This window comes from Natronotalea proteinilytica (assembly GCF_055379935.1).
Genome location: NZ_AP043947.1, coordinates 1,211,099 through 1,672,471 on the forward strand (window position 1 = coordinate 1,211,099; position 461,373 = coordinate 1,672,471).

At 57.4% G+C, this 461,373-nt stretch carries 359 protein-coding genes, 1 tRNA gene, 1 other RNA gene, 3 pseudogenes and 1 CRISPR repeat array (1 of these 365 running past the window's edge); of the genes and pseudogenes, 161 read left to right on the plus strand and 203 right to left on the minus strand.

All coding sequences use genetic code 11. The features are described 5' to 3' along the window. Positions 1 to 629: 629 nt before the first annotated feature. Complete coding sequence (locus tag ACZ5AL_RS04975; protein ID WP_464512582.1) at positions 630 to 2,726, minus strand: acyl-CoA dehydrogenase family protein; 2,097 nt, start codon at positions 2,724 to 2,726, stop codon at positions 630 to 632. A 251-nt stretch (positions 2,727 to 2,977) separates the two neighbouring features. Here ACZ5AL_RS04975 and pyrF point away from each other — a divergent pair, with 251 nt between their 5' ends. From pyrF to ACZ5AL_RS04990, 3 genes are all read left to right on the plus strand, one after another. Then, positions 2,978 to 3,817 (plus strand): orotidine-5'-phosphate decarboxylase, encoded by an 840-nt coding sequence (gene pyrF, locus ACZ5AL_RS04980; protein WP_464512583.1) that lies wholly within the window; start codon positions 2,978 to 2,980, stop codon positions 3,815 to 3,817. A 156-nt stretch (positions 3,818 to 3,973) separates the two neighbouring features. Further along, positions 3,974 to 4,366 (plus strand): type II toxin-antitoxin system VapC family toxin, encoded by a 393-nt coding sequence (locus tag ACZ5AL_RS04985; RefSeq protein ID WP_464512585.1) that lies wholly within the window; start codon positions 3,974 to 3,976, stop codon positions 4,364 to 4,366. Positions 4,367 to 4,368: 2 nt separating this feature from the next. After that, a complete protein-coding gene (locus tag ACZ5AL_RS04990; RefSeq protein ID WP_464512586.1) occupies positions 4,369 to 4,596 on the plus strand; it encodes a type II toxin-antitoxin system Phd/YefM family antitoxin in 228 nt (75 codons plus the stop codon). Between the two features lie 28 nt (positions 4,597 to 4,624). Here the strand turns inward: ACZ5AL_RS04990 and ACZ5AL_RS04995 are convergent, their stop codons facing one another. Continuing rightward, entirely contained in the window at positions 4,625 to 4,957 is a 333-nt protein-coding gene (locus ACZ5AL_RS04995) for a hypothetical protein (RefSeq protein WP_464512587.1), read from the minus strand. 100 nt (positions 4,958 to 5,057) lie between these two features. Here ACZ5AL_RS04995 and ACZ5AL_RS05000 point away from each other — a divergent pair, with 100 nt between their 5' ends. From ACZ5AL_RS05000 to ACZ5AL_RS05010, 3 genes are all read left to right on the plus strand, one after another. Continuing rightward, entirely contained in the window at positions 5,058 to 5,606 is a 549-nt protein-coding gene (locus ACZ5AL_RS05000) for a hypothetical protein (protein WP_464512588.1), read from the plus strand. 318 nt (positions 5,607 to 5,924) lie between these two features. Next, positions 5,925 to 6,521: a hypothetical protein gene (locus tag ACZ5AL_RS05005; protein WP_464512590.1), complete on the plus strand. Its 597-nt coding sequence runs from the start codon at positions 5,925 to 5,927 to the stop codon at positions 6,519 to 6,521. A 143-nt stretch (positions 6,522 to 6,664) separates the two neighbouring features. Continuing rightward, positions 6,665 to 7,318 carry a hypothetical protein gene (locus ACZ5AL_RS05010; protein ID WP_464512591.1) on the plus strand — a complete coding sequence of 218 codons (654 nt, stop codon included), beginning with the start codon at positions 6,665 to 6,667 and terminating at the stop codon, positions 7,316 to 7,318. Positions 7,319 to 7,324: 6 nt separating this feature from the next. On the opposite strand, the gene ACZ5AL_RS05015 is transcribed toward ACZ5AL_RS05010, so the two are convergent. After that, on the minus strand, positions 7,325 to 8,212 hold the full coding sequence (locus ACZ5AL_RS05015) for an IS982 family transposase (RefSeq protein ID WP_464512592.1): 888 nt from the start codon (positions 8,210 to 8,212) through the stop codon (positions 7,325 to 7,327). Between the two features lie 460 nt (positions 8,213 to 8,672). Between ACZ5AL_RS05015 and ACZ5AL_RS05020 the strand changes: the two genes are divergently transcribed. The 3 genes from ACZ5AL_RS05020 to ACZ5AL_RS05030 all read left to right on the plus strand — a co-directional run bounded on the left by ACZ5AL_RS05020 (position 8,673) and on the right by ACZ5AL_RS05030 (position 11,579). Then, positions 8,673 to 8,900 (plus strand): UPF0175 family protein, encoded by a 228-nt coding sequence (locus tag ACZ5AL_RS05020; protein WP_464512594.1) that lies wholly within the window; start codon positions 8,673 to 8,675, stop codon positions 8,898 to 8,900. Further along, positions 8,897 to 9,106 carry a PIN domain-containing protein gene (locus ACZ5AL_RS05025; protein ID WP_464512595.1) on the plus strand — a complete coding sequence of 70 codons (210 nt, stop codon included), beginning with the start codon at positions 8,897 to 8,899 and terminating at the stop codon, positions 9,104 to 9,106. The genes ACZ5AL_RS05020 and ACZ5AL_RS05025 overlap by 4 nt, the downstream gene beginning before the upstream one ends. Positions 9,107 to 9,794: 688 nt before the next feature. Continuing rightward, positions 9,795 to 11,579, plus strand: coding sequence for an ABC transporter ATP-binding protein (locus tag ACZ5AL_RS05030; protein ID WP_464512597.1), 1,785 nt, complete (start codon positions 9,795 to 9,797; stop codon positions 11,577 to 11,579). A gap of 816 nt (positions 11,580 to 12,395) precedes the next feature. Here the strand turns inward: ACZ5AL_RS05030 and ACZ5AL_RS05035 are convergent. Both ACZ5AL_RS05035 and ACZ5AL_RS05040 read right to left on the minus strand, forming a co-directional pair. After that, a complete protein-coding gene (locus ACZ5AL_RS05035) occupies positions 12,396 to 13,463 on the minus strand; it encodes a saccharopine dehydrogenase family protein (RefSeq protein WP_464512598.1) in 1,068 nt (355 codons plus the stop codon). A 293-nt stretch (positions 13,464 to 13,756) separates the two neighbouring features. After that, positions 13,757 to 16,537 (minus strand): TonB-dependent receptor, encoded by a 2,781-nt coding sequence (locus ACZ5AL_RS05040; RefSeq protein ID WP_464512599.1) that lies wholly within the window; start codon positions 16,535 to 16,537, stop codon positions 13,757 to 13,759. A gap of 270 nt (positions 16,538 to 16,807) precedes the next feature. Here ACZ5AL_RS05040 and ACZ5AL_RS05045 point away from each other — a divergent pair, with 270 nt between their 5' ends. Continuing rightward, positions 16,808 to 17,596 carry an enoyl-CoA hydratase/isomerase family protein gene (locus ACZ5AL_RS05045; protein ID WP_464512601.1) on the plus strand — a complete coding sequence of 263 codons (789 nt, stop codon included), beginning with the start codon at positions 16,808 to 16,810 and terminating at the stop codon, positions 17,594 to 17,596. A gap of 804 nt (positions 17,597 to 18,400) precedes the next feature. On the opposite strand, the gene ACZ5AL_RS05050 is transcribed toward ACZ5AL_RS05045, so the two are convergent. The 3 genes from ACZ5AL_RS05050 to ACZ5AL_RS05060 form a co-directional block, all read right to left on the minus strand. After that, positions 18,401 to 18,958: a class IV adenylate cyclase gene (locus tag ACZ5AL_RS05050; protein ID WP_464512602.1), complete on the minus strand. Its 558-nt coding sequence runs from the start codon at positions 18,956 to 18,958 to the stop codon at positions 18,401 to 18,403. Between the two features lie 55 nt (positions 18,959 to 19,013). After that, a complete protein-coding gene (locus ACZ5AL_RS05055) occupies positions 19,014 to 19,379 on the minus strand; it encodes a hypothetical protein (protein WP_464512603.1) in 366 nt (121 codons plus the stop codon). Positions 19,380 to 19,679: 300 nt separating this feature from the next. Then, positions 19,680 to 20,045 carry a hypothetical protein gene (locus ACZ5AL_RS05060; RefSeq protein WP_464512604.1) on the minus strand — a complete coding sequence of 122 codons (366 nt, stop codon included), beginning with the start codon at positions 20,043 to 20,045 and terminating at the stop codon, positions 19,680 to 19,682. Positions 20,046 to 20,582: 537 nt separating this feature from the next. Here ACZ5AL_RS05060 and ACZ5AL_RS05065 point away from each other — a divergent pair. The 3 genes from ACZ5AL_RS05065 (at position 20,583) to ACZ5AL_RS05075 (ending at position 23,202) form a co-directional block, all read left to right on the plus strand. After that, positions 20,583 to 21,425: a ParA family protein gene (locus ACZ5AL_RS05065; RefSeq protein ID WP_464512606.1), complete on the plus strand. Its 843-nt coding sequence runs from the start codon at positions 20,583 to 20,585 to the stop codon at positions 21,423 to 21,425. A gap of 331 nt (positions 21,426 to 21,756) precedes the next feature. After that, positions 21,757 to 22,593, plus strand: a complete 837-nt coding sequence (locus ACZ5AL_RS05070) for a ParA family protein (RefSeq protein ID WP_464512607.1) — start codon at positions 21,757 to 21,759, stop codon at positions 22,591 to 22,593. Positions 22,594 to 22,617: 24 nt separating this feature from the next. Further along, complete coding sequence (locus tag ACZ5AL_RS05075; protein ID WP_464512608.1) at positions 22,618 to 23,202, plus strand: hypothetical protein; 585 nt, start codon at positions 22,618 to 22,620, stop codon at positions 23,200 to 23,202. Between the two features lie 437 nt (positions 23,203 to 23,639). Here ACZ5AL_RS05075 and ACZ5AL_RS05080 read toward each other — a convergent pair whose 3' ends face one another. Continuing rightward, a complete protein-coding gene (locus ACZ5AL_RS05080; protein WP_464512610.1) occupies positions 23,640 to 23,894 on the minus strand; it encodes a hypothetical protein in 255 nt (84 codons plus the stop codon). Positions 23,895 to 24,199: 305 nt separating this feature from the next. On the opposite strand from ACZ5AL_RS05080, the gene ACZ5AL_RS05085 reads away from it, so the two are divergent. Further along, positions 24,200 to 24,484: a hypothetical protein gene (locus ACZ5AL_RS05085; protein WP_464512611.1), complete on the plus strand. Its 285-nt coding sequence runs from the start codon at positions 24,200 to 24,202 to the stop codon at positions 24,482 to 24,484. A 676-nt stretch (positions 24,485 to 25,160) separates the two neighbouring features. Here ACZ5AL_RS05085 and ACZ5AL_RS05090 read toward each other — a convergent pair. Both ACZ5AL_RS05090 and ACZ5AL_RS05095 read right to left on the minus strand, forming a co-directional pair. Further along, positions 25,161 to 26,723 (minus strand): trypsin-like peptidase domain-containing protein, encoded by a 1,563-nt coding sequence (locus tag ACZ5AL_RS05090; RefSeq protein WP_464512612.1) that lies wholly within the window; start codon positions 26,721 to 26,723, stop codon positions 25,161 to 25,163. A gap of 229 nt (positions 26,724 to 26,952) precedes the next feature. After that, the gene (locus ACZ5AL_RS05095; protein ID WP_464512614.1) at positions 26,953 to 28,353 is read right to left on the minus strand and encodes a class II fumarate hydratase; all 1,401 of its coding nucleotides are present in this window, start codon (positions 28,351 to 28,353) and stop codon (positions 26,953 to 26,955) included. A gap of 262 nt (positions 28,354 to 28,615) precedes the next feature. On the opposite strand from ACZ5AL_RS05095, the gene panC reads away from it, so the two are divergent. The 3 genes from panC to ACZ5AL_RS05110 all read left to right on the plus strand — a co-directional run bounded on the left by panC (position 28,616) and on the right by ACZ5AL_RS05110 (position 30,959). Then, positions 28,616 to 29,506, plus strand: a complete 891-nt coding sequence (gene panC / locus ACZ5AL_RS05100; RefSeq protein ID WP_464512615.1) for a pantoate--beta-alanine ligase — start codon at positions 28,616 to 28,618, stop codon at positions 29,504 to 29,506. Between the two features lie 45 nt (positions 29,507 to 29,551). Further along, on the plus strand, positions 29,552 to 29,953 hold the full coding sequence (gene panD / locus ACZ5AL_RS05105) for an aspartate 1-decarboxylase (RefSeq protein ID WP_464512616.1): 402 nt from the start codon (positions 29,552 to 29,554) through the stop codon (positions 29,951 to 29,953). Between the two features lie 148 nt (positions 29,954 to 30,101). After that, positions 30,102 to 30,959, plus strand: coding sequence for a 3-hydroxybutyryl-CoA dehydrogenase (locus ACZ5AL_RS05110; RefSeq protein WP_464512617.1), 858 nt, complete (start codon positions 30,102 to 30,104; stop codon positions 30,957 to 30,959). A 130-nt stretch (positions 30,960 to 31,089) separates the two neighbouring features. Here the strand turns inward: ACZ5AL_RS05110 and ACZ5AL_RS05115 are convergent, their stop codons facing one another. From ACZ5AL_RS05115 to ACZ5AL_RS05160, 10 genes are all read right to left on the minus strand, one after another. Continuing rightward, positions 31,090 to 32,352, minus strand: coding sequence for a CAP domain-containing protein (locus ACZ5AL_RS05115; protein ID WP_464512619.1), 1,263 nt, complete (start codon positions 32,350 to 32,352; stop codon positions 31,090 to 31,092). Between the two features lie 235 nt (positions 32,353 to 32,587). Continuing rightward, positions 32,588 to 33,415, minus strand: a complete 828-nt coding sequence (locus ACZ5AL_RS05120) for an undecaprenyl-diphosphate phosphatase (RefSeq protein ID WP_464513271.1) — start codon at positions 33,413 to 33,415, stop codon at positions 32,588 to 32,590. 228 nt (positions 33,416 to 33,643) lie between these two features. After that, on the minus strand, positions 33,644 to 36,313 hold the full coding sequence (locus ACZ5AL_RS05125; RefSeq protein WP_464512620.1) for an ATP-dependent Clp protease ATP-binding subunit: 2,670 nt from the start codon (positions 36,311 to 36,313) through the stop codon (positions 33,644 to 33,646). Positions 36,314 to 36,604: 291 nt separating this feature from the next. After that, a complete protein-coding gene (locus tag ACZ5AL_RS05130) occupies positions 36,605 to 36,955 on the minus strand; it encodes a HesB/IscA family protein (RefSeq protein WP_464512621.1) in 351 nt (116 codons plus the stop codon). 179 nt (positions 36,956 to 37,134) lie between these two features. After that, positions 37,135 to 38,874 carry a lamin tail domain-containing protein gene (locus tag ACZ5AL_RS05135; protein ID WP_464512623.1) on the minus strand — a complete coding sequence of 580 codons (1,740 nt, stop codon included), beginning with the start codon at positions 38,872 to 38,874 and terminating at the stop codon, positions 37,135 to 37,137. Positions 38,875 to 39,124: 250 nt separating this feature from the next. Further along, positions 39,125 to 40,402 carry an amidohydrolase gene (locus ACZ5AL_RS05140; RefSeq protein WP_464512624.1) on the minus strand — a complete coding sequence of 426 codons (1,278 nt, stop codon included), beginning with the start codon at positions 40,400 to 40,402 and terminating at the stop codon, positions 39,125 to 39,127. A 104-nt stretch (positions 40,403 to 40,506) separates the two neighbouring features. Then, positions 40,507 to 41,424 (minus strand): dTDP-4-dehydrorhamnose reductase, encoded by a 918-nt coding sequence (rfbD, locus tag ACZ5AL_RS05145; protein WP_464512625.1) that lies wholly within the window; start codon positions 41,422 to 41,424, stop codon positions 40,507 to 40,509. A 101-nt stretch (positions 41,425 to 41,525) separates the two neighbouring features. After that, on the minus strand, positions 41,526 to 41,996 hold the full coding sequence (locus tag ACZ5AL_RS05150) for an RNA polymerase subunit sigma-54 (RefSeq protein WP_464512626.1): 471 nt from the start codon (positions 41,994 to 41,996) through the stop codon (positions 41,526 to 41,528). A 9-nt stretch (positions 41,997 to 42,005) separates the two neighbouring features. Then, the gene (locus ACZ5AL_RS05155) at positions 42,006 to 42,509 is read right to left on the minus strand and encodes an acyl-CoA thioesterase (protein ID WP_464512628.1); all 504 of its coding nucleotides are present in this window, start codon (positions 42,507 to 42,509) and stop codon (positions 42,006 to 42,008) included. A 233-nt stretch (positions 42,510 to 42,742) separates the two neighbouring features. Further along, a tRNA-Ser gene (locus ACZ5AL_RS05160) sits at positions 42,743 to 42,831 on the minus strand. A gap of 249 nt (positions 42,832 to 43,080) precedes the next feature. Between ACZ5AL_RS05160 and ACZ5AL_RS05165 the strand changes: the two genes are divergently transcribed. After that, positions 43,081 to 44,112: a carboxypeptidase-like regulatory domain-containing protein gene (locus ACZ5AL_RS05165; protein WP_464512629.1), complete on the plus strand. Its 1,032-nt coding sequence runs from the start codon at positions 43,081 to 43,083 to the stop codon at positions 44,110 to 44,112. Between the two features lie 355 nt (positions 44,113 to 44,467). Here the strand turns inward: ACZ5AL_RS05165 and ACZ5AL_RS05170 are convergent, their stop codons facing one another. Beyond that, a complete protein-coding gene (locus tag ACZ5AL_RS05170; RefSeq protein WP_464512630.1) occupies positions 44,468 to 45,538 on the minus strand; it encodes an NHL repeat-containing protein in 1,071 nt (356 codons plus the stop codon). Between the two features lie 798 nt (positions 45,539 to 46,336). On the opposite strand from ACZ5AL_RS05170, the gene ACZ5AL_RS05175 reads away from it, so the two are divergent. The 3 genes and pseudogenes from ACZ5AL_RS05175 to ACZ5AL_RS05185 all read left to right on the plus strand — a co-directional run bounded on the left by ACZ5AL_RS05175 (position 46,337) and on the right by ACZ5AL_RS05185 (position 47,668). Beyond that, the gene (locus ACZ5AL_RS05175; protein WP_464512631.1) at positions 46,337 to 46,882 is read left to right on the plus strand and encodes a transposase; all 546 of its coding nucleotides are present in this window, start codon (positions 46,337 to 46,339) and stop codon (positions 46,880 to 46,882) included. Positions 46,883 to 47,081: 199 nt separating this feature from the next. Beyond that, positions 47,082 to 47,318, plus strand: coding sequence for a DUF433 domain-containing protein (locus ACZ5AL_RS05180; RefSeq protein ID WP_353562826.1), 237 nt, complete (start codon positions 47,082 to 47,084; stop codon positions 47,316 to 47,318). Then, positions 47,315 to 47,668, plus strand: a pseudogene (locus ACZ5AL_RS05185) (DUF5615 family PIN-like protein). The gene ACZ5AL_RS05180 and the pseudogene ACZ5AL_RS05185 overlap by 4 nt, the downstream one beginning before the upstream one ends. Positions 47,669 to 47,675: 7 nt before the next feature. Here the strand turns inward: ACZ5AL_RS05185 and alaS are convergent. Then, positions 47,676 to 50,570: an alanine--tRNA ligase gene (gene alaS / locus ACZ5AL_RS05190; protein ID WP_464512633.1), complete on the minus strand. Its 2,895-nt coding sequence runs from the start codon at positions 50,568 to 50,570 to the stop codon at positions 47,676 to 47,678. 305 nt (positions 50,571 to 50,875) lie between these two features. Between alaS and ACZ5AL_RS05195 the strand changes: the two genes are divergently transcribed. Further along, the gene (locus tag ACZ5AL_RS05195) at positions 50,876 to 51,502 is read left to right on the plus strand and encodes a Crp/Fnr family transcriptional regulator (RefSeq protein WP_464512634.1); all 627 of its coding nucleotides are present in this window, start codon (positions 50,876 to 50,878) and stop codon (positions 51,500 to 51,502) included. Between the two features lie 22 nt (positions 51,503 to 51,524). On the opposite strand, the gene ACZ5AL_RS05200 is transcribed toward ACZ5AL_RS05195, so the two are convergent. Then, positions 51,525 to 52,154, minus strand: a complete 630-nt coding sequence (locus ACZ5AL_RS05200; RefSeq protein WP_464512635.1) for a hypothetical protein — start codon at positions 52,152 to 52,154, stop codon at positions 51,525 to 51,527. 609 nt (positions 52,155 to 52,763) lie between these two features. Between ACZ5AL_RS05200 and ACZ5AL_RS05205 the strand changes: the two genes are divergently transcribed. Continuing rightward, complete coding sequence (locus tag ACZ5AL_RS05205) at positions 52,764 to 53,168, plus strand: hypothetical protein (RefSeq protein WP_464512637.1); 405 nt, start codon at positions 52,764 to 52,766, stop codon at positions 53,166 to 53,168. A 348-nt stretch (positions 53,169 to 53,516) separates the two neighbouring features. Here ACZ5AL_RS05205 and ACZ5AL_RS05210 read toward each other — a convergent pair whose 3' ends face one another. Beyond that, positions 53,517 to 54,131, minus strand: a complete 615-nt coding sequence (locus tag ACZ5AL_RS05210) for a DNA-3-methyladenine glycosylase (protein WP_464512638.1) — start codon at positions 54,129 to 54,131, stop codon at positions 53,517 to 53,519. 135 nt (positions 54,132 to 54,266) lie between these two features. On the opposite strand from ACZ5AL_RS05210, the gene ACZ5AL_RS05215 reads away from it, so the two are divergent. Next, a complete protein-coding gene (locus tag ACZ5AL_RS05215; RefSeq protein ID WP_464512639.1) occupies positions 54,267 to 55,178 on the plus strand; it encodes a DUF4097 family beta strand repeat-containing protein in 912 nt (303 codons plus the stop codon). A 25-nt stretch (positions 55,179 to 55,203) separates the two neighbouring features. On the opposite strand, the gene ACZ5AL_RS05220 is transcribed toward ACZ5AL_RS05215, so the two are convergent. The 5 genes from ACZ5AL_RS05220 to ACZ5AL_RS05240 all read right to left on the minus strand — a co-directional run bounded on the left by ACZ5AL_RS05220 (position 55,204) and on the right by ACZ5AL_RS05240 (position 66,130). Next, positions 55,204 to 55,965 carry a hypothetical protein gene (locus ACZ5AL_RS05220; protein WP_464512641.1) on the minus strand — a complete coding sequence of 254 codons (762 nt, stop codon included), beginning with the start codon at positions 55,963 to 55,965 and terminating at the stop codon, positions 55,204 to 55,206. A 72-nt stretch (positions 55,966 to 56,037) separates the two neighbouring features. Next, on the minus strand, positions 56,038 to 62,400 hold the full coding sequence (locus tag ACZ5AL_RS05225) for a T9SS type A sorting domain-containing protein (RefSeq protein ID WP_464512642.1): 6,363 nt from the start codon (positions 62,398 to 62,400) through the stop codon (positions 56,038 to 56,040). A 423-nt stretch (positions 62,401 to 62,823) separates the two neighbouring features. Further along, positions 62,824 to 63,027 carry a hypothetical protein gene (locus ACZ5AL_RS05230; RefSeq protein WP_464512643.1) on the minus strand — a complete coding sequence of 68 codons (204 nt, stop codon included), beginning with the start codon at positions 63,025 to 63,027 and terminating at the stop codon, positions 62,824 to 62,826. Between the two features lie 334 nt (positions 63,028 to 63,361). Then, positions 63,362 to 64,552: a thiolase family protein gene (locus ACZ5AL_RS05235; RefSeq protein WP_464512645.1), complete on the minus strand. Its 1,191-nt coding sequence runs from the start codon at positions 64,550 to 64,552 to the stop codon at positions 63,362 to 63,364. 345 nt (positions 64,553 to 64,897) lie between these two features. Beyond that, positions 64,898 to 66,130 (minus strand): bifunctional alpha/beta hydrolase/OsmC family protein, encoded by a 1,233-nt coding sequence (locus ACZ5AL_RS05240; protein ID WP_464513273.1) that lies wholly within the window; start codon positions 66,128 to 66,130, stop codon positions 64,898 to 64,900. Between the two features lie 165 nt (positions 66,131 to 66,295). Here ACZ5AL_RS05240 and ACZ5AL_RS05245 point away from each other — a divergent pair, with 165 nt between their 5' ends. After that, positions 66,296 to 69,241 (plus strand): FAD-binding and (Fe-S)-binding domain-containing protein, encoded by a 2,946-nt coding sequence (locus tag ACZ5AL_RS05245; protein WP_464512646.1) that lies wholly within the window; start codon positions 66,296 to 66,298, stop codon positions 69,239 to 69,241. 2 nt (positions 69,242 to 69,243) lie between these two features. Here ACZ5AL_RS05245 and ACZ5AL_RS05250 read toward each other — a convergent pair whose 3' ends face one another. From ACZ5AL_RS05250 to ACZ5AL_RS05260, 3 genes are all read right to left on the minus strand, one after another. Further along, a complete protein-coding gene (locus ACZ5AL_RS05250; protein WP_464512647.1) occupies positions 69,244 to 70,986 on the minus strand; it encodes an L-lactate permease in 1,743 nt (580 codons plus the stop codon). 648 nt (positions 70,987 to 71,634) lie between these two features. Further along, entirely contained in the window at positions 71,635 to 73,029 is a 1,395-nt protein-coding gene (locus tag ACZ5AL_RS05255) for a CAP domain-containing protein (protein ID WP_464512649.1), read from the minus strand. Between the two features lie 99 nt (positions 73,030 to 73,128). Further along, the gene (locus ACZ5AL_RS05260) at positions 73,129 to 73,575 is read right to left on the minus strand and encodes a hypothetical protein (protein WP_464512650.1); all 447 of its coding nucleotides are present in this window, start codon (positions 73,573 to 73,575) and stop codon (positions 73,129 to 73,131) included. A 570-nt stretch (positions 73,576 to 74,145) separates the two neighbouring features. Between ACZ5AL_RS05260 and ACZ5AL_RS05265 the strand changes: the two genes are divergently transcribed. The 9 genes from ACZ5AL_RS05265 (at position 74,146) to ACZ5AL_RS05305 (ending at position 82,063) form a co-directional block, all read left to right on the plus strand. Then, the gene (locus ACZ5AL_RS05265; RefSeq protein WP_464512651.1) at positions 74,146 to 74,757 is read left to right on the plus strand and encodes a superoxide dismutase; all 612 of its coding nucleotides are present in this window, start codon (positions 74,146 to 74,148) and stop codon (positions 74,755 to 74,757) included. 417 nt (positions 74,758 to 75,174) lie between these two features. Further along, the gene (locus ACZ5AL_RS05270) at positions 75,175 to 75,471 is read left to right on the plus strand and encodes a monovalent cation/H+ antiporter complex subunit F (protein WP_464512653.1); all 297 of its coding nucleotides are present in this window, start codon (positions 75,175 to 75,177) and stop codon (positions 75,469 to 75,471) included. Between the two features lie 19 nt (positions 75,472 to 75,490). Continuing rightward, positions 75,491 to 75,895, plus strand: coding sequence for a monovalent cation/H(+) antiporter subunit G (gene mnhG, locus ACZ5AL_RS05275; RefSeq protein ID WP_464512654.1), 405 nt, complete (start codon positions 75,491 to 75,493; stop codon positions 75,893 to 75,895). A 55-nt stretch (positions 75,896 to 75,950) separates the two neighbouring features. Further along, positions 75,951 to 78,356 (plus strand): putative monovalent cation/H+ antiporter subunit A, encoded by a 2,406-nt coding sequence (locus ACZ5AL_RS05280; protein WP_464512655.1) that lies wholly within the window; start codon positions 75,951 to 75,953, stop codon positions 78,354 to 78,356. 69 nt (positions 78,357 to 78,425) lie between these two features. Further along, positions 78,426 to 78,905 carry a Na+/H+ antiporter subunit B gene (locus tag ACZ5AL_RS05285; RefSeq protein ID WP_464512657.1) on the plus strand — a complete coding sequence of 160 codons (480 nt, stop codon included), beginning with the start codon at positions 78,426 to 78,428 and terminating at the stop codon, positions 78,903 to 78,905. Positions 78,906 to 78,988: 83 nt separating this feature from the next. Then, complete coding sequence (locus ACZ5AL_RS05290) at positions 78,989 to 79,360, plus strand: NADH-quinone oxidoreductase subunit K (RefSeq protein WP_464512658.1); 372 nt, start codon at positions 78,989 to 78,991, stop codon at positions 79,358 to 79,360. Positions 79,361 to 79,406: 46 nt separating this feature from the next. Further along, entirely contained in the window at positions 79,407 to 80,999 is a 1,593-nt protein-coding gene (locus ACZ5AL_RS05295; protein ID WP_464512659.1) for a Na+/H+ antiporter subunit D, read from the plus strand. Beyond that, a complete protein-coding gene (locus ACZ5AL_RS05300) occupies positions 80,926 to 81,453 on the plus strand; it encodes a Na+/H+ antiporter subunit E (RefSeq protein ID WP_464512661.1) in 528 nt (175 codons plus the stop codon). Before ACZ5AL_RS05295 ends, ACZ5AL_RS05300 begins: the two co-directional genes overlap by 74 nt. Continuing rightward, positions 81,437 to 82,063, plus strand: coding sequence for a 4'-phosphopantetheinyl transferase family protein (locus ACZ5AL_RS05305; RefSeq protein WP_464512662.1), 627 nt, complete (start codon positions 81,437 to 81,439; stop codon positions 82,061 to 82,063). The genes ACZ5AL_RS05300 and ACZ5AL_RS05305 overlap by 17 nt, the downstream gene beginning before the upstream one ends. 404 nt (positions 82,064 to 82,467) lie before the next feature. Here ACZ5AL_RS05305 and ACZ5AL_RS05310 read toward each other — a convergent pair whose 3' ends face one another. From ACZ5AL_RS05310 to ACZ5AL_RS05335, 6 genes are all read right to left on the minus strand, one after another. After that, positions 82,468 to 82,752 (minus strand): helix-turn-helix domain-containing protein, encoded by a 285-nt coding sequence (locus ACZ5AL_RS05310; RefSeq protein WP_464512663.1) that lies wholly within the window; start codon positions 82,750 to 82,752, stop codon positions 82,468 to 82,470. Between the two features lie 6 nt (positions 82,753 to 82,758). Next, a complete protein-coding gene (locus tag ACZ5AL_RS05315; RefSeq protein WP_464512665.1) occupies positions 82,759 to 83,184 on the minus strand; it encodes a type II toxin-antitoxin system RelE/ParE family toxin in 426 nt (141 codons plus the stop codon). A 290-nt stretch (positions 83,185 to 83,474) separates the two neighbouring features. Continuing rightward, a complete protein-coding gene (locus ACZ5AL_RS05320; RefSeq protein ID WP_464512666.1) occupies positions 83,475 to 85,172 on the minus strand; it encodes a GTPase in 1,698 nt (565 codons plus the stop codon). A 15-nt stretch (positions 85,173 to 85,187) separates the two neighbouring features. Continuing rightward, positions 85,188 to 87,317, minus strand: a complete 2,130-nt coding sequence (locus ACZ5AL_RS05325; RefSeq protein WP_464512667.1) for a GTPase — start codon at positions 87,315 to 87,317, stop codon at positions 85,188 to 85,190. Positions 87,318 to 87,717: 400 nt separating this feature from the next. Next, a complete protein-coding gene (locus tag ACZ5AL_RS05330; protein WP_464512669.1) occupies positions 87,718 to 90,396 on the minus strand; it encodes a DEAD/DEAH box helicase in 2,679 nt (892 codons plus the stop codon). A 39-nt stretch (positions 90,397 to 90,435) separates the two neighbouring features. Further along, entirely contained in the window at positions 90,436 to 92,226 is a 1,791-nt protein-coding gene (locus ACZ5AL_RS05335) for a site-specific DNA-methyltransferase (protein ID WP_464512670.1), read from the minus strand. Between the two features lie 651 nt (positions 92,227 to 92,877). Here ACZ5AL_RS05335 and ACZ5AL_RS05340 point away from each other — a divergent pair. The 3 genes from ACZ5AL_RS05340 to ACZ5AL_RS05350 all read left to right on the plus strand — a co-directional run bounded on the left by ACZ5AL_RS05340 (position 92,878) and on the right by ACZ5AL_RS05350 (position 96,490). Then, on the plus strand, positions 92,878 to 93,501 hold the full coding sequence (locus ACZ5AL_RS05340) for a transposase (protein ID WP_464512671.1): 624 nt from the start codon (positions 92,878 to 92,880) through the stop codon (positions 93,499 to 93,501). A 354-nt stretch (positions 93,502 to 93,855) separates the two neighbouring features. After that, on the plus strand, positions 93,856 to 94,293 hold the full coding sequence (parS, locus tag ACZ5AL_RS05345; RefSeq protein WP_464512673.1) for a type II RES/Xre toxin-antitoxin system antitoxin: 438 nt from the start codon (positions 93,856 to 93,858) through the stop codon (positions 94,291 to 94,293). A gap of 187 nt (positions 94,294 to 94,480) precedes the next feature. Next, positions 94,481 to 96,490, plus strand: a complete 2,010-nt coding sequence (locus tag ACZ5AL_RS05350) for a propionyl-CoA synthetase (protein WP_464512674.1) — start codon at positions 94,481 to 94,483, stop codon at positions 96,488 to 96,490. Positions 96,491 to 96,985: 495 nt separating this feature from the next. Here the strand turns inward: ACZ5AL_RS05350 and ACZ5AL_RS05355 are convergent, their stop codons facing one another. Beyond that, positions 96,986 to 99,517, minus strand: coding sequence for a TonB-dependent receptor domain-containing protein (locus tag ACZ5AL_RS05355; RefSeq protein ID WP_464512675.1), 2,532 nt, complete (start codon positions 99,515 to 99,517; stop codon positions 96,986 to 96,988). A gap of 270 nt (positions 99,518 to 99,787) precedes the next feature. Here ACZ5AL_RS05355 and ACZ5AL_RS05360 point away from each other — a divergent pair, with 270 nt between their 5' ends. Further along, complete coding sequence (locus ACZ5AL_RS05360) at positions 99,788 to 100,291, plus strand: GNAT family N-acetyltransferase (protein WP_464512676.1); 504 nt, start codon at positions 99,788 to 99,790, stop codon at positions 100,289 to 100,291. Between the two features lie 6 nt (positions 100,292 to 100,297). On the opposite strand, the gene ACZ5AL_RS05365 is transcribed toward ACZ5AL_RS05360, so the two are convergent. The 12 genes from ACZ5AL_RS05365 to ACZ5AL_RS05420 form a co-directional block, all read right to left on the minus strand. After that, entirely contained in the window at positions 100,298 to 101,347 is a 1,050-nt protein-coding gene (locus tag ACZ5AL_RS05365) for a peptidylprolyl isomerase (RefSeq protein WP_464512678.1), read from the minus strand. Between the two features lie 893 nt (positions 101,348 to 102,240). Continuing rightward, a complete protein-coding gene (locus tag ACZ5AL_RS05370; protein ID WP_464512679.1) occupies positions 102,241 to 103,422 on the minus strand; it encodes an FG-GAP repeat protein in 1,182 nt (393 codons plus the stop codon). Positions 103,423 to 103,529: 107 nt separating this feature from the next. Continuing rightward, the gene (locus ACZ5AL_RS05375; RefSeq protein ID WP_464512681.1) at positions 103,530 to 105,527 is read right to left on the minus strand and encodes an ABC-F family ATP-binding cassette domain-containing protein; all 1,998 of its coding nucleotides are present in this window, start codon (positions 105,525 to 105,527) and stop codon (positions 103,530 to 103,532) included. 1,468 nt (positions 105,528 to 106,995) lie between these two features. Then, positions 106,996 to 109,593, minus strand: coding sequence for a M14 family zinc carboxypeptidase (locus ACZ5AL_RS05380; protein WP_464512682.1), 2,598 nt, complete (start codon positions 109,591 to 109,593; stop codon positions 106,996 to 106,998). A gap of 164 nt (positions 109,594 to 109,757) precedes the next feature. Continuing rightward, the gene (locus tag ACZ5AL_RS05385) at positions 109,758 to 110,576 is read right to left on the minus strand and encodes an ABC transporter permease subunit (protein WP_464512683.1); all 819 of its coding nucleotides are present in this window, start codon (positions 110,574 to 110,576) and stop codon (positions 109,758 to 109,760) included. Between the two features lie 234 nt (positions 110,577 to 110,810). Further along, positions 110,811 to 111,587: an ABC transporter ATP-binding protein gene (locus ACZ5AL_RS05390; RefSeq protein WP_464512685.1), complete on the minus strand. Its 777-nt coding sequence runs from the start codon at positions 111,585 to 111,587 to the stop codon at positions 110,811 to 110,813. Next, positions 111,584 to 112,843: a nitrous oxide reductase family maturation protein NosD gene (locus tag ACZ5AL_RS05395; RefSeq protein WP_464512686.1), complete on the minus strand. Its 1,260-nt coding sequence runs from the start codon at positions 112,841 to 112,843 to the stop codon at positions 111,584 to 111,586. Before ACZ5AL_RS05395 ends, ACZ5AL_RS05390 begins: the two co-directional genes overlap by 4 nt. A 134-nt stretch (positions 112,844 to 112,977) precedes the next feature. Then, a complete protein-coding gene (locus tag ACZ5AL_RS05400) occupies positions 112,978 to 113,481 on the minus strand; it encodes a nitrous oxide reductase accessory protein NosL (RefSeq protein ID WP_464512687.1) in 504 nt (167 codons plus the stop codon). 150 nt (positions 113,482 to 113,631) lie between these two features. Further along, positions 113,632 to 114,222 (minus strand): hypothetical protein, encoded by a 591-nt coding sequence (locus tag ACZ5AL_RS05405; RefSeq protein WP_464512689.1) that lies wholly within the window; start codon positions 114,220 to 114,222, stop codon positions 113,632 to 113,634. Continuing rightward, positions 114,222 to 114,851: a hypothetical protein gene (locus tag ACZ5AL_RS05410; protein ID WP_464512690.1), complete on the minus strand. Its 630-nt coding sequence runs from the start codon at positions 114,849 to 114,851 to the stop codon at positions 114,222 to 114,224. Before ACZ5AL_RS05410 ends, ACZ5AL_RS05405 begins: the two co-directional genes overlap by 1 nt. Before the next feature lie 530 nt (positions 114,852 to 115,381). Then, positions 115,382 to 117,361 (minus strand): Sec-dependent nitrous-oxide reductase, encoded by a 1,980-nt coding sequence (nosZ, locus tag ACZ5AL_RS05415; protein WP_464512691.1) that lies wholly within the window; start codon positions 117,359 to 117,361, stop codon positions 115,382 to 115,384. Between the two features lie 53 nt (positions 117,362 to 117,414). Then, a complete protein-coding gene (locus ACZ5AL_RS05420) occupies positions 117,415 to 117,879 on the minus strand; it encodes a c-type cytochrome (RefSeq protein WP_464512693.1) in 465 nt (154 codons plus the stop codon). Between the two features lie 449 nt (positions 117,880 to 118,328). Here ACZ5AL_RS05420 and ACZ5AL_RS05425 point away from each other — a divergent pair, with 449 nt between their 5' ends. Beyond that, positions 118,329 to 119,552, plus strand: coding sequence for a hypothetical protein (locus tag ACZ5AL_RS05425; protein ID WP_464512694.1), 1,224 nt, complete (start codon positions 118,329 to 118,331; stop codon positions 119,550 to 119,552). A gap of 119 nt (positions 119,553 to 119,671) precedes the next feature. Here ACZ5AL_RS05425 and ACZ5AL_RS05430 read toward each other — a convergent pair whose 3' ends face one another. After that, a complete protein-coding gene (locus ACZ5AL_RS05430; protein ID WP_464512695.1) occupies positions 119,672 to 120,424 on the minus strand; it encodes an RDD family protein in 753 nt (250 codons plus the stop codon). A 92-nt stretch (positions 120,425 to 120,516) separates the two neighbouring features. Here ACZ5AL_RS05430 and ACZ5AL_RS05435 point away from each other — a divergent pair, with 92 nt between their 5' ends. The 7 genes from ACZ5AL_RS05435 (at position 120,517) to ACZ5AL_RS05465 (ending at position 129,668) form a co-directional block, all read left to right on the plus strand. Beyond that, positions 120,517 to 121,482 (plus strand): stage II sporulation protein M, encoded by a 966-nt coding sequence (locus tag ACZ5AL_RS05435; protein ID WP_464512697.1) that lies wholly within the window; start codon positions 120,517 to 120,519, stop codon positions 121,480 to 121,482. A 27-nt stretch (positions 121,483 to 121,509) separates the two neighbouring features. Beyond that, on the plus strand, positions 121,510 to 122,523 hold the full coding sequence (locus ACZ5AL_RS05440; protein ID WP_464512698.1) for a DUF7847 domain-containing protein: 1,014 nt from the start codon (positions 121,510 to 121,512) through the stop codon (positions 122,521 to 122,523). Beyond that, positions 122,513 to 123,298, plus strand: a complete 786-nt coding sequence (locus ACZ5AL_RS05445; protein ID WP_464512699.1) for a DUF4129 domain-containing protein — start codon at positions 122,513 to 122,515, stop codon at positions 123,296 to 123,298. Before ACZ5AL_RS05440 ends, ACZ5AL_RS05445 begins: the two co-directional genes overlap by 11 nt. Then, on the plus strand, positions 123,295 to 124,563 hold the full coding sequence (locus tag ACZ5AL_RS05450; protein ID WP_464512701.1) for a DUF4350 domain-containing protein: 1,269 nt from the start codon (positions 123,295 to 123,297) through the stop codon (positions 124,561 to 124,563). The genes ACZ5AL_RS05445 and ACZ5AL_RS05450 overlap by 4 nt, the downstream gene beginning before the upstream one ends. Positions 124,564 to 124,663: 100 nt before the next feature. Then, positions 124,664 to 125,689, plus strand: a complete 1,026-nt coding sequence (locus ACZ5AL_RS05455; protein ID WP_464512702.1) for an AAA family ATPase — start codon at positions 124,664 to 124,666, stop codon at positions 125,687 to 125,689. A 983-nt stretch (positions 125,690 to 126,672) separates the two neighbouring features. Next, positions 126,673 to 128,025 carry a DUF58 domain-containing protein gene (locus tag ACZ5AL_RS05460; RefSeq protein WP_464512703.1) on the plus strand — a complete coding sequence of 451 codons (1,353 nt, stop codon included), beginning with the start codon at positions 126,673 to 126,675 and terminating at the stop codon, positions 128,023 to 128,025. 398 nt (positions 128,026 to 128,423) lie between these two features. Continuing rightward, complete coding sequence (locus ACZ5AL_RS05465) at positions 128,424 to 129,668, plus strand: outer membrane protein assembly factor BamB family protein (protein WP_464512705.1); 1,245 nt, start codon at positions 128,424 to 128,426, stop codon at positions 129,666 to 129,668. Between the two features lie 723 nt (positions 129,669 to 130,391). On the opposite strand, the gene ACZ5AL_RS05470 is transcribed toward ACZ5AL_RS05465, so the two are convergent. The 3 genes from ACZ5AL_RS05470 to folK are packed head-to-tail and all read right to left on the minus strand — an operon-like array spanning position 130,392 to position 131,876. Continuing rightward, positions 130,392 to 130,619, minus strand: a complete 228-nt coding sequence (locus ACZ5AL_RS05470) for a hypothetical protein (RefSeq protein ID WP_464512706.1) — start codon at positions 130,617 to 130,619, stop codon at positions 130,392 to 130,394. 46 nt (positions 130,620 to 130,665) lie between these two features. Further along, positions 130,666 to 131,313 (minus strand): deoxynucleoside kinase, encoded by a 648-nt coding sequence (locus tag ACZ5AL_RS05475; protein ID WP_464512707.1) that lies wholly within the window; start codon positions 131,311 to 131,313, stop codon positions 130,666 to 130,668. Beyond that, on the minus strand, positions 131,310 to 131,876 hold the full coding sequence (folK, locus tag ACZ5AL_RS05480) for a 2-amino-4-hydroxy-6-hydroxymethyldihydropteridine diphosphokinase (protein WP_464512708.1): 567 nt from the start codon (positions 131,874 to 131,876) through the stop codon (positions 131,310 to 131,312). The genes ACZ5AL_RS05475 and folK overlap by 4 nt, the downstream gene beginning before the upstream one ends. Positions 131,877 to 132,977: 1,101 nt before the next feature. Between folK and ACZ5AL_RS05485 the strand changes: the two genes are divergently transcribed. Continuing rightward, positions 132,978 to 134,114, plus strand: a complete 1,137-nt coding sequence (locus tag ACZ5AL_RS05485; protein ID WP_464512710.1) for a carboxypeptidase-like regulatory domain-containing protein — start codon at positions 132,978 to 132,980, stop codon at positions 134,112 to 134,114. Positions 134,115 to 134,760: 646 nt separating this feature from the next. Here ACZ5AL_RS05485 and ACZ5AL_RS05490 read toward each other — a convergent pair. Beyond that, a complete protein-coding gene (locus ACZ5AL_RS05490) occupies positions 134,761 to 136,404 on the minus strand; it encodes a UDP-N-acetylmuramoyl-tripeptide--D-alanyl-D-alanine ligase (protein ID WP_464512711.1) in 1,644 nt (547 codons plus the stop codon). 13 nt (positions 136,405 to 136,417) lie between these two features. Next, positions 136,418 to 137,272, minus strand: coding sequence for an alpha/beta fold hydrolase (locus ACZ5AL_RS05495; RefSeq protein ID WP_464512712.1), 855 nt, complete (start codon positions 137,270 to 137,272; stop codon positions 136,418 to 136,420). Positions 137,273 to 137,862: 590 nt separating this feature from the next. On the opposite strand from ACZ5AL_RS05495, the gene rho reads away from it, so the two are divergent. Together rho and radC are read left to right on the plus strand one after the other, a co-directional pair. Further along, the gene (rho, locus tag ACZ5AL_RS05500; RefSeq protein ID WP_464512713.1) at positions 137,863 to 138,975 is read left to right on the plus strand and encodes a transcription termination factor Rho; all 1,113 of its coding nucleotides are present in this window, start codon (positions 137,863 to 137,865) and stop codon (positions 138,973 to 138,975) included. 157 nt (positions 138,976 to 139,132) lie between these two features. After that, positions 139,133 to 139,924, plus strand: a complete 792-nt coding sequence (radC, locus tag ACZ5AL_RS05505; protein WP_464512715.1) for a RadC family protein — start codon at positions 139,133 to 139,135, stop codon at positions 139,922 to 139,924. Between the two features lie 26 nt (positions 139,925 to 139,950). Here the strand turns inward: radC and dcd are convergent, their stop codons facing one another. Both dcd and ACZ5AL_RS05515 read right to left on the minus strand, forming a co-directional pair. After that, entirely contained in the window at positions 139,951 to 140,505 is a 555-nt protein-coding gene (gene dcd / locus ACZ5AL_RS05510) for a dCTP deaminase (protein ID WP_464512716.1), read from the minus strand. 56 nt (positions 140,506 to 140,561) lie between these two features. Next, positions 140,562 to 141,248: a WbqC family protein gene (locus ACZ5AL_RS05515; RefSeq protein WP_464512717.1), complete on the minus strand. Its 687-nt coding sequence runs from the start codon at positions 141,246 to 141,248 to the stop codon at positions 140,562 to 140,564. 401 nt (positions 141,249 to 141,649) lie between these two features. Between ACZ5AL_RS05515 and cruF the strand changes: the two genes are divergently transcribed. The 5 genes from cruF (at position 141,650) to ACZ5AL_RS05540 (ending at position 146,231) form a co-directional block, all read left to right on the plus strand. Continuing rightward, positions 141,650 to 142,546 carry a bisanhydrobacterioruberin hydratase CruF gene (gene cruF, locus ACZ5AL_RS05520; RefSeq protein ID WP_464512719.1) on the plus strand — a complete coding sequence of 299 codons (897 nt, stop codon included), beginning with the start codon at positions 141,650 to 141,652 and terminating at the stop codon, positions 142,544 to 142,546. A 70-nt stretch (positions 142,547 to 142,616) separates the two neighbouring features. Further along, positions 142,617 to 143,612 carry a phytoene/squalene synthase family protein gene (locus tag ACZ5AL_RS05525; RefSeq protein WP_464512720.1) on the plus strand — a complete coding sequence of 332 codons (996 nt, stop codon included), beginning with the start codon at positions 142,617 to 142,619 and terminating at the stop codon, positions 143,610 to 143,612. Continuing rightward, the gene (locus tag ACZ5AL_RS05530; RefSeq protein ID WP_464512721.1) at positions 143,609 to 144,301 is read left to right on the plus strand and encodes an acyltransferase; all 693 of its coding nucleotides are present in this window, start codon (positions 143,609 to 143,611) and stop codon (positions 144,299 to 144,301) included. Before ACZ5AL_RS05525 ends, ACZ5AL_RS05530 begins: the two co-directional genes overlap by 4 nt. Positions 144,302 to 144,353: 52 nt before the next feature. Continuing rightward, complete coding sequence (locus ACZ5AL_RS05535) at positions 144,354 to 145,034, plus strand: hypothetical protein (RefSeq protein ID WP_464512722.1); 681 nt, start codon at positions 144,354 to 144,356, stop codon at positions 145,032 to 145,034. 72 nt (positions 145,035 to 145,106) lie between these two features. Beyond that, a complete protein-coding gene (locus tag ACZ5AL_RS05540; RefSeq protein WP_464512724.1) occupies positions 145,107 to 146,231 on the plus strand; it encodes a glycosyltransferase family 2 protein in 1,125 nt (374 codons plus the stop codon). Between the two features lie 1,070 nt (positions 146,232 to 147,301). On the opposite strand, the gene ACZ5AL_RS05545 is transcribed toward ACZ5AL_RS05540, so the two are convergent. Further along, entirely contained in the window at positions 147,302 to 147,739 is a 438-nt protein-coding gene (locus tag ACZ5AL_RS05545; RefSeq protein ID WP_464512725.1) for an acyl-CoA thioesterase, read from the minus strand. A 521-nt stretch (positions 147,740 to 148,260) separates the two neighbouring features. Next, entirely contained in the window at positions 148,261 to 149,064 is an 804-nt protein-coding gene (locus ACZ5AL_RS05550) for a tetratricopeptide repeat protein (protein ID WP_464512726.1), read from the minus strand. 120 nt (positions 149,065 to 149,184) lie between these two features. On the opposite strand from ACZ5AL_RS05550, the gene ACZ5AL_RS05555 reads away from it, so the two are divergent. From ACZ5AL_RS05555 to secG, 5 genes are all read left to right on the plus strand, one after another. Further along, positions 149,185 to 149,454: a DUF2470 domain-containing protein gene (locus tag ACZ5AL_RS05555; protein WP_464512727.1), complete on the plus strand. Its 270-nt coding sequence runs from the start codon at positions 149,185 to 149,187 to the stop codon at positions 149,452 to 149,454. 141 nt (positions 149,455 to 149,595) lie between these two features. Continuing rightward, the gene (locus ACZ5AL_RS05560) at positions 149,596 to 150,021 is read left to right on the plus strand and encodes a hypothetical protein (RefSeq protein ID WP_464512729.1); all 426 of its coding nucleotides are present in this window, start codon (positions 149,596 to 149,598) and stop codon (positions 150,019 to 150,021) included. Between the two features lie 92 nt (positions 150,022 to 150,113). After that, entirely contained in the window at positions 150,114 to 150,854 is a 741-nt protein-coding gene (locus ACZ5AL_RS05565; protein ID WP_464512730.1) for an RsmE family RNA methyltransferase, read from the plus strand. A 64-nt stretch (positions 150,855 to 150,918) separates the two neighbouring features. Further along, positions 150,919 to 151,467, plus strand: coding sequence for an NUDIX domain-containing protein (locus ACZ5AL_RS05570; RefSeq protein ID WP_464512731.1), 549 nt, complete (start codon positions 150,919 to 150,921; stop codon positions 151,465 to 151,467). A gap of 147 nt (positions 151,468 to 151,614) precedes the next feature. Beyond that, the gene (secG, locus tag ACZ5AL_RS05575; protein ID WP_464512733.1) at positions 151,615 to 151,962 is read left to right on the plus strand and encodes a preprotein translocase subunit SecG; all 348 of its coding nucleotides are present in this window, start codon (positions 151,615 to 151,617) and stop codon (positions 151,960 to 151,962) included. A gap of 130 nt (positions 151,963 to 152,092) precedes the next feature. On the opposite strand, the gene rnpB is transcribed toward secG, so the two are convergent. After that, positions 152,093 to 152,522: RNase P RNA component class A (gene rnpB / locus ACZ5AL_RS05580), an RNA gene on the minus strand. A gap of 9 nt (positions 152,523 to 152,531) precedes the next feature. After that, entirely contained in the window at positions 152,532 to 153,308 is a 777-nt protein-coding gene (locus ACZ5AL_RS05585) for a zinc ribbon domain-containing protein (RefSeq protein WP_464512734.1), read from the minus strand. 400 nt (positions 153,309 to 153,708) lie between these two features. Between ACZ5AL_RS05585 and ACZ5AL_RS05590 the strand changes: the two genes are divergently transcribed. The 3 genes from ACZ5AL_RS05590 to ACZ5AL_RS05600 all read left to right on the plus strand — a co-directional run bounded on the left by ACZ5AL_RS05590 (position 153,709) and on the right by ACZ5AL_RS05600 (position 159,847). Then, a complete protein-coding gene (locus ACZ5AL_RS05590) occupies positions 153,709 to 155,259 on the plus strand; it encodes an alkaline phosphatase (protein WP_464512735.1) in 1,551 nt (516 codons plus the stop codon). A gap of 327 nt (positions 155,260 to 155,586) precedes the next feature. Further along, entirely contained in the window at positions 155,587 to 156,153 is a 567-nt protein-coding gene (locus tag ACZ5AL_RS05595; protein WP_464512737.1) for a DUF4126 domain-containing protein, read from the plus strand. Between the two features lie 121 nt (positions 156,154 to 156,274). Further along, positions 156,275 to 159,847, plus strand: a complete 3,573-nt coding sequence (locus ACZ5AL_RS05600; RefSeq protein WP_464512738.1) for a methylmalonyl-CoA mutase family protein — start codon at positions 156,275 to 156,277, stop codon at positions 159,845 to 159,847. A 335-nt stretch (positions 159,848 to 160,182) separates the two neighbouring features. Here the strand turns inward: ACZ5AL_RS05600 and ACZ5AL_RS05605 are convergent, their stop codons facing one another. Further along, positions 160,183 to 160,674, minus strand: coding sequence for a dihydrofolate reductase (locus ACZ5AL_RS05605; RefSeq protein ID WP_464512739.1), 492 nt, complete (start codon positions 160,672 to 160,674; stop codon positions 160,183 to 160,185). Between the two features lie 154 nt (positions 160,675 to 160,828). Here ACZ5AL_RS05605 and ACZ5AL_RS05610 point away from each other — a divergent pair, with 154 nt between their 5' ends. After that, complete coding sequence (locus ACZ5AL_RS05610; RefSeq protein WP_464512741.1) at positions 160,829 to 161,659, plus strand: UbiA family prenyltransferase; 831 nt, start codon at positions 160,829 to 160,831, stop codon at positions 161,657 to 161,659. Between the two features lie 41 nt (positions 161,660 to 161,700). Continuing rightward, positions 161,701 to 161,850, plus strand: coding sequence for a hypothetical protein (locus ACZ5AL_RS05615; RefSeq protein WP_464512742.1), 150 nt, complete (start codon positions 161,701 to 161,703; stop codon positions 161,848 to 161,850). 31 nt (positions 161,851 to 161,881) lie between these two features. Here the strand turns inward: ACZ5AL_RS05615 and ACZ5AL_RS05620 are convergent, their stop codons facing one another. From ACZ5AL_RS05620 to ACZ5AL_RS05650, 7 genes are all read right to left on the minus strand, one after another. Next, complete coding sequence (locus ACZ5AL_RS05620) at positions 161,882 to 162,982, minus strand: BamA/TamA family outer membrane protein (protein ID WP_464512743.1); 1,101 nt, start codon at positions 162,980 to 162,982, stop codon at positions 161,882 to 161,884. Between the two features lie 82 nt (positions 162,983 to 163,064). After that, a complete protein-coding gene (locus ACZ5AL_RS05625; protein ID WP_464512744.1) occupies positions 163,065 to 164,375 on the minus strand; it encodes a glycosyltransferase in 1,311 nt (436 codons plus the stop codon). Further along, complete coding sequence (locus ACZ5AL_RS05630; RefSeq protein WP_464512746.1) at positions 164,375 to 166,906, minus strand: hypothetical protein; 2,532 nt, start codon at positions 166,904 to 166,906, stop codon at positions 164,375 to 164,377. Before ACZ5AL_RS05630 ends, ACZ5AL_RS05625 begins: the two co-directional genes overlap by 1 nt. A gap of 56 nt (positions 166,907 to 166,962) precedes the next feature. Beyond that, positions 166,963 to 167,259 carry an Asp-tRNA(Asn)/Glu-tRNA(Gln) amidotransferase subunit GatC gene (gene gatC, locus ACZ5AL_RS05635; RefSeq protein ID WP_464512747.1) on the minus strand — a complete coding sequence of 99 codons (297 nt, stop codon included), beginning with the start codon at positions 167,257 to 167,259 and terminating at the stop codon, positions 166,963 to 166,965. Between the two features lie 826 nt (positions 167,260 to 168,085). Then, positions 168,086 to 168,925: a sigma-70 family RNA polymerase sigma factor gene (locus ACZ5AL_RS05640; RefSeq protein ID WP_464512748.1), complete on the minus strand. Its 840-nt coding sequence runs from the start codon at positions 168,923 to 168,925 to the stop codon at positions 168,086 to 168,088. Between the two features lie 65 nt (positions 168,926 to 168,990). After that, the gene (locus tag ACZ5AL_RS05645; RefSeq protein WP_464512750.1) at positions 168,991 to 169,185 is read right to left on the minus strand and encodes a hypothetical protein; all 195 of its coding nucleotides are present in this window, start codon (positions 169,183 to 169,185) and stop codon (positions 168,991 to 168,993) included. A 283-nt stretch (positions 169,186 to 169,468) separates the two neighbouring features. Beyond that, positions 169,469 to 171,037 carry a GH3 auxin-responsive promoter family protein gene (locus ACZ5AL_RS05650; protein ID WP_464512751.1) on the minus strand — a complete coding sequence of 523 codons (1,569 nt, stop codon included), beginning with the start codon at positions 171,035 to 171,037 and terminating at the stop codon, positions 169,469 to 169,471. 283 nt (positions 171,038 to 171,320) lie between these two features. Here ACZ5AL_RS05650 and folP point away from each other — a divergent pair, with 283 nt between their 5' ends. The 6 genes from folP to ACZ5AL_RS05680 all read left to right on the plus strand — a co-directional run bounded on the left by folP (position 171,321) and on the right by ACZ5AL_RS05680 (position 179,589). Then, complete coding sequence (gene folP, locus ACZ5AL_RS05655; RefSeq protein WP_464512752.1) at positions 171,321 to 172,142, plus strand: dihydropteroate synthase; 822 nt, start codon at positions 171,321 to 171,323, stop codon at positions 172,140 to 172,142. Between the two features lie 9 nt (positions 172,143 to 172,151). Next, positions 172,152 to 172,937, plus strand: coding sequence for a diadenylate cyclase CdaA (gene cdaA / locus ACZ5AL_RS05660; RefSeq protein ID WP_464512754.1), 786 nt, complete (start codon positions 172,152 to 172,154; stop codon positions 172,935 to 172,937). 32 nt (positions 172,938 to 172,969) lie between these two features. After that, entirely contained in the window at positions 172,970 to 173,623 is a 654-nt protein-coding gene (locus tag ACZ5AL_RS05665) for a protein-L-isoaspartate(D-aspartate) O-methyltransferase (protein WP_464512755.1), read from the plus strand. 826 nt (positions 173,624 to 174,449) lie between these two features. Then, positions 174,450 to 176,048 (plus strand): L-aspartate oxidase, encoded by a 1,599-nt coding sequence (gene nadB, locus ACZ5AL_RS05670; RefSeq protein ID WP_464512756.1) that lies wholly within the window; start codon positions 174,450 to 174,452, stop codon positions 176,046 to 176,048. 328 nt (positions 176,049 to 176,376) lie between these two features. Next, positions 176,377 to 178,338 carry an aconitate hydratase gene (locus tag ACZ5AL_RS05675; RefSeq protein ID WP_464512758.1) on the plus strand — a complete coding sequence of 654 codons (1,962 nt, stop codon included), beginning with the start codon at positions 176,377 to 176,379 and terminating at the stop codon, positions 178,336 to 178,338. A gap of 450 nt (positions 178,339 to 178,788) precedes the next feature. Next, entirely contained in the window at positions 178,789 to 179,589 is an 801-nt protein-coding gene (locus tag ACZ5AL_RS05680) for a squalene/phytoene synthase family protein (RefSeq protein ID WP_464512759.1), read from the plus strand. A gap of 390 nt (positions 179,590 to 179,979) precedes the next feature. Here ACZ5AL_RS05680 and ACZ5AL_RS05685 read toward each other — a convergent pair whose 3' ends face one another. Further along, positions 179,980 to 180,486, minus strand: coding sequence for a hypothetical protein (locus ACZ5AL_RS05685; RefSeq protein ID WP_464512760.1), 507 nt, complete (start codon positions 180,484 to 180,486; stop codon positions 179,980 to 179,982). Positions 180,487 to 180,628: 142 nt separating this feature from the next. On the opposite strand from ACZ5AL_RS05685, the gene ACZ5AL_RS05690 reads away from it, so the two are divergent. Beyond that, positions 180,629 to 181,864, plus strand: coding sequence for an acyl-CoA dehydrogenase family protein (locus tag ACZ5AL_RS05690; RefSeq protein ID WP_464512762.1), 1,236 nt, complete (start codon positions 180,629 to 180,631; stop codon positions 181,862 to 181,864). Positions 181,865 to 181,894: 30 nt separating this feature from the next. After that, the gene (locus ACZ5AL_RS05695) at positions 181,895 to 182,284 is read left to right on the plus strand and encodes a hypothetical protein (protein WP_464512763.1); all 390 of its coding nucleotides are present in this window, start codon (positions 181,895 to 181,897) and stop codon (positions 182,282 to 182,284) included. A 79-nt stretch (positions 182,285 to 182,363) separates the two neighbouring features. On the opposite strand, the gene ACZ5AL_RS05700 is transcribed toward ACZ5AL_RS05695, so the two are convergent. The 9 genes from ACZ5AL_RS05700 to ACZ5AL_RS05740 all read right to left on the minus strand — a co-directional run bounded on the left by ACZ5AL_RS05700 (position 182,364) and on the right by ACZ5AL_RS05740 (position 190,224). Beyond that, complete coding sequence (locus tag ACZ5AL_RS05700; RefSeq protein ID WP_464512764.1) at positions 182,364 to 182,825, minus strand: RES family NAD+ phosphorylase; 462 nt, start codon at positions 182,823 to 182,825, stop codon at positions 182,364 to 182,366. 45 nt (positions 182,826 to 182,870) lie between these two features. Further along, positions 182,871 to 183,329 carry a type II RES/Xre toxin-antitoxin system antitoxin gene (parS, locus tag ACZ5AL_RS05705; RefSeq protein WP_464512766.1) on the minus strand — a complete coding sequence of 153 codons (459 nt, stop codon included), beginning with the start codon at positions 183,327 to 183,329 and terminating at the stop codon, positions 182,871 to 182,873. Between the two features lie 338 nt (positions 183,330 to 183,667). Then, positions 183,668 to 184,543, minus strand: a complete 876-nt coding sequence (rfbF, locus tag ACZ5AL_RS05710; protein WP_464512767.1) for a glucose-1-phosphate cytidylyltransferase — start codon at positions 184,541 to 184,543, stop codon at positions 183,668 to 183,670. Between the two features lie 58 nt (positions 184,544 to 184,601). Next, positions 184,602 to 185,906: an NAD(P)H-dependent oxidoreductase gene (locus tag ACZ5AL_RS05715; protein ID WP_464512768.1), complete on the minus strand. Its 1,305-nt coding sequence runs from the start codon at positions 185,904 to 185,906 to the stop codon at positions 184,602 to 184,604. A gap of 13 nt (positions 185,907 to 185,919) precedes the next feature. Continuing rightward, positions 185,920 to 186,750 carry a nucleotidyltransferase family protein gene (locus ACZ5AL_RS05720; protein ID WP_464512770.1) on the minus strand — a complete coding sequence of 277 codons (831 nt, stop codon included), beginning with the start codon at positions 186,748 to 186,750 and terminating at the stop codon, positions 185,920 to 185,922. Further along, a complete protein-coding gene (gene rfbC, locus ACZ5AL_RS05725; protein WP_464512771.1) occupies positions 186,747 to 187,292 on the minus strand; it encodes a dTDP-4-dehydrorhamnose 3,5-epimerase in 546 nt (181 codons plus the stop codon). Before rfbC ends, ACZ5AL_RS05720 begins: the two co-directional genes overlap by 4 nt. Before the next feature lie 13 nt (positions 187,293 to 187,305). Next, positions 187,306 to 188,370, minus strand: a complete 1,065-nt coding sequence (locus ACZ5AL_RS05730) for an NAD-dependent epimerase/dehydratase family protein (protein WP_464512772.1) — start codon at positions 188,368 to 188,370, stop codon at positions 187,306 to 187,308. A gap of 50 nt (positions 188,371 to 188,420) precedes the next feature. Then, positions 188,421 to 189,422 (minus strand): glycosyltransferase family 2 protein, encoded by a 1,002-nt coding sequence (locus tag ACZ5AL_RS05735; RefSeq protein WP_464512774.1) that lies wholly within the window; start codon positions 189,420 to 189,422, stop codon positions 188,421 to 188,423. A 217-nt stretch (positions 189,423 to 189,639) separates the two neighbouring features. Continuing rightward, positions 189,640 to 190,224 carry an energy transducer TonB gene (locus tag ACZ5AL_RS05740; RefSeq protein ID WP_464512775.1) on the minus strand — a complete coding sequence of 195 codons (585 nt, stop codon included), beginning with the start codon at positions 190,222 to 190,224 and terminating at the stop codon, positions 189,640 to 189,642. A 472-nt stretch (positions 190,225 to 190,696) separates the two neighbouring features. On the opposite strand from ACZ5AL_RS05740, the gene carA reads away from it, so the two are divergent. From carA to ACZ5AL_RS05760, 4 genes are all read left to right on the plus strand, one after another. Next, positions 190,697 to 191,836 carry a glutamine-hydrolyzing carbamoyl-phosphate synthase small subunit gene (gene carA / locus ACZ5AL_RS05745; protein WP_464512776.1) on the plus strand — a complete coding sequence of 380 codons (1,140 nt, stop codon included), beginning with the start codon at positions 190,697 to 190,699 and terminating at the stop codon, positions 191,834 to 191,836. Positions 191,837 to 191,899: 63 nt separating this feature from the next. Then, a complete protein-coding gene (gene carB / locus ACZ5AL_RS05750) occupies positions 191,900 to 194,728 on the plus strand; it encodes a carbamoyl-phosphate synthase large subunit (protein ID WP_464512778.1) in 2,829 nt (942 codons plus the stop codon). Between the two features lie 147 nt (positions 194,729 to 194,875). Further along, entirely contained in the window at positions 194,876 to 195,208 is a 333-nt protein-coding gene (locus tag ACZ5AL_RS05755) for an ArsR/SmtB family transcription factor (protein WP_464512779.1), read from the plus strand. A 29-nt stretch (positions 195,209 to 195,237) separates the two neighbouring features. Beyond that, positions 195,238 to 195,669, plus strand: a complete 432-nt coding sequence (locus ACZ5AL_RS05760) for an arsenate reductase ArsC (protein WP_464512780.1) — start codon at positions 195,238 to 195,240, stop codon at positions 195,667 to 195,669. Between the two features lie 70 nt (positions 195,670 to 195,739). Here ACZ5AL_RS05760 and ACZ5AL_RS05765 read toward each other — a convergent pair whose 3' ends face one another. From ACZ5AL_RS05765 to ACZ5AL_RS05815, 11 genes and pseudogenes are all read right to left on the minus strand, one after another. After that, a complete protein-coding gene (locus tag ACZ5AL_RS05765; protein WP_464512782.1) occupies positions 195,740 to 196,510 on the minus strand; it encodes a hypothetical protein in 771 nt (256 codons plus the stop codon). Between the two features lie 103 nt (positions 196,511 to 196,613). Then, complete coding sequence (locus tag ACZ5AL_RS05770) at positions 196,614 to 198,074, minus strand: lipopolysaccharide biosynthesis protein (RefSeq protein ID WP_464512783.1); 1,461 nt, start codon at positions 198,072 to 198,074, stop codon at positions 196,614 to 196,616. Beyond that, entirely contained in the window at positions 198,067 to 199,113 is a 1,047-nt protein-coding gene (locus ACZ5AL_RS05775) for a glycosyltransferase family 4 protein (protein ID WP_464512784.1), read from the minus strand. The genes ACZ5AL_RS05770 and ACZ5AL_RS05775 overlap by 8 nt, the downstream gene beginning before the upstream one ends. A 187-nt stretch (positions 199,114 to 199,300) precedes the next feature. Next, positions 199,301 to 200,008, minus strand: coding sequence for a sulfotransferase family 2 domain-containing protein (locus ACZ5AL_RS05780; RefSeq protein ID WP_464512786.1), 708 nt, complete (start codon positions 200,006 to 200,008; stop codon positions 199,301 to 199,303). 98 nt (positions 200,009 to 200,106) lie between these two features. Further along, the gene (locus ACZ5AL_RS05785) at positions 200,107 to 200,826 is read right to left on the minus strand and encodes a fumarylacetoacetate hydrolase family protein (RefSeq protein ID WP_464512787.1); all 720 of its coding nucleotides are present in this window, start codon (positions 200,824 to 200,826) and stop codon (positions 200,107 to 200,109) included. Between the two features lie 429 nt (positions 200,827 to 201,255). Then, entirely contained in the window at positions 201,256 to 201,582 is a 327-nt protein-coding gene (locus ACZ5AL_RS05790) for a YlcI/YnfO family protein (RefSeq protein ID WP_464512789.1), read from the minus strand. Positions 201,583 to 201,637: 55 nt separating this feature from the next. Next, positions 201,638 to 202,087, minus strand: a complete 450-nt coding sequence (locus ACZ5AL_RS05795; protein ID WP_464513274.1) for a putative toxin-antitoxin system toxin component, PIN family — start codon at positions 202,085 to 202,087, stop codon at positions 201,638 to 201,640. A gap of 505 nt (positions 202,088 to 202,592) precedes the next feature. Beyond that, on the minus strand, positions 202,593 to 202,823 hold the full coding sequence (locus ACZ5AL_RS05800; RefSeq protein ID WP_464512790.1) for a hypothetical protein: 231 nt from the start codon (positions 202,821 to 202,823) through the stop codon (positions 202,593 to 202,595). Beyond that, positions 202,820 to 203,446: a hypothetical protein gene (locus ACZ5AL_RS05805; RefSeq protein WP_464512792.1), complete on the minus strand. Its 627-nt coding sequence runs from the start codon at positions 203,444 to 203,446 to the stop codon at positions 202,820 to 202,822. The genes ACZ5AL_RS05800 and ACZ5AL_RS05805 overlap by 4 nt, the downstream gene beginning before the upstream one ends. Positions 203,447 to 203,467: 21 nt before the next feature. Beyond that, positions 203,468 to 204,274, minus strand: a pseudogene (locus ACZ5AL_RS05810) (RHS repeat-associated core domain-containing protein); the annotation flags it as partial. 13 nt (positions 204,275 to 204,287) lie between these two features. Continuing rightward, entirely contained in the window at positions 204,288 to 204,683 is a 396-nt protein-coding gene (locus tag ACZ5AL_RS05815; RefSeq protein WP_464512793.1) for a hypothetical protein, read from the minus strand. Between the two features lie 68 nt (positions 204,684 to 204,751). On the opposite strand from ACZ5AL_RS05815, the gene scpA reads away from it, so the two are divergent. Beyond that, a complete protein-coding gene (scpA, locus tag ACZ5AL_RS05820) occupies positions 204,752 to 206,893 on the plus strand; it encodes a methylmalonyl-CoA mutase (protein ID WP_464512794.1) in 2,142 nt (713 codons plus the stop codon). A gap of 395 nt (positions 206,894 to 207,288) precedes the next feature. Here the strand turns inward: scpA and ACZ5AL_RS05825 are convergent. Beyond that, positions 207,289 to 207,375, minus strand: a pseudogene (locus ACZ5AL_RS05825) (peptide-methionine (S)-S-oxide reductase); the annotation flags it as partial. Positions 207,376 to 207,649: 274 nt separating this feature from the next. Between ACZ5AL_RS05825 and ACZ5AL_RS05830 the strand changes: the two are divergent. Together ACZ5AL_RS05830 and ACZ5AL_RS05835 are read left to right on the plus strand one after the other, a co-directional pair. After that, positions 207,650 to 208,111, plus strand: a complete 462-nt coding sequence (locus tag ACZ5AL_RS05830; RefSeq protein WP_464512796.1) for a TonB family protein — start codon at positions 207,650 to 207,652, stop codon at positions 208,109 to 208,111. Between the two features lie 182 nt (positions 208,112 to 208,293). Beyond that, positions 208,294 to 208,590, plus strand: a complete 297-nt coding sequence (locus ACZ5AL_RS05835) for an energy transducer TonB (protein ID WP_464513275.1) — start codon at positions 208,294 to 208,296, stop codon at positions 208,588 to 208,590. A gap of 381 nt (positions 208,591 to 208,971) precedes the next feature. On the opposite strand, the gene ACZ5AL_RS05840 is transcribed toward ACZ5AL_RS05835, so the two are convergent. Next, on the minus strand, positions 208,972 to 210,276 hold the full coding sequence (locus tag ACZ5AL_RS05840; protein ID WP_464512797.1) for a Glu/Leu/Phe/Val family dehydrogenase: 1,305 nt from the start codon (positions 210,274 to 210,276) through the stop codon (positions 208,972 to 208,974). Positions 210,277 to 210,424: 148 nt separating this feature from the next. Between ACZ5AL_RS05840 and ACZ5AL_RS05845 the strand changes: the two genes are divergently transcribed. Further along, complete coding sequence (locus ACZ5AL_RS05845) at positions 210,425 to 211,222, plus strand: TrmH family RNA methyltransferase (protein WP_464512798.1); 798 nt, start codon at positions 210,425 to 210,427, stop codon at positions 211,220 to 211,222. Positions 211,223 to 211,383: 161 nt separating this feature from the next. After that, a complete protein-coding gene (locus tag ACZ5AL_RS05850; protein ID WP_464512800.1) occupies positions 211,384 to 212,604 on the plus strand; it encodes an alanine dehydrogenase in 1,221 nt (406 codons plus the stop codon). Between the two features lie 35 nt (positions 212,605 to 212,639). On the opposite strand, the gene ACZ5AL_RS05855 is transcribed toward ACZ5AL_RS05850, so the two are convergent. Beyond that, positions 212,640 to 213,362 carry a polyprenol monophosphomannose synthase gene (locus ACZ5AL_RS05855; protein WP_464512801.1) on the minus strand — a complete coding sequence of 241 codons (723 nt, stop codon included), beginning with the start codon at positions 213,360 to 213,362 and terminating at the stop codon, positions 212,640 to 212,642. Positions 213,363 to 213,616: 254 nt separating this feature from the next. On the opposite strand from ACZ5AL_RS05855, the gene pdhA reads away from it, so the two are divergent. The 6 genes from pdhA to ACZ5AL_RS05885 all read left to right on the plus strand — a co-directional run bounded on the left by pdhA (position 213,617) and on the right by ACZ5AL_RS05885 (position 219,065). Continuing rightward, positions 213,617 to 214,780, plus strand: coding sequence for a pyruvate dehydrogenase (acetyl-transferring) E1 component subunit alpha (gene pdhA / locus ACZ5AL_RS05860; protein ID WP_464512802.1), 1,164 nt, complete (start codon positions 213,617 to 213,619; stop codon positions 214,778 to 214,780). A gap of 56 nt (positions 214,781 to 214,836) precedes the next feature. Further along, positions 214,837 to 215,823: a pyruvate dehydrogenase complex E1 component subunit beta gene (locus ACZ5AL_RS05865; protein ID WP_464512804.1), complete on the plus strand. Its 987-nt coding sequence runs from the start codon at positions 214,837 to 214,839 to the stop codon at positions 215,821 to 215,823. 73 nt (positions 215,824 to 215,896) lie between these two features. Continuing rightward, positions 215,897 to 217,246 carry a pyruvate dehydrogenase complex dihydrolipoamide acetyltransferase gene (locus tag ACZ5AL_RS05870; protein ID WP_464512805.1) on the plus strand — a complete coding sequence of 450 codons (1,350 nt, stop codon included), beginning with the start codon at positions 215,897 to 215,899 and terminating at the stop codon, positions 217,244 to 217,246. Positions 217,247 to 217,349: 103 nt separating this feature from the next. Next, positions 217,350 to 217,751, plus strand: coding sequence for a NotI family restriction endonuclease (locus ACZ5AL_RS05875; protein WP_464512806.1), 402 nt, complete (start codon positions 217,350 to 217,352; stop codon positions 217,749 to 217,751). 7 nt (positions 217,752 to 217,758) lie between these two features. Continuing rightward, positions 217,759 to 218,181, plus strand: coding sequence for a NotI family restriction endonuclease (locus tag ACZ5AL_RS05880; protein WP_464512808.1), 423 nt, complete (start codon positions 217,759 to 217,761; stop codon positions 218,179 to 218,181). Between the two features lie 2 nt (positions 218,182 to 218,183). Beyond that, positions 218,184 to 219,065, plus strand: a complete 882-nt coding sequence (locus tag ACZ5AL_RS05885; protein ID WP_464512809.1) for a DNA adenine methylase — start codon at positions 218,184 to 218,186, stop codon at positions 219,063 to 219,065. Between the two features lie 21 nt (positions 219,066 to 219,086). On the opposite strand, the gene ACZ5AL_RS05890 is transcribed toward ACZ5AL_RS05885, so the two are convergent. After that, complete coding sequence (locus ACZ5AL_RS05890; protein WP_464512810.1) at positions 219,087 to 219,425, minus strand: tRNA-binding protein; 339 nt, start codon at positions 219,423 to 219,425, stop codon at positions 219,087 to 219,089. A gap of 396 nt (positions 219,426 to 219,821) precedes the next feature. Between ACZ5AL_RS05890 and ACZ5AL_RS05895 the strand changes: the two genes are divergently transcribed. Further along, positions 219,822 to 220,655 (plus strand): metallophosphoesterase family protein, encoded by an 834-nt coding sequence (locus tag ACZ5AL_RS05895; RefSeq protein ID WP_464512812.1) that lies wholly within the window; start codon positions 219,822 to 219,824, stop codon positions 220,653 to 220,655. A gap of 71 nt (positions 220,656 to 220,726) precedes the next feature. Here ACZ5AL_RS05895 and pckA read toward each other — a convergent pair whose 3' ends face one another. After that, a complete protein-coding gene (gene pckA / locus ACZ5AL_RS05900) occupies positions 220,727 to 222,322 on the minus strand; it encodes a phosphoenolpyruvate carboxykinase (ATP) (RefSeq protein ID WP_464512813.1) in 1,596 nt (531 codons plus the stop codon). Between the two features lie 699 nt (positions 222,323 to 223,021). Between pckA and ACZ5AL_RS05905 the strand changes: the two genes are divergently transcribed. The 5 genes from ACZ5AL_RS05905 to ACZ5AL_RS05925 all read left to right on the plus strand — a co-directional run bounded on the left by ACZ5AL_RS05905 (position 223,022) and on the right by ACZ5AL_RS05925 (position 233,728). Continuing rightward, complete coding sequence (locus ACZ5AL_RS05905; protein WP_464512814.1) at positions 223,022 to 226,342, plus strand: TonB-dependent receptor; 3,321 nt, start codon at positions 223,022 to 223,024, stop codon at positions 226,340 to 226,342. 110 nt (positions 226,343 to 226,452) lie between these two features. Next, complete coding sequence (locus ACZ5AL_RS05910) at positions 226,453 to 227,466, plus strand: choice-of-anchor J domain-containing protein (protein ID WP_464512816.1); 1,014 nt, start codon at positions 226,453 to 226,455, stop codon at positions 227,464 to 227,466. 827 nt (positions 227,467 to 228,293) lie between these two features. Next, complete coding sequence (locus ACZ5AL_RS05915; protein ID WP_464512817.1) at positions 228,294 to 230,297, plus strand: methyltransferase domain-containing protein; 2,004 nt, start codon at positions 228,294 to 228,296, stop codon at positions 230,295 to 230,297. 181 nt (positions 230,298 to 230,478) lie between these two features. Next, positions 230,479 to 232,767, plus strand: a complete 2,289-nt coding sequence (locus ACZ5AL_RS05920) for a glycosyltransferase family 4 protein (RefSeq protein ID WP_464512818.1) — start codon at positions 230,479 to 230,481, stop codon at positions 232,765 to 232,767. After that, entirely contained in the window at positions 232,748 to 233,728 is a 981-nt protein-coding gene (locus tag ACZ5AL_RS05925) for a glycoside hydrolase family 130 protein (protein WP_464512819.1), read from the plus strand. Before ACZ5AL_RS05920 ends, ACZ5AL_RS05925 begins: the two co-directional genes overlap by 20 nt. Before the next feature lie 971 nt (positions 233,729 to 234,699). Here the strand turns inward: ACZ5AL_RS05925 and ACZ5AL_RS05930 are convergent. The 3 genes from ACZ5AL_RS05930 to ACZ5AL_RS05940 all read right to left on the minus strand — a co-directional run bounded on the left by ACZ5AL_RS05930 (position 234,700) and on the right by ACZ5AL_RS05940 (position 239,076). After that, positions 234,700 to 235,710 (minus strand): IS110 family RNA-guided transposase, encoded by a 1,011-nt coding sequence (locus tag ACZ5AL_RS05930; RefSeq protein ID WP_464512032.1) that lies wholly within the window; start codon positions 235,708 to 235,710, stop codon positions 234,700 to 234,702. Positions 235,711 to 235,995: 285 nt separating this feature from the next. Then, the gene (locus ACZ5AL_RS05935) at positions 235,996 to 236,520 is read right to left on the minus strand and encodes a hypothetical protein (RefSeq protein WP_464512821.1); all 525 of its coding nucleotides are present in this window, start codon (positions 236,518 to 236,520) and stop codon (positions 235,996 to 235,998) included. A gap of 138 nt (positions 236,521 to 236,658) precedes the next feature. Further along, positions 236,659 to 239,076: a S9 family peptidase gene (locus ACZ5AL_RS05940; RefSeq protein WP_464512822.1), complete on the minus strand. Its 2,418-nt coding sequence runs from the start codon at positions 239,074 to 239,076 to the stop codon at positions 236,659 to 236,661. A gap of 191 nt (positions 239,077 to 239,267) precedes the next feature. Here ACZ5AL_RS05940 and ACZ5AL_RS05945 point away from each other — a divergent pair, with 191 nt between their 5' ends. Next, positions 239,268 to 240,548, plus strand: coding sequence for a hypothetical protein (locus ACZ5AL_RS05945; RefSeq protein WP_464512823.1), 1,281 nt, complete (start codon positions 239,268 to 239,270; stop codon positions 240,546 to 240,548). A gap of 172 nt (positions 240,549 to 240,720) precedes the next feature. On the opposite strand, the gene ACZ5AL_RS05950 is transcribed toward ACZ5AL_RS05945, so the two are convergent. Beyond that, positions 240,721 to 241,005, minus strand: coding sequence for a hypothetical protein (locus ACZ5AL_RS05950; protein ID WP_464512825.1), 285 nt, complete (start codon positions 241,003 to 241,005; stop codon positions 240,721 to 240,723). Positions 241,006 to 241,282: 277 nt separating this feature from the next. Here ACZ5AL_RS05950 and ACZ5AL_RS05955 point away from each other — a divergent pair, with 277 nt between their 5' ends. The 12 genes from ACZ5AL_RS05955 (at position 241,283) to ACZ5AL_RS06010 (ending at position 256,592) form a co-directional block, all read left to right on the plus strand. Then, positions 241,283 to 241,837 (plus strand): RNA polymerase sigma factor, encoded by a 555-nt coding sequence (locus ACZ5AL_RS05955; protein ID WP_464512826.1) that lies wholly within the window; start codon positions 241,283 to 241,285, stop codon positions 241,835 to 241,837. Positions 241,838 to 242,097: 260 nt separating this feature from the next. Beyond that, entirely contained in the window at positions 242,098 to 243,273 is a 1,176-nt protein-coding gene (locus ACZ5AL_RS05960; protein ID WP_464512827.1) for a FecR family protein, read from the plus strand. 465 nt (positions 243,274 to 243,738) lie between these two features. Then, entirely contained in the window at positions 243,739 to 246,417 is a 2,679-nt protein-coding gene (locus ACZ5AL_RS05965) for a TonB-dependent receptor domain-containing protein (protein ID WP_464512829.1), read from the plus strand. Positions 246,418 to 246,419: 2 nt separating this feature from the next. Next, positions 246,420 to 247,367, plus strand: a complete 948-nt coding sequence (locus tag ACZ5AL_RS05970; RefSeq protein WP_464512830.1) for a hypothetical protein — start codon at positions 246,420 to 246,422, stop codon at positions 247,365 to 247,367. 674 nt (positions 247,368 to 248,041) lie between these two features. Then, entirely contained in the window at positions 248,042 to 248,695 is a 654-nt protein-coding gene (locus ACZ5AL_RS05975) for a RecX family transcriptional regulator (protein WP_464512831.1), read from the plus strand. A gap of 62 nt (positions 248,696 to 248,757) precedes the next feature. Then, positions 248,758 to 249,954, plus strand: a complete 1,197-nt coding sequence (locus tag ACZ5AL_RS05980; RefSeq protein ID WP_464512833.1) for an AI-2E family transporter — start codon at positions 248,758 to 248,760, stop codon at positions 249,952 to 249,954. A 156-nt stretch (positions 249,955 to 250,110) separates the two neighbouring features. Further along, positions 250,111 to 250,980 carry a purine-nucleoside phosphorylase gene (locus ACZ5AL_RS05985; RefSeq protein ID WP_464512834.1) on the plus strand — a complete coding sequence of 290 codons (870 nt, stop codon included), beginning with the start codon at positions 250,111 to 250,113 and terminating at the stop codon, positions 250,978 to 250,980. A gap of 99 nt (positions 250,981 to 251,079) precedes the next feature. Further along, positions 251,080 to 252,375 (plus strand): histidinol dehydrogenase, encoded by a 1,296-nt coding sequence (gene hisD / locus ACZ5AL_RS05990; protein ID WP_464512836.1) that lies wholly within the window; start codon positions 251,080 to 251,082, stop codon positions 252,373 to 252,375. A gap of 28 nt (positions 252,376 to 252,403) precedes the next feature. Continuing rightward, positions 252,404 to 253,507, plus strand: coding sequence for a histidinol-phosphate transaminase (hisC, locus tag ACZ5AL_RS05995; RefSeq protein ID WP_464512837.1), 1,104 nt, complete (start codon positions 252,404 to 252,406; stop codon positions 253,505 to 253,507). A 69-nt stretch (positions 253,508 to 253,576) separates the two neighbouring features. Beyond that, positions 253,577 to 254,170, plus strand: a complete 594-nt coding sequence (locus ACZ5AL_RS06000; protein ID WP_464512838.1) for a bifunctional nuclease family protein — start codon at positions 253,577 to 253,579, stop codon at positions 254,168 to 254,170. A gap of 122 nt (positions 254,171 to 254,292) precedes the next feature. After that, positions 254,293 to 255,936 carry a bacillithiol biosynthesis cysteine-adding enzyme BshC gene (bshC, locus tag ACZ5AL_RS06005; RefSeq protein WP_464512840.1) on the plus strand — a complete coding sequence of 548 codons (1,644 nt, stop codon included), beginning with the start codon at positions 254,293 to 254,295 and terminating at the stop codon, positions 255,934 to 255,936. After that, positions 255,933 to 256,592: an HD domain-containing protein gene (locus tag ACZ5AL_RS06010; protein WP_464512841.1), complete on the plus strand. Its 660-nt coding sequence runs from the start codon at positions 255,933 to 255,935 to the stop codon at positions 256,590 to 256,592. The genes bshC and ACZ5AL_RS06010 overlap by 4 nt, the downstream gene beginning before the upstream one ends. Before the next feature lie 605 nt (positions 256,593 to 257,197). Here the strand turns inward: ACZ5AL_RS06010 and thiG are convergent. The 4 genes from thiG to ACZ5AL_RS06030 all read right to left on the minus strand — a co-directional run bounded on the left by thiG (position 257,198) and on the right by ACZ5AL_RS06030 (position 260,101). Further along, the gene (gene thiG / locus ACZ5AL_RS06015) at positions 257,198 to 258,025 is read right to left on the minus strand and encodes a thiazole synthase (protein ID WP_464512842.1); all 828 of its coding nucleotides are present in this window, start codon (positions 258,023 to 258,025) and stop codon (positions 257,198 to 257,200) included. 46 nt (positions 258,026 to 258,071) lie between these two features. Further along, positions 258,072 to 258,296, minus strand: coding sequence for a sulfur carrier protein ThiS (gene thiS, locus ACZ5AL_RS06020; RefSeq protein ID WP_464512844.1), 225 nt, complete (start codon positions 258,294 to 258,296; stop codon positions 258,072 to 258,074). Beyond that, positions 258,293 to 259,429 carry a glycine oxidase ThiO gene (gene thiO / locus ACZ5AL_RS06025; RefSeq protein WP_464512845.1) on the minus strand — a complete coding sequence of 379 codons (1,137 nt, stop codon included), beginning with the start codon at positions 259,427 to 259,429 and terminating at the stop codon, positions 258,293 to 258,295. The genes thiS and thiO overlap by 4 nt, the downstream gene beginning before the upstream one ends. Before the next feature lie 123 nt (positions 259,430 to 259,552). Further along, entirely contained in the window at positions 259,553 to 260,101 is a 549-nt protein-coding gene (locus ACZ5AL_RS06030) for a TetR/AcrR family transcriptional regulator (protein ID WP_464512847.1), read from the minus strand. 102 nt (positions 260,102 to 260,203) lie between these two features. On the opposite strand from ACZ5AL_RS06030, the gene ACZ5AL_RS06035 reads away from it, so the two are divergent. Further along, entirely contained in the window at positions 260,204 to 261,052 is an 849-nt protein-coding gene (locus tag ACZ5AL_RS06035; RefSeq protein ID WP_464512848.1) for an SDR family oxidoreductase, read from the plus strand. A 59-nt stretch (positions 261,053 to 261,111) separates the two neighbouring features. Then, positions 261,112 to 261,726 carry a hypothetical protein gene (locus ACZ5AL_RS06040; RefSeq protein WP_464512849.1) on the plus strand — a complete coding sequence of 205 codons (615 nt, stop codon included), beginning with the start codon at positions 261,112 to 261,114 and terminating at the stop codon, positions 261,724 to 261,726. Positions 261,727 to 261,753: 27 nt separating this feature from the next. Here ACZ5AL_RS06040 and ACZ5AL_RS06045 read toward each other — a convergent pair whose 3' ends face one another. After that, entirely contained in the window at positions 261,754 to 262,236 is a 483-nt protein-coding gene (locus tag ACZ5AL_RS06045) for a Uma2 family endonuclease (protein WP_464512851.1), read from the minus strand. A gap of 176 nt (positions 262,237 to 262,412) precedes the next feature. Between ACZ5AL_RS06045 and ACZ5AL_RS06050 the strand changes: the two genes are divergently transcribed. Continuing rightward, entirely contained in the window at positions 262,413 to 263,516 is a 1,104-nt protein-coding gene (locus ACZ5AL_RS06050) for an NAD(P)/FAD-dependent oxidoreductase (RefSeq protein ID WP_464512852.1), read from the plus strand. A 114-nt stretch (positions 263,517 to 263,630) separates the two neighbouring features. Here ACZ5AL_RS06050 and ACZ5AL_RS06055 read toward each other — a convergent pair whose 3' ends face one another. The 6 genes from ACZ5AL_RS06055 to ACZ5AL_RS06080 form a co-directional block, all read right to left on the minus strand. Next, a complete protein-coding gene (locus ACZ5AL_RS06055; protein ID WP_464512853.1) occupies positions 263,631 to 264,851 on the minus strand; it encodes an NAD(P)/FAD-dependent oxidoreductase in 1,221 nt (406 codons plus the stop codon). Between the two features lie 41 nt (positions 264,852 to 264,892). Continuing rightward, positions 264,893 to 265,612, minus strand: a complete 720-nt coding sequence (locus ACZ5AL_RS06060; RefSeq protein WP_464512855.1) for a helical membrane plugin domain-containing protein — start codon at positions 265,610 to 265,612, stop codon at positions 264,893 to 264,895. A 131-nt stretch (positions 265,613 to 265,743) separates the two neighbouring features. Beyond that, on the minus strand, positions 265,744 to 266,316 hold the full coding sequence (locus tag ACZ5AL_RS06065) for a Tll0287-like domain-containing protein (protein ID WP_464512856.1): 573 nt from the start codon (positions 266,314 to 266,316) through the stop codon (positions 265,744 to 265,746). 479 nt (positions 266,317 to 266,795) lie between these two features. Further along, a complete protein-coding gene (locus ACZ5AL_RS06070; RefSeq protein WP_464512857.1) occupies positions 266,796 to 267,407 on the minus strand; it encodes a Uma2 family endonuclease in 612 nt (203 codons plus the stop codon). Between the two features lie 89 nt (positions 267,408 to 267,496). After that, entirely contained in the window at positions 267,497 to 268,177 is a 681-nt protein-coding gene (locus ACZ5AL_RS06075) for an HAD hydrolase-like protein (RefSeq protein WP_464512859.1), read from the minus strand. A 106-nt stretch (positions 268,178 to 268,283) separates the two neighbouring features. Then, entirely contained in the window at positions 268,284 to 269,366 is a 1,083-nt protein-coding gene (locus tag ACZ5AL_RS06080; protein ID WP_464512861.1) for a serine hydrolase domain-containing protein, read from the minus strand. A 289-nt stretch (positions 269,367 to 269,655) separates the two neighbouring features. Here ACZ5AL_RS06080 and ACZ5AL_RS06085 point away from each other — a divergent pair, with 289 nt between their 5' ends. Next, positions 269,656 to 271,983, plus strand: coding sequence for a DNA gyrase/topoisomerase IV subunit A (locus ACZ5AL_RS06085; protein ID WP_464512862.1), 2,328 nt, complete (start codon positions 269,656 to 269,658; stop codon positions 271,981 to 271,983). Positions 271,984 to 272,496: 513 nt separating this feature from the next. On the opposite strand, the gene ACZ5AL_RS06090 is transcribed toward ACZ5AL_RS06085, so the two are convergent. The 12 genes from ACZ5AL_RS06090 to ACZ5AL_RS06145 all read right to left on the minus strand — a co-directional run bounded on the left by ACZ5AL_RS06090 (position 272,497) and on the right by ACZ5AL_RS06145 (position 286,956). Then, entirely contained in the window at positions 272,497 to 272,883 is a 387-nt protein-coding gene (locus ACZ5AL_RS06090; protein ID WP_464512863.1) for a type II toxin-antitoxin system VapC family toxin, read from the minus strand. Beyond that, the gene (locus ACZ5AL_RS06095) at positions 272,883 to 273,113 is read right to left on the minus strand and encodes a type II toxin-antitoxin system Phd/YefM family antitoxin (protein WP_464512865.1); all 231 of its coding nucleotides are present in this window, start codon (positions 273,111 to 273,113) and stop codon (positions 272,883 to 272,885) included. The genes ACZ5AL_RS06090 and ACZ5AL_RS06095 overlap by 1 nt, the downstream gene beginning before the upstream one ends. A gap of 67 nt (positions 273,114 to 273,180) precedes the next feature. After that, on the minus strand, positions 273,181 to 273,591 hold the full coding sequence (locus tag ACZ5AL_RS06100) for a VOC family protein (RefSeq protein WP_464512866.1): 411 nt from the start codon (positions 273,589 to 273,591) through the stop codon (positions 273,181 to 273,183). A 279-nt stretch (positions 273,592 to 273,870) separates the two neighbouring features. Continuing rightward, a complete protein-coding gene (locus ACZ5AL_RS06105) occupies positions 273,871 to 275,199 on the minus strand; it encodes an ABC1 kinase family protein (protein WP_464512868.1) in 1,329 nt (442 codons plus the stop codon). A gap of 55 nt (positions 275,200 to 275,254) precedes the next feature. Then, entirely contained in the window at positions 275,255 to 275,968 is a 714-nt protein-coding gene (locus ACZ5AL_RS06110; RefSeq protein ID WP_464512869.1) for a hypothetical protein, read from the minus strand. Positions 275,969 to 276,529: 561 nt separating this feature from the next. Then, entirely contained in the window at positions 276,530 to 278,881 is a 2,352-nt protein-coding gene (locus ACZ5AL_RS06115) for a fibronectin type III domain-containing protein (protein WP_464512870.1), read from the minus strand. A gap of 14 nt (positions 278,882 to 278,895) precedes the next feature. Next, on the minus strand, positions 278,896 to 279,423 hold the full coding sequence (gene purE / locus ACZ5AL_RS06120) for a 5-(carboxyamino)imidazole ribonucleotide mutase (protein WP_464512872.1): 528 nt from the start codon (positions 279,421 to 279,423) through the stop codon (positions 278,896 to 278,898). Positions 279,424 to 279,586: 163 nt separating this feature from the next. After that, positions 279,587 to 280,723, minus strand: coding sequence for a 5-(carboxyamino)imidazole ribonucleotide synthase (locus ACZ5AL_RS06125; RefSeq protein ID WP_464512873.1), 1,137 nt, complete (start codon positions 280,721 to 280,723; stop codon positions 279,587 to 279,589). A 29-nt stretch (positions 280,724 to 280,752) separates the two neighbouring features. Then, positions 280,753 to 283,491, minus strand: coding sequence for a DNA translocase FtsK 4TM domain-containing protein (locus ACZ5AL_RS06130; RefSeq protein ID WP_464512874.1), 2,739 nt, complete (start codon positions 283,489 to 283,491; stop codon positions 280,753 to 280,755). A 65-nt stretch (positions 283,492 to 283,556) separates the two neighbouring features. Further along, on the minus strand, positions 283,557 to 284,327 hold the full coding sequence (locus ACZ5AL_RS06135) for a 2-phosphosulfolactate phosphatase (protein ID WP_464512876.1): 771 nt from the start codon (positions 284,325 to 284,327) through the stop codon (positions 283,557 to 283,559). Between the two features lie 104 nt (positions 284,328 to 284,431). Further along, the gene (gene gcvT / locus ACZ5AL_RS06140) at positions 284,432 to 285,538 is read right to left on the minus strand and encodes a glycine cleavage system aminomethyltransferase GcvT (protein WP_464512877.1); all 1,107 of its coding nucleotides are present in this window, start codon (positions 285,536 to 285,538) and stop codon (positions 284,432 to 284,434) included. Between the two features lie 173 nt (positions 285,539 to 285,711). Further along, complete coding sequence (locus ACZ5AL_RS06145) at positions 285,712 to 286,956, minus strand: prephenate dehydrogenase/arogenate dehydrogenase family protein (RefSeq protein WP_464512879.1); 1,245 nt, start codon at positions 286,954 to 286,956, stop codon at positions 285,712 to 285,714. A 277-nt stretch (positions 286,957 to 287,233) separates the two neighbouring features. Here ACZ5AL_RS06145 and ACZ5AL_RS06150 point away from each other — a divergent pair, with 277 nt between their 5' ends. Then, entirely contained in the window at positions 287,234 to 287,929 is a 696-nt protein-coding gene (locus tag ACZ5AL_RS06150; protein WP_464512880.1) for a Dph6-related ATP pyrophosphatase, read from the plus strand. Positions 287,930 to 288,027: 98 nt separating this feature from the next. Here the strand turns inward: ACZ5AL_RS06150 and ACZ5AL_RS06155 are convergent, their stop codons facing one another. Next, positions 288,028 to 289,332: an OmpA family protein gene (locus ACZ5AL_RS06155; protein ID WP_464512882.1), complete on the minus strand. Its 1,305-nt coding sequence runs from the start codon at positions 289,330 to 289,332 to the stop codon at positions 288,028 to 288,030. A gap of 327 nt (positions 289,333 to 289,659) precedes the next feature. Further along, positions 289,660 to 290,979 carry a UDP-N-acetylglucosamine 1-carboxyvinyltransferase gene (gene murA, locus ACZ5AL_RS06160; RefSeq protein ID WP_464512883.1) on the minus strand — a complete coding sequence of 440 codons (1,320 nt, stop codon included), beginning with the start codon at positions 290,977 to 290,979 and terminating at the stop codon, positions 289,660 to 289,662. A 135-nt stretch (positions 290,980 to 291,114) separates the two neighbouring features. Here murA and ACZ5AL_RS06165 point away from each other — a divergent pair, with 135 nt between their 5' ends. The 4 genes from ACZ5AL_RS06165 (at position 291,115) to menE (ending at position 295,960) form a co-directional block, all read left to right on the plus strand. Further along, positions 291,115 to 292,023 carry a 1,4-dihydroxy-2-naphthoate polyprenyltransferase gene (locus ACZ5AL_RS06165; RefSeq protein WP_464512885.1) on the plus strand — a complete coding sequence of 303 codons (909 nt, stop codon included), beginning with the start codon at positions 291,115 to 291,117 and terminating at the stop codon, positions 292,021 to 292,023. A gap of 25 nt (positions 292,024 to 292,048) precedes the next feature. After that, positions 292,049 to 293,101: an o-succinylbenzoate synthase gene (gene menC, locus ACZ5AL_RS06170; protein ID WP_464512886.1), complete on the plus strand. Its 1,053-nt coding sequence runs from the start codon at positions 292,049 to 292,051 to the stop codon at positions 293,099 to 293,101. A 560-nt stretch (positions 293,102 to 293,661) separates the two neighbouring features. Then, entirely contained in the window at positions 293,662 to 294,198 is a 537-nt protein-coding gene (locus ACZ5AL_RS06175) for an REP-associated tyrosine transposase (protein ID WP_464512887.1), read from the plus strand. Positions 294,199 to 294,532: 334 nt separating this feature from the next. Further along, positions 294,533 to 295,960, plus strand: a complete 1,428-nt coding sequence (gene menE / locus ACZ5AL_RS06180) for an o-succinylbenzoate--CoA ligase (RefSeq protein ID WP_464512889.1) — start codon at positions 294,533 to 294,535, stop codon at positions 295,958 to 295,960. A 254-nt stretch (positions 295,961 to 296,214) separates the two neighbouring features. On the opposite strand, the gene treS is transcribed toward menE, so the two are convergent. From treS to cas3, 7 genes are all read right to left on the minus strand, one after another. Further along, entirely contained in the window at positions 296,215 to 299,637 is a 3,423-nt protein-coding gene (gene treS / locus ACZ5AL_RS06185; protein WP_464512890.1) for a maltose alpha-D-glucosyltransferase, read from the minus strand. Between the two features lie 49 nt (positions 299,638 to 299,686). Next, positions 299,687 to 301,669: an alpha-1,4-glucan--maltose-1-phosphate maltosyltransferase gene (locus ACZ5AL_RS06190; protein ID WP_464512892.1), complete on the minus strand. Its 1,983-nt coding sequence runs from the start codon at positions 301,667 to 301,669 to the stop codon at positions 299,687 to 299,689. Positions 301,670 to 301,808: 139 nt separating this feature from the next. Continuing rightward, entirely contained in the window at positions 301,809 to 302,234 is a 426-nt protein-coding gene (locus ACZ5AL_RS06195) for an energy transducer TonB (RefSeq protein ID WP_464512893.1), read from the minus strand. Positions 302,235 to 302,823: 589 nt separating this feature from the next. After that, positions 302,824 to 303,906, minus strand: a complete 1,083-nt coding sequence (locus ACZ5AL_RS06200; protein WP_464512895.1) for a PDDEXK family nuclease — start codon at positions 303,904 to 303,906, stop codon at positions 302,824 to 302,826. A gap of 345 nt (positions 303,907 to 304,251) precedes the next feature. Then, positions 304,252 to 305,310, minus strand: coding sequence for a CRISPR-associated protein Cas7 (locus ACZ5AL_RS06205; protein WP_464512896.1), 1,059 nt, complete (start codon positions 305,308 to 305,310; stop codon positions 304,252 to 304,254). A gap of 54 nt (positions 305,311 to 305,364) precedes the next feature. Further along, positions 305,365 to 306,663 carry a hypothetical protein gene (locus tag ACZ5AL_RS06210; RefSeq protein WP_464512897.1) on the minus strand — a complete coding sequence of 433 codons (1,299 nt, stop codon included), beginning with the start codon at positions 306,661 to 306,663 and terminating at the stop codon, positions 305,365 to 305,367. A 34-nt stretch (positions 306,664 to 306,697) separates the two neighbouring features. After that, on the minus strand, positions 306,698 to 308,851 hold the full coding sequence (gene cas3 / locus ACZ5AL_RS06215; RefSeq protein WP_464512899.1) for a CRISPR-associated helicase Cas3': 2,154 nt from the start codon (positions 308,849 to 308,851) through the stop codon (positions 306,698 to 306,700). 188 nt (positions 308,852 to 309,039) lie between these two features. Here cas3 and ACZ5AL_RS06220 point away from each other — a divergent pair, with 188 nt between their 5' ends. Beyond that, positions 309,040 to 310,224: an IS256 family transposase gene (locus ACZ5AL_RS06220; protein WP_464512900.1), complete on the plus strand. Its 1,185-nt coding sequence runs from the start codon at positions 309,040 to 309,042 to the stop codon at positions 310,222 to 310,224. Here the strand turns inward: ACZ5AL_RS06220 and ACZ5AL_RS06225 are convergent. From ACZ5AL_RS06225 to ACZ5AL_RS06245, 5 genes are all read right to left on the minus strand, one after another. Then, on the minus strand, positions 310,203 to 310,703 hold the full coding sequence (locus ACZ5AL_RS06225) for a hypothetical protein (RefSeq protein ID WP_464512902.1): 501 nt from the start codon (positions 310,701 to 310,703) through the stop codon (positions 310,203 to 310,205). The genes ACZ5AL_RS06220 and ACZ5AL_RS06225 overlap by 22 nt on opposite strands. Positions 310,704 to 310,719: 16 nt before the next feature. Next, positions 310,720 to 311,313 (minus strand): transposase, encoded by a 594-nt coding sequence (locus ACZ5AL_RS06230; RefSeq protein ID WP_464512903.1) that lies wholly within the window; start codon positions 311,311 to 311,313, stop codon positions 310,720 to 310,722. Positions 311,314 to 311,339: 26 nt separating this feature from the next. Beyond that, positions 311,340 to 312,008, minus strand: coding sequence for a CRISPR-associated endoribonuclease Cas6 (cas6, locus tag ACZ5AL_RS06235; RefSeq protein ID WP_464512905.1), 669 nt, complete (start codon positions 312,006 to 312,008; stop codon positions 311,340 to 311,342). An 85-nt stretch (positions 312,009 to 312,093) separates the two neighbouring features. Further along, entirely contained in the window at positions 312,094 to 312,363 is a 270-nt protein-coding gene (locus ACZ5AL_RS06240) for a hypothetical protein (RefSeq protein WP_464512907.1), read from the minus strand. A gap of 97 nt (positions 312,364 to 312,460) precedes the next feature. Then, positions 312,461 to 313,480: a helix-turn-helix transcriptional regulator gene (locus tag ACZ5AL_RS06245; RefSeq protein WP_464512908.1), complete on the minus strand. Its 1,020-nt coding sequence runs from the start codon at positions 313,478 to 313,480 to the stop codon at positions 312,461 to 312,463. Between the two features lie 342 nt (positions 313,481 to 313,822). Continuing rightward, positions 313,823 to 314,187: a CRISPR direct-repeat array (repeat unit 30 nt; unit sequence CCTTTAATCGCACCTTTGAGGTATTGAAAT). Between the two features lie 1,098 nt (positions 314,188 to 315,285). Here ACZ5AL_RS06245 and ACZ5AL_RS06250 point away from each other — a divergent pair. Further along, entirely contained in the window at positions 315,286 to 316,203 is a 918-nt protein-coding gene (locus ACZ5AL_RS06250) for a hypothetical protein (RefSeq protein ID WP_464512910.1), read from the plus strand. A gap of 45 nt (positions 316,204 to 316,248) precedes the next feature. Here ACZ5AL_RS06250 and ACZ5AL_RS06255 read toward each other — a convergent pair whose 3' ends face one another. Then, on the minus strand, positions 316,249 to 317,934 hold the full coding sequence (locus tag ACZ5AL_RS06255; RefSeq protein ID WP_464512911.1) for an amidohydrolase: 1,686 nt from the start codon (positions 317,932 to 317,934) through the stop codon (positions 316,249 to 316,251). Between the two features lie 297 nt (positions 317,935 to 318,231). Between ACZ5AL_RS06255 and ACZ5AL_RS06260 the strand changes: the two genes are divergently transcribed. Continuing rightward, positions 318,232 to 318,798, plus strand: coding sequence for a GNAT family N-acetyltransferase (locus ACZ5AL_RS06260; protein ID WP_464512912.1), 567 nt, complete (start codon positions 318,232 to 318,234; stop codon positions 318,796 to 318,798). Positions 318,799 to 319,863: 1,065 nt separating this feature from the next. Here the strand turns inward: ACZ5AL_RS06260 and ACZ5AL_RS06265 are convergent. From ACZ5AL_RS06265 to ACZ5AL_RS06275, 3 genes are all read right to left on the minus strand, one after another. Next, complete coding sequence (locus ACZ5AL_RS06265) at positions 319,864 to 321,021, minus strand: PP2C family protein-serine/threonine phosphatase (protein ID WP_464512914.1); 1,158 nt, start codon at positions 321,019 to 321,021, stop codon at positions 319,864 to 319,866. After that, positions 321,000 to 321,461, minus strand: coding sequence for an ATP-binding protein (locus ACZ5AL_RS06270; RefSeq protein WP_464512915.1), 462 nt, complete (start codon positions 321,459 to 321,461; stop codon positions 321,000 to 321,002). Before ACZ5AL_RS06270 ends, ACZ5AL_RS06265 begins: the two co-directional genes overlap by 22 nt. A 102-nt stretch (positions 321,462 to 321,563) precedes the next feature. After that, positions 321,564 to 321,917 (minus strand): STAS domain-containing protein, encoded by a 354-nt coding sequence (locus ACZ5AL_RS06275; protein WP_464512917.1) that lies wholly within the window; start codon positions 321,915 to 321,917, stop codon positions 321,564 to 321,566. Positions 321,918 to 322,091: 174 nt separating this feature from the next. On the opposite strand from ACZ5AL_RS06275, the gene ACZ5AL_RS06280 reads away from it, so the two are divergent. From ACZ5AL_RS06280 to rplI, 8 genes are all read left to right on the plus strand, one after another. Next, on the plus strand, positions 322,092 to 322,682 hold the full coding sequence (locus tag ACZ5AL_RS06280; RefSeq protein ID WP_464513277.1) for an LPS export ABC transporter periplasmic protein LptC: 591 nt from the start codon (positions 322,092 to 322,094) through the stop codon (positions 322,680 to 322,682). Between the two features lie 37 nt (positions 322,683 to 322,719). After that, positions 322,720 to 324,288: an OstA-like protein gene (locus tag ACZ5AL_RS06285; protein WP_464512918.1), complete on the plus strand. Its 1,569-nt coding sequence runs from the start codon at positions 322,720 to 322,722 to the stop codon at positions 324,286 to 324,288. A gap of 30 nt (positions 324,289 to 324,318) precedes the next feature. Further along, positions 324,319 to 325,071, plus strand: a complete 753-nt coding sequence (lptB, locus tag ACZ5AL_RS06290) for an LPS export ABC transporter ATP-binding protein (RefSeq protein WP_464512919.1) — start codon at positions 324,319 to 324,321, stop codon at positions 325,069 to 325,071. 166 nt (positions 325,072 to 325,237) lie between these two features. Then, entirely contained in the window at positions 325,238 to 327,073 is a 1,836-nt protein-coding gene (gene glmS / locus ACZ5AL_RS06295) for a glutamine--fructose-6-phosphate transaminase (isomerizing) (RefSeq protein ID WP_464512921.1), read from the plus strand. An 86-nt stretch (positions 327,074 to 327,159) separates the two neighbouring features. Next, positions 327,160 to 328,233, plus strand: coding sequence for a peptide chain release factor 1 (gene prfA / locus ACZ5AL_RS06300; protein ID WP_464512922.1), 1,074 nt, complete (start codon positions 327,160 to 327,162; stop codon positions 328,231 to 328,233). A 231-nt stretch (positions 328,234 to 328,464) separates the two neighbouring features. Further along, complete coding sequence (rpsF, locus tag ACZ5AL_RS06305; protein ID WP_464512924.1) at positions 328,465 to 328,824, plus strand: 30S ribosomal protein S6; 360 nt, start codon at positions 328,465 to 328,467, stop codon at positions 328,822 to 328,824. 50 nt (positions 328,825 to 328,874) lie between these two features. Next, entirely contained in the window at positions 328,875 to 329,084 is a 210-nt protein-coding gene (rpsR, locus tag ACZ5AL_RS06310; protein ID WP_464512925.1) for a 30S ribosomal protein S18, read from the plus strand. A gap of 48 nt (positions 329,085 to 329,132) precedes the next feature. Continuing rightward, complete coding sequence (gene rplI / locus ACZ5AL_RS06315; protein WP_464512926.1) at positions 329,133 to 329,579, plus strand: 50S ribosomal protein L9; 447 nt, start codon at positions 329,133 to 329,135, stop codon at positions 329,577 to 329,579. 235 nt (positions 329,580 to 329,814) lie between these two features. Here rplI and ACZ5AL_RS06320 read toward each other — a convergent pair whose 3' ends face one another. Next, the gene (locus ACZ5AL_RS06320; protein WP_464512928.1) at positions 329,815 to 330,336 is read right to left on the minus strand and encodes a YkvA family protein; all 522 of its coding nucleotides are present in this window, start codon (positions 330,334 to 330,336) and stop codon (positions 329,815 to 329,817) included. 115 nt (positions 330,337 to 330,451) lie between these two features. On the opposite strand from ACZ5AL_RS06320, the gene ACZ5AL_RS06325 reads away from it, so the two are divergent. Continuing rightward, on the plus strand, positions 330,452 to 331,441 hold the full coding sequence (locus tag ACZ5AL_RS06325) for an L-threonylcarbamoyladenylate synthase (RefSeq protein ID WP_464512929.1): 990 nt from the start codon (positions 330,452 to 330,454) through the stop codon (positions 331,439 to 331,441). On the opposite strand, the gene ACZ5AL_RS06330 is transcribed toward ACZ5AL_RS06325, so the two are convergent. Continuing rightward, complete coding sequence (locus ACZ5AL_RS06330) at positions 331,371 to 332,483, minus strand: NAD(P)/FAD-dependent oxidoreductase (protein WP_464512931.1); 1,113 nt, start codon at positions 332,481 to 332,483, stop codon at positions 331,371 to 331,373. The genes ACZ5AL_RS06325 and ACZ5AL_RS06330 overlap by 71 nt on opposite strands. Before the next feature lie 1,273 nt (positions 332,484 to 333,756). After that, entirely contained in the window at positions 333,757 to 335,133 is a 1,377-nt protein-coding gene (locus ACZ5AL_RS06335; protein WP_464512932.1) for an ankyrin repeat domain-containing protein, read from the minus strand. A 583-nt stretch (positions 335,134 to 335,716) separates the two neighbouring features. On the opposite strand from ACZ5AL_RS06335, the gene ACZ5AL_RS06340 reads away from it, so the two are divergent. Further along, positions 335,717 to 336,019: a DUF4258 domain-containing protein gene (locus tag ACZ5AL_RS06340; RefSeq protein ID WP_464512934.1), complete on the plus strand. Its 303-nt coding sequence runs from the start codon at positions 335,717 to 335,719 to the stop codon at positions 336,017 to 336,019. Between the two features lie 768 nt (positions 336,020 to 336,787). Here ACZ5AL_RS06340 and ACZ5AL_RS06345 read toward each other — a convergent pair. From ACZ5AL_RS06345 to ACZ5AL_RS06355, 3 genes are all read right to left on the minus strand, one after another. Then, a complete protein-coding gene (locus tag ACZ5AL_RS06345; RefSeq protein WP_464512936.1) occupies positions 336,788 to 337,918 on the minus strand; it encodes a DUF5694 domain-containing protein in 1,131 nt (376 codons plus the stop codon). 1,231 nt (positions 337,919 to 339,149) lie between these two features. Then, complete coding sequence (locus ACZ5AL_RS06350) at positions 339,150 to 339,638, minus strand: methylglyoxal synthase (RefSeq protein ID WP_464512937.1); 489 nt, start codon at positions 339,636 to 339,638, stop codon at positions 339,150 to 339,152. Positions 339,639 to 339,877: 239 nt separating this feature from the next. After that, positions 339,878 to 341,212 (minus strand): methyltransferase domain-containing protein, encoded by a 1,335-nt coding sequence (locus tag ACZ5AL_RS06355; protein ID WP_464512939.1) that lies wholly within the window; start codon positions 341,210 to 341,212, stop codon positions 339,878 to 339,880. Between the two features lie 725 nt (positions 341,213 to 341,937). Between ACZ5AL_RS06355 and ACZ5AL_RS06360 the strand changes: the two genes are divergently transcribed. Continuing rightward, a complete protein-coding gene (locus ACZ5AL_RS06360; RefSeq protein ID WP_464512940.1) occupies positions 341,938 to 342,528 on the plus strand; it encodes a hypothetical protein in 591 nt (196 codons plus the stop codon). Between the two features lie 117 nt (positions 342,529 to 342,645). Here ACZ5AL_RS06360 and ACZ5AL_RS06365 read toward each other — a convergent pair whose 3' ends face one another. Further along, positions 342,646 to 344,385 carry a BspA family leucine-rich repeat surface protein gene (locus ACZ5AL_RS06365; protein WP_464512941.1) on the minus strand — a complete coding sequence of 580 codons (1,740 nt, stop codon included), beginning with the start codon at positions 344,383 to 344,385 and terminating at the stop codon, positions 342,646 to 342,648. A gap of 472 nt (positions 344,386 to 344,857) precedes the next feature. On the opposite strand from ACZ5AL_RS06365, the gene uvrA reads away from it, so the two are divergent. The 3 genes from uvrA to ACZ5AL_RS06380 all read left to right on the plus strand — a co-directional run bounded on the left by uvrA (position 344,858) and on the right by ACZ5AL_RS06380 (position 352,742). Beyond that, a complete protein-coding gene (gene uvrA / locus ACZ5AL_RS06370) occupies positions 344,858 to 347,842 on the plus strand; it encodes an excinuclease ABC subunit UvrA (RefSeq protein WP_464512943.1) in 2,985 nt (994 codons plus the stop codon). Positions 347,843 to 348,043: 201 nt separating this feature from the next. After that, entirely contained in the window at positions 348,044 to 352,222 is a 4,179-nt protein-coding gene (locus ACZ5AL_RS06375; RefSeq protein WP_464512944.1) for an ATP-binding protein, read from the plus strand. Positions 352,223 to 352,307: 85 nt separating this feature from the next. Then, entirely contained in the window at positions 352,308 to 352,742 is a 435-nt protein-coding gene (locus ACZ5AL_RS06380) for a hypothetical protein (RefSeq protein ID WP_464512946.1), read from the plus strand. Positions 352,743 to 352,751: 9 nt separating this feature from the next. On the opposite strand, the gene ACZ5AL_RS06385 is transcribed toward ACZ5AL_RS06380, so the two are convergent. The 3 genes from ACZ5AL_RS06385 to ACZ5AL_RS06395 all read right to left on the minus strand — a co-directional run bounded on the left by ACZ5AL_RS06385 (position 352,752) and on the right by ACZ5AL_RS06395 (position 356,627). Beyond that, a complete protein-coding gene (locus tag ACZ5AL_RS06385; protein WP_464512947.1) occupies positions 352,752 to 353,054 on the minus strand; it encodes a response regulator in 303 nt (100 codons plus the stop codon). Then, positions 353,036 to 354,427, minus strand: coding sequence for a sensor histidine kinase (locus ACZ5AL_RS06390; protein ID WP_464512948.1), 1,392 nt, complete (start codon positions 354,425 to 354,427; stop codon positions 353,036 to 353,038). The genes ACZ5AL_RS06385 and ACZ5AL_RS06390 overlap by 19 nt, the downstream gene beginning before the upstream one ends. A 223-nt stretch (positions 354,428 to 354,650) precedes the next feature. Continuing rightward, positions 354,651 to 356,627, minus strand: a complete 1,977-nt coding sequence (locus tag ACZ5AL_RS06395) for an AMP-binding protein (RefSeq protein ID WP_464512950.1) — start codon at positions 356,625 to 356,627, stop codon at positions 354,651 to 354,653. Between the two features lie 402 nt (positions 356,628 to 357,029). Here ACZ5AL_RS06395 and ftsH point away from each other — a divergent pair, with 402 nt between their 5' ends. From ftsH to ACZ5AL_RS06415, 4 genes are all read left to right on the plus strand, one after another. Next, positions 357,030 to 359,039 carry an ATP-dependent zinc metalloprotease FtsH gene (gene ftsH / locus ACZ5AL_RS06400; RefSeq protein ID WP_464513278.1) on the plus strand — a complete coding sequence of 670 codons (2,010 nt, stop codon included), beginning with the start codon at positions 357,030 to 357,032 and terminating at the stop codon, positions 359,037 to 359,039. A gap of 665 nt (positions 359,040 to 359,704) precedes the next feature. Then, the gene (gene msrB, locus ACZ5AL_RS06405; protein ID WP_464512951.1) at positions 359,705 to 360,109 is read left to right on the plus strand and encodes a peptide-methionine (R)-S-oxide reductase MsrB; all 405 of its coding nucleotides are present in this window, start codon (positions 359,705 to 359,707) and stop codon (positions 360,107 to 360,109) included. Between the two features lie 313 nt (positions 360,110 to 360,422). After that, positions 360,423 to 361,085 (plus strand): deoxyribose-phosphate aldolase, encoded by a 663-nt coding sequence (gene deoC, locus ACZ5AL_RS06410; RefSeq protein ID WP_464513279.1) that lies wholly within the window; start codon positions 360,423 to 360,425, stop codon positions 361,083 to 361,085. A gap of 57 nt (positions 361,086 to 361,142) precedes the next feature. Continuing rightward, positions 361,143 to 361,691: an SPOR domain-containing protein gene (locus ACZ5AL_RS06415; RefSeq protein ID WP_464512953.1), complete on the plus strand. Its 549-nt coding sequence runs from the start codon at positions 361,143 to 361,145 to the stop codon at positions 361,689 to 361,691. Here the strand turns inward: ACZ5AL_RS06415 and ACZ5AL_RS06420 are convergent. Next, the gene (locus tag ACZ5AL_RS06420) at positions 361,681 to 363,120 is read right to left on the minus strand and encodes a pyridoxal phosphate-dependent decarboxylase family protein (RefSeq protein ID WP_464512955.1); all 1,440 of its coding nucleotides are present in this window, start codon (positions 363,118 to 363,120) and stop codon (positions 361,681 to 361,683) included. The genes ACZ5AL_RS06415 and ACZ5AL_RS06420 overlap by 11 nt on opposite strands. A gap of 77 nt (positions 363,121 to 363,197) precedes the next feature. Here ACZ5AL_RS06420 and ACZ5AL_RS06425 point away from each other — a divergent pair, with 77 nt between their 5' ends. The 4 genes from ACZ5AL_RS06425 (at position 363,198) to ACZ5AL_RS06440 (ending at position 368,842) form a co-directional block, all read left to right on the plus strand. Beyond that, complete coding sequence (locus ACZ5AL_RS06425) at positions 363,198 to 363,686, plus strand: MarR family winged helix-turn-helix transcriptional regulator (RefSeq protein WP_464512957.1); 489 nt, start codon at positions 363,198 to 363,200, stop codon at positions 363,684 to 363,686. 92 nt (positions 363,687 to 363,778) lie between these two features. Further along, positions 363,779 to 364,138: a nuclear transport factor 2 family protein gene (locus ACZ5AL_RS06430; protein ID WP_464512958.1), complete on the plus strand. Its 360-nt coding sequence runs from the start codon at positions 363,779 to 363,781 to the stop codon at positions 364,136 to 364,138. A gap of 142 nt (positions 364,139 to 364,280) precedes the next feature. After that, a complete protein-coding gene (locus ACZ5AL_RS06435; protein WP_464512960.1) occupies positions 364,281 to 364,985 on the plus strand; it encodes an alpha/beta hydrolase in 705 nt (234 codons plus the stop codon). A 728-nt stretch (positions 364,986 to 365,713) separates the two neighbouring features. Next, complete coding sequence (locus ACZ5AL_RS06440) at positions 365,714 to 368,842, plus strand: UvrD-helicase domain-containing protein (RefSeq protein WP_464512961.1); 3,129 nt, start codon at positions 365,714 to 365,716, stop codon at positions 368,840 to 368,842. 755 nt (positions 368,843 to 369,597) lie between these two features. On the opposite strand, the gene ACZ5AL_RS06445 is transcribed toward ACZ5AL_RS06440, so the two are convergent. Then, positions 369,598 to 371,049: an aldehyde dehydrogenase family protein gene (locus tag ACZ5AL_RS06445; protein ID WP_464512962.1), complete on the minus strand. Its 1,452-nt coding sequence runs from the start codon at positions 371,047 to 371,049 to the stop codon at positions 369,598 to 369,600. A gap of 79 nt (positions 371,050 to 371,128) precedes the next feature. Between ACZ5AL_RS06445 and pncA the strand changes: the two genes are divergently transcribed. Further along, positions 371,129 to 371,752 (plus strand): bifunctional nicotinamidase/pyrazinamidase, encoded by a 624-nt coding sequence (gene pncA / locus ACZ5AL_RS06450; RefSeq protein WP_464512964.1) that lies wholly within the window; start codon positions 371,129 to 371,131, stop codon positions 371,750 to 371,752. A 756-nt stretch (positions 371,753 to 372,508) separates the two neighbouring features. On the opposite strand, the gene ACZ5AL_RS06455 is transcribed toward pncA, so the two are convergent. Further along, positions 372,509 to 373,624, minus strand: a complete 1,116-nt coding sequence (locus ACZ5AL_RS06455; protein WP_464512965.1) for a tRNA-queuosine alpha-mannosyltransferase domain-containing protein — start codon at positions 373,622 to 373,624, stop codon at positions 372,509 to 372,511. An 18-nt stretch (positions 373,625 to 373,642) separates the two neighbouring features. After that, a complete protein-coding gene (locus ACZ5AL_RS06460) occupies positions 373,643 to 373,873 on the minus strand; it encodes a hypothetical protein (RefSeq protein ID WP_464512966.1) in 231 nt (76 codons plus the stop codon). Positions 373,874 to 374,155: 282 nt separating this feature from the next. Here ACZ5AL_RS06460 and ACZ5AL_RS06465 point away from each other — a divergent pair, with 282 nt between their 5' ends. After that, the gene (locus tag ACZ5AL_RS06465) at positions 374,156 to 374,728 is read left to right on the plus strand and encodes a ComF family protein (protein ID WP_464512968.1); all 573 of its coding nucleotides are present in this window, start codon (positions 374,156 to 374,158) and stop codon (positions 374,726 to 374,728) included. 23 nt (positions 374,729 to 374,751) lie between these two features. Here the strand turns inward: ACZ5AL_RS06465 and ACZ5AL_RS06470 are convergent, their stop codons facing one another. The 7 genes from ACZ5AL_RS06470 to ACZ5AL_RS06500 form a co-directional block, all read right to left on the minus strand. After that, positions 374,752 to 375,051, minus strand: coding sequence for an isoamylase early set domain-containing protein (locus ACZ5AL_RS06470; protein WP_464512969.1), 300 nt, complete (start codon positions 375,049 to 375,051; stop codon positions 374,752 to 374,754). Positions 375,052 to 375,168: 117 nt separating this feature from the next. After that, on the minus strand, positions 375,169 to 376,245 hold the full coding sequence (locus ACZ5AL_RS06475) for a M14 family zinc carboxypeptidase (RefSeq protein ID WP_464512970.1): 1,077 nt from the start codon (positions 376,243 to 376,245) through the stop codon (positions 375,169 to 375,171). Positions 376,246 to 376,486: 241 nt separating this feature from the next. Beyond that, positions 376,487 to 377,848: a type IX secretion system plug protein gene (locus ACZ5AL_RS06480; protein ID WP_464512972.1), complete on the minus strand. Its 1,362-nt coding sequence runs from the start codon at positions 377,846 to 377,848 to the stop codon at positions 376,487 to 376,489. A gap of 113 nt (positions 377,849 to 377,961) precedes the next feature. After that, the gene (locus tag ACZ5AL_RS06485; RefSeq protein ID WP_464512973.1) at positions 377,962 to 380,148 is read right to left on the minus strand and encodes a tetratricopeptide repeat protein; all 2,187 of its coding nucleotides are present in this window, start codon (positions 380,146 to 380,148) and stop codon (positions 377,962 to 377,964) included. Positions 380,149 to 380,204: 56 nt separating this feature from the next. Next, positions 380,205 to 381,155 carry a DUF3078 domain-containing protein gene (locus ACZ5AL_RS06490; RefSeq protein WP_464512974.1) on the minus strand — a complete coding sequence of 317 codons (951 nt, stop codon included), beginning with the start codon at positions 381,153 to 381,155 and terminating at the stop codon, positions 380,205 to 380,207. Positions 381,156 to 381,342: 187 nt separating this feature from the next. Next, positions 381,343 to 381,534 (minus strand): histone H1, encoded by a 192-nt coding sequence (locus tag ACZ5AL_RS06495; protein ID WP_464512975.1) that lies wholly within the window; start codon positions 381,532 to 381,534, stop codon positions 381,343 to 381,345. Positions 381,535 to 381,669: 135 nt separating this feature from the next. Then, positions 381,670 to 382,419: an acetylglutamate kinase gene (locus tag ACZ5AL_RS06500; protein ID WP_464512977.1), complete on the minus strand. Its 750-nt coding sequence runs from the start codon at positions 382,417 to 382,419 to the stop codon at positions 381,670 to 381,672. A 539-nt stretch (positions 382,420 to 382,958) separates the two neighbouring features. Between ACZ5AL_RS06500 and dnaE the strand changes: the two genes are divergently transcribed. Beyond that, positions 382,959 to 387,713 carry a DNA polymerase III subunit alpha gene (dnaE, locus tag ACZ5AL_RS06505; protein WP_464512978.1) on the plus strand — a complete coding sequence of 1,585 codons (4,755 nt, stop codon included), beginning with the start codon at positions 382,959 to 382,961 and terminating at the stop codon, positions 387,711 to 387,713. An 877-nt stretch (positions 387,714 to 388,590) separates the two neighbouring features. Here the strand turns inward: dnaE and ACZ5AL_RS06510 are convergent. The 8 genes from ACZ5AL_RS06510 to ACZ5AL_RS06545 form a co-directional block, all read right to left on the minus strand. Continuing rightward, a complete protein-coding gene (locus tag ACZ5AL_RS06510) occupies positions 388,591 to 389,121 on the minus strand; it encodes a hypothetical protein (protein ID WP_464512979.1) in 531 nt (176 codons plus the stop codon). Between the two features lie 151 nt (positions 389,122 to 389,272). Further along, positions 389,273 to 390,043, minus strand: a complete 771-nt coding sequence (locus ACZ5AL_RS06515; RefSeq protein ID WP_464512981.1) for a hypothetical protein — start codon at positions 390,041 to 390,043, stop codon at positions 389,273 to 389,275. Between the two features lie 182 nt (positions 390,044 to 390,225). Then, positions 390,226 to 391,092: a hypothetical protein gene (locus tag ACZ5AL_RS06520; protein WP_464512982.1), complete on the minus strand. Its 867-nt coding sequence runs from the start codon at positions 391,090 to 391,092 to the stop codon at positions 390,226 to 390,228. 294 nt (positions 391,093 to 391,386) lie between these two features. Next, the gene (locus ACZ5AL_RS06525) at positions 391,387 to 391,797 is read right to left on the minus strand and encodes a copper-binding protein (RefSeq protein WP_464512983.1); all 411 of its coding nucleotides are present in this window, start codon (positions 391,795 to 391,797) and stop codon (positions 391,387 to 391,389) included. Beyond that, positions 391,794 to 392,531, minus strand: coding sequence for a sulfite exporter TauE/SafE family protein (locus tag ACZ5AL_RS06530; protein WP_464512985.1), 738 nt, complete (start codon positions 392,529 to 392,531; stop codon positions 391,794 to 391,796). Before ACZ5AL_RS06530 ends, ACZ5AL_RS06525 begins: the two co-directional genes overlap by 4 nt. A gap of 39 nt (positions 392,532 to 392,570) precedes the next feature. Continuing rightward, positions 392,571 to 393,077, minus strand: coding sequence for a copper chaperone PCu(A)C (locus tag ACZ5AL_RS06535; RefSeq protein WP_464512986.1), 507 nt, complete (start codon positions 393,075 to 393,077; stop codon positions 392,571 to 392,573). A gap of 18 nt (positions 393,078 to 393,095) precedes the next feature. After that, entirely contained in the window at positions 393,096 to 393,683 is a 588-nt protein-coding gene (locus tag ACZ5AL_RS06540; RefSeq protein WP_464512987.1) for an SCO family protein, read from the minus strand. A 301-nt stretch (positions 393,684 to 393,984) separates the two neighbouring features. Beyond that, positions 393,985 to 394,359 (minus strand): high-potential iron-sulfur protein, encoded by a 375-nt coding sequence (locus tag ACZ5AL_RS06545; protein ID WP_464512989.1) that lies wholly within the window; start codon positions 394,357 to 394,359, stop codon positions 393,985 to 393,987. Between the two features lie 1,066 nt (positions 394,360 to 395,425). On the opposite strand from ACZ5AL_RS06545, the gene ACZ5AL_RS06550 reads away from it, so the two are divergent. Next, positions 395,426 to 398,857, plus strand: a complete 3,432-nt coding sequence (locus ACZ5AL_RS06550) for a TonB-dependent receptor (RefSeq protein WP_464512990.1) — start codon at positions 395,426 to 395,428, stop codon at positions 398,855 to 398,857. Positions 398,858 to 398,965: 108 nt separating this feature from the next. Then, positions 398,966 to 400,687, plus strand: a complete 1,722-nt coding sequence (locus tag ACZ5AL_RS06555; protein ID WP_464512991.1) for a hypothetical protein — start codon at positions 398,966 to 398,968, stop codon at positions 400,685 to 400,687. 430 nt (positions 400,688 to 401,117) lie between these two features. Here ACZ5AL_RS06555 and ACZ5AL_RS06560 read toward each other — a convergent pair whose 3' ends face one another. Both ACZ5AL_RS06560 and ACZ5AL_RS06565 read right to left on the minus strand, forming a co-directional pair. Continuing rightward, complete coding sequence (locus ACZ5AL_RS06560; protein WP_464512993.1) at positions 401,118 to 403,190, minus strand: T9SS type A sorting domain-containing protein; 2,073 nt, start codon at positions 403,188 to 403,190, stop codon at positions 401,118 to 401,120. Between the two features lie 123 nt (positions 403,191 to 403,313). After that, on the minus strand, positions 403,314 to 404,657 hold the full coding sequence (locus ACZ5AL_RS06565) for a T9SS type A sorting domain-containing protein (RefSeq protein ID WP_464512994.1): 1,344 nt from the start codon (positions 404,655 to 404,657) through the stop codon (positions 403,314 to 403,316). A gap of 567 nt (positions 404,658 to 405,224) precedes the next feature. Here ACZ5AL_RS06565 and ACZ5AL_RS06570 point away from each other — a divergent pair. Beyond that, positions 405,225 to 406,487: a putative sugar nucleotidyl transferase gene (locus tag ACZ5AL_RS06570; protein ID WP_464512996.1), complete on the plus strand. Its 1,263-nt coding sequence runs from the start codon at positions 405,225 to 405,227 to the stop codon at positions 406,485 to 406,487. Here the strand turns inward: ACZ5AL_RS06570 and ACZ5AL_RS06575 are convergent. Together ACZ5AL_RS06575 and ACZ5AL_RS06580 are read right to left on the minus strand one after the other, a co-directional pair. Continuing rightward, positions 406,444 to 406,959 carry a metallophosphoesterase family protein gene (locus ACZ5AL_RS06575; RefSeq protein WP_464512997.1) on the minus strand — a complete coding sequence of 172 codons (516 nt, stop codon included), beginning with the start codon at positions 406,957 to 406,959 and terminating at the stop codon, positions 406,444 to 406,446. The genes ACZ5AL_RS06570 and ACZ5AL_RS06575 overlap by 44 nt on opposite strands. Before the next feature lie 103 nt (positions 406,960 to 407,062). Continuing rightward, complete coding sequence (locus tag ACZ5AL_RS06580; protein ID WP_464512998.1) at positions 407,063 to 407,743, minus strand: metal-dependent hydrolase; 681 nt, start codon at positions 407,741 to 407,743, stop codon at positions 407,063 to 407,065. Positions 407,744 to 407,973: 230 nt separating this feature from the next. On the opposite strand from ACZ5AL_RS06580, the gene ACZ5AL_RS06585 reads away from it, so the two are divergent. Then, positions 407,974 to 409,242 carry a DUF4236 domain-containing protein gene (locus tag ACZ5AL_RS06585; protein WP_464513000.1) on the plus strand — a complete coding sequence of 423 codons (1,269 nt, stop codon included), beginning with the start codon at positions 407,974 to 407,976 and terminating at the stop codon, positions 409,240 to 409,242. Between the two features lie 123 nt (positions 409,243 to 409,365). Next, the gene (locus ACZ5AL_RS06590; RefSeq protein WP_464513001.1) at positions 409,366 to 409,815 is read left to right on the plus strand and encodes a CBS domain-containing protein; all 450 of its coding nucleotides are present in this window, start codon (positions 409,366 to 409,368) and stop codon (positions 409,813 to 409,815) included. Between the two features lie 174 nt (positions 409,816 to 409,989). On the opposite strand, the gene ACZ5AL_RS06595 is transcribed toward ACZ5AL_RS06590, so the two are convergent. The 5 genes from ACZ5AL_RS06595 to pheA all read right to left on the minus strand — a co-directional run bounded on the left by ACZ5AL_RS06595 (position 409,990) and on the right by pheA (position 415,449). Next, complete coding sequence (locus ACZ5AL_RS06595) at positions 409,990 to 410,793, minus strand: S1/P1 nuclease (protein ID WP_464513002.1); 804 nt, start codon at positions 410,791 to 410,793, stop codon at positions 409,990 to 409,992. 146 nt (positions 410,794 to 410,939) lie between these two features. Continuing rightward, positions 410,940 to 411,902, minus strand: a complete 963-nt coding sequence (locus ACZ5AL_RS06600) for a DUF4097 family beta strand repeat-containing protein (RefSeq protein ID WP_464513004.1) — start codon at positions 411,900 to 411,902, stop codon at positions 410,940 to 410,942. Positions 411,903 to 411,938: 36 nt separating this feature from the next. Beyond that, positions 411,939 to 412,865, minus strand: a complete 927-nt coding sequence (locus ACZ5AL_RS06605; protein ID WP_464513005.1) for a cell division protein FtsX — start codon at positions 412,863 to 412,865, stop codon at positions 411,939 to 411,941. 66 nt (positions 412,866 to 412,931) lie between these two features. After that, positions 412,932 to 414,575 carry a Na/Pi cotransporter family protein gene (locus ACZ5AL_RS06610; RefSeq protein WP_464513006.1) on the minus strand — a complete coding sequence of 548 codons (1,644 nt, stop codon included), beginning with the start codon at positions 414,573 to 414,575 and terminating at the stop codon, positions 412,932 to 412,934. Between the two features lie 37 nt (positions 414,576 to 414,612). Further along, a complete protein-coding gene (gene pheA, locus ACZ5AL_RS06615) occupies positions 414,613 to 415,449 on the minus strand; it encodes a prephenate dehydratase (protein ID WP_464513008.1) in 837 nt (278 codons plus the stop codon). Between the two features lie 211 nt (positions 415,450 to 415,660). Between pheA and ACZ5AL_RS06620 the strand changes: the two genes are divergently transcribed. Beyond that, the gene (locus tag ACZ5AL_RS06620) at positions 415,661 to 416,215 is read left to right on the plus strand and encodes a cupin domain-containing protein (RefSeq protein WP_464513009.1); all 555 of its coding nucleotides are present in this window, start codon (positions 415,661 to 415,663) and stop codon (positions 416,213 to 416,215) included. A 232-nt stretch (positions 416,216 to 416,447) separates the two neighbouring features. Here the strand turns inward: ACZ5AL_RS06620 and ACZ5AL_RS06625 are convergent, their stop codons facing one another. Continuing rightward, positions 416,448 to 416,825 (minus strand): YraN family protein, encoded by a 378-nt coding sequence (locus tag ACZ5AL_RS06625; protein WP_464513010.1) that lies wholly within the window; start codon positions 416,823 to 416,825, stop codon positions 416,448 to 416,450. Between the two features lie 4 nt (positions 416,826 to 416,829). Next, complete coding sequence (locus ACZ5AL_RS06630) at positions 416,830 to 417,483, minus strand: GbsR/MarR family transcriptional regulator (protein ID WP_464513012.1); 654 nt, start codon at positions 417,481 to 417,483, stop codon at positions 416,830 to 416,832. Between the two features lie 204 nt (positions 417,484 to 417,687). Between ACZ5AL_RS06630 and ACZ5AL_RS06635 the strand changes: the two genes are divergently transcribed. Both ACZ5AL_RS06635 and ACZ5AL_RS06640 read left to right on the plus strand, forming a co-directional pair. After that, on the plus strand, positions 417,688 to 418,530 hold the full coding sequence (locus ACZ5AL_RS06635) for an SAM hydrolase/SAM-dependent halogenase family protein (protein ID WP_464513013.1): 843 nt from the start codon (positions 417,688 to 417,690) through the stop codon (positions 418,528 to 418,530). A gap of 86 nt (positions 418,531 to 418,616) precedes the next feature. After that, on the plus strand, positions 418,617 to 419,786 hold the full coding sequence (locus ACZ5AL_RS06640; protein WP_464513015.1) for an RNA polymerase sigma factor: 1,170 nt from the start codon (positions 418,617 to 418,619) through the stop codon (positions 419,784 to 419,786). Between the two features lie 237 nt (positions 419,787 to 420,023). Here the strand turns inward: ACZ5AL_RS06640 and ACZ5AL_RS06645 are convergent, their stop codons facing one another. From ACZ5AL_RS06645 to ACZ5AL_RS06665, 5 genes are all read right to left on the minus strand, one after another. Next, positions 420,024 to 420,584, minus strand: coding sequence for a hypothetical protein (locus ACZ5AL_RS06645; RefSeq protein WP_464513016.1), 561 nt, complete (start codon positions 420,582 to 420,584; stop codon positions 420,024 to 420,026). A 93-nt stretch (positions 420,585 to 420,677) separates the two neighbouring features. Beyond that, positions 420,678 to 421,034, minus strand: coding sequence for a hypothetical protein (locus tag ACZ5AL_RS06650; RefSeq protein ID WP_464513018.1), 357 nt, complete (start codon positions 421,032 to 421,034; stop codon positions 420,678 to 420,680). Positions 421,035 to 421,105: 71 nt separating this feature from the next. Beyond that, positions 421,106 to 421,531 carry a response regulator gene (locus ACZ5AL_RS06655; RefSeq protein WP_464513019.1) on the minus strand — a complete coding sequence of 142 codons (426 nt, stop codon included), beginning with the start codon at positions 421,529 to 421,531 and terminating at the stop codon, positions 421,106 to 421,108. Positions 421,532 to 421,933: 402 nt separating this feature from the next. After that, positions 421,934 to 423,151 (minus strand): sensor histidine kinase, encoded by a 1,218-nt coding sequence (locus ACZ5AL_RS06660; RefSeq protein ID WP_464513021.1) that lies wholly within the window; start codon positions 423,149 to 423,151, stop codon positions 421,934 to 421,936. A 70-nt stretch (positions 423,152 to 423,221) separates the two neighbouring features. Continuing rightward, positions 423,222 to 424,889: a sensor histidine kinase gene (locus ACZ5AL_RS06665; protein WP_464513022.1), complete on the minus strand. Its 1,668-nt coding sequence runs from the start codon at positions 424,887 to 424,889 to the stop codon at positions 423,222 to 423,224. Positions 424,890 to 425,272: 383 nt separating this feature from the next. Here ACZ5AL_RS06665 and ACZ5AL_RS06670 point away from each other — a divergent pair, with 383 nt between their 5' ends. From ACZ5AL_RS06670 to ACZ5AL_RS06680, 3 genes are all read left to right on the plus strand, one after another. Next, entirely contained in the window at positions 425,273 to 426,949 is a 1,677-nt protein-coding gene (locus ACZ5AL_RS06670) for an amidohydrolase family protein (protein WP_464513024.1), read from the plus strand. Between the two features lie 66 nt (positions 426,950 to 427,015). Next, positions 427,016 to 428,425 carry an amidohydrolase family protein gene (locus ACZ5AL_RS06675; protein WP_464513025.1) on the plus strand — a complete coding sequence of 470 codons (1,410 nt, stop codon included), beginning with the start codon at positions 427,016 to 427,018 and terminating at the stop codon, positions 428,423 to 428,425. A gap of 50 nt (positions 428,426 to 428,475) precedes the next feature. Further along, complete coding sequence (locus ACZ5AL_RS06680; protein WP_464513027.1) at positions 428,476 to 429,786, plus strand: amidohydrolase family protein; 1,311 nt, start codon at positions 428,476 to 428,478, stop codon at positions 429,784 to 429,786. 80 nt (positions 429,787 to 429,866) lie between these two features. On the opposite strand, the gene ACZ5AL_RS06685 is transcribed toward ACZ5AL_RS06680, so the two are convergent. The 5 genes from ACZ5AL_RS06685 to ACZ5AL_RS06705 all read right to left on the minus strand — a co-directional run bounded on the left by ACZ5AL_RS06685 (position 429,867) and on the right by ACZ5AL_RS06705 (position 439,883). Next, positions 429,867 to 430,229, minus strand: coding sequence for a DUF5518 domain-containing protein (locus ACZ5AL_RS06685; protein WP_464513028.1), 363 nt, complete (start codon positions 430,227 to 430,229; stop codon positions 429,867 to 429,869). A gap of 28 nt (positions 430,230 to 430,257) precedes the next feature. Further along, positions 430,258 to 433,476 (minus strand): efflux RND transporter permease subunit, encoded by a 3,219-nt coding sequence (locus tag ACZ5AL_RS06690; RefSeq protein WP_464513030.1) that lies wholly within the window; start codon positions 433,474 to 433,476, stop codon positions 430,258 to 430,260. 158 nt (positions 433,477 to 433,634) lie between these two features. Beyond that, entirely contained in the window at positions 433,635 to 435,314 is a 1,680-nt protein-coding gene (locus tag ACZ5AL_RS06695) for a redoxin domain-containing protein (protein ID WP_464513031.1), read from the minus strand. A gap of 156 nt (positions 435,315 to 435,470) precedes the next feature. After that, the gene (locus ACZ5AL_RS06700) at positions 435,471 to 438,563 is read right to left on the minus strand and encodes an efflux RND transporter permease subunit (protein WP_464513033.1); all 3,093 of its coding nucleotides are present in this window, start codon (positions 438,561 to 438,563) and stop codon (positions 435,471 to 435,473) included. 48 nt (positions 438,564 to 438,611) lie between these two features. Continuing rightward, complete coding sequence (locus ACZ5AL_RS06705) at positions 438,612 to 439,883, minus strand: efflux RND transporter periplasmic adaptor subunit (protein ID WP_464513034.1); 1,272 nt, start codon at positions 439,881 to 439,883, stop codon at positions 438,612 to 438,614. Between the two features lie 769 nt (positions 439,884 to 440,652). Between ACZ5AL_RS06705 and icd the strand changes: the two genes are divergently transcribed. Together icd and ACZ5AL_RS06715 are read left to right on the plus strand one after the other, a co-directional pair. Beyond that, entirely contained in the window at positions 440,653 to 441,912 is a 1,260-nt protein-coding gene (gene icd / locus ACZ5AL_RS06710) for an NADP-dependent isocitrate dehydrogenase (RefSeq protein ID WP_464513036.1), read from the plus strand. 140 nt (positions 441,913 to 442,052) lie between these two features. Further along, positions 442,053 to 442,499 (plus strand): hypothetical protein, encoded by a 447-nt coding sequence (locus ACZ5AL_RS06715; protein WP_464513037.1) that lies wholly within the window; start codon positions 442,053 to 442,055, stop codon positions 442,497 to 442,499. A 143-nt stretch (positions 442,500 to 442,642) separates the two neighbouring features. Here the strand turns inward: ACZ5AL_RS06715 and ACZ5AL_RS06720 are convergent, their stop codons facing one another. The 4 genes from ACZ5AL_RS06720 to ACZ5AL_RS06735 all read right to left on the minus strand — a co-directional run bounded on the left by ACZ5AL_RS06720 (position 442,643) and on the right by ACZ5AL_RS06735 (position 448,892). Further along, complete coding sequence (locus ACZ5AL_RS06720) at positions 442,643 to 443,251, minus strand: outer membrane beta-barrel protein (RefSeq protein ID WP_464513039.1); 609 nt, start codon at positions 443,249 to 443,251, stop codon at positions 442,643 to 442,645. A 601-nt stretch (positions 443,252 to 443,852) separates the two neighbouring features. Beyond that, positions 443,853 to 446,924 (minus strand): AAA family ATPase, encoded by a 3,072-nt coding sequence (locus ACZ5AL_RS06725; protein ID WP_464513041.1) that lies wholly within the window; start codon positions 446,922 to 446,924, stop codon positions 443,853 to 443,855. Between the two features lie 45 nt (positions 446,925 to 446,969). Further along, positions 446,970 to 448,109 carry an exonuclease SbcCD subunit D gene (locus ACZ5AL_RS06730; protein WP_464513042.1) on the minus strand — a complete coding sequence of 380 codons (1,140 nt, stop codon included), beginning with the start codon at positions 448,107 to 448,109 and terminating at the stop codon, positions 446,970 to 446,972. 99 nt (positions 448,110 to 448,208) lie between these two features. After that, positions 448,209 to 448,892, minus strand: coding sequence for an exonuclease domain-containing protein (locus ACZ5AL_RS06735; protein WP_464513044.1), 684 nt, complete (start codon positions 448,890 to 448,892; stop codon positions 448,209 to 448,211). A gap of 660 nt (positions 448,893 to 449,552) precedes the next feature. On the opposite strand from ACZ5AL_RS06735, the gene ACZ5AL_RS06740 reads away from it, so the two are divergent. Continuing rightward, a complete protein-coding gene (locus ACZ5AL_RS06740) occupies positions 449,553 to 449,840 on the plus strand; it encodes a GIY-YIG nuclease family protein (protein WP_464513045.1) in 288 nt (95 codons plus the stop codon). Between the two features lie 177 nt (positions 449,841 to 450,017). Here ACZ5AL_RS06740 and ACZ5AL_RS06745 read toward each other — a convergent pair whose 3' ends face one another. Continuing rightward, positions 450,018 to 451,886 (minus strand): putative nucleotidyltransferase substrate binding domain-containing protein, encoded by a 1,869-nt coding sequence (locus ACZ5AL_RS06745; protein WP_464513047.1) that lies wholly within the window; start codon positions 451,884 to 451,886, stop codon positions 450,018 to 450,020. Between the two features lie 744 nt (positions 451,887 to 452,630). Between ACZ5AL_RS06745 and hutU the strand changes: the two genes are divergently transcribed. The 4 genes from hutU to ACZ5AL_RS06765 are packed head-to-tail and all read left to right on the plus strand — an operon-like array spanning position 452,631 to position 458,073. Continuing rightward, complete coding sequence (hutU, locus tag ACZ5AL_RS06750) at positions 452,631 to 454,307, plus strand: urocanate hydratase (RefSeq protein ID WP_464513048.1); 1,677 nt, start codon at positions 452,631 to 452,633, stop codon at positions 454,305 to 454,307. A 50-nt stretch (positions 454,308 to 454,357) separates the two neighbouring features. Beyond that, entirely contained in the window at positions 454,358 to 455,866 is a 1,509-nt protein-coding gene (hutH, locus tag ACZ5AL_RS06755; RefSeq protein ID WP_464513050.1) for a histidine ammonia-lyase, read from the plus strand. A gap of 20 nt (positions 455,867 to 455,886) precedes the next feature. Further along, a complete protein-coding gene (hutI, locus tag ACZ5AL_RS06760; RefSeq protein ID WP_464513051.1) occupies positions 455,887 to 457,104 on the plus strand; it encodes an imidazolonepropionase in 1,218 nt (405 codons plus the stop codon). A 54-nt stretch (positions 457,105 to 457,158) separates the two neighbouring features. Beyond that, positions 457,159 to 458,073 (plus strand): formimidoylglutamase, encoded by a 915-nt coding sequence (locus tag ACZ5AL_RS06765; RefSeq protein ID WP_464513053.1) that lies wholly within the window; start codon positions 457,159 to 457,161, stop codon positions 458,071 to 458,073. A 917-nt stretch (positions 458,074 to 458,990) separates the two neighbouring features. Here the strand turns inward: ACZ5AL_RS06765 and ACZ5AL_RS06770 are convergent. From ACZ5AL_RS06770 to arsA, 5 genes are all read right to left on the minus strand, one after another. Beyond that, on the minus strand, positions 458,991 to 459,413 hold the full coding sequence (locus ACZ5AL_RS06770) for a type II toxin-antitoxin system VapC family toxin (RefSeq protein ID WP_464513054.1): 423 nt from the start codon (positions 459,411 to 459,413) through the stop codon (positions 458,991 to 458,993). Further along, the gene (locus tag ACZ5AL_RS06775) at positions 459,400 to 459,678 is read right to left on the minus strand and encodes a hypothetical protein (protein ID WP_464513056.1); all 279 of its coding nucleotides are present in this window, start codon (positions 459,676 to 459,678) and stop codon (positions 459,400 to 459,402) included. The genes ACZ5AL_RS06770 and ACZ5AL_RS06775 overlap by 14 nt, the downstream gene beginning before the upstream one ends. Before the next feature lie 94 nt (positions 459,679 to 459,772). Continuing rightward, entirely contained in the window at positions 459,773 to 460,228 is a 456-nt protein-coding gene (locus ACZ5AL_RS06780) for a DinB family protein (protein ID WP_464513057.1), read from the minus strand. Positions 460,229 to 460,265: 37 nt separating this feature from the next. Next, on the minus strand, positions 460,266 to 460,472 hold the full coding sequence (locus ACZ5AL_RS06785; protein WP_464513058.1) for an FmdB family zinc ribbon protein: 207 nt from the start codon (positions 460,470 to 460,472) through the stop codon (positions 460,266 to 460,268). 132 nt (positions 460,473 to 460,604) lie between these two features. Then, positions 460,605 to 461,373: the 3' portion of an arsenical pump-driving ATPase gene (gene arsA / locus ACZ5AL_RS06790; RefSeq protein WP_464513059.1), read on the minus strand. Its footprint extends 1,019 nt past the window's final position; the window shows 769 of its 1,788 coding nt (coding positions 1,020-1,788); its start codon lies off the right edge, out of view — the gene reads right to left on this strand; the stop codon is at positions 460,605 to 460,607.

Here is a 461,373-nt window from a genome sequence, read left to right on the forward strand (position 1 = left end):
TGGGGCGCACATGATACCGATTTGAAACGCACAAAACCCCAACTTCATGCCTGTCTCTACTTAGTGCTCTGTCACAGGTCAATCTTCGGGTAACACATGGCCATCTAACGTACCGAGAACAACTCACAATCTTGTCATTGCGAGCGCAGCGACGCAATCTCATTGCTGTCAGGCCGGATGCAGCCGCCCAATCAACGGAATGAGATCGCCCCCCAGGAGTACTCGTTCGCTAGCGCTCACAGCGCCGCAGAGCCTGCCCGGAATATCTGCACCCCAGGAGTACTCGGTCGCGGTGCTCCCAGCGCTCCGCTCCTGATCCCGGGCTACGGAACGGCGCGCTGTCAGCAAACCCATACCCGGGGACAGCCTGCGTCCCCGGCGATCGCACGCCACTAAACACGTACGTGCTGTGACGCCTCCATCGCCCGTTCGAAGCTCAGCAGGCACCCCACTCTCGCCAGATCTGGATCATGCCCCAAATCACCAACCACCAACACCAATAGTCATCCCGGCCAAGGCGCCGCAGAGCCGGAATCGCCCCCGGCAACGGAGCCCCCAACAAAAAACCGCCCGATGCTCCTTGCAGAACACCGGGCGGTGACAGACAAAGCCGATACGTCCGTCAGGGTCTAGGCCACGCCATCTTCAGCAGCAGGCTTCGGCTCTTCCGGAGCGCCATCGCCAGAGGTGGCAGGCACGTCCTCAAGCTCCAGCTCATCGGTTTCGCCGGGGGCGCGATCCTGCTCACGCGGATCGACACCATCGCCGGGGAACTGCTTGATGTGCTCCGTCGGCGTCTCCTTGCCAGCATCGCGTCCGAGCGGACTCCCTTCGTGGATGTAGAACTCCTTGTTCGGCAGCGTGTCGTTGTAGCGCAGCGCCGCCTCAGCCGCTTTCCGCATGCTGTCGTCGGCGTTGTCGCGCAGGCGGCCAAAGTTCGCGTGGATCTTGTTCTCGAACCACTCAAACAGATACTCAAACGCCGCCCGATCGCGCTCAAACTCCGGACCATACTCGCCCGTGCGCAGCTGGTCGTCCATCTTCGAGAGCGACGCCGTGAGCGCGTACAAGTAGATCGCGTTGTCGGCCACGCGGGCTTGCTGCGCCTGGTGCTCCACAATCTTCTCACGCTCCCACTTGCTCGCCATCTTGAAGAAGTGCGAGTGCTTCTGGATGAGCGTCGAAAGCGTCTCCGCCTGCTGACGCAGAGCGGGATGCACGCTGCGGACCTCCGGCGCCTGCGGCTTGATGCCCAGGAACAGCTGTCCGGCCAGCGGCAGCGCCTTCGACATCACCGTCGGGTTGGTCGCCGCAGTAAACATGCGCGAGAGGTTCTGTCCGATGCTCTCGTCCGTATCCCATGTCAGCGCATCCTGCACCGACACCATCTGCTCGGCCAGCTTCTTGCCGCCGTACGCAAAGATGAACGACTGCATCACCTCGTTCGAGCCCTCCACAATGCCGTGGATACGGTTGTCGCGCCAGGAGCGCTCCAGCTCATGCTCAGTCATGTAGCCTTCGCCGCCCATGATCTGCATCACATCGTCGATGACCTCCCACCCGTAGTGCGAGCAGAAGACCTTACAGATGGCCGTCTCGACCATAATGTCCTTGTCGCCGCGGTCGAGCATGCCCGTCATCATGTAGAGCATGGAATCCATCGCATAGGTGAGCGCCGACATGCGGGCCACCTTCTGACGCACCAGCTCAAAGTCGGAAAGCGGACGCTTAAACTGATAGCGCGTCTGCACCCACTTGATGCCCTGCTCCTTGGCCGCCTTGGCCGCACCGGTCACACCCGCCGACAGCGTGCAGCGTCCGTAGTTCAGGCACGAGAGCGCCACGTTCAGACCGCGCCCTTCTTTGTGCAGCAGATTTTCCTTGGGTACGCGCACATCGTTGAAGCGGATGCGAGCCTGCCAGGTGCCCCGGATGCCCGTCTTCGAGCGGTTGTTCTCAAAGATCTCCACGCCCTCCATATCCGGCGTGCAGATGAGCGCATTCACGCCCTTCTGTTCGAGCTCGCCCGTCTCCGGGTTCTTGAGCATGTTCTTGCACATCACGGTAAAGAGCCCGCTGAGTGCGCCCGAGGTCGACCACTTCTTCTCGCCGTTCAAGACGTAATCGCCGTCTTCGGTCTTCACCGAGAACGACTCCTGTCCGGCAGCATCCGAGCCCACGTTCGGCTCCGACAGGCAGAACGCCGAGAGCTTCTCGCGCGCCACCATCGGCAGATAGTCTTCCTTCTGCTCCTCGTTGCCGAACATGACGAGCGCCTTGCAGCCAATGGACTGATGTGCCGACACCATCACAGCCGTCGAAGCGCAGTAGCGGCCAATCATTTCCAGCACGCGGTTATAGCTGGTCACGCCCAGCCCGAGTCCGCCGTACTCTTTCGGGATGATCATGCCCATCACGCCCATCTCGAAGAGCCGGTCGATACACCACTCAGGGATGTACTCTTCCTGGTCGATTTCAACCGCCGGGTGCTCGTTTTCGAGGTAGTCCTCCAGCTCCTCCAGCAGCGCGTCGCAGGTTTCGCGTTCGTCGTTAGACTCGCGGGGATACGGGAAGACCAGATCTTCGCGGAAACGACCCCAGAACATGTTCTTCATGAGACCCATGTCCTCGGGCTCCGGGCCCATCATGGTCTCGATATTTTCGATCATCTCCTGATCTTGCTTGGAGACGCCTTTTATATTGCTTAAGCCTTTCTTCTTGGCCATAACAAATCGCAGGTGGTTGTGACAGAGGGATGACGAGAGCGGAGCCACCGGCAGGCGCGCATGCGCAGAAGGAAGACAGATCGACGAATCGCTGTTTGGAAGTGCTTCCAACCGGGGCAGTAATGTTGTAGCCCACGGGTTTTGTGCGGTTCCTATGGTAAGCATAGATGCGCGAAAAGTCCACATCAAATACGTTGTACCTGCCCATCGTTCGCGGTACGTTACAGTGCGCCAGCGTTTTACGAATGGATATGCCCATGACCTTCCCCGACCGACTGCAGGCGGCCCAAAAAAGTGCCAGCTCACGCCTCTGTGTGGGACTCGACCCGGTCCCCGAATGGCTTCCCGCGCCCTACTCCAGCCACCCCACCGACCCCCAGGCGCTATCGGATTTCTGTATCGCCATCATCGAAGCCACCGCGCCGCACTGCTGCGCCTACAAGCCCAACCTCGCCTTCTTCGAGGCGCACGGCGCTGCCGGATACGCCGCCCTCGAATCCGTCGTCAACGCCATCCCCGACACCCACTGCTGCATCGCCGATGCCAAGCGCGGCGACATCGGCCACACGGCGCGCTTCTACGCAAAGGGACTCTTCGACCACTTAGGCGCCGACGCCATCACCGCCGCGCCCTACATGGGCAGCGACAGCATCCTGCCGTTCTTGCGCACGCCCGGACGCGGTGTGTTCGTGCTAACGCGCACCTCCAACGCCGGCAGCGCCGACCTGCAAGCCTGCCTGGTAGAGGCGCAGGACCCGATGCCCAAAGAGCCCGTCTACCTCCGCATCGCCCGCCTCGTGCAGCAATGGAACGACCACCCCGAAGCCCAAGGCGACGCCGGACTGGTCGTCGGCGCCACCGCCCCCCGCGCCCTATCCGAACTGCGCGAGGTGTGCCCCTCGCTCCCCTTTCTGATCCCCGGCGTAGGCGCCCAGGGCGGCGATGCCCGCGCCGTCATCGACGCCGCCGTCACCAACGACGGACTCATCGTCGTCAACAGCAGCCGCAGCATCCTCTACGCCGGTGATGGTGATGATTTCACCGAAGCTGCTGCAGAGGCGGCTGCTGAGTTGCAGGAGGCGCTGGGGTGAGGCGGAGTCTACGAACTGATTCGTGAGCACACGTCGGAAGTTAGTGCTTGGCTTCAGCGATAAACGCGTAGGGCCTTCGTTCCAGCAAAATCGGTTGACACTTAATTGTGGTGGATCTATACTGGTTGTTCAATTGTACAACCAACATATTCTGGCATGAAAGTCGTTGTTGATACATCCGCAATCATCGCGGTCCTCCTGGGCGAAGAGCACCGAGATCAAATCGTCCGGCAGACCAAAGGAGTAGACCTGATTGCACCCAAGACGCTTCACTGGGAGATTGGAAACGCCTTCTCTGCAATGTTTAAACGGGGCCGTTGCGACGTTGCGGTGGCGGTTGAAGCGCTCCGGCGATATGATACCATCCCGATCCAATGGGTCGATGTTAAATTAGAGGAAGCCGTTCGGGTGTCCAGTCAGTATGACCTGTATGCATATGATGCGTATATACTCATTGCAGCAAGGCGTCATCAGGCGCCACTTCTAACGCTGGATGGTGGATTAAAACAAGCGGCCCGCGAATCTGGAATCGATATTTTGGAGGTGTAGACATGAAAGTATACACATACTCAGAGGCCCGTCAAAATCTTGCTGATCTGCTGGACCAGGCCAGCCATGAAGGAGAAGTTCGGATTCGGCGACGTGATGGAAGCGAATACCTCATCCGTCCGCATCAGGACGAAGGATCGCCGCTCGACGTACCGGCGGTAGACATCGACGTACAGGCCAAGGAGATTGTCGACGCCGTTCGTGCAGGCCGTGAGCGCACCGCCCAGTAATGGCGACCTGTCCCGCGAGCCCGTCTACCTACGCATTGCCCGGCTCGTCCAACGCTGGAGCGCCCACCCCGAATCCCAGGGCGACGATGTCGGCGCTGTCGTCAATGCCGCCGTCACCAACGACGGACTCATCCTCGTCAACAGCAGCCGCAGCATCCTCTACGCCCACGACGGCGCCGATTTCGCCGAAGCTGCTGCGGAGGCCGCTGCTGAGTTGCAAGCGGTGTTGGGGTGAGGTGTTGGCTTGCGAGTGGGGGTGGTTTTGGATATGTTGGGTGTATGTGATTGTACGCGCGGCTTCTGTGTAGCGTGATACGTCTACGCTGTTGACATAGCACCGTGCGGGTTTTGTCCATCGCACTGATCTGTCAGTGTGTTATGCGGATTTATGAATGTGTGCTATGTCACGTGTGCTGATATAAGTATAGGTTATTCAGCCCCAATAAAACAAACACTCAGATATGGCATGCTCCAATTGTGGTGAGCCTGACACCATCAAAGCTCACCTGATCCCCAAAGTGTTCTGCCAACAGATTCAGGATGGGACATCGCATGCAGCACAGGTTACCGAATCTGGAGAATTCAGAAAGTCTCAGTCAGGTCTGTGGGATCGTACCATCCTCTGTGCCGAATGTGACAATCGACTTGGAGAGCTAGAAAATTACGCCCATCAAGTATTCGCTGCAGTCCGCGATCAGGGCTCAGAAGTGCCATGGAAGGGGAAAAGAATTGACGGAGCAGATAATAAAAAAATACTCCGTTTTTGCGCAGCGATTCTATACAAATATAGCCTAACCGACGATGCTAAAGGCCAAATAGACTTAGGGTTCTACAAAGAAGTATGTAGAAGTGTGGCGTTTGGTGAAACTGGAATTCATAGCGATCTTGACGCCTTCTTTTGGAGGCCCCTCCGGTTCCCGTATGATTCTGGACAGTTTATATATCGAGCACCCTTCCTCGCCCATTCGCAAACAGTAGATCTGTATCGTATGATGATGGGGGAATGCTGATATTTGTTAAGCTCGACAAATCAGAAGCACCCGAGCTGGGGACTAGAAAGTTTATGATCAAAGGTAAAGAGTCGTTCGTGTATCTGACTGTTCCCGCTCAAGGCCTGGAAGAGTACGAAACGACAAAAAGAATAATAGAAGAGAATAAATATCTTTCTGACTACCTTGGTAGGATGGAAAATCAAAGCACGAAATAAAAGATTTCAACAGGATAATGTAATACGCTGCATAGCCACACACTGCTGCCGACGTGCTACGCACGCAGCAGAGTTCTCCCGTTATACCTTTTCTAACTGACGTGAGAGTAAGATTTCACTTATGCAAAAGGAAAATAATGTAACAGCTAAAAGCATTGTACTGGGCATAGTTGCACTCATCGCACTGCTTTCGATCACGTTGTCGTTTGCATACGCAGTCTACGCAGCGCTCCGAAGCTTGGAATCTGAACTCGCCACAGCTATTATTGCTGCATCAGCAACGGTATTGGCTTCTGTTCTGGCTATCGTAGTATCGAAAAGATATGAGCAGAAGGCGAAGCTGACTCAAGAAGTTCGTGACCAAAAGATTCCTGTCTACGAAGATTTGATCTCCGTCTTTTTTCGGACGGTCTTCGCTGAAAAAGTAGGTCGGGAGAGGCCATCAGAACAGGAAATAATGCAAGCTTTTGCTGATATGACACCGAAGTTAATCATTTGGGGCTCAGAAGACGTAATTCGAGCCTGGAATGCAATTCGGTACCATAACTGGTCTGACTCGAGTTCACAGGACTCACTTATCTTGTGGAATGATTTCCTCGTAGCTGTGAGAAAAGACATAGGAAACGGTGTCAATAATCTGAACCGTTTCGAGCTGCTTAAATTATTTATCAACGATCTGCAGGAGGATGAAACTCTCAAGTCGAAGAATAATTCATGAAAGGAGTAAGAAAGCACTGCTGGCGACGCAGGGTTTGTGCCGGTTTGCTGGGGTTGACGATTCTGTTGCTCAATCCGTAGATTAGTGAGCCCTTTGCGGCAGAGCTTGTCTGTTATGTGTTTAGTAAAAGTCTGTCCAATACAATGAAGAAGGGAAAATGCGTCTATTGCGGCGAAGTAAAGCAGATCACTGATGAGCATGTTGTACCGCAGGGACTGTACATGCATTCACACAACGCTGTGATACCCTGCTGCAAAGCATGTAACAACGAAAAGTCGGATGACGATGAGTACTTTAGACTTGTTTTTGCAGTTCTAAAAGCTAGCAAAGACCACCAAGTGGCCCAGAAGATGAAGGAGAAAGTTGTTCGTTCTCTTGGAAAGCCTGAAAAGGCGGGCTTTGCAAGTATGATTCAGGGATCAGCAAATAACACGGAAACTCAGAACGCTGAGGGTGAAACCATTCTGCAGACGGGGTTAGACGTTGCAGTCAATCGGATCAACTGTACTTTTAGGTACATCACTCGGGGGTTGGTCTATTTAGAAGAGGAAATGTACGTGGGGGCGGATTTTTCAGTCATCAGTACTTTTGGCCACGAGGAAGACACAGAGTCTGGTAGCAAATTAATTAGTTCGATAAAAAGTGATCTTTCGAATCTTCCGTGGTCGGAGATTGGAGAGAGCGGTGTGTTCAGATACCGGTACAAAGTGATTGAGGAACCGCCTAGGTCGATTTGGGAAATGGAGATGTACGAGGGGCGGCGTGTGGTAACTATGATTAGCAAGAAGAGCAATTAATGCGAATTAAGGGTTGAACGCGAGTAGGAGCATCGCCGCAGCAAGACGACCGAAGATATGAACCATCAAGCCGTCGTAGGACCGGACCTTGGACGCCATCTGAATGCCGGTTTTCTGCTCGATCCAATTGAAGAGTGACTCAATCGGCTGCCGCAGAGCGCTCACGGCTTCAGAGTACAGGCGGTCCGCAGCCGAGAGGACCTTTTGGCCCTTTGCCTTCTTTTTCGGGGTGATGAGTTCAAGGTTCTGGGCCTGAATCAACGCCGCACGGAGCGGTCGGCTCGCATAGGCCTTATCGCCAATCAGCACGCCTCCATGCAGCGTCGGAAGCACGGACCGGATCGCGGTAAGGTCATTACTGGAGGCTGCGTCGGCACTGATTCGGTCGGGCACGGGAAGTCGCCCGGGGCGACTCTGCGCGACGACATGAAGCTTGACGCCGTAGTAGTAGAGGTTCTTTGACGAACAGTAGCCTTTATCCGCAAACCCAGAAGCGACGCGGGCATGGGCCGACCGTTTCGCATGGGCTAAGATGATCGGAAACGAGTCTACGAGTCGTCGGGACGGGATCCCCCCAATGCCCGAGACGGCATCCAGCGTCTTCTCCGTGAGTGCAGCAAACACATCGCTGAGCCGGTTGAGGCGCTGCACATAGCCCCCGTAGCTTGGAAGTGTCGGAAACCACTCGCTCAGATGATCCGCCACGTACGTATGGATTGCTCGCAGCGTGCGGTGCCCCCGAATCAGCCCGAATAGGTAGATGGTCACGACCTCCTCATCAGTAAATCGTGGAGAGTGATTGTTGCTCTGCCTCTGGCCCAAAGCGTACAAATCCGGGCCGAAGTCCTCGTGAACGAACACATAAATCTGAATGAGCGTAGATTCCCAATCCATGTCACCAATGGCAGTTTGTGAGAGCGGCGTCAAGCACCCTCCTCAAACTGCCTGCGGTGGCGTGGGTCTCCAACTCTGAATTGGCATAATTAGTTGAAACACATAACAATGCGCTGCACCGGACGGTACCCATGTGCGCCTTGAACAACCGCTGCGTCTCCGCTTCTCACCGCAAGGTGCGACGTGATTACCGCTGGTGAGCTAAACCGTTATGAGAAACTATCCACCCAGATGGGCACCAAAACAACAGTGCAAGTGGCCATAGCCGCGTGCACTGTCATTGTGTGGGTATGGAGTCCGTTCTCCGTGCAGGCCCAAGCCCCAGCGTGCCCCGAGGCACGGCCCTCCGAGGACGAACTGACGCGAATCCGAATTGCCATCACACCTCGTTACCGAACTGCCCACTCGCGTGCGCCGTACAGACAGAAACACGACTTCACTGCACAGGCCTTCGACCCATATGAAAGTCACGATCGATCTTCCAGACCGCTCCGGCCTTGATGTCGACGAGCGCTACGCGAAAGAAGCGCTCGTGGCCACGCTCTACACGAACGGCAAGCTCTCCGGTCACGAAGCGCGCCAGATCCTTGGCATGACGCGCCGCACGTTTGAAGAGATGCTTCCGCGCTATGGCTTCTCGATTCTCGTCGACTCGCCGGAGAACATTGAGACCGAGCTTGGCGCATGAGCCCAGATCCTCCCCCACGGCAAATCGTCTCGGACACCGGTCCGCTCATCTCGCTCGAGAAAATTACGGGCGGCTACCGCTTCATTCGGTGCCTGTATGACCGACTCGTCGTTCCGCCCGCCGTCATGGACGAGCTCGTGGCTGGACCGTTCGAGACCAAAGAGGCCTACCTTCGCCATTTCGATGCCGGGCGCGGTGCTTATTAGATAGGCCTGATAATACCATCTGCGCTGAATCATCATACAGGTGTTTGCAATCGGTGAGCGACGAAACTCGCCTTAATGTCGCCGGGGACGCAAGCGGTCCCCGGGCCGCAATTGGCACGGGCCGCCCACCCGCAAGTCATCCTGACGCCCCCAGGCGGAAGGATCCCAGCGCGCCCCAACGGGCTCATCACGTCCGGTGCGCATGAGGCCCGCCGCGTGGACACCAGGTAGCAAAGCCCCCACCACATGGCGTTGAGAGCCCGGTGGCGGCTTGGGGACGCTGGAGCCCCCCAATTGGCGTAGGCGACGCGGAGCATCGCCACGAGAGGCGTGGTTCCCGGCTACCGGATTCCCTAGCCTGGGATCAGGAGCGAAGCGGATATCCCGGGCGGCCATTGGCACGGCTGGTCTCACGCACAAATGTCGTTACGCCTTCGCCAGGGCAGGATCAACCGCATCCCCCAGCCCCTACCCCCTGAAACCGGTGACGGGGCGTCTGATGCAGACCACCTGTAGGATGAATGTCCGCGTACATCGATGCCTCTGAACTCCACCCCCTGCGGTCTTCTTCAACATGTGCAGCATGAACATGTACAGCATGAACCTGCGTACGCCATTCGCGCCTGACGTGAGGATGCCTGGCACCGCCTCATGTGTATCCTCTTTTTTGTATCCGAGATAAGCCTGTATGTCCAACCCCAACACCGAGCCGCGCCAGTCTACCCTTGCCATATTGAAGCGGCTCTGGAGCGTGCTGGCGCCCTACAAAGCGCGGGTGCTGGCGCTCGTGGCGCTTATCAGCTTTACGGCTGCGCTTGAATCGCTCGGGCCGCAGTTTGTGCGCTACGCCTTCGACACGGTCATCCCGGAAGGCGACATGACGCTCTTTCTGTGGTTCGGCGCCGCGTTTGCCGGGTTTTATCTCTTTCGGGCGATTATCGAGTATGCGGGCATGTACTGGAGCTTTGCGCTCACGCAGCACGTGGTGAGCGACGTGCGCATGGATGCGTACAACCATCTCATGAAGCTACCGGTGTCGCGCTTTGCCGACGAGCAGTCCGGGTCGCTCAGCTCGCGGGTCGTCAGCGATCCGAATGCGCTGGAGGGGATGATTCAGGCGGCGGCGTCGCGGCTGTCGGGACAGCTCGTCGCGATCATTGTGGTGGCCGCCATTCTGGTGATCATGAACTGGAAGCTCGCGCTGGTCAACCTGGTGGTGCTGCCGCTGCTGGCCCTCATCACGTACTACTACCAGGAGCCGCTGCGTGAGGCCTCGCGCGACATCCGCGAAACGGTGGCGCGCCTCACCGCCACCTCCACCGAAGCCATCTCCAACATCCGCGTGGTCAAGGCCTTCGTAGGGGAGGACCAGGAGCGCGATCGCTTTGGACGCCAGAATCAGGCCTACGTCGATCTCAACCTCGACCGCCGCAAAGACGTGGGCAAGATGGAGGGCCTCGTGAACATCACTGCCAACTACGGACTCGGCGCGCTGCTTCTGATCGGCGGCTGGATGGTGGTGGGGGAGACGCTCACACTGGGCGAACTGACGGCGTTCATCATGTATCAGCGGCAGCTTCAGGGGCCGGTTAAGTCGGTGATGTTTTTCAACGATAAGCTGCAGTCGGGCATGGCGGCACTGGAGCGCCTGTCGAACTTGATGGAGACCGAGCCCGAGTCGGGCGGATCGAAGACCGACGTGCCTGCCAGCACGATTGCGCTCAACGACGTCCGCTTCACGTATCCCGACGCGAAAGAACCCGCGCTGCGTGGCGTTTCGATGCAGATTCCGCACGGCGAAACAGCAGCACTCGTGGGCTCCTCGGGCGCCGGCAAGAGCACGGTGGCCAACCTGATCGGCCGGTTCTGGGACCCGCAGGACGGGAGCGTCACGCTTGGCGGAAACGACCTGCGCTCGTTCGACCTAAAGGCCCTGCGCCGCAAGATCGCGCTTGTGCCGCAGGATCCCACGTTGTTTTCGGGCACCGTGGCCTCCAACATCTGCTATGCCGAACCCGAGGCGACCGAGGCCGACGTGCGGCGCGCGGCGCATATGGCAAACGCCCACGCGTTCATCGAGGGGCTGCCCAGCGGCTACGACACGCAGATCGGCGAGCGCGGGATCCGGCTCTCGGGCGGACAGAAGCAGCGGGTGGCCATCGCCCGCGCCATTCTGAAGGAGGCGCAGGTCTTGCTTCTGGATGAGGCCACGTCGGACCTCGACAGCGAGTCGGAGGCTGTCATTCAGGATGCGCTCGACGGCCTCTTCGCCCGCGGCGACGGACTCACCTCTGTGGTGATTGCCCATCGCCTCAGCACCATCGAAGCGGCCGACACCATTCTCGTTATGGAAGACGGACAGCTCGTTGAATCGGGCACGCACGACCGGCTCCTCGCGGAGAACGGGCGCTACGCGGAGCTGTGGATGCTGCAGCACCGGCGCCACGACACCGTCTCGCCTAAGCAGGCGTAGCGCGCTTCGAGAGGAGCGGATCGGTGTTGCAGACGTGTGCTGCCTTCGAGTAACTCCTGCGTCTTGTCTACAGAAGCAACTACGGTAGTGGGTAGACGCTAAGTGATAAGGTGATTGGACACCGCAACTTCGTCTTCTTGGAACCCCCTTTCCCTTATTCCGCTTCGCTCCATCAGTCGCCCTCCGGGCTCGTGTCGGGTTTCTCCCCTTAGCCAACTAGCCCTTGCACATAACTTTCTCTCTGATATTTCGTTGATGGGAAATTTGACTTCCCCACCGTCTGTTCAATGAGAGACTGTTGGACCCCACAAAAAGAACCCACCTGAAGAATCCACCTGGGCGTCTGCTCGGACGAGTGGGTCCTGAATCAAGTTCAGGATGACGTGTCGGGGGGACGGTGCTGGAGACGAAAGCTCCCTTTCACCTCAAATGCCACCCCCTCGAATGTCATCCAGATCCTAAATCGAGTTCAGGACAGGCAAGCGATCGTCAACGATTATCACCATTTCAGGTTGTGTGCATAGACTAGCCTTTTCCAAGGGGGAGATGTCCACAGGATCACGCCTGCGGCGAAGCTCGAAGACAGGAGGTTGAGCCGGATTCGATAGTGTCGGCTATACGACAATCACTTACCATTGAACCGCTACCAAAATTACGAGTCTTCCCCTTTCCGGTCATCAGCGCCCTGCGATCGGAGTGCTCTGCTGCTCAGTGTTCATGGGCCCCCACGCGCCCTGGACGTGCCGAGTCTGCAGGGAGGGCGTTGGACGCAGAGCGTATATTCCCGGGCGGCCATTGAACCACGCCAAGCACGTACTACGGGGCTGTCTGTTGAATTGAAATGGGAGAGCTTCCTTCAACGGATTCCACCAAATCAGCCCCGAACGCCGTAGCCGGGGTTTGATAACCAGTCGGCACCGACGACGCGGCGGTGCTCAGCCGATGCATAATTTCTACAGAAGTGCGGGCGGTAAGGGTGTAGCCTTCAGGGCCTTCCCACCGTGCAGTGTATGTGATGCCATCGGGCGCCTGTACTTCCCCCCACACGTACGAGGCCCCAGTCTGGCGCGCGTTGGCGTCGGGACCGTCAACCGTGCGACGTATATACACATCCAGCAATGGACGAAGAAGCGACTGGAGTAGGTTGGGAAGTCGATCGGCCCAGCGCATCAGGGTGCGCATTAGCGAAGGGATGTAGGTGTACACGGCGATTGTGGGGATCTGGGTAGACCAGTACGCCGTGCTCACATCGCCCCACGGAATCGCGGTAAGGGTGCGCTTGCGTCCTGCAATATCGATGCTGCGAGTGTGGGTACCTGCCGGAATCGTAACGAGCCTTCCGTTTTGACGCATGCGGCTCCCGTCGCCCCATCCACGAAGTGCCGTACGGGCTGTGCCGCGCGAGATGGCACCAAGTCCCACAAACCCAAGTGCCAGGGAGGTGGCCTCTGGACATGCGTTGGACAGGGTGTTAGCTACACAATCGGTAGGTACTACGTCGAAGCCAGTGCCTGGAAGCACGATAATGCCCGCCTCTTGGGCATTCTTATCATAGTGTTGAAGCGCCTCAAATACATTCCACTCTCCCGTAATGTCCAGATAGTGGGTCTCGGTGGCCAAACAGGCTTCAACCATCGGAAGGGCCGTATCTTCGAAGGGGCCAGCGCAATGCATTACTCCATCGACAGTGTCGAGTGCGGTGTGAAGCCCATCGGTTTCGTTGAGAGCAACGGGGTATCCGGGCACGTCGTACTGCTGTGCTATGGCCTGCACCCGCTCCGCATTGCGACCAGCCACACAAAAAGAGATGTCGCGCCGATCGGCTTCCGCACAAATGAGCTGCCCGGTATACCCGTACGCCCCGTATATGAGCCAGGTGGACATAACAGAGAGAAGAGTGATTAGTCAGCAAGAGTAAGCAAGTACAATGCTACGAGAACGCAGACGGGCAAGTTCGAGCGATACGGATGCGACAACATTCCTACTCTCATGGCGATGCACCAGTGGAACACTCCAGCGTCCCCAACTCGCCACCCGGGTCTTGTACGTCGGACGCAGAGCGTCCATTCGTTCGCCATGACGCAGATATCCCGGGCGGCCATTGAACCACGTTAAAACATGTATCGAGGCGGAAGACTAAGATCGAGGGGAAACCATCCACCCACTAAATCCGCTTATCAGTAATTCACCTCGACCCCAAGGTACACCATACGCCCCATGGGAGCGGCACCGTACGCCGACACATAATCGGTGTCAGTCAGGTTGGTGCCGCCAAGGGTAACCGTCGTTCGTAAGCGAGGCACGTTGTATCCGATTTGCGCATCAATTGACGTTTGCGCATCAATGGGGCCTTCTGCAAACGGCATTTGGTACTGATACGCGTCATGCCAGCGTAGATTGGCGTGATAGGTAAACCGCCCTTGTATCTCGCCCCAAAGACCTACGTTAAACTTATGCTCTGGCGTATTAAACCCGAGGCGCACCTCTTCACCTAGATCATCATCGCTAATGGTAGACCAGGTGTAGTTGCCTCGAAACCGAAGAGCTCGTGTGAACTGATACTCCAGTCCTGTTTGGATACCCTGCGTGGTGAGGTCCTCATCGGCGTTCACCCATACACGAAGCAACCGCGGGCGGAGCGGATCGTTGTCGGCCCGATCCAGGTCGGCTTCCGTGATGGCGCTTCCATCTTCTTTACCAATAAACTCGCGCGTGCCAATGAAGCCTGAATAATTGCTCCGATAGTAGCTGATGTCAGCAAACAAGTTGCCAATGCGTGTTTTGTAGCCGACTTCGATGCTCTCCATCTCTTCAACATCAAGCGGGTCAATCTGAAACAACGCCTCATTTGCCACCTGTTGCTCAAGATCGACGGTTGGGTCGGCCCCCACATAGCCATCGCCCGTATTGCCGCGGAGTAGCAGCGGTCCCACATCCAGGTAGATGTGCTGATCCAATTGGGCTGGGGGGCGAAAGGCGCTAGCGTAGTTTAAACGGATGTTGTGCTGGCGCTCTTCGCCCAGGGTGAGCACCCCCGAGAGGCGCGGCGAAAACTGCGTATCAAAGTTGCGGAATGCGTCCACACGCCCTACCGCCGAGAGCGTGAGCCGGTCGTTTGCAAATCCGCGCTGGAGGCGCATGAAACCGCCGTACTCGTAATTGTCGATACCATCGCGCACATCGCGAGTCCCATCGGGATTGATGGGCGAGGCCACCTCGCCATCCGAGAACAGCGTGCCTGCCGAAGTGAGCCGGTACTGACGATAGTTGCCACCCAGTGTGGCCTCAATGAGCTCCGTGTCGATGGTATACTGCCCTTCGGCATGATAGAGGGTTGAGTTGATATCGAAGGTAGGGCGGGTTTCATCGGTAGCGCGGTTTAGCGTGGCGGTTCGGGCTACGTCAAATCGCTCTTGCCCGGGCTGCGGAAGCACGTCTGCCGCCGCTTGTTGCGCCTGCTCGAAGGCCTCTTCTGGACTCAAGCCTTGCTCGATGGCAGCCTGATATGCATCGCCATATACAAACGCGTAGGCACCGGCATATCCGATATTTAGATCTTCCAAGAACTCGGCCCGATTGCGCTCAGCCTCGCTCATATCGTCGAGTGAGCGGTTGCCAATGCGGTACCCCTGCTCGGCGTTCATGAGCGACCCCAGCAGGTTGATGTCAAAGCTGTCGCCCGAATTATCAGCTGTGCGGTAGCCGCGTAGGAGCCAGTCGGAGCCCTCAAGCTCTACCGCGTTGGTGCTTACGGTGATACCATCCCACCGGAAACGGCTGTTGCTCTGATAAATGCCCTCGCTACTCGAAAAACGATACCAGTACGTTGCCCGAACATCATCGGAGAGTTGTGCGCTAACCATTGGGTTGATTTGCCACGTGCTGGCATTGAGGTCACTTCCGACAAGCGCCTCCTCGGAATAGCCGGGCAGAAAAATGTTATGCTGATCGGTGTCAATACCCGCGTTTTCGAGAATGTCAGACGTAGCGCCGATGTCGCTCAAGTTCAGGTCGCCGTATCGATTCACGGCTGCAAACCCACGGGCATCGCCTGGATCATTGTTGTTGGCGATAGACTGTGCATCAAAGTTGCTACTGATGAACTCGTTGGCCTGCATAAAACGTCCGACCAGCTTAACGGCAATACGGTTGTCGAAGAAGCCCTGCGCAAGACGCCCCGACACATCCACCATGTCGCGCGTACCGCCGCGCAACTCTAGGTCGACCCCTTGATCGGTAAACGGATCGCGCGTATTCTTGATGATGACGCCGTTGAAGGCGTTTGGTCCATACAGCGCCGAACTGGCCCCGTGGATCACGTCAACGCTCTCCAGGTCAATACGAGGCGGCCCCGAAGTGTTGCCAGAATAGACAGAGAGCGACGGCGCCACAAAATCCACATAGTCGGCAAGCTGGATGACGCGCTCCGACTTTGTGCTGTTGAAGCCACGTGTTGATGGGCTGTTCACCAGCATGCTGGAGCGACTCACGTCAATGCCGGGCATCGACTCCATGCTGGCGACTAGATCAATCGCCGGACGCGACGTAAGATCACGTGCCGACAGCCGTCCGATGGTGACGGGCACTTCCAGCACTCGTTCATCAACGCGCGACGCTGACACGATAATCTCTTCCCCGCGCGCTATTTCTTCGCGCATTACCACTTCTACGTTGCTTGTGGGCCCATCTACGGTAACGGTTTGGGGCTCAAATCCGATGAAGGAAAAGCGGATCTGCACGGTGGGCTCATCCTCAAAGGGGATGTTCAGTGCGAATCTCCCGTCCGCATCCGTTGCGGTGCCCTGCTGTGTTTCTTGCACAACAATGTTAACCCCCGGAAGCGACTCGCCCCCTTCATCTACAACTACGCCCTCTACGTTCTGCGCATGGGCAGCACTGCCCCCTACAACCAAAAGAACAGCAGCGATCAGCCATCCATGCCAAAGAGTATCATTCATCGGGATCTGTGACATTAAGAATATACGTGCTCTCATAGCGACTCCACTACTCCATGAAAACGACGGCGCACCACCATTTGCATGGTCGCTTAACAGAGTTAAGTACGAGTTAATGTATAAATCAGGAGCATGATCATCAAGATTAACTGGCGATGCAGTCGGATGGATCGAGTTTGTTAACTTTAGAGGCTGGCCTGCGTAGATGAGTCAGAGCGTGCATGCAAAATGTGGCGCGCACATGTTGCTTTCTCGATCTCTCATATATCTCTTATGTCTAAGGAATCCCCTGTTAATGTATCCATTGAGGGTGCCGTTGCATCGATTCAAATGAATCGCCCGAAGCGGCGTAACGCCCTAAGTCCTGAGTTGGATGAGGCGCTACGCGATGCGTTCGCAACCGTACCGTATCACGATGATGTGCGATCCATTGTGCTTCATGGCGCGGGCCCGGCCTTCTGTGCAGGAGCCGACCTGCAGTTTTTGCGTCCGACGCCCGCTCCTGAAACGATTCACCGCCACGTGTTAGACCGGTATGGGCCCCTTGTCCGTCGCATTGTGGACTGCCCCGTTCCGGTGGTCGCTGCCATTGGTGGGTCAGCTGCTGGTGCGGGGCTCGCTTTAGCGCTGGCATGCGACCTGCGCGTAATGGCTGACGACGCGGTGTTGGTTGCGGGCTTTAGCTCCATTGGTTTTGTACCTGACTCCGGCGTGGCGTATTTTCTGGTGCGTCAATTGGGATATGCACGGGCCTTTGAAATGCTTGCTCTGTCAGATCCCATTCCAGCGGAGCAGTGCATAGCATGGGGGATAGCCAATCGCACCACCCCTCCGGACGCCTTGCTTGAGAACGCTCACGCCTATGCTACCCGCTTTGCACAGCGTCCAACGAAAGCCCTGCAGTGGACCAAAGCCTGCTTGCGGCATGCAGAAACCAGCTCTCTTGACGCGACGATCGAGCACGAGGCATTGCACCAAAGCCTGGCCGTTCAAACCGATGATCACAAAGAGGGTGTGCAAGCGTTTATCGAGAAGCGAGAGGCCTCGTTTTCAGGCTCGTAGTACTCTGTCACACGTCAATCTTCGGGTAACGCATGGCCCTCTAACGTACCGAGAATAACTCACCATCTTGTCATTGCGAGCGCAGCGACGCAATCTCATGCTATCAGACCGGATGCAGCCGCCCAATCCACGGCATGAGATCGCACCCCAGGAGTACTCGGGCTGCGCCCAGCGCCGCGTCAGTCGCAGGGCTCCCTCCTCGCGATGACAATGTTGGACCCTGACATTCAGGTGTGACAGAGCAGTAGTGCTGTGTCACACCTGAGTCCTGGGGTGGATCATGAGCTATCAACCCTCATAGTCATCCCGGCCAAGGCGCCTCAGCGCCCCAGAGCCGGGATCTCCCCTGACAACGCAGTCGGATTATTGGCACCACACCACCCAAACTTTGACGTGTGACAGGGCGGTAAGTGTTCTCACACGTCCGCTTTGGGTATGCACTGCTCCGTTAAATGAAGTCATCTTGAGCGGAGCGGCTCCGTCTAGGAGACGCGGAGTCCTGACACGAGCGAAGCGACTGATGAGCGTAGCGAATAAAGATCTCCCACGAACTGGACAGGGCCGTTGAATCACCAGTAGCCGCTGAACCTCGCGGAGATGGTTCCACCGAATGCCATTCGGCGGCTACATGGGCCTCCTCCGTCGGCCTTCGCTCACCATGACAGGTTTTTTTGGGAGGGGAGCTGCGACCGAGGTGACGCTGTGAGCGATAGCGAATGAGTACTTCCTCTACAAGTCAGGGCGCGTCGCTCCGCTTGCAACGACACCGCTCACAATGACATAAGCGAGGAGTTTAAAGATATGTTACGTCTTTAGCGCACGCACCATGTCTGAGTACGATGTGTCAACCAATTGCTCGACGGTCAGCCCCAACTGATCCATGAGGTGCTCACAATCGGCGCGGAGTTCTGATTCGGTAGCATTTGGCGTAGGGGCTACCGCCTCCAACTCAACGAATGTGCCGAGTCTCGCAACGTCATCAAGATGTACTTTTACGTGATCGACCCAGTAGATGGTGCGTGTTTTCTCAACGACCACATCTACGGAGAGGGCTGCCTGGAGTACGGTTTTCACCCCGTCAAGGGCCTCTCCAGGATCGACCCGCTCAACCTGAGACGGCTTCGGTCCCGCTTGGTCGGGGCGCTTGTAAAAGATAAGCCCCTGCTCGATCGTCCCTTCGCGTACCTTGAGGCGTCCGTTTGGAACGTCTAGATACGTGTCTCGCTGCGTATCGGTGCCCACGCGTGTTGCTTCGTGAACATCTAACCACGTACGAATAGGAGCCAGATCGTCTACGCGTGCCTTTATCTCAACGTTGAGATGCTGGTGCGCTTTGCCAGAAAAAGATTCAGGGTCTGCCAACGATTGGTCTGATTGATTCAATATAGCATCGTTTAGGAAGCGATCGCTTCCCGAATTACTCTAGCGTGAGCTTCTCGTCGATTTCCTGAATGCGCAAGCGAGCAAGTCCGAGATTGGCCTGCTCACGGTTAAGCATCACGTACGTGAACACGTTATCATTTTCAGGAAGAACCCGTATCAGATGATACTCATCGTTAAGCGAGATCAGAATCTCGTTGAGTCCGTCATCAATACCCATCCGGTCAATCATTTCCTTTTTTGACCGCACGACTTCCGTATTGGCTGCTCCAGCAAGCTCCATGTCGGTGCCCTCACCACCAATTGTGCCTAGGGTCATACCGGACTGATAATCAACAAGGGTTGCACCGGTCGCACCCTCAATCTCCATGATTTCTTTGAGCGACTCGCGAATGTTGGCCATGTTATTGAAGCTGATTGAAGTGAAAAATCACACTGCCCTCTTTTTCTGTGGGGCAATGCACATAGCGGTAGTGGTAAAGCGTTAAATGGCACCTTCCCTCAAAGGAGGGGTCCCCCGCATTTTTCGTTTGTCATGCTAAACGCAATGAAGCAGCTCAACACGAGTCGACGGAGGACTACGGCAGGCACACGGAGAACGCCACGCAGCGCGTTCATGCTGGACATGAGCGGCTGGCGCCTATATCCGTCTGCCTACCGGTGTCAGGATGCCCCACAGGCCCTTCGCATTTGCGACCAACGGTTACTGCAATTCGAGATCTTCATCGATCTCTTGCAGGGTCATGCGGGCCAAAGCCAGGTTGGCTTTTTCGCGGTCCAGAATAACGTATGTGAACACGTTGCTGTTTTCGTGAAAGACGCGGGTGAGGTGATACGATTTGTCGAGCGACACGAGAATTTCGTTTACCGAATCGTTGATGCCAAGCTTGTCAATCACGGAATTTTTTGAGCGGAGCACTTCAGTACTCGCAGCACCAGCGAGTTCCATGTCAATGTCGCCCCCACCGGTGGTTCCTAGCGTCATGCCAGACTGGTAATCAACAAGGGCTGCTCCCTCTGCTCCATCAATATCCATGATTGCAGAGAGTGATTCGCGAATGTTAGCCATAGTAGAATGGGTAGGTTTGGGTGATACGTTAATACAATTGCCTGGAACGCAACAATATGTCGTGCGCAAACTCAGGCAAACCGTAGCGGGACTCATACCACCTATGTACCTAAACGTCGTATGTTTTGCAAACGAACGTGTATTTTTAGGGAGCCTACCTGTTCTCTACTGCTGAATATGTGCAGACCTCATGTTTGTGTTGGACCGGATCACGCTTGATGTATGCATTACTTTTTTTCTCTTTTGTTTTTATCTTTGCGTTCGTTCTGTAACGATATGCAAATGCCTGTGGTATGAGCTGATCTGAGGAGCACATATGAGCCATTGACCTGTTAGTAAGATCCACTGTTTTGAAAAGGACCGATTTATACCGCCACTTAAGCGCTCCACACAACGTCTACACTGTTATGCAGTGAGTTCTCACATGCTACCCTTCTCATGATTCCCCGTTAACCCGTACAAGCCGGCTCCCGTCCCCCGGTGCTATGTCTTTGGATTAGCACTGTCTTCCCCCACCTTGCACCTGTTAGTACCCATATGCATACAATAGCTATCCTCAATCATAAAGGCGGCGTAGGCAAAACGACTACTGCACTGAATGTCTCATCATTCCTTGCTGAACGCGATCATCGTGTGCTGCTGATTGACCTTGACAGCCAGCGTTCTGCTTCTCTCACGATGGGCGTGCCTCGTCATGTTCTTGATGAAGGGCCTTCGTCAGCGGATCTGCTGTACAGGCAATCCACTGTAGAAAACGCTTGCTATTCAGATACGTGGGAAAACATCGACCTTATTCCCGCCTCTATGGATATCGCGCATGCCGGCGTACGTCTTGATACGTCGAACGATGGTCCCTGGCGTCTACACGCAGCACTTAACCAACCAGATGTTCAATCCGAATACGATGTGGTTGTGCTTGACTGTCCACCATCAGTGTCGGTGGTAACGCTCAACGCACTCCTGGCCTCTGATAGCCTTATCGTTCCAACTGCTCCCTCATATCTTTCTCTGGAAGGTCTCCAAAGCCTGGGCAAAGTCATCGACTCTACGCGCTCCACATACAATGTCCAAATCAGCATTGCAGGGATCGTCCTTACCATGATGGATGCAACGGATTCTGAAACACAAGCAGCTGCGCATCAGCTTCGCAGCCATTATGGCAAAAAAGTGTTTGATGCATCGATTCCGAAGGATCCAACACTGGAGCATGCCGCGGCTCATCATCGCTCAATCTTCAGTTACGCACCAGACTCGAAAGGGGCGCGTGGATATGCTGCATTGACTGAAGAGGTTACCCAGCGGTGGAAGCATTATGATACCGTGCTAAGTGGCATCCGCAAGGCTTCATCATACGAAAACCGGCCGTCGTCCCTTATGTAGTGATGGGTGTATGGCCCAACATTGTCATCGCGGGGAGAGAGTGTGTGCGACCGACGCGGCGCTGTGAGGGCTAGGAACGAGTATGCCCTTCTTTAAGTCGGGAGGCCTTGCTGCGCTCGCAATGACAAACCGTCTGAAGGGGGGAGGCTACATCCGAAAACAAGCACTTAGACGATCGCTTAACGACGCCCCCTCCATGCCTGCATACCTGATACCAATGACGGCATTGCCAGCTTTATAATGGCGTGATATTTGAGGCCTTATCCACTGTATGTATCTGCCTTACGGGTTTTCTCTCTTACGTACTTCTTATTCTTAACTACGTACTGCTATGCTGCAAACGATTCCTGTTGTCAACAATAAAGGAGGCGTCGCAAAAACCACTACGAGCGTAAACCTTGCTGCAGGCATGGCAAAGCGTGGACGCCGCGTACTGCTCATTGACCTTGACAGTCAAGGGTCTGCCTCGCTGGCACTGGGTACGACACGCGACAACCTAAACCCCAGCAGTGCTGATGTTTTATTTGGGGATGCCCCTTTGCAACAGGCCATTCGAAGTACAAACATCTCTAACCTCAATCTCCTAACCGGTTCACTGCGCTTGGCCAATGCCGATACGCGTCTTTCGGCTACGAATAATCGTGAGCAACATCTCAATCGACTTGTCAAATCGGTTGAAGATGACTACGATCTCGTTGTTGTTGATTGTGCCCCTTCGACTTCTTTACTTACCATCAATGCGCTAGTAGCCGCAGACGGCTTCATCATACCGATTGCACCGTCGTACCTCTCGTTGGAAGGTGTTATCAGCCTAGGCGAGGTGGTTCATAACGTTCGCCAAAAGATGGGGAAAGCGGCCCCTGTACTTGGTGTGCTCATGACGCGTGTTCCACCGGCAGACAATGATGCCGAGGGGATTATCCATCAGGTGCGCGAACATTATGGCGGTAAGGTCTTTGATACTATAATCCATGAAGATCCTGCAATAGAAGCAGCTCCTGGACATGGGCAGTCTATCTTCGAGTATGCGCCCAACTCACAAGGAGCACACGAACACCGGGCCCTGATTGATGAGGTCGAGGAGCGGCTAGACCGCTATGGTGAAGTTTACAAGACGATACGGCAAAATCGCGAACACCGCCGTGCCGACCTCTCCTCTAACTCCTAACCTCCCATAACCTCCTCCCGGATCATGCTTACCGTCTCTTCGATCTTCAAAGATTTCTTCGACCGCCCCGAAGACGACCCTCTGCTCAACGAAAACACAGAGGAGGATCCAGCGGCCTCCGACGCTACCGACGCGCAGGATGGGGAACCGGAAGGCCATCCGTCAGACAATGCCCCTTCCGATGCAAATCCACCAGTGAGTGGAGATGGCGCGCGTCGCCCTTCTCGCATCCAGAGTTCTGACGACCGGTCTCCCCCTGACCGCGATTCACCCTTGCCTCCGGACACGGGCGGTATATTAACTGGGCTCGATTCAAGTATTCGCGCAGCTGGCGTCGATGAGAACGACGAAGCAGCAAAGGCAAATGCCCCAACCCCCGACCCTCCTAAAGGCGACAAGAGCGAAGAGGGGCCGGTTCGAACGAAAAAGTTCGTGGTTCCCTATCACGCCACCGAAAAAGACCTCTACGCCGTAAACGATGCTTTGGCCAACGGCTGGTCGTTTCGACGTATCGCTGTCTCTGGCGTACGCTCGTCGATGAAGCCACAGGGTAAGAAAATTATTATTATCCTGGAGCTTGATGAACCCCGCTCACTGTTTGACTTTTAAACGATCTTACGGCTTATACATACCGCTACGCTACTACAAACGAGTCTCACTTCCGATAGCTGTCCTGCCACATGTCAGTGTTATGACGGTGGATACGAGTGGAGCAAGATCCTGGATCAGGTCCAGGGTAAGAGATGCTTCGTGCACGATGAGCTACATGACTGATGAGAGTTAGACGCGCCTCATCATCTGCGCAACTTCCAACCACCTACCTGTGGCAACGTGCCCTACCCGGAAGCGCTTTTGGGTAGGGCACGAAGAGGTGTGCATAGGAATTGTAAAGGTATTAATTACAGTCAGAAGTCCGGGTACTCAGTCGTTGCGTTTACACTGCGCCATTAGGAGGCGCAGGACGCACGGAGATCTCGTATCACATCAGCGAGTGACCTTCTTGCCCTCGATGAGACCGCGGACTATCCTGACGGTCGCTCCAGGAATCAGAAGAGCTTTCGGATCTCCTCGAACTTATCACGCTCAAACGAAAGGCTGTACTTATGCGGCTCGGCTTCATCGCCGACAGCGGTAAGCGGCTCAATGTCTGAAGCTTGCACGGTTTTGATGAACTCCTCAGGATCGCATCCAAGCTCGGCGGCAAAGTCGGCAGCAGTTGCTGCGTAGATCCCGCCATATGTCTTGATATCGCCTGACGAAAAGTTATCTTCCCCTTTCGGTTTAAAGCTTACGCCCCGCATATACTTGTTGGCTCTGGTGAACAGCAAGAGACATGCGTAACACTGAATACCCCCTCTCTTGGTTTCTGCCGAAGCAGCAATGTTGCAGGTCGCGCACGTTTTTTGAACGGTCCTTTCTTTTATCGGTCTATTCTGCTATCCTTTAGATAACCGACCGTGGATATCTTTCTTCGGATATCTTTCTTCTGATTGTTCGCTCCCCATCTGGTTATTCGGATTGCTGTCGACCCAATCTGCAACAGTCGCCCGCACATTCAGTTGAGAGGACACGGGATGTTTTGCTTGCTCACGAACACTGCATGTATATGGCCTCCTCGCAATACTCCGCTTCTGACATGATAGGTAGCGTTGCCGCACAACTCATGATCTTATATGACCACGCCATGAGCGAACAGAATGAGGAAGCCGCACGCGCATATGCGATGGCTCTGAATCTGGTCCGCCATGAAACCAAAGGAGTCAAGATATTTTTCGACGGCCCCCCGCCTACATTGCGGCAAATTCCCCAGGTGTCTTTTCCTGAAGAACTGATTGACCGCCTTCCGCCGAAGCATCGTCCCCGAGGACACGCATCTAGCGAAGAAGAATAACGGGTAGTGGATAAACGCTAAATGATAGGATAATCGAGCACCGCCGTTTTGTCTTGTTCGAACCCCCTCTCCCTTATTCCGCTTCGCTCCATCAGTCGCCCTCCGGGCTCGTGTCGGGTTTCTTCCCCTTAGCCAACTAGCCCTTGCACATAACTTTTTCTTCGCTATGTTGTTTATTTAACGTTGGTTACCTCCACCGCCTGTTCAATGAGAGACTGTTGTATCCTACAACAAGAACCCATTTGGGCGTCTGCTCGGGGGAATAGTCGGGGGAGTGGATCCTGAATCAAGTTCAGGATGACGTGTCGGGGGGACGGTGATGGAGACGAAAGCCCTTTCACCCCAAATGCCACCCCCTCGAATGTCATCCAGATCCTAAATCGAGTTCAGGACAGGCAAGCGATCATCAACGATTATCACCATCTCAGGTTGTGTGCATAGACTAGCCTTAGCCAAGGGGGAGATGTCCACAGGATCACGCCTGCGGCGAAGCTCGAAGACAGAGGGGGTTTGAGCGGGTTGCGATGATGTAAACCACATGTCAATCACTTAATATCTTCCCGCTACCGAATAACGAATAGTTGGACCGTATCTGTATATAGGCAACGCGGCTCGAAGGAGTATATACTCCTTCGAGCCGCGTTGCGTTTGTGCCATCGTGCAGCCAATATGTTCTTTACGAGCTTGGCTTCTGAATCGAGGTTACGAAGGTCGACCCCTGCTGATTCATCACGTGCACACGGAAGCTTTCGCCCTCGGCCACACTGTCATACGCTTCGGCAAAACTCTCCACATCAGGCGTATCTTGCCCAGCAGCCCGCACAATCATCTGGCGCGACTGCAAGCCCGAATCGCGAATCACAGGGTTGCGGACGTCAACCCGCTCGATAAATACTGCGCCCTCAAGGTTATCCAACCCAAGCCGCTCCAGGTCGCGTGCAGGCACATCACGCAGCGTGAGGCCAAGATCGTCTTGCAAACGCTCGTGAGCCGAGGACTCGGGCGACGGGCTGTCGGACTCTGCATCGGCAATCGCGCCGTCGTCGTCAAATCCGCCCAGCTCTACGGTGATCGTCATGGTCTCTCCATCGCGGTTGATTCGCAGCTCCACCGTATCGCCAGGTTGATGCGATCCAATGATATTGCTGATTTCAAGCGCATCGTTTAGCTCCTGCCCATCGATCGCCAGAATTAAGTCGCCCGACTGCAGTCCAGCTTCTTCAGCCGCTGTGCCTTCTTGCACCTCCATCACTTGGGCCGTGCCGCGCGGCAGATTCTCATTGCGAATCAACGATGCAGTGGCCTCCTGGTATTGCACGCCAAGGCGGGCACGCTCTACACGACCCGTTTCAACCAGCTGATCGGTAACACGCTTTACGGTGTTCGAGGGAATAGCAAACCCAATGCCCTGAAACTGTCCAGTGCGCGTAGCAATGGCGGTGTTGATACCGACCAGTTCTCCGCTGATATTAACAAGCGGGCCCCCTGAATTGCCGGGGTTGATCGACGCATCAGTCTGGATGAAGTTATGCACGCCGTATTCTTGCTGCCCCGGCTGCAGGCGCCCTTTGGCACTAATGATGCCTGCAGTGACGGAATTGCTAAGCGTTTCGCTAAGCGGCGATCCAAAGGCCATGACCCACTGACCAGTACGTGTGGCCTCGGAGTCGGTGAAGCTTACAACGCGCAGATTTTCTGCTTCAATTTTGATAACGGCCAGATCGCTGAATTCGTCGGTGCCTACCACCTCGGCATCGTACATTTCGCCATCATACATGCGTACACGCAGGTTGTCGGCTCCGTCAATCACATGGTTATTGGTTACGATGTGCCCATCCGCACGCACCACAACGCCCGAGCCAAGCCCTTGCGCGCGCTCGAATTCAGGGCTACCGCCACCGGGTCCACCGCCAAAGAAATCCTCAAAGGGGGTGCCCTCAAATGGGTTGCGCCCAAACGGATTACCGCGCTCACGCACCTGCTCAGCTTGAATTTGCACAACCGCCGGGTTGACCGATTCGGATACTTCCATAAATGCGTCTTCAAGGGAGAGGGCACGCTCAAAGCGCTCGCCATCGGCAGCAATCGCCGTTGTGCCTCCCGATCCCGATGCCCGGCTTTCTGTACCGGCAGCATCTCCTAACCCAAAAAGATTCGCTCCGGCCGTGGTAAAGAGCACTCCCGCGATGAATGCGGCAGTAAGCAACACAACCACTGAAATTTTTCCTTTGGCACTCATGATGGAATGCGGACGTTGGTGGACAAAAGTAAGTAACGATGTGTTGGTACCTCATCAAAAACAACGTACCAACGTGCAGTTTCGTATGCGGTGATGTATTCTCCAATCGTTGGTGCCTTATCACGTTTGCGCACCGCCTTTGATTGGCGGCTCTTATTCCGGATGCTGGAATAGCAACAATGATACCACCGCATAACCATTCATAACGGGCTGCCAGAACGTCGCACGTCTATTCGCCCGGCACACCAGGTTCGGTCATGGCCCGGATATCAAGATACTCGTCGAGTTCCTCTTGGCTAAGCAGATCCATCTCTTGAACGACGGTGCGCACGGCTTTCCCTTCTTTGACCGCTGTCTTGGCCACCTCGGAGGCTTTGTCGTACCCAATGGCGCTATTCAACGCTGTAGCAATGGATGGATTTAACTCCAGCAGTTCCTGGCAGCGTTTCCGATTGGCTTCGATGCCCTGCACACACTTCTCGGTAAACGCTGTAACGCTTCCGGTTAGAATCTCGATGCTTTCGAGCATGGCGTGTGCCATCACTGGCATCATCACGTTCAGTTCGAAGTTGCCGTGTTGCCCGCCGACTGTGATCGTCGTGTGGTTACCCATCACGCGCGAGGCAGCCATCATGACTTGCTCGCTCTGCACAGGGTTTACCTTGCCAGGCATAATCGACGAACCGGGTTGGATAGTGGGCAGCGTAATCTCTGCAATGCCACTGGTAGGCCCACTCGACAGCAGTCGCAAGTCGTTCGCAATCTTGAGCAGTGCGGTGGCTGTAGTGTTTAAGGCACTGTGCGCCTGCACGTAAGCCTCCTTACCGGCTTGCTCAGCAAAGTGATTGCTTGTCTCCTCAAACGGCACTCCACTTAAGCCGCTGATGTGCGCAATCGCCCGCTCTGGAAACTCGGTGTGCCGGTTTAGCCCCGAGCCGGTTGCAGTGCCGCCTAGAGCCACCTCGGTAAGCTCATCCGCGCCCTGCTGGACACGAGCGATGCATTTTTCCACCTGCGCAGCGTATCCCCCAAACTCTTGTCCCAGCCGAATGGGCGTCGCATCCATCAAGTGCGTACGACCACTTTTGAGCACATCGTCAAAGGCTTCCGCCTTTTCGACCAGTGCCGCATGAAGCTGCTCCAATGCTGGAACGAGTTCGTCGAGTAGAGCCGTGCGGGCGGCTACATGCATGGTGGTGGGAATCACATCGTTCGACGACTGCGACATGTTCACGTCGTCGTTCGGATGCACCAGCTTGCTGCCGCGCTCGCCGCCGAGCATCACCGAGGCCTCGTTGGCGATGACCTCGTTGGCGTTCATGTTGGTGGAGGTGCCACTGCCGGTCTGGAAAATGTCGAGCACAAATGCATCATCAAGCAGTCCGGCAATCACATCATGCCCGGCCTGTTCAATCGCAGCCGCTTTGTCTTCATCCAGCAGGCCCAGTTCACTGTTTGCACGCGCTGCAGCCACCTTAACGATGCCCAGTGCCCGAATAAAGGCACGAGAAAAGCGCAACGAGCTTACCGGAAAGTTATCAAGGGCGCGCTGTGTTTGAGCGCCATACGCAGCATCTTCAGGCACATCCACTGGTCCCAGCGAGTCATGTTCAGTTCGGAAAGAGGCCATAAGCAAGTAAGCACAAGCAATTGAGAGAAACGAGTAGCACTATAACATAGCAGATGTCGTGCGCTCTGCCTACGATCCTGCACAAAGATTTTGTCATTTTACGGAAGCGTTGCGGGTACGCTACCTATACGTTAAGTTATGGGGCCGTCTTTAAAACCTACTTTGAGTTTGTACCTTGGGCTCCCGAAAGCCTCCCCCCAATAAGGCTCTTAGCCCTTCGTCTGGTTTCCCCCGCTTTGTTTTCCCCTGTTTCCCCCTATTTATGGAACGCTTTACCGATGTCGATGCGATGCAGCGCTGGTCAGATGCCCAGCATCAACAGCAGCGCACCGTAGCGCTTGTCCCCACCATGGGCGCGCTACACAAAGGGCACCTGGCACTGGTAGAAGAGGCCCAGAAGCAGGCTGACGCGGTCATTGTTTCCATTTTTGTGAACCCCACCCAGTTTGCCCCCGACGAGGACTACGACGCCTATCCGCGCACGCTCGACGCCGACTGCGCCTCTCTATCCGACTACGACGGGGTGGAGGCGGTCTTTGCGCCCACCGTTGAAGCGATGTATCCGTTTGGCGCTTCGACCAGCCAGGAGCCCTACATTTCAGTGGATGTGCATACGCTTAACAATCACCTCTGCGGCAAGTACCGGCCCGGGCATTTCGAGGGGGTTGTTACCATTGTGACCAAACTCTTCAATGCCTGCAAGCCCGATCTAGCCGTGTTTGGTCAGAAAGACGCGCAGCAGCTTGTCATCTTAAAGCATCTTGTGCGCGCCCTTCGGTTTGATGTAGAGGTGATCGGCGTTCCGACCGTGCGGGAGGCCGACGGACTGGCGTGTTCGTCGCGTAATGCCTATCTAAGTGAGGCCGAGCGCGCTGAAGCTCCGCGCGTCTACGAGGCGATTCAAGCCGGTCAGCAGGCCATTGAAGCCGGGGAACAGCAGGTGGAAGCAGTGGTTCGAGCGATGCGAAGCCCGCTGACGGCATCGTCCCATGCACGCATCCAGTACACGTCTGTTGTTGATGCCCACACGCTTCAGCCCAAAACCCAGTTGCGCCCCGGCGACGACGTACTAATCGCCATAGCCGCATTCTTTGGCGACACGCGGCTCATCGATAATGCCTTTGTGCAGGTGCCGTCCTCTGCTTCGTCATAATCCCCGTTGTAACTCGCTGTACAGCTGATCCAGGACTTTTTTCGTATGACCATCACCATGTTCAAGGCGAAGCTGCACCGGCTTCGTGTCACCGAAGCCGACCTTTACTATGAGGGCTCAATCACTATCGACAAGGAGCTTCTCGATGCAGCCGGCATCCTGCCTCATGAAAAGGTGCAGGTAGTCAACGTAAACAACGGGGCCCGCCTTGAGACGTACACCATCGCCGATGAGCCCGGTTCGCGCACGGTCTGCCTGAATGGCCCCGCTGCACGGCTCGCCGCCAAGGGCGACCAGGTCATCGTGATCTCATACGCCGAAATGACGCCTGAAGAGGCCGAGTCGTTTCACCCCAACGTGGTGCTGGTTGACGAAAACAACGACCCTAAACAGCAGATAGAGGCCGAGCAGCCCGGCACCGTACGCGACGATATGCTGATTGCATAGCAAATCGTGCGCTGCTTCCGCCTGAAGTAGTATTAGGGAGCTTCTTGCACCGGCGCCGCGCTTTCGCGCATTCTTTGGTGGATGCTTGGGGCATGTTTTTCTACGTTGGAAGCACGCTCGCTGAAACCGCTTCCAACCTACTGAATCTATGTCTTTTTCCTCCGCCGCTGTTGTCGGAGCCGGTACCATGGGCAACGGCATCGCCCATGTTCTTGCGCTGAACGGCCTCGACGTTACACTCATCGACGTACATGAAGACGCTCTTTCGCAAGGCACCGACACCATCGCTGCCAACCTAAGCCGGCAGGTTAAGAAAGAGCACATTACGACCGACGAGCGCGACGCTACGCTCAAGCGCATTCACACGCACACCGATCTGGCTGAAGGCGTAGCAGACGTTGACCTCGTCATTGAAGCCGTCACTGAAACGACGGATGTGAAAGGGCCGATCTTCGAAACGCTCGATGAGGCGGCCCCCGCCGATGCTATTTTAGCATCGAACACCTCGTCAATTTCGATTACATGGCTGGCTGCACAAACAAGCCGCCCCGACCATGTGATAGGCATGCACTTCTTCAACCCCGTGCCTGTGATGAAGCTTGTAGAGGTTGTGCGTGGCCTGGAAACCAGCGATGCCACCCATGATGCTGTGCAGGCGCTTGCGGAAGACCTCGGCAAGACCCCAGTCGAAGTTAACGATGCACCGGGTTTTGTATCCAACCGTGTGCTGATGCCCATGATTAACGAGGCCGTGTTTTGCCTCATGGAAGGCGTGGCCAATAAAGAAGACATCGACACCGTCATGAAGCTTGGCATGAACCACCCAATGGGCCCACTCACGCTGGCCGACTTCATCGGCCTGGATGTATGCCTGGGCATTATGGAGGTGCTTCACCGCGAGCTTGGCGACGACAAGTACCGCCCCTGCCCCTTGCTTCGCAAAAAAGTAACTGCGGGCCATCTCGGACGTAAGTCCGGACAGGGGTTCTACTCGTACAACGGATAAAACCGTGTCAGACTGAAGCCAACATTGAAGCCGGAGTCCCCACGCATCGAATGGGGCTCCGGCTTCTTTGCAATTGATTTTGCAATTGATCTCGCCATTGATGCCAACTATGGCATCGGCTGGAGAGAGGTCACTCGTCACCTTCCAGCTCATGCTTCAGCTGCTCGACTGAGGTGGTTCCATTCACCAAGGCTCCATCGACCTCTACAACCGGGAGCATCACGCTACCCGTCGTACCAGTGCTCTCGCGGATTTTTCCCCACATCTCGTGGTTGTAGGCCATCTCCTCTCGCACATTGCGCATCTCGTAAGCAATGCCTTGGTTAGCGAGGTCGCGTCGAAGGGCTGAAGTGTTTCCACATTGCTCATGCCCATACACAAGAATGGTGGCTCCTTCGAATGGAGACGACGTAGTTGGTGGGAGAGTCGGGGTGGTGGGTCGCTGCTCCTGGATGGCGCCATCGAAGTCATCATTTGCTCCAGCATACGAGGTGGCATCGAACTCCGCCTGTCCACCGGGAAGTCCGCCAAACACGGCTGTGCGATAGGCGCCCTCACGATTGGGGTTGTCAAAACGAGGGCCATGTTGAATGGCCCCGCCCATGTGAGTATATGAGTCACCCATGATGATGCGGCAGTGCCCCGGACTATTGAGCCACCCTTCAACGGCACCTTCCACATTGGCGTAGAAGTAGGAGAGGATTTCGCCTGTTGACACAAACGAGGATGTTTGGTCTCGGACGCGCTCGTGTGGCGACGACCCATCGCTTCCGGTGTGTCCGCGGAAGATGTTCGACGTCATATCGTTAGAGTGATCTAGCGCAACGATGGCCAGATCTTCGCTCCACACTACTGGTCCTGTGGCTTGGAAGTACTCATCCCCACACATGCGGGCCTCACTGCGCGCCTCATTGATTAGTGGCAGGAGCTCTGCTTCTCGGTGATCGCCCTCTGGCACACGTGCGATGGGCCTGCGATCTGCCTCGGACGACGATGTGATGGTAAATGGGGCGGGATCAGCAAGCGGTTCGTATCCATCGTCGGCCAATAGCCAGGCAGCATAGTCGCCCGGCTTCAGGTCATGGTTGTGTAGCGGCATCGTTGCCTGTGGCATTTCATTGCCTGCCGTGCGCGATCCGTTGACATACAGCCAAAACTCGGATGGATTATGGCGGCTGGGCGTTTCATCAGCCTTGTAGATTCCAATCCAGTCGCGTGCGCTCTGGGAGCCCTCAAAGGTGACGGTGATGGGATCATCAGGCTGTATCTCGGAATCAGCGACATCCACCGATGGGGCTACCGATGTGCGTACCGTTTGCGCATCCGCGTAGTCTATCGAGATCACCAGAAGGAGGGTGAACACAAAGAGGTAGGGTGTAATCGTACGTAGCATGGGCACAGGTAGAGTAATTTTAACGGCACGAGACCCCGTAACGCAGGGTGTCTTTACGGGTTGTACACAAAGGGAGGCGCAAGGTGTATGCCGCAGTGTGCCATTAGATTCCGCTCGGACTGGGCTACGCTGAGATAAGAACGGCCTCCTCGCACGGCACGAGGGCACAGGACCGCTTTAAGACGCCTACAGCCGCTTTTCGAGGCGTTGTGGTGCACCCATGTGGATATGCGGGTTATCCTCCAAAAGCCACTAGGAGTCCACCCAATAGGGCAAGGCCGCCCAATCCAAAACACACAATCCAGAACGGGATGCGCGTCACCAGTTCCATGAGTCCGTAGATGGCAGCGTAGCCGACCACCGCCGCGGTAACGATGGCGACAACTGCCGCCGATGCGCTGATGCCAGGCAATCCGCCTGCGCTCATGACGGTCATAGCTCCGGCAGCAAGGCTGGCTGGGATGGAGAGCAGAAAAGAGAGGCGCAGAGCCACTTCGGCATCAAAGCTGCGGAAGAGCATAACGCTTACGGTGGTGCCCGACCGCGACACACCGGGCAAGATGGTGAAGCCCTGGAAGAAGCCAACGATGACGGCGTCGAGCATGGCGGGGTTTTCGCGCATGCCCAGTTCGATGGATTCTGCCTTCAGTTGGACGATGCCGGTGACGATAAGGAGCGCTCCAATCAGAGCAACAAACAGCCCGCCGCCCATTTCGGAGACGGCATCGACGGCCAGAATATACAGCGGGATGCCTACCACGCCGGTGACGAGGCAGGCGATGACGATGAACGAGGTGACGGATTGGGCTGGGGAGAAGGCTTCACGAGGCGTCCAGGCGGGCAGGGCGGCCACAGCTTCAGCAATGGTGTCGCGGTAGTACAGCGCGGCGGCGGCGGTCGTGCCGATTTGTACAAACAATGCCAATTGAAGGGCTTGCTCGGGTTCGCTTCCCACCAGTGAGAGCGCCATCGCAACATTGCCCTGACTAGATACGGGGAGCCACTCGACCAGGCCTTGCACAATGCCGGCAACCAGTGCGATCAGCCAATCTCCTGTTTGAATGTACACGTTCTTTGTGGGGCTCGTGGATGAGGTGAATCATTTGTGTGCATGCGCATACTTTGTAACGCGACTGTCGATTCGCACATGCAGGGAAGTCTGCATCAAGGTTTGCCCGCGTTGTAGTTCGACGTTGCAGCCCGACTGGTATCGCCCTTAAACACGACGATGCCCCTACCAGAACGGCAGAGGCATCGGAAGTGGTAAAGACCGATAGGAGCGAAGGCCTACTTAGTCGGTGGCGCGTTGCGCACCGCCAGAGCCAGGTTTGTCGGTAGAGGGACTACCGGAGGGGCTTGACGGCGGTGGTGGGGGCGGTGGGGTTCCGCCCAGTGCTCCGTTTCCATCGCCGAGGCCGGCTACATCGTCAAAGGTTTCGTCATCGCCGGTTCCGGCAGGCGCTTCGCCTTCTTCGACCTCGAAGCTAAGTTCGTCGGCTTCCTCCTCGTGCTTGAGAATAACCGTGTCGCCCGGCGTGATGCGGTCGTTGAGGATATCCTCGGCCATCGGATCTTCAACATACTTTTGGATCGCCCGGCGTAGCGGACGAGCCCCGTACTTCGGATCGAAGCCTTTGTCGGTCAGGAACGACTTGGCGCTTTCCTCAAACTCAACGGTGAGCCCAAGTTCTTGAGCGCGATCGAACAGATCGTTCGACATGATGTCGATGATCTCGAAGATGTCTTCGCGCTCCAGCGCGTGAAACACGATCACATCGTCAATGCGGTTCAAGAATTCAGGATTGAAGACGTTCTTGAGCGCGTCTTGTACGGTGCTCTTCATCGTCTGGTAGTTCATCGTTTCCCCGCTCGACTGCGAGAACCCGATGCCTTTCCCTAGACTCTTAATGTCATTGGCTCCGATGTTCGAGGTCATAATGATGATGGTATTGCGGAAGTCCACGCGCCGCCCAAGTCCATCGGTTAGCACGCCATCATCTAGCACCTGCAGCAAGATGTTGAACACATCGGGGTGGGCCTTCTCGATCTCATCGAGCAGGATCACCGAATACGGCTTGCGACGCACTTTTTCCGTGAGCTGCCCGCCTTCTTCATAGCCTACGTAGCCGGGAGGGGCCCCCACGAGGCGGCTCACAGCAAATTTCTCCATGTACTCGCTCATGTCTACGCGGATGAGCGAATCTTGCGAGTCGAACAAGTACTCGGTAAGCACTTTGGCCAACTCGGTTTTGCCCACGCCGGTAGGCCCAAGGAAGATGAATGAGCCGATGGGTTTTTCGGGGTCTTTCAGGCCAGCGCGCGTACGGCGGATAGCTTTCGAGAGCTTTTTGATTGCCTCGTCTTGGCCCACCACGCGTTCTTTGAGCGCGTCCTCCATTTCGAGAAGCTTGCGCTGCTCCGGCTCCGAAATCTTGTCAACGGGGATGCCGGTCATCATTGCCACGACTTCAGCAATGTTTTGCGTCGTTACGTCGTGGATCTGTGTCTCGGAATCTTCTTGCCAGGCGCGCTTGGCCTCTTCGAGCTTCTCTTGCAGCTTCTTCTCGCTGTCGCGGAGGCGAGCGGCCTCTTCAAAGCGCTGGCTCTTAACAACTTGGTTCTTCTCTTCGCGGACCGACTCAATCTCTTCTTCGAGATCCAGAATCTCTTGCGGCACCTCGATATTGGACAGGTGCACGCGGGCACCCGCTTCATCCACCACGTCGATGGCTTTATCGGGCAGGAAGCGCTCGGTGATGTACCGATCGCTTAGCTGCACGGCCAGCTTAACAGCTTCCTCGGAGTAGCGGACGTTGTGGTGCTCTTCGTAGTACTTTTTGATGTTACGCAGAATGTCGATCGTTTCCTCGGGGGTGGAGGGATCGACAATGATTTTCTGGAAGCGACGGTCGAGCGCGCCGTCTTTCTCGATGTTCTGGCGGTACTCATCAAGCGTGGTGGCGCCAATGCACTGCAGGTCGCCCCGGGCCAGTGCCGGCTTGATCATGTTCGACGCGTCGAGGCTTCCCGACGCACCTCCAGCCCCAACAATCGTGTGGATCTCGTCGATGAAGAGCACGACCTCGGGGTTTTTCTCCAGCTCCTTCATGACGGCCTTCATGCGCTCCTCAAACTGGCCGCGGTATTTTGTACCCGCTACCAGCGAAGCCAAATCAAGCGTTACGATGCGCTTATCATAGAGCACACGGCTCACCTTGCGCTCTACAATGCGCATGGCTAACCCCTCGGCAATGGCTGTCTTTCCCACTCCAGGCTCACCAATGAGCACCGGATTATTCTTTTTGCGGCGACTCAAGACCTGAGCCACACGCTCGATCTCTTTCTCGCGCCCAATGATAGGGTCGAGCGCCCCTTCCTCAGCCATTTCCGTGAGGTCGCGACCGAAGTTGTCTAAAACCGGCGTTTTGCTCTTTTCCATTTTACTTCCTTCTTTTCCATATCCCGAAGATAGTCCACCTCCTGATCCACCCCCACCACTTCCGGTGGTAGATGAAGAGGCTTTACCACTAATGATGGAGTCTAGTTCGTTTCGCACGGCGTCGTAGGTCACAGAAAACCCTTGTTGAAGAATCTGAGCGGCGATGTTTTCATTGTCACGAAGCAAGCTAAGCAGCAAATGTTCGGTGCCAATCACATCGCTCTTGTAAAGCTTCGCTTCCAGGTACGTGATCTTAAGCACTTTCTCCGCTTGCTTGGTAAGCGGAATGTTGCCTACCGAGAGCGCGCTCCCCTGACTTCGAACGGTCTCTTCCACCGACTTTTTCAGTTTGAGCAGATCACATCCGAGATTGCGTAGGATTTTGATCGCGATTCCTTCGCCCTCTCGAATAATCCCGAGCAGCAAATGCTCGGTACCGATATAGTCATGGCCCAGGCGGATGGCTTCCTCGCGGCTGTAGGAAATTACGTCGCGGACTCGGTTCGAGAAATTGCCTTCCATACGAAATCATAGGAAACCGTGAGGATGTGTCCTGCGCAGACACTGATAGCGAATGAAGCGATGCTCCTTGGCCCCCGTGCCCAGCTGCGGAAGTGGGCATGCACAGGAGGTGGGCCAAGGCCGCTTTGCTTGTGTCTCAAAAAGAGATATACAAAGCGAGAGGGGCCACAGGGCCGATGCGAAGTTACGGGAATGCGATACCAGCCCTCCATTGCACTGTTCCTCTACAGAGCGGGAGGTTGCTGATAATTGTCAAGCGTACCATACGAAGACGGAGGCCTGAGCGCGTTGCTACGATGCAAAACTAGAGCCGCACCCACACGTCTCGGTCGCGTTTGGATTTTCAAACGTAAACCCGCGGGCGTCTAGCCCATCGTGATAGTCAATGGTGGTGCCCATCAGATAGAGACCGTGGCGCTTGTCCATAAACACCGGAATTCCGTCAAGGTCGAACGCCTGATCTTTGTCTCGCTTTTTGTCAAAGCCAAGCACATAACTCATGCCCGAGCAGCCGCCCCCTTTCACGCCGACCCGCAACCCATACCCATCAGGGATTTTCTTGGTACGCATAATTTTGCGGATCTCCGAAGCTGCCGTATCGCTCATGGAAATCGGCGCACGTTTTTTGGTTGTAGTCGCCATAGTACAGCGGTGTGTTGGTGAGCAGTGATGCGTCTTTCGTTGCTTTGATTCACTCTGTCAAACGGAACGCGAAAAACAGCAGTTCCAACACGTTTTACGCATTCGCTCGTACCGTGCGTTCGGTGCTCGGTTGTGTATAGTACGTTACGACATGGATGGCCTCTGTTACATGACTCCCGTTACATGGGCCGTCCAACCACCAGTGTAGCACGATGATGTGCTGTTTCGCCTGTACTCCACTGCTGCGCCTCAAATAACACAATGTACATCCCAATGCGCACCGCCGTCCCCCCGTCGCTGCGCCCATCCCACAACACTTCGCCTGTTGGACCTGTGAGGACCGTTTCTTCAACCTTGCGGACCTGACGACCGTGAGCGTCGAAAATCCGAAGCTGCACCCAATCCGGATCGAAAGACAGCGCATACTGGATTCGGGCGGCCTGGTCTTGATCGGGATCAAACGAAGATGGGCTGATCTGCAGTGGGTTCTCTGATGCGGTAGCGGGGGGCGGTCCCACCGAATTCGGCCCGCCCGGTGTGCCGCCCTCTGGATGTGTGCTGCTGGTCCAGTTGGTTGCTTGTTGTCCGGGGGCGGTGCGACTGATGCGTTCCAGCGCCACGCCGCGATCATCACTCAAACCGGGCGCATGCCAGTCGGGCGAATACGAGACGGTAGCCACGGATTGCCCGTCGGCACGGTGTACGCGTACACGATCTTCTTGCACGCGCAATCCCAGTCGGCTGCGAGGCACCGCGATCACCGTTGCCGCATCGATCTGGTTGTGCTGAGTAGGAAACGCCCGTTCGAGCGTGTTCAGCGCACCATCTTCTACATCGTGCGGTTCGGCATAGACAACAGCATAGGCGTCGGGGGGCAGCACGGTGCGGCCAATGCCTAGATCCAGCGTATCCGCTCCCCCTTGTTGACGCGGACGGTTGGTGGTGAACAGGCCTTGCAACGAAACATGCCGATCAGTCACATTCAGCAGTTCCACGTACTCAGGCTGGTTCGGTTGACCGTCGAAGTCGTCTTGCATCGGTCGGTACATGATCTCGTTGATAGCGAGTGCGCCTTCATCGGGCACATACGCGAGTGTCACCACCGCCTGCTCCGTTTGGTTGCCGCTGAAGTCGCGTACGCCGTCAACAATTAGGTTGGAGGCGCTAATCGCTGCGTCAAACTCAAGCCGTAGCGTTTGCGCGTCGGGGAGTTCGTGGATGCTGCCTTCCTCGTTTCCTGCAAGAAATAGGGCCTCCGAAAGCGACGCCGGATCGATGGCCTCATTGAAGGTCAGCGCAACGCCAGTGCGTTCGGCATTGACTTCCGCAAACGTGGGCACGGGCGGATCGATGTTGGGCGCGAATACGCTGTTGGGCTGTCCCGGACTGCCCCCTGTCGGAGCTTCTGAAGAGGCCCAGTTGAAGGCAGCCTGACTTGGGGCGTACGGGTCGATGCGTTCAAGGGAGACATCGCTGGTGCCGCCCCATGCGGGCACGTACTCCACCTCGTCTACGATGCCCGTGGCATGACGGATGATGACTTCATCGCCTCCATTACGTAGCGCCCGAAACCCGCCCGGATCCAGATATGGTACATCGGGGAAGCGTTCCTCGAACAGGTCAGGCGCTCGCACAATCACCAGAAAGTCGCCCGGATCGAGCCAGTGTGTCTCGTCAGCTATCGGTACGAACTCACGATGACCGTTGGCATATTCGAGCGTGCTCACATCCACTGGATCGTCGGAGCGGTTGTAGAGCTCAATGTATTCGTTTTGATGGGGTTGCGGCGCATACATGATCTCGTTGATCACCACATCGGGCGGTGTGGCATGTGCAGCCGATCCGGCTCCCAAAAGCAAGACCGCCACCCACACCCCTCTCCCCAATGCCGCCGCGCCCAGATACGATAGTAGACGCATAACAGAAATGAGTTATACACAAGGTTCATGGTTTTCTCATGATTAAGTGTATATCTCATCCCCCAAAGATGCAAGTGTATGAATACGTTTTGTCGGGCGTCGACGCTGAAGTCGGGGGCTTGTGTGGGGATATGCGGCCTCTCAAGAGTGCGTTGCCCCGTCTCTTTCGCGGAGCCACTCCACTCAAGATGACATCATTTAACGGAGGCGCGTTGCAACCCGAAGTTTGACGCGGGGCACAGCACTATCCTTATTGTGCCGCGCGGGCCTGGGGCGCTGGCGTTGGGGTGCGATCTTTTGAGAGGTTGCGGTCTAAATGACGCGTTAGCATTTCTGTCATGAGCCGGGATGTAGGCTGCAGGGCGGCCTCGTCAATATCAAAGCACTGGTGATGCAACGGATACTTCGTCTTGGGGCCAGAGGCGGTACCTACTCGAAGAAAGGCACCGGGTACATGCTTCAGATAATGCGCAAAGTCCTCGCCTCCCATACTATTTCGTGCGATCCGATGCACAGCCTGTGGCCCAAAAGTATCGCTGATCGTGTCGGCGGCGTGCTCTATGAGCCTCGAATCGTTCATGACAGGCGGTGCCCCATCTTCGAAATCAAGCTCGATGGCCGTGCCCGATTGCTCGGCCCAGCGATCGGCCAGGCGTTCCATGTACGAACGGATGGTGGCTCGATCATCGGGCTGCGTGGTGCGTAGCGTTCCTCCAAACGAGGCACGTTCGGGAATCACGTTGTGGGCTTCGCTTCCAGCCAGACGGCAGATCGTTAGCACCGCCGGGTTGCGTGCATCGGTGATGCGCCCCGTGAGCTGGTAGTAGGCCTGCATGAGCTGATTGGCAATCCAGACCGTGTCCACCCCTTCTTGGGGCCGTGCGGAGTGGCCACTTCCGTCTTGCACCACATGCACGTCAAATCGATCGGAAGAGGCCGTGGCCGGACCTGCGATGAGGCCGTACTTGCCTACCGCAAGGTGCGGGTCAACGTGCACAGCATAAACCGCATCCACCCCATCGAGCACGCCCCCCTCAATCATGAGTGGAGAGCCGCTAGGCAGTCCTTCCTCGTTGGGCTGAAAAAACACCCGCACGCGTCCGGGGAGTTCATCGGCTTGGCGTTGCAAGAGAAGCGCCACGCCAATCCCCATCGCTGTATGAGCATCATGCCCGCACAGGTGCGCTACGCCCTGACGTTGCGAGCGATACGGCACGGTTTTCTGATCCTGCGTAGGCAGTGCGTCGATGTCGGCCCGGTACGCGACCATCGGCTGGGTTGGATCCTTCGGCCCAATGTCTACAAAGAGTCCGGTGCCCGCAATGGGTCCACGTACATAAAGCCCGTACGCTGCAAGTGTTTTCTGGATAAACCGATGCGTTGCATGCTCTTGCATGCCCACTTCTGGATTCATGTGCAAGTGCCTGCGCACGGCAATCAAAAGGGATGCAAGACTGGCATCCTCTTCAAGTGCGTCGCGCAAGGGGCTGGGTAAGTGGGACGGATCGGATGGTATCCAAGAAGCCATGGGGAAGGGGGCAAGCATAAACGACAGACGAAAAGGGGAATCTCTTACACCGTTAACCCGGGCTGATAGATTCACGGCAAACGGGGCAGTGTATACATACCCTGTTACGTATGCAAGCCAAGTTCGGCGCCAACGGCCTGGATGCCCTCGGTAAGCGGCGTTGGCTGGTAATCCAGTTCGGTTTCGGCTTTCAGAATGATAAACCCCGTGCGCGGTGGGCGCGGTACAGCACGCTCAAAGTAGTCGCTGGTAACGGGATGGATCAGATGGGCATCGAAGCCAAGCACGTCTGCCACGGTGGTGGCTAGGTCGTAGACCGAGAGTAATTCGCGTCCAGAGATGTGGTAGAGGCCGGTCTTTTCGAAGTGAATGAGTCGCTCAATGCCTTGGGCCAGATCGTGCACGTAGGTGGGCGTGCGCCATTGATCGGTGACGATATGGACGGGTTCCTCGGCCGCTAGCTGGTCAATCAGCCACGATACAATTGTGCTGCGTGTGGATCCGGCGGCAGTGCCATAGACCAACACAGTGCGCACGATAGCCCACTTGGTGAGTCCGGCAGCCCGCACCGCATTTTCAGCAGCCAGCTTAGAGCGTCCGTAGTAGTTCACCGGATTGGGCCGGGCGTCTTCGGTGTACGGGCCGTCTTTTCCGTCGAACACAAAATCGGTAGATACGTGCACCAGCCGGGCGCCATGCCGACGGCAGGTGTGGGCCAGATGCTCAACGGCATCGGCATTGACAGTCCAACAGGCATCTTTGGCGTCGGCACAGCCATCCACATCCGTCATCGCTGCACAGTTCACCACCACGTTCGGCGTGAAGTCCTCGCATAGCGTCTCCACTGCCTCGGTATTGGTAATATCGAGAGGGGCATATCCGCACGAGCCAATGTCGAATCGGGGGGTATCGTCGCGTGCGGTGGCAAGCACATCGTATTCAGGCATCCGACTTAACCGTCGCGTAAGCGCTTGGCCAAGCAGCCCATTGGCCCCAGTAATAAGAACACGGTTAAACAACATTTTGCCTGGTTTTTGGTCGATGCACCGAAAGGATCTCCCTTCTAAGCGCATGATAAGCTACAGCACTGTGGAGATGCAAAGCAGAGCCGCTTGTTCATGTATTACAGTTTGAAATAGTACCGGAGTCCGGCGCTCGTGCCCAACTGCAATCCAACTTCGGGCAGCACCTCAAAACGGGGGCTGGCGTGCAGATACACCTCAAACCGATTGCGGTAGAAGTTGAGACCGACGCGGGCTCCAGCACCGGTAACCACACGCGAGCGGGTATCAAGGCTCCGCAATCCCAGAAACGCGCTTGGCCCCGCAAACACCCAGAGCGGCGACTCGGGAAGCGGGTGTTCTTGCAGCACATGGCCGTGCAAAACCGTTTGATCGCGAAAGTTGGTGCCTACGCTCAAAACGCCGGCCCACGGACGCGCACTATACACTTTGGCAGTAAACCCACCTGGCTGACCGACTTGTCCTCCAACTCCGAAGGATCCGGTGTCGCGCTGCGCTTCTGCGGGCGCCGCGTCAAGCAGTCCGCCTATCAGCAACCCAACGACCACCAAGCATGAGAAAAAAGAACGCATAGCGAGTACCTACTCATCATTCTGGGCGGCACGGACGGCCTCTACCATGTCGGCTTGCAGGTGATTGGCTTCGTCGAGCGAGAGCCGCCCGGCCAGCACCAAACGCACATCGCGGCGCTTTCCCGCGGCTTTGAAGCGCTCTTTCTGCTCCGCTGTTTCGGGCACCACTTGTGGCACCTTAATGGGATGCCCATCTTCGCTTAGTGCAACGAATGTGTAGAACGCACGGTTGCACTTGCGGCGCGTACCATCGCGCGGGTTTTCGACCCACACGTTCAGTTCGACCTCCATGGATGTGCGAAATGCGCGGTTCACCTGACTCTCAACAACCACGACATTGCCCTCCCGAATGGGACGCTGAAACTCCACGTTATCCACAGAAGCCGTAACGCACACACGGCGGGCATGGCGTTGTGCAGAAATCGCTGCACATTTATCCATCAGGTGAAGCAAACGTCCGCCCATCATATTGCCCAAGCCATTGGTGTCGTTGGGCAACACAATTTCAGTCATCGTGCAGCGCGAATTTGCAACTGTGTGTTCAGAGGGCATAGCGTATAACAGTCTGGATCAAAGGATAGGATGACTTCAACATAGCGGACGCCTCAATCGATATCAGCCTACGGACAAAAGACGGCATGAATCTTTCTGTCTTTTTGCATAACCTGCTCCGCCTGTATGTCACGACCCCCGTCAATACAAAAAAGCCACCCCTCGCGGATGCGAAAGGCGGCTGTTTGACAAAGCGGTGGGGGAGGGATTCGAACCCCCGGTACCCGTGAGGGTACTCCGGTTTTCGAGACCGGTGCGTTCAACCAGGCTCCGCCACCCCACCGGGGCGTGTCTGAATGTTCGACCATGATGTACTTAGCCACACATACGACGTTCCTGTCCCCTGGCTCAAATTCCGATGAACGCATGCCCTCTTAGAGTTCGTTTTTACCACGTAGCCGTTTCTTTACGTGACAAACCTGGTAAAATATACAACTTTGTTGGCGTTGGGCAATTCGATATTGATCCTGATGCCCCTTGCCCCGCCTAATTCTGAACAGTTTTCGCCCCACCCACAACCTGTACTGTATTTATGCGACTTTTGCTACATCCCCGTGTTGTGCTCTTCGCCAGCTTCTTGTTGCTTTCCGTGCTCGTGCTGGGATGCGACAGCGATGATGGGCTGAGCGACCCTGATCCAGATCCCCCCACCGGTGTGGTAGAGGGCACCGTCACCGCTGCCGATGGCATCACGCCCATTCAAGGGGTCACCGTCGGACTGGCACGTGAAGCAGCGGCTTCGCAAGCCGCTGCCCATGCCGCAAGCCGCTCGTTGGAGACGGCCCTGCCGCCCTCTTTTGCTATTCAAATGGATGGGCCAACAACGACCACCAATGCTGAGGGCTTCTTTTCGCTAGAGGACGTTCCGACCGGAGAGCACACCTTTACCGCCAAGCGCGGCGTGTTTGAGGCAACTTTTACTGCAACGGTGACGGCAGATGATGTCGTTGCCGTTGACGAGATCGACCTCGAAAGCGTGCAACCTCTCGGATACGTGCAGGGCGAATATGACGCCATTGAAGAGGTCATTCTCAGTCTGGGCAACGACGATGTGGATAAACTTGACCCCGAGGCCCTTGACGATCGTGATCTGCTCGACGACTACGCTATCGTGTTCATTAATTGCGGTAGCGACTCGTTCACCGAAGACCGCGCCGCTGTGCTCAATGATTACGTCAACGACGGGGGGACGCTTTACCTCTCGGACAAAGAAGCGCCTTATGTCGAAGCTCTCTTCCCCGACGATATCGCGTTCTCTGACGAGTCGGTCGCCGAAGAAATTGAGGGGCAGATCACGTCGTCGTCTTTGCAAGACTGGATCCGCCTGAATGCGCTTACGCTTACCTACGATGCTGGCTTTTGGGAGCGTATTGTGCGCCTGGAAGGAGATGCCGATGTGCTCGTACGTGGACAGCCGAACCAGCTTAACGAGGGGGATGAACCGCTCGCCATTACGTTTGACGTTGGAAGCGGGCGCGTGGTCTACACCACGTTCCATAACACCGTAGGGCAAAACGTAGAGCAAGAGAGCGTGCTCCGCTACTACATCTACCTGGATAGCTAAATAAGTCAGTAGAAATACGTTTACACCTTGTCATCGCGAGGAGAAAGCCTGCGACCGACGTGGCGATCTCATGCCTTCCGATTGGGCAATGCCGCCCAGTTTGAAGGCACAAGATTGCACTCCAAGAGCACGTCCTCGCTACGCTCACAGCGCCGCGTCGCTGACGCTCCTCGCAATGACATGCTCAAAGGTTCTTTTGTGGGTCCACTTAGGAGCAATCTCCAAAGCTTCTGCGGCTCTGATCGGCTACACCCAGCAAGAAAAAAGTGCTCAAACAAGAAGCGGCTGCCTCGCGGTGTTGAGGCAGCCGCTTCGGTACGTTGGAAAGGGGATGCATTGCACCCGAACACGCAACCTATAACGAATAGTTTTCACGAACGTGTTCGCTAAACTGCCCGACCTTTAAACGATTTGGCACCTCCGCATCAGGATCTTGAAAGTACATTTTTCTGGTTTCAGGATGAATACCAAACAATCGGGGCGTATCGATCCATTCGAAAAGCACGTCGCCATCCAGGTTTACGGCGGCGAGTCGCCAGTTCGTAACAGAGCCGTCTTCACCGAACTCTTCAAAATCCTTGTATTGGAGGAGAAGAACATCGTCGTTCAACCAAAAAACATTCGAGACAAAAGAATGCTCTAACATAAAACCAGACCATTCCTCACGCGAGGATAGCTGATCGGGGTCGGGATTTCTAAAGCTTCGGAGCGGATAGTCAAGCCGTTCTATAGGTTCTCCGTTTAGATCGAAAATGAACAGGGAAGGAAGCACCCTAAAAGTGGCAGCGATGCGATCATTTCGGATATCGACATTAGCTATCTTACCGAGTGAAAAAAGCAAATCACCGTACTCACCCAAAGGGATGGGATGCGGAAAAAAGCTCTGTTTTACCTCTCCATCTTCCGGGTTGAACTGATGAAGCAGGGGACTCGCTTCGCCTCTTACAACCTGGTCCGCACCGACCATTAGGACATCATCGGTACCTGGCAGAAGCACTACCTCATGTGTTCCCGCAGGTGCCACCACGCGTGTATGCCGATCTATAAAAGTACCATCCTCCTCAAAAAGACTCAGATTCCCGGTTAGTGCATCCGGCACAGCGTACGTTCCACTGGAAAGCTGAACAGCCGGCATCGGCATTTGTAATGCCCCGGGGGCCTGGTCGCCCGGCTCGCCCATTTGCATCAGCAGGGAACCATCCAGGTCATATATGCGAATCTGCGATTCATCGGCAACAATGAGCTGATCCTTCCCCACGCGAATTTCGGGATTGACGACAAACGCATCATCCGTCTCTTCAATTTCTATGGTGCGCTCCCACTCAAAGGCACGTTGAGATTCATCGGTGTCTTGGGCATGGATAGCATTTTCTCCAAGAACAAAAATGAGTACAACTCCAAATAAAACTTGTTTTATTTGAGTCATTTCGAAAAATTGAATACAGATACATTTAAATATGGATCAAAGGTATCCATGGCAAAATGGAGACCATGGATACCTTTGATGATAGTCAGATGAAGAGGCATGCAAAACCTCAGGATTTGAATGTCTCTTCATCTCCCCCATCTGGACATGAGCCCACGCAGCACCAGTCTGTCTCACAAGGCATGTTAAAACATGTGGAAGTACCCCCGACAGAGCCAAGTTGATAATGACAGGGATCCATACTAACTGTCTTAATTTTTAAATTACACGTTTCCCCCTTGTCCTCATCAAGTGTCACAACCGAAGATTCGACGTTTTCAAAAACAATGACAGAGTGGCTGGCGCCGGGTGACGTAGCGGGGTTGTCTGCGCTACTTGCAAATCCTAAAAGACATATTGAACACGTTATTAGTAGTGCCAATGAGAGACCTACTACAGTTTAGTTTTTCATAGGTTTTGGGTTGTCTTCGTTTGAATCGAATTATTCGTATTATATAAAGCAGGGGGGGCATGAAAGCCCATAATGTGAACTAAATGTTACGATTAGTAAATAGAAAGTCTTTCATTCGTAGGAGACAATCTAATTGAAAGTACCCCAAACGGACCTGCTGTTCAACATGCAAAGCCCCCTTAAGATTGTTAGAACCGGGATGTATCGCACATCCGTAGAGCCGTTGGATTCCAACCGCTCTACGGAAAACCATCACAAAACCGATATCAATTCGGCACCACGCACCGCCCATTCCGAAAAGAGCACGTGCCACGTATTGATCGTAACACCGAATATCAGGCTAACGAATGACGCTGTTCAAAGGCACCTACCGGATTGAATCGGCCCGGCACCCGACCTGGAATTACCGGTCGCCCGGATGGTATTTCGTCACGATCTGTACGCACGAGCGCATCCATTTCTTTGGATCGATCCGCAACGGCATCATGGGGTTATCGGAGGCGGGGTGTGTCGTTGCGGAGGAATGGCAACGGACCCCGCAGGTGCGTCCGTATGTGGTGTTGGATGCATGGGTGGTCATGCCCAATCATTTTCACGGATTGATCGGTATTCGGTCGGATTCGCCCGGTGTTTCACCCAATGTAGAGACGCCTCGGCGAGGCGTCTCTACCGACAAAACGCCGACCCTACATGCCCATTCGTTGGGCGCAATCATTGGCCAAATTAAATCCGCCTGCACCAAACGCATCCGGCGGACCGGGCAACCCGATTTCGCATGGCAATCCCGGTATCACGACCGCATCGTACGCAACAAACGCGAATTCCACGCCATCCGCCGATACATCGTAAACAACCCGGCGCAATGGACCCAGGACCGGTTGTATTCGCCCTGAATCGAGAATGCTACGGCTACGGGATAATCCCCTAAATGAGAGGCGGCATCACGCAGGCGAACCTGGGAACGAAAAACGTCGTTGGAAACTAATTGACAATCAAATTCAACCATGCATGGCTGTGCCCATCCTCACATAAAGGGCACTCGCAGAGGTCTTGGTTCGGATTCTCCGTTCTTCCACAACCATCTTCAACATCATGGCGCATGACCGCATCACCAAAGATCCGGATGTGATGTTCGGGAAGCCTGTCATTAAGGGCACCCGGATTCCCGTGGAGCACGTTCTTCGCAAATTGGGAGCGGGGCAGACCGTCGCATCGATTCTCGAGGACCATCCTCATCTGGCGCAAGAAGATATTTTTGCCGCCGTCCGCTTCGCAGCAGATTATATGGCAGATGAGACGGTAGTCCCTGTTGCGGAAGAGTCGCCATGAAGCTACTGGCAGATGAATGCTGCGATGCCGGACTTGTTAAAGCCCTTCGCGATGAAGGTTACGACGTGACGTACGTCCTGGAATCCATGCGTGGGGCCTCTGACATCGAAGTGCTCTAACAAGCATGGAATGAGAAACGCATCCTGCTAACGGAGGATAAAGATTTTGGGACACTTGTCTACCGATTGGGTCGTACCATGCAGGGAATTATCCTGTTGCGCTTTGCCCCAGAGGAGCGGGCGCTCAAAATATCTCAGCTACGAGCGCTGCTCAGCCGCAACCTTGAACGCCTAAGCGCATCTTTCGTGGTATTGGACGCCGAGAAAGCAGGCATCCGCCCACTGACCTGAACACACCTCATGTCACCCGCCTCCGCACCCAGTCCGCGACCCCCTCAAGCGCAGGAGCGAGCTTGTCGCCATGGCGTCCGCCTGCGGATGCGAATGTCGGACGGCCGCCGCCCCCGCCACCCAGTTCGCGGCCCAGGTCGCCCACCAGATCGCCGGCTTTGATGTCGTGTGCCGCCATCACATCGTCGGACACGGAGGCGACCACGTACACCTTCTCACTTTCGGGATCGGTGCTGCCGAGCGCGCCCACGGCTCCAGCGCCCAGGCGATCGCGTAGCTGCTGCCCCAGGTCCTGCAGCAGGTCCATATCCGCTTCGCCAATGGTGCCCGTGGCCACGGTGATCCCATTCACCTCGGTGGCCTCCTCAATGATGCGGTCCAGGTGCTGTGCCAACTGGCCACGCTGCAAGTCCTGCACTTGCTCGCGCAGGGCATCGCGCTCGGCCTTCAGCGCCGCAATTTCTGCATCGAGCGGACGCTGCAGGCCCTGAAACTGCTTACGGGCGCGATCGAGCGTCTCCAGTTCGCTTTCTACGTAGTCGATGGCTGCATCCCCCGCCACGGCCTCGATGCGCCGAATCCCCGAAGCCACCGAGCCTTCCGAGAGCAGCCGTACGATGCCGATTTCGCCCGTGGCATCGACGTGCGTGCCGCCGCAGAGCTCCATCGAGAAGTCCGGGTCGAAGGTGATGACGCGCACCTCGTCGCCGTACTTCTCGTCGAAGAGCGCTGTAGCGCCGCGCTCCATCGCCTCTTCCATGGGCACCCCCCGCTCTTCCTGCTGCGGGATATTGCGCTGCACGGCCTGGTTGATCTGCACCTCCATCGCGCGGAGTTCGTCGTCGGTGACGGCCTCAAAGTGGCTGAAGTCAAACCGCAGCCGATCCGGCGCCACGAGCGAGCCTTTCTGCTGCACATGATCGCCCAGCGTGCGCCGCAGCACCGCGTGCAAGAGGTGCGTGGCGGTGTGGTGCTTTTTGATGTGCTGGCGGCGCGTCGCATCCACACGGGCCTGCACGTGACCGTCCAGCGACTCCGGTAGACGGTTGACCAAGTGCACGATGCGGTCGCCCATGCGCTGCGTATCAAGAACGCGAACCGAGTCATCGCCCAGCGTCAGCGTGCCGGTATCGCCCACCTGTCCACCGCTTTCGCTGTAGAAGGGCGTGCGATCCAGTTCGATCTGCGCGGCGGCATCGGCATCCTCGTCTGTGACGGTCCGTACGGCGCGGACCTGAGCGTCGCTGATGCTGAGCGCGTCATATCCCACAAATTCAGATCGCGGTCCATCCGACACGATGTGCCAGTCACCATCGGCATCTGGACCCGTGCCAAACTGCGAGGCCGCACGGGCCCGCTCTTTCTGGCGCTGCATGAGCCGCTCATAGCCCTCCATATCGACGGATAGTCCCTCTTCGCGGGCCATTAGTTGCGTCAGGTCGATGGGGAAGCCGTAGGTGTCGTGAAGCAGAAATGCAATTCTACCCGGCACCACTTCGTCAGCGATATCACTTTCAATTTCTTCCTTGGCCTCACTCTCTGACAGCTCTCCATAGGCGTTTCGCATCAAACGTTGGATGTGCCGCTGTGCTTCCTCGTATTTCAGTACTGTATCTAATTCTGGCAGCGGATCCATCCCTTCATCAAGATCGACGAGTTTGAATCCTTCTTTTTCGAGTTGTACCGCAATAAAGAGCGAGTCAAGTAAATCTATTCCATCTTTCAACGTCTCCAGAAAGCTTTCCTCTTCGGAGCGAATGACTTTTTGGAGGTAACTCTGCTTCTCGTCGAGCTCGGGAAAGGCATCGCCCATGGCTTCGATGAGCGCAGGCAGCAGCGCGTGCAAGAACGGCTCGCGCAGTCCGAGCGTCTGGTAGCCGTAGCGGACGGCCCGGCGCAGGATGCGACGGATGACGTAGCCGCGTCCCACGTTACCGGGGGTTACGCCGTCGGTGATGGCAAACGCGATGGCGCGGATGTGGTCCACAATCACGCGCAGTGCAATGCGGATGCGCTTGATCTCCTCGCTATCGTCGAGCGCGATGTCGTCGTAGCCGCGCACGGCCTTGCGGGGCGACGCATCAGCGGCGGCCTGCAGGAGCGGCTGAAACAGGTCGATGTCGTACGTGCTGGGCTTGCCCTGCAGTACCGCCGCAATGCGCTCAAAGCCCATCCCCGTGTCGATGTGCTGATCGTCGAGCGTTTGCAGGGAGCCATCGGGCTGCGCATCGTACTGGATGAACACGAGGTTCCAGATCTCGATGACCTGTGGATGGTCTTTGTTGACAAGCGTCTTGCCATCCACCCTGGCGCGTTCCTCCTCGGAGCGGATGTCCACATGCACCTCCGAGCACGGCCCGCACGGACCCGTGTCGCCCATCATCCAGAAGTTTTCTTTGGAGGGCTCGTACAGAATGTGCGCTTCCGGAATGGTCGTCTCCTCGGCCCAGAGCGTGGCGGCCTCCTCGTCGGCCTCCAGTCCGAGCGCGTCGTCGCCCTCATGGACGGTCGCGTACAGCCGTTCCGGCTCCAGTCCCCACTCATCCACCAACAGCTCCCACGCCCAGCGGATGGCCTCGCGCTTGAAGTAGTCGCCGAAGCTCCAGTTGCCGAGCATCTCGAAGAACGTGTGGTGGTAGGTGTCGTGGCCCACCTCATCCAGATCGTTGTGCTTACCCGACACGCGCAGGCACTTCTGCGTATCGGCAGCGCGGGTATAATCGCGGCTGCCCGTGCCCAGAAACACATCCTTAAACTGATTCATGCCGGCGTTCGTGAAGAGCAGCGTGCTATCGCCCCCCGGCACAATGGAGGCGCTGGGCACAACGGTATGGTCTTTCTCCGCAAAGAAGTCGAGGAATTGCTGGCGAATGGCGGAAGCGGAGCGGTCGGGGGTGGACATAGGCAGACAGCCGGGTCAAAGAGTACGAGATAACAGAAGGGCCCAGGGGGATGCGAAGCCCTGCGCCAAGGTCGAATGTAGGTATCCCGCCTCCGGGGGCTCCGTTCCACAAAGGCGGGATGGGGGTTGCAGGCGCAAGGCCTTCCATCGGCAGGTCTATTAGATGATCAAGCGATTCAACGGTTGGCGTCTCTTCACTGCGTTTGTTATGTTGAGCAGTCATCATAAGGGGTTTTTTTCTGTGTGATACTCTCGCCGGAGGTCACTGAGAAAAACCTCTTCTCTTTTGAGAGTTTGAACCAACCTTGAATCTGCGCCTGATCGCACAGCTGTATACCTTGCAGAAGCATATCTCAATGTTCGACGGATTCAAAACGGTACTAACGAACCTCGTACCGTCGCTCACCGACGACGAATGGGCGACCATTAAACGCCTTGCGTCTCCAACTCACTTGGCTGCTGGCGAGCCGCTCGTGAACGAGGGCAGGGTGGGTTGTCGTATCGCCTACGTCCATAAGGGAGCATTCGTATATTTCACCCTCCACGACGGCCACAAGAATGTCATTGCCTTCGATTTTGAGGGCGACATCGCTGGAGACTTTCATAGCTTCTTTGAGGCTGCACCGGCTGTAAAGACTGTGGCCGCGCTCGAAGACAGCGATGTGCTGACCCTAACATACGAGCAATTCGAGGCGCTTGCTGAGCGTAATCCCGAATTCAAACAGATTCGCGCAACGGTAGCGAGTCAACTCTTTGAAGGAGTTCAGGCACGCGCGTTGGAGATGCAGCAGTACTCGGCCGAGGAGCGATACCGTCGGCTTCTTCGACGAAGTCCCCATGTGATTCAACGAATCCCACTCTACATGGTGGCTTCTTACATCGGCGTCACCCCAGAGGCGTTAAGTCGAATTCGGCGCCGTCTTGTGCGTTGAGTTGTTGTTTGAGCAAGGACCATCAGAAAGTATAGCCAAGCGAAACATTGGGGAACACGCCAAGATCATGAGCTTCGTGTATTTGTGCTTGTCCTTCTGCGTCGACAAATGTACGCTGGCCGTCCTGAAGCGTGCTTGCCACATTCGGCCAAAAGCGCACAGTGAGATCAAGGCCAAGGCCTTTGTACAACGGCTGATGAAAGTTTATAGCCGGTCCGATAGAGAATGTCGTGTACTCGAATGACTCGTTTACGGGTCGGGTCACACGGTAGCGGTGCGCCTTGAGTTCAACTCTAACGTCAAAGCCTAATCCAAGACGATAGCCAATGCCGAAGCCCGTTGACCAGGGGCTGTAGAGATCAAGATTCTGATTGCGTTCAGTATCAGTCCGTCCTATGCGGTCATAACTGAGCCACACACCATGCGAATACTCGAACACCAACCTGTCGGTCATGTAGGTCACGGCAAGGTTCACTCCGCTGAGCAACAAGGGTTGCGACAGGCCAGCTTTAACAGTAATGTTTTCCCCATCGAGCCAGGATGCGGATTGATCTGTTTTGGGAGTGGTTTCACTGCTTTGTGCTATCGCTGTTGAATTAATCGACAGGATTAAAAAGCAGATGCAGATGATGAAACGGAGCAGAATCTTCATGGCCTTTGCCTTGCAGTTGATGAGAAGGAGCGTCAGTCAGCATGAAGATTAATGCGGTGCCACCAGAATGTCATTGATTTAGATCAAGAACGCCGTAGAAGCAATAGGCAAAACGTCAAACACCCATTACTGCTGCCGATGACCGTTGAGTCACCTACTTGAGGCCGAGACCACACCCTAACCCCGCTTTCGCCAACTCACTGAGCGCTTCACCTTTTACGATCCAGGCTCTATGAAACGGCCCGTTCATGGTAGAGACACCAGATGACTTACTCGCTCCAGCACGAACAGCGTTTCTGGTCTTGATCTAGTAGATATTCGTTGCCCAGAGCGCGATCTATCCTTGCTGTGACTCGTTATAACTGTACCACTTGTGTCGCTAAACCCACAGCCGGAAATGAACCGTCGCTTTTCCATCCGCCGCCTTGAAGATCAGTCGTCCAACGATGACCTTGCGGATCGAACGCCTGCCGAATTAATCGGCATGGTATGGCCGCTTACCAAAACAGCCTGGGCATTCAAACAGGCTGGTTCTAATCACGCCTCCGACATTCCCGATGCTGAACAACGATTACAGAGACATATTGTCCGCGTTCGCAGACGCCGAGGTTGAGTATCTTGTGGTCGGTGCGTACGCACTCGCCGTGTACGGACATCCGTGCCACCGGCGTTATCGATCTCTGGATACACTCATCCCAACGCAATGCTGAGCGTGTCATGCGGGCGCTTGATGCGTTCGGAGCCCCTCTTTTTCAGATCGATCGTGAAGACCTCGAAACACCAGGCACTGTTTTTCAGATTGGGGTTTCTCCACGCCGGATTGATCTTCTCACCTCCATTGAGGGAGTCAGCTTTGAGCATGCATGGAAAGATCGGATTCGAGTTGAGGTTGGAGGCATCTCTACGTTCGTGCTGAGTCGATCCCACTTTATCCAAAACAAAAGGGCCCTCGGACGCCCGCAGGATTTGGCGGATATCGAGCGGCTTATTGATGACAGCGACGAAACGAAGTGATGCATCACGGCATGGGCGTCTTACGTTGCGCACGCTCATGAGCGGCCATTGGGATGATTGAACACCTTCAGTTCAGTATGACATACACGGCACCTACCCTCGTCGCGATGCTCTGCGTCGCGACGGACGAAATGGACGCTCTGCGTCCGACGCCAACAGCAGAGCAAAGAGCCAGATGGTGATTTAGGGACGCTGGAGCGTCGTACCTGGCGTGGCGACGCGGAGCATCGCCACGAGGGAAGCGGTTCTCGGCTATTGAATCCCTTAGCCCGGGATCAGAAGCTCCGCGCGCTCATCGGGCGGATATCGAGCGGCTTATTGATGACAGTGACAAAAAGAAGTGACGCATCACGGCGCCACCGACACGTACGGATGCCCCGCCACCGAAAACCGCCACGGACGCTCGGTGCCTTTCGAAATGCCGATGCGTGGACTTTCGACAACCTCCAGCGTCGGCGCATCCGGGGCGCGGGCAAAGTAGAGCGGCGGCTCAGTCAGCGGTACGTTGTGATACGCCTCATCGTCAATACCCAGGGCTTGCGTGAGCTTACCGGGGCCGTTCGTGAGGTCTACATCCCGCTTAGCCGCCGGACGGTTCGGACGCATCGCCTCAATGCCGTCCAACGGCTCCACCGCCCGAATCAGCACGCCCCCGCCGATGCCATCGGGCTCGGTCACGACGTTCAAGAGCCAGTACATTCCGTAAATGAGATAGACGTACGAGCGTCCGGGTGGCCCAAACAGATCGGCGGTGCGGGTGGTGCGCTTTAGCTCGCCCGTCTCGGGGTCGCGGGCATTCCATCCATGAAACGCCGGGTCGTTCTCGGTGTAGGCCTCCGTCTCCACAATACGGCCCACGCGGCGCGGCGCATCGGGCGGATCGTGCACTACACAGTGGCCCAGTAGCTCGGGTGCTACCTCCAGCGCCGAACGGGCATAGAACGAGGCGGGAAAAGGCGTCATATCAACAAGCAGTCAGGTTACAGACAGATACAGCGCAGTCGTCACAACCTTATGGCAGATCGAAGGGTTTAGGATCCGCCCAGCAGCATGTATATTGCAACCGCGTTCCGTGTTCTACGATTGGCCCTGCTCCCTATGCCCACTCTTGATGATCTGCGCTCATACACGCTTTCGGCGCCCCGCCCCCACCGTCTTGTGGTGGATGTGCCGGGCGTTCACGTGGTCATGCAGGGCCACGACACCGACGAGGTGACCGTCGCTGTTGAGAGTAATGCTCCGTCGGATCGTGTAGAGGCGCTGCTTCGCCGCTTAAACCTGGCCCTGCGGACGATGGACGGCACCGTCCACCTCCAAACAGATCGGCACCAGCAGCACGCGGAGGCCGCCTGGTGGCGCTGGCAGCGGCATCCGCGCCCGCCACTTACGCTGCGCATCCAGGTGCCCCGTTCGACCCAGGCCGATGTACATGCGCCCGATGGCACAGTCAACATTTCTGATATAGCCGGACAACTGACCATCGATGGAGCCGGAAGTGCCATCGCTCTTCGCGATGTGAGTGGACGACTCACGATCCAAGCAGCCGGTGGATCGGTGAAGGTGTCGCAGTTTCGCGGATCGCTGTTGTCAGTAAAAAGCACTGGGCATGCCGTTGCTTTGCAAGACATTACAGCTGATGAAATGCAGGTGTACGCTGCATCAGCATCGGTGCAGTTGGAGGAGATCGACAGTTCGCTCACGCTTGATACGCACGGCAGCACTACGCACGCGCATGCACTCTCGGGAACGGTAACCGGGCATGTCCACGGCGGGCGGTGTGTCCTGCACCTGCCACCTGCTGCCACCCAGGTGCATGCCCCCGGCGCCGATTTCACCATGCACCTGGCGCATCCATGCGAGGTGCGTGTCTCTGCCCAGAGCGTGGTGAACAAGTCCACCCGCTCGTGGGAGACGCAGACCCCGCATCATATTTCAGGAGGATTCCGAGGTGGCGGCCCCGTCGTGCAGACGCATGCCCCTGGCGGACGCGTTACGCTCCGGGCGGAATAGGCACATTCTCGCCGTGCAGTTCAACTTACACCCCATACAACCGCCACCCGGCGTAGGCCACGCCAAGGAGCGCGAGAATCGGGAGTCCGCCGTCCACGGGAATAGGATCGGGCGGGAGCGGTGGATTAACAGGGTCGTTTTGGGGCTCGGCTTCTGTCCCGGAAGCAAACGCCCCTTCCAGCGCATCGTGTCCATGTGCTGACGCCGCGTGCTCTTCGGGCGATGGCCCAAACTGCCGACTGACTCGTTCGTGGATGGCGCCCACCTGGCGCTCCAACGTACGCAACTCGCCGCTGCTGGCCGCAAGCTCGCGCGCCCATCCGCCGCCTGATGAACCACTAGACGCCGAACCCTGTGCACGGCTTGATGAAGCGCCGCTCCACGACGGCCCGCCCGACGATGCGATGCCACTCCCCGGATTCCATGAAGAGCGCGCCTGCGTGTTGCTCCGCGAAGCCGATCCCCTGGAGTGCTGGTTGCCTTGTGAAGTTGACAGGTCAGGTACGGTAAATCGGGAACCGCTCGGTGATGAGGGAGCCGGTATCCCATCAAGCATGTTTCCCTGCAAAGCCTGAGGCAGGTCGGTGCCCCCCGTTCCTCGAAGCGGACGCTCTGGCGCGTCGGAGGTCGGCTCGGTATCCTGCACCGCTGTCCACGAATCAGACGGGTCGGTCGTGGTCAGAGACGGATATATCGCTACGAAGGCAGCGCCCATCAGCAGTAGAACAACGACAAACAGCGCAGCATCGGCTTTGGGGGAGAGCACGCGGGGACGAAAATTGGGCATTGGATCAGGGGAGCTCCGGTGGGCGGTGGGTTTATGGGCGGTGGGGAGTTGAATGGAACGGCGTGCGCACAGTCACCGCACAACGGTGAGACGCTGCGTCTCGGTGTGTCCATCGGTGCGCATCCGCAGGAAGTACGTGCCACTGGCCAGGCGGCTCACGTCGAGCGTGTCCTCCGTGCGCCCTTCCGCGTCGTCGTGGACGACCGTCTGCACGCGGCGGCCCAGCACATCGTACAGGTCGATGCGCACCTCCTGCCGGTCGGGCACGGCGTAGCGCACGGTCGCCTGGCCGCGCACCGGATTCGGATAGGTGGGGAGCAATTCCGCGTGGGTCACCTGCCGGGCCACCGTTACCGCCTCACTGAACGATTCAGTGCCATCGGTGTCGATCTGGCGCAGGCGATAGCTTAGGCTGTCGGCCTCGTATGGTAGCTGCGTGTCTTCGAAACGATAGGATTGCGGTTCATCGGTGGTGCCTGCGCCTTCCACGCTTGTGATGGATTCCCACGACGCACCTTCGGGAGACGACGCGTCAACATCGTGCGTGCGCTGCACCTCAAACTCGGCGTTGTTGGTTTCCGAGGCGGTTTGCCACTGCAGCACCGCCGCGTCTCCATTCAGGGTCGCCTCAAACTCGGCCAATTCCACCGGCAGCGCGGTCTCATTCGGCGCTATCTGCACCAAAAACCGCTCGGTCTCGGGATCGTCGTTGAGGCTGCTCACATCGATGGTATAGCTCATCCCCGGATCCAGCGGAACGACTTCGTTGTCGGATTCGGACGCGGTGCCCTGTGTATCGACCAGCTCGGCAGCCCAGGTGTCGGGCAGATCCCATTCGCGTACCTGCATCGTGAGTGTGCCGTCATCGGGCAAGTCATCGGATACCACCTCCACCGGCACGCTGGTAATATCGGCTGCTGGATCCGAAGGGTCTTGGGGCCACGGGCGGCTTTCAACGGCTTTGGGCACGTCGTCGCCCTCCGGACCGGTTCCGATGGCCCGCAACGAAACAAAGGGGCTGTTCAGCGGCGCCAGCTTGGAGGCGTCGTAGGGATCCCAGCCGTCGGTGGCGTGCTCATGGAAGCGCACGCCCAGCGCCTGATCTTCAACGACCGGCGTGCCATCGGCATCGGCCACAATGCCTTCGAGCCAGAGCGTGCCACGGTTCACATCAGCAGTAGGAGCAGGTCCGGTGGCCATGCTACCAATGAAGGGCGCGCTAGGCGCGGTGCGTCCGTCGGGGTCAAAGGTGACGCTGGTAGCACCGTCGCCGGTGTTCGAACGCTCAATGAAGAAGCCCTGCCAGGCGGCCAGCGTGTCTTGTTCGGTATCGACCAGCGTCCAGCCTTCCTTTTCAGCATTGTAGATGTGCGCATCCAGGTGAAAGCCTTCGCTGGTAAGGGCATTGCCGCTGCTTTGCAATGCAGCCAATTCGTAGTCGGTGGGATGGGGATTGGCCAGCAGGTGCCAGCGGGCCGTCTCGGAAAGATCGTTGCGCGTCACCGGATCGGCCTCTTGCAACCCGCTGGTGGGGGTGCCGTCGAGCGAAACGGTCAGGCCCATATCGTCAACGGGGGCCACGTTGTCGTCTTCCAGGAAAAGCAGGAAGCCGGTCCCGCTCTCCAGTTGCGTATCGCTATCGCCGATGATGTAATCGCCGGTGGGCTCTGAACCGGGATCGTCGGGGTTGTCTGCGCCATCGTCCCAAAGCGCAAGGAGGTTGCGATTAAAGCGCGGCGTGGTGGTCCCTTCGCTGTGAGTGAAGCGCAAGTCGCCTGCTTCGGCCTGCGCGTACGGCAGCCCAACGATCCGCCAGCCGGAGTTGTCCTTGCTGGTTGCTCCATCGATGGTTCGGCTCAAGACCAGTCCAAAGCCGGGCGTTTCGTACGCCCCCATATTGACGGTGGCGTTGCCGTCCTCCGTAATATCCTGGATGCGATCATCGCCTCCCAAGTCGGTGGTGACGGTCTGAAATGCGCCGGACTCGAACGGACGGTTGTCTCCTGCATCTACGGCTGGGGAATCTTCCACAAGACGCAGGCCGTCGTCGAAGGTGCCAAACGTGTCGTCATTGCCCGAGGGATTGTCCGCATCCGCAAAAAGCGGGTCTTCGTCAAGATTGCCGTTCTCGCATGTGGTGCTGGAAAGGGATGTGCATCCGTCTTGAATCAGGCTGAATTCCACTGTGGACGTGGCACTGCTGTTAAACAGTACGGGACCGTCGTTCGCGATATCGTTCGCCCACAGAATGGTGTTGATGAGGGTTGGTGTGCTCGTCCCGCCGTTTTCGCCTCGGCTGTACACAATGCCGCCTTCTTCTTCGGTGGCTGTGTTGCTGGTAAACGTGGCGTTGGTAAGTTGCGGACTGCTTTCACCATTGTTGCCATCGTTGAACACGGCGGCTCCAAGCTCCGCTTCGTTGTCTACGAAGAGCGCATTGGCGATCTGTGGATTGCCTTCGCCATTTGAGCGTCCAGAATTGTAGATGGCCCCGCCCCAGTCGTCTGCGGTGTTTCCACTGAACGTGACATGTACAATCTTCGGGTTGCTGACCCCATCGAAGCCATCGTTGAAGAGCGCGCCCCCAAAATCAGCGGTGTTGTTCGTGAACATCGCGTGAGCGATCGTGGGACTGCTTGTCCCGTCAAAACCATCATTGAAAATCGCTCCCCCTGTATCCGCTGTGTTGTTATCAAAGGTGGCATGAGCGATTTCCGGACTGCTTTCTCCTCCGCCACCGCTGAAGTTATAGATGGCTCCTCCCCATTCGTCTGCCGTGTTATCTGTGAATGTCGAATGGGTAATTTGGGGGTTGCTTGTTCCGTTAAAGCCGCTGTTATAGATGGCGCTACCATATGTTGCTCGATTGTCGGCGAATCGAACATTCGTGATTTGTGGACTGCATTCATTGGTTGACCCGCTGCCGTCACAAAAGAGTCCGGCTCCCGAATTTTCAGGAAAACCGATCCCGCCCCCTCCTTTAGTAATGGTCACGCCATCGAGGTGCGTGTCATGGGTTATGTTGGCCGATATGTCGTTGCCAACGGTTTCGCCTGCGTTTAGGAGGACGACATGGTGGAGATTATCGTCCGACGTGTCGGGGTCGCCGATCTGGCCCGATAGCATCGTTTCGTTTGCATCGAAGTCACGGGTATCCAGCGCATTTTCGATGTCGCTGATCTCATTAAACGACTCGGTGCCGCTCCAGCCGCCGTAGATATGGAGGCCGTCTTGGTCGCCGGTCACCTCGAAGGTGGCGGTGCGTTCATTGTCCGAGTCAAGGCGGCGCGTGGGCGTGTACGTACCGCCGGCCATGACGATGGCATCGTCGGCCTCTGCGATGTCGAGTGCGGTTTGGAGGGTGCTGAAGGCGTCATCAAACGAAGAGCCATCGCCGCCCGAGGCATTGGCATCGACGTAGAAGATAGGGCCTTCGTACGGAAATGAACTACGCTCATACGGCCCCAAGCTCACGGTGCCACCTTGAATGCGATCTTCGCCCAGCAGATCGGTGTCGATGTCAGCGGGAAGCGCGTCGTTATCGCCCGCATTGACGGCTGGCGAACTTATGAGTAGACGCAGTCCATCGTCTTCAGTACCGAAGGTATCATCATCGCCAGCGGGATTGCCAAGATCCACAAACTGCGGGTCTTCGTCGAGGTTGTTGCCTTCATCCTCATTGGGCTCCCCGGCAACGCCCGGGCCATTCACGCCGCCCTCGATAAGTGTATGGCTGAGCGTTGTGGTGACATTGTCTAAGTTGACAATGGCATCTCCGTCGTTGCCGGCTGAGTTGTCCCACAGAATGCTGTTTGCCAGCTGTGAGTTGATCGTTTCATCTCCACCTCCAAAGTTAAAGATGGCCCCACCTTCTTCGGTGGCGTTGTTACCTACAAACGTCGTGTTGATAATGTCTGGCGTAAGTACGCCATCGCCGGAGCTCTGGCTACCAATGGCCCCTCCGCGTTCTGCCGTATTGTTCACAAACAACGAGCTGACAATAAGTGGATCACTTTCCCCATCTAATGCTGCGTTCAAGATCGCTCCTCCTCCAGCGTCGGTCGTATTATCAACAAAAACCGTGTTGACGATTTCGGGACTACTTTCTCCATCCGTGTCACTCCGATTAAAAATCGCTCCCCCAGCATTTTGAGCCTCGTTTCCAATAAACAGAACATCTTCTATTTTGGGACTACTCTCCCCTTCCTGGTCTGCGCGATTAAAAATGGCGCCCCCCTGATCTGCTATATTGTTCTGGAAGGTAGAGCGCAGGATGTGCGGACTGCTTTTTCCTCCGTCAAGCCCAGTATTGTAAAGTGCTGCTCCGAAGTTGAATAACACGTCGCCTATGGCACGATTACCCATCAGGGTAATGTGGGAAATTTGTGGACTACACTCATTGTCTGTGTTCTTGCCATCGCAATAGATGCCAGCACCTCTCTTATTGGCATCAAGCCCCGGATTTCCAAAAGTCTTGTCGGCATTTCCCCCGGTAATCGTGACGCCATCAAGGATCGTAGTGGTAGTGATATTGGCGGTGATATCGTCGCTTATGTCGTTTCCCCCGTTGAAAACGAAGACATTGTAGCTGTTGTCGCCGTTGATGTCGTCGGGGTGTTCGGTGACGCCGTCGGCGTTGGTGTCGTCGGTGCCTTCAAGATCGCCGGAGAGGACGGTGACGTTTTCGGTCAGGTCGCGGTCATCGAGCTGATCGAGTACGTCATCGACTTCACTGAACGATTCGGTACCGTCCCAGCCGCCGTAGATCTGGAGGCCGTCTTGATCGCCGGTCACCTCGAACGCAGCCGAGCGCGGATCGCCCGACTCAAGCTCACGCGTCGGGGTGTAGACATCGGCTGCAATAACGATCACATCATCGCCGGTGGCGCGGTCGAGGGCCTCTTCGAGATCGGGGAAGGCATCATCGAATGATGAGCCATCGCCAATGCCACTGGCCGACGCATTCACATAGAAGATCGGTCCGTTATAGAGTGGCGTTTCGTAGGGTCCAAGGCTTACGGTGCCGTCCTGGATGCGATCTTCGCCTACCAGGTCGGTATCAAGATCGGCGGGCAAGGCGTTGTTATTCCCGGCGTTAATAGCAGGAGATCCTACGCTGAGCCGCAACCCGTCGGTTTCGGTGCCAAACGTGTCGTCGTCACCCGCCGGGTTGTCCGCATCCACAAAGCGCGGATCCTCGTCGAGATTGTTATCGCCGCACGATGCCCCGGATAGGTCATCGCATCCCCCTTCAATAAGAGTATGGGTGAGGTGCGGGGTGGCCTCTCCATTGCTCATCTCATTGGTAACGGATGAGCCTTCCGCTGTATTCTCCCACAAAATGGTATTTTCGAAGGTCGGCTCACTGGTGCCATTAATTCCTATGTTTCGTAAAGCCCCGCCGATGTTATCGGCTTGGTTGCGGGTAAACGTTACGTTGGTAAATGAAGGACTGCTTGTTCCATCATTCCTTCCGGTGTTCACCATTGCGCCTCCGTTGAGATCAGCGGTGTTGTCTACAAAGACGGTGTTGATAAACTGTGGGCTGCTTTCCCCTTCAAGTTGTCCGCTGTTAAAGACGGCGCCTCCAATATTTGCTGTGTTCTTTGTAAAGACGGTGTTTGTGGTCGTTGGGTTGCTTATGCCCGCATTTGAGGGGCTTACTCTGCCGCCATCGTTGAACATCGCTCCGCCGCTTTCCATGGCCTGATTGCCGTGAAACGTGGCGTATTCAATGAGCGGACTGCTTTCGCCATCGAGTTGACCGTTGCTATAGACCGCACCTCCATTGTTGGCCGTGTTGCCTGCAAAGTGGATGTGTGCAAGGCGCGGATTGCAACTATTTCCGCTTCCGGATCCATCGCAGTAGAGTCCGCCGCCTTCGCTGTCAACTCCGAAGGAGTCATCGGCCTGTCCGGCGGTGACGGTTACCCCGTCGAGCACAGTGTCGTCGGTGAGCGGTCCGGTGTCGGTGCCGTCGAAGAAAAGCACATGATAGCTGTTATCGCCACTGATGTCGTCGGGGTGTTCGGTAACTCCATCGGCATTGGTGTCGTCGCTTCCGTCGATGTCGCCCGAGAGGACGGTAACGTGTTCGGTCAGGTCGCGGTCATCGAGTTGATCGATCACATCGTCGGCATCGCTAAACGACTCGGTGCCGTCCCAGCCGCCGTAGATCTGGAGGCCGTCTTGATCGCCGGTAATTTCGAACCGATCGTCGCGGCTGGAGCCGGGCGTGTACACCCCCTCTGCAATAACGATTACGTCGTCTCCGGTAGCCTGATCGAGGGCGTCCTGTAGATCTGTAGAGTCGTTCCAGGATGAACCGTCGTTTCCACCACTTTCAGTGACGTATATGATCTGTTGGGCCGTTGCAGTGCTTCCAAAACCCGTAACACACAGTGCAAGTACGAATACCAGCGCAAACAGAACCACACTGCGCGCATGTGCAGATCGGAATACAGTGTGGGGGGCGCATCCCGCACAGGAAACTGCTGATGGAGCCAAATCCGAACTATTGGATGGCCCTTTATGGGAAGCACGAGATGTATCCGTGGGCATGGGTAGCAATGAGCTCGTTACAAGGATGGACATTATGCTGTGGCGCTAATTATCCACAACACCACGCTGCAGTCTCCCTTCTTTTCGGATTCCTCGGTGGTTGCCGGGGAGCGCAGCATGTTCGTATGATATGATAACTTCCTGCACCAATGATTGCGTTGCGTGAGCGTCCCAATCTCTTGCGTGAGCGTGTCATATTTCCTGGGACACCGGCGTGAGGGCGCTGGGTGCGTGTATTTCAGTGGGATACGCTGCATTTATGCTGAATCAACAGGGGATAGCCTACGGAGCTTTTTCTCAGGGTGATGGCTCGTCCTGTGCTGTGTCATCCGACGAATCCGACGGATTTTCGGGACTTGGTAAGCTGTCGCGCAAGATGTCGACTTCAAGCTGGGCACGTTCGGATGCTTCTGTGGAATCTGCCTGTTTGGCATCGTCGCCTGCTTCGGAATCTGGGGAGTTCTGGGTTTCACTGGACTCCGTGTCGGGTTCATTTGTCATGTGTACACACCCCAATCTATACTACCGAAAAAGAATGCTTAGGAGCGAGGCAGAGGTGGTTTGTCAAACCGATGGTTTGCTCTGCCCTGCTACTCGATAGGATACGCACAATGACGGACGCGCGCGTTGCGTGAGCGTCCCAATCTGTTGCGTGAGCGTGTCAAATGTGTCGGATAGGGGTGGATGTGTGGAAGGTGGGATGTTTGGATGTGTGGAGGTGGGGCGTAAATGGGCTTACGATATGGAAGAGGAAATTGATAACGCAAAACGGGCCGCTCTTCATCTGAAGGGCGGCCCGTGGGCGCTGCGACGGTAAGGGAAATCGAAAGGTGTATCAGACGCGCTCCACATCCATGGCTACGCCGCCGCCGGTGCCGTGGCAGATAGCAGCCAGGCCCTGCGCTCCATCTTCCTGGATAAGCGCATGAAGCAGCGTGACGAGGATGCGCGTGCCCGACGCGCCAATGGGGTGGCCCAGCGCAATCGCGCCCCCATGCACGTTCAGTTGATCGGGCGAAACGCCAAGCATCCGCTGAAACAGCAGGTTGTTTACCGCAAACGCTTCGTTGTTCTCGAACAGATCGTAGTCGTCGATGCTTGTGCCACGCTCGTCAAGGATATTTTCAACCGCCGGTATGGGGGCTTCAGGGAAGCGCCACGATTCACCTGCCGCCCAGCTTCCTTTGCCGATACGCGCAATGGGGGTAAGCCCGTGGGCATCAACGGCATCTTTGCTGGCGAGGAGCACAGCGGCGGCCCCATCGCTGATCTGACTGCTGTTTCCGGCAGTGAGCACGCCGTCGTCGTCAAACGCCGGACGCAAACCGCTCAGGGAGTCGGAGGTGGTATCAGGGCGAACACCTTCGTCCTGATCCAGCGTTTCGGTGCCCTTGCGCGAGCGATACTCGATGGGAAGAATCTCATTGGCGAATGCGCCGCGCTCGTGGGCATCGGCGGCCCGCTGGTGCGACTGCGCAGCCACAGCGTCAAGCTCCTCGCGCGTGATTTCGTGTTCGGCGGCCAGGCGTTCGGTCTGCACGCCCATCGCATCCCCCGAAAACGGGTCGCTCAGTCCGTCGCGAAACATTAGATCGGTGACCTGCTCATGATCGCCGGGTAGGTACTTGTATCCCCACCGTGCTTTCGAGGACAAATAGAAGCCAGTGCCTGACATTGACTCGGTGCCGCCGGCCAGTACCAGATCGGCTTCGCCGGCTTTGATCATGGTGTTGCCGTTGAGCACGCTCATCATGCTGGAGGCGCAGACCATATCCACGGCATAGCCGTCAATCGTGTTGGGGATGCCGGCCTGAATCGCTGCCTGGCGGGGCACCAGCTGGCCCTGACCGCCACGCAGCACATTGCCCATGATGTAAATGTCGAGCGCATCGCCTTCCACCTGGGCCGAAGCCAGCGTGCCTTCCATGGCGTGGGCCGCCAGGTCAACGGGCGAATGCTTTTTGAGCGATCCGCCAAAGCGTCCAATGGGAGTACGGTGAGCCGCTACGATGTACACGTCACGCATAAAGGAAACGGAGGTTGGTTGATGGAGAAAAGCTACAAACAGGCGATACCATATCACTTTAGGATACTGGAAACGCTTCCATAGAGGCAAGTCCTCCATCTAAAATTACCGTAGCCCTTGGTTTGATGCGAAGCCTTCGCTCAACATGACATTAGTTGGGGGGGCGTGCCCGTGCTCACCAGCTTCTTCCCGAATGATGTCGCCTTGAGCGTAGCCGAAAGGCCTCCCCGAGGTTGGTCGTAGCTGGCGGTTTACGCGCAAGGCTTCCGGCTCTTCGGGGGAGATGTTTCGGCTGCGGCCTGCCTTGGGGGCAGTCCTTCGCTCAACATGACATTAGTTGGGGGATTATGCCCAGTCGGTTTGCACGTCGATTTCGCTGTGGAGGGTGCGGTGCACCGGGCACTTGTTCGCAATCTCCAACAGCCGCTCGCGCTGTTTGTCTGACAGGTCGCCGGTAACAGTGACCTCGCGCGTGAAGCGGTCGATCTTGCCCGATTCGGTGTCGCAGTGCGCGCAGTCCTCTGCGTGGATTTTGCTGTGGCGCACCTCCACCTGTGCCTCGTCGAGGGGCCACCCTTTGCGGCGGGCGTACATCTGCAACGTCATCGTAGTGCACGCTGCCAACCCGGCACTCAAGAACTCGTACGGTGTGGGACCGGTGTCTTCGCCGCCTACCGAAGCAGGTTCATCGCCCACCAGCGCATGGTGACGGGCCTGTATGGGCGTGCGGTAGCCTTCAGGACCGGTGACGGCCTGCACCACATCTTCAGGAGCGTCGGCGGAGGCGTCGGGCTCGGGGCGAGACGGAACGGTCTTGTCCGCATCCAAATAGCGGACCGCCCACGCAGCCAGCACATGCGCTACGTACGTGGCATCCGCCGGGTCGGTGAGGAGGTGGTCCGCCTGGTCGAGCGAGACATAGCTCTTGGGATGCTTCGCCGCTTCGTAGATGCGAGCAGCGTTCTCTACCCCCACGGTCTGGTCGATGGGACTGTGGAAGATCAGCAGGGCCCGCGCCAGCGTGCTGATTTTTTGCTTCATGGATTGTGCCTGTAAGTCATCCAGAAACTGCTTCTTGATCGTGAACGGGCGTCCGGCCAGCGTAACAGAGGCTTTGCCCGTGCGCTTGATCGTGTCGATGTCTTCGCTAATCAAATGCGTGACGTGCTCGGGATCGGCCGGCGCGCCGATGGTGGCCACAGCCCGCACCGACGGAATATCGTGTGCCGCTTGCAGTACCGCTGCGCCCCCCAGTGAATGCCCCACCAGCACCGTTGGCGCGCTGTAGGTCTCCTCCATAAACTCAGCGGCTGCGACCAAGTCGTGGGTGTTAGACGAGAAGTTGGTATCTGCAAAGTCGCCCTCACTCTCCCCCAGCCCCGTAAAGTCAAACCGCATTACGGCAAACCCGCGCTCACACAGCGCAGCGCTAATGGTACGGGCTGCACGCAGATCTTTGGAACAGGTAAAGCAGTGGGCAAACAGTACATACGCCCGAGGCGGCCCCGCAGGCGTTTCAAGGCGAGCTGCTAAATCGGTACCCTCTGCATTCGGAAATGTGATTCGCTTCGTGGCCATGATGGCAAGCATTTGGTTCAAAAGGAACAACGCGGTGTGCTCTACGCGCACTTCGGTACAGAGATGCACTTGCTCGTTACACGCCTCAACGGCGCGGCGCGAATCCATACCGGTGCGTTTTCGTCCAACTACATGCATCCACCCTCTGTACTGTCTTTACGCTGTATGCCCCGCTCTTCTACTACTTCTACAGCCCCCCAACGCCTTCCCGATTCGGCCCAAGACCGCCTCCGCGAAACGTTGTCTGAACGCCTTGCCCCTCGACTGCAGGGCACGCTTCGAACCGATGCCGTGTCGCGCGCGCTCTACGCAACCGATGCGAGCATGTATCAGATGGAGCCGGTGGCGGTGTGCATTCCGAAAACCGTAGCGGATGTGCAGACGGTGCTTGAAGTGACGCATGAACTCAAAGTGCCGGTCTTGCCCCGTGGAGGCGGATCGTCGCTGGCCGGACAGGGCGTAAATACAGCGGTGGTCATCGACTTTACCCGTCATCTGGATGCGATCATAGACATCAATCCGACAGCCAAGCAGGCCACCGTGCAACCGGGGTTGATTCTGGATCACTTGAACGCCGCCGCTGCAAAACACGGACTCATGGTGGGGCCCGACCCGGCCAGTAGCAGCCGCGCCACGCTGGGCGGCATGGTTGCCAACAACTCCACCGGCACGCACTCTATCCGCTATGGCAATATGGTGCATCATGTGCGCCGAGCCAAGGGCTTCCTGGCCGATGGCACCCCCATCACGTTCGAGCCGCTTAGCCACGGCGCCTGGCAGCGCAAAATGCGGCAAGATGATCAGGAGGGCACGCTCTACCGCAGCCTTGATGCCCTGCTCAGCCGCCATGCCGATACCATCCGCCGCGACACCTCCGACCACTGGCGCCGCAACAACGGGTACCGCATTGAGCATCTGCTGGATACCGACACGCGCAACGTGGCCCAGCTGCTTACGGGCAGCGAAGGCACGCTGGCGGTGCTCACCGAGCTTACGGTCGATCTGGTCGAGAAGCCGACGACCACGGCGCTGGGCATTGCCTCATACGACACGCGGCAGCAGGCCCTGGAAGCGGTCATCGCCATTCTGGAGACCGATCCCGATGCCGTAGAGCTGTTCGACGGAGTGGCTATCGAGCGGATTCGTTCTACGCCTGGTTATGCAGAACGACTCACGTTTGTAGAGGGTACCCCCGGTGGTGTGCTCATCGTAGAGTATGGCGGATCCACCAAAGACGCGCTGGCCTCGCGCCTCGATGCGCTCGACGATGTGTTGCCCACCACCAATGCACGCAGCTCCGCCACACGCATCTTAGACGACGATGCCATTGCCAATGTGTGGAGCATCCGCAAGGAGGGGCTCGGACTCGTTATGGGCGTGGAAGGTGAGTACAAGCCGTGGGCGCTCATCGAAGATGCGTCCGTGCCCGTTGAGCATCTGCCCGATTATATCGACGAGTTAAGCACGCTCATTGACGACCTGGATGTGCAAGCTGCTTATTACGCCCATGCGTCTGCTGGATGCCTGCATGTGCGCCCCTTCGTCAACACAAAAACCGAAGCCGGTCTGCAACAGCTGGATACCATTGCCCGCGGCTCGCTCGATCTGGTGAAACGCTACGGCGGTGTCACCTCCTCGGAGCACGGCGATGGAATTGTGCGCGGCGCCCTCAACCGCGAGATGCTGGGCGACGACCTGTACGCAGTCAACCAGGAAATCAAAGCGCTCTTCGACCCCGAAGGATTGCTGAATCCGGGCAAGGTGGTCGATACCCCCGAGCTTACTGACCACCTGCGCCACGGCCCGGATTATTCCACACACGAGTTCGACACGACGCTTAGCTTTGAGCGAGAGGGCGGTTTTGCGCATCTGCTGGAAAAATGCAATGGCAACGGCGCGTGCCGCAAACGCGATACCGGCACCATGTGCCCGAGCTTCATGGCCACGCGCGAGGAAGAGGACTCCACCCGAGGGCGCGCCAATGCGCTGCGCTCGGCGCTGGCCGGCGACCTGCCCGACGATGCGCTGACCAGCGATCGGATGTACGAGGTGATGGATCTGTGTATCCAGTGCAAGGCGTGCAAAACCGAGTGCCCCTCGAACGTGGATATGGCGAAGATCAAAACCGAGTGGCTGCAAACGTACTGGCAGCGCAACGACATGCCGTGGCGCACGCGACTGTTTGCCCATCAGCCCAGCATGGCCCGCCGAATCAGTGGCACGATGCTGGCGTCGTTCGTAAACTGGACGGCCCGGCAGACGTGGCTTCGGCAGCCCGGCGAATGGCTCATGGGCATCAGCGCTGAGCGTCCGCTGCCCTCGTTTGCACGCACCACTGCATTTCAGATGGATCTGGAGGCGACGAATCCGCCCGACGGACCGCGTGTGGTGTTCTTTGCGGACACTTTCAATGCCTATCATACGCCGGATGTGGTACAGGCGGCGGTGCGGGTGCTGCAGCATACGGGCCACCGCGTAGAGCTGGCGCCCGAGGGCCTGTGCTGTGGGCGCACACTTCTATCCAAGGGGCTTGTCACCAAAGCGCAGCAAAAGGCGCTGCATGCACTCGAAGGGCTGTATCCCTACGTGCAGCAGGGCCTTCCCATTGTGGGCTTAGAGCCTAGTTGCCTGCTCACCCTCAGCGATGAGTTTCTGGATCTGCTTCCGGGCGAGATTCGTGCTGAGAAGCTGGGCGAACAGGTCCATCTCTTCGATTCGTTTCTGGCCGACCGCCTTTCGAGCGATTCCCTCAATGGTCTCCCCGTGCCCTCAAACGGATCGCGTGAGGTGCTGCTGCATGGGCACTGCCATCAGAAAGCGCTGGTGGGCACCGAAGCCACCGAGCAGGTGCTGACTGCTGCGGGGTACGACGTTACGACGCTGGACACCAGCTGCTGTGGCATGGCCGGATCGTTTGGCTACGAAGCCGAGCATGTGTCCATATCCAAGACGATGGCCGAGCGGCGGCTGGCACCGGCTGTTCGAGACGCACCGGCAGCCACCTCGATTGCCGCTCCCGGCTTTTCGTGTCGCTCGCAGGTAAAAGACGTAACCCAGCGTACGGCAGACCATCCAGCTGTGCTGCTTGCCCAGGCGCTGGGTGCGATGTAACGTCAAAAGACATGTGGAGCCACCACATAGGCCGCAAGCGTTACCACCAGTCCTCCAACCAGCAAGTAATACGCAAGTGGAAGCAGGTTGAGGCGAATCACACGTCCGGCTGCTCCCACGAGCCCAACGGTAGCCAGGGCGGCAATCACGTTGTGGATAGCCACGACATTGCCGATGGCTGCGCCCATTGCCTGCGCGGCTACGATAATCTGTGTGGGCAGGCCAAGGGTCTGCGCAACCTCGAACTGGAATCCCACAAATGTGATGTTGCTTACGGTGATCGAGCCGGCAATAAAGGAGCCGAGCGCGCCCACTGCTGGGGCAACCAGCGTGTAGGCCGGCCCGATGGTAGTAGCGGTCACTTCAGCCAGCACAACGATCATACTGCCGCGCGGCGCGCCGGGGTGGGTGCCGGTTTCGAGCATAATATCCACCATCGCGATCACGAAGACGAGCGCCACGGCGGGGGACACGATCGTTTCTGCGGCCTCGCTCCATGCGCTACCGATCTGTTCGCGCGTCATGCCAAAGATGGGAATCGCGAGCAGTGCGCTGATGACCAGCCAGGTGCCCGGCACGTAGGCCCACTCTACAGATCCAGCCAGCGTCGTGTCGAAGATGCCCTCCCAGAGCAGAGTGAGTCCGGGTGTGGTGCGAAGCCACGTTCCCAGCGGTTCGATGACACGCGTTCCCACAAGCAACGCCACCAGAATCAGGTACGGCGCCCAGGCTCGTACAAGCGACATAGAGGGAACGGTGGAGGGCGATTCGGAATCATCGCCCCCCGGCTCGATCGTGCCGACCCAGTACGACGGCCAGTCCTCGCGGGGTGGAAAGGTCCACGTATCCGACGGCACAAGGTAGCCTGCACGCAGCGTGCCCACGACAACGGCTCCGCCCACCATCGCACCGATGAGCGAAGGCAGTTCGGGTCCGATAAACCATGCGGCAGCGACGTACGGGACGACGAAGGCGATCCCGGCAAAGAGACAGAGCGGTGCCACGCCCCACAGGGCATCTATAGGCGACTGTTCGTCTGTGCTGAAGAAGTAGACGATTACGCTTACGGCGATGAGCGGCATGAACACTCCCACAATGCCGTTGAGCAGCGCCGCCCATCCGCCTGCGGCGGTCGCATACTCAGCAACGGTCCACCCACCGGCGGCAAGCGTCTCTTCGAATCCGCCCAGCGGCGCGTTGAATCCGACAACGACGGGCGTGCCCACCGCGCCAAAAACGGTGGCGATGGCATGACCCACCAGTGCAGCGACGACGGCAGCAAGCGCCGGAAAGCCGAGTGCGAGTAGGAGCGGCGCCACCACGGCAGCCGGCGTACCAAACCCGGCGACGCCCTCCAGAAATGTCGCCAGGAAGAAGGCCAGCACGACCACCTGCACGCGCCGATCTTCGCTAATGGCTGCAAATCCGGCGTTGATACGGTCTACCGCCCCGGATTGCATCAGTGTGTAGAGCAGCAAAAGCGCTCCGAATACGATCCAGAGAATTTCGATGGCTGTCATCACCCCGCTGATTGAGGCAGCCGCAATCCATACCGGTGGCATCTGCCACGCAAAGTACGCAACGAGGGCTGCCGCGGCCCAGGCCACCGGCATCGCCCGTCCGGCAGGCCACAGAAACCCGACAAGCAGGACGGCGATGATAAGCAGCGGCAAAGCCGCCAGCAGCGCGCTTTCAATCATGATAGGCCCGACTCGGATGAGTGAAAACAATCCACTTGCATCCATAACTGTGCAGCACGCACGGGTTTCACCAAGAGGCCGTAGTACTGTGTCACATGTCAATCTTCGGGTAACACATGTACCCTCTAACGTACCGAGAATAACCCCCAATCATGTTATTGCGAGCGGAGCGAAGCAATCTCATACTATCAAACCGGATGCAGCCGCCCAATCAACGGCATGAGATCGCACCCCAGGCGTACTCGTTCGCTACGCTCACAGCGCCGCTCGATCGTACAGCGCCTGATGAGCACCGAACAACTCTGGAGGCGTCACAGCACGCTGTGGTACGTGTTTAGTGACATACCACAGATCGCCGGGGACGCAAGCGGTCCCCGGCTATGGATTTTGCTCATACCGAGCCGCTCTGTAGCCCGGGATCAGGAGCGGAGCGGATATCCCGGGCGGCCATTCTAACACGCTAAACACGTACACGCTGTGACGTTACGAGATCTTCCACCTGAACGTACGCCTTCCTTGCGGTTACGAGACGTACCATGACAGGTTTTGGGGGAGGTAGGACGTAGAGCTTGACACGTCTCCATACCCTAACATTCAGGTGTGACACAGCAGTAGCCATCATCACAATCCGGGAAGAACCACCTGGCCACGGTCCGGCACGCGCTTCTGCCTTCAGCCGTCCCCTACAGACCATTAGTCCGCGGGCTGCATCGCCTGGTAGAGGTTAAACAGCGTTGAGAAGCCGGAATAAACGGTATCCCCAATCACCAAGATAGGCAGGCCGGGCGCTCCACGTACCGTCTGACTTGCCTGACGCCGAGCCGCGCGCTTTTTGTCAAAGTTGGGCCCTTCCCATCCCTCGTAAAAGGCCGCTTCGTGGTCAATACCAAATGCTGTAAGCTCTCGGTGCATACGCTGTGTTAAACTGCAGGTGGGGCGTCCGTATAGTTCGATAGACTGTCCGCTGAAGAACGCAGTGAACTCATCCTGCATGGTTTGCGGGGTGCCGCGGCCTTTCATCAGCGTCCAGTACACATCAGCACCTGCCTTGGGCTCTCCCGTTTGAGGGTCACTTTGCACCGAAGCGCTAACGGCAGTGTGCGTGTTGTATGCATTGAAAATAAACCGACATTTGGCCGGGTCGGATAACCACTTCTGAAGGGCTTCCTCAAAATTAGCAGGTCCCTGCTCCATGATCATACGGCCCCAGTCGAAAGCGCCGTCCTGCGAATCCACACGAACGGGCCGGAACTGTCGATCCGCATTGAGTTGATCTTGCTCCGCAGCGCGACTGGAATTGTTCATCGCCCAGCGTTCCAACTCGTCGTGCCATGCGAGCACATGAAATGCCGTTTGGGGACGTCCCTCTGCGGTGCAGCTGTACCCCCCCTGACGAAGTTCGGTGAGGCGGTTCAGGATGGCATCGTGATCCAGTGCAATCTGCTTTGCCTCGTATGCTGGTCTGGCTGCTCGGTCGGCGGGTATTGCATTGGGCTCCCCCGGCTGGATACGTTCTGCTTGATCGGCTTCACGCGCCAGCTTTAACGTCCAATATGGCATCTCCCAGCTATTGCCATTACGCTCCATCGTACCCATCGCGAGCCCCACGCCGACTTTTGTGAAGCGGTCGTTCATAATGTTGGCACAGTGGCCGGGACTGTTCATCCAGCTCTCCATGACCTGCTCGGGGCTAGATTGCCCTCGGGCGATGTTCTCCGCTACATGGTTGAATGCGCTGTTGACGCTGCGTATGCGATCTCTGGCAGACCTTCCGTCGGGATTCTCGTGACTGAAATAGTTGCGGGCCACCATGTCTTCGGAATGCCCAGTGGCTGCAGTCTCAAGGTCGCTACTCCATGCAAGCGGCGGCGCCGGGTCGTAGGTTGTGTCGCCACACTGCTGCTGGGACGACCGCGCTTCATTGATCAGGTCGAGTATATCGTCCAAGACAGGTCCTGTTGAAGCTATAGCCGTCAACGGCGTGCTTGCCAGCACTCCGATGAGTAGTAGGCTAAGGACAAATGGCCAGGGATTACGGGTGGTGTACGAGAGCGTGCATTGCTGAAGCTCAGCATTGGTCGTTGTCATTGTTCATTCCGGTTTGGTGGATACGTGGGTTACGTGGCTATACAGCCGCTCCATGCTGAAACGAGGTTACACATCCATTGCAAACTCTGGTGTGTTGTGCTACGCGCCATACTCAGCACGCAGGATATCTATTTCATCCGACGCGTTCGATGCAGGGGTCGTACGCGTACATAAGTTTGTTCGCAAACCGTCCTCACTACCGTGGTATCCATAAATTAGAAAGGATTTGCCTTCCTGAAACTGAGTGTAGCCACACAAAGACGATGATGCTTTTGTAGCTAGATGGCCGCTTCCTCCCTCCACTCCTTTGTAGGCTTCCATGACCGTGAACTCCACCTGCAGATCGCGCGACGGATCGAGGCGCTCTTCTGATGTGGGAGTCCCCGAAAACCATGCCCAGATGCGGTTCATGAAAGACGCGTCGTCCGCTTCGTTCGCGTCGTTAATCGCTGTGATCTCGGCAAGAAACACGGCATCGGACGCTGCGGCAGCCTCAAGCGGAGGAAGGGGCGGCGCACAACTACATGCCGTTGCCTCATGCGGCATGATGGTCAGCATAGTTAACATGCAAACGAAGAAAGCAAGGATGCACCGCATAAAAGAAGACATAACTGTGTGGTGAGCTTTTGGTAGGTAACGAAAACGACAGTGGCTATAATGTGTCTGAAGGTAGGCACTGACATCTCGGAAAGCAAGAAATGATGAAGCGAATCGTGTGGGAGCAGGTAGTGATTGTGTTATAAAGAGCTCCACCGAGATGGGCAGGACCACCCGCTTGTCGTTGTCCCGGCCCCCAACTTGCAGGTGTGGCAGCGCAGTAAGTGCGTTCAACAGTGCTTTTGGGAGGCTTCCATCTCGTTTTACCACTACCCAATGGGGAATGTATTTCACTACTGAAGAGGGCGGGCTTTCTTTGCTGGTCAGCCCCACCCTTTACTTATAACACACGATCTGTGCAGATGTAATGCCCCCGCAACGCCGAAAACAAACAACCAGGGGAACCGTTGGCGCATCGGATCAACCGACATGATCCACGCAGGGCCGCAGCCGTTGTATCGCAAGGCTGCATAAGGGCCTGTGGTTCACCCATTTACACATCAACCTTGGATACCAACTATGGCTTTTTCTCTGCCCGACCTGCCGTACGATTACGATGCGCTCGAACCGGTGATTGACGAGCAAACCATGCGGATCCACCATGGCAAACATCACCAAGGATATACAAACAAGCTGAACGCCGCGCTGGAGGGACACGATGAGTTGAGCGATCACTCTATCGAGGCGCTGCTGCATGGCATTGACAACCTGCCCGCCGACATTCAAACCGCTGTGCGCAACAATGGCGGCGGGTTTGCCAACCACAGCCTGTTCTGGTCTGTGCTCTCGCCCGAAGGCGGCGGCGAACCTACCGGCGCCCTGGCCGATGCGATTGACGATGCGTTCGGCTCGTTTGACGCTTTCAAAGAAGCCTTTTCCGACGCCGCAACCGGCCAGTTTGGTAGTGGATGGGCCTGGCTCGTTGTTACCGAAGACGGTGACCTTGATGTATACGGGACGCCCAACCAAGACAGTCCGTACATGGATGGCGATACCCCCATCCTGGGCCTCGACGTGTGGGAGCATGCCTACTATCTGAATTACCAGAACGAACGGGGCACCTACGTCAGCAAATTCTGGGATATTGTAGACTGGGATGCCGTCAACGAGCGGTATGAAGAGGCAGCCTAAAAGTGCTGTCCGTTATTGCAACGCTTGTGTTACAGGAGAGACCGGCAACAGCTGGTCTCTCCTTTTTTTCGTTGAGTTACCAGTGAAGCCCGCTTCAAATAAGGGAGACCGATGGATCCTTTCCATGCTGCACTGTACAATACGGCGGATTCGGGTTAATCTCCGTTATTTATGATTTGCTACACCTTGATGAGCACATGCGCCACACGCCCCAACGTACCTGCTTGAAAGTAGTGTGCGCGCAGACTTCACGGAGCAAAACAGTATGGTCTTCATATTGAAATCCGTGTGTTCTGGTGCTCTGCAGCGTGCTCTGTACGATATAGTTGTACATTGCGATTATAAACCGCGCCCCTGCAGCTTTACTGCAGACGAATCACGGCTTTTTTCCTGACACATTTTTAAGAACGGAAGGCGATGGAAACGTTCGTAGAATGGTCTATTCACGGCTCAATGGTGGTGTTAAGTATATCGCTACTGTTGGCCTTTTTTCGAGTGATTCGTGGTCCTTCACTTCCCGACCGCGTTGTTGGGCTTGACCTGGTTGCTTACATCGCCATTGCCATGATGCTGGTGTATGCCATTTCCGTAGACAAGCCGCTGTTCTTAGAGGTCTCGCTCGTCTTGGCGCTGATTGCGTTTTTAGGGACAGTTGCGTTCTCGCGCTATCTGGAGTTTGTGAGTAGCACTTCAGCACCGTCGTCTTCTTCGTAAGTCTTAATTCGGCTGCATTATGATTGTCGATCTTTTGTCTGCCGTGTTCTTGCTAGCGGGCACGTTGTTCGTGTTTGTGGCTGCACTTGGCGTGGTACGGTTGCCCGATGTGCCCATGCGTATGCATGCCTCCACCAAGGCCGGTACGCTAGGCGTGATGCTCATCGCCATTGCAATGGTATTTATTTATCCTGAACTGAGCATCTTTGCCCGCGCCCTTGCTCTCGTTCTGTTCATGCTGCTTACTGCTCCCGTGGCCGCCCACATGATGGGGCGCGCCGCCTATCAGTCAGGCGAACGCATGGGGGTCAAACTCTGGGAGGGCACCATCATCGACCAGATCCAAGACCGGAAGCAGGCCGCCGCCAAAGCGACTGCATCCGACGATTCCGCCGCCGATGCGACGTCGAACACCGCGTCCTAGCCGCGTCGCGCCACCGACGTAACTGTCTGTTGCTTCCCTTGATTCACTGCGCTTCATGGGTATTTTTGCCGTTGTCTTTTCCGGATTCCTTCTGGCTTGCTTCACGCCATGGATCACCCGATCGCTTGGGCGCTCCTCAGGATGGGTTTACGCGCTGGTACCGGCCGGAATTGTGGGGTATCTGGCCACCTATACCACGGCCATTCAAGAAGGCGAAACCATATCGGTGGCGCTCGACTGGGTCGAGGTCGCCGAGTTTACGGTCTCTCTTAGTTTCTACCTGGATGGCCTGAGTCTCTTCTTTGCGCTGCTGGTAAGCGGAGTGGGGGCGCTCATCTACATCTATGCGGGCGCCTACCTGGAAGGCCACCACCACCTCGGGCGGTTCTTTAGCTACCTGTCGATGTTCATGGCATCGATGATCGGGATGGTACTGGCCGATAACCTGCTCACCTTCTACATCTTCTTTGAGGGGACGAGCTTCGCCTCGTTCATGCTCATCGGCTTTAACCACTACGCCAAAAAATCGCGCCGCGCGGCATGGCAGGCGCTGCTGGTGACCAAAGCCGGTGGTCTGGCGCTTCTCGTGGGTTTCGTGCTGATGTACATGGTAACGGGCACCTACCAGATCTCCGAGATCATTCAGCATGGCGAGCTGATCCAAAATAGCGAGTTCTACATTGCCATCGTGATCCTGGTGCTGGCTGGCGCCTTTACCAAGTCCGCGCAGTTTCCCTTCTACTTCTGGCTCCCCAACGCCATGAAGGCGCCTACTCCTGTGAGTGCCTACCTGCACTCCGCAACCATGGTAAAGGCCGGTATCTACGTGATGGCCCGCCTGCACCCGGCGCTTTCAGGCACCGAGTTCTGGGTCGTGGTGGTTACCAGCTTTGGCGCAGTAACTATGCTGCTTAGCGCCTGGCTTGCCCTGCAATATACCGACATGAAAGGCATCCTGGCGTATACCACCGTGATGGCGCTGGGCCTCCTCACCATGCTGCTGGGCATCGGCTCCGAAATCGCGCTGAAAGCCTGCATGCTGTTCGTGCTGGTCCATGCGCTCTACAAGGCTACGCTCTTCATGACCACCGGAGCCATCGACCACGGGATCCACGAGCGTAACGTCGATAAGCTAAGCGGCCTCCGCCACAAAATGCCGATTACAGCGGCTGCAGCCGGACTCGCGGCTCTTTCGATGGCGGGTATCCCTCCGTTCTTCGGGTTTATTGGCAAAGAGGTAGTTTACGAAGCTGCACTTAATGGAGGCGTAGCCGAGGCAGCGATCGCGTCGGTTTCCGTCCTGGCGAACATTGCGCTGGTGGCCGGAGCCGGACTTCTTGCCGTGAAGCCCTTCTTTGGCAGCCCCAGCGAAGTAGCCGAACATGCGCACAAAGCCTCAACCGGACTCTGGTTTGGACCGGTCGTACTGGCTGGCTTCTGTGTGCTCCTCGGGCTCTTTCCCAGCTGGTTCGGCGAGCCGTTTCTCGTTCCTGCCGTAGGTGCTGTCATGGGCGAACCGTCGTCGGTCTATCTCGTGCTCTGGCACGGATTTACCATTGAACTGCTGCTCAGTGTTATAACCGTAGCCTCTGGAGTCGCGCTCTACTTTGGCACGAAAGCCATGCGTGAGCACGCTGCTGGGCGCTGGTTCGAGCGGGTGTTTGGTACCGGACTCGACCGCGGATACGACCGCACCATCGATGGGATTCTAAATGTAGCCACGTGGCAAACCCGCATCCTGCAAAACGGCGTACTGCGCTACTACCTTGCAGCCATGCTCGGATTCGCGGCCTTGCTCATTGGAGGCACCTTCCTGCGCTATGCCGCAGGCGACATCGTGGTAGATATCGAAGAGCTTGCCGTGTACGATGTAGCGATCGCTACACTGGTGGTGGGGGGCGCCTCTGCCATCATCTTCTTGCGCTCGCGCCTCGCGGCGGTCGTATCGCTGGGCATTGCCGGAATTGGAATTGCACTGGTGTATCTAACGTACGGCGCTCCCGACCTGGCCAAAACACAGTTCCTGGTTGAAACCCTTACCGTCATCCTCTTTGCACTGGTGCTCATTGAACTGCCCAACCTGAAAGATCGGGTGGTTAGCACCGGTGGGCGTCTGCGCGATGCCATCATTGCTGGATCCGTAGGCGCCACCATCACCGGCATGCTGCTGGTTGCGCTCCAGTTTCCGTTCGATAGCAATATGGCCAACTACTACGCCGCCAACACCTACACCGAGGCAGAAGGGCGCAACATCGTAAACACGATTCTGGTGGACTTCCGCGCCATTGATACCCTGGGCGAAATTGTGGTGCTCATGGTTGCTGGATTTGGCATCTATGCGCTGCTCTCCTACGATAAGGGGGCAAATAACTCGGACGAGGACGATCAGACGCCATCGCCATCTTCTGGAGACGGCGAAATCGAGGAGTCTGAAGCCTCCGTCTCATCCACTGCCAGCTAAATCTGACAGCGTCCAAGAACGCCACGGCCTGAAAGCCCTGCTTCCTCTGCTTTTGACGACGATACCGTTATGCTTCGTTCCTTAATTCTACAGACATCGGTTAAGCTCCTCACGCCGCTGATGCTGCTCTTCTCTGTGTTTCTGCTGCTGCGCGGACACGACGAATCGGGGGGAGGCTTTATCGGAGGGCTTGTGGCTGCGGGCGCCTTTGCGCTGTATGCCGCTGCCTACGGATCGGCGCTCTCCCGCCGCACACTTCGGGTGACTCCGCTTGAACTGATGAGCGTGGGCGTAGGGCTGGCGTTGGCTGCCGGACTGGTGCCGCTGTTCTTCGGCGAACCCATCCTTACCGGGCTCTGGGTGGAGTTCACTCTAGGAGGCGCCGACATCAAAACCGGTACGGTGCTGCTCTTCGACATCGGGGTGTATCTGCTCGTGATTGGTACCGTGCTTACCGTGATTTACGAACTGGATCTGTTTGGCCTGGGGCTGTTCCCGCGCGAGGAGGCCTCGCAAGTGCCCGACGAGTATCGTGATATACTCATGTAGCCACTGCACTGGAGGGGCCTCGTATGATGCCCTTTCCACCCGACCGCCTGTTCATGCCTCTGTAGCCGATCTTACGCGTTCTCATGGAAACCCTAATGGCCTTCGTTGTTGGTGCGCTCTTCGCCATCAGCATCTACCTGATTCTTCGCCGCAACATGGTGCGCCTCATCCTGGGCATCGTGCTGCTCTCCAATGCCGTAAACCTGCTGCTCTTTACAATGGGCCGCATGACCCTGGCCGAGGCAGCCTTCATCCCTGTTGGACAAGAAGTGCCGCCCGAAGGCATTGCCAACCCGCTTTCTCAAGCGCTCATCCTTACCGCCATTGTTATTGGCTTCGGACTGCTGGCGTTTACGCTCGTGTTGGTGTATCGCACCAACCGCGACATCCAGTCGGTCGATTCTGACGTGCTGCGCGAGGAGGAAATTGATCCTAGCGTGCACGGTACGGCGTAACCCGCCGCTGCTCCGTTGTCTTTCCTGAACCCAACGCGACTTGCTCATGGAGACACATTTGCTGCTTGCCCTTCCCATCGTCATTCCGCTGGCGGCGTCGGTCATTGCGCTGCTACTTCGACGCGTGCCGAAGGTGCAACCGTGGGTTAACATCGTCAGCATGACGGCGCTGACGGGGGTGTCCATTGCACTGATGGTAACGGTGAACACCGGCGGGATCCAAGCTACTACGTTTGGCGGCTGGCCATTTCCCTTTGGCATCACACTCGTGGGCGACCATCTGAGCGCTATCATGCTGCTCATATCGTCCATTATGGGACTCTTCCTGGCTATCTACGCCATGGGCGATATGGATGCCGACCGTATCCGCTTCGGCTTCTATCCCTTCATGAACCTGCTCATGGTGGGGATCTCCGGGGCCTTCCTCACAGGCGACATCTTCAACCTGTACGTGTGGTTTGAGGTGCTGCTCATTGCCTCGTTCGTGCTCATGGCGCTGGGCAACCGCCGCGCGCAGCTGACCGCCAACATCAAGTACGTGGCCATTAACCTGGTGTCCTCGCTCATCTTTCTGGGCGGCGTAGGATTCCTGTATGGCCTTACCGGCTCACTGAACATGGCCGAAATTGCTTCGATTCTCTCCGAAATGGAAGGGGCCGAGGGGCTGCTAACCACCATCTCCATGCTGTTTCTGGTTGCCTTTGGAATTAAGGCGGCCATCTTTCCGCTCTTTTACTGGCTCCCGGCCTCGTATCACACGCCCCCGCCCACCATCATGGCGCTCTTTGCGGGGCTGCTCACCAAGGTAGGCGTGTATGCCATGATCCGCGTGTTTACGCTCTTCTTTGCCATTGAAATTGGCGGATACACGCAAACGATCCTGCTTTGGATCGCGGGGCTCACTATGGTGACGGGCGTGCTTGGGGCCGCTGCGCAAAACGACTTCCGCCGCATCCTGTCGTTTCATATCGTGAGCCAGATTGGCTACATGATTATGGGACTGGCTATCTTCACGCCACTGGCGCTTATCGGCTCCATGTACTACGTGGTGCACAACATCCTGGCGAAGTCGAACCTCTTCCTGATCAGCGGCGTCACGAAGCGGCTGCAAGGTACGTTCACGCTCAAAAAGCTCAAAGGCCTCTACGCGCACTATCCCGGCTTAACCATTCTGTTCTTGCTCTCGGCCTTTGCGCTGGCCGGGTTTCCGCCGCTTTCGGGCTTCTGGGGCAAGCTCATTCTGGCGATTGCCGGATTGCAGGCGCAGGAGTACATCATTGTGGGCGTAGCCTTTGCCGTGGGCATCATGACGATGTTCTCGATGACCAAAATCTGGATGTACTCGTTCCTGCCGGGCGGCGGGCCCGACGACGATCAGCCTGCCGATAAGCCCGAATCGGTTCCTGCGCTTCCCTCGAACGTACGCCTGCTGTACGTACCCATTGCACTGGTGGCGGTGCTTATCGTAGGCATCAGCCTGTTTATCGGACCCATCTACGAGGTGGGCAACCAGGCCGCCACCGAACTCATGAACGCCGACCTTTACATCGACGCTGTTTTAGGCCATGAAGAATCTCTTGTTGAACCTGCTGCTGGCGCTGATCTGGATAGCCGTACAGGGGGCGTTCACGCTCAGTAACTTTGCGGTTGGATTTGTGCTGGGATACGCCGTGCTGCGTCTGATGCGCCCGCTCATTGGCGAGTCGGCGTACGACGAACGCGTATGGCATCAGATAAGCCTCATCGGCTTTTTCCTGGTCGAACTCGTAAAGTCGAGCGTACGCGTTGCCGTTGAGGTCCTTACCCCCGGCTATCAGATGAATGCCGGTATTCTGGCCGTCCCGCTCGATGTGCGCTCGGACCTGGGCATCACGCTGTTTGCCAACCTGATTTCACTGACGCCCGGTACGCTGAGCCTCGACGTTTCTGACGACGGCAAGACGTTGTACATCCATGCTATGTACATCGACAAGACGGTGGACGAGGAGATTGCCGACCTCAAGAACAGCTTAGAGCGGCGCATCCTGCTTGCATTGGGACGGGCCGATCAGCCCGATACGCTTTCGGCAACACCCCATGATGATGCAGCATAGCGGGCTCCCTGATGATATCCGGTGGCACTGGGTGGCCCAATACCACGGGCTGCCCGCACTGCTCGCTCCGCATGAGCGGCTACGCTGCCGTTCGTTCGGGAGTGCCGCCCGCCGGGCCAGTTTTGTGGCCGGACGCACAGCCGTAAAGCAGCTTGTTGGCCGTATCTACGCGATGGCTCCCGGGCAGGTAGCTGTCCGGGTGAATGCTGATGATAGCCCTGGGCTTGATCAGCCGGGGTACATCTCACTGGCCCATTCGGGCGACTGGGCCGCTGCGGTCTGGGCGTCCCATCCGATTGGCATTGACGTGGAGCACATCCAGCAGCGCGATCCAGATCTGGTGCATTTCCTCTTTTCCCCCGACGACCAGGCTACGCTGGATACGCTGCCCGGCAACCGATCGGAGCAGCTCGTGCTGGCGTGGACGCTCAAAGAGGCGGTGCTCAAGGCGCGGCGCAGCGGATTCCGATGCTCGCCCAAGGCGATTCAGTTACAGGTGGATGCGGCGGCTGGTAGCGCCCATGCGACCGTCAAGGATACGAACGAACACTGGCACCTCCACTTCGGACGCCGCACCAGCTACTGGTGGGCCGTGGCCTACGCCGTGTAGTGGTGTGTCACACCTGAATGTTATGGTATGGAGTGGACTCGCGTTGAAGCATCTCAACCCAAATGTTCTGTCATGTTGAGCAAGCGAAGGGCCCCCAGGGCCCGAAGCGCGTCGAAACATCTCCTCGGCGCTCAGCAGCTACTGGCAAACCAACAGCCCTCCGCGTCGCGACAAAGTGCGGACGCTCTGCGTCCTTCTGTTTCCGCGTGTTCTCTTTGAAGGAGAACGGGGTGGTTTCTTGTGCGCAGTGTCAGATGAGGTGACGGCGGGCGTTGAGATCCCTCCGCCGGGGGCAGCGAGATAAGGAAGGCTGTCCACGCGACCCTAAGCTGCTGAGCGTCGAACAGGCTGTGGAGGCGTCACAGCACGCTGTGACGTTACGAGACCTTGCGTTCAGCAAACCATCACGCCAGTTCAAGCAAAATCTCTGGACGCCGATCAGCGATCTGGAGGAGCTTCATAGCCGCCCCGTTCGGATCGCGCCGCCCTTGCTCCCAGTTCTGCAGCGTCTTTACGCTCACGCCAAGCACATAGGCAAAGTCTTTCTGCGACAGCCCCATCCGATCGCGAATTGCACGCGGATCGGGCTCATCTACAAACGAGACGCGCATCTCGGTGTCGTCGCCTTGCATGTGCGCTTTCATTTCATTCACGCTGGCGAGGAGGTTCTCAAATCGGTCCGTATCCATGATGAATCACTCGGTTAGACGGGTCTTGATGCGGTTCAACTGTTCCGGCGACAAACTCGCTTGGTCACTCTTGGCGTACAGATCAAGCAGATAGATTCGCTCATCGGAAACAGCGTGGTAGTAAATGATGCGGAACCCTGCGCTCTTTCCTGTTCCTGGTCTTGCCATCCGTATTTTCCGAAGGCCCCCGCTCCCTCGGATCAGCACTCCCTGACTCGGGCGGTCAAGTATCTGGTTCTGAAGTTCTCTGTATTGAGCATCGGAAAGATGCTTCTTGCGCTGTCGCTGGAATACAGAAGACTCTACAAATACCATAGTGTACAGTGCGAAGGCACTAGCAACAAATCCTTGGAGGCCTACGCCATTGGCGTATCTCCGTTCCACGTTTACTTCACATATCTGCTTCTCTCCTACCAGATCCGGTTGCAGCATGGCGGTATTGCTTCTCCACGAGGCACTTGATGCACATCGTCAGTCGTCTTGTGGCCTCGTGTGGATGTGAACGGACATATGAATGGAACGGATAAACGTTATATTCCTCCAACCGTCCACACATCCATACCTCCGTACACCGACGACGCGTGCGGAGTTGGTATCACCCCTCCACCACCGCCTGAATCGGCCCGTAGTTGTTGTCGCGGGCCATGACGAACAGGGCGCCCGCGCAAGGACATGAAACATAACCCAACTCCCAGACAACTGAATGAGGTAGTAGGAATCTACTACTCCTGCAGTTCACCAATGAGTTTGCGTGCTTCTGACCGAAACTCCTTTAATTTTTCGGCGGTCTGATTCTTTTGACCTTGCAACTTCATTAGCTCATCACTGTCATTTTGGAGTGCCTCCAGTGCTGGGTCATGCAACTCGCTGAATACTTTATCCTGTATCTGGTCGTAGCTCTCGGATATCTGCTCAGCAGCTTGGCGATATCCGTTACGTACTGAGTCACTTATCTCCTGCATTTTTTCTTCTTTCTTCTTTGCCGCACGCCAATTCCAAAAATCAAGTGCTGGTCCCAAAAGAGTGCCTAGCTTTCCAGCAAATTTCCCGGCTTTACCAACCTTGTCAGCCATCTTTACAGCTTCCCAGGGCTTGAATTTATATCCAATCCAGTGGCCCACATTCTTGATAACCGCGTGCACATCACTTCCTCCAACGGCTTTTAGACCGGCTTTTCCTGCATCAGCCACAGATCTTGCTCTCAAGAAATTTCCGACATTTCCGATAACATCTCTTGTTGAGTCTGGAAGAGAAACCCTTCTATCCTTAACATCATCTATGCTGATTTCTGTATCATCTACTTCTGTACGGACGCGGATTTCGTGTACCAGACTTGAATTGGCAAGATCACTCAGTTCGTCCTCTAAACGATTGACTTCATTCACGACAAATCGCTCAATTTTCCGGTTTGCCTCACGACACTTGCTTTTAATCTCTCCGGCTGTCAGCATAGCATCGTCTTGTAGATTCTGAACGTCAGCATCTACAGTGACCTTGGATGCTAACTCACGCCCCTTTTTCAATACCGCTGTCTCAACCTCACGTGCTACCTCATCTATTTTCCGTTCAATTTTTGCTCGGCTTTCCCGAATGGCAACTGAGTTTCGGCGGAGATGCTCTTGAATTAGTTGGGTCTCCTCCGAAGTTGCCCCTACTTGCTTCAGAGCATTGTCTACTGTCGTCTCAATGACATTCAGTGAAGCCAAGAGACGTCCGTTCAACTTGCGGTCGCGAATTAGATCGTTTAGCTGCTTAACAAACTCGTCGAAGTGACTCAATTGACGTAGTTCGTCCCCAAACTCTTCATCATTTTGCGCCTCAAGGTACTCCTGTGCATCGATAATAGTAAGGCGAACGTCATTCACAGTTAGAGGCTGGATCACAGGCTTCAGGGATTCGATCCACCCCTGCTCGTTACCACCGGATTCCATCTGTCGTTTATTCAGTGTCAGCATCATTTTACCTGCCCGCTCTCGCTCAATTGCAAGCTCACGAAAGGTTTCTCCAATCAAACTATCGAAGCCACTGATTGTGGAGACAAATACCAAGAGATGGGCACGGTCAATGTATCGAAGAGACATTTCATCATGCTCCGGTCGGTCTGCTTTGATACCAGGTGTGTCGACGATCCTCAATCCTTTCCAATGATACACGTTGGGGCTTGAGGTTGTCACCCCTTGGCCAATTTCGATATCGTCTCGTCCAGTAAGTGCTTTTGTAATAGTAGACTTTCCTGCACTATACTGGCCTACGATTGCTATTGTAAGCGGCTCATCCGTTTCAAGATCAGCTAACTCTGCCAGGCTTGCATCTCGGATGTGACCGTACTGCTCTTCTGGCAATTCATGTAGCACATTCCTCACGCTGTCTACGAGATGTACGATTCTCGATTGGTATTTCGCGTATGTTAGTTCTTTCATAGCATTAGGTGGTCTTTAAAGGTTTCTTTCCTGTTGCCATTCGTCAAATGATACAGAAGCGCCTGATGATGCTTTTACCGTTACGGAAGTTTGGAGAAGACGGCTCGCCAACTCTCCATGAACTTTGCAAGCCCTCTCTGTGGTATTCTTAGTTCCTGCTGAAGAAAGAGTAACATTCCACCCATTTGCTTTCTTACGAATACTCTTAGGGTCAACAGATGCTACTGCTTGCCACACCTGCTCCTGAACGGGAATATCTGCCTGAACGATGTCCACCGACTCTCCAAGTGATTCTGCTAAGGCCGTCTGAATGTGGGATGTGGTTGCGCCTTCCACCAGCAATTTCGCTGCTTGTCCTTGCTTGCGCGCAACACGCTCTACAAAAATGAATTCAGATTCTTCAGTGGCGTGGATACGAATCAGATCGTTCATAAAGACGTTCTGGACGCGCGCCCTTGTCTTCTCGACTTCTCTTTGATACTCCTGCATTTCGTTGAGCGCCTGTTCTTGGGCTCGCAGTACTGAGCGTGCACCTCCCTTTATATTCGTCTTGAATGGCTCTCCAATGTTTTTATCAAACCATCTTACTAACTCCCTCTCAACTTTTTGCTCTTTTTTCTTAATTTTACTTTTGAGACGGCGCTTTGCCTCTGTTCTCTTTTTCCGATGTTTCTTACGATCATCAATATCCAACAACCATTTAATTCCACGTATTGCTGTACCCAAAAGTCTAGTTAATCCCCCAGTCACGATAGCAACAACGTCTAAAATAGCTGCGCCAACATCCATTATTGCTCCAGCGTGTTCGCGTTTCAGGTCGGAGATACTGGTTTCGAACTCAAGATCCAATGCTTTTTCATTGAACTCGCTTTGACGAATGTGTTCTTCGACTTTGTTCTTTGCCTCTGTTGCTATTGGTTGTAGCGACTTCTTAACAGAGGACGCGATATCTAAATTCTGGATTTTCTTCTTGAACTTGTAGTCTGCTTTCTTTTGCCCAGCATATCTATCGATGAAGGTGTCAACTTCACTATATAGTTTGTCTTCAAATATATTCTCGACATGTGAGGTTATACGGGCAATAGAACGATCTTCGAAGTCATCAAACCAGGCTTCTAACTTATCCTGCTCTGATTTATCATGCGAGAGCCTTTTGGATAGAGCATTTACCTGTTCATCAAGTTCACTTTGGAGGTTCCGCAAGGTATGAATGAGTTCATCACGATATGCCTGAATGCGGTAGCTCTTTCCATGAGTGCGTGCAACATCTTTTACCGCATCTAACAGGCTATCAATCCGTGACGCCTCTCTGAGAGCTTCTCTCTGACTAATATTGGTTTCATTCCTGGCCAGATATGCAGCATTTGCATGCACAGGCACGATTCGAGCATTTGAGTGACCCAGGTACTTCTGCGACCGCTCTCGAATCTCTGTAACGTGACCAGCCTGCCCTTTCAGTGAAACCGTATCAGTTTTTTGCTTTAAGAACTTCTTGCGACGCACCGGATGATCCACATCGTGTTTCACATTCAACACAAATAGAACTGGCTTATTGCGGTCGCGAAGCCACAAAAACTGCTCGGACTCACTCACCTGAATACTGTCCGAGATAATCATGAATAGGACGAGGTCTGTCCGGTCGATTGCTTTCCAGGCTGTTGATTCATCGTCAGACCCGTCAAATGCGGCAAGACCTGGGGTGTCGAGTAATTGGATACCCTCCCAGTCATAGTTCGTTACTTCTTGGGTCGTCCGTTGCTCGCCCTGACCGATTGTGCTTCCATCCCCTCCTGTGATTGCCTCTCGCAGGGTGCTCTTTCCAGCATTGGTACGCCCAAAGAGGCAAACGGAGAATGTATCATCACTCCTCTTACGTCTGTCCAAAAAGGTTCGCAAACGCTCAGTCTCCACAAATATCTTTTTTGGTAGTTCGACCCGTATGGACCTCACGGCCTCTAATGACTCTCGGGTTGCGAGTTTTTGTTGACGTATTTGATATTCGAGTTCTATTAAGTTGTCTTCAAGTTTCTTGGCATCAGAAGCAATGCGCCGAGATGTCTTAGATGCATAATTGTGTTCACTTTGGCTGACTCGAGCCAAAATTCTTGACAACTCAGAAAGGGACAGTTTGCTATCGGTACTCATTGATTGTACGGAATTTAGATAGGTTTCGACATTTCGACCTCATTGCGATGGGATTGCTGCAAGTTACTCACAGCCATATTACTGTATCGGATCGTTAGCACAAGAGGATTGCTCTCTACTACCTGGCAGATTTCTCCTCGGGATCAACTTATTCGTTCCGTAAACATCACCCATACGTCCACATGGTCGGCCTTGCCATTGACGACACGTTCTGTAGGAACACCGGGCCAATAACCAATGAGGCACGCAAGATTGTTGAGGATTTGTACATTAAAAGAGGATGTGTCATTATGTAATGTACGGCACAGCGTACGAAGAGACAACCCGCTTTACACAAGAATAAGGACTCAACCGGAAATAGAGGGCCTCACAGATCTAATCGCGGTCTTGGCCTCACTTCTCACCCCTCCACCACTGCCCGAATCGGCCCGTAGTCGTTGTTGCGGGCCATCACGAACAGGCAGTCGCCGCCGGAACGCTCGGCCCAGACCTGGCCGACGTTTTCTTTTTCGGTGGTGTCGTCGCCGCTTTCCAGGTGACTGCCTTTGTACTCGACGACCAGCGTGCGTCCGTCGCGGAGTTGACACACGAAGTCGGGGTAGAACTTGTCGGTGGAGGTCTGGAGCCAGAACGCATGCCGCGGCTTCTGTTCGGGATTGCGTACCCAGTGCTTCATCGCAACATGGCTGTCTAAAAACGAGGCACACTTAGCCTCCTCGCCATTCATGTCGCCCACCGTATCGGGACCGTAGTAGTGCTTGTGGAAGGTGTACGGCCCGTCGTAGAGCGCGCGGTACACATATTCGCCCTGGTACTGAAAGACAACCTCAGGTGACACCGTCACTTGGGGCGCAGTGCCGTTGCCGTACAGTAGCGTCTGAAAAGTCTGCTTGTGGGCTTCGCTGCGGTGCGTGCGGATCCGGTTCTCCACGGCCCGCTTCAACCGGTACTTGTCGCGAATGAGCGCATTGAGTTCGTATCCTTGTTCTTCGATAAGGTGACGCTGAATGAGCCGCTCAAGGTAGGTCGTCGCGTCTTGAGGTGTGATGTCCTGATGCGGAATCGACCGGTCGAGCCAGGCCACGAGGTTCGCCACCGTCCAGTCGCTGTTGTCATCAAGGAGGGCCAACTGCCGTTGGATCGGCCCCATCGAGGCGATGCGGATTTTTCCGTCGTCGTCGGTGTCGATGGTGCCGCGCTGGCCTTCGGGGCGCGTTGGCGTGTAGCCCGGCAGCTTTGGTCTGAAGTCGGAGAGCGACCACGGACGGTCCAAGATGTGCGTTTTCTCGAACACATCGAGCGTGCCGTTGTCCTCAATCGCGAGTTGGGGCACAGCGAAGGGCTCCGCTTCCCGCTCCACGGGTGGTACCGGGCGCTGGCCTTGCTCTTCTCGTATGGTGCGATACGCCGCATCCACCTGATCTTGCGCCTCAGCATCGCCCTCGAAGCAGGTGTTCAGCATCTGGCGATCGGTTTCGTTGAGCGGCCCCTGATACGTGAGCGTCTGCGCATCGGTGTCCACGTCAACCGCGCCCTCGGGCTCGTCCGGGAGGGCGTTTAGGTCGGGCGCTTTGTTGTAGGTGATGGTGACGTTTGCAGTTGGCGCAGCGCGCCCGGCATCCTGCTGGTCGTCGAAAAGCGGCCCGTAGCCGCGGTCGGGGTCCTGCTGCCGTCGTAGACTTTTCCGGACGAGCGTGTCGGCTTCCTGACGCTCAAATCCATTCTGCACAAGTACATCGCGCACGCTGGTCAGCGCTTCCGAAAACTCGTCGTTTGCGCCGAACGCGTATGCTTTGTTGAGCGCCTCGTGCTGTTTGCGCGTTACGTTGGGCATCCGGAGCACGCGGCCCACGATCTGTTCGATAGCCTGATTCGACCGCATGGCCGCCACCGAACAAAGCACATAGGCAAACGGGCAGTCCCACCCCTCGCCCAGCTTCTGCACAGTGATGGCGTATCGGATGGGGCATGAGGGATCCGAAAGGTCGACGCCTTCCAGATCGTTGTGGCTCTTGTACTCGATGGCGATCTGCTCATCGGGAATCTGGAAGTCTTCGCGCAGCGCATTGGCCACCACGTCGGGCGTCAGTGGATCGCTACCTCGGGCCGATTCGGCTTTGATGAGCATGATGGGCCGGATGTACTCGCCGGTGGCGTTGCGTTCTTCTTCGGCGACGGACTCCAGGTGGTCGCGCTGCTCAATGGCAATGCCCAGCAACTCCTTCCACGGCTGCTTCACCGTAAGCTCAATGGGCAGCTTGATCATATCCTCGGCCTTGAGTTCAGCCGCTGACACGCTCGTAAGCACGTTGCTGGGACGCTCATCCAGATCGGGCGTGGCGGTGAACTCGATGATGCACGACGGCGCAAAGCGGCGCAGCGTCTCAAATGAAAGCGGCGTGCGTGCATTGTGGGCTTCATCCACAATCACAATCGGATGCCGCAGCCGCAGCACGTTGGCCAGCGAGCGCTTGGGCGTGCCGTCGTCGAACGCCTCCAGATGATGCGTCTGCTCGGGCGCAAGATCGCTAAAGTGATCCATGAGCGCGCCGGCATCCTCATACACTTTGCGCCCTTCAGTTTCGGTGATCCGAAAGGATTGCATCGTCGCCACAATGACGGTGGTGGCGGTGTCGAGGGTGGCGCGGTTGACTTCCAGCGCATCCGATACACTCATTACGCGCACCGACGGAGCGTGCTGCTCCAGCGCACGGCGGTACGGATGCCCCGGTGTCTGCAGCGCCTCGATAGTCTGCTCCAGAATCGTGCTCGTGGGCACGAGCCAGAGCACCACCGACCGGTCGACCCCGAGCAGGTCGTTGGTGGCGGTGCCCACGGCGTGCGCGGCCACGTACGTTTTGCCGCCGCCTGTTGGAATACGGATGCACACGTACGGCATCCCCTCAAAACCGGACACCGGCTGGTACGGCACCCGCTTGCCCAGCGTGCGCCCGGTAATCTCGTAGTAGGCGCTATCAGCCGGGTGATCGCTGTTAGCATCTTCCAGGTCGTTGACGAGTCGAAAGTAGTCGCGCAGATCGGTAAGAGCTTGCTGCTGGTAGTCTTTAAGCTGAAACATGGGCTGGGGGGATGCGGAGGTGGAGCGGCGAGGTGCGGGCTATGCTGCACGGACGTCATACGGGATCTGCCGAAAGATGACGCCGTGTTGGTTGCAGGCGGTTTCGCTGACCCGGCAGGCTACGCCGTACACGATTTTGGGACCGGATGTGCCGTTTGTGGGCAGGTCGTTCAGCACGCTGCGGGTGAGCACGTTGCCGCCTTCGGGACGCGCATCGCCCAGTACGCCGTTGTACAGCAGGTAGATGGCCATGCCATCGTGCTGGCTTACGAGCGGTGGATTCATGTCAGCATCGGTGGGAAGCGGGGCACCGGTTTCGGCATAATGGATGTGCCGCGCCAGGTCGTCGTACGCTACGTCGCGGCGGACCGTGCCGTTGGCGTCCATCAGAACCGGGCCCAGCGTGGCGTAGCGCATCCCGCTGCCGAGTCCGTCTTTGCGGTCGGTGACTTTCGTTTCGCCGGTAAGCGTGAACACGCCGTCATCCATCGAGCGCCGGATTTTATCGAAGTCGTCGTCATGCTTCTGTTTGATGGCTTCGCTTTCTTCGTAGATCTCGGCCCCTTTTTTCATATCGCGCACGCCAATCGAGCGCTCCATGAGCGTGGTCTTTTCGGTGCCTTCGTAAGCGTAGCCCTCGGTGGCTCGCTTCAGGCGCTGCAAGGTGACGTTCTCGGCGACGTCTTCTTCCAACTCCACCAGGATGAACCGGCGGTCGTAGCCATCGGCAGCGTTTTTCTTGAGGACCGCGTGCCCGGTCGTGCCCGTCCCCGCAAAGCTATCCAGCACCAGATCGCCCGGATCGGTCGCAATCTCCAGAATGCGTTCGATGAGACGGGTGGGCTTGGGTGTCACAAACACATCGCCCGAGGAATCGAAGTCGCAGATCTCAACCAACTCTTTCTTCGCTTCTTGCGTATGGCCTACCTCGTCGTACGTCCACAGGGTTTGCGGGACAAGGCCACTCTTCACATCTTTCAAGAATCGCTTTAGACGAGGCACATTACCCCCGTCTTCTCCCCACCAGATCTGGTTATCGGCATCCAACTTTTGGAGCTTCTCTTTCGAGATTCGCCAGTAAGTTCCCGTAGGTGGGCCGTCGATTACCCTTCCAGATGGCGTTTCGACCGGATAGACTCCTTTGCTGTAAGGATTGCGAGCCAGGAGGTTATCAGAGGCCCACGGCCCACGCGGATCGTCATCAGGATTGCTGTATCGATCATCCTGCTCAGCACTACGCGGCAGCAGATTGCGATCCCAGTTCTCTTTATCCTTCGCGTAGACAAGAATATAATCGTGATCGGAGGAAAAATACCTGGCGGAGTTCTTCGGCGCAAAGTTTTTCTGCCAGATCACCGTATCCACAAAGTTCTTCCGACCAAAGATCTCATCGAGGAGGGCGCGGGCGTGGTGTACCTCATTGTCGTCGATACTCATCCAGAACGAGCCGTCGGTGGCCAGCAGTTCATGCAGGAGCATGACGCGTGGATACATCATGCAGAGCCACTTGTCGTGGCGCGAGAGGTCTTCGGCCTCCTTGCCCACGGTTTCGCCGAGCCAGCGGCGCATCTGCGGGCTGTTCACGTTGTCGTTGTAGGCCCAGCCCTCGTTGCCCGTGTTGTACGGCGGATCGATGTAGACACACTTCACCTGTCCGGCGTAGTACGGAAGCAGCGCCTTCAGCGCCACCAGGTTATCGCCCTGCACGAGCAGGTTATCGGCATCGGGGGCGCCCACCGCGCGGGCGGCGTTTTCGCGCAGCAGCCGAAACGGCACCTCCTGATGATGGCTACGAACAGCGTCTTTGCCAATCCAATTGAGCGCGGGCATAGCGGTTGGATGTGCGGGGGTATTGTGCGTGTGGAATCATGTAACATACCGAGCGCCCATGCTTGCATCAACCGCACACAAAGACCATGCATGATTTTCTAATGGCTCAAACGAAAGACCTGACAGGTCTCCGAGACCTGTCAGGTCTAAATTGTAATGCTGCCGTGGTACCGTCCGTTCACTTCCATCGCTTTCTTTCAAGCCTCACCCACCTGTTAAGGCGGGTGCTATGAACTTTCGTACAACGGATGGCAATGCGGTCTTGCTCTTTCAATCCTCACCCTCCCGTTAAGGAGGGTGCTATGGTACCTGCTGTAACATCCTGGTTTTACAGCGTATTTCAGGGCCGTTTTCGCGAACCCCCGCCGGTTTTCGCACTGATAGGGGGTCGCGATTGCTCTTTTTGGGTTGCTTGGTATAGCTTGCACGAGAACATCCCACGGCAGATCCGTGCGAGAACACCGTTCACTCACGCCGCAATAGATCATGTGGGCTTGCTCTACCAATGGTTGGTTTCAAACGCAAGACCTGACAGGTTTCAAAAACCTGTCAGGTCTAATCTGCGAATTCGGCCTTGCTTGGATCTGAACGCTGCCGGGCGGGGTAATTGTTGTGGCAACACATCACATTACCCAGGATCGCTCTTTCGTCATGTCCACGCAGATGCCACTACAGCCCGGGCTGTTCTACCATGTCTACAACCGGGGGATTAACGGAGCCAACATCTTTCGGGAAGCGCGCAACTACCGCTATTTTCTGGAGCGGTACGCCCACCATGTTATGCCCGTCGCCAAAACGTACGCCTACTGCCTGATGCCCAACCATTTTCATCTGTTGGTTGCTATGCGATCGGCGAGTCTGCAGGGGGGCCACGCGTCCGAGCCCCTTCCCTTTCATCGCTGCTCGCAGGCCTTTGCCAACCTCTTCAATGGATACGCTAAGGCCATCAACAAGGCGTACGGGCGCACCGGCAGCCTCTTCGAACGGGCGTTTCACCGCATCGCCGTTGACAGCGACCGCTATTTCCAGCAGCTTGTCTGCTACATCCATCAAAACCCAGCGCGCCACGGCTTCGTGGCCGACTTTCGCACATGGCCGCACTCCTCGTATGCTGCCCTTCAAAGCGAAGCCCCCACGCACCTTGAGCGCGAATTCGTACTGGAGCACTTCGGTGGACGCAACGCCGTTCGCCAGGCGCATCGTGTAAATGCCGACATGCCCGATGCGCTTACCGACCTTTCGTTCGAGGCGAAGGTGGATAAAGACAGTTTATAACAAAAAAACCTGACAGGTCTCCAAGACCTGTCAGGTTTAATCCTCTCGGAGCTAGAATGCGGCTCCGTAGATCAACCTGTAGCTGCGTAACGAGACTATCTTCATTTCTTTGACCTCCACATCCAACAGCTTTGGTTCTATTCGTTGACAACGACATCGTCCTCAAGTTGGCTGCCTGGGACCTGTGGAGATCGTTGCGGGCCGCATTTGAACCTCCTTCGGTGGATATCGGGGTATTAGCCCTCCGCCTAACAACGACGCATGCGGAGTTGGTATCAGGTCTTGCTAACAAAGAGGAACCATACCAGTATTAAGCATCGTGGTAGCGCCACTCGGCACGCACTCCCTTGCCAAATGGCTGACACAATCATGTCGCGCACTCCGCTCCCTTCAGCCGCAGAACAGGCTACAGCTCCCGATGCCTCTCCGATGGAGGCGATCGCGCTCATTCGGGAGGGCGTGCCGTCGGAGGTTCTCACGCATATCAAGCAGGCGCTGGATCTTACGGATGCCGAGCTTGCGCGCGTCGTGCGTATTCCAAAGCGTACGCTAACGCGCCGCAAGAAGGACGGGGTGCTGCGTCCCGATGAGTCGGAACGGGCGCTGCGGATTCTTCGGCTGGTGCGTCATGCCAAGGCGGTGTTTGGCACGACCGAGGATGCCCGTGCGTGGATGCACGCGCCCAACATGGCTCTGGGCGATGAACCGCCGCTTCAGTTTGCGGATACCGAGCCCGGCGCCCGGCGCGTCGATCAGCTGCTCGGACAGATCGAGCACGGTGTGGCACTGTAGCGCATTGCTTGCTCTCTTGCATATCTCTGCCGCGTTTGACGTATCGTTACCTGTTGTGACTGAATCGATTACCGCATGGCACATCACGCAGGCCCAATATCAGGATACGGCCTTCAGCGGGGCCGGCGGTCTGGTGGGCGATGGGAACGGGACTTGACAGTACAAGATCAATTTCGTAGAATCTGATGTGCAAATCTTCGCGCTATCGTGCAGTGAAAGCGGTTCCAGCAAAGACGCACACCGGGTTCCACTCCATCTCAACCAAGGCAAGAGGCAAACCATGGCCAATACGTACGAGGAAGTCTATCAGCACTCGATTGAGGACCCTGAGGGATTCTGGAGCGAGGTCGCAGAGGATGTGCACTGGCACAAGAAGTGGGATCAGGTGCTCGACACGTCTGATGCGCCGTTCTACCGCTGGTTTGTCGGCGGTAAACTCAACACCTGCTACAACGCGCTGGATCTGCACGTAGACCGGGGGCGCGGCGACACGGTCGCGCTGATTTACGATAGCCCCGTCACCGCCACCATCAAAAAATACACGTACGCCGAGCTGCGCGATGAGGTGGCCCGGTTTGCGGGTGTGCTTGCCGAGCAAGGCGTGGGTAAGGGCGACCGGGTGGTCATCTACATGCCGATGATTCCCGAGGCGGCCATTGCTATGCTGGCCTGTGCGCGTATCGGAGCCGTGCACTCGGTGGTATTTGGCGGGTTCGCGGCCAAGGAGCTGGCCACGCGCATCGACGACGCTAACCCGAAAGCCATTGTGTCTGCGTCATGCGGGATTGAAGGCTCGCGCATCATCGAGTACAAGCCGCTCCTCGACAAAGCCATTACGCTGTCTGAGGTCGAACCGGAGACCTGCATCATCTTCCAGCGTCCGCAGGAGACGGCCTCGCTCGTTGCGGGCCGCGACCACGAGTGGCGTGCGCTGATGGCGGAGGCCGCTCCTGTAGGCTGCGTGCCCGTAGCCGCCACCGATCCGCTTTACATTCTCTACACCTCGGGCACAACCGGAAAGCCCAAGGGCGTGGTGCGCGACAACGGCGGGCATGCGGTGGCGCTAAAGTGGACCATGAAGGCGATCTACGACATCAACGAGGACGATGTCTGGTGGGCGGCCTCGGACGTAGGCTGGGTGGTAGGGCACTCGTACATCGTATATGCGCCGCTCTTTAAGGGATGCACCACTGTGCTCTTTGAAGGGAAGCCGGTAGGCACCCCCGATGCGGGCGTGTTCTGGCGCGTGATCTCGGAGCACAACGTAAAGTGTATGTTCACCGCCCCCACTGCCTATCGCGCCATCAAGCGGGAGGATCCGAAAGGGAGTCTGATCAACGACTACGACATCTCTAATTTCGAGATTCTCTTCCTGGCAGGCGAGCGCTCCGATCCGGATACCATTCAGTGGTCTGAGAACAACCTGGGCGTTCCCGTCATCGATCACTGGTGGCAGACCGAAACCGGCTGGGCCATCGCTGCCAACTGTATGGGATTGCATCACTTCCCGGTTAAGTACGGGTCGGCCACCAAAGCGGCACCGGGGTGGGATGTGCGGGTTATGGGTCCCAACGGCACGCCGAGAGGGCCTGGTGAAATTGGTGACCTTGTCGCCAAACTTCCACTTCCTCCCGGCACGCTCAGCACGCTGTACAACGCCGAATCCCGCTACAAGGAGGCCTATCTGCAGGAGTTTCCGGGTTACTACAAAACGGCTGATGCGGGCTACATCGATGCGGATGGCTACATCCATGTGATGGCGCGTACGGACGACATCATCAACGTGGCCGGGCACCGCCTGTCTACGGGTGCGATGGAAGAAGTGTTGGCCGACCATCCAGACGTAGCCGAATGCGCGGTGCTCGGTGTTGCAGATAGGCTGAAGGGTGAGGTGCCCGTTGGCTTTCTGGTGCTCAACGCGGGAGTTGACCGCGACCCGCAGGAGGTGGTCGAGGAGGTGATTCAGATGGTGCGCGACCGTATTGGTCCGATTGCCTCGTTTAAGAAGGCGACCGTCGTTAAGCGGCTGCCCAAAACGCGATCTGGGAAGACGCTGCGCGGCACCATCCGAAAGATCGCGAACAAACAGCCGTACAACGTTCCTGCAACCATCGACGACCCGAGCATTCTCGACGAGATGGCCAATGCGCTCGAAGAGATCGGCCTAGCCAAGGGCCGCGACGAGGAGGCTTCCTGATTTAGGAGCGCTGTTCGCGTGTTCATCCGCCGCTCGATCGATCAGCGCCTGCTGAGCGTCGGGGAGATGGTTCCACCGAATGCCATTCGGCGGCTACATGGGCCTCCTCCGTCGGCCTTCGCTCACAGCGCCACGTCGGTCGCAGGCTCCCTCCTCGCGATGACAATTTCGAACCCTAACATTCAACCGTGACAGAGTACTTTGGACTGTCACACCTGAATTTTCAGGAAACGCTTGAGCTATCAACACCCATAGTCATCTCGGCCAAGGCGCTCACAGCGCCCCAGAGCCGGGATCTCCCCTGACAACGCAGCTTGAATCATTGACCTCGCACAACCTGAACTCTGACGTGTGACACAGCACCATATCGCTTACTCATGTGGGCCATGGTTGAGTAAATCAGCCCCCAACAAAAAATAGCCCCTCCGTTGGTTGCCGGAGGGGCTACGCGTTGCGCGGTGTATAGAAAGACAGAGGGAGTCCTACAAGATTGCGTTAGAAGGACGTCTTCACACCCACAAGGAAGGTGCGGGGCATGCCCGGACGAAGGCCAGCTGTGCGACGTGCTACCGCGTACTCGTTGTCGGCCAGGTTGCGCACGCTGCCAAAGATGCTGGCGTTCGACGACAGTGCATACTCGGCCGACACGTCCATGATGAAGTGGCTCTCGATGCGCTCATTTGGAGCCGGCGATCCAGTGCCTGCTACAGTGCGCACTTCGTCAACGAACCGTCCGGTAAGGCGCAAGTCCAGGCCGCGCAGGTCTTCAACGCCAATGTTGGCCGCCAACTGATGCGCGGGCAGGTACGGCAGCGTAAAGCCGTCCTCGACCTCGCCCCAGGCCCCAAAGTCGCTATCGAATGTGTTCTGAAATTCCGCATTATTGTAGGTGTAGGTCACTTCAAGCGGAATGGAGAAGGAGGTGTTTAGCGCCATGCCTAGATTGTAGGCGCCGGTAAACTCAAGGCCAAAGACCCGTGCTTCGCCTCCATTAAACGTATCTCCCGAAGGATCGCCGCCGATTGCAGCCAGGTCGCGTCCGAGTAGATTGGTGTAGTCGTTGTAGAAACCCACCAATTCAGCACGTAGTCCCTGGGCGTCGTAGCGCGTCCCAAGTTCGTAGTTGATGCTATTTTCGGGCTCGGCCTCGGGGTTTGTTCCAGGCACAGCGAATCCGCGGTGTACTCCTGCAAAGGCCGACCATGCCGGGTTCAGGTCGTAGTCTACACCAATTCCGGGAATCAGTACCGTGACGTTGTTTTCTTCGACGTTCGTGGGGCTGGCGGTGCGTGCACGCCCTTCTTCCGTATCGGTAGCCCATTCGGTGCGCGTAAGCGTCATGTCCTCTACGCGCAAGCCAGGGGTCACCTGAAGCGGACCACGTTCAAGGGCGTACTCAACGTATCCGACCCAGGTCGTGGCGTCTTGAATCCGGTTGCTTTCTTCGCCGGGGATGCCTTCGCGTTGCAACTCCATCACGCCGCGATCGGCCATGCGGAAGTCATCTTCCCATTGAAAGCGGTTGATTTCATCTTCGTGATAGCGTCCGCCAACTTCAACATTGTGCGTAAAGCCGGCTGCGTCGAAGTTTACTCCGATAGCCGTTTGAACCCCCATCGTATAGTACTCGCGGTTGTTGTTTTTCACCAACAGAGCTCCTCCTGTTTGTTGGCCGCGTGTAATGCGCAGTTCGTCCTCATACTCATTTGGATTGGCTAGAATGCTGCTTATTCCAACGCCGTTTACCGAATCCAGCTTGTACCAATTGCGCTGAAAGTCGGTGCGGTACAGCGTGGTGGTGATATCGAGGCCCGACGTTGGTTGAATGACGTGCTGTGCCTGTAGTCGTTGATGGTCGGTGTCGATTACATCTAATTGCGACCCTGCGTAGCGCATGAACGGAGACGAAGCAAAGTCGGCATCCGTGAGTCCCAGATACGTTTCGTTCGACGTTTCAACCGTTGTTGATGCGGTTAATGTAAGCGATTGCGGGATGCGGGCGCCTTCGCTGGTGTTCACCCGTGCCTTGGCCAGATAGTCTTGCTTATTGAAGCCGGTGTTGAAGTCAAGTCCCGCGTTTGCATTTGCAAATCCATCAATCGACTTAAATCCATCGGCTTGTGACTGGAACGTTTCTACGACAAAGCCAAAATTTTCAAAGGAGTCGCCGGCATAGGCGTGGAGCTGGCGTTCTTGGTCACTCCCGGCCATCGCATTTACGCGGCCACTGAACTCTTCGGAGATCGGGGTCGAGATGAAGTTAAGCGCTCCGCCTGTGGTGTAAGGGCCCGTTTTGATTTGGCTAGACCCTTTTCGGATTTCCACAGCGTGGGCGCGTCCCATGGTGGGGAAGTAGTATGCGGCGGGGGCAGAGTATGGAGCAGGAGCAGCGAGCACACCATCTTCCATGACAGTGATTTTCGATGTCCGCGAGGTGCCCGTCCCACGCATCCCGATGTTTGGACGCAGTCCGTATCCCTCTTCCTCGGTTGTGTACACCCCGGGGACGCCATCAAGCAGACGATGGATGTCGGTGTATTCGTGGACGCTAAGCTCTTGCGGGCCAATGTATTGAGCTGATCCTGGAATGTTGTCAATACGTTGCAAGCCTCCGGTGAGCGAGGTGCGTCGTACGAGTATTTCAGACAAGCCAACAGCCGACTCCGTCAGCGTAAAGGTGCGCGTTTCGGTTTGGCCCGCCTCTAACGTTACAGTATCTGTGATGGGCTCAAACCCAACGACAGATACTTCAATCGTATACGTGCCGGGGGCTATCTGAAGCTGAAAGGCTCCGTCGGCGTTGGTCGCTGTGCCTTGGGTACGATCGTCGTCTTCAGACAGAGCAACGACGTTGGCGCCAGTAAGGGGCGTTCCATCTTCGGCCTCTACAGTGCCTTCAAGAACGGTGTTAGATTGGGCATACGCGGAAAAGCCCGAACTGCCGACCCCAGCCCATCCGATCACCAATGCTATGGTGACAGCAAGGGCTTTCCACGCGTATAGGGGAGTGTGTCTCTGAAGTCTCATGGGGAACCAAGTGATAAAACGAAAACAACGTAGGTAATTAGGTGAGAACGTGGTGAGCGCGGGGTGGGACTGCTCACATCATTGCTTTTGCAACATACAGGCTTATTTAGACTTATTCTACATAAGCTTGTGACTATGTAGTGAACTGTATGTGATGAGGGGGGGAGGGAGGCATGCAGAGTGTGAGAATGCTGATTCTGGGAGCACGCCCGCAGCCGATAGGTTGAAGCCATGCACTGTGTACATGACTTCAAATAACGCTATTATACTATGACGATTGCCCCAGTAGAGAGCGAAGCCGATTTTGAAGCGGCCCGTTCAATTCGTCGTGCGGTTTTTATTGAGGAGCAGGGTTGTCCGCCGGAAGAGGAGTGGGATGGCCACGATGCTACGGCACGTCATGTAATCGCTCGTACAGATGATGGAGCGGCCGTGGGTACAGCTCGGTGGCGTACAGTGCCACATGATGAGGTGTTGGTTGCCAAGCTAGAGCGATTTGCTGTGCGTACGTCGCACCGGGGACAAGGCATTGGAGAGGCGTTGGTGCGCTATACGATTTGTGAGGCGGTGCAAGCTGGGTTTACCACGCAGAAGATCCACGCCCAAGATCACCTTGAAACGTACTATGCCCGCTTCGGCTTTGCTTCTACAGAGAAGCGTTTCACCGAAGCGGGCATACCGCACGTTGAGATGATACGTCGGGCTAACGCGTCATCGCCTTCATCGGGAAGGCCGACCTCGTTAGCTACGGGCGGAATTGAGTCCGCCGAGTAAAGGGGGTTAGGCGTCGTCTTCACCGTTTCCCATTTCGACCACATTCGGGTTGATACGCACAGTGGCTTGCTCCATCAACTCGTCAACAGCACCTTCGTAAGCGTCTTGACGGTCGGTTTGCGTGAGCGCTTCTTGTGCTTCGTCGGCAGGCAGGGGCTCGCCGGCGTCGGTCAGTTCAATGACGTGAAAGCCAAAGTCTGTGCGTACAGGCTCCTGGGTTAGGTCGCCTTCTTCGGAGAGGTCGTCAAAGACGGCATCGGCGAAGGGCTCAACCATTTGGTTACGCCCGAACATGCCGAGGTCGCCGCCCTGGTCGCCACTTGGGCCCTCGCTATACTCACGAGCCAACTCAGCGAAGTCTTCGCCGTCGTTAATCCGGTCAATCAGATCTTGTGCGCGCTGGCGTGCGTCTTCAACCGTCTCGTCGTCGGCATCCGGGCCAACTTCAATGAGGATGTGACGGGCGCCAACTTGGCGTTGCTCTTGAGCATAGGCTTCAATCTCTTCCTCTGACGGTTCTGGCATGTCAGCGGTAAGGTCGTCGAGCAGGGTCTGCACACGGACTTGATCAGACATAGACTCACGCAAGTCGGCCTCGGTCATGCCAGCTTGTGCAAGAGCGTCTTCAAAGTCTTCTTCACTTGGATATTGCGCACGCTGCTGGTCGAGCATGGCATCGATCTCTGCCTCGTCCGCTTCTACGCCACGATCATCAATTTCACCGAGCAGGATATGGTTGACCACCTGCTGTTCTATAGTGTTTTGGTGGAGAGCCGCTATCTGCTCTGGATCTTGCTGGTCGGGGGGCATGCCTTGCATGGCCATTTGCATTTGTTGCTCAAATGCTTGCACCGTTAGCGTATCGGCGCCAAAGTCTGAAGATACGATTACCGCAATATCATCATCGTCTATGTCTGCTTCGACAGTGTACGGTGTGCCGTTATCGGCGCTGTTGTTCGCTGTGTCAAGATCTTCGCATCCGGCTAGCAGCAAAACAGCCGCAAGTAGGCCGCCAAGCAAGCTAACAGGACGGAAAAAAGAATGTAGGGTAGTCATAAATCGAGGATTGAACAAAGGGAGAATAACCGAACAGATGCGTTACATCCGAGGCGGTGCGGGAAGTGCATGCACGCTCCCCTTACGAAGGTGTTTCTCTACCGGGTGGTATGCGGACTATTAACCCACGGGCCCATCAGACGTTACGCAGGAGCCGGTGCTCTTTACAGAAGTTGTTCGCTTTGTGAACGAGATGCAAGAACGTAGTTCAAATTGGGTGAACCCGAAACCTTGTCTTATTGCCTGCTGTTTAGGCGACTGAAATTAAGACACGGTCTGCTACAGACCGTGCCGCTTCCCCTCGAGGCGCCGACCTTCCCTCCCCCCCGAGGTCGGTGCCTCATTTTTGTTTCCCCCTCTTTTCTATTCTATAATTGACGTGTGACACGAGCGAAGCGAGATCCCGGATCAGGTCTGGGACTGACGAACGCAGTGAGTAAAGATATCCCCCGAAATGGGCAGGGCTGTTAGTTGGGCAGTAGATGTTGAACGTCGAGGAGATGGTTCCACCGAATGCCATTCGGCGGCTACATGGGCCTCCTCCGTCGGCCCTCGTTCACCATGACAGGTGTTTTGTTATTATCATTGGTCAGGCTGTCACTTCCCCTGAACTCCAACATTGACCTGTAACACAGCACTATTGCTCTGTCATAGGTCAATCTTCGGGTAACACATGTACCCTCTAACGCACCCAGAACTAACTCACGTCCTTGTCATTGCGAGCGGAGCGAAGCGCCCCGACCGCAGGGAGGAAGTGCTCCTGGGGTGCAATCTCATTGCTGCCAGACCGGATGTAGCTGCCCAATCAACGGCATGAGATCGCCGCGTCAGTCGCAGGGCTCCCTCCTCGCGATGACAAGTTTGGACCCTAACAATCACGTGTAACACAGCACTTATTGCAAGGTAATTGCGTATACCTTGCCCTCGCCCTGTGGAGGGACCCAGCTTACCAGCGCAATCCCCTGATCGAGCGCCAGATCCGTTCCAAAGTCCAGTCGTCCCACATCGATAATCGTGTGCTGTTGCCACGTGTCGTTCTCGGCGCGTCGAAATACATACACTACACGGTCGATGTTTACGTCTTGCTGCAACTGTTCATCATAGCCTGTAATGAGGGCCCAGTCGTCATGCACAGCAACAGCTGACCCAAACGCGCCATCTTCGTATGGCACACGGGGCGTAAGCGTTTGCAGTTTATTCCAAGCACCGCCGTCGGTTTGCTTGTAGAGTGTGGCGTGTCCCGACCGATTTGAGCCAGCGCGGCGCTCGCCAACGAGCATGTGCGAACCGTGCAACGAAACAGGAACAGAGAAGTCATCCATGTCAGGAAGAACTGTAGCGGTGATCCAATCGCCTGTAGATTCCTCTCGCTCGAAAATGTGGACCTCACCTAAGGCGTCGGCAAAGTACATCGGCGCTGATACGGCGATCCGGTTGCCATAAGCGGATAGGGTGCCGCCAAGGATGCCTCGCTCTACAGGACGTTCGGATGTGAGGCGCGCTTCGCGGTTCCACCCTTCTGTTTCCGCGTCGTACGTGAATACGTACACCGCCCCTCCGAAGGTGCCCTGGTAGTCGCCTCGGGTTGACACTACTGCGTGGCGCTCGGTAAGCGCGACATCAGCGGCGAAGGCGCCTTCCTGGACATCGTTTTCCCCAGTGAGGGCAGCGGTCTGCTCCCAGTCTGTACCGCGACGCTCGAAGACGAAGGCGGCATCGGGTTCGGGCGTCGCAAAAAACTCGGCAGAGGCGCTAATGAGGGCTCGATCTCCGTGAAGCGCGACAGCATTGCCAAAAAACGCGTTTTCGCGGCAAGGGTCTGGGGTGATGCGTGCTACGGCCTCCCAGGTGCCCCACTCCGGATCTCGTTCGTACACGTATGCCGCTCCTGAGTCGGGGCCGCACACCTTCTCTTCTGGTGCACCTACAATCGCCCGGTTTCCATCCATTGCAATGGCCTCGCCAAACGCAAGCGCATCCACCGTATCGGGCGGTGCCAGAGACGTAATCTGTGCCTGGGCCCCAAACGGAGCGCCGAGGAGCAAGACGAATAGTGCAGCGATACGTGCAATCATAGAGGCTAAGAGCAGTCAAGCAAGCAGTCGGGTCTTGAACAAAGGCGATACCCCTACGTCATCGCAAAAGCGGGTACGATACCAGACGCGCCGCCGCGCAGATCCACTTAACTGGCGTCTAATGCCATTACGTGTTCGGTGAGGGCCTCCCAGGTGGCATACAGTTCATCTAACTTGGCATCGACCTCCTGATACGCAGCAGCCAGCTCTTGCATTTCTCCATCGGCCAACTCTTCGGGCATGCTCATCCGCGATTCGAGGGATTCCTTTTCGTCTTCCAGTTCCATAATCGCCGTTTCCGTTTCATCCATTTTTTGGCGCACCTGGTACGAGTTCAGGTCGCTAAACGCATCATCCGGACGTTCAGGGGTGTTGGGGGCGGTTGTTTTTTCGCGGTGGTTGTCTTTTGATTCAGAGGACTCGGAAGCGGAGGATACGCCATTGGACGAGGCGGGGGTGTCGGGAAGGGCGCTGGCGCTTCCGTGCTCCACCTGCCATTGCATTTCCGAGTAGCTGCCGTGGAAAATGCGCACATCGCCGCCTCCTACACGCCACACGTGACTACAGACCTGGTCGAGGAAGTAGCGGTCGTGGCTCACAATGATGCAGGTGCCGCTGTACTGTTGGATGGCCTCAATCAGCACGCCCTTCGATTTGATGTCGAGGTGGTTGGTCGGCTCGTCCAGGATCAGCACATTGGCGGGAGAGAGCAGCGTACAGGCCAGCGCGACCCGGCTTTTTTCGCCTCCCGAAAGCATGTTGATTTCTTTGAACACGTCGTCGCCGGTAAACAGAAACGCCCCCAGGAGCGTGCGTAGTTGGGTATCGGGTGTGCTGGGGGAGACGCCCCGTACGGTTTCCATGATGGTAGTGTCCATGGGGAGGGCATCGGCCTGGTGCTGCGCGAAGTGGGCAAGCTGTACGTTGTGGCCCTCGGTGCGCGTCCCCTCAAACGGCTCTGTGCCTTGAAGCATGCGCGCCAGCGTCGACTTTCCGGCTCCGTTCGGTCCCACAAGCGCAATCGTTTCGCCGCGTTCAACGGCGAGCGGACCGGCATTGTCGAAGACGCGAATCGGGCCGTTTTCGCCGGCATAGGTTTTCGAAAACGAGGAGAGTTCTAACACCACGCGGCCCGAGCGGGGTGGGTCGGGAAAGCGGAACGAGATAGTGTCCTCTTCATCCGGAGGAGGCGGAATGCGTTCCATCTTCTCCAGCTTCTTGATGCGACTTTGCACCTGGGCGGCCTTGGAGGCATTGTAGCGGAAGCGCGCGATAAACTCTTCAATCTCGTTGATGCGCTTCTGCTGGTTCTCGTACTCGGCTCGCCACTGGGCCCGTCGCTCTTTGCGCGCCTCCAGATAGTAGGAGTATGACCCGTCATACAGGCTGAGCCGTCCGCGCGTTAGCTCGGCAGTTTGGGTGACCATGCGGTCGAGCACGTAGCGGTCGTGACTCACCAGAATAACCGTGCCCTCGTAGCTGTGCAGGTAGTCTTCGAGCCACGCAATGCTGTCGATGTCGAGGTGATTGGTGGGCTCATCGAGCAGGAGCAGGTCCGGGCGTTGCAGCAGCAAGCGGGCCAGCGCTACCCGCATGCGCCATCCTCCCGAAAACGACTTGAGTGGACGATCCATGTCATCGGGGGCAAAGCCGAGGCCGGCCAAGGTGGCTTCGGTTTGCGAGCGGATGCGATGGGCATCGCGGGCGTTGAGCTGTTCCTGTACCCGATTGAGCTGGTTCAGCAGTTTGGCATAGCGGGCGCTTTCATAGTCAGTTGCTGCTTCAAGCGCCGCGGTAATCTCCTCCTCACGGTTTTCGAGGGCCAGGACTTCATCGAATGCTTTCAAGGCAGCTTCGCGAATCGTCTGCTCGCCCGGCTGTTCGTTCAGGCTCTGCTCCAGGAATCCTACGGTGGTCGCGCCGCGATCGACGCGTCCTTCAGCAACGTCTTGGCGTCCTGCAATAACACGCAGCAGGGTGGACTTACCGGCTCCGTTTGGACCCACCAACCCGATGCGTTGCCCCTCCGTGGGGATGCTCCACGACAGATCACTAAAGATGGGGGTGCCGCCTAAGACAACGGAAATGTTTTGTAGTTGGATCATGCCTGGGGATGGTAGCGCACCGATGAGTAGAGAACAACAGTAGAGGCGGAGCCGGGGCGATTCAAAAAACCCCATTCGTACGAGCACGGCCGTACGAATGGGGCGCAAAAGAGGCAAGCAGCGCGGCGCGGGTACAGGTCGGGGAAGAAGAACCTCTTCTTCGACAATGTGGGTGCCGCCCAGAGCCTTTCGACGTCCACTGTTATCTATGCATCGGCAACGGTGTCAGATGCACAGCGCCCATCGCGCAAGGAGGACACATCTCTGCGCGCGGAGGCGTGAGGCCTGCCGGCCGGTCCTGGAGGTAAGCTCCCTATGGTATAGCTTGCAGATTCTTCTTAATCCGGGATGTAGCAGCGCACGCGGCTGCTTGCTCGGTTGTACTGTACCTATCCTTTGGGTGTACGTTTCGTGCGTACCCCAACTGGGATGGTGATTTCAGGAAATACGTATGCAGCGCTCTGCCACAGGTCAATCTTCAGGTAACGCATGGCTACCTAACGTACCGAGAATAACTCACAATCGATAGCGGGAAGATGTTAAGTGATTGGCATGTGGTTTACATCATCGCAACCCGCTCAAATCCCCTCTGTTTTCGAGCTTCGCCGCAGGCGTGATCCTGTGGACATCTCCCCCTTGGCTAAGGCTAACACAACCTGAGATAGTGATAATCGTTGATGATCGCTTGCCTGTCCTGAACTCGATTCAGGATCTGGATGACATTCGAGGGGGTGGCGTTGGAGTTGAAAGGGGGCCTTCGTCTTCGGCACCGCCCCTCGATACGTCATCCTGAACTTGATTCAGGATCCATTCCCCCGACTATTCCCCCGAGCAGACGCCCAGATGGGGTCTTTTTGTAGGATCCAACAGTCTTTCATTGAACAGGCGGTGGAGGCAACCAACGTTAAATAAATAACATAGCGAAGAAAAAGTTATGTGCAAGAGCTAGTTGGCTAAGGGGGAGAAGCCCGACACGAGCCCGGAGGGCGACTGATGGAGCGAAGCGGAATAAGGGAAAGGGGGTTCGAACAAGACAAAACTGCGGTGCTCGATGCCCCTATCATTTAGCGTTTATCCACTACCTCACAATCTTTTCATTGCGAGCGGAGCGACGCAATCTCATGCTATCAGGCCGGATGCAGTCGCCCAATCAACGGCATGAGATCGTACCCCAAGAGTACTCGTTCGCTAGCGCTCACAGCGCCGCGTCAGTCGCAGGGCTCCCTCCTCGCGATGACAATGTTGGACCATAACATTCAGGTGTGACAGAGCAGTAGTGCTCTGCCACAGGTCAATGTTTATGGGAGAAAGCCAGTACCCGTCTATCGAAACACTCCGTGCGATGCCAGCCAAATCCATAGCCGGGGATCGTTTGCATCCCCGGCTCTCTTTCGGACCGAACTACCATCCGCACCATGTTCGAATTGCGTGTCGACGCAGAGCATTGACACGTGGATCAAATGAACGACTACAGCGCATCGCCAAAGAAGAGGGCATTCAGGAACAGTCCGTTGGTGCCGTACCAGAACGCTCGGAGGTTGGTGTTATCCATAAGCAGCGTGATTTGACCGCTGCCGTGGCCTTCGCTTACAATGGCTGCGCTCTCTTGCGCAATGTCTTCCACCGGATCCGAAATATATCCGCTAATCAGCGGGCTGTCGGTATAGGTAGCAACGGTGCGCCCCGGGCGTTCGTGCGGCTCGTAAAATTGCGTGCCGCGACGGAAGACTGGAATGGTTTCGTGGTAGCCAAAGGCCAGCGGATGCGTGGTGTCAAGCTGCGCCTCAAAGATCGAACCGCCAATGCGGTGCGCGCCACGGGCATCGCCTAAGTCGGCGTAGTCTTGATCGGCCACGAGCGAGTCGACATCGAGTGATTTCGCTTCAAGCTCAATCATTTCATGTTGAACAGGCCAGTGCGCGCCGCTGTGCATAGCGACAAGATGGCCCCCGTCGGACACCCAGTCGGCAATTTGTTCGTCGTCCACACCATTGTAGCTACCGCCCGCCATGACGATGGTGGTGTACTTAGAAAGGTCGAGACCATCGAGATAGCGTATGTCGAGCAACGACACGGGCATCTCAAAGCGCTCGCTTAGCAGATGCCACACTTCGCCGGCATTCAGAGCACTGGTTCCGCTCCACCGCGATCGGTCGTTGGTGCCCACGAGCAGGCCGACCTTCGGCTGTTCGAGCACGGTTGCACTGCGCGTACCTAGGTCGGGACCTGTAGGCGCCGTCATGCTGCGGTCCACCGCGTAGATTTCGACATGATCAGACGATGCAGCTTCTTGCACGGCGGCGTGGACCTCCTCGCGAGTGGCATCGTGCTGTTGCAGAGGAACCACAATGGAGCCGCGATCAAACGATTGCATGCTTCCATTAACTGGGGCCTCAAATGGATCAGGAATCATGCGGGTGGTAAGTCCGGCATCCTGGATCCGATAAAGAGCGCGCGGGGCAAAGTAGCGGCCCCATGGCATTACGTACGCCACCTCGGCCTCACCACCGATCACAGAGCCGCCCTCATACGGCATCTCATCGATGCGATCGCCTGCAACACCAGAGAGAGATTCTGTTACTTCCGTATAATCCACACCAAAGGCGAGTGGAAGCGTCCAGGTGGAGACGTCGTAGAAGAGCGAGTCTTGAAACGTGGTCTGCGTCTCCATTACGCCTTTCACGAACTGTCCTTGTTCCTGGTCGAGCGGCACCCAGTAGGCCGAGCCGGGCTCATAGGTGCGGTCATCGGTATCTACGGATTGGGCCAGGTCGAACAGTTCAACCCGATGTTGCTGAAGGAGTTGGCCTAACGCCTGTGCACGTTGGGGATACGTCTCGGTATCGATTAAGTAGCCGGTCATCGGCGCATCCGCCAGGTTGTCTTGTCGGTCGGCATAAAAGTCGCGCTGATAGCGAAGCAGGTCCTCTCGCATTTCAGCAGAGCCCTGTACTGTAGAGAGCGACGTAAGGAACTGGTTGCGTACGGTGTAGGCGTAGTTCATCTCACCGCTCTGGGTTTCGCGCTTCAGGGCGCGCGATGCCGCCTGTTCAAAGAGAATGCCTACCGTGCCTTGTACGTCGGGGTACGTAGAGCCTTTGCCATAGTAAAAGTCATCGAACTGTTCGCGCGTGTAATAGAGCGACCCGATTTGGTCGAGAAAGTCGCCGTGGTACTCGGCCAGCTCAGCCGTCAACTCCTGGTTGATGTCGGGGGTGTTTGGGTTGGTGCGGCTGGGTACGCCCGGCTGAAAGAAGTACGTAGCTTCAGATCCCATTTCGTGGAAATCCGTGAGCACCTGGGGACGCCATTCCTGATAAAGGGCAATGCGTGCTTGCGAGGTGGGGTGCTGTACCGGAAGCCAGTCGCGGTTCAGGTCAAACCAGTAGTGGTTCGTGCGTCCGCCAGGCCAGGGCTGATTGGGTTCGCGGTCTTGATCGTCTACCGCAGGGGTGTGGCCGCGATTGTCATTAACCCAGTTAACAAACCGGTCGCGCCCATCGGGATTGAAGACCGGATCGATGAGTGTAACGACGTTATCGAGCACAGCGTCAATGGCTGGGCCTTCGCCAGCAGCCAGGTGATAGAGCAGCAAAATGGCCGCTTCGGTACCGCTGGCTTCGTCTCCATGCACAGCGTAGCCCATGTACACAACGGAAGGGAGATCGGCGAGATCAGCATCCGATACCGATTCGGGATTCGACGAGAGCGCCTGGTTTTGCGCTTTGATTTCGTCAAGGCGGTCAATGTCTTCAGGCGGAGCCACCAGCGCATGCACGAGCGGACGGTTGTCATGGCTCATGCCGTGGCGTTCGGTGACCACACGATCGCTTACTTCCGCAACGGCCTCGAAGTATTCAACGGCCTGGGCAGAGCGAGTGTGGCGGGTTCCAATCTCATGTCCAATGACTTCCTCGGGAGTGGGAATGTCCGAGTTATAGCTAGTCACTCCTTCTATGGGCGTGTCGATCGCAAGGGGGACCTCCTGTGCCTGTACGGGCATGGCCCACAGACTAAAGGCGGCCACAAGCGTACCGATAAGGAAAAAACGTGACAAGGCGTGCATACAGAAAGCGGGGATACTGAAAAAGAGTGTGGCGACAGTATAGTATACAGGGACGGTAGGAGTTTATCCACCGCCCCCTTTGCCTCTGTTACGAACCCCGCCCCAGAACGATAAACTACACCATTTTCTACCGTATGCTGTTTTATGGCTGTAAAGTTGTTCTGCTACAGGTCTTTCTGGTTGAAGTAGCGCAGGCTTAGCCCCAGCGGAATGAGGAGCCAGAGAACCAATGCACCAATCGATAGCGACATGCCAAGTCCGCTTCCAAAGAACCGCTGAAAGACCGCTCCGGTGAAGCCCATCATCGCCGACAGGTCAAACTCCAGGAGAAGCAGGATGCGCGCTAAATCAATAGGGTTCAAGAAGGTGAGTCCGACGACAGCCTCTTCGATGGGGTACTGCCCGAAGAAGTAGACAACAAAGAGAATAATACCATTGTACACGATGGCAAAAAAGAGCCAGTGGGCCAGTGCCACGCCCATGCCTCGTACGCGGTCTTCGTGGACTAGAGCGATTGCAAATCCGAGCGCTACAAAAATAGCAGTGAGCAACATTCCGCTTAGCAGCAACAAACTGAGCGCTGTAGCCAGTTCAGCAGTTGCTCCACCATGGTATACAAACGGAAGCCCGATGCCTAACACAAGCATTAGACACAGCGGAGCCGTAAGTCCACCGTAGACCCCGCCAAAAATTGAGATACGTTTAAGGGGTTGGGTGAGCAGTAGCGTAATATACTCTCGTGAGTTGTAGAAAAACATAGCGCCAAGCATAACCCCAACGAGAGGCACCACATAGAGCACGACATTCATCAGGCTTACGATGACACGTTCGCCGCTTCCTCCGAACCGAAACAGCACATCGGTGGCAGCCAGAAAAAACACGCCATAAAAGAGCACCCATCGGCTACGCAGCACATCTTGAATGCCGTAGGTTAGGATCTTGTAGGTTGCGGCCAGAGGCGAAGCAGCTGTTGTCGTAGACATAAGCAAAAGAGGCTGGAAATAGGGGGCGTTGTGAGCGCTAGCGAACGAGTACTCTGGGGTGCGATCTCATGCGCCGGTTAGAGCGGCTTATCCTGCTTATAAGAGCACAAGATTGCCGCGTCGCTGACGCTCTTCGCAATGACATCCTCAAATTTTCTTTTGTGGCCTACTTAACGTCAGTGCACTACCGAAATAAAAAGCTGGATAAGAGGCCTGGTAAGCATTGTGTCCAGCTCATACCTTCTCTTCTGGCGCCGAGGTGGGTTGTTCAGAAGCTCCGGACGACGTCACAGAGGAGTCCTTGGAAGTGCCGTTCTCCATCATACGAGCTACGGCACGTTCTAACCGCATCTCGCCGGCTTTTTCGGTGAGCTCGTCCAGCGTACCATCGTACTGAATTTGCCCGTTGAGCAGGTAAGCAACTCGGTCCGCCATCTCCTCAATTTCGCTCATGATGTGTGAGGTCAGCAGCAACGTCTTACCGCGCTTTTTTTCCTCCTGCACATAATCCTTCAGCACACTGCTTGACAGGGGATCGAGGCCAGCTGTGGGTTCATCCAGAATGATGATATCTGGATCAAACATAAGCGCGATCACGGCACTGACTTTCTGGCGGGTTCCTCCTGAAAGGGTTTTGAGCTGCTTCTCCATTTCGGTTGACAGACGCAGCGTTTCGATCAGTTCGTCTTTGCGCGTTGGTTCCTCTTCACGCAGATCGATGATCATGGTGAGAACCTGTTGTGCTGTTAGGTTCTCCGGAAACTGGGCGATCTGCGGCATGTAGCCGATCCATCGCCGGTAGCGATCGCTCTGGCCGATTGGTTCACCCTTGACGGTAATCTCGCCATCGTCGGGGCGCACCAATCCAAGGATGCATTTCAACAGGGTTGTTTTCCCTGATGCGTTTGGCCCGAGTATAGCTGTTGCCTTGCCTTTTGGAAACGTCAGGTCAATACCTTCCAGCACGTCCAGCGATCCAAACGATTTTTGCAGGTTTGCAATTGTAATCATTCGACTTCCCGCATGAGCGGGCGTTCGTCCACAAGAGTTTCGGGCGTCAGCACCGGCAGTACACGCTCGGCAATGTCGAGCAGGTCTACAAAAAGGCTTCCCAGCATGGTCATCGCAACGGGTTGACGTTCTACGATAAGGGCAAACAGGCGCACAGGCCGGTGCGGTACGTCGCCGTAGCCATCCCCTTCAAGATCGTAGCCGTCGTACTTCGACCAGTAATTTTCGGTAAACGTGTTGGGATTGCGGCGGCTGTTCGTGGTTACATCGAAGGTGTTGCCCACAAAGTTATTGCGGGTAAACGTCATGTCGTAGCAGTTCGACAGCACGCGCACGCCCCATCCATTGCGTTCAAGATGGTTTCCGTTGATTTCAAGGCGGGAGGAGCCCTCCGCATAAATGCCGGTGGTGTTGCGATAAAAGCGGTTGTCCTCAATCACGCTATCGCGCATGTCTTTAAGCAGAAGTCCGTAAATGGAAGGCCCCCAGTTGTGGGAGAACTCGTTGTTTCGCATTACAATGTGGCTGGAAAACATCACCGCTGCTCCAGCGCCATTGCGTCGAAATACATTGCCTTCGTACGAGCTATGGTCGCTGAACATAAAGTGCAGCCCATAGCGCAGGTTGTCGGTCGAGGTATTGTTTTCAAATGTACTGCCTTCTGCAAACTCGATGTAGATACCATCACGGTGACCGCTCACGGTGTTGTTGGCGACATGCGTTGAGTCGGTATTCCACATGTGGATGGCATTTGCTGCGCGGGACTCGCGCTCGGCTTCGCCGCGAATGGTGTTGTTTTCAACTGTAATATGGCGACTTTCAGCCAGATAGATACCAAAAAATGTATTGTTCAGGGTGTTGTTGGCAACGCGCACATGGCGCGAGTCAACGACTCGGATTCCGGCCCGGTCACGTATATGACTGTGCGCAATGTTTTCAATTGTTAACCCTTCCACTTCTACGCTATCAGCAGCAATGACAAGGGCTTCGTTATCGGCTTGGGCATCGATGATTGGGTCGCCTTCGCCAATGATGTGAACCTGCTTGGTAATCATAATGGGCGATTCGGTGTACGTGCCCGATCGGACTACAATGCGATCTCCGTCTTCTGCCTCAGATAGTGCATCGGTGATGCGGGTTAGTTCCTCGTCAGGGCCAACCGTCCACGTAGTGGTCGACTGAGCATGAGCAGAAGGCAGGCTTGCTGAAAGCAGAAGCCCGCCCAGAAGTAATATAGCAATCAAACGGATACGCATAGCAGGACCATCTATCTCAAAACACAACAGTAAGTAGCCCATCAGATCGACTCCAAGAGGGCTGGACGCTCTCCCCGAACCTGAGGCTCGCGTGTAGCTGTTCGGATTCTCAGTTAAGCAATCAAAATAGACATTTAGTCCAGCGCGTGATCGTCCATGTCATGACTGTGTCCATCGCCGTTTTCGAGCCACTCGGCATACACAATCGAGCGCACCTCAGACCATGTGTGCACCGTGCCGCCGTAGTCCTCCCGGTACGTTTCTGCGGTTTCAGAGTCGGGATAGGCCGATAGCGCGAGGCCCATCGGACTCTGTAAGTCATCGCTCCGGAGGAAGGCGGCATCTTCGGCAGCTATCCAGTTGCTTCCAGGGGCGTCGAAGTTCGCCACCCATAGCGAGTGGATATCGTCAGCCGGGATGTCTCCGCGTTTCACATGGCCAGCCAAGCATTCAACTGAGTCAAAGACGTATTGACGGGCATGCTGTGTGACAAGCTGTGCTGCAAATGCCTCGTCGGAGACGCGCATCATGCAGTGGGCACACTCTTCTTCGCCATAACGAATATCACGTGGCTCAGGCTCGCAGGCAACAAGCAGTAGAAGGAGCGCTGGAAGCACGTAGGGTATAAAACGACGCATAACGAATATGGGAAAGCAGGTAACAAATGGCACCCAGCCGTTCTGAGCGCGGACTAAGAATAAGTCAACCGTGTCATCGCGAGGAGGGAGCCTGCGACCGACGGGGCGCTCCTCGCAATGACGTACTCGAAGATTCTTTTACTCATCCACTTAGACGGCACTATTGACGGTTTCATGGGAGCGCACTGCTGCGGTATCATCGTAGTCGCACGAGTGTGCGATGGATTCGTCAGCAAGCAATTCGGCGGTACGGTCGTGAGCACAGACATACGCAACGACATCGTCCCAATACATGTCTTCGCCCCCGAGTAGAAAGCGTGTGTTATAGCTCAAGTCATCGTCGTCAATGAACGGCGTAATGTCGTATCCACCCGGGCTGGGCTGATTTTGTGTTTGCAGAAAGCGGGCTTCTTTAGCAGGCAGCAACCGGCTTGTTCGCACTGCATCAACCACCCATCGTTCTGCAATAGATGCATCATCAATTGCATCACTAAGCTCGTAGAGCACCATATCTTCGACCGAGGCAAACGGAAGGCGTTCGTCCTCTGTCGTTATGAGGATGGCTCCATATCGTTTGTTAGTGATGGTGTCGCCGGTATGCGTGCACTGCTCTTCGTCATAGGCGATGGTTTCCGGTTGACCCGGGGTGGTGGGTGGGCCTTCTGCTTCTGGTTCGGCATCTCCGCAGCCAATGAGAAGCAACAGCGCAAGGGGCAGAACAAAGGATAAACGTAATAGCATCACGAGGGAGTAGGCTGTTTGTCTTCAGAGCTAGCAAAACGGTTGTACAAGGCACGCAATCGCTGGCGGTATTCGTAGGCCAGCGCGCCAAATCCACCCAGAAGAGATGCTCCAATGAAAAGAGCACCCCAGTACGGCCACGAGGCTGCGTGGATGTTCAACAACTGATCGGTTCCAATGAGCGGAGGCTGATAGGTCATATCCGGTATCTTGATAGCGGCCTGTGGATCCAAATCATGACCATACTGATAGCCCCAGTAGTAAAAATCAATCATCCCGCCGATTCCAACGAGCACAAAAATGACAACCCAACTCCACAGCATCCAGCGCTTGCCCCCAGCCGCAGCGAGCAGGCCAAGTGCGATGAGAGCGCCAAACACATAAGGCATCACATCGAACTCCCAAAAGTCCTCGGCATGAATTTCCTTCATCCCGACATAGTGGTTTAAGATGTTGATATTCTGAATGTCGTGGCGTTCATGGCCGGTCACATCATCCAGCCAAATGTACATGCCAATGCCATCGGGATACTGCGGGGCAGTAAGCGTGATGGACCAGATGGGCATAAAAAACACCGGAATGAGTATGAGCGCCGAGAGGGCGAGAACAAGGCGGGTGCGGACAGACATTTTAGCATGCGATTAGACAAAATAACAAACGGAAGAGCCGCTTCCCGGCTTCTCTTGTCCCCTTATATTTCCCCTCTAGGTTCGTGTCTATGCTCTGCGTTGCCGGTTATACCATTTCAACGCGGAGAGCGGTTAAAGAGTAGGTGTGGTGCTTGTGGAACGACGTATATGGTTGGCAAAAGTACATGAGCTCTTTCTGTTATCGTGAGGAGCGAGCGCGGCGTGGCTATCATTCCTCATAATGACAGATCTGCTACGATACGTTTGCGGTTCATTGTTATCCACACAGCGGGGCAGCGGAGCATGCATGCGTATCATGCTTCTGCCTTCTGTAGGGGACACAAACTGACGGAGGATCAATCCTGGTTGATGCAGCGCTGCTACATGCCAACCACAGCCTGTGTCTCCGTGCCCCGCCTGCGTGAACAGATTCGAAATCAGGTTTCAGCAGGTAAGGGGCGGGAAGTGTGTTGTAGGCCAAGTGCCCACCAACAGCAACTACCCGCCGCCTCACGGTTTATACGGGTTTGTTATGCACCGTCGGGGCGGTCGCCCGTGTAGTACAGTAACTCCGTATCGGCTCCTTCAGGAGATACGCGTACATATCCTTGCATTTCCTGGTGAAGTGCGGAGCAGAACGCCGTGCAGTAGAAGGGATAGATGCCTTCACTTTGCGGCTCCCACACCATCGTTTTGGTTTTTCCAGGTGGAACCAAGATCTCAGCGTTCGTAGCTCCCATAATTCCGATCCCGTGGACCATATCCCAGTCCTGCTCCACATTCGTAACGTGGAAGTGGACAGTATCGCCTTCACGGATCCCCTCGATATTATCGGGGGTAAAGTGGCTACGGATCGCTGCCATGTACACATGTACATTATCCCCTTCGCGTTCAACGCGGGCTTGCGCCGAACTACGAACCATACGGGGGTGCTCATTGTCGGCCAGGTCGTAGATGTTCTTCATGTTCTCTGTGATTTTGCCGGCTTCAATCGCCTGGGCGTAGTGCGGCTCGCCAATTGTCACAAAGTCCAGAATCATCTCCATCTCACCTCCCGAGATATCATAGAGCTGGGCCGCGTGGTTCTGCTTCGGCCCGGTGGGCAGGTGACGATCGCGCGTGGTCTTGTTCATCGAGATCATGTACTGCCCAAACGGATTGACGGTATCACCACCTGGTATCATTAGGTGGCCAATGGAGTAATAGGAGGGAATGCGATCGACCACTTCAAAGGTGTCCAGGCTCCACTTTACAATCTCCGAAGAGATGTACGCAGAGGTGTAGGCATACCCTTCACCGTCGTATTCGGTGTGTAATGGGCCAAGCCCCGGATCTTCGACTTCTGCGTGGATCACAGCGTCGTAGTTGAGCACCGGAATACCATCAATTACTTCTTCGAAGTCTTCGTTCTCGATTGCTTCCAGCATATTCGAAAACGAGTGTACAGGAATAACTGTGGCGAGCTTACCACCAGCAGCGAGGTATTCCCCATCGGGGCTCACATCAATACCGTGTGGCGATTTCGGGGTGGGTATGAAGTAAATCATATCCTCGACATCGGCGGGGTCCAGCATAAGCACCGAGTCTTTTGTTTCAGACACGGCAATGCCTGTGGCGTCGTCCATCTTGTTGTGATAGTACTCGGCCTCAACCCGTTCGGCACGTCCTTCTTCAACGTACTGCTCGGCTTTCTTCCAGTTAACTGCGACAACATAGTCTTTGTCGGCCTGCGAAGCGCCTCGTTCGAGGAGCGTGTGGGCCTGCTCGGTGTTGTAGCTAGTAAAGAACGCCCATCCGTGCGAGGCACCGTGTCCCGGGCGGGCCAGGTCGTAGTTGAAGGGAGGAGCTAGAATCTGGAAGGACAGATCCATCTCGCCGGTCTCTTCATCCAGGCCAAGGAACGTAATGGTGCCCTGGAACTCATTTTCGTACTGATCAATGGGGACATCCCGGTTGGGCGTAGGTACGCTAAAGCGCGTTGCTCCGACCACATACTCGGAGTTTGCTGTCACAAACGAAGACCCGTGATTCCCTGCGGTATTGGGAATCTCAATAGTTTCCTTCGTTTCAAAGTCAGTCAGATCAACGCGCGCAATACGTGGCGTGTTATTCGCATTGATGTACATCCACCGTCCATCTGCTTCCCCATCTGTGCGCGACAGGTGAGGGTGGTGGGTATCATCCCAAGGAATAAAGCCGTGCGTGCTTTGAAGCAACGCTTTGGTTTCTTCCGAATACCCGTATCCGGTTTCGGGGTGTTGCGAGAATACAGGGATTTGCTTCATAAAACGAGCCGAAGGCAGGCCCCAAACACTCACCTGACCGTCATACCCTCCTGAAAGGAAGGCATACAATTCATCATGATCGCCGGGTGCATTGTACACTTTCGAAGCGTTTTCGCCATCGTCGAGTGCTGCTTGCTGCGATGGACAGCCGGTTATAAATAGAGCGAGGAAAGCAGCCGCTAATAGGCCAACGCCTATCTGGCTGTAAGAAAACGATTTTAACATGGTACCAATCAGGTATTAGGGCAAAGGGGTGATCGTATTCATGGAAAAGCGTGTCAGCTTTCTTCCACTTCAGCACGCAGATACTCCACAATAGCGCGTGCCTCTTCTTCGCTTACGCCCTGGTACGGCATTTCAACCAGGTACTGCTGCATAAGCGATTGTCCAAGGGGGTGATCTTGAATGTTTTCTCGGGGGTTCAGGGTAAAGTTCATGATCCATTCAGGCGAGCGTCCTTGAAAGACGCCGCGCATAGCCGGCCCTACTAGTTCAGAGTCAATACGGTGACACGACTCACACCGAAGTTCAAACACGTCGTGGCCAAGTGCAGCCAGATCTTCGTCGATGGCGTCACTGATTTGTACCGGTTCGGTAATGGGACCAAAGCCATGCTCCTGTTCCCATTCAGTCATTTCCGTCTCATCCGTGTCATCATCGTCTGAAGGCGCTTCGCCATTTCCGCAGCCGGTAAACACAACCAGCGAAAAAAACAGCGCAGTAATCGTTATAAATCGAAGCATGTTAGAACGTAAGGAGGTCATGTCAGCTCAAAAGGTAGTTGCTGGGGGCACTCGCAAGGGCAAGACACTTAACGGGTTCGTTGCATCTGGAATGCATTATAGCAAAGCGAGAGAGTAAGTGCTTTTACATTCCTTCACACTTTCGTAGGGATACGCTAATGTTGGACTGTGGGGACGCTCCCCACGCTCGTATTCTTAGTCTCATCTCCCTGCCTGCTATCTATTTATAAATTAATAGTACTAAGTCTTAATTTCAGGGGGTGCAACTACAGATGTGTTTGAGAGATTCCTTTCTGCAGCCATATTCAACGCAGATCCATCCCGCATTCACGCATTCACCATCCAGTCGAAATAATACTGAATACGTAGTCTTTTGTATTCTTTTGGGGCTCATATTGCGTATGGGATGTCACTCATTTGCCTCTTGTTGACTCGAAATCGGTTGATCAATGCCTGAACAACATTCGCTTCGCACATCTTCGTGGCAGTGGGTATGGGGAAGTGCTCTCGTGCTTTTTCTTGTCGCTGCAGCAACTGGTGCATTTTTCCGATACGGAATGGTATATGGGCGTCCTGCTGGGTTAGACCTCTCTAACATCCGGCATGCCCATTCTCACTTGATGTATTTTGGCTGGGTCACGCCGGTGCTGATGGTTCTTATCTGGAAGGGCTTGCCCGATCAGCAAACCCGTCCGTATGATTCGTTCTTTCGTTGGATGATCGGCGCGGTGCTTGCCTTTGCCGTTCTTTCGTATCCGCTTTTCCTGTTCTATGGCTATGCGCCGGTGCAATTAGGCGCTCGCACGCTTCCCATCGCTGTAATTGGGGCTTCGCTTAACATGCTGGCCTGGTACGGCTTTGCAGCACTTTATTGGTCCACCACACACGGACGGTCACGGTCTGCCGCATGGCATTTGTGGGATGTGTCTGTTATTGCTCTGGTGTGCTCAACCGTCGGGGCTTGGCTGCTTGCGCTTGCGGGTCCGTTAGGGCTGCACGACCCGTTCTGGCGACGCCTGCTCACTCATGTTTTTCTTGATCTGTTTTCTGAAGGTTGGCTTGTTGCCGGATTGTTGGGCACCGCCTATGCGCTTTGCTCTGCTCCTGCGCATCCAACGTTCAAGTGGGGAATGGGTAGTTTTATCCTGGGGCTCCCGGGCAGTGTGCTGGTTTCCCTACCAACATCGCAACTGGCCGGGTGGGCTTACCTTATCGGGTCGGTGAGTAGCGTACTCGTCGGTCTGGGGTTGATTCTTTTGCTGGTGCCCCTCCTTTACAGTACACAGGCGCGCACCTGGATGTGGGGACTTCCTCTCGCTTTGATCGCTCTCAAAGCAACAGCGCAGGGCATCAACGGACTGTGGCCCGAGATATGGCTCGGCGAATTGCATGGAATGCGGGTGCTGTATTTGCACCTAATGCTGCTTGGGGGAGTTACGCTGGGGTGTACAGCTGCTGCCCGCATGGTCTGGACCCGCGCTGCGACCCCGGCAATACCGCTCTTGTATGCGACAGTTCTTCTGGTTATTGGTACGCTCATTCCTCTTAGTGAATGGAGTCCAGCACATGGTCGCTGGGCGCTTGAGCTTGCCTTCTGGGCGGCTCTGGCTCCTGTTGTCGTTACCACCTGGATGGTTACCAGCCGTGGTGTATGGCAGGGACCTGACTCATAACTACGAACTTGTTTGAGTTTTGAGTTCATGAAGCGAGCAAGCGCCCCGGAGGCCGCGACTGTAGCACCCCGTTCGATACATCAACCTGCCAGGCTTTTTTGATGCTATGTCATTGATAGCTATACCCCACCGCGTGCGTGATAGGCTTCATAGTCGTGAATAACCATCTGCAGAAACAGCCGGTCGTTGTCAGAAGCCGTGCCGTTCAGTTCCATCTTATCCGATAGCACACGGCGCATCTTACGGCATAGCTTCTTGGTTCGGGGTGTCATCCCCTCGTCGCGCACCAGCTCGTACACTTCGCGGGTGGTAGCAATGTCTTCGGTTGAGAGATTCGCTACCTGTGGATAGGTTAACCGTCCGTATTCATCAGGGGCCTTGCGCTGCCGGACCGCCGACAGATCGGGCGCCTTTTCTTCTTTCACCACCAGCGTATCGGCCACCATATCGCCTACGCGCTGGTTGCGAGTGCTGAACAAGATGGTGCAGATGCCTACAACTGTTACAAACAAGTGCACATCCACCAGGCGCATTAACCACCGAAGCACATACTGGCCAAGCGTGGGCACCCCGCCTTGTACGGTCACGACTCGGATCTTGAGCGCCCGCTTTCCGGGTGTTTGTCCGTCGAAGAACAGCTCGAAGCCCAAAAAATAAAACAGGAACGGAATGAAGATGCACGCCATCAGGATAAAGAAAAGCGTATCCGGAAAGGCGTACACATCGCTTGCAACCGAGAGCCCAATAAAGAGCATAAAAGAGGCCGCATAGATAATGGCATAGTCGAGCAAGGCTGCCAGAATGCGCGCGCCTATGCCAGCGGTATTCAGATCCAACTCTACATTCTGGGCGGTGCGAATACGTTCAGACATCAGCAGGAGAAACGGCGATTTGGGATTGCGTATCAAATAACGTACATTGGAGGCAGTTTATATGCAATTGCTCGCGCTGCCCTCCGTCTCCTATGCACGAAGTCGTCTTTATCCAAGAGCGAGCCGACACCTGGGAACAGTTGGAAGCCGTTGTGGAAGAGGGCGCGAAGGTGCCTCCCGATGAGGTGGCCGACCTCTACGTGCAAGTCACCGACGATCTGGCCTATGCCCGCACGTTCTATCCAGAGAGCGAGGTGGTGGCGTATCTGAACACCCTTGCGCAGAAAACACACCGTCAGCTATACAGAGGTCGGGCCTCGCGTCCACAGCGCGTTCGGCGCTTCTGGATGCAGGAGGTGCCCACCGCTATCCGTAACGCCCGCGGGGCCCTACTCTTGTCGGCGCTGCTCTTTGCGGTTGCGGTGGCCATAGGAACGCTCTCGGCCTTGCACGACAGCAGCTTTGTGCGGCTTATCATGGGCGAGCATTACGTAAACATGACGCTGCAGAACATCTCCGAGGGCGATCCGATGGCGGTGTACAAACAGATGCAGCAAACCGAAATGTTTGTGAGCATCGCCGTAAACAATATCTACGTGAGCTTTCTAGCGTTTGTACTCGGTATTTTCTTTTCGCTGGGCACCGCGTACGTGCTTATCCAAAACGGCATTATGCTAGGCAGCTTCCACATCCTTTTCTATGAAGAAGGTTTGCTTTGGGAGGCGCTCCTGGTCATCTACATTCACGGCACGCTCGAAATAGCAGCCATCGTCGTGGCCGGAGGCGCGGGGCTGGTGCTAGGCAATAGCTTTCTGTTTCCCGGCACGCTGCCGCGACTTGTGTCGCTACGGCGTGGCGCCAAGCAGGGACTGAAAATTATTATCGGACTGGTGCCCGTGTTTGTGGTGGCTGCCCTGCTCGAAGCCTTCGTGACCCGCTACACAGAAATGCCCATTGCAGCCAGCCTTAGCGTCATTGTTGGTTCGCTCGTTTTCCTGGGATGGTATTTTGTATATGTGCCATTCTATGCTCCACAATCTGATAACTTCCCGTCTTAGCTTTTATCAACGATTCTGAAATACCCAATGTCTGATTTTACGCCGCTGCGCCAAACCCGTGGCGTTGACGCAACCATTACGCACACGTTCGAATACTATCGAAGCCGGTTCAAATCGTTAGCCAAAGCGCTTCTAATTATTCTGGGACCTATTGTAGGATTCCATGTCTTTCTCAGCGCTCTGGGCCGCATCTTCTACCCCGAGTTCTTCAGCTTTGGGGACACAGAGGTCTTGTTCGAGTCAATGCAGGGGAGCGGCGGGTTGCTTCTCATTGTAACCCTCAGTTGGTTAGCCACCTTTGCCGCGTTTGTGCTGCTTATACCTGTTGTGTATGGTTACCTGCGGCTTGACAAAAGGAGGGATGACGATGCGCTGCCCACGCCAAGCCAGGTATGGTCCGAAGCCCGACAGCATCTGGCATCGGTCGTGTTTGGGGGGCTCCTGTGGTATTTTGTCTGGATTGTGGGGACGATACTCATGACCGTCCCGATTATGTTATTTGGACTTCCATTCGGAGAGATTGGAATTGCGGTCTTTGTTATCCTGGGGCTTTTCGGGTCCGCCACGTTTCTGGCCGTACGGCTTTGCCTGTTCTTTCCTGCAATCGTGATCGATCAACACGATCCGATTTCGGCTTTTAGTCGGTCGTGGAATCTGACGAAGGGCGCGTTCTGGCGCACCTTCGGTATCGGTTTCATCGCCACACTCATCGTTGGGGTGGCCGGAGCGCTCGTATCCATGCCCTCACAACTGGGAGGGGGGGTGGAGATGGCGTTCGACATAAACCTCACCGCTCCGCTCATTGTCTTTGATGTGATTGCTGCTGTGGTAGGGTATCTGCTCTACCCGATTTTATACCTGGCGTACGGGCTCCACTACTACAGTCAGGTAGAACGCCATGAGCACGAAGGACTCGAACAACGCATCGAGGCGCTTGACGGAGAGGAAGCGTCACTCGACTCCAGAGAAAGCGAAGAGAGCGACCCGTTCGCGCGCGCACCGTCCGATTCCGACGACGATCCCTTCCGCAATGATCGCTGATCGCCCCCGTACGTACTGGATGGTGTTCGTTGTCCTGCAGATTCTGCTGGGAAGCGTGCTCATTGGCGTACCCGTAGCTGCGCAAGACGCCGCCACGTCGCTCCCTTACGACGATAGCGCGGTCAGTCTGCGCACGCCCTCCGACGATCTGGCTGCGCGCTATCAGGATGATCCGGCGTTTCAGTACGAAGAACGTGCAGCCTCCGAAGCCGATCCGCCCTCGTTTCTTGCCGACTGGATCGACCGCTTCAATGAGTGGATTGGACGTTCCAGCATAGAGGACCAGAGTCGCCTGGCGCAAGCCATTGACATTGTGCTGTGGGTACTCATCATTGGACTGGTGGTGTGGTTCATCCTGCAGTTCTTTCGCATGGAGGGCAACACGCCCTGGGCGCGCTCCCCATCGGAATGGCCCGACGAAGACGACGCCTCGGTGGAGGGCACACAAACCACCTATCTCGAACGCGCCCAGCAGGCGCATCAGACCGGTAATCCGCGAGCGGCGATACGTTGGTACTACCGCGCCGTACTCTACGCCCTCGATCGCGCCGACCTGATCACGTACACGCCCGAAAAAACCAACCGTGCGTACATGCGCGATATGCAGGCCCACGGCGACGAATCGCTGGCAGAGGATGTAGCCCGCGTCGCGCAGACGTTTGAGTACGTGTGGTACGGACGATTCGACGTTTCGGAGCGCGAGGTCGACGCGGTGCAAGATGCTGTAGAACGGGTACATAACCGTCTGTCTCCCCAATCATCTGCCCTGTCATGACACGCACGCAGTGGTACATTGCCGGTGCAGTGGCGGCCCTGATTGTGGGGGCGATGGTGCTGCAATGGACCGCGCCCGAAGAAATCAACTGGACGCTCTCCCTCGAAACCGATGACTCCCGCCCGTTTGGCAGTCAGGTGCCCTTCGAGGTGATGCAGTCCCTTTTTCCGGACGTAGACATCACGGTTCGAGAGCGCTCCCCGTATCCGCTCTTGCGCGATGTTGAGGAGGCTCCGCCAACGCTCGCCATCATTACACAGCACTACGCCCCCGGACAGTCCGAGGCCGACGCGCTCATCGAGTACATTGAACAGGGCGGCACCGTCTTCCTGAGCGCCCTACGCGTGGGCCGCCACCTGCGTGACCCGCTGGGCATCGAGGTCGGCTCCGCCGGACGCATCGATAGCCTTACACTGGCCAATCCCGCCCTGCAACACCCCGATCCGCAGCCACTGAAGCGCGCCTGGGGCAGCTACCTCACCGCCGTCGATACCGCACGCACCACCGTGTTGGGCACCGGTCAGTATCAACCGCTCATGGACGGCGTTTTCCAGGGCGATCCCACCCGTCCGCCCGAATACCAACCCGTTGGCGACCCCGCTACCGAGCTCACCTTCATCCGATGGCAGCATGGCGACGGGACGCTGCTGCTGCATACTGTGCCCACCGTCTTCACCAACTACGCCGCCGTGGAAGACGACGCCTGGTCGTACCTTTATGGCGTGTTTTCGTATCTGCCCGAGCGCTCCGTTCAGTGGATCGCCTACTACGCGCCCACCCGAGCCGCCGCCGGAACGCCCTTTCGATACCTCATCATGAACCCCTCGCTGCGCACCGCTCTGTACATCGTGCTGGGGCTGGTCTTGCTGTTTTTGCTCGACGCCTTTCGACGGCGTCAGCGCCGGGTGCCCGTCATCGAACCACCCGAAAACGCCACGCGCTCGTTTGTCGAAACCGTGGGCCGCTTCTACCAGCGCCACGGCACCCACGCCGCGTTGGCACGCGACATGAAGCAGCACCTGGCCGCCACCATCCACCGCCGCTACAGCCTTACACTCGACCTCGACGACGACACGCTCCCCGAGCGATTGGCCCAACGGTCAGGAGCCGCTCCCGATACCGTGCAGGCTGTGCTCACCGCCCTCCGCCGCGTAGACGACCCCCGCGCGTCGTGGTCCAGCCGCGACCTGATCACCCTGCGTCATCATCTCGACGCGTTCTATCGCGCTGCAGCCGGCGGCCAGACCGAGGGGATGTCGCTATAATCGATGTCAGTTGGATATGCCACCCCCTGCCGCCTCATCACCGAGCGGCTGCCTCCCCCTGTTTTCTTTTTTTGCCAGTACGCATTTTGCCCCGAACATTATGCCCGAGCCCCCCACTCCTGCCCCATCCGACGCGCCCACCGAGCCGTCGTCTGAGTCGCCCTTCCCCGAGCGGGTGAACCTGGATGCCCTGCACAACGCCGCCAACGATCTGCGCGACCAGCTCGGCGACGTGATTGTTGGCCAGCAGTCCTTCATCGAGCAACTGATGATCGCCTTGTTTAGCGGCGGCCATGTGCTTATCGAAGGCGTGCCCGGCGTCGCCAAAACCCTGACGGCCAACGCACTCGCGCGGGCGGTAGACATCGACTTTCAGCGCATCCAGTTTACCCCCGACCTGATGCCGTCGGATGTGCTGGGCACGCCGATCTTCAATCCGCAAGAGAAGCAGTTCGTCTTTCGAGAAGGCCCCATCTTTGCCCAATGCGTGCTGATTGACGAAATCAACCGGGCGCCCGCCAAAACGCAGGCGGCGCTGTTCGAGGTGATGGAAGAGCAGCAGGTAACGGTGGATGGCACCACGTATCCGATGGCCCAGCCTTTTTTCGTGATCGCCACGCAGAATCCGCTGGAGCACGAGGGCACGTATCGTCTGCCCGAAGCCCAGCTCGACCGCTTCATGCTGAAGATCAACGTGGGATATCCGTCGGTGGAGGAGGAAACCGACATCTTGCAGCGGCATCTGCAGGCGTCTTCGGCATCGCTTCTGGGTAGTGTAACACCGGTGGTGGATGGCGAGGCTGTAGAGACGCATCGGAGTACGGTGGAGCAGGTGCGGGTGGCGCCGGAGGTGGTCGCCTACATCGCTCGACTGATGCACGCCACCCGCGAGCATGCGGCCCTCACGCTGGGCGGCTCGCCACGGGCCTCAGTGATGCTGCTGTACAGCGCTCGCGCCCGCGCCGCCCTGCAGGGACGCGATTACGTTTCGCCGGAGGACCTGCAGGCCCTGGCGGCGCCGGTGCTACGCCATCGCATTATGCTTACCCCCGACCAGGAGATGGAAGGCCGCACGCCCGACGATCTGGTGCACCGCATCGTACAGCAGGTCGAAGTGCCGCAGTAACAACCGCTTGCGTGGTCTTGCTCCTGAACACTTGTTGGTAGCGATACGATGTAGGTAAGTCGGCAGAAATACGTTTACACCTTGTCATCGCGAGGAGGGAGCCTGCGACCGACGTGGCGATCTCATGGCTCCCGATTGGGCAGTGCCGCCCAGTTTGAAGGCAGAAGATTGCACCCCAAGAGCACTCGTTCGCTGCACTCACAGCGCCGCGTCGCTGGCGCTCCTCGCAATGACATGCTCAAAGATTCTTTTGTGGACCCACTTAGTCTATGCACACAACCTGAGATGGTGATAATCGTTGGTGGTCACTTGCCTGTCCTGAGCTCGATTCAGGATCTGGATGACATTCGAGAGGGGGGCATTTGGGTTGAAAGGGAGCTTTCGTCTCCAGCACCGTCCCCCCGACACGTCATCCTGAACTTGATTCAGGATCCATGTTGCGGGGGGAGTGCTGAAGCGTACGGATTGGGCACCAACTTACGAACCAAGACCTGCTTCGATAGCCTGCTGATGTGCTTGTGGAGCGCCTGCTTGTGGGGCGCCTGCTTGTTCTGGATCCTGGATCGCGCTCGCAGGCTCGCCTGCCTGTCCTGAACTCGATTTAGGATCTGGATGACATTCGAGGGGGTGGCATTTGGGCTGAAAGGGAGCTTTCGTCTCCCAGCACCGTCCCCCCCGACACGTCATCCTGAACTTGATTCAGGATCCACTCGCCCGAGCAGACGCCCAGGTGGGTTCTTCAGGTGGGTTCTTTTTGTGGGGTCCAACAGCCTCTCATTGAACAGACGGTGGGGAAGTCAAATTTCCGATCAACGAAATATCAGAGAGCAAGTTATGTGCAAGGATTAGCCTTAGCCAAGGGGGAGATGTCCACAGGATCACGCCTGCGGCAAAGCTCGAAGACAGAGGGGTTCGAACAAGACAAAACTGCGGTCTCCAATCACCTTGTCATTTAGCGCCTATCCACTACCCAATTGTTGACTATGTGGACCGTTTTCACATCGCTATATCCCACGCGTCGCCTGTATGTGGTGGGGGGCGTGCTTGTCCTCGCCTTTATCGTGGCCCACTGGATTCCGCTGGTGTCGTGGATTGCGTGGAGCGGCATGATCGGTGCTGCCGCCGCCATCGGAGCCGATGTTGCGCTGCACGCCTTGAATCCCAATGGGATGACGCTGGACCGCACGGTAGCGGATCGGTTCTCAAACGGAGACCGCAATCCGGTGACGCTGCATCTGGGCAACCGGTACGTCTTTTCGGTGCAGGTGACGTGCATCGACGAGCCGCCGGTAGCCTTTCAGATTCGAGACGCCGTGTTTGAGGAGTCGATGCCTTCTGCATCCACCCGCACCATACAGTACGACCTGCATCCGACCGAGCGGGGGCGGTATGCGTTTGGACGTGTGAATGCGTACGTGCATACGCCAATTGGACTCATAGCGCGGCGGTACCAATCTGCCGAGGGGCCTACGGTGAAGGTGTACCCCTCGTTTATTCAGATGCGCCGCATCGGGCTGTTGGCTACGACAAACCGGCTGGAGGAGGCCGGTGTGAAACGCGTGCGTCGCCGTGGCCACTCGACCTCGTTCGACCATGTGCGTCCGTATGTGCTGGGCGACGACTATCGGCACGTAAACTGGACAGCTACGGCGCGGCGAGCCGATCTGATGGTGAATGAGTACGAGGAGGAGCGCGGGCAGCCGCTGTACTGCGCCATCAACACCGGACGGGTGATGGAGTTGCCGTTCAACGAGATGACGCTGCTCGATCACAGCATCAACGCCACACTGGCGCTGGCCAACGTAGCCATGCAGAAGCAAGACCGGGTGAGCGTGGTCCCGTTCGACAAGCGTCCGGCTGCCGCCGTGCCGCTGGGCCGTGGTCCGGGGCACCTGATGCGCATCCAAGAGGCGCTGTACCATCTGGAGACGGGTTTTCCAGAGGCCGATTACCGTCGCCTCGCGGTGTTTACCGAACGCCACCTAACGCGCCGAGGGGTGCTGCTGCTGTTTACGAATGTGGAGAGCCGGGCGTCTCTAGAGCGGCACCTGCCGGTGTTTCAGAGCATCCAGCGGCGGCATACGCTGCTTGTGGTGCTGTTTGAGAATCCGGTGCTACGCGAAACGGCCCGTACGGAAACGGCGGCGGCTTCTGCCTGGCGCACGGCCACAAAAGTCGAAGATGCCTATGTGCGCACGGTGGCCGAGCGCTTTGCGTACGAGAAGCACGAGATGGTGCGCACGCTGCGTCGGCACGGCATCAAAAGCGTCCTCACCCCACCCGAACATCTGACCGTAGAAGCGCTGAATGCCTATCTGGCGGTGAAGCGGGGGTGATGTGTGGAGCGGATGTATCGGTCGATGCGTTTCTGCATCACGTGTTTAGCAACAAGCTCTCCAGATCAAGGGGGAGTGTAAATCACTTTGATTTGCGAGATAGCCAGGAAGGGATAGAAACCATAAGGCAGGCGTTTCGGCAGTCCGATATTGATCTTCCCGAAGTGGCCGAGGATCCGCCTGAGGACGACCCGCCCGAATTAGTAACCCCGCCGGACGATCCGCCAGAGTGTGAGGATCCAAACGTAATCATTTGTTAGATTCCTTATGTTTCATCCAGTGATGGCGTCTTGTAGTCCGTCTTAATTTCTGATGACGTCCACGGTAGCAGAAAGCAACAGTCTGCTACCGTAGGCCGTTTATAGGCAATAACATACACAAACAAGCTCAGATCTATTATGCCTTGGTCTACAACGCGGTTGTACATCCCATTTCTGAACATCCTTACCTCCGTTTTGATGTTGGGCTTAGTACTCACAGGCTGCGACCTCTTCGGAAGTTCAGGCGATGATAACACTGAACCCGGCGAAATGGTCTGGTCGCATGAGCATAATCAGTGGGAGGTGTACAAAACACAGCCCGCCATGAGCGAGGAACGCGCCTTCTTTGCCTCTGATGGACACGTGCGGGCCTTCGACTTAAGCACAGGCGACCTCATCTGGAAGAGTGACCCGTTGGTCGGGGGAGATCGACCACGATTCAGTTCCCATAAACTTCTGCGAGATGGAACTAACCTCTACATCAACTCACTACGCAATGTGTGGTCTTTAGACGCCTCCACTGGCCAAGTGCTTTGGCAGACTCGTATTTCTGATTTCCGTCCCATTAGTCGGGCCAAGATGGCTGAAAACGCTACTCATCTTTTTCTTGGTGGGTCGGGAGAGGTAGTTCGCCTGCGAAAGGATGATGGTACAGTGGATCTAAGAATTGAACTCGATCGCCTTCTACATCCCGAAGCACCCTACCAACTGGCATATGACCCTGAAATCTTTGACGAGGACATGCTTGTGGTGCCCGCCTCCTACTTCTTCGATGGAGCCGAAGAGATTCACGGCAATGTGTTTGCCTATGATGCCCATACCGGTGACTTACTGTGGGAGCATGAACTGCCGCTGAAGCAACGCCCGCGGCCTAACAGATCTGACTCAACAACGATCGGTGCTGGAACACAAGGGCTGGGCATATCGGACGAGTACGTGATTGTGCCGTATGGGGCATCGGTTCGGGCCTTAGACCGACGCACCGGGGAGGTGATCTGGGATAACTTCCTTGTGGGATACGGCTTCCATGCTGGAGCGACTATTGCCTATGATCGTGTTTACGTAGGGTCCGGTTCAAATTCATCGCTGGCCGATCCGTCTATGCTATCGCTGGATTTGAACACGGGAGAACTGCTTTGGGCAACACCAACTCCTGGAACCATCATTACGCTTGTCACCGCACGCGATGATCGGGTGTACTTTAATAATTCGCTGGCAAACACCTTGTACGTTATGGATGCATTCAATGGGGATGTCATTTGGGAGCGTCATGCGCCGCGTGAGCTTAGCTCAAACGATGGGTTTACAAGCCCTATTGCTGTTGGGGACGACTACATGGTTGTCAATGGCTCCGATCGCGTCTTTGCGTTCAAGAAGCCGTAGGAGCATCACGGGTTGCAATCTGGACTTGTTGTTGACGGGATCATCAACGTATTGGCCAGAATGAGGGACGGCGCCCGCGGGACCTCGTGCGGCCGATGCCTGTTCTGGATCCTGGATCGCGCTCGCCGGCTCGCTTGCCTGTCCTGAACTCGATTCAGGATCTGGATGACGTTCGGGAGGGGGCATTTGGGTTGAAAGGGAGCTTTCGTCTCCCAGCACCGTCCCCCCGATACGTCATCCTGAACTTGATTCAGGATCCATTCCCCCGACTGTTCACCCGAGCAGACGCCCAGGTGGGTTCTTTTTGTGGGGGCAGGGCCGTTGATTCGGCAGAGCCTGCTGAGCGCCGGGGAGATGGTTCGGCTGCGCTCACCATGACAGGGTTTTTTGTGGGGGCCCGTTCGCCATGACAGGTTTTTGGAAGGGTTCAGGGCCCTTGATTCGGCAGCACCTGCAAAAATAACAGGACAATGGCTCCACGTTTTTCGACCCCGTGTTCTTTCATGGGTAGTGGATAAACGCTAAATGATAGGATGATCGGACACCGCAGTGTTGTCTTGTTCGAACCCCCTCTCCCTACGGATTTCTTCCCCTTAGCCAAGGGGTACGTGTTTAGCGACGTGCCACAGATCGTCGGGGACGCAGGCGCCCCCCGGCTATGGGTGTTGACCCACATCGCAACTCGCAGCCCGGGGGCAGAAGCGGAGCGGAGACCCCAGGTGGTTACCGCGACTCGTTGTTGTTATCTGACACATCTTCCCACTTCGCATCCTCGATATCTTCCCCCCAGAACCGAGGCGACTCGTCACGATGACGCTTGTGTGCATCTTCGCGTTCTCCAAACAACCCCCCTTGTGGCAACAGCCCGCCGCGTCCGCGCCAGATTCGCACCAGATTCGCCGTCACCTGCAAGATGAAGTAGATAATGATGGCGATAATGATGTAGTCCATACACGCACATGTTAACGAAAGAGGATGCGCTCAAAAGAAAGCGCCTCTACGGCTGTTTCACGTAGGTCGTACCCTGCGGCTCTACACTGGCAATGTGGTCAATCAGCGTATCTAAATCGCTCGGGTTTTCCACGAAGTCGATCTCGGTTGCATTAACGATGAGAAGCGGACTTTTCTCGTAGTGGAAAAAGTAATGGTTGTACGCTTCACAGAGCGACTCGATGTAGGCTGGATCCATGTCTTCTTCGTATGGGCGCCCCCGCTTGGCGATGTTACGCAGCAGCCGATCGGAGCTGGCTTGCAAGTACACAATCAGGTCGGGCGTGGGGGTGTTGGGCTCCATGTGCGCATAGAGGGTCTCGTAGAGCTGCAACTCATCGCCCGAGAGATTTTGATGCGCAAAGATGCGGTCTTTGTCGAAGGCGTAATCGCTGATTGTAAGGTTGTGAAACAGGTCGCGCTCGCCCAACTCTTTTTGCTGACGAAAGCGACTCGCGAGAAAGGCCAACTGGGTTTGGAACGCCCATCGGTTGCGGTTTTCGTAGAAGCGCTCTAGAAAGGGATTGTCATCAAACTGTTCAAGCACAAGACGGCCATCGAACTGGTCTGCCATGAGGCGAGCCAGCGAGGTTTTGCCTGCACCAATGACCCCTTCAATGACAATGTAATGCAGATGCGAAGGCAAGGCATTCACGGGGCGGTGGGGGGCACATGTGTAGAAGAAAACGGAAAACGAACAAGCGGACGCGAAAGGCACTGCAGGGCGTGGGTATCGGTGCAGGCCTTCAGCAACTCACAGACGGTAGCGTCGAACGGATCGGGGACCCACAGGTTCGGGGCGAGTTCGGCCCATGGTTGGAGCACAAACCGCCGCTGGTCCAACCGCGGATGGGGTACGGTGAGCCGGGCTGTGGTGTGCTGCTGGGAGCCGACGGTTAGCACATCAAGATCAAGCGGACGCGGCGCCCACCGTGCAGCTGGACGTCGCCCGGCAGCGTACTCCTGCGCTTGGGTTTGGGTCAGCAGCGACTGTGGGGAAAGCGTGGTACGGAGGTGCAGCACGCCATTCAAAAACCAGGGCACCTCCCTTTGACCGGCCCGCCGATGGGCTTCGGTTTTGTACGCAGACGACACCTGTACAACTGCAATGTCAGGATGTGCGTCCAACTGCATCACCGCCTGCGCAATATGATCAAACCGACTCCCCTGGTTTGAACCGACGCCCAGATATGCATCTGTTGCAGTAAAGTCAGACATACGAAATGGAAGCGTTCAACATGAACCTCAGTTGATCCTATACGGATCGCAAAAGCAAAAGGATGCAGCACCTGAGGGCGAAACAGTACACCGTTCTGTAATACCGCCTCCTTCGTCACCATCCTCGATGGCTGAACGTAACAAATAGGCACACGAATGTACAGGAGGGAGGGGCCCGTAAGTGACCTCAACAATGGTTTTGGGGATTGCCGGGTGGGTTCCCCTCCATCCTACCCTTCCTCCCCGAGGAGGGTACGTGTTTAGCGACATGCCCCAGATCGCCGGGGACGCAAGCGGTCCCCGGCTATGGATTTTGCTCACACCGAGCCGCTCTGTAGCCCGGGATCAGGAGCAAAGCGGATATCCCGGGCGGTCATTGAGCCGCACTCAAAAGATAAACCGTACCGCCGGGCCGTCCTATACATGTCATGCTGAACGCAGTGAAGCACCTCAGCGCTATGTGGCCGAGGGCCCTGCTGCTCAGTATCCACGAGGTGTACCCCTGCGCGCACCGGACGTGGCTTTCCCGTAGGCATGGCGTTGAGATCCTTCCGCCTAGCAGCGTCAGGATGACTGCAAGACGATATGATCTCGTGGCGACGCAGAGGGGCCGTAAGGTCATGCCTGTTGTGCATCGCCACGAGCGTGGTGCTGACGGAGCGTGGTGCTGACGGGAATGCGGTGCCCCAGATCGCCGGGGACGCAAGCGGTCCCCGGCTATGGGTTTGCTCACATCGCGCCGTTCTGTAGCCCGGGATCAGGAGCGGAGCGGATATCCCGGGCGGCCATTCTAACACGCTAAACACGTACCGAGGAGGAAGGAACCGTGGAAGGCGCTCATCAAGTCCACCTCAGAGGAGGGGGATTTAGGGGGAGGGATTCTGCCAAATCAAATATATTAGTCACTTATGCGAAACGCAGCACCGTACGAATGAGAGCGTGTATTAACAACGTCGGGGCGCACATGATACCGATTTGAAACGCACAAAACCCCAACTTCATGCCTGTCTCTACTTACGCCGATTCGCTATTGATTTCCCTCCCTCGATCTTGTACATTTAATCATGAAGAGACATTGAAGTGGTAGAGGTGAGGGCAGCCATGGGTCTGCGACATGCGCTATGGGCGGTGCTCGTGCTGATGATCGGAGGGGTGGAGACTGCATACGCGCATCCTTCTCCCGCCACGATACAGGGCGCGGTGTATCATGCAGAGACCAGCAGACCACTGCAGGGCGTGCATGTGTTTTTGGCGGGTACGACCACCGGTACCACCACCGATGCAGCCGGGGCCTTTTCTTTTCAGACGCGCACAAGAGGGGTGCACCGCCTTTATATCAGCAAGGTTGGGTATGCCGTTGAAGAACGCGATTTGTTTTTAACCGAAGGCACGACGCATACCTTTCATGTGGAGTTGACCCCGACGATCGAGGCGTTGGATGAGGTCCAGGTAAAGGCCGAGCGCGATGAAGACTGGCACGATAACGTTGCGCAGTTTGAAGACTACTTCATTGGCCCCACTCCACGCGCCGATTCAGTGACGCTACTGAATCCAGAGGCGCTTCAATTTGAAACACGCTGGTGGGGGCGCTTTCGAGCAACAGCGACGGAGCCGCTCCAGATCGAAAATAGAGCCTTAGGATATCGGGTTCGGTATCACCTGGAATGGTTTGAGCGTCGCCGCGGACGCATTCGATGGGACGGGGAGCCCTTTTTCGAACCGCTGGAACCTACCTCATCGGAGGAAGCCGACCGCTGGAAGGCCAACCGCCGAGAGGCATTTCTAGGCTCGTATCGCCACTTTATGCTGGCACTGCTGTATGACCAGATTGACGAAGAGGGGTTTGCGATACACCTTGAACGCCGCTCTCCATCTCGCATGCGAAGCCGTCCGGTGCGGCGCTCTGTTGATGCGCAGCAGTTGGTGGAAGCTACGGGTGATTCGACATTTACGGTACAGTTTCGGGGGACGCTGCACGTCAAATATCATGAGGCTCCAGAAAGTCCGTGGTTTGTTAACTGGCGTGGGGGCGAACCGTATCGGCCTCGATCCTATCAACCGTCTCGCCTTGAACTCGAAGAACGGCGCGTGGTGACTGACCTGTTCGGCAAATCTGTCGATCCGCATGTTATTACGGTGTACGGCCACTTTGCCTACCATCGCGTTGCTGATGCGCTGCCGCTTGGCTTTCTGCCCGTGGACTATGACGACTCGCCTTTTCCCCGGCGGACGCCATGATAGTGCTGTGTTACAGCTCAATCTTCGGGTAGCAATACGCCCCGTTTTAATGTTGTCATCTTGAGCGGAGCAACTGCGTCTAGCAGGTGCGGAGTCCTGACACGAGCGAAGCGACTGACGAACGTAGTGAGTAAAGATCTCCCCCGAACTGGGCAGGGCTGTTGGTTTGCCAGTAGCTGCTGAGCGCCGAGGAGATGTTTCGACGCGCTTCGGGCCCTGGGGGCCCTCCGCTTGCTCAACATGACAGAACATTTGGTTTGAGATGCTTCAACGCGAGTCCACTCCGTACCCTAACAATCAGGTGTGACACAGCACTACTGCTCTGTCACAGGTCAATCTTCGGGTAACACATGCACCCTCTAACGTACCGAGAATAACTCACAATCTTGTCATTGCGAGCGCAGCGAAGCGCCCCGACCGCAGGGAGGAAGTGCCCCTGGGGTGCAATCTCATGCTATCAAACCGGATACAGCCGCCCAATCAACAGCATGAGATCGCACCCCAAGAGTACTCGTTCGCTAGCGCTCACAGCGCCACGTCGGTCGCAAGCTCCCTCCTCGCGATGACAATTTTGGACCCTAACTTTCAGCTGTGACACAGCACTACCGGCGTTCGTTGTTGCTATCAAACCAGCCTCAAATAGCCCTTAAGCCGCTACCGGTTCGTACTGGTCGGGGAGGTCGTTCTCGTACAATACAATGTCGCCCTGCCGCAGCTGGCGGGTGAGCGTGTCTTGTGCATCGAACAGCGTAGGATGGATGTGCAGTTTGTCCGACGGAAACCCATGATCGCGCAGTCCCTCTTGCAGGGCCTGAGTCTGTGCATCTCCAATCAAGAACACGCCGTCTATATTGCGTGCAGCAATCGCTTTGCCGAGATTGTAGTTGGCCTCGTCTTGCTTGGGGCCCATCTCGACCATGCCAGGGGTAACGATATAGCGGCGCTGTCCTTCCATCTCGGCCAGGAGATCCACGGCGTTTTGGGCGCCCACCGGATTGCTGTTAAACGCATCGTCAATGATGGTGATGCCGTTGCGCGTCTTGAGCTTCAGCCGATGCTCAACCGGCTCCAGGCGTCGTGCGGCATGGGCCATTGCGCGCAGCCGCATGCCCTTCGAACGGCCCACCGCTACCGCCAGCAGCAAGTTTAGCACGTTATGCCGCCCGAGCAACTTGGTCTGAAACGGTGCCGTGTGGCCTTTCTCATCACGGATGGTACATGTCAATCCGTTGGTGCTGTAGCGAATGTTGGAGGCTGCGATGTCGGCATCGGGATGGTTTTCTGCTGACACGCGCCACACGGGACCGGGGGCATCGTCGGCCATGGCGGCTACGCGGGGATCGTCTATGTTCAAGATGGCGGCCCCGCCCTCCTTCATGTGCTGCAAGATGCTGCTCTTTTCTTCTGCGATGGCATCGACTGTGCCCATTGTTTCGAGGTGGGCAATGCCTACTGATGTAATTACGCTTGTATCTGGGGCAGCAATGGCACAGAGCTCCGCGATATCGCCCGGGTAGCGCATGCCCATCTCCAGCACCAACACCTGATGCTCGGGCCGCAGTTTTTCGTTCACTACCAGACAGATACCCATCGGTGTGTTATACGAGCCGGGTGTAGCCAGCACGCTATACGACTGGCTGAGCAGTTCGGCCACAATGTGCTTAGTGCTCGTTTTACCGTAGGACCCCGTAATGCCGATCACCTCCAGATGGGCGTGCTCTCGAAGATGGGCGCGGGCCTGGCGCTTGAATCCGTTCTGTATCGTTTGTTCGATGGGCTTGGTGCACAGGGCGCCAAGGGCCACCCAGAGCGGACCGCCGATGTCTGCGATAAACAGTCCGATAACGCCTCCGATTACCGCCTCGGCCTGTCCCCAGGTGTCTCCCCACAGTATGCCAACGACTACCGGAAGCGCTGCCCACAGTCCACTGGCCACCGATAGACGTGTCATGCGTGCGGTAAAGCGAAGGGGTTTCTTTTCTGCATCACGACGATAGCGGCGCGATGAGATAAACAGCAGTGGCCACACGGCGATCAGTCCGCCAGCCGCGCCCCAGGGCCAGCCATTCAGGTAGCTGCCCCCAGCCAGAAGGAGGGCCAGCGCGCCAAGGGCATGCGACCATCCGGCTGCGACCGGGCCGCCCGAGGTACGCAGCCAGCGCATATATCGGTCGAGCTTGTACGTCTCCAGCTGAAACACGTGAAGAAAAAACCGCATGCGCCGCCAGGCACGCCATCCGGCGAAGGCGAGGGTGAGCACAATGCCGAGCAGGACAAGAGCAGTCGTCACAGTAGCGCGGTGGTCAGGAGTGAGAGGGAGCAGAGGTTGATTCCATAAGGAAGTGGCGGATGGCGGCGGCCACCGTATCCAGGGCGTGCAGATGCGCGTAATGATCGCCGGGCAGCGCTACAACGCCTGCATCGGGAATGCGCGCTTCGAGCCGGTCGATTTGACGCTGCGAGATGGCGGTGTCGTGTGCGCCTCGGAACAGCAGTGTGGGTACCTGGATGCGTGCTACATCGTCATCGAGGTGGTGAGTTACGGTGCGTACAAACGTATCGCGCATCACCCCATCTAGCGCGTTGTAGTCTGAAGATCCCAGCGCCTGCCAGAGTAACGAATGGTGCAGCCAATCGAGGGCAGGGGCCTTAAGTGGGTTCGGCAGGATACGAAACGGGGCTTTGATGCAGCGGGCTAAGGTGCTTTTGAGGCGGGTCCCGAGAGAACGGCGGGGCGCGATGCCGGAGGGGGCAAACAAAATGAGCCGATCAATGAGATCCGCGTAGTCTGGGTGGCTGGCCATGTACAGGGCAATGCGTCCGCCATTGGAGTGTCCGATGAGGGGCACAGGCGGCGTTGTATGCGCTTTCAGATATTGCGCTACAAGGTCGGCATGTTCGGGTACGCCCCAGGCAGTAGGCGGCGGGGGCGACGCCCCGTGGCCGGGCAGATCCAGACAGTGCGTGCGAAATGTATCGGACAGGCGGCGAGCTACCGGCTGCATATGTTCGATTGAACTACCCCATCCGTGGAGCAGCACAACATCGGGAGCCGAAGGCGGGCCTGCCGTGGCGGTATGGAGGGTGGTGGGCGTCACGAGAGCGTAGGGAAAGCCAAGTACAGCGGGGACGAATAAATACGCGGCAGCGTGTGTCAAGTGCAAATGCATTGCCTGCAAACCCGATCAAGCGCGCCCGTTCCGGTGTAGGTAGGGCAAGCTGGGCGTATTTTTGGCAAGATAGGGGGAGATGCATGCAGAAAAGTCGAAAATGCGGGGGCAATCCCTACAGAACCCAGGATGTGGAAACCCTGCTTCGGGGTCTGCGTTGCGGCAAATGTACGTTGCTTATCTTCACAAGGCTACATAGCCTTGCTACGGTGTCGCTTCCATACTCGCCGTTGACGAAGATCTGTCAGTCATTCCGGGCGGTCTGTGTACGCTTGCAGGCCCTGTCGGCCCGAATTCTCTGAACCTACCAGCGGATACATGCGTGCCACTGGGCATTGCACCCCGTTTGCACGTACGTTCTGGCGCAGCCAACGGGCTGCACGTCGTTTTGACATCACTTTACCACGGTCGCGCATCGTGTGCGTCTGCCGTCGCTCTGCCGTCGCATCGGCTCTGTTCTGGAGTGCGAGCTGCTGGCACCTCGTCATTGAATGCGAATTGCGTTCTGTATTTTTCTGACTTCTACGTAGCCTGTTGCGGCTGCGGTCTTCCCTACATCTTACCATACCGACCCCCTTATGTCCGATAAAAAGTTTAAGCGCATCCTTGAGCTCATCGGGAAAAAGAAGTACGGATTTATGCGTGAAATGCATCCGGCGCTTCCTAAAGATGATGACGATCCGTTCATGCCACCGCCATTGATTCGCAAGTTTAACCTGCGCGATGGCGTTGTCATTGAAGGTTCGCTCAAACCCGGTCGGAAAGGCGGCATGCAGGTCGGCTGGATTGACACGGTGATGGGCATTCCCCCGGAAGAGTGGGCCCAGAAAGATGGCTTTGACAAAGGGGCGAGCATCTATCCCGATGAGAAACTGAATCTTATCACAGGGCCCGAAGATAGCTCGATGCGGGTTCTGGATCTGGTGGCACCGATCGGCAAGGGGCAGCGTGCGCTCATCGTAGCGCCGCCGCGTGCTGGCAAGACGGTGCTGCTAAAGCAGATTGCTGCAGGCATCACCAAGAACCACAAAGAGGTGGATCTGGTGGCTCTCTTGATTGACGAGCGCCCCGAGGAGGTTACAGACTTCCGCCGCTCCACACATGCCGAGGTGTTTGCCTCGTCGAATGACCAGGGTGAAGACAACCACGTGCGCGTGGCCACCCTTGCCAGCGAGTACGCAAAACGTCTGGTAGAGAAAGGGAAAGACGTTGTGATGCTCCTCGACTCGCTAACACGCCTCGGGCGCACATTCAACCTGTTTGTGGATGGTAGCGGGCGCACGCTAAGCGGCGGGCTCGACGCTGAAGCGCTCAAGGTGCCGCGTAAGATCTTTGGCGCCGCACGTAACATCGAAAACGGCGGATCGCTCACCATCATTGCCACTGCGCTGATTGAAACGGGCAGCCGCATGGACGATGTGATCTTCGAAGAGTTCAAGGGGACCGGTAACTCCGAGATTGTACTGGACCGCCAGTTGGCCGATAAACGCATCTACCCGGCGATTAACCTGCGCGAGAGCGGTACGCGCAATGAGGAGCGTCTTCTTGGACGGGTGCGCATCCAGAAGCACAACCGTCTGTTTCGTGCTCTCAACTCGCGTCATCCGGTAGAGGCGATGAAAGCCCTGCTTCGCCATGTGCGCAACAGTCCTACCAATGCCCACTTGCTCACCGAGTTGGTGCCCGAGTAAGCGCTCCGTTTCAACACCCCACAACATAGGCGAGACGTTATGATGTACCCCTGTTTGGGGTCATTGTAGCGTCTCGCCTTTTGTGTTGGGGGATGCGCACTTGTCTTCCAGGGCCAGACGCTTCGCCGCTGATGCTACTACCTGGTCTCCGTTCGTTATGGCCGATTTCGATTCCAACACGTCATCTTCCTCCTCATCGGATGTCTCCAACGCGGAAGCCGCTGAGCCATCGGAAGAGCCTATCGCTGCGTATCAAGCTCCGATTCACACCTGGGATCCGTCTGATCGTCCGCGTGAGAAACTCATTCAAGGCGGGCCGGCTGTACTCTCTGATGCCGAGTTGTTGGCGATTTTGCTGGGCTCGGGCACCCGCACGAGCAACGGCCCCGTTTCTGCTGTACAACTCGGTCAGACGCTCCTCCACACGTACGGATCGCTCTTTGATGTGTCGAAGCGATTGCTGAAAGAGCTAGTACGAGTGCAGGGCATCGGTCCTGCCAAAGCCGCTCGCCTGATGGCCGCGTTCGAAGCCGGACGCCGGTCGGCCTCGCAGCGCGGGGCGGAAGATCGGGTGCAGGTTGGATGCCCTGCCGATGTGGCTGCGGTGTATGGACCACTCATGCGTGATTTGAAGAAAGAGGTGTTCAAGGTGGTGCACCTGAACACCGCAAACATCATTTTAAGCGATTACACGGTGAGCGAGGGCGGGCTTGCATCGAGTATTGTGGAGCCGCGTGCGGTGTTTGAACAGGCGATTCTCGACAACGCCGCCTCAGTGATCTGCCTACACAACCATCCGTCGGGCAACCCCGAGCCGAGCCGGCAAGACATTCGTATCACCCGCCAACTGGTAGAGGCTGGCAAGCTTATGGGCATTCCGGTGCATGATCACATCATTATTGCAGGCACCGATCATACTTCGCTTGCCGAGCGTGGCGTGATGGACTAACGACATGGTGCCCCTCACCCAGCTGGCTACAACCGTGGAAGCGTAATGCCACGCTGGCCCTGGTACTTACCCTGCTTGTCCGCATACGACGTTTCGGGTGGGTCGCCTTGCATAAAGACCACCTGCGCGATGCCTTCGTTGGCATACACTTTCGCCGGCAGGGGCGTGCCGTTGCCAATCTCGATGGTCACATGTCCCTCCCATCCGGGCTCTAGCGGCGTTACGTTAACGATGATGCCCGAGCGGGCGTAGGTAGACTTGCCCAGCACAATGCCCAGCACATCGCGCGGCATCTTGAAGTATTCGACCGAGCGCGCCAGCACGTATGAGTTGGGAGGGATAAGGATGTGATCGGTGGTCGTCGTTTCAACCAGCGCCCGCTCGTCCAGGTCTTTTGGGTCTACTACGCTGTTGAACATGTTGGGCGTGAACACCCGAAACGCGTCGGCTACGCGCATATCATAGCCAAACGAACTAAGGCCGTAACTGACGACCTCCTCACGCACTTGATGGTCGACAAACGGGTCGATCATGTTGTGCACTTCGGCGCGTTTCGCGATTTGGGCGTCGTTGAGAACCATAGGGGGTAGGTACTGTGGTTGGTATGTAACTGAATAATTTAAGACGACGGTCGGTGCTACGATACGTTAGACCGTGTTGGGGTGTTGAGTCCATCAGCCATGAGGCGGGCTGCTTCTGGACCGTAGTTAAAGATACAGTCGATTGCTGCCATGCCAGGTTCAAACCCATCGAAGTTTTGTCGGTAGGTCGGGTGCTCGTAGGGCGGAAGCACCGTGCAAGGAGCATCGTCGGGCAGGTCAAGCACATCGGCGTGCTCGTGGGCGACCCATAGGGTGCTGGCATCGGTGTGGGTGCGGATGGCGCTTACTGTGTCGGCCTCCCATTTCGAGGCGCGCACAAACGGTGTGTCGATCTGTGCAAACTGGCATGTGCACTGGGTGGTTGCTTCTGCAAGCACCTGCAACGACTCGGCAGGATCGGTAAAGATCGGCTTGAAGTCGTCTTCGAAGTATTCGAAGTACATGGTAGAGCGGTAGTTGTACATAAAGGCCCGCCAGTGGCGTTCGTGCCAGGGCACATTGCCGTCGATCATAACATCTGCCGTGGGCCGTCCGTGCTGGTGTGACCACATCGGCAGGCTGATCCATTGCCAGCCATTTGGGTTGCGCAGCTTGCTTCGGTTCTGGCGGGTGTGCCGACGATACGGCCAGGTGTCGGCCCAGACAACGTGATCGGCAGCCGCCATAAGGGCTACGCTATGAAGCGGGGGAAAGTATTCAAGGGGAACCAGCGCAACGGTCATATATACCTCCAACGAAAACAAAAACGAAGAGCACGTCTGATGCAACTCGCGGATGCTACGACCACGGGCACCGGTTGTTACAACGTAGTCAAATTGAACGGTTCTTTTTTGCAACTCGAATCTGGATATTGAAGAAGATACTTCAATGATGCATCGCCCGTGCAGCGTGTTAGGCGACCGCGTTGCTCAACAAGTTGCTGAAACAGAGACATTGTATAACGTGAGTTACGCAAAGATGACAGACTTGGCCATTTGCTCCGAATCAAAACCGGCGTATGTCGCTACCATGAATCGTTCCCCTCGTCCGGCACAGAACAGCGATGCTGCCGCGTGGTCGTAACCACGCTTGTGCAGGTCGATGCGCGTGTCTATCTCCACTGCTGTTGACTCACCTTCGTTGTATGTCTTCCTCTTCGTTTTCTATGCGTGGTACCCGCGCCACCGTGAATCGCACGTTCTTGTTTGCACTAGCATTTTTTGTCGGGTCTATTCTGTTCAGCCTACTGGGCATGTTGTTGCTTCAGGTGGTGCCGGCCTCGCAAGAGGTATTTGCCCCCTACCTGGCTACGCTGATTCGTGCCCCTACCTGGACGTTCATGGCCCTTTTGCCGGTATTGGCGTTCCTTATGTACGGTTCAGAACTGGGTTGGAAGCGCATGGCGTTTTTTGCGTTCTGGGGATGCCTGTTGGGCGGTTTAAGCGAAGTGATGGGGACGATGCAGTGGGTAACGATCGGCGACCTGGTGTTACCATTCGGCGAGTATGAGTACACCCAGTGGCTGGGTCCGAAGTTTGCCGATCACGTACCGTACTTCATTCCCGCCTCGTGGTTTGCCATGTCGATTGTCTCGTTCGATCTGGCACGTCGGTTAAGCGACACACGTTGGGTGTACCTGCTGCTGGCTACCTGCTTTATGGTGCTGTGGGATGTGTCGCTCGATCCCGCCATGAACGGCGCCGGATCGGCCATTGGAAGCGTCACCTTCTGGAGTTACCCGCAGGGCGGCTTTTACTACGGCATGCCGCTATCCAACTGGATGGGGTGGTTTATCGTAAGCTATCTTATCATGCTGGGGTATGAGTATATCGGCGGCGGGATGAATACCGAGCATCCATGGGCTCCCATGGTGTATCTGCTGAACTGTGTGTTTCCGTTAGGCATTCTTATGCTGCAGGGGATGTATGTAGCGGTAGGTGTAGGCGTTATTGCCACGGCCATTCCGTTTGTGGCGCTTGCATGGAAGCGCGGAGACGCCTTTCAGTTTATTCCTGCGCGTACCCCATCCCGAGCGGCATAGCCGTATACACCGCCTTCCACTCCTGCGCACTCCTGCTTTGAACTGCATGGATAGAGCGACTGCTTCTCCTATGTTTACCTCGACGTCTGACGACGCCTACATGATGCAGGAGCCCGATGTGGTGGCGCCTGACTTAAGCGACCGCGCGGAGGAAGATGCATGGCTATGGGAGTCGTTTCGCTACCACTCGCGCACGTTCTCCATGGCGGCCCGGCTGCTGCCCCGACGCGTGCAAGTGCCCGTGGCGGTGCTCTACCTGTTCTGCCGCAAAGTCGATTCCATTGCCGATCACCGTGTGCTAGAGGTCGGTCCCGAAGAGGCTCTTCGGGAGGTGCAAACCACTTGGGAGGCGCTCGACGCCACCCTCGATGGCCATCCGCCTGAGTCCATGCTCTGGCAGCGCTTGCATGAGGTAAACCAGTCGTTCGCACTGCGACGGCTTCCCTTCTACGAGTTGCTGGAGGGCGCAATTTGGGATCTGGAGGCCCGCCCCATCGCTACGATGGATGATCTGGTGGCGTACTCTAATCTCGTAGGCGGAAGTGTAGGGGCCATGATGTTACCCTTTCTTACAAATAGCGATGACTACACCGCCCTGGAGCCCGCCGCGCGTCGCATGGGGATTGCCATGCAAATCACCAATATTCTGCGCGATGTGGGGGAAGACCTGCGCCATCTCGATCGCGTGTATCTGCCGCAAGAGTGGCTCAATCAGCATGGCATTACCCTGCCTGCGCTTGCGTCAACATCCACCGAGTCGATGCCTGACGCGTACGTGGCGCTTTTGGAGGCCGCCATGCACGAAGCAGAAACGCGCTACGCCTCCAGCATGCAAGCCATCCAAACGCTACCCTGGGGCGTGCGCACAGGCATTCGGGCCGCGGCGCGCATGTACCGCGAAATCATGAACGAGGTGCGTCGGCGCGACTACGACAACATCCGGCAGCGAGCGTACGTAACGACACGTCGCAAGATTTTGTGCATCTGTACCGACACCTATGCGCGCCGAAAAGACCGCCTGAAGCGTGATGACGTGGCCGTACCGACTCCAGCATCATCTCCATGAAGAACCTCGCCGCAGCGCTCATTGGGGCCTGGATGCGTTGGGATATGCGCCGCTCATTCGATCGGGTGGTGTGGCACGGAGCCTGGCCCCCTGCGCTCCCCCAAGGCCGTCCACTGATCATATGCGCCAACCATCATCACTTTTATGATGCGCATCTGGTTTGGTATGTGCTACGTATGCTGGAGCGTCCCGGACTTGTGTGGATGCAGGAATGGAGACGGTTTCCCATCTTTGCGCCTGTAGGAGCCCTTCCGTTTCCTGCCGATGATCCCCGCACCCGAGCGTCTACAGTGCGTCGTACGGCACGCTACTTTCAGAAGCAGCCCAACACGGGACTGGTGTATTTTCCGAGCGGCACGTTGCAGACTCCTGAGGTGGGGATTGGACCGTATCCCGAAGAACGCTTTACTCGGCTGCACCGGCTCTACCCGACAACTCAATTCTGGCCCATGGCACTCCACATTACATGGGATGGCGGGCCGTATCCTGTCGCCCGTATGCGCGGCGGAACGGTTTTTGACTTGAATCACACGGAGCCAGGCTGTATCGAAACAGAGCTACGTGCGTTGTGGACTCAGCTTCGCGAAACAACAGACCCCAACACGCATCTGTTGATGCGTGGCCGACCGTCTCCAGCCGACCGTTGGAATCTGGCCTGGATGGCTCCCCTTTTCAAGCGCCTTTTGTAGCCCGTTGTTGCTTATGCCTCCTTTTCACAGCGTCTCATCTGCATGGTATCTTGTGCCATGGCTCCGGTACCTGCTTGCTGGCGGATTGCTTCTCGCTGTAAGCATTCTTACGCTCCCCCCCGTTCTCTATGCCGACGCCATGCCCGACACCTCACAAGTACTTTATGCTGAAAAGGATGCCGAGAGTTTACGGTCATTGCTCAATACGGTAGACGCAGACACCCATCGCACCCGAAATCTGCTGTATCGATACCGGCTCTACCCACTCACCGAGGATGCGTCTATTTTAGACGACCTGCCGCGTGATTTAGAAGACGCTTCAGCGAAAGAGTTGGCGTTGCTTTCTGGGCTGTGGGCCTACCGGGCCGGCGAGTCGTCTGCCTTCAACGCAATTCGGTATGGTCGGCGTTCGTTGAACCTGCTGGATAAAGCCAAAGAGAAAGATCCAATCGATCCGTTTGTGTTGCTTGTCGAAGGGCAGTCGCTGCTATACCGACCGTCTATCGCGGGCTCCAACCCGCACATGGCTGCCGATCGGTTTCAACAGTTGCGTGTGGTGCTTGAAACCCACGACGAAGCGGCCATCTCAAAGGAGGAAGCCATGATCTGGCAGTGGGTTGCTCTCAATGAAGCCGACAACGGGCCCGAGGCCGAGGCCCTTCACCAAGAGTTGGCAGCTGCCGATTTACCGCCTCTCTATCAGCAGTTTCTGGAGTCGCCTCCCCGTGTATAGTTAGCGGGACCGTTGCATGTGCGCGGTCACATCCATGCGCTCTCACTTAATCCCTCTTATCGTCCGATATACATGTCCATTCTTGCGGCGGTTGTAGTAGGCATCCACGTGTTCGTTGTGGCTGTGCTTATCGCCAATTTCGTATACCTGCGCACAACCCGTCCGCCACGCACGCCGTTTTCGGAGTCGGCCTCGTTGCCCACGGTATCCGTGCTTATCCCCGCTCGTAACGAGGCTAGCAACCTGAAGCGACTGTTGCCTTCATTGCTTGCTCAGACCTACGCTTCGCTTGAGATATGGGTGTACGACGACCGCTCGCTCGATGACACCGCTGCGGTGGTGCGCAGCTTCGACGATCCACGTTTGCATCTGGTTGCGGGCACGCCGCTCCCTGAAGGATGGCTGGGCAAGCCGCATGCGCTCCATCGCCTTAGTCAAGAAGCTACGGGCGACTACTACGTGTTTCTGGATGCTGACACGGAGGTGCACGACCCCAATGCCGTGCAGCACTGGAGCCGGCAGTTTGCTCAGCGTCCTGAACGGTCGTTGGCGACGGGGCTCCCGCTGTTGCGAGGCGGGGCTGCCTGGATCGTAAGCCTTGTGCCCAATGCCATCCTCACCGGACTGCCGTGGCCGTTGGTGCGGTGGGGGGCGTCGCCCTCCCTAAGTGCGCTGAATGGGCAGTTCTGGATGATCGATGCAGCGACGTATCACACGTACACTCCGCACGCCGAGGTACGCAACAAAGTGCTTGAAGATGTGGAGATTGGGCGCTACATGAAGCGCAATGGCGTGACGCCGTATCTCTGGGATGTGCGGCAGGAGCTGACGGTCTACATGTATCGCACCACCCGCGATGCCTGGCACGGGTTTCGCAAAAATGCCTACCTGCTTATGGGAGGACATCCCGTGGCCTTTGTGCCGCTGTGGCTGTTTTACACCCTCACCTTCGTGGTTGCGCCCTGGGTAGTGCCCTGGCTGTGGGCGAGCGTGTTCGGGCTGAAAGCAGCTACCGATTATTGGAATGGCATCTCGGTTCGCATCTCGCTTCTTGCTCCTGTGTCATATCTGATGGGAGCTCTCATTCAGTTGGATTCGGCATGGCATCACTGGACCCACAATGTGTCGTGGAAAGGCCGATCGGTGGGCAACGCCGAGCCGTCTGCTTCCTCCGAGTCAGCCCCCGATATTTCGTGACGTGAGGCAATGAGCGTCTGCGATATCCGCTCCTGATCTCGCGGGCTAAGGAAATCTGGTAGTGGATAAACGCTAAATGATAGGATGATCGGGCAACGCAGTTTTGTCTTGTTCGAACCCCCTCTCCCTTATTCCGCTTCGCTTCATCAGTCGCCCTCCGGGCTCGTGTCGGGTTTCTCCCCCTTTTCCAACTAGTCTATGCACACAACTCGAGATGGTGATAATCGTTGATCACGGGTTGCAATCTGGACTTAGTAGACCCACAAAAGTATCTTTGATTATGTCATTGCGAGGAGCGCTAGCGACGCGGCAATCTTGTGTCATCAAGCCGGGCAGCACCGTCCAGGTCGGGGGCATGAGATCGCCGCGTCAGTCGCAAGCTCCTTCCTCGCGATGACAAGGTGTAAATATATTTCTTTTGAGCTACCTTGTTGTTGACGGGATCATCAACGTATTGGCCAGAACGAGGGACGGCGCCAGCGGGACCTCGTGCGGCCGGTGCCTTTTCTGGATCCTGGATCGCGCTCGCCGGCTTGCTTGCCTGTCCTGAACTCGATTCAGGATCCATTCCCCCGACTATTACTGTGTCACACCTGAATGTTAGGGTATGGGGATCGTGCCAAATTCTGTGTCCCAGCCCCCTCCCAAAAAACCTGTCATGGTGAGCGCAGCCGAACCATCTCCCCGACGCTCAGCAGGCTCTGATCGATCGAGCGGCCCTGCTCATTTCGGAGGAGATCTTTACTCACTGCGTTCGTCAGTCGCTGCGCTCGTGTCAGGACTCCGCACCTGCTAGACGCAGTTGCTCCGCTCAAGATGACACCATTAAAACGGGGCGTATTGCAACCCGAAGATTGACCTGTGACACAGCACTATTCCCCGAGAAGACGCCCAGATGGGTTCTTGTTGTAGGATCCAATTGTAGGATCCAACAGTCTCTCATTGAACAGGCGGTGGAGGCAACCAACTTTAAATAAACAACATAGCGAAGAAAAAGTTATGTGCAAGGACTAGCCTTAGCCAAGGGAGAGATGTCTACAGGATGACGCCTGCCGTGCAAAGATTGGCCATTACTCCGCAGGCAGGGCCGCCCGAACGGCATCGGGAAGAGCGACGGGGCGTCCGGTATCGAATCGGATCCACACGATGCGGGCTGACCCGAGGGCAACCACCGTGTCAGGTGCCTCTTTCGTGGTAATACGGTAAAACGTTTCAATGCTTGAACGCCCAGGCACCGTACTCAGCAGGGCCACCTGTACCGTTGCGGGGTACGTAAGGGGAGACTTGTATGCACACTGCGTATGCGCAACCACCGGACCCTGTGCACCGCCCATTGGATTGGCATTCGGCAGTTGCTCCAACCATTCGATGCGCGTTTGCTCAAAATACTGCAAGAACCGGATGTTATTGACATGCTGAAAGGCATCCATGTCTCCCCAGCGTACAGGGAGCGCAGCGGTATACATGGGAACCGCTGTATCAGGAATTGCAAACCGAGAGGTAGACATAAGCAGGGGAGCGTGATTAGTGAAGAAGGAGCGGGGCGCCGAGTATTGGTTGGTAACCGACGGCGCGCAGCCCGCGGAGAGTTTTCGGACGTTTTCTAAGTACAGTCAGACAGCGTTTTGGGTATACCGCCGGTTCGACCGAAGCGCGCCGACAAAAGTTCGGAGTGGGAAAAACCGCCACTCATTCGCTGGAAACGGCCATCTAGGCCCTTTCTCTCCCCCGAAAAACCTGGGAAGAGTTTAGATTCGAAACCCCAAGTTGGCCCCTGATCTTACTTAGTGCCGTGTCACAGGTCAATCTTCGGGTAACGGTGCCCCTAACGTACCGAGAATAACTCACAATCTTGTCATTGCGAGCGCAGCGAAGCAATCTCATGCCATCAGGCCGGGTGCAGCCGCCCAATCCACGGCATGAGATCGCACCCCAGGAGTACTCGGGCTCCGCCCAGCGCCGCGTCAGTCGCAGGGCTCCCTCCTCGCGATGACAATTTCGGCCCCTAACATTCAGGTGTGACAAAGTACTAGTACAGCGACATGTCAAATGTACGGCGGTGGGCTTTCGTGATTGGGTGGTCAGGGCCCAAAAGCGTAAAGAGCGCAACACACGCCTTGCGCGCGCCATCGTCGTCGAGATCACGGTCGGCCTGCACGACCTCAATAAACTTTTGTACGGCGGTTTCGATGTGGTCGGTACGCAGAGCGCGTAGCGCCTCTCGATACGTGGTCGCTATGTCGGTCTCGGGCAGGTCCAGGTCGTGTAATAGGAGACGACTGAGCGTAGCCACGGCATCCCGACGCTGGCGCAAGTCAGGCGCTGCAATGTCAAGGCCCTCGATAAGACCGGCGGCGCGTTCGGGATCGGCGAAGACTTCTGCCTCGGCCAGCAGCAAGTGAGCCTCGGCATGGTCGGGGTTATTGTCAACCAGCGGAGCAAGCAACGAGGCTGCCTCGCTGCGATGCCCTTCATCAAGCGCAGATCGGGCCTGTTCTATCGTTTCTTTTTCAGCACTGGGCAGATGTTCATCTAGCCACTTTTCAATAGCATGCCGAGGAAGGGCTCCTGTGAACTCGGCAGCTACGGTGCCATCCACAAACAGCTTTACAGCCGGGATGCCGCGTACGCCGTACTGACGCGCAACATCATTGTGGGAATCAACATTCAGCTTTACGAGCGTCCAGTCGGAGCGCTCATTATCGAGTGCTTCGAGGGTTGGGCCCAGTTGGCGACACGGTCCGCACCAGGGCGCCCAAAAGTCGACTAGAATGGGTTGTTCGTAGCTTGCCTCTATGACATCGGTTCGAAAATCAGCAGCAGTGGTGTCCATACAATGAGCACAGGCTGAACGAAAAGATTGACTGACAAGTTAGACGAGCGTTACCGAAGAATGCTTCCTGGTTTGGCGATTCCTCATATTCTTTTTGTGTAATACAACAAAGTGGTTCCCATGTCCCTTGGTGATGCCGAGTCGCGTATTGTGGCTCATATGAATGATGATCATGCCGACGCCCTGGCAAACTACGTGGCGGCGTTCACCGACCATGCTATGCCGGACTTGGTACGTATGACAGAAATTGACACAGCGGGTATGACGCTCCGCATTAACGACACGACCGAGGTGCACATCCCGTTTGACCCGCCCCTTCACGATGCTAATGAGGCCCATATGCGCTTGGTTGAGATGGCGCAAGAGGCGCGTGACCAGCTTGCAAAGTAAGGGCGCAGGCTGTTAGTTCGTCAACGATACGTTTCGTTCGCATTGGCAACCTTCCGCTGCAGCAGAGGTACAGAGAGTACGTTCTGTAGCCCAAATGGGTACAGAGATGGTTGTTTTCTGTGGAGATTCGCGGTGACTGATATGTGGATGTGGTTGAAAGCGATGCTTGGGTTCTCACCGTCGCATACGGTGTCAATGGAATCGGCGCGTGAGCGTGTAGCTCGTGGGGCATCGTACTTAGATAAGGTAGATCCGACGTGGTATCGTTCGGTAGACCCGGTGACGTTGGAGCTATCCGACGGATCGCACTGTGTGCTTGGACAAATGCACGGCGACTACCGATTGGGGCTGGGTCGGTCTCATCTTTTGAACATGGGATCGGGGCCTCGTCCAAGTCTTTCGCCGGTGGCACATGGCTTTCAGGCACTCGATACCGAGTCCGACGCCGACACGGCCCACGATTACGATTTTCTGACGACGGCCTGGGCTGAGGCGGTCCGTAAACGCCATGCCGAGGATGATGCGTTAGACTACAGCGGATCTAGCTATATGTCGTCGCAGGCATAGAGTAGTTGGTGGCTGGTGCGTACGGTGAATCTGTTTCCGGGACGATGCGTGCGAAAGGTCGATCGCATTTGCTTTGAGTTGTCTGCTGCATCATGACCACATCGTTTTACGCACCTCCTGATCAATTTAACGGAGCTCGTGTTGTGCTGCCTCCTGGCGAGGCGCGCCATGCTGTACGTGCACTTCGCCATGAGCCGGGCGACCTGATTACTGTGGTAGACGGTACCGGCAGGTGGTATCGTGTTCGGTTGGAGGCTGCTGGCACCAAGCGCGTGGTGGGTACGGTGGTTGAACAGAAAGCCCACGTGGGCGAGCCACAGGTTCCTTTTGTGCTGGCGGTGGGATTGCTGAAAAAGCGGAGCCGGTTCGAAACCGTCGTCGAAAAGGCCGTGGAGCTGGGCGTAACCACGCTCGTTCCGCTAGAAACATACCGAGCAGAACGCAACCGCATCCGACGCGATCGCCTCCACAATATCATGGTGGCAGCGCTTAAGCAATGCGGACGTTCGCAGCTTCCCGCGCTGTCTGCTCCCTGCTCGTTGGCACAGGCCCTGGTGCGCTTTCCACGACTGCACGCCGTGTGCTGCCACGAAGCCGGCCCTGGACGGGTAGCGTTGCCTTCGGCTCTGAATGCAGATCGCCCTTCGCATCGTGGACTCTTGTTGGCAGTGGGTCCAGAGGGCGGGTTCACCGACGCCGAGGTAGCCACCGCGCGCCGGAGCAGTGCAACGATAGCTCACCTTGGCCCCCGTCGGTTACGTACCGAAACAGCCGCCCTTACGGCAGCTGGAACGGCGATGGCGCTGCAATGTGTAGAGGGAGACGATACGTGAGGCAGGTGGGGCCTGGTATGCCTCTCTCTCTTTTCATTCATCATTTGTCACGAGTTGCCGTTCTATGAGCGATCTAACCGAAACCTCGCTAGATTCAGAGTCGGTCTTTTCCGGGCGCTTGCTTCACGTATACCGCGACCAGGTAACACTGCCCGATGGGTCCACCGGCATGCGAGAATGGATCGACCATCCTGGTGCTTCGGCAGTGGTTCCACTGTTTGAGGACGGCACCACCATGCTGATTCGCCAGTTTCGGTTTCCACCACGGCGCACGTTTTTGGAGGTGCCGGCCGGAAAGTTCGACACGCCCAACGAATCCCCCAAGGAGGTTGCCCGGCGTGAACTGAAAGAGGAAACCGGGCTGGATGCACGTACGCTGGTAGACGCCGGGAGCTTTCATCCGTGCATTGGGTACAGCAACGAAGTGATCCATGTGTTCGTAGCGCGCAACTTGAGCCAGGGCGAGCAATCACTCTCCGATTCCGAATTTGTGGAGCCAGTCCGCCTGCCGTTTTCTGAAGCGGTCGCACGAGCTCGGGCGGGTACACTAAACGACATGAAAACGATTACGGCGTTGGTGCGTGCGCACGCCCTGATCGAAGACAGCAGGTAACGCCGTAGAGTGATCCTGCGAAATTTTAACGAGAGCCCGTCTGTCGTGAACACAGGCTCCGTTACATCATATAGGCATTCCCCTATGTTTGGCGTGCAGGTGCACGTCCCTCTTATATTTTATTGACACACAAAGTCTACTGCTGCAATGGCGTTTCTCATTACACTGGGCATTATTACGCTGATCGCGATCGTTATGACGATCGTCATCCTTCTGCAAAGTGGGCAGGGTGGCGGCCTAGCAGGCATTGCAGGCGGCGGCGCAACGCGTCAGGTGCTTGGAACGCGTCAGGCGCCCGACCTGCTTGAAAAAACAACCTGGATTCTGGGGACGGCCTTTATCGTGCTTTGCATCCTCAGCAACTTCCTTATCCAGAATGAAGGGCCCGACGAGAGCATCATCCAGCAGCAGGCGCCAACGCAACAACAGCAGCCCATGCCAGCTCCTGGTGAAGGCGATGCGGCCCCTCTCCCCGGCGGTGACGGCCAAGAGTAAGCACGTAGCGTAAGTGCGTGCCCACGGGGGTACGCACTTACACTCTGAAGGTGGCACACACCCAACTGTTTGTACAAACAAAAGCGGCAGCCCTACATGGATAGGGCTGCCGCTTTTTGTATAGATGCGACCCGTGCTGCTGCCGATAAGCCGAATTATGTTCGCTATGCCTGTGGAGTCGCTGCACAGAACATAGGTCGAGCACCATCTATCTGGACCTCGGATTGCTCCGGAGGCTCAAGCGGCCTACCCGCGTCGCTGTTAGACGGGCCGCCCTATCTCCCACATGGGGAGTGCGACGCTGCTTGGCCTTGCACCGCGTGGGGTTTGCCTGGCCGCATGTGTCGCCACATACGCCGGTGAGCTCTTACCTCACCTTTGCACCCCTTACCTGTGCTGCCTCCCAAAGAGGCAACCATCGGCGGGTCAGCTTTCTGTTGCACGTGCCGTCGTGCGCCAAGGCGCACGCCTTCCGGTTAGGAAGCACGATGCCCGGTGGTGTTCGGACTTTCCTCACCGCTCCCCATGACGGGCAACGGAGCGATGCTCTGGCAGCAGCACAGAGCCAATTAATCCAGGTTCAACTCATCGTTGGTTTCTTCAGCCGTCTCTTCGTACAACTCCTTATCTACAATAATGCGCCCCGTATGCTCGCACGAGATGACTCGCTTGCGCTTGCGAATCTCAACCTGGCGCTGTGGAGGCACAGCAAATCCAGCAGCGGCCCCCCGATGTAGCGGCACCACCGCACGTCCGTCGCGCAGGCGATCGCGTAGCTTGGCGTACGAACGCAGGTAGCGGTCATCCACGTCGGACTTGGCCTCATTGCGGACCTCCTCAAGGGCATTCTCCTCGGCTTCGGTATCCGCTACGACCTCTTCGAGCTTTTCTTTCTTCTCGTCGAGCACACGCTCAAGGTCATCAAGCTGAGACTGCGTATCCTCAATGGCCGACTCATTCGCGGCAATCGTCTTCTCAGCACGTTCAATCGATTCGCGCGCCTCTGCAATACGCTCCTTCTGCGTCTCAATTTCTTTCGTGAGCGCGTCGTACTCGCGGTTGTTGCGGACTTGCAGTTGCTGCTCTTCGTACTTCTCGATGAGCCCCTCTGCCTCCTTGATGTCCAGGTCGCCTTGCCGCTCGGCCACTTTGGCCTCTTTCACCTCCTGCTTGTAATTCTCTAACCGCGTCTGCAGGCCGGCCTGCTCATCCTCCAGATCCTCAATTTCCTCGGGTAGGTCGCCCCGCAGCTTCCGAATACGGTCGATTCGGTTGTCAATATGCTGCAGACGAACAAGAGCACGCAGCTGTTCTTCGATGCTTTTCTTGGTCTTGGCAGTGGCCATAATGTGCGCTTTAAGGGTGAGTCTGTGTACACGTGGACGTTGAACAGGCAAACTATAATCGACCAACGTAAACCCACGCCGTGCCGTTAAGGTTCGCCAATCCGCAACAAGCGGTCGGGTTTTGCGCAAACCCCACGTATCCCCCTGATTGTCGAAATGGGCGGATGCAGTGCAACCTCATCGAAGCGCTTTTCGTTTGGAGGACACGTTCGCCGTTTTGCTTAACGGTTTGATAAACCTGCAGCACAAACCCGTACCCATAGGTTCCACGTATACTCCGACAGATGGGCGCCAGGGCGTGAATGCGGCCTCGCACCGTGGACCCCTGCGGTTTCTATTGACGGGCATCGTTCGGATGTCTGAAGTTCGTTTTTCGTTTTCTTTGCCTTCCTGCATATTCATGGCCAACACGGATCATACAGACCCCTATCACCCTCCTTCCGAACCGTCTACCAACGAAACCTCCTCAGGAGACGATCAGTCCACCCCCGATGCTGCTCCCGATGGGCTCGATCGCCGTTCGTTTTTGCGACGAACGGCACTGTCATCGGCCGCGTTGGGCATGGGCCTGTGGGCGGGCGGCGATGGCGCCGCGCATGCCGAACCGGTACGTCCCCGTGCCGATGTTGAAGGCGAAGCCCGCAACATCATCTTTCTCGTGTCCGATGGCATGAGTCAGGGTACGCTCACTATGGCCGATCACTTTCTGCAGCGCCATCATAACCGCACGTCGCACTGGGTCGATCTGTACCGCGATCGGGCCGATGAGATCACCGATGCCTACATGGACGTGGCATCGCTTAACTCGCTGGTGACGGGCTCGGCCTCCTCGGCCTCAGCCTGGGGATGTGGGCACCGCATCAACAATAACATGGTGAACATGTCGCCCGATGAAGACCCCTACCGCACCATCTGTGAGATCTTTCGGGATGCCGGCAAAGCCACCGGGCTCGTAACCACCACGCGCATCACCCATGCTACCCCGGCAGGGTTCGGCATCAATATGCCGCATCGTTCGATGGAGGACGCAATTGCTGCGCAGTACCTGGAGCGGGGGTACGACCTGTTGATGGGCGGTGGGGAACGCCACTTCCACGCCGATCACCGCGACGATGGCGCCGATCTCTATGGCGCGTTCACCGATGCTGGATACCGGGTCATTCGCGAGCGCAACAATCTGGATCAGGCACTTAACGCGGAGAAGACGCTCGGTATCTTTTTTGACAACCATCTTCCGTACGAGGTGGACCGGCTGCATATTGACCGGCTCAAGCGCACTGTACCGTCGCTTGCTGAAATGACCGACGCTGCGCTACAGCGCCTGGCACAGCATGAAGAAGGATTCATTTTGCAGGTCGAAGGCGGACGCGTAGACCATGCGGCGCACTCCAATGACACCGCGGGGCTTATTCACGATCAGATTGCGTTTGACGATGCCATCGGCACAGTCCTTGACTGGGTAGACGGACGCGACGATACACTCGTCGTTATAACTACCGACCATGGCAACGCCAACCCCGGCCTCAACGGTATCGGCGATGGCTATGGGCTGTCGAACGATATGTTTGATCGCATCGCCGACTTTTCGCGATCAAACTGGTGGATCCTGAATGAGCTCGATGAGGATAGCCCGACGGATGCCATCAAGGAGCGTGTGGAGCAGGCTACTCAGATTGAGATGCGCACCGAAGAAGCCGAGGTGCTGCAGCAGTCGCTCCGTGGCGACTTTCAGGCTGTATACCGGGCTCGAAGCCGACCGTCGGCTGTGATTTCGGCAATCCAGGCGAACTACACAGCAGTCAACTGGATTGGCAGCATGCACACCTCCGACTATGTGCCGCTCGTTGCTATGGGGCCCGGTAGCGATACGCTGGGCAGCTTCGTGCGCAACACGGAGCTATTCGACCTGATGGTAGATACCGCGGGGGTGCGCGAATATGCCGCTGCGTAATGGCCCATGGATCAGCACCCTGTGGAAAGCTGTCCTCCGAAATGAGCAAGGCCGCTCGATCGATCAGCGCCTGCTCATTTCGAGGGAGATCTTTACTCACTGCGTTCGTCAGTCGCTCCGCTCGTGTCAGGACTCCGCGTCTCCTAGGCGGAGCCGCTACGCTCAAGATGACAACATTAAAACGGGGCGCGTTGCAACCCGAAGATTGAGCTGTGACAGAGTAGTAGTACCCGAACGAGGCGATGCATTTCGAACGCATCGCCTCGTTATGTAGTAGACCATGATGGCAATGACCACCTCCCGCTGACTCCTAATGATGCATCTACCATGACTCCAATCGAAACTGCGCTGGCTGTAGCTGTGGGGATTGGGTTGAGCGCAGCAGCTGGCCTCCGCGTGTTTATCCCGCCGCTTGGCGTCAATCTGGCCGCATTGTCGGGGTATGTGCCGCTGGCAGACGGCTTCGACTGGATGGGTACGCCCATTGCCACTGCTGCACTGGGAACCGCAGCACTCATCGAAATTGGGGCCTACTACATTCCGTGGATAGACAATCTGCTGGACACGGTCGCTTCTCCGCTTGCCATTGCTGCGGGGACGCTCCTCACTGCCTCCACACTGGGGGATACGTCGCCCTTCATGCAATGGGCCTTGGCGCTAGTCGCCGGAGGGGGCTCAGCAGGCGTTGTGCAGGGCAGCACCGTTTTGTTGCGTGGCACCAGCAGTGCAACGACCGGCGGCCTCGGCAATCCGTTGGTATCTACTGGCGAGGCAGGGGGAGCGCTTGTCCTCACGGTGCTCGCCCTGGTTGCGCCCCTGGTTGCACTGGCCTTGCTTCTCGGAGTGGGCATATACGCAGTACGCCGCATCCGATCAGGTCGAACAAGAGTATAGGGCAAAGGGAATCTGCATTACATTTGAAGAAGCAAAGGCAGACGCGCGGCAGGGCCTCCACCAAAAACCCAACAAACAAAATAGGCCCGGCACCGTTTTTAGAAGCGCTTCCACCATTCGTATGTCCGCTTTATGTAGCCCGGCTTCCCCCATGTCCGACGAGCGTTATTCCCCCGAGCATCCTGTTCGCTTTGTCACTGCCACGAGCCTGTTCGACGGCCACGATGCTGCCATCAACATCATGCGGCGCATCTTGCAAGCCACCGGTGTAGAGGTGATCCACCTCGGACACAACCGATCCGTGCAGGAGATTGTGGATACCGCCATCCAAGAGGATGCGCAGGGCATAGCCGTCTCCAGCTACCAGGGCGGACACATGGAGTACTTCAAGTACATGCATGACCTGCTGGAGGAGCAGGGTGCAGGCCACATCAAGATTTATGGCGGCGGCGGGGGCGTCATCGTCGAAGAAGAGATTGCGGAGCTGGAGGCCTACGGCATCGCCAAGATCTTTTCACCGGAAGATGGCATGCGCCTTGGACTGCAGGGCATGATCAACCAGATGGTGCAGGCGTGCGACGTTCCGATTTTGGATTTGGGATTTGGGATTTCGGATTCGCCCTCGCCGAAAGATGCTCGCGTTATTGCGCGCAGCCTCTCGAAAACCGAGATGGGCGAGCCTGCGACCCTCAAGCTGCCCGCAACGGCTCGTGCAGGTGCTGAACCTACAGACGCGCAAGAAGTGCAGATCGGCGGCGAGCAGCCCGCAAGCGGCGATGGGGCGCCACACACCACAGAACAGCAAGCCTCCAAAATCCAAAATCTAAAATCGAAGGCCCCAGCTCTGGGCATTACCGGCACGGGCGGCGCCGGGAAATCCACGCTCACCGATGAGCTCATCCGCCGCTTCCTGAACGACTTCGACGACGTGTCGATTGCCGTGCTGTCGGTCGACCCAACGCGTCGCCGCACCGGGGGCGCACTGCTGGGCGATCGCATCCGCATGAACGCGATCTACGGTGAGGGGACCGCCGAGCGCGTCTACATGCGCTCCTTTGCGACGCGACAAGCCAACCGCTCTACCAGCCAGGCGCTGCAGGATGCAATGGATGTCTGCCGGGCGGCGGGATACGACCTCATCATCCTCGAAACCGCCGGCATCGGGCAGAGCGATACGGAGATCGTGGATCTCACGGATCTCTCGCTCTACGTGATGACCCACGATTTCGGCGCGCCCACGCAGCTTGAAAAGATCGGGATGCTCGATCTGGCGGATATGGTGGCGCTCAACAAGTACGAGAAGCGCGGCAGCCGAGACGCCCTCCGCGACGTGCGCAAGCAGGTGCAACGTAACCGCATGCGCTTCGACGAATCGCCCAATGAGATGCCGGTCTATCCGACCATGGCGTCCCACTTTGGCGATCCGGGCGTCACGCGGCTCTACCTGGCGCTGGTCGATCGTCTCAACGAGGCGTTCGACTTCGACCGCCGTTCTAAGCTCTACAGTTGGGAGGACACGCCCGAGCCGGAGCCTGCCGATGTCGCCATCATCCCGCCCAACCGGCAACGCTACCTGGGCGAGATTGCGGAGACGTGCCAGGATTACCGCCAGTGGGCCGAGCAGCAAGTGGAGTATGCCCGCAAGTGGGGCGAAGCCAAAGGCGCACGCGAACAGGTCGACGACTGGGCGCCCGAAGATCAGGAGCAACTCGCCGGTCGGTTGGATGCGATGATGCAGCACTGGTGGGCCAAGCTCGATGCGCGGTGCAAAGACATCCTCGATCAGTGGGATGACCTGAAAGAAGCGTATCAACAAGAGGAGTTTACGTACACGGTGCGCGGGCGCGACATCACCGTGCCGCTCTACCGCGAGAGCCTCTCGGGCACCAAAATCCCGCGCGTCGCCCTCCCTAAAACCGATGCGCCGGGCGAGCAGCTCCGCTTTGCCCTCCTCGAAAATCTGCCCGGCTATTTTCCCTTCACGGCAGGCGTGTACCCGTTCAAGCGCGAGGGCGAAGACCCCACGCGCATGTTTGCGGGCGAGGGCAGCCCGGAGCGCACCAACCGTCGCTTCCATCTGGTATCGTCGGATGCGCCTGCGAACCGCCTCTCCACGGCGTTCGATAGCGTCACGCTCTACGGCTTCGACCCGGCCAAGCGACCCGACATCTACGGCAAAGTCGGCAACGCGGGTGTCTCCATCTGCACGCTCGACGACATGAAGAAGCTCTACTCGGGCTTCGACCTAGCCGACCGCAAGACCTCGGTGTCGATGACGATCAACGGTCCGGCGCCCATGCTCATGGCGATGTTCTTGAACACCGCCATTGATCAGCGAGTCGAGAAGTACCTGCGTGAGGAAGGCCGCTGGGACGAGATCGATGCGCTCATCGACGAAAAGCTGGGCGATGAACGTCCGGAGTACGTGCCGTACGGGCCCGACGGACGCGAAGACGATCTGCCCGAAACCCACGATGGAAGCGGACTGGGTCTGCTTGGCTGCACCGGGTCCGATCTGGTTGAGTGGGGTGCGCTGGATGCAGACACCTATGCATCCATTAAAGCCGATACGCTGAACGTGGTGCGTGGCACCGTGCAGGCCGACATCCTGAAGGAGGACCAGGCGCAGAACACGTGCATCTTCTCGACGGATTTTGCTCTGCGGCTTATGGGCGACATCCAGCAGTACTTTATCGATGAGAAGGTCCGCAACTTCTACTCGGTGTCGATTTCGGGCTACCACATCGCCGAAGCCGGAGCGAATCCGATTACGCAGTTGGCCTTTACGCTTGCCAACGGCTTTACGTACGTGGAATACTACCTGAGCCGGGGCATGGACATTGACGAGTTTGCGCATAACCTGTCGTTCTTCTTCTCGAACGGCATGGATCCGGAGTACAGTGTGATCGGGCGCGTGGCGCGGCGCATCTGGAGCGTGGCGTTGCGGGAGTTGTATGATGCGAACGAGCGGAGTCAGAAGTTGAAGTATCACATCCAGACCTCCGGGCGCAGCCTGCACGCGCAGGAGATCCAGTTCAACGACATCCGCACCACGCTGCAGGCGCTGATGGCGATCTACGACAACTGCAACTCGCTCCACACCAACGCCTACGACGAGGCGATTACGACGCCCACCGAGGAGAGCGTACGGCGGGCCATTGCCATTCAGATGATCATCAACAAGGAGCTGGGCACGGCCAAGAACGAGAACCCGATTCAGGGCAGCCACTTCATCGAAGAGCTGACCGATCTGGTCGAAGAAGCGGTGCTGCACGAGTTTCAGCGCATCAACGACCGCGGTGGCGTGCTGGGTGCGATGGAGTCGATGTACCAGCGTGGCAAAATCCAGCAGGAGTCGATGCTGTACGAAGAGAAGAAGCATTCCGGCGAACGGCCTATCATCGGGGTGAATACCTTCTTGAAGGAAGACGATGACGCGGGTGCTGTGGATGATGACGAGGTGGAGCTGATGCGCTCTTCAACGGATGAAAAGGAGCATCAACTACGCAGCCTGGATGGCTTCCAAACGCGCAACGCTGACCGTGCTGATGAGGCGCTGGCCAGCCTGAAAGAGGCCGCTCGCTCGGGGGGGAACACGTTCGCTGAACTGATGGAGGCGGTGAAGGTCTGCTCCCTGGGGGAGATTACCCACGCGTTCTTCGAGGTCGGCGGACGCTATCGCCGGAATATGTAGATCATAGGGTGGTGGTAATATCGAATCCGGTTGAAGCATTGTGGTGCCGCTTCTCTGCGGGACACCAGATGTACGTCATCCGTCGGCCTCGTGTGGGTGTGGACGGAGGAATGGATGGACGGATGGGTGGTGTACTCCTCCAACCGTCCACACGTGCATACCTCCATACTTCAACGACGCATGCGGAGTTGGTATAAACCGTTCAATGGTATCCGACCCAACGGCCTTCAATTCCGGAACGCCGCTAGATTGTATCTTCTGGGTGTCTTGATTCGGACGCTGGAGCGTTCCAACAGACCGTGTTGACAGCAGGAGTCCGCGGTGGTGGGGGGGCGTCACACACGCTCGTACGTCACAAACGCGAACCCATCGCGCTCATCGCGCTGCACTTCGGCAAACGTATCGCCAACTAAGTGCTTGTACGGCGGGAAAAACGTATCCCCATCGTATGCCCCCTCCACCTCGGTGAGTTCAAGGCGGTCGGCTCGTGGCAGGAACTGCTCATAAATCTGCTGCCCGCCGCCAATGTAGAGGGTCGCATCGTCAGCAACTGCGTTGAGAGCAGCCGGAATTGAATCGTAGGTTTCGACATCGGGATAGGTGTCGAATGTCTTTTGCGTGGTGAGGATAAGCTGTCGCCGATCTGGAAGCGGGCCGCCAAACGTTTCGGTGATCGACTCAAACGTGCGGCGGCCCATGAGGAGCGGGTGTCCGGTGGTTAGTTGTTTGAAACGCTTTAGATCCTCAGGGAGGTGCCACGGCAGGTCACCATCGACGCCGATGACGCGGTTGGAGCGAGCAACGGCAGCAATCAGAACAATTGTCACGGGCGAATGGGAGCAAAGAAGAAATAACGACGGACAAGCCATACGGAAGATTGTCGTTGCGCTTCCCATTGAACATGGGGCTTTGCCACGAATTGAATCAGCCGGATCTGTTTGTGCTAACTTCGTGGTTGCAACTCACAACTGTTTGGCTTCTTTGGTGTCGATAACGCAGCGGGTGCGGTGGTGGTTGGTCAGCGATCCGTTGGTGGTGGCAGGCATTGCTGCAGCGCTGCTCATCAGCACCTATGCGTTAGCAGGGATGCCCGTATCGTGGCCTGTTCTCTTGGGCGTGTCAGCCGGAGCGGCGTTGGTGTATCGGTGGGATCGGACGCCAGGCACCGCGGAAGAAGATGCTTATCACCGTCCAGCGCGCCGGGCGTGGATGCGCAGGTACCGATTCTATTTGAACATCTGCACGGTAGCATATGTGCTCGTCGCCGGATGGGCGTTTCTCCAGTTGGAGGCTGTGGTGCAAGGAGTTGCTGTGGGCTTAGCGGCGATCAGCGCGGCGTATGTATGGCCGTCGTGGCGTCTAAAGCGCATTGGGGTGTTGAAGACTCCTCTGGTGGCGGGAGCGTGGGCGCTGGGCGTCACCTTGGTTCCGTTATTGCAAGGAGGGGCATCCGCTCTTGTCATAGGTGGATTCGTCGCTTACCGTTTCCTGTGGCTGGTTCCTAACATTTTGTGCAGCGACTGGGCCGATCGCAGTGCGGATGCGAAAGCAGGGCTTACCACCTGGGCGCATCGTCTTGGACACACCGGTGTGCGATGGGTGGCGGCTGGATGTGCGGCGTGGGCCACAGCAGGCGCGCTCGCAATGGCGTGGAGCACAGGGAACAGCCTCTGGTTGGGGGAGGCGGTTGGGGCCGCCCTTCTCGCATACGGTACGGCCCACTGCCCTGCACAGCCTGACGAGCGCTACCGCGTCGCCCTTGACTTGTGGATGGCTTTTCCGGGCGCATTGGTGCTGGTGATGTGGGGCTAAAGGAAAGTGCGATGTCCGTGAACCCCATAGCTCTGCAGTTTATGCACAACGCATCCGAAGAAGAGCCAGAGTTGGTGGGGGCGTCTCGGTTTGAGAACGCTGGAGCGTCCGCACTTCGTCGCGACGCGGAGGGGCCGAAGGTCATGCCTGTTGTACATCGCGACCAGGGCGCGCGGGCTCATGGACACTGAGCAGCAGGACATCTCGACTGCAGGGCGGTGATCAGAACGGCTGCGAGGCGGTCATATACAATCCGGTGCCTTCGCGACCAATGGCGTAATCGATGCGTACTCGCACGCCCGCTTCGTTAAGCCGATAACGGAGGCCGGCGCCAATGCCCCATTCGGGGGGATGGGCAGTGAGGGCTGCCAGACGAGGCGCTACGGTGCCCAGTCCGGCAAAGGCGGCGGTTTCCACGCGCCAAAAAAGCGGAATGCGCCACTCGGCCTGTGTCATTACATAGACTGCATCGCGAAACCGGCCCTCGCGATAGCCACGCATGCGCATGGGGCCTCCCAGTTTCGGAAGGGCTGTAAAGGGGGCTGTTCCTGCAATGGTTTCGGCATATGCCTGAATCGTAAGCGCCTGGTTGCGGAGCAGCGGAATGTACTGTTGAGCATCTGCTCCGACTCGGGTGAAGCCATGGGTGCCCCACCACGAAGGATAGACCACCGCATAGCCCGTAAATAGGCGTCCGCGTCGCGGATAGTAGACGGCATTGCGAGTGTCATATGTGAGGACTGGTCCCAGTCCAAACACGCTGCTGCCGCTGTGCCCAGGCACCTGTTTGGTGTCCAACAGACCGCCCTCCGTGATCTCTGTGAGCACATCGTGGCGTCCCAGAAATTGCAGGCCGGCGCGCCAATCGCCTAAGACCTGCCACGTGCCCTGCACATCTATCGTCACGAACCGGGTCGTCATGTCCTCCTCTTGCGTGGCTGGTGTGCGTGGGCCTACACCAAAAAACGAAGTCGGAAAGAACTGCATATCCACCTCATTCCAACTGCGCCATTGATCCTCTGCGCCAAACCATTCGAGACGGGCATACACCTGATACTGTCCTTCAAGCGTTACACTTGCGCTGGCAGAAAGCGACGAGGTAGGGCGTGCCGGTCGATCCCAGAAAAACCCGCTTGTTATGCCGCCACCCACATTGGTTTCGGGCGTGTAGTAGCCATTGGGCAGCAGGTACCAACTAAACGAAGTCGTGCTGGTGTCGGGCGGTGAGAGTCCGGGTATGCTGGCCGATGAGAAGGGGGACGCCATTACGTTTCCTGCCACCCCCAGAATCAGTATGCAAACAAGGTAAGCAGGGCGCATCATAGCGATGAGGGGGAGCGTTCAGTCATCCACGAGAAGGGTATTGACACGGTGGTATTATGAGGCGCGCCTCGGCACACTGATGTCATGCGGAAACGGCGTCGTTCAGGACAGCGGCCATGCGTTGTCCTTGCACCGTGCGGGTGTGGGGGCGTAGTGCTCGCGGATCGGCTCCAGACACGGGCCTGCCTGCTTCCCAGGCGGCATAATGCGCTTCGATCATTGTTTTGATGGCGTCAACATCGGTGGGCGCGTGCATGGCACCGGCCTCGTGGTCGCGCAGCAGCACGGCGGCATCGCCAGCGGGGGGACCTACGCCAAGCACCGGACGCCCCGCAGCCAGGTATTCGTAGAGCTTGCTGGTAATCATGCCGTTCGCTGCAGGAAACGATTCAATAGCAAGCAGCAACAGAGCGCTTTGCGTCATGTTGCGTACGGCCGTTGGATGCGGCACAAACGGAATCACCTTGGTGCAGGTCCACAGCCCGCGCTGCTGCAGCGACGCCTGTACGATCGGAGCAACCGATCCGATGAGGCGCAGCTGTAGGTTTGGAATGGCCCCGTCGTGATGTAGTGCGGCCAGCGCATCCCATACGCCAGTCGGATTGCGATTGGCGTACAGGCTACCCACATGCGACACAACAAAGCGATCGGTGCGAACGGGAGCGGTATGCTCGATAAAAGTGCTGGGCTCAAATCCGTTTTCAACCACAGCCCCTACCGTGGCTCCTTTGTTAGAAAAGAGGTGCATCCAGGTGGGGCTCACCGTGGTCACGCGGGTTGCGTGCTGTAGTACGCTGCGCTCAAGGGCTGCATCCAAACGGCGGGCCCAGTCGGTGTGTGGCAGTTCGTCGTAAAAGCCAATGTCGGTCCATGGATCATGCAGATCGGCGATCCAGGGTACGCCATGAAGCTGCTGCAGAAGGCGTCCGGTGCAGTGCACGGAGTGCGGGGCGCCACTGGTAAGCATGGCATCGAAGCGGTGGGAGCGAAGCAGTTGGGTGCCGCGTGTCACAGCAAAGGGCAGCCATCCGATTCGGGCATCTGGAAGAAACACGTTGGCGCGGATCCACCGGGCCAGCCGTTCGATCCAGGAGGAGGCGCCGGGGTCAAACGATCCGGACGGCACGGCCTCTTGCACGTCAGATGAGCCTGTCAGTCGGGCGTACAGCGCATAGGGGTCCAGCGCCCGCGTTCGGTGGATGGGCACCTCAGACGGCAGCTCATGCAGTAGATCAGGATCTGTAGAGGGGTATGTGCCAGATGCTACCGTGAGCACCTCCACATCCCACCCCTGTGCGGGGAGTGTGCGCACAAACTGCAGGATGCGCTGAACAGCGGGGCCGCCCGCAGGCGGCATGTAGTAGGCAACAAGAAGCAGGCGACGGCGCGGCATCAGGTAGGTTCGGTGGGCGAAGGGGCATCGGAGGCGGTGCGGCGGCGCCACCACGGCAGGGCAATGAGCACGATAATGCCGAGGTACACGCTGGCTGTGGCAACCTGTGCGATAGCGCCCCCAACGCGGTCGGAAGCGGGCTCGAAGCGCATGGTAAGCGTATGCTCGCCCTCGGGGATGACCACGCCTCGCTGCAGGTAGTTGACCCGATGGATGGGCACAGGATCGCCATTCAGATAGGCGTTCCATCCGGCGGGGTAGTAGACCTCGTTTACCACAAGCAGGTGCTGCCCACTGGTGTTGAGTGACCACTCGATCTTGGGCGGCGTGAAGGTGTTGAGCTCCACCGTGGGGGGCGCATCGTCTGAAATAGGATCTAGATTCGCGTCAAGCGGCTGATGCTTGAACGCCTTGGCTCGCAAGTCGGTGTTGGTGTCGGCCAGGCGGCGCCAGAGCGTTTCGTTGTCGGATTCGACTTCTACGTTATCCACGAAGAAGGCGCGGGGCAGCGCATCGGGGTTTTCGAATACCTGCAGACCGGTTTCGGAGCCCTGATACACCGGCTCGGTGCCGGGCAGCGCTTGTTGCCCAATGATGTATCGCCCGGCCATCAGATCGAGCGCGCCTTTGTTGGGGCCTTGCGGACGGTTAGGCTCCAGAATGAAGTCGAGGTAGTCCTGATAGAGGCGCAGTTTGGCTCCGTGATAGCCACCAATCGACTCGTAGTGAAACGAGGGCATGGCGTTGTTCATCGGGTTCATAGCCATGGGATAGACGCGGAAGTGGCCGGGCCCGCTGGCCTCGTCGGCGCGGCCCATGATGAAGCGATCCACATCGTATTCAGGAATCTCCCGGTCGGCCTGCCGGGTGGAGGAGAAGTCGTCTTCGCTGAGGTGACGCTGCGCGACGCCCCACAGATCAACCAGGACGAGGGCTGCCAATGCAACGCCAATAATCCACGGTGCGTGGATGCGGTCGGTTCGGTACGCCCAGATGAGTGCGGCCGCCAGCACCACGAATAGGAGCGTCCGTTGCGCATCCGACTGAAACATCGCCTGCCGCTCCTCGCGCTGATCGGCCATCTCGCTGCGGATAAATTGCTGCACTTGCGGGTCGTCGATCGAAAGGTCGGGGCGCTGCTGCTGGATAGCTTGCTCGATTTGGGCACGCTCATCGGGGTTTTCGAAGGAAAGGATGGCATCGCCCCCAACCCAGAGGAGGAAGGTGAGTCCGGCCACTGCGCCGAAGGGGAGCAGGCTGTCGCGCATGGAGAGCGCCTCGGACTTGTTGCGCCGCCGCTTGCGTGACGGGGTGGGTCGTTTCAGGAGGGCGTGTAGTCCGAGCGCGGCCAGCAGTACGATGGCGAGGACGGTGATGGTCATCCACGTTTCGGGGGTGCGGAACGCCGAGAAGTAGGGGAAGACCTCGAACATGGGCCGGTTGATCCAGCTGGCGTGGTGGCCCATGGCAAAGAGGCCGGTGAAGAGGGCGCCGAGGCCGAGAATGAGCGTGAGGCGGGTGCGGACTTTCCAGAGGGCGAGTCCGGCCAGCGTCACCACGATGCCGCCTATGTAGTGAGGGCCTTCGGTAAACGGTTTGGGTCCCCAGTAGGATTGTCCGCCGCCGCCCATGGCATCAGCAATGAAGAGCGTCAGGAACTCGCTGGGGCCCTGGCTCCATCGCATGGCGTAGTCCCAGTCGAGGCTGCCGCCGCCTGCTTCGCCGCCCGGGTCGGCGCCGCGGATGGAGAAGTCCTTGTACTCAAAGGTTGCCCAGTAGGGATGGATGACCATGATGAGCCCGATGGCGGTTCCCAGGGCCAGCCATCCGGTGGCCTTCAGGTGGGGCGTCCATTCCGAGGAGCGCCCGGCGCGCACGGTTTCCACGATCCACCAGATGAGCGCCAGCATGAGCACGTAGTACGTGATCTGCGGGTGGTCGGCGCGCAGGTGGAGGCTGAGGGCGACGGCAAAGAGGAGGCTGCTGAGCAGGCCGGGCCTTCGCATGCCGTACGCGAATGCCATAAGCAGATAGGGCGCGTAGGCGATGGCTACGAACTTGGTTTGATGCCCCGCTCCCAGGATGATAAACAGGTAGGAGGTGAAGCCAAAGGCCAGGGCTGCGAGCAAGGCGGCCCAGCGGTCGCGCCCCAGATAGAGCACGAGTGCGTAGAGCCCTGCCATCAGCAGGAAAAAGTGAGTGGTAGGCCACAGATAAGGTCGCAGCGCATCGATGGCGGTGTCAATCTGCGGCGCAGCGGGGGCATACCGGACGTGATAGCCGGGCATCCCTGAGAAGATGTTGGGCGCCCACAGAGCACGTTCGCCAGTTTCGGCTTCATACTGATCCATCGCTTCGGCCATGCCGCGCCACTGCAAGATATCGCCCCCGTGCAGTCCCTGTCCGCCAAAATGGAGGGGGGCGAAGTAGAACAGCGAGAGCACAAAGAAGGCCAGCAGCGGCAGCCCGTGATGCAGTGCCAGAGTTTTCCAGTCGGAGCCAGGCGAAAACGAGTGGGACGAATCAGCCATGCGGAGGTGGCAAGCAGATCAGAAACGGGTGGGAGGCAGCTTTACAGACAGCGGGGTTACCCATTCGACTCGATGACACGCGGCACGCGAAAGTGCTCGCCATCGGTGTCGGGGGCGTTGGCGAACGCGTCGTCGCGACTGATGCGCTGTTCAGGATCATCGGCACGTGTGGCCGTTTCGGGGTCGATGCCGTGGGCACGGGGCGGTACGCCGGCGGTGTCGAGTTCGTTAAGTGTGTCGATGTAGTCGAGGATGCGACTCATCTCGCTGGCCAGTTGCTCTTTTTCGTCGTCAGAGAACGAGAGGTGGGCCAGGTCGGCGATGCGTTCGACTTCGTCGGGTGTGAGAGCCATATCAACAGAGGGCGCGCGGGTAAGCAAGAACAAGCAGAGGGCCGTTCATCCGGTAGGTGGATCCGGATGAATGGGAGTGCGGTAGCGCTACGTTAGGCGCAATGGGCAGTTCCTAGTGTTGTGTCACAGGTCAATCTTCGGGCAACACATGTAGCCTCTAACGTATCGAGAATAACTCACAATCTTGTCATTGCGAGCGCAGCGACGCAATCTCATGCTATCAGACCGGATGCAGCCGCCCAATCAACGGCATGAGATCGCACCCCAGGAGTACTCGTTCGCTGCGCTCACAGCGCCGCGTCAGTTGCAGGGCTCCCTCCTCGCGATGACAACTTCGGACCACAACATTCAGGTGTGACACACCACTAAGTAGAGACAGGCATGAAGTTGAGGTTTTGTGCGTTTCAAATCGGTATCATGTGCGCCCCGACGTTGTTAATACACGCTCTCATTCGTACGGTGCTGCGTTTCGCATAAGTGACTAATATATTTGATTTGGCAGAATCCCTCCCCCTAAATCCCCCTCCTATGAGGGGGATTTGAGGGGGATTTGAGGACCCCCTTCCACGGTTCCTTCCTCCTCGGGGAGGAAGGGTAAGATGGAGGGGAAACCAACCGGCAATCTCCAAAACCATTGTTGAGGTCACTTAGGCGGTTGCAGTGGACGCACAAACGCCCCGCAGATTCAACCACGGGGCGTTTGAAATGAAGGCACACAGCGCATGTACGTTCCGGTTTCCCCATCGAATTTCCCCGCCGAACAGGCGGCGGTGCGGGGTGATGCCTGTGCTGTGTACGTAGGCGTGTATCAGTGCGTCAAATCGATCTACTTGGCGTGAATTTGAAGGTCTTCGCGACGGTGCCGCTTGCGAAGCTTGCGCAAGGCTTTTTCTTTGATCTGGCGGACGCGCTCGCGGGTCAGGCCGAAGCGTTTGCCAATTTCTTCGAGCGTAAGCGGGTGCTCGCGTCCGATGCCGAAGTAGAGGCGTGTGATTTCGGCTTCGCGGTTGTGCAGGTCGTTGAGGGCCCGCTCGATGTCGATTTTGACCGATTCGCCGAGCATCTCATCGTCGGGGGCATCCGACTCGTCGTCGGGGAGCACGTCCAGCAGGCTATTGTCATCTTCGTCGTTGAACGGGGCATCCACCGAGAGGTGGCGGCTGGTGTGCTGTAGGGCTTCGCGCACCTTCTTTGGTTCAATCTCCAGCTCGTCGGCCAGCTCTTCGATATTGGGCTTGCGCTCGTACCGCTGCTGTAGGCGCGCACTGGCCTTGCGGATCTTCGAGATAACGCCAATCCGGTTGAGAGGCAGGCGAACGACGCGGCTTTGCTCGGCGAGTGCCTGCAAGATGGCCTGGCGGATCCACCATACGGCGTACGAGATAAATTTGAATCCACGCGTTTCATCAAAGCGCTTGGCGGCTTTAATGAGGCCGTAGTTGCCTTCGTTGATCAGGTCGGAGAGCGAGAGGCCCTGGCCCTGATACTTTTTGGCGACCGATACGACGAAGCGGAGGTTGGCGCGGGTGAGTTGATGAAGGGCTTCTTCGTCGCCTTGCTTGATGCGTCGGGCCAGTTCTACCTCTTCCTCGGGTTCGAGCAGGTCGATCTTCCCGATTTCCTGAAGATACTGATCCAACATGCGTTGCTCGCGCGGAACGTACATAAAGCTCCTAGGGGTTTATGGATGCAATGGTGACGATGGGGGCGGAGCGCAGCGTAGTGCATGCGCTACACCAGAATATGTAGTGGTGTAATCGAAAGCACGAGGGGGGCGGTGCGTGGCTTGTTCAGCGGACGCCCATCCAGGGGCCTGTCGTGCAATGGAGACAAACGGCGTGGCGGCGGCCATTCGTGTTGAGCACGTTCTAGACGGTATCCTGCTCCACAGGCTGCAACGGCGCGATAGGGAGCAGGAGCGGCCATAGCGGAGATGAGCAGGCTGCGTCAACGGCCACAGGGCGGCATAGAAGGGCAAGAACGGGGCCGGCCACATCTTGGGCCGTGCTGTCCCATCATTTCGGTCGTTGAGAGAAAATACCACTACGTCGTATTGGTTTCCAACGGATCTATAGATGGGCCGCGTGCTGCTCCTTCACCACGAGCCACGTAACGCCTTGTTCCAACGTGTACCGATCCTGAACAAGATTGCTTTCGATTCAGCGTACCCTGCACACGATGATCGCGCAGGTCGGTCTCAGGTCATGCCTTAGGTTGAAGGCATCGGGTCGGCAGGCGGCGTAGCGGAGGGCTGTACCTTCAGAATCTGGTCGGCCACAGTGCGTTCGGCGCTCATGCGGGGTACCTTGGTTTGGCTGCTCACCTGTTCGTTGGTGGCTTGCATCCAGGCGTAGAAGGTGCCATCGGGCACGGCGCGAATTACAGGCATGCCCACGCCGCGCGACTGCCGGCGAATGTGATAGTGCCGGTTGACCTCATGCAGATGGTTGTCAATGGCCTTGCGGAAGGCCTCCATATCAGGAGGGGGCGTGTCGAACTCAATGATCCACTCGTGGTGCGGAGCCTCGCCCGAGCGCATGGGGGCCGGTGCGATATGGTAGTGGTCAAACGTGGCGCCTGTTGCGTCGCAGGCCGTGCGTAAAGCCTGGCGGGCTTCATCGGAATAGATTGCTTCGCCAAACTTGTCGATCATTTCGCTCGTGCGTCCCGCTACTTGAATCTTGTAGGGATCGAGCGAGGTGAAGCGCACTACATCGCCAACATCGTACGACCACAAGCCGCTAAACGAAGTTGCATAGAGCGCATAGCGCACGTCAGGTTCTACGGTACCAATGGTATGACGGGTGGGGTTTTCGGTGCCGTACTCATCCATCGGCACGAACTCGTAAAATACGCCGTTGTTGAGGTGTAGAAGCAGCGATGGATCGTTTACATCGTCTTGGAACGCAAAGAAGCCTTCCGAAGCGCCATAGGTCTCAATAAAGTCCATGGGGCCGCCGACCGCTTCTTGCAGTTGGTCGCGGTAGGAGCGTAGCGCTACGCCGCCCGATATGAACACCTGCAAGTTCGGCCACACTTCGTGGACGGTGGTTGCGTTGGCGTTGTAGCGGCGGTTGTAGGCGTCAATGACATCTTGAAAGAACACAAGCGCCCACGAGGGGACCATCACCACAAGGCGGATGTCTTGGTCAACGGTGCGTTCGGCAATGGTTTTGAGTTTCTCCTCCCAGTTTTCGATGAACGATACTTCGTTCGGTACTGCTTGGAAGATGGCTTTAAAGAAGCCTGGCGCATGCTTAGCCAAAATACCACTCACTTCGCCTGCATGAGTGCCCGGATAGTTTGGGTCCTCAGCCACGCGTCCGGGAAGGGTAAGGTGACGCCCAAGCAAAAACCGCCATTTGCCGGTTTGCGCCAGGTAGTTGAGTCCTACCCCCACGCTAAAGCCCCGGTTGGAATCAATCATTGAGGGCGTAACCGGCATCACTTTGCCATCGGACACGGTGCCGCTTGAAACAGCAAAATGGTCGACGGTGCCGGGCCACAGCACATCAGCAGCGCCGTTGCGAATGCGTTCGGCATCGGCAGCAATATCGTCGTACGTATGCAGCGGGACGCGGTCTTGGTAGGCCGTTACCACATCGTTTTGCCGCGCTATGCTGGCAAAATTGTAGCGCTGCCCCCATTCGGTGGAGGCGGCGTGATTCAACATGTAGCGCAGCAACTCATGCTGGGTTTGTACTGGTGCACCCCGAAACGTGTGCACACGACGCAGAGGACCTACGTAACGCAGCAACGCTTGAAGAAGAGCATTCATAAACACACACATCAATGAATAAAAGTGGAGCTTCGGTGTATCCGTATACAATTGCTCCTGGGGGAACAGCAAGCACACACCGAAACGCGCAACAATTTTCTACCAAACTGTGGGGGCTGCCGCGCGATTTTATGCGCTGCTTAGTATCCTTTCATGTTCGAAAGGTTCGCCTACCCGCCAATAATTAACCATCGGCGCTATGTTTTCGGCCTCGTCGCATCCTTATGTGCTCTCGTGCGGCGCCCACACGTTAGATTGTCGTACTAGAACACGCATCTTGGGCGTGTTAAATGTAACGCCCGACTCGTTTTCCGATGGTGGGGAGTATCTGGATGTAGACGATGCGGTGGCCCGTGCGCAGACCATGTGGAACGCCGGGGCCGATGTCATTGATATTGGCGGCGAATCAACCCGTCCGGGAGGGCGCGAGTACGGCGAGGGCGCCGCCAAGGTGGCCGAGCAGCGCGAGCTCGACCGGGTGCTTCCGGTGGTCGAGGCGCTTCATGCAGACGCCCCCCACATGCTCCTTTCAATTGACACGTACAAGCCTCGTGTTGCCGACGCCGCGTTGGAGGCGGGCGCCCACATCATCAATGACATCACCGGGCTTCGTCTCCACCCCGAAATGGCTGATGTTGCAGCCAGGCATGAGGCGCCTCTGATTCTCATGCACTCGCGGGGCCGCCCTGGGCAAATGCCCCACGACGCGTCGTACGATAATCTGATGCACTCCCTCCGTACAGCGTTACAGCAGGCGCTTCATACAGCCACCGACGCCGGCGTTACCGACGTGGTACTAGACCCGGGCTTTGGATTTGCCAAGTCGCACGCCGACAACCTGGCCATGCTGGGCCGGTTAGATGCGCTTCTTGATTTGGAACGCCCGCTTCTCGTTGGCGTGTCTCGCAAAAGCAGCATTGGAGCCGCTCTTCAGTCGGCGTCGGCGCCCGCACCGGTTGATGCCCGTTTGTATGGCTCGCTTGCTGCTACGGTTGTTGCGGTTGAACACGGCGCCCGCCTCGTACGCACCCATGACGTAGCTGCCACTGCCGATGCCCTGCGTGTGGCCGATATGATTCGTGATCCTGCTCATCTCACGCCCTAAACTTCTGCGGTGACGCTTCTCGACATTCTACGTATTGGGCCCGGCGACTTCATTGAGGTGGCGCTGGTGTCGTTCCTGCTGTATCAGCTCTACCGGCTGATGAAGGGCACCATCGCGGTTCAAATTTCGCTTGGATTAGGGGCGCTCTTCGCCATTCAATTGGCGGTGTGGGTGCTCGACATGAAAGTGCTGAACATGGTGTTCAGCTATTTCAATCAGGTGTTTGTGCTTGCGGTAATCATCATCTTTCAGCCGGAAGTGCGGCGGTTGCTGTTGCTGTTGGGGCGGAATCCGTTCATCCGGCAGTTTGTGTCTACAGACGGGCAGGAAGAGGTGATCGAGGCCACCGTGTCTGCAGTCAAAGAAATGAGCACAACCCAAACGGGCGCTCTGATGGCGTTTCAGCGTACGACAGGACTGAGGAGCTATGCCGAGAGTGGCGAGAAAATTCAGGCGGAAGTGTCGCGCGACTTGCTGCTTACCATTTTCAATAAAGAGACCCCCCTGCACGACGGAGCCGTCATAATTACCGATCGGCGTATTGAAGCAGCGCGGTGTATCTTGCCCGTATCGACCAGCATGAAACTAAGTCCGCAGCTGGGCCTGCGACACCGAGCGGGCGTGGGGCTCACGGAGCAAACCGACGCGTTTGTGGTGATTGTGTCGGAGGAAACCGGCAACATTTCGGTTTCGCGCGACGGCGCTCTCATATCGAACATTACGCCCGATGAGTTGTCCACCTATCTGCATAATGCCTTGAGCGCGTCGTCGACGTCCGCGCTGGCATCGGCTTAATCGACTCTATTTGATTTAGCGCGCTGTACCGCATGAGTTCTTCTGCGTCCGATCGAATCTACCAACATCGTCGTACACAACTGGTCGAGGCGCTTCGTGACCGCGGCGTGGACGATGAGCGCGTGTTGCAGGCCATTGGACGGGTGCCACGACATCGGTTTGTGGAGCCGGCGTTTCGAGAGCGGGCCTATCAAGACGAGGCGCTCCCCATTGGGCACGATCAAACCATCTCGCAGCCATTTACCGTGGCGTATCAGACGCATCTGCTTGATCTGGTTCCTGGAAGCCGTGTGCTGGAGATTGGAACGGGCAGTGGGTACCAGGCCGCAGTGCTTTGCGAAATGGATTTGCAGGTCTTCTCCGTAGAGCGCCACGCTGCGCTTTCGCACCGTGCGCGTCACCGTCTCAAGACGCTGGGCTACAAGGTGCGGTTGCGCTGTGCAGACGGCACCAACGGCTGGCCCGCGTTTGCTCCTTACGATGGGATATTGGTGACAGCCGGGGCGCCCACCGTTCCCGAGGCGTTGCTCGATCAATTACACACAGAGGGCGGACGGCTGGTGATGCCAGTGGGTCCGCAAGGACAGCACGTCATGCATCGCATCACGCGCCGCGGCCCCGAGCGATACACGCGCTCGACCTTCGACACCTTCCGGTTTGTCCCGCTCGTACGTGATAGCGAGTAATACCAGCTCCGCAGGCTCTGATGGGTAGGAACCCCTCCCAAAAAACCGGCAGTCCCCCAAAAAAACCCTGTCATGGTGAAGCGAAGCCGAACTATCTCCTGCGAAGCTCAGCAGGGGCTGCCGAATCGACGGCTCTGCCCTTCACCGTAGTCATCCTCCCCGGTGATCTGTGGCACGTCGCTAAACACGTACCTTCCCCGAGGAAGAAGGAACCGTGGAAGGCGTTCATCAAGTTCCCCGCAGAGGAGCCGAAGGTCATGCCGGTTGTACATCGCGACGAGGACGCAATCGGGAGTTCGCTCCGGTTGCGTTGTGTATACACCATAGCTCAGAGGAGGGAGATTGAAGGGGAGGGATCCGCCTCACACAACTTGAAATAGGGTACTTGAAAGAGCACGGGGTCGAAAAACGACGAGCCATCGTCCTGTTTTTTAGCAGGCGCTGGCGAATCAAGGGCCCTGCCCCTCCCAAAAAACCTTGTCATGGTGAGCAAGCGAAGGCCCCCCAAGGCCGGAGCGCGTCGAACCATCTCCCCGACGCTCAGCAGGCTCTGATCGATCGAGCGGCCCTGCTCATTTCGAGGGGGATCTTTACTCACTGCGTTCGCCTGTCCCGGACGTGATCCGGGATCTGCTGCGCTCGTGTCAGGACTCCGCCCCTGCTAGACGCAGTTGCTCCGCTCAAGATGACAATTGATGAAGTGAAGTTGGGATAAAGAGAGGCAGGGCACTGAAAGGGAGCCCTCATCCGCGGCCTGTGAAGGAAAGAAACGGGATGCCAGCCGTTACCATTGTATCCGCATCCTTCCATCGACCTGTTGTGCTCTATGTCGATTGCTTCTCGTACCGATTTCCTCGTCATTGGCAGCGGCGTAGCCGGGCTCACCTTTGCGGTTAAGGCGGCTGCGTATGGATCCGTTACCGTCATTACGAAAGACCAGCTTTCCGAAACCAACACCTCGTATGCACAGGGGGGCATTGCTGCCGTTGTGGGTGAGGCCGACAGCCCCGAACAGCATATCGAAGACACGCTCGATGCCGGGGCCGGACTGTGCGATCCGGAAACGGTCTCGGTTGTGGTGAACGAAGGGCCAGAGCGCCTCCGTGAGCTCATTGAGTGGGGGGCGCATTTCACACGCACGAACGGTTCCGATGCGCTCCACCTGGGACGCGAAGGCGGCCACTCGGCCAACCGTATCGTGCATGCCGACGATGCCACCGGAGCCGAGGTGCAGCGCGCTCTGCTAAAGCAAGTGCAGGCGCATCCATCCATCGAACTGCATCCACGCCACACCGCGATCGACCTGCTCACCGAGCACCATCTGGGACAGCACGTAAACCGCATGCGTCCGGATGTGCACTGCTTTGGCGCCTACGTCTTAAATCGCGACACGGGCACGGTGCACACAGTGCGCGCCCGAGCCACCATTCTGGCAGCAGGGGGATGTGGACAGGTGTATCGCCACACGACCAACCCTGCCGTAGCCACCGGCGATGGCGTGGCCATGGCATATCGCGCCAAGGCTCGCGTATCCAACATGGAGTTTGTGCAGTTCCACCCTACTTCGTTATATCACCCCGACGCCGACTCGTTTTTGATTTCGGAAGCGGTGCGCGGGGAAGGCGGACGCTTGTTTAACCAGCACGGGGAGCGCTTCATGCCACAGTACGACGAGCGAGCCGAACTCGCTCCGCGCGATATTGTGGCCCGGGCTATCGACGATCAGATGAAGCGCCATGGCATCGACCATGTGTGGCTCGACATTTCGCACAAACCGGCCGACGCCATCCGCGAGCACTTTCCTACGATTGCCAATACGTGTCAACAGTACGGCATCGACATTACGCAGGAGCCGATTCCGGTTGTACCGGCGGCGCACTACATGTGCGGTGGCGTGCAAACGGATATGCATGGGCGTACGTCTATCCACGATTTGTATGCGATTGGAGAGGTGGCCTGTACCGGACTTCACGGCGCCAATCGGCTGGCTAGCAACTCGCTGCTTGAAGGGCTTGTGTTTGGACACCGTGCGATGAAGGTGACCCGGAAAACCGTGAACGCGTCCTGGCCAGATGTTCAGATTCCGGACTGGGACCACAGTGGCACCGAGCCGCCCGGTGAAGAAGTGCTCATGGCCCACAACCGCGACGAACTGCAGCGCGTGATGTCCAACTACGTGGGCATTGTACGCTCCAACGTGCGTCTGAAACGGGCGGCTCGGCGCATCCACCTGTTGTACGAAGAAACCGAGGCCTTCTACCAGCAAGCGGAAGTGTCTACACGGCTCTGCGAGTTGCGCAATATGATTACCACCTGCTATCTCATTGTACGCAGTGCACGGATGCGACGGGAAAGCCGGGGCCTCCACTACACGCTCGATTACCCCAACCCCAACGCCGAAGAGCAGCGCGCTACGCGGTTGTAGGGGCTCTGTCACCCCTGAAAGTTGTGGTCCAAAATTGTCATCGCGAGGAGGGAGCCCTGCGATCTCATGCCGTTGATTGGGTAGCTGCATCCGGCCTGATAGCATGAGATTGCGTCGCTGCGCTCGCAATGACAAGATTGTGAGTTGTTTTCGGTACGTTAGGGGGCCACGCGTTACCCGAAGATTGGCCTGTGACACAGCAGTAGGGCTGGTTTGTAATTCTTGTGTGACTGCCTACACAAAAGGCCCCAAACCCTCCACCATTGGAGAAGGCTGTGTGTTAAAACATAATGTCACCAATCTCGATCACCAACACCCCACACATATCATGGCGATGAACGTAGCACAAAAACTCATTGATAGCCACCTGGAAGGCGGCACCATGGAACCGGGTGCAGAAATTAAGCTCAAGATGGATCAGACCCTGACGCAGGATGCGACGGGTACCATGGTCATGCTGGAGTTTGAGGCTATGGGTGTGCCCCGCGTGCAAACCGAAGTGTCTGCTCAGTACGTGGACCACAACCTCATTCAGTCGGACTACAAGAACCCCGACGATCACCTGTTTTTGCGTAGTGCGTGTAAGAAGTTTGGGGTATGGTACAGCCGCCCCGGAAATGGCGTAAGCCACCCGGTACACCAAGAGCGCTTTGGTAAGCCGGGCAAAACACTCATCGGGTCCGACAGCCACACGCCCGCCGCAGGGGCCATTGGTATGCTGGCCATTGGGGCCGGCGGACTTGACGTGGCCATGGCGATGGCAGGCAAGCCGTACACCATCAACATGCCCGAAGTGTGGGGCGTAAAGCTCACCGGCGAACTCCCTGATTGGGTGAGTGCCAAAGATGTGATTCTGGAGATGCTGCGTCGCCACGACGTAGACGGCGGCGTGAACCGGATCATTGAATACTATGGCCCGGGCCTCGATAGCCTCAGCTGCATGGATCGCCACGTCATTGCCAACATGGGCACCGAGCTGGGCGCTACCAGCACGGTCTTTCCATCTGATGACGAAGTGAAGCGCTTCCTGCGTTCGCAAGGCCGCGAAGACGACTGGAGCGAGCTCAAAGCCGACTCAGATGCCACGTACGACGTGCACGAGCACATTGAGCTCTCCGAGCTTGTGCCACTGATCGCCAAGCCCAGCAGTCCGGGCAACGTGGTGCCAGTGCGCGAGGTGGAAGGACAGGAGATCTATCAGACGTACGTCGGGTCGTCGGCCAACCCCGGCTTCCGCGATTTCGCGTCGGCAGCCGAGATTGTACAGGGCAAGCAGGTACACGACCGCGTGTCGTTTGACGTGAACCCCACGTCGCGCCAGATTCTGGAGAACCTGATGAACACGGGTCACCTGCAGATGCTTACTCGCGCCGGTGCACGTATCCACCAGGCCGGATGCAACGGCTGTATTGGCATGGGGCAGGCCCCGGCTACCGGACAGATTTCGCTGCGTACGGTGCCCCGCAACTTCCCTGGACGCTCAGGCACGAAAGAAGACGCGGTCTATCTCGTAAGTCCTGAAACCGCTGCCGCTTCGGCCCTGACCGGCAAGATCACCGATCCGCGTGATCTGGAAGAGCTCTACGGTATGAGCTACCCGAACGCCAAGGAGCCCGAGGACATCATCGTAAACACCGATCAGCTTGTCGAGCCGCCGTCGGAAGAAGAGGCCAAGCATCTGAAGCTGGAGAAAGGGCCGAATGTGGTGTCGCTTCCTGAGTTTGATCCGCTGCCCGACGCCATGGAGGTGCCCGTACTCCTGAAGCTGGGCGACGACATCTCGACCGATGAGATTATGCCTGCCGGATCCCGCATTCTGCCGTTCCGCTCTAACATTCCGAAAATCTCGGAGTTTGTGTTTGAGCAGGTCGATGAGTCGTTCTTTGACCGGGCGCAAGCCACCAAAGAAACCGGCCACGCCATTGTGGCGGGCACGAACTACGGACAGGGATCCAGCCGCGAACACGCCGCGCTGGCGCCCCGCTGGTTGGGCACACGCGTTAAGATTGTGAAGAGCTTTGCGCGTATCCACCGCCAGAACCTGGCCAACTTCGGCATCTTGCCGCTGCTGTTTGAAGATGCGTCCGACTTCGATCGCATCGAGCAGGGCGATACGTTGAAGCTGACCGGGCTGCGCGACGCGATCCAGAACGGCCATACGGTAGAGGTGCAGAACGCAACCAAGGGCGAAACCTATACGGCCACCCACGATCTCACCCCGCGTGAGATTCAGATGATCCTTGAAGGCAGTCAGATTGGTGTGGTGAAAGAAGAGTTTGCCACAACATAAAAGTGGGTAGACCACTTTCCGTGTCGCAATGGCGCCCCGTTCCGAAGAGGAGCGGGGCGCTTTCTTGTGGGGTCAAAGCGATAGACCGACGCAGAAAACCACAGCCGAACGGCGAGTGGCATAATCATTTCCGTCGAGGTTCAGCCAAGGTGTTAGAGGGCTTAGGCAAAACGTATAGACGGCAGAGCCGTACAGGCAGGCAGTCCTTTTGATACCAACGCCGTTGATGTATGGAGGTATGGACGTGCGGACGGTTGGAAAAATACACCGTCTACCCTGTTCGCCCTCCACCCATCCATGCGCCCACTCCCACACGAGGCCGAAGTTCGACGGACGGAGTACATCCGGTGTCCGTTAGAGAAGCGGCCTCGCAATGCTTCAACCGGGTCTGGTATGACATGGGACCGCCTTGCCGTACGTATCCATTTCGAATGAACCCGTGTGCCCTTCATGGCCAATACCCCTTTTCCGCGTCCCTACGAAACCGGATGGTCCTTCACTACCCGCTCGGCCGCACAGGCATTCTGGGATTGGCACGATGCGCTGGCTGCGCTTGAGCCAGTCTCGAAAGACGTGCTCCACGCATCTTATGAGGATGTGAAGGCCGGAGCACCCATCCGCATCGTTCCCGATGCCGTGAGCGAGGCGGCGTACGAAGCGTGCGATCGGCACAGCCTAAAGCGTCATTATCTGGCAGTGCAAGTGCGCGGTGTGCACGATCAGCAGCCGCCGGTTCGATTCGATACGGCCGAGGCGCTCAAGCAGTCGCTTCGCCGCTGGATTGTGCCGCACGGTCGCCTGCTGGCCGGACTGATCCGAGGCGCTGACATGAATCCCCGGTCGGTAGATCGCCTTAGCTATGGCTTTTTCCTGACAGCCAGCCTGGTGCAGCTCCCCCAACATCTGGAATCCAACCGGCTCTACATTCCACGTGCCGACATGGAGCGTGCTGAGGTGTCCATGCGCGACCTCAAGCGTGGCACCTGTACTGAGCCCGTTCAAAAGCTGCTCTGGAAGCAGGCCGTTCGTGCACGAGACGCGCTCGCGCGTGGACGTGAGGTGGTGCGCCACCTGTCGTGGCGGCAGTCGTGGCGCTTTAAGTACTGGTGGCTGGGCGCGCTGGAGGTGCTCAGCGAAATCGAACGACGCAACTTTGATGTGTGGAGCGAGCCTCTTTCTATCGGACCGCTGCGCACGGGGCGCGTCCACCTCCAGTCGCTTTTCGGACGCGCCACCTCACGGATGTCGTAATGGTACCGCCGGAGAAATCTCAACGTCCGCCGTCAGCCGATCTGACCCCGCGCACAAGAAACCACCCCGCTCTCCTTCAAAGAGGACACGCGGAAACAGAAGGACGCAGAGCGTCCGCACTTCGTCGCGACGCGGAGTCCTGACACGAGCGCAGCGACTGACGAACGCAGTGAGTAACAATCTCCCACGAACTGGGCAGGGCCGTTGGTTTGCCAGCAGCTGCTGAGCGCCGAGGAGATGTTTCGACGCGCTTCGGGCCCTGGGGGCCCTTCGCTTGCTCAACATGACAGAACATTTGGGTTGAGATGCTTCAACGCGAGTCCACTCCATATCATAACATTCAGGTGTAACACACCAGTAGCTCAATCCCGTGTGGTTCTGTGAGTGCAGCTAAAAAATGACGCCAAACCGGAAGGAGAACAGACCGTGCGCTGAGTCTTCACCGATCACGAGTGCGGGGTTAAACTCGGCAAAAAGCGAAGTTTCTTGCAAGAGCCACACCCGTCCAGCTCCTGCATGTACGGTGGGAGCCGATTCGCTTCCGGTATCGATGGGCAGATAGGCGCCGAATCCCCCTAGAAAGTACGTGCCTTGGGTGGGCGTATCGGTGCGGGTAACGATGAGAGAGATCTGCGGGTCAAAAGCATACGACGCGTCTTCACGTCCACCCAATACAAATCCAGTGAATCCCGACCCAACCCCAATCGAGAGATCTTGATTGATAGGCGAGGAAGCGCGTACTCGAATTCCCGGTCCAAACCCGTCTTGAGTGCTCACAAAGCTGTTAAACCCCACCCCAAACCGCGGACGGTCTTGCGCATGGGTTTCGGCAGGCGTTATGCTCCACAGTAAAACACCTATGAGGAGCAATCCAAGTCCGACTGAAAGGTATCGCATAAGGCAACTATAAACTTTTTAAAACCGTATAGGACGGGCATATCAAACCTATGTGATATGCTGCCAAGGGTCAACTGCTGTCTGGGTTGATTGATGCTTGGCTCCATACTTCACCATAGCTTCCCTTATTTCATCCATGCCTATGTCTACTTCGTCGAATGCTGTTCAGTCGCCTGCCTCGCAATCAACAAGTGAAACGTACGATCCGCGTGCTTTCGCGCCGGTCGATTTTATGGATGTGGATGGGTTGCTTAGTCAAGAGGAGCGCGACCTCCGCGACACGGTTCGGGCGTTCATCACCGACGAGGTAGAGCCGGTCATTGAACAATACGCGCACGACAGCACGTTCCCCGAACAGTTGATTCCAGAGTTTGCCCGGCTGGGGCTGATTGGTCCGCATTTGCCTACCGAGTATGGAGGAGGCGGCCATAACAACATTGTGTATGGCCTCATGATGCAGGAAGTGGAGCGTTGCGATTCGGGACTGCGTTCGTTCTGTTCTGTGATGGGATCGCTCGTTATGTATCCGATCTGGCGTTACGGAAGCGAAGCGCAGAAGCAGACGTGGCTTCCGGCGTTGGCGCAAGCCGAGAAAATAGGATGCTTTGGGCTCACCGAGCCCAACCACGGTTCCAATCCCGGCGGGATGGAGACGCGCGCTGTAAAAGAGGGCGACGAGTACGTGCTGAACGGCCACAAACGGTGGTCAACCAACGCTTCCATTGGTGATGTGGCGGTGATCTGGGCAAAAGACGAAGACGATGTAGTGCGCGGGTTTCTGGTGGAGTTAGATCGCGAAGGCGTACGCACGCCGCCGATTGATGACACCTGGTCGCTACGGGCTGCCGTTACGTCTGAGGTGATTCTCGACGATGTGCGGATTCCAGCAACCAACCGCCTGCCCGAGGCCAAAGGGCTTGGTGCTCCGTTATCGTGCCTTACGCAAGCGCGGTTTGGCATTGCATGGGGCGTGGTGGGCGCGGCCCAGGCCTGCTTCGACGCCGCCCGTCAGCATGCCATGAACCGCACGCAGTTTGGCAAGCCCATCGGACAGTTTCAGCTGGTGCAGGAGCGGCTCGTTGAGATGGCGCAGTCGATCACTGCCGCCCAGCTCATGAACTGGCGCCTGGCTACGCTTAAAGACGACGGCACGATGCGTCCGCAACAAGTGTCGATGGCCAAGCGGCAGAACTGCGAAATGGCGTTAGAAGTAGCCCGTTCAGCCCGCCAGGTGCTCGGGGGCGATGGCGTGACCAGCCGCTACCCGGTGATGCGCCACATGGCGAACTTAGAGTCAGTTATCACCTACGAGGGAACGCACGAAGTTCACACCCTGGTGGTTGGCCAAGACCTGACCGACCTGAACGCCTTTGCGTAACCGCTCTCTTTCAGGAATCTCTTTCGTTCCATGCTTTCCGACGACACCCTCGCAACGCTCGACAACTGTGCTGCGGACTGCGATGCCGCGCGCAGCGATCTCGAATCGACACTCGCTCGCGCCGAACGCGCCGATACCGACGACGCTCGTGCCGAGGCGCTCAAAGCTGCCGCGGACGCACTCCAAGACTGGCAAGACGCCCAGCAGCAATTTATGGACACCGTGGCCGCTTCCAACGTGTCGGACATTGCGATGGCAACGCTGCTGCTTAAAAACAAGACGGGCACCGATGCCATGAACGCCCGGCGTGGACTGCCGGGCGCATCCGTTGAAGGCACCGACCAACCGCTCGATCTTGATCTGAGCGGCATGCGGGGCAGTTTACTCATGGAGGCCGTTACGACGCATCTGGAGGCGTAACGCTGTGCGCGCCCCAATCGCTGGGGCAGTTTTACCTGTTTGGCCGGGTCGGGTACAACCTCTGGATCGGGCTTCCACCTCATGAAGAGGCAGCCAGGCGTGTATCCACCGAAAAGGGCATTGGATCGCTGATGGAGAGCGTGGCGAAATCGGGATGCTGAATGTTCAGAAGCATGTTGTGCTGTATGGGCGCTACGGCTGAGGGGACTTGAAGGGCGACCGACCGTTGCTGCTGGTGCCAGAACGTGCCAATCTGTTGTGTGGACCTGGGCCATGGCCAGGCCTGCCAGTCGTCGAGCAGCGATTCGTCTGGTACGGTGAGCACGTGAGCATCTTCGTCGAGTTCGATACGGAAGAGCACGTAGTCAGCAGTGATAAGGTCGGCGCGGCCGGTGTGCACGAGCGTTTCGAGAAGGGCCGTTGCCGGCTGGTCGGCGGCGTACACCATCGGGATGCCCTGCTCATGCCAGCGGCCTCGCCCTCGGGATCCGCGAAAGGCTGTATCGGCATATACGGATTTCGTGAGACGGTAGACGGTCATACAGCGATGTGTCAGCCAAGCAGGGCGAAGCGGAAATGCGCAGTATCAGGCCGCGCCTGTTTCGTCGATCGTCGTAAGCAGGTCTTCTACCTCGCGCAGTCCGGGCTCAGTATCCAGCCGCTGCAGAGGCGTTTCGCCATTGAGGAGCCCATGCGGTGTTTTGAGCCAGGTACGCGCCGCGTCGTCCGATGCAAACGCGGTGCGGCTGCGCTGCCAGATGTGAATCAGGCGCCAGAGGCGGTCCGACTCTGCTGCGGTGAGCGCACTGCCCTGCTTGCGGCGCCGCTGCAACGTACGCACCGATGTACCCAGTACGCCCTGCAGATCCGACGCGTCGAGGTCGAGCGCTTCCGTTACAGCGTCGAGATCGGCCATGCCCAGGCCGTCTCGCACCTGGTTGATGGCGGGCGGTGTGTCCGGGGCCTCAGATCGGGTGGACTGGAAGGCATGAAGGGCGTCTTCAAACGCAGCTTGGTCGGCACGCTGTGGCACGGAGGCAGGCATAGCGGAGCATGTGTGTATGAGATGACAAGACACAGACTTTTATGCGACAGATGTCGCCCCTGTTTCCGCATGCGTCGCACCTGCCGTTTGTATGGTCTCGCTCTACCAGCCGCATGCGCCCGGTAAGCAGTTCTTGTTTCATGTCCTACAAGGGCCGTGCGCGGTATCGACCCGTTATGGAGTTCCCCGTGTGTCTGTAACGCAACTCCTCCGTCGGCTCGTGTTGCGATGCTTCACTGCATTCCACATGACAAACGAGAAAAACGCGGGGACAACGGCCTTTAGAGGAGGTCTCTTTTAATGCTTTACCACTACCAAGTAAGAAATCAAAACAGGCGTTACAAAGACGGTTCGTGGACCACTGGATCTCGCTGAGGGTCGCTCGGCGAGAGAGAGACATCATCGGAAGGGAGGGCGTCTTGCGTTTCCTGAACGGCCTCTGTCCATAGTGCCCAGGGAGGGGGGCCTTCGTCCCAGAGCTGGTTCAGCGTATTTTTGTCTTTGAGCGTATCCATCGGATGCCAGAACCCGTCATGGCGATAGGCGCCCAGTTCCCGCTCTCGGGCCAGGCGCTCCAGCGGATCGCGCTCCCAGATCGTATCGTCGCCGTCGATGTAATCGATAACCGCCGGGTCGAGCACAAAAAAGCCGCCGTTGATCCAGGCATCTCCATCCTGAGGCTTTTCACGGAAGCGCGTTACGCGGGCGGTTTCATCGGCTAGCGAAAACGTGCCAAACCGTCCGGGAGGCTGCACGGCTGTCATCGTGGCCAGCAGGCCATGCTGCTGGTGAAAGGCCAGCGACGCCCCGATATCGACATCGGCAACGCCGTCTCCGTACGTAAAGAAAAACGGCTCATCGTCGAGCAGCGGGCTAACTCGTTTGAGGCGCCCGCCGGTAAGGGTCCCGGAGCCTGTATCGATCAGCGACACCGTCCATGGTTCGCTGGCGTTGTTCAGAAACGTCGTGCTGCGGGTGCTCAAGTCGACCCGCATGTCGGCATTTAAGAGATGGTAGTTGTAGAAGTATTCTTTGATCATATGGCCTTTGTATCCGCAGCAGATGATGAAGTCGGTTACGCCATGGTGAGCGTAAATTTTCATGATATGCCACAGGATGGGTCGGTTACCAATTTCGACCATGGGTTTGGGGCGTACACCCGTTTCTTCGGATAGACGCGTGCCGTATCCGCCGGCTAAAATAACAGCTTTCATGGGAGTGCGGGGTGGCAAGTGAGTAAGAAGAACGGTTTGTAGTGCATTGTCGTGCTTCCTATGCGGTAGCACGCACAGGGGCCATGCCAAAGTGGGCGGTCTGTTCGGCCCAGAGGCGATCGATCAGTCGGCCCTCAGGAAGCAGCACATCATCGAAGGTAAGCGCCTGATCTTTGGGGATGTCGCGCAAGAGCGTAGCGCCCTCTGAAAGACCAAGCGGAAGCAGGTTGTCGCGGTAGGTGACATCTGCGTTATCGATCCAGCCGTATGTGCAGAAGCCGCCGAGTCCGTCGAGCGTCTCGCCCTGCTTCAGGTCGCGTTTGGCCAGGGCAAGCACGTGGCACACAGGCGGTCCGAGGGGCGCCACCGTGGCGTCGCCGAAGCAGACGGCACGGGCTACGGTGAGGGGCACCTCAAGGTGGGGGAGATGATACGGCGTGTAGAACACGTAGAAGGGTCCGTCGCCCATCTTCAGCACCGAGGTATACTGTCGCTTAACAGGGTGATCGTTGTAAGCAATGACAAAGACCCCTGGACCGGGCTCGGCGCCGATCACGTAGTCGTTGAGCCCGGTATCGAGCAACTCGTCTTTGGGAAACAGATCGACGGCCTCGGTAACGTGCGCACAGCGAGGCCCGTACATGCCGCGCTGCCCGACGGGGAAGCCGGTGGCGTTGGCGGCTACGGCGTTTTCCATTGAGATCTTAGTGCCATCGGCAAATGAGGTGACCATGTAGGGCGCCTGGCCGTGTTTTTCGGCCCATGCGCGCTGCGTCTCGGGGGTGCGGTAGTGATCAAGCAGGCCTTTTATGTTTCCGACCAGTACCGGGCGGTATCCAATGGCATCGACAAACCGGTACAGGTTCATCATGCTACCGGGCTGGTCGCCATCGATGTCGGTGAGCACGACCCCTGCCTGTTCGGCGTAGACGTTCAAAATGGGGCCGAGCGTGGCATCCAGTTCGGCATTTGAGAGAATCAGGTGCTTGCCGTTTTCGATTGCAGCGAGCGCGACCTGGGCGCCAAACTCGAATGTGCCGGTGGCCTCAATAATCGCGTCGATGCCTTCGGCACGGCAGAGCAGCTCTGCATCCTCCGTGACCGCGAATCGATCGGCCGCAATGGCTTCTTCGAGCGCAGACACGGTGCGTACATGGGTTACATCGTCGATTCCGGCCTCGGCGTAGGCAGCCTCGGCGCGTGGAAGGGTGCGGTTCGAGATGGCCACAAGGCGCATCCCGGTGATAGCTGTGCAGATCTGCAGGGCAACGCCGCGGCCCTGATATCCGGCGCCGACAAGCGCCACGCGGATGGGGTTGTTATCGGCTTCGCGCTGTTGGAGGGCGGTATCTACAAGAATCATAGGTAGAGGGTGGTTATGGGGTGTGTGGGATGCGCGGGGCCAGGAGCTCAGTGAGCGGGGTGCTCATCGCGCGGTGCAGGGATTCGGGCGTGCCAATGTCGAGGAAATGCCCCTCGGGAACGTACACGCTCTGGATGGTGAGTCCGTCGTCGAGTGCATCCTGAAACAGGTGACCAAGGTGCAGCTCGCGCTGTTTGAGAGATTTCGGGTCGAGGGATTCCTGTTCGAGGGAGGGAAGAATCTCGTCCAGCCGGTGGTGCAGCCAGCGAGTAAAGGCAGGCTGCCAGGCGGCACACATCCAGGCCGTTCGAAGAGGCGAGTCAGCTCTCTTTACATGAACAGACTGTACGGATCCGTTGGGAGCACGCTCGACCACGTCGACCCGGGCGGGGTCGGAGACAGGCATGCAACCAAGCACCACGTCCGCATCCTCCTGAAGCAGCCGATTGTGCAGTTGGGCAAAAAGGTTGGGGGGGTGAAACAGAATATCTGGAAACCCGAGGAGTACGGTGCGGTCGCGAATAAACGGCGCTGCTTGGTTGATGGTAAACGGCACGCCATACGGGCGGCGCATCATGCAGTAGGCAAAGTGCATGCGGAGGCGGTGGCCGTCGCCCCAGTAGGCGGGGATGTCCCACTTGCCGTCACGCAAAATCCAGTAGACGGTCTGGACCCCAGCAGCCCGGTAGGCGGTCAGCAGATACTGCGACGCGACAACCGGACGCGGGGTGCCGTCGGGCGCCGGGGCCTGGCCGACCGGAAAGAGCTCTTTGCTGCCCGGAAGCGGAGCCACGCGGGTGCCTCGACCGGCAGCGGGGATAAGACCAACGGGGGCAGTACTCATATGAGGGTGGTGGTTGGGGTGAGGAGAGGCCAGGACCGGTCTTTATCGGAGACCACGCGCACCGGCACAGGCCATGCTATGTCGAGTGCAGGATCGTCGTAGCGAACGCCGTTCTCGGACTTGGGGGCATAGCGGGCGGTGACGGGGTACATGACTTCTGTGTCGTCGGTGAGGGTGAGGAAGCCGTGGGCGCATCCTTCAGGGATGTAGGCCAGGCGGCGGTTGTCGGCGCTGAGTTCGGTGCCAAACCACTGCCGATACGTGTCTGAGGCGGAACGCAGGTCAACCATCACGTCGAAGATGGCCCCCCGCGTACAGCGCACGATCTTGGCCTCAGAATGCGGAGGCGTCTGGTAGTGAAGCCCCCGCAGCGTACCGGCTTTCGCGCTGTAGCTGATGTTGACCTGCATGATCTTCATGTTGAGTCCGTGCGCTGCAAGCTCATCGACACAGAGCATGCGGGCAAAGAAGCCACGATCGTCACCGTGTGGCTCAGGATCAATCAGGTACGCTCCAGAAATGGGGGCCCGAGTAAACTTCATTATATTGTAGGATTTACGTGGAAAGAAGCGCGGCGTCGGGGGCAACGCCTTCGCGCCAGAAGAACCGGCCGTCCAGCTGGTCGGTGTCGAGCAGGTATTCCAGCTGCTTCAGCCGCGTGAAGGCGCGAAAGCCGAAGGTTTCAGGGGTAAGGTCGATAGCCTGGTAGAGGGTAGCCATCTGGCGAGCCCCGTCTTCGAGCGTGTGGGCTGGTTTGAAGCCTGGAAGTTGGGTTGCGATCTTGTCGAACGAGACGCGGTAGCTGCGGTCGTCGCCATCGCTGGAGCCCATAGACACGCGGCAGTCCGGAAGGGCAGTTGCCACAATCTCGACGATATCGCGCACCTGGTAGTTTTCGTTAGAGTGGCCGACGTTGAAGATCTCGTTGTGGATGGCATCGCGCGGGGCTTCGAGTGTGCAGGCAATGGCTTGTGCGATGTCGGCTATGTGCACGAGCGGACGCCACGGCGTGCCGTCGCTGCGCATGTTGATGGTGCCAGTGGTGTAGGCATATCCGCTCAGGTTATTAAGCACGATATCAAAGCGCTGTCGGGGCGAGGGGCCGTAGGCGGTGGCGTTGCGCAGAAATGTCGGTGAGAAGGTGTCGTCGGCCAGAGCGCTCAGGTCGGTTTCTACGTTGACCTTACAGCGTGCATAGGCTGTTAGGGGATGCGTAGGTGAGGCTTCTGTTTTGAACGCCTCGCCGTTCTGCAGGCCGTATACGCTGCATGAGGACGTGTATACGAAGCGTTTAATGCCCAGCTCTTTGGCGAGCCGAGCCAGCCGAACCGTACCAGCGTGGTTAATGGCATAGGTGTTGGCTTCGTTATGCTGTCCGAGCGGGTCGTTAGAGAGCTCTGCCAGGTGGCAGATGGCGTCGAAGCCCGTCAGGTCGTCGCGGTTGATGGCGCGGATGTCCTTCCACACCTGACGAATGCCCGGGGGCCATGGAGATTCGAAGAGCGTGCCGTCGGCGTAATATCCGGTATCGAGCCCGGTTACGGTGTGGCCGCGTTCGTGTAGCAGCTGCACGAGGGGGTAGCCGATATAGCCTTGGCTTCCAGTAACGAGAACATTCATAGGATAGGGGTAGGATGGGTTGGGGGTGTGAGAAAGAATCCTTATCGGGTCTACTGCCCCTGCGATGAGGTCTCCCAGGGCATCGGGTAGACGGCACGCAGTCCGAGAACGCGTGGAGGCGGTGTGGAGTGATGAAGGCCCACACGGGCCGTCGTGAAATAGAGTGCTTCGCGCACGTACTGCGGTCCGTGCCGTAAGGCATAGTAGCGCATCAGCCGGACGCGACAGCGCCACCGGTCGTTCGGTGACAGCGGGGCGCGTTGAATAGCGCGGTGTAGTTCGCGGAGCCACCGCATCTCCAGCCAGGGCAAGCCGCGCTCTCGATTCGGGTCGAACCAGTCCCAGATTGGAGCAATCTGCTTGTCATTGGATTTAGTGGAGTTGGCGTTGTGCCATCGGTACTGGAAGAGACGCTCAGGAACTTGATAGACGCCGCCCCAGAGCGTAAATTCACCGATCAGAATGAGATCAGCCGACGGAAAATCGCCGTGCTGCATCGTTGATCGCAAGATGTTGGTTCGCGTCAGCCCAAAGAGCGGCCCGGGCTCGCCGGCCCAGCAATATGATTTCAGATAGCTGGTGAACCGCTCCACCGGGTCGCTGTCTACGGTGTGTAGGTTGCGAATCCACTCTGGGTCGGCTGTGGGGGTGCCCGAGTCGTCAATCACCTGCGTCTTCGTGTATGCGAGCACAACATCAGGATGGGTGTCGAGCACGTCTACGCAGGCTTCGAGACAGGTCGGGGCAAGCACATCGTCGTGACACATCCACCGGAAATACGGGGCGCGGGCTCTGGCGAGCGTGCTGTTGTAGTTCTTGGCAGCGCCCAAATTCTCGGGGTGCCGCTCGTACCGAATCCGGCTGTCGCGCTCAGCGGCTGCCCGACAGATCGCCTTGGTGGCATCGGTCGAGGCGTTGTCGCAGATGATAAGCTCAAAATCCGTGAAGGTCTGACCCAGCACCGAGTCGATCGCCTCTTCAAGATAGGCCGCGCCGTTGTACACGGGGAGCCCAATACTTATGCGCGGTGTTGTAGAGCGAGACGTAGGCATACCACCCTCCGGTTGTGAAAGCACAGAAAGACTGCGCTAAACATACCGGAGCACGGCATACGCCGAAATCGGCTCTGGCGTGCGTTGGATGTGCTTTTGGATGAAGTCAAACAGTAAAAAGGATATGCAGGGACTCAATATGCTTCCGGACAAGTGGGCATCAGGGACAATTGCTTCGCACAGTCATTTTTTATAGCGTACGGCTTTGGGCTGATGCTTACTCCCGAGGGCCAAATCGAAACGAGAGTGTTGTTTCGGTGGGTACTGCCTCCCCGTCGTCCGTTGCGGGGCGAAATTGAGCGCGGTGGGCAGCAGCCAGGGCTGCGTCGTCGAGCCCATAGCCGAGTGTGTCGGTTTTGTGCTCGGTGCCGTTGGCGTCAATGCGCCACTGGCCGCGTATGTCGGCGGTCTCCACATGGCCGTCTGTGTTTACAGTAACGAGCACCTCAACACGAGCCCTCAACTCGGCATCGCGAGCCACCTCCGTGTAGTTGGGCTGGGGAGCGCGGAGCAGTCGTGCAGGCGTGCCCGGTTCTTGTCCGGCAGTAGCTTCTTCGAAAAGGCCCTCGCGGTGTTCGGCATCGTCGCCCGGATCGGTGAAGTCGAGGGCTACATCGCTCCAGTCGATCTCTTCTTCAAGGATGACATCTTCAGGCACGACCTCGGGGGGAAGTGGAGCAGGAGGCGGAGGTTGGCGGCGTACATCGTGATCAGTGGGTTGGATCTCCTCCAGCTGGATGTTGTCGGGGCCCACGTCGGTAAACACCTGGTCGGGCGGATCGGGCGCAGGCCACCAGTGCACGGCCCCTACGCATATGAGCAAGGCCACGACTAAACTGCTTAACATGCGAAGCCGGTAACGTGACGAATTACGCCAGGAGGAAGACACGGCACCAACGAATGAGATGGCAAAATATAGTGAACCAAGGCCCACCACAGCCTACGCACAATCAACGCAATGATTCCATGAATCGAACAAGGTGTGAAAGTTTGGTCCCTGTCTTGAGGAACGTTGGGCCAGCCCCTACGTTAGTCCACAGATCTTACAGCAAACACCCCTATGCCCGAACGCACGCCCCTTGACCGGCCCTTGTTGTTGTGGACTGCCTACTTGACGCAAGTCAGGCAGCACCCGCCCTCTTTTGTTAACCTTTCCGTCGTATTCGGCGGAAAGGTTTTTTTATGGCTGTTTCGGTCGTTTTGGACGCATAGGGGCGCTGTTAACGTCGTTTATTCGCTCCGATTCTGTTTCTTCCGATAAACCGATTGTGGCTATGCCAACCCAATCAACCGCTACCCTTGCTCTTGCTGATGGCACGGTGGTGCACGGACACGCGCTTGGACAGCGTGGGACCACCCGTGGTGAACTGTGCTTCAATACCAGCATGACGGGCTACCAGGAAATCCTAACCGATCCGTCGTACTACGGCCAGTTGGTGATGATGACGTATCCGCACATTGGCAACTACGGTACCGATGATGCCGAAAACGAGGCCAGCGCGCCGCAGGCGTCGGGCCTCATTGTGCGGGCCAGCACCGATACGCCCAGCGGGCCGCCCCGTCGCGATGCGCTGCACAACTATCTGAACCGCCACGGCGTGGTTGCTATCACCGATGTCGATACGCGTCCGCTCGTGCGGCATGTGCGTACGCATGGCGTGCTCAACGCCGTCATCGACAGTACCGGTGCCGATCCCGACGCGCTGGTTGCCCAGGCGCGTAACTGCCCTGATATGGCCGGACGCGCCTACGCACATCAGGTAACCACGCCCATTTCGTATCCATTTAATCGCGACAATGGCCCCACCATTGTGGTCGTCGATTACGGCGTAAAGCAAAGTCTGCTGCAAGCGTTTGCCGGCCGTGGATGCACGGTGCATGTGGTGCCCGCCGCTACACCCCTCAGCAAAGTGCGGATGTACGCCCCCGATGCCATCTTCCTTTCGAACGGACCCGGCGATCCGCGTGCGATGCCCGAGGCCATTGCGCATGCCCGCACCGTGCTCGACTCCGACCTGCCCGTGCTCGGCATCTGTCTGGGACACCAGCTTATGGCGCTGGCCCAGGGCATGGACGTCTACAAGATGCGCGTGGGCCATCGTGGTGCCAACCAGCCGGTGCAAAACTTGATGACCGGTCGTGTAGAAATCACCACCCAGAACCATGGCTTTGCCGTGGATGCTGACTCGGTGCGGGGCACAGCGGCGCATGTTACGCACCGCAACTTAAACGACGATACCGTAGAGGGCCTGCAGTATCCGCAGCATCGTGCGATGTCGTTGCAATACCATCCAGAGGCTTCGCCCGGGCCGCACGACAGCCGATATTTGTTCGATGTCTTCCTCGACATGATTCCAACGCCAACCGTTGCATCCGCCTCCACTGCTCGCCGCGCTCACGCCGTTGCGAGCTAATTTTTTGGCGGATCCCGACGTTTGATCCGTTTCCGTACTGCTTGATTTCGTACCCAACACCCTATGTCCAAACGCACCGACCTCGACACCATTTTGCTCATTGGCTCTGGCCCGATTGTGATTGGCCAGGCGTGCGAGTTCGACTACTCCGGCAGCCAGGCGGCCCAGGCGCTCCAAGAAGAAGGCTACCGCGTGGTGCTGGTCAACTCCAATCCGGCCACCATCATGACCGACCCCATGATGGCCGATGAGGTGTATCTGCAACCGCTTACCGTGGAGTCACTTACCCGCATCGTCGAAAAAGAGCAGCCCGATGCGGTGCTGCCTACCATGGGCGGTCAAACGGCGCTCAACCTGACGGAAGACCTGGCTCAGGCCGGCGTGTGGGACGCGCACGATGTGGAACTCATTGGCGTGGATATGGAGGCGGTGGCTGCCACGGAAGATCGCCAGCGCTTTCGCGATCTGATGGAAGAGGTGGGGCTCGATCAGGCGCGAAGCCGAACGGCGAAAACGCTGGATGAAGCCGCCACCATCACCAACGAACTGGGCGGCCTGCCCGTGGTCATTCGTCCGTCGTACACCCTGGGCGGCTCGGGCGGCGGCATCGTGTGGTCGGAAGACGAGTTTGAGCGCAAAGTGCAGCGGGGACTGGAGATGAGCCCGGTGCATCAGGTGCTGATCGAAGAGTGCCTGTTTGGCTGGAAGGAGTACGAGCTGGAGCTGCTTCGTGATGCCAACGACAATGTCGTCATCATCTGCTCCATCGAAAATGTGGACCCCATGGGCGTGCACACCGGCGATTCGGTGACGGTAGCGCCGCAGCAGACGCTCACCGATCGGCAGTATCAGGCCATGCGCAACGCTGCCATCAAGGCTATGCGCTCGATTGGCACGTTTGCAGGAGGATGCAACATCCAGTTTGCGGTGGATCCGGAAACCGGACGCATGATCGTGATCGAGATCAACCCGCGCGTATCGCGGTCCTCAGCCCTCGCCTCCAAAGCCACGGGCTACCCCATCGCTAAAGTGGCGGCGCGACTGTCTGTAGGCTATACGCTTGACGAGCTCCCCAACGAAATTACCGGTACCAGTGCGTGCTTTGAGCCGTCTATCGACTACGTGGTCACGAAAATTCCGCGCTTCAACTTCGATAAGTTTGAGGGCGTGGACGAGCGCCTCACGACGCAAATGAAAGCCGTGGGTGAGGTGATGGCCATCGGACGCACGTTCCCCGAAAGCCTGCAAAAGGCGTGGCAGAGCTTAGAGATTGGATACGCCGGCCTTGGCGCTGATCGTCCCGATGCCGACCGCGAGACCGTGCGCGACCGACTCAGCGATTCGTACTGGGATCGGCTGTTGCATGTGCGTCATGCCTTTCGGTATGGCGTGTCGGTTGACGAGGTGCACGACGTAACGAAGGTTGATCGGTGGTTTCTGCGAGCTATCAAAAAGCTGGTAGCTATCGAGCGAGAAATCGAGGCGCACACGCTGGCTACGCTGCCGGACGAGCTACTCTATCGCGTGAAACGAAGCGGATTTTCGGATGCGCAGATCGCTTACTTGCTCGACGACGAAGTGTCTGAAGACGACGTACGTGCACATCGCAAAAAAGCAGATATCACCCCCTCGTTTTTGGTTGTGGATACCTGCGCCGGGGAGTTTCCTGCAGACACGCCCTACTTCTACTCCAGCTACGACAGCGGGATGGAGCGCACCGTGTCTGATCGTGACAAAGTGTTGATTCTGGGCAGTGGGCCCAACCGCATTGGACAGGGCATTGAGTTCGACTACGCGTGTGTGCATGGTGTGCGTGCCGCGCAGGAGATGGACTACGAAGCGCTGATGCTGAACTGCAATCCCGAAACCGTCTCTACCGATTTCAACGTGGCCGATGGGCTGTATGTGGAGCCGGTGTTCTGGGAGCACATCATGAACGTGGTGGATTACGAGCAGCCTGAGGGTGTCATCCTGCAACTGGGGGGCCAGACGGCGCTCAAGTACGCCGAGCGGTTTGCAGAGCACGGCGTCCGCGTGCTGGGTACCGATCCGGCTGATATGGACCGCGCCGAAGATCGAGGGCATTTCTCAGAGTTGTTGGCCGAACTCGACATCCCGTCGCCGCCTTACGGAATGGCGCATTCGGTCGATGAGGCTGTGGCCCGCGCCTCCGATCTGGGCTTTCCGGTGCTCATCCGACCGAGCTATGTGCTGGGTGGACAGGGGATGCGCATTGCCGCCAATCCCGAAGAGGTGCGGCGCTACGTTTCCGCTATCTTGCAGCGCCATCCGGACAACGCGATTCTGCTGGATCGCTTCCTGGAGGGCGGCATCGAAGTGGATGTGGATGCCGTGTGCGATGGCACCGACGTCTGGATCAGCGGCATCCTGGAGCATGTGGAACCGGCGGGCGTCCATTCGGGCGATTCCACCGCCGTATTGCCGCCGCACAGCCTTTCCGAGGCAGCCCAGGCCACCATCCGTCGCTATGTCGAGCAGCTGGCCCACGCGCTCAACGTACGCGGCCTTTTGAACGTGCAACTTGTGGTGCACGAGGACACGGTGTATGTGATCGAAGCCAATCCGCGAGCGTCGCGCACGGTACCGTTTGTGGCAAAAGCCACCGGAGCGCCCGTCGCAGGCATTGCCACGCGGGTCATGCTGGGGGATACGCTGGCCGCGATGCGCAGGCAGGGAATGCTCGCCCAAGCACTGGATGGCTACGCACTGAAGCGACCCGTCTTTTCATGGGATAAATTCCCCGAGGTGCCGCAGGAAGTGGGCCCCGAGATGCGCTCCACCGGCGAGGCGATTGTATTCACCGACGCCCTCACCGACGAGCACCTCACCCCGCCCTATCCCATGCGCAAACTACGCGTAGAGTCGGCGTAGTGCGCTGTCACAGGTCAATGGGGCCTCGTTCACATGGTGTTATCTTGAGCGGGCCCCAGCGATAGCCGGTCACTCATCGGTGCGGAACCGTGGCGTGGGTCGTCCATCGTATTGATGCGATGAATACTGGCAAAACAAACTGATGCGATGCGCACCAAAGCCGACCACTTCCCTACCGACCTGAATCAGATGGCCGAGTATGCTAAGGCACTCTCCCATCCGGCGCGGCTAGACATTCTGCGTGTCATCGCCGAAAAAGAATCCTGCATCTGCGGTGAAATTGTAGACGACCTTCCCCTTGCACAGTCAACCGTCTCTCAGCACCTGAAGGTGTTGAAAAATGCAGGGCTCATTCAAGGCACAATTGATGGCCCCAGCGTATGCTACTGCCTCGATCCTATGGCGCTGCGTATGCTCGCCAAGCAGTTCGATACCTTCTTCAGTAACCTGATCGACCAGTCCGCCGCAACTTCCTGTTAGTCAATTGCTTAACAAACCAGGCCACCTTGATGTCTACCCCCTCTGTTCTCTTTGTCTGCACCCATAATTCGGCCCGCTCCCAAATGGCGGAAGGGCTCTTGCGTGATCGATATGGCGACGCATACGATGTGTATAGCGCGGGCACCGAACAAACGCATGTGCGTCCGCTAGCCATTGCGGCGATGCAGGAGATTGGCATCGACATGTCCGACCACACGTCGCAGACGATCGACACGGTTGCCGAGGGGCGTACGTTCGACTACGTGGTGACGGTGTGCGACTCGGCCCGCGAAAACTGTCCGTATCTGCCTGCTACGCGGAAGAATATGCACCACTCGTTCGAGGATCCCTCGGCAGCTACCGGCTCTGAAGCGGAGCAGCAGGCGGTGTTTCGACGCGTGCGTGACGAGATCGCGGTGTGGCTTGAGGATGTGTTTGGCAACGGGGGCCCCTCGAATTGATCATTCCCCACAACACTGGGCCGCCTGGCAATGGCAATTCCATACGGCGACATTCAGGGGTAACAGTGCGCTATGATCGGCTGCGGCGGGGTGTTGAGACATCAGAAGGCGGTTCAGGCTGTGCGTCAGCACCAGGCGAGACCGGCTCCACGTGGCGCGTAATCAGATCAACTAGATCGTTCAATTGCTCCTGGGCAGCTTTACGTCTTTTCACATCCACCCCGTACGCAATGGGAAGTGTAAACAGAAAAAGAGCAATGTAGCCTCCAAGGATCGTCCACGCGGTGCTATCGCCATACACAAACAATGCGGCAAGCGACCCAAACACCAACGAAACGAGCACGCCCCAGACCAACGCCTCACTTACCGGTCCCATGTAGGCTACATACTGAGATAGGCGTACCTGCACGGTCCCATCGTGCGCATCGACATACACCTGGGTTTCGACATCATCTTTGTCGACATGCGTCCACGATAGAGAAGCTGCCGTACGTTCTTCAGTGATGCGCTCCTTGTCGGCCACGAGCCCAAAGCGGCGGCGCAGTTCAATCAAGATATCGTTCCACGCATGGTCAGGCAGGCGTCCGGGTACGGTGCAATCCACAAACACGTGTGTGTTAGAGGTGCGGGTAGAAGTCGTGCTCTTTTGCGTCTGGGCCTCCAACTCATGGGCTGCCTGCTTCAGGTGAGTTGGGTCAATATCAGAGGCCGCAGCAATCTCTTCTAATTCGTCTAACGTAAGACCCTGCTTTGACGCGGAGGTGGCTTTTTGCGACTGTAACTCCACTGCACGTTCGAGAAGCGTGCGGACTTCCTCTTCGGTGTAGGTGCGTTGGGGCATAGCAAACGAAGGAGCATGCGAAACAGGAGCCGGACGGGTGTGGGAATCACTCGCATGCAATGAGGGTTCCTAATTGGTTTCAAGAGCGTTCCCACTGTCCGGCTTATCCGCGAAGTCGGTTGGTAAGACGGGCAAGCCGTTGAAGCAGCGACCGGTCGAAGATCCAGAGCATCGCCGCGTAAAGGAGGGCACCGCCTACAATAGCCCCTGGAATCCAGACGAGCGCAGCCATGTCGGGGAGGGCGTACGTCCGCAGGGCAACCAGTGCGCTCGCCATCACCACGGTACCGACCAGCGGTACGCTAATGTTGCGAAGGTAGGTGCGTACACGTACGTTGATCAGCCGGCGGAGCATCCAGAACTGGACGGGCGCAAGTAGGTAGCCCCGCAGCACATAGGCGGCGGCCACGGCCACGATGCCAAACTGAACAGCAATGGTATACGCGATGACATTGGCGATGGCATTGAGCACATTCACCAGCAGGCGCCAGTCGGGGCGGTTGCAGGCGAGTAGCACCGCCGGGTTGAAATAGAAGAGGGCGTGGAGCATGCCCACCAGGGCCAGCACCTGAAACACATGTACGCTTTCGGGCACCCACTGCGCGCCAAATACCGTGGCGATCAGATCGGGGGCAATGGCTGCGGCTCCCAAGAACGCCGGAAATGCGACAATGCTGGCGGTTTGCGTGCCTTTATAGAACGCCGTGCGCATCTTTTCGCGGGCGTGCTGCAGTTTCGAGAAGGTCGAAAACGCGACCGACGACACCGTTTGCGTCACCAGATCGACGCCTGCTGTGTACAGCTTATACGCCACATCGTAAAAGCCAAGGGCGGTAGGCCCGAGCACGTATCCAATGATCAGGTTATCGGCGCGGCTGTTTACATAGTCGAGCAGATTGGAGCCGACCAGGTGGATGCCAAACGAGAACAGATCCTTGAAATGCCGTCGGGTGATGGTGCGTCCGGGGCGCCACGGGCTGGCTATCCACAGCACAACGACTGCCGTCGCGCGTTCGGTTAGGAACCAGCCGACCAGGCTCCATACTCCCCATCCGTACCAGGCCATGCCAACACCGACGAGACCCGCCGCACAGCTTGCCGCAAACTCGCGGATGGCCAGTACGCGATACTGCATCCGCCGCTCGAACAGCGCCTGCTGCACCCCGGCCAGCGCAGCCAGCAGAAACGCAGGAGCGAGCGCTTGAATGATGGGCCCCAGATCGGGTGTGTCAAAGAGGCGCGCAATGGGATCAGCCAGGGGCCAGCTTGCCGCCATAAGCACTACGCTCATGCCCATGTTCACGGCAAAGGCCGTGTCGAGGTGGCCGGCCTCCAGTTTATCTCGCTGAATAATGGCCGCGGCAAAGCCCTGATCGACCAGGACGCGTAGAAAGGCAATGTACGTGCCGGCCAGCGCGATTACGCCAAAGGCATCCGGGGCCAGCAACTGGGCCAGCACCGCAAACACGATAAACGAGACAAGGCGGCTCCCCCAGTTTTGCACTGCCGACCAGGCGACACCCCGTAGCGCCCGGTCGCGCAGATCACCCCACGAGCTATCCACGCGTTGTTAGCACTTGCTGATACAAGTCTACCGTGCGCTTGGCCAACACATCCCAACGAAACAAATCGAGCGGTGCTTTATCGGGACGGTCCTGACCGCGTGCCCAGTCCAGTCCGTTGGAGAGCGCACTGGGCGTCAGGCGTCCATCGAACGTGTTCACCCACGCGTCTCCCACGTACTCTTGCAACTCGCGCATGGCCCCACGGGCGGGCACCATCACCGGACGATTAAACGACAGTGCCAGCAGGGCTGCGCCCGAGTGCAATACGTTATCGTACGGAAGCGCCACCAGGTCGGCGGCAGCCATGTAGGTGGGCACCAGGTCGGTGGGAATGAACCGCAGATCCAGCCGTACACGCGGATCGGCAGCGGCGGCGTATTGAAGCGATTCGCGAAGCGTAGCATTCACCGGGTTGCCGGCCACGACCAACCGCGCCTCAGGATGGTTCATGGCCTTAAATGTGCGGATGAGACGCCCGACGTTCTTGTATGGGCGGATGCGGCCTAGATACAGCACAACCGGCACATCATCGTCCATGCCCAGGGCAGTGCGGCCCTCTGTGCGTGGGAGCGGTGGCGGGTAGGCGCTGCGATAGTGACCATGCGGCACCACCTTCGATGGCAGCTGCTCCAGCCGTGGATGCTGGGCGCGCGCCAGTTCGCGTCCTGTGGCACTCAAGCTGATGTAGCCATCGACCTGCGGGATAAATCCCCACCAAAAGAGCTGTTCTAAGAGCGGATGGTAATCGTCGTGCGGCCCCAGATCGTGAACCGTCCAGACCATGCGCGTGCCACGGGCGCGGGCCCAGGCCATGAGCGCCAGCTCGGAAATGGTCATACCGGCGGCGCGGGCGAGCGATGGATAGCTGAGGGCATCGTCGGGCCAGTGCATATGCCACAGGTCGTAGGTGCCCTTGATCGCTCGTTCGGGGGTGAACTCATGCACCTCCACACCCTGATCTTCGAGCGCGTCGCTCAGCAAGCGGTTGTACGGATTACCGGTGGTGTTGGCGTACGCGGGCCAGGCCAGAATGCGCATGACAGTAGGAACTGGTACGTGGGGCGACGAAACAGCTTGGAATTCAACAAATGGGTTCCTCCAAGCCACGGGTTGAATTTCGATGCTTTCGCGGTGAAACGCAAACGATTCGGCACAGTGCCGGGAGCGTATCGACAAGACTTCATGGAGCCATGCGTGCTGGTGTACCCATCGACGTTGTACTGCGTTAGGAGAGCGTGGCAGACGAAAGCGGCTTCCACGCGTAGTCAAAGTGCGCCAGTTCGCGGGCACATACCACTTCAACGCGCTCACGGGCCGCCGACGAAAGCACCTGTGGATACGGTTTGCGAGGCGGACGCGCACTGGCTTTGGCATCAGGGAGGTCAATCGAGTCGGGCAAACCGAGCCGTTCAGCAATGTGGGCCAGATCCGCATCTAACTGCTCGTAGCGGCCTACAAAATCAACCGCCACTTTCCCGTTAATCGTGTAGATGGGCCAGTTGGATAGCCGCTCCACATCCGCTGTTTTGAGATACGACGCGACGGATGGGCGCGGCGGGTCGGTCATCCAGTAGTACAGGCTCACGGCCTTGTCAAATGGGTTGCGTTCAAAGCAGAACACAAAGTAGTTCTCCCACACGGACGCGGGCACGTTTGCCTTTACAAAGGGAGCAGGAGCATGGTTGAAAAACCGCTTGGTGGCTCGATTCCACAGGCAGCGCGCGCCATCGAGCAGGCTGTACTGGCGTAAAGGGATGCGCGTGTTCTGCGGACCGCGAGAGTCATGCGCCTCCCGAATCTGTTCATCCTCCGGTTCAATAGGGGTGATTACCGCGTCAGGGCCACAAAAGGCCGACAGGGCAATCTCCATACTCGTACTGGCCGTTTTGCGCGTCTTCAGGAAGATAAACTGGTAACGGTGACTGATAATCATCGTTCTGTGGGCAGAAGACATCAGAAAGCGGTTTGATCGGCGCAACGCCTTGCCGGAAGCGACGTTTCGGCCATTGCCCAGAGAGCAATCCCAGGCTGTCAAGCCGGGGCCGCCACCGTATTGCGCAGGGTCCCGATGCCCTCGTACGTGATCGCCACCGTGTCGCCCGGCTCAATGTCGCCCGGATTGGCGGGGCTGCCGAACGCGATCGCATCGCCCGACTGTAGCGTGAAGCGCTCGGACAGAAACGCGATGATCTCAAACGGATCAAACAGCATCAGGTCGGTGCGCGCGTCCTGGCGTTTTTCGTCGTTTACGTACGTGTGCATAGACAGCGCGGTCGGGTCCAGGTCGGTTTCGATCCACGGACCGAGTGGGGCTGATCCGGTGAACGCCTTGCGGGCGGTGCGTCCGGGCTGGTCGAGCGCATCTACATCGTTCATGATCGTGTAGCCGCGCACCACCTCGGGCACCTCGCGGGGCGCTATGTTTCGGCACCGCACGTCGATGACCGCCACCAGCTCGCCGGCATACGTGAGCTGGCTGGTCCAGGTGGGATACGGAATCGGCTGCTCATGCGCAATGGCACTCACCGGCGGCTTGATGAAGAAGTCGGGCGCGTCGGGGCGCTCGTAGTCCATCTGGTCGAGCGTAGCCGCGTAGTTGCGCCCCACACAGTAAAGCGCCGACGGCGTACACGGTGGCAGCAGGCGGTCATCGCGCCCCACCTCGTACGTGCCGTCATCGGTAATGAGCGTTCCGTCGTCGTAATGGCCCGCAACCGGACCGGTGTTGGTTAGCAATCGAGCAAGGCGCATGTAAGAGGCTGGTTCAAATGAAGAACGATGCGAGCGAACGTGCTTTCAACACGCACAACCGCTCTTGGTGTGCCGGCCGTTCGCGTCTACCTGTCATCTTGAGCGGGGTCCTGCCACGAGCGAAGTGAGAGGGGACAGGCGAACACAGTGAAGCATCACTTCCGATACCGCGGTACGCCCGTTGTATCCGGTGTCATGACAGGATGGACACCCCGTGCCTTGCTTGCCAGTGCACGCTAAAGTGCTCAAACGGAGCGCCTCACGTTTCTCATTGGCGCGGGGCCCCTGCGCGAGGGTGCGCTGTGAGCGCAGCGATCAAGTGCTCCTGGGGCGCGGCCGGGCATCTGCAGTGCCGACCGTTGCCGACATAATGGTCGGTGTGGTTTTGCCTACGGCCTCCTTTCAGGCTGAACGAGCCTTATTCACCGATCAGGACGGCGGCGACATTGGCGTTTCCTCCGTGTCAACGCCTGGGCTGTCAACACGCCGGTCTTCAGGCGGCGGCTCGCTATCAGGCGCCTGATCCAGGATTGACCGGGCCGCCTCTTCAAGCGTTTCGCCTCGCTCGTCAGCCGTCGCTTGGCCAATGGCCTGCAGCGCCTCGACATATGTCCAAGACGCGCCCTCATCTAAGCGGGTGACTTTCTCCGCCACCGCAAGCATGACGAACTGGTTCATCGACAGGCCCTCTTGGTTGGCTAATTTGCGAACGTGATCGTGTAGTGACTCAGGAAGTCGAATGGTCAGTGCACCCATGGCTCTGTCGTTCTAATGTGAGTAAACGTACGCGAAGGTTATGTGCTTACAACGGTCATGTGCTGGAGCGAATGCGCATTCTCAGCTCACGCGGGGTCAGCAGGGTTACACCCAGGCTCCATGCCTGATGGAAGTCGGACTTATTGAATGTAACCAGGTGCGGACAGGACGCAGCCACCGCCGTGTTGAGCACATGGGCGTCATCTGGATCCCGAACATACGTTGGCCACCGAAAGTGAACCTGGTGGATTTCCGCATGCTTCAGGAGGGCTGCAATCACGACGCGTGCTTCTTTCGGTTGGATGCCCAGCGCGTGGGATTCACGAACCAGCACCGCCTCGTATTCCAGGACGAGCGGCACAGATACATGTGGCGTGAACGCGCCCTCGAACACCTCATCCAACAGGCGCCGCGACTCGCCACGACGACTCCGGAGGGCCGCATACAGCACGTTCGTGTCGATGACGATGGATGCGGCATGCGTGTGACGAGGTGGTTTATATATGAACCCCTACGGAAACTGCTACAACTTGAGACGTGAAGCGTTTCCGGATCCAGACCCGACAAGCAAGACCCCACGAACGAGACATGGGCTAAAGCCCGTATCTCAACTGACCCGTTATGGAATAGCGATGTCTCCGCCCACGCGGAGATAGCTCCCGAATCACTGACAAAGGGGATGGCTTATCACGAATCTGTGTTGTAGGGCGTATGACCGCGGGGGCCATTATCATCGCGCTCTACCTGCCGCTCTTTGATCTGATTACGGTGGTCGAGTAATGGGTGGTGGAGTAATTGCCAGTGCGTGAAATGTACTATGCAGTAGCGATTTCCCCTGGAGCCTGGGTATACACGAGGATACCACGCGATGGGAATGGGACGTGGCAGCCGCCGTTGTGTCCGGTGCGATTCGCGCTGACTTCGTACCGGTCTCGGTTCGGTTCACTACTGTTTAGTTCGCTACTTATTTGCTGGATCCGGTTTACGAGATGCGGCCTACGGGATGCCCTTCATTCTTCGTCCCGGGCCTCAACGGCCTGCCGGACGCGTGTGACCAGCCGTTCGGCGGCTTGTTCTTCGGCATACGCCTCGGCATCGCTGCGGACCTGCTGGTACCACCGCCCGGCCTCACCTGTGTACAAGTCAGCATACGCCTGCAAGGTCTCAGTAGGAACGTCCTGGTAGATGTAGAACAGGGTCAGCGGTGCCAAATTGGTGGCCATTTGGTACCAGTGCTTCATGGGTTCGGGAGAGACATATATCTATCGACGAAGTTCTCGTATTCAGACCTCCAGTGCTTAGTCTGCGGAAGCTCGTTTAGACACTCCTCGGCGAGGGTCTTCGTGTCTTCCTCCTTCTCAAAGACCTTTCGAAAGGCGTTCAACGTCTCCTCAGTGTGAAATCCCCAGACCCAAGACAGCCACGGTTCAATGTAGTACGCTCCCCACCCCCCACTGTCTCCAAACACATGGTTGGCCTGCCCGCCGTGCAGATGAACCATTGACGATGGCCCGCCGCTGGCGTATGTGTCCCAATCAATTGACGTTGGGAACTGGTAAATACGAGCTGGATCACTCTGAGAGGGGAGAAGAAAGCAGATAAAGTCCGACTCACCAGCTTCTACTAAAAACTGCCTGAAGTCTTCGAATCCAGCACGAAATCCGAGAATGCGGGAATGATCGAATAGTGCACGAATATGGGGCTGGAAAATAGGACCTGGAAAGAGCGTCCAGTCGGGTGACCACCGAGTAGGATCATCAGGAAGCTGGAAAACGTGCCGATGTTTTTCTTCGATCGCTGAGTTGTAGTCAGCATTCTGAACCTTAAACTCTTTTATGTAGTCGCGTTCAGGTAATTTGGTCATCGCCTTTTGGCTACGTGATGCTTAGAGTTCTGGGGTGCGCACGACTACTTGTCGATCTTCATACTGTATTTTCAAGCTCGGTCCGCCAGTAGTATTGGAACCGTCGTACACGCTCACACTGGACACATCCTCTGGAAGTGAGCCAGAAGGGCTCCAAGCTTTGCCATCGGCAGACCTTTCAAGAGAGCCAAACAGACTCCGTGCGATCCCACGTGCAGATCCTGCATCCAGGGTAATCTGTTCGTGCGCCCCTTCTTGTAATACACTTACACTCGTCGCGTATCCTCTCAACTCGTCAAGGCTGGACGCCGAGTTCACTATTTCAGTGTTACGTCGAAGCAGCCCCCCGACAATATCACCGATGATATTTTTAGACCCTTTCAGTGCCCCTGAACCCGCGATTGGAATTGCAAGACCGAGCGCTGCTGCGCCACGGCTGCCTTCCTGACCGGTCCAGGTTTGACCCGTTATCAATTCATAGGCATCAGCTGCTTCGCCCAGCCCTGGCACAAACCCGACCGCGATCTCACCGGCCGTCCTGTCGCTCGCGGTCGGCCCATCGAGACGTTGGTTTTGTGCCTGCGTCGAATAGTGATCAGTTACGGCCGACGGATTTTGAGACCAACCCCCTCGGACTTGCGCATTCGTTCCACAGTGCGGAGGACACTCCACGGGCGCAAGTCCATCTGGATCGAACGCTCCAATCGGGTTATTCTGCACATAATTATACGGACTCCAGGCCGGAAAGTCATCTGCCAGCGGATCGGTCACGCCCCACCGCCCGATTGCGGACATGTAGAAGCGGGCGCCGGCGTAGTGCATGCCGGTCTCCGCGTCGAGCTTACTGAATCAAGTTCAGCACAGGCGTGGCCGGTGTAGTCCTCGTCGGCCCGGGGCCCCTGCGCGAGGGTGCGGCCGGGCATTTGGAGTCCACCCGAGCCGCAGGCGACGGATGGAGCGAAGCGGAATAAAGGGGTAGTGGTCGCGGCGCTCGACGACCTGCCCGCTCGGTCACCGCACGGGTGGAGCCTAAGTGGTCGGTGTGGTAGTAGCGGCGATCGCTGGAGGATCCGCCTACAAAACGCCCAATGGGGGTGCCGCTGGGTAGGGTTACGTTCCAGTAGTCCACCACCGAAGAGGTCCCTCCCCGCACCTGGCCAAGAGCGATCTCGCCATCGCGAACGGTGAAGGTGGCAGGACTGGTTCCCGTCTGGGGAAGCTGTTGTACTTGCGGCACGTTTGCCCGGGTCGTCGGTATAGGAAGCGATTCCAGTGGACGTCTCACTTGTCTCAATCCAACCTGCTATGCGCCCCGATTTTACCCAGCGTGCCTACACCCCGCCCGAGCCTGCTCCGTCTAACGATGCCCCCGCACCCTGGACGGCTCCCGAACAAATCGATGTGCACCCGGCCTACGAGGCATCGGATGTGGCGGATGTAGAGCACCTGGACTATGCCGCTGGCATCCCGCCGTATCTGCGCGGGCCGTACGCCTCCATGTATACCTTTCGTCCGTGGACCATCCGGCAGTACGCGGGCTTTTCGACAGCCGAGGAATCCAACCAGTTTTACCGCGAAGCCCTCGCATCCGGCCAGAAGGGGCTGAGCGTGGCCTTCGACCTGGCCACCCACCGCGGCTACGACTCCGACCACGATCGCGTGCGTGGCGATGTGGGCAAGGCTGGCGTGGCCATCGACAGCGTTGAGGACATGAAGGTGCTCTTTCGGGGCATCCCGCTGGATGAGATGTCGGTGTCGATGACGATGAACGGCGCGGTGCTGCCGGTGATGGCGTTCTACATCGTGGCCGCCGAGGAGCAGGGCGTGGATGCGGAGCAGCTGGCAGGCACCATCCAGAACGACATCCTGAAGGAGTTCATGGTGCGGAATACGTACATCTACCCGCCCAAGCCGTCCATGAACATTGTGGGCGATATTTTCGCCTACTGCTCCGAACACATGCCACGCTTCAACGCGATTTCGGTGAGCGGGTACCACATGCATGAGGCGGGTGCCCCTGCTGACCTGGAGCTGGCCTACACCCTCGCCGACGGACTGGAATATCTGCGCACGGGGCTCGACGCCGGACTCGACATCGACGCGTTTGCGCCGCGGGTGTCGTTCTTCTGGGCGATTGGGATGAACCACTTCATGGAGATCGCCAAGATGCGCGCCGGACGCCTGCTGTGGGCGCAGCTCGTGCAGCAGTTTGGTCCGGAGAACGAGAAGTCGATGGCGCTCCGCACGCACTGTCAGACCTCCGGCTACAGCCTGGCCGAGCAGGATCCGTTCAACAACGTGATGCGCACCACGATCGAGGCGCTGGCTGCGGCGCTGGGCGGCACACAGTCGCTGCACACCAACGCGCTCGACGAGGCCATTGCCCTGCCCAGCGCGTTTGCCGCCCGCATCGCCCGTAACACACAGCTCTACCTGCAAGAGGAGACCGACATCACGCGCGCCATTGACCCGTGGGGCGGCTCGTACTACGTGGAGCGCCTCACCGCCGACCTGGCCGAGCGGGCGTGGGCGCTCATTCAGGAGGTCGAGAACGAGGGCGGCATGACGCAGGCCATTGAGCAGGGCCTGCCGAAGCTGCGTATCGAGGAGGCCGCCGCCCGCAAGCAAGGACGCATCGACACCGGACGCGACGTGGTGGTGGGTGTCAACCGGTTTCAGCGGGATACCGAGGAGCCCATCGACACCCTGGAGGTCGACAACGAGGCCGTGCGGCGTCAGCAGCTACAACGGCTGTCCGAATTGAAGGAGGTGCGCGACGATGTCGCGGTGCGACGTGCGCTCAACGCGCTGCGCGATACCGCGGAGACGGGCACCGGCAATCTGCTGGATCGTGCCGTTGATGCCGCCCGTGCTCGCGCCACCCTCGGCGAGATCTCGCAGGCGCTCGAAGACGTCTACGGACGCCACACCGCTACCTCACAGGCCGTCAGCGGCGTGTACGCATCCGAAGCGCAGACCAGCAGTGCCTTTCAGCAAGCCCAGGACCGTGCCGATGCCTTCGCCGATGCCACTGGGCGCCGCCCGCGCATCCTCGTAGCCAAAATGGGCCAAGATGGACACGACCGCGGCGCCAAGGTCATCGCCACCTCGTTTGCCGATCTCGGCTTCGACGTGGACATCGGTCCGCTCTTCCAGACGCCGGAAGAAGCGGCACGTCAGGCGGTCGAAAACGATGTGCATGTGCTGGGTGTGTCGAGTCTGGCGGGCGGACACAAAACGCTTGTGCCGCAGGTTATCGAGGCGCTCCACGACTACGGACGCGACGATATTCTCGTGATTGTTGGCGGCGTCATCCCCCATGCCGACTACGACTTTCTCTATGAACGAGGCGTCGCCGGCGTCTTTGGTCCGGGTACCGTCATCGCTGAGGCTGCGCTACAGATCCTCGATGTGCTCATGGAGCAGCGCGCCCCGATGGCGGCATAGTGGTGTGTCACAGGTCAAGGGTTGGGTAACACATGTACCCTCTAACGTACCGAGAATAACTCACAATCTTGTCATTGCGAGCGCAGCGCCATTCCTACAGGCTCGCCATGTCCGGTGCGTGCAGGGCGCCCTCCCGCGACCTCGTCGCGATGTACAACCGGCATGACCTTCAGCCCCTCTGCGTCGCGACGGACGAATGGACGCTCTGCGTCCGACGTAACGCCCTGACGTGGTTGACGGTTTGAGAACGCTGGAGTGTCCTGCCTGCGTCGCGATATCGAGGGGCCCCAGTGCTGTGGTAGTGCTCTGTCACAGGTCAAACTCCGGGTTGTAATGCGCTCCGTTTTAATGTTGTCATCTTGAGCGGAGCAACTGCGTATAGCAGGGGTGGAGTCTGACACGAGCGAAGCCACCCCATCTACGTGTTGATACGCCGCTTCGAGACACCAAAAGCCGCCGCCGCCCAGGGTTGCGCGTTCCATAATGCATAGCGTGTTGGTTGAAAGGATGCGTGATGTATTCATATCCCGACACGTTCCATCAAGTTACCTGCTGCATCACCCCTCACAACAACATCACGGTATGCACGAACGCCGTCCTGCGCTGAACCGATTGCCAGCCGTTACTTGCGGAAAACATTCCTGTTGTATACCTTAGGGCATGTTCACTTGTGGATGTGCAATGTCTCTTATCAGTATACAGCGGTCTCATCTACGATGGCCTGTCTCATTCGATGATATTTTCCAGTACAACGCAATGAAATCGTTTTCCCCAACGCCTGCCTCCGCTTTTTTTACGATTTGCCTGCTCGTTGGTAGCATAGTCTTCGTGAGTGCCTGCACCTCGACTTCCTCTACGAATACCATCCACGAAGGGATGGAAGAATCAGCGTCTTCCCTTCCAGACGATGTTAACGTGCTCGATGCAGATGAGATACACAGTGCGCCAGAGCCTGTAGGGGGCATGCAAACGCTGTACGAGGAAGTAACCTATCCACAAGGAGCCCGCAGACGTGGGGAGGTCGGACGCGTGGTTGTCCAGTTTGTTGTGGGACCTGACGGCACCATTTACGAACCAGAGGTTGTCAATTCAGCAACAAGAACACTTGATGCCGAGGCAATGCGCGTCGTTCATGCCCTGGACTGGGAGCCGGGCGTGCATAACGACGATCCGGTTTATGCCAATCTTGAGTTGCCCGTGTCTTTTTCTATCATGTAGCGCCCCCGTGGCGAGTTATGCCAAATCCGGTTAGAGCATTGCAGTATTGGTATGACATCAAATATAAACACATTCCAACCATTCCACTACATCCATGCGTATCACTCTATTCTGCACGCTTCTTGCCATAGGACTTTGATGATACACACACTTCTCCTCGTGTTATTGGAGGAATCGATGCGCTGTATGATCAATTTAGAACCCCCGATCAGCATCGGGATTCTGGTGATTCAGGGCACGTGGTCATTCGCTTTGTTATAAGTCCGGATAGCACCGTGACGAAGCACGAGCTGATCCAACTTGGGTCGCATGGACTCAACCAAGATGTAGTAAATGCAATTTACGCGGTCGATTGGGTGCCGGGTACAAAGCAGAGCGAGCCCGTTCGTGTGCAAATGACCATTCGGTTTGTCTTTCCAAGTGCTCCGTCAGATATCTCCATGCCGGAGCCAATGAATACACCCCCGCGCTCCCCTTAACCGGATTAAGTAGACCCACAAAAGTATCTTTGATTATGTCATTGTGAGGAGTGCCGCGTCAGTCGCAGAGCTCCCTTCTCGCGATGACAATTTGGACCATAACATTCAGGTGTGACATAGCACTATGCGGAAAGGTCGCAGCGCCATTCCTACAGGCTCGCCATGTCCGGTGCGTGCAGGGCGCCCTCCCGCGACCTCGTCGCGATGCTCTGTACGTGTTTAGCGATATGCCACAGATCGCCGGGGATGCAAGCGATCCCCGGCTATGGCTTTCACGGGCGGTCATCCATGACAGGTGTTTTGTTGGGGCCGGGCCATCTGCTCGTCGGAGATCGCGGGGCATGGAGACGTTCCCGTTCAACCATTCCCTTGACAAGCGCACTACGCATAAATCCCACGCAAGCGCAATGCCTCGGCCACTTTGCGCACCGACATCACGTATGCGCCGATGCGGAGCGAGGTGTCGTGCTCCTCGGCGGTTTCGTACACCCGGTCAAACGCCTCGGTCATCACGCGGTCGAGCCGCCGATTCACGCGCTCTAGCGACCAGAAGTAGCCCTGCCGGTTTTGTACCCACTCGAAGTAAGAGACCGTGACCCCACCTGCATTGGCCAAAATGTCGGGAATGACGAGCACGCCCTTTTCGTTCAGAATGTCATCGGCAGCAGGCACGGTTGGTCCGTTGGCGCCCTCAACGACAAGCTCAGCTTGCAGGTCGTGAGCTATGGACTTGGTGATCTGGTCTTCTTTAGCAGCAGGCACCAACACGTCTACATCCAGCGTAAGGAGTTCTTCGTTGCTAATGGGAGTGGCCTCGGTAAACCCTTCCAGCGAGCCCCCATGGGCCTTGGTGTACGCCTGAGCCGCCTGCAGGTCGAGGCCGTCGGCATTGTAGTATCCACCGCTTACATCGCTCACCGCGACTACGGTGCAGCCCTGCTCGGCCAGGAGTTCAGCGGCTACAGCGCCTACGTTACCAAAGCCCTGTACAGCAACCCGACAGGTGTTTGGATCCCGCCCCATTTCGTCGAGCGCTGCCAGCGTAACAATCATTACACCGCGTCCAGTAGCTTCGTGCCGTCCTTTTGAGCCACCTAGCGAGACCGGCTTCCCCGTAACGACGGCGTTCTCCGTGCGGCGTGCATGCATTGAATACGTGTCGAGTATCCACGCCATGATCTGCTCGTTTGTGTTCATGTCGGGCGCGGGGATGTCGCGGTCGGGGCCAAACACGTTGAACATATCCGATGTATAGCGGCGCGTAAGGCGTTCCAATTCGCCCGGGCTCATATCCTTTGGATTGCACACGACCCCGCCTTTGGCACCGCCGAAGGGTACATCCACCACCGCACACTTCCAGGTCATCCAGGCGGCCAGCGCCTTCACTTCGTCAAGCGTTACATCGGGCGCATACCGAATGCCGCCCTTGCTGGGACCCAGCACGTTATTGTGGATCACCCGAATGCCCTTAAACACCTCGATGTGGCCGGTATCCATCACCACGGGTACCGAGGTGATGTGCACCTTGGCCGGGCGGCACAAGTAGTCGTAAAATCCAGGGTTGAGTTCGAGGATCTCGGCAGCCACGTCGAAGCGATCCATCATCGACTGAAAGGGCGTATCCTGATCGAGGGGCGCCGGCTCGCGATATACAGACGGGTCGTGCACATCAAATTTGAACGGCATACGGACAGAAGCTGTTGGTGAGTCGTTGTAGTGAACGCCGTCCGCCACTGCGACGCACGTGCGTGTCTCCAACATACGGGAGATGAAACACGGGTGCTACTCTAACGGGCCGCTGCTGATCATTCTTTGCTTGTATTCTTTTTTGCTTATGTCTGATGCCCCTCAACCGCTTTCAAATCGTGCGGCTTCCACCATTAAACGGCTGCAGCACCGTCGAAATCGGACGCGGGCGGGGCTTAGCGTGCTCACGGGATGGCGCTCGGTGGAATCGGCAGTGCAGGGGGGCGCAGAGTTGGCTTACGTTGTGGCTACGCCCGATGAGTGGGCGCGCCCCGACTTGCAGCAGTTGTTAGAACCATATCCGGATGTTACGCGCTACAGCGCCGAGCCCGATGCATTGAACGCGGTGGCTCCGGTAGCAACCGTACAAGGCGTGCTGGCGACCGTGCGCATCCCGCCGTTGTCTGCAGATACGGTGTGGACCGAGGCGCGCACGGCGCTCGTCCTTGATGGCGTGCAAGATCCGGGCAATGTAGGTACGCTCATCCGCACAGCAGCGTGGTTTGGTCTGGATGCCGTGATAGCGGGGCCGGGAACGGCTGGGCTTTTCCATCCGGCTGTGCTACGCGCTGGGATGGGGGGACATTGGGATCTGACGCTGGCTCGCCACGATGCTCTGCCCGATGCCATCACAGAAGCGCGCCGGGCTGGGTTTACGTGCTATGGGGCCGACCTTGCAGGCACACCGGTCCAATACTGGCACCCCGTGCATCCATCGTTGCTCGTGATAGGGAGCGAAGCCCACGGATTGAGTCCGGCGCTTCTGAACGCGCTCGATGAACCGGTGTCGATCAGTGGGGCCGATGATCGTGGGGCCACCGAATCGCTCAACGCTGCCGTGGCGGCGGGTATCGTTATGCACCGGTGGAGCGTGGGCGCTTCGTAATGGAAGACATACCGCGCCCTTGCAACGCTTCGCTGAATGCAGGGATGCAACTCGGTTTTTTTCTTTGTATACTGCAAGGTTGTACCGCTAATGTGTACTGCTGATGTACACAGCGTTGCCTTTCGTATGCCTTCTCGCTTAGCTGTCTACCCCTCCGACACATGGAAATATCGTCGTTACAAAGCCTGTCGCGTGAGCATGGCCTCATGACGATGGAGCAGCCGCTCCAAAAACGCGATGCCGATGATCGATTGCGCATCGGCGTTCCCCGTGAGGTCGCCAACGAAGAGCGCCGCGTAGCACTGGCGCCCAGCGGCGTTGCAGCGCTCGTTGCCGATGGACACGAGGTGTTTATCGAAGAACAAGCCGGTGCACAGGCGCACTTTCGCGATGATGAGTATGCCGAGGTGGGGGGGCAGGTGCTCGATAGTGCCGGCGACGTGTATGGACGGAGCGATCTGATCGTGAAAGTGGGGCCCCCAAACAATGAGGAACTCGACCTGCTGCAGGAGAAGCAGGTGCTGATTTCGGCGCTGAACCTGGGCGGTACCACGCCCGAGTTTCTACATCACCTGAAGCGCCTGCGCGTGACGGCCATTGGGTTCGAGTTCATCCGCGATCGCGATGGCACGTTTCCGTTGGTGCGCATGATGCACGAAATCACGGGCTCGATGGCCATTCAGGTCGCGGGGCGCTACCTCGAAAGCAACGAGGGCGGTAAAGGCGTGATGTTAGGGGGCATTTCGGGTGTGCCACCTGCAACAATCGTTATCATGGGGGCCGGCGTGGTGGGCGAATGGGCCGCTCGCACCGCCCTTGGCTATGGCGGACACGTCATTGTGCTCGATCAGGAGTTGGGGGCGTTGCGCTCCCTTGAGCACTACCTGGACCGGCGCATCACGACAGCAATGGCAAGCGATCAGTACTTGCGCCAGGCGGTGCGCTCTGCCGATGTGCTGATTGGCGCGATGATGTCGGACGGCCAGCGCTCGCCTCTTACGGTAACCGAAGATATGGTTGCTACCATGGCTCCAGGTGGTGTAATCGTAGATGCGGTAATGGATCAGGGCGGGTGCATTGAAACGAGCCGCCCCACCACACACTCAAATCCCACCTACCGCGAGCACGACATTATCCACTACTGCGTGCCCAACATGCCGTCGAACGTGGCCCGCACGGCCAGCTATGCGCTCACGCATGTGCTCGTGCCCTATCTGCTGCGTATTGGTGAGGTGGGGGCGATCAACGATGCGCTATGGAACGACGAGGGCCTTCGCAGCGGCACCTATGTGTACCGGCAACACCTTACGAAGAAAAGCCTGGCCACCCTCTTTGGGATGCCCTACCGCGATATCGAACTGCTTATTGCGTCTGGGATTTAGGGGTATCCTGGTTGAGGACACAGAGAGAGGCTGCGCTACAACCGTCCGATTAGGTCGCGCAGGCGCAGTTCCCACACTTTCCAGGCCGCCTCGCGCACAATGGCCTTACTCATCTTGGACTGCCCCTCGTTTCGTTCGGTAAAGATGACCGGAATTTCCTGGATGCGGAACCCGGCGCGCCAGGTGCGAAAGTGCATCTCCACCTGAAATGCGTACCCATTAGAGCGTACCCGGTCGAAGTCAAGATAGGCAGGCACGCGGCGATGGAAGCACTTAAAGCCGGCGGTCACGTCCTGGATCGGCATGCGGGTGATGGCGCGCGTATACATTCCAGCACCGTACGACAACACCAGGCGTGGAAGCGGCCAATCGATAACGCGTACCCCGTCGATATAGCGCGATCCGATCGCTAAATCGGTTTGATCGGCAGCCACCGGCTTGATGAGGCGCGGCAAGTCGTCGGGGTCGTGCGACAGGTCGGCATCCATTTCACAGATGCACGTATAGTCGTGCTCAAGCGCATATCGGAATCCATCTCGGTAGGCCGACCCAAGGCCTTGTTTGCCGCTGCGCTCCATCAGAAACACGCGATCGGGATGCTGCTGCTTGAGTTGCTTAACGTGCTGGGCCGTACCATCGGGCGATCCGTCATCAACCACCAGTACGTGTAGCCCTCCGGGTTGCGCCATCACCTGCTGTAACACCGTACCAATGGTAGCGGCTTCATTGTACGTAGGAATGATGACGAGCGTAGACACAGCGAACCGGTAGCAAATGAAAATAGACGCGTTCGGATGTTCGCTAAACGAGCAACAAAGCGAAAGCGGTTCCGTGCTAAAAACAAATCCATCGAAGCTGGAACCTGCACGAAAATAAGTGGGAGAGCCTGGTGATTCAAGCGATACGCTGAAACCGTGTGCCGTGGCCTTCCTTAAAAGGGCTGGTATTTCCGCCACCATTTTCGATGCGGAAACCACCGCTGTGTACATCCTTTGGCAGACAAACAAAACTTATGGCATCGAGCAAAGAGGTATCGAGCAGCCCCGACAAAGAATCAACCACCGGTGATGGGGGGGCCAGTGACACTCCGAAAGGCCCCTGGACCGAGCAATCCATCGACATCCCCGAGGGCGGGCTTAGTGAAGAGTATACGTTCAATACGTATCCGGCTGACGCCTACACTCACGAGGACATCGACGCGGATGCCGATGAACTCGTCGAAATGTTTCGCAGCATGACGCTGCAACGTCGCTTCGAGGAACGCTGCCGACAAATGTATCAGCAGCAAAAAATCTCGGGGTTCTTGCATCTGTACATCGGGCAGGAAGCGGTATCCACCGGGTCTGTACACGCCATTCGCTTGGGCGAAGACTCGGTCATTACCGCCTATCGTGACCACGGCATCGGGCTGGCTATGGGGATGGAGCCCGGACCGGCTATGGCCGAGTTGTTTGGGAAGGGCACGGGTTCATCGCGCGGAAAAGGCGGCTCCATGCACTTCTTTGACAATGAACAGCGCCTGTTTGGCGGGCACGGCATTGTGGGCGCTCATGTGCCGCTGGGAGCCGGAATCGCGTTTGCACATAAGTATCGCGGCGAAGATAACGTCTGCCTCTGCTTTCTTGGCGACGGTGCCGTGAATCAGGGTGCGTTTCATGAGGCGTTGAACCTCGCTTCGCTTTACGATCTGCCGCTGGTTACGATTATCGAGAACAACCAGTACGCAATGGGTACCGCTGTGGAACGCGCCTCGTCGGAGCCAGACTTGTTCAAGCAGGCCATGTCGTACGATATGCCTTCTTCGCTGGTCAGTGGCATGGACGTGTTCAGTGTGAAAAAGGCCGTGGAAGAGCACGCCGAGATGGCACGTAGCGGCCAGCCGTCGCTCATCGAAATCCGCACGTATCGCTACCAGGGCCATTCTATTAGCGACCCGGCTGCGTATCGCAAAGAAGGCGAGCTCGCCGACCGCAAGAGCGAGGATGCCATTGTGCGCTTGCAGCGCTACCTCACCGAAAACGGACTGGCCTCGTCGGATGAGCTTGACGCCATCGATGAAGAGCTCAAGCAAACCGTGCTCGATGCGATCGACTTTGCTGATGAAAGTGATTTCCCCGACGAGAGCGAGCTTTACGATCATGTGTATGCTCAGGACGATTACCGCTTCCTGAAGTAACGGACCTCGCTCTGCACCCTCCGCGACTCTTATTTATCGATTGACCAACTAACCTGATGGCTGAACTGCAATTACGTGAAGCGATTCGCGCGGCAATGACTGAAGAAATGCATCGCGACGAACGCGTCTTTCTCATGGGCGAAGAAGTGGCCGAGTACAACGGCGCATACAAAGTAAGCAAGGGCATGCTCGATGAGTTTGGCCCCGAGCGTGTTATCGACACCCCGATTAGTGAACTCGGGTTTGCCGGACTCGGCATTGGCGCTGCCATGAACGGCCTGCGTCCGATTATCGAGTTTATGACGTGGAATTTCTCGTTCGTGGCGTTTGATCAAGTTGTTAACAACGCAGCCAACATCCGCTATATGTCGGGCGGACAGTTTGGCAATCCCATCGTATTTCGCGGGCCGAACGGTGCCGCGGGCCAGCTTGCGGCCACGCACAGCAACTCGGTCGAGGCGATCTACGCCAACTTTCCAGGACTCAAGGTCATCTCCGTCTCAAACCCCGACGATGCAAAGGGGCTTCTCAAAAGCGCGGTGCGCGACGACGACCCGGTTCTCTTTCTCGAAAGCGAGCTGATGTACGGCATGAAGGGAGAGGTGTCGGATGAGGAGGACTATACGATTCCCATTGGTAAAGCCCGCGTTGCGCGCACTGGCAGCGATGTTACGATCGTCGCGCACAACAAGAGCTACTGGGTTGCCATGCAAGCCGCAGAGGCACTGGCTGAGCAAGGCTACGAGGCCGAAGTGATTGATCCGCGCACTATCAAGCCGCTTGACATCGAAACGATTGTAGAGTCGGTCGTGAAAACCAACCGGCTTGTGGTCGTTGACGAAAGCAATCCGTTTACCAGCTTTGCCAGCGAGGTGTCGCAGCAAGTACAAGAGCGCGCCTTCGACTACCTGGATGCGCCAGTAACTCGTGTCACCGCGGCGGATACACCGTCTCCATACGCGCCGAATCTGTACGAGGCCTACATGCCCAGCGCCGAGGAAACGGTGGAAGCCTGCCGCCAAGTGCTCTATGCCGACGCGTAAATGCCCTCGCGGTGCAATGCCGCGGCCCCTCTGTTATTGTTGATATTCACCCGCTTCACAGCTACCACAACTTATGGCTATCAAAATTGAAATGCCCAAACTCAGCGACACCATGGAGGAAGGGGTGCTTTCCGCCTGGCTCGTGGATGAGGGCGACACGGTTTCTGCTGGCGACATTCTCGCACAGGTCGAAACCGACAAGGCAACGATGGATCTGGAGGCTTTCGACGACGGCGTGTTGCTGGCCAAACTCATTGACGAGGGCGATGCCGTACCGATCGGCAACCTTATTGCGGTGATTGGCGAGGAGGGCGAAGACATTTCGGATCTGCTCGACGACAGCGCTTCGGAGGCTCCATCCGCTGAGGTTGACGAGCCGAAGGCCAGCGATGACACGGACTCCGCTGCGCCAGACACGGAAGCGACTCCTGAGTCTGCTCCTGTTTCTACGGGTGATGGTGAGTTGGTCGAGCGCACGCCCGAGCCCGTTCCTGCGCCTACCGATGCGCAGGGCGAACGCGTCAAAGCATCGCCCTTAGCGCGTCGCATCGCCCAGGAGCACGAGGTCAACCTAGCCAATGTATCCGGGTCGGGTCCGCACGGACGGGTTGTACGGAGTGATGTAGAAGCCGCGATCGAGCAGCGCGACGCAGCTCCAACGCCCGCTCCCGAGCCCGCAACGCAACCCACGGCTGCTGCGCCTGCCGAGTCGGTCAAGATCGACACGGACTACCAGACCGAGCCAATCTCGCAGATGCGTAAAGCCATCTCGCGTCGATTGGCGCAGAGCAAGTACACGGCTCCGCACTTCTACCTGACCATTGATGTGGCGATGGAGAAGGCTGCTGCGGTACGTGCCGAGCTGAACGAGTTGGCCGAAGCAAACGACCGCCCGCGCATCTCCTACAACGATCTGATCACGAAAGCCTCTGCGCTTGCGTGTGCAGACCATCCCTACGTAAACGCGTCGTATCACGCCGACGAGGGCGAAATCCGACTGTACGACGATGTGCATGTAGGTGTGGCTGTGGCCATCGACGAGGGACTCATTACGCCGGTCATTCGCAATGCCGATCAGAAGGGGCTGGCACAGATTGCTGAAGAGACAAAGACGCTTGCCCGAAAGGCTCGCGACCGCGAACTGCAGCCGGAGGAGTACGAAGGTGCAACCTTCACCACCAGCAATCTCGGCATGTTTGGGATTGAAGAGTTCACGGCTATTCTGAACCCGCCCAACGCCTGTATTCTGGCTATCGGTGGCATTCGTGATGAGCCGGTGGTCGAAGACGGCGAGGTCGTGCCCGGCAAGCGGATGAAGGTGACGCTCTCCTGCGACCACCGCGTCGTTGACGGTGCTGTGGGCGCGCAATTCCTGGATACGCTGCGCACCTACCTCGAAGAACCGATGACGATGCTGCTCTAAGTCCTTCGCTTCATTCCGATTGATGCGAAACGCCGTAGCCGGAGCGCGATGCCTGGCTGCGGCGTTTGTTGGTTGTTGGCTTTTCTAATCATCACCACAATCCATGCATACTGATAACCCGCTGGTTGAAGTTTTTGGGTATCCCATTGGTAACACGTCGGAAGAGGCCGTAGAGCATCGAGAAGGGAAGCTTTGCCCATTCAATAACAAGTCTCGGTACTGCACAAAAGACAAAAAAGATAATCCACTTGGTGCATGCAACGTGCATCAAGATGAGGAAGCCGTCATAACGTGTCCACAGCGGTTTACGGAAGACTGGAATATCATTAGAGATAGTGCAGCTTTTTTCTTTGAGAAAGGTGCAACGTACTGTCTTCTGCGTGAGTATCAGATGCGAGATGCAAAGGAGGATGTTGTTGGCAATGTTGACTTTGTACTTGCGCAGCTTGAAGACGATGAAATCGTCGCCTTTGGAGCTATAGAAGTCCAGTCGGCGTCCATTTGAGCACTACATGGCGAATTCCGAGCAAACCAAATACAATTGGCGCGCACACGTTTCGAAGCAGGGAGGCTATTACCCAACTCCAGATTGGCGTTCTTCTCACAAGCGTCCTTTTCGTCAAATCAATGCAAAGGGTACGCTGCTTGCCGAATTGAATAAGAAACAAGCGGTTGTTGTCCAGCAACCCTTTTACGATTCAATGCCAGACCTGACACCGACCCCCGCTCCCGAAGCCAATATGGCTTGGCTTATTTATGACCTTGTGCGTGAAGGTGAACGGTACCATCTTATAAATGTAGATACTATCTATACGCGTGTGAAACACACGTTGACCGATCTGCAGTATTTCGAAACGCCAGAGGATGATTCGAAGATACGTGCTGCACTTCAGCGAAAGCTGGATCGCGATGATGGCCCCATATTTACATTGTGATTATGCCTAAGACACTATTTGAAGACGTAGAGTATAAGCTGCCCAATGTAGCGAAAGTCCCGTTGTATAGCCCGTTTCGGTATCCTGGCGGAAAATCGCGATGGTACTTTTACGTCAAACAGTGGGTGCTGCAAACACAACCCTCAACGTTTGTTGAGCCGTTTGCAGGGGGAGCACATGCAGGGCTAGCGGTTGCCTTTGAAGAGTGGGCACATCGTATTGTTGAAGACATTGTGCTTGTTGAGCTAGATTCAAATGTAAGTGCTGTCTGGAAAACCATATTCAGCGACGAGGTTGAATGGCTTCTTGACCGTATTCGGTCTTTTGAAATGTCTCGATCTGCTGCTGAAGAAGCCATTGCAGCTAAGGAAGAGTCAGTGCGGGCTCGGGCTTTCGCAATGATTGTACACAACCGCGTGAGCCGAGGAGGTATCACTGCACCTGGCGCAGGATGGGTTAAGAAGGGCGAAAACGGTCAAGGCTTGAGTTCACGCTGGTATGCAAAGACGCTGGTAGAGCGTATTGAAACAATAGCAAAAGCTCGTGAGCGCATTACATTTATTTCTGGCGATGCCTTTGATGTGCTTCCAAGCTATTGCGATTCAGATACAGCGCTTTTTCTTGACCCTCCTTATCCCAAAGCAGGTGGACGTTTGTATAAGCATTCAGATATAAATCACGAACGTCTTTTTCAAATCGCTTCAGAAACCAACGGTCCCGTTTTACTCACCTACGACAACTCTGATCATGTGCAAGCGCTCGTAGACCAGTATGAGTTTGAATCAGAAGAGCTGACGGTGTCTACGACGCATCATACCCGCAAAACCGAGTTGATCATTGGGGAGGACCTAAACTGGTTGCGGTCTATGAATCCGAGCATATGATGGAGCCCTCCACTCTATACTCTACACCAACCGTGTGCCGTTGGGCACGTTGGCGTCGGGAGTAGCAAGGACGACGGCGTCGTTGGAACGGTGAAACCCCGTGACGAGGCACTCTGACATCATGGGCCCAATCTGCTTTGGGGGAAAGTTAACCACCCCAATAATCTGTTTACCTTGCAGGTCGTCTTTCGTATACAAATCCGTGATCTGTGCGCTGGATCGTAGCGTACCAACCTCAGGTCCAAAATTGATGGTCAGTTTATAGGCTGGCGTGTGGGCTTCTGGGAAGTCTTGCACATCCACAATAGTGCCTACCCGCATATCGACCTGCTCAAAGTCGCTCCACGTAAGCGTATCCATGGGTGTTGGTATAGTGTGGTGTCACAAGTCAGTCTTTAGTGAACATATATACCCTCTAACGTACCGAGAAAAACTCACACCCTTGTCATTGCGAGCGCAGCGGCGCAATCTCATGCTATCAGGCCGGATACAGCTGCCCAATCAACGGCATGAGATCGCACCCCAGAGTACTCGTTCGCTAGCGCTCACAGCGCCACGTCGGTCGCAAGCTCCCTCCTCGCGATGACAATGTTGGACCATAACATTCAGGTGTGACAGGGCACTCGGCTAGTTTTATGGATGTCTATGAGTGAAAGTACGCTGTAGCAGTGTTGTTCTGTGGTACTGAACCGTAGCTGGCTGTCACCGTCTGACTATGCCGATGCATCTATCAATTGCTTTGTACACGATCTGCGTATGTCTTCCGTGTCGTATACCATTGCTCATTGCTCGGATATCCACTTTGGCAAAATTGCTCATGCCGATGTAGTACCGGCCCTGATTGATGACATCAATGCGCACGATGTGGATATTGTGGCGGTGAGTGGCGATTTGACACAGCGGGCACGCACTGGCGAATTTCAGGCTGCGCTGGCCATGATGCAGCGCTTCGATGCGCCTACGCTGGTGGTCCCGGGCAATCACGATGTGCACCCATGGTGGCGTCCTGTGCGACGCCTGCTGAATCCGCTCTCAAAGTACAAGCAACTGGTTAGCGACGATCTTACGCCCACCGTTACAACCTCTGATGTCGCGATGCTGGGGCTTGCGTCAGCGCATGGGGCGACAATTAAGAGCGGACGGCTTACCGAAGAGGCACTGGCCACGATGCAGTCGTTTTTTGCAAGGCATGATCAGGCCTTCCGGATTTTGGTAGTACATCACCATTTCACCACGCTCTCGAAGCTAGGGGCGCACGATATTGTGCGTGACGCGCCGCGCATCCTTCAGGCGGCAGGGCAGGCGAAAATCGATCTGATGCTCTGTGGCCATTTGCATATCTCGCATGTGGAGCCTGTTGAGATTGCACCGGGTCCGCACCGCCTTGTGGTGGCCAGTGCAGGCACTGCTACGAGCAGTCGCGGACGCAAATCGAACCGTGGGGCCAATCTCTACAACATAATACGCATCACCGACGCAGAGTTTTTGATTGAAGAGCGCCGGTATCTTTCCAAAGAAGAACGGTTTGAACGCGATCGACAGACGAGGTTCGAACGTCTACACCACAGGCAGTCTGCCCCCAACACGTAACGGGAGGACCTGCTTGCGCACGTCCTCCCGTCGGAATACCCGTAATATCCCCTTGGATCTGAACGGGTTTGCTATGCTGGAGCCAAGGCGTTATTCATGTCCAGATCGACGTAATCGACGTACTTTTCGAAGTTGTCGGCAAACATATCTGCGAGCTTACGGGCTTGCGCATCGAATGCTTCGGGGTCGTCCCACGTCTCGCGAGGCTGTAATACCTTGCTGGGTACGCCCGGTACAGCGGTGGGGACATGCATGCCAAACACCGGATCGGGGGTGGTGGGCACCTCATCCAGACGGTTTTCAAGGATAGCATTGACCATCGCACGGGTATGGGCCAGGTCAATGCGTTCTCCAGTGCCGTACGGCCCGCCAGTTAATCCGGTGTTGATGAGCCAGCACTGGGCACCGTGCGTCTCGATTTTTTCGTGCAACAACTCGGCGTACTCGGTCGGATGCCGCACCATAAACGGCTCTCCAAAGCAGGTGCTGAATGTGGCTTTAGGCGCGCTCACTCCACGTTCCGTCCCTGCCACTTTTGCGGTATACCCCGATAGAAAGTGAAAGGCCGTCTGTTCAGGAGTTAGCTTAGAGACAGGCGGCAGCACGCCAAACGCATCGTAGGTTAGGAAGATCACGTGATCGGGGTGCCCCCCTTGTCCCGTCTCCGACGCATTGGGGATATAGTCGATGGGATACGACCCCCGCGTATTTTTCGTGATGGCGTCGTCCGTAAAGTCAGGAGTACGCGTGTCCTCGTCTACGATCACGTTTTCGAGGATGGTGCCAAAGCGTTTTGTGGTGTTGTAGATCTCCGGCTCGCCCGTGGGCGATAGATCAATCATTTTGGCATAGCACCCGCCCTCGAAATTGAACACGCCATCCGTACTCCATCCGTGCTCATCGTCACCGATGAGTGTACGGTTGGCATCGGCCGAAAGGGTTGTTTTGCCGGTACCAGAAAGCCCAAAGAACACAGCGGTAGTACCGTCGTCGCGTTCGTTAGCCGAGCAATGCATAGGAAGTACATCTTCCTCGGGAAGCATGTAGTTCAGCACCGAGAAAATCGACTTCTTAATTTCTCCGGCGTAGTGGGTTCCTCCAATAAGCACCAACTCTTTGGCCATGCTTACAAAAATAGCCGCTTCCGAGTTTGTATTGTCGCGCTGCGGATTGGCCTTAAACGTGCAGAGATCGAGAACGGTAAAGCCCGGCTCGAAGTCTTCTCCGCCTCGGTCGGGGCGGCGCACGAACATATTGTACGCAAAGAGGCTATGCCACGCTTTCTCGGTGATGATGCGTACCGGCATGCTGTATGCTCTATCGGCTCCGGCATGCAGATCTTGTACAAACAGTGTTTTGCCACGAGCGTGATCGGCAAAGCGTGTTTGAAGATGATCGAACGTGTCGGCGTCGGTAGGCCGGTTTACGTCGCCCCAGTTAATGGTGTCCTTGTTAGAGGCATCGCGTACGAGAAAGCGATCGTGCGGACTCCGGCCCGTGTACGGATCGGTCCGTGTGACGAGCGGCCCCTGATCGGCCAGGAATCCTTCATCGCGTGCCAGTGCATGCTCGTAGAGTTCAGGGGGGGTCAGGTTGTAGTACACCTCACCCACCTCTGTCAGGCCCAGACGACGGAGGTGGGTGGTTACGGAATCGGGAAGACTCATGATGAAGCGGGAATCGCTTGGAAAGAAGTCGAAGGCGTGTGCATCGACTAAAAAAGCGCTTCCAAGACACTTTTGCGACTTGCTGTGTAAAGATAGAGTGAATATGCGTTGCCTCTGCGTTGCATTTGCTGTGAACATTAAATGCGTACGGGCAAACAGGAGCAAAGACGCCACTGGTACAGAATCAGATGTACATGATACCATGCGCATCGAGTGGGAGAAGCGTGCAGCGGATGTGAACTTCGATGCAGCGGACATTGGAACGGTTAGCTTTTTATTTAGCTGTCAAGGGTGACAATTCGCTAAAACACAAAAGTCAGAAGCAAAAGTTGTCTGTTATCAAATGTTAATGCATATGATCTTTATTGCCTTCTGTCTTGCAGGCGCCTATCATGAATAACGCAGACTTCCCGGCATGGACTTCATAACAAGGATGAGTACGTTAATTCAGGCTATTGCTTTAGCTCGAACACAGCGTACAAGACCCCTCAAGGTGGAGCACATCCGGGAAAACTGCACATGTGTTTAACACGTGTAACCATCGGCGAGTCCCCTTTTTGTGTCAATGGTATTGGAGGCAGTCCATAAACGCCTCGGTACGTTATGAGGCGCTTGCAATACGGCGCTCCATACACATGGCTGGGGGGAGATACAGTGAGCCGGTTTGATCAATATCTTCCGAACACGATGTGCACTCCCATGAACCCTTTGAGATCGTTACTCTTTTTATTACTTGGCAGTGCGTTGTTGCTCGGCGCAGCTGACGTCCAGGCACAGACCACACGGGCGGCCTTGTCCGGAACCGTGGTAGACGAAAACGACGAGCCCCTTCCCGGAGCAAACGTAGTGGCTGTACACGAGCCCTCCGGAACGCAGTACGGGGCGTCGACACGCGCCAATGGGCAATTTAATCTACAAGGACTGCGTGTTGGTGGGCCGTACACGGTCACCGTTTCATTTGTTGGCTACCAGTCGATTGAAGAGACAGGCATCACGCTGTCGCTCAACGAGCGGCGGGAAATCGACTTTGCGTTGCAGCCTGCTTCTGATGAACTCGACGAAGTGCTGGTCCGAGGCGACCGAGCCGTCAGTTCAGTCATTGATCGCAGCCGAACGGGCGCACGCACCAACGTAACCTCCGAAACTATCGACCGGCTTCCGAGCATCGACCGGAGCCTGGCCGACTTGGCACGCCTTACTCCGCAAGCTGCAGGAGGCGGAAGCAGTAGCATTGGCGGCCGTAACAACCGTTTCAATGCCATCCAAGTGGATGGTGGTACGCTCGACGATGTGTTTGGCCTATCGGGTACAGGCGCGCCCGGTGGACAAGCCGGCGCCCAACCGATTTCGCTGGATGCGATCGAAGAGTTTAACGTCGATATTGCTCCCTTCGATGTCCGCCAAAACGGATTCACCGGAGGACGCATTAACGCCATTACGAAGAGCGGAACCAACACCTTCGAAGGAAGCCTTCGCTATCTTGGGCGCAATCAATCCTTTATCGGCGACCTTGACGGTCAAAGCGTAGAAGAGGACTTTAGCGAACAATACTTTATTGGGACACTCGGAGGGCCGATTATTGAAGATCGGCTCTTTTTCTTTGTGTCGGCTGAGTTTGTGCGTGAAGATAGCCCGCTCGAAACGCAGGTTGGCCCAAACATTGATGGAGCCAACGTCTTCCGCGAAGATCCGCAAACCCTGCTGGATATTCGCAACATTGCGCAAGATACGTACGGCTATGATCCCGGTGGCTTCGAGCCGTTGAGCGACCGCACTGACAACAACAAGGTCCTCGCGAAAATCGACTGGAATATCAACTCAGGCAACCGTCTGTCGGTGCGTCATAACTGGGTTGATGCCTCCGATGACTCGGGCATTGGCCGTAGCGGGGGGACATTTTCCCTCGAAAACCGCCGATGGATCTTCAACAGTGTCCAAAACTCTACCTCTGCTGAGCTCACTTCGCAGTTTGGGAATAATGCGTATAACGAAGCGCGCTTGGTGTACACCCGCATCCGTGACTCGCGTGACGTAGGTTCAGAGCCGTTCCCGGAAACCCGGATTACGCTGCCCAGCAATCGGAATGTAGATATGGGCATTAACCGGTTTAGCCAGGCGAACCAGCTCGACCAAGATATTCTGGAGCTAACCAACGACTTCTTCTTTACGCGCGGCGATCATAGCATCACCGTAGGCGCACGTGGCGAAGTCTTTCAATTCCGGAATGTCTTCATTCGCGACTTCTATGGATCCTATCAGTTTGAAGGATTTGAGATTGGCGATACGGAGGTAACGGCGCTTGAGGCCTTTGAGCGCGGCCAACCGCTCTCGTTTGAGCATAGCTTTGCGCGCAACCCCGATGGTACCTTTGCCGAAGACGATGCTTTGCGCGCTGCCGAGTTTACCGGTGTGCAAGCAGGTCTCTACGTGCAAGATGAGTGGGACGTGACCAACGACCTGCGTCTTACGATCGGACTGCGTGCCGATGTGCCGCTCCTGCCCGAAGATCCCACACGTAACGAAGATGTGGAAGAAACCTTCCCTGACTTCCGCACCGATGAAGTGCCAGGTGGGTTGAGCAACATCCTGTGGGCACCACGTTTAGGCTTTAACTACACCAATGATCTGGTTTTTGATGGACTTGAAACCCAGATTCGCGGTGGAGCCGGTATGTTCAGTGGACGTCCGCCGTTTGTGTGGATCTCCAACCAGTATAGCAACACCGGAGTCGAGTTTGCCCGCATCAACCAAAACATCGACCCCGAAGAGGTTTATGTGGATGACGATGGCAACTACGACCCCACGGTAGGAAGCTGCTTCCCCGGTACCGGTGACCCGGCCGACCAGCCGAAGCCCGGTGGCGATTGCCTAAACCGAATCGATGGCTTTGCGCCGGAGGGAACCTCTGAAATCAACCTCACTGCAACCGATTTCCGGTATCCCCAAACGCTGCGGACCAACGTTGGGATTGATCAAGAACTTCCGTTCTTTGGCCTCACTGCTACGTTTGAAGGCATCTACTCCAACTCGTTGAATGATGTCGCGTACCGCGATATCAACCAGCAAGTAGTGGACGAAAGCGCCTACGGACGTCCGGTGTACGGCGAAGCTGGACGCTTTGGCACCCCCGATCGTATTGACGATCGATTCACGAACGTGTTGGTCCTTGACAATACCAACCAAGGGTACGAGTACAGCTTCACCGGTCAGTTGCAGCGCAATGCGCGCGAAGGCCTGAGCGGCTCGGTTTCGTACACGTACAGCCAGGCCAAGACGACCAACGCAGCTACGTCGAGCCAGGCGGTGTCGAACTGGCGCTTCAACCCCAGCACCGACATCAACAATCCCGAGCTCGGCACCTCTGACTTTGAGGTGCGTCACCGCGCGTTGGCGACGCTCAACTACCGCATCCCGTGGAGTGAGCGTTCAGCAACAACCTTCGGTATCTTCTGGGAAGGCCGCTCAGGGTCGCCCTTCAGCTGGATTTACCTCGGCGATGCAGGGGCTGACGGTACCAACAACGATCTGGTGTTTGTGCCGGCCCAGGAAGACGATATCTTCCTGACCAGCGATAACTGGGAACTGATGGATGCCTTCATTGCGGGCGAAGATGGCCTGAATGATTTCCGTGGTGGCGTCGTTGATGTAAACTCCAGCCGCGATCCGTTTCAAAACCGGTTTGACCTTAACGTGCGCCAAGAGGTCATGACGTTTGGCAATCAGCGCGTTGAGATTCAGGCCACTGTTGAGAACTTCCTCAACATGATCAACGACGATTGGGGACGCATCCGCTTCTCTAGCTTCAATGATCAGATTGCATGGGAGTTTGAGGGCTACGTGCAGGAAAGCGACGTAGGCTCCGAAATCAACGGCCGTCTGGTGCGTGCCGATGATGTTGGCAAAGACATTGTCAGCTTCGAAGAGCAAACCGCGCAGAACAAGCTGCGCGACGAGTTCTTTGGCACGTCCGATACCGCATCACGCTGGCAGCTGCAGTTGGGCGTTCGCTACGTCTTTTAAGCTGCGCCTTGTCTGTCTTTAACCGGGAGCCGTTGAGGCTCCCGGTTAAGACAGAGAAGCAACACGGATTATGATCAAGATTTTGTACTAAAACACTGACTATCATGTATTTGAGACAGTTATCCGTTTCAGCATTGGCGCTCGTAGCGGCCATTTTCATGCTGGCAGCCTGCGATGACAGTAGCGTAGACCCGGCGTTTGATACCGGACCGCAAACCACAACCATCGAGTTTGAAAGCTCTTCGCTGGCGAGTGGACGCGGCGGTACGGTAGACATCGACATTGTAATCAATAACCCACAAGGTGAGGAGGTTACCGCTGAGGTGCTCTATGCCAATGGCATCAGCGAGACGAGCGCAAACGAATTTGTGCTTGGATCCGCCGTTGGGGGTGATCCCGAAGACGGAGAAGAGGCCAATGGGTATGTAGCAGGTACCGTCACCTTTCCAGCCAGCGCCGATGATGGCGACATCCAAACATTTGAATTGGAGCTTGTTGAGGACTCGGGCGTCGAAGAACAGCTCGATGCCGTGTTCACGCTCCAAAATATTCAAGGGGCCGGTCTTGGTAGCACCGATCTTTTCACGCTTTCTCTTGGCTCGGTGACACTCTTCGAGGAAGACTTCTCCGATGAAAGCCTCGATCCGTTCGACGTGGTTGATGTTTCCAGCGGCGGTGATAGCTGGAGCCTTGGTACGTTTGAAGACGACGACAATGACCCGCCGTACGCCGAAGCAAACGGCTTTGGAGAAAATGACCCGTCTGACACGTGGCTGATCTCTCCGGCACTTGATTTCACCGGGTCGATTGGGCAAACACTTTCGTTCACCACGGCCAAAAACTTCGATGACGAAGGTGTTGAGCAAGGGCTGCTCGTGAAAGTCTCAACCGACTACGACGGGAGCGGCGATCCGAGCGACTTTGAGTGGACGGACGTTACCGATCGGGCCGATGCGTATTCCGACAGTGGATACGAAGTCGTGCCATCAGGATCGCTTGACATTGGCGACGAAGCCTTTCAGAGCGACACCGTATACGTTGCGTTTCAGTACATCAGCAGCGGTACAGGCCCTGGATCCACCGAGGCCTGGCAAGTAGACGACATTCTGGTGCGCGGTCAGTAAAATCGCGTGCTTCTCATTTCGTCTGAACATACGACCGCCTCTTCCCAATCATTGGGAAGGGGCGGTTTTTTGTATGCTTCGGATACCAGGAAACGAACTTCTGGAGCGCGTGAAGATGAGATTTTGGCTCTTGCGCCCCAATACAGTTTCTTCCGGTCGAGCTGACGTTGATCACCTCGATACATCACCTCGATACATCACCTCGATACATCATCGTCTTGACGTCTCCTCACGGTTGTCTGTCGTGGATCAGGAATGTGCCTACTACTGCCGTCAAATGGCGGAATTGTCGTCGAGACGGCGTAAACTGTTTGCGCGCATTAGAGGCCGTAGACCGCATCGTTCCGTTCTACGGCACAGCCGCTACGAAGGCGGGTCGGATACTGGAATAGCGATCGTTTCCTCTATGAGAATCACAACACGGAATCCAAAAGAGGGGCCAGAAGACACCAAATATAGACGGCTGTTCTGCCGCCCCTTGTCGTTATTCGTTGCTATGTGATAAGCGGCCCATCAAGAAAACTCACTGCTGAAAGCCCGCTGTTGAATGATGCATGGTCGTTGCCCATCATTCCCTACATGGTCCAATATCTCCAAGCAGTATGCCTCGACAAGCGACCATTGGCTCACCTTTGCTCCGAGAGAAGGGACGTGTCCTGCTGCCGTTAGGGGAAGACATTGCGTTTCTGAACGCAGCGGTGGCCCGGGCGCTTTCGGTCGGAAGGCGCGGTCTACGTGACTAACGCCGACGACATTCCCGATAGCATTCCCATGGCCGCTCTCCTTCAGTGTTCGTCGGAACCAGCGAAAATTGACGCCCCAGAAATATGAGCAGTACCCGCAACTTGGAACAAAGAGCCGCACTCGGCCCGGTCGCCACGCTTGCTGACCACGTTCCGCCGGAATGGTGGCAGGACCTCTTCGACGAAACCTACCTTTTGACGGACGGCGACGTGCTCAGTCCGTCGATCACCCAGTACGAAGTGGATGTCTATGTCGAACAAGCGAATCTAACGCCTGAGGACCGAATTCTGGACCTCTGCTGCGGTCAGGGGCGCCACACACTTGAGCTCGCTCGCCGCGCGTTCAACCAAATCCGGGGCATTGACCAGTCGGGGTTCCTCATTAACACGGCTCGCCAAGCGGCGCAACAGCAGAACCCGAGCGTGTCGTTTGATGAGGGAGACGCCCGAGCCCTTCCGTATGAAGACCACACGTTCGATGTCGTTCTCCTGCTCGGAAACAGTTTTGGCTACTTCGATGCTGCATGCGACGATCAGGCCGTGCTGCAAGAAGTGCGTCGCGTTTTGACGCCGGGCGGCCGCGTGCTGCTCGACCTTACTGATGGAGACTACACGCGCAAGGCGTTTCGCGCTCAATCGTGGGAGTGGGCCAGCGACCAGCACCTCGTGTGTCGCGAGCGAGAGTTGGCTGACGGCGGGACCCGTCTGGTCGCCCGTGAAATCATCACCGACGTCGAGCAGGGGGGTCAGGCCGACCAATTCTATGCCGAACGGCTGTACGGACGTCGGGAGATTAGTGCGCTTCTTCGCCACACTGGCTTCGAAGCTCCGGAATTTTCACGTCTGGAGGGCCGGTCCGAACGAAACCAGGATCTCGGCATGATGGCCCACCGGTTCGTCGCAACGGCGAAACTCCCGGTCAAGATTCCATCCAAGCCGATGAGTCGCCGTAATGGCACTCCGACGAACGGGCGACAGGATGCTGTTGCCGAATCGTCGCTGTCTTTCTCTGTTGATCAGTCGCCGGTAGGGATTCTCGACATGTCCCTTCCCCGATACGTGGCTGTCGTTCTCGGCGACCCGAGGCGACCGGACGAGACCAAGTTGGGCGGCACCTTTGGTGAAGAAGACTACGAGGTCCTCGACAGACTTCACGACGCATTGCGCCAACTCCCAGGATATGTGTTTATCTACTTCAACGATCATGATTCGTTGATCGAGGATTTGCGCACGTACGGGGATGCCGTCGATCTTGTGTTCAATCTCTGCGATGAGGGACTTCGAAACCAGCCGTGTCAGGAACTTCATGTGCCCGCTCTGCTGGAGTCGTTCGACATCCCCTACACTGGAGCGGGGCCGGGGTGTCTTGCGCACTGTTACGATAAGTCTCTGGTTCGAGGCGTCGCTACCGAAATGGGCATCCCGGTTGCAAACGGATATGTCCTCCGCTCCGGCGCAGACGTGCCGGTCCCGCTCCCGATCTCGTATCCGGTGATTGTTAAACCAAACGCGGCGGATAACAGTGCCGGGATGACGCGAGACTGCATCGCTTACAATCGAAGCGAGCTTCGACGGGCCATCCAATCTGTGCGCGAGCACGTAGGCCCGGACGAGGATCTGCTCGTCGAAGCGTTCCTAACCGGGGCCGACCTGACGTACGGGATGATCGGTAACCCGTCCATGGATCTTCGAGCGTTTCCCATTACCGAGGACGACTATAGCCGACTTCCTGACGGCCTGCCCCGGTTTTGTGGGTTTGAAGCAAAACGAGATCCTGACTCTCCCTACTGGACCGAGGTCGAGCCCATTCCCGCCGACCTTCCAGACGAGACGCGTGACCGGATACAGCAAGACAGCCACCTTCTCTTCAAACGACTCGGATGCCGGGACTATGCCCGCTTCGACTGGCGCCTGGACGGCGACGGCACCCCGCACCTTCTGGAGGTCAATCCCAATCCGGGATGGTCTTGGGACAGCCATCTTGTGGAGGCGGCTGCGTTTGACGGAACGCCTTACCCGCAGGTCCTGAACGAAATCTTAGATGCAGCGCATCGCCGCCTCGCCCATTCGGTCAACCGGACTGGGTGATTTCAGCTCCCTGAGGGTGCTCCTACAATCTCCGGGGGGGGGCGACGTGTGCCAGGTGCTTCCTCAGAGGTGAGAGAACGGGTTCGTACGAACACGTGCGTCCCCGACATTTCAAACCGTAATTCCCGCCCGTATTCGACCCCGACCGCAGAAGCGTGTCCATCCAGACTTTCTCGACGCTATGAAACGAGCAATATTTACATCGACGTATCCGCCCCGGAAATGCGGGATTGGAACGTTTACAAACCACCTGCGCGAGGGCCTCCTTCAGCAAGATGGGTGGGGGGCAAACGTGATCGCGATGGAGGGGGGAGCCCCCGTCGAGTCCTACCCTGGAGAGGTAACGGGCACCATTCAGCGTGATGAGTGTCCGGACTACGTGGCTGCCGCCGAGCGGGTCAATGTAAGCGGTGCGGCTCTTGTCAGCGTGCAGCACGAGTTCGGCATTTTCGGGGGACCGGAAGGTCTCTACCTGATCGAGTTCCTCGCCCGGCTTGAGATTCCGGTCGTGACGACTCTTCACACAGTGCTTCCGGAGCCGTCGCTTCCGTACCACCGGGCGCTTCGTGCCGTGGCCCACCAGTCGGACCATCTGGTCGTTATTACAGAGGCTGCCCGTCGGCTTCTCAATGACGTGTACGGGGTAGATCCCGCAACCGTCATGGTCATTCCCCACGGCGTGCCCGACGTGCCATTTGAACCGTTGGCGTCGCAAAAAGAGGCGCTTGGATTCTCCGGACGGACTGTCCTACTCACGTTCGGTCTTCTCAACCCCGGCAAGGGTATCGAGTTCATGCTAAACGCCTTGCCGACCATCGTGCGCGATCATCCGGAGGTCCTCTACGTGGTGCTCGGGGCCACACACCCGGAGGTGCGGCGGCAATATGGGGAGGTCTATCGGGAGGGCCTCAAGAAGCAAGTGGAGGCCCTCGGTCTGACCAGTCACGTCCAGTTTGTAAATCGGTTTGTGAGCCAGGCGGAGCTCCTCCAGTACCTCCATGCCTGCGACGTATACGCCACGCCGTACCCGGGCCGCGATCAGGTGTCGAGTGGGACCCTTGCCTACGCCCTCGGGGCGGGTACGGCTATCGTGTCCACACCGTACCTCTATGCCGAGGAGATGCTGGCTGGTGGCGCCGGCCGGCTGGTGCCTTACGGCGACACCGAGACGCTGACGTCGACCCTACGGACCCTCGTCGCCGACGAAGAGGAGCGGGCGCTCTTGAGCCGGCGAGCCTATGAGGTCGGACAGTCGATGACATGGCCGAAGGTGGGCCGACGCTACGCCGATCTGTTCGACGTGGTCATGGCGAAGGGACGCTCGGTCGAGGCGCGTCCGCAACGCCCGGCCCTGCCAACGATTTCGCTTGACCACTTGGTGGATCTGACCGACGAGACGGGCCTCTTTCAGCACGCCCCCTTCGGAGTCCCCGACCGGCGCCACGGCTACTGTACCGACGACGTGGGCCGGGCGCTCGTTGTGGTGCTTCGGCACTACCATGATACAAACGACCGTTCGGTGCTTCCGATTGTGCGGACGTACCTCAGCTTCCTTCAGCATGCGCAACGCGACGACGGGTCGTTCCGCAACTTCATGAGCTACGATCGTCAGTTTGTAGACGAGACTCCGAGCGAGGACACGATCGGCCGCGCGTTATGGGGGCTGGGCGCAGCGACTGCATGGGCACCGACGCCCGCTCTGCGCCAGATCGCCCGTCAGATGATAGAGCGTGCACGCTCCGCGGATCTTCGCTACCCTCATGCTCTTGCTTACGGGATCTGCGGGCTCGCCCTCTACCTCCGGAGCCACGGTGGGGCCTCGCAGTCCCGCGGCCGTCTTACAGGGTGGGCCGAGCAACTTGCCGAGCACTACCGCGCGGCCCGAGGCCCAGGGTGGCCCTGGTTTCACGATGCACTCACCTACGGTAATGCCCTTTTGCCGCTCGCAATGTTGGAGGCTCATCTCGCCACCGGTCGCCCCGAGTTCCTGGAGATTGGAAAAGAAACGCTCGACTTCGTTCTGGAGGTGACCTTCTGCGCGGATGGATACTTTGACTTTGTGGGCAGTGCGGGCTGGTATCCGCGCGATGGGTCCCCAGCCCGTTTCGCGCAGCAGTCCATCGAGGCCGGCTATACGGCGGAGGCCTGTGCTGTGGCCTTTAAGGTGACGGGCGTGAAACGATACCACGACTACATGCGGGCCGCGGCTGACTGGTTCAGCGGCCGTAACCGGCTGGGCACCGCGCTCTACGACCCGACAACGGGTGCCTGCAGCGACGGACTGGAACTCTATGGGGCCAGCTTCAACCAGGGGGCCGAGTCGGTCATTGCGTGTCTCATCGGTCTTCAGGCCGCAGGGGCTTCACGCCTAACCGACCGGTCCCTTGCCTTGCCTCCCCAAGCGCGCGACACACGCTATCATACCCCACCCCGATCTACCCAAACCGACCATGGTCCAATACGAACCTGAATTTCGCCTCCAGCAGGAAGTAACTGAGCTTTTCCGTCGCTCGGAGCACAATCCGATTCTTACGGCGGGCCATTGGCCCTATCCGTGTAACAGCGTCTTCAACCCGGCCGCCGTCCAGTTGGACACCGGTGAGACGCTCCTCCTCGTGCGGGTGGAGGACCTACGAGGCTTCTCGCACCTGACGGCGGCTCGCAGTGCTGACGGCATGACCGACTGGCATATCGACGAGGCGCCGACTCTTCTCCCGGATCCGGTGAATCGCCCCGAAGAACTATGGGGCCTGGAGGATCCACGAGCGGTGTGGGTCGAGGAGCTCGGCACGTACGTTGTTACGTACACAGCCTTCTCCGAAGACGGGCCGCTCGTGGCGATGGCCCAAACCACCGACTTCGTCCAGTTCCACTGCCAGGGATCGGTCATGCCGCCGGAAGACAAGAACGCAGCCCTGTTCCCGCGTCGCATCGACGGACGGTGGCTGCTTTTGCATCGTCCAGCCTCGGCCTACGCCTCGAACCGTCCGCACATCTGGGCCAGCCGGTCGAATGATCTTGAGTATTGGAGCGATCCACGGCCCCTGTTGGGCGCGCGGGACGGGGGGTGGTGGGACCATGCTCGTATCGGCATTGCTGCCCCTCCGCTGGAGACGCCCGAGGGATGGCTGCTCTTCTACCACGGGGTGCGCGATACCGTCGCGGGCAGCATCTATCGGGTTGGACTCGCGCTGCTGGACCTAGACGACCCGTTCCGAGTCATTCGGCGGAGCGGCCCTTGGCTCCTGAGTCCTACTGCCCCCTATGAGCGGGAGGGGGACGTGCCCAACGTGGTCTTTCCCTGCGGTGCAATTCACGACGTGGGCGACGACCGGCTGCGCCTCTACTACGGGGCCGCCGATACGTTTGTAGCGCTGGCAACGTGCTCGATGGCCGACCTCCTGCTCTGGCTGAAGGAACACGAGGCGTAGCAAAATCACTTCGGGCTTATGATTTAAGCGGTTCGAGGGCTTCCATTGTTGATATCCATCCATCGAAATGCAGGCATGCCTTATACCATCTGCGTGGGATCATCATACAGGTGTTTGCAAACGGTGGAGACGATCCGTGCCTCAATGTTGCCGGAGACGCAAGCGGTCCCCGGCTATGGATTAGACGGGCACTGCGCCTTCCCGTAGCCCGGGATCAGAAGCGAAGCGGATATCCCGGGCGGTTCTTAGGGATCCATTGGGATCCATTGGGCATCGAAGCCGACTACCCATGTCATGCTGAACGCAGTAAAGCATCTCAGCGCCCTGCAGTCGAGGGGGCCTGCTGCTCAGTGTCGATGGGTCTCCCCCCCGCGGGGCCCTCGCGCCCTGGACGGGCCGAGCCTGCAGGGATGGCGCCCAGATCCGTCCGCCTGGCGGCGTCAGGATGACCTGCGGACGCGGAAGCATCCCGCCTCTCCGGGCGATGCACCAGTTGTGTATACACCGTAGCTCCTCTGAGGGGGACTTGATGAACGCCTTCCACGGTTCCTTTCTCCTCGGGGAGGAAGGGTAGGATGGAGGGGAAACCAACCGGCAATCCCCAAAACCATTGTTGAGGTCACTTAAGCGTTTGTGTAGCTTAGAAAGCAACAGGCATGACGATATGTGCCAACAGCGGAGATATGCTATAAGTTTTACCCTCCCTGTTATCAGTGCCCTCACCGATGCCATTACGACGTATGTGGAAGACGAGGCGTATCGGAAAAACCACTCCCCGCAGGGTTAAAAGCCTGTTTGGGTTTTGGTTTGAAGGCGAGAGCAAGCGCCGCTGGAGCGAAACGAGGACCACGATGGAGGTTCGTAGCCGGGGCTACGGGCCGCTCGTTACAGCCCAGCGGATCCGCTCACAGCCCAAAATAAGAAATCAAAACAGATGCTGTGGTGATTGTCAAGTGGTTTCGGGGTGGAAATCAGGTCGTCGGATGCAGCGAAGCATCGAACGGACGACCTGATTTGAGTACGCCGTAGCAAATATGTAGGAGTTTCCGCATGGCGGCTCCGATAATGACCATCTGTTCCTTTCCTCGCTCTTGGAGACGGTCCCCGAGCGCCTCCACTGCTGCGTTAAAGCGCAGCGCTGTCATTGCTGGAAAGTACATAGCTCGGCGCAGCCGCCCGTTGCCGACTTTCGACATTCGAGGCTGGCCTCGCACGGAGGTGCCGGACTCATGATGGCTTGGCACCAGACCGGCGTACGCCGCTGCTTGGCGCGCACTCTCGAATCGCTCGGGGGGCCCAAGCTCACTTACCACGATTGCAGCAGTTTGAAGACCGATGCCCGGTATCGTGTCCAACAGGGAGCATCGATCCGTCAACTTCGGGTCCTCCTCGATATGCGTTGCAATCTCTTCCTCTAGGTCCTCAATCTGGCGCTCGATTTCGTCGAGGAGGCTGCGGTGTGCATCGCGCACGGCCTCGTCATCAGCTGCATCCAACCGGTTTTTCGTTCGAGTTTTCTCTTTCTTGAGGGCTTGTCGGGCTCGCGTAAGCTCTCGAAGGCGGCTCTCCGCCGCTGAAGGCGGTTCCCAGGGCCGCGGATCCTCCCGCTGCCCAAAACGCGCGATCAAGGCTGCATCGGCTGCATCGGTCTTCGTGCGCTGCAGTTGGGTCGACGCGTATCCCTTGATTCGTCTCGGATTGACGACACTAACCCGGTAGCCTTCCTCATACAAACGATGGGCAATGGCCTTTTCAAAGTCGCCACTTGCCTCCATGCACGCACACGCCTTCTCGGGACCGGCTCCTCGATCGTCGAGCCATTCGACCAAGGTGTGGTGGCCCTCCGGGTCGTTGGAAACGGTCGTTCGCGCAACGACGTGGTCGCTCTCGCGCAAGACCAGTTCGAGGGTCGACTTGCCAACGTCGATACCCAGGGAAAACGTAAAGCGATCAGTGCTCGAATGTCTCGGTGACTCTCTCATGCTGGTAAATACAGGATCTATGTCCTCAAGTAAGCGCAGTGGTCAGGTAAGCGCAGTGCTCTATGATGCTGTTCGGAGTCAAATGCACCGAAAAGGAAAGCGGGAACTGATCTGTTTTACGGGCTCACCGAGGCTCAAAGCACATGCTTCAAGCATTGGGGCCAAAGGCTCTAATCAGGCGACCCGCCTCCCATCCGAGCGTCCTCGGATCATTCCCGACTCATCTCGTTGTAGACAGGGTCGGGAAAGTATCCCTCTCACGAGGGAAAATCAACATACCAGGCTCTAAAACGCATATCCCCAGCTAAAGCCTATGCTGGGGGCTGCTCTAAATCCATCGTCGTATCCCACGAGCGGGGTAAACCCAACACGATACATATGGCCTTGGTCACGTGGCTGATACCGGTACCCAACGGTAAACGTCGCTACAACCGGAGTTCTGGTATCCCCGAATAGTAAAGTGCCCCCTGCCCCGAGTTCAAGCGCGCCTTCGGTGTCAGATACATATGTTAACTGCACAGGCACCAAATGTACCCAACCGCCAAATAGGAAATCGCCTTTCAAGGCCGAGTAGCCTCCGCGAAGGTGCCAGCGCCCAAATACATGGCGGTCGTAGTTCACACTGTAAAGCATTCCCGCTCCGAGCAGTTCGACGTGCAACGTGTTTTGAGCACGCTCAGATGGGGCCGTGTTCTCCGTTGAGTCGAGGGACGTAGCGGTCTTCTGAGCGTAGGTTGGGGCAGAAAACATCATCAGGCCAAGCAACCCGAGGAGGGCGGAAGGTAGGCTTCGTGCCGGAAGAAGAGACATGACTTTAAGAGAATTAGGAGACCACCGAATATATGCGTGTATCCACTACAGTATAGGCATCTTCATGCCGTTATACAATACGGCGACGCTCCTGTCGAACGGAGCGTCGCCGCTTGTTTTTGGGAAGTGTATGGGTCGTTACCACGCTTGCTCGATGCGATCGGGGCCTACGCTGCGTTCGATGAAGTAGAGAATGCGCCGGTACTGGTCGGTCCAACTGCTGGGTTCGGTAAAGCCGTGTGGTTCTACCGGATAAGTGGCCAGCTCCCAGTCGGTCTTGCCCAGTTCAATAAAGCGCTGGCTGAGGCGGAAGATATCCTGCGGCTGCACGTTGGCATCGACGAGCCCGTGCGTCATAAGGAGCGGATCCTCCAGTCCCTCGGCGAAATAAATTGGGGAGGAACGTTCATACGCTTCGGGGTCGACGACCGGGGTGTTCAGAATGTTGGCGGTGTAGGGGTGGTTGTAGTGCGCCCAATCGGTGACCGACCGTAGGGCGGCTCCGCCTCCAAACGAATCGGGTTCGGTGAGCAGCGCCATGAGCGTGATAAAGCCGCCATAGGATCCGCCATAGATGAAGTTGCGTTCAGGGGCGATGTCGTGATGGGTCTCCAGATAGTCCGTTAGGTCCACATAATCCTGCAGATCGCGTCCGCCCATGTGGCGGTAGATGGCGGTGCGGAAGTCGCGCCCGTACCCTGCCGAAGCGCGGAAGTCGAGATTGACGACGGTGTAGCCCTGGGCCTTCAGGATGTTGTGAAACATGAACTCACGGAAGTAATTGCTCCAGCCGTAATGCACGTTCTGCAGGTATCCGGCCCCGTGCACAAACAGCACGGAAGCGCCGTTGGGCTCCTCGGGTTCGAAGATCTGCATGGGGACTTCAACGCCGTCGGAGGCCTCCATTTCGGTGAGGGTGCCCGGACTCCAGTCGATGGCATTCCATTCGTCAGTAGTTGAGAAGGTAACGCGCTCTTCGCCCTCATCGGTTTGCAGATAAACCTCGGGCGGCTGTACGATGTGCTCATAGACGAGCCCGAGCGTCTCATCGTCAGGATGGGGGGCTGCGGTGTACTGCCCCTGCTTCTCGGTGAGGCGGGTACGTTCGCCGCCTTCTGCAGGCATGTGGTACCAGTGGCGCTCGTAGGGTGAGACCTCGCTGCTGGCAAAGAGCCAGTGGCTACCGTCCTGGGTCAGTTGCGGGTCGAACACCTCGAAGCTGCCGTCGGTGATTTGCTCGGTCTCTCCACTGGGTACATGGGCGGTGTACAGGTGACTGTAGCCCGTGGCTTCGCTCTGAAAGTAAATCGTTTCGCCGTCAGGCATCCAGCCAAGAGTGCTGGGGCCGCCCGCCCACGAGATGCCCGGCCCTGCAATCCAGGCGTCGTCGTGTTGATGGTCGATGACAGACACGCTGCCGTCTTCGGGGTCAAGCCGCGCAATCCAGCGGTCTTTGTTATCGTCGGTGCGGACGTCAACCACGGCGAGGGAGCCGTCGTCATTCCAGTACGGTCCAAATGCTTGCATGGCGCGTGTGGTGTCGGCATCGAGGGTGTCGGGGTCGGCAATGTCGGCGAGGGGCCACGCTTCGGCATCGGGAAGCGTGGTGAGGTCGACCGTGTAGGTGGTGTCGCGCTCGGCATCGGCCAGGTGGAGTTCGTAGGAGCCATCGGGGCGTCCGACTTTCGGGCGGGCATCAACGGGGTCTGCAAAGCCGGACTCGGTTACGTAGTCGATGATCTGCGTGGGGGTAGCGGCTCCAGGCGCAACAACACCCACTGCAGTGAAGCGCTCGGAGGGATCCATCGAGAGGTGGCTCACCGATTTATCGCCAATGTACACCGGCACGGGATCGGGGTCCGCAGCGTCATCTTTCTCTTCAGCGGCCTCGGCTTTTTCGCTTTGCTCATGACGCTCACGGAGCGTCTCGAAGAGATCGCGCTGTTGCTCTTCTAGAAAGGCTTTCTTGGGCGAGGGCTCCTCATCGGTGGGCTCATCGGTAGCGCGAATGTCGGTGAGTTGTTGCAGGCTGCCTTGGGCCAGATCGAGCGCGAAGAGCGTATCGCCATCGCGAAACAGCACGCGCTGGCCATCGGGGGCGAAGCGAGGCTGACTTGCAGAGCTGGTGGTGCGCGTCAGTCGAAGCGTTTCATCGGTGGAGTGGTCGTAGAGGTATACATCCCCCCGGTGGACGAACACTTTGCGCGAAAAGTCGGATGTATACGTGTGGCTCCCATGCTGCCACCCTGAAAAGTAGGGTGTTGCAGCACGACGATCTTCGGGTTCCACCTGAACGGGTTCTGGATCGTCGGGCGTAACCTTGTAGAGCGAGTCGCTTGGAAAGTCGCCCTCGGGGTTCCAATCGAAGTAGAGTGCCGATCCGTCTTCATGCCAGCGGGCGTTGCTGGGCCAACTGCCGATCCATGTGTCGGGGTCTTGCATGATGGTGGAGACCGAAAGGGTGTCGGGGGGCGTGTGGGCGTGTGCGGGTACGGCGAGCAGGCCGCTAAGTAGCAGGAGGCCGCTGAGGGCGAAAACATGAAGCAAGCGGATCATGGAGGCAGGGGGCAAGCAAAAAGAGTTTCGGGTGTAGCAACGTACCAAAGAACAGACACGAATGCAGCCGCGCGCCGCGTTTGTGTTAGGGATGTGCGCATTATGCCAAGAACGGTGGGGGTGGCGTAACGAAATGCTGCGTGGCTGCGTCTACATTGTACCTTTCTGCGGATAAAAAACACGGTATGGGCATGATGCAATTTCAACGAGGGATATGGATGGTGGCGCTGTTGGTGCTCGGGTTCGGTTCGAGCAGTGCATTTGCGCAGTCGGATACGCACAGCGGTGTGATGGAGCTGCGTGAATGGCCGGATGTGTCGCAGATCGCCGACTGGGGCGAGGCGGGCTCGGGCTGGCTGACGCAGTTCGAGCGGCTTTCTGTGGAGTATGCCTACGCCCTACACGACGATACCGTGGACTGGACGTTCGATCTGGCGTGGTCGGCGGGCGTGCATGTGTACACCGGGCAAGAGGTGCAATCCGCGCGCCGCGTCTCGGATAAAGGCCGCTTGGCAGAGCTTCACGTATGGGTGGAGGCGCACACTGATGCTGCTCCGGGCGGGGTGGCCTCGGGTCCGATAGTCTTTGAGGAAATGGAAGTCGGTCCGCGTCCCGACCAGGTGGAATTGCTTTGGGAGGCGGTGCCCCTAGATGATATGTTTGAGGGACTTAATGCTGAGGAGGCGCGTGAAGTGCTGGAATCGGAGCCGGAGTTCCGGATAGTAGAGGTTGAGCATGTGTATATGCACCCCTCTGAAGAGCGCGAGGCCCTCTCGCCCCGGGCCCAGCGTCCGCCCGAAATAGAGCCGCGCCCGCCGGAGACCCGTAGGCCGCGTGGTCCACGCACGTCGGTGGGGATCCACATCGGCGCCACGCGCATCTTCCGCCCCGGAGCGCGTCCGATCGGTTCGAGCAGCCCCTCTGCGGATAGCGACAGCGGCGATAGCAGCACACGCGACGGGCGACGGGCCGAAGCAAGCAGTGACGATGACGATAGCGAGTCCAGCAGCCGTCGCCCCAGCCGTTCGCGGTCGTCCGATGATGACGATGACGATGCGCCCAGCCTGGCTCCGGCAGCGCTCGCTGCGGGCGCGGCGGTGGCCGTGCTGGCTGTAGCAGGGGGAAGCGTGGGGATTTCGGGATCTGCCGATGCGCCCATTGGGCTTACAAGCGGCTATACGCGTTCGGCGGGCGGGGTATGGCTGCAGGGTCACATCAATAGCGCTGTGCTGACAGGCGAGGGCCAGCAGCGCATTAACGTGCAACTGCGCGGCTTTGCCGATGTAGGCTGGAACGCGCTTCAGCCGTCAATCGGAATCGGTGTTCAGGCGCAACAAGACGACGGAACCATTGTGTCGCGTCCGGTGGTGGCGCCGGGATTTGTGTGGAATGCGCAACCGGTGTCGTTCTTTGCGGGGCACGACCTGGTCAATAATACGCCGCAATGGGGCGTGGTGTATCGGTTTAAGTAGTGGGTGCCGTATGTTCAAGTGAGTCGGAATGACATTAAGGCGTGCAGGGGGGCGCTCCGTTGACGTAAAAAGGCAACAGGAGTAGAAATCAAAAAAAGCGCCGACCTGCGGACTGGGCAGATCGGCGCGGTGCGATGGGCGCACTGGACCAAATTGGTGCTACAGAGTGGCGTTACGGTTTTTCTGTAGCAACGAAGTCGGCCCGTTCGCCGCTGGGCGTGCTGATCACGTTGGTTACGTCGACGCTGAACGACTTTTCGCGCTCTCGGCTGCGATCATACAAGATGCCGGTAAATGTGGCATCGTCTTCCCCCTCGGCCAAGGTTTCAATGGCTTCGGCACTATTTCCAAAAAAGACGCCTTTATAGGCTTTTCCGTAGACTGTTTTTTCCGAATAGGCAAAGCCTTCCCCATCCAGGTCATCCAGTTGGGCGTCGTGCAAGTCGTACAGGCTCATGGTGCAGTATCGGGTTTGATAACAAAATAGACAAATGCGATGTACATCCACCAACCAACGAGGCAACAGCCTCCTTAATTAGCGGGCACAAACAATAACACACGCGCTGTCATGGCACTTCCCGTCATGCAACAGCGCATGGTGTATCGGCATGAACGGCTTGCTTCATTCCAATCAATTCATGCGGAATGAATATGAAGCGGTTCACACTTAAGATGCCGTATTGTAGTCTACCATGTTCGCCCGTTCATCGTTTCCTACCTGAAAAGTATCGCCTATGTCTGACCCCGCCGCGTTTGCTCCAGAGCGGGTTCGTGCCGCGCAAGAGGGCGACGAACAGGCCCTGCACGCATTATTGCAGGCCCTTGAGCCCATCCTGCGAGGCTACTTCATCAAGCGCATCGGGCAAGGGCCCGATGTCGATGATCTCATTCAAAACACGCTGCTCCGTGTCCACAAAGGATTGGACGACCTCAACAAACCGGGCAGCTTTAAGTCGTTTGCTATGAAGGGGGCCTTGTTTGAGTTGCAGGATTATTATCGGGGGCGCTATGATATGAAAGAGCAGTTGTACGATCCTGAAAAGCCGCTGCAACGCACCACCCAGGCGAACGACTCTCTTCCCAGCATGGATGTCGACAAGGCGTTAGACGCGCTGTCGCCCAAAGCGCGGCGCATCATTGAGCTGCGCGAGTACGGGTATCGCTATCGCGAAATCGCGCAGATGATCGACACCACCGAGGCAGCTATTAAGATGCAGGTGAAGCGGGCCTTCGATAAAATGCGCGATGCATTAGCCAGCATACTCGCCTTTGTGATGCTTATAAGCTGACCGTCTGCATCTGGGACGTATCCTCTAAGAGGCCCAGAGTGGCGGTACGGCTATTGCAGTACGGCTATCACAATTGTATCCAACAACTTATGGTGTTATACAGATGGGCTGCATGATGTCTGTTACTTTGTTTGCCTCTAGGGCGGCTTACATCCACAGCGGGCCAATATGTCCGTAACAGACGTTTTACAGTGCGCTTCCGCCGCTGCGGAGGCTTTCGTGTTCTGTCTGACACCTATCAACCGAATTGCCCATACGCCATGGATTCACTTTTTGAAGCGGTGCTGTTCTACGACGATCTGTCGGAGGAGCGGCGCGCGGACATTCGCGAGACACTCGCCGACCACCCGGAGCTACAGGCTACCCTGTCGCAGTGGATGGCAGTGCGCGCAGCGGTGCGGCGCGACCTTGAAGCCGATCTGCCAGAGCGCGATTTGCTCGTGCTCTACGCGCTGGATGAGGCCGGAATGGCACACGTCTTAAGTGCCGATGAACGCACTGCCTTGCAGGCGGCTCGTTCACGTATCGAAGATGCGCGTGCTGCGCATCCCGCACTCGACGATATCGTAAAGCGTATTCAAGAGGAGCAGCGCGTTTTCCATACCACATGGACGGAGCACGTTGAGCCTGCTATGGAAACAAATGGCGTGCGGCCCGAGCGCGATGCCAAAGCGCGTCGCAGCCATCGTACAGCCGATCGCTCGTGGGCCCTGCGCCTAGCTGCGGGTGTAGCTATGATCTTGCTTGCCATCGGTATTGTGTTCATGCTACCGGATGCGCCTAGCACCACCACCGTCGATACGGATAACGGAGAGGTGCGCACGGTCAACTTAGCTGATGGATCGACCGCACGCCTGGTGGGCGTAACCCGGTTCACCTATCCGGATGAGGTGCCAGAAGACGATGCCTACACGGTAACCGTGCACACGGGCAAAGCGTTCTTTGAAGTGCCTACAACAGGCGATGAACAGACTTTCGTAGTCGAGACGCCCACAGCACAGGCGGAAGTATTGGGAACGCAGTTCGGGGTAGACACCGCACCACACCATACCGATATTACGTTAGCCGAAGGGGCGCTGCGCGTAGGGACACTTGGATTTGACGATCTGTTTGAAACGCTTGAGCCGGGCACCTCCAGCCGTGTGGAACGCGATCAGCCCCCTACCCCCCCGGAGCGTGTCGAGCTGAACGATGCACTGGCATGGACTGGGCTCTTTATCTTCCGGCAAACCCCCATGGAGCAGATTGCCACACAACTGGATCGGGCCTACGAAGTCACCATTGACGTAGACGACACCTTGACCGATGCAACCGTAACCGGCACGTTTGAGCGCGATCAGGACGTAAACGAGGTGCTCAATGCCATTGCGGCCACGCTTGGCGTAACCGTCGATCAGCACGATACCGATCACTACCGCATCGTGGATGACGCGTAGTAGTGCTCTGTCTCAGATCAATCTTCGGGCAACACATGTAGCCTCTAACGTACCGAGAATAACTCACAATCATGTCATTGCGAGCGCAGCGAAGCAATCTCATGCTATCAAACCGGATACAGCCGCCCAATCAACAGCATGAGATCGCACCCCAGGAGTACTCGTTCGCTGCGCTCACAGCGCCGCGTCAGTTGCAGGGCTCCCTCCTCGCGATGACAACTTTCGGACTCTAACTTTCAGGTGTGACAGCACAGTAGGCACACGCAGCGGATAGCGTGCATTCTCTCACATCGCCACGGGGCAATCAAATTCGTCTGGGGTCATCTCGGCGTTCTCCTCACGGCATGTCGTCCCACTGCCATCAACACCATCCGCCCGTCAACGCGACGCTGCCGAACAGCAGATCTGGCGATGGGTACAAGCCTGGGTTGAGAGTCTGTATTCTGTTCACAGGCACATGCTATCGTGGTGCGCTGGGCTGTTGTCGTTGCACTTATCGTGGGGGGCGTGTTCGCAGGGAGTGCGAAGCATGCCACGGCGCAGACCGTGGTTATCGAATCCGGTGATCCACTGGTAGATGTGCTAACCACTCTCCGCACAAACACCCCTCTCGACCTGGTATTTGCCGATCGGTTGGTCGAAGACATCTACACCTCTTGCACCTACGAATATGAAGAAGATCCCCTTGAAGAGGTGCTGGCCTGTGTGCTCGACGGCACCGGATTAGAGGCCAACCGCGTGCGTCGAAACCAATATGTGCTCGTCCAGGCACAAGACAGGCCCGATCCCGAAGGCCCCACGGTATCTCCATCGCCTCGCTTGTCGATTTCGGGATACGTGCGCGATGCAGAAACCGGAGAGGTGCTTCCCGGCGCGAACATTGTGATGCGTGAACTGCGAAGCGGCACGAGCACCAATCGGTCGGGCTATTTTGTGCTTTCCTCGCTCCCACCGGGGCCGTATCAGGTGCGCATAACGTACATGGGATACGAATCGGTGGACACCACGCTCACAGCAGGCGGCTCAAACGCACACATCGAACTTGCGCCTCGATCGCTTGAAGCTGATGAGGTCGTAGTTCAAGACAACGACAATGCCCTCACGACGCGGGCACCCACCGCCGGCATGTCCACGCTCGCGCTGGATCAGCTCGACAACCTGCCGTCGCTGGGTGAGTCGGATCTGATTGCCGCCCTTCAGTGGACCCCCGGCGTGCAGCGCTCGGGGGCCGTAAGTGGAGGCTTGAGCGTGCGAGGCGCCTCCACCGATCAAAACTTGTACCTGCTTGAAGGGGCGCCCATCTACCATCCGTGGCACGCGTTTAGTCTCGTTTCCACGTTCCAAACGGAAACGCTGAAACAGACGTCGCTGTACCGAGGCACGTTTCCCGCCGAGCATGGCGGGCGCCTTTCGGCCATTGTGGATGCGCAGCTTAAGGATGGCAATCGAACCGAGCCCAAAGCGCAGGCGGCGCTAAGCATTCTAAGCGGTCGGTTTCACGTTGAAAGCCCCATATCCGAACGGACCTCGTTTATGGTTGCCGGACGGCGCTCGTACATCGACCGGCTTGTAGGGCGGGTGCATCCCATCGATGAAGGCGGACGCCGCGACACCATGCGAACCGGCTATGTGTTTTACGATACCAGCGCCAAGCTCACTACCCAGCTGGACGATCGCAACCGCTTTTCCATCAGCTACTACCACGGGCGCGACGACCTCGACTTGCGCCTCCCCTTTGATCTGTCGCTCGATTTTTCGTCATGGCTGCGGCCCACCGATCTGTTCTTTGAAATGGATCAGGACTGGTCTAATCGCATGATGAGCGCGCAGTACCAGGGTATTCCGTCGCCTTCAGTGGTTGTGAATGCAACCGGGTACTATTCCGGCTACCGAGCCAACGAATCCGCATTTGTGCAGCCAACCACCACCGCCTCGCTCGCCTCCGATTACGCCGTATCGGTTGATGATATGGGGCTGCGCGTGGATGTGGACCTCCATCAATCTATGACCCACATGTGGCGGTTTGGCACCCATCTGTCTCATCTCTACTTTACAAGCGAACTGGAAAGTAGCATTTCGAATTCGGCGACTGCCACAGCCTCTTCCACCGCGTCTGTGCCCGATCGAGAAGAAACGACGCGCCGCGTGGCTCAACTGGCAGGATACGCCCAACACACCTGGACCCCCACGCCCGAGCTAGATGTGCAGTCAGGAGTGCGCCTCAGCTACTTTTCGAGCGGGCAGTATTTCCATGTGCGTCCACGCTTCAACATGCAATACGTGTTTGATCCCCAATGGCTGACGGTGCAGCTAGGGGGAAGTGGCCATGTGCAGGCGCTGCATCGGATGCGAGATCGGTTTTCACTTGCATATGATCTGGTGTCAACACGGTGGGTGCCCTCCGACCGAGAGGTGCGTCCGGCAGAGAGTTGGCAAGTCACGCTGGGCGCGCGCAGTCAGCCCCGATCGTCACTCTACCTGGAGGCCAATACGTATGCCCGGTGGAGCCAACACGCGTTGGTGCCCGAGAACACGTTGCAAACCAAAGACGGCTTGCAGGGACCGGGCATTGAGGTAGGGGCGTTGTTGGGACAGTACACGCCCTCGCGCGAGCGGGCCATGGGCGCAGAAGCCGAGGTGCGCTGGGAGCGCGGCCGGTGGCGCATCCACCATAATACGGCGGTAGGCCGCACGTTTACACGAACCCCCGAGCAAGAAGAGACATCGGGATACCGCCCGGCTGATCTGGATTTGCCCTGGTCAATGCGTAATGCCATCACGTGGGAGCCGGGACGGTGGGAACTGACGCTGGCCGGAACGCTTCGCACGGGTTATCCCATCTCTACACCCGTGGGCTCGTATCGGCTCGGCGATGTGGAAGACACCGATCCGGTCACGTTTTTGTACCGACCGCACGTGAATAACGACCGCCTGCCGCTGTATGGGCGGGTCGATGCAACGCTGGGGCATCGGTTCAGGGGGATGGGAGCCGACTGGCATGTTCGGCTCCACCTGCATAACGCCATAAACCACCGCAACGTGGTCGGGCGTGCCTACGAGTCTGATGGCAACAACGGCGTAACCACCAACGACCAACGGGGACTGCCGATCATTCCGCTTTTTGAAGTGCAACTTACCCTGTAGCTATGTGGAGATATGCCACTTGGGGCCTTCTCTTGCTGGGACTCAGCATGCTGATGGGGTGCGACCTCACCGACTTTGAAGCCCCCGAAACCACTGTGGTGGAGGCGTTTGTGGAAACCAACAAGATGCCTCCTCCTGTGTATGTGCGCAACGTGCAAGGACTGGGTGAGACGACCCCCGATGGGCGATCCGATGCACAAATCCACATGCTCCTTGGCGATTCTGTGGTGGCCTACGAGTCGGATGCAGACGAGGCGGGACGCTATGTCCCCGAATCCACCGGAGCGCCGATGTCTGCTCATCAGCCCTTCGAGATAGAAGTCCAGGTCGATGGCAAGACGGCCCGTGGGGCAAGCGAAACGCCTGCTGCCATTGCGCTAGATAGCATTGCGATACGGGCTCCAGGCGAGCCCATCGAAGCGGTGCGCGTTGACTCGTTGCGTCGTGACTCGCTTGACATTCCTGCCACCACCGACTTCATCTATCCGATTGATGTGGACGTGTACTGGACGGCCCCTACCACCGATACAGGAGCCGATACATGGGTACGTACTGCGCTTCGTCCCGCTGATACGCCGTTTACACCTCGCATCGTGGACTTTTTCATTCAACCGGAAGCAGTCTTTCCCGAGTCGGATGCAGAAGCGTCGGAGGCGGTTCGTGCCTGGAGCGGCATCTATGCGATTCCGGTTGAAGAGGCCAACGAGATGCTGCCCACCCACGATCTGACCGTGTTAGTGGTGCGGAGCGGAGCGGCGTATGCCGAGTACATTGCCGAACGCGACGATCCCGACCGCCGTGAGCCGCCTTCAAACGTGGACGGAGCGCTGGGTATTGTGGCCGGGGTTGCAGTCGACTCGATTCGGGTGACGGTGGAACAGGACACTACGACTGCTAATATGGAGGACGCTCGCTATGTGTATCGCGCCCCAAGGCTGGATCAATGGTAGGGAATTGGCCCGTTGTGGGGGTAGTACTCTATCACAGTTCAATCTTCGGGTTGCAACACCCCCACTTTAATGATGTCATCTTGAGCGGAGCGGCTCCGCCTAGGAGACGCGGAGTCCTGACACGAGCGGAGCGACTGACGAACGCAGTGAGTAAAGATCTCCCTCGAAATGAGCAGGGCCACTCGATCGATCAGAGCCTGCTGAGCGTCGGGGAGATGGTTCGGCGTGCTCCGGGCTGGGCCCGTCGCGTGCTCACCATGACAGGTTTTTTGGAAGGGGGCTGGGATACAGCGTTTCGGACGGTCTCCATACCCTAACAATCAGGTGTGACAGAGCAGTAGGCGTTAGACCTGCCTGCAAGAGAGCTTCTCGCATCCCAACGTGAGGGGAACGGATGCCCCCAGCAACACCGTAGCACCTCAATACCCTAAGTGGACCCACAAAAGAATCTTTGAGCATGTCATTGCGAGGAGCGCCAGCGACGCGGCAATCTTCTGCCTTCAAACTGGGCAGCACTGCCCAATCGGGAGGCATGAGATCGCACCCCAGGAGTACTCGTTCGCTGCGCTCACAGCGCCGCGTCGGTCGCAAGCTCCCTCCTCGCGATGACAAGGTGTAAATGTATTTTTGCTGATCTACTTAGTTCTCGTTTTCTAGCTTGCCCCACGCTGCCTATGCCCCAGTCGGCTACGATTACAGCACTGAAACAGCAAAAAAACGACCCCAATCGCGTCTCTCTTTTTCTGGATGGTGCGTTTGCGCTGGGCATTCACCAGGACCTGGTGGTGAAGTACGATTTACACACGGGGCGGGTGCTTACTCCGGAGGAGCAAGCCAACCTGGAAGCCGACGAGCGTTTGATTCAGGCAAAGCAGCAAGCGATGGAGTATCTGGCACATAAGCCCCGCACGGAAGGCGAAGTGCGTGACCGTCTCGAACGAGCCGATTACAGCCCGTCGGTTATTGAAGCAGCAATCGAGCGGCTTCATGAGTTATCGTATCTCGATGATGCGACCTACGCCCACGACTACGTGAAAGGCCGGTTTGCCAACAAAAAATATGGTCCGCATCGCATGCGGCGTGAGTTGCGCGAGCGCGGTGTTGCCCCGGCCCTGATCGATGAAGCCCTAGCCCAACTGGAATCCCGCGTTGATTTCCCCGCCGCTGCGCAAGAGCTAGCCGAAAAGTACTGGCATCGGGTAGCCGATGAGCCCGATCCGCGTAAGCAAGCTAAGCGGCTACGGGGCTACCTGATGCGTCGGGGATACGCCAGTAGCACAGCGCGTGCCGCGGTCGAAACCGTTCAAGAACGCGCGCTGGCGCCGTAGCCTCGAATCCGTTAGAACAGAAACAGGGTGTAACTGCCTTTTTGGCCGCAACTCCTTCCATCATGGACGGTCCTTCTTCCGCACCAACATCGACGCCTTCCCCGGCGCAATCGTCTCCCTCAACAGGAGATGGAGCACCGCAAGCGTCGTCCGCCACAGCGATGGGTCCGCCCGAGCCTCCGGTCGGGCCAACAGCGGGCGAGCGTGCCCTGCGATGGGGGGGAGGACTGCTCATTGCCGCTGTTATTGCAGGCACCGTATGGTACTTCGCCGGCCTCTTCATCTACCTCGTCGTCGGAAGCCTGCTGGCTTATATTCTGTCGCCACTGGTGGATCGCATCCAATCTACGGGGCTAACCCGGACCGCCAGCATCGGGGTGATGTTTGTGCTGGTTACTGCTGTGTTTGGCGTGCTGCTCACGTTCATCGTGCCGTTTCTTACGCAACAGGTCCGCGATCTTAGTCAACTGGTTTCTGTAGAGGCTGCGACCAACGCCGCTGCCTTTGTAGAGAGTTGGATCCGCCAGTTTGTGCCTATTGAGGCCGGGCGCATCGAAGAAACGATTCGCGAAACCGCACGGGCCCTCGCGGAGGGTGACCTAGTGGAAGGCGAACGCGTGGCCGATACGCTTGGATCGCTCGTATCGGTCTTTACAAACATCGCCTATGCCGTCGTAATCATCCCCTTCATCACGTTCTTCGTGCTCAAAGATGGGGTCGAGTTGCGTCGAAACATGATGCAGCTGGTGCCCAATCGCTACTTCGAGATCACGCTGGCCGTCATTGCAAAGGCCGAGGCCAGCCTCAGCCGATATGCACGGGCGCTGCTTCTTCAGTGCCTGAGCGTAGCCGCCGTAGCCTCAGTCATGCTCTGGCTGGTCGGACTCGAAAACGCACTGGCCATCGGCATTTTTGTTGGGGTGGCCAACATGATTCCGTACTTCGGGCCGTTCTTCGGGTTTTTGATAGGAACCGTGGTTGGCATCGCCCAAACGGGAGACCTCAGCCTGATTCCGGGCGTCGCCATTGCCATGGTGATCACACAACTGTCCGACAATATCTTCTTTCAACCGCTCATTTTCTCGCGCGCCGCCAAAACGCACCCGCTCGTCATCCTGTTTGTGGTGCTCATCGGCGCACAACTTGCCGGGCTCATCGGCATGCTTATCGCGATTCCGCTGACCACGATCGTACGCGTCATCGGTTCGCAGGTGTTGTGGAGCATCCGCAACTACCGTGTGTTTCGCCCGGGCGCCTGACGCGTAACCCATTCCGAACGAGAGGCCCAACATTCAACGCGTTTTTCGTGCATATTGGAAAGCGGTTGGTGGATACGCATGGCGCGCTTGTCTATATTGCCCCATAGCTCTGAACATCAACCGGACGCCTGTTTTCTGGATCATCAGCTGTTGCACATGACGCATCTTAACACCGACCTGGCTGCCCACCTTAACGATGCGGTGGCTGCCGTACGCGAACACACCTCCATGCAGCCCGAAATGGTGCTCATTCTGGGGTCTGGGCTGGGCGACTTGGCCGAGGAAGCCGAAGAGGCCACCGTCGTGCCGGCCTCTACCATCCCGCACTATCCGCAGTCTACCGTAGCTGGACACGATGGCCAGCTGGTGCTGGGTACGCTGGGCGGTACCGATGTGGTATTCGTGCAAGGACGTGTGCATGCCTACGAAGGGTATCCCGTGCATCGCCTCACATTTCCGCTGCAGGTGTGCCACGCGCTGGGCGCCGAACGGCTGCTGGTGACCAACTCGGCGGGCGGCGTCAACCGGACGTTCCAACCGGGGCAGCTCATGCTTATCACCAATCACATCAATCTGGCGTTTGCCGATCCGGGGCAAGGCCAACAGGTGGATCCGCGGCGAGCCGCCATAGAAGCGGCTCAGGCTGCGGGATCCGACACCGCCTCCACACTCCACACTGGATATTACGACTTGCAATGGGCGCATGAAGCGCAAGCAGTCGCCACGAAAGCAGGTGTGCACACCGCACAAGGCACCTATGCCTGGACGCGTGGCCCCTCCTACGAAACCAAGGCGGAGGTCCGCATGCTCGGGCGCCTGGGGGCCGATGCCGTGGGCATGAGTACCGTGCCCGAGGTGCTGCAAGCCCATGGGCTGGGTATGCAGGTGCTGGGCATCTCCACCATCACTAACTTTGCCGCTGGGCTGGGTCATGAGGTGCTCGAACACGATGACGTGTTGGAAGTCGGCCAGCAGGTGCGTGGCGATTTGCGGACGCTGGTACGGGCGATCGTAGAAAAGACGTGAGAATGCTGTTCGTCCGGTGCCTGGGCGAACCTTCCCGTTGCTTTGAGAATAGAGAGATAATCCCCAACCGCTTCCCGGCTTTTCCACACTTGTGCGCTTATGATCCCCGTCATCGATTATGCCGACCGTGCCGATCGTCTAGAGGCGGTGCTAAGTCGCAGCGCCTCTTTTAGCGACGATGTCGACGCGGCAGCACGCCGCATTCTGCACGCCGTCCAGACCGACGGCGACGCAGCCGTGCATCGGTTTACCGCTCAGTTTGACGGGGTAGAGGAGCTCACGCTCCGCGTACCAGCCTCCACACTTCAACAAGCCCTCTCTGATCTCGATGATGAACTGCGTCGCATCATGGAGGCCGCCGCCGACAACATCCGCCGGTTTCATGAGCGGCAGGGCCCCGATTCGTGGTTCCAAGACGATGGCGATGGGGTGCTTCTCGGGCAGCGTGTACAACCGCTGGAGCGAGTTGGGCTGTACGTGCCGGGCGGAACCGCAGCGTATCCCTCTAGCGTGCTGATGAACGCCATTCCGGCACAGGTCGCGGGTGTGCCCCACATCGCCATGGTCTCGCCCCCCCAATCCGATGGAACCCCGCACCCGCACATATTGGCCGCCGCCGCATCGCTTGGGATAGACCGAGTGTATGCCGTGGGAGGCGCCCAGGCCGTTGGAGCGCTCGCTTTTGGTACCGAAACCGTTGATGCCGTCGATAAAATCGTGGGCCCCGGAAATGCGTACGTGGCCGCTGCGAAGAAGCAGGTGTTCGGGCGCGTAGACATTGACTCGGTGGCCGGACCCAGTGAAATCGGAGTGCTGGCTGATGAAACCGCCGATCCGGCCTTCGTGGCTGCCGACCTGCTTTCACAGGCCGAACACGACACCCGCGCCTCGGCCATCCTGGTAACGCCGCATCGCCCACTTGCCGAAGCGGTGCACGACGAAATCGCCGAACGCGTGCCTACCCTGCCGCGTCAGTCTATTATCGAGGAAGCCCTGGCAACCTACAGCGCGTGCATCGTAACCGATACGATGGCGCAAGCAGTAGACATGATGAACGAATTAGCGGTGGAGCACCTTGAAATCATGGTAGACGAGCCATGGACGGTGCTCTCAGACATTAAGCACGCCGGAGCTATTTTCATGGGGCCATATTCGTCAGAGCCGGTGGGCGATTACTTTGCTGGCCCCAATCACGTGCTGCCCACCGGAGGCACGGCTCGCTATGCATCCGCATTGGGCGTGCCCGATTTTGTGCGCACACAGTCCATCATCCAGTATTCGGCCCGCCGACTGGCGCAAACCGGCCCCGACATCGTTCAGTTTGCCGAAGCAGAAGAGCTGCAGGCGCACGCTGATGCCATCCGGGCGCGCCTTGATCGCCTCGACTCCGCCTGACGTCCACTCGCCATTACCTTTGTTGCTTATGGATGCTCCTTCTGCCTCTGCTCCTTCAATTGATACCGTTCGCTCGCGCATCCGCTCGGGCGTGCGCAATGAACACCCGTACCTGGTAGGAGCCCCACCTAAAACCGAAGTCAAGCTCAACCAAAATGAGAGCCCGTACGACCTTCCGCCGGCCTTAAAAGCGGAGCTCATGGAAACGCTTCGCGATACGGCGTTTAACCGGTATCCAGCCGAGCAGCCGTGGGAGTTGGCTGCGGCTCTGGCCGAACACAACGACGTCGAACCCGAGCAGGTGCTCGTTGGCAACGGATCGAACGAGCTTACATATCTGTTCGGACTTACGTTTATCGAGCCCGGTACGCCTGTGGTGCTTCCAGCGCCCATGTTCTCGCTCTATGAGAAGGTGGCTCGTCTGTACCATGCCGACTTAACAACCATACCGCCGCGCGAGGATTTGCACTTCGATATTGATGCACTCGTGGAGGCGATTACAGCGACCGAGGCAGCCATGACGGTGCTTACCACGCCGAACAATCCCACCGGACTGGCGCTACCGCCCAGCGCTATCGAAAGGGTACTACAAGCGACCCCTGGTCTGGTCGTTGTGGATGAGGCTTATGTCGAGTTTAATGACTATCCTGCCGCCACGGAGCTACTCGATACGTATCCGAACCTTGTAATTTTGCGAACGCTGTCTAAGGCATTCGGGCTGGCCGGGCTGCGCCTGGGCTATCTGATGGCGCATCCGGAGCTGGTCACTGAGTTCATGAAGGCTCGACTGCCCTTCATGGTCGATCGGTTTTCGGAAGCTGTAGGACACGCCGTTCTAAACCGGCCAGACGTGCTTCAGGAGCGCGTTGATCAGATGCAAGAGAGCTGTGAGGAGCTTACCGAGGCATTGCAGGCCCGTCCCGATGTAGACGTCGTTCCATCCAGCGCTAACTTTGTGCTGTTTGCCCCTCGCTCTGCCGACTCAGATGCTGTACAAGAGGCATTGGCCGAGCGGGGCGTCTTGATTCGAAACATGGGTGGATACGAATCCCTAGGTGGTTATCTGCGTGTATGTGCAGGTACCGCAAGCGAGAACAAGGCATTTTTGGATGCGTTGAACGCTGTGCTCTAAAACGGCCCCGCCCTATAACACGTCGCGGCAATTGCGTTTTCTTTTTGTACTGACCGACTACGTTGTATAATGAACTTTATCCGGGTTAGAATAATTGGCCTGTCTACGAGCCCTTCAAGTGGAGGCGCCTATGCACTGGTTCTAGGCGAAGAAGAGGGCAACCGGCGACTGCCGATTATCATCGGGGCGTTTGAAGCCCAAGCCATTGCGTTGGAGCTGGAAAAGATCCAGCCCCCTCGCCCTATGACGCACGATCTGCTGCGCGACGCCTTTGATTCGATGCAGGCCGATGTGACCGAAGTGGTGATCGACGAATTGCGCGAAGGTACCTTCTTCGCCAAAATCCGTTATCAGCACAATGGCAACGAAGACAAGCTGGACGCGCGTCCGAGTGATGCCGTCGCCCTGGCTGTTCGGGTTGATGCACCGATCTTCGTGGCTCCGGAAGTGCTCGATGAAGCAGGCATTGTGGCCGATGAGGAAGGAAGCGTGTCGGCCCTCGCCTCCTCTGAAAGCGAAGAGGCCGAGCCCGATCAAAGCGCTACCCCGCTAGAGCGTATGGAAAAACAGCTCGATCAGGCCATCGAAGAAGAAAACTACGAACGAGCCGCTGAGCTACGCGATCAAATCGAGCAGCTTAAGAGCGAACAAAGTCAGAACTAACGCGACCTGCTTGCCTGGTCCTCTGAAGCTTCGTGGCTACCCCGCGAAGCTTCTTTTTTATCGCTAGTGTGTGTTGCACCACAAGTACAGTTCATCTTCTCACCCACCGGACCGCACCGCTTATGTCTGCATCCCTCCCTGAAACCGCTGAACGATGTTTGCCCTGGACGGCCCTGGAAGCAATGCCTGACCTGGCGGCAGATTATGTGACCGGTGCAGGAACAGCTCCGTCGTATTTTCCGCTTGACCGCACCAAGCTTAAAGACCGACACAGAGCTGTTGAGGCGGCCGCTGCTCGTCCGCGTGATCGGAGCACCCTTGCGGATGTGCTTGCCGAGCAAAATAAGCGGTGGGGCGCCACAGAGGCGACTCTTGCCAACATAGAAGCACTGCGCGATGAAAACACCGTGGCGGTGGTATCTGGGCAACAGGTTGGGCTCTTTGGGGGACCGCTCTACACGCTCTACAAAACGCTTACAGCTATCGTGTGGGCGAAGCAGTTAGAAGCTGATACCGGACGCACAGTCGTTCCGGTCTTCTGGGTGGAGGGCGAAGATCATGACTTCGAAGAAATTGCGCATACTACCGTCTTACAGCGCAATGCACCGGTGTCTCTCGCTTATGCGCCCGACGATGTGCCGACAGGACCCGTGGGGCCACACACATTAGGTGCAGCGATTGAAGACCCGCTCCAGGCGCTCGATGAAGCCCTTCCGCCTTCTGACTTCAAGCCTTCGGTCTTTGGAGCTATTGCAGAAGCATACACGTCGGAGGCGACTCTTGAGGATGCATTTGCCCGGCTTATCACCACGTATTTTGGCAATACAGGGCTGGTTCTTATCAACCCAGACGACCGCCGTCTCAAAGCGCTGGTGCGTCCGCTCATCCAACATGACATGGCCACCGGACACCAGGCCGCACAGGCGGTAGAAGAAGCCGGCTCCGCCCTCGAGTCCGATGGATACCATGCCCAGGTGCATGCGCGTCCCACCAACTTTTTCTGGATGGAACCGGATGGTAGGTACGCCATCGATGCGAACGAGGACGGCACCTACACGCTTCGCCACGACGGACGCACCTGGACGCACGACGAAATTACAGCCCGTATTGAAGCGCATCCGGAGCGGTTTAGTCCGAACGTCGTCACGCGTCCGCTTGTGCAAGACCAACTCCTGCCCACCGCGGCATACGTGGCGGGGCCGGGTGAGATTTCGTACTTTGCGCAGTACCAGGGGGTGTACGCATGGGCCGATATGCCGATGCCGCTGATTGTGCCCCGTGCCAGCATGACGCTTGTGGAGGGCAAGGTGCGCAAGGTGCTAACCAAGTACGATCTGTCAATTGCAGATCTACAGCAGGATGTCGAGCAGCTTTTCCAGCAAGAGGTGCGCCGCAGCATGGACGTAGATATCGACGCGGCGTTTAAGGAGACGTCTACACGTATCCACAAGGCTATAAACGATTTAAAGCCTAAAGCTACGGAGGTGGATGATACGCTGGGTCGCTCGGTAGAAGCTACACGAGCTGCTTTTGTGAACGAACTGAACGACTTGGAGCATCGGGTGCTGCGTGCCGAAAAACGGCAGCACGATGAACTTCGCGCCCAACTCGAAAAGGCGTACGCCAACCTCTTTCCACAGCGCGGGTTGCAGGAGCGGACCGTAAACGCGGCTTACTTTTTGAATAAGTACAGCCTGGATCTAATCGACACAATTCAGGCCCAGATCGATCCGTTTGACCCCTCACACTGCATCATTGATTTATGAGTACGCTGGCAACGTCGTTTAGTCCACTTGTAGAACACGCTATTGAACTTGCCTCGGAGTGGCACAACGACTGCTACCGAAAAGGGCGATGGCGAGAGGAGCCGTTCGATCAGCCGGAGCCGGTGCGGGTGCCTGTAATTGCACATCTTTCGGCGGTGGCTATGGCGGTGGCACGTGCAGAGTGGCCGGCCCAGGTGGTTGCTGCTGCGTATCTCCACGACATCATTGAAGATCCGAATGCACATGGCGAGCGCATGACAGCCGATCGGCTTCGCACGCTGATTGGCAATGAAGTGACGGCGCTCGTGGAAGACGTAACCGAGCCTAAGCTAAACAACGAGGGCGAAAAGCTGCCGTGGCGGGTTCGTAAGGAAGCGTATCTCGATCATTTACAGGCCGCCAATCCGGGTGCTCTGGCCATCAGTCTGGCCGATAAGCACCACAACGTGTGGACGATGAACCAGAGCCTGGATGCAGGGATCGACATTTTCTCGGATGGGCCCAATCGCACTGCTTTGAGCGCCGGACCGGAGCAGCAGACGTGGTTTTTGCAGTCGGTGCTTGCCTTTGCATCCGATGTTGATGACGAACGTCTGGTACCGCTGCGCACCGGACTTGCGCAGGAATGCGAGCGCTTGCAGCGACTTACGGCATAGCGTAGTGCTTTGTCACACCTGAAAGTTAGGGTCCGAAATTGTCATCGCGAGGAGGGAGCCCGGCGACTGACGCGGCGCTGTGAGCGCTAGCGAACGAGTACTCCTGGGGTGCGATCTCATGCCGTTGATTGGGCAGCTGCATCCGGTCTGATAGCATGAGATTGCGTCGCTGCGCTCGCAATGACAAGATTGTGAGTTATTCTCGGTACGTTAGGTGGCCATGCGTTACCCGAAGATTGACCTGTGACACAGCAGTAAGTGAAGTCACGTGTCAATATTGGAGTTCAAGAGGGAGTGACAGCCTGCCCGATGATGATAACAAAACATCTGTCCTCTCGTGGCGATGCACAACAGGCATGACCTATAGTCTCTCTGCGTCGCCACGCTTGCCGGGACGCTCCAGCATCCCTAATCCACCACCTGGTTTCTTTACCTCGGGGGGTTACGTTAGACGCAGAGCGTCCATTCGTCCGTCGCGACGCAGAGCATCGCGACGAGGGTTCAAGGAGGTTCGGTACGCTAGGGGAACATGCGTTACCCAAACATTGACCTCTGACAGAACAGTAGTAAGCAAGCCGCGACGAGATACCGCGCTTACTTTCCATCTACTGCCCCACGCGCCCTTCCTCGGGCGATGACGCCTTGGCGTAGCGGCGACGCGGAATACGCCCAGCCCGGTACGCCAGGCGTCCGCCCTGCAGGCCGTGGCGGATAGCGCGGGCCATATAGACCGGGTGCTGAGCTTCGGCGATGGCGGTATTCAGCAGGATGCCGTCGTAGCCCAACTCCATCGCCTGGGCCGCGTCGCTGGCCGTGCCAATGCCCGCATCCACAATGAGCGGCGTATCGGGCAGGAGTTCGCGGATGATGCGTAGGTTGTACGGGTTTACGATCCCCATGCCGCTACCAATGGGAGCCCCCAGCGGCATCACCGCGGCACAGCCCAGGTCGGCCAGCTTGCGGCACGTGATGGGGTCGTCATTGGCGTAGGCCAGCACGGTAAAGCCATCGTCGACCAGCGTTTTCGCGGCCTTCAGCAGCTGCTCCACATCCGGCATCAGCGTTTCGTCATCGCCGATCACCTCCAGCTTGATGAGGTCGGTGTCGAGCGCCTCGCGCGCCAGATTGGCAACGAGCACGGCTTCGCGCGCTGTGTAGCAGCCCGCCGTGTTTGGCAAGATCGTGTGTCCGCCCCGCTTGAGCAGATCGAGATGGCTCTCGGGTGCGGGGCTTTCCACATTCACGCGCCGAATAGCAACCGTCACCATGTCGGCCCCCGAGGCGGTGATCGCGTCGAGCATCACCTGCGGATTGGGATAGCCGCTGGAGCCGATCATGAGTCGCGAGGTAAGCGTGTAGTCGCCGATTGTGAGCGCATCGGCGTCGGGGTCAAATTCTGTGGAGGGCGTGGCAACGCCATTCGCATCCGCCATAGCAAAAGGGGATAAGTGCAGGAAAAAGAAAAGGGGGATGTGCAGGTCAGCCGCCCTGGAGCGCCTGGATGACTTCTACTTCGTCGCCATCCTGAAGGGTGGTGTCTGCCCACTCCTCCCGGCGCACCACGTCCTCATTGATCGCCACGGCTACGCCCTGCGTATCGCTGTCGATGTCGAGGGCTTGCAGCACCTCGGTAAGCGGATGCGGCGGCGTGATGGGGCGGCGTTTGCCGTTGAGTTGGATGTGAGCAGCGGTATCGGTACTCATGGTGTGGGGACGGTTGGCGAGTGCAAACGGGATGGCAAAAACGGTTCGATCCAATCGGAGGTTTCTCCGTCCAGGAGCTGGCGGGCCATTTCTTGGGCGGTAATAGGCGTAAGCAGGATGCCGTGGCGATAGTGACCGGTGGCGCACCAGATGCCGGGATCGCCCGAGGGGCCGAGAAGCGGGGCGTGGTCGCGGCTGGCGGGGCGGAGTCCGGCCCACGTGTCATCGACGGGCAGGTCGTAGATGCCGGGCACCACCTCCCAGGCGCCTTCCAGAATGTCGTAGAGGCCGCCGGCGGTAACGGTCGTATCGAAGCCGCGCTCTTCGCTGGTGGCGCCAATGACGAGGCGTCCGTTGCTTTTGGGTGCGAGATACGCATCAGGCCCACGAATGACGTGCGAGAGTTCAAAAGCGCCCTGCATGGTGCACTGCAGCATCTGCCCTTTGACGGGACGCACCGACGGCGTATGTTCGGGCGTCCAGCCGTCCAGTTCGCGCGACCACACGCCCGCCGCCACCACAACGGCCTGTCCAGTCAACACATTGCCATCGGTCAGGCGGATGCGGGGCGCGTCCTCATCCGGATGGATGGCCTCCACCTCGGTATGCTCGTGCAGGGTGCCGCCTGCCTTTGTGAAGGCGGTGCGTAGCGCATCCACCAGAAGCCGGTTGTCGACCTGATGGTCCATCGGCGCGTGGATAGCGGCGGCGAGGCGGGGCGCCAAAAATGGCTCAATCTCACGCGCCTCAGCCCCCGAGCACCACGTTACGTTCAGGCCGTGCTCTTTCTGAAAGTCGTACAGGCGGCGCAGCGCCTCCTCGCTGTCGGGGTCGTCGGCCACGATCAGCGTGCCGTCGTCGCGGTAGTCGACCGGCATGTCGGCTGCAGATTCGAGCGCATCGACGAAGGCAGGCCATCGGCGCAGGCTTTCGCGGCTCAGGCGGTAGAGATCCAGCTCCTCGAAGCCGATCTCGGCGTCGGGCGCAAGCATCCCCGCAGCCTGCCACGACGTGCCTCGTCCGGCCCGGTCGCGCTCTACGAGCGTAACGGGCGCGTCGCGCCGCGCGAGCGTCCAGCCAAGGGCCAGCCCAATGGTGCCACCACCAACGATCAGATAGGGAGAGCCGGACATTGCAGAATGAGTGCGTGATGATCTATATATGGATCGTTTGCACGCACAAGGCGGTGCGTAAGTTTGTGTTCTTTCGTTGTGATTGGGTTGATATGGATCGGATTTGGACTCCATGCTGAGGGATCAGCGGTGCAGCGCCTGTTGGAGCCAAGAGATAATTGCATCAAGGTCGGTCTGCCCGCCATCGAAGTAGCGTTGCAGCATCGTGCCGTAGAGCAGGCACAACACAGGCAGGGCGTCGTCCGGACCGACGATAGCCTCCATCATCTCCAGTGTTTTTCGTCGAGACAACTGCATGTTTTCGTCTTGACGTACATCGGCTGGTGTCATGTCACGCAGGTAGTCGACCAACAACGACAGTTCGCCGGAAAAGTCACGCTCCATTTCTTCGAGGATCTGCCGCACTGCCTTAGCCTGGTCTTCTGGAGAAGCCTCCTCGGGCAGATCGTGGACACGAGCACTTTCAAGGCTGGTTGATGTGACGTAGTCGGTGCACGCTGCAAAGAGTGCTTCCTTGCTCGGGAAGTAATGGTAGAGTGCGCTTTTGGACACCCCGAGCTCGTTGGCGATCTGCCGCATGCCAAGGCCCTGATATCCGTGTTCTCTAAACACAGGAGCCGCCCGGGCAGCGAGTTCTTTTCGGTAGGCGTCGTGGTCTACTTGCTTGGGCATAGTCGGTGGGTTGATGATTTGTTCACGTATCATCACTTGACAGTGAGTCTGCTGGATTGTTTTTATAGACCGATCGGTCTAAATAAAATTCTCGATGGCATTATGAATCATGTGTTGGTAGCAGGCGCAACTGGATATCTTGGGCGTCATCTGGTAGATGAATTGAAGCGTCGCGGATATTGGGTGCGCGTTCTTGTTCGGCGCGAAGAGCAGGTTGAACAGTTTAGAGACGTCGCCGATGACATCTTTCTCGGGCAGGTGACGCGTCCGGAGACGTTACATGGCGTAGCAGAAGGGTGTGACACGGTGTTTTCCTGTGTTGGCATCACCCATCAGAAAGACGGGTTTACCTACGAGGATGTCGACTACCAGGGCAACGTTCACCTTCTTCGCGAGGCATTAGCTGCAAACGCACAGCGGTTTGTCTACATCTCCGTCTTTAGCGGCAGGCAGATGCGACATCTTGCCATGGTTGATGCGAAGGAGCGCTTTGTGGATGTGTTACAAGAGGCATCCCTTGCGTCAACGATTGTGCGTCCCACGGGCTTTTTTGTAGACTTCGATGTGATGCTGCAGATGGCCAAGCGCGGGCGGATTTTTCTTCTTGGAGATGGAACGCAGCAGCTTAATCCGATTGGCGGGAGCGATCTGGCCTATGCTGTGGTGGAGGCAACTGAAGATCAACGGGCTGAAATCGAGGTGGGAGGACCGGAAGTGCACACGCTAGACGAGGTTGCCGAGATGGCTTCCGAGGCGGTTCAAACAACACCCAGGGTCTGGCACATTCCTTTGAGACTGGCCAAGTTGGTCCGGGCCCTGCTTCGCATCGTCACACCTGTCAGTTTCTACGGACCCATTGAGTTTTTCGTTGAAGCGGCGTCTGCCTCGATGAAAGCTCCGCCGTATGGGCACGAGACGCTGAAGGCTTATTTTCGGCAGCGCGCAGGCTAACAAATTACAACCACCTATATGGTGACGTCCCCTCATAGTAAACAGTAGAACGTACCGTTATGCAAAAACAAGAAAGGCATCCCGTTGAGTGGGCTGTTCCACCGCTCCGATCAGGCATACGCGGAGCCATCGACCGGTTTATTGGTCCGGGCGCAACTCCGGCTGAACAGTGGTTACAATTCGCTCCGGCGTTAATAGGGGCGTTTCTTGCGCCCGCCTATGCGATTTTGACAGGTCACGACTGGGGGATACTGCTGATACTACTCAGTGCTATTTTTGCCATTGATCTGGTCGGTGGTGTAATCACCAATGCTACCTCTGCGGCCAAGCGGTGGTACCATCGCGCCGAGCAAGGAAAGTGGGCGCATCTGCAGTTTGTGGCTCTGCACGTGGTACATGTGCTTCTTGTAGCGTGGTTTTTTCGGGAGGCGGATTGGATCTACTTTGCCGTTGTGTCCTCTTTTTTACTCATCGCAGCGTGGATTATTTTAAGCGCACCCTTGTACCTCCAGCGCCCGGTAGCCTTTATGCTTTTTGGCGTAGGGTTGCTGATTGGTATGTACGGATTTGCTCCGACACCAGGCCTTGAGTGGTTCCTCCCGTTTTTCTTTTTGAAGGTGTTGGTGTCGCATCTGGTACAGGAAGCGCCATATCAGCCTGCTGCCACGGTATGAGGGTGCGAGGCTGGAGGGGCACCCCCGCTACGCCACCGCAAACACCTCGGCCAACTCAACAGAAATGTCGAGGTTGGGGGCGGTGACGGTGCCGTCGGCGTAGGTGGTTTGCTGCATATCGCCGTGGTACACGGTGATGGTGCGCAGCTGCGGCTGCACCAGCCAGCACGACTGCACGCCCTCGCCCAGCAGAAACCGAATCTTGTCGATGAGCACCTGCACGCCCTGGGGCGGCGACGCAATCTCAACCGCGAGAAGTGGCGGCTCGGTCATCCGAACCTCGTCTTGCGAAAAGTCGAGATCAAGCTCTCGATACACAGAAATGTCTGGCGTCACATCACGGTCTGAGAGGCGCACAGACAACTCACTGAGGGCCTGGTACGTTGGACGGAACTGGCCCAAAGCAATGGTGAGGTTCGTTTGGACCAGGCTGTGCAGTTTGCTTGGCATCGGCTTGCCTCGCTCTCGTTCGTAGTCGGACAGGGGGGGAGCAACGTCGGGCGTCTCCATGGCAGTCAGCAGGGGTAAGGTGAGGAGAAGTCCTCTATTTGTGCATTGTATGAATGGAAGGCGGAAAAGTGTCTTCTTTGGTCCTGCCGAAGGGCGTCCTTCCAAACGGATCGCTGGGCGTGTGCTATCGTTATCTATGAGCGTTTTTTTGTTGCTCAAGATGATTGATCTTTTCTATGCCGCGCCCTTCGCTTTGTATTGCTGGTGCCGGACTCGCGGGTGCCTGTGCCGCTTTGTATCTATCGGATGCGTATGACGTGCATCTGATCGAAGCCAACGAGGCCGCTTCGGGAGCGTCGGGCGCAGCGGCGGGGCTGGTGAATCCGCTGATGGGGCGGCGCGCTAAACTGACGTGGCGGGCTTCTGAAGCGTGGGCTGCCCTTGAAGAGACCGTCGCCCGCGCACGGGCAAAGCGCACGTTCGACAGCCGCGGCGTGCTGCGCCCCACCACCGAACCAAAGCAGGTGCGCTTTTTCAAGCAGGCCGCGTCAGAGCATCCCGCATGGTGTGACTGGTGGACAGCCGAGAAACTGGCGTCGCGCTATCCGTCCGTACAGGCCCACGACGGTGCGCTCTGGCTCCCGAAGGGCGGTGCCGTTGATGTGCCCGCTTTTGTGCGTGCTGTGCTAGTGCGCGCTCGGGCTCAGGGCGCTACCTATACCCCGTTCACACGGCTTACGGGTTGGACCGCGCACGACAACCACGTGGATGTTCATACCGAGTCGGGGGGCTCCAAGGCTACCCACCGATACGACTACCTGATGTGCTGTGTGGGGCAGGGCTATCCGGAGTTGTCTGTACTTGCTCCGCTGGAGCTGCACGGCATCAAGGGGCAGACGCTCACAGTGCAGTGTACAGAAGATGCTCCTTCGGGACTGCCCCCGCTCTCCGGCCGGGGCTACGTGGTGCCAGATGGCGACCGCTGGGTGCTGGGCAGCTCATACGAGCACACGTTCGACGACTTGCGCCCCTCGGAGGAAGCCACCCAGCGCATTCTCAAGAAAACCGGGTCGATGCTTCCAGCGCTGAAAGAGGCTACCGTACATGACATTGCAGTGGGCGTGCGCGTGAAGCATGATCCCACCAATCTGCCGCTGGTCGGGCCATTTCAACACCGGCGCACCTGGGTGTTTGTCGGACTTGGGTCGAAGGGACTGCTAACCGCTCCACTGATTGCACGTCGCCTTCCGCAGTGGATGAGAGAGTCGCATCGGATTCCGGCTGCGGTTCGGGTACCGCGCCAGTTGCTCCCGAACTCGTGGTCGCCAACGCCACAGTAGCTGTTCTGCATGAGGGGAACTGTGGGAGGTGCGCAGCTCACAACATATGACGGCCCGCTGCCAGTGTAACAGCGAGCCGAAACTGCGTGAATCTGACTGCGATACGTTCCTGCGCTATGCGCGTCCGCGGAGCATGCCATGCCAGTACATCTGCGGCAGGCCATATGCCTTGAGCGCATACATGCTGTAGCGTTCTTGGCTGGTATCGAACGAGAAGCTCGGGTCCGGTTCGTTGTTGTAGTCGAACTCGGCTAGCACCAGCTTGCCGTATCCGGTAACAAGCGGACATGACGCGTAGCCGTTGTACTCCTTCGGATCCGTGATGTCGCCCTCGTGCATGAGCTGCAGAAGGTTGGTCACTACAGTCGGGGCCTGCTTGCGCACGGCGGCACCCGTCTTGGCGTTGGGCGTGCTTCCGGCATCGCCCAGACTGAAGATATTGTCGTAGGTGGTGTGTTGTAGCGTGTGCTTATGCACATCCACCCAGCCCTCTTCGTTGGAGAGCGGACTCTCCTTAATAAAGTCGGGGGCGCTCTGCGGCGGGGTCACGTGCAGCATGTCGTACGAGACAACCTGCTCGGCAGGGGCGCTGTCGCCGCCGGTGGTGCGGAAGACCGCTTCGTTGCGGTTGGGACGAATCTCGATGAGTTCGTTGTAGAGGTTCACGTCGATGCCGTAGCGGTCGACGACCTTACGGAGCGTGCGCGCAAACTTCTCGACGCCGAAGATGACCGTACCGGGCGTAAAGAACTGCACCGACACGTCGTCGAGGATGCCCCGCTTGCGCAGGTGGTCGGCGGTCAGGTACATGATCTTCTGCGGGGCGCCGCCACACTTGATGGGCGTAGCCGGCTGCGTAAACAGCGCCGTATCGCCGGGCTGTAGCTTCTGCATGACGTCCCATGTGTCTTCGCAGTACTCGTAGGCGTAGTTGCTTACCACGCCCGAGCTGGGGTCTTCGATCGACTCGGCGAGTCCGGGCACGGCGTCCCAGTCGAGCTGCAGACCTGGAGCAACAACCAGGTAGTTGTATGCAACGGTTTCTCCGTTGGCAGTGGATACCGTGTTGGCCTCCGGATCGAAGGTAGTAGCGGCATCCTGAATCCACGTTACGCCTTCAGGGATGAACTCGGCCATGGGGCGTTCAGAGATCTCCTTGTCGAAGACCCCGGCGCCCACGAGCGTCCAGATAGGCTGGTAGTAGTGCGTGTCGGAAGGTTCGATGATCGCGATGGATTCGGGGGCGCGGCCGGACTGCTGCAGCTGAGCGGCTACCGTGATTCCGGCCGTGCCACCGCCTACAATAACGACATCGTACTGGTTGGATGTACTCATAACGTATCAGGTTGAATGCTGAAAGGGTGCGACAGAGGAAGTTACGATTGCAGTTTGCGCCCAAAGTGTTTGCCAAACATGGTGAGGAACCCAAGCGCCCGCTGGGTATCAGGGTCGCGGAACGCCTTAAAGAGTCCCCAGAGTCCGATTTGAGGCGGTTCGGCTCCGCATTCTTGCCGGCATTCAGCGAGCGCGTCGCCCGCCTTGCCGACAACGGAGACCGCATCGGGGGCAAGGATGCCTGAGTTTTTGAGCGTTTCAAATTCGTCGGAGGCTACGAAGGCACTAAGTTCGCTTACGGCTTCGGCGCTACGGCGCAGGACTAGTTCAGGGTCGTGGCCGGCGGCTTCAGCAGCACGGTAGGCATCATCGAACATATCGACCATCATGTTGGCCATGCCCGGTGCCTGGTCGGCAAGGTCGATAAGCTGATCAATATCGTCCATGCGGTTCATGAGCCGCGTGAGCGTATCGACCGTTTCAGGCGCAGTGAGACGCTCGGTAAGCTGCAGTGCGAGCTGCATCCGCTCGTCGAGGTCCACGCCATGCGCTTCAGCCGTACGATAGGTGTCGTCAACCATATCGGTGACCATATTGGCGGCCTGAGGCGCCTGGTTGACTGCGGTAGCAAGACCGTCGACCGCTTCCTCGATGGTGTCGAGTCGGTCTAAGATGCGGTGTAGCGCTTTCGTAGTCTGCGGATCGTTGAGGCGCTCCTCAAGCGAGGCTGCGCCGTTAGTAGAAGGAGCAGATGTACTCATGGCATCAGGGAGATCTAAGTAGGAGCGTGTGAAAAAGAGGCGTTCGGTAAAAGCGCTTCCGGGTCGAAAGCAACCGTATGAATAAAAAGCGGTAGTGCGGTAGGAGAAATAGGGGGACCCAGTGGTCAGAATCAGGGCAACGTGGCATGCGCCATCAGACTATCGGGCACGAACACAGCGTAGAGACCGCGCAGGTCGCCGGGCTCAAATCCGTATGCACGGTCGTCAGGATAGCCTTTTTTTACGAAGTCGGGGCGGTCGGCTTCGGCGCCGTGACATGCCAAACAGGTTTCTTCGACCGTGATGCGCTGAAAGAACCGTTGTCCCGAGGTTCCATTGAGGACCGTGGTTTCGTGCCACACGTGATTCAGGTCTGGGTTTTCATCAAAGCGTTCGTATACGGTGCGCGCCTCATCATCGAGGGTATGGTCGGGGTTGCGATTCCGGTCGGCCAGTTGTTGCACGACCCATCCGTTTTCGTGAGCCATCTGCTGCGCCTGGCGTCCAACCGGCTGACACACCTCTGCAAAGGTTGATTGGTCAACGGCTTTCGGATCATCGATCTGCTGGGCAAGTCCCGAGCGCATGGCATCGAGACGTTCTATCTGCTCCTCAACCTGTGCTTGAACCGGAGAGCGGTCGTCGGTCTCCGTGTTGGCATTGTCGGTACATGCAAGAAGCAGAAACGGGGCTGCTACGAGCAAAAATATCCCTATTGATTGTAGCCAACTAGATGAAGCAGGGAAATTTGTTGAGCCCATAGTACACCAGTCAAAGAGAGAATTCAGGCACGCGTCAGAGGACGGCTTCTCGTTGTATCCTCATAATGATGTAATTACAAGTGATTGTAACTACAAGAGTGGGTGTTGTTTCAGGCGCTGTCTACAAAGCTGTCTACAAAAAGTCATCGCGGTTCATCTGAGAACGCACTGTATGCCGTGAGCCTCCATAGTTTTGGCTGCTTGACAGGCCCTTTCAGTATATTAGAGCAAGCGGCTTGGGGAGGCTAACGTTCGAAAAGACGTTCACAGATATGGTCAAAGAGGGGGGAGATGAAGTGGGGCAGAGGCCCGTGGAAGACATGAAACGCCTTCGTTCGCCTCCATATTGTTTAACTGTTTAGGGGTGACATTCCACGCAGAATCGCGGTTGAGACTGCTAATTCGGGTGAAATCCGTACGGTTCAGGGAAGCAGATCTCTAACAGAGACAGCGTTCTCCACCATAGGAAGTGAGACAGGTTCGCCAGCGTTGAAGGTATGCTTTGTGCCGTAGCAGTCGGACTGCGGATTGGTGTAGACCTCCAGGCACGTATCTGGCAGGTTCACGATCCAGTAGGTGGGGATGCCGTGACTGGCGTACAACTGCTGTTTCGTTGATCGGTCAAACGAGAGCGATGCATCGGCGACTTCGACCACCAGGATAGCGGTCGTGGGGTGCGCATCGACAAAATCGCGCGGCTTGCCTTCGATAATTGCGAGGTCGGGCTCGGGTTCGGAGTGTGAGCCAAGCGCAAGAGGAAGTTGAACGCGAAAGAGAAATGTGCTTGTGTCGTACCGAGAACGAAGGGCTGCATCCGTTAATGTGAGTGCAGTAGCATGACGGCTGTTCTGTGGGCTCATGGTGCAGATCTGGCCATGAATGAGTTCGGTGGAGGTGTCCGGAGATAAGATCGTGGTCTCGGCGAGTTGCTCGTACTGCGTGCGGGTCCACCGCATGGGTTCGGGCATGCCGGAAGAAGTGCGCTGGGAGACGTTACGCTTGGTATCGGAAGCAGAAGCAACGGCAGTAGACATATCCCGGGATCCCCTGAAAAAAGTGTTAGGCAGCGAGATTGTATGGATGTAATATGAACGTGCGATACAGAAGTGCCCACTCTTTGTCGTTAGGTGTGCATCACCTGCTTGATGAAGGCATCTGTATCCTCTAAGCTATTGAGCAGTACGTGCGGTTGATGCGAAGCGAGGTCGTCGCGGGTGGAGTGGCCGGTGCATACGGCGACCGAGAAGGCGCCAATGCCACGTCCGCAGCGGATGTCGTTAGGCGTATCGCCAATGATCACTACATCGCTGCCAATGTAGGAGCGTCCGGTGTGCGTCTTTGCCCGTTGCACGGCCTTGGAGGGCAGTTCATGGCGTTTGGCGTGGTCGCATCCAAACGCGCCGAACGGAAAGTGGTGGTCTAGCCCGACCGCCTTCAGCTTCCAAAAAGCCATCGACCGGATGTTTCCTGTGAGCAAGGCAAGCTGTACCTCGGAGTGCTGGGCAAGCGTGACAAGAAGGTCGGGGACGCCCGGGAGCAGTTCAACGTCATCGGGGGCCACATCGGAAAGGACTGTAGATTCGTATGCATCCAGTGCCTGTTGGATGGTGCGATCTATAGGCGGAATATCGTTGGTCTGCAGGATCTCACGCATAATGGCAAGGTCGGTGCGTCCGCCAAACGAAATGCCCGCTGTCGTGACCGGTTTCCCGAACGTATCACTCAGCGCCTGCTCAATGCCTCGGCGTCCGGTGCCGTTGGCGTTAAGCAAGGTGCCATCGATATCAAACAAAAGTAGCTTCATAGCATCTAGGAGGCGATGAGGGTATAGAGGCGTCTAGGTCCAATATACATGTATTGCGTTCGAAAGCGACTGATCGTGGGAAGCTGTTAAGTCATTGTAACACGGATTACACATCGGAGCTACGCACCATGTGTCCTTTAATAGCAGCAGGGATGATATGATCGGTCACAATACGCTGCACGTCGCGTCGGTGCGATCGTCCGCCTGCCCCTGTCGGATCAGACGTGATTGCAATGGTAAGCTCCAGGCTGGGCACCACGTACAGGTATTGCCCGCCGAAGCCCCATCCATAGTAGGTGGGATGGCCGTGAATGTCATCGGTAAACCACCCATATCCGTATCCAGCGCCGCTCCAGCGCGATTCAGCGCGGGGCGTCCAGGATGTTTGAATCCACTCATTGGAGACCACTTGCATGCTGTCTACCAGGCCCCTGTTTCGGTACATCTCCCCAAATGCGACAAGCCCGCGCGGCGATACACGCATGTCGTTGCCTCCAAAGTAGATGCCCTGCGGATCGGTAGGCCACTGCGGCAGTCGGATCCCTAAGGGATCAGCCAGATACGATCGGGCAAATGCCCAGGTGCTCTGGTCCGTAGCCTGCGTGAGGATGGCCGAAAGCAAATGCGTGTTTCCCGTGCTATAGCGCCGCTCGGTGCCAGGATCCGACTGCAGTGGACGCTGTAGTGCGTTACGAACCCAGTTGTTAGTTGCAACCCACGCGCCATAGTTGCTTCCCGATGTACGTTCCAATCCGGACTTCATGGCCAGCAGGTGGCCTATGGTAATGTCACGCTTTCGTGGGTCATCGTTGCTTGTCAGATACTGCTCAAAGAATGGAGCGATGGGCTGGTCAGGGCCCTCCAGGTACCCCTCGTCGATGGCAATGCCGATAAGGGCCGACAAGATGGTCTTCGACACGGACTTGACGTTCACCGGTGTATCCAGGCTGGGGCCGTTGAAGCGGTGCTCAGCTTCTGCATCACCATGGCGAGCTACGATCAGGCCATGTAGCGCTGAAAGGTCCTCAGCAGCGGCAACGGCGTCTGCCATGTGTGTGCTATCCAGCCCTACGGTGGTGGCGGCGGTCGTGTCGGGATCAGGATCTGCATCGCGGTCTTCGGTGGGCGATTGGCATCCTATGCCGAGCAGGAGGAGCATCCAGATAAGCCCAGAGGCGATATACCGCATGCGAGTCAGTAGGTGGGTAGAGGATCAGGACGTATGACTGTTGTAACACAGAAACGGCTTTTCCGGCGTATGGGATTCAGTGTGCACGGTGCTTTTGATGACACCATACCAAGATGCTGTAACATGTGAGCATTCCCATACCGTTTGGGGCTCTCGTTTTGGGCAGGTTCTGCACTCAATCACGCTTCATAGAGCACGTGCGCTGCTTCATGCAACTGCCTGCATCACCATTCGTTGAGAGGGACGTGCACTCGTTTCCTCCGTTGTAGCTGAATCTGTTCCGCCGTTTATGCCCCAGACCGAATCCATCTCCCTGCATGAAACCGCCCGCAAGCGGTATCTCAACTACGCCCTTTCGGTGATTACCAGCCGTGCACTGCCCGATATCCGAGACGGACTGAAGCCAGTGCAGCGCCGCATCCTGTATGCGATGTTTACCAATCTGAATCTCTACCCCGATGGACGCCATCGCAAAAGCGCGACCATTGTGGGGGAGACGATGGGAAAGTACCATCCCCACGGCGACACCGCCATCTACGATGCGATGGTGCGTATGGCGCAGGACTTTTCGTTGCGGGCCCCGCTGGTGGATGGCCACGGTAACTTTGGCTCGCTCGATGGCGATAATCCAGCAGCCATGCGGTACACCGAGGCCAAGCTGCAGCCGCTGGCGATGGAGCTGCTCACCGAGTTGCGCCGCGATACGGTGGAGTACCGCGACAACTTCGATGGGACCCTCACCGAGCCCGTTGTGCTGCCCGCGCGGGTGCCTAACATGCTGGTGAATGGTGCCAGCGGCATTGCGGTGGGCATGGCCACCAACATTCCGCCCCACAACCTGGGGGAGGTGGTGGATGCGTGCTTGCATCTGATTGATGCGCCTGAGGCCGATGGTAGCGCGCTCTGGCAACACGTGAAGGCGCCTGACTTTCCCACCGGAGGGTGCATCCTCAATACCGAAGAGGAGCTACAGGAGATCTACACCACCGGCAAGGGCACCATCGACATGCGGGGCAGTTACCGCATGAAAGGCAAGACGCGGGCGATCATCGAGTCGGTGCCGTACGGCGTGGATAAGAGCAGCATCGTAGAGTCGATTGCCGACCACATCGCGGACGAAAACGTGCCGCAGCTGTCGAACGTGCGCGACGAATCGACCGACGATGTGCGCATTGTGCTTGAGCTGAAGCGCGGCGCCGATGCCGAAGCTGCGATGGCGTATCTCTTCAAGCACACAAAGCTGCAGCATCGCTTCCACGTCAACATGACGTGTCTGGTGCCGACCGAGCGCGCCGATGTGGGCACGCCCGAGCGGGTCAATCTGAAAACGATCTTGCGCCACTTCCTTGATTTCCGGATGGAGGTGGTGGAGCGGCGCCTTGCGCACGAGCTCGACAAGCTGGAGCAGCGTATCCATCTGCTCGAAGGCTTTGAGGTGATCTTCGATGACCTGGATGCGGCGATCGACCAGATCCGCGCCTCCACCAACAAGAAAGATGCGCAGGAGCGTCTCATGCAGTACTTTGATCTGGATGCCGAGCAGGCCGATGCCGTGCTCGATACCAAGCTGTACCGCCTCTCGCAAATGGAAATCGATGCCATCCAGACCGAGCTTGCTGCCAAGCGAACCCGTGCTGCCGAGATTCGCGATCTGATGGATGATTCATCCGCCCGCTGGGAGGTCGTTCGCAAAGAACTGCAGGCTATTCGCGACGATTACGCCGACGAGCGTCGCACCAAAATCACCGGTCCCGATGCGGCCATTGAGTACACCGAGGCCGATTACATCATGGAGATGGATGCGTATGTGATTGTGACGCGCGACGGCTGGGTGAAGCGCCAGGGCTCCTACACCGATATCGAATCGATCCGCGTGCGCGATGGCGATGACGTGGGCTGGGTGCTGGGCGGCTCTACACGGGCCACGGTTGGGTTCTTTACCAACTATGGCACCTGCTACACCATTCGCATCAACGATATTCCAAGCACCACCGGCTACGGCGACCCGGTGCAAAAGCTGTTCTCGTTTGATGATGGCGAGCGCGTTGTGGGCGTTGTGACGTTCGATGAGCGCGCGCTGCCGTCGGGGATTCCCGAGCAGGAAGAGCAGAAAAAGCTGTTCGATGAGAACGGTCAAACCGAGGAGGATCATGAGTGGCATCCGCCGTACGTGGTGGCGCTCTCAAAGAGCGGGCAAGCCACGCGCTTCACGATCGAAGGCTTCACCGATCCGTCCACCCGTAGCGGACGCATGTTTATGCGACTGGATGAGGGCGATGAGGTGGTGCGTACGCATCTGGTCCGCGGGCATGAGCACGCCTGTGTGGCCACCCACAACGGACGCGTACTTGTATTTCCCGTGGAGCAGGTTTCGGTCTACAAGGGACCGGCGAAAGGGGTGATTGGCATTCGCGTGGCCGATGACGACCGCGTGATTGGTATGGCCGTATCCGACAAGGCGCGCGAGGGGCTTGTGGTGCAGACCAACAACGGGCGCGAGGAGATTGTGCGCACCACGAAGTACGATGTCACGAACCGGGGCGGCAAAGGCCAACTGGTGATCAAGCGCGGCTACCTGGCCGAGGTACACCCCGATCCGGTTGAGGTAGATGTGTAAGGGAGGCGGTCAGTGAAGCATCTCAGCGCTCGGGGGGCTATCAGGGGCCACGTCCACGGGGAAGTCCCCACGCGCACCAGACGGGCCGTGGAGGCGTCACAGCACGTACCACAGCACGCTGTGACGTTACGCGCCCCTCCACACTGGGCGCAGGCCTTCCTTGCTGGTCAGGGACAGTTTTTTGAGGAAGTTGGGACGTAGAGTTTGATACGATCTGCCCAGCCTAATGCCCTGGCACACCTGATTGTTAGGGTCCGAAATTGTCATCGCGAGGAGGGAGCCCTGCGACTGACGCGGCGCTGTGAGCGCTAGCGAACGAGTACTCCTGGGGTGCGATCTCATGCCGTTGATTGGGCGGCTGCACCCGGCCTGACAGCAATGAGATTGCTTCGCTCCGCTTGCAATGACAAGGGGGTGAGTTGTTCTCAGTACGTTAGGCGCACATGCGTTACCCGAACATTGACCTGTGATACAATACTACTTAACGAATAGCACCAAGGCGAGCTCTTGGTCCTACCACAGAAGGTCAATGTCGTAGTTCGCGAACGCCTCATCCTTGCTCACGACCGACAGGGCTTCTACCTGCGCCTGCGCGATGCTCATACGGTCGAATGGGTCGCGGTGATGAAGCGGAAGGTCTGTGTAGGTATCGAAGTGCTTCACTTCTGAACGCAACATCTCAAACTCGTTTTCGCGCATCTGCTCTGAAACGAGTCCGCCAAGTGGCTTTGGCAGCTCCAGTTTTCCGATGTTGATCTTAATGGCCATTTCCCAAAGGCGCGCAGCGCTCAAGTAGGCGGCATTGCTTGTATCTTCGATCACCTCTCTCGCTTTTTGACTGAGTCGGTCGTTTCCACCTGCGAACCAGAGAAAACTGTGTGTGTCGAGAAGTAACTGCATTACCTGTACTCCCGAAACTCGTCAAGCGGCTCATCGAAGTCCTCGCTCATCCAGATCTCACCTTCGACGCTTCCGAACTGGCGCTTGCGTTTCCTCTCCAGCGAGGGTGGAGCGGTGAGCCGCACAAACGGGCGGTTGTCTTTCGTAATCAGAACGTCCTCTCCGTGAAAGGCGCGTTCGAGAAGTTCGTCGAACCGACGACGGGCTTGGCCTATGTCAACTTGTGGCATAGCAGCGCGCGCTGTCTGTTGTAGTAACTATGACAAGTAACAACGCGTTGACGCTATGGTTAGGCTCTTATTCATGAAGCCATGGCGCATAACTCAGACCAACCAACACTCCCTCGGGGCTAATAAACCTTGCGACTGTCTGCCCCCAGGGTTCAGTCCGGGTTTCATGAACGAACTCCTGACCCCTTTCCTTCATTTCTTGTACTGCCGCCTCCACAGCAGCCGCATCCGCCAACTCAAATTCAATTGTAGCTGTCGGCTCAGGAACATGGTCCGGCCATTCCTCTTGGCCAAAACAAGACTGGGCTGCCATAGAGAGGGGCCATACCCCGAAATGATTCGCTCCGGGGAATTTATCCATAAAACGATAATCGTCCATCTTCTCCAGCGGTAGACCTAGTGCATCCTGATACAGGGACGCACTTGCCGCGGGATCTTTGGTAATTGACGCAAAACCCGCAATACACTTGATTTCCATTCACTCCCTCCGTGACTGATGGAGCCTAACCTATACTTATATCAACACACGTGACATAGCACGCATCCATAAATCCGCGTAACACACTGGTGGATCAATTCGATAGGCAAAGAAGGCCCGGTGCTATGTCAACAGAGTAGGCATAGCACGTTATGCGATGCAGAGCAATTCAGGCGTGCTGATGACGCATGCAACATGCATCCATCTACATGATATGCTTCACATCGAATACATGCAAGCCGATGCGCAATCGCCCCGAACACCTCGATGACAAACCGCTTATGACAACGCCGCCACGCTGTCATGCAGCAAGCTGCGGCTTTTGCGGGTGTCGATGGTGGGTTCGAGTTGGGCTAGCAGACTGAAGAGGCCCACCAGCACTTTGTTGATAAAGATGAAGTGGTGCGAGCCCGATGTCTCGCGGAGCTGGGAGCCTTCTTTAAAGCACGCCTTGAGTTCGTCGTAGAAGGCGTCATCGCCAAAGTCAAACGTGTCTGCGCGGTACGGGCGCACAATCAGTTGTCCAAAGCGTTCAAAGAACTGTTCGACCCGCTCGCGGGTGGCGGCATTCATTTCATCGTGCAGGATGTCGAGCTTGTGCAGCATCGCGTCGATCTCGGACTGCTCGTCGTTGATGCGTGCATTCCACAGGCGGATCATGTCGTTGCGAAAGGCTTGCGGAAAGCGTTTCACGCAGCCAAAATCAATCACCCCAAGGCGTCCGTCTTCGCGAAACAAGAAGTTGCCCGGGTGGGCATCGGCGTGGAGCGTGCAGTGGTTGGCAGCAATTTGCTCGTGCAGGAAATCCCACAATAGCTGTCCGAAGTGATTGCGCTGTTCTTGCGAAGGGTTCTGCGCCAGGTACTCCTCCATGTGCACGCCCTCCACAAACGTCATCGTCAGGACGCTGGCGCTTGTGTACTCATGCACGGCGTGGGGCGTCACGATGCCCTCGTGGTCGTACTGATCCGCAAAGAAGTCGATGTTCTCGGCCTCGTTCTCGTAATCCGTTTCCAGCATAAGCATAGAGCGGATTTCCTCGAAGTACTCATCGAGGTACGGACCGCTTACAAGGCGCCCGAAGAGCCGCCGGGCAACCACCAGGTCCGACTCAATCGTGTTGCGGATGTTGGGATATTGCACTTTGACCGCCACCTTGCGGCCATCGTCAAGATACGCCCGGTGCACCTGTCCGATGGAAGCAGCAGCGAGGGCCTCCCCTTCGAATCGATCGAAGAGCTGCTCGGGAAAGGCGCCCAGTCCGTCGCGGATGCGTTTGCGCACCAGGGCCCGGTTCATGGGCGGTACCTTGTACTGGGCCTGGGCCATCACATCCATAAACTCATCGGGCAACACCCCGGTGTCCATGCTCATGGACTGGGCGAGCTTCAGGGCGGTGCCGCGCAGCTTGGTGAGCTCTTCGTAGATGTCTTTCGCGTTCTGGGTGTTCAGCGCTTCTTTCTGAGCCGCTTTATCGCCGTTGCGGTTGGTCACGCGGTCTTTCAGATAGCGCGCATAGTTGGCGCCGACCTTCAACCCCGTTTTCGCAAAGATCTTGCTGCGGTCGAACTTAGAGGCTGGAAAATCTTGCTCAGAATCGGAGGCCATAGCAATACATAGGTCAAGTGGAAACAGCCGATGGGAGACGACAGGCCGTGCTCGCTCACTCAAAAAATCGTCCGATGAGGGGCACGCGCTTCAGGCCGAGCGCATCCACTTTGGTGAGGTACCAGAGCAGATCCGTGCCGCGTTGCACGCCGCGAAAAGTAACCAGTTCAGCGGTGAATGCAACAAGTTTGTCGATGAGCGCGGTGGTGGCGGCGCGGTCGTCGCTGGTGTCGTGGAGCCAGAAGCGTATGATGCGTAGCACCGCCTCGGTAGCGATGCGAGAGACGGTCCATCGTCCGGTCACCCACTGGTTGGTGGAGGGCACCGTGTCTTCCGTGAGGAGCCGCTGCATCTCCCCCTGTACCTGATCGCGAAACGAGGCACTGCGCCGGATGTCGCTGTGGAAGGTGGCTTTCACGAATTCGCGCTCTTCATCCAGTGCGTCGAGAAGGATGTAGAGGAAGGTGGCCAGGCGCTCTTCAAACGAAAAGTGCTCGTATCCGTCCGTCGCCATGCGCAACAGGTGATACTGGTCGAACACCAGCGTGTAGAACGCAGGTAGCGCGTCTTCGGGCTCGTCGAAGTAGGAGACGAACGTCAGCCGATCGGTGCCGGCCTGCTCGCAGATGGCCGCCGGGGTGAGCGATGCCGGGTCGTCCATGTAGACCGCAATGGCGGCGTGAATCAGCTGTTTGCGTTCGGAAAACGCCTCGGGATCGGGCGGAAGGTCAGCAGACACGGCACGGGGCAGGTTAGGAGAGGAGTTCATTTGAGGTGCATAACGACAAGCCCCCGCCCAGGGTTGACCTGCCTTGCAAGGTTTCAGCAAAGGATTACGTTTGGGCGGACGGAATAAGGGAGAGGGGGTCGAACAAGACAAAACTGCGGTGTCTAATCACCTCATCATTTAGCGTTTATACACTCCTTCTCTGTCATATCTGAATGTTATGGTCCAAAATTGTCATCGCGAGGAGGGAGCTTGCGACCGACGTGGCGATCTCATGCCGTTGATTGGGCGGCTACATCCGGTCTGACAGCAATGAGATTGCGTCGCTGCGTTCGCAATGACAAGGTTATGAGTTGTTCTCAATACATTAGGGTGCACATGCGCTACTAAACTTTGACCTTTGACACAACACTACTTCTCTGTCAGAGATCAATGTTTGAGTCGTATGAGGCCAACGATTCGGCTATGTTGCCAGGGGAGATCCCGGCTCTGCGGCGCTGGGGCGCCTTGGCCGGGATGACTATGCGTGTTGGCAAATCATGCCCTACTCTAAGATTCAGGTTTGACAAAACACCACCGGATTACAATTTAACGCACTGCTCTTCAGCGCACCACAACGACGCGACGGGTGGTGGTGAACGTGTCTCCGGATATGCGGGCAAAGTAGGTACCGGAGGCCAGATCGCTGGTTGGCAAATCAATACGCTCGGGTTGAAAGGCCTGCACGTTGGCATCCACGGTGCGGCCTACCGCGCGCCCCAGGGTGTCGTACAGGCGGATGCGGAGCGTTTGCGGTGTATCGACCACGACTTCGATCTGCGAACTGCTGCGTACGGGATTTGGAATGGGTCCTGTAATTTCGCGGGCCTGATCAATGAGCGCCACCGGGTCTGTGGTTGTGGCGACCTTCGACCGATTGCCCGCAGCATCAACGGCAATCAGTCCGAAGTACGTCGGCGTGTCTGCAGGCAGGTCGTGCACCGTGATCGACTCGGTGGTGCCGGCAGGTTCAGGCGGTGGCAGGGCGGTGGAGACGGGCGTTGCAGTGGCAAAATCGTCGGCGGAGCTCAGGGCGGTTGCGGCGTAGCGCAGTTCGTAGCGTTCGGCCTGACCGCGGTCGGCCACGGCCCCGGTGGCGGTCCACGTAAGCGTTACGGCGTCGGAGGTGGCCGAGTCGACGCTGAAGTCAGCAATCGGTGCGGGGGGGATGCGGTCTTCCAGCTCGACGGGCGCATCAAGCGACGTGATGGTGGAGCGTCCGGCTTCGTTCTGGGTCTGCACGGCCACCGCATACGACGAGTCGGGCCAGAGCCCCTCCACGGTCACCGATTGGGGGTCGCCGGGGTCTAGCGGTGGCGGAGCAGGCACCGGACGCGCAGCCTCGAAGTCGGTCTCTGTTTCGATGGGTGCGGTATCCACCCGTACGCGGTACGCTTGCAGCGGATTATCGGTGGAGGTGTAGTCGGGAACGGTCCACGAAAGGGTCGCCGACCGGTCGTCGGTGGTGGCCAGGGTGAGCGCGTCGATTCCAGGAGGCGGATCGATGTGTCCGCCCTGTGGATGGCCGTCGGCAGTTTCAGCGTCGGTGGAAGCAGGGTCGAGCCAGTCGCGCAGCCGCTCGTTCGAAGTGGAGCCCTCCCACGCCACGGCCAGGCGCCCGTACCAGTCCGGTTCGTTGACGCCACACGCCGCGAATCCCCCCGACAGCACGCCTGCGATGCGTTGTTCAGGATCCAGCAGCGGGCCTCCAGACGAGCCAGGTTCGGTGGTGCCCACATCCCAGTCGCTCACACGCAGATGGGTGTCGCCGGAGTTGAATTCCGCATATCCGGTGATGGTGGGCGGGTCGAAGTCGAACGAGATTCGCTTGGCGTATCCGCCCGGATGGTGAATTGTCGTGGAGGCATCGGGGGCGGTGTCGGCGCGGGTCCAGCCGGTGTAGAACAGGTCGAATGCCGGAGAGAGGGATTCCTGCACCTCCAGCAGGGTGATGTCGGGGCCGTCGCTGATCATGGGGCCGCCTACGCTTGCACGCAGCTGTGCGCCCGTAGAGGTTTGGTCGAACGGGTCGGCGCTGGAAGTGCTGCCGCTCTCGGAGCTACCGGGTGGACGGCAGCTGGGGTGCTCATAGTTCCAGTAGAACACAGCGGTTTCGGCCACATCGGGGGTGTCGATGCAATGTTGGGCCGTCAGTACGTAGGGTGAGGTGGGGCCCTCGGTGGTGGCAATGAGGGCGCCGCTACAGGCCAACTGCTGACCGTTGCGCACAAACGTGATGCGCCCCACGGCCCGCACCGGATCGCTCCAATCATCGGCCTCGGGGCACGCCACATCAACGTTGCAGGATCCTGAAGCCTGGGGGCGGAGTGGGTCGGCAGCGGGCTGCTCGGATGGCTCGCCATGCCCCACATGCACGAGTCGCATCTGCAAGGCAGCCGGATCCACTGCGTGCGGCAGCAGGATCGTGACGAGCGCGGTTTCGCCTTCAATCATCGGGGTGAACAGGGCGGATCCGGCCTGATCGGCCCGGTACGGTCCGCGCTGCTGGGTGCCATCGGGACGGCTGACGGTGAGGCGGGCGCCTTCGGGCAAATCAAACGGACGGAACCCGAGATTAAGTGTCGTGGCCCCCCGGCTGGTTATCCGTACACGGCCTTTCTGGTGGGTGGCATTGTAGGGTGCCCAGTGCATCAGTGTGTGCAGGGATTCGGAAACGGAGCGGGCCAACGCGACAGGGGCCGGACCGCCGGGGGCGGGGGCCGACAGGGCGTCGAGGTCGGCGTCGGTGGGCGCATCAAGCGTAAACTCGGGCGGGCTGTGGGCTGATGTGTGGGCAGACTGTGCCAGAATGAGGGCCGGCTGGGTGGCGGTACAGAGGAGCGCTATGCATATCCACCCAATCATTGCATGGAAATGCTGTGTAAAGGCGCTGGGGCTGTTGCAATCACGTTCCATTACACCGCCAGGGATTAATCCGTCGTATCAGTGGGGTCGAATGCCTGCACGCGGGTATCCATGCCCTCTACCGTCTCAATGAGTTCGGACTTATACGCGCGCACCGCCGCCTGAAGGTCCGCATCGTGGGTGCCCAGGATTTGCAGGGCGAGCAGGGCGGCGTTTTTGGCGCCGTTGATGGCGAGTGTGCCGACCGGAACCCCGCCGGGCATCTGCACCACGGAAAGGAGCGAGTCCATGCCGTTGAGCGTGCTGGTTTTGACGGGCACGCCCAGGACCGGAAGGGGTGTGCTGGCTGCAATCATGCCGGGCAGATGCGCGGCGCCTCCGGCTCCGGCAATGATTACCTTGAGCCCGCGCTCGGCAGCAGTTTCGGCGTATTGCTGCATCACGGCCGGTGTGCGATGCGCAGAGAGCACACGCATCTCGTACGGCACTTCAAACTCATGCAGGATAGCGGCGGCATCGCGCATCACGGGCAGGTCCGATTCGCTTCCCATGGCGATGCCGATGAGGGGAGATTCGGGTTGGCTGTTGGGCATATGGGTGTATGGAGGTAGGTAAGGGTGGAGGGGTGGATGTTTGGAGGGTTATGCCACACTTGATTGGATGCTTCAGCGTTCTCAAACCATCCCCCGAGTTGCTTGGTCGGACGCAGAGGGGCCGAAGGTCATGCCGGTTGTACATCGCGACGAGGACACATACTCAAAGCGTAATGTGAGCGGCGGCTTCTTCAGCGCGGGTGCGGGCCGCCTCGGGGGTGTCGGCGAGGACAGTTACGTGGCCCATCTTGCGGTTGGGACGCACTTCGGGTTTGCCGTACACGTGGATGTGCGCGCCCTCCACGTCCAACGCCTGCTGCCAGCCGTCGGACTGCGGCGGGGTGCCCTCGCGCTGCCCCAGCACGTTTACCATCACCGCATGCGGGGCGACCAACTCGGTGGAGCCCAGCGGCAGGTCGAGCACCGCGCGCACGTGGTTCTCGAACTGACTCGTGACGCAGCCTTCGATGGTGTAGTGGCCGGTGTTGTGGGGGCGCGGGGCAATCTCGTTGATGAGGATCTCGCCCTCGCGCGTTTCAAACAACTCAACAGCCATCAGGCCCACCCCCTTGAACGCCTCAACCGCCTTGCGTGCAACGGTTTGGGCGCGCGTCGCGATCTCTGGGGCAACGGGAGCCGGAGCCATCACCGCGTGACAGCGGTGGTCATGTTGTTCGGTCGCTACCACCGGATAGACCACCGACTCACCACCCGGACGCCGGGCAATTTGCACGGCCAACTCGCGTACAAAGTCGACGTGCTTCTCAACCAGCACGCCATCGTCTCCGGCTAACGCACGCCACCCGGCTTCCAGCTCGCGGGTGCTCGATACCGTGCGGTTCCCATAGCCATCGTACGATCCCTCATACTTCTTCATCACCAGCGGACGCCCTAACGATTGCATCGCGGCACGCGCCTCCTCAATTGTGCGGCACCGTACATACGAGGCTTGCGGCAGGTCATACATCGACAGCCGATCGTTTTGAACGCCTTTGTGGCGAATCCAGCCAAGCGTCTCAGGGCTCGGCCACAGCGCGGTTTCGTCGGGACACACGGGCGCACATTCATCAGCGGGCGCCCACTCGCTTTCTACGGTGACGGTGGTGCATCCGGTGGCGAACGAGCGCAACACGTCAGCGTCGGTCCAGTCGGATACGAGCGTGTTGCTGTACGCTTGCATGGGGCCGGCTTCCTTGGGAGAGAGCAGGCGTACCTCAATGCCAAGGCGCACCGCCTCGGCGGCCATCATTTTGCCAAGCTGTCCGCCGCCTAAAATGCCAAGGGTGGGGAAGGAAGTCACAGGTCAAAAGGGGGGCTTCGTGGAGAGGGCTACGAGAGCAGGTCGTGTAATTCGTCTTTCGTGCGGATGCGTACGGTCCGTGGTTGCTTGCCCGCAAACGGTCCGACCACGCCGGCGCGCTCAAGGGCATCCAGCAGCCGGGCTGCGCGCGGATATTCGATCGCCAGCCCGCGCTGCAGCAAGTCTGGAGAGGCCTGTTGCTCCTGTACGACAAAGCGAGCTGCCTGCAGAAGTAAGGGGTCGGTTTGGCCGGTAGCAGGAGCCGGTGGTACGGTGGGGGTTGTAGCTTTGGGTTCGGAAAGCGATATCGGAGGATGGGGGGGCTGCGCGGCGATGTGGGTCGTTACCCGTTCTATTTCGGCAGCCGTTCCCAATGCGCCCTGAAGCCGGTAGACTACGTCGTTATGCTGAAAGAGCACATCGCCATGGCCCAGCAGTTGCTCGGCACCAGTCCGGTCGAGAATTGTGCGGGCGTCGACCTGCGAGGCCACTTCGTAAGCAAGGCGGGCGGGCAAATGCGGTTTCAGGCGCGGGGTAATGACATCTACCGAGGGCCGTTCGGTGGCCATCACCAGATGGATACCAACCGAGGCGCCCTGCTTTGCCAGTTCGACCAAGTGCGTTTCTGCATCGGGAGCGGCATCCACCAGTATATCGGCCAGTTCAGCAATGGCGATGACCAGGTGTGGCATAGATGCGTGTCCCTGGTCCGGATCCAGCATGCCGGCCTCCCAAGCTTGATTATAAGCGGCATGGGTCGTCGCCTGGGCGCGTTGTAAGCGCTCTTGTCGCACCGCCATCTCATGGCGTACCTGCGCCAGCACGTGTTGCCCCCGTGTCCCATCGGAGACGATAACGTCGGGCGTGGAGGCATTCACAACCACATGATCCGACAGGTGAGCGTAGGGCTGCATATCGGGACGTTCGGGAGCAATGAGCACCATGTTCAGGGCAGCAGGATGGGTGCCGTAAAGCATGCCCAACAGCAATGCATGCAGGGCCGCCGCGCCCCCACTGCCCGAGGCGCCAGCGATAAGCAAATGAGGGAGCGTTGCCAGATCAACGCATAGCGGCTCATGGGTAAGCGTGTATCCGAGCGGAAGGGGGAGCGCATGCTTGGCATCCCGAAACGTCTCGGTTGCGATGACTTCGTGCATCCCCACGCGGAGCGAGTGTGCACGCGGGATGTCGATGGATGCGGCACGCGCATCAGCCGGTGGAAGCATGTGAGCGCCCGGTTCATTGGCCGCCATTGCAATCTCGTCAACCCGTTCATGCAGGCGATGGGCCGCGCCCTCTGTGGCGAAAGCGAACCTATACCGTGTGATGTGCGGACCCGGTGTGATAGTAAGGTCGGTTACAGAGATGCCGTGGGTACCTAGCGCCGTGAGCAATGCCTGGGCCGTGGCCTCCAGCACAGAATCAGCAGGCAGCGGCGGCGGATCGGCGGGCGGTTCCAGTAAATCGATAGGCGGCGGCGTGTAGGCGCGCTGTTCGGAAAGAGGAGCCTCCACTGGGATGCTTGTCTCCGAGATTGGGGCACGTTCCGAAGGGAGGTGCAGGTGGATCGGGGTACCGTTGTTGAGATTCGGATCGCCGTCTCGATCATCATGATCTTGAGGCGCCGACGCGGTTTCCGGGTCGGCGGGAGGAGCGGTGGAGGTGTCGCGCATCTCGGGAGGAAGCGCATTGGTGTCTGGTGCAGAGGGGGCCGCTTCCATATGGTGCAACACCTCATCAAAGTCGACCATGTCGAGGTCCTCCTCGGAGTCGGTATCCTGCAGTTCCGTTGCGTCTAAAGTATCCCAGATGGCCGGATCGGGGAGCGGTTCATTTGACGACGAACCGGGCGAAGCATCGGCGGGAGCAGATGGTGTAGAAGCAGATGGTGCGGAGGTGGACGCTGCAGGAGGCTCGGCGGGTGCCTCCGCAGAGGACGAGGGTTCTGGCTTTGGTTCGAGGTGGTGCTCATCTGGTGTGTCTGGTGGACCCGGGGTCGAGGTCGGCTCTTCAGGGGGAGATGGGGGCTCTTGAGGAGGTTGAGACGCGGTAGATTGTGAGGAGCGCTGGTCGGTCCACTTGTCGTTAAGCGCATCCCGTTGGTCGGTTAGCCACGCATGGGCTTGGGCGGTAGCATAGCGGAGGCCGCGTTGCGTGGCATGCGCGCTGTATACAAGGGCGTTGATGAGGCGGTCGATGGAATCCTGCGCGTCTCCCTCACTCATAACAATCCACGTCCCCAAAGCCGTGATGGAAAGCACGAGAAACGACCCAAAGAGACCGATGAGGTGACGCATTCCCCCGGCTATGCCCGTTCCGATGGCTCCGATCCAGCGCGTCAGGTCGCCTCCAAACAGTTCACCGATCCACCCAATGGAAACTGCGGCATACAGAATGATGCCGACGGTGTAGAGCGTAGGACGAATGAGCGGCTCAAGTGTGCGGTCTCGGAACAGGGCGTGGCCCCACCACCCCAGCAGACCGCAGATCACCAGCATGAAATAGCCGAGTCCGTTGGGCACAAAGATGCCGGCCAGCCAGGCGCCCAGGTAGCCCAGTGCGTTGTGTACGCCTCCCTGGTCGGGATCGGGGGAGAAGAGGGCAGACAGCAGGGATTGCTGCTCCAGAGCGACATCATCGCTCGGGTTATACGAGAAAAAGGCAAGGCCAAGCAATACCGCCAAGGCAATGAGTAACAGCCCCAGGATTTCCTGCTTGCGTTGCGTGGTCAGCAACGCGTCGGACGATGTAGGGGCATCGGGTCCCATGGCACAAAAAAGCATCGATCAAAGCAGGCCGTTTCCGGCATGAGCACGCGCTGTTCTTCAGCATGTTACAACGCCGGTGGGGAGGCCGATGAAGCATCCGTATCGGCGGTGTGCGATGCGTGCAAGACGAGTCGGTTATCTGTATAGTACGGAAGAATGGGGAGGTGGTCCAGCTGAAAGCAGTAGTCTACATCGCGAGCATGCCCATTTTCAACGAGGCGCCGGGCGTGGTTGGCGTTGCGCAGCGTATCCTCAAGGCGGTTCTTGTTGTACAGGTAGAGGGAGTAGGCGGTATGCGCGGCATCGGACACGTGGTTGGGTTCTTCGCCATCCCAGAGCCGGTCGAGAATGGCGCCGGCACAGAGCGTGTCTTCGAGCGACACGCGGTTTTCGTGGCCCGAGCATACAATGGTTACGTCGATGCCGGTGCTTTTCAGAAAGTCGGCCACGCGCGATACGTTTAGGAACGACCCGGCCACCAAGTGTTCAGCCGTTTTGGCTTGTTCAATGGCTTTGGTGCCGTTGCTTGTGTTAAGGATAATATCGCGTCCTTCGACGACCTCTTCGGTATACTCCAGGGGCGAGTTGCCCAGGTGGTAGCCATCGATTTTCTCGGCGTTGCGTTCTCCGCCTAGCCGAAACACATCGGGGTCGAGGTTCGACGCGATCTTGCCGGCTTGAGCCATATCCAGCACGGGCATGACGGCACGTGCTCCGTTAGAGAGTGCGGTGTTGATCGTTGAACAGGCCCGAAGCACATCGATGACGACAACCGTGCGATCGCGTACATCGTCTTCGGTAACGGTCGTATGGGTTAGGAAAACCTCAACATTCATAATAGACAAGCATCAGGTGTGCACAGGGCAGCCCCGTGAGGGCCCCCATGAGACAAGCGAATAAAATAGATAGACCGGTTAACCGCAGTGGCGGTACGTTTGATCTATGTGTGGAGGGGGGGCTTGGCCACTTCAACAGCAAACGAGCGGCGCCCGCTTACTGCCAGGGTGGTGCCGGGGGCCGTGTACGCGTCGTCGTTCGGTACATAGCCCAGGCCGATGCCGGTATTTAGTGTGGGCGATTGGGTGCCACTGGTAACGGGGCCGAGGGATTCTCCCGCCGGTGTCGTGAGCGTATGCCCGGCCCGAGGGATGCCGCGTTCCTGTGCCACAAACGCCACGAGCCGACGTTCCGGCCCGTTTTCGTGAATCTCGCTCAGCGCCTCATGCCCGACAAAAGGTCCTGAGTCGAGTTTGACGATCCAACCAAGCCCAGCCTCATACGGATTGGTGTCGCGTGTGATGTCGTTGCCGTACAGGCAGTATCCGGCCTCCATGCGCAGGGTGTCGCGAGCGCCCAGTCCAGCGGGTTTCAGGCCATGCGCTTCTCCCGCCTCAAGCAGCGTGTTCCAGATGCGAGGGGCATCTTCAGGAGGCACGTACAGTTCGAGTCCTGGTTCGCCGGTGTATCCGGTTCGCGAAATAATTGCCTGATCGCAATCCATGAATGCTCCGTTGTCGGCTTCCACAAAGTGGTAAAAGCTGATGTCGTCAAGCGCCGGACCAACAAACGGACGGGCAATATCGAATGCGGTGGGGCCTTGCAACGCCAGTAGGGCGTAGTTGTCGGATACGTTGGTGAGGGTGGCCCCCATATCGTTTTGTGCTTGCATCCAGGCCCAATCATCAGCCCGGTTGGCGGCGTTGATGACGAGCAGGTAGTGATCGCTGCTGCGGCGGTACACCAGCAGGTCGTCTACGATGCCGCCCTCAGGCGTGCACATAACGGTGTACAGCGCTTTGCCATCGGAAAGGCGCTCTACATCGTTGGTGATGAGGTGTTGTACGAATGCTGTGGCATGGGGGCCTGTAACCGAGACTTCGCCCATGTGGCTTACGTCAAATAGTCCAGCCGCATTGCGCACAGCGGCATGTTCGTCCATGATGCCGCTATACTGAACCGGCATATCGAATCCGCCAAACGGCATGGTGCGTGCGCCCAGGGCTTGGTGCACATCATGAAGAGGCGTTGTGGCAAGCGTGTTGGACATGACCGTAAGAATACCAAGCGAGTAGAACAGTGAACAAGAGCAGTATAGCGGTATCGCTTAGTGGATGCAATGCAAAAGCGAACCAGCCACGGCAATTTCATCCGCATTTGTGGGATGCAACGATCCTGGGCCGTTCGTTCTATACGTGCAGTTGCCGGGTGTGCACAACCGAATTATTGCGCCCATGCGTCGAATCCAGCCTCATTGAGTACGTTCAGGGCGGTAGCAAGTGCTTGCTTCGAGGCAAACGCCAGTCGGAAGGTCCCGCCGCGCCCTTCGCGCACCCGCAAGAGTTCAATATCGGCCACGCTGATGTCGTGGGCGGCAAGAGGCTTCGTCATTTCGTGGAGCGCGCCTGCCATATCAGGTACGCGCACGGTGCAGTCGTACACGTTGCGCATCAGTCCCGACGCGGCTTCAGGCAGGCGTTCGCGGGCAGTGCGGGCATCAGTGAAGGCGGTTTCGAGCGCTTCCATATCGCCCATGGCCACCTGGCGTTGTACCGTTTGCAGGCGACGCGTAAAGTCGGCTAGCGTATCGAGAATGGCCCCCTGGTTTCCAACCAAAATCTCCTTCCACAGCCCGAAGGGGGACGATGCGATGCGCGTCAGGTCGCGAAATCCACCCGCCGCTAATGCTAGTGCATCCTCATCCGATTCGGCAGCGTGCTGCATCAACGCCACGGCCAGCAGCTGCGGCAGATGGCTGATCTGTGCAACGACACGATCGTGCGCCTCGGGCGATAGCTCCAGTGCAGTGCCTCCCACCGTATCGATGAGTGCACGCAGCCGATTGACTGCTTGGGGCGGCGTGGCGTCGGTTGGCGTGAGCACGTAGGCCGCGTTCTCAAATAAAATGGGATCGGCCCCTTCAATGCCGGCGGTTTCAGCACCGGCCATTGGGTGTCCGCCTACAAACGTGACGTGTTCTGGCAAGACATCATTGGCCTGATCGACAACAGCCTGCTTGACTGATGCGACATCGGTTACGATTGCGCCGTCCATCAGGTGGGGCGCAATTTGCTCTAGGGCGGCTACGATTTTAGCAGGAGGAAAAGCGAGCACGACCAGGTCCGCCTCCTTTACGGCACGTCCCATCGAGGCGGCTTTTGCGTGAATGATGCCCCGCTCGGTGGCCTGATCGAGCACACGAGGCCGGTCGAACCCAACAACGGTGCAGGCGTCTACGCGTTGCGTGAGCGCCCATGCCAGAGAGCCTCCAATAAGTCCGGTGCCCAGCACCGCACATCGAGAAAACGGGAAATCGGTCATGCTGAAAGATACCTCGTGGGAAAAGCCAACGGGCCGGTGCACCAACACCAGCGTATCTCCGAACGGATGCATCGGCAGCCGGTTCAGCACATGAACGGGTCTGAAGGGTAACGGGTTGGTCTCATTGGTTGCGTAGTACTGCGTCACACGTGATTATTTAGGTACGGGAACCGTGCTAAACTCTGTGCCCCAACTTCCTCCAAAAAACCTGTCATGGTGAGCGCAGCCGAACCATCTCCCCGACGCTCAGCAGGCTCTGATCGATCGAGCGGCCCTGCTCATTTCGGGGGAGATCTTTCGACTCCGCACCTGCTAGACGCAGTTGCTCCGCTCAAGATGACAACATTTTAATGGGGGGCAACCCGAAGATTGACCTGTGACAGGGCAATAGACTCATCGATACATTCATCGTAGGCATCGCGTTATGGCATCCACTACGCCAGTTGTTTTGTTCTGGAGCGGAGGCAAAGATGCAGCGTTAGCATACATGGCGCTTCATGCATCGCCAGAGTACCAGGTGGTTGCGTTGCTCACCACCCTTAGCGGCGATGGCGAATGGGTTCCCATGCATGGTATTCACCGAGATGTGATTGCGAGGCAAGCGAAAGCGCTTGGGGAGATGTGGGTTCCAGTCGCGTTGCCCGACCAGCCTTCAAACGAGGTGTACGAGTCGGCCCTTGAACAGGCATTTGCAGAGCACCTGCCGGATGTGGTATCCGTTATTGCATCAGGAGATGTTTTCTTGCAGGATGTGCGCGACTATCGGGCGCAGCTCATTCGGTCGTGTGGATACGAGCCGCTATTCCCGTTGTGGGGATGCGATACGGCTACCTGGATCGACCGGTGGACAGCAGCCAAGGGCGTAGCTCGTGTGAATAGCGTGGATCCCAATCAACTGTCTCCTGCGCATATCGGACGCCCGTACGACGCGGCGTTTGTTGCTGATCTACCAGCTGCTGTGGATGCTGCAGGGGAAAAAGGGGCGTTCCATACGGTGGTTACGGACCTTGCGTGTTTTGCAGGGCCCGTGCCGATTCGGCTGGGTCCCCACGACGACAGCGGACCCACAACGTATGCGCCGGTGCTCCTCAGGGCCGAGCAAACAACAGGCACGCGGTAGGGCAGTGTGCGCTGTCTTCCCTATATACCAATAGGACGCATGGCCAGCGAAGCCGTGCGTCCTGTTGGTGGTAATGCTCTATGATGTCAAGCGTGAGGCTACAGCCGCACCAGCTCCACGCGGCGGTTGTTCTGTCGGCCTTCAGCGGTGTCGTTGTCGGCCACGGGCTCTTCCTCGCCCATACCGATCGCTTCAAGCCGGTCGGCTGCAATGCCGTGCCGGTCAATGAGGTACTGCATGACCGACTGGGCGCGCTCATCACTCAACTCCATGTTGGCTTGCGCGTCGCCTACGCTGTCGGTGTGCCCTTCAATGCGGAGGCGCAGATCGCCATGCTGCTCTAGCATGCGTCCGATTTCAGTAAGCGTACCCGTAGACTCCGGGCGGATGCTGGCACTACCGGTGTCAAAGTACACGCCTTGCGTGGAGACCCGGCCATCGGCCATGAGGCGGTCGTAGAGTTGTAGACCGCCGCCTGCAATTCGGATGTTGGTGATGTAGGTAGGTCCACTGTCACGACCACGGAGATTGAAGTCTACGAAGTTGTTACGCTCAATCTCCATGTTTGGAATGTTAGCTACGCGCTCTTCGCCGACATACATCGTGCCGTATGTGCCGTCTACAGCAATTCGAATGGGTACGAGCTCGTCGCGGTAGGTATTGACTTCTCGCGTACTGGACATTGGCCCCATAGCACCCGAGCTTTGCGACTCCAATGCGAAATAAGAGTGATCATCGCCCTCTTCAGAGAGATATACCTGCAGCCCTCGGGGAGCACGACCGCCGGAAACGTGTGCGTCAAACTCTATAGTGAAACGCTCGGGCAACACCTCATCAAGTTCCACACGGAAGCGGCTGGGAGAGGATGAACCAGCCAGAAGGCGTTGGCCTTCCCATTCGAGGATTTCAAGCATACCTTCCTGAAACTCAAGCCGCTGCGGGAAGCGTCCGATGGTCTCGTTTTCGAACGCGTAATCAAACAGGACCTGATCACCCGGCACGAAGTCGTAGTTCGCCCAGGCGCCTTCGCCGGGGCGCGGGGTGTCGTCTTCGGCAACCTCGGCATCTACACCGGCGGCTTCTACCGCTTCAGCAGCTGCGCCTTCTTCATCGCCATCGCGTACTTCAACGACTTCGCCATCGTCGTCGGTGATGATAACAGGGTCGCCATCGGCCTCAGCCTCTTCGATGCATCGTTCGTCTGTTGCCGCACATACGACGGCATCTTCCATCTCATCAAGAAGCGAATTTACAGCGCGCGAAGTGATGTCTTCAGCGCGGTCTTCCACTTCATCCTGAGCACGATCGCGCACGCGATCCCAGATCTGTCCATGGGCGGCATCAGCATACAGGCCGCCTATAAAGAGAAAGGAGAAAATAAAAACTACGGTTTGTTTCCACATAGCTCATTCATGAGTCTGTGATAAAGGGGGGACGGGGTACACTCTATAGAGCGCATTACGTACAAGACGGGGGACACCCGGAAGCGGTTCTGGATATGCGATGTTGGCTTGCAAGCTATTGCTGTGGTACGTGTTTAGCGTGGTTCACTAACCGCCTGGGATATCCGCTTCGCTCCTGATCCCGGGCTACGGAACGGTACGCTGTGAGTAAAATCCATCGCCGGAGACCGCTTGTGTCTCTGACGATCTGGGATAAATCGATCAAACGACGGTCCCTTCCCGCCGTAACGAGATCGGGACCGCCCTGTGCATCTTCGCATGTACGGGTTAGGCCGTCCGTTCAGCGACTTCCTCCGGCTCTGAAAACTCGTCATACTGCTCGCGCTGAATATCGATGCCGGCCTGCTGCAGCTTTTGTTCGAGCGCTTCATAGCCGCGGTCGAGGTGGTACACCCGCAGCACTTCAGTCGTGCCCTCTGCAATCATGCCAGCCAGCACCAGCGATACACTGGCGCGTAAGTCGGTGCTCATTACCGTGGCCGACTGAAAGTCAGTAGGGCCATGAATGGTGGCGGTGGCGCCGTTGACTTTCGCATCCAGCCCCATGCGCTGCAGCTCCGGAATATGCTTGAAGCGGTCGTCGTAAATTGTATCGGTGATGCGTGCAGTGCCTTCGGCAGTGGCCATCAGCACGCCCCACTGGGCCTGCAGGTCGGTAGGAAAGCCAGGATACGTTGCCGTAGCAATGGAGACGGGGCGGATCGTGTTGGGCGGTGTGATGGTGACGACCTCGTCTTCGTATTCTACCTGGGCGCCCGTTTCGGCAAAGTGTTTCTTGAAGGCCACCCCCAGATGAGGGTGATGCCCATTTTCGACACGAAAGGGCGTTCCGGTCTCACCCGCCAAGAGGGCTGCGATCATAAACGTTCCCATTTCGATGCGGTCGGGGGTGTTGCGCACCGTGACAGGCTCCAGCGCATCTACGCCTTGCACTTCAATAGTGCGCGTGCCCAGCCCGTCGATTTGGGCACCCATCTGCTGCAGCGCTTCGCCAAAAGCCACCACATCCGGCTCTTGGGCTGCGTTTTCGATCCGTGAGCCGCCGGTTGCCGTCACTGCGCCAAGCAGCAAGTTAATGGTCGCCCCCACGCTCGACGGCTCCATGCGGAACGTACCGCCGCTTAGCCGTCCATTCGGTGCGTTGGCCACCACGTAGCCCTGATCCAGTTCGATCGACGCGCCGAACGCTTTCATCCCTTCCAGGTGCAGGTCAACCGGACGCGGACCCCATGCGCATCCCCCCGGAAGCGAAACCCGCGCTTGTCCGCAGCGGCCCATAAGCGCTCCGAGCATGTAGAACGACGCCCGCATCTTCTTTACCAAATCGTACGGCGCCTCCGGATGATCAATGCGACCCGCATCAATGGTCAGCTGGTGCGCCGCTTCGTCGAAGGTCACCGAGGCGCCCGACACGCGAAGCACGTTCGAGAACGTGTACACATCGCGTAGCGCCGGGATGTTGGTGAGGGTGGTGGTGCCATCGGCCAGCAGGGCGGCCGACATAAGCGGCAGCGCTGTGTTTTTGGAGCCGCTTACCGTGAGCGATCCGGTGAGCGGCTGCCCGCCCGTAACAACGAGTTTGTCCATTGGTGGGGGAGATTACATTTTCGCACAACAACGAAGGGGAAACGTTCGTCTTAAAGCGCGCGTGCCGCGACTTGTTCGCACGCCTTTGCTGCTGCTGTACTTCTGCACTCCTCTTCACGTACGCCTTGTGAGTTCATGCCCACCCGCGACGAACTGGCCCATGCGCCGCTACGCATCTGGATGCAGGCGGCCCGTCCGAAAACGCTGCCTGCTGCCGCCTCGCCTGTGATCATTGGCATCGCCCTTGCATGGGCAGATGGCGGGTTCCACGCGCTAAGTGCCGGACTCGCACTGCTGGCGGCCCTGCTCATTCAGGTGGGGGTGAATTTCCACAACGACTACACAGATTTTTTGCGCGGCGCCGATACTGAAGACCGCGTGGGTCCGCTGCGTGTAACTCAGGCTGGCTTGGTGGATCCGCAGACCATGCGCTGGGCCACGTTTGCCGTCTTTGCCGCCGCGGTGGCTGCGGGGACGTATCTGATGATCCGAGGCGGATGGCCCATCGTAGGCATCGGCGTCGCCTCCATCGCATCGGCGCTCTGGTACACCGCCGGACGCTATTCGCTGGCGTACATTGGGCTTGCGGATGTCTTTGTGTTTGTGTTCTTTGGGCCCATTGCTGTTGCGGGCACCTACTACGTCCAAACGCTTACCGTAACCACGCCAGCAGTGCTTGCAGGCATCGGGCCGGGGGCGCTCTCGGTATGCATCCTGCTGATTAACAACATCCGTGACCTGGAGGGCGATCGACAGGCCAACAAGCGAACGCTGGTGGTACGCTTTGGACGCTCGTTTGGCGTCGCGCTGTATGCGACGGGAATGCTCCTGGCTTCGCTGCTTCCCATTGGGTTGGCCCTGCACACCGGTGCCCACTGGGGTGCAATAGCTGCTACACCCGTGGTCGCCCTTGCCTGGCCCGCGCTGCAAACGCTCCGCTCAGGCACCACCGATCCGCGTCGTCTCAATCCGCTCTTAGCAGCCACCGGACGCACGCTGGCGCTGTATAGCCTGTGCTTTGCCCTCGGTTGGATCCTCACGTAATCTGCTCGTTCCCCGCTTTGTACCTATGCCCACCGCGACCTGCTACCGCTACCGCATCCCTCTAACTGCGCCGCTTTCGGTCCCGAATGGTTCGCTCTCTCACCGTGAGGGGCTGCTCATTGCAGTCGAGCATCCATCGGGAGGCACCTGCTGGGGCGAGGCCGCTCCCTTACCCGGCTTCTCCGAGGCCTCGCTCGATACGGTGCAACAGCAGGCACAGGCGTGGATCGATGGCGGTGGCCCGGAGCGGCTGGCAGACGATAACCCGCTCTATCCCGACGATACACCGGGATCGCTACAGTTTGCGATCGATCACATCGCGCTGCAATGGGCTGCCCACGAGGCCGGCACCTCGCTCCTCGATTATTGCGGCATCGACCGGGTCATACAGCCCGGAAACGCGCTGTGGCGTGATTCGGAGGATGGGGATATGCGGCAGGCGCTTCTGGAACTGCAGGCCGAGGGCGTATCCACCGTGAAAGTCAAAGTCGGGCGCCGCGCAGTTGAGGACGATCTCGACCATCTGGATGCCCTCTTCGCATCGCTACCCTCCGGCATGCAGGTCCGGTTGGATGCGAATCAGGCGTGGACACGCGACGAGGCAGCAACCGTGTGTGAGGCGCTGCAGCATCGGCGGGCGCTATCGTATCTTGAAGAGCCTCTGCAACCGACGGCTGATCTCCGCGCGCTGCTGGACGAGACGTCGGTGCCCATCGCGCTCGATGAAACGCTCCGTCAGTGCGGCATCGACGACGTGGCCGATTGGCCCGTAGCCGCGTTCGTCGTCAAGCCGGCCTGGACGGGTATGCGGCGGGTGCAGGGGTGGGCCGATCGTGTTGCGCCTATCCCGATGATTGTAACCAGCGCCTACGAAACAGGCGTCGGGTGGCGAGGCACGCTGGCCATCGCTATGCAGGTATCGCCCCCCGATGCCGCGATTGGCATGGGCACCTACCGCGCCCTGGCCGAGGACTGCACCCGGCCTGCGCTTCCGAATGTGCAGGGGAAGCTGCTTCTAACCGCTCCTGGTATGCTCAGCAACTGGACCGTAGACCGTACGCAGTTGCAGGCGGTGTGAGTGGTTTTTTGTACCCTTCCCTTGCACCTCGTCACGAGCAAGCATCTCCCTCCACTTCACACCTCGTCACGACGCTCTGCGTTCGTCGGCGCCCACTGCACGGGTTTGCCAGCACGCCTGACGCTATGAACTCGCCCGGTGGGGACGCTGGAGCATCCCATGGGGCGTGTCGACGCGGAGCATCGACACGAGCAAGGATTTTTATGATTGAGTATCGTACTTGCTGCGATGTTTTCTCGTCTCCTTTCTCCTCGTCACGAGCAACAATCACCCTCCCCCTCACACCTCGTCACGATGCACAACTGGCATGACCTACGGCCCCTCTGCGTCGTGACGCAACCACGCTCTGCGTTCGTTGGCGCCCACTGCACGAGTCTGCCAGCACGTGTGGCGCTATGCACTCGCCTGGTGAGGACGCTGGAGCATTGACACGAGTTTGAGCGAGCGAACGGACTGGCATCAATCATGGCCAATTTATCGGTCGCAACGTTGCATTTTGCCAACTCTGGGGTCTATCCATTCCGGTCTTCCTAAAGAACGTTCTTATTCAAGGTCGTCCCATGGCTCGGAGTCGTTACCAGATTCATGATCCTACCGCGCCACATTTCATAACCTGTACTGCGGTGGCGCATATTCCCCTCTTTGCGCGCCGATCGGCTGCAGAGATTATTCTGGACTCACTCGACTTCCTCCAATCTGAAGATCGAATAACTCTATATGCGTATGTAATCATGGAAAACCATCTTCATCTCATTGCTGAAGCTGCTAACTTGAATCGTGAAATGCAGTCGTTCAAATCGTACACAGCTCGGCGTTTGATTGACCGACTGAAAGAAGAGAGGGCCTTCCATGCGCTTCGCCTCCTGCGGCGTTACGCTCGTTCGTTTCGCAGTGATCGCCAATACCGGGTTTGGGGAGAAGGAAGTCATGCCAAAGAAATCATGGGAGACAAAATGTTTGTTCAAAAACGAAGGTACATCCACGAGAACCCTGTTCGGCGTGGGTACGTGGATGTCCCAGTTCATTGGCGGTATTCAAGTGCCCGCAATTATGCGGGACTTAAGGGGTTGCTTGAAGTGACGCTGGTACCCTGTTAATGATAGATTCAAGAGCTACCAAACAGAGATGAGCGATAGGCACCTTCGCTCCGAAATGTGATGGGGCACCGGAGGTAACGCAATCTCACTGATTACCTCCTCCTTTCTCCTCGTCACGATGCACAACTGGCATGACCTACGGCCTCTCTGCGTCGTGACGCAACCGAGGACGCTCTGCGTTCGTTGTCGCCAACTACACAAGTCGGCCAGCACGTGTGGCGCTATGCACTCGCCTGGTGAGGACGCTGGAGCATCGACACGAGTGGGCGGTTTTGAGACGGGGAAGGTGCAGCTCCGTTCGTCCCTCGTTTAACAACATGCCGATTTGCGACCTATGCCTCACATTGCCTGTCCCGTAGCCCGGCAAGCGCGCCACCGACCGCAGGCGCCCGCAGTGCAGTTGCCGACCTCGACGTGCACCTTTGCGCAACTAGATGCCCACATCCGGGCGGCCCAGCATGCGCTCCGCACAGAGACCGGGCTCGATGGCTCGTACATCGGACTGCTGCCCACACGTACGGTGTCCACCTTGGCATGGCTGTGGGCCTGCTGGCGTGAGCGGCGTTGCGTGGTGCTCGTAAGCCGCCGGTGGACACCCACGGAACGAGCCACGGCACTCCACATGGCTGGAGCCGCCGCCTGCATCACAAACAACGCCCAGGCGCTCCCCAACACGGCATCGATTTTGATTCGTCCACTCGCGCTTTCGCCGCGCCCCGGTGCACCATTCCGTAGGGCTCCCACCTTGGCTTTACAGCGGGATGCGACCGTCATCTTTACATCGGGAAGCACCGGCTCCCCCAAAGGGGTGGTGCATCCGTGGCGGGCGCACCTGTACAGTGCACGGGGCGCGGCCCATCGGGTGCCAGTGCGTGCTTCGGACTGTTGGGCGTTGTCGCTGCCGCTGTACCACATCGGCGGGCTGGCTATCGTTATGCGGGCCGCTCTGGCTGGGGCGTCGGTGGCTGTTCTGCAGGACCCGGTCCGCGACTGGATGACGCGACGCCTTACCCACGGATCGTTTGTGGCCACCCAACTGAAGCGTGTGCTCGATGCCACGGACGGCCCGCCACCTCCGTGGCTGCGGGGGCTGCTGGTTGGTGGCGGACCGGTGCCCGAGGCGCTTCTTGACGAGGCGCACGCGCGCGGATGGCCGGTGCACACCACCTACGGCTCCACCGAAATGGCCTCGCAGATAACCACCACGCCGCCAAAGGCCAGTCGGGCCACGCTCAACACAGCTGGATCAGTGCTGCCATACCGCGAGGTGCAGGTGCGGGCGACCGGCGAACTGGCAGTACGGGGGCGCACGCGGTGTCGGGCGTATCTCACGCAATCGGGTCGAGATACCCCCTTCGATAGCGCGGGCTGGCTCCGAACCGGCGATGTCGGACATTTTGATGACGATGGCTACCTGCACGTCACCGGGCGCGTAGACAACCAATTTATTTCGGGCGGCGAGAACATTCAGCCGGAGACGGTAGAGCGTGCGTTGGAGGCGCTGCCACAGGTGGCGCGTGCGGTGGTCGTGTCTGTGCCCGATGCCGAGTTCGGGGCGCGTCCGGTTGCATTTGTGGAGCCAACGCCCAACACGGCCTTTTCGCCGCAATGTTATCGTGACGGACTGCGGGGGCGCCTGGCGTCGTTCAAACATCCCGATCGATACATCCGCTGGCCAACGAATATGCCAGACGGCATGAAGATCGACCGCGATGCCTTGCGCACCCGAGCCTGCCGTCTGATGGATACGAGCGAGACGTGACCCTACGGGCCAGAGAGATGCAGAGCCGAATCATCTCTTCGACGCCGCAGTGGAACGCTCCAGTGCCCCCAAACTACCACCGGGGCGTTACATCGGACGCAGAGCGTCCATTCGTCCGTCGCGACGTAGAGGGGCCGTAGGTCATGCCAGTTGTGCATCGCGACGAGGACGTGGTCGAATTCCCTCTGGAGGGCTGCGTGGGGCTAAGCGAGAACACGTTCTTGCCAGCAGCGCCCGATGAAGGAGGATGTCAATCAGCGAAGGCCTTGGGTGTTCGAGCCTGGGCCGGGAGTATCGGAAAAGGAGGATGCTTCGCGCTCGTCGGCGGTTGCGCCGTTAGAAAAGGCATCATGCGCCTCAGACGCCGCATCAACCAGTCGCTGTACGCCCTGCATAGGCAACCATGTCCACGACGGACGATGGTTGATCTCGTAGCGAACTTCGTAGAGGGCCTTTTCGAGCAGGTAGGCCCACAAGAAGGTGTAGCGCGATTCGCGCGGAAGCAAGAACGATGCATCGCCTGCTGTGTCGGCATAGGCATCGAGGAACGATACATTCATCCAGCGGAGCAGGTGGTCGATCCACGCGGTGGCATGCGGGTCTTCGCCATCGTAGCGGCGCCAGGCCGAAAGCAGGGCGTATTCGAGCGAGCGGAGCATACCAGCTACATCGCGCAACGCATTGTCGCGGCGCCGACGCTCGTCGAGCGCGCGTGCCGGTTCGCCCTCAAAGTCAAGAATGTAGAATTCGCCGTCGGCGCGCAGAATTTGACCGAGATGGTAGTCGCCATGCAAGCGAATGTGAACGCCTGAGGCGGGGCAATCGCGCAGCGGCTGTAGGTGGCGCTGAAGCGCCTCCCAGTTGATCGAAGGCGCATCGTCGTGTTCGGCCTCACCACGGATCAGCTCCTGGGTGGTTGCAATGTCGTTCTGGATGCGTGTGTGCAGCGTGCTGCCCATGTCTTTGGGGGCAGCGTGAGGCTCCAGACTGGTTTTGGTGCCATCGGCCAGGGCCTGATGCATACCAGCGGTACGGACGCCCATCACCTCTGCCAGAGAAAGCATTTCGGGCGCTACGTTTTCGATCCAGACCGGGGGCTGCAGGTCGTGGGTCGGGCCAAAGAGCGGCGGCGGGTCGCTTGCTTCTGGCAACGGCGTTTGGCTGACGCGCTCCAGGAAGCGGCGCGTGTTCTCCAGGGCGTAGGTCCAGCCGTCGGTTTCGACGGCGAGCGCCTCTTGGATGATGCCCAGCGTATAGGTGTTTTCGTGATGCCGGAAGTCGATAGTCCCGTACAGCTGGGGCGTGAACGGAAAGCCGGTATCGGTGAGGTGGTCAAGGAGTTCTTTCTCTGGATGCAGTCCTTCTTCGAGACGGCGGTATAGCTTTACGAAGTAATTGCCTCCAACCACCGCTGAGGAATTGCTTTGTTCGCCCGAAAACAGCCGGATTACCTCCGAGTCGATTGCTTCGGGAGTCGAGGTGCGCTCTGCTTCGTAGACCCCCTGTAGCGATCGGCCTTTTCCGTCGTCTTTCCACCACTGAAAGAGGGTAGACCAAAACGAGGCCCGCACGCTTGCATCGTACACCAGCAGGTGCTCGTCTTGCGCTTCGGTAGCGAGCCAGCAGATGCCTGCCTCGGGATGTTGCTCTAACAACCGGTCCCCCTCGGCGCCCGGTGCAACGCTAAGCGGTAGGGTAAAGCGGTGTGTGCCATCCGAGGTGTCTACCTCTAGCATAGACAGATACATAAGCGGATCTTTGCTGAGGCGCAGCGCATCCTGAACCGTTACGTCATGGATGGCGTGCCCCTTGCCGCCAAACCAGCGCTGGCTTTTCAGAAAGTCGGGCAGGGCGTCGGCAAACTGTTCGGGCTGTCGGCCCCGCGCTAAGGTCGGCACCAGCACGTTCTGTAGCCCCTCGCTTACCGAAAACACCGGCAGCGTGGTGGGGCCTTCGCGTGTGGAGGGGATCCGCGCTGAAGGATCGAACGCATACGGGTCGATCTCTTCTTCGGGGGTTAGCTTAAACCAGTAGAAGCCGTGGGCGCCCAGAGTAATGGGATACGCGGTGCCGTCTTCAAACGCGGGAAACGCTGATTGTCCGAACAGCTCAACCGGCACGCAATCGGCAAACGCGGTGTGGGGCGGAAGCTCTACCGCCTGCGCATAGCGCGACAGGTTCGCACATACGAGGATGGATTCGCCCTCGTACGTACGCACAAACGCCAGCACACTCGGATTCTCAACCGGGAGCAGCTCAAACGAACCGCGGCCAAATATCTTTTTGTGCTGCTGACGAAGCGCAATAAGACGGCGCATCACGTGGAGCAGCGAACTTGGGTTCGATTCGGCATTCTCTACGTTCACCACATCGTAGGTGTACTCGCCCCGATTTATGGGCGGCATAAACAGGCGATGGTGCGGCGCGCGCGAGAAGCCCCCATTTTTGTCGGGACTCCACTGCATAGGCGTACGCACGCCGTTACGGTCGCCCAGGAAGGGGTCGTCGCCCATCCCAATTTCGTCACCGTAGTAGATAACAGGACTTCCCTTCAGGGAAAGCAGCAACGCGTTGATCAGCTCGATGCGGCTGCGGTCGTTACTAAGCAGGGGGGCCAGGCGCCGCCGAATGCCCACGTTAATGCGAAACCGGTCGTCGGCAGCGTATTCGTGGTACATGTAGTCGCGCTCCTCGTCGGTAACCATTTCGAGGGTCAGCTCGTCGTGGTTGCGCAAGAAGATAGCCCACTGGGCATCGTTGGGGATGCCGTGGGTGCGTTCGAGCATTTCCACGAGCGGACGCCGATTTTCGCGGCGCAGCGCCATGAACAGGCGGGGCATGATCGGGAAGTTGAACGCCATCTGTACGCCGGTGCTCTGCCCGTTCTCGTCCTCACCAAAGTACGGCAGCGTATCTTCCGGCCACTGGTTGGCCTCGGCCAGCAAGATTTTGCCCGGTCCGTAGCGCTCTTCAACGGCCGCCCGCAGCGTTTTGATGTAGTCAATCGTTTCCGGCAGATTCTCGCTGGAGGTACCCTCGCGCTGATACAGATAGGGCACCGCATCCAACCGAAGGCCATCGACCCCCATATCCAACCAGAAGAACATGACCTCCTTCATCTTCTGGCGGACCTCCGGGTTGTCGTAGTTGAGGTCGGGCTGGTGGCTAAAAAACCGATGCCAGTAGTATTTCTGGGCCTTCTGATCCCACGTCCAGTTCGAATCTTCGGTATCGGTAAAGATGATGCGGACGTCGCTGTACTTCTCGTCTGTCTCGCTCCACACGTACCAGTCGTGCTTGTCGGAGGCGGGGTCGCGGGCCTCCTGAAACCAGGGATGCTGGTCGGAGGTGTGGTTCAGTACCAGCTCGGTGATCACCCGCATATCCCGGTCGTGTGCCTCATCCAAAAACGCCTGAAAGTCGTCCAGGTCGCCGTGCACGGGTAGCACCTTGAAGTAGTCGGCAGTGTCGTAGCCATCATCTTTCAGTGGACTCTCTAAGAAGGGGAGCAGCCACAGCGTGTTTACACCCAGCGATTCCAGGTAGGGGAGCTTCTCACGGAGACCCTGAAAGTCGCCGTATCCGTCGTTGTTCGAGTCGTAGAACGAGCGCACATGGAGCTCGTAGATAACGGCATCTTTGTACCAGCGGGGATCCGAAAGAAAGGGCTTGGGCATAAAGGCACAGCACTACAAGTGATAAAGAACAGGGCGCGCCCTGGGGAAGTCAAGGCGCGTAGGAACCTTCCACACGGAAAATGTGGGCCGGTTGTTCGGGGGTGAGGTGCAAATAGTGTGCATCGCCGCTCCATTCGTAGGCGGCATCGTTGAGTAGATCTTGCACGCTAAATGTATTGGCCCCATTGATCTTGAGCTGGTACGGACTGGCGTGCAGTTGTCCGTATTGTTCGTCATGCGGATCGAGGCTGACCACCACCAGAATGATGTTTTCTTTGTCGCGATCCCACTTCACATAGGCGATGATCTGGTCGTTGTGCGTCTCCAGAAAGTCGATGTTGCGCATCTGCTGCAGGGCTGGATTGTGAGCGCGAATCCGGTTGATGCGCTGCATGAACGGTTGAAGCGAGGCGGGGTCGTTCCAGTCCCAGGTGCGCAGCTCGTACTTTTCGTTTTGCGAGTACTCTTCGCGATCGGGGTGCTGCTGGTTATCGACGTGCTCGTAGGGCGGGCCGTAGACGCCGTAGACGGGCGAGAGGGTGGCGGCTAAGACAAACCGGCTCTTGTGCTTGGGGCGTCCGCCGTGCACCAGTTCGTCGTGCAAAATATCGGGCGTGTTGGGCCAGAAGTTGGGCCGATAGTATTCGGCTTTCTCGCTGTGAAACAGCTCCTTGGCGTAGCTCTCCAGTTCGTGCTTGCTGTTGCGCCAGGTGAAGTAGGTGTACGAGTTATTGTACCCCAGCTTAGCCAGGCTGTACATGGTGTTGGGCTGTGCAAACGCTTCGGCCAGCACAATGAGTTCAGGCGTTTCTTTGCGCAACTCGCGCAGGCACCACGTCCAGAAAGGAATGACTTTGGTGTGCGGATTGTCTACGCGGAAGGTGGTAACGCCCCGCTCGATCCAGAACTCGAACACGCTCTTTAGCTCGATCCAGAGCGCCTGCCAGTCGTCGCACTCAAAATTGAGGGGATGCACATCCTCATACTTCTTCGGTGGGTTCTCGGCATATCGAATGGAGCCGTCGGGGCGCTGGTAGAACCAGTCGGGGTGGTCTTCGATGTAGGGGTGGTCGGGGGAGCACTGAAAGGCGATGTCGAGGGCGACCTCCAGGCCAACCTCCTGCGCGCGGGCTACAAAGCGCTCAAACGCATCCATGCCGCCGAGTTCGGGATGCACGCTTTTGTGGCCGCCGCGAGAGCCGTCTTCGAGAAAGCCGCCGATGGCCCACGGACTTCCCACATCGCCCGGTTCGGCGGTGGGGCTGTTGTCTTTGCCTTTTCGGTTGGTTTCACCGATGGGGTGGACGGGCGGCAGATAGACGATATCGAATCCCATTTCACGGATGCGCGGCAGCAGTTCGGCAGCGTCATCGAGCGTGCCGTGGTCGTCGGCGGGACCTGCCGAGCGGGGGAAGAACTCGTACCAGGCGCCCTCGCGCGCCAGCTGCGGATCAACGATGAGTTCGTAGGCGGTGCTGTGCACCTCCATGTCGCGGGGCCCGTGGGTGCGCATCAGCGCGAGCAACTCGGGGTTGAGGGCCGCGTCGGTGTCGCCTTGGTCGAAGGCATCGGCCGACTGACGGAGTGTGTCGGCCACGTCGGCGATGTCGGTGTGATCGGCAGTGCGGCGGAGCAGGGCCGCGCCATCTTGCAGCTCGCTACTTAGTTCGCGTTGCGGGGCATTGCCTTTCACACGGCGCTCGAACTGGTCTTGCCAGGTGGCAAAGCGGTCCAGCCATGCTCGCACCTGGTACGTGTAGGTGCCTAACTGGGTGGGTCGAAAGGAGGCGGTGTAGGCATCGTTGCCCTGCGGCTCCAGCCGAATGGAATGTGGGGGGCTGTGATTGGTATGGCAATACACCAACTCGGCTGCGATTTTGTCGTGGCCATCCACGATAAGGCCCGTTTCCACGGTCACCGGTTCGTGAAGCACGCGTTTGATGGACCACTGTCCGCCATCAACCACCGGGTCAACGTAGGTGATCATGATGCGAGACCAGGAGTCGGGCAGAGCGTTATTCGCGTGGGCCATAAGAGGGGCAGCAGGTCAATGGATAAAGGAGCGCATCGTATCCATGTAACTAACTAAAAAAGACAGACCCGTGCCAGGCTGATTTGCAAATTGATAGGAAAAGAGCAGGCTGCATGCCGGTCGGGCCCGGCACGTTCCGTTACCAGCTGCGTCTAAACGTGACGGGCAAGGTCAGTTGGGCAGCTGCGGGTTCTCCGTTTTTGGTTCCAGGGATCCAGTCCAGTCGCTGCAGTGCCTCCACAACCTGCATGTCAATATCGAAGACCGACGAAGATTGTACCACTTGTCCCATTTCGAACGTGCCATCGTCCTTGATTACGAATCGGACTTTGACAGTGCGCAGTTCGCTGCGGTTCATCTGATCTGGGAATCCCAATTCATCGTAGAGGGCTTGCATGCCTCCCACGGGTTTGGGGGATTGGTAGACAGTGTCGGCCTCGGCTTGCGTGTCTGGCGTTGCCTCATGCGCTGCTGAGGGAGCGGTGCTGCTGCATGCGGTGCACAGTATGAGGCTGCTCAGCATCCAAAGGGGTATGTAGAAGAGGGGCGTCGTGCGACGAGGCATGGGAACAGGCTGTTGTCGAATAGGGCATCGTGTTCAAGAAGACTACATGATACGGAGTGAGGCCTACTCATGCAAGATAGCAAACCGAACCATCCAAAACAGCACCGCCATGCGAAGAGACATGCCCCCACCCCGACAGTTACCCGTACCGACGCAGGCCGGCATCGACATCCACCGCGAGCAGTACGACGAGTTTTCCGAGCCCGAGAAGATCGCCAAGCGCACGGCGTAGTGCTGTGTCACAGGTCAATCTTCGGGTTGCCCCCCATTTAAATGTTGTCATCTTGAGCGGAGCGGCTCCGCCTAGGAGACGCAGAGTCCTGACACGAGCGAAGCGACTGATGAGCGTAGCGAATAAAGATCTCCCCCGAAATGAGCAGGGCCGCTCGATCGATCAGAGCCTGCTGAGCGTCGGGGAGATGGTTCGGCTGCGCTCACCATGACAGATTTTTTGGAGGGGGTTGTGACACAGAGTTTAGCACGGTTCCCATACCCAAACAATCACGTGTGACAGAGCAGTAGGGGAAGTGCTCACGAGTCCGGAGGCCGTTGACGATCTTGGTGCCGGCTTAAGGAGCCCCACTACCCACTACTGAGCGGCTGCCTTCTGCGCGCACCAGTCGATGAACGCTGTGGCATTTTCTGTCCATGCAGATAGATCCTCAACCTCTGCGAGGCTGCCCTGTGGGTGACGCGTCTCATTGCGCGACGGGGGATGTTCGAGTTGCGCAGGCGCCCGGTCCACCAGTTCAGCCCAGTCGTCTGCATCCACAAACTTGCGTGTTCGTGTCGTGGTTGTCCACACGCTGCCGTTCGGCCCTATCCGAAACAGCTTGTAGCCGTGCACGCGGATGTCCAGTCCCCCAGGGGTGCCCTGCAGGTCGCATCCCTCCTTCTGATCCACATGGTCGCACACCGCTTGCATGGCACCGACCGTGCTGGGATCTGCGTTCGATGCGAGCTCGGCAAAGAATGCATCGCGGGTATAATCTTGCGGAGACGTTCCCTTCTTGTGCGCGGCGGCTTCGGTTTGCCCAATGACGCGCGGCACGAATACAGACGATGCGTTTTCGGTATCTTTGTACCGCTGCACCGCTACAGCCAGCACCTCGGCGGGACGCATTTGCTCATTCAGAAACTCAACGATGCGTCGCAGTTCACGGGGGATGTGGTCCGCCACAAACACCATGCGCACGCGTCCCCGATTCAAGTTGTCGCGTACGTTATCCCAGTACGCCTCAGCATCCGCTATCTTGAGCGTCTGTTCAAGCACGTTGGAGTCATTCGCATGGGTGCGATCAAAAAGCCGCCGAATTGTATCTACATCTCCGTAGCGAATGGCATTGGCCGCGTAATCCATCATCTGCCCGACGACCTTGCGGCGGATGCGTGAATCGGTGCTCCGCTTCACCTCAACCAGCGTGGGGATGCCATCCTGGTCCAGAAAAAGCAGGTCCAGCGCCCAGCGCGTTCCGCCTTCCGTGTCGCCGACCCCAAACTCGCGGTCTACAAGCACCCAGCGACGCGGCTCCTCGGGGTCCATCTGACTGCCCGCCAATAGATTGGGATGGTCGGCTAACAGTTCTTGGAAGTTGTCCTCGTTCTCGTATCCCATGGCAGAAAGCGGATGGAGCGTATCGTCGTAGTCGCTCATATAGATTGTGTCGGACATCGCAGGTGCGATTTGAATTGGAGGGAGTTGAAATAGGGGGCGGCAACGACATCCTGTCACGCGGGGACGCTACGTATACCTAACGGGGCGCCTGTCCCAAGCGAAGCCGGGAGAGTTCCAGAGACGCCCCCCAACCCACCGTAACGACGCAGGGCCTGCGTCGGGGCACAAGACACAACCTCGCCACGCAAAGCGGCATCACCATGCTGATGCGATGGAGACCAACCACCCAGGGACGTGTGTCCAAGCACACCCTGCACTGTCCCGTATGCGAAGAAGGACCGGCAACAGCGTCCCAGTGCCCTGGGACGTTACAATGCCTCAAAGGTGCGATTGAGAAGAGGTTTACCCAAGCTCCGCTGTGAAAGACTGGATATGCGCAGCAATGTCGCGTTGGGCTTCATCGAGCGCATCAAACGACGCTGTGACGCCTGCAACGTGGCTTTTGCACGCAGGCATTACGTAGGTACGAACGCCATCCACCGTGTCGATGACGGGCACAGCCTTGTTGTCCTCCTCTTCGGCAAGGTCAGCCCGAATGGATCCGGTGACGCGGTTGGCATCGTCACTCATCGCCAGGGCCAGCGTAGCCTGGGGGCTGTACGTGCGGCTCTGATTACTGGTAACGCGCCAGTTAATCAGCCCGGCAGCCAGGGCCTCAGTCAGTTCGTTCCGGCGCTCTTCAGGACAGATCAAGTCCTCTCCGCTCTCGGAGAGCGTCCAACCCGCTTCTTTCAACTCTTCGATTTTCTCCTTGCTGAGTTCGGGTTCGTGCTGGTTGGTCGAAACAGTAAACAGTCGCGTGAGGTCAATCGCCACGTCAAATACGTACAGCCCATGTGCGCGGGGTCCGACCTGATCTTCGGGAATCCAGTTGCGTCGTGGCAATGTACGGTCGTGGGAGGTCAGGAATTCCTGGATCTCTTCCTCCGACATTTCATCACCATCAGCATTGACCACGCGTACGGGGTGATGCTCCGGGTTGTCGCTACGGTCAAAAGAGGCCGACTCGTTTGCCAGCCCCGCCAACAGGGGGTGTAGCGGGCGCATCGCAGAAATAGAGAGCGGACTCCGGCGTTTTACTGTACCGCCTCCTGCCTGGGCACGCATCCATCCGCCCAGAAGTTGGTCGGCAAATTGAGGGTCACAAGGCGACCAGGGTTCTTTGTCCTCAATCGCGTTGTCTTTGGTGATTTTGCGATTGAACGTAATTGGTGCGCGGCGCTCACCCAGTGCTTCCGACACTGCGTCAAGCAGTGAGCGCTTCACTTGCTGGCCACTGGAATAGGCAACCTTGCGTCCGAACTCGGGATCGTAATAAGTTTTCTGGCCATCTTGTACAGAGAATACGGTGTGTGTTGCCTCGCGTAGTCCGCGAATGAAAAGGTATTTGTTGGTAGCCATGGGTATGTGGTTATCTGCGTGTACGTGTATCGATGAGTGTAAAACCGTGCTCAACTATTTGCTGAACACGGTGTACTTGAGCCGAAGCAGTGTTGCAAACAGCGGAAAGTCGGAAGCAGGCATTTTGACAATGGTATCTGCCAGTTCGCTGAAATGCTCAGCATGTGTACTGTCGTGTTCGATCACCTCGGTAACTGCTTCCAAAAAACCGCGTCGATGACTTTGCTTGAGCACTTCTTCAGCGCGACGCTTGGCAGTCGTGCGTGCTTTCTCACCCGATTCTGCATGGTCGCGTAATGCTTGTGCGGTTTCCTCTGTGAGTGTGATCAGTTCTTCGTTGTTGAGCATAGCAACAATCCATGTTTGAAAGATACGATAGCGATTCTGCTTGTTAGGGCTGCGTGTAGGCGAGGGCATCTTGTCTTTCTTGCCACCGGGCATGTAGTCGCGCAGTTTGTCGGGTTGCAGTGCCCGCATGCAAATGGTGCCTTGCTGACACGCTGCGTAGATGCTGTACTGCGTGTCGTACATATCGGCCAGACTTCGTGAACTGACGCCTTCCACATCGCCAAACAGCTTTTCGTGAAGCTGGGCAAGACGTTGTACATCCGGAAGATGAAGCTGCCGAAACCCCACTGTGGTATTCATCTGACCAAGCGAGTAGAGATACACCGTTGGCGTTTCACCAGGCAGCGCCCGCGCCAACTTAAAAAGCACGCTGGCCCATTCCTGGGTTTTGATTCCGGTTGACTTGGTTGTGGGGAGCTCAAGGTCACGCAATGGATCGTTTTCGCGGTAGTCGTACCCAAACCGGTGACAGATCCAGTGTCCGTTCCAGGTCTCCACCTGGTTGCCCTTGAGTCCAGGCGTCTGTTCCAGATGGGTGCGGTATGCAAACCACCCGTCAAGCAGTGCCAGCAATATGTCGTCGTGATCAACAAGCATTGAAAGGCCGCCTTTTAGTCCGATGCCCGCCATCGCACCCACCCACGAGCAGTATGCTTCATCGGGGTCTGCCGACGCGCCTACTGTGCTCACTTGTCCAGATGTCGTTTCCAGCACACCGCTGGCCATTCCGCCCATGAATAGATGGCCGAGGGGCTCGTCGATCGCTGCAATCTTTTCATGGGTATCAGCAAGGGCCTGCTGACGAATGTCGGGGTCGTCACGCTTGCCAGAATACGTAGGCTGGGCAAAAGGCGAGTTATTCGGCCAGAATAGGTAGCGACCATCGTCAAAAGCGACGGGAAAGACGACTTCATCGAAGAAGCTACGCGGAGAAAGCGGCGGCTCATCACGGCGGTGCTCATTGTAGAGGTCGATGAGACGACGCCCGATATATGCGGTGTACATAGAGCAAACGGTATTAGGTCAGGAGAATCGTGGATTATAGAAAGTTAGACGTGGCATTGTCTTCGGCATTCGTCGTCAGGCCGACCGGGCGCCCACCCGGGTTGTACCAGGAATCGGGCGCGCACATCGGGTAACTTCCTATTTCAAGCTCAGGCCAGTCGAATCGCTTGAAACTGACAGGTACGGGAATATGCATGAGCTGGCGTTCGGCCCAGCGTGCATTTGCGTAGGTCTCGACTTCAGAACGGAGGATACACACGGCTGAATTGATGTTTAGCGCATCCAGCAGGACAGACTTCGGGCGGTGTTGAAGTTTCTGTATGCGATACCCATCTCCGTTCCAGATAAAGTGCGTGGCAAGTTCAGGGACTTCGACTTCAGGATATACCGTATCGATAAGCGTCTGCACGTCGGCTTCTGGAAGCACGTCTCCATCCGGCAGTACATCGAAACTTTGCCGCACAATATCTGCGTCGTAGGGCAGCACAGCATTGTCATCACTGGGCGGAGCCACGATGTAAATGGGCTTGTAGCTGCCAATCGTCTCGGCAGAGCGCCGACGGTTGACGCGTCCGAAGCGTTGTACGAGCGCATCCAGCGGAGCGGCATCGGTAATCATGGCATCGAACGAGATGTCCAGACTCACTTCCACAACCTGTGTGGCGGATACCACACACGGCCCACCCATTTCTTCGAAATGCTTAATCTGTGACTCCAACTCGGCCCGCTCTTTTCGTTTGTAACGGCTATGAATGAGCATGGAAGGCACGTCCATCGCTTCCACCTGCTTGTATCGGTCTTGCGCTGTCTGCACCTGATTGCTTACCATAAGCACGCGTTGCCCATTAGAAAGCAACTGGTGTAGCGTATCCCACATGGCGTCCTGACCGTGTATTTTGTGGATACGATGCCGGTTGAAGGTGTCAAGGGTTTCGCGAGGCAATCGCACTTCATGAACCGTTTCGGAGCCGCCAAGCACGTCGAGCAGAGCATCCGCCAGAGCCGTCGGGATGGTTGCCGTTCCGATATGGACTCGACATCCCAGTTCGACGAGCATACGTACGATCTGAAGCACCATCGAGCGGGCTACGCCGTCGTAGGTGTGCACCTCGTCGAGAATTACGTCATTGCCCCGCAGGTCCAGCGCCATTGCCTCGTATCCTGCTGTGCCAAACACAATCGAGGCCAGTTGATATGGTGTCATGACCTTTACGCTGGCCCCGGGGTGACGCTGCAAATCGGCATCCTCGGTCCACTCGTTGTCCATTTCGATCCGTGAGGTCGCATGTAGGCGGCGCACATCGGCAGGTGCATCGAAGTGATCGTACAGATCGGTACGGACGCGCTCATACATGGCATTGATCGACGCCTGGAAGGGGAGGGTGTAGAACACACGTCCTTGACAGCGCGCAAGCAGAAAGTTTGTTTTTCCCGCGCCGGTAGGAGCAACAACAAGGGTATGCGGACGCGGGTCGTCAGTGTCGATTTGTGAGAGCGGATATAGATCGGTAGCCGTATACGGCGAATGGCCGTGCCGGTAGCCCTCCAGGTTAGGCCGCTGATACAGCTTTCTTGCTTTACCTTCGGTCGCGTGAGTATAATTGGATGCGAAGTGATCGGCAGTCATGAGCAGGCCGCGAAATCGTGACCAGCCGTCGGTGTTTTGACGGCAATGGTGCAATGCTGCATCGAAAGCCGCGCGGCGCTCTGCTTCGGAGATGGGCTGCACCTCCCACCCGAACTCAGAAGCAATCTGCATGACTGCGGGTGCCCATGTGGACCACTCCTCGTTGTGGCGTTCGAAGACAGCATCCGGGCCAAACTCGCGGCACAAGTCGATTAGGCCACGACTGCTTCGGTCTTTCTTGATAGATTTATGGTGAGCGGCCACGAAGTCGATAAGCGTGGGCCACTCTTGCTTTGGACGCAACGGCAAGAAGAGGAGCGATGAGATTTCGTGGCGGTGTGGCTCTTCCCGAATCCAGTCTTCTTCGGACAGCTCACTCCTCACCATCTGCTGAAAAAACGGATGGCCTTTTCCCAGGTCGTGCAACACCGCTGCCCGGCGGGCCTGGTCTACGTCCATGCCTAACTGCTCTGCTGCATGCATGACAGCCGTGACAACATGCTGTGTGTGCTCCTTAATCGTGAGGCCGCCCTGGTCTTTGCTTTTTGCGAGTAGCGTCATGATAGCAGCTAATTTTAGGTGTTTGAGATAGGGGGTGAACTGGATAATGTCATGCCGCTACGGGCGACTGCTCGACTGGATTGGGTTGAGTCCGTAATCTTGTGTAATTGAGGCGAGCGAGTAGAAAAAGCCATCGCGTTTTGCCAGGTTGGAAGCGAGACCAACCAAAACCAACCAACATACTAACGATGGCTACTTTTGAGATTACAATCGACGACGAAAAGATCCAACACCTGCTTCGCGGCGATCTTCGCAGCGACTGTGGCATGGCAGCGCTGCTGGAGCCGATCCTGAACCAGATGCTGCAAGCGGAGATGACCGAACACCTGGGCGCCGAATCGGACCAGCGGACCGACACGCGGCAGGGCTACCGCAACGGGTCGTACAAGCGGCAGCTCACCACGCGAGTCGGAACGATCAACCTGGAGGTCCCTCGCGATCGGGATGGGACGTTTCAAACCCGACTCTTCCAGCGATACCAACGGTCAGAGAAGGCCTTGGTGCTGGCGCTGATGCAGATGGTCGTGCAGGGCGTGAGCACGCGTCGCGTGAAGAAGATCACGACCAAGCTGTGCGGACGCAAGTTTAGCAAGTCCACCGTCTCCCGGCTCACCACTGAACTTGACGGACAGGTCGAGGCCTGGGCCAAAAGGCCGCTGGAGAAGAGCTACCCGTTTTTGGTCCTCGACGCGATGCAAGTGAAGGTTCGCCGTCAAGGGGCGGTCCGATCGACAACGGTGATGCTGGCGGTGGGCATCAATGAGGCCGGTCATCGTGAGATCCTGGGGCTTGAGACGGCGTTTGGAGAGACTGGGGAAGGTTGGCGCCGGTTTATCGAGGGCCTGAAGCGCCGCGGCCTTTCTGGCGTTGAAGTGGCCACCAGTGATGCTCACGAAGGATTGCGAAGCGCTCTGGCATCGGCCTTTCCCGATTTGATCTGGCAACGCTGTCATACCGAGGAATTCCTCGGTGTACATTTTCGGCGCAATGTGATCGACCAGACGCCCGCGACGCTACGTGAGCGGATGCACGAGATACTTGACCAGGTGCTCGGGGCCTGCTCCCCAGAACGAGCCCGAGAAGCCGTTAGAGCCGCCTGTGACGAACTGCAAGGCGAGGCCGACCAAGCCCTGAAGGTTTTAGAGGCTGGCTTCGAGGACGCGACCGCGGTTTTGAGGCTTCCCGCGAAGTACCGCCGTCGCCTTCGGACAACAAACATGGTGGAGCGGTTTATCGAGGAGATTCGGCGGCGAGAAACCGTCATTCGCATCTTTCCGAACCTCGCATCAGCCCAGCGTCTGATCGGCGCTCTGTGTGCGGAACAGCATGAGGAATGGTCCACCGGCCGACGCTACCTCATCATGGACGAGTAGCCGACAAGAAAAGCATCATCGCTTTCCTCAAACAGCAATTCAAACCCAGCGAGCGCATCAAATTGATCTTCTGATAGTGCTTGAATCGCACCCGACGGGTACACCACATCTTCATTTCGGCACAGACAGAGATGCTCGCTGTGTGCTTTCTGGGCATCTTCCACTGTCGGGAATGCAAGATGGAGACGAGGCGACAGCATGACGCCCCGCTCGATAATCGATGTATCTCGTTGGTACTCGACCGTGTTGTACTTCTTAACCGTCTTTCGCTTGTAGCCACGTGACTGTGTGGTTTCCTGCTGGATGCTGAATCCCTTATGCGTCAGACGATGGCGTAGAATGGCGCTTACCTCCAGCTTCTGCCGCATGCCTTCCACAATGCTCGGCGTGAGAAACTGCTGACTGTACGTCTGTTCATCTCGAACAGCGGTCCACGGTTTGATGAATCCAAATGGACCGGTGTAGGTGACAATGTGCATCTGGTTATCCATCTGTTTATCTGTCTGTTGAATAAAACGTATCGTCGGTCCAGCGGGCGGGGTTGGTCTGGATGTATTGGCGAATGCGGTGCCAGCGGCGTTCGGTGCGGATGATGTGGTCGTGGTAGTTGCGCTGCCAAACCGTCTCGCCCGGCGTGCCGCGCATCTGGTTGATGCGGCGCGTGACGGCGGATTTGTAGGCGCGGACGAAGGCCCCCAGCGATTTCGGTTGGATGTTAACGCGACCGCCATCGTCGACCGGTAGCGACGCAGCGCGCTGCGTCGCTACGTGGCATTGGTACCCCTGCGGATCAATCGACCCATCTGCATCTAATGGCACAATCACCACAATCCCGTGGATATGATTTGGCATCACCACAAATGCGTCCAGGTGCACCTCATCGCGAAGGGTTTCGGATCGGTCCCATTCCGCCGTGGCCACGCGCCCGAAGGCATTGCAGCGCATCTGGCCGTCGACAACACGCCCGAACAGATGCATCCGGTCATGGGTGCAGATCGTCACGAAGTACGCGGCGGACTGCGTGTAATCCCACTCAGGATGGCGGCGCGACCGGTGGTGCGTATGGTATCGGTCGTAATCGGACGGCATGATCCCTGATGTTATGCTGTGTGTCGTCATTGGAGCGCCCCAAACCCGCTTCCCGTCAGGTCGCCCACACCGACCAGCCAGGCGAACTGGATGGCTTCGGGGGGCGCGTCGATGCGGACCGGGCACATGTTGGCGCGGTGCTGGGTCTGCTTGATGCGGGCCAGCTTGGTCTTTGGGTGCGCGTAGCTGCGGTCGAACTGGATGTGCACGGCGTCCAGATCCACCGACACCCCGGCGGCCCGTAGTTTGGTGCGCAGGGTGCGCGTGAGGGCGGCGTCGGCCTCGGGGTCGTCGTAGGTGAGGTGGGCGCGGCTGCCATCCTCGCGGGTCTGACGCGCCAGCACGGGGCTGTCTACCTTAAACGTGTGCGCCTCTGAAAACGACGGCGTGCGCTGCTCTTTGGCCTCGGCCACGCGCATGCCGCCCATCACCGAGGGGTCGTTCAGGATGCCATCCAGGCAGGCTTTGGCGGCCTCCGGCTGGTAGAAGCTGACGCGCCAGCGCGCGCCCTCGGGAAAGATCAGTCCGTTCTTGGTACCGCTGCCACCGTCGAGCCAGCCGAAGCTGTACAGGCTGAGCCCGTCGTGCAGGTCGTTGTTGGGACCGATCCACTTGTGCAGCGCACCCGTCAGGTAGTGCAGGTGGTCGTACGGCACGGGCTCGGTGGAGGGGGTGAGGGTCAGATTGAGACGCATAAATGTATCTGGTTTAGGATGAAGAGGGGATGAGAGATTGTGCGCTTAAAGTAGTGCCCGGCAGTTGCATATGCAAAAACAACCATCAGGGAATATCATACTTCCGCAGCACACGATGCGCTTCTTCGATCACCGCCTGTCGCAATACATTGGTGTCTTGCACGGTGGCGTAGCGTCCGTAGCCGAGCACAAACCGGGCTGTGGGCAGCAGTGCGGTGGTGTGGCCGATCAGTTCGAGGCAGCCGTTGGCGCGGCGCAGGCACAACGGCGTCTCGACCCACGGGACGACGGGCCGGTGCGTGTCGGTACGTAGATGCAGGTGAACGGGGTATCGATAGGGGTCGGGATGGGGCATGGCAGTTCGGTTGGATGGCCATCAGCAACAGCATATCGCGAAGGTACAATGCCCTCACTTCATTCGCGACATTTCGTGTCGGGAACCCGGCTTGCAGCTAGGAGACAGAAGTTGAGGAGGCCGCCGTGTATTGATCCAGCATGGCCTGCGCATCCGCCTGAACCTGATTGACAAGCTCCTCGGGTTCGAGCACCGTGACTTTCGGACCCCAGGAGCGTATCCACGACCGGATATCTTTGAGGCCCTCTACGTCGAACGACACAATGAGGTGGCCATCGTCCCCTCTGTGTTCGATCTGCTGGGTGGGGTGGTAGATTTTGCGGTGGAAGTAGGGGGCGGCTTTGGGCGCTACGCGTACTTTGACGAAATGGCCCTCGCCGGTGGTGGCGCCGAAGCGGGTGCCGAAATGTACGATGGCGTCGAAATCATCTGGAGGGGTGAAGTGGGCATCCTGGAAGGTGATGGCCTTGATCTCGGCCAGGTTGAAGTCGCGGATGGCCGTGCGCTTGTGGCAGTACGACGCCACGAGCCAGGCGCCCTTGCGGGTGCCAATTACCAGCGGATCGATGACGCGGCCCTCGTCGAATGTTTGCTTGCTGGCGTTTTGGTAGTCAATCGCGATGGTGCGCTGTTCATGGATCGCCTGCCGCACGGTTTTGAACACCTCGGGGTCGATGCGAACGGACCGGGCCTCTTGAAAGTACCAGCGCGTGTTTTCATCGCCGGGGTCGAGCGTAAACACGTTGTGGTTGGGGGTGCGGGCCAGCAGGTCGTCGTACACGGCACGCAGCGGTTTGGCCAGCGGGGTGGGGCGCAGCAACGCGCGTCCGGCTTCAATGGCCACGATAAGAGCGAGGAGCTGGTTTTCGGTGTACTGGTCGGTATGCTCGGGGTAGCGCTCGTCCTCGGGCAGTGCGTACCGATTCATGTTGCCTTGTTTGGTGACCTGGATCGGCTCGCCCTCTTCGATGAGCGTGTTTGCAGCGCGGGAGATCTGGCGCGGGGTGACTCCGATCTTTTCAGCGGCTTCCTTTGTGGTGAGCACGTGGCCGGTGCGCAGTAGGTGGAGCAGTTGTTCGCGGGTCGGCCGGTTGGTTAGCGCGGGAGGTATGGACATGATGAGAAGGAGGAATCAATGTAAGAAGAGGCTTGTTTGCAGAGCCTGCACACAACGTATGCAATAGTCGTTTCAGACGCAATGTGGCGCTCCCCTGTTTAACGGCGCTGGGGGCCGATTTGTCGTCGGCCTCGGGCGATTTTCGGAAAAACGGCCCCCACAACCATTGTGCCACATTCCAATTTTTATGGATATGAAGCGTAGAGCCAACGAGTTAGCGGATGTCGTCGGACCCCCGGGGGTTTATGCACAACCGGAGGGTGACAACATCAGACGCGCACAATCATCGTCAAACCGCCGCTCATTTGCATCTATGCGGGCTATATCGCATATTCTGATAGGCCTTTAATCGCACCTTTGAGGTATTGAAATGTCCAGCGCAAGCACGGCAAGCGCCATCACGCGCGTCCTTTAATCGCACCTTTGAGGTATTGAAATCTGGACTCTTGCACGACGAGCGCTCCGAAAAAGCCATCCTTTAATCGCACCTTTGAGGTATTGAAATTCGTTTTCTAGGCGTTCAATGACTTCTTGTTGTTGCCACCTTTAATCGCACCTTTGAGGTATTGAAATTCGTTTTCTAGGCGTTCAATGACTTCTTGTTGTTGCCACCTTTAATCGCACCTTTGAGGTATTGAAATGGGTCAATCCCGACCGCGTGCGTGCACTCCGATAATCCTTTAATCGCACCTTTGAGGTATTGAAACCTGTCCTGAACGCAGTGAAGGATCTCCGCGGGAGTTCCCTCGGCTTCGCTCGGGGCAGGCGCACCGTTGAGGCATTGTAACGTCCCAGGGCACTGGGACGCTGTTGTCGGTCCTCCTTCGCATACGGACGGGGAGCATGCGGTTGAGATCGCACTGCTTTGCATGGGCAGATGCCGCTTTGCGTGGCGAGGTTGTGTCTTGTGCGCCGACGCAGGTCATATGGCGACGCAGTGCCCTGCGGTACGTGTTTAGCGTGTTAGAATGGCCGAATGGCCGCCCGGGATATCCGCTTTGCTCCTGATCCCGGGCTACAGAACGGCGCGATATGAGCAACCCCATAGCCGGGGACCGCTTGCGTCCCCGGCTTGCTGGGGCACCGCATTCCCGTCAGCACCACGCTCGTGGCGATGCACAACAGACATGACCTTACGGCCCCTCTGCGTCGCTACGAGAGACGAGATCATATCGTCTTGCAGTCATCCTGACGCCGCCCGGTGGAAGGATCTGGGCGCCATGCCCTACGGGTTCGCCTGGTCCGGTGCGCGCAGGGTGCCTCGTGGACACTGAGCAGCCGTGGACACTGAGCAGCAGGGCCCTCGGCCACATAGCGCTGAGATGCTTCATAGCGCTGAGATGCTTCACTGCGTTCAGCATGACATGTAATAGGACATGTATAGGACGGCCCGGCGGTACGTTTTATCTTTTGAGTGCGGCTCAATGACCGCCCGGGATATCCGCACCCCAGGAGTACTCGGTCGCGGTGCTCCCAGCGCTCCGCTCCTGGTCCCGGGCTACAGAGCGGCTCGGTGTGAGCAAAATCCATAGCCGGGGACCGCTTGCGTCCCCGGCGATCTGTGGTATGTCGCTAAACACGTACGCCCTGCGTCGTTACGGGTCTCTCGTCGCCCCTTCCACCCATCCATCCCTCCACCCATCCACTCCTTTCACAGGGTCTTGACTTTTCTTCGGGGGGTGCCTATCCTATATCTGCGCAGATATTTGGGGGTCGTGTTGGTTGTGTCGTTACCTTTCGGCGGGTCTGGCCGGCTTTCAGTGCGTGTCGCTGTCCACAACCGTCCACCCAACCGAAAAGCTGCTATGTCCTCCACCTTCTTGGTACGCACCGTCGGATGCCTCGCGCTCATGATTGGATATGGGATAGGAATCGCGCAGGCGCAACAACCGCCCAGTGAAGTGGATGTCTTGACCATGGAGGTGGTCGACGATTTTCTGCCCGATCAACTTGGCACCGCGAGTCTGGAGGCTCTCATCGAAGAAGACATGCTAAAAGGGGGGCGCTATCAGGATGAGGCGTACGATGCTCCGCTGATGTTTGGGTTTTTGCATGGAAGCGCCGTCGATGATGCCGTCCGCCGGATCCACGATATGCAAATGACCACCGTGCCCGAAACCGACGCGTGGACTTCTGCACTGTGGGCGGGGTTATTTGCGGATGCGGGCGACGAGTTTGTCGAGCAGGAGCCTGTCCACTACTTTGGGATCGATCACGTGGAGCCTGCCTCGGGCATGGCGGTTGCCTTGCTTGATCAGTTTCTGGTCGTTGGTCTCGTGGATGGGCCCAACAACGAAGAACGACTACGTGAGGCCTTTGAGGCGTTTGATGTGAGTCCGCTTCTAGGCTGGATGCCACAGGGCGCCTTCACCATGCACTCGGTGCACTATACCACCTGCTTGAGCATAGCCTGCTTCATGGATCGGCTGGCGCATGGGCACGAAGCTATTTTTCGAGGCTCCACCGTCGATACGCCCAGCGGGTCGTTCTTTCTGGGAGAGGCGAACGAAGACGGACGTACCCAGGTGACGCTTAGCATCAGCGGGGAGTCGGCGCCCAATCCGGATCTTGCGGGGACAACGCTTACCTTCGACGTGTCTCCAGACGACAGCGAGGCCGGGTTTGTGGAGGCGATCCTTGCTCCTGCCGCTGCCTGCGTTGATGGCACCGCCGATGAGATCCACAACTGCGACGGCCCTCTGATGGACGCGTTGTCTCATTAAGAGGGCGTCGTGCGTCATGGGCAGCGCGATGGTTCAGGGTATGCCCTACTCGGTCTGCTCATGCGTGTAGACGGGCGTGCCGCCAACGAAGGTGTGCAGCACCTCCACCTCTGGAAGCTGCGCCGGGTCGATCTCCAGAATGTTGTCGGAGAGCACGACCAGGTCCGCCAGGTACCCAGGCGCTACGTATCCACGCTCCGATTCGTGTCCGCCGGCATAGGCATTGCCCGTCGTGTAGGCATGCAGCGCCGTTTCAATGTCGATGCGCTCTTCGGGAACCCAGCCGCCCTCGGGGGCGCCATCCAGTGTCTTGCGCGTTACGGCAGCGTACATCCCTTTGAGCGGATTGGCGCTGTACCACGAGGCATTGGTACCGGGCCAGTCGGAGCCAAAGCTGAGGGGGACTCCTGCTTCGTGGAGCGTGCGAAACGCATAGGTGTAGCGCGCCCGGTCGGAGCCAATGCGTTCCTCCATCCAGCGCATGTCATCAATGGCATGTATGGGCTGCATCTCGGCGATCACATCCAGTGTGGCCATCCGATCGGCCACCGAGGCGTCGCGTAGGTGCTGCGCATGGATGACGCGCCAGCGCTGGTTGCTCGCATCCACCGTTTCGTGGGCGGTCTCCATCATGGTAAGTAGCGTATCGATTGCCATATCGCCGATGGCATGGACGTGCGGCCAGTGTCCTGCTTCCGCCGCCCCTTCGATCAGACCCTGCATGCCATCGGGATGGTCCATCATATCCCGCCAGATGCCGGGTTCGTCGGTGTGCTCATACGGTTCGTAGAACTGAGCGGTGGCGTTGCCCATGATCCCATCAACGAAGCCCTTGAGGCCGCCAATTTCCAGATAGTCATCGCCAAATCCATGCGTGATGCCTGCTTCGGCCAGGTGCGACCACCGGTCGAGCGTTGGGCGCGCACAGACGCGCACGGAGAGCGCGTTGCGGTCATGCAGCGTGTGAAAGGTACGCATCTGTTCAGGGGGAGTGATGTCGTGAATGGTCGTGACCCCGTGTGAGGCGAGGCGCTCCATAGCGACGTCGGCTTCAGCCAGACGTTGTGTCATGGGCTTGTCGGGTACAATAGCGCGCACTGTGGCAGCCGCCTCGGGGGCGAGGCGTCCGGTGGGACGGTCGTTCTCGCAGTCTACTCCGGTGTCGTTACACGACAGGTCGGCCCGATCGAGCGCCACCGCATTGGCCAGGTACTGTTCGCCATCGAAGCGAGAGAGCAGGACCGGCGTATCGGGTGTTACATCGTCAATGAGCGTGCGGTCGGGCTCCATAAGCGGCTCAGGGTCGTCGGCCCATTGGGCGTAGGCTCCCCAGTCACCATCCAAGATCCAGGCTCCGTCTGGCAGGCGGTCGCGGGCGGCAGCCACCGCTTCGGTTAGCGCATCGGGATCGTTCACATCCAGCAGATTGATACCCAGCAAGAGCGCACCGGCACGATTGAAGTGCGTGTGGTTGTCAATAAATCCGGGGGTCACAAAGGCGCCATTGAGATCGAGGACCTCGGTATGCTCGCCGATGTGGTCGGATAGTGCATCATGCGATCCAAGAGCCAGAATGCGTTCGCCGCGCAGTGCTACCGCATCAGCAAAGGCCGGGTCATCGTGCCCGGTCCAGATGGTGGCATTGGTGAGCACGCGGTCGGCATCTTGGCCCATGGCCATGCAGGGAAGCATGAGCAAAGCAACAAACAGGCAAGCGTAGAGGCGATTCATAATCGGTCGGTGCATGGAGCGATAGATCGAGCGTGCATGCAAGGGAGCGTTTGTAAAGATACGTGTACAGCATGAACGAACGCAACAGGGATTGCAGGGTGCGTGTGCCTTTTGTCTAGCTGATACGTCGGAAGAAAGCGGCAGGTGGGTGCGCCAAAAGCACCTATGGAGTACGGAGAAAGCACTTGCATGCGGTGAAGGCGCGCGTTACGTTGTGCGTCCGGCGTCATTACTCCCTTTTACTTTTGGAAGCGCTTCCGAAAACGTATGGATACCATGCCAGACATGCAATCGTTAATGCCTCAATCCAAAGATCGTGTGCGCCTAACGGCCCTGCAGCGATCCAATATCCACACGCACTTTCAGTGGAACAACGATCCAGAGTTGAATCGCCTTGATAGCGAGGTGCCGTTCCAGAAAGAGTCGTTCGGCGCGTTCAAGCATCGTTTTGAGCAGCTGTGCGATGCCCCCAAGCGTACGCATTACGCTTTTGAAATACACGCGGCGGACGAGGATGCGCTCATCGGAGTGGCATCAATTTACGGGATGCGTCCGGCAAGCCGCAATGCTCATATCAGTTTGACGATTGGGAAGCGGGCGTACTGGGGCCGTGGGTATGGGCGCGGTGCCATGCGCATTTTGTTGCCGTTGTGTTTTGAAGAGATGGGCCTGCATCGGGTGGCCGCCGAGACGTTTGCGTTCAACGATGCGTGGCGCCGGTTGGTACAAGGATCGGGGTTTGCGCACGAGGGGACGCTGCGTGACTATCTGCACCGCGACGGTCAGTTTTGGGATAAAGAGGTGTATGGGCTGCTGGCTGCGGAGTATACCCCTTTGGAGCCGGTGCTACACGCCACGGCCTGATCGAATCTCCTCTCCCTACGGGGCTAGTCTATGTACACAACCTGAGATGGTGATAATCGTTGGTGATCGCTTGCCTGTCCTGAACTCGATTTAGGATCTGGATGACGTTCGAAAGGGAGGCATTTGGGGTGAAAGGGAGCTTTCGTCTTCAGCACCGTCCCCCCGACATGTCATCCTGAGCTTGTACCTGTTTAGCGTGGTACAATGACCGCCCGGGATATCCGCACCCCAGGAGTACTCGGTCGCGGTGCTCCCAGCGCTCCGCTCCTGATCCCGGGCTACAGAACGGTGCGATGTGAGCAAAATCCATAGCCGGAGACCGCTTGCGTCCCCGGCGATCAGGAAGCACGTCGCTAAACACGTACCTGAACTCGATTTAGGATCTGGATGACGTTCGGGAGGGAGGCATTTGGGTTGAAAGGGAGCTTTCGTCTCCAGCACCGTCCCCCCGACATGTCATCCTGAGTTTGTACCTGTTTAGCGTGGTACAATGACCGCCCGGGATATCCGCACCCCAGGAGTACTCGGTCGCGGTGCTCCCAGCGCTCCGCTCCTGATCCCGGGCTACAGAACGGTGCGATGTGAGCAAAATCCATAGCCGGAGACCGCTTGCGTCCCCGGCGATCAGGAAGCACGTCGCTAAACACGTACCTGAACTCGATTTAGGATCTGGATGACGTTCGGGAGGGAGGCATTTGGGTTGAAAGGGAGCTTTCGTCTCCAGCACCGTCCTCCCGACATGTCATCCTGAACTTGATTCAGGATCCATTCCCCCGACTATTCCCCCGAGAAGGCGCCCAGATGGGTTCTTGTTGTAGGATCCAATTGTAGGATCCAACAGTCCCTCATTGAACAGGCGGTGGAGGAGTCAAATTTCCCATCAACGAAATACCAGAGACAAAGTTATGTGCAAGGATTAGCCCTATGGGGTTGTCCCCTTTGGAAAGGTTACGGCGTTCAGGGCCGTGCGCGTCGTTTACTACTATGTTACACGTCAATGGTTAGGGAGTACCATATCCCGTTTACACCGTGTCATCTTGATCGCAGTGGCTTCGTAGCGGTGCACTACTCGTCTGAGGAGGTCGTCTGTAGTTCTGAGGTTGTTGTAGCGTCATTTGAGCGAGCCATCCAGAAAATGAGCGTATCGTCTTGATACTCCTCCCAGGGTGATTGCTCCAGCGCCTGGTTCCACACATGATTCACCGGGTGGGCTGTCTGCCGGGCCGTGCGTGCTAATTTGCAGACCCCCTCTTCGCCCAGCGAGGCGGCGCTACGAGTAGGTTGCTCCAGCAGACCGTCGGTGTATGCCATAAGGGCGGTACCGGGCTGTAGTTCGAGCGACTGTTGTTGAAACTTCGCTTCAGGTTGCAAGCCAAGGATAAGGTCGCTTGCTGGAATAATACGGGCATCGTCGTCGGTAATAAGCAGGGGGCGGCAGTGGCCTGCGTTGGAGAACTCAAGCGTGTGTGTCTCGGGGTCCCAGATCATAAGCATGAACGAGGCAAACGTATCAGTAAGCACCTGGTCCTCGAACAGCAGGGTGTTGATGTGCTGCATGAGCGCAGCGGTGGAAGGGGTTTGGCCAATGCGGGTGCGCAGGCTGGCCCGTACGTAACTAAGAAAGCTGTAGGCGTAGAACTTCGCCTGGAGTCCTTTGCCCATTACATCGCCAATTGAAAAGAAGTAGCGCCCGTCGTCTAGTTGATGCCAGTCGAGGAGGTCGCCCCCGCCTTGTTGGCTGGGTTCATACCGTGCCCAGATTTGATACGAGGCGACCTCGGGCAGACTCGTGGGCATGAGACGCTCCGAGAAGTCGCGCCCCAGTTGCGTGTCCAGCCGATTGCGGAACACCTCAACGCGTTCTATGAGCCGCTCAGCACGCGTTTTGAGCTGCTTCATATCAAACGGCTTGGTGATGTAGTCGTCTACGCCTAACCGCATGCTGGTAAGGCGGGCGGTTTCGTCGGTGCGAGCCGTTAGGAAGATGAACGGGATAACGCGTGTGTCTTTTCGCGTTTGCAGTCGTTCTAGAAGGGTAAACCCGTCCATGCGCGGCATCATGATGTCCGAGATAATAAGATCGGGCAGTTGCTCTTCGACCTTGTCGAGTGCATCCACCCCATCCACCGCAGTAAGAACCGTACAGTCGTCTTCGAGCCGATAGGAAAGTAACTCGCGCAACGTATCGTCGTCTTCTACGACTAAAATAACACGTTCATCCATGGGTCGTGGTCGTAGGGAATAGAAACGGTGAAGCGTTGCTGCTCAGCTTCGTGGGATTTATACGACATTCGAGAAGAGCAGGCATCAATGATACGAAGGCCCATGTGCGCCTCAGGAAGCGGATGGGCTTTTTCCTGGAGGGTATGCAACGTTGCTTCGGGGTCAAAGCCATCCGAGTTATCGAGGATCTCACAGCATACTGTTTCCTGACGGATCTCAATTCGTACGATAAGCTGGGGGGACGATGAGAATGTTGCATGCCGAACTAAGTTGGCTACCCACTCGTGGATAACCAACTGCAAGTAATGGCGCGTACGAGGCGGCGGGAGGCGCACTGAACTGGAGGCATCAACCTCAGTCCATGCTGACTGCACCGACGTGCGAAGGTCAGTCAGGGCCGCATCGGGATCCGAGTAAGACCGCTCTAAAAGTTGGGTCATACACACGCAAAAGCGAAATCAGGAAGAAGCAGGTCATATGCCCATGGCACAACGCCCAAAGCGATCAAAGGGGGACGATCGAATTCAGACGGAGGCGCCGACCTAAGAAGAAGCCCCGTTGAGCAAGTCCTCTTTGGCTTCGTCTACCGAATCGTACTGTGGAAACACTTTGTACGTTCGCGTAAGCTCAACAACCACCCGTACCGGTTCAGAGGCATTGGCGAATACAACCGTTCCGCCTTTGCCCGATACGCGCCGGTACAAAGAAAACACAGCGCCAAGCCCCGAAGAGTCGAGTACATCCGTATTCGAGAAATCGAGTACAAACTGGCGGACCCCTTCGTCAATGGGATCTTTGACGGTCTCTTTGAACGTATCGGCGTTGCGGAAGTCTAGCGCATCGCCAATATCGACAAGGACGGTATCGTCATCTATCGTATTCGTTGAAAAGCTCATACCATTAGTACTGTCAATTGAGGGGAGGATAAAAAGGGCGTGCTTGATTACATAAACACCATGCAACCTAACTCACACAATAACAACACGCCAAACTTCACGCAACCATGTAGGTTTACAGAGTATAATGATTGCATAGTTGTAACGCCAACTCAAGCCGTACGGTTCGTGGAAATGTCGCGGGATTGGCCCCTGCTATCGTGGGGGCTGTGTATACTGGTCGGAGCAGGCCTTTTGCTGGGCTGCGAACGCCGTACGGGCATTGATCCAGAGGCGTTAGAGGCCGATGATGAACTACGGCCTGTGCAGACCACGCATGAACCCCGTTTTGTGTTGCACGAAGGAGGAAGCCGACGCGCCATTCTGGAAGCGCCCCGGATGTATCAGTATGAAACCGAGGATAGCACCTATGCTGTGATGCGAGGGCCTTACGATGCCGACACAACCGTTCGCATCCATGTTCAACTCTTTACCCCCGAGGGCGACTCCTCGGCCACCATTGCGGCCGACAGTTTGCTCTACTTTAGCGGAGAAGGTCGTGCGGATGCCTATGGGGATGTGGAAATTCATACCCCAGATAACCGTGAACTGTACAGTGAACACGTGGTGTGGACACAGGGCGACCGTAAGGTGCGATCAAGTCGGTTTGTACGCATTGTAACTCCGAATGAGGTGTTAAACGGCCTCGGCATTGTGGCCGATGAAGACCTAAGTTCGTACCAAATAGGGCGGTTCGAAGCCGAGGTTGAGCTTGATGATGATTGACGGTTGGGCAAACAGTACGGAGCACGTGGCGTTCTCCATGCGAAAGTGTTGGGTTGCACTGATTTTGGTGCCGGTGCTAGTGTGTGTCGCGCCTGCATCAGCGTGGGGGCAAGAAGCCGACGAAGATACCACGCGCACCCGTGCCTACGTAGAAGCTGATTCGCTAAGCGCTGCTCTCGTTGATGGCGAGCAGGTCCAAGAGTTGATCGGCAACGTCTTTGTGCGCCAAGATGAGACCGAGTTGCGCTCTGATCGTGGGTTTCGCTACTTTCAGCGTGATGAGTTTCTGTTTCTCGAAAATGTCGAAATCGTAGAGGGGCCCGACACGCTTCGGGCCGATTCGGTGCGCTACGAGCGCAGCAACGATCTGGGCTTTGCCTTTGGAAATGTGGAGCTAACCGATGGCGATGTGGAGGTGCGATCGACCGAGGCTATCTACTTCTTTGATGAGCGCCGCGCCGTGTTCGACGAGCCGGTAGAGCTTGAAGACAGCACGGCTGTGTTACGGAGCGAGCGCGGCGTGTACCTTTCGCCTGAGCGCCGCGCCGACTTTTCGGAGAATGTAACGCTCGACGATCCGGCATCCTGGCTTGAAGCCGATTCGCTCTCGTACTTTCGCGATCAACGTCGTTCGGAGGCGTTTGGCAATGTCTTCATTGATCGCGACCCGCGTTCTGCCGCCAACGATCCGCGGCAGCCAGACGATGCCACCGTCGATGAGGATGAGCAGGACACGCGCACCTGGCTCTTTGGCGATGAAGCCATCAACGATGAAGACGAGGCCTACAGCGATATGCGGGGGGCGGCGTTCATGGTGCAGGTGCAAGTCGACTCGCTCGGGGCGCCCCGCGATACGCTCATCACCGACGCCGATCGCCTTGTAGCGCAGCGCAGCGACTCGCTACACCGCCTAACCGCCACAACTGATGTGCGCGTGTGGCAAGATGACCTGGCAGCAACAAGCGACTCACTCGTCTACGATCGGGCCATTTCGCCCGACACCGTCGATACACCGTCGTACGAGGAAACCCGCCTATTTGGGGATCCCGATGCCTGGTTCGAACGCACGCAGATCCACGGCGATACGCTCCGCACCGTAGTGCGCGACCGTACTCTCGACTCGCTCTATGTCTTTAGCAACGCCTTTGCCGCTCAGCAAGACACGGTCGTTCAGCGCATTCAACAACTGCGTGGGCGCGACATGATTGCTCACTTCGATGACGAGGTGCTGCGTACCATCCGCGCATTTCCGAATGCGGAAACGATCCGCTTCATGGAAGAAGACGGTCAGCTTGCGCAGGCCGCTGAAGCTTCTGCCGATGAGATCATCGTCGAGTTTGACGCCGAAGGGCAGCTACGGGATGTCCGTATTCTCTCAGGCGTGCAATCGACACTCTATGACCGTCATCTCATTCCCGAGCCGTTTGAGCTAGACGGCTTTCGGTGGACTCCACAAGCACGTCCACGCAAGGAGGATCTCCTTGAAGATCCTCGCTTTCAAAACCGTTTAGATCAGGGGTGGTCGTTCGATCAGCCGCACGTTCCGCTCGTGCGCCGCAATCCGATGCCTATCGATGTTGATGCCGCTGCAGAGAATATCGAATAACTTTTTCTGAACTAATACAGCAGAATATCTATGGATGTGTCTATGGGGTCGCCGCTCACGCTGCGGGCGAAGGGGCTGACCAAGCGTTATGGAAAACGCACTGTTGTACAAGATGTGGATCTGCACGTAAAGCAAGGAGAGGTGGTTGGGTTACTTGGACCCAACGGAGCCGGCAAAACGACTACGTTTCATATGGTTGTGGGGCTGGTTCGCCCCAACGATGGCCGTGTACTGTTAGAGGACGATGACATCACGCGCCTCCCCATGTATAAACGAGCGCGCCGAGGCATTGGCTATCTGGCGCAAGAAACCTCTGTGTTTCGCGAGTTGAGCGTGGTGAACAATTTGCATGCTGTGCTAGAATTTCAGCCGATCTCTGCCGAGGAGCGCCATGCTCGCGTCGAATCGCTTATCGATGAATTTGGGCTGGAGCGTGTCCGCGATTCGAAAGGATATTCGCTTTCAGGAGGCGAGCGGCGTCGCACCGAAATTGCCCGCGCGCTGGCTACGCGTCCGAAGTTCTTTCTGCTCGACGAACCCTTTGCTGGCGTCGACCCGATTGCAGTCGAGGATATTCAGGAAATCGTAGGCGGACTGAAAGAGCGCGGACTTGGTGTGCTCATCACGGATCACAATGTTCACGAGACGCTTGCTATTACCGATCGGGCGTACTTGCTGTACGAGGGGCGTATCCTCAAGCAGGGGACCGCAGAGGAATTGGCCGCCGACCCCGAGGTCCGGAAGCGCTACCTGGGCGAAAAATTCTCGCTCGAACGCTATTAGTCCTGGGGTATGTATTGTACCTTGTGGGATACCTGAAGCGAACACGCCCTTATCCGGTTCGTATTGCAGAGGCGGTATACTCCTTTGCACCATTACATGCCATTGCGCTTTCACATCATAGCGCAACGTCTCCTCTCATCCTCCCAAACACGAATCAGTTGTCTATATGTGCGGAATTGTTGGATATATTGGCCATCAAGATGCCGAAGAGTTGCTCATGACCGGGCTAAAACGCCTCGAATATCGTGGGTACGACTCGGCAGGCGTTGCTATTGTTGGCGAGAATGGGCTCCAAACCCAAAAGCGCAAGGGTAAAGTCAAAGAACTTGCCAATGCACTGGATAATGCGCCCTTGAAGGGAACGCTTGGTATTGGCCATACACGGTGGGCTACGCACGGGCCGCCCAATGACCGCAATGCGCATCCACACGTAAGCATGGATGGCGATTTCGCGTTGGTGCATAACGGCATCATCGAGAATTACAACACCTTGCGAAGAAAGCTTAAGGAGAAGGGCTATGCCTTTAAGAGTGATACCGATACCGAGGTGCTTGTGCATCTTATCGATGCGGTGCGCAAGAAAACCGGGCTCGAACTGGAAGAGGCCGTCCGCCAGGCGCTGACGCAAGTGGTTGGCACGTACGGTATTGCCGTTGTGTCGAGCACCGATCCCGATTTGCTGATCGCCGCGCGTAAGGGCAGCCCGCTCCTCATTGGCGTGGGTGACGGTGAGTACTTTCTGGGCTCCGACGCCGCTCCCCTCGTTGAGTACACCCGGCAGGTGGTATATCTGAGCGATGGCGAGATCGTGAGCATCCGTCGAGATGGGTACCAGGTGCGCACCATCGACAATGTGCCGTTGGAGAAAGAAGTGCACGAGCTGGAGTGGACGCTCGGCGAAATTGAGAAGGGCGGATACGACCACTTCATGCAAAAAGAGATTATGGAGCAGCCCACCGCGCTCGAAGATGCCATGCGTGGACGCGTGCTGCCCGACGAGAACAAGCTTGTGCTGGGCGGCCTGCACCACGTGATGGACGATCTCCGCGAGGCCGACCGTATCATCATTGCCGCATGTGGAACGTCGTGGCACTCTGCGCTGGTCGGGGAATATCTCATCGAGCACTTTGCCCGGACTCCGGTTGAGGTGGAGTATGCCAGCGAGTTTCGGTATCGCAATCCCATCTTGCGCGATGGCGATGTGGTGCTCGTCATCTCTCAAAGCGGCGAAACAGCCGATACGCTGGCCGCGGTGCGCGAAGCGAAGCGACAGGGCGTAATGTGCCTGGGCATCTGCAACGTTGTCGGATCCACCATTGCGCGCGAGACCGATGCGGGCGTCTACCTGCATGCGGGTCCTGAAATTGGGGTGGCTTCTACCAAAGCGTTTACTGCCCAGGTGGTGGTGTTGGCCATGATCGCACTGAAGCTGGCCGAGAATCGCACCATCAGCAATGCCGAGTTTGCCAACGCCCTGCACGCGCTGGCTTCCATCCCCGATAAGGTGCGCTCGGCGCTTGACATGGACGAAACCATCGAGAAGATGGCGAACATCTATCGGTATTCGTCGAACTTCCTGTATCTGGGGCGCGGATTCAACTTCCCCGTGGCTCTTGAGGGAGCCCTCAAGCTAAAAGAAATCTCGTACATTCACGCCGAGGGCTATCCCGCTGCCGAGATGAAGCACGGTCCCATCGCACTCATCGACCGCTTCATGCCGGTGGTGTTCATTGCGATGAAAGACAGTACCTACGACAAGGTGGTGTCGAACATCGAGGAAGTTGCCGCGCGCGATGGATCGGTCATCGCCATTACCGACGAAGGCAACGGCGATCTCGACGATCTATGCGAGTACGTGCTGCGCATTCCGCAGACCGAGGAGTTCCTGTCGCCGCTGCTCACTGTCATTCCACTACAGCTGCTTTCGTACCACATTGCCGTGATGCGCGGATGCGACGTAGACCAGCCGCGGAATTTGGCTAAGAGCGTGACGGTGGAGTAGGAGCATACGATGCGCTGTGGTGAACATCGCCGCAGGGTGCACCGTTGGTTTGCCCCGTTGTTTTTGTGTCCTGATGATGTGCCTACATGATCGAACTGGAGAAGCTGGAGAAGATAAAAGCGCGTTTCGAGGAGATCGAGCAGATGATGGCCGATCCTGAGATTGCCACCGACGCCCGGCAGATGTCGGAGCTCGGCCAAGAGCACGGGCAGTTACGTGAAGTGATCAAGGTGATTCGGACCTACGAAAACCTGCTCGATGAGCGCAGCGACCTGAAAGACATGGTCAAAGAAGAGTCCGGGGAGATGGCCGACCTGGCACAGAATGAACTCGAATCGCTGAACGATCGGCTTCCCCAGGTCGAAGAGGATCTCAAGCAGAAGCTCATTCCTAAAGATCCAGAAGACCGCAAAGACGCGATCATCGAGATTCGAGCAGGAACGGGCGGCGACGAGGCGGCCATCTTCGCTGGAGATCTGTTTCGGATGTACACCAAGTTTGCAGAGAAGCAAGACTGGTCGTACGAAGTCATCGACGCCTCGCACGGGTCGCACGGCGGATTCAAAGAGATCACGTTCAGTGTGAGTGGTCCGGATGTGTTTGGCACCATGAAGTACGAGAGCGGCGTGCACCGTGTGCAGCGCGTGCCCGAAACCGAGTCGAGCGGGCGCATCCACACGTCAGCCGCATCGGTGGCGGTGTTACCGGAAGCGGAAGAGGTGGACATCGACATCAAGCCGAACGACTTGAAAATCGACACCTTCCGGGCCAGTGGTCCAGGGGGGCAGTCGGTGAACACGACCGATTCAGCGATTCGCATCACCCACTTGCCCACCAAGTTGGTGGTAACGTGTCAGGACGAGAAGAGCCAGCACAAGAACCGCGACAAAGCGATGCGGGTGCTACGGTCGCGGCTTTACGATATGAAACTGGAGAAGCAGCGCGAGGAACGGGCCGAGGAGCGCCGCTCGCAGATTGGCTCGGGCGATCGCTCGGCGAAGATTCGGACGTACAACTTTCCCCAAGATCGCGTGACGGATCACCGCATGGAGGGGAGTAACAAAAACCATGCACTTCAAGATGTGATTGAAGGGGAGCTTACACCCATCCTTGATGCACTTAAAGCCGAAGAAAACGCCGAACGGCTGGCGCAGTTGTAATGGGGGGCGGCAGATCCCTTTCCAATTCGTGGCTATTTCAAGCCACGTAGGCCACATTTTTCTGGTGGCCTCGTAGGTGTATGCTGTCATGGCGCACCGTAAATCACATGCCGGCTGCATTATGTCGGATGGTGCCTTTGATCCCTGCTCCGGATGTACACACGTCGAAAGGCGATGTACGCCCACCGGGGCATGAACATCCTGTTTCATTCCAAAGGGACACACCCTCTTATGGCTAACGAAAACATGTACGAGCTGACCTACATCATTAGTGGGGTCGCTCAGCAAAACCAGATTGACGACATCGTCAATTCCATCAACAGCTTTATTCGCGAGCACGGCGAATTGCTTGAGGTAGATGAGTGGGGCAACCAGCGGTTGGCCTACCAAATCAATAAAAAGCGTAGCGGATACTACGTAAACCTATACTTCCGTGCCCCCGGTTCGGTGGTACCTAAGCTTGAACGTCAGTTGCAGCTGAACGATCAAATCTTGCGGTACCTCACGTTACGCATGGATGCGAAGATGCGTCGCCACTACGAGAAGACGCAAAGCCCCACCGCGATCGAAGACGCTGCTGAGGAAGAGTAAGCGCGGCGTCGCTACGTTCTCGTCTCATTCTACCAACTTTTTATTCTCTTATGGCTCGCAACGACCAAGATTTCGAACACATTGAATACGTGGACTACAAGGACACCGAGTTCCTTGAGCAGTTCACCAACAACCAAGGGAAGATTCTGCCCCGTCGTGTCGGCGACGTACCGGCCCGGGTGCAGCGTCAGATTACCCGCGCCATCAAACGGGCTCGTCATTTGGCGCTCCTGCCTTACGTATCCGACTCGGTCCGTTAAGGCCGGGGTTGTTTCCTGAGTTGTTGACTTAAATCCATTTAGCATATTATGGACGTTATTCTGTTGCAAGACGTTGATCACCTCGGCTCCAAAGGGGAGGTTCATGAGGTGGCCGATGGTTACGGACGAAATTATCTCATTCCCCAAGGACTTGCACGCATGGCGACGGACGGCGCCGTCAAACAATTGCGTGAAGAGCAGCGCCAGGCATCGCGGAAGGTTGCGGCTAAGAAAGAAGAGGCCGAGCGCGTAGCCGATGAACTCGAAGATATGCAGGTTGTGTTCACCGCGAAGGTGGGCGAAGAGAACCGCATTTTCGGAACCATTACCACGCAGCAAATTGCGGTGGAGTTGGCCAACCGCGGCTTCGATATCGACCGTCGTGATATTGAGTTGCAAGAAGATATCCGCGTGATTGGGGCCTACAAAGCCCGCATCAAGGTGCACTCAGAAGTGGATGCGCTGCTTGACATCCAGGTTATCCCGGAGTCGTAAGCACGCCTGTGCGCCATGTGTTATGGCGTAGCGTATGATGCACGACCCAATACAAAACGCCCACTCGGCAGTCGTTCGAGTGGGCGTTTCGTCGTTGCGGCACCGGGCGCCGAAACTACTCGTTATCGCGGCGCATCCAGGCCACAATGAGCCCGGTGCCAATGCCAAGGGCCAGAATGAAAAGATACCACAGGGGCGATTCAGCAATCTCCATAATCAGTTGAAAGCAAAAAGGTTAGTTCGATGCGATTTGGCGTTCCCACGTCCGAAAGCGGTTCAACTCGTTGTGAGTCGTGCGCACAACGAAGGCCACAACCGCGGCATCATCTAGTAACCCAATGCCCGCTATCGATTTTCCGCGAGGGCGGCGCATCAAGAAAAAGTAGAGGACAGCCAATGAGAGCACGCCCAGCGAGCGCCACGGGAAGCGGGGATATTCGCCGCGTCGCCACGCCTTAACCAGTCGAACGAGCGTAGCCACGTCATCAATGATGACAGCGGGCATAGAGCGGTCTTCATCCAGCCGGTCTACGGCACGGCGGAGCAAGGCAACCCATTGCAGGCGCTGTTCAATCAGTTGCTGAAGCGTAGATACGAGCGTTTCAGAGACCGATTGCGATTGCCCGTTCTGCCCATTTGGGTCGGAGGTGTCGGAGGCGGAATCGCTTCCATTGGTCGTCTTTGTAGTCGTGTCGTCTTCAGAAGAAGCATCGGGTGAGGAGGCATCGGGTGCGTCGGCAGGTGAGGCGTCAGACATAAAGCACGTTGGGTTGGTGTGGAGTCGAAGCGAAGAGCCCCGGTATCGGAAACGACCGATGGGGGACTACCTTTGATGCATAGACCCGTGTTAGAGTTCACAGACAACATCAAAGATGGTTACTCAACGAACCGATCAGCCGGAAAAGGCTGCTCGCTGGCTGCGCATGGGCGATTGTGTGGCGTTTCCCACCGAAACGGTGTACGGGTTGGGGGCCGATGCGATGAACCCAGAGGCGGTGATCAAGATCTTTCAGGCCAAGGGCCGCCCGGCCGACAATCCGCTAATTGTGCATCTGGCTTCTGTAGAGCAGGTGGAGCAGGTAGGACGCGATCTTTCGCCTGCAGCGTGGACCCTGCTACGCACGTTTAGTCCAGGACCGCTTACGTGTGTGGTGCATAAGCACCCGGATGTGCCCGATGTAACGACCGCTGGGCTCGACACGGTGGGCGTGCGCATCCCGGCGTTGCCTATGGCGCAGGCGTTCTTGCAGGCGTGTGCTGTACCTGTGGCTGCACCTTCGGCCAACCAATCGGGGCGGCCTAGCCCCACTACTTGGGAGGCTGTACGCGAGGACTTGGAGGGGCGTATCCGGGGCATCCTGATTGGTCCGCAAGCCCCCACGGGGATTGAGTCTACCGTCATCGACACCACGGTAGACCCGCCAGTGGTGTTGCGTCCGGGAGCAATTACGCTGGAGGATGCGCAGCGTGTGGTTCCAGCGCTCACAATGGCGACAACGACCGACGCCGAGCATCGGAGTCCAGGCACGCGTCATCGGCACTATGCGCCTACTGCTCGTGTTGAAGTGGCCGATCCCGAGCGGGCCCATCCTGATCCGGAGGCAGGATACATTGGGCTCCACCCCCCTGCGCAGCGCGATGCATGGGGCCGGGTGGTGTTGTGTGGCAGCCTTTCCGACTATGCATCGCGGCTATTTGCTACGTTTCGGCAGTTCGACAACGACGGGTTTCGGCGCATTGTGTGTGAGCCGGTGGAACCTACCGGCTTGGGACGCGCCCTCATGGATCGTATCATGCGGGCAGCGGCCCCCTCGTCTTCCGAAACATCCACCGATGCAGCGCCGGAATCAGACGCGCCATGAGCACGGTAGCCCGTGCCACACCGGGACGAAATGCTACGTGGTGCAGACGGCGCCCCCACTTCAGGCGCGTGTCAAAGGCGCGGTGCCAGTCGGTGCGGTAGGCATCTAGCAGCGTAGACGGTCGAGTCGTATCCGACAGATATACATGCAGATGGGGAACGAGCAGGTCGGCTGCATGCAAAGCCATCGCCATGCCATCGCCGCAGAGCGGGGCGATCATGGCGGCGGTGTCGCCCACCATACACACGTCTTGGTGCACGGGGCCTTTGGTGTCGAGCGTCACCTGGCTTACTGCGCAGAAGTCGGTGCAGCGGGTGCCTTGCGCCAGCCGTTCTTTGAGGTGTGGGTTGGCGTTGGCGGCTGCAGTGAGCATCGCGTCGGGCGAGCCGGTGTCTTTAAGCAATGAGCGGCGGCCAATCCAGCAGACGTTGAAGCGGTTGTTTTCGACCGGCGAGCAGCCGCAGTATCCCCCTGGAAAGGCGTGGATGTCAATGACTGGAGGCATCGTGCCTTCATAGTGGGCTTTGAACGCCACCACATCGGCAGGCTCTGACAGATTGGTTCGGTTCATCGTGCGGTCGGGAATGCCGTGTTTGCCCCAGGCCCCTACCACCACTTGAGCGTCGGTTGTTCCATGGGCATGAGCGACGGTAAACCCATCGTTTAGCGAGCCGCGAATGTCGGATACGCGACATCCGGTATGTATTCTGGCGCCTTCGTCTTCGGCGCGTGTGGCTAGTTCTGCATCCAATACGTACCGGCTAATACCGAGGGCTGCAGCTGGCATGTTGTTGGTTACAGAGAGCGACCCGGCAGTAAGCACTGAGGTGTCGATGCGGGGCGGGTTGTGCACTGCTAATGCGTCTGTAAGCCCAAGTTGGTCGAGCGAGCGTTGCGATTCAGGAGACAAAAACTCGCCGCACAGCTTGTGGCGCGGATATGATTGGGCCTCAAAGAGAGCGACGGTATGGTCATGGGCAGCCATTTGCGTGGCTACGCTCAATCCAGCCAGTCCTCCGCCAACAACAGCGACATCTACCATGGGAGCAACGTAGGGGAAGTCCAAGAGGGAGTGTGCTGTGCGTCATACCCATAGCGGCGGCGAGCATTCCCATGCGTTTACATCGTTACGAATGAAGGGAGGCCGCTCGATCGATCAGAGCCTGCTGAGCGTTGGGGAGATGGGTCCACCGAATGCCATTCGGCGGCTACATGGGCCTCCTCCGTCGGCCTTCGCTCACCATGACAGGTTTTTTGGGAGGGGGCTGGGACACAGAGTTTCGGGCGGTCTCCGTACCCTAACAATCACGTGTGACAGAGAAGTAGTGCTGTGTTACGCCTGAATGTTATGGTCCAACTATTGTCATCGCGAGGAGGGAGCCCTGCGACTGACGCGGCGCTGTGAGCGCTAGCGAACGAGTACTCCTGGGGTGCGATCTCATGCCGTTGATTGGGCAGTTGCACCCGGCCTGACAGCAATGAGATTGCGTCGCTGCGCTCGCAATGACATAATCAAAGATATTTTTGCGGGTCTGCTTAGTTTCTTTACCTTGGGGATTACGTTGGACGCAGAGCGTCCATTCGTCCGTCGCGACGCAGAGCATCGCGACGAGGACGCAAGTGGGTTGCATTGTGTATAAGCCATAGCTCCTCTGAGGGGGACTTGAGGAACGCCTTCCACGGTTCCTTCCTCCTCGGGGAGCTAGTCTATGCACACAACTCGAGATGGTGATAATCGTTAATCACGGGTTGCAATCTGGACTTGTTGTTGACGGGATCATCAACGTATTGGCCAGAACGAGGGACGGCGCCCGCGGGACCTCGTGCGGCCGGTGCCTTTTCTAGATCCTGGATCGCGCTCGCCGGCATGCTTGCCTGTTCTGAACTCGATTCAGGATCTAGATGACATTCGAGGGGGGGCGTTGGAGTTGAAAGGGGGCCCTTCGTCTTCGGCACCGCCCCCCGATACGTCATCCTGAACTTGATTCAGGATCCATTCCCCCGACTATTCCCCCGAGAAGACGCCCAGATGGGTTCTTGTTGTAGGATCCAACAGTCTCTCATTGAACGGGCGGTGGAGGAAACCAACGTTAAATAAACAACATAGCGAAGAAAAAGTTATGTGCAAGGACTATCCTTGGCGAAGGGGGAGAAACCCGTAGGGAGAGGGGGTTTGAGCGAGTCGTGATGATGTAGACCACTTAACATTTTGCCGCTACCGGGTGTTCGTTTATCCCAGTAGGTTAGGGGCACATGAGTTACCCGAAGATTGACTTGTGACACAACGCAACTATGAAGGCGCCGGGCGATTTGGCTCAATCTGAAGCATATTGGAGCAAATCAAGGACTTCGGTGTGGCCGGTCTCTTGGGCAATATCAATCGTCGTGCCAGCGGGGCCTTCACGGGTTGGATCAGCGCCCGATCGCAGCAAATGCTTTACGATGTCTGTGTGGTTATGGTACGTAGCTGCCATAAGTGCCGTTACGCCATCCTGTTGCGCATCGCGCACATAGGCACCAGCGCGCGTAAGCACTTCAACGGTTTCGGTACGGCCTCTGAAAGCAGCTTGGATCAGGGCAGTGTTGCCATCGTCGTCGCTAATATTTGGGTCGGCGCCTGCATTCAGGAGCAGATCAACCATGTCTACATATCCTCGCTCGGCGGCTTTTATGAGGGCGGTGCTTCCCTCTCGTGTTTGGGTATCCGGAGAGGCGCCTGCTTGTAAGAGTGTATTGGCTGTATCCACGTTGCCTCGTGCAGCGGCAGCCATAAGCGCTGTATGGTGATTATCGTACGATGGAGCGTTGATGTCAGCTCCTTCGTAAAGGAGACGCGCTACAGCATCGGTTTCTCCTTGACGTGCAGCGTAGATCAGCGCTGTATTTCCTTGCGCCTCACACACCATATTAATGGCAGCTCCGGCATCTAATAGGTACGATATCATGCGCGGATGGCCGCTTCGGGCGGCATGCATGAGCGGAGTAATTCCCTCATCGGTTGAGGCACGAACGGCAGCGTCGTGATCAACAAGTTGGCGTGCTGTGTCTAGGTGCCCGTAGCGGGCTGCTCGCATGAGCGCGGTTACGCCATTACGAGGCGTAGCATTAACGTCTGCGCCATGCTGCACAAGGAGAGGGATGATATCGGGGTGGCCTGCCTCGGCGGCACGTACCAGCGCGGTAAGTCCGTCATCGCGTGTGGTTTCCACGTTAGCGTCAGCTTCAAGAAGAGCACGTGCTACGTCTCTATGGCCTTCGCTTGCAGCGAGCATGAGCGCGGTATAGTTGCTTCTATTTGTTGCATTGACATCGGCGCCATGCTCGATAAGCATATTGGTAATGTCAGCATGACCGTGTTTGGCAGCAACGCCAAGAGGGATTTGTCCACGTTCGTTTGCCGCATCTGGATCGGCGGAATGGTCTAGTAAGAGGTCGACGGCTTCTGTCTCGCCATCGGCGATATGGTCTACAAATGCCGATGGATCGGTGGAAAGCCCACGATCTCGAAGTGTAATTTCGGCAGTATCTGTTTGGGCTTCAGCTATATTCGATGGTGCAGAAGAGACGGTAGAACGTGTGTCTTGTGCGTGCCCTTGTCCATTAACCAGTGCCAGCACGCCTACGAGAAGTGCGAAGACCCAAATACGGTGGGCCGGTGTGTGCTGCGGGCAGTCGGGATAGGCGCTCTGCATGTGCGATGGCCTCCCCCAATCAGACCGTATGATACGAGTGTAAAGGTGCATGGCAGATCTAACCCTGTGTGATAACGTCGATAGCGAAACCGATGACAATGCAACAGTACCGGTATCTTACTGCGCGATGCGATGTGGCATATGCGCTTTTTATACTGTCTACGTGTAGCCTGCCCCTATATATTTGAAAGATGGCATATTTTTTGGTTGTGGGTCGAGCTGTGCAGAGCGATTACACAAAACCAGTGCTATTGGACTATAGCAGCCTCTCGTTTCCTGAATATCGTATTTCATTATACCAGGGACTTTAGTAGGGTGGTTTATTTTACCCAGTTTGGGTTATTTGTAATCACTCTCATCTGTCCTAACGCCGCAACCTCGTGACCGCCATCCTAAATATCAAAAGATTTTATGTGATTGTTCTTTTCTTCACATAAGGGGTCTGATTTTGGGGCTGCAATGGGCAAAAAAAGAAATGGTGCAACAGGTCGGACACCACATGTCCGCCATGAAAGAAAAGCAGGTAGAAACAGGGCATCAATCAGAGATGCCTCGTGAACTTTTATGCCAACCGGTATATGCTATGACCTGGACGATCAAGCGTGCGTATTATCCGAAAGCTTCTGGTACATACACCCTCAGTCAGCATGCTCAGCAGCGCATGCGCGAGCGCCGCATTGATTGTGGTGCCGTGCGGCGGGCGCTTGTCCTGGGACGTGTCATCTACACCCGGGGCGCCGCTCACTTTGTACTTGGACGCAAAGAGGTGAAGCGCTACGCCTCGGTGCCGCCGTCCGATAACGGCGTACAAGTGGTCGTCAATGACATTCAGAACGGTACGGTGCTGACCACCTACCGCAATCCCGATGAGATGCCGCGGGCGTAGTAGAACGTTAAGCGGATCCACAAAAGAATCTTTGAGCATGTCATTCGAGGAGCGCCAGCGCCACGTCGGTCGCAGGCTCCCTCCTCGCGATGACAAGGTGTAAACGTATTTCGGTAGCGGTAAGGTATTAAGTGATTGACATGTGGTTTACATCATCGCAACACGCTCAAACCCCCTGTCTTCGAGCTTCGACGCAGGCGTGATCCTGTGGACATCTCCCCCTTGACCAAGGGCTAGTCCTTGCACATAACTTTTTCTTCGCTATGTTGTTTATTTAAAGTTGGTTGTCTCCACCGCCCGTTCAATGAGAGACTGTTGGATCCTACAACAAGAACCCATCTGGGCGTCTGCTCGGGGGAATAGTCGGGGGAATGGATCCTGAATCGAGTTCAGGACAGGCAAGCAAGCCGGCGAGCGCGATCCAGGATCCAGAAAAGGCACCGGCCGCACGAGGCTCCGCGGGCGCCGTCCCGCGTTCTGGCCAATACGTTGATGATCCCGTCAACAACAGGTCCAGATTGCAACCCGTGATCAACGATTATCACCATCTCGAGTTGTGTGCATAGACTAGGGCCAAGGGGGAGAAACCCGACACGAGCCCGGAGGGCGACTGATGGAGCGAAGCGGAATAAGGGAGAGGGGGTTCGAACAAGACAAAACTGCGGTCTCCAACCACCTTATCATTTAGTGTCTATCCACTACCCGTATTTCTAGCCGACTTATTTAATCAAGACGGCATTTAGGCGCAGCTTAGGTAAACGGCATCAATCATGCCGGCTCGGGCAGATAGGTGCGCGGGTCGATCCACCGGTAACCAGCCTCCTGAACGAGTTCGTCGAGAAAGTACTTGTGTCCAAGGCCTACGATGACAAGCACCCGCTCGGGATTTTCCTCTTCAATCGCTGTTTCCATGTATGCAAACATGCGCTCATTGCGCAGCCAGTAGTTATCGGTCTGCTGCTGTCCAATAGGTTCATCTTGCCACGTCACACTCGGATAGATTTCTTCGTATGCCCAGTACTGTAGTCCAATGAGTTCTGGACTGTTAGCAAAGTGGAGCAGTTCAGGAAGCGTATTGCTGTGTTCGGGGATATGGCCTCCCCATTCGCGCGCTGTCACGCCAAATTGGGGGAGGATCGGCCAGAAGTCGCGGAGTGCCCACACCCTGCCGCTGCGTAGGACATCCAGCATCTCGTCGAAAATAAACCACTCGGCATCTGGTCCCTGATAGTCGAAAGGAACAAGGTGGTGCACTTCATTAGCGCGAGCCACCGGCGTTCCGATTTTAGCAAGCTCATGCCTCGCCATCCGGTTGGCCCATTGGGCGAGCGTCTCATGCTGTTCGAGAAATGAGCAGTCATTTCCCACCCAATGGTGCAGCGCATTGGCAAAATCGCGCGCCAGGAAGTAATGCTGGCCGCGTGTGCAGGGAGAGGAAGGCGGACGGTCATCCTGCTGGTAGACGGTGCGCATGGAGTCGGCCACGGCGCGGTCGATTGACCAGTCATCTGCATACGCATCAAGGTCGAAGCCCGCCCGGTAGTCGCGCCCCTTTCCGACCGGATACTGGGGCGGCAAATATTCGACGACCACCATATCCGGATTGAACGTGCTGATCTTCTCGGTTACAGTGTGGAACTGGGCGTCTGGATATGTTGTGTCTTCCTGGTTTAGATGAGTCGTTCCCAACACCATAACTGCTGGATTCTCACCGTCTGTCATTGAGCCGTCCCATTGCGTCAAATCGATGGCAGCGTCTTCGGAGAGCAGTTCTGAAACGGGGGTGTGCGATTGCAGGCTCCACCACACAGTCCCTAGAATAGCCAAGGTCAGTAAGAAAACGAGTAGTCCAATGGTACTGCGCCACAAAATACGGGCAACGCGTTTAAGCATAGGCATAGGCATGGAGCATTTATATGTGGATACGGTCGAAGACACGCTGGCCTACTCACGAACGCTAGCTCCAGACTGTTACGCGCTTTTTCTTTGGATCATACGCAGAGCCAATTTCGGCAGGCTCCGTCCCATCATCACGTCAGTTGCAAATTTTAGTACTGGTTCAATGGTAAGAAATTGTTATGTGGGCTAGATCATCGGAGTACGCTTGGGTACCCTGTCTACTGCTGTGTCACAGCTCAATCTTCGGGTTGCAACACCCCCGTTTTAATGTTGTCATCTTGAGCGGAGCGGCTCCGCCTAGAAGACGCGGAGTCGAAAGATCTCCTTCGAAATGAGCATGGCCGCTCGATCGATCAGAGCCTGCTGAGCGTCGGGGAGATGGTTCGACGTGCTCCGGGCTGGGCCCGTCGCGTGCTCACCATGACAGGTTTTTTTGGGAGGGGGCTGGGATACAGCGTTTCGGACGGTCTCCGTCCCCTAACATTCAGGTGTGACAGAGCACTAAGTGACCTCAACAATGGTTTTGGGGATTGCCGGGTGGGTTCCCCTCCATCCTACCCTTCCTCCCCGAGGAGGAAGGAACCGTGGAAGGCGCTCATCAAGTCCCCCTCAGAGGAGGAGGATTTAGGGGGAGAGATTCTGCGAAATCAAATATATTAGTCACTTATGCGAAACGCAGCACCGTACGAATGAGAGCGTGTATTAACAACGTCGGGGCGCACATGATACCGATTTGAAACGCACAAAACCCCAACTTCATGCCTGTCTCTACTTACTGCTGTGTCACAGCTCAATCTTCGGGTTGCAACACCCCCGTTTTAATGTTGTCATCTTGAGCGGAGCGGCTCCGCCTAGGAGACGCGGAGTCGAAAGATCTCCTTCGAAATGAGCAGGGCCGCTCGATCGATCAGAGCCTGCTGAGCGTCGGGGAGATGGTTCGACGTGCTCCGGGCTGGGCCCGTCGCGTGCTCACCATGACAGGTTTTTTTGGGAGGGGGCTGGGATACAGCGTTTCGGACGGTCTCCGTCCCCTAACATTCAGGTGTGACAGAGCACTACCGCGCTCCCCCGTCGGCTTTGTTGAGATGCTTCACGGCGTTCAGTATGACCGATGAGAAAAACGGAGAAAAGAGGGTAAGATGTCACTTAACAGTTTACCACTCCCCAAATTTTCTCATTACGGAGACCACCTCGAAATACAACCTTCGGTTGCAGCGCATCATAAAATCATTCAGACGTCTTTTGGATGGTCGTCTACAATTAGGCGATTCATATGCGTATCGTAGTCTGGGCGTGAGCGTTCGTATGGTGTACTCATGAGAGGCGAGGAGATAATGAAGTCGGCAGAAGCTCTGTTGCATGCGATAGGGATATTCCAGACCACGGCAATACGCAACAATGCTTTGACGTCGGGGTCGTGTGGCTGCGGCTGCAGTGGATCCCAAAAGAAGATCATGAAGTCGATGGTGCCATCTGTAATCAAGGCACCAATTTGCTGGTCACCTCCCAGCGGACCGCTCTGTAGTTTGTTGATTGTCAGACCGAGTTTGTCTTCGAGGATCCGTCCAGTGGTGCCTGTAGCATACAACACATGATTTTGCAGCAGGTCATGGTTGTAGTCGGCCCATTCCAGTAGGTCGCTCTTTCGATTATCGTGAGCAACGAGAGCAATATGGCGGGGCGACGAACGGGTGGTTGGCGTTTTGGGGCCGTCGTTCATTGCAACGTGTGGTAGGTCAATGAGCATTATGTGTACGGTGCGGCTGCGGCGTTTAAGACCCTGCACCAGGGGGAACGACGGTTTTAATCCCGCCTGACGGTTCAGAGATTCCGATTAAGTATGCTGTAAGCACTTCCTGTAGTAAATATTCGTATCGATGATGCGAAAAAGAGAAGGCGTAAAAAGGGGGGGCAATCAAGTTATACAGATGTCACTCATTCCAGTGCATCGTGTAACGGTTAATACACTCCATCTGCGGGTGGGGAAGGAGCCGGGCATTCAAAACAGTGCTTCGGTTGGCTTGCAAACACGCTGCTTGGCATCGAGTAGGCAGAAGATGAGAGAGCAGAGGCTATTTGTTTAAGCGCGGGCACGGCCACGATAAACTGGGTGCCCTGTGCCACGAGATCGTGTTGTTGGGACACAATCTCAGGCGCTATATTCCACGGCAGAATCAGCACATAGTCAGGCCGAGTCTGAAGCAGCTTGGAGGGCGGGTGAATGGGGAGATGGCTGCCTGGCAGATACTTACCCTGCTTGGAGGGAGCGGCATCGCACACAAACGGCAGCAAGTCCGGTTTGATACCGGCATAGTTCAGCAGGGTGTTGCCCTTGGCTGCGGCGCCGTATGCTGCCACGGTGGCCCCGCTGCGCTTAGCATCGACTAGGAAACGCAGCAAGTTGTCTTTGATACGGTTTGCCCGGCTTTGAAATGTGGTGTACGTGTCGCGTTTCTGCAATCCGCGTTCGGCTTCTTCAGCAAGGAGTTCTGAGACAGCCGGGGTGGTTGGGCGCGGGTCGTTGGCGTGGCAGGCGTAGATGCGCAGGCTGCCGCCGTGCGTAGGTAAGCACTCCACATCCCACACGCGTAGCCCTGCGGTGGCCAGTACCTCTTGGGCGGCGTAAAGCGAGAGGTAGGAGAAGTGCTCGTGATACACCGTGTCGAATTGACCGTGTTGAATTAGCGTCATGAGATGCTGCACTTCTATCGTCACCGTGCCACCATGCGCAAGTGCGATTCGAAGCCCGGCGCAGAAGTCGTTGATGTCGGGCACATGCGCCAGCACGTTATTGGCAACAATAAGGTTCGCCTTTGGGTAGGTGGCCACAAGCTCTGTAGCCAGTTCAGCGCCGAAGAAGCGTGATACGACGGGGATGCCCAGTGCACGCGCTGCGTTGGCAGTACAGGTGGTTGGTTCCACGCCCAGGCAGGGGATGCCCGCTTTCTGAAAATTGCGCAGCAAGTAGCCATCGTTACAGGCGACCTCAACCACAAAGTCGTTCGTGGTAAGTGCTAGCCGATCGGTAATCATAGAAGCGTAGCGGGCGGCGTGATTGAGCCAGGTTGACGAGGTGCTCGAAAAGTAGGCGTAGTTATCGTCAAACATCGCCGTGGGAGGTGCATAGTCTTCTGTCTGCACCAGCCAGCACTCCGTACACACTTGGATGCGCAGCGGGAAGTAAGGCTCAGCTGCGCCCAGGTCGGCCTTGGAGAGATAGGCGTTAGAGAGCGGTGCATGGCCCAAATCTAAAAACGGCGTAGTCAACGGTGCGTGGCAGTGGCGGCAAGTCATGAGCAGATACAATCAACGTGACTAAAAAGCTACGCCTATCAGTGAAGTCTATGCAGGCGGGTATCCGAAACGTAGTGCCATATATCAGAAGAAAAAAGCGCTATCGGATGAGGTGCACCTGATACGGGGTGCAGTGCATATGCGCCAAGAGTACGACATAGTAATAGACGATTGGCGCACCAGCCAACCAGTTCTGATCTGTGGGAGACTGTATCGAGATTCATCTAAAGAATCGCACCACGTCTACATAGGGCTCTGGCGGTGACGCAGAGTTTTCTTTGCCATCTGACGAAGCAGGTACACAAGCGTATTATTCGCTATGCCCGGTGCGAGAAGCAATGACACAACATGCTGCGAGTGTAGCGAAAGAGGGGTCTTGGGGACAATCTCGTGCCGTTCGGTAACGCCCCAAGGGTCAAACACTGGAATGAGAGCCCAAGCGGATTCACCACTGCCCAAGTTTATTAATAACAGGCTGGTAACACTAGGGGCAAGAACACGTTAAGGTGTCCGCATGCCCCTCGTGGCTTGCGCACGTATGAACAGAGCACAACAAAGAAGAGTCGCACATTTGCTTTAAGATCTTTGCCAGACGAGCATAGAAGGTAGGGATTAGGCAGTGTCTGAAAACTTCTTCGGGCTGCGCGCCTACTTTTCAGACACTACCTTGCGATTCTTTTAGATTCATAATGCATCCGACAAATTTCTTGATCAATTTTCTCTGCATGATGCGTACACCCATCAACACCCTGACCATCTTTTCGCTATTTGTTTTCCTTCTCGCATTTACCGCATGTGACAGCGTAGATGACAATGAGGAAAACGGCCAGAACGGTTTCGTTCTTGATGTTGGAAGCTTTGAAGCGACCGTTACTGACAATGGAGAAACCCTTGACCTTTCAGGAGGGGCGGCATTCGGACTCAAACCCTCGGCAAGTGGGGGTGAGGAATTTGTTTTGTATATGTTAGACGGCGAACGTCCGCCCGAGGAGGAGCGCTCGGAAACCAATCGATCGTGGACGACCATCGACATTGAGGGCCGGGAGGGCGTCGTTCCTGAAGAAGGCGATTACGACTTCGAGGAAGGAGGCACCGTTCCGTATTATCAGCACTCCATGAACAGCTATGAACTCGGTCGATTCATTGGCGGCGGGCCCGGCACGTTTACGATCACAAATTCGAGCGAGAATGTGATAGAAGGCACATTTAGTTTTGTAAGTCCCGATGGTGAAACGGAGGTAGAAAATGGCTCCTTCACCGCGGAGCGCGTAGACGATATTGAAACGGTTCTCTGCCGACCCGACTGCGACGAGTAATATCACATCCGGCGCCAGTTACGGCATTGCCTTCTCTGTAGGACAAAAATAAACCTGACAGGTCTCCGAGACCTGTCAGGTTTTTGCTTGGGAGTATCTACCGTTGCAAGTAACCGGTTACCGCACCACCGTCACGCGCTGCGTTTCGGTGTGGCCGTCGGTTTGCATGCGCAGGAAGTACGTGCCACTGGAAAGTCCGCTCACGTCCAGCTGCTGCTCGGTGCGGCCTTCCGTCAGGCCGTTAGATACCATTTGTACGCGGCGGCCCAGCATGTCGTACAGAGCAAGCTGCACCTCTTGTTGCTTGGGCACGGCAAACTGCACCGTGGCTTGTCCGCGTACGGGGTTGGGGTACGTCGGCAACAGTTCGACATCTGTCACCTGACGGGCAATCACTACCGCGTCGCTAAACGACTCGGTGCCGTCGGTGTCCACCTGGCGCAGGCGGTAGCTAAGGCTGTCTGCCGCGTAGGGCAATGCGGTGTCGGTGAATTGGTAGGATTGCGGTTCGTCGGTGGTGCCCGCGCCCTCAAGCGTAGCGACGGTCTCCCATGATTCTTTCGCGGACCCGACGATGCGCTGCACCTCGAACCCGGCGTTATTCGTCTCAGAGATCGTTTCCCACTGCAAGAGGGCATCGTCGCCGTTCAGGGTGGCCCCAAAGGTGCTAAGCTCCACGGGCAGTGGATTGTCCTCGCTGGCAAAGATGAATTCGCTGAAGCTGTCTGTGGTGGCCACGATCTCGTTTTCAGCGGCGTCAAACGAGGTGGGCAGTTCGTTAAATTCGCCGCTGAAGGGACGCGGACGGCTGTACACGGTGATGTCGTCCGCGTCGGTGATGCCGCCAAACTCATTCACGTCGAAGCGGACTTCCGTGTCACCCGAGAATGACAGTCCGCCTCCAGCTACAATGACCACCCGATACGGACTGATATTGGCTTCATCAATGCCTTCGATGTTATCGGCGAAGTCGTCGAAGCGGGCGGCAGTCACGCGGCCTGAGCCGTTCACGCCGTCGAAGTCAACCCGCACATTGGTATCACCGAGTTCGACAATTCCATCGCTACCCACATTGGTAGATCCAGTGCCTTCAAGGACATCTTCAGGACAGTCAGCGGCTTGACCGCTGTCGAAGATACTCCAGAAGTATTCGTCTTCGAGGTGGTCCCGAAATAGCTCGCTGTTGCAGTATTCTATGCCGTCGGCTCCGACTGGGACGGCGTTGTTCAGACTCCGTCCGGCCCAACCGATTAGTGTGCGGTCGTAGTTAGCAGGAGAAAGTCCGGAAAGTAGGAAAATATTGGCCATGTTCATAACGTTACTTACATTCCAGCGGCCAAGGTCTTGATCAAACGCCTCGGTTTCAGCGAGCATAAAGTCCATATCAGTGACGCTGGACACATCCCAGTCGCCGATGTCCTGGTTGAAGGCACTTGCTCTGCTAAACATAAAGCTCATGTCCGTGACACTTTCGGTATCCCAAGTGCTGATGTCTTCGTTGAAGGTGTCTTGCGAAGAAAACAAGCTTCTCATATTCGTAATACCGCTGGTGCAGGTCGTCTCAAGTTCATCGAAGTTTCCCTGGTTTATTAGGTCATCCAACCCGTCGCGGTCGCGCTTGGTGTAGATAACGCCGTCCACCTCACCCGTGTCGCCTACATCGGCATCATCACAGACAATAGTGACGCCGTTGGAGGCCCGATCAAAGTTGGATGCATTGGTCTGCTGGGCTTGGGTAGGCGCTGACAGCGTAAGCATCCACCCAACTAAAATGAGCGTTAGAATAGCTATGGGTTTGGAAAGCGGCGTATCCGCTGCGCGGTGCAGGGCGCGTAACATCGTATCGGTATGAGGCATAGAGCGAAACAGGGTCTGAATGGGGGAAGCATCGGAATTATGTAGAGAGCAAACGGTTGGCCCGGACGCTCCGCAGATGCAGGATAGAGCATAGCTAGCTCTGCTGTTTGACTATATGTGTCAATCGTTTGTCTATGCGTCTCAAGTTGGGGTACTCCCTCTGTGAGGGCGTATTTGTACGTCCCTGTTTTGTGTAGAGCGCGGCGAACGAGTACGCCCAACGAAAGGTTATCCTCGGGGCTGTTGCTCCGCGAAGTGGGCTTGTGAAAGACAGTTGTGTGTGCTGTAGACCAAATAGCTGTAGACCAAATAGACCTGTCAGGTTTTTGTATGTGCGGAGATGGCAGACGCACTTCTCATCCGCAACACGTGCGTTACGTGTGGAGGGGGGCCCACCTATCGAGAAACGCGTAGCCCCGCCCTGGGTGTAATGCGGATGTGCATCTGTTGCTTTGCATCCTTCCAATCTCTCATGCCTCAACACATTACGATCCGCGGCGCCCGCGAGAACAACCTGCAAAGCGTCGACGTCGACATCCCGCGCAACCAACTCGTGGTCGTGACGGGCCTATCGGGCTCGGGCAAGTCCAGTCTGGCGTTCGATACCATCTATGCCGAGGGCCAGCGCCGCTACATGGAGAGCCTGAGTGCCTACGCACGTCAGTTTCTGGAGATGATGGAGCGCCCCGACGTGGATCACATCGACGGACTCTCGCCGGTGATCTCCATCGAGCAGAAAACCGTGGGCGGCAACCCGCGCTCCACCGTGGGCACCGTCACCGAGGTGTATGACTTTCTGCGCCTGCTCTACGCTCGCGCCGCCACCGCCTACTCGCACGAGACGGGCAACAAGATGCGCAAGCAGAGCGATGACGAGATCATCGACGGCATCCTGAACTTCCCCGATGGCACCCGTCTCATGATTCTGGCACCGGTCGTAAAGGGCCGCAAGGGCCACTACCGCGAGCTCTTTGAGCAGACGGCCAGCCAGGGCTTCGAGCGCTTCCGCATCAACGGAAAGATGCGCACCTACGAGGAAGGCATGAAGCTGGAGCGCTACGAAACGCACGATATCGAGGTCGTGGTGGATCGCCTCGTCGTCAAAGACGGCATTCGTCCGCGCGTGGGGCAGAGCGTACAGACGGCGCTCGACATGGGCGGGGGTACGCTCATCGCGCACGTGGTCGATGTTCAGGGGGATGCGGAGGCCGATCTGGAAACCGGCGACCATCTCTTTAGCCGCCACCTGGTGGATCCAGAAACCGGCCTCTCCTACGACGAGCCGTCGCCGAATCTCTTCTCGTTTAACACGCCGTATGGCGCTTGCCAAAACTGCGACGGACTCGGCGTAACCAGCGAGCTCGATGCCGACCTGATGATCCCCGATCCCTCGAAAACCATCGCCGAGGGCGGACTCGTGCCGCTGGGCAAACCCCGCGACATCTGGATCTTCAGTCAGCTAAGGGCGGTGGCTAAGGCGTATGACTTCGACTTTGATACGCCGATCCAGGACCTCTCCAACGAGCAGCGCGATGTGATCCTGCACGGCGCGGGCGAGGAGCAGTTCGAGATCCAGTATCGATACAAAGGCCGACTGGTCAACTACACGCATCGTTACGGCGGGCTCGTAGAGCATGTGCAGCATGCCTACGAGAACACCGAGTCGTCGAAAAAGCGGCGTTGGGCCGAGTCATTCATGCGCGAGACAACGTGCCCAGTCTGCGACGGGGCGCGCCTCAACACCATTGCGCGCTCGTACCGCATCGGTGAGCATACGATTGGCGACCTGGCGACCATGGATCTGGAGCGTCTGCGTCAGGTGGTGGATACGCTCTCGTTCGATAGCGAGCGGCAGCGTACGATTGCCCATCCCATCATCAAAGAGGTACGCGAGCGGCTCGACTTTCTGGTGAACGTGGGCGTGGGCTACCTGACGCTCGACCGCACGGCGCGTACTCTTAGCGGCGGCGAGAGCCAGCGCATCCGTCTGGCCACGCAGGTGGGGACGCAGCTTACAGGTGTGCTCTACGTGCTCGACGAACCGTCGATTGGGCTCCATCCGCGGGATAACGAGCGTCTCATCCGGTCGCTGCAGGCGCTGCGCGATCTGGGCAACTCGGTGCTGGTGGTGGAGCATGACCGCGAGATGATCGAGGCCGCTGACTATGTCGTAGACCTTGGGCCGGGTGCCGGTGAGAAAGGCGGCCATCTGATGGCGCAGGGGCCGCCTGATACGTTGACGCAGAGCGGCTCAAACGGGGTCTCTAAAAACGGTACGTCAGAAAACGGAGCACCGGGGTCCAACGACGTAGTTGTCAACGGGGAGTACACCGGCAGCGTGACAGCGGCCTACCTGCGTGGCGACCGGGTGATTGGCGTGCCGGGCGAACGACGTACAGGCTCGGGCGACATGCTTACCCTTCATGGGGCTACCGGACATAACTTAAAAGGGAATCCGCTGCATATCCCTCTAAACACGTTTACGTGCGTAACTGGCGTATCGGGCTCGGGCAAATCGACGTTGATCAACCAGACGCTGTATCCGGTTCTGTCGCGGCATCATCACAACGCGAAGACGGTGCCGCTGTCGTATGAGCGGGTGGAGGGCATCGACAACATCGATAAGGTGATCGAGATTGACCAGAAGCCGATCGGGCGCACGCCGCGTTCGAATCCGGCCACCTACACCAAGCTGATGGACTACCTGCGCGATCTGTTTCAGCAGCTGCCCGAGGCGGAGATCCGTGGCTACGGGAAGAGCCGGTTTTCGTTTAACACGAAGGGCGGGCGTTGCAAAAAGTGTGGCGGTACGGGTACGGTGACGCTGGAGATGAACTTTCTGCCTGACGTAAAGGTGACGTGCGACGAGTGTAATGGGAAGCGCTACAATGAGGAGACCCTGCAGGTGCGCTACAAGGAGCACTCCATGGCAGATGTGCTGGATCTGACCGTGACCGAGGCGCTCGACTTGTTCGAGAACCTGCCGCGCATTCAGCGCAAGCTGCGCACGCTGGAGGCGGTGGGCCTGGGCTACATACGGCTGGGCCAGCAGTCCACCACACTCAGTGGCGGCGAGGCACAGCGCGTGAAGCTGTCGAAAGAGCTTTCGCGTCCGGGCACGGGCGACACGCTGTACATCTTAGACGAGCCCACGACCGGGATGCACTTTGAGGACATCCGTCACCTGCTGAACGTGCTGCGTGCGCTGGTGGCCAACGGCAACACGGTAGTCGTTATTGAGCACAACATGGATGTGGTGAAGCAGGCCGATCATGTTATTGACCTGGGTCCGGAAGGCGGGCAGCGCGGCGGCGAAATCGTGTTTGAGGGTCCGCCCGAGGAGCTGGCTCATGCGGACACGCACACGGCTCGGTATATCCGCGAGGAGCTTGCCCGTGCCGAGCGCGAGGATGCGGTGGTGATGGACCTGAATGCGTTTGTGGAGGGGGCGGCGTAAGCGAGAAACACCAGCACGTGGACTTCTTCTGCAGGAGTCTTGTAACTATCCCAGTCTATTGTTACTGTTTTGTGTAAATGGGTGCGAGAGTATCGTGCCTGCAGTAGCGTTGGTATTCCTGGCTATTGCGCCGTTTCCCACACACTGCCATTTCATTCATACGCTGTTCTTATGAAGTCTGCGCGCTTACTCTGGTTAATTATGCGTGTCGTAGTTGGGGGAGCAGGACTTGTGTGGGTGTTCAGCAGTAGCGTGGTGGCGGCCGATGCGTTGTCGGCTCCTCCTTCCGATCCCGACCCGCACGTGGTGCACTGGGCCGATCCCGAAGCAGGTAATCCGCTGACCGAATCGTTTTTTCCAGAGGATTATGGCGCAAGCCAGCAAAACTGGGATGCCACGCAAGATGAAGAGGGCGTGCTCTACATTGCCAACACCGATGGCGTGCTCACCTTCGATGGCGCGCGGTGGGAGCTCTATCCGGTGGAGAACCGCTCTATCGTGCGGGGAGTGGCCCTGGGTGCTGATGGACACATCTATGTGGGAGCGCAGAATGAGTTTGGGCGGTTGGAGCCTGACGAGCAGGGCGCGCTGCAGTACGTATCGATGCGCAACAAACTCCCCGATGACCTGGAGGACATCTCCGACATCTGGAATGTTGAAGCGGCAGGCGACGCGGTCTACTTTCTCACGTACGACATGGTGTTTTGGTGGTGCACGCAGACCGACACGGTGCATACTAAAGCATCGCCGCCCCACACCTTTTTCCATCCGCTGCAGATCATTCGCGATGTGGCTCATGTGCATGAGGCCAGCACCAGTGTGCTGAGTATCCAAGAGGACGCACTGACCACCGAGATTCCCGATACACTTCTTGCAGACAGGCGCGTGCGCGGCATGGCCGAATGGGAAGAGGACGGCCTGCTGCTGTCTACCATGACGGGTGCCTTCTACACCTGGCACGAGGGGGCGCTCTCCCCCTTTTCGGTTGACTTTGCAGATGCGATTGACGACGAAGCGCTACCGTATGGTCTCCACCGCCTACACGACGGCACCTACGTGCTGACAACCATCGGAAGCGGCGCGTTCTTTTTTGACACCGAGGGGACGCTCGTTCGTCATTTTGAGGGCAACGACTTCCCGGTGCTTGGCGTCCACGAAGATGCGGGCGGCGGCGTGTGGTTGCTGCTTGATGGAATGCTGAAGCGCCTTGATTGGGACGCTCCATTAAGCACCTTTACGCCGGGTGATTATGCGGAAACGATTACCGGTGTGGTGCGCTTTAACGGCCAAATTATCGCTTCTACCAATCACGGAATGGCGTATCTGGACACCTTAGCATCGGGTACGTCTGCCACCCTTGTACGAAGCGAGCCGCAGCGTCAGATCTGGGATCTGCACCTCGATGGCGATCAGTTAATCGCAGGGGCCGCTCTTGATTTGTTTAGCTGGACAGCACCGAATACGTATACATCGATTCACCAGCATACCGATCATGCATTTCGCGTTACGGCTGTGCCAACGGCGCCGCATCAGCTCTTTGTGTCCAGCAGCGAGGGGCTCTTGCGATACGCGCGCGATCCTGATGGAACGACCTGGCAGTATCGAGACACGCCCATAGACGAAATAAACAACCTGAGCCGACAGGTCTGGGCCGACGATTATACGCTGTGGATTGGGTCGCGCTACAGTGGGGTGTTGCGCCTTACGGTAGATGACGACGGCGAAATTGTTGAGGTGGAGCGCTTCGATGAAGATGCGGGGGTGCCCAGCGAGCACGTTATGCCGTTCGCGTTTGGAGACACGGTGCTATTCTCAACAGAGACCGGCGCGCTCCAGTTTGATGCAGAGACCGAGCAGTTTGACGACGTGCAGGGGCCGCCGTATCGCGGTACCGGAGAAAACCAGCGCATCATGTTCGATAACGACGGCACGGGCCGCTGGTGGGGCCATGCCGGCAATGAATTCGGATGGTGGTCGTATGATAATGACACGTCTGAATGGATGTGGCAAGCGTTGTCGCTTCAGCGGTTTGGGGGCGATGTGGTGCAGTCGGTGCTTTCTGAAGGCGATGTGACCTGGATTGCAACCAATCGGCAGCTTATCCGCTACCAGCCGGGGGCCGATACGCCGCCCACGCCTCGCGTGCAGATACGGGCCATCACGACCCTTCCCGATGATGCGTCTCTGTACGGAGCCCACGGGCCTGCCGAGCCGAGCATTCCTTTTGCCACCAACAGCATCCGTGTTCGATACGCGGCCCCCAGCTTTACCGAGGCGGGTACTACGGCGTATCGGGTGCGGCTGCTCGGGCTGGATGATGGATGGTCGGACTGGAGCAACAGTGCATCTCGCGACTTCACCAACTTAGCGCCAGGGAGCTACACATTCGAGGTGCAGGCCCGTACAGCACGTGGATATACCACCGAAGCCGCACAATATGCGTTCACGATTGTGCCGCCCTGGTACCGAACCGGCTGGGCCTATGCGATCTATCTGCTTCTTGGGCTAACTGGCTTGTATGGGTTGTTTCAGTGGCGTACAGCGGCTCTGCGTAAGCGGCAAGCTGATTTGGAAAAACGTATCGACGATCGCACAGCTGAAATCAGAGCTAAAAACGAACAGCTTGCTACCCAGGCCGAAAAACTAGCCTCGCTGGATGAGGCGAAGTCGCGCTTTTTCGCCAACATCAGCCACGAACTTCGCACGCCGCTTACGCTTATCCTCGGGCCAGTGCACCAGCTATTAGAGCAGCAAACCGTTCAACAAGATGATTCGATTCGGGCACCGCTTACAGTTGTTCGGCAGAGCACACAAAAGCTGTTTCGGATGGTACAGCAGTTGCTGCGCCTGACACAGATCGAATCAGATACGTTGCCGCTTAACGTACAGCAGTGTTTGTTGGGAGCCGAAATGGCACGGTATGCCAGTGCCTTCGCATCAGTTGCTGAGCAGAAGGAGATCACATATCGTGTTACACATACCCGCCCCCCAGAAGATGCTTTGCCTGCATATGCCGACCTGGAGCACATTGAGCACGTGGTAGCGAATTTGGTCTCCAATGCATTGAAGTTTACCCCAGCGGAGGGGAGCATCACGGTATCCGTGATTGAAACGTCAGAGCGCACGCAACTGATTGTTGAAGACACAGGCATTGGTATTTCCAAAAGCAATCAGTCAACGATATTCGAGCGCTTTGTACAGGCTGATGACTCGCGGACGCGCAGTCATGAAGGCGTTGGTATCGGACTTGCACTCACCCGAGATTTGGTGCAACGGCATGGCGGTACCGTCACCGTATCAAGTCGCCCTGGCAAAGGAAGCACATTCACAGTGGAGCTTCCGCGAGGAAAAGCGCCTTTTTCTGAATCCGATCTGGATACCGCTGCAAAGGCTACGTCAAGCGCAGATTCATCTGCAGTATGGCATGATACGAACATCGCCGATCGCGTTGAAGCGAACATTCCATTTACTGTGTCGCCGAGTCGGCATCAAATGGCGCGAGACTGGGCAGAGTCGGGCGACTCAAGCGCGCACGCTACCGAACAAGTTGCCCCCGTGCCTACGACCACGCCACGGGTGCTCGTAGTCGATGACAATGCCGACGTGCGGGAGTACATCCGATCTATTTTAGAAGAAGAGTTCCGGGTTATGGAGGCGGCCTCGGGCTCCGATGCACTAAAAAAAGCGCAGCGTCATCTTCCCGACATCATTCTTGCCGATGTGATGATGCCAGGTATGGATGGCTATGAACTGACCAAAGCCCTGCGCCAAGATTCGGAGACAGCTGCTATTCCTGTCATTATGGTGACGGCTCGGGCTCAAGATGAACACGAAATTGAAGGGCTGTCACAAGGGGTGCAAGACTACATTACGAAGCCGTTTACGCCTCGCATCCTACAGATGCGTGTTCGCGGGGTACTGCAATGGACGCAGCGACTCCGGCGGCGGCTGCGGGCTGAAATCCAACAAGCAACGCACCAAGAAGAGGTTGCTCCAGCTAGTGCGGAGGAAGAGACAGCCCACAATGACGCGGATGCTTCAACACAACGCTCGGCATTCGAGGAAAAGATGCGTGCTGTGATCAGAAAACGCCTGCCTGATCCCGACTTTGGAGTCGAAGAGGTAGCACAGGCATTGGCGATGAGCCGGACCACGCTGTATCGGCATGCACGCGCTCATGATGCACCTACGCCAGCTACACTTATTCGCACAATGCGAATGGAGATGGCGTACCAACTGCTCTCAAATCATGAAGGCACTGTTACGGAGGTTGCCTATGCAGTTGGATATGAAAGCCTTTCAGCGTTCAGCGATCAGTTTCGCGCTCACTTTGGGCATCCGCCGAGTCAATTGACAAAAAACATCACGTCTTCCCCATAGATTTTCTGTTCAGCAACGAACTCTGCCGCCCACCCTTGCATTTTGCATTATACCGTTGCTGTTGTTCACTGTCTAAACGCGCGCTATGTCTTCTTCTGAAGAAATGCCGGACTTCGTGCCGGAGTATAACAAGCCCGAGGCACCGGGCATCCACATGAACTTCGACAATACCGTGTCGCTATATCATGTTGTGGGAGCCGACGATGATTTCGAGACCGCTGCGCATGACATCTTTGCGCTGCTGAAGCGGGCGCAAGAGGAGTTTCCCGACTGGCCGCGTGTGCTGTACCTTGACATCAATGGACATCTAGACGAGCAGGGGCGCTTCGAACCTGACTTTGTGGAGCTGCAGCAGGAGTTTCTCATTGCAGCGATGGGCAAGTTCTTCACTGCCCTGGCGCTTCCGATTGTGGCGGTGGTCAACCCGGATCCGCAGGAGAATGACTTACCCGACAGCTTAAAGCTTCAAGCCCCGCAGGCACCACTTCCCAAAGAGACGTCGTGGCCGAAGCCGGAGTAGGCGGCGGTGTTACAGATAGCGTTGCACCAGTTCGAGGAGGGCATCGGCCTCGAACGGCTTGGCGAGGTAGTCATCGAAGCCGCGCTCAAGCAGGGTGTCGCGGTCGCCGGGCATCGCAACGGCTGTAACGGCGATCATTGGCGTGTCGGCATGACGCTCCATCGAGCGCAGATGCTCCAGCACATCCACGCCACTTCCGCCGGCGCCTAAGTTGATGTCCACCAGAAAGAGATCAAACTCCTCTTGCTCCGCCCGCTCTATCGCTTCGGCGGCGTTGAACGAGACCGAAAGCTCTACATGATCACCCAGCAAATTCTTGAATAGAAATACCGTGTTGTCGTTGTCTTCAACCAGGTGAACATGGGCGCTGGTTTGTTCAAGCGGGGGGCGTCTGGGGCGTCGTGCTGCACCTGCTCGTGCTCGTTAGCCCGCGGAAAAGCGATCGTGAAGGTACTGCCTACATCGATCGTAGAGGTAACAGAGATGGAGCCGCCCATCGCTTCAACCAGTTGGCGTGTGATGGATAGACCCAGCCCCGAGCCGTCAAACTCGCGCGTGAGGCCATCCGATTCCTGACTGAAGCTTTCAAACAGGAAGGGGCGAAACTCTTTGCTAATGCCCATGCCGGTGTCTTCCACATCAACGGCGACGTATGGCGTGTCGTCCTGTTCGGTCGTGTACACGCGCACTTCCACGCGCCCTGAATCGGTGAACTTGATTGCGTTGGAGATTAGATTCTGCAGGGCACTGTTCAATGCACCCGCATCCAGGTGGGCCACCGCGTTGCGGGCCTGGGGCGTAACGTGGAAATCGAGAGAGAGGTCGTCGTCCTCGGCCTGCTCACGAAACAGCTCCGCAACCTCAAGCGCTACATCCACCACCGTAACCGGCTCCAGCTCCATGTCCATCGAGTCCGCTTCGATGCGAGCAAGAGTGAGGAGCGAGTTCAGGGTATCCATCAGTCGGCTGCCAGCCGCTTTGATACGGGTAATGTGCTCTTCAAACGCATCATCGCTACTCTTCGCACGGATGACATCGGCCAGTCCGAGAATGGCAGTAAGTGGCGTGCGGATTTCATGACTCATATTGGCCAAAAACACTGACTTGGCCCGGTTGGCGGCCTCAGCACGGTCTTTCGCATGTTCGAGTTCATCGCGCTGCTCTTTCAGCGCCATGGTACGCTCCTCCACCCGGCGCTCAAGCGACTGGTTAAGCTCAACACGCTCGGTGATGTCGTCCTGAACCCCTACAAAGTACCGCATGTCTCCATGTTCATCGGGGACCGGCGTGAGGTACAATTCATTCCAAAACATCTCCCCAGACTTGCGATAGTTGCGAAGCACCACGCGGCAGTATTTGCCCTGCTCTACCGCTTCGGTAAGAGCGCGTACAGCGGCCTGGTTGGCATCGCGCGTGCCATCGGGACGATTTTGAAGAAACCGGCAGTTGCGTCCCAGAATTTCATCCTCATCATATCCGGTAAGTGCCTTAAACCCCTGATTAACATAGATGATGGGGTTATCAGGTTGGTGATGATCGGTTACCACCACCGAGTTGTTAGCTGCTTCGATGGTACGTTGCAACAACGACTTTACCTCGGCATCGGTGCGTGGCACGTCAATTCGATCGTAAGACGGGCGGGGCTGGCCCTCATGCGGGTTTCCTTCGGAAGGGACGTTCGTCATGAGACTACCTGCAACTAAAGAGACAAACAGCGCGCGCATTGCGTCTACAGCGAGTAGGCTGAGCCGGCCGCACTACACTTCAACGCGCAGGCCAACCGGTATTTTCGGCATAGGAATACGACCATCCCAACCCGTGGATGCACGCGCTGGCCTCCGACCAAGTAAACGTTACAAAGACAGGACGAATCTTCAAGAAGCTACCCCTTTTTGCGCCGTTGACGCATCACCAGGCGTTTTCGATGGCGTTGACCGTGGCCGGGTCTTCGAGGCTACTGGTATCGCCAAGCGATTCATCAAGATATGCCGACCGGATCACCCGGCGCATCACTTTGGCATTACGGGTTTTGGGGAGGGCGGTTGTAAAGCGAATCGCCTCGGGCTTAAGCGGTTTGCCGAGTTCATCAATGACCCCTTGCATCACCTCGTTGCGCAACGTTTCGTCTGCGGTGTTGGGATCCTGGGGTACCGCAAAAACCACGACAGCTTGCCCTTTAACTTCGTGAGGGATGCCTACGGCGGCGCTTTCGGCAATTCCCGGATGGGCGTTTACGAGCGCCTCTACCTCGGCGGGGCCTAGGCGTTTGCCTGCTACGTTGATGGTGTCATCGGAGCGCCCCAGAATGTACCAGAGGCCATCGCTATCGATCGCAGCGAAGTCGCCGTGGACCCATACGTCTTCAAACCGGCGCCAGTACGCATTCAGATAGCGTTCATCGCCATCCCAGAAGCTGCGCGTCATACCAATCCACGGTGCGCGAATTACCAGTTCCCCCACCTCTTCGTGGACAGAATGGCCCGTGGCGTTGACTACGTCGGCGGCCATGCCGGGCACGGGTCCGCTAAAGGCGCATGGCTTCAGTGGCTGCAGGAAATTGCCGCACAGAATCCCACCCGAGATTTCGGTTCCGCCACTGTAGTTCAGGATCGGTTTTTCGCGGTTCAGCACAGTGTCGAAGCACCAGGTCCACGATTCGGGATCCCAGGGGCTTCCGGTAGACCCAATGGCGCGCAGCCCCGATACGTCGTGCTGCTGCACCGGCTCGGCGCCGTGTGTTTTGAGCGCGCGGATGAGCGTGGGCGAGATGCCCAGATGGGTGACGTCGTGATCGTCAACGAGTTGCCAGAGGCGATCGGGGCCGGGGTAGTCGGGCGCACCGTCGTAGAGCACCATGGTAGCGCCAATGGTGAGGGTACCAAATACGAGCCACGGACCCATCATCCAGCCCATGTCGCTCATCCAGTACATGGTTTCGCCGGGCTTTAAGTCCATGCTGTGATACATGTCTTGCGCCCCTTTGATGGGAAAGCCGCAGTGCGTGTGCACGGCTCCTTTGGGCGCTCCGGTGGTGCCGCTGGTGTAAATGAGCATAACCGGATCTTCGGCATCGGTACGCTCGGTGGGCGCTTCCGCAGACTGCGACGGCACCACGTCGTGCCAGAAGTGATCGCGACCCTCCTGCATGGGCGTATCCGAACGGTCGGCGTGGGCAGTCACAAATACGTGCTCCACGGTTGGGCACTCGGCCAGCGCCTCATCGGCGGTCTCTTTCATTGTAATGAGGCTGTCGCGACGATGAAATCCGTCGGCGGTGAAGAGGGCTTTGGCTTGGGCGCCCTGCAGTCGGGTGATAATGGCCCCCGGTCCGTATCCGCTAAAGAGCGGACAGATGATGCCGCCAATTTTAGCAATGGCCAAGAAGGCAATGACGGTTTCAGGCGTCATGGGCATGTAGAGCCCGATGGCATCGCCTTTGCCCAGTCCGTGGGCACGCAGCGCGTTGGCACAGCGGTTGGTGGCAGCGTAGAGTTCGGCATACGAAAGTGTGCGCACGCTACCGTCTTCCCCCTCCCATCGAAGCGCATCTTGGGTAGCACGCGGGGTGTCTTGCCATTTGTCGAGCAGGTTATGTACGATGTTCATGGATCCGCCCACACACCATTTCGGAAACTGCGGGGCGTCGCTCAAGTCAACGATCTGATCGTACGGTTCGTAAAACTCAATATCCAAATCCTCCATTACTGCTGCCCAGAACCGACCGACATCTTCGGTGGCCCACTCGTGCAGCGCTTCGATCGACGACACGTTCTGGGCATCCATAAACTGCTGCAAGTTAGAGGCGGCAACGGTTTCTGGGTCGGGCTGCCACACCACGTCCTGACCAAATGGAAACGAATCGGCGGAAGCGCTTTCAGTAGACATACCAAACAGGGGGATTCGTGCGTTGAGAGCGAAAGTCATGTTCAATACGCATAATACAACGAAACAGGACGCCGGGCAAATCGTGGGTACGAGTTGGGTTGGATTCAATATGAAGCCTCTACAGAGTATTGCAACAGATTTGCAACGCTTATTGGTAGAGTGTCAAAAATTGGGCACGAATCCGCCCAGCCGTGTCTGTCGAGACACTTTCAGGGGCTATGCGTGTAAAGACCCTGCGCGACGACGATTCGTCTGGTTCATCGCCGTCTGTTTTCACTTGACGTACCCTATTCCAACGTGGCTGAAAAGGACTCACCGAAGAAAGAAGCGCCCGCCAATCGTTCATCGAATGGGCGTCCTAAGGAGAAGGATGGTGCCAAAGGGGGATCGCCCTTTAGCTCCATCGTATTTATTGTAGCTGTAGGTATTCTGCTGCTCTTTGCTTGGAGCTATTTTGGCGGCGGACGTGCGGCAGGCCCTGAGATTAGCTACAGCGAGTTTCGCACCCAACTTAATGAAGGGAATGTCGATCGCGTTGAAGTGGTTGGCGATGAAATGAGCGGTAGCCTCAAAGAGCAGGCAACCCGCGTAACTCCGCAAGGCGACTCAACGCACTACGATGAGTTTGTGACGTTTTTGCCGTCGTTTGGCGACGACCGGCTGATGAGCGAACTCGAAGAGGCCGGTGTGGAGGTGACCGCACAGCCGGAGAGCGATTTCCCGTGGGGGCTCGTTATCATTGGGTTGCTTCCCATCGTTCTGATCCTGATCATTGGCTACATCATTTTGCGGCGCATGCAGTCGCAAGGCCAGGGGCTGTTCTCGGTGCGCAAGAGCAAGGCGAAGCTCTTTGACAAAGATAAAGAGGAAACGACATTCGACGATGTAGCCGGGGCCGATGGGGCCAAAGAGGAGATGCAGGAGATCATCAAATTCCTCAAGGATCCCGACCACTTCGAAAACCTTGGTGGCAAAGTGCCCAAAGGGGTGCTCATGGTAGGGCCGCCCGGAACCGGAAAAACGCTGCTGGCTCGGGCCGTTGCTGGCGAAGCCGATGTCCCGTTCTACAGCGTGTCGGGCTCTGACTTCATGGAGATGTTTGTGGGCGTAGGGGCTTCTCGTGTGCGCGATATGTTCGAGGAGGCCAAGAAAAACGCGCCTAGCATCATCTTCGTTGATGAGCTCGACTCGATTGGACGACAACGCGGGGCTGGTGTAGGAGGCGGACACGACGAACGTGAGCAGACGCTTAACCAACTACTGGCTGAACTCGACGGCTTTGAGAAAAGCGAGAGCGTGGTAGTAATGGCTGCCACGAACCGTCCGGATATCCTCGACTCGGCCCTTACGCGTCCCGGACGCTTCGACCGTCAGATTACGGTGCCGCTACCCACTCGTGAGGCGCGCCACGATATTCTGAAGATCCATGCCAAAAACAAGCCGTTCAGCGACGATGTGGATCTAGACACCATTGCATCTAGCACGCCGGGCTTTAGTGGAGCCGATCTAGAGAACCTGCTGAATGAGGCCGCGCTGCTAGCCGGGCGGTATGGACGCGACTCGATCACCAATGCCGACATTGAGGAGGCGCGCGACAAGGTCATGATGGGGCTGCGTCGTGAAGGGGTGGTGCTTGACAAAGAAGAGCAGCGTTTGCTTGCCTATCACGAGGCCGGGCATGCCATCGTAGCAGCGGCGCTCCCACATGCCGATCCGGTGCACAAGGTGACGATTGTGCCGCGTGGACAGGCGATGGGGGTGACGCAGCAAATGCCAGAAAAAGAGAAGTACATCTACCGGCGCGAATACCTGCTCGACCGTATGGCGGTCATCATGGGCGGGCGCGCCGCGGAAGAGATGATCTTCAACACGTCGACAAGTGGTGCTGAAAACGACCTGAAGCAAGTGCGCAAAATGGCACGCAAAATGGTGCTTGACTGGGGCATGGGCGAGCATTTTGAGCACATCGCTCTTGGAGATGAACAAGGAAATGTGTTCCTTGGCGAAGAGCTGTCTCGTGGACGCGACTATAGCGATGAAACAGCGCGCGAGGTAGACGACGAAGTACGGAAGATTACCCGGAATGCGTTTCAGCAAGCCGTAGATACGCTTACCGAACACCGGGATGCCTTTGACAAGCTTGCAGATCTGCTCATTGAGCGTGAAGAAGTGCCGGGCAAGGATGTGCTGGCTCTGGTTAATGGGGACATGGTTTCTGAAAATGGCTCGGTAGACAACGCGGATGTTGCTACGGATGTGTCGGCCTCCAAGAAAGAGGAGGCGGATGATTCGGCAACGCCCGCCGACGAGGCCTCAACAGAGACGACGTCTGGCGATGGAGCAGCTGCGTCCGATACCGGCGACCCGGATGTTGACCCGCCTGGTGATGCCTCCGATCGTGTACCCTCGTAATGGTGGCTTGTGCAGTAAGTGCTGTGTCACAGGTCAATCTTCGGGTAACTCATGTGCCCCTAACCTACTGGGATAAACGAACACCCTTGTCATTGCGAGCGCAGCGACGCAATCTCATGCTATCAGACCGGATGCAGGCGCTCAATCAACGGCATGAGATCGCACCCCAGGAGTACTCGTTCGCTAGCGCTCACAGCGCCGCGTCAGTCGCAGGGCTCCCTCCTCGCGATGACAATATTAGGGTACGGAGACCGTGACAACCTCTGTGTCCCAACCCCCCCTCCCAAAAAACCTGTCATGGTGAGCGAAGGCCGACGGAGGAGGCCCCATGTCGCCGCCGAATGGCATCCGGTGGAACCATCTCCGCGAGGTTCAGCGGCTCTGATCGATCGAGCGGTCCTTCTCATTCTATGAGGCCGCAGTCGAATCATGACAGGTGGTTTGTGGGGCATCGTGCAGGCTGACTCTTACCTGGAACCGAATCGTCTCCGCTAAAAAAACAACCATTTCTATTGGTCCACAATGCGTTTATGGAGAGGATTAGCACGAGAAATGGCGCGTTCTCGGAACATCTTCAAATAGATGGGAACGAGATGGGCCGTCTTCCGTGAGGGAACGGTGAATCTCTCAAAACAATCTCCTGCTCATTTCTTAGTGCATCCGATATGGCGACAAAGCAATCCAAAGCCGCGTGGAAGCGTGAGTTAACTTCCGAACAGTACAAGATAGCACGCGAAGGCGGCACCGAGCGTGCATTTACAGGCGAGTACTGGGACCATAATGAAAGTGGCATTTACCGCTGTGTCTGTTGTGGTACCGTGCTGTTTGATTCCAGCACCAAATACAAATCCGGATCGGGCTGGCCTAGCTTTTGGGATGTGGTTGATGAAGGCCACGTAATACTTCGTACAGATCGCAGCTTAGGAATGAAACGGATTGAGGTTGTGTGCGCCGAGTGCGAAGCACACCTCGGCCACGTTTTCAACGACGGTCCTGAGCCGACTGGCAAACGATACTGCATCAATTCGGCATCTCTCGACTTTGAGGCCCACTCCAAGAAAACAGCCTAAACAACCGTTCTCTTTTTTTGACGGGACTTTCCCAAATAGATGCGTCTATCGGAAGGCGGGGCCTTGCACCTTGACCAGCCGTCTTGCATATTAACAAGGTCAAGACGCCTACCTTCCTCAAAAGTGTGTTGTGCCTTTTATGGCTTTGTCCACGCCACAGTCGATTATTGAGGACCTCCAATCTTGGGAGGTCACGCCCGCGTTTCAATCTACGTACATTGACCCTACGATTGCACGCATCGAAACGCCTTCGACTCCTGGCTTGAACGGGCCCAAAGATTTACCCTCCTTAGATCCGGATGCGCTGGCCGGGCTGATTGACCACACCCAGTTGCGCCCTGAAGCCAAACCGGAGGCATATACACAATGCTTTGCTGAGGCCCGCAAATACACCTTTGCTTCGGTCTGTATCCCCACGGCATACGTACCTGCAGCCACCAAAGAGTTGGCCGATACATCGGTCGACGTATGTACAGTCGTTGGCTTTCCACTCGGGCACAGCCATCCCGAGGTCAAAGCGGCTGAGGCGCAGTGGGCATTGCAGCACGGGGCCAACGAAATTGACATGGTTGTGCACATCGGCGCTGTAAAAGCCCATGCCTGGGACCGTGTGGAGCGCGATATTCACACCGTGGTCGAAGCAATGCGTGCAGAGCCCGGGTCGCCGCTACTCAAAGTAATTCTTGAAACCGATCAGCTTACCGACGCTGAAAAGGCCGTGACGTGCTTTATTGCAGAGAAAGCCGGTGCCGATTTTGTGAAGACGTCTACCGGCTTTAGCACCGGCGGCGCTACGCGTGCAGATGTTGCGCTGATGCGGCAAGTGGTAAGCGATGAGATCGGCGTAAAGGCATCTGGGGGAGTTGGCTCGGCCCATGAGGTTGCACAAATGGTTGCCCACGGCGCCACGCGTATTGGAGCCAGTGGATCCGTAGGCATCATGCAAGGGTCGTCTAGCTCTGCCACGGCGTACTAAGACTGCGCACCAAGATAGCTCGCCTGTAATCTGTTTTTGCATCGGCTGAATGAGACCATGAACATATCCTGGAAACCTGCCTTACTGGTTGTTGGAATGGTCTTTACGTTCATCGCCTGCGGGAGTGCAGAAGCTACCGTTGGCGAAGATCCAGAAGATCCCGAAGCCGCCGAAGAGCCGGCAACTGTGTCGGTAGCTCCGTACGAAGATTTTGACCCCAGCCAGTTTGACGAGGAAGTGGCGCCGCAGACGGTGGTGTCTACCGTCGAGCATTCGGTGCCCGCTCGCCTCATGGAAGGACGAGCCGATTATGGCGTAGAGCGCGTTGTAGACGGCTTCCAGATCCAGATCTACTCCTCGATGGAGCGCAGCGCTGCCGAAGACGTACGGTCGGATGCGCAGGCGTGGTGGGACGAGGTCAGCGATGACCACGACGAGCTATTTCCGGGAGGCATGTCAATCAATATCGAGTTTGGGCAGCCCTACTTTCGGGTCCGACTGGGAGCCTTTGCAGAGCGCGAAGAAGCCATGGAGGCCCTGCAGGTGGTTCGCCAAGAGTTCAGCGATGCTTTTCTTGCCCGCGCACAGGTGACGGTCACCCGGTAGCTGCAATCGCTTGTTTGAGGCGCTTGTGTAGCATATCTACAGCATCAGCATGGATGGGCTTCATCAGCACACTGCGTAAAATCGTCACTTCAGACGAACGCGATGCGGCGTACGATGGGTGCAACGTCGTAAACTGATCGACAGGTACGGTGTACAGGCTCAAGTACAACGGCTCGTCGTGCTGCATCGCTTGCTCAAAAACAGCTTGACTACGCGCACTTACGGCCTCTGTGGTGCGTTCGTCGGGCACCGGAAAGAACGTCAAAATGTCGGTGGCCGGTTTGGTGTACACCGTGCAGCACGATGAAGCACGCATTCGAGTCGCCCACATCTGCGCAGCCTTCAGGCAAGCTGTGATGATCGGGCCCAATCCGCTGGTCGGTTGAAGCGGCACGGCCTGCAATGTGCACCACAATGCCCCGGCTGCAGCGCCTGCACGAGAGCACTCCAGACTGATCTCTCCCAGATGCAAATCGTCGGAGGTGAAGTATGTATAGGGGGAATCATGCGCGTAGAAGCGTCCGACCCTGGGATCCCGAAAAAGCACCGCGCCACACCCATAGGGCTGTAAGCCATGTTTGTGCGGATCGATAACCACAGAGTCCGCCTCGGCAATCGTCTCAAACGCAGCATGATCAGGTTCAGCAAGAGGCGGAGCCGAGGCCAAGCGAAAGAATCCGCCGTAGGCTGCATCTACATGCACCCGCACCCCATGCGCCCGACAGATGGGCACAATGCGCTGCAGCGGATCCACCAGGCCCAGTCCAGTGGTGCCCAGCGTACACACCACCGTGCCAATGTCGTGCTGATCCAGCGCAGGCGCCAACCGCTCCGGATCAATCCGGCCATACACATCCGTTGGGAGTGGAGCCGTATCCGTGCGAAGCACATGGCTCATGCGTTTGTGCGTGTAATGCGCATTGGCGGCAACCCCGATCGGCTGTTCAGGATGAATCTCGCGCGCTACAAAGAGCGCCTCCAGATTGGCCACTGTGCCGCCCGACGTAAGGTGGCCAAGCGTGTCTTGGGGGAACCCGACCATGGCACGCAAGGCGCCAACAGCCTCCTTTTCCATGGCACTGGTTGGTGGACCGCCATCGAGGGCGTGGTTATTGGGGTTTATCAGCTGGGCCGCCCAGTATCCCAGCACCGCGGCGGGATGGGGAGGCTTGAGCATTTGCCCGGCATAACTTGGATGAAAGAACGGGTAGTTGCCGGTCGTAAGCCGGTCTAAGTACGGCATAAGCGCTGCCTCCAACTGATCGGCGTCGAGCCCCACATGCGAACTGTCGAGCGCTGTGGGCTCCCACTGATCTTGCCACTCAGCAAGGTGCGTGCACAGACGGCGAACAAGCGGAAGCAGGGTGCGCGGGTCGTACATATCGGCATACATGACAAGAATGGAAACATCGAGCGGTTCGCAACGCATCTCGTGTGAAAACACCAAACAGGCGGTGCGGGTAGGTGAACATACGTATTGTATGCATCACCCACCAATGAAAAGGTATGGGACACATTCTTGCGGATCGAATCCAACAAACCGAACCCTTCGACGGCCCCGAGCATGAGGCCATGCTGAACCTGTTTATTGCAGCCTCTCATGTGCGCCGTGCTATTGAACAGGTGTGTCGCAACCACAACCTGCAATTTAGCCATTACAACGTACTTCGCATATTGCGAGGCGTACACCCCGACGGCCATGCTCGATGCGACATCATTGAGCGCATGCTCGACCCTTCGCCCGATGTGACACGCCTGATGGATAAGCTCGAAGAGCAAGGGTGCGTGGAGCGACGACGTAGCGAAGAAGACCGCCGCGTGACGTTGCACTTCATCACCGAAGAAGGCATTGCGCTTCTCGACACCATGAAGCCCGATATCAAAACGGTACAAGACCATTTCGAAGCCAGCGTGAGTACGCACGACATGGCGCATCTAAGCCGCATCTGCGAAGGAATCTACTCGACGATGCCTGTGCCGGAAGAAACGTCATGAGCTCGTTAGATGCATGTTGCAACACTTTATTGGAGGCATGGTATGGTATCTTGAAACTGAGATACATAACCTCCTAACCATACCCAACTGCCATGAGTGATTCTCTGCGAGCAAAAGTAGACGACCTGAACGCCAAGATCTTAGAAGGCAAAATCCTGGAAGCCTTCGACCAGTACTACGCCGAAGATGTGGTGATGGAAGAAGACGATGTACGACGCGAAGGCTTTGAGGCCAACCGCGAGTACGAAGAACAGTTTGTAAACGGGCTGACGGAGTTCCGGGCCGCCGAAATCAAGTCGATTGCCGTCAACGAAGAAGATGGCGTCGCCTTTATCGAGTGGTATATGGACTTCACGCTCGAAGGCGTGGGTGATGTTGAGCAGCAGCAAACGGCTGTTCAGTACTGGGAAGATGGCAAAATCGTCCATGAGAAGTTTTATAAAATCGGGTAACCCGGTTCTTTTTCTGGCACAGCGCTCTGTGCGCTTATGTGTGGCCATCGCCCCGGCTCATGAGCAGATTCCTGCTTTTGCGTCGGGGCGTATGTATATTGATGCCTCCACACCGATTTCTGACTAGGTTTTTTCGATACGTATGTCTGCCTCCTACGCTGCCCAACCCGATCACCACCGCGCCGATCCGCATGGGTCCATGTCGGTTGTACACACCGGTGCAGATCTCGACACAGCCACGTCAGCTACCATTTTTATTCATGGACGCGGGGCCACAGCCGAGAGCATCCTGCGGCTCATCGCGCCGCTTGCGCCAGATTCCATGGCGCTGGTGGCACCGCAGGCCCGTGGACGGACCTGGTATCCGCGGTCGTTCTTGGCGCCTCTAGAAGAGAACCAGCCCGGTTTATCCTCCGGGTTGCGGCGCATCGGAACGATCTTTGACACGCTTACCGAGCACGGTATCCCTGCTGAACGGGTCGTGCTGGGTGGGTTTTCACAGGGAGCCTGCCTGTCCACCGAATACGCAGCCCGCAATCCCAAACAGTATGGGGCCATCATCGGGCTCAGTGGCGGCCTCATTGGCAATGGAATGAAGCCCAATGCGGAGCCGCCCAACGACAAGGCGTTCGATTACACCGGCGATTTGCACGACACACCGGTCTTTCTAGGATGCAGCGACCGAGACCCGCACATCCCTCAAAAGCGGGTTGACGACACTGCCACCGTGTTTCGCAATCTGAACGCTGCCGTCGATAAGCGGATCTATGAGGGCATCGGCCACATCGTAAACGATGACGAGCGCGAGGCGGTACAGGCTTTGCTGGAAGATATCGTTGAGGGGTAGGTCGAGGGCTAAGTAGATCAACAACAATACATTTACACCTTGTCATCGCGAGGAGGGAGCCTGCGACCGACGCGGCGCTGGGCGTAGCCCGAGTACTCCTGGGGTGCGATCTCATGCCCCCGTTAGAGCGGCTTATTCTGCATAGAAGGCACAAGATTGCCACGTCGCTGGCGCTCCTCGCAATGACATATTCGATGACTCTTATGTGGGCCTACTTAGTCCCCCCGTATCTCATGCTGAACGCAGTGAAGCATCTCAACGCCCAGTGGTCGGGGGGCTCTGCTGGTCAGTGTCCAGGGGAGCGTCCCACGCAGACCGGACGTGCCGCGCTGAGATTCTTCTGTCCAGCGGCGTCAGGATAACTTGGAGGCGCGACAACATCCCGCTTCACGTGGCAATGCAATGGCGTAATGACCTCCCCCCCCGCGTCGTCGTCCATCGCGAAGCAGAGGGACCGAAGGTCATGCCAGTTGTACATCGCGACGAGGACGCAAGCGGGGGCTCGTCTCCGGTTGCGTTGTGTATAAACTGTAGTCACCTGAGGGTCGTCCACCGACAATCCAACGAACGAACTACAAATCCGCTACGCTACATCGTTTCTAAACACCTGTCTGTACAACGGGTAAAAGACACCTGCACTCAATCGACGTTCTGCCTACACATGCTGAAAAGCACCAGGCGGTCGTCGCGCCACGCTCGTATGTTTCCATAATGCTCATCCGCCAGCTATGCCGCAAGTTGCGTTATCGTCTCATCTTGCACACATGTTGCCGGAGCTTCCCGAGCAGGAGCGCAACCGAGTCATCGACACGTTGGAAAAAATCCATCGCGATCAGTTTGATAGTGGCCTTCGCGTAAAGAAGCTGCAGTCGCGTCCTGGGGTAGCCGTGTGGGAGGCCCGCGTAGATTCTGCAGCGCGGCTGCTGTTTACCTACGGGCGCCATGCCGACCGCCACACCACCGCTCCGGTGCTCACCGCACATTGCTGGACCGTCGTATTCGATCATGACGATGTGCCGCGCGTTGTGCGTCGTAAGCAGTTTGATGTGCCCGACGCCATGCAGTGGATCTTGGCCGATGAGGTAGACGCCTGCACCTGGACCGATGCGCCGCCCGACAATCCAGCAGCCGATCTGGATGCCATCGAGAACGACTTTCCCGATACCAACCGATGGGAGGCATACGCCGCGCTGTCTTCCGAGTACGAATCCACGCTGCAAGCTCCGCCCGAGAATCTGCCGTGGTATCTGAAAAGCCTAACCGCCTTCTCCGCTTGGGTTGAAGGCAAAGAAATTCCAGCGGAGCTTGTTCTGTCGGATGAACAGATTCAACTTCTGCGGGAGCCGCTCCCCATCTTTCTGAACGGCCCCGCGGGCAGTGGCAAGACCACGCTGGCTCTGTACCGGCTGCTGGTGATGCAAGAGAACGACCCCGACGCCGATGTGGCGTTCATCACGCACAACCCGCGGTTGATGCGCCATGCCGAAGACCTGTACAATGCTTTGCCTACCCGCCCGGAGGGGGCCACTCCCGTCACGTTTCAAACGTACCAGGAACTGGCGGCCGAGACCATCGGGCTTACCATGAACAGTCTGCAGTATTGCCAGGCGCGCCGCGAACAGCTTCGCGACTTTTTAGGACGACACCCACTTAGCCACGCCGAGCAGCAGCTCTACGAAACCGATATTTGGGCCGTTATCAAGGGGATGCTGCCGCTGCAACGCACGCCTGCACGGGCGAGCGATGTACGTGGCCTCCTCCCCCGCTCGGTGTACTGCCACGACATGCCCGATGCCTGGTCGGCCGTCCCCCGCGAGCAGCGTGCCGATGTGTACCGGCTGGCCCGTCAGTACCAAGACATGCTGAACGATAACAACCGGTTGGATGCGCAAGACATTGCCACACAGGCGCTGCGGCGGCTGCTGAGCGAGTCGGTGCCCCGTCGCTACGATGCGCTGGTGCTCGATGAGGTGCAAGACCTGACCGAAAAGCAGTTGCGCGTGGCCCTGGCTACGCTCCGCAAAGGATCGCGCACGCAGATGCTCTTGGCCGGCGACCCAACTCAGGTGCTGGGCGGCTCCGGATTTGGATGGCGCATGCCTCGTGCCATTTTCCACGAACGCGGGTGGGACGTCCCCAATCCGTACACGTTGCGGCGCTCCTATCGGGCCAGCGCGCCCACGCTGCGCCTCCCCCAGGCGCTGGCAGAACTGCTCAAGAAAGAGCATGCCGACGTGGTTGCGCTAAACCCCGATGAAGCCCGATCGCGGGGACGCCCGCCGCTGCAGGTTGCACCGGGCGACGCTGTCAACGAGGCACTAGCGGAAGGCCATCCCGATGTGTTGATCTTGACGGCCACCGAAGAAGAGGCGGCCCGGCTCCGTGAGGAATGGGGGCATCCGTTGGTGTGGGCAGTTAGTGATGCGAAAGGGTTGGAAGCCGAACATGTGGTGCTGTACCAACTGCCCGACCGGCTGCTTGACCGTCCGGGGGCTGCACCTGCCGAGCGCGAGGCGGCCCAACAGGCAAATCGGCAAACACTGCGTCTCCACTATGTGGCCGCCACACGAGCGCGACGGAGCATCACCGCGGTGGTCGATCCGCATCCTGCCGGATCGCTCTGGGATACCGATACGGTGGCCGGCACGGTGAACACCATTGCGCAGTTTCAGGCGCCATGGGATGGCAACCCCACCCAAGAAGAGTGGGAAAAGCGGGCCGTCTACTATCGCGACCGCGAGCACTGGCAGGCCGCGGCCGAGTGTTACCGAAAAGCTGGACGTGCACCCTGGGCCGCGCTCTGCGAAGCGCTTAACGCAATCATGTCGGAGTCTGCCGATGCGAGTGCCGAGGCTCCGCCGTGTCCTTCCGATGACTTGCGGGCTGTACTAGAGGAACATCCCGATCTGACCGACGACCAGGCGGCGTTTCTGCTCTCGTACAGCTTTGTGCAGCATGATGCGCCTCTGCGTATCCATCTGCTTCGGCAGGCGGGCCGCCCCGATGAGGCGGATGCAGCACAGGCTCGTTACGACGCCGAAACCGGCAATCTGCGTGCTGCAGCAGCGTACTACGAAGCCAACGATCGATTCGCTGAGGCAGCCCAGCTCTACGAAAAAGGCGAAGCGTGGATCAGCGCTGCCGACTGCTACCGTCGGGTTGAGCGTTGGCGTCAGGCGGCGGTGTGCTATCAGCACGGAGAGGCATGGCTCGATGCGGCTACGCTCTATCGCCGTGCAGGGGCTGATGCCCGAGCGGCGCGTTGCTTTGCACGCGCAGAAGCATGGACCGATGCGGCGGCTTGTCACCGCGCAACCGGGGCGTGGACGCGGGCAGCAACATGCTATGAGAAAGCTGGAGATGACCGCGCTGCAGCGTCGTGCTATCGCCGCCTAAAGCGGTGGGAAGCCGCTTCCGAGCGTTACAGCCGGGCCGGAGACGATCGTTGGGCGGCTGCCTGTCGGGCGTTGGCGGAGCATACCGATGCAGATGCGCAACTGCGTGCTATCCGCAGGCATGCCGACGAACTTCCGCAAGCCCTCGCCTCATTTCTGCTCGACGAGCGCATCGACCGGGCGGCGACCGATGAGTTGCTCATCGCCTGGCTGTATCGACAGGCTAACGCCATGCCTCCCGATGCGATGCGCTTGCCCCCCATCGGCTTTGTCCAGGAGGCCGATTGCGCACTTACCTACAGCGGCGGTGGATGGTACGAAATCACGCGCTGGAATCCGGAAACGGGGATTGAACACGAAAAAGTACAGGGTGCCGGGTCGCTTCCCGATGCCCTGCAACCGCTGGCGCCAGACGCACGCGCCCATCAAGAGCAGACGCAGCGCCACCGGCTCTCGTTTTAGATGCCTCTGCCCCGGTTACGGTTTACACGCAATATAAGGCACTGGTTAAACACTAAATGATAAGGTGATTGAAGATCGCAGTTTTGTCTTGTTCGAACCCCCTCTCCCTACGGGTTTCTCCCCCTTAGCCAAGGGGGAGATGTCCATAGGATCACGCCTGCGGCGAAGCTCGAAGACAGAGGGGGTTTGAGCGGGTTGCGATGATGTAACCCACATGTCAATCACTTAACATCTTACCGCTACCCAATATAACTTGGGGAGCCAGCACCAGAGTGGGCAGAATGGCGGCTTCGTGGGGACGCTGGAGCGTCCAAGCAGGCGTGGCGACACGGAGCATCGCCACGAGGGTGGGTTTGAGTGATTTCACGTTGTATCACACCAGTCACATGACCGCCCCGCCCTTCGAATTAAGTCTCCCTTTCCCGGGCGGTCATTGAGCCGCGCTAAACATATTGAAGCCTGCTAAACAGATACAGCGTACCGCAAGGCCCTTCTATACATGTCATGCTGAACGCAGTGAAGCATCTCAGCGGGATGTGGCCGGGGGGCTCTGCTGCTTGGTGGCCGAGAGGTGCACCCTGCGCGCACCGGACGTGGCGAGCCTGTGGGGGTGGCGTTGAGATCCTTCCGCCTAGCGGCGTCAGGATGACCTGCAGCACGATATGATCTTGTAGAGCATGTGTGTTTAGTGACATGCTACAGAGCGCCGGGGACGCAAGCGGTCCCCGATCGGGGCTCCAATCCAGCAAGCGCAATCAGGCCCACGGAAGTAGCCATTCGGTGAGCTTCTTGGTGAAGCGTCCGTAGGGCGGGTAGAGCGTCTGCATGAGTCCGGAGCCACGTTTGCGCGTGAGGACACTCCGCATATCCGAAAACTCCTCAAAGCTGTAGCGCCCCGTCCCCATGCCAATGCCGCTGTGTCCGGCTCCCCCAAACGGCAGATGCGGATTCAGGTAGTGAATGACCGTGTCGTTGATGCAGACGCCGCCCGATTGGGTGCCGTCGAGCAGGGTGCGGACGTTCGATTCGTTGCCTGTAAAGTGATACATGGCCAGCGGGTTTTCGCGCTGGTTGATCGCTGCAATGGCGTCGTCAAGGTGATGGTAGGACTGCACCGGGAGGATCGGCCCGAAGATTTCCTCCTGCATCACGGTGGCGTCGTTCGGCACATCCCGCAAGACCGTGGGCTCTATGTAGTTTTCGGTGGCATCCACAGTACCGCCGTACTCCAGTTGGGCGCCGCGTTCGATAGCGTCTTGGAGCGCTTCGGAGAGCCGATTGGTGTGGTGATCGTTTACGAGGCGCGCGTAATCGCCGCTCTGCTGCCGGTCGGTGGGCGTTTGTCCGTAAAACTCTGTGATGGCAGTGCGCAGGGCCTGCACGAACGGATCGGCAACCGTCGCATCCACCAGCACATAATCGGGCGCGATGCACGTTTGCCCCGCATTCAAGAATTTGCCCCACGCAATGGTACGCGCCGCGTGTTCCACATCGGCGGTAGCATCCACCACGGCGGGCGACTTACCGCCCAGCTCCAGCGTTACGGAGCTAAGGTGCTCAGCAGCTGCTTTCATCACGATACGTCCCACTTTGGGACTTCCCGTAAAGTAAAAGTGATCAAAGGGTTGATTGAGCAGTGCTGCGCCTACGTCCTTGTCGCCACGAACGAGCGTGACCTCGCGCGGATCGTACAGCGTGTCGATCATCTCGGCCATTAGGGCGCTGCTGTTCGGCGTGAATTCCGACGGTTTCAACATAACGCTGTTGCCGGCTGCTATCGCGCCTACGAGCGGCCCCAGGGTGAGCATAAACGGATAGTTCCACGGGCTCATGATGCAGACCACCCCTTTCGGCGTCGGCTCGATGCGGGAGCTCGTACCGGTGAGCAAGCGCGGTGTGGGCACATCCTGCGGTTTCATCCATGAACGCAGATTGTCGATGGCAAACTGCACCTCGTCGGCCAGCGCCTTGACCTCCGTCATATCCGCTTCGATAGGGGGGCGCCGAAAATCCTGGTACATGGCCGCCTGAATGTCGGAGCGCCGCGTCCAGATAAGATCGTGAAGCCGTTGCAACTTTTCGATCCGGCCCGCGGCTGGTTGCGCACGGACGCTGGGATGGTGCGCCCGCTGCGCTTCAAATGCTGCTTGAACTTGGGATTTGGGATCGTCTTTTGTGGTGTGGGGCGTTGCTTGTAACGTTTCCATGACAGATGGGAAAAATGAGGCCAGTTATTCGTGGATTAGGTGCCTGATTTAGGTCCTATTCACCATTATAGTTAGACGCATGCACGCACTGTTAGTTGTCGATGTACAAAACGATTTTTGTCCGGGTGGCGCCCTGCCAGTGCCTGAAGGGGATACGATTGTTCCTACTGTTAATCGGCTGATGGAGGGCTTTGACGCGGTCGTTCTCACGCAGGATTGGCATCCGGCGGAGCACCAGTCGTTCGCGTCGCAGCATGCGGGGCATGCGCCCTACGATACCATTGAAATGGCATATGGCGAGCAGGTGCTGTGGCCCGACCATTGTGTGCAGGGCAGCGAGGGCGCCGCGTTTCATGACGAGCTGAACACCGACCGTGCTGATCTAATCATCCGTAAGGGCTTTCGTCCAGAGATCGATTCGTACTCGGCGTTTTACGAGAACGACGGTACCACGGCCACCGGATTGACCGGCTACCTCAACGCACGCAGCATCGACACACTGGTGGTAGTGGGACTAGCCACGGACTTTTGCGTGCGGTGGTCGGCCACGGATGGCCGCAGTGAGGGCTTTTCGGTGTATGTGGTCGAAGACGCCACACGGGGGATTGACCAGAACGGCTCCATGGATGCGGCCTGGAAAGCGATGGGTGATGCGGGGGTACAGGTGATTTCATCAGATGCGGCGGAAATGCTGCCTGCCTGAGGGGCTAGTCTATGCACACAACTCGAGGTGGTGATAATCGTTGATCACGGGTTGCAATCTGGACTTGTTGTTGACTGTTGTTGACGGGAGCATCAACGTATTGGCCAGAACGCGGGACGGCGCCCGCGGGGCCTCGTGCGGCCGATGCCTTTTCTGGATCCTGGATCGCGCTCGCAGGCTCGCTTTCCTGTCCTGAACTCGATTCAGGATCCATTCTCCCGACTATTCCCCCGAAAAGACGCCCAGATGGGTTCTTTTTGTAGGATCCAATTGTAGGATCCAACAGTCTCTCATTGAACAGGCGGTGGAGGCAACCGACTTTAAATAAACAACATAGCAAAGAAAAAGTTATGTGCAAGGACTAAGTAGACCCACAAAAGTATCTTTGATTATGTCATTGCGAGGAGCGCTAGCGACGCGGCAATCTTGTGCCATCAAGCCGGGCAGCACCGTCCAGGTCGGGGGCATGAGATCGCCGCGTCAGTCGCAAGCTCCTTCCTCGCGATGACAAGGTGTAAATATATTTCTTTTGAGCTACCTAGGGCTGAGGGGGGCATGTCACCCCTACTTGCGCTCTCGTCGCGACGGCCCAATTCGGCGTAACGCCCCGGGTGGCGGTTTGAGGACGCTGGAGCGTTCCACTGGATCGTCGCAGCAGGTGTGGCCATGGGTCATGCCGCTGGTGCATCGATACGAGAGACATACGATACCATTCAGGTGGCATACTGCACCGCGCAATGCACTGCGAGAGAAACGTTAGCACACGACATCTTCAAACGCCGCATCCAGGCTTGCATGTCGGTTTGTCCAGTCGTACGGGGTGCTGATGGTGCGCAGCGTCCCCGGAGGCAGTGGACGCGCATCGCCTTGAAGTAGAGCAGCGCACAGGTCGATGGCATCGGTCGAGGTATCGTAGAGCGTGGGCGCGTGCAGCAGCGGCTGATGGAGGCGGTTGGGGATGAGTTCGGGATAACTCAGGCGGTTCGGAAGTACCGGATGGCATCCGCAGTGAATGGCCTCCATCACGGCTATGCCGAAAAACTCGTGGTGGGCTGTAGAGAGCACAATATCGGCGCGATGCAGCAGTTCAGCGTATACATCGGCATCCTCTACAAATCCGATGTGGAGCAGCCGGTCGGCAAACCGTGTGCGCAGTGCCTCTATGGCTTCGGGGGGCTGCTGGGCGGCGCGTCCGGTAATGATGAGGTGGAAGTCGAGCCCACGCCCATCGAGCGCGGTAACGAGGTGTAGCAGTCCTTCAGGATTCTTGTCGAAGGCCCAGCGCTGGTTCCAGAGTAGCACAGGAGGGCTGTTTGCGGGGCGTGCAGAGAGGGGCCCGAAGCGCTTCAGGTTGATACCCAGATGATGCACGGCGCTCTTTTGGGCGATGGTGTCGAGACGGGGGGTAGGTGACGCTTCTGGGAAACGCTGCAGGAAGGGGGGCAACGCATTCAGAAACGAGCTGCGATGAAACGACGAGTTAAACCAGCACGCATCGGCAGCCAGAGCCGAGCGGTAGTTCATGAGCGCATAGGTGCGCGGCGCTGGCGCATCGTCGGGACGCGGGTAGGTGAGTTGGTTCTCGTGAAAGTATAGCACCACGGGCGTGTTAGCCAGTGCCGGACGGATCAGGCCCAGGAACGTGGGCAGATCCAATAGGCTAGAGGCCAGTATAACATCGGGCATGCCGTGTCTTTCAAGGGCGGTGCGTGCCTGCTCAGCCAACGATACCGCTGCTGCATCCATGCGCCAGCGCCAGTAGCGTCCGGGCAGCGTGCAGAAGGTGTACGTATGGCTTGAGTGGTGGCGCAATCCGTCGAGGAAGTGGCGATGCGAACCACTATACCACGGCTCCACAACCAGGATATTCATGCCGTGGGTGGACCGTTATTAGCTGAGCCGATTGGCTAGAGCTTCATCTTCTTCTTTTGTGGCAGGGCGCACAATAGCGATGGCCCGTATTTGCAGTGCTTCACGCAGCTTCGGGTCGCGCACCTCCTCGGGCGTGATGAACTCTTCCTCACCCGGTCCAATAGTGATGACGCGCGAAGCCATGGCGACCTGCGCAGCCGTGGTTCCAGTGTTCTTGATAAGCATGCCGCGGCGGTCACGATCAGCCATAGGAAAAAGGCAAAGCGTTGCTTCGGGAGGGTGGCGAAAGCGTCCGAAATGGATTTCATTCGGACTATAGTATATCATACAGGGTGCAGAACTGCAGGCGAAGGAGTCGAAATAATTGCAGAATTGAAAAAGCGCGCTACCGCGGAGGGGGAAACGATGATACGACTGCGCAAACATAGTAATGCGATAGGGCAGGCGGTGCTATCGTTGCTGTATCCACCACAATGCATGGGATGCGGACAGCGTGTGGCCGGGCCCAAGGTACCGATCTGTCCGCAATGTGTGGCAAGCGTAGAGCGTGCCACCGCTGCCAATGTGCACAAGCGGTTAGAGCGATTGGAGCAGGCTGCGGTCATTACTGAAGCCCGCAGTCTGTGGGTGTTTGATGCGAAGGGGGCACTGCAATCGGTTCAACATGCGCTCAAGTACGAGGGACAGCCTCAGGTGGGCCATACCCTGGGGAGGTGGATGGCAGGCGTTCTTCCGATGCACTGGCACCCCGATGGGCTGGTCCCGGTACCGCTTCATCGTCAGCGGTGGCTGGAGCGGGGCTATAATCAGAGCATGCAACTGGCCCGAGGCTTGAGCACGGCTACCGGAATCCCAGCCTGTGCGGATGTACTACAGCGCACCCGGCCCACGCGGTCGCAAACCGGCTTGGAGCGCACAGCTCGTTGGAAGAACGTAGCACGGGCGTTTGAGGTGGTACGCCCCGAACGGGTGGCTGAGCAGACGTATGTTGTCATTGACGATGTGCTCACCACCGGATCTACCGCCGCCGCGTCAGCACAGGCGCTCATCGATGCCGGGGCCGCTCGCGTGTATCTGTGCACGCTGGGGATGGCCCGCACATAGCTGCGGGAAGAGGCCGATGCACATCAGGTGTGCGTATGCACCACGCTGTTCTCCTCAAAGAACGGATTGGGCGCGTAGTCATCAGCAGCAGGATCGTTTGCCCACGTCTCGTGGTCAATGCGATAGCGAAACTCGTAGGTGTTATCTGGTTCGAGGGAGATGCCAGCCTTCCACACATCGCGTGTCTTAACATACTCCATAGGCAGCTCGCTGGCGTCCCAGTCGTTAAAACTCCCCGCTACAGCCGCATGCTCGTCCACCCAGTCGCCGGGCAACTCAAACGTAACTCGGACTACCGTTTTGTATTCGCGTTTTTTGATCATTGAACAGCAAAAGAGGATTGTCGAAATAGTGCGGCTCCCTAAACACGCCAATACGAAGAATGTGCGCCCTCAATCCATCTAAAAGCGCTTCCCTTCATGTGATTGTCATGGTTTGCCTTAATCCGAAACAGCGCGACAAGTCGCAACCATGCCTCCTAACACCATGCTGTGCAGGCGCATAGCGGTATTTAGCGGGAGCGGACGAATTGAAAAATCGCGCAGGGTATCGGACGTTTCATGCTCTTTTAGCTCATGTTGGATGCGAGGAAGGGCCTCTTTGAATGCCGCATACTGCGGAGGAGGACCGCCAATGGGTGTGTCGGAGTCAATCACAAACAAAGGCACTTCAGTAACCACTGAGAGGGGCGAGCCCCCAAGCCGATCCACAAACTCCATCGAGCTATCCAGAAAGCGGCTGGCCATCTCCGGATCGTTTTGTGCGTTGAAATACGCTCGCATTCCGGTACCACTGGGTGTTGTGGCAAAGCCAGGACCGATCCAGAAAAACCCCTTCTCCCCCTGTCGATTGTGGTCATGCGGAGGCAACCCGGCAGCGTCCGATTCCTTCCGATACAGCGTCTGCAGAGCGTCGGTGCGATATCCCCAGTGTGGATGGATGAGCAGTAGGGTGCCGGCTGCTACCCCCATACCGTGAGCGCTCAAATGCGCATCAAACGGACCCTGATCGGCCAAAAAATGGCTTACGACTTCGTTTTCCGCACGCAAATCCGGAAACCCGAACTCCATGTCGCGTCCAGGTAGCTCCCGTACACGTGTGCGCAGGTACGTCGGCAAATCCGGCCAGGCATTGATCCAGGGACGGTTGCGTGCCTCGCCATCGGGATTGGTGTGCGGCACGATGACCCACTGCACGCCGGCGGTCCAATCGGATTGCGGAGGGGTGTCGAGAAGCCGGTCAACGAGGTGTCGTAGGGTTTCGGGGCCTACGGGTTCGTCGGCATGGTTGCCAGCGATGCAACTGATTCGGAGGGGGCCGTCTCCAGCAACAACGCCATAGAGCGGACGCCCCTCTTCGCTTACCCCAAGGTCATGAAACGTCACATGATCTACGGTCTCACAGGTGGCGCGGTGGCGTGTGTAGACAGAGTCATGACGCTGGAACTTGAGCGATTGGGGCAGGGAGCGAGCAAATTGATTCCCCCACTGTCGGGCAGCAGAAAGGACATCTGACATACGACTTAAGTCCGTTATTGCAATAAAACTAATTGGCTGAAGTAATAGGACAAAGATAGTTCCGCATACTCCGACCTTAGAGGCATGAAAGCAGGTGTCTGTTTTAACAGGCTTCACTGAACGCCCGGGATATCCGCTTCGCTTTTGATCTCGGGCGGCACGTACCACACACGATGTAACGGTACAGCCCTTCCACGATACGTTTGTGTATCGTCTTAGACCATTGACGTGCACCACTTCATCAAAACCGGGACCGTGTCGTCTCAATCTGCAGTAATCGATCGGTGCTAAGCGATACGTCTCGGTAGTACACGAGTGCCAGGAAGCGATTCTCGCGACGGGGAAGGCGGTTCTCGAGAATGGAGCGGACGGCCTCATCGCTTGTGACGTAGGTATATTCATGCATGCCCTGCTTCATGCGTACGATGGTTTCGTAGCGTTCGGCGTCGGCATTCCAACGCATCGGTTGCCCCTCGGCGCGGCTTATAAACGAGCCCCGCAGTCGTATGGGTGCATCGGCAGGCACACGGTCGGGGGGAACGAACCGGAACTGCACATCCACATACGGACTTGACCGTTGCGGGTCGCCTAGATGACGCATGGCAGCCCGAATTACGGATTGCCCGTTGAGCACTTCCATCATACCGCTGTGCTCGCCAAGAAAACGCGCATTGTCTTCGCGAAGTGTAACCTGTGTGGGCCGTTGGCTTCGGTCGGTGCGTTCGACGTTGCGACTGGTGCGCAAGCGACTAAGATCCAGTGTGATCGGAGCAGAAGTGGGGCGAAACGTGTGCGGGCGACGTAGCTCGAACTGTAAGTTCGGTTGCTCGCTTAGCAGAGGACGTTGGGCACATTGCGGGGCTTCGCTAAAATCGTTTCGTGCAAAGCACACGGTAAAGTTGAACGGGTTTCCACGCAAGTCAGACGGCGGTGTAAAGAGGAGCGAGGGCCGTTGATTGGGCCATCGTTGTCCCGGGCGGTTGTTGGCCTCGACATCGATGGTGCCTCGTGCCTGCTGCTCGGTTACATAAAACGCGCGTTCAAACAGGACATCATCGCGGCGCCCCTGCTCGGTGACGCGCACAATGTAGTTTCCGCTTATCGTAAAATCGATGCTGTTATTCGGAAACTCGTATTCGTAGTGAACATAGGGGACCTCCGAATTACGAGAGCGACGGTAATTGAGTACCGAGTCGTGGTCAAACCGCTGCATGTACTGAGACGGAGTCAGGTCGCGGTTCCACTGCTGATCGGCGTGAAAAAAGTAGACACTCAGCGGACGTCCGTCCTCGGTCAATAGGTCAAATTCGAGGGTGAGTTGGTCGTCGGAGTTCAAGCGTATAATGGGAAAGGCACGCTCGTCGTTACCCTCGTACAACTGAATGGTCTGAACAGTTGAATCAGGATCGGCTACAATCGCCTGTGGAGCCGGGGCCTCTTGAAGCTCTCCTTCCGTATGGGCTTCATCACTGCTGCTACAGCCGGTAAGTACGGCTCCAAGAAGAAGGAGCAGTCCTACAGCGTGTATAACCCAGCACGGACGGTGGTATAGTGGGCGATCGGAGGGGGCGTCTGACGAGCACGAGTTGGTGCAGCAATGCATGGAGGCAGGCAGTAGCCGGAAAAAGGGGGACTAGCAGCAGTTCATGCATGCCAAGTCGCACGTACACATGCTACAACGAGAAGTGAAAGTCGATGTTCAGGGGGGCTACTCATCTACGACGCGTCAGACGTAGCACACGGGCTACTGGCAATTTCGCTGTGCTGATGCCAATAGGCTTCCTTCGCTGTGTACTGAAGAGGCTTTATGAGAGGGCGTGCCTGCAAGCGAGCGGCATAGTCGTGGGCCGCGCAGGCGTGCTGATGAAGAGCAATCCAGTCGCGCTGTTGGTTGGCTGCCTCTACGCGACTAAGCAAAAGCCGCAGGTGCAGTGTGTTGCGCCATCCGCGTGGCAGAGAAGCCGCTTCAAGACGATCTAGGAGTGTGGTGTACGCATCGTCGAAATCCGTGTCAGAGGCGTTGAGGGCATGCTCCACATCCTGAAGCATGCGGCTCCAGGTTGAAGGAGACGCGTCTGGTGGCGAGCCATTAGACGCATCGGTGGCTCGTGCAATCCAGCGTGCGCGTGCTTCGACATCAGAACGTGGTGTAGACGCCCAGGCTGCTTTGAAGCGGAGTTCTGCTTTGGGGAAATCAGACTGTTGAAGCGCTGCGCGCCCGGCAAGTCCCCAATCAGAGGCCGTCCATGTTGTTGAGTCACCGAGGGCCTTGTGTGCAGCCTCAGGAGCGTGTTGTGTTAGATGAAGCGCTGCCAACTGGCGCTGTGCCTGCGGAAAGTCTGGGCGTTCGCTTAGCGCTTCGTGAAGGGCTGTGCGGGCAGCGGTGGTATCCCCCTCGGCCAGGGCTATTTGGGCGGTTCGGTACTGAGCCTGGGCGGGCGGCGGTTCGTAGGGACAGGGCAGTTCAAAGAAACTGGGGATGCGAAAGCGGCGCTGGGCTACAGGCCGTGCCTCGGCATGCATCACGCGTGTGGTCGATAGATGCTCTATCCACCGCGTCGTGAGCGTCTCCATCGAACAGCTCGTAGCTTGTTCGAGGGTGCCCCAGGCATAAGCCTCCGCGATCGCAGGATGTCCATGTTCGGCAGCCACCGAGCCTACAAACGAGCCAAAGACCGTGTACGATACGCCCGCCCGCTGGCTCCAAAAGCCCCACGGGCTCCATTGCTGTTGCAGGGCATCGGCCCGGTTCGGGAGGTCGCCAGGAGGTGTCATGGCCAGTACCTGGTCGTTGGGAGAGGGCTGGCGCGTGGGGGCTTCAAGGGCCACTGCCCATCCTTCAACCAATCCGACAAGCCACGACGCATTGATAACGGGGAGGCCGTAGGGACGCGTCATCAGATGCGCTAGCTCATGGGGTAATGAGGCCGTATTGCGCGAAAGCAGGTGGGTTTGCGGTGGATTCAGCCATACGGGGGCTATGCTGGTGGCATGAGCGCCTGTGAGGCGGGCGCGCGTCTCGGCATCAGGGTACAGGTACACGTGGATTCCGGTGGGGGCTTCCGACCCGGCGTTTAGATCATGTATCAGCCGGGCGCGTTCAAACTCCAGTTCGTCCCCGATACGGACGGCCTCTAGCGAGTCGAGGTCGTCGTGGGCATAGTGAAGGTCGAAGTGGGCAGTGGTATGTGTTTGATCCAGTTCGCGCTGGAGCGTCTGCGAGGTTGTATTGATGTGCAACTCTCCTGCAAACAGGTAGGCGGCAGCCAATGCAAACGCGGTGGCGGCTCCGACGGGGCCCGACCACACGCCCCATCCGTAGCGTACGGCATGGCCACGTGCCCACAGCAGTCCAATCCACAGCAGCGTAACGCCTCGAAAGGCAACGAGGCCAGGTCGAAAAGGCAAGAAGCGGTCGTAAATGGGGGCAAGGACGCCTCCAAATACATGGTTGTATGTATAAAACTGCGGGTGGAGCCCGAGATCATAGAGCGGTCCTGCCAGCACGATGAATACGCCCAGTCCCGTAAGTTTCCATCCTGCATAGCGCGATGATCGGCTGGTAAGCCAGTAGGCTACGGCGGTAGCAAAAAGCGCCGAGCTAACCGGGTACAGCAAGAAATAGCCGAATCCGGCAAGCAGGTCGCAGTGCGTACGCCAGAGACCGGGTAGCAAAAGACCGATCAGTGGAATACTCAGCAGTGGCAGATGACTCCACAAAGCACGTGACAACGAGGCCTGCGGATGGCTTTGAAAGTATTGAACTGACACCCACCCGCTGCCAAAAAAGGCTACGACAGCAAGAGGCAACGCTGCCGGATAGTGCAGCGTGGCGAGTGGAGGGACAGTCCAGCTAAGCAGGGCGGTGGCGCCATACAGAAACCCAAGAATCCAGCGATTCATGCAAAAAGCAGCCAGCCACGAGAGAAATAGGTAAAGATCGAATCGCGCAGAGCGCGTCAGATCAGGTCAAAGGTAATGCCAACCGAAAGGACCTCTTTTATCTGGACGGCATTGCTCACGTTTTCATTGTATAGCGCAACAAACTCCAGTTCGGTGTTAAGCCAATTGTTTATGCGCATGGAGAGCGTGTTTTCCCACGTAACGTCTGGGGGAGATTCAAGCTCGTTCGCCGAAAAGAAGACGTTGAGGGTAGAGCGCAGTCGTACGCTATCCATGAGCCGCACATCCACAATGTTGTTGATTTCGCCTCCTGCCTCAAACCTTAGCAGGCGGTTTTCGTCTACGTCATAAAGTTCGCGTAGCTCTCGGTCACCGACAATGGTTTGTTTGGTGGCGCCGCCAAATCGAATTGTATACCACTCTGCCGGGTCGTAGGTAAGTCCGAGCGACTGGGTAAAAAATGCTGGAGACAGAAAGTTTGATACAAGAACAGGCGGCTCGCGGTCGTCGTCGTCAAAAGGGTTCGAACTGAAGTTAAAGCCTTTTGCAAACTGTGTACGGAGTGCCGATGCAAATGTGGGATTGAAGTCCTGAAAAAAGTCGTCTCCAATGTAGCGCAGCCCCATGCGAAGCCGGATAATATCCTCAGACTTACGGAAAGCCTCGTCTTCCTGGTTTACAAAGCCGATGCGAAAGCGACTTTCATAGAGCTGGGCGAGGCGTTCTGTAGCGCGTTGTGCCTGTCCGTCTATCGAAGCCGTCACCGAAATAGTGCTTACACCGCCTTCTTGCCAGTTGCGATATGCGGCTTGCGATCCAGAAAAGCGTGTTTCCAAGTCGTAGGTCCACGGGTGAGGTTCGTCTTCGTCTGGTGGAGTTGGCTCACTCGGCGGGCTCGGCATATTTTGTCCCACCGCAGAGGTAGACGTGTCTAGTGGCAAAAGTGGAATGGCGAATAGCATCAGTGTAAGGGCCGATGCCACAAGAGTACGTAGATAACCGGTCATATAAGACGTTGGAATGATTTGGAAACCGTGGAAACCCAATAAAGCCGTAGGAGGCACTATTGACACGAATTGATACACGCACGTATCAATGTAACAAAAAACAAGGGCTATGCCAACAGCGGCATAGCCCTTGTTTCACACTAGATACATTGCCTGCGAAGACGCATGCAACGTACAATCTCTAGCTTTACAGTTCTTCGTTTTTGATCGTCTGAATTTCCTGACGAATTTCGTGTGCCAGCTTCTTCAACTCCATCATGCTTTTGCGGGCACGAGTACCGGCAGCTTTATTTTCCTTCTCATAGAACTTCATGAGGTCCTCTTCTGCGTCTTCGATGAGGCCGGTGAGTTGGCTGTAGCGTTCTTCGAACTTGCTCATAGGAGCGTAGGGTTTGTGAAATAAGGAACGGCTGTTTAGAGCGAACAAACATAAAACGCCCTTTAGCGGCATTCAAGCCCTTATTCCAACTATATGGACGTTTCGGCGACCTTTAGCCGCAATTTACCGAAAGGTTCAAGCCGAAGCCACGATACGAGTCCCTTTAGGACGATCGCCTTGAAAAAATCCACGCAGGTTGGTAACGAGCAAAGGGATGTGCGCGTCTATCAGATAGGGGGCAAGGTTGGGATGTGGGAGCGCAGTATCTGCCAATTCGGTGTACGCAACGCTATCGGCTACGGATGCGTCGTCTTCAGAGATACCAGGGGTGTCGTCATCGCTGAATACGACAACCTGCACGTGCTCGTCGGCAATTTGTTGACTGGCAAAGTATGTGGCTAGTGCTTTTGTGGCAGCGGGCAGGGGCACTTCTTCGGCGATGCCATCGTCCTTTTGACTCGGCACCAGCGCCGACACCACTGCAATGACGTGTTGCTTGAGCAAGGCATCGAGCCAGCCCAAGTCATTTGCCGCTTCGATGTCACCGTCGTCGGTGCGATGCAGCAAGTGGCGGTCGGTCCCCTGAACGCCCACCGTGGGCACAACCTGATCGGTAAGAGCAGCCACAATAGATTGATTGGTCTCGCGCACATCACGCTCCAGAAGACGCCGCTGCTCATCGGTTTCTACCGGAAGCATCCCATTCTCGCGCTCAATGAACACCCCGTCAGATTCAAAGGTACGTTCCACTTTTTCGCTACTCCCATGCACAATGAGGGCGCGCCGGTGCCCCACGGGGTGCTCGTGGAAATGACGAGCAAGCTCTTCCAGAAAAAGCGGATCGCTTACGTGTTCGGTATCCAAATACAGAAGGTACAGCACCAAAAGAAAGCAGGTTAATTAGAGGAATGTGGCACAAGAGACGGGATCTGAACGAGTCGATTCCATAACGGTTCGTCGGGTTTTGCCACGCGAATGTGCAACATACGCAACCAACCGTGGGTGCAATGGGATGCCCATATGTGCCGGCCTCGGTGTGTGGTTTCGGTGTTGATCCAAGCCGTGCTATGTGTTTTCTTGTAGTATGGTGCCTGTAGGGCTGTGTCACAGGTCAATCTTCAGGTAACACATGGCCACCTAACGTACCGAGAATAACTCACAATCTTGTCATTGCGAGCGCAGCGACGCGCCCCGACTGCAGGGAGGAAGTGCTCTTGGGGTGCAATCTCATGCTATCAGACCGGACGCAGCCGCCCAATCAACGGCATGAGATCGCACCCCAAGAGTACTCGTTCGCTAGCGCTCACAGCGCCACGTCGGTCGCAAGCTTCCTCCTCGCGATGACAATGTTGTACCATCACATTCAGGTGTGACACACCAGTAGGGCTCCTCATCTTCTTTGGTTGCTGATTGCCTATCGTACTATGCACGACGAATTTTGCCATCTGCACTGCCACACGCAGTATTCGCTCCTCGATGGAGCCGCTGGGATTGATACCATGCTCGACCGAGCCAAGCAAAAGCAGATTCCTGCTGTTGCGATCACCGACCATGGCAATCTGTACGGCGTGCCGGAGTTTTACACGACAGCCCGCAAGAAGGGCGTGCAACCGATTATCGGATGCGAATTCTACCTTACGCCTAGCGGCATCCACGACAAGACCGACAAAACCCGCTACCACCAGGTGCTGCTGGCAAAAAACGAAGAGGGCTATCAGAACCTCATCAAGCTGTCGTCAAAGTCGTTTACTGATGGGTTTTATTACAAACCCCGCATCGACCATAACCTGCTTCGTGAGCATCACAAGGGATTGGTAGCGACCACCTGCTGCCTGCAGGGCGAGGTGCTTCAAACCATTCTGAACAAAGGGGAGGAGCGCGCTCGGCAGGTGTTCGAGATGTATCTCGACATCTTTGGCAATGACTACTACATCGAGCTGCAAGACCATCGCATTGACGATCAGAAGACGTGTAACGAGGTGTTGGTGCGCTGGGCCCGTGAGTACGATGTGCCGGTCGTTGGCACCAACGACGTCCACTACGTAGATCAGGAAGATGCCGAAGCGCAAGACGTGATGCTCTGCCTGCAGACGGGCAAGCAGTACAACGATCCGAATCGGATGCGCTTTGAGAACGATCAGTTCTATATGAAGGGCGCGCACGAAATGCTAGACGCCCTTTCCGACTTGCCTGATCCCCTTCAGCAAAACGCGCTGACCAACACCGCAGAGGTGGCCGCTAAGTGTGACTTTGAGCTGCCCATGGGCGATTTGCTCATGCCGCATTATCCCATTCCTGATCGGTTCAACGACGACATGGACGCGTATTTGCGCCATGTAACGTTCGAGCGGGCCAAAGAGCGCTATGAGGAGCCGCTGTCGCAGCGTGTGGTTGACCGGCTGAATCACGAGCTCGGCATCATTAAGGAAATGGGGTACGCCGGATATTTTCTTATTGTGCAGGACTTTACCGATGCTGCGCGTGAGCTCGACGTACGCGTGGGTCCGGGGCGCGGATCGGCGGCGGGGAGTTGTGTGAGCTACTGCCTGGGCATTACCAACGTGGATCCGCTCAAGTACGACCTGCTGTTTGAGCGTTTCTTGAACCCCGAGCGCGTGTCGATGCCGGATATCGACATCGACTTTGATGATCGGGGCCGTTCGAAGGTGATTGACTACGTGGTGGAGGAGTATGGACGCGAAAATGTGTGCCAGATAATCACGTTTGGAACCATGGGCGCGAAGACCGTCATCCGCGACGTGGCCCGCGTGCTCGACATCCCCCTGAGTGAAGCCGACCGCATCGCGAAGATGATTCCCGACGGCGTTGGGGTAGACCTCGACGACGCCTACGAAGAAGTCCCCGATTTTCGGCAGCTCAAGCAATCCGACAATCCCAAAATACGCCGAATGATGCAATACGCCGACGTGCTGGAAGGCTCGGCGCGTCATACCGGGGTACACGCGGCGGGCGTCATCATTGCGCCGGGTGAGGTGAGCGATTATGTGCCCATCAGTGTGTCAAAAAGCAAAGGCGAGAAGGTCGTTACCACACAGTACGATGGCGACTGGGTGGAGGAGTTTGGCCTGTTAAAAATGGACTTCCTGGGACTCAAGACGCTTACTGTCATCAACGACACGCTGGATCTTATCCAGAAAAAGCATGGGATTGAGATCGATATTGAAGAGATCCCGCTCGATGATGAGGAGACGTACAAGCTCTTTCAGCGTGGCGAAACCGTCTCCATCTTCCAGTTTGAGTCCACTGGCATGCGCGAGTGGCTCCGCAAGCTCAAGCCGACCGAGCTCAACGATCTGATTGCGATGAACTCGCTGTATCGTCCGGGTCCGATGGAGAACATCCCCACGTACATTGCCCGCAAGCACGGCGAGGAGGAGGTCGAGTATCCGCACCCCATGCTCGAAGAGATTCTGGAGCCGACCTACGGCATTCCGGTTTACCAGGAGCAGGTCATGCAGATGGCCCAAGAGATGGGTGGCTTCAGCCTGGGCAAGGCGGATATTCTGCGCCGCTGTGTGACGGGCGATACACTTGTCGTCGATGCAGACACCGGAGACCGGGTCCGTGTCGATGAGGTCGAACCGGGGATGTCTATTCTTACACTTGATGATGAGTACAAGCTCACACATACACGCGTTACGGAACGGTTCGACAACGGACGCAAACCCGTCTATCGCGTTACCACACGCAGTGGGCGCGAAATCACACTCACTGAAAACCACCCGCTCCGCACCGTGCGCGGATGGGCACACCTATCTGACCTGTCGGAGGGGGATGCCATTGCCGTGCCCTCCGTGCTACCGGTAGCGGGACGTGAAGCGCCCGAGCGGGCACGCGTGGAGACGATTGCTTTCCTAATTGGGGATGGACAGACGGTACAGCGGCAAGGCTATGCCACGGCACGGTTCTACAATAGGGATCCTGCGGTTCTTGCAGCATACAAAAACGCTGTGACACAGCTTGGCGCCGAAACAAAGACCTATGAGCATGCAAAGACCGGTGTCCAAACTGTGACAGCCCGTGGGAAGGAAGGGACCAAAAATCCCATCACGGCTCTGGTTCGTGAAACCGGCATCATCGGACGCGCCGAGTCAAAGCGGATTCCTGAGGAGGTCTTCCGGTACACGCCTGCACGGCTAGCCTGTTTTGTGGGCTGTTTGTTTAGCACCGATGGCTCCATTGAGAAGACCAGAATCTCGTACAGCACGTCCAGCGCTACGCTGCGCGATGACCTTACCCATCTGCTGCTTCGTCTTGGAATTCCAACTGTACGGCGTGCGCGCGAAACGACGCACCGAGATAACTATGAACTGCTCATAACCGACCAACGCGATGTTCTTCAGTTTGCATCGGCGGTAGGGCCATACATTGTAGGGGTAAAGAAAGAAGCGCTGCGCCGATTGGCGAACCAGGCGTCAGAGCGACAGCGTAGCCACTCAATTTACAATGTGCCTGCAGCGGTTACACATGAAGTGAAACGGGCAAAGTATGCCAGTGGGCGCTCTTGGCGAGAGGGAGGCGAGCAGGTTGGGCTTCCAGGGGGTAATTTGTCTTCGGGACTCAACTTCTCGTCACCATCGCGCAAGCTCAGCCGCCATCGTTTGCAAGCACTCGGCGAGGCATTTGATAGCCCGGAATTGCAGCACATTGCCAGTGGCGAGGTGCTGTGGGATCCCATTGTATCTATCGAACCTGTAGGAACGCGCCGGGTCTATGACCTGGCCGTGCCTCCGCACGCTAACTTCGTCGCCTCGGATGTGGTGATCCACAATTCGATGGGGAAGAAGAAGGAGAAGATCATGAACGAGATGAAGGGCGAGTTTGTGGAGGGGGCTCGCGCACAAGACGTTGATGATGCGACCATTGAGGAGGTGTGGGATCTCATGGCGAAGTTTGCGGGGTACGGGTTTAACCGCTCGCATGCCGCGGCCTACTCGATTGTGGCGTACCAGACGGCCTTCCTCAAGGCGCATTACCCGGCCGAGTTCATGGCAGCGGCCATGACGAACGAGATTGGCAATAACGATAAGCTCAGTGTGGTGCTGGAGGAGGCGCGCAGTCTGGGAATCGATATCTTGCCGCCTTCCATCAACCGCAGCGATGTGCAGTTCACCGTCGACGACGGCGCCATTCTGTTCGGGATGGGGGCGGTCAAGGGCGCCGGGACGGGTGCAGTCGAGGCTATTATCGAGACGCGTGAAGAGCATGGTCCGTTCAACACAATCTGGGATCTCACCGAGCACCTGGATCTGCGCACCGCAGGTAAGCGCACGCTGGAAGCCCTCGTTAAAGCCGGGGCGCTCGATGAGCTTGAAGGGCATCGTGCCCAGCTCCTGGAGGCTGTAGATACGGCAGTGCGCTACGGACAAAAGGTGCAGGCCGACCGAGCGGCCGGGCAAAACTCGCTCTTTGGAGATGGTGGAGTGGGAGCCGATGAAATGGAACCCGCACTTCCAGACATCGAGTCGTGGCCGAAAGCGCAAAAGCTGAAGTCAGAGCATGAAGTCATTGGGTTTTACGTGTCGGGGCATCCGCTCGATGAGTACAAGGCCGAAGCCGAAGCCTTTGCAAGTGCCCGATTTGGCGACACCGATGCGCTTGAACGGATGATTCAGCATGCCGGAGGCGACGGGCGCGGACGTAATCGGGGACCAGTACGCACCTTTTGTGGCATTATCACCGAAGTAAATCGCCGTACCACGAAGAGTGGCAAGCCTATCGCTTTTGCGACCATCGAAGACTTTACCGGGCAGGGCGAATTGGTCTGCTTCTCCAGTGTGATTGACCGTATCCAGCCGTACCTGAAGGTCGACAATGTCGTGCTCGTAAAAGGCAATGCCGAGATGCAAGGCACTTCGGTGTCGGTCGTTGTGAAAGAGATCTTTCCGATGTGGAAAGTCCGTGAGCGGTTGGTCAACGAGGTGATCTTAGATGTGGATGCGCCCGCATTAGATCGTCCGACCTTGAACCGGTTACGCGATTTATGCAATGAGCATCGCGGCAATTGCACGTTGTTCTTCGATGTGAACGCGCCCGAACTCAATCACTCGGAGCGGCTGCGGAGTCGCAAGTTTGTGGTGGAGCCTACAGCCGAGTTCATGCGCGGCGTCAAGCAATTGCTCGGCCCCGATGCCGTGACGTTGAAAGGCAAGCAGTAGACGGGCCCCTTCTTTGCGTAAGAAGACAATACCGCATAGGAAAACCCCGCTCCATAGCCTGGAGCGAGGGCAAGGGACACGATAGTCCCCTGTATTGTCTGGGTAGCGTAGTGCCAATGATCCGGCTACGTTGTCAGAGGAGATCTCGGCTTTACGTTGCACCTCGATCAAAAAACGGCCAGGGTAGGCCCCCGACCGTACGGAAGGTGTAAGGCCCTGTACCGTCACAGCGTGCTGTGGTACGTGTTTAGCGTGGTTCAATGGCCGCCCGGGATATCCGCTTCGCTTCTGATCCCGGGCTACGGAACGACACGAGGTGGGTCAAACCCATAGCCGGGGACCGCTTGCGTCCCCGGCGATCTGGGAAGCAAGTCGCTAAACAGGTACGTGCTGTGACGCCTCCAGGGCCTGTCGACGTTCAGTAGCTCCTGGCAACCCAAAAGCCCTGCCCATTTCGGGGGAGATCTTTACTCACTGCGTTCGCCTGTTCCGGACCTGATCCGAGATCTCGCTGCGCTCGTGTCAGACTCCGCTCAAGATGACAATATAAAATGGAGGCGTTGCAACCCGAGGATTGACCTGTGACACAGTAATGGTGCTTGGTCACAGGTCAATCCTCGCTCGGATAACGTATGTGTCTCTAAAGTACCGAGAACAGCCCACACCCTTGTCATTGCGAGCGGAGCGAAGCAATCTCATTGCTGTCAGGCCGGATGTAGCTGCTCAATTAACGGAATAAGATCGCCACGTCGGTCGCAAGCTCCCTCCTCGCGATGACAATTTTGGACCCTAACATTCAGGTGTGACACAGCAATAGTTCCCCACGGCCCGCTACATGAGGTGGCGGCTTGGTAGCGAGATTGCTCAAAGAAAATCCCTATTGTGACATATAACTGAGGTCATAAGACACTTTCTTAATCTGGCCATCATTGTCGACATGAGCCACGTACGCCTTGTAATCACTGAAGAAGGTGCCAGTTATGAAAACCCATTCGCCGTCGTGATATTGGATGTCATCGGTATCTACGGATTCAAAGAAATCATTGCCAGACACTGTGACGAGCAGGTCACGGAACGCGCTGGCTGAGCTCTCATCAAGGCGGAAGTCGGGATCAACGAGGTTATCGAAGAACGGCATGTCCATGTTGGTGGTTGGTCTCCAAAAGGCATAAAGTTGCCCTTCATGTTCGTAGACAATCCGTTCGCGCTCAAGTTGTCTACCGCTATCTTCTATAAGAGAAGAAAACGGAGTGTAGGCGAGTTGGTACAGACTGTGCTGCAAGACTTCGCTGGTTTCAGCCGATGCTACCTGCGTGAACTCAGTCTGGATGTCATCCAGAAAAAGCATTTCAAGCTCTTCGAGCTCGTTCTCTTGGGCAACAGCTACCTGAACACTCAGGCTAACCATGAGAAAAAAAGCGAGTGAGGATAAAAAGGGCGTGTACCAATGCATGATTAAGTGGGGGTACGGGTGAGACAAATCGAAAAAAGATACCGCCCCGATCTTATTGGGACGGTGTGAGGTAAGGGGGGACGCTCTGTAATCTCTTGCAAGAAGGTTATTCCGGCCGCTGCTCAAGCAGTGGCCCGCCGCAGTGTTCGGAGTCACTCTCGCCACTCATGCAGGCCATCGCGGGCATGAAGACAGCCTCCCTGAAGTTGCCAACTACATCAGCATTTGCACGCACAGGAAAGAAAAGCTCCTGGCCAAGCATCGATTCTTGCGCTCGAGCGTGTTCCGTGTACGCAAACGAGAGTAGGCAGCTACCATCGTCTGTAGGTCCTTGCACGGTGAACAATGCTTGCACACTTTCAATGCCAACCTGACCGGCTTCGCACGAGGCAACGCGATCGGCAAAGCAACCGATGGTAAGGCACATGTCAGGGCTTAAGTCATGCGCGGTGTATGCACCGGGGGCCTCCCAGTCGTGCAACTGATTGAAGTCAACGTCTTCCATCATTGCTTGCACAGTATCTACATCAGCCCCGTCACGCGCTAACAGAAAAACCGTGAACTGGTCAATGAGGGCAAACCCGCCACTTGCTCCGTCCGCATGCATATAGCTTACGGTATGGCCTTGCATAGACCAGTGCTCGGCGTGCCAGTCATCGGCCTGGGCTGGTCTGGAGATCTGCGGCTCGGAGAGAAAAGCTGCTTGATTGACATCCTTGCCAAAATAGAGGGTCACGCTGAAGTCGGCACCGGTTCTTTCATCCGTATATTCGCCGACGGCGACAAGCCCTTCGCCCTCTGGAGCAGGCTTAATCTCTTGCAATGTTGCATTGCCCAATGTTTCAGGAAAAAGCGGCTCAAGGTCTTCGCTTGTCATATCATGGTTTTGAGCTGCTGCTGTTGTAATAAATAAGCTGAGAGCAAAGAAAAAAGTAAGCACCAAAAAAGTAGGGCTGTGCCAATGCATAGATGTACCAGAACGGTTGGTGGAGTAATAGAGAAACACCGCCCCAAGGGAAATGGGACGGTGTGGTGGGGCAAGAAATGGGGTGGAGAGCACTACTGCATCATGTCGAGCAGTGGCCCGCCGCAGTGTTCGGTGTCTCCATCGCCCTCCATGCAGGCTTGCATTGCGCCCATGATCTCCTCTTGAAAGTTGCCGGCAATATCGGCATCTCTGTCAACTGCAAAGAAGACCTTCTGATCGATCAGCTCCTCATTCGGATTGGCAGTAAACATGAAAGACAGTAGGCACATTCCGTCATCGGCTGGCTCTTCGACTGAGTAAAAGCCACCCAGGTTACGCCCAAGCTGCCCACCGGCTTGTGCTGGCTCGCAGCTAGCAACACGTTCTGCGAAGCAGTTCATGGTCAGGCAAAAGTCAGGACTTACGCTATGTTTGGCATATTCGCCAGGGGATTCCCAATCAGTTAGTTGACTGAAGTCGTAGTCTTCAATCATTTCTCGGAGGGCTTCGGCATCATCCATGTTCTGTGCCATTGCAGCAAACAGAAATTGGTCAATTATAGCAAAAACTATACTGTTGCCTTCTATCTGCAAGTAGTCAAGAGTGTGCCCCTGAATAGACCACTCTTCGGAGTGAAACTCGTCCGGGTCAGCTTCAGTGGCTCCCATCATCGCCATAGCGCCCAGTTCGGTAGCTGCTTCATCAATAATCTCTCCGAGCCCGAGTGCCGCCTGCAGTTGAATGCCAGCTTCTTCGTCAACATATGTAGCATTGACGCGGGGTTCAGATTCGGTGTCTGTGTTTTGCAGTGCTGCGTTGCCAAGCATTTCAGGAAACAGGGGCTCAAGGTCTTCACCCGTTACCGCGTCGTCCTGGGCCACGGCGACCTGGACGCTTAAGCTGGAAATAAGAAGAATAACGAATGTCGAAAAAAGATAGTTTTGCCAATGCATAGTCATGACAAACATGTGTATAGGTCAAGAAAGAAAGCAACGTCGTCTAGAGCACTTGTCAAAATGACCTATCAGGCAAACGGGGGGACGCAGCCTATTTTGACCCCCTATCTTCAGTGAATCGACAGGGCTGCACGTAAGAAGGCACGTTGCAGTTGCGCATAGTATTTACGACAGAGTATAGGATGCGAGATGATTAAAGTCAAGATGTGGGAAAAGAAGGAGGTTTTTCATGAGGAGGGCGCGAATGGTCTGCGAGACGTGCAAGGGTGTAGCACGAACGGAATGAGTTAATGCGATTCAGTCCATTGCCTCGTCATGTGTCTCGTCATGTGCCTGGTCTTCTGGGGGCTCGTCAGGAAGATCAAGCGTGGTGGTGTCAGGAAGCGTTTGTAGGTTGCGAATCTGCATTGTGGTTTCTCCGATGTGCAGGTCGAACACAACGGGGGTGCCCGGGGCAAACGTATCGGCCACTCCGGGACGTGACACAGGAAGCGTCATGGTCATGGCGCCCATCACATCAGGGATCGGTTCGTGGTATACAATGACGGAGCGTCCGCCTCCGACAACCCCTTGAAATTCGGCACGTACGTCTTCGTGGACATCGGCGTTTTCAGGGGGAGGCAGCGGTTCGTCTGAGGCATTCCCACAGCCGATGAGCCAGATGCCTGTTAGTCCGACTAGTACGAATAGAGAGAGAAGTCGTATCATGGTTGAGACGGAGGTGGGTCAACAAGAGGAACAAACCGGCACATCTCAGGCGAAAAAACGGCTTCGCGCAGTTCGGGGCTCATAAACGTGCCAAGAGAAAGCCCCCGCAGAATGAGCAAGAGCCCAACGAGAGCGATTCCATAGGGAGCCAGCTTCCAGAGCCACTGTTGCCACGGCCCCGACAGGCGGCGTCCCATCCAGTGTACAGCAAAGAGGGCTGGAAAAGTGGCCAGTCCGAATGCAGCCATGAAACTCATGCTATCAATCATGGACCCAGCTGCCAGGGCGGTGGCAATGGCGGCGTAAGAGAGGCCGCACGGCAGCAATCCATTCAGGATGCCGAGTGCAAACAGGTTGCCTGAGTTCGGTGCACGCATAAGCGACTGGAGCGGGCCTCGAAGCGTATTGAGAAGCTTGGCAGGTGTGCGTTCTAGCTTCTGGAGCCAGCGACGGAGAGGACGCACGAGCACTGCTCCCACCATCAGTGCACCTAAGGTCAGAGAGAGCACCCCCTGATACCCTTGCAAGGCAACGGCCCATCCCAGTGCGCCAATGAGGCCGCCCATCATAACATAAGAGAGTGTGCGTCCGGTGTGATAGACGCCGCGCCCAATCCAGTATGAGAGCGGTGCTTTAGGACCCGGAACGGCAAGTACAAGAGGGCCACACATACCAATGCAGTGGGTGCTTCCCAGCAAACCAAACACAAAGCCGGTGAGGATCCATTCTATCATACAAATGGGCCGTTGCTCGGCAGCTAACGATATGGCGTGCTACTCGGGTGGGGTGTCGCGTACGGGTACATCGAGGGTGATGGAGTTGTGGGTGTCAAAGTAGAGTGTTACCTCGATCGTATTGCCACGGGTAAGCATTTGGTCGAGATCGTACATCATGATGTGTGCTCCTCCAGGACGCAGGCGCGTGGTATCTTCAGGGGCGAGTAGGAGGCCGCCTTCAAGTTCACGCATGCCGAGCATGCCGTCCTCCTCAACGGTTTCGTGGATCTCGGTGCGTTCTGATACAGGAGATGATGCGTCAACCAGATGGTCTTCGGAGGCATTTCGATGGTCGATCAGGCCGTACAGAGCTGTTGTGCCGCCCTCAGCAGCCGACCGGACCCAGGCATCGTGGATGAGCAACTGTTCGCTCGAAGCATCAAGCGCCTCTACATCGGCTGATTCGTCAATGGTGCCTTCTGCCGAGTCGTCCGTGGACGCGTTTCCACATCCAACAAACAGGGCAAATCCAAACGTAAGGGTACAGACAAGACGTATAACCACGGGAAAGAAGTCGTTGCGTTAGGAGGTTGGACGAATGGGTTCGAGGTCTTCAACCAGGATGTCGGTTGGCGTCATGCTGCCGCCGTAATGGAAGGTAACACGGCCTTCGGGGTCAATGAGAGAGATTTGGTTGCTGTGGTCGAGCAGATAGTCATCATCGTCGTATGTACCACGCGAGAGTTCCACGCGCACTCCCAGGCGATCCATGAGCGCATCTACGGTTTCTGGGTCGCCCGTAAGGAACGTCCAGTCGGTATCCTCTAACCCATACGCTTCCCGGTACGACCGTAAGGCTTCCGGAGTGTCACGTTGGGGATCAAACGTCATGGTGATGAAAGCCACGTCATCAGGTGCATCAAGTTCGTTGCGCAGGTCACGCATGTTTACGGTTACAAGCGGACAGATGTCGGGGCACTGCAGGTATACATATCCAACGACAAGGGCTTGCCCCTGAAAGTCGTCTGGAAAGACCACAGTATTGCTATCTTGGTCGACCAGTTGATACGATGTATCGGAAAGGTCGTCGACAAAGTCATCGTCTGCACAGCCGCTTACGAGTAGAACGACTACAAGCAGCGGCGCGGCGATGCGAATCCAAACGGACATAAGGCAACAGACAAAGTTGGAAGCATCATTTGTTATTACATCGACGAGGAGTGAAGGGGCACGTTTCCGGTGCTCTGCACAATTTAGATGGATCTGCATTCGGAGAAAGGGGAGTTGATAAAAGCCAGGCATTCATAGAAATGCCCGATGCAGCACAGAAGGCCACATCGGGCAAAAGGAGGGCAGCCGGTTTCAGAGCCTGTTTTGATTTCTAATCATTGGGGCTCTGAACTGCTATTGGGGTTCTCGTTGCGTGCCAGCGACGTTCGTTCTCGCCATCAAATCAAACCCCAAACCGGTTTTAGGCCATTTCTACCCAAGAGTTACACCATCCTTCCGGATGGACAGGACCCGGAAAGAGATCGCAGCCGCCGCACTCGGCACCTGCTTCAGGCTCTTCCCAGAACATACAATTATCGCAGCGTTCTTCGGGGTTAGGAGTGGCTTCTACGTAGTCAAGCGCTTCAATTTGCTGTTCGCGCGTTTGGATTTCTTGGTCACTCAGCCCCGAGACGTCGTCACAGGTGAAGTCGGCGTCGGCTGTTGCATCATCGTCAGCAGGGGCATCGTCGCCACCGCAGGCCGAGAGTACAGTGCTTGCGCCTACACCTGCTACGCCGAGCGCGCCCAAGCGCTGCAAAAACAGACGCCGAGATACATTACTGGAGTCACTCATAAGGAATTAGGTTAGATGCTGAAAAGGGTGATCGGACACTAGATGCTACGCTTAGTAACGCACAGGTTTCAGACAAAATGATTTGAGAAGAGGTGAGTGTTGTGTAGCGCAGCGAGATTGCCACGCTGTGTCACCGTGAGAGCCTATTTTTTTCGTCTTGGGAAATAGTTGTGAGTTGCCCAACTCGTAGCGGGGTGACGTTTGGAGAAGAAGTTTGCGAGCAATAGAACGTCACTTTCAGGATGCGCTCGGGCGAATTGTTCTCGTGAGGAGTTTTGGCTACTGGTTGACCTTGTTAGTTATCATAATCTCTGGGTTTCATCAGCGTGTATTTGCCCGATGCAGTACAGGAGAGTACTTTTGTTTTGTGAAAAAATCTTTGACGAGATTTGGGGTGGTATGCAGGCGGGATGGCTGTGCTGGTATCTGTTAAATGCATTAAGAGGATTATCCAAAAGTGCCCATATACACACTGATTTGGAAGCGCTTTCGTTGTTTATGGGTTTTCGGGCGGGATAATAGCAAGATTGAATAGGGTTCGTGTGTATTAGAAGGGTGAGTATAGAGAAGAACAATCCATTTTTAGAAATCAGAGATATTGGTTCGTTGAGGTAGATATTTGGAAAAGAGAGCGGGGAGAGCGACTTGCATATGTGCCGTTTCTCTTCCTACTGTTGTAAGATACAATAGCCTATACTCTCTCGTTTTCCTACTTTTGACACCTAATGTGTAAAGAAGAACGGTACGAGTACGGGATACAGCAGTGTACTCTGCAGTGGTGCACCCACCTTTCCTGATAAGATCAACTGGTCAGGTCAATCACTGCGAGTTGTTATTGTCTAGACACGCGCATGTGTAAGGCAGCCCATCGAAGTTAGGGCTAGAATGCAGCGAGTTGAAAGGAGGCATGATGCGCAGCTGGCGCGAATCTCACAAAGATTCTGCGTAATGCTATGCGGATGTGTTCTCGCCGCATCGTTGTGTATCAATTGCTGCGAGGTATAGGCCTGGCATAAGAATGAAAATGTCAGATTGGTTGGTTCGATATCTTAACAACGTGACGTACATGTATACAATGACCCCCTTTAGATCGCTACTACTTGTATTGCTTGGCTTTGTGTTAACGGTTGCTGCCGTTGATGTGCAAGCACAGACCCGTGCGTCTATTTCGGGTGAGGTGCTAGACGAAGAAGGCGAACCGCTGCCCGGTGCAAACGTCGTTGCCGTGCATGAGCCATCCGGAACTCAGTATGGTGCGTCGACTGGAGCGAATGGGCAGTACAACCTGCAAGGCCTTCGTGTTGGAGGCCCATACACCGTAACGGCTTCCTTTATAGGCTATCAGTCTACACAAGAGCGCGACCTTACGCTTTCGTTGAACGAACGCCGCGAGGTGAACTTCCAGTTGCAACTGGAATCCGACGAACTGGAAGAGGTGCGTGTTCTTGGAGAGCGCATAACGAGTGCTGTTATTGATCGCAGCCGTACAGGCGCACGAACCAATGTGTCCGAAGAGGAAATCGAGCGGTTGCCTTCCATTAACCGGAGCCTTTCAGACTTTGCACGCCTCACACCGCAATTTAGTGGGGATGAGGAAGACAGTAGCATCGGGGGTACGAACGAGCGCTATAACACCATTCAAATTGACGGGGCAACCCTCAACGATGTGTTTGGCCTTGGAGCCTCTGGAGGGGTGCCGGGTGGACAAGCAGGGACGCAGCCTGTTAGTCTGGATGCGATTCAAGAGTTCAACGTAGACATTGCGCCCTACGATGTCCGGCAGAGCGGCTTTACCGGTGGACGTATTAACGCCATTACCAAAAGTGGAACCAACCAGTTTGAAGGAAGCTTCCGCTATCTGGGCCGGAATCAAAATCTGATCGGTGACTTGGATGGTCAAGGGTTTGCTGAAGAGTTTAATGAGCAATACTTCATTGGCACGCTTGGAGGCCCGATTATCGAAGACGAACTGTTCTTCTTTGTCTCGGGCGAGCTATTCCGGCGTGGAAGCCCAAGCGAAACCGTAGCTGGTATAGATAGCGAGGCTACCAATATCTTCCCGGTTGACCCACTGATTCTGGACAACCCCGACTTTGATCTTGATAACTACGATCCGTCTGATCTGACGGGAAGCATTGAAGACTTCGATGTGCGTCCAGGAATTCGGCAGGTCGCTCTTGGCCAGTATGGATATGAGCCTGGTACCATTGAGCCCTTTACGCGGCGCCAAGACAACAACAAGCTGCTCGTAAAGCTGGATTGGAACGCTCTCGAAAACCACAACGTGTCGTTGCGCCACAACTATATTAACGGCTTTAACGATTCCGGTATTGGGCGAGGATTTACCAGCTTCGACTTTTCAAGTCAGGGCTATGCGTTCGACAGCGTTCAAAACTCTACAGCCCTGGAGATAAACAGTCGCTTCGGCAACCGGTCGTTCAACGAATTCCGCTTCGTCTACACGCGGATTCGCGACAGCCGCGATCCGGACGAAGGGCTCTTTCCTGACGTCACGATCCGAGACGTTCCAACGCAGATTCCGGGCAACCGCAATGTTGGGCTCGGGGTTGGGAATATCGAGCAGGCCAATCGCCTCGACCAAGATCTGTTTGAGATCACGAGCAACTTCACGTATCAGCGAGGCGATCACACCATAACAATCGGGACCAACAACGAAATCTTTAGCTTCAACAATCTGTTTATCCCAGGATTGCTGGGAAGCTACGAATTTGAAGACTTCACAGCGGCCGATGGTACCCAAGTGAGCGCAATCGATGCGTTTCGCCGTGGCCAGCCGGTGAGCTTCCAGCGCAGGTTTGCAAACCCGAGTGTGTGGGGCGATGAGCAGCGCCCAGAGGCTGACTTCACAGGAATGCAGTTTTCACTCTATGCACAGGATGAATGGGATGTAACCAGTGATCTGAGGTTGACGTTAGGGGTACGTGCAGATATGCCGTTCTTGCCTGAGGAGCCCTCTGAGAATCCAGATGTTGAAGATGCATTCGGATTCAACACAAGTGAAGTCCCTCGTTCGCAGGTGTTGTGGTCGCCGCGTCTCGGTTTCAACTACACCATCGACAATAATTTCCTGGGTGGTGAGCGTGAAACGCAGTTCCGTGGAGGAGCCGGTATTTTCAGCGGGCGAACCCCGTTTGTCTGGCTTTCAAATCAGTATAGCAACACAGGCATCGACTTCATCGACCTGCAAGCCGGATTTAACCCAGACAGTCAGGACAATCCCGCGTTTGCTGATGAAGATGGACGCTATGATCCCAATGCTTCGTGCTTTGCAGGCACCGGCGATCCGAGCCAGGTTCCCGCTGTTGGCGATTGCGACGGGCTGATTAGTCCCATCGAAACTTCTGAGATTAATCTCACGGATCCCGACTTTAAGTACCCCCAGTCGTGGCGCTTTAACTTGGCCGTTGATCAGGAGCTTCCATACGGGTTTATTGCAACCATTGAGGGGCTCTACTCCGAAACTATCAACAGCATTTCGGCGCGGAACCTTAATATCGAGCAGACGGGTGAATCTGCCTACGGACGTCCGTTCTACAATGAGCTCGACGATGATGGTAACTTCCCATCCGGTCGCCGCTTTGTAGACGAGCGGTTCACCGATGTGATTTTGCTCGAAAATGGCACCGAAGGGTACGAATACAGCCTCACAGGCCAGATTCAGCGTCAGGTGCGCGAAGGCCTAAGTGGTTCAATCTCGTACACGTACGGTCGTTCACAAGACGTGAACAGCGGTGCATTTGACCGTGCTGAGACGCTGTGGCGCCAGAACTTTGTTGTGGATCCCAACAGTCCACAGCGCGCGACTTCGCGTTTCGAGACCCGCCATCGCGTGCTTGCAACCCTGAATCAGCGATTCACCATTGGGAACCGGTACTCAACCAGCATCGGGGTTGTATACGATGCCCGTTCAGGACGTCCCTTTACCTGGATTCATTCCAGTGGCGATGCCAATGGCGATGACTTCCGGTTTAACGACCTGCCTTTTGTGCCCGCCAATGAGCGCGATGTGGTGCTGCAAAGCGAGAACTGGGATCTGCTCGATGGCTTTATCGAGAACGAACCGGGGCTAAGCGACTACCGAGGCGAGTTTGTGCCTCGTAATTCAGGACGCCAGCCGTGGTCACATCAGCTCGACCTGCGCCTCACCCAGGAAGTGCAGACCTTTCAAGGACAGCGCATTGAACTCACGGCAAACCTCGAAAACGTGCTCAACTTCTTAAACGATGATTGGGGACGTGTTCGCTCTGCTGGGCCATTTAGTAACATCGGTGCGTGGGATATCAATGGCTACGTGACTGAGGGCATGATTGGAACGGAGGAAGGCGGTCGTATTCTTACCGCCGACGATGTTGGCAAGCCCATCATCGATTTTGAGGGCGAGCCTGCCCTGCAAGACAAGCTGCGTGACCAGCAGTTTAACACGCGTGACTTGTTCTCGCGCTGGCAACTGCAGCTTGGTGTCCGCTACGTGTTTTAGCAGCCCCTAGCTCATGCATGCGTCGGGCTACGGCCTTCGCTGTCGTAGCCTGCGCCATGAGCGTCTCGTTCCTTTGCTCCATTTTGTTGACTTTATATCGTACCACCCATGATGAATCTAGATCGACTCTCCCTCCTTCCTGTACTGCTGCTTGCTGCAGCAGCAATGGTATGGACAGGGTGTGATAGCGACAGCAGCGTAACAAGCGTGGGGCCAGATGGGCCCACTGTTGAGTTTGCGTCTGGTGGAGACGGGGCTGTGCCCGATGACGGCTCCGTAGAAATAGACGTGCAACTCAACGACCCTGAAGGCGAAGAGGTCTCTGTTGAGGTTCTTTTTGCTGAAGGAGCCAGCAGTGCCACCTCTGCAGATGTAGGCGGCCTAACGACCGACAGTCCGATTGTTCTTACGTTCCCTGCCGATGCCGAAGATGGGGCGGTTCAGACCTTTGAGGTTGATGTTTCCGAAGCCGACATTGCGCAAGGCGCACGCGAAGCCCGTTTTGCGTTGCAACGCGCCCAGCCCGACAATGTCAGCATTGGCGAGCAGGCTGAATTTAACCTCAGTATCGGCCCAATTGACATTGCAGAAGCGCGTGAGCGTGGTGTGGGAGCCACCGTCACGATTCAAGGTGTTGTAACCCGCGCGTTTGGTGACTTTATCCGCATTCAAGATCAAAGCGGCAACCAGGGCGCAAGCGGCATGGTGGTGCGCCAAGCCAGTAGTTCTGAGCAGGCCATTCAATTTCGGGAAGAGATTGAAGATGGGACCATCACAGAAGGCACTGAAATTATCCTCACGGGTTTGATTACGGCCTTTAATGACCTGCAGCAAATAAACAATGAGGATCTTAGCAACTACACGATTCTCTCTCAAGGAAATCCGGTAGCGCCGATTCAGATTGACGATTTGAGTCCGGGTAGTGATGAGTTCCTGGCACTGGAAAGTGTGCTGGTTGAGATTCCGAACATCAGCATTGATGGTGAAACGGGCTCGTTTTCGAATGGCACTACCCTCACTGCTATTGACCAGGACGGAAATACACTTGACTTCCGGGTTCAACAGCCGGGAGAAACAGATCTGAACGGCGTCTCGATCCCAGAAGAGCCGTTTACGTATCGTGGTGTCGTTGGACAGTTTCGGGGAACGCCACAGTTGATTCCTGTGCTTCCATCTGACCTCGTCACCGATGAAGACATCGACGACCCTGGTAATGGAGACGATGAGAACGGAGACGATGAGAATGGGGAAGAAGCCGAAGAACTGTCTATTGCCGAAGCCCGTGAGCGTGACGATGGCACGCTGGTTACCGTAGAAGGCGTGGTAACTCGGGCTGAAGGTTCCGAGATTTTCTTCCAAGATGAAACCGGTGGCCTCCAGGCCTTCGATGGTGGTGGATGGGCATTGGATGACGGAGATGAAGTCCGATTCACAGGCGAAATGGATACGTTCAATGCAGCCCGACAGCTGGCTGTCGATGATTTTGAAGTCCTTGAAGCAGGAGGCGATGTGCCAGATCCCATCACCCTGACTATTGCCGATTACCTGGCAGACCCTGAGTCAGTGCAAGGACAATTGGTTCAGTTTGAGGGCGTCAGCATTGACGACAAGGGAGACGATGTCTTTCAGGCTGGAGGTGGCGATGGAAGCTATGACATCACAGATGCTTCCGGTGAAACCGCGACCATGCGTTTCAATGCCGATGACAGTTCGGAGCTTGTTGGCGAGCCTATTCCTGGTGGTGAGGTGACCGTAACGGGGCCGACCACGCGCCGGGATGGAGACTTCCGCATCCTTCCGATTCGCCCTGGCGACATCGTGGAAGAGTAGACGGTCAAGATCCTTTTGATCGTTTGGACGAAGGACAAGGGTAGCGGCCCCGCTCTCGATATTTGAGGGCGGGGCCGCTTTTTGTGTAGGATGCAGAGCTCGGTAGTGGATAGATGCTAAGTGACAAGGCGATTGGAGACCGCAGCTTTGTCTTCTTCGAACCCCTTCTCTCTACCTACGGCTTATACCTAGCGCAATCGGAGGCGAACTCCCGCTTGCGTTCTCGTCGCGATGCCTGCTGAGACGCTCCAGCATCCTCAATCCGGTTACGTTGCAGTTCAGCATTATCCATTGCCAGAAGCAACTGATGGGAACGCGTACATGTGTATTTACACACAAAAACCCCGCTATTCGCCGCTTCTGGTAACAAACCAGAATGCAAATAGCGGGGCGTCGTATGAATCGCTGTAGGGAGACCAGGTGTGGTTGGTTATCGCACGACTGTCATCCGCTGGGTCTCTTGTATAGAGGCTCCTTCAATGCGCACAAAGTATGTGCCGCTTGCCATGGATTGGCCATCCAGGGTAAGTTCGTGGATTTGGCCGGGGGAGGGGGTGCCGTCATAAAGTGTCTTGACACGCTGGCCGAGTACGTTGTAGACGGACACTGTAACCGGCTCAGTATCTTGTACAGCAAACCGAATGGTGCTCTGGGTACGCACCGGGTTGGGAGCTACCGGGTCCAGAACCACTGGATCTGTCAATCCAACTTCCACGGTACGGATTTCGGTAAGCTCCGAGGTCCCGTCGAAGTCGATTTGCTTGAGGCGGAACTGGTGCGTTCCGGGCTCCAGATTATCCACGGTGAACGAGTAGTGTCGTGGAGCGTCGGTCGTGCCGTATCCTTCGACAAAGTCGAGAGCTTGGAAGTCGCTGTTACCGGCTGCGTGTTGCACTTCAAATCCAGCATTGTCGGTTTCGGAAGCCGTTTTCCAGCGCAGTTGAGCGGTGGTGCCATCGAGGGCTGCCGTGAAGGAAGTTAGCTCGACGGGGAGAGGGAAATCAGGTGGATCTTCAGAGACAGCAATACGGTCAAAAATCAGGTCTTGCTCGTCGCCAACGACCCCATTAGCGATACCGAGTGTGGTGATAGAAGCAGGAGCAGAGCCGCTCAGATTACCCGATGCAATAGCAGATCGATCAAGCGTGTTCAGGTTCTGGACCTGCACGTCAAAGCTGCCTAACTCTGGGCGTACTTCAACCGTAAGCTCATATACAGCGTCTTCGTCGACAGTAAGTGCATCGCCATTGCCATCGGTGAGGGCTTGAAACCCTGCGTTACCATCCACGCCCCACTCACCACTTCCGTCGATACCGACAAAGAGCCGCTGCCCGTCGAATACATCATCTAAGTCATTTACAGCCGTTCCACTGAGTACGATACCAGCAGTTTGTCCTGCGTTGGTGTCAAGATCAAACTGCACACGCATGCGGATTCGTTGGCGGGTAGAGCCTTGCAGCGGCGTTTCCAACGATCGGGCTAACGCTGCTCCGGGAGGTGTTTCGCTTGCAAACAGTCCAAAGCTTTGGTCGGCTTTCAGAGCCCGAGATGCATCCGTCAAGAACGTATTATCGGGAGCATCGGTGCTTTGGTTGCTATCAAAAGGAACGGGTGTAAATGAGGCGTCGAAGCCAAGCCCGTTATTTGTGTCAGTGAAGCTATCGGTATAGGTTTCTGCTTCGTCAGCTGCGCGTAGCAGACGGAGCGGGTCAACCGGATCCTCAATAACTTGTATGTCATCGAAGATAAGGTCGCGAAAGAAATCAACAACACCATTTCCTGCACCAATTGTTGAAACGGGAGCACCTTCATTTCCGGTTAATGTGCCGGATTCAACAACCGAAGCAGCGTCTGTGGTTTGGTTGATAATCTGCACATCAAAGCGTCCTTGCTCGGGCTGTACATCAATGCGTACTTCGTATATGTCGCCGGCGTTATCACCGTCGCCTTCATTGATGGAGAAGGTCGTGTCGTCTGTGCCACTACGAATAGGTTCAAACCCATCGCCCTCGTCAAACCCCCAGTTACCACTTCCATTGCTTCCGATAAATAGCTGTTGTCCGTCGGATACGTCGCTTTGTGCACTGGCAGGCTGTTCGCTAAGATAGAATCCAGCTGTTTGCCCCCCGTCCACATCAAGGTCAAAGCGTGTCAGAAAGCGAATCCGGTACGTTTGGTCACCATCGAGAGGGGTGCTTAGTGAACGCGAGATAGCTGCACCGGTACCTTCATCATTTGCAAACAAACCAAAGCTTTGGGTGCCGTCAACTTCTCGTCCGCTGTCTTCCAAAAACGCCTCTCCTTGATCATCTGCTCCAAAGTTAGTAGCGATAAACGAACCATCAAATCCCACCCCCTGATTTTCGTTGAGATACGTGTCGCCGCTATAGTTATCCGCGTTGTCTTCAGCCAGCACGTTCTGTGCAGTGGTCGGAGCAGCAAGCAGGGCACAGATGAAAAAAACGCTTCCAAGAGCTGATGTAAGTCGCGTAACCATGTCCATGATGATCTATGTAGATGCAATGATCGGAGACGAAATACAGACGCCCCCCTGTATCCATTCTGGGGTGCTTCCAGAGAAGGTGCACAGGGAGGCGTTGCATTGCTGCCATCACACAACGGTAGATTACCGCACAACCGTCATGCTACGTGTTTGCGGAGAGCCAATGCCTTCGGTTCGAATAAAGTACGTACCGCTGGGCAAGTTGCCTACATCGATGTCCACCGTTTGCGTTTGGTGGGCGGAAGGCGTTCCGTCGTACAGGGTTTGGATGCGTTGTCCCAACGTATTGTACAGACTGATCGTTACAGGGCGAGCCTCCTGGACTGCAAACTCCAGCGTGCCCTGACTGCGTACCGGATTTGGAGCGACTGAATGGAGCACAATGGGCGCCTCGGCACTTACTTCAACAGTTTGTGCTTCTTTCAACTCCGAGGTCCCGTCGAAGTCGATTTGCTTGAGGCGGAACTGGTGCGTTCCGGGCTCCAGATTATCCACGGTGAACGAGTAGTGTCGTGGAGCGTCGGTCGTGCCGTACCCTTCGACAAAGTCGAGAGCTTCGAAGTCGCTATTGCCGGCGGAGTGCTGCACTTCAAAACCGGCATTGTCGGTTTCGGAAGCCGTTTCCCAGCGCAGTTGAGCGGTGGTGCCATCAAGGGCGGCTGTGAAGGAGGTTAGCTCGACGGGGAGGGGGTTCGGACTTGTATGTTGGTCGCCCGTTATCTGTGTGAAATCTGGATCTTCTCCCAAGTTATTTCCACCTTGTCCAGCGATCTCGGGGAGCGTATTCGCAGAAATAAAGTCAGCAGCTCCGTACAGTGCAAAAAATCGGAACTCGTCTCCGGGCGTTGCTCCAATAGCATCAAGTGGAATCGCCATCTCCCATCCTTCGACGCCGGTGTGACTTGACAGGTCGCCGGTATCATTGTACGCGATAGTGGTTCCGTCGTATGGACCAGTATCAACGGTTTCTGCTGCACCATCGTCAGACACTCCGGCCAAAAACGTGTCGTTGGCATCTCCTGAATCCCAAGACACGTAATCTGCGATACTTACAAAAGCGTCATCACCAGATGCTGTGAGACGAATACCGTAGTCCGTTTCAAAATCATTCGTCGGCTGAAACTCCGAAAATGGCGAAAATTCATCGTCTCCGGCCGGAAGTTGGGTGCCTGAAGATACACCGTCTTGGCTATCTACGTCAATGAAAAGAAAAAAGTGATTCCCGTTGCTTTCTGCTTCTCCTACGATAAACACGTATAGATATTCATCGTCTCGCTCGGCCCACAACTCCAGCATGCCGTGGTCACCAAAACCGGTATCTCCTTCTGTCCATTCGGCTAGCTGTTCATATTCGTTCGTATCAATAGTTCCGTTGATCGTCGGTTGTTGCCCCTGCACCGTTAAGGGCAACACTCCAATGAGCAATACTGCGAATAACGTAATACTAATCCGTCTCAAGTGCTTCATGGCGTTAAGTATGTATGCTGTTAAGTAGATCGCAAAAGTCTTCAGACGCTTTTTATGTGATGTAAGCGCTTACATCACTTATCATATAAAATGCAAGCGACAAATGCAAGGTTTAGTAAAATTGTGTCGAAAGAGCGTTTCTTTGGGAGGTTTTTGTGAGGAGGCACTACTGCTGTGTCACAGATCAATGTTTGGGTAACACATGTGCTCCCTGACGTACCGAGAAAACCGCACACTCCTGTCATTGCGAGCGGAGCGAAGCGCCCCGACCGCAGGGAGGAAGTGCCCCTGGGGTGCAATCTCATTGCTGCCAGACCGGATGCAGCCGCCCAATCAACGGCATAAGATCGCACCCCAAGAGTACTCGTTCGCTGCGCTCACAGCGCCGCGTCAGTCGCAGGGATCGCTCCTCGCGATGACAATTTCGGACCTTAACTTTCAGGTGTGACACGGCGCTACCATGTCTCCTTCAACAAACTCCAACGTGAGCACCGAGTTGGCCGTACGTAAGTTGCCTGCTCTACAAATCGCTATCCCGTTCTCGTTCTACCAACCATTACTTAACATATGACGCTCTGCCTTTTTGAAGATGACGCTGCGGCTCATCTTGCGCCACTTACACACACACGGGCCCTGTTTGAAATTCGCTGTGGCATGCATTCGCTTGGTCGGATGCTTCAGCGCACATTTGAACATAATCAACTTGCGCTACACACGCGGAGCGCTGTTGCTGAAGTCGTTGCCGAGCGCATTCCTGATGCATCAGTTAATCAATTGCCACACGGAGAGGGCGTGCTATTTCTGCATGGGGGGCTGCTCCCGCAAACAGAGTGGATTGCCGCTGTGCGTGAGGCTACAACGACTAACGAGCCCCGTGTATTCACCGCCCACGATACCATTGTTGCTGTTTGGTGGCCCAATCCGGATACGCTTCCAGCCGATCTCCTGCAAGGCGATACTCTATTCGCCGAGGCGTTTAGCAGTGCGCCTGTCACTGATCTTGGATCGGTACCGCACGTGCATCGGCTCTGGCATTTGATGGATGCTCTGCGCGGTCGATTGCAGGCAGAGGTGCGTACCGCTATTGGAGCGAGTGCTCCATCTCCCCCTACGGGCGTACATGAGCACGCCATACTTGACCACGTAGACGATATTTATATCGCCCCTGATGCTGAGGTGCGTGCCGGGGCTATTCTCAATGCCAGCGAGGGGCCCATCTACATTGCCAGCGGAGCGGCTGTATTGGAACAGGCGGTTGTGCGGGGGCCCGTGTACATCGGACCGCAATCACAAATCAAGCGTGGTGCCGATGTGGAGGGCTCCTCCTTTGGCACGTACAGCAAAATAGGGGGGGAAGTGCACGATTGCATCGTACAGGGGTACTCCAATAAGGGGCATGCGGGCTTTCTTGGACACAGCATTCTGGGGGCGTGGTGCAACCTGGGCGCCGACACTAACACGTCCAATCTCAAGAACGATTATGGCACGGTAAGCCTGTACGACTCTGCCGCTGAGTCATTCACCGACACGGGACGGCAGTTTATGGGTCTCGTGATGGGTGATCACTCCAAGTGCGGCATCAACACAATGTTCAATACAGGAACGGTGCTGGGCACGTGCTGCAACGTCTACGATAGCGGATTTCCCCCGCGTTATCTACCAAGCTTTTCGTGGGGCAGCCCGCAGCGCGGCTTTGTTGCGTATCGGCTGGAGAAGGCGCTTGAGGTGGCCGAACGGGTAATGGCTCGGCGAGATCAACCGTTTACCGAAGCGCAGCGCACACTCTTCACACGTCTGTTTGCGGCGACTCAGGAGCATCGAGATGAATAACATCGGCTCCGGTAGCCTGGCCGTCTTCGATAGTGAGGCGTACACAAGTTTTCTTTTGATGGAAGCCGTATCGTCCGGCAGCGCCTGGATTGACAAATAGCATATTATTGAACTCAGGCACCCGTTCGATGCGTAAGATGTGACTGTGTCCACAAATGAACAGGTCGGGAGGGTCACCCGCAAGGCGGGTATCCATGTTTTGCTGCCAGCGACCGGGGCGCCCGGCGATGTGTGTGATCCACACCGATACGCCCCCCACCTCAAAGCGTTCGTGCTCGGGCAGACGGCGGCGTGTGTCGGCGTCATCGATATTGCCAAAGACGGCACGCACGGGAGCCACCGTTTTTAGTCCATCAAGAATAGCGAGGTCGCCAATGTCGCCTGCGTGGACGATCATATCCACTCCGTCAAAAACATCCGTCAGGTCGGGGTGAAAAAAACCGTGCGTATCTGCAACAATACCGAGTTCCATAAGCGCAATGAAAGCAAGTCTAATCTACATACGAATCTACATACGAACAGGGACGCAGCCATTATGCTGCGTCCCTTATAGGCCATGCTACGTGTTTGATTGATTAAAGGCCAACCGTATCATCGAAGTCTACCACAAGTGTTTCGAAGCCGGCTTGTTCGGCGGCATCGGTAAACTCAGATAGATCGGTTTCGATGAAGGGGAAGGTATCGTAGTGGATGGGCATGATGGTGTCGGGGTTCACCATGGCGGCAGCGCGCAATGCACCGGGTATCCCCATAGTTACGACATCGCCAACCGGGGCAATCATCAGATCCACGTCGTAGTCTTGTCCGATCCACTGCATCTCCATGAAGGGAGCGGTATCTCCGGTGTAGTATACGGTCATTTCCCCGAAGTCAACGACAAACCCGATAGGTACGCCTCCGTAGCTACCGTCAGGAAAAGACGCCGTGTGCCGGGCATGCACTGCTTCTACGTGTCCCCAGGGAAAGTCAAGTTGTCCGCCTTCGTTGAGCGGGTGCACGGTTTCGTGTCCGAACTGTTCTTGCACATGGGTAATGACCTCGAAGGTGCCAATGACAAGTGGGTCGCCCTGCGCAACCAGCGCCTCCGTATCGGCAAAGTGGTCGGCATGGGGATGAGACACCAGAATTACGTCTGGGTCAAGCTCGTCGGGCGTCGTATCGGTGTGCGGATTGCCTTCGAGAAACGGATCAAATAGTACCGTGCGCGTGCCGGTGTCGATTTGAAAGGTTGCGTGGCCGAAATAAGTTAGTTCCATAGCGTTACAAATGTTTATCATCAAAAGGGATGAACCAACGGTGTGTGTCCGCTGCCTCCAACGAAGATACGGAGCGCTACGGTTCGGTCTACAACCCCGTCTATATGCCACAATAATGTAACGGGGCGCGCGACACTCCGATCAGATATGGAGCGATTGTACAAATCATGAGTTGGGGATGGACAAGGACAACATGCGTTTTCTATCCTGTCTTTTTATTTCATGTAGGTATGCCGTTCTACCTCCGCAAGTACTTTAGCGCCGGTCCGCTTCGTATCAACCTATCGAAAGGAGGAGTCGGCCTTTCGGCAGGGGTAACGGGGGCGCGTGTTGGTATCAATCGTAAGGGGGCGTATGTGCATGGTGGGCGCCATGGGCTGTACTATCGCAAGCATTTGCGCGATTCAAACGGACGGGCCCGCTCGCGCAAGGGCAGTTCTGCGGGCTCAACGGAGGACGGTCCTGTCGATCTCTTCAAGGATACGGGAGCGAGCTATCCGGCATTATTTGATCCGACGAAGAGGGAGCCCGAGGCTGTTACGCTTCCAGCGCTTCCGGGCATCGGGGTTCGCATTACAATCACGCTCGTTTTGGGAGGTATTGCTGCTCTTATTATGGGAGCAAACACGGCGGTGGGCGGTGGGCTTGTTATGCTGCTTACGCTGGGCGAAGTCATTCGCTTTAGTATCAGTCGAACCCAAAAGAACAACGCCGCCGAGTCGTATCTGGATACTGTAGAAACCGCGCTTCTTGAGGACGGGAATCCAGAACCTCTTCTTAGCGGTCCTGAGACGTCAATGAGTGCAAAGCAAAGGGCGTGGCTGGATCCGCAGTGTTACTCGCTGTTGGTTGGAGCTTGGCTTGATGGGGATAGCATGGTGGAGGCCGCGGATGTAGAGGCGTTCGAGGCGTCGGCTCAGATTGCAAGCGACACCAAGCACCTTATCAAGAAAAAGCTTTTTGCTTCGGTGGTTGATTCGCTTGTTGAAGACGGTGTGCTGACTGAGGAAGAAGAGGAAGGACTTCAACAGATCGCTAGCCAACTCGATCTTCAGCCGTCGGATGTGCCTGCCGAGCATGCTGTGTTAGAGGCACTGCGCGCCGAACGCGAGGTGCACAACAAGTCGTTAACGCCTATGGATGTGGATGTGCGCCTTAAACGAAATGAGGAGTGCTACTACACGAGCCAGGGCCGCTTTTTGGTAGAGCGCGTTCAGGAGCGGTTTCAGCGTAACAAGGTTAAATACACAGTCCGGGGGCTAGAGGTCGATATGGAGGGGCCGCTTTATCTAACTGAGCGGCGTATTTTTATCTTGGGCGACGGGATGCGCGAGTATCGACTGCACCGTGTGATGAAAGAAGAACTGTCTCTCGAAGACAACACGCTCCGTCTCACGCTAGATGGACGCGTAAGTCCGCTCATTTTAAGCACGCCCCAGACTCATGTGTTGGCGGCGTACGTAACAAAGGTACTCAAAGAGCATCACGGTGGCGTTTAAGCGCCACTGTTTTCTTCACACCCATCCCCGAAACTTTACACAAACCCCACACATTACACGTGTGTGTTCACTGCTTGTTCATAAAATTAGATCGCACCGCTATGCGATCTGGAGGAGGGACGTATGGAGACATTTCCTGTATCACACTTGCTCAAGCAAAAGGGATATGACGTCATTACGATTGGTCCCACTGCAACGGTGTTCGAGGCCATTCGCACGATGGTGGACCATAACGTGGGGTCCATTCTGGTGATGGAAGAGGACGCCATCGTAGGTATTTTCACAGAGCGCGACTACCTACGTCGCATCGCGCTGGAAGGGCGTACGTCAAGCACAACCAAGGTGCATGAGGTAATGACCACTGAAGTGCGTACAGTGCGTCCTAATCGTACGATTGGTGAGTGCCTCTCGCTCATGACAAAGCACAAATGTCGCCATCTGCCGGTATGCACACGGGAGGGAGAGCTTCAAGGCATCGTTTCGATTGGAGACTGCGTAAAGCATATCTCAACGCAAGCAAAGGAGGAGGTGGAAACCCTCAAGTCGTATATTGCAGGCGGGTACCCAGCCTAACACTGCATAAACGTCAAGAACATGTTCTGCGTTTGGTTGGGGCAATGCGTCTGTTTCGGTTCTCACAAAGAATCGGCTCGCTATAAGCCGGAGACGGGTTGATCTGTCTCCGGCTTATGCGCTGTGATATCAGTCCAAGTAGTCGAGGCACAAATGAAGAGGCCAAAACAACCCTTAGCTGTCGTCGTCCATGTGGGGTGGTGTGCCATCAGGGTCGAAGATGTCGTTAAGCACTCCTGCTAAACGTACTCCTGCTTGCAGCAATCGCTGTTCAACAAGGGCAAGATGTTCATTTCGGTAGCTCCACCCAATGGCGTGATCAGGCGGCAACTCGTACCCTTGCGCCCGATAGTGTGCCGACTCGCGTGCCCACACGCGAACGGTAGCTTTTTGCCACGTTTCTATTTGTTCAGGCGTTGGGTGGTTAATCGCGTTAGCAAGCTGATCGTACTCTAGCCCCAGCGATTCGATCATGTCGGTATCCCACACTCGATGCAGGTTGGATTCGCGTCCCATCCATTCGACCTCTACGTCATTGCCGCCGCGGTCTGTACCATCGCCCACATGCATGGGCTGATGAATATCGCCTACCATGTGGATGACCATACGCAGAGCATCACGCTTTTCGTCTTCATTGAGGTCGCCCGACTTGAGCATGTCGATTTTTCGTTCGAGCGCCTGAATGATGTCGCCATTCGGATTTTTTTCGCTCTCCTCGTACGATTCAAATTCGGGAACAGTTACCCAGTGCCAGTCGGCGGTATGGTTATATTCGGGGGTAGAACGAACCCGGTCCATCCAAACCGTCGATTCGGGGATTGACATATCGCCAAGGACGCGTTCAACTTCGGCACGGGCGTCATCGGTCAGGTGGGTTTTGGCAATTTCACCAGTAACGTAGTGCCCTAAAAAGCCCCAGGCTCCGGTGGTTATGAGCACGGGGAGAATACAGCACAAAGCAAGAAAACGGGTACGCATAGGGACAGGGTGGGGGGAAGGTTGATGAAAAACAGGAATCGACCTTACAAGGTTTTATAGGCTCTTGGATCCTATTTTGATGAGACGTACACACGTTGGTTCTCGGCTGGCCTTCGAGCTTGCAAGATGATTTCTGCAGGGCTAAATTATGTGTCGGAGGACGATTGGTTTAGGGTGTCTGCAGGTTCGTTGATCAGGTCGTCGGGGTCAACAAGGTCGGGCATGGTGGGCGGACTTTCTCGGAGCGTGTCAGCGGATGGGGCTTCATCGTCTTCGGATTTCGTGCGTTGCATCAGTCGAATGTCACCGTGTTCGGTGCGGGCACGGATGGTGGCCTCTCCATCTCCGATGCGACCCTCAAAGTGATATCCGGCTTCGCTCACGCGCAACTCGCGCTCTTCGTACGAAAGTCCATGCGAAAACACGCGCCCTGACGTGGTTTCCACATCTATCTGAGCTGACACATCATGTGGAATACTTATGTGCACGTGTCCGTTTTTTGTGGTTACATCAACCCGTGCATTCGGAGCAAGCGATGCAAAGTCCAGATCAAGCATTCCGTTATCCACTCGAACGCGCACGTTGCCCTGTCCGTTGCGTACGCGTACGCTACCGTGGGTTTGTTCTACATCCAGCGCACCATGCATGCCATCAACATGTACGATGCCGCTGGAGCGCCTCAGTACAAGCGGAGTGCTTTCGGGAAGGGTGCCTTCAATATCGACTCGACTTTGTGCTGGGGTGCCACTGTCAAGTGCGAAGGTATACCGATCTTCTGTGCCGCGTTCTTCAATGGTGAGGCGGTCAAGCACGCGCTGGGCATGCTCGGCATCGCGGCCCCGAGCGGTTTTGGTGAACGCCCAGGATGCGTTATTGGTGTCTTCGGCATGCAAGATGATGGTTCCGCGTAGGCCGTTTAGTTCAAGCGTGCGCTCCAGAGGGGCTACGGTACGCTGCTCCGTAGTTTGCACAGCCTCTCGTCCGAGTTCAAGAGCGCCATCTTCGGTTTCTTCTACCCCAGCAGGTTCCTCACCACATCCGGTAAGCAGAAGGGCTCCTGAAAACAGGGTTACAGCTATTAGCAACACGAGGGAAGGAAGGCAGCGCATGGTTAGAGCCTGGTAGGATGAGAAAGCAAATAGGTCTTAGTGTAATTCTACATGTTTAATGAAGCGTCGCACGGCTAGAAATGACCCCAGCCAGCCGAGCATCATTCCGACTGCAATGGTTCCGCCGACCAGTACCCATTCTAAGTTTGGCCCAAGCCCGCTTAGCTGGGGAAAATAGCTGATAAGGCTACGATACAGTGCCCATAGCCCGGCCCCGGCCAAGGTGCCAGCTAAGAGTCCCTGTAGAGCCCCCTCAACCAGGAACGGACGGCGAATGAACCCGTCGGTGGCTCCTACCAGCTTCATGGTGCGAATCAGGAGGCGCCGGGCGTATATGGTGAGGCGAATGGTATTGCCAACTAAGAACAGTGCGGCAATCACAATGAGCGCTCCCACCCCTAACGCGATGCTTCCAGCCAATTGAATGTTTTGCTGTACGGTATTAAGCAGAGGTTGGTTGAACACTACTTCATCAACATGCTCCCAGTCTTGCATGGTTGTCTGCAACTGCGAGAGGCTGTCGGTATGCACATGAGAGGCCTCCACCTGTAGGCGGACGGAAGCCGGGAGAAAGGGTTCGTCGATGAACGTCTCCGATCCCTCGCCGAACTCCTCCTCAAAGATGGCTTGTGCCTCTTCGCGCGAGATGTACTCGGCGTCGGCGACAGTTGGGTGCGTTCGAATCTGCGAAAAGAGCGCTTCCGCCTCGCTGTCGGTGGCTTCGTCGGCAACAAACACCTCCATTTCGCCAACGCGCTGCTGCAACCACGTAAGCACTTGCTGGGCTTCCAACCCAAGTAGCACCAGCGACCCTAGCAAGAGTAAGGCTACAGCCATCGCTGCGGTAGAGGCCACAGCAGCAAAGCGAGCCCGGCGCAGGTTGGCAAATCCTTCACGAATCGAAAAGAAAAACGACACGGGAGAGACAGTTGGGTTAATAGACAGCCAGTGTGATCGCAACATACGCAATCGTGTACTAAAAATCGACTGCATTCGGCGCATTGCGTAAGAGGTAACGGAGACGCTACGTTACGCCGTATGTGTATCGTTGCGTTCCGAAAAAGCGGTAGCAGCATCCAGTTCGTCAGGGGTTGGCGTGATAGCGAGTAGATGATGCGTAATGCGCCAGGCATGATAGGCAACACGATCGAGCCAGCGCATGTACGCCAGTGTTTGCAGCGCATTGTTGGGAGGAACCCCGCCAGCGGCTACGCGCCGTAGCATGCGTGGACGCTCAGCGCGGCCTCGGCTGGCTAACGAATCGGCCACCGATGCCATCTCTTGTTCGATTTGTGTGGCTGCTCCAGGAGCGCCATTTTGATGGGGCGCGGTCTCGTTCAAGTACTGGCTTGCCGCACGTAGGGCCGGACGGAGTGTATCTTCAAGCGTATCAATTTCGGTACTGGTGGGAATGTCTTCAGGCGGCGGGCTCTCTTGCAGGGCGCGCACCAGTCGCTGCAGGTGGTCGAGCGCATGTAAGGTAGAGACGTGTCCGTTGGACGGGTCGATTTCATCGGCATCTACTTGGGCTAAAAAGCGTCGCGTATCCGCCAATCCGGCTTCAATATCAGTCCAGTCTGTTTCATGTGGAGGAAGCTTGCGGGCGGCGTGCTCCATTGTCGCTGCGGCAATAGACGTCACAGCGCGGCGTGAGGCGACGGTAGCCATAGCTGGTACGGTGGCGACACTATCGTCGAGGTATCGGGTTAGGGGGCGAGTATCGTCTGGAATCAGGCGTTCTACCCAGGCCGCAAAGGGCGTAAGCAGAGGCAAAAAGATAAAAATGCCAAGGAGGTTGAACACAGTGTGAAACGCCGCTAGGATAAGGGCTTCATCGCCCTGGGTAAGTGTCGCAAACCAAGCATCCACCATCCACACAAATAGGGGCAGCAGGGCAAACGCGACAACCCCTGTGCCTAAATTAAATAAAATGTGCGCGAGAGCAGTGCGTTTAGCAGGAACCGAGGCTCCGATACTAATGAGCGCGGCTTTTACCGTTGTGCCCATGTTTTGGCCAATAACCAGTGCTGCAGCCTGGTCGAGCTGGATGGCCCCGCTATACAGGGCAGCCAGTGTCATGGCCACGGCGGCACTGGAAGACTGCAGCAGCACCGTCATGATGGCACCTATCCCTACCAGCAGTGCCCATCCCATCCATGATGGATCGGCCCATGCACTGAGGTCTACCGCTTCGGCAAACCCTGCTGTGCCCGTTTGCATCACGTCGATGCCGACAAAGATGACGCCGAATCCGGCCAGTGCCATTCCGATATGAGCGCCTCGTCCACGCATCAGCAAACGCATCAGAGCACCAATGCCCACCAGTGGCAATGCGATTGTGCCAATAGACAGCTTCAACCCAAAGAGACCGACGAGCCAACCGGTGCTTGTAGAGCCCAAGTTTGCTCCGAGAATAACACCCAACCCTTGCGGAAACGTCATGAGGCCCGCACTCACAAACCCAATGGTTGTTACGGTGGTGGCACTTGACGACTGTATTAGCGCGGTAAGTCCTACTCCCGAAGCTAGAGCACGCGGTGTGGTGTCAGTAAACCGGGCCAGCACATCACGCAGAGCCGATCCAGAGGCCGTTTTGAGGCCGTCTGTCATTAGAATCATGCCTAGCAAGAACAGACCAATACCACCCAGTACGGTGGCTGCAACAGAGAGCATAGGCGGCAAAGCGGATCGTCAATGAGTAGGTCCCGACTTATTCGGGGATTGGGGCTTCGTAATACGAGCCCAAGAGCTTTTGTTCAGTCGTAATTTCCTGGAGATGCGTAAGGGCCCGTCGCACCGACGCGTCGGCATAGCTTCCGGCTATGTCTACGTAAAACAGATATTGACCGGGGCTCCCGAATTGGGGACGACTTTCCATTTTGAGCAAATCCAAGTCGCGCAGTGCAAACACGGCGAGGCTTTTAAACAACGCGCCGGGCACATTATCGCGCAAGCCAAAGACCAGCGAGGTGCGGTTGGCGGTATCTGTAACGTGGGTTTCAGCATCTCCGGCTTCAATGCCAAGAAAACGCGTGTAGTTACCGGCATCATCCTCGATTTCGGTAGCTAACACATGTAGGTCGTAATGGGCCGCCGCTTGCGCACTGGCAATGGCGGCTTGAGAGTCATCATTTGATTGGGCCACCGCCTGGGCAGCACCGGCTGTGTCGTACGCAGGCTCGGCATCGGCATGGGGAAGTGTGGTTTGCAGGTACTGGCGGCACTGCCCCAGCGCTTGCGGGTGGGAGCGAACGGTGCGTATGGTATCGAACGAAGCACCTTTGGGAGCCATCAGACAGTGTCGGATGCGCATGAATTGCCCCCGGCAGATGTGGGCCGCATGTGTGCGCAGATGGTCATAGTTGATGTGCACGCTGCCAAACAGCGAGTTTTCAATGGGGATGACTCCGGCATCTGCTTGTCCTGTGGTTACAGCATGAAAGACCGCTTTAAATTGTTCATAGGGCTGAGGGGTGGACGCTGGGTACAGCTGCAAAACGGCGGCTTCGCTGTACGCTCCTGGTTCTCCTTGAAATGCTACGTTCATGCAAATGGTAAGATTGAAAACAAGTAGTTTAGCAGCCGGCTCTGTGCGAACTGCGTATTCAAAACGTGGAAACCCACCCTTCCAATCAGGCGCGCTCTGAGCAGGTTTCGTGCACTTAATGTCGTTTGTCCTTGCATGTTTGGTGTACACTGTAGATCTTTTGCGTGTCTCCCCACCGACTCGCTGTTCCCTGCCTAGCGCTGTTGGCTTAATGGATCGAATTTATAACCCCCTTGAAAACAACCGCATAGCGTTCGTCACGACGGCTAAAGAGTCAGATGGCGCACTCACCAAGCTTAAGGTCGAGGCGGCGCCTGGTGCTTCCACCTTCCCTCACTACCACACCCGGTTTTCGAAGTCGGTTGAGGTTCTTCGTGGGGTGCTTACTGTAGATCTCGATGGAGCAGCACGCACGTTGCACCGAGGACACATGGCTAGTATTGGGCGAGAAGTACCCCATCAATTGTCTAATACCTCTGATGAACCGGCTGAGTATACAGTAGAGATTCGACCGGGCCATGCCGATTTTGAAACACGGCTCTACATTCTGTATGGCCTGGCTCGCGACGAAGAGCTCGATGAAGCGGGGCATCCTAAGCAACTGATGCACCGTGCTGTACTCACTCGCATGGGCGACACCATACGCACTGACGTATCAAAGCCGATGCAGTGGTTTCTTCGGGGACTCTCCCTGCTTCCAGCTGCGCGCCGTGCCGAGCAGGAGTTGCGCGCTCGCTACGTTCCCGTTCCTTCCGAGTCTTCTTAAGCAACGCCACATGCCGTCACCATGGGCTGGAAGGCGGCTTTGGCGTTCAGCAGGCTCTGATCGATCGAGCGGCCCTGCCCATATTTTGGGGGATATCTTTACTCACTGCGTTCGCCTGTCCCGAACGTGATCCGGGATTTTGCTGCGCTCGTGTCAGACTCCGCTTCGCTCCGCTCAAGATGACAATGCATGAATGGAGCAGTGCATACCCAAAACGGACGTGTGAGGACACTTATGCCCAGAATGCGTCTTGGATATGTTCAATGTTTGGGTCGCCCTCCTGATGGAGCACAATGGAGATCACATCAAAACGTGCATTGGAGCGCTCCATGTGATTTTGGTAGAGGTAGGCTTCCGAGACTTTGATTAAGTGACGTTTTTTCTCGTCAGTCACCGCATCCGCAGGGGCTCCATAATTAAGGCCCGAGCGGGTCTTCACCTCCACAAAAACAAGGTCTCCCGTGGGTTCGGCAGTGGGGTCGTAACAAATCAAGTCTACCTCTGCGCGCTCAAATCGGTAGTTCTGCTCAATGACATGATAGCCCTTATCTTCAAGATAGGCAGCAGCAATCTGCTCGCCGTGGTCTCCAATACGGTTAGAAGATGACATACGACTACGAGGAGTTCGATGAAGGGGGCGAAGAAGGTGTGGATGTGTCAGAGGCCGGGGGGTGAGAAGACGATTCCGATGAAGCGGCCACAAGGCGAGCCATCTCGACCAGTTGGTGCAGCGTTGCTTCATCGCGCGTTTGTACGAGGGGGAGCAGGGCCTCAGACACTGCATCAACCACTCTAATCAGTTCGATAAGGTTGGAGAGGCGCTCATGCAACATGGCTTCCCGAGAGGAAGGCGCCTCCCCGTCTGATCCATCGACCAGGTCGCGGCACGCCTCCACTTTATCCTGCACCGGATGCAGTTCACGACGCTGACGCTCCTGGATGATGCGTGCGGTGATGCGCCACACATCCGTTTCTGCCTCGTAGAAGTCTTTTCGCGAACCCGGTTGACGTGTCTTCGTTATCAAGTTCCACTCGGTAAGCGAGCGCAAGTTCATATTGGCATTGCCACGGCTAATGCTTAGCGCCTCCATGATTTGATCGGTGTTCATGGGACCATCGGCACAGAACAAACGGGCATGGATTTGCGCCATCGTGCGGTTGATTCCCCATTGCGATGCCATCTCTCCCCAAAACGTAACAAAGGCTTGGGTGGCCTCGGCATATGCATCATCGGGCTTGCGCGATGACAAGGGTGAGGAAGAAGACATACAGAATCTGAATACAACTCGTTTAGAACGATTTGGGGATACCATATTCCTGTGTCATTGCTCTCGGGTTCCCCGCGTCCTTACTCTACAGGCATTTGCTTTTGGAATGCATTACACCTTGTCCCTGGACAAGCGATCCCCTATGTTGATGGGGCCTGCGTTACTATCATTGCATTAGTTGTTTTCTGACTCCCACCCTCGTACATGATTACGCTGACTACTGATTTTGGCACCCAAGATGCTTACGTGCCAGCGATGAAAGGGGCGATGCTGTCCATCGCTCCTGATGTTCGACTGGTAGATGTAACCCATGCTATCAGTCCCCAAGATGTCATGGAAGCTGCTTTTGTGCTGCAGGGCGCCTTGCCTTACTTTCCTGATGGCACGGTACATCTGGTTGTAGTGGATCCAGGGGTCGGAAGCGACCGTCGTCCTATTGCATTAAAGCATAAAAACCAGTGGTTTGTTGGCCCCGACAATGGGGTATTTTCGCTGGTTTTGAATCAGCAAGAGCCGGAAGAGATCGTTGAGCTCAATATCCCTGAAATGTGGCGCGTAGATTCGCCAAGTGCGACCTTCCATGGCCGTGATATTTTCGCGCCCGTGGCAGCACACCTGGCACAAGGGGCCGCGCTCACCGATGTGGGGACTCCCATTGACACGCTTACATCGCTGCGATGGGCATTCCCGATGGTCGTAGAGCAAACTGTGGAAGGCTGGGTGGTTCATATCGATCGCTTTGGCAACTGCATCACCAACATCACGCGCAACACTGTGGCCGAGGCGTTTCCCGACCTGGATACGGAACCCCTCTATCGTCCCCAACTCCCCTGTCCCTTGCCCATTAAATGTTACGTGGGCTCAACCATTCTTGACGCCATCTATCCTACCTACGGGTCTGTGGAAGAGGGCGACCCTCTTGTTGCGTTTGGAAGCACGGGCTTTTTGGAGGTAGCCGTGAATGGAGGGGCGGCGTCGGATCTCCTCAACATCCGGAAAAGCGATGCCGTAAAGCTGTTGCCGCCGTCGTTCGATGGACCGACCTAATAGTCTGAACGTCTGGCTGCTCTTCCAGACTCCGCTCGTTTCGCGGGCGGAGTTACGTTCTCATACGTGTCCTACTTTTTGCCTACATGTCGTCTTTGCCCCCTCTTACGCAGCATCTCGACACGTTGTACACCATGGCGTGTACGCTCGTAGGTTCTGATGCGGCGTCCGACTTGGTTCACGAAACGTATCAACAGGCGACGCAGGTGCCTGTACGTCACCGTCCTGAAGATCGAAAGGCATGGCTTGTTGAGCTCATGCTGTCGCTGTATAATGATCCGGATACCGAATATGACGAGCATGGTATTCGATCAGCTGCCGCCGAGTCGCTGGTGCTAGATGCGTTGCCAGCAGCCTGGGCGGTGTCGTCGGTGCGCGACCGCACGCTTCTTACCACACGCGTGGCGCTTTCGATACCGCAGCCGGTGGTCGCAGAACTGCTCGACATTGCACCCGATGAGGTGGAGCCTGCCGTGCGCAATGCCCGAGCCTCGCTGCGAGCTACACTGCGCGATGTGCTGGTAGGTCCTACGCGGATGCTCATTGATGTCGCCTTCCCCGATGAGGCGCTAGATGAGAGCCTGCGTACGTTTCTTGCCAATACGTATGGGTCGGTGCCAGCCTCTTTGCGTGCACGTACGGTCGAAACATTACGACGTGCTCGCACACCCTCTGAAGAAACGCGAACCGTTCGAAAAAGCCGACGACGCAGTCAGTGGCTCAAAACCGGCGGTGTTATTGTGGGACTCCTTGTATTGGTGGCACTTGCCTGGGGCATCCGGGCGTGGTGGACAGCTCCCGACCCGCCCTCTGAAATGGATTTGCTTGACTTCTCGGCACAGCATGGCGATGTCCTTCAGCCGGTACTAGAAAGTGAGGATCCCGACAGTCTTGCGGCGTTCTGGGAGGCCGAGACAGGGCACACAATTCATATCCCCCGTATTGACCGAGCCGACTTGATTGGACTTGCAGCGCTTCCGCTGGAGCCTACACCGGTTCCTGTCATTCTCTTCTACGATACCGACGCGCAAGCACCACTTCGTGTGTTTGGATACTCGTACACCCAGCTCGATCAACTCGACGACGATGCGGCTCTACCCCGTGCCATTCGGCAAACATTAGACTCGGAAGATACCTTTGTCGAAGAATCGGCTGATGGACGCCCGTTACTCCTCTGGCGCGTGCGTGATCGTGTCTATGTGGCGGTCTTTGCACAAGCTACCCGAGACACCCACCCCGACCGCGTAACGCCCTAATGTTCTGTCATGCGTCGATCGTTGCGTAATGACGCCCCTCGTTCAGACGCTTTCACATTGCGTGGGGCACGATCCCGGATGACTTTATCTTGCGGATGTGACCGTTCAGTTGCCTGTGGGGCGGATGGTTCGACGAACTCCGGTCAGGGTGTTTCCCATGACAGGGGAGATCATGCAGGCTTCCTCTCCGGAATGATAATTTCGCCCCATACCATTCAGGGGGTGACGGATCCCCATCTATTCATCGCTGGCTTGATCGTTGGTACCCGAGGCCATGTCAAACATGGAGACCCCTTCATCAGCGCTTTTTTTCGATGTGGGTTCGGGCGGCTCTAGTGTTTTAAGCTTATCATTGTTTTGCAAGAGCTGCCGAATGCGCGTGCCTACCTGCTCTTGTGCAGCTGTGTCGGGTTGCGTTTCAGAGGGGGCTTCATCCTCCTCATCAACAAGGTTTTTCAAGCGATCGCTGGCGCGTCGCAAGCGGTCAGCTGCCGAGTAGGTGTCTGGCGACGAGGTGTCTGCATTGGTCTTTGCAGAGGGGGGAGGTGCCGACGGCTGTTCGGTCGACGAAGGTGGAGGGGTACGTTTGGAGGAGACATCAGTCTCGGTTGTATCGGAAGCAGACGCATCGCTCATTTCAGGATGGCGATGTTCGTCGATTAGTGCCGCCACAACTTCGTCTACAGAGCATTCCTGCTCTTTCGCTTGCTTGGCAAGCCATGACCACAGACGTCGAGGAAGCGTCAAGTCTCGCGTATCCAGCACGTTGAACGGATTTTCAGAAGAGGTATCGGGCATAACGTTTAAGGCAGTCGATACAAAACAAACGGACACCGGAGCTCCTCACGTACGGAAAATCTACAGGTAGCAAGGAGATCGTACTGTGTCAAATTACGCCGATACAGATTCGTTGGACGATTCTTGTGCGTCTTTTTTCCTCGGGGGCGCAGAAGGGGGCGAGGCCGCTTCTAATTTCGGTCGAATATCCCGTGCTGTTTTTTCAAGGATTGAAGCCGCCTGCCACAGAAGCAAGGTGGTACGACGCGAGACCAAACTGGCTTCGCTTCGCCAGCGATCCGGATCAGCGGTATGGTTTGGGTCAATTTGGTCGGGATCTTCGATAACCACGCGATCGGTTGTTTGATTAACCACAGCTAGTGCATCTTGCACGCCGCGCAGGGTTTCGTGCGCATCGGAAATGGTGTGTTGTAGAGCGGTAAGATGGTCGTTGAGTTCTTTATCGGTCATAGAATGAAGCCGTTATAGCAGGAGGCTAAAAGGGGTCCGACAAGGATTTTCAGACACAGGGAGTAGCGTTCTCACGAGGCCGGATCAGTTGCATCCCATACTGAAGCAACGGTTGCACTCCGATACGGATTGCCGGCGATAATTTCACGGATAGCATCGATGTACTCGTCCGGCTGTCCTTTCATAAGATAGCCCTGCGCCCCAGCGGCACGCGCTGCTTCTACGTACGTTTCCTCAGCATGGCCTGAAAGCATCAGGCAGGCTAAGTTGGGATATGTTGCTCGCAGTTTCTGAAGCAGCTCGATACCGCTCATACCGGGCAATGCAACGTCAATAAGCACCAGTTCGGGCGCATTTTCAAGGGCCTCTACACGACGCATCGTTTCTTCTCCGCTTTCCGCTGTACCCACCACATCAAAATCATCTTCAGCGGATAAATAGGTGCGCATAGAGGAGCGCATCAGATCCTGATCTTCAACGATAAAAATACGGGTCATAAGACTACAAAAGTGAAAGAATCACAATGAAAAAAGTGGCACCTACTACTGTGTCACAGGTCAATCTTCGGAGAACGCATGTGGCTCCTAACGTACCGAGAAGAATCTATAATTATGTCATTGCGAGCGCAGCGAAGCAATCTCATGCTATCAGACCGAGTACAACTGCCCAATTAACGGCATGAGATCGCATCCCAGGAGTACTCGGGCTCCGCCCAGCGCCACGTCGGTCGCAAGCTCCCTCCTCGCGATGACAATTTTGGCCCCTGACTTTCAGGTGTTACAGAACACTACGCAAGATATAAACTGGTTACACATAGATGCAGATGTACAGCGTAACGGTTTTGCATTTTCTGACGGAGCTTGCAACCGAGACGCAGCGCTGTAGCAGTGTCGTGCTCGTTAGGAAAGGTCTGTGGCACTGGCAGAGAGCGAATCAGTGGGAACCGATATAGTGCACCGCGTACCCTCGCCGGGTTGGGTGTCAATGCCGAGTCGTCCGTCAAACGATCGCAAGCGTTCACGGGCTTTCCAGAGTCCGAACCCCTGGGCATCGCGGTTAAACGCCTTTTCGGCATCGAACCCACTCCCGTTATCCACCACTTCAATGTGAAGGTAATCGTTTTCAACAGCGATGGAAACGTGGGCAGCATCTACCTCAGCATACTCGCAGGCATTGATTAGTAGCTCTCGAATGACGCGAAAAAGAATGGTACGCACTTCGTCGGTGCAGGTGATATCGGGCGCCGTACGAGGAAGGTGAACCGTAAAATCGTGGTAGTCCTTCAAGTGGGAGCGGAGCCACTGCAGCGCCTCCATGATTCCATCGGTTTCGAGCACCGGCGGGGCCAGGTCTATCGTAAGCTGCCGTGCTGCTTCGATGGCTTGCTCCATCAGTGAATCGACCTGATCGGGCGTAACGGAAAGACGATCCAGGTCGAGATTGCTTTGGCTTCGGATCCCGTTTACGAACATTCGTAGTTGTACCTGTATCCCGTATAAGTACTGCAGGAGGTTGTCGTGGATGGTGTAAGCGATCTGGTTGCGCTCGCGCTGTTCGGCAATGGTGAGAGCCGTGGAGAGTTCGCGAAGTTTGTCGGTTCGGGCTCGTACGCGGTCTTCAAGGTCACGCTCGGTGTGTTGTAGACTCTGTTCTGCTTCTTTGCGCTTGGTGACATCAAGCAGAATGCCATCAAGCCAGGTGACTTCTCCCTCGGCATTGAAATGAGGGCGCCCGTTGTCTTGCACCCACCGCACCGCGCCTGCATCTGTACGAATGCGATACTCCACACTGTAGTACGTGTGGTCTTGTACCGCGTTACCCACAGCGGTTCGAATACGGTCGAGGTCGTCGGGGACCACCACCTCTTTAAAAGAACGTCCGTCAGGATCAAGGGCGTCGGGAGCAAGTCCGCACATTTCTTGAAAGCCCGCCCCCATGTATAAAGAGGTCCACTCCGTATCGTACGTGCACCGGTACACAGCGCCGGGTAACTGGTCAATAAGCTTCTTCAGCGCTTCAGGAGAAGCCGATCGGTAGTCGGCATCTTCGTTAATTGACGATGCATTACCGGCTCGGCCCGCCGATAATGCGCGCTCGGGTTTATCTTCATGCTCCATCACAACAAAATAGGGGAATCGATTCGTAAAATAAGGTGCGTTGTGGTGGGGAAGTGTCTAGTGTAAACGGCTATGAATCAGAGGCTTTTGGAACAAACAGATAGAACGTGGTTCCCTTGCCCTCCACCGATCGCACCAGTACGTGTCCGGCCATTGCTTCGATAAGCTCCCGGGTCACAGCAAGGCCCAGGCCACTGCCCTCGCCTTCGGTTCCGCGTACATACGGGTCGAAGACCTGATCTAAGAGTTTCGGTTCGATGCCTGGTCCCGTATCGGCAATCGTGATGCGTATCTGATCCGGCTTTTGAAGCCCTTCAGGCAAGGCGCCGCCTGGTAAGCCCGATACCGGAGCCATACCCGGCTCAGCCCATACGCGTACGGTATCTCCCGTATCGCTGTAGTCAAGTGCATTCGATAAGACATTGTCAATGACGCGGCGCAGGGATTCGGTATGAGCCTGGGCAAAGAGGGGGGCTGCGGCCGGATCATCGGATTCATAGTGCACCGTAATGCCTCGCTTGGATGCACGCTGCGTCAACGCACAGGTAGCTTCGTGCAGAAGATGACGCACCTCAACCTGCTCGGTCGGTAGCGAAAGAGCCCCTGACTGCAGGGAAGCCAGTTCCGTTAGCGATTGCGACATGGCCTGCAACTGCTGCACGGCGGCTTGAATGTGGGCAACGGGGTCGTCGTTGCCTGTGTCTTCGATCCTTGTCAACAAATTGGCCTGCATGTCGATGACGCTGAGCGGTGTTTGGAGGTCATGGGCCACGCCGGCCAGAAATCGAGATTTGGAGGCGTTGGCGGTCTCAGCACGTTGTTTGGCTTCTTCAAGCGCCTGCTCATACTTTTTGCGCTTCGTGATGTCGCTAAAGTATACCGAAAGACCGCCCTCAAAGGGGTAAGCGCGCACGGAAAACCACAAATCAAGTGGCGGAAAATACGCTTCGAAGGCTACATTCGTGTTTTCGCGTACAGCTTTGTGGTACTGATCGTAGAAAGGAAGATCAACCGCTTCAGGAAAAGCATCCCAGATGTTTTCGCCTAATACGGCTTCTCGATCCACTTGCAGCCAGGTTTCAGCTTGTTGGTTTACATAGGTAAACCGCCAGTTGGAATCGACTGCAAAGAACGCATCGGTGATGCTTTCAAGGATCGTGTGCTGATGCCGGTACAGGGCCCGAAGCTCAATTTCATCGACTACTGTAGCCGCAAGATCTTCGAGCTGGCGAATACGATTCGGAGTCGGCTTACGGGGCTGCGTATCTACCACACAAAGTGCGCCAAGGCGATGTCCATCGTGGGTTACAAGCGGCGCCCCCGCGTAAAAGCGGATGGGCGAATCGCCGACAAGCGGGCTCTCTCCTGTAACCAGCGGATTATCAGCGAACCGTTCGTCTTGAGTGGTGTCCTCAACAACAAGAGGCTCGTCGTCGCCAATCGTGTGGACACAAAAGGAAATATCAAGGTCGGTTTCGCGAGTTGCAAAGTCGCCAGCTACCGACTTAAACCACTGAAAGTCGCGTTCAATGAGCGTGATGAGCGCAAGCGGTGTGTCAAGGAGATCGGCCGCTAGACGCGTCAGCCGATCAAACCGCTCTTCGGACGACGTGTGGACGATGTTGTAGCGACGCAGCGCAGCCAGACGCGCACTTTCCGGCGACGACGGCTGTGCTACGTGCTCGTTTGGAGAAAGAGAGGAACGATACAAAAGCGAAGAAGGCCGATTCGTAGACATATTATAGTTCATTAATGAACAGAGCAATCACACGGCCGGCAATGCTCACCACAAAGACGAGAAAGCCTCCTTGAAGACATTCGCACGCTACAGCAGGTATAAGCATGATAGCATATACAGAGGCACGATCTTTCCCACCGGTTGTTGCAACAAGAAAATAGGGGCCTGTTGTTAAGTCCCCTCCGGACGGATGCTGGCGTACCTCTAAGCCAACACATTGCCGTATTGTTACTTAGTGTAGGATAGACGTTACGAACGGTGATGATATTGCACTGAAAAACAGCTATGTTAAAAGCGGAATCCCTAATGTTCACACACGCCCCACTCTTATGCTCCCCTTTCGGTACGTCGCTCGCGTGATCTCTGCCACTGCTATACGAACCGTGGCTCTTGCGCTAGTGCTTTGCCTCGCATCGGTGCTCGTAGCCTGGGCGCAGTCTGATGATCGTCCTACGGTAACTCGCACCCTGGCCTTTGAAAACGCCACCGTTATAAGCGAGCCGGGTACCGAGCAGGAAGGGGTTACAGTCGTAGTCCGCGATGGCCTAATTACAGACGTGGGGGCCGATGCCTCCATTCCGTACGACGCGCGCGTCATTGAGGCCGACTCGCTCTACATCTATGCTGGATTCATTGACGGTTTCTCGCATACCGGGATCGACATGCCCGACGAAGAAAACGGCGAGGTTGACGATCCCGGCAATCCTTCACCAGCGCGGGCAGGCGTGCAGCCCGAGCAGCAGGCAGCTTCGTTCTTCAACCCCACCGATGGGAGTGTGGAACGTTGGCGTGAGCGGGGTATCACCACTGCCCACGTGGCGCCTGAAGGCCGCATGATGCCCGGCCAGAGCGCTCTCATGCTGCTTACTGGAGAAACAGCCCACGACGCGCTGTTACAAGATGAGCTCAGCCTGTACAGTCAGTTTCGCGGTGCCCGTGGCTCGTGGCCCAACGTGGTATCGCCCAGCACCACCATGGGCGTCATTTCTATGGTGCGCCAGGTGATGCGCGAAGCAGAACGTCGACAAGCTCTCTTGGCAGAGTACGAAGCAAACCCGCAAGGCACCTCGCGCCCCCCACGCGATGAGGCCCACACTGCGCTCATGCCCGTCCTTGATGGCGAACAACCCGTCATGTTCAACGCGGCATCTGCCCTCGATGTACACCGCGTGCTCGATCTTCAGAGCGAACTGGGGTTCTCCCTCATGCTCTCTGGACTGCAAGAGGGCTTTGATGTGATCGAACCGCTACAGGAGGCCGACATCCCCCTGTTCCTGTCACTCGATCTGCCCGAGCGAACAGAACTTGACGAGGACGAGGACAACGCCGACCCCGAAGCGCTGCAGCGGGTGCACGAAACGGGAGATCTGGATGAGGAGCGGGCTAACCTGGAGCAACGCCTACGGGCCGAGCAAGAACGCTTTATCGGTCAGGCGGCTACGCTCCATGAGGCCGGAATCACGTTTGGATTTAGCACCGAAGACATCTCACCGGGCGACTTCCACGAGCACCTGCGCATGCTTATCGATAGCGGAGTGCCCGAAGAAGCTGTACTTGCCAGCCTCACCACCGTGCCCGCCGAAGCCTTCGGCGTATCCAACCAGCTTGGGCGCATCTCGTCTGGGTTGATTGCTAACTTGGTCGTAACCGATGCGCCTTTGTTTGACGAAGAGACGCAGATCCGGCATGTGGTAGTAGATGGCCACCTCTACACGATTGACGCGCCCGAAGAGGGCGAAGTGACCGGTGATGCCGACGCTGTTACCGGTACCTGGGCCATGACGCTTGAAACGCCACAGGGCGAGTTCGACCTGGATGTGCGCATCACGGGCGATGAGAGCGGCTTGTCGGGCACTGTAACCGTTCCCGAAGAAGGGGAACAGCCGCTGGAATCCATCTCTTTTGATGGCGAAACGCTGCGCTTCACCGTTCCGGGCGGCCCCACCGGAGACGCGCGCATCTCGGGCACCGTAGAGGGCGATACCTTCGATGGCACCATGTCTGCCGGAGGAATGACGCTCGACGTGTCGGGGCAACGCACCGATCCGGGCGCCCGCTAACGCCTCCGTCGGCCCCGTTGCATCCTGTCTGCTTGTTTGTTTCTGCTGAACCGCTCCGAATTGCTCATGCGACTCTTGCTTACGACCGTACTTACGCTCCTGCTTAGTGCCGGCCTTGTGTGGAATGCCTCCGCCCAACCCGGCCCCGACGAACTGCGTGCCGATGCGCCCAACAGTGTGCTCATCCAAAATGCCACGGTGCATACCGTAACGAACGGCACGCTCGAAGCCACCGATATCCTGGTGGAAGACGGCATCATCGCTGAAATTGGCACCGATTTAAACGCCCCCAGCGGTGTGGATACGTATGATGCCGACGGCCACCACGTAATGCCCGGCATCATTGACGCGCACGCGCACATCGCCATTTCGGATGTAAACGAAGCCACCAGTCCGGTTACCGCCCATGTGAACGTGGGAGATGTGCTCGATCCGTACGACATTGGACTGTACCGGGCCCTGGCTGGCGGCGTAACCACGTCGCACGTTATGCACGGGTCGGCGAACGCCATTGGCGGCCAAAACGAAACCATCAAGCACCGCTACGGCATGATTCATCCCGATGCCCTGCGGATGGAGGAGGCGCCACGCACCATCAAATTTGCGCTGGGCGAGAACCCCACACGGGTGCATGGCGAAGGGCGAGGCATCGTACCACGTACACGCATGGGCGTTGAGTCGGTCATTCGTGAGGCCCTCACCGACGCACAGCGCTACCGCGCCAAGCAAGAAGCCTATGAGGCCGGCGACCGCAGCGCACCTCCTGAGCACAGCGAACGGCTTGAGGTGGTCGCCGACATCTTGAGTGGCGATGTGATGGTCCATGCCCACTCGTACCGCGCCGACGAAATCCTCATGCTGATGGATGTATTAGAGGACTTTGACATCGATGAACTGGTCTTCCAGCACGTCAATGAAGGCTTTAAGGTCGCTCCCGAGCTTGCCGACTTTGGCGCCGGCGCTTCTATCTTTGCCGACTGGTGGGGATTCAAGTTTGAGGTGTACTACTCCACCGCCTATAACGCAGCCATCCTAACGCGCAATGGCGTAACCACCTCCATTAACTCCGACTCGCCCGATTACAACCGCCATCTGTACCATCAGGCTGCTAAAGCCCAGCGCTACGGAGAGCTTGGCGACGATGAGACGCTTTCGCTCATCACCATCAACGCGGCTGAGCACCTGGGCATTGACGAGTATGTCGGTTCTATTGAAGAAGGCAAGCACGCGGACCTGGCCATCTTTGATGCCCATCCGCTTTCCATCTATGCCGTCCCCCAGCGTACGTATGTAGATGGCGTGGTTCGCTTCGACCGTCACGACGATCCCGACGATATGCGCCTCCGGGTAGATCCCGAATCGGTTGTTGAAGAAACCTTCGTGTGGGAAAACGTGGATGTTCGCCACGGCTCCTGCATGCAATATGAAGGCACCCACCTCCACGTCACTGAATCGGGTGTACATCTGCACAACTAACCCACCCGAATTGCCTGCTACTGTCTGTTTACTTGCTGCTTATGTCTTTTATGCGTATTGCTTCGTTCCTGCTCCTTATAGCGCTCTTGGTGCCCTCTGACAGCGTGGCTCAAACGGCACCGTCGTACGACGTGGATGTGGCCATCACCAACGCCCGCATCGTAACTGTAACCAATGGGGTGATTGACAATGGCACCGTTGTTATTCGGGCGGACACCATCGCTGCGGTGGGAGCTGACATTGACATCCCCGACGATGTGTCCGTGCACGATGCCAACGGAGATTCTGTGTATCCGGGCATGATTGATGGCGGTACGCGACTCGGACTGGTTGAGGTCACCTCGCTTTCTGAAACCATGGATGACAATGAAATCGGGTCGCTTACACCTCACATGGATGCGCTCACCGCAGTGAACCCCAACTCCGTGGCGATCCCGGTCACCCGTCTCAACGGCGTAACAACGGTTATTACGGAGCCGAGCGGCGGGCAATGGCCCGGTCAGGCTGCGCTTATCGATCTGCTTGGATACACGCCCGAGCAGATGCACATGGGCGGCGTGAAGCACATGGTGCTTAGCTTTCCTTCAACTGGGCGCCAGGGCACCAGCGATACGCGCTCAGAGGATGAGATCGAGAGCGATGCCGAGGAGGCCCTCGACGAGCTGAACGAGCTCTGGGACGATGCCGTGCTGTACGATCGTATTCAGGCGCGTCAGGACGAGGCCGAGCCCGGACATTTTGCCGAGTACGCCCCGGCTTATGAAGCAATGCAACCTGTTGTTCAAGGAGAGATGCCCATTCTGTTGAAGGTTGACAAGGCTGCCGACATCCTGGATGCACTGGCCTGGGCCGAGGAGCGCGATGTGCTCGATCAGGTGGTGCTTAGTGGCGTAGCCGAAGGCTGGCGCGTAGCTGATGAGATTGCCGACGCCGGTGTACCTGTGATTACGGGTCCGGTAATCGCGTTGCCCTCCCGCCAATCCGACCGCTACGAGACGCCCTATGCGAATGCCGGACGCTTGCACGCTGCAGGCGTTGAGGTGGCCTTGCGAACCGGCGAAGACAGCAACGTGCGCAACCTGCCGTTCCATGCCGGCTTTGCCGTGGCTCATGGTATGGATGCGGATGCGGCGCTAGAAGCCGTCACCATCACCCCTGCTCGCATTTTGGGAGTAGACGATCAACTCGGGTCGATCGAGGTGGGCAAGCAAGCCAATCTGTTCATTGCGAATGGCGACCCCTTTGAGCCGGCCACACAAATCGAGCGGCTGTTCATTGGCGGCTACGACGTGCCGATTGAGTCGCGCCACACAAACCTGTACGACGAGTTCCTGAACCGTTCGCCTGGACTGGAGAAGTAAGTGTCCATAGCATTGGCCTTGCAGATCGCCGGGGACCGCTTGCGTCCCCGGCGATCATTGAAGCCCGCTGTACGACAGCATTACCCAAGGTCCTCGCGCATTTTTACCCCTAGAAACCCGCCCAGCGCGCTCAGGGCGATCACAAATCCAGCAACGAAAAGCACCATCCCCAGGAACGCGAGGACGACCAGGATTCCAGCCATCCCTTCGGCGATGGCCGTCAAAAAACCGGCGATGACAAACCCGACAAACAGCACGGCCAGCAGGATGGGTACCGTCGCCATGGCCCCTGAGATAGCACCGATGTACCAGCCGTCTTTTTTCTCCAGATAGCCGGCTATCGCCCCGCCAAGGATCGGCGAAATGCCACTGAACGAGAGTACAAAAGTTACAGCTGCTCCGATGAGGGCGTGAATAAACGTGTTCGAGTTACTTGTTTTCATCGCAGTTATGGTTGTAGGAAAAAGGATTTTAAGCCGATGAGCGGCGCCAGCGTTCAGGAAGCGACAGCACCGCCACCGTGGCTAGCGGCGCCAGCAGCGTAACTGCCAAAAGTCCACTTGTAACCGTAACAGCCAGACCGACCCAGAACTCATTGTCAGCAGGAAAGACCAACAGCGGAAGCATCGCAACACACGTCGAGATGGTGGTGGTCCACATTGGACGCAGGCGCTCGCGCACAGCCAGCCGGATCTGCACATCGGGACGGCCATGCGGACGGGTGGTGCGCAACTGCCGGTAGCGGTCGGTCAGCAAAATGGCATCGTTGGCCGCCAGCCCCACCAGCAGTACAGTCCCAATGAAGGCCCCCTCGGCAAAGGCTACGTCGGCCCACCAGAAGCCCGCAGCTAGTCCGATAAATGCCATCGGCAGGCTGATCAGCACCAGCGCAGGCAGGCGCCACGACTCAAACACGAACGCCGTCACCAGCAGGATGAGGAGCAGTGTGGCCGCAAGCACCCATAGAAAGGCATCCTGGGTGTCCTCGGTGAAGAAAAATGCCCCTTCGCCGCGCTCAATACGATAGCCGGGCGGCGTTTGAAAGCCTTCGAGCATCTCATCGAGGTACTCGCTGCCCATGCGATGGGGGCCCCGATAATCGACGCGAATGTATCGTTTGTACTGCTGATTTTCGCGCTCAATCTGACTGGGCACTTCCTGCACGTCGTAGGTAGATACGCTTTTGAGCTTTACCTCTACCGAGTCGGTGATGGGGAGCGGGCGATCTATGAACGAAGCAATGTCAATGGCATCGGCATCGGCCACTTTGATGCGGACAGGAAGGTGCGTTTCGTCGGCAACGTCGGCAAAAAGGGCGGGGAAGCGTGTTGAGAGTAAGGGGCGAAGTTCGGTGGCTAGGCGCTGTGCGCCAATGCCGGTACGGGCCATGGCGTTGGCACGCCAGTCAAGATGCAGCACCTCGCGCGGCTGCTGTCGTCCAAACCGGCCCGCGTTGGTGTTGACCTCAGCGACACGGCGGCTTCCAGCCTTCAGGCGCTCGGCGAACCGCTCGGTGAGCTGTTCCAGGTCATCGTAGTTGGATCCGTGCGCCTCCACCGTAAACCCAGAGGCCATGCCCCCTACGCCGCTGAAGTAGCCTTGCGGCAGGAGCCCACCCACGGATACGCGAATACCGGCCAGCAGCACGGCCTCCTGGATGAGTCGTTCGCGCACCAGGTACGGCTCGGCGGTATCCAGTGTGCCATCGTAAAATTGCACGCGGAGCGAGGCATTGCGGTCGCTGATGCGCGTGATGGTGCGCTCAACGGATTCGGAGGCAAGGGCTTTCTGTTCGAACCGCTGCATGAGCGAGTCGGCCCGGTGGATGGGGTTGCCCGGCGGAAAGCCCAGGTTGACGCGCACCTCTGGCGTGGTGTCAAAGTCCCACTGATCACCAAAGTCGGTATTCTGAAAGAACGGACGCAGTACGCCTCCGAGGGCCGGGTCGGTCCACTCGCGCAGGTCTTGCACGGTGTCATGGCCCAGTGTGGCGTTGTAGAGCCCAGCCCATCGGGCCTGTGGACTGGTTTCGTCTTCGGTGGCGTCAATGTGCGTGGGCAGCAGCCAGAGCGGGGTGCCCAGGGTGAGCAGCAGTACGAGAGCAGTGGATGTGGGGAAGCGGGCGGCCCAGCGAAAGGGGGCGTGGATGGTGGCCCGCATCCAGCGAGGGAGACGCCAGCCGGGCTCGGGTGGGGGCAGCCAGCGGCTCATAACGGGCACCACTATGGCGGCGGTAATCAGTGAGGCTGCGAGGGTGATGGCCGTGAGCATTCCAAACGGCAAAAACAGGGTGCGTAGGTCGCCACTGAGGTACACCAGCGGGGCCATTACGGCCATGGTGGTACAGGTGCCCCCCACGAGCGGAAGCCACACGGCGCGTAAGGAGGCCTGCGTGGCGGCAGCTTCCAGGTCCAGTCCTGTATGGCCGCGCACGGACAGCCGGTCGCGTTGCAGCATGAGTTGCTCGACCATCACCACGCTGTTGTCTACCAGGATCCCAAACACCAGGACTAGACCGGCCAGCGTGAGCAGATTCAGCGTAAGCCCAAGTGGTCCCATCAAGGCAATGCCTACGGCCAGGGCCACCGCTACGCTAAACATGACCACCGCCACGGCCCGTACACTCCGCAGCATCATGAGCAGCACGAGCGCGACCAGCACGAGACCAAGCCCGCCGCGCCACGTTAAGTCACGCAACTCAGCGCGCACCGACTCGCTGCGGTCGTCGGCAATGAGCAGCCGGGCGTCTTCGGGGAGCTGGGGTTCGAGGCGGTCGAGTTCGTCTTCGACAGCGCTTGCCACATCGAGCATGTGGCTGGCCGGGGCGCGGTCGAGGGTAAGCGTAACGACGGGCTGTCCGTCGATGCGGCTGATGGAGCGTCGGGGGGCCGGCCCGCGCTGCACGCGAGCGATGTCGCCGAGGCGGACGGGTGTGCCTAAATCGTTGCTTACGATGAGCCTGCGTAGGACGTCGACCGATCCTTCAGCCGGGCTAAGCAGTAGGGCTGACTCGCCGCCACCGCGCAGGCGTCCGTACACGTTATCCCGAAAGGCCTCGGCTAGGTGTCCTTGAATGGCGCCGGGCGAGAGGCCATAGGTGGCCAATCGATCGGGATCGAGGCGCACGAGCAACTCGCGTTCGGTACCGCCGCGCACCGTTACGTCGGCTACGCCGGGCAGTCCTTGCAGGCGAGGCGAGAGGTGGTCGTCGGCCCAGCGGCGCAACGTGCCAGGTGGCTGCGGGCCCACCAGTTGGAGTGTGATAAAGCCTTGCTCATCGCGTAGTTCTTCGGGGATTTGCTTCGTGAGGCGCGGGGTAACGCGGTCGGGCAGGTCCTGCCGCACAAGCGCCAACTCTTCATTCAGCCGTGCCACGTACGGACCCAGGTCGACCGACTCGTCGACCTCCAGCGTGACGGTGGTTTGCCCTTCCTGCGAGAGGCTTTCGACGTGGGCGGTGCCCTCTACGGCCTGCCCCGCCCGTTCGATGGGGGCGGTCACGTAGCGTTCCATCGCACGGGGCGAGGCGCCGGGCCACGAGGCACTCACGTTCACAACAGGCAGTTCCACCTGAGGCACCCACTCCAACGGCACCTCGGTAGCCGCCCAGCTTCCGGCCAAAAGAAGGGCCACTGCCCACGCCATGATGGCAACGGGGCGCTTCAGCATGTGGATAACCGTTGTGATCATAGGTGAAGGCCGTGTGGGGGCAACAGGGGTTTGATCAGGTGTTTATTCAGAAGTAGGCCACTTGGTGAGACACGTGTATTGGGCGTTCAGGAAGCACCAGCGTTCTAGTGTCACGGGCTGATGTATCCTCTTGGACGCTCTTTGCGACACGCCGAAGTTCACTCAAGGAACGACTCCAGCGTTTCCACAAGACTGTCGCCACGTAGGTCGCTTCCTGTGGCCACAATGGTACCATCCGGACCCACCAAATAATACGTGGGATAGCCGCGCACCGCAAACTGATCGCCGTACGAGCCGTCCTCATCGAGCACCTGCGGCCAGGTGATATCGTACTCCTCCATCGTTTGGCGGAGGGAGGATTTGGGCTCATACGCAAACCCAACAATCTCGAACTGCTCACCTCCAAATTGGTCGTAGGCATCGGCCAGCTTGGGCAGTGCGGTGATGCATGGTGCGCACCAGCTTCCCCAGAAGTCGAGCAGCACATACTGGCCTTCGAGCGCATCACCGCTCATAGGCGTACCATCAAGCGTGGTAGCCTCCCAGTCGGGCGCAGGCCCTCCTTCGCGAATGGCCATCTGTTCGGTTTCGGGCTCTGCCGGACGTAGCATGAGTTCGGTGCCGGTAGGATCAAGGTCTGCGACTTGCCACCATGCATCTCCGAGCTTGAATGTGGGCGTCATAAAATAACGCTGCTGGCTAAACATGCTTTGGCGATCAAGCATGGCCACCTCGTTCGAGCCCGACCCGATGTCTGTTGTACCATCGCCATCGCGGTCTATGGTCACATAAAAGAAGTTGCTGAAGCGGGCGCCCCACGGCGCTGACACGGCAAGTGTGTCACTGTTGATCGCACCTACGCGATGATTATACGGCGTTTGGATTGTGAAAGTAGGCATATCCTCGCCCACTTGCTGCTTAATCTGCTCAGGCACCTCAACAATACGCCGCAGGGTGATTTCAACCGAGTCGCGTTGTGCCAGTGCCACCTCGTTTTCGGTGAGAGGCACGGTGCCTGTCCATTCCGCTTCCGACGTATCCGATTCGAGTGTAAATACACGGTGGTCTTCTGTAAATTGACGGTCGCGCTCCAGGTCGATGTACACATCCCACTGTTCCTCATCCCGCTGATCGGCGATGATGAGCAGGTAATCCGGGATCCCAGTGCCAGATCGTGCCATGCGCTGCGGGTAGATCACCGGATCACTTACGCCCTCGGGCAGTGCCCGGATGGCCGTAGCTTCTGGCGGGAGGTCAAGAAACGGCTGCATTGCATCCAGCGGCTGTAGGAAGGTCCCTCGTTGGGAAACAGGCGTCTCGCCGCTCACAAGTTTGACCTCGGCAGGCGTAAGGTCAACACGTGGCCACTGATCAGCTAGCTCGGGCGGTGGCTGATCGCGCCACACGGCTACCGTGTCGCGGATGGTCTTGGGCGCATCGAATTCAGCAGTTCGCAGTTCGGGATGCGTATAGTCGGGCGCGCCCTCCACCCGAAAGATCGTTCCCCGTGTGTAGTTATACTGCACTTCCTCCCCGGCAGGCGCAGATACGTCAATCTGCCAAGTGTGGTCGGCAATCTGTTCTAACGGCATGGATTCATCCTGGGCACCAAAGCCAGTCGCATCCGCTCCAGGGTCCCAACTGTTGAGCGAGCTGCTCCAAAAAACGGAATCTTCTTCGGGTGTATCTTCAGGCACCACTACTTCAAAAGTGACGGTGACGCTGTCTTGCGGCGCGGCTGCAGATGCAGAGGTCGTGCCCACGAGCATAAGCACCCCCCCGATGAGCAGGTTGCGTACTGTAGCGAGAATCGTGGATCGGCAAAAGGAGGCGGACATAATAGTTTGTTGCTATGTGTATTTTTGCACGAGGTCGTTAGTGCTGGCCAATTGTATCCCTACACTTCAATTAATACTACCTTGGTAGTTCGTTGTCAGGTTGAGCAGAGTTTGTTATGATAGAAAGTGCTGATTGCGCGTCCTATCTGTCATGCTCTACGCATCTCCAAACCATGACACGCGCGCCACGCTTTGCACCAACACCGGCACTACAAAGAGCGTAAGCACGGTGGCGCTGAGCAGGCCGCCTACAATAGCAATGGCCAGGGGAGCCCGCAACTCGGCACCTGCGCCCAGTCCAAGCGCCAGCGGCAGCAAGCCGAGTGCTGTCGTCACGGTGGTCATCAGAATCGGGCGGACGCGCGCTTTTCCGGCGTCGGTGATGGCCTCGCGGAGGGGCAGGCCCCGCGCCAGCCGCTGGTTGATAAAGTCCACCTTGATGATGGCATCGTTCACGACAATGCCAACCAGTACCACACATCCGGTGAGGCTCATCAGATTGATCGTTTGTCCGGTACCACCTAGCACCAGGGCCACCCCTGCCGCCGCCAACGGTACGGTAGCCAGGATCACAAAGGGCTGCAGCAGACGCTCAAACTGGGCCGTCAGGATAAGATAAACAAGCAGGAGGCTGAGGAGCAGGCTCCACCCCATGGCCACAAGCCCGTCACGAAAGGCCGTGCTGGCCCCACCAATCTGATGCCGAGCGCGGGGCACATCAGCAAGCACCGGTGTTAATGCGGTGTCGATGGCATCGAGAGCACTTCGCAGGTCGGCTTCTGCAGCGATGCCCGCATTGAGGCGAGCAACAGGCGTCTGGTCGGTGCGCAGCAAACCAGCGGGCAGCGCAATGCGCTCCGCCTCCACAAACCGATGCAGCGGGAGCAGTCCGCCCGAGGTGGGAATCCGCTGGCTTAGCAGCGCCTCAATGGAGCGCGCCTGCTGGTGACGCACCATAATGGGCACCTCTTCGCCAATCTGACGCAGTTCGGTGGCCCGGTGGCCGCGCGCGGCAGCCTCTAGCTGGTCGCCTACCTGTCGGGGCGTCACACCAAAGCGGGCCAGGTTATCCCGCCGAAACGTCAGCCGATAGCCTGGTACGTCTTGCGCCTCGGCGCGCTGCACGCCCGTGAGAGCAGACTCCGCGCGGAGGGCAGCCAGCGCTTCCTCAATGACGGGCTCGGGCGGACGCTCCTCATCGGCTACCAGGTCGATGTGCAAATCGGCGCCCCCTGCCACTAGCAGCGCCTCTAGCTGAGTTTGGGCCGGACGCACATCCATGGTCATGTCATTGGGCAGGTCCAGAGCTTCGAGCCGGGCCGTGGCCGTGGGGGCATCCACATCATCGGGCAGGATGAACGTGAGATCGCCTTCGTAGGGGGGGCGCGGGTCGAGTTCGAGACGGGCATCGGTGCGTTCGCCCAGGTCGGCCAGGATGTGCTCGGCCAGGTCCTGTTCGCGGGCGGCCTCTTCTACGCGGGCGGCGCGCTCGCTTACAAAGGGCAGATCGGCGCCGGATTCAAGGGTCAGATGCGCCTCCACCCGGCCTTGATCGGCAGCGGGCACCACCTCGCGCGGCAGCATGATCGCCAGGAGTCCGGCTCCCACCAACAGCAAGAGGGCACCGCCAAGCACGCGCTTGGGACGATCGAGGCACCACTGCAAGCCGCCTTCGTAGCCCTGCAGCAGCGGCTGCAGTCCGAAGCCTTGCGAGGAGGCGGGGGCGCTGCGCTCGCGACTCATGATGACCGGCACCACGGCCAGCGCCACCAGCAACGACGCGATGAGGGCTACCACCACCGCCATCGATTGATCGCGGAACAGGCGTCCGGCCAGGCCCTCCACAAACGTGATGGGCAGAAACACTGCGATGGTGGTAAGGGTGCTGGCGGCAATGGCTCCGGCCACCTCGGCGGTGCCCTCGTAAGCGGCTTCGATGGCCGAGCGCCCGGCCTCGCGCAGCCGTGTGATGTTTTCGACGACAATGATAGCGTTATCCACCAGCAGCCCTACCCCCAGCGCCAGCCCGCTCAGGGCAATCAGGTTGAAGGTGATGCCCAGCAGCTCGAATCCGATGAGCGTAAGGCCGAGCGACAGAGGAATGGCGATGCCCACAGCCAGCAGCGCCCGCGAGCGCCGCAGAAAGCCGAACAGCACCAGAATGGCCAGGAGTCCGCCCAAAAGCACCGCCTGCGTAACGCCACCAATGGCCTCCTCGATGAAGGTGCTTTCATCGACTACCACGCTCATTTCGGTACCCGCGAGCTCGTCTTGAAGTGGCCCCAGGGCTTCGCGCACCTCCTCGGCGGTTTGCACGGTGTTGGCGTCGGGCGTGCGTTCGACGAGCAGCAAGAGCGACTCGCGTCCATCCAGGCGCACGAGTCCGCGGCGCTCTTCAACGGAGGGGCGCACCTCGGCCACATCGCGCAGACGGATGGGGGCATCGCCAATGCGTGTGATCACGGTTTCCTCGATGTCGGCGGGCGTTTCGAACTCGCCGCTTATCTCCACCGCATATCGGAACGGTCCGCGTCGGATGGTACCGCCCGACAGGGCCGCGTTGGCATCGCGCAGGGCCTGTGCCACCTCCCCCACGCCCAGCCCATACCGGGCCAAGCGCTCTGCATCCATATTGATATCTACTTGCCGCTCATGCCCGCCGGTGGTGCGCACGCGAGCCACCCCCGCGAGCTGTTCGAGGCGCCGTGCGACCACCTCGCGTCCAATTTGGCGGAGATGTGCCAGGTCTTGCCACCCCGTACGGTCGTCTCCCGACGCCACCGGCTGCGTGTCTGCCCTGTTGGCTGACGTGCCGTGCAGTGCAATCATCATAATGGGACGCTCACTCGGGTCCACACGCAGCACCACGGGCCGTTCGGCAGCATCGGGGAGGGCATTGCCCAGCCGGTCGATTTCCTCGCGTACCTCTAGCAGCGCCAGATCCAGGTCGGCGTTCCACCCGAAGCGCAGCTCCACTAGACTTCCGCCGAGTTGACTGCGTCCGGTTACGCGCTGCAGGCCCTGCGTGCCCGCCACCGCCTCCTCAATGCGTTCAGTAACGCCGCGCTCGACCCGTTCGGGCGGCACATCGGGATAGGGCGTCCACACGGTAAGCGAGGGGTAGCCCAGATCAGGCAGCAGGGCTACCGGCAATCGAATGATAGCCGCTGCGGCCAGCACGGCCACAAGAATGCATACCGCGCTCACGCTCACCGGACGATCAATGCAGCGGCGAATGAACGATTTCATAGGTCACAGGGCAGAAACGAGGGGCAAGGGGTTCATAAGGGCACCGCGCTACGGCATGGCGATTGATTCCGGCTCGCTGGCTTCTACCGGAGCGTCGTGGGCTAATGCAAAGTGGCCATCCACCGTCACAAGATCACCCGGCTGTAGGCCATCGGTGATTTCCACAAAGTCGCCCGAGCGCTCACCCAGCTCCACATAAGTCCACTGCGCGCGATCGTCTTGTACAACAAACACCAGATCGCGACCTTGACGCACCAGCACCGCATCAGTCGGCACAACCAGTCGATCGGAGAGGCGGTGCGTTTCGAGGCGGATGGTAGCATAGAGCCCCGCCATCAGCGTACCGTCGGGGTTGGGGATCGACACGGTAACGCGCCCGGTACCGCGTTCGTCGTCAATGCGCGGATTTACGGCGTACACAGTGCCTTCTATGGGCTGGTCCTCCGATTGGAGCGCAGCCACATGCACATGCGCAGTAGCCCCTTCTTGGATGTGTACCAGATCTTCTTCGAGGACATGCACCGTCACTTTCATGCGGCGGTCATCGAGCACGGTTGCTACGGGCTCGCCCGCCCCCACGCGCTGCCCCACCTCGGTTTCCAGGTCGGCGATGCGTCCGCCAAACGGAGCCGTGACGTGCGTGCGTTCGAGTTGCAGACGGGCTCGCTCCACCCGCTGTTCGGCTTGGGTGAGTCCGTACGTAGCGGCTTGCACATCTTCACGATTCAGGCCGGCCCGAATCTGGGCGACCTCAAACTGGCGACGCACGCGCTGCAATTCTTTGCGAGACAGGGTGCCCGCATCAAACTGAGCTTCGGCTGCTTCGAGGGCAGTGCGGGCCTCGGCAACGGCGGTGGTATCGGGCGGATTGGCTTGGGCGCGCAGCGCATCGCCGCTCGTTTCGACCGCGTACTCGGCGCGCGCCTGCATCAGTTCGGCCTCAGCCTCGGCCAGTTCAATGCGCGAATCGCGATCATCGATGCGGACAATAAGTCCGTCCGCTGCTACCGATTGCCCTTCTTCGACCATGCGTTCTTGCACCACCCCGCCCACTTCGGCGCTTACAATGGCCGTTTGCCACGGCGCCAGGCGTCCGGTCGCCTCCGTGCGCACAGGAAAGTCCATGCGCTCCACGTCAATGACATCGACTTGTGCCACCGAGGAGGCGACATCCTCGGCATCGGGGCGGTCATCCTCGGCAGAGGCTTCCCCGGTTAAACGCGGCCAGAAGCCGTACAAAATAAGGCCGCCCACGGCTACACATAGCATAAGTGCGGCCACGTGCCAGGCGCGCAGTCGGCGTTGTGTTGAGGAAGACATTGTATATCGTGTTCATCCGATGTGTATGGATGTGTGATTTCCATGTGTGAACGTAGGCAGAAGCGAAACAAGATGCAAATGAGTACCACAGCGATCCTGTGGCGGGTGAGGGAATGTGTTTAGCGGCTTGTAGCCCGGGATCAGAAGCGGAGCGGATTTCCTGGGCGGTCATTGAACATTGAAGCCAACTAAACAATGTCATGGTGAACGGAGTGAAGCATCTCAGCGCCTTGCGGTCGGGCTGCCCTGCCACCAAGCGTGCAAGGGGGGCTTTGCGTGTACGGTCGGTGGCGAGTGTGTGGTGCTGGCGTTGAGATGCTTCCGCCTGCGGCGTCAGGATGACGGGCGGACGCGACACCATCTCCACTTTTGTGGCGATGCACCAGCGGCATGACCTACGGCCCCTCCGCGTCGCCATGTCTGCTGGGACGCTCCCGCGTCCCCAACTCGCCACCTGGTTTCTTTACCTCGGGGGGTACGTTGGACGCAGAGCGTCTATTCGCCCGTCGCGACGCAGAGCATCGCGACGAGGACACAGGTAGGGGGGAAACAGGGGGCTCATCTCCGATTGTGTTGTGTATAAACCGTAGCTCCTCATTACAACGTTACAGGTGAGACAGCCCAGCAGGCAGCCGTTGGCAGACTCGGTTCCCCCACAGGATTTTCAGAATCCTAACGGTAACGATGGCTCAGCTTTCCTAACTTACGTTAGACTGGGCTGTATTCCCTGTGCTCGTTATTTTCCACGTACTAAATGGCACAATCTCATATGCCTGCATCCTTTGACCAACTCACCCCGCCGTCTGAAGGCGAGGTCATTCGCAAAGACGGCGACACACTCACCGTTCCTGATCGTCCCATTATTCCGTTCATTGAAGGCGACGGTATTGGCCCCGATATCTGGGCGGCAGCACAAAACGTGTTCGATAGCGCCGTGCAACACGCCTACGATGGCGACCGCGAAATCGTATGGATGGAGATTTTTGCCGGCGGCAAAGCCCAAGACGAGTACAACGAATGGTTGCCCGACGATACGCTCAAGGCGATTGAGAACTATCTGGTATCCATCAAGGGGCCGCTCACCACACCCGTCGGTGGAGGTATTCGCTCGCTGAACGTAGCGCTGCGTCAGCAGCTCGACCTGTTTGCGTGTGTGCGTCCGGTACGCCACTTCGAAGGGGTCCCCTCGCCAGTGAGCGAGCCGGAGCTGGTTGACATGACGATCTTCCGGGAGAACTCGGAGGACATCTACGCAGGGATTGAGTATCGCGAAGGGTCGCCTGAGAACGAGAAGATTAAGAAGTTCCTGATTGAAGAGATGGGGGCGGATACCATCCGCTTCCCCGACTCTACGGCAATTGGCGTGAAGCCGATCTCGGAAGAAGGCACGAAGCGCCTGGTGCGCTCCTCCATCGACTACGCCATTGAGCGCGGCTACGACAGCGTCACGCTTGTGCACAAGGGCAACATCATGAAGTTCACCGAGGGCGCCTTCCGCGACTGGGGCTACGAGGTGGCCAAAGAAGACTACGGGGCCGAAGACCTCGACGGCGGCCCATGGCAGGTGATCACACTCGACGATGGCCGCGAGATCATCGTGAAGGATGTGATTGCCGACGCAATGCTGCAACAGATTCTTACGCGTCCGTCCGAGTACGACATCATCGCGACGATGAATCTGAACGGCGACTACATCTCCGACGCACTGGCTGCGCAGGTGGGCGGTATTGGGATTGCTCCGGGCGCCAACATCAACTACAACACCGGACTTGCGCTCTTTGAAGCGACGCATGGCACCGCACCGAAGTACGCGGGCATGGACAAGGTGAACCCCAGTTCGGTCATCCTCTCCGGTGAAATGATGTTCCGCTACATGGGCTGGAACGAAGCCGCCGACCTGATTATCGAAGGGCTCGAAACCACCATCAAGCAAAAGCGCGTGACGTACGACTTTGAGCGCAACATGGAGAACGCCACGCTCTTAAAGTGCAGCGAGTTTGGTCGGGCCATCGTCGAAAACATGGCGTAGCACCTATCCTATGCAGCGCCTGAACACATAACCGGGCGATTCGCGTATGGCATGACGGATGCGGCGGGCGGACGCTAGTTCGCCCGCTTTTGCTTTACCTCGCGGCCTGGTCGCTTTCTCTTTCTGTCTTCTGAACCGCTATGGCTTCTCGAACGACTACCTTCATCGACAACGACGCGCAGATGTTCACCGTCCGCGCTCCTGCCCATGTTCCAGAGTCGGCCATTGAGTCGGGGCATCATGATTTTATTGCCGACCATTGGGTCGATCTGGCTGCAGCCTCGTACATGGGCTTTCAGCGACTGGGCATTGGACTGGTTGTCGTGCAGGAACGTCCTTCGGTGGATGAAGCGGTGCAACTCGAAGCCCACACGATCGGATATGCCCAGGCCGATGGGGCCTGGCTCACCAATCGGTCCGACACGCTACCGGTTGAGTGGATTGACACGCAACTGCAGTCGTACGACCCCAATGATGCCGTCCTGGCGCTTTTCGTTGAAGATGAGGCTACCATCCGCGCCTATGCGGTAAGCGCCCAGCCCAGCCCCCCGGACGCGCTGCACCAGGCCCGCGCCCAACTCAACTGAATCAGATCACATTGCCACACCGGCGCGCAAGGCCAGTAGGTAAGCTCGTTACGTGTTTAGCGGCTTGTGGCCTAGGATCAAGAGTAAATTGTATATTCCGCGCGATCACCGACCAGAGCGGGCAGGTCATGGGACACCGACCACTACCGAAAGGGGTACCACGCAAGTCCCACGTTCATGCGCACCGTAGCGGCTGTTTGCTCCACCTCAATGGTGCTGGTATCCACCTCCAACTCATCGACCTCTCCAATAGTGATATGGAGGCCGGTGTCAAATGCGAACTGCGGCGAGAAAAAGTACTTGATGCCGCCTCCGATGCTACCCCCCACGCCACTCCATGAAATGTCTGGATCGGTACTGTACACCCCGGCAATGCCCGTAAGCGTTGCATCGATATAGGGCACAGTTGCGTTGGGCCCCGAGCGAAAGTTAAACTGTCCGCCCAGGTCTACATGGGCCAGTGTGTAGGTGTCTTGCGTGATGGCTGGATTCAGTACGTTTTCTACATCCATCTGTGCCACATCGACGCCGCCGTATAGCGTAAACAGGGAAGTGAAGCCGTATCCGACTTTTAGGCCGCCCCCAAGGCCGCCTTCGGGATCGCTATCTTCAATCGAGATGCCCTGTGCATTTGCATGCACATTGAAGAAAAGGCCTTCTGTGTTCGAGCGCTCAACCTCTGATAATTGGCCGAGAGCGGGCAGAGCCCCCCCAATGGCTAAGATAAACAGAACAATAAGGGAGGTACGCATGGGGACGATCAAAGGTGGGAAAGAAAAACTGGGAGGTAGTAACCGTAGTGCTGGGTGGCACCTAAATGGTATGGTCCAAACTTGTCATCGCGAGGAGGAAGCCCTGCGACTGACGCGGCGCTGTGAGCGTAGCGAACGAGTACTCTTGGGGTGCGATCTCATGCCGTTGATTGGGCGGCTGTATCCGGCCTGATAGCATGAGATTGCGTCGCTGCGCTCGCAATGAAAAGGGGGGGCGTTTTTCTCGGTACGTTAGGGACACAACCCATGCGTTACCCAACCATTGACCTGTGACACAGCAGTAGCAGATGCTGCCTCTTACCGTGCCCCACATCCTCCGATATCTGGATGCGAACCCCATACACAGTACGAACTGCGCATCTGACACACAAGCCCTATTGAGTGGGCAGCAGGTCATGGTGAGATTGGCAGCCTCGAAGAGTGTTTTTTCTCGAGGGTTCGGACCCGGGGGCCCGCTTGCCGCCTAATCTAAAGATCCTCCATACCATCAGATTCTTGGGCGCGGGTTTTCGGGGCGCGGGTTTTCGGGGCGCGTCACTGGGTGCGCATTTCAAGATTCACCTATGACAGCACACCCTGTTCAGGTCTCCACCTTGATCCGGCTTCCATCTTGGGCGGACTGTACGGTGAGGCGGGCCGGCAGACGGCGTTTCAGTTCGGTCACGTGAGAGATAACCCCCAGCAACCGGCTACTCTGCTGCTCCTGCACATCGTACAGCACATTCAGCGCTCGGTCAAGCGTTTCCTGATCGAGCGTACCAAAGCCCTCGTCGATAAAGAGCGTATTCAAGTGCCGTCCGCCGGAGCGTTGTTGCACCACGTCGCTAAGCCCCAGCGCCAGGGCCAGCGAGGTGTTGAACCCCTCGCCTCCCGATAACGTGTTGACCGAGCGATCTTCGTTGGTGTAGGCGTCGTGCACGCGCAGGTCCAGACCGCCACTGCGGCGCGCATCGTCGAGCGTGGTAGCGCGCTTTAGATGATATTGCCCCTGTGACATTCGTTCCAAATGGAGGTTGGCTACCTTCAACACATGCTTCAGTCGGGCGGCCAGCACGTAGCGCTGTAAACTGATATTTCGCTCGTTGGCGCCCGTGCCGCGTGCTACCTGGCTCAAGTGACCAATCCGCTCCACTTTCGCTTCGGCCTTGGCGGTCTTTTCTTTGAGCTCGGAGAGCTGTTCCAACGCGGTGCGAAGAGAGGCTTGCGTGCTTTCCAGCGCGCCGATTTCTTGACTCAGCTCGTTGATGCGTTCATCCAGCGCATCAACCTGCGCTTTGGCACCCTCCGCATCGGGATCGCTGATGCCCTCGGCCTTCGCTTTGGCTTCCTTCAGATTCGATTGCGCCGTGGACCACTTCTTGTCAACCTCTTGAATCGTATCGCGCAAGTCTTCTAGCGCGTCGGTATCCATGCGGGACGCTTCGTAGGCCGTGCGATCTTCGAACCCCTGCTCGTGCAGGTCCTCTCGAAAGCTCGACTGGGCATCTTCATACTTTTGCTGTGCCGTTGCGAGCGCCTCGCGTTTGGTAGCGAGGGCGCTTTCCGCGGCAGCGTGCGCCTTATCGGCCTCTTGTTTGGCGGATTTCGCCTCCTCCAGTGCCTTGTTCATCGCAGAAAGCTTCTCCTCAAGATCGGATAGCTTTGCATCCAACGCCTCCACTGTTTCGATACCGTCAGGCACGCGTTCGGTAAGATCCTCCACACGAGCTGTGGCCTGCTCGTAGGTGCTCTGGGCCGCGCGCACTTCCTCTTTTTTCGTCTCTAACGCCTCCTCCTTCTCGGTCAGCGTCTCGGTAAGCGCGTCAAGGCGCTCGGAGGCCGTTTCGACGTTTTTCTTAGCCGTCTGTGCAGAAGACAGCGCCTCTTTGGCCTCCTGATGCTTCGCCTCAATCTCGGATACGGTGTGCTCGGTCAACGCAGCATCCGTATCCTGTAGCGCCTCAATTTTGCTGCTGTGCTTGTCTACCGCCCGCTGGGCCTCACTTTCTTTCTTTTGGAGCGTTTGCAGCGTGGATTCGGCAGCATCGAGTTCGCTCCGCGCCGATTCGAGGGCGTCGGCATCGGGCACGTCGTGGGCGTCGTCGGCGGGGGCAGGGTGACTGGTGGAGCCGCACACGGGGCAGGCTTCGCCGTCGGTAAGCTGGGCGGCCAACACACTGGCATAGCCCTCATCGCGCGCCTGCTCCAGCGCACGCACCTGCTCCTTGTTGGCATCACGCGTCTCAGCCTGCTCCTCAACCCGAGCCTGGGCTTCTTCAAGCGACTGCCTGGCTTTTTGCCGTTGTTCTTTGGTTTTGCGCAAGGTGCGCGCACGCTCCAGCCGCTCTTTCCATGTGGATACGTTGCGGTCGCGCTGATCAACCGACTGGGCTTCTTTGCGATGCTCGGCAATCGCTGATTCGGCCTTTTCGATGTCAGCCGCAATCTGTTCGATTTCGTCGTTCAGCGCCGCCTGCTCGTCCTGGGCGGCTTTGAGCGTTTTCTGGGCGGATGTGGCGGCGTCCTGCGCCTCGGCACGAGCCTCCACATCCGACCGTGCGCTTTTTAATGTGCGAATCTGATCATCCATCGCGTCGCGTTTGTCGCTGCGCGAGTGCTCGGCCTTCAGCTTAGACTCGGCCTTCTGTAGACGCTCTGTTGCCTGCTCGAACTCCTTTTGAGCGGCTTGAAGGGCCTTGCTCGCATCGTTTTTTGACGACTCGCGATCCGTCAAAAGCGTATCGGCGCTGGCAATGCGTTGCGCCTGCTCGGCCTCTTTTGCGCGCCGTTTGCGAGCAGTTTGTTGTTCTTGCTCGCTGCGAAGCGCCTCAACACGCTCCTTCGCCGCTTCCACGGCATCCAGTCGCTGCTGCTGGTCGCGGGCAGTCTGCAGGGCCTCTTTGGCCTGCTTGAGCTTCTCGCTGGTTTGCTGCTGGGCCTCCTTTTTGTCGGAAAGCGTCTGCGTGCAGTCCTTCTCTTTTTGGCGGAGGGCCTCCAGCGTATCGACATCGTGTTGCGAAAGCACTGTCTCGCGCTCCGTTAAAAGCGCCTGCGTCTCTTCTTTGGCCTCACCATGCATCGTCTTGAGTTCGTCTTCGAGGTCGGCATACTGTTGCGTCTCGAACAGCATCTTAAGGATGTCCTCGCGCGCCTTGGAATCGGCAGACAGGAAGTCGCGAAACTTGCCCTGGGGTAGCAGCACCACCTGACGAAACTGGTCGACGTGCAGGCCGAGCAGCGATTCGATGCGCGCAGTAACGTCGCGCTTGCCCTCGGCGATAAGCGTGCCGGTCGCGCCGCGTTCGGCGTCGGTGCGGTCGTACAGCTCGGCATCGGGGCCGCGGGTGGTGGTGCCGCTGCCTCGCTTCTTGGCAAGCTCCATCCGCGGGCGTCGCCATACGCGGTACAGCTTACCGCCCAGGCGGAAGTCGAGCGTGACTTCGGTGGGGTCGTTTTTGGTGGCGTAGTGACTGCGTAACTCGGTGGCATCCCGTTCTGAACCCGACGATTCGCTGTAGAGCGCGTAGCAAATCGCGTCGAGCACAAACGATTTTCCGGAGCCGGTGGCGCCATGAATTAGAAACAGCTGATATCCAGCAAAGTCAGAAAAGTCAATGGTCTGTGGTGCAGCATACGGACCGAATTGTTCAAACTGGAGGCGTTCAAGCGTCATCGTATGTAGGAGCGGCGCGTGGGCAAAAAGCGATCTCGGATGAGGTTACGCGTTGCGGCGGTTGGCGTCGACGCGTTCGAGGGCCTCCTCAAGGATGGAGGCGTCGTCTTCGTCGAAAGAGCGGCCGGTGGCGTAGCTGTAGAACTCGCGGAAAACATCGGTTGGAGAGGCGTTTTCGGATGGGGGCACCAGGTCGTCTTCGTCGTCGATTTCAACGCGTGGAAACTCGATCTGCAGGCAATTGGGGTAGACCTCGCGGAGCCGAGTCATCGCATCAGTAACGGGGCCGCGATTCGTGAGGGTGATTTTCAGGTAGTCGTCGGCATTGGGATCATCGTGGCCTTGCGCAAGCATCTCGTGAAAGTCGCCTTCGATGCAGCGCAGGTCGCGGGGCGGCGTAAAGGGCACCGTTTCGATGGTGCACGTCCCGTGCGCATCCATATCGACTACGTAGAACGACTTTTCATGGGCGTGCTCGCTGAACGAGTACTTCATCGGCGATCCGGCATAGCGGATGTGGTCGCTGTTGATGCGCTGCGGCTGGTGCAGGTGGCCCAGCGCCACGTAGTCGAATCCGTCGAACAATTCGGTGGGTACATGTTCGGCACCGCCCACGAGCGTGCGCTCGGAGTCGCCAATGGTGCCGCGTTGCGCAAAGATGTGGGCTACGGCAATGGAGCGTGCGGCATCGGGAATCTGGGGGCGCAGGTGGTCGAGTTGGGTAGCTACCACGTCTTCGTGCGACCGAATGGGGGCGTCGCGGTCAAATGCTTCGCGAGCGTAGGCCGGCTGGGCATACGGCAGCCCGGCGATGTAGACAGGGCCGTGCGCATCCTCCAACACAATCGGATCGGTGCGCGGGTGGCACAGCACATGCAGGCCCTGGCGCTGCAGGATACTAGAGCCGAAGTCGAGGCGGTCGGGGCTGTCGTGGTTGCCAGCAATCATGATGACGGGCAGGTCGGCGTCGATGACGAGCCGCGAGAGGGTTTCGTCGAGCACATCTACCGCGTCAGAGGGCGGTACAGCGCGATCGTAGATGTCGCCCGCCACGATGATGGCGTCGGGTTCGTACGTCTGGGCGGCGGCAACAAACTGGTCAAGCACATCGGACTGGTCTTCGGTGAGGTGCTTTTTGTGGAGCAGGCGGCCCAGGTGCCAGTCGGCGGTGTGGAGGAAGCGCATGGTTACGTGTGGAGGTTTGGAAGAGCGGACGGGAGGGTTTGGATTGGACGGTTCCCCATACTTGTGAAGCTATGCGTCGTTGCATACATTTTGGGATTCCTACCCCCGCAGCACCGTGCGCACATGCAGGGTTCCCCCTCCGCGCAAGTGAGCGCACTGGGCGAGGAACAGTTCGGCGGTAGCCACCGCATCGGTGAGGGCATCGTGCGCCGGGTAGGCGGGGAGTCCGAAGTGCTGACGCAGTGCAGGGAGCCGCAGGGTATGGTCGGAGGCCGAACGGCTGCCGCGCTCCATCAGGCGGCGGCCCAGTGCCACCGTGTCTACCACCGGAATGAGCAGCGGTGCCCCGTACAGTCGCTGACACGCTGCATTCAAAAAGCGGGTTTCGACCGGTGCGTGGTGGGCAATCAGGATGGAGGTGGGGAGCGTCTCAAGTAACGCAGCGAGAGCCTCCTGCAGGGGGATGGCTTCGTTCAGTGTGTTGTCCACAATGCCGTGGACGGTCGCGCTTTCGGCAACGGAGCCGCTGATCTCGACGTAGTGCCGCTGGGCGTGTTGCAATCGCACCCGCTCGTTCTCTACCGGCACCCATCCCATCGACACGATCTGATCAGATTGCGGGTCGAGGCCGGTCAGTTCCAGGTCTACCGCCACAAAACGCGCCTTGGTCACCGGATCACCCAGCGCAGGGAGCGGGGCGTTGAAGACATCGCGCAGCGGAGAGTCTGCCAGACCCCGACGATGCCACCAGCGGCGCAGCGATAAACCAAACGAATGAGCCATAGAGACACGTTGCTATGCTGAACTTATACCAAATCTGGTTGCAGGCTTGTGGTGTTACTCAGGGCAAAGACCCGGATTTACTTCGTCAGTCGGCCTTTGGCCTCGTGTGAGGATGGACGTTTTTCTCGCTTATCCATTTACATCTCCAGGCATGCACACCATAACTAAGCACGCGGGGTTGGTATTAAACAATCTGTTTGGGATATTTAGCCCTGTTTCGACACTTTGTTGCTCTGCTTGCCAGGGCTGCTGCCTGCTGCTGTGCTTGTGGGGTACCTGCCTGTTCTGGATCCTGGATCGCGCTCGCAGGCTCGCTTGCCTGTCCTGAACTCGATTCAGGATCCATGCTGCGAGGGAGCGCCGAAGCGTACGCGTTGAGCACCAACCATCCGAACCAAGGCCTGCTTCGATAGCCTGTTGATGTGCTTGTGGGGCGCCTGCCCGTTCTGGATCCTGGATCGCGCTCGCAGGCTCGCTTGCCTGTCCTGAACTCGATTCAGGATCTGGATGACGTTCGAGGGGGGGCGTTCGAGTTGAAAGGGGGCTTCGTCTCCCAGCACCATCTTCCCGACACGTCATCCTGAACTTGATTCAGGATCCATTGTGCAAGAGGTACCGAGCATCCAAGTCCAGCACCCACCCTCCAAATCACATTGAGCCATGCCGCGTCCGGGATACGTGTACATCTTGGCCAGCCGCCGGAACGGAACGCTGTACATTGGCGTCACCAGCGCGTTGAAACAGCGTGTATGGCGGCACCGGCAAGGTGTGGAAGGAGGCTTCACTGCCCGCTACGGGGTAACGCGGTTGGTCTATTACGAAGTGTACGATGACATCCAGACAGCGATTGAACGCGAGAAGCAACTCAAGGCTTGGCGACGTGCCTGGAAGATTGAACTGATCGAGACGGAAAATCCAACGTGGGATGACCTCTACGCCACGATTTAGGGCGCTTCGTGCTTTCAAGGCTGCTATCTGTTCTGGATCCTGGATCGCGCTCGCAGGCTCGCTTGCCTGTCCTGAACTTGATTCAGGATCCATGCTGCGAGTGCCAACCAACCCCTCAAACTCAGCATGCAGCCCCTGAATCAAGGCCTGCATTGAACGATGGACCGCCGGAGGGTATTACCGAATAAAGTGCGTCTGGTAGCGGCGCTCCAGGGCCGATTGCATGCGGCTGGCCACCTTGAACGCATCCTTCAGGTGGCGTTGCTCAAAGTCAGACAGCGCATCGGGAGCCACGTAGTTGTCGGGTATGTCGCCGCGCTTGAGTTGATTCACCTGGTGGCGCATCCGTACCGAAGCGATAAACGAAAAGGCGTCGTGCAGGTTGTCGGCATCCGAATCGGCAAAGGTGCTGCTGGCGCCTAGCGCGTCGAGGCGCTCCAGGGTGTTGACCGCGGGCAGGCCCCGCTGCAGCGTGTGAATGCGTGCCAGATCGATGATAGGCACCAGTCCGTTCAGCTTCAGGTCGAGCGTTTTGGTTTCGCCGCCGTGGCGCTCCAGCACAAACTGCCGAAAAAAGCCGAGCGGTGGGGTGTGCTCCAGGGCGTTAACGGTGAGGCTGGCCAGAAAGATGGACTGGTCGGGCGCGCGGTTGAGCACGTAGCGGTGCAGGGCGTGCCCCAACTCCACGGCTCCGGCTACCGGACGCCAGTCGAAGAAGATGCTGGCATGCATCAAGGCTTTGGGATGCGGCTCGTCCATCCAGTCGCGAAAGTAGCGGCGCCACGTAGACACGGGCTGCCGCCATCGGTCGTTTGTGGCCATCACGTCGCCGGGGCAGTGCACGAATCCGCAGGCGTCGAGGCCGTCGCACACAAAGGTGGCCAGTTGCTCAAAGTACGGACCGTGCTGAAGAGGGTCGTACTCATCGGAAATCACCAGGGCGTTGTCTTGGTCGGAGTGGATCGACATTTCGTGGCGGGCCTGCGAGCCCAGCGCCATCCAGGCGAACGGCAGCGGGGGCTGTCCGAGGACGTCATATGCCAGTTCGATGAGCCGCTTCGTGATGGCATCCGCCACGGTGGTGATAGCCCGGCTTACATCGGAGGGCTGGGCCGTGGTGGCACTCAGGTGTTCCATCAGCAGCGGGAGGCGCTCGGCCACGCTGGCGAGCCCCTCAACGGAGTGTTGCTTCCACACATCCCCCACGAGATACACCGGATGGTCGGCCTCCATGCGGATGAGGTCGGTGGTGGTAATCATGCCCCGCACGGTGTCGCCTTCCATCACGGGCAGGTGGTGCACGTTGTGGCGACTCATCTCCAGCAGCGCCTCGAAGGCGTAGGCATCCGGCCCAATCGTGATGGGGTCCTTCGTCATGATGCCCAAGCACGGTGTCTCCGGTGAGCGCCCCTCTGCCAGCACACGGGTGCGCAGGTCGCGGTCGGTGATGATGCCCAGCGTTGAATTGGAGTCGGTCCGCTCGACAATCAACGAGGATACCCGCGCCTGAGCCATCTGCTGGGCAGCTTCGCGGATGGTGGCGTCAGGGCGAATCGTGACGGGCTTGCGCGTGATGAGTCGATGCACCGGAGTGGTGAGGGTTTGCTTGCCTTGCTCTTGCTTCACTGCATCGCGCAGCCGATCGGCATAGGCCCGGTTGAAGAACCGATCGAACGCCGGGTGGGCATTGCGCAGGGTGTCGAAGACATCTGCCGAGAAGGTGTACAGCAGCGTATCCTCAATGGCGGTGGCGCGTCGTTGGGCCGGAGATCCGGTAAGAAGCGACGGGTAGCCGAAGAAGTCGCGCACATCCATGCGTGCGACCAAGCGGTCGGACTCGTCGTGCAGCTCGACGGCGCCTGAGCGAATCAGATAGAGGGTGTCGGAATCGGCTCCAAGAGGCAGCACTACGGTGCCGCTGGGCACATAGCGAATTTCGATATGGTGAGCCGCTGTGCGCTGTGCTTCTTCAGGCAACAGATCAAAGGGCGGCGTCTCGCGCACAAAGCGCAGTACTTCGGTGACTTCAACCGGCGGGGTGGACATGACGTGCTCGGGGAATGGGCTATACACAACGATGCAGTACGCCTGCACTTAAGTAACGGCATGTGCAGGTTTCTTTTTTACGGTAGTGGTTCAATGTTAAATGATTGCCTGTGGTTTACATCATCGCAATCTGCTCAAACCCCCTCTGTCTGCCGACATCTCCCCCTTGGCCAAGGGGGAGAAACCCGTAGGGAGAGGGGGTTCGAAGAAGAGAGAGCTGCTGCATTCAATTGCTTTATCATTTAGCGTCTATCCACTACCTTTTTTTCGTTGCTGATGGCCTTGTAGCAGAATACGCCGTCCTGACCTCCCCCATTCTCTTACGCTGTTCGGTGTTTCCCCCTTCGCGAAGGGGGAAATGTCGCGTAGCGACAAAGGGGGATGGGCGTCCACAAAGATAACGGAAAACTTGCACACCGCGTTAAGTAGCTCAATAAAACTATGTTTACACCTTGTCATCGCGAGGAAGGAGCTCTGCGACTGACGTGGCGCTGTGAGCGCTAGCGAACGAGTACTCCTGGGGTGCGATCTCATGCCTCGACCTGGGCGGTGCCGCCTAGTTCGATAGCACAAGATTGCGTCGCTACGCTCGCAATGACATAATCAAAGATACTTTTGCGAGTCTACTTAACATACAAACCACGCACGACCGATGCACAGGCGTTGACGCTTCGCGGTCTGCCCTGTATATTGCCAGTACGTTACAAAAAAAGCGCTTCCAACCACCCACACGACCCGCTGTCTATGGCTGTTTCTTCTGATACGCCCTCCATTCGCGCGCCACGCGGCACCGACCTGCACTGCAAGGGCTGGCCGCAAGAGGCGGCGCTCCGTATGCTGATGAACAACCTGGATCCGGAGGTGGCTGAAAATCCGGATGAGCTGGTCGTGTATGGCGGGGCTGGCAAGGCTGCGCGTAACTGGGACTGCTATCACGCCATTGTGCAGACGTTACAGCGGCTGGAAGGCGATGAAACGCTTCTCGTGCAGAGTGGCAAGCCGGTGGGTGTTTTCCAGACGCATGCCGATGCCCCGCGCGTGCTCATCGCCAACGCGCATCTGGTGCCGCGCTGGGCGACATGGGACGAATTCCGTCGGCTGGATGCGATGGGGCTGACCATGTACGGACAAATGACTGCCGGGTCGTGGATCTACATTGGCACGCAGGGCATCGTGCAGGGCACGTTCGAGACGTTCGCTGAATGTGCGCGTCAGCACTTTGGAGGCACGCTTTCGGGGCGCCTCGTTGTAACGGCTGGACTTGGCGGGATGGGCGGCGCACAGCCGCTGGCCGCCACAATGAACGGGGCCGCCTTCCTAGGCGTCGAGGTGGATCCGGCCCGCATCCAACGACGCGTAGACACCGGCTACTGCGACCGCATGGTCACCGATCTGGATGAGGCGCTGGATCTGGTGCTGCAGGCGAAAGCCGAGGGCGAACCGCTCTCGGTGGGGCTGGTGGGCAATATCGCTGAGGTGCTGCCCGAACTGGTGCGTCGCGACGTGGTGCCCGATGTCTTGACCGACCAGACCTCGGCCCATGACCTGCGCACCGGATACATTCCAGCGGGATATGCGCTGGAAGAGGCGGCTACTCTGCGCGAATCTGACCCGGAGGGCTACGAGACGGCGGTCCTCGATTCCATGCAGACCCACGTGCGCGCCATGCTCGATCTGCAGGAGAAAGGCGCCGTGGCTTTTGACTATGGCAACAACCTGCGCGGACAGGTGGCCGACCATCGGGGCATGGACGAAGCCTTCGACATGCCCGGCTTCGTACCGGCGTTCATCCGTCCGCTCTTCTGCCGCGGCTCCGGACCATTTCGGTGGGCGGCGCTCTCCGGCAATCCCAACGACATCGCTGTTACCGATCAGGCCGTGCTGGATACGTTTCCGCACAACGACGCGCTACACCGGTGGATTCACAAGGCGCAAGAACAGGTGGCCTTTCAGGGCCTCCCGGCACGCATCTGCTGGCTCGAATACGGCGAGCGGGCCGAGTTGGGTGCTCGCTTCAACTGGCTCGTGGAGCAAGGCAAGGTGGATGCGCCACTCGTCATTGGTCGCGACCATCTGGATACCGGATCAGTGGCCTCGCCCAACCGCGAGACCGAAAACATGAAAGACGGCTCGGATGCCATTGCCGACTGGCCGCTTCTGAACGCGCTGCTCAATACCGCCAGTGGCGCCACTTGGGTGTCCATTCATCACGGCGGCGGGGTGGGCATCGGATATTCCATCCACAGCGGCATGGTGTGCGTGGCCGACGGCACCGAAGACGCCGCCCGTCGCCTGGAGCGCGTGCTTACCGCCGATCCGGGATCGGGCGTGATGCGGCATGCCGATGCCGGCTACGAAACCGCCATCGAAACTGCCAACGAACGCGGCATCGATCTGCCCATGATCGAGCGAAACGACTAATCCCGACTGTACGGCGCTGCTGTTGCATCCATCTGAAATACAAACGGTTCATGACCGACGATCCTGTCTCCATTCCGACCCTGCACCGTGATCTGAACGATCGCCTTGCGGCGCTCCGCACCACGGCTCCCGACGTAACCGCGTCGCGTGAGCGGGTTGAGGCTGCGTTGCAAACAGACGACGCCCACTACGGCATCAACACCGGATTTGGCGCGCTGGCACAAAAACAAATCGAATCCGACCAGCTTGAACAGCTGCAACGTAATCTGCTGTTGAGCCATGCCGTGGGGGTGGGCGACCTCATCCCCAAGCCCATCACCCGGCTGATGTTACAGCTAAAAATCCACGCGCTGGGGATGGGCTATTCCGGCATCTCCATGCCCACTTTTGAGCGGTTGCTGGATTTTGCGGAGCACGACCTGGTGCCTGCTGTGCCCAGCCGGGGCAGCGTGGGCGCTTCGGGCGATCTGGCGCCCCTGGCCCACCTGTCGCTTCCGCTCCTTGGCTACGGCGCCTTCTGGAACGCTGACGGCACTGATACGCGTCCGGCCCGCGACGTGCTCAATGAACACGACCTCGATCCCATCGCCCTGCAGCCCAAAGACGGCCTCGCGCTCATCAACGGCACGCAGCAGATGGGAGCCTACGCGGCGCGCATTCTGCATGCTGCACACCGCCTCGTCAAAATGGCAGATCTGATCGCTGCGATGAGCCTGGAGGCGCTGCAAGGAAGCATCAAACCATTCGATGCACGCGTGCAGCAGGTGCGTCCGCATCCCGGACAGATTGCCGTAGCGCAGAACGTACGGTTGCTGTTGCAAGAGAGCGAGATCCTGGAGTCGCATCGCAACTGCGGCAAGGTGCAAGATCCGTACTGTCTGCGATGCGTGCCGCAGGTGCATGGGGCCAGTCGCGATGCGCTTCGCCACGCCACCGAAGTTGTCGAGCGCGAGATCAACAGTGTCACCGATAACCCGCTGGTCTTTGAGAATGGCGATATTGTGAGCGCCGGTAACTTCCACGGACAACCGCTGGCGCTAGCACTTGATTACACGGCTATTGCGCTGGCCGAGCTGGCCAGTATTTCAGAGCGCCGCACGTATCTGCTGCTGGAAGGGCACGACGGCCTCCCCAAACTCCTTATGGAAGACACCGGCATCAACTCCGGATTCATGATTCCGCAGTATACCGCCGCGGCCCTCGTATCGGAGAACAAAAGCCTGTGTCACCCCGCCGCCGTCGATTCTATTCCCACCAGCCTGGGGCAGGAAGATCACGTGAGCATGGGAAGCGTCGGCGCGGTGCAGGCGCTGCAGGTGCTCAACAACGTCGAACATGTGCTTGCTATCGAACTGCTTACCGCCGCCCAGGCACTGGACTTCCGCAAGCCGCTGCGTCCCGGACGTGGCGTGGAGGCGGCGCACAAACAGATTCGCACGGCCATTCCGCATCGCACCAAAGATCACATGTTTGAACCCGACATGGAACGCGCCCGGTCGTTCATCGAATCGTCGAATCTGCTTGACACCGTTGCCACCACCTGCGCCCCCCTCACCTGACTCCACACGCTGTCCATTCTATGCCTACACTCACCAACATCGGCACGCTTGCTCGCTGTACCCCTGCAGGCGGACAAGACGCGCTCCACGAAATCCACGACGCAGCGCTCACCTGGACCGACGATACCATCACCTGGGTCGGTCCGGCTGCTGAATGTCCCCCAGAGCAGGCCACCGAGCCTGTGATCGATGCCGAGGGCGCGCTGGTTATTCCGGGTCTGGTGGATGCGCATACCCACCTGGCGTTTGGCGGCTGGCGGGCCGATGAGTTCGCACAGCGCCTTCGGGGTGTACCTTACCTCGATATTGCCGAACAGGGCGGCGGCATTTTGAGCACCATGCGGGCTACGCGCGCAGCCTCCGAAGATGATCTGCTGAGACGCTGCGAAGCGTTCCTTTCCGAGATGGCCCAGTTGGGCGTAACGACCGTTGAGTGCAAGTCGGGCTACGGACTGAATGTAGAGGCCGAATCCAAAACATTGCGCGTGTACGAACGGCTTCGCGAGCGCGTCCCGCAGACGCTGATTTCGACATTTCTGGGCGCTCATACCATTCCGCCAGAGTACGAGGACGACCGCGCAGAATACATTGCGCTGCTCACGGATACGCTCATCCCCACCGTAGCGGAGAACAACTGGGCCGCATTTTGTGATGTGTTTGTGGAGCAGGGCGCTTTTACGCCGGACGAGGCGCGCACCATCTGCGAGGCGGGGCGGGCCCATGGACTGCAGCCCAAACTGCACGCCGACCAGTTGAGCGACACTGGCGGCGGAGCGCTGGCTGCCGAGTTAGACGCTGCCTCTGCCGATCATCTGGAGCACGTGTCGGCCTCCAGCATTGCCGCGATGGCTGATGCCGATGTGGTGGCCGTGAGCCTCCCGCTGGCTACGCTCTACCTGAACGAATCCCCCCTTCCGGCGCGTGCGCTCATTGAAGCCGGTGTGCCTGTGGCGGTCGCCACCGATTTCAATCCGGGCAGCGCCCCCAGCTACCATCTGCCGTTTGCCATGACGCTCGCCTGTACACTGCAGCGCATGACACCTGCCGAGGTGCTGAAAGGCACCACCGCCTATGCGGCCCAGTCCATCGGGTGCCTCGACACGCTTGGCTCGCTCGACCCCGGCAAGCGCGCTGATTTCGTGCTTGTAGACGCCCCCTCCGTCAACCACTGGATGTATCACCTGCGCGCCAATGCCGCTATCGCCACGTACATCGGCGGCACGCGCGTGGCGTCGTAGTGTGTTCGTATTGTGCACGTTCATCTGCACGCCCCTTCATTCTGATACAACACTATGCCCGACGATCCACGTATTCGCGATCTCCTCCAACGCGGCACGACCGATCCGAAGCATGCTCGGGCCGTGCTCATTGGCTTCCCTTCGGATGAAGGCGTTCGGCGCAATGGCGGACGCCCCGGTGCCTCCGAAGCGCCTACAGCGATTCGTAATGCTTTGTACAGTATGACCGCTGATCCTCGCGTTCCGGCGATGGCACGTTTCTGGGAAGAGATGGTGGATGGGGGCAATGTCTCGTGCACCGGCGATGTGGAAGCCGATCAGCAGGCGTTGGCGCGTCGCCTGGCCCCGCACCTTCGCCGAGGATGCATCCCGATCATCCTGGGCGGCGGCCATGAAACTGCGTTCGGCCACTTTCTGGGCTATGTGGAGGCCGAGCAGTCGGTAGGCATCACAAACTGGGATGCCCATCCCGACGTGCGTCCGCTCCGCGATGGGCAGGCCCACTCCGGATCCCCCTTTCGGCAGGCGCTTACGCACCCGGATGAACGATGCACGGGGTATGCGGTGTTTGGCTTGCAGCCCCACAGCACCGCTCGCGCTCACCTCGACTACGTGCAACGGCACAATGCCACTGTTGTGTGGAACGATGCCCTTACAACGGCTCGCATCAACGCGCACTACGACGCCGTTTCCGCCCCGCAGATGGTGACGTTCGACTTGGATGCCGTCGATCAGGGAGCGGCCCCGGGAGTGAGTGCGCCCGCTGTAAACGGGATGCCGTCGCGTCTATGGTTGCATGCGGCCTATCGCGCTGGACGCTGCCCACACGTGCGTTCTATGGACATCGTTGAGCACATTCCCCGCTTCGATGCCGATCACCGCACCGCCCGGCTGGCTGCCTACACGATCTGGCAATTCGTCCGCGGCCTTGTGCAACGAGAGGCACCTGAATCATGGGGTAAATCATGAACTACCAACGCACATAGTCATCCCGACCAAGGCGCCCCAGCGCCGCAGAGCCGGGATATCCCCTGACAACGTAGCTTGACCACTGACCCCGCACAGCCCAAACTTTGACCTCTGCCAGACCACTACTGTTCTGTCACACGTGATTGTTTGGGTACGGGAACCGTGCTAAACTCTGTGCCCCAACCCCCTCCAAAAAATCTGTCATGGTGAGCGCAGCCGAACCATCTCCCCGACGCTCAGCAGGTTCTGATCGATCGAGCGGCCCTGCTCATTTCGGGGGAGATCTTTATTCGCTACGCTCATCAGTCGCTTCGCTCGTGTCAGGACTCTGCGTCTCCTAGGCGGAGCCGCTCCGCTCAAGATGACAACATTTAAATGGGGGGTGCAACCCGAAGATTGACCTGTGACGGAGTACTAAGTGACCTCAACAATGGTTTTGGGGATTGCCGGACGGATTCCCCTCCATCCTACCCTTCCTCCCCGAGGAGGAAGGAACTGTGGAAGACGTTCAACAAGTCCCCCTCAGAGGAGGGGGATTTAGGGGGGAGGGATGACGTAACATCATATAGATAAAACACTTATGTGCAGTGTGGCGCCGTATGAATGAGTGCCAGCCGGCGCGTCCCGGTCGAAATCGCCGCATACCCAAAAACGTTATATGAACGTACTTACTGCTGTGTCACACCTGAAAGTTAAGGTCCGAAATTGTCATCGCAAGGAGGGAGCCCTGCGACTGACGCGGCGCTGGGCGTAGCCCAAGTACTCCTGGGGTGCGATCTCATGCCGTTGATTGGGCGGCTGCATCCGGTTTGATAGCATGAGATTGCGTCGCTGCGCTCGCAATGACAAGATTGTGAGTTGTTCTCGGTACGTTGGGGGGCACATGCGTTACTCGAAGATTGACCTCTGCCAGACCACTACACGCCAGGAATGAGTACATTGAGCGGTTTCCCCTTTGCGCCGCGATACACCTGGAAGTCCGAATCAGTCGTAAAGATGGTTGGGTCTGCTCGATGCTCTGCCATTTGTACAAGGCAGGCATCGGCAAAGGACATGGGTTGGTCGGCGTAGGTGTCCATGAGTTCGTGGATGTGTCCGGCGTGCGAGGTGTAGGAGAATGGCACGGCTACGGCACCGCGTTCGAGAAAACGGATGAGCTGTTGGGTCCCTCGGGGCACATGCTCCAGCAGGTGGAAGGCTTCCGAGAGCACGGCCTCACATGCATAGAGGGGGGTAGTGAGGTGGGCCATCTGCGTCTTAGTCCAGACATGGTGCTGATCCTGCCGATCAAAGAAGGCTACAAGCGGACCGGTGTCAATGAGCACCTCAGTCTTTGCCATAATCCTCCATGTATTTAGGATTGGTGGAGAGATCACTGGGGCCTTCCACAGAGCCGCATAGGTCCTGTGCAAGCTCTAACACCGACCCCGGTTGCGGCTCAATGGCATCCGTGTCCTTATCCGCCTCTGCGGCAAGTTCGCGCTCGACTGCGGCGAGCACGGCCTCCTTCTGGGTGCTCCCCTTGCGCTCGGCCAGGCGTTTGATCTTCGCCTTCTGCTCCGGTGTAAGGCGCATCTTGAATGATTCGGTGGCGTGCTGGGGCATGATCAGGCTCATCGGGACTGACTAAAAATACGTGTGTTGCTTGTATCTTCACACGCGTGTCTTGTTGCAACGGATGCGACCCACATACACGGTATCAAGCTGCCCCGTACTTCAGTGTCAGGTGCGCCTGCCCGGCGTGGTAGGCGGTATGCGTGATGACGCGGGCGAGTGCCTCCTGCAGCGGTAGCGTGCCAAAGTCAGCCGTCACCTCACGGGTCCAGGCCTCCTCGTCTTGCGTAGCGATGACATCCCGCAGTTCGCGTCCACTGCGCTCCAGAAGCGCGCGTACGTCCTCCGCCGAGCCAAACTGCTGTCGCTTTCCGGCATTTGGACCGATAGTCTGGGCTTTCACCTCGATGTCGCGCCCGAAGATGTTCTTCGCAAAGAGGAGTTCCACTTCGCCGATGTGCTGTAGCGTCCACGCGAGCGTGTTTGCATCATCATGCAGGCGGTTGGCCAGGTCGTCATCGTCGATGTCGTCGAGCCATGTGGTGAGGCGCGTGCGCCCCTGCGTGTACATGGCTACGTAGCGTTCGGTAAGTGCATCCATGAGAGTCATTGTTCAGATTGAAGAGCAGGATGGAAGGTTAGCAGCATCCACCGCCGGGCGTGCAGCGCGGCGCGCCATCGCCGGAGGAACCGCTGGAGATCATGACGGCTCCGATGCGGCGCTGCACCTCGTCTGAGTCGCACTTCGGGCATGTGGCATCAAGGCCATCGTCGTATTCGGCGATCGTGGCTTTCAATACAAAGTCGTGCTCGCAGTTCGTGCAGCGATACTGGTAGTTAGGCATAGTGTGTGCTATGTGTCAGATGATTCGAATGGTGCGTTTCAACAAAACCTGGCGCCGAGAAATACCCAAACACGTAGGGACACCGTGCGCCGTGTCCCTACGTGATTCGTATGCTGCGGCGATTTGGTCAGGTCACGCGTGGGCCGTGGCCACGCCGATGCGTCCGGCGGCCAGGTCGCGCAGACGATCGGGGCCTGTGGGCTCATTGGGCATCCATGGCGCCAGGGCGATGCGTTCGGCATGCTCGTTCTGCACCGTCTCGATCTGCGACATCTCCGAATGGGCGCGCTCTACGAGCAGCGGATCTGTCGGACCGGCAGCGGCGAGGCTCTGGTTCACAATCCATGCATAGGGCGTGATACCGGCGCGCTCCAGGTCGTCTTGTAGCTGCTTCGCCTCCAGCACCGGCGTCGTCTCCGGCAGCGTTACGAGCAGCATCTTCGTGTATTCCGGGTCCTGCAGGCGCATCAGCGGCGTGGTGATCTGACTCTCGTCCACGTTTGAGGTGCGCAGCACTTCGCGGTGATAGGAGCCGGTCGTATCCAGTAGAAGCAGCGTGTGACCAGTCGGGGCCGTATCCACCACCACAAACTGCCGCCTGGCTTTGCTCACAACCCGCGAGAAGGCGCGGAAAACGGCGACCTCTTGCGTGCAGGGGGAGCGCAGATCTTCTTCGAGCAGCTCGCGCTCTTCCGGATCCAGGTTCTTGCCCTTCGTTTCCAGCACACGCTGGCGGTACTGCTCGGTGGCTTCATTCGGATCGATCGCTTCGACGGTGAGGGTGGGCAGGCTGTCGCCAATCGCGTCGTGGATGTGGGCCGCCGGGTCGGTCGTGGTCAGCAGTACGTCTTCGCCCCGCTCGGCCAGCTCCACCGCCACCGCAGCGGCAATCGTGGTCTTG

Coding starts and splice junctions, on each gene's coding strand:
- parS (WP_464512766.1), bottom strand. CDS start 183,329: ATGCCTGCCTCCGTGCCACAGCGTGCCGACCAAGCTGCGTTTGAAGAC.
- ACZ5AL_RS05450 (WP_464512701.1), top strand. CDS start 123,295: ATGACACGCACGCAGTGGTACATTGCCGGTGCAGTGGCGGCCCTGATT.
- ACZ5AL_RS06225 (WP_464512902.1), bottom strand. CDS start 310,703: ATGCACATTGTCACCTACACCGGTCCATTTGGATTCATCAAACCGTGG.
- ACZ5AL_RS06195 (WP_464512893.1), bottom strand. CDS start 302,234: ATGCCTCGTCGCACGACGCCCCTCTTCTACATACCCCTTTGGATGCTG.
- ACZ5AL_RS06490 (WP_464512974.1), bottom strand. CDS start 381,155: ATGACCGGTTATCTACGTACTCTTGTGGCATCGGCCCTTACACTGATG.
- ACZ5AL_RS06115 (WP_464512870.1), bottom strand. CDS start 278,881: ATGGAACGTGATTGCAACAGCCCCAGCGCCTTTACACAGCATTTCCAT.
- ACZ5AL_RS05395 (WP_464512686.1), bottom strand. CDS start 112,843: ATGCGTATCCGTTTGATTGCTATATTACTTCTGGGCGGGCTTCTGCTT.
- ACZ5AL_RS05665 (WP_464512755.1), top strand. CDS start 172,970: ATGAGTTCTTCTGCGTCCGATCGAATCTACCAACATCGTCGTACACAA.
- ACZ5AL_RS06650 (WP_464513018.1), bottom strand. CDS start 421,034: ATGACCGATAAAGAACTCAACGACCATCTTACCGCTCTACAACACACC.
- ACZ5AL_RS05175 (WP_464512631.1), top strand. CDS start 46,337: ATGACGCTGTTCAAAGGCACCTACCGGATTGAATCGGCCCGGCACCCG.
- ACZ5AL_RS05805 (WP_464512792.1), bottom strand. CDS start 203,446: ATGACCAAATTACCTGAACGCGACTACATAAAAGAGTTTAAGGTTCAG.
- ACZ5AL_RS06415 (WP_464512953.1), top strand. CDS start 361,143: ATGAACATATCCTGGAAACCTGCCTTACTGGTTGTTGGAATGGTCTTT.
- ACZ5AL_RS06575 (WP_464512997.1), bottom strand. CDS start 406,959: ATGGAACTCGGTATTGTTGCAGATACGCACGGTTTTTTTCACCCCGAC.
- ACZ5AL_RS05455 (WP_464512702.1), top strand. CDS start 124,664: ATGCCCGAGCCCCCCACTCCTGCCCCATCCGACGCGCCCACCGAGCCG.
- ACZ5AL_RS05570 (WP_464512731.1), top strand. CDS start 150,919: ATGAGCGATCTAACCGAAACCTCGCTAGATTCAGAGTCGGTCTTTTCC.
- rpsR (WP_464512925.1), top strand. CDS start 328,875: ATGGCTCGCAACGACCAAGATTTCGAACACATTGAATACGTGGACTAC.
- ACZ5AL_RS06230 (WP_464512903.1), bottom strand. CDS start 311,313: ATGCCGTCCGATTACGACCGATACCATACGCACCACCGGTCGCGCCGC.
- ACZ5AL_RS05255 (WP_464512649.1), bottom strand. CDS start 73,029: ATGACAACGACCAATGCTGAGCTTCAGCAATGCACGCTCTCGTACACC.
- carB (WP_464512778.1), top strand. CDS start 191,900: ATGTCCAAACGCACCGACCTCGACACCATTTTGCTCATTGGCTCTGGC.
- ACZ5AL_RS06720 (WP_464513039.1), bottom strand. CDS start 443,251: ATGCGTACCTCCCTTATTGTTCTGTTTATCTTAGCCATTGGGGGGGCT.
- ACZ5AL_RS05210 (WP_464512638.1), bottom strand. CDS start 54,131: ATGACGCCTTTTCCCGCCTCGTTCTATGCCCGTTCGGCGCTGGAGGTA.
- ACZ5AL_RS05765 (WP_464512782.1), bottom strand. CDS start 196,510: ATGCCCCAACGCACCTACACCGAAGAGGAAGTCCGCACGCTTCTCGAA.
- ACZ5AL_RS05015 (WP_464512592.1), bottom strand. CDS start 8,212: ATGGATTGGGAATCTACGCTCATTCAGATTTATGTGTTCGTTCACGAG.
- ACZ5AL_RS05115 (WP_464512619.1), bottom strand. CDS start 32,352: ATGCTACGTACGATTACACCCTACCTCTTTGTGTTCACCCTCCTTCTG.
- ACZ5AL_RS06220 (WP_464512900.1), top strand. CDS start 309,040: ATGGCTACTTTTGAGATTACAATCGACGACGAAAAGATCCAACACCTG.
- ACZ5AL_RS06260 (WP_464512912.1), top strand. CDS start 318,232: ATGCCTCAATCCAAAGATCGTGTGCGCCTAACGGCCCTGCAGCGATCC.
- ACZ5AL_RS06525 (WP_464512983.1), bottom strand. CDS start 391,797: ATGATACGACTTCTCTCTCTATTCGTACTAGTCGGACTAACAGGCATC.
- ACZ5AL_RS05405 (WP_464512689.1), bottom strand. CDS start 114,222: ATGCTATTACGTTTATCCTTTGTTCTGCCCCTTGCGCTGTTGCTTCTC.
- ACZ5AL_RS06785 (WP_464513058.1), bottom strand. CDS start 460,472: ATGCCTAACTACCAGTATCGCTGCACGAACTGCGAGCACGACTTTGTA.
- ACZ5AL_RS06190 (WP_464512892.1), bottom strand. CDS start 301,669: ATGGCCCACGCGAATAACGCTCTGCCCGACTCCTGGTCTCGCATCATG.
- ACZ5AL_RS05530 (WP_464512721.1), top strand. CDS start 143,609: ATGAAGAACCTCGCCGCAGCGCTCATTGGGGCCTGGATGCGTTGGGAT.
- ACZ5AL_RS06485 (WP_464512973.1), bottom strand. CDS start 380,148: ATGAATCGCTGGATTCTTGGGTTTCTGTATGGCGCCACCGCCCTGCTT.
- ACZ5AL_RS05045 (WP_464512601.1), top strand. CDS start 16,808: ATGTCTAAGGAATCCCCTGTTAATGTATCCATTGAGGGTGCCGTTGCA.
- ACZ5AL_RS05840 (WP_464512797.1), bottom strand. CDS start 210,276: ATGCCGTTCAAATTTGATGTGCACGACCCGTCTGTATATCGCGAGCCG.
- ACZ5AL_RS06600 (WP_464513004.1), bottom strand. CDS start 411,902: ATGCGCTGCCTTCCTTCCCTCGTGTTGCTAATAGCTGTAACCCTGTTT.
- ACZ5AL_RS06255 (WP_464512911.1), bottom strand. CDS start 317,934: ATGAATCGCCTCTACGCTTGCCTGTTTGTTGCTTTGCTCATGCTTCCC.
- hutI (WP_464513051.1), top strand. CDS start 455,887: ATGCCTACACTCACCAACATCGGCACGCTTGCTCGCTGTACCCCTGCA.
- ACZ5AL_RS06610 (WP_464513006.1), bottom strand. CDS start 414,575: ATGCTCTCTGTTGCAGCCACCGTACTGGGTGGTATTGGTCTGTTCTTG.
- ACZ5AL_RS05885 (WP_464512809.1), top strand. CDS start 218,184: ATGCCTAAGACACTATTTGAAGACGTAGAGTATAAGCTGCCCAATGTA.
- ACZ5AL_RS05030 (WP_464512597.1), top strand. CDS start 9,795: ATGTCCAACCCCAACACCGAGCCGCGCCAGTCTACCCTTGCCATATTG.
- purE (WP_464512872.1), bottom strand. CDS start 279,423: ATGCCCAACAGCCAACCCGAATCTCCCCTCATCGGCATCGCCATGGGA.
- ACZ5AL_RS05295 (WP_464512659.1), top strand. CDS start 79,407: ATGGAGACACATTTGCTGCTTGCCCTTCCCATCGTCATTCCGCTGGCG.
- ACZ5AL_RS06735 (WP_464513044.1), bottom strand. CDS start 448,892: ATGGCTCATTCGTTTGGTTTATCGCTGCGCCGCTGGTGGCATCGTCGG.
- ACZ5AL_RS05435 (WP_464512697.1), top strand. CDS start 120,517: ATGCACGAAGTCGTCTTTATCCAAGAGCGAGCCGACACCTGGGAACAG.
- hutU (WP_464513048.1), top strand. CDS start 452,631: ATGGCTGTTTCTTCTGATACGCCCTCCATTCGCGCGCCACGCGGCACC.
- ACZ5AL_RS05070 (WP_464512607.1), top strand. CDS start 21,757: ATGCTGCAAACGATTCCTGTTGTCAACAATAAAGGAGGCGTCGCAAAA.
- ACZ5AL_RS05125 (WP_464512620.1), bottom strand. CDS start 36,313: ATGGAAGGCAATTTCTCGAACCGAGTCCGCGACGTAATTTCCTACAGC.
- thiS (WP_464512844.1), bottom strand. CDS start 258,296: ATGAGTACCGATACCGCTGCTCACATCCAACTCAACGGCAAACGCCGC.
- ACZ5AL_RS06640 (WP_464513015.1), top strand. CDS start 418,617: ATGTCGTCTTTGCCCCCTCTTACGCAGCATCTCGACACGTTGTACACC.
- ACZ5AL_RS05595 (WP_464512737.1), top strand. CDS start 155,587: ATGACTCCAATCGAAACTGCGCTGGCTGTAGCTGTGGGGATTGGGTTG.
- ACZ5AL_RS06000 (WP_464512838.1), top strand. CDS start 253,577: ATGAACTTTATCCGGGTTAGAATAATTGGCCTGTCTACGAGCCCTTCA.
- ACZ5AL_RS06595 (WP_464513002.1), bottom strand. CDS start 410,793: ATGCGTACCCGTTTTCTTGCTTTGTGCTGTATTCTCCCCGTGCTCATA.
- ACZ5AL_RS06635 (WP_464513013.1), top strand. CDS start 417,688: ATGATTACGCTGACTACTGATTTTGGCACCCAAGATGCTTACGTGCCA.
- ACZ5AL_RS05200 (WP_464512635.1), bottom strand. CDS start 52,154: ATGAAGATTCTGCTCCGTTTCATCATCTGCATCTGCTTTTTAATCCTG.
- ACZ5AL_RS06375 (WP_464512944.1), top strand. CDS start 348,044: ATGCGTGTCGTAGTTGGGGGAGCAGGACTTGTGTGGGTGTTCAGCAGT.
- rpsF (WP_464512924.1), top strand. CDS start 328,465: ATGGCTAACGAAAACATGTACGAGCTGACCTACATCATTAGTGGGGTC.
- ACZ5AL_RS05000 (WP_464512588.1), top strand. CDS start 5,058: ATGGCATGCTCCAATTGTGGTGAGCCTGACACCATCAAAGCTCACCTG.
- ACZ5AL_RS06150 (WP_464512880.1), top strand. CDS start 287,234: ATGGCATCCACTACGCCAGTTGTTTTGTTCTGGAGCGGAGGCAAAGAT.
- ACZ5AL_RS06200 (WP_464512895.1), bottom strand. CDS start 303,906: ATGTCCGACACAATCTATATGAGCGACTACGACGATACGCTCCATCCG.
- ACZ5AL_RS05385 (WP_464512683.1), bottom strand. CDS start 110,576: ATGTCTACGACAACAGCTGCTTCGCCTCTGGCCGCAACCTACAAGATC.
- ACZ5AL_RS05720 (WP_464512770.1), bottom strand. CDS start 186,750: ATGAGTACTGCCCCCGTTGGTCTTATCCCCGCTGCCGGTCGAGGCACC.
- cruF (WP_464512719.1), top strand. CDS start 141,650: ATGTCTTCCTCTTCGTTTTCTATGCGTGGTACCCGCGCCACCGTGAAT.
- ACZ5AL_RS05555 (WP_464512727.1), top strand. CDS start 149,185: ATGTCCCTTGGTGATGCCGAGTCGCGTATTGTGGCTCATATGAATGAT.
- ACZ5AL_RS05445 (WP_464512699.1), top strand. CDS start 122,513: ATGATCGCTGATCGCCCCCGTACGTACTGGATGGTGTTCGTTGTCCTG.
- ACZ5AL_RS05375 (WP_464512681.1), bottom strand. CDS start 105,527: ATGATCCAACTACAAAACATTTCCGTTGTCTTAGGCGGCACCCCCATC.
- ACZ5AL_RS06335 (WP_464512932.1), bottom strand. CDS start 335,133: ATGCAGAGCGCCTATCCCGACTGCCCGCAGCACACACCGGCCCACCGT.
- ACZ5AL_RS06110 (WP_464512869.1), bottom strand. CDS start 275,968: ATGAACTCCTCTCCTAACCTGCCCCGTGCCGTGTCTGCTGACCTTCCG.
- ACZ5AL_RS06425 (WP_464512957.1), top strand. CDS start 363,198: ATGGGACACATTCTTGCGGATCGAATCCAACAAACCGAACCCTTCGAC.
- ACZ5AL_RS05165 (WP_464512629.1), top strand. CDS start 43,081: ATGCGACTTTTGCTACATCCCCGTGTTGTGCTCTTCGCCAGCTTCTTG.
- ACZ5AL_RS06715 (WP_464513037.1), top strand. CDS start 442,053: ATGGCTTCTCGAACGACTACCTTCATCGACAACGACGCGCAGATGTTC.
- ACZ5AL_RS06435 (WP_464512960.1), top strand. CDS start 364,281: ATGTCTGCCTCCTACGCTGCCCAACCCGATCACCACCGCGCCGATCCG.
- bshC (WP_464512840.1), top strand. CDS start 254,293: ATGTCTGCATCCCTCCCTGAAACCGCTGAACGATGTTTGCCCTGGACG.
- ACZ5AL_RS06090 (WP_464512863.1), bottom strand. CDS start 272,883: ATGCAGTTACTTCTCGACACACACAGTTTTCTCTGGTTCGCAGGTGGA.
- ACZ5AL_RS06380 (WP_464512946.1), top strand. CDS start 352,308: ATGTCTTCTTCTGAAGAAATGCCGGACTTCGTGCCGGAGTATAACAAG.
- ACZ5AL_RS05545 (WP_464512725.1), bottom strand. CDS start 147,739: ATGTCTACCTCTCGGTTTGCAATTCCTGATACAGCGGTTCCCATGTAT.
- ACZ5AL_RS06360 (WP_464512940.1), top strand. CDS start 341,938: ATGATGCGTACACCCATCAACACCCTGACCATCTTTTCGCTATTTGTT.
- ACZ5AL_RS05355 (WP_464512675.1), bottom strand. CDS start 99,517: ATGAGACTTCAGAGACACACTCCCCTATACGCGTGGAAAGCCCTTGCT.
- ACZ5AL_RS05180 (WP_353562826.1), top strand. CDS start 47,082: ATGGCGCATGACCGCATCACCAAAGATCCGGATGTGATGTTCGGGAAG.
- scpA (WP_464512794.1), top strand. CDS start 204,752: ATGCGCCCCGATTTTACCCAGCGTGCCTACACCCCGCCCGAGCCTGCT.
- ACZ5AL_RS05270 (WP_464512653.1), top strand. CDS start 75,175: ATGGAAACGTTCGTAGAATGGTCTATTCACGGCTCAATGGTGGTGTTA.
- rfbC (WP_464512771.1), bottom strand. CDS start 187,292: ATGAAGTTTACTCGGGCCCCCATTTCTGGAGCGTACCTGATTGATCCT.
- ACZ5AL_RS05620 (WP_464512743.1), bottom strand. CDS start 162,982: ATGATGCGCCCTGCTTACCTTGTTTGCATACTGATTCTGGGGGTGGCA.
- ACZ5AL_RS06625 (WP_464513010.1), bottom strand. CDS start 416,825: ATGTCATCTTCTAACCGTATTGGAGACCACGGCGAGCAGATTGCTGCT.
- ACZ5AL_RS05305 (WP_464512662.1), top strand. CDS start 81,437: ATGATGATGCAGCATAGCGGGCTCCCTGATGATATCCGGTGGCACTGG.
- ACZ5AL_RS06665 (WP_464513022.1), bottom strand. CDS start 424,889: ATGTCTACGAATCGGCCTTCTTCGCTTTTGTATCGTTCCTCTCTTTCT.
- ACZ5AL_RS05590 (WP_464512735.1), top strand. CDS start 153,709: ATGGCCAACACGGATCATACAGACCCCTATCACCCTCCTTCCGAACCG.
- ACZ5AL_RS06445 (WP_464512962.1), bottom strand. CDS start 371,049: ATGGAAACGTTACAAGCAACGCCCCACACCACAAAAGACGATCCCAAA.
- ACZ5AL_RS06165 (WP_464512885.1), top strand. CDS start 291,115: ATGCCCACCCGCGACGAACTGGCCCATGCGCCGCTACGCATCTGGATG.
- ACZ5AL_RS05550 (WP_464512726.1), bottom strand. CDS start 149,064: ATGGACACCACTGCTGCTGATTTTCGAACCGATGTCATAGAGGCAAGC.
- ACZ5AL_RS06580 (WP_464512998.1), bottom strand. CDS start 407,743: ATGGAACTAACTTATTTCGGCCACGCAACCTTTCAAATCGACACCGGC.
- ACZ5AL_RS05980 (WP_464512833.1), top strand. CDS start 248,758: ATGGACGGTCCTTCTTCCGCACCAACATCGACGCCTTCCCCGGCGCAA.
- ACZ5AL_RS06550 (WP_464512990.1), top strand. CDS start 395,426: ATGTATACAATGACCCCCTTTAGATCGCTACTACTTGTATTGCTTGGC.
- ACZ5AL_RS05080 (WP_464512610.1), bottom strand. CDS start 23,894: ATGCGGGGCGTAAGCTTTAAACCGAAAGGGGAAGATAACTTTTCGTCA.
- ACZ5AL_RS06285 (WP_464512918.1), top strand. CDS start 322,720: ATGCGAAAGTGTTGGGTTGCACTGATTTTGGTGCCGGTGCTAGTGTGT.
- ACZ5AL_RS06530 (WP_464512985.1), bottom strand. CDS start 392,531: ATGATAGAATGGATCCTCACCGGCTTTGTGTTTGGTTTGCTGGGAAGC.
- ACZ5AL_RS05890 (WP_464512810.1), bottom strand. CDS start 219,425: ATGGATACGCTTACGTGGAGCGACTTTGAGCAGGTCGATATGCGGGTA.
- ACZ5AL_RS06565 (WP_464512994.1), bottom strand. CDS start 404,657: ATGAAGCACTTGAGACGGATTAGTATTACGTTATTCGCAGTATTGCTC.
- ACZ5AL_RS06520 (WP_464512982.1), bottom strand. CDS start 391,092: ATGACTATGCATTGGCAAAACTATCTTTTTTCGACATTCGTTATTCTT.
- ACZ5AL_RS06075 (WP_464512859.1), bottom strand. CDS start 268,177: ATGAAGCTACTTTTGTTTGATATCGATGGCACCTTGCTTAACGCCAAC.
- ACZ5AL_RS05930 (WP_464512032.1), bottom strand. CDS start 235,710: ATGAGAGAGTCACCGAGACATTCGAGCACTGATCGCTTTACGTTTTCC.
- ACZ5AL_RS05365 (WP_464512678.1), bottom strand. CDS start 101,347: ATGACTACCCTACATTCTTTTTTCCGTCCTGTTAGCTTGCTTGGCGGC.
- ACZ5AL_RS05265 (WP_464512651.1), top strand. CDS start 74,146: ATGGCTTTTTCTCTGCCCGACCTGCCGTACGATTACGATGCGCTCGAA.
- ACZ5AL_RS05850 (WP_464512800.1), top strand. CDS start 211,384: ATGGAAATATCGTCGTTACAAAGCCTGTCGCGTGAGCATGGCCTCATG.
- ACZ5AL_RS05020 (WP_464512594.1), top strand. CDS start 8,673: ATGAAAGTCACGATCGATCTTCCAGACCGCTCCGGCCTTGATGTCGAC.
- ACZ5AL_RS05380 (WP_464512682.1), bottom strand. CDS start 109,593: ATGCACGCCTTGTCACGTTTTTTCCTTATCGGTACGCTTGTGGCCGCC.
- ACZ5AL_RS05460 (WP_464512703.1), top strand. CDS start 126,673: ATGTGGACCGTTTTCACATCGCTATATCCCACGCGTCGCCTGTATGTG.
- ACZ5AL_RS06655 (WP_464513019.1), bottom strand. CDS start 421,531: ATGACCCGTATTTTTATCGTTGAAGATCAGGATCTGATGCGCTCCTCT.
- thiO (WP_464512845.1), bottom strand. CDS start 259,429: ATGTCCGGCTCTCCCTATCTGATCGTTGGTGGTGGCACCATTGGGCTG.
- menC (WP_464512886.1), top strand. CDS start 292,049: ATGCCCACCGCGACCTGCTACCGCTACCGCATCCCTCTAACTGCGCCG.
- ACZ5AL_RS06455 (WP_464512965.1), bottom strand. CDS start 373,624: ATGAATATCCTGGTTGTGGAGCCGTGGTATAGTGGTTCGCATCGCCAC.
- cas3 (WP_464512899.1), bottom strand. CDS start 308,851: ATGACGCTACTCGCAAAAAGCAAAGACCAGGGCGGCCTCACGATTAAG.
- ACZ5AL_RS05845 (WP_464512798.1), top strand. CDS start 210,425: ATGTCTGATGCCCCTCAACCGCTTTCAAATCGTGCGGCTTCCACCATT.
- ACZ5AL_RS05330 (WP_464512669.1), bottom strand. CDS start 90,396: ATGTTTCAGCTTAAAGACTACCAGCAGCAAGCTCTTACCGATCTGCGC.
- ACZ5AL_RS05230 (WP_464512643.1), bottom strand. CDS start 63,027: ATGACAAATGAACCCGACACGGAGTCCAGTGAAACCCAGAACTCCCCA.
- ACZ5AL_RS06440 (WP_464512961.1), top strand. CDS start 365,714: ATGCCGCAAGTTGCGTTATCGTCTCATCTTGCACACATGTTGCCGGAG.
- ACZ5AL_RS05220 (WP_464512641.1), bottom strand. CDS start 55,965: ATGCCCAATTTTCGTCCCCGCGTGCTCTCCCCCAAAGCCGATGCTGCG.
- ACZ5AL_RS05925 (WP_464512819.1), top strand. CDS start 232,748: ATGGTCCAATACGAACCTGAATTTCGCCTCCAGCAGGAAGTAACTGAG.
- ACZ5AL_RS06345 (WP_464512936.1), bottom strand. CDS start 337,918: ATGCCTATGCTTAAACGCGTTGCCCGTATTTTGTGGCGCAGTACCATT.
- ACZ5AL_RS06555 (WP_464512991.1), top strand. CDS start 398,966: ATGATGAATCTAGATCGACTCTCCCTCCTTCCTGTACTGCTGCTTGCT.
- ACZ5AL_RS05625 (WP_464512744.1), bottom strand. CDS start 164,375: ATGCCGCGCCGTCGCCTGCTTCTTGTTGCCTACTACATGCCGCCTGCG.
- ACZ5AL_RS05800 (WP_464512790.1), bottom strand. CDS start 202,823: ATGAAGCACTGGTACCAAATGGCCACCAATTTGGCACCGCTGACCCTG.
- ACZ5AL_RS05785 (WP_464512787.1), bottom strand. CDS start 200,826: ATGCGCCTTGCTCGATTGCTAACCAACACCGGTCCGGTTGCGGGCCAT.
- ACZ5AL_RS05310 (WP_464512663.1), bottom strand. CDS start 82,752: ATGGATACGGACCGATTTGAGAACCTCCTCGCCAGCGTGAATGAAATG.
- prfA (WP_464512922.1), top strand. CDS start 327,160: ATGATCGAACTGGAGAAGCTGGAGAAGATAAAAGCGCGTTTCGAGGAG.
- secG (WP_464512733.1), top strand. CDS start 151,615: ATGGCGTTTCTCATTACACTGGGCATTATTACGCTGATCGCGATCGTT.
- ACZ5AL_RS05240 (WP_464513273.1), bottom strand. CDS start 66,130: ATGGCCACGAAGCGAATCACATTTCCGAATGCAGAGGGTACCGATTTA.
- ACZ5AL_RS05880 (WP_464512808.1), top strand. CDS start 217,759: ATGGCGAATTCCGAGCAAACCAAATACAATTGGCGCGCACACGTTTCG.
- rfbF (WP_464512767.1), bottom strand. CDS start 184,543: ATGAAAGCTGTTATTTTAGCCGGCGGATACGGCACGCGTCTATCCGAA.
- ACZ5AL_RS05640 (WP_464512748.1), bottom strand. CDS start 168,925: ATGTACGTTCCGCGCGAGCAACGCATGTTGGATCAGTATCTTCAGGAA.
- ACZ5AL_RS05005 (WP_464512590.1), top strand. CDS start 5,925: ATGCAAAAGGAAAATAATGTAACAGCTAAAAGCATTGTACTGGGCATA.
- ACZ5AL_RS05095 (WP_464512614.1), bottom strand. CDS start 28,353: ATGGCCTCTTTCCGAACTGAACATGACTCGCTGGGACCAGTGGATGTG.
- ACZ5AL_RS05945 (WP_464512823.1), top strand. CDS start 239,268: ATGATGCAATTTCAACGAGGGATATGGATGGTGGCGCTGTTGGTGCTC.
- ACZ5AL_RS06590 (WP_464513001.1), top strand. CDS start 409,366: ATGGAGACATTTCCTGTATCACACTTGCTCAAGCAAAAGGGATATGAC.
- ACZ5AL_RS06570 (WP_464512996.1), top strand. CDS start 405,225: ATGACGCTCTGCCTTTTTGAAGATGACGCTGCGGCTCATCTTGCGCCA.
- ACZ5AL_RS05515 (WP_464512717.1), bottom strand. CDS start 141,248: ATGACCGTTGCGCTGGTTCCCCTTGAATACTTTCCCCCGCTTCATAGC.
- ACZ5AL_RS05245 (WP_464512646.1), top strand. CDS start 66,296: ATGCCCCGCTCTTCTACTACTTCTACAGCCCCCCAACGCCTTCCCGAT.
- ACZ5AL_RS05370 (WP_464512679.1), bottom strand. CDS start 103,422: ATGATTGCACGTATCGCTGCACTATTCGTCTTGCTCCTCGGCGCTCCG.
- ACZ5AL_RS06770 (WP_464513054.1), bottom strand. CDS start 459,413: ATGGCAAAGACTGAGGTGCTCATTGACACCGGTCCGCTTGTAGCCTTC.
- ACZ5AL_RS05615 (WP_464512742.1), top strand. CDS start 161,701: ATGCACAACGCATCCGAAGAAGAGCCAGAGTTGGTGGGGGCGTCTCGG.
- ACZ5AL_RS06080 (WP_464512861.1), bottom strand. CDS start 269,366: ATGCGGTATATCGCCTCTGGGCTTATCTGGATGCTCCTCCTGCTCGGC.
- ACZ5AL_RS06430 (WP_464512958.1), top strand. CDS start 363,779: ATGAGTGATTCTCTGCGAGCAAAAGTAGACGACCTGAACGCCAAGATC.
- ACZ5AL_RS06060 (WP_464512855.1), bottom strand. CDS start 265,612: ATGAGTACATCTGCTCCTTCTACTAACGGCGCAGCCTCGCTTGAGGAG.
- hisC (WP_464512837.1), top strand. CDS start 252,404: ATGGATGCTCCTTCTGCCTCTGCTCCTTCAATTGATACCGTTCGCTCG.
- murA (WP_464512883.1), bottom strand. CDS start 290,979: ATGGACAAACTCGTTGTTACGGGCGGGCAGCCGCTCACCGGATCGCTC.
- ACZ5AL_RS06280 (WP_464513277.1), top strand. CDS start 322,092: ATGTCGCGGGATTGGCCCCTGCTATCGTGGGGGCTGTGTATACTGGTC.
- ACZ5AL_RS05010 (WP_464512591.1), top strand. CDS start 6,665: ATGAAGAAGGGAAAATGCGTCTATTGCGGCGAAGTAAAGCAGATCACT.
- pheA (WP_464513008.1), bottom strand. CDS start 415,449: ATGAACGTAGCATTTCAAGGAGAACCAGGAGCGTACAGCGAAGCCGCC.
- ACZ5AL_RS06630 (WP_464513012.1), bottom strand. CDS start 417,483: ATGTCTTCTTCCTCACCCTTGTCATCGCGCAAGCCCGATGATGCATAT.
- ACZ5AL_RS06605 (WP_464513005.1), bottom strand. CDS start 412,865: ATGTTGCGATCACACTGGCTGTCTATTAACCCAACTGTCTCTCCCGTG.
- ACZ5AL_RS06175 (WP_464512887.1), top strand. CDS start 293,662: ATGGCTCGGAGTCGTTACCAGATTCATGATCCTACCGCGCCACATTTC.
- cas6 (WP_464512905.1), bottom strand. CDS start 312,008: ATGCGTCTCAATCTGACCCTCACCCCCTCCACCGAGCCCGTGCCGTAC.
- radC (WP_464512715.1), top strand. CDS start 139,133: ATGGCCGATTTCGATTCCAACACGTCATCTTCCTCCTCATCGGATGTC.
- ACZ5AL_RS06030 (WP_464512847.1), bottom strand. CDS start 260,101: ATGCCCAAGCAAGTAGACCACGACGCCTACCGAAAAGAACTCGCTGCC.
- ACZ5AL_RS05430 (WP_464512695.1), bottom strand. CDS start 120,424: ATGTCTGAACGTATTCGCACCGCCCAGAATGTAGAGTTGGATCTGAAT.
- panD (WP_464512616.1), top strand. CDS start 29,552: ATGACCATCACCATGTTCAAGGCGAAGCTGCACCGGCTTCGTGTCACC.
- ACZ5AL_RS06095 (WP_464512865.1), bottom strand. CDS start 273,113: ATGCCACAAGTTGACATAGGCCAAGCCCGTCGTCGGTTCGACGAACTT.
- nosZ (WP_464512691.1), bottom strand. CDS start 117,361: ATGTTAAAATCGTTTTCTTACAGCCAGATAGGCGTTGGCCTATTAGCG.
- ACZ5AL_RS06680 (WP_464513027.1), top strand. CDS start 428,476: ATGCGTATTGCTTCGTTCCTGCTCCTTATAGCGCTCTTGGTGCCCTCT.
- ACZ5AL_RS05970 (WP_464512830.1), top strand. CDS start 246,420: ATGTGGAGATATGCCACTTGGGGCCTTCTCTTGCTGGGACTCAGCATG.
- ACZ5AL_RS05425 (WP_464512694.1), top strand. CDS start 118,329: ATGCCTGAACAACATTCGCTTCGCACATCTTCGTGGCAGTGGGTATGG.
- ACZ5AL_RS06560 (WP_464512993.1), bottom strand. CDS start 403,190: ATGGACATGGTTACGCGACTTACATCAGCTCTTGGAAGCGTTTTTTTC.
- ACZ5AL_RS06695 (WP_464513031.1), bottom strand. CDS start 435,314: ATGTCCGCCTCCTTTTGCCGATCCACGATTCTCGCTACAGTACGCAAC.
- ACZ5AL_RS05735 (WP_464512774.1), bottom strand. CDS start 189,422: ATGCCTACGTCTCGCTCTACAACACCGCGCATAAGTATTGGGCTCCCC.
- ACZ5AL_RS06660 (WP_464513021.1), bottom strand. CDS start 423,151: ATGGAGCATGAAGATAAACCCGAGCGCGCATTATCGGCGGGCCGAGCC.
- ACZ5AL_RS06420 (WP_464512955.1), bottom strand. CDS start 363,120: ATGCGTTGCGAACCGCTCGATGTTTCCATTCTTGTCATGTATGCCGAT.
- dcd (WP_464512716.1), bottom strand. CDS start 140,505: ATGGTTCTCAACGACGCCCAAATCGCGAAACGCGCCGAAGTGCACAAC.
- menE (WP_464512889.1), top strand. CDS start 294,533: ATGCCTCACATTGCCTGTCCCGTAGCCCGGCAAGCGCGCCACCGACCG.
- ACZ5AL_RS05865 (WP_464512804.1), top strand. CDS start 214,837: ATGGCTGAACTGCAATTACGTGAAGCGATTCGCGCGGCAATGACTGAA.
- ACZ5AL_RS05130 (WP_464512621.1), bottom strand. CDS start 36,955: ATGGCGACTACAACCAAAAAACGTGCGCCGATTTCCATGAGCGATACG.
- parS (WP_464512673.1), top strand. CDS start 93,856: ATGGCTGACACAATCATGTCGCGCACTCCGCTCCCTTCAGCCGCAGAA.
- ACZ5AL_RS05985 (WP_464512834.1), top strand. CDS start 250,111: ATGACGCATCTTAACACCGACCTGGCTGCCCACCTTAACGATGCGGTG.
- ACZ5AL_RS06085 (WP_464512862.1), top strand. CDS start 269,656: ATGCCCCAGACCGAATCCATCTCCCTGCATGAAACCGCCCGCAAGCGG.
- ACZ5AL_RS06700 (WP_464513033.1), bottom strand. CDS start 438,563: ATGAAATCGTTCATTCGCCGCTGCATTGATCGTCCGGTGAGCGTGAGC.
- ACZ5AL_RS05485 (WP_464512710.1), top strand. CDS start 132,978: ATGGGTCTGCGACATGCGCTATGGGCGGTGCTCGTGCTGATGATCGGA.
- ACZ5AL_RS05215 (WP_464512639.1), top strand. CDS start 54,267: ATGCCCACTCTTGATGATCTGCGCTCATACACGCTTTCGGCGCCCCGC.
- panC (WP_464512615.1), top strand. CDS start 28,616: ATGGAACGCTTTACCGATGTCGATGCGATGCAGCGCTGGTCAGATGCC.
- ACZ5AL_RS06765 (WP_464513053.1), top strand. CDS start 457,159: ATGCCCGACGATCCACGTATTCGCGATCTCCTCCAACGCGGCACGACC.
- pncA (WP_464512964.1), top strand. CDS start 371,129: ATGCACGCACTGTTAGTTGTCGATGTACAAAACGATTTTTGTCCGGGT.
- ACZ5AL_RS06320 (WP_464512928.1), bottom strand. CDS start 330,336: ATGTCTGACGCCTCACCTGCCGACGCACCCGATGCCTCCTCACCCGAT.
- ACZ5AL_RS06070 (WP_464512857.1), bottom strand. CDS start 267,407: ATGTCTACTGCCGTTGCTTCTGCTTCCGATACCAAGCGTAACGTCTCC.
- ACZ5AL_RS06210 (WP_464512897.1), bottom strand. CDS start 306,663: ATGTACACCGCATATATCGGGCGTCGTCTCATCGACCTCTACAATGAG.
- ACZ5AL_RS04985 (WP_464512585.1), top strand. CDS start 3,974: ATGAAAGTCGTTGTTGATACATCCGCAATCATCGCGGTCCTCCTGGGC.
- ACZ5AL_RS05290 (WP_464512658.1), top strand. CDS start 78,989: ATGGAAACCCTAATGGCCTTCGTTGTTGGTGCGCTCTTCGCCATCAGC.
- ACZ5AL_RS05875 (WP_464512806.1), top strand. CDS start 217,350: ATGCATACTGATAACCCGCTGGTTGAAGTTTTTGGGTATCCCATTGGT.
- ACZ5AL_RS06645 (WP_464513016.1), bottom strand. CDS start 420,584: ATGCCCGATACCTCTTCTGAAAATCCGTTCAACGTGCTGGATACGCGA.
- ACZ5AL_RS05920 (WP_464512818.1), top strand. CDS start 230,479: ATGAAACGAGCAATATTTACATCGACGTATCCGCCCCGGAAATGCGGG.
- ACZ5AL_RS05325 (WP_464512667.1), bottom strand. CDS start 87,317: ATGAGTACCGATAGCAAACTGTCCCTTTCTGAGTTGTCAAGAATTTTG.
- ACZ5AL_RS06340 (WP_464512934.1), top strand. CDS start 335,717: ATGACCTGGACGATCAAGCGTGCGTATTATCCGAAAGCTTCTGGTACA.
- ACZ5AL_RS06130 (WP_464512874.1), bottom strand. CDS start 283,491: ATGGGACCCGATGCCCCTACATCGTCCGACGCGTTGCTGACCACGCAA.
- ACZ5AL_RS05075 (WP_464512608.1), top strand. CDS start 22,618: ATGCTTACCGTCTCTTCGATCTTCAAAGATTTCTTCGACCGCCCCGAA.
- ACZ5AL_RS05300 (WP_464512661.1), top strand. CDS start 80,926: ATGAAGAATCTCTTGTTGAACCTGCTGCTGGCGCTGATCTGGATAGCC.
- ACZ5AL_RS06495 (WP_464512975.1), bottom strand. CDS start 381,534: ATGAGCAAGTTCGAAGAACGCTACAGCCAACTCACCGGCCTCATCGAA.
- pckA (WP_464512813.1), bottom strand. CDS start 222,322: ATGAGTCTTCCCGATTCCGTAACCACCCACCTCCGTCGTCTGGGCCTG.
- gcvT (WP_464512877.1), bottom strand. CDS start 285,538: ATGTCCAACACGCTTGCCACAACGCCTCTTCATGATGTGCACCAAGCC.
- ACZ5AL_RS05155 (WP_464512628.1), bottom strand. CDS start 42,509: ATGACTGAAATTGTGTTGCCCAACGACACCAATGGCTTGGGCAATATG.
- ACZ5AL_RS06515 (WP_464512981.1), bottom strand. CDS start 390,043: ATGACAAGCGAAGACCTTGAGCCGCTTTTTCCTGAAACATTGGGCAAT.
- ACZ5AL_RS06705 (WP_464513034.1), bottom strand. CDS start 439,883: ATGTCTTCCTCAACACAACGCCGACTGCGCGCCTGGCACGTGGCCGCA.
- ACZ5AL_RS05235 (WP_464512645.1), bottom strand. CDS start 64,552: ATGCGTGACGTGTACATCGTAGCGGCTCACCGTACTCCCATTGGACGC.
- hisD (WP_464512836.1), top strand. CDS start 251,080: ATGATCCCCGTCATCGATTATGCCGACCGTGCCGATCGTCTAGAGGCG.
- alaS (WP_464512633.1), bottom strand. CDS start 50,570: ATGTCCACCCCCGACCGCTCCGCTTCCGCCATTCGCCAGCAATTCCTC.
- icd (WP_464513036.1), top strand. CDS start 440,653: ATGCCTGCATCCTTTGACCAACTCACCCCGCCGTCTGAAGGCGAGGTC.
- ACZ5AL_RS05975 (WP_464512831.1), top strand. CDS start 248,042: ATGCCCCAGTCGGCTACGATTACAGCACTGAAACAGCAAAAAAACGAC.
- ACZ5AL_RS05340 (WP_464512671.1), top strand. CDS start 92,878: ATGTCCACGCAGATGCCACTACAGCCCGGGCTGTTCTACCATGTCTAC.
- pyrF (WP_464512583.1), top strand. CDS start 2,978: ATGCCCATGACCTTCCCCGACCGACTGCAGGCGGCCCAAAAAAGTGCC.
- ACZ5AL_RS05085 (WP_464512611.1), top strand. CDS start 24,200: ATGGCCTCCTCGCAATACTCCGCTTCTGACATGATAGGTAGCGTTGCC.
- ACZ5AL_RS05680 (WP_464512759.1), top strand. CDS start 178,789: ATGGCCAATACCCCTTTTCCGCGTCCCTACGAAACCGGATGGTCCTTC.
- ACZ5AL_RS05755 (WP_464512779.1), top strand. CDS start 194,876: ATGCGCACCAAAGCCGACCACTTCCCTACCGACCTGAATCAGATGGCC.
- ACZ5AL_RS06010 (WP_464512841.1), top strand. CDS start 255,933: ATGAGTACGCTGGCAACGTCGTTTAGTCCACTTGTAGAACACGCTATT.
- ACZ5AL_RS05390 (WP_464512685.1), bottom strand. CDS start 111,587: ATGATTACAATTGCAAACCTGCAAAAATCGTTTGGATCGCTGGACGTG.
- ACZ5AL_RS05960 (WP_464512827.1), top strand. CDS start 242,098: ATGGATTCACTTTTTGAAGCGGTGCTGTTCTACGACGATCTGTCGGAG.
- ACZ5AL_RS04975 (WP_464512582.1), bottom strand. CDS start 2,726: ATGGCCAAGAAGAAAGGCTTAAGCAATATAAAAGGCGTCTCCAAGCAA.
- treS (WP_464512890.1), bottom strand. CDS start 299,637: ATGCCCAAGCCCTTTCTTTCGGATCCCCGCTGGTACAAAGATGCCGTT.
- folK (WP_464512708.1), bottom strand. CDS start 131,876: ATGTCTGACTTTACTGCAACAGATGCATATCTGGGCGTCGGTTCAAAC.
- ACZ5AL_RS05715 (WP_464512768.1), bottom strand. CDS start 185,906: ATGATTCTTGTAGATACCGCCCTCCAACAGCGCGAAGCCGATAACAAC.
- ACZ5AL_RS05645 (WP_464512750.1), bottom strand. CDS start 169,185: ATGGCCGCTCCTGCTCCCTATCGCGCCGTTGCAGCCTGTGGAGCAGGA.
- ACZ5AL_RS06460 (WP_464512966.1), bottom strand. CDS start 373,873: ATGGCTGATCGTGACCGCCGCGGCATGCTTATCAAGAACACTGGAACC.
- ACZ5AL_RS05135 (WP_464512623.1), bottom strand. CDS start 38,874: ATGCGTCTACTATCGTATCTGGGCGCGGCGGCATTGGGGAGAGGGGTG.
- ACZ5AL_RS05260 (WP_464512650.1), bottom strand. CDS start 73,575: ATGCCGCATGAGGCAACGGCATGTAGTTGTGCGCCGCCCCTTCCTCCG.
- ACZ5AL_RS06250 (WP_464512910.1), top strand. CDS start 315,286: ATGTCCTCCACCTTCTTGGTACGCACCGTCGGATGCCTCGCGCTCATG.
- ACZ5AL_RS05695 (WP_464512763.1), top strand. CDS start 181,895: ATGCTTTCCGACGACACCCTCGCAACGCTCGACAACTGTGCTGCGGAC.
- ACZ5AL_RS06265 (WP_464512914.1), bottom strand. CDS start 321,021: ATGGATGAACGTGTTATTTTAGTCGTAGAAGACGACGATACGTTGCGC.
- ACZ5AL_RS06740 (WP_464513045.1), top strand. CDS start 449,553: ATGCCGCGTCCGGGATACGTGTACATCTTGGCCAGCCGCCGGAACGGA.
- ACZ5AL_RS05090 (WP_464512612.1), bottom strand. CDS start 26,723: ATGAGTGCCAAAGGAAAAATTTCAGTGGTTGTGTTGCTTACTGCCGCA.
- ACZ5AL_RS06540 (WP_464512987.1), bottom strand. CDS start 393,683: ATGTCCGTTTGGATTCGCATCGCCGCGCCGCTGCTTGTAGTCGTTCTA.
- gatC (WP_464512747.1), bottom strand. CDS start 167,259: ATGGCTCTCACACCCGACGAAGTCGAACGCATCGCCGACCTGGCCCAC.
- ACZ5AL_RS05035 (WP_464512598.1), bottom strand. CDS start 13,463: ATGTCCACCTGGCTCATATACGGGGCGTACGGGTATACCGGGCAGCTC.
- ACZ5AL_RS05940 (WP_464512822.1), bottom strand. CDS start 239,076: ATGATCCGCTTGCTTCATGTTTTCGCCCTCAGCGGCCTCCTGCTACTT.
- ACZ5AL_RS05280 (WP_464512655.1), top strand. CDS start 75,951: ATGGGTATTTTTGCCGTTGTCTTTTCCGGATTCCTTCTGGCTTGCTTC.
- ACZ5AL_RS05915 (WP_464512817.1), top strand. CDS start 228,294: ATGAGCAGTACCCGCAACTTGGAACAAAGAGCCGCACTCGGCCCGGTC.
- ACZ5AL_RS06365 (WP_464512941.1), bottom strand. CDS start 344,385: ATGCCTCATACCGATACGATGTTACGCGCCCTGCACCGCGCAGCGGAT.
- ACZ5AL_RS06685 (WP_464513028.1), bottom strand. CDS start 430,229: ATGAAAACAAGTAACTCGAACACGTTTATTCACGCCCTCATCGGAGCA.
- ACZ5AL_RS05410 (WP_464512690.1), bottom strand. CDS start 114,851: ATGTCTGTCCGCACCCGCCTTGTTCTCGCCCTCTCGGCGCTCATACTC.
- ACZ5AL_RS05060 (WP_464512604.1), bottom strand. CDS start 20,045: ATGGCTAACATTCGCGAATCACTCTCTGCAATCATGGATATTGATGGA.
- ACZ5AL_RS05955 (WP_464512826.1), top strand. CDS start 241,283: ATGTCTGACCCCGCCGCGTTTGCTCCAGAGCGGGTTCGTGCCGCGCAA.
- lptB (WP_464512919.1), top strand. CDS start 324,319: ATGGATGTGTCTATGGGGTCGCCGCTCACGCTGCGGGCGAAGGGGCTG.
- ACZ5AL_RS06545 (WP_464512989.1), bottom strand. CDS start 394,359: ATGAGTGACTCCAGTAATGTATCTCGGCGTCTGTTTTTGCAGCGCTTG.
- ACZ5AL_RS05560 (WP_464512729.1), top strand. CDS start 149,596: ATGTGGATGTGGTTGAAAGCGATGCTTGGGTTCTCACCGTCGCATACG.
- ACZ5AL_RS05150 (WP_464512626.1), bottom strand. CDS start 41,996: ATGCGTTCTTTTTTCTCATGCTTGGTGGTCGTTGGGTTGCTGATAGGC.
- ACZ5AL_RS06725 (WP_464513041.1), bottom strand. CDS start 446,924: ATGACGCTTGAACGCCTCCAGTTTGAACAATTCGGTCCGTATGCTGCA.
- ACZ5AL_RS05315 (WP_464512665.1), bottom strand. CDS start 83,184: ATGCTGCAACCGGATCTGGTAGGAGAGAAGCAGATATGTGAAGTAAAC.
- ACZ5AL_RS05540 (WP_464512724.1), top strand. CDS start 145,107: ATGTCCATTCTTGCGGCGGTTGTAGTAGGCATCCACGTGTTCGTTGTG.
- ACZ5AL_RS05565 (WP_464512730.1), top strand. CDS start 150,114: ATGACCACATCGTTTTACGCACCTCCTGATCAATTTAACGGAGCTCGT.
- ACZ5AL_RS06105 (WP_464512868.1), bottom strand. CDS start 275,199: ATGGCCTCCGATTCTGAGCAAGATTTTCCAGCCTCTAAGTTCGACCGC.
- ACZ5AL_RS06745 (WP_464513047.1), bottom strand. CDS start 451,886: ATGTCCACCCCGCCGGTTGAAGTCACCGAAGTACTGCGCTTTGTGCGC.
- ACZ5AL_RS05320 (WP_464512666.1), bottom strand. CDS start 85,172: ATGAAAGAACTAACATACGCGAAATACCAATCGAGAATCGTACATCTC.
- ACZ5AL_RS05465 (WP_464512705.1), top strand. CDS start 128,424: ATGCCTTGGTCTACAACGCGGTTGTACATCCCATTTCTGAACATCCTT.
- ACZ5AL_RS05675 (WP_464512758.1), top strand. CDS start 176,377: ATGGCGATGAACGTAGCACAAAAACTCATTGATAGCCACCTGGAAGGC.
- ACZ5AL_RS06690 (WP_464513030.1), bottom strand. CDS start 433,476: ATGATCACAACGGTTATCCACATGCTGAAGCGCCCCGTTGCCATCATG.
- ACZ5AL_RS04990 (WP_464512586.1), top strand. CDS start 4,369: ATGAAAGTATACACATACTCAGAGGCCCGTCAAAATCTTGCTGATCTG.
- ACZ5AL_RS05525 (WP_464512720.1), top strand. CDS start 142,617: ATGTTTACCTCGACGTCTGACGACGCCTACATGATGCAGGAGCCCGAT.
- ACZ5AL_RS05650 (WP_464512751.1), bottom strand. CDS start 171,037: ATGAATGCTCTTCTTCAAGCGTTGCTGCGTTACGTAGGTCCTCTGCGT.
- ACZ5AL_RS05685 (WP_464512760.1), bottom strand. CDS start 180,486: ATGCGATACCTTTCAGTCGGACTTGGATTGCTCCTCATAGGTGTTTTA.
- ACZ5AL_RS06355 (WP_464512939.1), bottom strand. CDS start 341,212: ATGACTTGCCGCCACTGCCACGCACCGTTGACTACGCCGTTTTTAGAT.
- ACZ5AL_RS05700 (WP_464512764.1), bottom strand. CDS start 182,825: ATGACCGTCTACCGTCTCACGAAATCCGTATATGCCGATACAGCCTTT.
- rplI (WP_464512926.1), top strand. CDS start 329,133: ATGGACGTTATTCTGTTGCAAGACGTTGATCACCTCGGCTCCAAAGGG.
- ACZ5AL_RS05630 (WP_464512746.1), bottom strand. CDS start 166,906: ATGGCTGATTCGTCCCACTCGTTTTCGCCTGGCTCCGACTGGAAAACT.
- ACZ5AL_RS05730 (WP_464512772.1), bottom strand. CDS start 188,370: ATGAATGTTCTCGTTACTGGAAGCCAAGGCTATATCGGCTACCCCCTC.
- ACZ5AL_RS06775 (WP_464513056.1), bottom strand. CDS start 459,678: ATGCCCCAGCACGCCACCGAATCATTCAAGATGCGCCTTACACCGGAG.
- ACZ5AL_RS06620 (WP_464513009.1), top strand. CDS start 415,661: ATGGATCGAATTTATAACCCCCTTGAAAACAACCGCATAGCGTTCGTC.
- ACZ5AL_RS06135 (WP_464512876.1), bottom strand. CDS start 284,327: ATGAATGTTGAGGTTTTCCTAACCCATACGACCGTTACCGAAGACGAT.
- ACZ5AL_RS06780 (WP_464513057.1), bottom strand. CDS start 460,228: ATGGATGCACTTACCGAACGCTACGTAGCCATGTACACGCAGGGGCGC.
- ACZ5AL_RS06480 (WP_464512972.1), bottom strand. CDS start 377,848: ATGCATTGCTGCACCAACTCGTGCTCGTCAGACGCCCCCTCCGATCGC.
- ACZ5AL_RS06675 (WP_464513025.1), top strand. CDS start 427,016: ATGCGACTCTTGCTTACGACCGTACTTACGCTCCTGCTTAGTGCCGGC.
- glmS (WP_464512921.1), top strand. CDS start 325,238: ATGTGCGGAATTGTTGGATATATTGGCCATCAAGATGCCGAAGAGTTG.
- ACZ5AL_RS06395 (WP_464512950.1), bottom strand. CDS start 356,627: ATGTCTACTGAAAGCGCTTCCGCCGATTCGTTTCCATTTGGTCAGGAC.
- ACZ5AL_RS06275 (WP_464512917.1), bottom strand. CDS start 321,917: ATGAGCTTTTCAACGAATACGATAGATGACGATACCGTCCTTGTCGAT.
- ACZ5AL_RS05040 (WP_464512599.1), bottom strand. CDS start 16,537: ATGAATGATACTCTTTGGCATGGATGGCTGATCGCTGCTGTTCTTTTG.
- ACZ5AL_RS05110 (WP_464512617.1), top strand. CDS start 30,102: ATGTCTTTTTCCTCCGCCGCTGTTGTCGGAGCCGGTACCATGGGCAAC.
- ACZ5AL_RS05775 (WP_464512784.1), bottom strand. CDS start 199,113: ATGCGCATTCTGGCCTGGCCCGCGTACGCCAACACCACCGGTAATCCG.
- ACZ5AL_RS06205 (WP_464512896.1), bottom strand. CDS start 305,310: ATGGCTACCAACAAATACCTTTTCATTCGCGGACTACGCGAGGCAACA.
- ACZ5AL_RS05780 (WP_464512786.1), bottom strand. CDS start 200,008: ATGATTATCAGTCACCGTTACCAGTTTATCTTCCTGAAGACGCGCAAA.
- ACZ5AL_RS05690 (WP_464512762.1), top strand. CDS start 180,629: ATGTCTACTTCGTCGAATGCTGTTCAGTCGCCTGCCTCGCAATCAACA.
- rho (WP_464512713.1), top strand. CDS start 137,863: ATGTCCGATAAAAAGTTTAAGCGCATCCTTGAGCTCATCGGGAAAAAG.
- ACZ5AL_RS05790 (WP_464512789.1), bottom strand. CDS start 201,582: ATGGGTGCACTGACCATTCGACTTCCTGAGTCACTACACGATCACGTT.
- msrB (WP_464512951.1), top strand. CDS start 359,705: ATGGCGACAAAGCAATCCAAAGCCGCGTGGAAGCGTGAGTTAACTTCC.
- ACZ5AL_RS06325 (WP_464512929.1), top strand. CDS start 330,452: ATGGTTACTCAACGAACCGATCAGCCGGAAAAGGCTGCTCGCTGGCTG.
- hutH (WP_464513050.1), top strand. CDS start 454,358: ATGACCGACGATCCTGTCTCCATTCCGACCCTGCACCGTGATCTGAAC.
- ACZ5AL_RS06390 (WP_464512948.1), bottom strand. CDS start 354,427: ATGACGAACGTCCCTTCCGAAGGAAACCCGCATGAGGGCCAGCCCCGC.
- dnaE (WP_464512978.1), top strand. CDS start 382,959: ATGCACGACGAATTTTGCCATCTGCACTGCCACACGCAGTATTCGCTC.
- carA (WP_464512776.1), top strand. CDS start 190,697: ATGCCAACCCAATCAACCGCTACCCTTGCTCTTGCTGATGGCACGGTG.
- ACZ5AL_RS05905 (WP_464512814.1), top strand. CDS start 223,022: ATGAACCCTTTGAGATCGTTACTCTTTTTATTACTTGGCAGTGCGTTG.
- ACZ5AL_RS06100 (WP_464512866.1), bottom strand. CDS start 273,591: ATGGAAATCAAGTGTATTGCGGGTTTTGCGTCAATTACCAAAGATCCC.
- ACZ5AL_RS06585 (WP_464513000.1), top strand. CDS start 407,974: ATGCCGTTCTACCTCCGCAAGTACTTTAGCGCCGGTCCGCTTCGTATC.
- pdhA (WP_464512802.1), top strand. CDS start 213,617: ATGGCATCGAGCAAAGAGGTATCGAGCAGCCCCGACAAAGAATCAACC.
- ACZ5AL_RS06510 (WP_464512979.1), bottom strand. CDS start 389,121: ATGGTTAGCCTGAGTGTTCAGGTAGCTGTTGCCCAAGAGAACGAGCTC.
- ACZ5AL_RS05140 (WP_464512624.1), bottom strand. CDS start 40,402: ATGGCTTCTTGGATACCATCCGATCCGTCCCACTTACCCAGCCCCTTG.
- ACZ5AL_RS05760 (WP_464512780.1), top strand. CDS start 195,238: ATGTCTACCCCCTCTGTTCTCTTTGTCTGCACCCATAATTCGGCCCGC.
- ACZ5AL_RS05420 (WP_464512693.1), bottom strand. CDS start 117,879: ATGCTTCGATTTATAACGATTACTGCGCTGTTTTTTTCGCTGGTTGTG.
- ACZ5AL_RS06475 (WP_464512970.1), bottom strand. CDS start 376,245: ATGTCAGATGTCCTTTCTGCTGCCCGACAGTGGGGGAATCAATTTGCT.
- nadB (WP_464512756.1), top strand. CDS start 174,450: ATGTCGATTGCTTCTCGTACCGATTTCCTCGTCATTGGCAGCGGCGTA.
- ACZ5AL_RS05285 (WP_464512657.1), top strand. CDS start 78,426: ATGCTTCGTTCCTTAATTCTACAGACATCGGTTAAGCTCCTCACGCCG.
- mnhG (WP_464512654.1), top strand. CDS start 75,491: ATGATTGTCGATCTTTTGTCTGCCGTGTTCTTGCTAGCGGGCACGTTG.
- ACZ5AL_RS05170 (WP_464512630.1), bottom strand. CDS start 45,538: ATGACTCAAATAAAACAAGTTTTATTTGGAGTTGTACTCATTTTTGTT.
- ACZ5AL_RS06240 (WP_464512907.1), bottom strand. CDS start 312,363: ATGCCCCATCCCGACCCCTATCGATACCCCGTTCACCTGCATCTACGT.
- ACZ5AL_RS06035 (WP_464512848.1), top strand. CDS start 260,204: ATGAATCATGTGTTGGTAGCAGGCGCAACTGGATATCTTGGGCGTCAT.
- ACZ5AL_RS06045 (WP_464512851.1), bottom strand. CDS start 262,236: ATGGAGACGCCCGACGTTGCTCCCCCCCTGTCCGACTACGAACGAGAG.
- uvrA (WP_464512943.1), top strand. CDS start 344,858: ATGCCTCAACACATTACGATCCGCGGCGCCCGCGAGAACAACCTGCAA.
- ACZ5AL_RS06155 (WP_464512882.1), bottom strand. CDS start 289,332: ATGTGGAAACAAACCGTAGTTTTTATTTTCTCCTTTCTCTTTATAGGC.
- ACZ5AL_RS05950 (WP_464512825.1), bottom strand. CDS start 241,005: ATGAGCCTGTACGACTTGCACGACGCCCAACTGGATGACCTGGATGGG.
- ACZ5AL_RS05025 (WP_464512595.1), top strand. CDS start 8,897: ATGAGCCCAGATCCTCCCCCACGGCAAATCGTCTCGGACACCGGTCCG.
- ACZ5AL_RS06040 (WP_464512849.1), top strand. CDS start 261,112: ATGCAAAAACAAGAAAGGCATCCCGTTGAGTGGGCTGTTCCACCGCTC.
- ACZ5AL_RS05830 (WP_464512796.1), top strand. CDS start 207,650: ATGAAATCGTTTTCCCCAACGCCTGCCTCCGCTTTTTTTACGATTTGC.
- ACZ5AL_RS05600 (WP_464512738.1), top strand. CDS start 156,275: ATGTCCGCTTTATGTAGCCCGGCTTCCCCCATGTCCGACGAGCGTTAT.
- ACZ5AL_RS05440 (WP_464512698.1), top strand. CDS start 121,510: ATGTCTGATTTTACGCCGCTGCGCCAAACCCGTGGCGTTGACGCAACC.
- ACZ5AL_RS05335 (WP_464512670.1), bottom strand. CDS start 92,226: ATGCCCGCGCTCAATTGGATTGGCAAAGACGCTGTTCGTAGCCATCAT.
- ACZ5AL_RS06245 (WP_464512908.1), bottom strand. CDS start 313,480: ATGTCCATACCTCCCGCGCTAACCAACCGGCCGACCCGCGAACAACTG.
- ACZ5AL_RS06350 (WP_464512937.1), bottom strand. CDS start 339,638: ATGAACGACGGCCCCAAAACGCCAACCACCCGTTCGTCGCCCCGCCAT.
- ACZ5AL_RS05895 (WP_464512812.1), top strand. CDS start 219,822: ATGTCTTCCGTGTCGTATACCATTGCTCATTGCTCGGATATCCACTTT.
- ACZ5AL_RS05055 (WP_464512603.1), bottom strand. CDS start 19,379: ATGGCCAACATTCGCGAGTCGCTCAAAGAAATCATGGAGATTGAGGGT.
- rfbD (WP_464512625.1), bottom strand. CDS start 41,424: ATGTTGTTTAACCGTGTTCTTATTACTGGGGCCAATGGGCTGCTTGGC.
- ACZ5AL_RS05470 (WP_464512706.1), bottom strand. CDS start 130,619: ATGGACTACATCATTATCGCCATCATTATCTACTTCATCTTGCAGGTG.
- ACZ5AL_RS06055 (WP_464512853.1), bottom strand. CDS start 264,851: ATGAGTACATCCAACCAGTACGATGTCGTTATTGTAGGCGGTGGCACG.
- ACZ5AL_RS06270 (WP_464512915.1), bottom strand. CDS start 321,461: ATGACCCAACTTTTAGAGCGGTCTTACTCGGATCCCGATGCGGCCCTG.
- ACZ5AL_RS05065 (WP_464512606.1), top strand. CDS start 20,583: ATGCATACAATAGCTATCCTCAATCATAAAGGCGGCGTAGGCAAAACG.
- ACZ5AL_RS06050 (WP_464512852.1), top strand. CDS start 262,413: ATGCCGCGCCCTTCGCTTTGTATTGCTGGTGCCGGACTCGCGGGTGCC.
- ACZ5AL_RS06330 (WP_464512931.1), bottom strand. CDS start 332,483: ATGGTAGATGTCGCTGTTGTTGGCGGAGGACTGGCTGGATTGAGCGTA.
- ACZ5AL_RS06470 (WP_464512969.1), bottom strand. CDS start 375,051: ATGATCAAAAAACGCGAATACAAAACGGTAGTCCGAGTTACGTTTGAG.
- ACZ5AL_RS05870 (WP_464512805.1), top strand. CDS start 215,897: ATGGCTATCAAAATTGAAATGCCCAAACTCAGCGACACCATGGAGGAA.
- ACZ5AL_RS05585 (WP_464512734.1), bottom strand. CDS start 153,308: ATGGCCACTGCCAAGACCAAGAAAAGCATCGAAGAACAGCTGCGTGCT.
- ACZ5AL_RS06730 (WP_464513042.1), bottom strand. CDS start 448,109: ATGCGCTTCCTCCACACCGCCGACTGGCACCTGGGCCGCCTGCTCCAC.
- thiG (WP_464512842.1), bottom strand. CDS start 258,025: ATGGCGGATGCGAATGGCGTTGCCACGCCCTCCACAGAATTTGACCCC.
- ACZ5AL_RS05360 (WP_464512676.1), top strand. CDS start 99,788: ATGACGATTGCCCCAGTAGAGAGCGAAGCCGATTTTGAAGCGGCCCGT.
- ACZ5AL_RS05250 (WP_464512647.1), bottom strand. CDS start 70,986: ATGGATGCAAGTGGATTGTTTTCACTCATCCGAGTCGGGCCTATCATG.
- ACZ5AL_RS05935 (WP_464512821.1), bottom strand. CDS start 236,520: ATGTCTCTTCTTCCGGCACGAAGCCTACCTTCCGCCCTCCTCGGGTTG.
- ACZ5AL_RS05400 (WP_464512687.1), bottom strand. CDS start 113,481: ATGCGTCGTTTTATACCCTACGTGCTTCCAGCGCTCCTTCTACTGCTT.